Annotated in this window: 372 protein-coding genes, 4 tRNA genes, 4 pseudogenes and 1 riboswitch (1 of these 381 running past the window's edge); of the genes and pseudogenes, 185 read left to right on the top strand and 195 right to left on the bottom strand. The window is 62.2% G+C overall.

Annotation, left to right across the window (positions count from 1 at the left end):
- Window positions 1-174, top strand: a pseudogene (locus ICI42_RS06470) (IS630 family transposase); the annotation flags it as partial.
- A gap of 92 nt (window positions 175-266) precedes the next feature.
- Here the strand turns inward: ICI42_RS06470 and ICI42_RS06465 are convergent.
- The 4 genes from ICI42_RS06465 to xylF form a co-directional block, all read right to left on the bottom strand.
- Window positions 267-1883, bottom strand: a complete 1617-nt coding sequence (locus ICI42_RS06465; RefSeq protein WP_188163654.1) for a CHASE domain-containing protein — start codon at window positions 1881-1883, stop codon at window positions 267-269.
- 89 nt (window positions 1884-1972) lie between these two features.
- Entirely contained in the window at window positions 1973-2761 is a 789-nt protein-coding gene (locus ICI42_RS06460; protein ID WP_188163653.1) for an ATP-binding cassette domain-containing protein, read from the bottom strand.
- A gap of 114 nt (window positions 2762-2875) precedes the next feature.
- Complete coding sequence (locus tag ICI42_RS06455) at window positions 2876-4192, bottom strand: sugar ABC transporter permease (RefSeq protein WP_188163652.1); 1317 nt, start codon at window positions 4190-4192, stop codon at window positions 2876-2878.
- Between the two features lie 204 nt (window positions 4193-4396).
- Window positions 4397-5437, bottom strand: a complete 1041-nt coding sequence (gene xylF, locus ICI42_RS06450) for a D-xylose ABC transporter substrate-binding protein (protein ID WP_188163651.1) — start codon at window positions 5435-5437, stop codon at window positions 4397-4399.
- A gap of 258 nt (window positions 5438-5695) precedes the next feature.
- On the opposite strand from xylF, the gene ICI42_RS06445 reads away from it, so the two are divergent.
- A complete protein-coding gene (locus ICI42_RS06445) occupies window positions 5696-6937 on the top strand; it encodes an ROK family protein (protein WP_188163650.1) in 1242 nt (413 codons plus the stop codon).
- On the opposite strand, the gene phoB is transcribed toward ICI42_RS06445, so the two are convergent.
- The 10 genes from phoB to ICI42_RS06395 form a co-directional block, all read right to left on the bottom strand.
- Window positions 6916-7605: a phosphate regulon transcriptional regulator PhoB gene (phoB, locus tag ICI42_RS06440; protein ID WP_188163649.1), complete on the bottom strand. Its 690-nt coding sequence runs from the start codon at window positions 7603-7605 to the stop codon at window positions 6916-6918. The genes ICI42_RS06445 and phoB overlap by 22 nt on opposite strands.
- 24 nt (window positions 7606-7629) lie before the next feature.
- The gene (gene phoU, locus ICI42_RS06435; protein ID WP_188163648.1) at window positions 7630-8334 is read right to left on the bottom strand and encodes a phosphate signaling complex protein PhoU; all 705 of its coding nucleotides are present in this window, start codon (window positions 8332-8334) and stop codon (window positions 7630-7632) included.
- Window positions 8335-8354: 20 nt separating this feature from the next.
- Window positions 8355-9209, bottom strand: coding sequence for a phosphate ABC transporter ATP-binding protein PstB (pstB, locus tag ICI42_RS06430; RefSeq protein ID WP_188163750.1), 855 nt, complete (start codon window positions 9207-9209; stop codon window positions 8355-8357).
- Between the two features lie 28 nt (window positions 9210-9237).
- On the bottom strand, window positions 9238-10611 hold the full coding sequence (gene pstA, locus ICI42_RS06425; protein ID WP_188163647.1) for a phosphate ABC transporter permease PstA: 1374 nt from the start codon (window positions 10609-10611) through the stop codon (window positions 9238-9240).
- 2 nt (window positions 10612-10613) lie between these two features.
- Window positions 10614-11987 carry a phosphate ABC transporter permease subunit PstC gene (gene pstC, locus ICI42_RS06420; RefSeq protein ID WP_188163646.1) on the bottom strand — a complete coding sequence of 458 codons (1374 nt, stop codon included), beginning with the start codon at window positions 11985-11987 and terminating at the stop codon, window positions 10614-10616.
- Between the two features lie 77 nt (window positions 11988-12064).
- Window positions 12065-13090 carry a substrate-binding domain-containing protein gene (locus tag ICI42_RS06415; RefSeq protein WP_188163645.1) on the bottom strand — a complete coding sequence of 342 codons (1026 nt, stop codon included), beginning with the start codon at window positions 13088-13090 and terminating at the stop codon, window positions 12065-12067.
- A 336-nt stretch (window positions 13091-13426) separates the two neighbouring features.
- Window positions 13427-13783, bottom strand: a complete 357-nt coding sequence (locus ICI42_RS06410) for a putative quinol monooxygenase (RefSeq protein ID WP_188163749.1) — start codon at window positions 13781-13783, stop codon at window positions 13427-13429.
- A 125-nt stretch (window positions 13784-13908) separates the two neighbouring features.
- A complete protein-coding gene (locus tag ICI42_RS06405) occupies window positions 13909-14133 on the bottom strand; it encodes a hypothetical protein (protein WP_210316964.1) in 225 nt (74 codons plus the stop codon).
- 248 nt (window positions 14134-14381) lie between these two features.
- A complete protein-coding gene (gene gap / locus ICI42_RS06400) occupies window positions 14382-15392 on the bottom strand; it encodes a type I glyceraldehyde-3-phosphate dehydrogenase (RefSeq protein ID WP_188163644.1) in 1011 nt (336 codons plus the stop codon).
- A gap of 163 nt (window positions 15393-15555) precedes the next feature.
- On the bottom strand, window positions 15556-17751 hold the full coding sequence (locus ICI42_RS06395) for an esterase-like activity of phytase family protein (RefSeq protein ID WP_188163643.1): 2196 nt from the start codon (window positions 17749-17751) through the stop codon (window positions 15556-15558).
- Between the two features lie 214 nt (window positions 17752-17965).
- Here ICI42_RS06395 and ICI42_RS06390 point away from each other — a divergent pair, with 214 nt between their 5' ends.
- Both ICI42_RS06390 and ICI42_RS06385 read left to right on the top strand, forming a co-directional pair.
- Window positions 17966-18661 (top strand): DUF1013 domain-containing protein, encoded by a 696-nt coding sequence (locus ICI42_RS06390; protein WP_188163642.1) that lies wholly within the window; start codon window positions 17966-17968, stop codon window positions 18659-18661.
- A 195-nt stretch (window positions 18662-18856) separates the two neighbouring features.
- On the top strand, window positions 18857-19348 hold the full coding sequence (locus tag ICI42_RS06385) for a flavin reductase family protein (RefSeq protein WP_188163747.1): 492 nt from the start codon (window positions 18857-18859) through the stop codon (window positions 19346-19348).
- 3 nt (window positions 19349-19351) lie between these two features.
- Here ICI42_RS06385 and ICI42_RS06380 read toward each other — a convergent pair whose 3' ends face one another.
- The 3 genes from ICI42_RS06380 to ICI42_RS06370 form a co-directional block, all read right to left on the bottom strand.
- The gene (locus ICI42_RS06380) at window positions 19352-20074 is read right to left on the bottom strand and encodes a helix-turn-helix transcriptional regulator (RefSeq protein WP_188163641.1); all 723 of its coding nucleotides are present in this window, start codon (window positions 20072-20074) and stop codon (window positions 19352-19354) included.
- A 129-nt stretch (window positions 20075-20203) separates the two neighbouring features.
- Entirely contained in the window at window positions 20204-20392 is a 189-nt protein-coding gene (locus ICI42_RS06375; protein WP_188163640.1) for a hypothetical protein, read from the bottom strand.
- Between the two features lie 93 nt (window positions 20393-20485).
- Complete coding sequence (locus ICI42_RS06370) at window positions 20486-22393, bottom strand: propionyl-CoA synthetase (RefSeq protein WP_188163639.1); 1908 nt, start codon at window positions 22391-22393, stop codon at window positions 20486-20488.
- A gap of 131 nt (window positions 22394-22524) precedes the next feature.
- Here ICI42_RS06370 and ICI42_RS06365 point away from each other — a divergent pair, with 131 nt between their 5' ends.
- Genes ICI42_RS06365 through ICI42_RS06355 form a run of 3 tightly spaced genes read left to right on the top strand, consistent with a single transcriptional unit; the run spans window position 22525 to window position 23303 of the window.
- Window positions 22525-22809, top strand: a complete 285-nt coding sequence (locus tag ICI42_RS06365) for a type II toxin-antitoxin system RelE/ParE family toxin (protein ID WP_188163638.1) — start codon at window positions 22525-22527, stop codon at window positions 22807-22809.
- Window positions 22781-23095: a HigA family addiction module antitoxin gene (locus tag ICI42_RS06360; protein WP_188163637.1), complete on the top strand. Its 315-nt coding sequence runs from the start codon at window positions 22781-22783 to the stop codon at window positions 23093-23095. The genes ICI42_RS06365 and ICI42_RS06360 overlap by 29 nt, the downstream gene beginning before the upstream one ends.
- Window positions 23096-23147: 52 nt before the next feature.
- Window positions 23148-23303 (top strand): hypothetical protein, encoded by a 156-nt coding sequence (locus ICI42_RS06355; protein ID WP_188163636.1) that lies wholly within the window; start codon window positions 23148-23150, stop codon window positions 23301-23303.
- A gap of 149 nt (window positions 23304-23452) precedes the next feature.
- On the opposite strand, the gene rpoH is transcribed toward ICI42_RS06355, so the two are convergent.
- Both rpoH and ICI42_RS06345 read right to left on the bottom strand, forming a co-directional pair.
- Entirely contained in the window at window positions 23453-24364 is a 912-nt protein-coding gene (gene rpoH / locus ICI42_RS06350; protein WP_188163635.1) for an RNA polymerase sigma factor RpoH, read from the bottom strand.
- Between the two features lie 204 nt (window positions 24365-24568).
- The gene (locus tag ICI42_RS06345) at window positions 24569-25597 is read right to left on the bottom strand and encodes an RluA family pseudouridine synthase (protein WP_188163634.1); all 1029 of its coding nucleotides are present in this window, start codon (window positions 25595-25597) and stop codon (window positions 24569-24571) included.
- Between the two features lie 25 nt (window positions 25598-25622).
- On the opposite strand from ICI42_RS06345, the gene ICI42_RS06340 reads away from it, so the two are divergent.
- From ICI42_RS06340 to ICI42_RS06315, 6 genes are all read left to right on the top strand, one after another.
- Window positions 25623-26009 (top strand): fimbrial protein, encoded by a 387-nt coding sequence (locus tag ICI42_RS06340; protein ID WP_188163633.1) that lies wholly within the window; start codon window positions 25623-25625, stop codon window positions 26007-26009.
- Window positions 26006-26401 (top strand): VOC family protein, encoded by a 396-nt coding sequence (locus ICI42_RS06335; protein WP_188163632.1) that lies wholly within the window; start codon window positions 26006-26008, stop codon window positions 26399-26401. The genes ICI42_RS06340 and ICI42_RS06335 overlap by 4 nt, the downstream gene beginning before the upstream one ends.
- A gap of 103 nt (window positions 26402-26504) precedes the next feature.
- Window positions 26505-26579 (top strand) — tRNA-Glu (locus ICI42_RS06330).
- A gap of 96 nt (window positions 26580-26675) precedes the next feature.
- Window positions 26676-27263: a carboxymuconolactone decarboxylase family protein gene (locus ICI42_RS06325; protein WP_188163631.1), complete on the top strand. Its 588-nt coding sequence runs from the start codon at window positions 26676-26678 to the stop codon at window positions 27261-27263.
- Between the two features lie 87 nt (window positions 27264-27350).
- The gene (locus ICI42_RS06320; protein ID WP_188163630.1) at window positions 27351-28547 is read left to right on the top strand and encodes a phosphoglycerate kinase; all 1197 of its coding nucleotides are present in this window, start codon (window positions 27351-27353) and stop codon (window positions 28545-28547) included.
- 167 nt (window positions 28548-28714) lie between these two features.
- Complete coding sequence (locus ICI42_RS06315) at window positions 28715-29740, top strand: class I fructose-bisphosphate aldolase (RefSeq protein ID WP_188163629.1); 1026 nt, start codon at window positions 28715-28717, stop codon at window positions 29738-29740.
- A gap of 467 nt (window positions 29741-30207) precedes the next feature.
- Here the strand turns inward: ICI42_RS06315 and ICI42_RS06310 are convergent, their stop codons facing one another.
- A complete protein-coding gene (locus ICI42_RS06310; RefSeq protein ID WP_188163628.1) occupies window positions 30208-30570 on the bottom strand; it encodes a cell division protein ZapA in 363 nt (120 codons plus the stop codon).
- Window positions 30571-30576: 6 nt separating this feature from the next.
- Complete coding sequence (locus ICI42_RS06305; RefSeq protein WP_188163627.1) at window positions 30577-30849, bottom strand: DUF4164 domain-containing protein; 273 nt, start codon at window positions 30847-30849, stop codon at window positions 30577-30579.
- A gap of 333 nt (window positions 30850-31182) precedes the next feature.
- Here ICI42_RS06305 and tkt point away from each other — a divergent pair, with 333 nt between their 5' ends.
- Window positions 31183-33171, top strand: a complete 1989-nt coding sequence (tkt, locus tag ICI42_RS06300; RefSeq protein WP_188163626.1) for a transketolase — start codon at window positions 31183-31185, stop codon at window positions 33169-33171.
- A gap of 249 nt (window positions 33172-33420) precedes the next feature.
- Here the strand turns inward: tkt and ICI42_RS06295 are convergent, their stop codons facing one another.
- Complete coding sequence (locus tag ICI42_RS06295; RefSeq protein WP_230980156.1) at window positions 33421-34431, bottom strand: NAD(P)H-quinone oxidoreductase; 1011 nt, start codon at window positions 34429-34431, stop codon at window positions 33421-33423.
- Between the two features lie 110 nt (window positions 34432-34541).
- Between ICI42_RS06295 and ICI42_RS06290 the strand changes: the two genes are divergently transcribed.
- The 3 genes from ICI42_RS06290 to ICI42_RS06280 all read left to right on the top strand — a co-directional run bounded on the left by ICI42_RS06290 (window position 34542) and on the right by ICI42_RS06280 (window position 36484).
- Window positions 34542-34736 carry a DUF1192 domain-containing protein gene (locus ICI42_RS06290; RefSeq protein ID WP_188163625.1) on the top strand — a complete coding sequence of 65 codons (195 nt, stop codon included), beginning with the start codon at window positions 34542-34544 and terminating at the stop codon, window positions 34734-34736.
- 159 nt (window positions 34737-34895) lie between these two features.
- The gene (locus tag ICI42_RS06285; RefSeq protein ID WP_188163624.1) at window positions 34896-36182 is read left to right on the top strand and encodes an MFS transporter; all 1287 of its coding nucleotides are present in this window, start codon (window positions 34896-34898) and stop codon (window positions 36180-36182) included.
- 38 nt (window positions 36183-36220) lie between these two features.
- Window positions 36221-36484, top strand: a complete 264-nt coding sequence (locus ICI42_RS06280) for an ArsR/SmtB family transcription factor (protein WP_188163623.1) — start codon at window positions 36221-36223, stop codon at window positions 36482-36484.
- Between the two features lie 117 nt (window positions 36485-36601).
- On the opposite strand, the gene ICI42_RS06275 is transcribed toward ICI42_RS06280, so the two are convergent.
- On the bottom strand, window positions 36602-36781 hold the full coding sequence (locus ICI42_RS06275) for a YdcH family protein (protein ID WP_188163622.1): 180 nt from the start codon (window positions 36779-36781) through the stop codon (window positions 36602-36604).
- A gap of 236 nt (window positions 36782-37017) precedes the next feature.
- On the opposite strand from ICI42_RS06275, the gene ICI42_RS06270 reads away from it, so the two are divergent.
- The 3 genes from ICI42_RS06270 (at window position 37018) to ICI42_RS06260 (ending at window position 38865) form a co-directional block, all read left to right on the top strand.
- Window positions 37018-37221, top strand: coding sequence for a YdcH family protein (locus ICI42_RS06270; protein ID WP_188163745.1), 204 nt, complete (start codon window positions 37018-37020; stop codon window positions 37219-37221).
- Window positions 37222-37327: 106 nt separating this feature from the next.
- Window positions 37328-37792, top strand: a complete 465-nt coding sequence (purE, locus tag ICI42_RS06265) for a 5-(carboxyamino)imidazole ribonucleotide mutase (protein ID WP_188163744.1) — start codon at window positions 37328-37330, stop codon at window positions 37790-37792.
- On the top strand, window positions 37789-38865 hold the full coding sequence (locus ICI42_RS06260; protein ID WP_188163621.1) for a 5-(carboxyamino)imidazole ribonucleotide synthase: 1077 nt from the start codon (window positions 37789-37791) through the stop codon (window positions 38863-38865). Before purE ends, ICI42_RS06260 begins: the two co-directional genes overlap by 4 nt.
- 16 nt (window positions 38866-38881) lie before the next feature.
- Here ICI42_RS06260 and ICI42_RS06255 read toward each other — a convergent pair whose 3' ends face one another.
- A complete protein-coding gene (locus tag ICI42_RS06255) occupies window positions 38882-39295 on the bottom strand; it encodes a lysozyme inhibitor LprI family protein (RefSeq protein ID WP_188163743.1) in 414 nt (137 codons plus the stop codon).
- A 208-nt stretch (window positions 39296-39503) separates the two neighbouring features.
- Here ICI42_RS06255 and ykgO point away from each other — a divergent pair, with 208 nt between their 5' ends.
- From ykgO to ICI42_RS06240, 3 genes are all read left to right on the top strand, one after another.
- The gene (gene ykgO, locus ICI42_RS06250) at window positions 39504-39629 is read left to right on the top strand and encodes a type B 50S ribosomal protein L36 (RefSeq protein ID WP_188163620.1); all 126 of its coding nucleotides are present in this window, start codon (window positions 39504-39506) and stop codon (window positions 39627-39629) included.
- A 93-nt stretch (window positions 39630-39722) separates the two neighbouring features.
- Entirely contained in the window at window positions 39723-40304 is a 582-nt protein-coding gene (locus ICI42_RS06245; RefSeq protein WP_188163619.1) for a tetratricopeptide repeat protein, read from the top strand.
- 46 nt (window positions 40305-40350) lie between these two features.
- Window positions 40351-41412, top strand: coding sequence for an alpha/beta fold hydrolase (locus ICI42_RS06240; protein ID WP_188163618.1), 1062 nt, complete (start codon window positions 40351-40353; stop codon window positions 41410-41412).
- A 1-nt stretch (window position 41413) separates the two neighbouring features.
- Here the strand turns inward: ICI42_RS06240 and ICI42_RS06235 are convergent, their stop codons facing one another.
- The 4 genes from ICI42_RS06235 to ICI42_RS06220 are packed head-to-tail and all read right to left on the bottom strand — an operon-like array spanning window position 41414 to window position 43942.
- Complete coding sequence (locus ICI42_RS06235) at window positions 41414-41704, bottom strand: type II toxin-antitoxin system RelE/ParE family toxin (protein ID WP_188163617.1); 291 nt, start codon at window positions 41702-41704, stop codon at window positions 41414-41416.
- Window positions 41697-41972, bottom strand: coding sequence for a ribbon-helix-helix domain-containing protein (locus ICI42_RS06230; protein ID WP_188163616.1), 276 nt, complete (start codon window positions 41970-41972; stop codon window positions 41697-41699). Before ICI42_RS06230 ends, ICI42_RS06235 begins: the two co-directional genes overlap by 8 nt.
- Window positions 41973-42020: 48 nt before the next feature.
- Complete coding sequence (pyk, locus tag ICI42_RS06225; RefSeq protein ID WP_188163615.1) at window positions 42021-43457, bottom strand: pyruvate kinase; 1437 nt, start codon at window positions 43455-43457, stop codon at window positions 42021-42023.
- Window positions 43454-43942, bottom strand: a complete 489-nt coding sequence (locus tag ICI42_RS06220) for a DUF1036 domain-containing protein (protein WP_188163614.1) — start codon at window positions 43940-43942, stop codon at window positions 43454-43456. Before ICI42_RS06220 ends, pyk begins: the two co-directional genes overlap by 4 nt.
- A 243-nt stretch (window positions 43943-44185) precedes the next feature.
- Here ICI42_RS06220 and ICI42_RS06215 point away from each other — a divergent pair, with 243 nt between their 5' ends.
- The 15 genes from ICI42_RS06215 to ICI42_RS06145 all read left to right on the top strand — a co-directional run bounded on the left by ICI42_RS06215 (window position 44186) and on the right by ICI42_RS06145 (window position 61605).
- On the top strand, window positions 44186-44983 hold the full coding sequence (locus ICI42_RS06215; RefSeq protein WP_188163613.1) for an N-formylglutamate amidohydrolase: 798 nt from the start codon (window positions 44186-44188) through the stop codon (window positions 44981-44983).
- 11 nt (window positions 44984-44994) lie between these two features.
- The gene (locus ICI42_RS06210) at window positions 44995-45303 is read left to right on the top strand and encodes a DUF1244 domain-containing protein (protein ID WP_188163612.1); all 309 of its coding nucleotides are present in this window, start codon (window positions 44995-44997) and stop codon (window positions 45301-45303) included.
- A gap of 115 nt (window positions 45304-45418) precedes the next feature.
- Window positions 45419-45679, top strand: coding sequence for a DUF2312 domain-containing protein (locus ICI42_RS06205; RefSeq protein WP_188163611.1), 261 nt, complete (start codon window positions 45419-45421; stop codon window positions 45677-45679).
- Between the two features lie 379 nt (window positions 45680-46058).
- Window positions 46059-46571, top strand: a complete 513-nt coding sequence (gene pal, locus ICI42_RS06200) for a peptidoglycan-associated lipoprotein Pal (protein WP_188163610.1) — start codon at window positions 46059-46061, stop codon at window positions 46569-46571.
- A gap of 152 nt (window positions 46572-46723) precedes the next feature.
- Window positions 46724-47767, top strand: a complete 1044-nt coding sequence (gene ybgF, locus ICI42_RS06195) for a tol-pal system protein YbgF (protein WP_188163609.1) — start codon at window positions 46724-46726, stop codon at window positions 47765-47767.
- Window positions 47761-49128: a tRNA lysidine(34) synthetase TilS gene (gene tilS / locus ICI42_RS06190; RefSeq protein WP_188163608.1), complete on the top strand. Its 1368-nt coding sequence runs from the start codon at window positions 47761-47763 to the stop codon at window positions 49126-49128. Before ybgF ends, tilS begins: the two co-directional genes overlap by 7 nt.
- A gap of 106 nt (window positions 49129-49234) precedes the next feature.
- Window positions 49235-51172: an ATP-dependent zinc metalloprotease FtsH gene (gene ftsH, locus ICI42_RS06185; protein ID WP_188163607.1), complete on the top strand. Its 1938-nt coding sequence runs from the start codon at window positions 49235-49237 to the stop codon at window positions 51170-51172.
- Between the two features lie 404 nt (window positions 51173-51576).
- A complete protein-coding gene (gene glmM / locus ICI42_RS06180) occupies window positions 51577-52929 on the top strand; it encodes a phosphoglucosamine mutase (RefSeq protein WP_188163606.1) in 1353 nt (450 codons plus the stop codon).
- Window positions 52930-53190: 261 nt separating this feature from the next.
- Window positions 53191-53934, top strand: a complete 744-nt coding sequence (locus ICI42_RS06175) for an outer membrane protein (protein WP_188163605.1) — start codon at window positions 53191-53193, stop codon at window positions 53932-53934.
- A gap of 468 nt (window positions 53935-54402) precedes the next feature.
- The gene (gene cofG, locus ICI42_RS06170) at window positions 54403-55533 is read left to right on the top strand and encodes a 7,8-didemethyl-8-hydroxy-5-deazariboflavin synthase CofG (protein WP_188163604.1); all 1131 of its coding nucleotides are present in this window, start codon (window positions 54403-54405) and stop codon (window positions 55531-55533) included.
- 9 nt (window positions 55534-55542) lie between these two features.
- Window positions 55543-56814 carry a 5-amino-6-(D-ribitylamino)uracil--L-tyrosine 4-hydroxyphenyl transferase CofH gene (gene cofH / locus ICI42_RS06165; protein WP_188163603.1) on the top strand — a complete coding sequence of 424 codons (1272 nt, stop codon included), beginning with the start codon at window positions 55543-55545 and terminating at the stop codon, window positions 56812-56814.
- On the top strand, window positions 56811-57788 hold the full coding sequence (cofD, locus tag ICI42_RS06160; RefSeq protein ID WP_188163602.1) for a 2-phospho-L-lactate transferase: 978 nt from the start codon (window positions 56811-56813) through the stop codon (window positions 57786-57788). The genes cofH and cofD overlap by 4 nt, the downstream gene beginning before the upstream one ends.
- Entirely contained in the window at window positions 57785-59335 is a 1551-nt protein-coding gene (gene cofE, locus ICI42_RS06155) for a coenzyme F420-0:L-glutamate ligase (protein WP_188163601.1), read from the top strand. Before cofD ends, cofE begins: the two co-directional genes overlap by 4 nt.
- Before the next feature lie 33 nt (window positions 59336-59368).
- The gene (gene fgd / locus ICI42_RS06150) at window positions 59369-60376 is read left to right on the top strand and encodes a glucose-6-phosphate dehydrogenase (coenzyme-F420) (protein ID WP_188163600.1); all 1008 of its coding nucleotides are present in this window, start codon (window positions 59369-59371) and stop codon (window positions 60374-60376) included.
- Between the two features lie 227 nt (window positions 60377-60603).
- Window positions 60604-61605: a TIGR03842 family LLM class F420-dependent oxidoreductase gene (locus tag ICI42_RS06145; RefSeq protein ID WP_188163599.1), complete on the top strand. Its 1002-nt coding sequence runs from the start codon at window positions 60604-60606 to the stop codon at window positions 61603-61605.
- Between the two features lie 308 nt (window positions 61606-61913).
- Here the strand turns inward: ICI42_RS06145 and ICI42_RS06140 are convergent, their stop codons facing one another.
- Window positions 61914-62342 carry a GlcG/HbpS family heme-binding protein gene (locus ICI42_RS06140; RefSeq protein WP_188163598.1) on the bottom strand — a complete coding sequence of 143 codons (429 nt, stop codon included), beginning with the start codon at window positions 62340-62342 and terminating at the stop codon, window positions 61914-61916.
- Between the two features lie 113 nt (window positions 62343-62455).
- A complete protein-coding gene (gene phaR / locus ICI42_RS06135; RefSeq protein WP_188163597.1) occupies window positions 62456-63064 on the bottom strand; it encodes a polyhydroxyalkanoate synthesis repressor PhaR in 609 nt (202 codons plus the stop codon).
- 285 nt (window positions 63065-63349) lie between these two features.
- On the opposite strand from phaR, the gene ICI42_RS06130 reads away from it, so the two are divergent.
- From ICI42_RS06130 to ICI42_RS06100, 7 genes are all read left to right on the top strand, one after another.
- Window positions 63350-64534, top strand: a complete 1185-nt coding sequence (locus ICI42_RS06130) for an acetyl-CoA C-acetyltransferase (protein WP_188163596.1) — start codon at window positions 63350-63352, stop codon at window positions 64532-64534.
- Between the two features lie 103 nt (window positions 64535-64637).
- The gene (phbB, locus tag ICI42_RS06125; RefSeq protein ID WP_188163595.1) at window positions 64638-65363 is read left to right on the top strand and encodes an acetoacetyl-CoA reductase; all 726 of its coding nucleotides are present in this window, start codon (window positions 64638-64640) and stop codon (window positions 65361-65363) included.
- Between the two features lie 568 nt (window positions 65364-65931).
- The gene (locus tag ICI42_RS06120) at window positions 65932-69270 is read left to right on the top strand and encodes a helicase-related protein (RefSeq protein ID WP_188163594.1); all 3339 of its coding nucleotides are present in this window, start codon (window positions 65932-65934) and stop codon (window positions 69268-69270) included.
- A gap of 7 nt (window positions 69271-69277) precedes the next feature.
- Window positions 69278-69661: an RNA-binding S4 domain-containing protein gene (locus ICI42_RS06115; RefSeq protein WP_188163593.1), complete on the top strand. Its 384-nt coding sequence runs from the start codon at window positions 69278-69280 to the stop codon at window positions 69659-69661.
- A 148-nt stretch (window positions 69662-69809) separates the two neighbouring features.
- The gene (fdxA, locus tag ICI42_RS06110; protein WP_188163592.1) at window positions 69810-70148 is read left to right on the top strand and encodes a ferredoxin FdxA; all 339 of its coding nucleotides are present in this window, start codon (window positions 69810-69812) and stop codon (window positions 70146-70148) included.
- A 357-nt stretch (window positions 70149-70505) separates the two neighbouring features.
- Entirely contained in the window at window positions 70506-71120 is a 615-nt protein-coding gene (locus tag ICI42_RS06105) for a CarD family transcriptional regulator (protein WP_188163591.1), read from the top strand.
- A gap of 177 nt (window positions 71121-71297) precedes the next feature.
- A complete protein-coding gene (locus ICI42_RS06100) occupies window positions 71298-72173 on the top strand; it encodes an RNA polymerase factor sigma-32 (protein WP_188163590.1) in 876 nt (291 codons plus the stop codon).
- Window positions 72174-72178: 5 nt separating this feature from the next.
- Here the strand turns inward: ICI42_RS06100 and ICI42_RS06095 are convergent, their stop codons facing one another.
- From ICI42_RS06095 to thiB, 4 genes are all read right to left on the bottom strand, one after another.
- Complete coding sequence (locus tag ICI42_RS06095; protein ID WP_188163742.1) at window positions 72179-73639, bottom strand: M48 family metalloprotease; 1461 nt, start codon at window positions 73637-73639, stop codon at window positions 72179-72181.
- Between the two features lie 200 nt (window positions 73640-73839).
- Window positions 73840-74583 carry a thiamine ABC transporter ATP-binding protein gene (thiQ, locus tag ICI42_RS06090; RefSeq protein WP_188163589.1) on the bottom strand — a complete coding sequence of 248 codons (744 nt, stop codon included), beginning with the start codon at window positions 74581-74583 and terminating at the stop codon, window positions 73840-73842.
- Window positions 74573-76183, bottom strand: coding sequence for a thiamine/thiamine pyrophosphate ABC transporter permease (thiP, locus tag ICI42_RS06085; protein ID WP_188163588.1), 1611 nt, complete (start codon window positions 76181-76183; stop codon window positions 74573-74575). The genes thiQ and thiP overlap by 11 nt, the downstream gene beginning before the upstream one ends.
- Window positions 76184-76502: 319 nt before the next feature.
- Window positions 76503-77501: a thiamine ABC transporter substrate binding subunit gene (thiB, locus tag ICI42_RS06080; RefSeq protein ID WP_188163587.1), complete on the bottom strand. Its 999-nt coding sequence runs from the start codon at window positions 77499-77501 to the stop codon at window positions 76503-76505.
- A 42-nt stretch (window positions 77502-77543) separates the two neighbouring features.
- Window positions 77544-77662, bottom strand: a riboswitch (TPP riboswitch).
- Window positions 77663-77766: 104 nt separating this feature from the next.
- Between thiB and ICI42_RS06075 the strand changes: the two genes are divergently transcribed.
- From ICI42_RS06075 to ICI42_RS06060, 4 genes are read left to right on the top strand one after another with little or no spacing between them, the layout of a single operon-like run.
- Window positions 77767-78414: a thiamine diphosphokinase gene (locus ICI42_RS06075; protein WP_188163586.1), complete on the top strand. Its 648-nt coding sequence runs from the start codon at window positions 77767-77769 to the stop codon at window positions 78412-78414.
- A gap of 1 nt (window position 78415) precedes the next feature.
- Window positions 78416-80236, top strand: a complete 1821-nt coding sequence (locus tag ICI42_RS06070; protein ID WP_188163585.1) for an ABC-F family ATP-binding cassette domain-containing protein — start codon at window positions 78416-78418, stop codon at window positions 80234-80236.
- 56 nt (window positions 80237-80292) lie between these two features.
- Window positions 80293-80520 (top strand): type II toxin-antitoxin system CcdA family antitoxin, encoded by a 228-nt coding sequence (locus tag ICI42_RS06065; RefSeq protein ID WP_188163584.1) that lies wholly within the window; start codon window positions 80293-80295, stop codon window positions 80518-80520.
- Window positions 80520-80819, top strand: a complete 300-nt coding sequence (locus ICI42_RS06060) for a CcdB family protein (protein WP_188163583.1) — start codon at window positions 80520-80522, stop codon at window positions 80817-80819. Before ICI42_RS06065 ends, ICI42_RS06060 begins: the two co-directional genes overlap by 1 nt.
- 20 nt (window positions 80820-80839) lie before the next feature.
- Here ICI42_RS06060 and ICI42_RS06055 read toward each other — a convergent pair whose 3' ends face one another.
- Both ICI42_RS06055 and ICI42_RS06050 read right to left on the bottom strand, forming a co-directional pair.
- Window positions 80840-82648, bottom strand: a complete 1809-nt coding sequence (locus ICI42_RS06055; RefSeq protein ID WP_188163582.1) for a hypothetical protein — start codon at window positions 82646-82648, stop codon at window positions 80840-80842.
- Between the two features lie 66 nt (window positions 82649-82714).
- Entirely contained in the window at window positions 82715-84013 is a 1299-nt protein-coding gene (locus ICI42_RS06050) for an adenylosuccinate synthase (RefSeq protein ID WP_188163581.1), read from the bottom strand.
- 195 nt (window positions 84014-84208) lie between these two features.
- Here ICI42_RS06050 and ICI42_RS06045 point away from each other — a divergent pair, with 195 nt between their 5' ends.
- Window positions 84209-85099, top strand: coding sequence for a DMT family transporter (locus ICI42_RS06045; RefSeq protein ID WP_188163580.1), 891 nt, complete (start codon window positions 84209-84211; stop codon window positions 85097-85099).
- A 12-nt stretch (window positions 85100-85111) separates the two neighbouring features.
- Here the strand turns inward: ICI42_RS06045 and ICI42_RS06040 are convergent, their stop codons facing one another.
- The 7 genes from ICI42_RS06040 to ICI42_RS06010 all read right to left on the bottom strand — a co-directional run bounded on the left by ICI42_RS06040 (window position 85112) and on the right by ICI42_RS06010 (window position 92357).
- Window positions 85112-85306: a type II toxin-antitoxin system HicA family toxin gene (locus ICI42_RS06040; protein ID WP_188163579.1), complete on the bottom strand. Its 195-nt coding sequence runs from the start codon at window positions 85304-85306 to the stop codon at window positions 85112-85114.
- Between the two features lie 120 nt (window positions 85307-85426).
- The gene (locus tag ICI42_RS06035; protein WP_188163578.1) at window positions 85427-85639 is read right to left on the bottom strand and encodes a DUF1902 domain-containing protein; all 213 of its coding nucleotides are present in this window, start codon (window positions 85637-85639) and stop codon (window positions 85427-85429) included.
- A gap of 98 nt (window positions 85640-85737) precedes the next feature.
- Window positions 85738-87336, bottom strand: coding sequence for a phosphoglycerate dehydrogenase (gene serA, locus ICI42_RS06030; protein ID WP_188163577.1), 1599 nt, complete (start codon window positions 87334-87336; stop codon window positions 85738-85740).
- Between the two features lie 129 nt (window positions 87337-87465).
- The gene (locus ICI42_RS06025; protein WP_188163576.1) at window positions 87466-88644 is read right to left on the bottom strand and encodes a phosphoserine transaminase; all 1179 of its coding nucleotides are present in this window, start codon (window positions 88642-88644) and stop codon (window positions 87466-87468) included.
- A 127-nt stretch (window positions 88645-88771) separates the two neighbouring features.
- Window positions 88772-90256, bottom strand: a complete 1485-nt coding sequence (locus tag ICI42_RS06020) for an ArnT family glycosyltransferase (RefSeq protein ID WP_188163575.1) — start codon at window positions 90254-90256, stop codon at window positions 88772-88774.
- Entirely contained in the window at window positions 90253-90861 is a 609-nt protein-coding gene (locus ICI42_RS06015; RefSeq protein ID WP_188163574.1) for a hypothetical protein, read from the bottom strand. The genes ICI42_RS06020 and ICI42_RS06015 overlap by 4 nt, the downstream gene beginning before the upstream one ends.
- Window positions 90862-90866: 5 nt before the next feature.
- Complete coding sequence (locus ICI42_RS06010; RefSeq protein WP_188163573.1) at window positions 90867-92357, bottom strand: hypothetical protein; 1491 nt, start codon at window positions 92355-92357, stop codon at window positions 90867-90869.
- Window positions 92358-92432: 75 nt separating this feature from the next.
- On the opposite strand from ICI42_RS06010, the gene ICI42_RS06005 reads away from it, so the two are divergent.
- Window positions 92433-94337, top strand: coding sequence for a glycosyltransferase family 39 protein (locus tag ICI42_RS06005; protein ID WP_188163572.1), 1905 nt, complete (start codon window positions 92433-92435; stop codon window positions 94335-94337).
- Between the two features lie 41 nt (window positions 94338-94378).
- Here the strand turns inward: ICI42_RS06005 and ICI42_RS06000 are convergent, their stop codons facing one another.
- The 6 genes from ICI42_RS06000 to ICI42_RS05975 form a co-directional block, all read right to left on the bottom strand.
- Window positions 94379-95515, bottom strand: a complete 1137-nt coding sequence (locus tag ICI42_RS06000; RefSeq protein WP_188163571.1) for a Gfo/Idh/MocA family protein — start codon at window positions 95513-95515, stop codon at window positions 94379-94381.
- An 11-nt stretch (window positions 95516-95526) separates the two neighbouring features.
- A complete protein-coding gene (locus ICI42_RS05995; protein ID WP_188163570.1) occupies window positions 95527-96276 on the bottom strand; it encodes a sugar phosphate isomerase/epimerase family protein in 750 nt (249 codons plus the stop codon).
- A gap of 30 nt (window positions 96277-96306) precedes the next feature.
- Window positions 96307-97395 (bottom strand): ABC transporter ATP-binding protein, encoded by a 1089-nt coding sequence (locus ICI42_RS05990; protein ID WP_188163569.1) that lies wholly within the window; start codon window positions 97393-97395, stop codon window positions 96307-96309.
- A gap of 10 nt (window positions 97396-97405) precedes the next feature.
- The gene (locus ICI42_RS05985) at window positions 97406-98332 is read right to left on the bottom strand and encodes a carbohydrate ABC transporter permease (protein ID WP_188163568.1); all 927 of its coding nucleotides are present in this window, start codon (window positions 98330-98332) and stop codon (window positions 97406-97408) included.
- On the bottom strand, window positions 98325-99224 hold the full coding sequence (locus tag ICI42_RS05980; protein ID WP_188163567.1) for a carbohydrate ABC transporter permease: 900 nt from the start codon (window positions 99222-99224) through the stop codon (window positions 98325-98327). Before ICI42_RS05980 ends, ICI42_RS05985 begins: the two co-directional genes overlap by 8 nt.
- A 73-nt stretch (window positions 99225-99297) precedes the next feature.
- Entirely contained in the window at window positions 99298-100536 is a 1239-nt protein-coding gene (locus tag ICI42_RS05975; RefSeq protein ID WP_188163741.1) for an ABC transporter substrate-binding protein, read from the bottom strand.
- A gap of 372 nt (window positions 100537-100908) precedes the next feature.
- On the opposite strand from ICI42_RS05975, the gene ICI42_RS05970 reads away from it, so the two are divergent.
- Window positions 100909-101967, top strand: coding sequence for a LacI family transcriptional regulator (locus tag ICI42_RS05970; RefSeq protein WP_188163740.1), 1059 nt, complete (start codon window positions 100909-100911; stop codon window positions 101965-101967).
- A 136-nt stretch (window positions 101968-102103) separates the two neighbouring features.
- Here ICI42_RS05970 and rpmF read toward each other — a convergent pair whose 3' ends face one another.
- Together rpmF and mtgA are read right to left on the bottom strand one after the other, a co-directional pair.
- Window positions 102104-102283: a 50S ribosomal protein L32 gene (gene rpmF / locus ICI42_RS05965; protein ID WP_188163566.1), complete on the bottom strand. Its 180-nt coding sequence runs from the start codon at window positions 102281-102283 to the stop codon at window positions 102104-102106.
- 153 nt (window positions 102284-102436) lie between these two features.
- Window positions 102437-103153, bottom strand: a complete 717-nt coding sequence (gene mtgA / locus ICI42_RS05960; RefSeq protein ID WP_188163565.1) for a monofunctional biosynthetic peptidoglycan transglycosylase — start codon at window positions 103151-103153, stop codon at window positions 102437-102439.
- 127 nt (window positions 103154-103280) lie between these two features.
- On the opposite strand from mtgA, the gene ICI42_RS05955 reads away from it, so the two are divergent.
- Window positions 103281-104198, top strand: coding sequence for a polyprenyl synthetase family protein (locus ICI42_RS05955; RefSeq protein WP_188163739.1), 918 nt, complete (start codon window positions 103281-103283; stop codon window positions 104196-104198).
- A 5-nt stretch (window positions 104199-104203) separates the two neighbouring features.
- On the opposite strand, the gene ICI42_RS05950 is transcribed toward ICI42_RS05955, so the two are convergent.
- The gene (locus tag ICI42_RS05950; RefSeq protein ID WP_188163564.1) at window positions 104204-105049 is read right to left on the bottom strand and encodes a lytic transglycosylase domain-containing protein; all 846 of its coding nucleotides are present in this window, start codon (window positions 105047-105049) and stop codon (window positions 104204-104206) included.
- 1 nt (window position 105050) lies between these two features.
- A complete protein-coding gene (ispG, locus tag ICI42_RS05945) occupies window positions 105051-106304 on the bottom strand; it encodes a flavodoxin-dependent (E)-4-hydroxy-3-methylbut-2-enyl-diphosphate synthase (RefSeq protein WP_188163563.1) in 1254 nt (417 codons plus the stop codon).
- Between the two features lie 366 nt (window positions 106305-106670).
- Here ispG and ICI42_RS05940 point away from each other — a divergent pair, with 366 nt between their 5' ends.
- The 3 genes from ICI42_RS05940 (at window position 106671) to ICI42_RS05930 (ending at window position 111304) form a co-directional block, all read left to right on the top strand.
- Complete coding sequence (locus ICI42_RS05940) at window positions 106671-107804, top strand: efflux RND transporter periplasmic adaptor subunit (protein WP_188163562.1); 1134 nt, start codon at window positions 106671-106673, stop codon at window positions 107802-107804.
- Window positions 107805-107856: 52 nt separating this feature from the next.
- A complete protein-coding gene (locus ICI42_RS05935) occupies window positions 107857-111024 on the top strand; it encodes an efflux RND transporter permease subunit (protein ID WP_188163561.1) in 3168 nt (1055 codons plus the stop codon).
- 121 nt (window positions 111025-111145) lie between these two features.
- Entirely contained in the window at window positions 111146-111304 is a 159-nt protein-coding gene (locus ICI42_RS05930) for a DUF3309 family protein (RefSeq protein WP_188163560.1), read from the top strand.
- Window positions 111305-111363: 59 nt separating this feature from the next.
- Here ICI42_RS05930 and ICI42_RS05925 read toward each other — a convergent pair whose 3' ends face one another.
- A complete protein-coding gene (locus tag ICI42_RS05925) occupies window positions 111364-112548 on the bottom strand; it encodes an MFS transporter (RefSeq protein ID WP_188163559.1) in 1185 nt (394 codons plus the stop codon).
- 318 nt (window positions 112549-112866) lie between these two features.
- On the opposite strand from ICI42_RS05925, the gene ICI42_RS05920 reads away from it, so the two are divergent.
- Window positions 112867-113805 (top strand): SH3 domain-containing protein, encoded by a 939-nt coding sequence (locus tag ICI42_RS05920; RefSeq protein WP_188163558.1) that lies wholly within the window; start codon window positions 112867-112869, stop codon window positions 113803-113805.
- Window positions 113806-114103: 298 nt separating this feature from the next.
- Here ICI42_RS05920 and pyc read toward each other — a convergent pair whose 3' ends face one another.
- From pyc to ICI42_RS05865, 11 genes and pseudogenes are all read right to left on the bottom strand, one after another.
- On the bottom strand, window positions 114104-117562 hold the full coding sequence (gene pyc / locus ICI42_RS05915; RefSeq protein ID WP_188163557.1) for a pyruvate carboxylase: 3459 nt from the start codon (window positions 117560-117562) through the stop codon (window positions 114104-114106).
- Window positions 117563-117759: 197 nt separating this feature from the next.
- Entirely contained in the window at window positions 117760-118875 is a 1116-nt protein-coding gene (locus ICI42_RS05910; RefSeq protein WP_188163556.1) for a branched-chain amino acid ABC transporter substrate-binding protein, read from the bottom strand.
- A 136-nt stretch (window positions 118876-119011) separates the two neighbouring features.
- Window positions 119012-119359: a DUF6867 family protein gene (locus ICI42_RS05905; protein ID WP_188163555.1), complete on the bottom strand. Its 348-nt coding sequence runs from the start codon at window positions 119357-119359 to the stop codon at window positions 119012-119014.
- A gap of 23 nt (window positions 119360-119382) precedes the next feature.
- Complete coding sequence (locus tag ICI42_RS05900; RefSeq protein ID WP_188163554.1) at window positions 119383-120111, bottom strand: ABC transporter ATP-binding protein; 729 nt, start codon at window positions 120109-120111, stop codon at window positions 119383-119385.
- 26 nt (window positions 120112-120137) lie between these two features.
- Window positions 120138-121178 (bottom strand): annotated as a pseudogene (locus tag ICI42_RS05895) (ABC transporter ATP-binding protein); the annotation flags it as partial.
- A complete protein-coding gene (gene livM, locus ICI42_RS05890; RefSeq protein WP_188163552.1) occupies window positions 121178-122782 on the bottom strand; it encodes a high-affinity branched-chain amino acid ABC transporter permease LivM in 1605 nt (534 codons plus the stop codon). The pseudogene ICI42_RS05895 and the gene livM, both read right to left, overlap by 1 nt.
- A gap of 4 nt (window positions 122783-122786) precedes the next feature.
- Window positions 122787-123689 (bottom strand): branched-chain amino acid ABC transporter permease, encoded by a 903-nt coding sequence (locus ICI42_RS05885; protein WP_188163551.1) that lies wholly within the window; start codon window positions 123687-123689, stop codon window positions 122787-122789.
- Between the two features lie 326 nt (window positions 123690-124015).
- A complete protein-coding gene (locus ICI42_RS05880) occupies window positions 124016-125017 on the bottom strand; it encodes a 4-hydroxyproline epimerase (RefSeq protein WP_188163550.1) in 1002 nt (333 codons plus the stop codon).
- Window positions 125018-125031: 14 nt separating this feature from the next.
- Complete coding sequence (locus ICI42_RS05875) at window positions 125032-126294, bottom strand: NAD(P)/FAD-dependent oxidoreductase (RefSeq protein WP_188163549.1); 1263 nt, start codon at window positions 126292-126294, stop codon at window positions 125032-125034.
- Window positions 126291-126752, bottom strand: a complete 462-nt coding sequence (locus tag ICI42_RS05870; protein ID WP_188163548.1) for a GNAT family N-acetyltransferase — start codon at window positions 126750-126752, stop codon at window positions 126291-126293. The genes ICI42_RS05875 and ICI42_RS05870 overlap by 4 nt, the downstream gene beginning before the upstream one ends.
- A 2-nt stretch (window positions 126753-126754) precedes the next feature.
- Entirely contained in the window at window positions 126755-127648 is an 894-nt protein-coding gene (locus tag ICI42_RS05865; protein ID WP_188163547.1) for a dihydrodipicolinate synthase family protein, read from the bottom strand.
- A gap of 115 nt (window positions 127649-127763) precedes the next feature.
- On the opposite strand from ICI42_RS05865, the gene ICI42_RS05860 reads away from it, so the two are divergent.
- Entirely contained in the window at window positions 127764-128411 is a 648-nt protein-coding gene (locus ICI42_RS05860) for a GntR family transcriptional regulator (RefSeq protein ID WP_188163546.1), read from the top strand.
- 83 nt (window positions 128412-128494) lie between these two features.
- Here the strand turns inward: ICI42_RS05860 and ICI42_RS05855 are convergent, their stop codons facing one another.
- On the bottom strand, window positions 128495-129991 hold the full coding sequence (locus ICI42_RS05855) for a CoA-acylating methylmalonate-semialdehyde dehydrogenase (RefSeq protein WP_188163545.1): 1497 nt from the start codon (window positions 129989-129991) through the stop codon (window positions 128495-128497).
- A 158-nt stretch (window positions 129992-130149) separates the two neighbouring features.
- On the opposite strand from ICI42_RS05855, the gene ICI42_RS05850 reads away from it, so the two are divergent.
- Window positions 130150-131031, top strand: coding sequence for a LysR family transcriptional regulator (locus ICI42_RS05850; RefSeq protein WP_188163544.1), 882 nt, complete (start codon window positions 130150-130152; stop codon window positions 131029-131031).
- A gap of 36 nt (window positions 131032-131067) precedes the next feature.
- Here the strand turns inward: ICI42_RS05850 and ICI42_RS05845 are convergent, their stop codons facing one another.
- The 12 genes from ICI42_RS05845 to rplU all read right to left on the bottom strand — a co-directional run bounded on the left by ICI42_RS05845 (window position 131068) and on the right by rplU (window position 141304).
- The gene (locus ICI42_RS05845; protein WP_188163543.1) at window positions 131068-131589 is read right to left on the bottom strand and encodes an RNA pyrophosphohydrolase; all 522 of its coding nucleotides are present in this window, start codon (window positions 131587-131589) and stop codon (window positions 131068-131070) included.
- A gap of 127 nt (window positions 131590-131716) precedes the next feature.
- Window positions 131717-133042, bottom strand: coding sequence for a S41 family peptidase (locus ICI42_RS05840; protein WP_188163542.1), 1326 nt, complete (start codon window positions 133040-133042; stop codon window positions 131717-131719).
- 1 nt (window position 133043) lies between these two features.
- On the bottom strand, window positions 133044-134360 hold the full coding sequence (locus tag ICI42_RS05835) for a murein hydrolase activator EnvC family protein (protein ID WP_407945131.1): 1317 nt from the start codon (window positions 134358-134360) through the stop codon (window positions 133044-133046).
- 139 nt (window positions 134361-134499) lie between these two features.
- Entirely contained in the window at window positions 134500-134982 is a 483-nt protein-coding gene (rlmH, locus tag ICI42_RS05830) for a 23S rRNA (pseudouridine(1915)-N(3))-methyltransferase RlmH (protein WP_188163541.1), read from the bottom strand.
- Window positions 134983-134988: 6 nt separating this feature from the next.
- Window positions 134989-135366: a ribosome silencing factor gene (gene rsfS / locus ICI42_RS05825; RefSeq protein WP_330999118.1), complete on the bottom strand. Its 378-nt coding sequence runs from the start codon at window positions 135364-135366 to the stop codon at window positions 134989-134991.
- A 171-nt stretch (window positions 135367-135537) separates the two neighbouring features.
- Window positions 135538-136128 (bottom strand): nicotinate-nucleotide adenylyltransferase, encoded by a 591-nt coding sequence (locus ICI42_RS05820; RefSeq protein ID WP_188163737.1) that lies wholly within the window; start codon window positions 136126-136128, stop codon window positions 135538-135540.
- Window positions 136129-136269: 141 nt separating this feature from the next.
- The gene (locus ICI42_RS05815) at window positions 136270-137556 is read right to left on the bottom strand and encodes a glutamate-5-semialdehyde dehydrogenase (RefSeq protein WP_188163539.1); all 1287 of its coding nucleotides are present in this window, start codon (window positions 137554-137556) and stop codon (window positions 136270-136272) included.
- A complete protein-coding gene (gene proB / locus ICI42_RS05810) occupies window positions 137540-138712 on the bottom strand; it encodes a glutamate 5-kinase (RefSeq protein WP_188163538.1) in 1173 nt (390 codons plus the stop codon). The genes ICI42_RS05815 and proB overlap by 17 nt, the downstream gene beginning before the upstream one ends.
- A 4-nt stretch (window positions 138713-138716) precedes the next feature.
- Window positions 138717-139748, bottom strand: coding sequence for a GTPase ObgE (gene obgE / locus ICI42_RS05805; RefSeq protein WP_188163537.1), 1032 nt, complete (start codon window positions 139746-139748; stop codon window positions 138717-138719).
- A 122-nt stretch (window positions 139749-139870) separates the two neighbouring features.
- Window positions 139871-140458: a GNAT family N-acetyltransferase gene (locus tag ICI42_RS05800; RefSeq protein ID WP_188163536.1), complete on the bottom strand. Its 588-nt coding sequence runs from the start codon at window positions 140456-140458 to the stop codon at window positions 139871-139873.
- Between the two features lie 131 nt (window positions 140459-140589).
- A complete protein-coding gene (gene rpmA / locus ICI42_RS05795) occupies window positions 140590-140859 on the bottom strand; it encodes a 50S ribosomal protein L27 (RefSeq protein ID WP_188163535.1) in 270 nt (89 codons plus the stop codon).
- 25 nt (window positions 140860-140884) lie between these two features.
- Window positions 140885-141304: a 50S ribosomal protein L21 gene (gene rplU / locus ICI42_RS05790; protein WP_188163534.1), complete on the bottom strand. Its 420-nt coding sequence runs from the start codon at window positions 141302-141304 to the stop codon at window positions 140885-140887.
- Window positions 141305-141669: 365 nt separating this feature from the next.
- Between rplU and ICI42_RS05785 the strand changes: the two genes are divergently transcribed.
- The 6 genes from ICI42_RS05785 to ICI42_RS05760 all read left to right on the top strand — a co-directional run bounded on the left by ICI42_RS05785 (window position 141670) and on the right by ICI42_RS05760 (window position 146476).
- A tRNA-Ser gene (locus ICI42_RS05785) sits at window positions 141670-141759 on the top strand.
- A gap of 309 nt (window positions 141760-142068) precedes the next feature.
- Complete coding sequence (locus ICI42_RS05780) at window positions 142069-143082, top strand: ATP-binding cassette domain-containing protein (protein ID WP_188163533.1); 1014 nt, start codon at window positions 142069-142071, stop codon at window positions 143080-143082.
- Window positions 143079-143885: an ABC transporter permease gene (locus ICI42_RS05775; protein WP_188163532.1), complete on the top strand. Its 807-nt coding sequence runs from the start codon at window positions 143079-143081 to the stop codon at window positions 143883-143885. The genes ICI42_RS05780 and ICI42_RS05775 overlap by 4 nt, the downstream gene beginning before the upstream one ends.
- 87 nt (window positions 143886-143972) lie before the next feature.
- Window positions 143973-144755, top strand: a complete 783-nt coding sequence (locus tag ICI42_RS05770) for a TIM barrel protein (RefSeq protein ID WP_188163531.1) — start codon at window positions 143973-143975, stop codon at window positions 144753-144755.
- Window positions 144756-144838: 83 nt separating this feature from the next.
- A complete protein-coding gene (locus ICI42_RS05765; RefSeq protein ID WP_188163530.1) occupies window positions 144839-145249 on the top strand; it encodes a GFA family protein in 411 nt (136 codons plus the stop codon).
- Window positions 145250-145267: 18 nt separating this feature from the next.
- Window positions 145268-146476, top strand: coding sequence for a TIGR03862 family flavoprotein (locus ICI42_RS05760; RefSeq protein WP_188163529.1), 1209 nt, complete (start codon window positions 145268-145270; stop codon window positions 146474-146476).
- A gap of 196 nt (window positions 146477-146672) precedes the next feature.
- Here ICI42_RS05760 and ICI42_RS05755 read toward each other — a convergent pair whose 3' ends face one another.
- Complete coding sequence (locus ICI42_RS05755) at window positions 146673-147335, bottom strand: YggS family pyridoxal phosphate-dependent enzyme (RefSeq protein WP_188163528.1); 663 nt, start codon at window positions 147333-147335, stop codon at window positions 146673-146675.
- Between the two features lie 152 nt (window positions 147336-147487).
- Between ICI42_RS05755 and leuS the strand changes: the two genes are divergently transcribed.
- Window positions 147488-150112 carry a leucine--tRNA ligase gene (gene leuS / locus ICI42_RS05750; protein ID WP_188163527.1) on the top strand — a complete coding sequence of 875 codons (2625 nt, stop codon included), beginning with the start codon at window positions 147488-147490 and terminating at the stop codon, window positions 150110-150112.
- Complete coding sequence (locus ICI42_RS05745) at window positions 150099-150782, top strand: LPS assembly lipoprotein LptE (protein ID WP_188163526.1); 684 nt, start codon at window positions 150099-150101, stop codon at window positions 150780-150782. Before leuS ends, ICI42_RS05745 begins: the two co-directional genes overlap by 14 nt.
- Before the next feature lie 42 nt (window positions 150783-150824).
- On the opposite strand, the gene ICI42_RS05740 is transcribed toward ICI42_RS05745, so the two are convergent.
- Window positions 150825-152312 carry a carboxypeptidase M32 gene (locus tag ICI42_RS05740; protein WP_188163525.1) on the bottom strand — a complete coding sequence of 496 codons (1488 nt, stop codon included), beginning with the start codon at window positions 152310-152312 and terminating at the stop codon, window positions 150825-150827.
- Between the two features lie 103 nt (window positions 152313-152415).
- Between ICI42_RS05740 and ICI42_RS05735 the strand changes: the two genes are divergently transcribed.
- The gene (locus ICI42_RS05735) at window positions 152416-152769 is read left to right on the top strand and encodes a DUF1304 domain-containing protein (protein ID WP_188163524.1); all 354 of its coding nucleotides are present in this window, start codon (window positions 152416-152418) and stop codon (window positions 152767-152769) included.
- 39 nt (window positions 152770-152808) lie between these two features.
- Here the strand turns inward: ICI42_RS05735 and ICI42_RS05730 are convergent, their stop codons facing one another.
- The 8 genes from ICI42_RS05730 to ICI42_RS05695 all read right to left on the bottom strand — a co-directional run bounded on the left by ICI42_RS05730 (window position 152809) and on the right by ICI42_RS05695 (window position 159674).
- Complete coding sequence (locus tag ICI42_RS05730; RefSeq protein WP_188163523.1) at window positions 152809-153189, bottom strand: hypothetical protein; 381 nt, start codon at window positions 153187-153189, stop codon at window positions 152809-152811.
- 132 nt (window positions 153190-153321) lie between these two features.
- Complete coding sequence (locus tag ICI42_RS05725; protein WP_188163522.1) at window positions 153322-154350, bottom strand: peptidoglycan -binding protein; 1029 nt, start codon at window positions 154348-154350, stop codon at window positions 153322-153324.
- 1 nt (window position 154351) lies between these two features.
- On the bottom strand, window positions 154352-155371 hold the full coding sequence (locus tag ICI42_RS05720; RefSeq protein ID WP_188163521.1) for a MotA/TolQ/ExbB proton channel family protein: 1020 nt from the start codon (window positions 155369-155371) through the stop codon (window positions 154352-154354).
- Between the two features lie 118 nt (window positions 155372-155489).
- Window positions 155490-156179 carry a PAQR family membrane homeostasis protein TrhA gene (gene trhA / locus ICI42_RS05715; RefSeq protein WP_188163520.1) on the bottom strand — a complete coding sequence of 230 codons (690 nt, stop codon included), beginning with the start codon at window positions 156177-156179 and terminating at the stop codon, window positions 155490-155492.
- 80 nt (window positions 156180-156259) lie between these two features.
- Entirely contained in the window at window positions 156260-157060 is an 801-nt protein-coding gene (locus tag ICI42_RS05710; RefSeq protein WP_188163519.1) for an inositol monophosphatase family protein, read from the bottom strand.
- 74 nt (window positions 157061-157134) lie between these two features.
- Entirely contained in the window at window positions 157135-157701 is a 567-nt protein-coding gene (gene efp / locus ICI42_RS05705) for an elongation factor P (protein WP_188163518.1), read from the bottom strand.
- Window positions 157702-157812: 111 nt separating this feature from the next.
- Window positions 157813-159024: a tetratricopeptide repeat protein gene (locus ICI42_RS05700; protein WP_230980155.1), complete on the bottom strand. Its 1212-nt coding sequence runs from the start codon at window positions 159022-159024 to the stop codon at window positions 157813-157815.
- Window positions 159021-159674 (bottom strand): thiamine phosphate synthase, encoded by a 654-nt coding sequence (locus ICI42_RS05695; RefSeq protein ID WP_188163517.1) that lies wholly within the window; start codon window positions 159672-159674, stop codon window positions 159021-159023. The genes ICI42_RS05700 and ICI42_RS05695 overlap by 4 nt, the downstream gene beginning before the upstream one ends.
- Before the next feature lie 139 nt (window positions 159675-159813).
- Here ICI42_RS05695 and ICI42_RS05690 point away from each other — a divergent pair, with 139 nt between their 5' ends.
- The 4 genes from ICI42_RS05690 (at window position 159814) to ICI42_RS05675 (ending at window position 163842) form a co-directional block, all read left to right on the top strand.
- Complete coding sequence (locus tag ICI42_RS05690) at window positions 159814-160587, top strand: sulfite exporter TauE/SafE family protein (protein ID WP_188163516.1); 774 nt, start codon at window positions 159814-159816, stop codon at window positions 160585-160587.
- An 85-nt stretch (window positions 160588-160672) separates the two neighbouring features.
- Window positions 160673-162310 (top strand): acyl-CoA synthetase, encoded by a 1638-nt coding sequence (locus tag ICI42_RS05685; protein ID WP_188163515.1) that lies wholly within the window; start codon window positions 160673-160675, stop codon window positions 162308-162310.
- Window positions 162311-162470: 160 nt separating this feature from the next.
- Complete coding sequence (locus ICI42_RS05680; RefSeq protein ID WP_188163514.1) at window positions 162471-162848, top strand: hypothetical protein; 378 nt, start codon at window positions 162471-162473, stop codon at window positions 162846-162848.
- 613 nt (window positions 162849-163461) lie between these two features.
- Entirely contained in the window at window positions 163462-163842 is a 381-nt protein-coding gene (locus ICI42_RS05675) for a DUF2794 domain-containing protein (protein ID WP_188163513.1), read from the top strand.
- A gap of 16 nt (window positions 163843-163858) precedes the next feature.
- On the opposite strand, the gene ICI42_RS05670 is transcribed toward ICI42_RS05675, so the two are convergent.
- From ICI42_RS05670 to ICI42_RS05650, 5 genes are all read right to left on the bottom strand, one after another.
- Window positions 163859-164110, bottom strand: a complete 252-nt coding sequence (locus ICI42_RS05670) for a sulfurtransferase TusA family protein (protein ID WP_188163512.1) — start codon at window positions 164108-164110, stop codon at window positions 163859-163861.
- Between the two features lie 8 nt (window positions 164111-164118).
- On the bottom strand, window positions 164119-165393 hold the full coding sequence (locus tag ICI42_RS05665) for a L,D-transpeptidase family protein (RefSeq protein WP_188163511.1): 1275 nt from the start codon (window positions 165391-165393) through the stop codon (window positions 164119-164121).
- Window positions 165394-165610: 217 nt separating this feature from the next.
- Window positions 165611-166561: an acetyl-CoA carboxylase carboxyltransferase subunit alpha gene (locus ICI42_RS05660; RefSeq protein WP_188163735.1), complete on the bottom strand. Its 951-nt coding sequence runs from the start codon at window positions 166559-166561 to the stop codon at window positions 165611-165613.
- 99 nt (window positions 166562-166660) lie between these two features.
- Window positions 166661-167572, bottom strand: a complete 912-nt coding sequence (locus ICI42_RS05655; RefSeq protein ID WP_188163510.1) for a site-specific tyrosine recombinase XerD — start codon at window positions 167570-167572, stop codon at window positions 166661-166663.
- Window positions 167569-167718: a histidine kinase gene (locus tag ICI42_RS05650; protein ID WP_188163509.1), complete on the bottom strand. Its 150-nt coding sequence runs from the start codon at window positions 167716-167718 to the stop codon at window positions 167569-167571. The genes ICI42_RS05655 and ICI42_RS05650 overlap by 4 nt, the downstream gene beginning before the upstream one ends.
- 135 nt (window positions 167719-167853) lie before the next feature.
- Here ICI42_RS05650 and ICI42_RS05645 point away from each other — a divergent pair, with 135 nt between their 5' ends.
- The gene (locus tag ICI42_RS05645; protein ID WP_188163508.1) at window positions 167854-168468 is read left to right on the top strand and encodes a shikimate kinase; all 615 of its coding nucleotides are present in this window, start codon (window positions 167854-167856) and stop codon (window positions 168466-168468) included.
- A complete protein-coding gene (aroB, locus tag ICI42_RS05640; RefSeq protein WP_188163507.1) occupies window positions 168465-169589 on the top strand; it encodes a 3-dehydroquinate synthase in 1125 nt (374 codons plus the stop codon). The genes ICI42_RS05645 and aroB overlap by 4 nt, the downstream gene beginning before the upstream one ends.
- A gap of 45 nt (window positions 169590-169634) precedes the next feature.
- On the opposite strand, the gene ICI42_RS05635 is transcribed toward aroB, so the two are convergent.
- Window positions 169635-169937: a BolA family protein gene (locus tag ICI42_RS05635; protein WP_188163506.1), complete on the bottom strand. Its 303-nt coding sequence runs from the start codon at window positions 169935-169937 to the stop codon at window positions 169635-169637.
- Window positions 169938-170093: 156 nt separating this feature from the next.
- Here ICI42_RS05635 and ICI42_RS05630 point away from each other — a divergent pair, with 156 nt between their 5' ends.
- The 7 genes from ICI42_RS05630 to ICI42_RS05600 all read left to right on the top strand — a co-directional run bounded on the left by ICI42_RS05630 (window position 170094) and on the right by ICI42_RS05600 (window position 176457).
- Entirely contained in the window at window positions 170094-170720 is a 627-nt protein-coding gene (locus tag ICI42_RS05630; RefSeq protein WP_188163505.1) for a J domain-containing protein, read from the top strand.
- A gap of 115 nt (window positions 170721-170835) precedes the next feature.
- Window positions 170836-171822: a cobaltochelatase subunit CobS gene (cobS, locus tag ICI42_RS05625; RefSeq protein ID WP_188163504.1), complete on the top strand. Its 987-nt coding sequence runs from the start codon at window positions 170836-170838 to the stop codon at window positions 171820-171822.
- The gene (locus ICI42_RS05620) at window positions 171822-172268 is read left to right on the top strand and encodes a hypothetical protein (RefSeq protein WP_188163503.1); all 447 of its coding nucleotides are present in this window, start codon (window positions 171822-171824) and stop codon (window positions 172266-172268) included. The genes cobS and ICI42_RS05620 overlap by 1 nt, the downstream gene beginning before the upstream one ends.
- Window positions 172269-172373: 105 nt before the next feature.
- Entirely contained in the window at window positions 172374-172718 is a 345-nt protein-coding gene (locus ICI42_RS05615; protein WP_188163502.1) for a GFA family protein, read from the top strand.
- 54 nt (window positions 172719-172772) lie between these two features.
- Window positions 172773-174671: a cobaltochelatase subunit CobT gene (cobT, locus tag ICI42_RS05610; protein WP_188163501.1), complete on the top strand. Its 1899-nt coding sequence runs from the start codon at window positions 172773-172775 to the stop codon at window positions 174669-174671.
- Window positions 174668-175660 carry an esterase-like activity of phytase family protein gene (locus ICI42_RS05605; protein ID WP_188163500.1) on the top strand — a complete coding sequence of 331 codons (993 nt, stop codon included), beginning with the start codon at window positions 174668-174670 and terminating at the stop codon, window positions 175658-175660. Before cobT ends, ICI42_RS05605 begins: the two co-directional genes overlap by 4 nt.
- Window positions 175661-175725: 65 nt before the next feature.
- Entirely contained in the window at window positions 175726-176457 is a 732-nt protein-coding gene (locus ICI42_RS05600; protein ID WP_188163499.1) for an alpha/beta hydrolase, read from the top strand.
- Here the strand turns inward: ICI42_RS05600 and ICI42_RS05595 are convergent, their stop codons facing one another.
- Entirely contained in the window at window positions 176458-179103 is a 2646-nt protein-coding gene (locus tag ICI42_RS05595; protein ID WP_188163498.1) for a DEAD/DEAH box helicase, read from the bottom strand.
- 11 nt (window positions 179104-179114) lie between these two features.
- Window positions 179115-180686, bottom strand: coding sequence for a site-specific DNA-methyltransferase (locus tag ICI42_RS05590; protein WP_188163497.1), 1572 nt, complete (start codon window positions 180684-180686; stop codon window positions 179115-179117).
- Window positions 180687-180817: 131 nt separating this feature from the next.
- Here ICI42_RS05590 and ICI42_RS05585 point away from each other — a divergent pair, with 131 nt between their 5' ends.
- The gene (locus tag ICI42_RS05585) at window positions 180818-181525 is read left to right on the top strand and encodes an endonuclease III domain-containing protein (protein ID WP_188163496.1); all 708 of its coding nucleotides are present in this window, start codon (window positions 180818-180820) and stop codon (window positions 181523-181525) included.
- A gap of 81 nt (window positions 181526-181606) precedes the next feature.
- Here ICI42_RS05585 and ICI42_RS05580 read toward each other — a convergent pair whose 3' ends face one another.
- From ICI42_RS05580 to ICI42_RS05545, 8 genes are all read right to left on the bottom strand, one after another.
- Window positions 181607-182014 carry a F0F1 ATP synthase subunit epsilon gene (locus ICI42_RS05580; RefSeq protein ID WP_188163495.1) on the bottom strand — a complete coding sequence of 136 codons (408 nt, stop codon included), beginning with the start codon at window positions 182012-182014 and terminating at the stop codon, window positions 181607-181609.
- Window positions 182015-182110: 96 nt separating this feature from the next.
- Window positions 182111-183640: a F0F1 ATP synthase subunit beta gene (atpD, locus tag ICI42_RS05575; RefSeq protein ID WP_188163494.1), complete on the bottom strand. Its 1530-nt coding sequence runs from the start codon at window positions 183638-183640 to the stop codon at window positions 182111-182113.
- Between the two features lie 97 nt (window positions 183641-183737).
- Complete coding sequence (locus tag ICI42_RS05570; protein ID WP_188163493.1) at window positions 183738-184619, bottom strand: F0F1 ATP synthase subunit gamma; 882 nt, start codon at window positions 184617-184619, stop codon at window positions 183738-183740.
- A 31-nt stretch (window positions 184620-184650) separates the two neighbouring features.
- Entirely contained in the window at window positions 184651-186180 is a 1530-nt protein-coding gene (gene atpA / locus ICI42_RS05565; protein ID WP_188163492.1) for a F0F1 ATP synthase subunit alpha, read from the bottom strand.
- Window positions 186180-186737: a F0F1 ATP synthase subunit delta gene (locus ICI42_RS05560; protein WP_188163491.1), complete on the bottom strand. Its 558-nt coding sequence runs from the start codon at window positions 186735-186737 to the stop codon at window positions 186180-186182. Before ICI42_RS05560 ends, atpA begins: the two co-directional genes overlap by 1 nt.
- A gap of 226 nt (window positions 186738-186963) precedes the next feature.
- On the bottom strand, window positions 186964-187359 hold the full coding sequence (locus tag ICI42_RS05555) for an AGROH133_08824 family phage infection protein (protein WP_188163490.1): 396 nt from the start codon (window positions 187357-187359) through the stop codon (window positions 186964-186966).
- Between the two features lie 191 nt (window positions 187360-187550).
- A complete protein-coding gene (locus ICI42_RS05550) occupies window positions 187551-188261 on the bottom strand; it encodes a DUF1428 domain-containing protein (RefSeq protein WP_188163489.1) in 711 nt (236 codons plus the stop codon).
- A gap of 399 nt (window positions 188262-188660) precedes the next feature.
- Window positions 188661-190844, bottom strand: coding sequence for a primosomal protein N' (locus ICI42_RS05545; protein WP_188163488.1), 2184 nt, complete (start codon window positions 190842-190844; stop codon window positions 188661-188663).
- A 94-nt stretch (window positions 190845-190938) separates the two neighbouring features.
- Between ICI42_RS05545 and fsa the strand changes: the two genes are divergently transcribed.
- The 3 genes from fsa (at window position 190939) to ICI42_RS05530 (ending at window position 194717) form a co-directional block, all read left to right on the top strand.
- Complete coding sequence (fsa, locus tag ICI42_RS05540) at window positions 190939-191592, top strand: fructose-6-phosphate aldolase (RefSeq protein WP_188163487.1); 654 nt, start codon at window positions 190939-190941, stop codon at window positions 191590-191592.
- Window positions 191593-191766: 174 nt separating this feature from the next.
- A complete protein-coding gene (locus ICI42_RS05535; RefSeq protein ID WP_188163486.1) occupies window positions 191767-192516 on the top strand; it encodes a DUF3750 domain-containing protein in 750 nt (249 codons plus the stop codon).
- A 239-nt stretch (window positions 192517-192755) separates the two neighbouring features.
- Window positions 192756-194717, top strand: coding sequence for a DUF3857 domain-containing transglutaminase family protein (locus ICI42_RS05530; RefSeq protein ID WP_188163485.1), 1962 nt, complete (start codon window positions 192756-192758; stop codon window positions 194715-194717).
- Between the two features lie 41 nt (window positions 194718-194758).
- Here the strand turns inward: ICI42_RS05530 and ICI42_RS05525 are convergent, their stop codons facing one another.
- Window positions 194759-196564, bottom strand: coding sequence for an ABC transporter transmembrane domain-containing protein (locus tag ICI42_RS05525; protein WP_188163484.1), 1806 nt, complete (start codon window positions 196562-196564; stop codon window positions 194759-194761).
- 188 nt (window positions 196565-196752) lie between these two features.
- On the opposite strand from ICI42_RS05525, the gene rpmE reads away from it, so the two are divergent.
- The gene (gene rpmE, locus ICI42_RS05520; RefSeq protein ID WP_188163483.1) at window positions 196753-196974 is read left to right on the top strand and encodes a 50S ribosomal protein L31; all 222 of its coding nucleotides are present in this window, start codon (window positions 196753-196755) and stop codon (window positions 196972-196974) included.
- A 243-nt stretch (window positions 196975-197217) separates the two neighbouring features.
- On the opposite strand, the gene rplS is transcribed toward rpmE, so the two are convergent.
- The gene (gene rplS, locus ICI42_RS05515; protein ID WP_188163482.1) at window positions 197218-197754 is read right to left on the bottom strand and encodes a 50S ribosomal protein L19; all 537 of its coding nucleotides are present in this window, start codon (window positions 197752-197754) and stop codon (window positions 197218-197220) included.
- A gap of 307 nt (window positions 197755-198061) precedes the next feature.
- Here rplS and ICI42_RS05510 point away from each other — a divergent pair, with 307 nt between their 5' ends.
- Window positions 198062-198817 carry a sulfite exporter TauE/SafE family protein gene (locus tag ICI42_RS05510; protein ID WP_188163481.1) on the top strand — a complete coding sequence of 252 codons (756 nt, stop codon included), beginning with the start codon at window positions 198062-198064 and terminating at the stop codon, window positions 198815-198817.
- On the opposite strand, the gene trmD is transcribed toward ICI42_RS05510, so the two are convergent.
- Window positions 198799-199500: a tRNA (guanosine(37)-N1)-methyltransferase TrmD gene (trmD, locus tag ICI42_RS05505; RefSeq protein WP_188163734.1), complete on the bottom strand. Its 702-nt coding sequence runs from the start codon at window positions 199498-199500 to the stop codon at window positions 198799-198801. The two genes, ICI42_RS05510 and trmD, sit on opposite strands and share 19 nt — an antisense overlap.
- The gene (gene rimM, locus ICI42_RS05500) at window positions 199497-200066 is read right to left on the bottom strand and encodes a ribosome maturation factor RimM (protein ID WP_188163480.1); all 570 of its coding nucleotides are present in this window, start codon (window positions 200064-200066) and stop codon (window positions 199497-199499) included. Before rimM ends, trmD begins: the two co-directional genes overlap by 4 nt.
- 87 nt (window positions 200067-200153) lie before the next feature.
- Between rimM and ICI42_RS05495 the strand changes: the two genes are divergently transcribed.
- Complete coding sequence (locus ICI42_RS05495; protein ID WP_188163479.1) at window positions 200154-201089, top strand: tyrosine recombinase XerC; 936 nt, start codon at window positions 200154-200156, stop codon at window positions 201087-201089.
- A gap of 24 nt (window positions 201090-201113) precedes the next feature.
- Window positions 201114-202157, top strand: coding sequence for a TraB/GumN family protein (locus tag ICI42_RS05490; protein WP_188163478.1), 1044 nt, complete (start codon window positions 201114-201116; stop codon window positions 202155-202157).
- 18 nt (window positions 202158-202175) lie between these two features.
- Here the strand turns inward: ICI42_RS05490 and ICI42_RS05485 are convergent, their stop codons facing one another.
- Window positions 202176-203006, bottom strand: coding sequence for a hypothetical protein (locus ICI42_RS05485; protein WP_188163477.1), 831 nt, complete (start codon window positions 203004-203006; stop codon window positions 202176-202178).
- Window positions 203007-203038: 32 nt separating this feature from the next.
- Window positions 203039-203644 (bottom strand): 3-isopropylmalate dehydratase small subunit, encoded by a 606-nt coding sequence (gene leuD, locus ICI42_RS05480; protein ID WP_188163476.1) that lies wholly within the window; start codon window positions 203642-203644, stop codon window positions 203039-203041.
- 188 nt (window positions 203645-203832) lie between these two features.
- Here leuD and ICI42_RS05475 point away from each other — a divergent pair, with 188 nt between their 5' ends.
- Window positions 203833-204474 (top strand): LysE family translocator, encoded by a 642-nt coding sequence (locus tag ICI42_RS05475; RefSeq protein WP_188163475.1) that lies wholly within the window; start codon window positions 203833-203835, stop codon window positions 204472-204474.
- A 33-nt stretch (window positions 204475-204507) separates the two neighbouring features.
- On the opposite strand, the gene ICI42_RS05470 is transcribed toward ICI42_RS05475, so the two are convergent.
- Both ICI42_RS05470 and rlmN read right to left on the bottom strand, forming a co-directional pair.
- Entirely contained in the window at window positions 204508-204942 is a 435-nt protein-coding gene (locus ICI42_RS05470; protein WP_188163474.1) for a hypothetical protein, read from the bottom strand.
- Window positions 204943-204976: 34 nt separating this feature from the next.
- Entirely contained in the window at window positions 204977-206209 is a 1233-nt protein-coding gene (rlmN, locus tag ICI42_RS05465) for a 23S rRNA (adenine(2503)-C(2))-methyltransferase RlmN (RefSeq protein ID WP_188163473.1), read from the bottom strand.
- 179 nt (window positions 206210-206388) lie between these two features.
- On the opposite strand from rlmN, the gene ICI42_RS05460 reads away from it, so the two are divergent.
- On the top strand, window positions 206389-207750 hold the full coding sequence (locus ICI42_RS05460; protein ID WP_230980154.1) for a chloride channel protein: 1362 nt from the start codon (window positions 206389-206391) through the stop codon (window positions 207748-207750).
- A gap of 47 nt (window positions 207751-207797) precedes the next feature.
- Here ICI42_RS05460 and ICI42_RS05455 read toward each other — a convergent pair whose 3' ends face one another.
- Entirely contained in the window at window positions 207798-208301 is a 504-nt protein-coding gene (locus ICI42_RS05455) for an invasion associated locus B family protein (protein WP_188163472.1), read from the bottom strand.
- A 317-nt stretch (window positions 208302-208618) separates the two neighbouring features.
- Here ICI42_RS05455 and ICI42_RS05450 point away from each other — a divergent pair, with 317 nt between their 5' ends.
- On the top strand, window positions 208619-209197 hold the full coding sequence (locus ICI42_RS05450; protein ID WP_188163471.1) for a sigma-70 family RNA polymerase sigma factor: 579 nt from the start codon (window positions 208619-208621) through the stop codon (window positions 209195-209197).
- Between the two features lie 3 nt (window positions 209198-209200).
- Here ICI42_RS05450 and ICI42_RS05445 read toward each other — a convergent pair whose 3' ends face one another.
- Window positions 209201-209566: a YkvA family protein gene (locus tag ICI42_RS05445; RefSeq protein WP_188163470.1), complete on the bottom strand. Its 366-nt coding sequence runs from the start codon at window positions 209564-209566 to the stop codon at window positions 209201-209203.
- A gap of 62 nt (window positions 209567-209628) precedes the next feature.
- Entirely contained in the window at window positions 209629-209925 is a 297-nt protein-coding gene (locus ICI42_RS05440) for a 4a-hydroxytetrahydrobiopterin dehydratase (RefSeq protein ID WP_188163469.1), read from the bottom strand.
- A gap of 64 nt (window positions 209926-209989) precedes the next feature.
- Here ICI42_RS05440 and ICI42_RS05435 point away from each other — a divergent pair, with 64 nt between their 5' ends.
- A complete protein-coding gene (locus tag ICI42_RS05435) occupies window positions 209990-210490 on the top strand; it encodes a low molecular weight protein-tyrosine-phosphatase (RefSeq protein WP_188163468.1) in 501 nt (166 codons plus the stop codon).
- Here ICI42_RS05435 and thpR read toward each other — a convergent pair.
- Together thpR and ICI42_RS05425 are read right to left on the bottom strand one after the other, a co-directional pair.
- Window positions 210394-210990 carry an RNA 2',3'-cyclic phosphodiesterase gene (gene thpR / locus ICI42_RS05430; RefSeq protein ID WP_188163467.1) on the bottom strand — a complete coding sequence of 199 codons (597 nt, stop codon included), beginning with the start codon at window positions 210988-210990 and terminating at the stop codon, window positions 210394-210396. The two genes, ICI42_RS05435 and thpR, sit on opposite strands and share 97 nt — an antisense overlap.
- 125 nt (window positions 210991-211115) lie before the next feature.
- Window positions 211116-211754: an arylesterase gene (locus tag ICI42_RS05425; RefSeq protein WP_188163466.1), complete on the bottom strand. Its 639-nt coding sequence runs from the start codon at window positions 211752-211754 to the stop codon at window positions 211116-211118.
- A 59-nt stretch (window positions 211755-211813) separates the two neighbouring features.
- Here ICI42_RS05425 and ICI42_RS05420 point away from each other — a divergent pair, with 59 nt between their 5' ends.
- The 4 genes from ICI42_RS05420 to ICI42_RS05405 all read left to right on the top strand — a co-directional run bounded on the left by ICI42_RS05420 (window position 211814) and on the right by ICI42_RS05405 (window position 216976).
- Entirely contained in the window at window positions 211814-212515 is a 702-nt protein-coding gene (locus ICI42_RS05420) for an ABC transporter ATP-binding protein (RefSeq protein ID WP_188163465.1), read from the top strand.
- Window positions 212515-215064, top strand: coding sequence for an ABC transporter permease (locus ICI42_RS05415; protein WP_188163464.1), 2550 nt, complete (start codon window positions 212515-212517; stop codon window positions 215062-215064). The genes ICI42_RS05420 and ICI42_RS05415 overlap by 1 nt, the downstream gene beginning before the upstream one ends.
- A 235-nt stretch (window positions 215065-215299) precedes the next feature.
- A complete protein-coding gene (locus ICI42_RS05410) occupies window positions 215300-216076 on the top strand; it encodes a Bax inhibitor-1/YccA family protein (RefSeq protein WP_188163463.1) in 777 nt (258 codons plus the stop codon).
- Window positions 216077-216397: 321 nt separating this feature from the next.
- Window positions 216398-216976 carry a GNAT family N-acetyltransferase gene (locus ICI42_RS05405; RefSeq protein WP_188163462.1) on the top strand — a complete coding sequence of 193 codons (579 nt, stop codon included), beginning with the start codon at window positions 216398-216400 and terminating at the stop codon, window positions 216974-216976.
- 60 nt (window positions 216977-217036) lie between these two features.
- On the opposite strand, the gene ICI42_RS05400 is transcribed toward ICI42_RS05405, so the two are convergent.
- From ICI42_RS05400 to ICI42_RS23560, 3 genes are read right to left on the bottom strand one after another with little or no spacing between them, the layout of a single operon-like run.
- Window positions 217037-220414, bottom strand: coding sequence for an error-prone DNA polymerase (locus ICI42_RS05400; protein WP_188163461.1), 3378 nt, complete (start codon window positions 220412-220414; stop codon window positions 217037-217039).
- The gene (locus ICI42_RS05395; RefSeq protein WP_330999117.1) at window positions 220411-221850 is read right to left on the bottom strand and encodes a Y-family DNA polymerase; all 1440 of its coding nucleotides are present in this window, start codon (window positions 221848-221850) and stop codon (window positions 220411-220413) included. The genes ICI42_RS05400 and ICI42_RS05395 overlap by 4 nt, the downstream gene beginning before the upstream one ends.
- Window positions 221792-222781 carry an ImuA family protein gene (locus ICI42_RS23560; protein ID WP_230980153.1) on the bottom strand — a complete coding sequence of 330 codons (990 nt, stop codon included), beginning with the start codon at window positions 222779-222781 and terminating at the stop codon, window positions 221792-221794. Before ICI42_RS23560 ends, ICI42_RS05395 begins: the two co-directional genes overlap by 59 nt.
- A 191-nt stretch (window positions 222782-222972) precedes the next feature.
- Here ICI42_RS23560 and ICI42_RS05390 point away from each other — a divergent pair, with 191 nt between their 5' ends.
- A complete protein-coding gene (locus tag ICI42_RS05390) occupies window positions 222973-223398 on the top strand; it encodes a metallopeptidase family protein (protein WP_188163459.1) in 426 nt (141 codons plus the stop codon).
- Between the two features lies 1 nt (window position 223399).
- Here ICI42_RS05390 and ICI42_RS05385 read toward each other — a convergent pair whose 3' ends face one another.
- Genes ICI42_RS05385 through ICI42_RS05375 form a run of 3 tightly spaced genes read right to left on the bottom strand, consistent with a single transcriptional unit; the run spans window position 223400 to window position 224984 of the window.
- A complete protein-coding gene (locus tag ICI42_RS05385; RefSeq protein ID WP_188163458.1) occupies window positions 223400-223867 on the bottom strand; it encodes a GNAT family N-acetyltransferase in 468 nt (155 codons plus the stop codon).
- An 11-nt stretch (window positions 223868-223878) separates the two neighbouring features.
- Entirely contained in the window at window positions 223879-224085 is a 207-nt protein-coding gene (locus ICI42_RS05380; RefSeq protein WP_188163457.1) for a DUF1737 domain-containing protein, read from the bottom strand.
- Window positions 224086-224117: 32 nt separating this feature from the next.
- Window positions 224118-224984, bottom strand: coding sequence for an HpcH/HpaI aldolase/citrate lyase family protein (locus ICI42_RS05375; protein WP_188163456.1), 867 nt, complete (start codon window positions 224982-224984; stop codon window positions 224118-224120).
- A gap of 98 nt (window positions 224985-225082) precedes the next feature.
- Between ICI42_RS05375 and ICI42_RS05370 the strand changes: the two genes are divergently transcribed.
- Window positions 225083-226252 carry an NAD(P)/FAD-dependent oxidoreductase gene (locus tag ICI42_RS05370; protein WP_188163455.1) on the top strand — a complete coding sequence of 390 codons (1170 nt, stop codon included), beginning with the start codon at window positions 225083-225085 and terminating at the stop codon, window positions 226250-226252.
- Window positions 226253-226303: 51 nt separating this feature from the next.
- Here ICI42_RS05370 and leuB read toward each other — a convergent pair whose 3' ends face one another.
- Entirely contained in the window at window positions 226304-227407 is a 1104-nt protein-coding gene (leuB, locus tag ICI42_RS05365; RefSeq protein WP_188163454.1) for a 3-isopropylmalate dehydrogenase, read from the bottom strand.
- Window positions 227408-227595: 188 nt separating this feature from the next.
- Here leuB and ICI42_RS05360 point away from each other — a divergent pair, with 188 nt between their 5' ends.
- Window positions 227596-228453: a TIGR02587 family membrane protein gene (locus ICI42_RS05360; RefSeq protein ID WP_188163453.1), complete on the top strand. Its 858-nt coding sequence runs from the start codon at window positions 227596-227598 to the stop codon at window positions 228451-228453.
- A gap of 13 nt (window positions 228454-228466) precedes the next feature.
- A complete protein-coding gene (locus ICI42_RS05355; RefSeq protein ID WP_188163452.1) occupies window positions 228467-228865 on the top strand; it encodes a TIGR02588 family protein in 399 nt (132 codons plus the stop codon).
- A gap of 183 nt (window positions 228866-229048) precedes the next feature.
- Here ICI42_RS05355 and ICI42_RS05350 read toward each other — a convergent pair whose 3' ends face one another.
- Complete coding sequence (locus ICI42_RS05350; protein ID WP_188163451.1) at window positions 229049-229216, bottom strand: hypothetical protein; 168 nt, start codon at window positions 229214-229216, stop codon at window positions 229049-229051.
- Between the two features lie 190 nt (window positions 229217-229406).
- Here ICI42_RS05350 and ytfQ point away from each other — a divergent pair, with 190 nt between their 5' ends.
- The 5 genes from ytfQ (at window position 229407) to ICI42_RS05325 (ending at window position 234754) form a co-directional block, all read left to right on the top strand.
- Entirely contained in the window at window positions 229407-230363 is a 957-nt protein-coding gene (ytfQ, locus tag ICI42_RS05345) for a galactofuranose ABC transporter, galactofuranose-binding protein YtfQ (protein WP_188163732.1), read from the top strand.
- 129 nt (window positions 230364-230492) lie between these two features.
- A complete protein-coding gene (locus tag ICI42_RS05340; protein WP_188163450.1) occupies window positions 230493-232010 on the top strand; it encodes a sugar ABC transporter ATP-binding protein in 1518 nt (505 codons plus the stop codon).
- Window positions 232007-233032 carry an ABC transporter permease gene (locus ICI42_RS05335; protein WP_188163449.1) on the top strand — a complete coding sequence of 342 codons (1026 nt, stop codon included), beginning with the start codon at window positions 232007-232009 and terminating at the stop codon, window positions 233030-233032. Before ICI42_RS05340 ends, ICI42_RS05335 begins: the two co-directional genes overlap by 4 nt.
- Complete coding sequence (gene yjfF / locus ICI42_RS05330; protein WP_188163448.1) at window positions 233029-234006, top strand: galactofuranose ABC transporter, permease protein YjfF; 978 nt, start codon at window positions 233029-233031, stop codon at window positions 234004-234006. Before ICI42_RS05335 ends, yjfF begins: the two co-directional genes overlap by 4 nt.
- A 73-nt stretch (window positions 234007-234079) precedes the next feature.
- Window positions 234080-234754, top strand: a complete 675-nt coding sequence (locus ICI42_RS05325; protein ID WP_188163731.1) for a FadR/GntR family transcriptional regulator — start codon at window positions 234080-234082, stop codon at window positions 234752-234754.
- 560 nt (window positions 234755-235314) lie between these two features.
- On the opposite strand, the pseudogene ICI42_RS23555 reads toward ICI42_RS05325, so the two are convergent.
- Window positions 235315-235623 (bottom strand): annotated as a pseudogene (locus ICI42_RS23555) (hypothetical protein); the annotation flags it as partial.
- A gap of 145 nt (window positions 235624-235768) precedes the next feature.
- The gene (araD, locus tag ICI42_RS05315; RefSeq protein WP_188163447.1) at window positions 235769-237511 is read right to left on the bottom strand and encodes an L-arabinonate dehydratase; all 1743 of its coding nucleotides are present in this window, start codon (window positions 237509-237511) and stop codon (window positions 235769-235771) included.
- 361 nt (window positions 237512-237872) lie between these two features.
- Between araD and scpB the strand changes: the two genes are divergently transcribed.
- Window positions 237873-238550: an SMC-Scp complex subunit ScpB gene (scpB, locus tag ICI42_RS05310; protein ID WP_330999108.1), complete on the top strand. Its 678-nt coding sequence runs from the start codon at window positions 237873-237875 to the stop codon at window positions 238548-238550.
- Window positions 238551-238554: 4 nt separating this feature from the next.
- On the opposite strand, the gene ICI42_RS05305 is transcribed toward scpB, so the two are convergent.
- Window positions 238555-239088 (bottom strand): MgtC/SapB family protein, encoded by a 534-nt coding sequence (locus tag ICI42_RS05305; RefSeq protein WP_330999107.1) that lies wholly within the window; start codon window positions 239086-239088, stop codon window positions 238555-238557.
- 257 nt (window positions 239089-239345) lie between these two features.
- Here ICI42_RS05305 and ICI42_RS05300 point away from each other — a divergent pair, with 257 nt between their 5' ends.
- On the top strand, window positions 239346-239798 hold the full coding sequence (locus ICI42_RS05300; RefSeq protein WP_188163446.1) for an RrF2 family transcriptional regulator: 453 nt from the start codon (window positions 239346-239348) through the stop codon (window positions 239796-239798).
- Here the strand turns inward: ICI42_RS05300 and ICI42_RS05295 are convergent.
- Both ICI42_RS05295 and ICI42_RS05290 read right to left on the bottom strand, forming a co-directional pair.
- Entirely contained in the window at window positions 239751-241250 is a 1500-nt protein-coding gene (locus ICI42_RS05295) for a sensor domain-containing diguanylate cyclase (RefSeq protein ID WP_188163445.1), read from the bottom strand. The two genes, ICI42_RS05300 and ICI42_RS05295, sit on opposite strands and share 48 nt — an antisense overlap.
- 201 nt (window positions 241251-241451) lie before the next feature.
- Window positions 241452-242384: an LLM class flavin-dependent oxidoreductase gene (locus ICI42_RS05290; RefSeq protein WP_188163444.1), complete on the bottom strand. Its 933-nt coding sequence runs from the start codon at window positions 242382-242384 to the stop codon at window positions 241452-241454.
- Between the two features lie 360 nt (window positions 242385-242744).
- Here ICI42_RS05290 and ICI42_RS05285 point away from each other — a divergent pair, with 360 nt between their 5' ends.
- A complete protein-coding gene (locus ICI42_RS05285; RefSeq protein WP_188163443.1) occupies window positions 242745-243770 on the top strand; it encodes a LacI family DNA-binding transcriptional regulator in 1026 nt (341 codons plus the stop codon).
- Window positions 243771-243879: 109 nt separating this feature from the next.
- Complete coding sequence (gene xylA / locus ICI42_RS05280; RefSeq protein ID WP_188163442.1) at window positions 243880-245190, top strand: xylose isomerase; 1311 nt, start codon at window positions 243880-243882, stop codon at window positions 245188-245190.
- Window positions 245191-245276: 86 nt separating this feature from the next.
- Here xylA and ICI42_RS05275 read toward each other — a convergent pair whose 3' ends face one another.
- Entirely contained in the window at window positions 245277-246362 is a 1086-nt protein-coding gene (locus ICI42_RS05275; RefSeq protein ID WP_230980150.1) for a LacI family DNA-binding transcriptional regulator, read from the bottom strand.
- Between the two features lie 184 nt (window positions 246363-246546).
- Between ICI42_RS05275 and ICI42_RS05270 the strand changes: the two genes are divergently transcribed.
- The 5 genes from ICI42_RS05270 (at window position 246547) to ICI42_RS05250 (ending at window position 252339) form a co-directional block, all read left to right on the top strand.
- Window positions 246547-247602 (top strand): sugar phosphate isomerase/epimerase family protein, encoded by a 1056-nt coding sequence (locus ICI42_RS05270; RefSeq protein ID WP_188163441.1) that lies wholly within the window; start codon window positions 246547-246549, stop codon window positions 247600-247602.
- Window positions 247603-247611: 9 nt separating this feature from the next.
- On the top strand, window positions 247612-248784 hold the full coding sequence (locus ICI42_RS05265; RefSeq protein WP_188163440.1) for a Gfo/Idh/MocA family protein: 1173 nt from the start codon (window positions 247612-247614) through the stop codon (window positions 248782-248784).
- A gap of 47 nt (window positions 248785-248831) precedes the next feature.
- On the top strand, window positions 248832-250319 hold the full coding sequence (locus tag ICI42_RS05260; RefSeq protein WP_230980204.1) for a sugar ABC transporter ATP-binding protein: 1488 nt from the start codon (window positions 248832-248834) through the stop codon (window positions 250317-250319).
- Window positions 250320-250322: 3 nt separating this feature from the next.
- Window positions 250323-251327, top strand: coding sequence for an ABC transporter permease (locus ICI42_RS05255; protein WP_188163438.1), 1005 nt, complete (start codon window positions 250323-250325; stop codon window positions 251325-251327).
- 64 nt (window positions 251328-251391) lie between these two features.
- Complete coding sequence (locus tag ICI42_RS05250) at window positions 251392-252339, top strand: substrate-binding domain-containing protein (protein ID WP_188163437.1); 948 nt, start codon at window positions 251392-251394, stop codon at window positions 252337-252339.
- A 45-nt stretch (window positions 252340-252384) separates the two neighbouring features.
- Here ICI42_RS05250 and ICI42_RS05245 read toward each other — a convergent pair whose 3' ends face one another.
- From ICI42_RS05245 to ICI42_RS05225, 5 genes are read right to left on the bottom strand one after another with little or no spacing between them, the layout of a single operon-like run.
- Complete coding sequence (locus ICI42_RS05245) at window positions 252385-253113, bottom strand: DUF805 domain-containing protein (protein ID WP_188163436.1); 729 nt, start codon at window positions 253111-253113, stop codon at window positions 252385-252387.
- Between the two features lie 58 nt (window positions 253114-253171).
- Window positions 253172-253867, bottom strand: coding sequence for a class I SAM-dependent methyltransferase (locus ICI42_RS05240; RefSeq protein WP_188163435.1), 696 nt, complete (start codon window positions 253865-253867; stop codon window positions 253172-253174).
- A gap of 1 nt (window position 253868) precedes the next feature.
- A complete protein-coding gene (locus ICI42_RS05235; protein WP_188163434.1) occupies window positions 253869-255134 on the bottom strand; it encodes a DUF3419 family protein in 1266 nt (421 codons plus the stop codon).
- Window positions 255122-256180, bottom strand: coding sequence for a glycosyltransferase family 4 protein (locus ICI42_RS05230; RefSeq protein WP_188163433.1), 1059 nt, complete (start codon window positions 256178-256180; stop codon window positions 255122-255124). Before ICI42_RS05230 ends, ICI42_RS05235 begins: the two co-directional genes overlap by 13 nt.
- Window positions 256181-256190: 10 nt before the next feature.
- A complete protein-coding gene (locus ICI42_RS05225; protein WP_188163432.1) occupies window positions 256191-257030 on the bottom strand; it encodes a UDP-2,3-diacylglucosamine diphosphatase in 840 nt (279 codons plus the stop codon).
- Window positions 257031-257689: 659 nt separating this feature from the next.
- Here ICI42_RS05225 and ICI42_RS05220 point away from each other — a divergent pair.
- From ICI42_RS05220 to mnhG, 7 genes are all read left to right on the top strand, one after another.
- Window positions 257690-258724, top strand: a complete 1035-nt coding sequence (locus ICI42_RS05220) for an aspartate-semialdehyde dehydrogenase (RefSeq protein ID WP_188163431.1) — start codon at window positions 257690-257692, stop codon at window positions 258722-258724.
- Window positions 258725-259011: 287 nt separating this feature from the next.
- Window positions 259012-261987: a monovalent cation/H+ antiporter subunit A gene (locus tag ICI42_RS05215; protein WP_188163430.1), complete on the top strand. Its 2976-nt coding sequence runs from the start codon at window positions 259012-259014 to the stop codon at window positions 261985-261987.
- Window positions 261987-262322, top strand: coding sequence for a Na+/H+ antiporter subunit C (locus tag ICI42_RS05210; protein ID WP_188163429.1), 336 nt, complete (start codon window positions 261987-261989; stop codon window positions 262320-262322). Before ICI42_RS05215 ends, ICI42_RS05210 begins: the two co-directional genes overlap by 1 nt.
- A gap of 1 nt (window position 262323) precedes the next feature.
- Window positions 262324-263952: a monovalent cation/H+ antiporter subunit D gene (locus ICI42_RS05205; protein ID WP_188163428.1), complete on the top strand. Its 1629-nt coding sequence runs from the start codon at window positions 262324-262326 to the stop codon at window positions 263950-263952.
- Window positions 263949-264437: a Na+/H+ antiporter subunit E gene (locus ICI42_RS05200; RefSeq protein ID WP_188163427.1), complete on the top strand. Its 489-nt coding sequence runs from the start codon at window positions 263949-263951 to the stop codon at window positions 264435-264437. The genes ICI42_RS05205 and ICI42_RS05200 overlap by 4 nt, the downstream gene beginning before the upstream one ends.
- Window positions 264434-264715: a K+/H+ antiporter subunit F gene (locus tag ICI42_RS05195; protein ID WP_188163426.1), complete on the top strand. Its 282-nt coding sequence runs from the start codon at window positions 264434-264436 to the stop codon at window positions 264713-264715. The genes ICI42_RS05200 and ICI42_RS05195 overlap by 4 nt, the downstream gene beginning before the upstream one ends.
- Window positions 264712-265098: a monovalent cation/H(+) antiporter subunit G gene (gene mnhG, locus ICI42_RS05190; protein ID WP_188163425.1), complete on the top strand. Its 387-nt coding sequence runs from the start codon at window positions 264712-264714 to the stop codon at window positions 265096-265098. The genes ICI42_RS05195 and mnhG overlap by 4 nt, the downstream gene beginning before the upstream one ends.
- Before the next feature lie 86 nt (window positions 265099-265184).
- On the opposite strand, the gene rpsP is transcribed toward mnhG, so the two are convergent.
- From rpsP to ICI42_RS23550, 6 genes are all read right to left on the bottom strand, one after another.
- Complete coding sequence (rpsP, locus tag ICI42_RS05185) at window positions 265185-265577, bottom strand: 30S ribosomal protein S16 (RefSeq protein WP_188163424.1); 393 nt, start codon at window positions 265575-265577, stop codon at window positions 265185-265187.
- Between the two features lie 38 nt (window positions 265578-265615).
- The gene (locus tag ICI42_RS05180) at window positions 265616-265924 is read right to left on the bottom strand and encodes a chorismate mutase (protein ID WP_188163423.1); all 309 of its coding nucleotides are present in this window, start codon (window positions 265922-265924) and stop codon (window positions 265616-265618) included.
- A gap of 13 nt (window positions 265925-265937) precedes the next feature.
- The gene (gene ffh, locus ICI42_RS05175) at window positions 265938-267521 is read right to left on the bottom strand and encodes a signal recognition particle protein (RefSeq protein ID WP_188163422.1); all 1584 of its coding nucleotides are present in this window, start codon (window positions 267519-267521) and stop codon (window positions 265938-265940) included.
- Between the two features lie 265 nt (window positions 267522-267786).
- Entirely contained in the window at window positions 267787-269547 is a 1761-nt protein-coding gene (locus ICI42_RS05170) for a GGDEF domain-containing protein (protein ID WP_188163421.1), read from the bottom strand.
- 116 nt (window positions 269548-269663) lie between these two features.
- Window positions 269664-270719 (bottom strand): zinc-binding metallopeptidase family protein, encoded by a 1056-nt coding sequence (locus tag ICI42_RS05165; protein WP_188163420.1) that lies wholly within the window; start codon window positions 270717-270719, stop codon window positions 269664-269666.
- 78 nt (window positions 270720-270797) lie between these two features.
- Window positions 270798-271142, bottom strand: coding sequence for a hypothetical protein (locus tag ICI42_RS23550; protein WP_230980149.1), 345 nt, complete (start codon window positions 271140-271142; stop codon window positions 270798-270800).
- 40 nt (window positions 271143-271182) lie between these two features.
- Here ICI42_RS23550 and ICI42_RS05155 point away from each other — a divergent pair, with 40 nt between their 5' ends.
- Window positions 271183-271992, top strand: a complete 810-nt coding sequence (locus ICI42_RS05155) for a lytic murein transglycosylase (protein ID WP_407945136.1) — start codon at window positions 271183-271185, stop codon at window positions 271990-271992.
- An 89-nt stretch (window positions 271993-272081) separates the two neighbouring features.
- Here the strand turns inward: ICI42_RS05155 and ICI42_RS05150 are convergent, their stop codons facing one another.
- The gene (locus ICI42_RS05150; RefSeq protein WP_188163418.1) at window positions 272082-273305 is read right to left on the bottom strand and encodes an argininosuccinate synthase; all 1224 of its coding nucleotides are present in this window, start codon (window positions 273303-273305) and stop codon (window positions 272082-272084) included.
- 335 nt (window positions 273306-273640) lie between these two features.
- Between ICI42_RS05150 and leuC the strand changes: the two genes are divergently transcribed.
- The 7 genes from leuC (at window position 273641) to ICI42_RS05115 (ending at window position 280620) form a co-directional block, all read left to right on the top strand.
- The gene (leuC, locus tag ICI42_RS05145) at window positions 273641-275056 is read left to right on the top strand and encodes a 3-isopropylmalate dehydratase large subunit (RefSeq protein ID WP_188163417.1); all 1416 of its coding nucleotides are present in this window, start codon (window positions 273641-273643) and stop codon (window positions 275054-275056) included.
- A gap of 176 nt (window positions 275057-275232) precedes the next feature.
- A complete protein-coding gene (locus ICI42_RS05140; RefSeq protein ID WP_188163416.1) occupies window positions 275233-276447 on the top strand; it encodes a GGDEF domain-containing protein in 1215 nt (404 codons plus the stop codon).
- A gap of 225 nt (window positions 276448-276672) precedes the next feature.
- Window positions 276673-276966 carry a hypothetical protein gene (locus ICI42_RS05135; protein ID WP_210316960.1) on the top strand — a complete coding sequence of 98 codons (294 nt, stop codon included), beginning with the start codon at window positions 276673-276675 and terminating at the stop codon, window positions 276964-276966.
- A 214-nt stretch (window positions 276967-277180) separates the two neighbouring features.
- The gene (gene sdhC, locus ICI42_RS05130; protein WP_188163414.1) at window positions 277181-277597 is read left to right on the top strand and encodes a succinate dehydrogenase, cytochrome b556 subunit; all 417 of its coding nucleotides are present in this window, start codon (window positions 277181-277183) and stop codon (window positions 277595-277597) included.
- 2 nt (window positions 277598-277599) lie between these two features.
- Entirely contained in the window at window positions 277600-277983 is a 384-nt protein-coding gene (gene sdhD, locus ICI42_RS05125) for a succinate dehydrogenase, hydrophobic membrane anchor protein (protein WP_188163413.1), read from the top strand.
- Window positions 277984-277985: 2 nt separating this feature from the next.
- Window positions 277986-279824 (top strand): succinate dehydrogenase flavoprotein subunit, encoded by a 1839-nt coding sequence (gene sdhA, locus ICI42_RS05120; protein ID WP_188163412.1) that lies wholly within the window; start codon window positions 277986-277988, stop codon window positions 279822-279824.
- A gap of 16 nt (window positions 279825-279840) precedes the next feature.
- Complete coding sequence (locus ICI42_RS05115) at window positions 279841-280620, top strand: succinate dehydrogenase iron-sulfur subunit (protein ID WP_188163411.1); 780 nt, start codon at window positions 279841-279843, stop codon at window positions 280618-280620.
- A gap of 267 nt (window positions 280621-280887) precedes the next feature.
- On the opposite strand, the gene ICI42_RS05110 is transcribed toward ICI42_RS05115, so the two are convergent.
- The 3 genes from ICI42_RS05110 to tesB all read right to left on the bottom strand — a co-directional run bounded on the left by ICI42_RS05110 (window position 280888) and on the right by tesB (window position 283732).
- Window positions 280888-282264: an ammonium transporter gene (locus tag ICI42_RS05110; protein ID WP_188163410.1), complete on the bottom strand. Its 1377-nt coding sequence runs from the start codon at window positions 282262-282264 to the stop codon at window positions 280888-280890.
- A gap of 29 nt (window positions 282265-282293) precedes the next feature.
- Window positions 282294-282632 (bottom strand): P-II family nitrogen regulator, encoded by a 339-nt coding sequence (locus tag ICI42_RS05105; protein ID WP_188163409.1) that lies wholly within the window; start codon window positions 282630-282632, stop codon window positions 282294-282296.
- Window positions 282633-282859: 227 nt separating this feature from the next.
- Window positions 282860-283732: an acyl-CoA thioesterase II gene (gene tesB / locus ICI42_RS05100; RefSeq protein ID WP_188163408.1), complete on the bottom strand. Its 873-nt coding sequence runs from the start codon at window positions 283730-283732 to the stop codon at window positions 282860-282862.
- Window positions 283733-283821: 89 nt separating this feature from the next.
- Between tesB and ICI42_RS05095 the strand changes: the two genes are divergently transcribed.
- Entirely contained in the window at window positions 283822-285096 is a 1275-nt protein-coding gene (locus tag ICI42_RS05095) for a ubiquinone biosynthesis hydroxylase (RefSeq protein WP_188163407.1), read from the top strand.
- Between the two features lie 12 nt (window positions 285097-285108).
- On the opposite strand, the gene ICI42_RS05090 is transcribed toward ICI42_RS05095, so the two are convergent.
- The gene (locus ICI42_RS05090; RefSeq protein ID WP_188163406.1) at window positions 285109-285639 is read right to left on the bottom strand and encodes a hypothetical protein; all 531 of its coding nucleotides are present in this window, start codon (window positions 285637-285639) and stop codon (window positions 285109-285111) included.
- Between the two features lie 212 nt (window positions 285640-285851).
- Between ICI42_RS05090 and ICI42_RS05085 the strand changes: the two genes are divergently transcribed.
- Window positions 285852-286277, top strand: a complete 426-nt coding sequence (locus ICI42_RS05085; RefSeq protein WP_188163405.1) for an OsmC family protein — start codon at window positions 285852-285854, stop codon at window positions 286275-286277.
- 21 nt (window positions 286278-286298) lie between these two features.
- On the opposite strand, the gene ICI42_RS05080 is transcribed toward ICI42_RS05085, so the two are convergent.
- Together ICI42_RS05080 and ICI42_RS05075 are read right to left on the bottom strand one after the other, a co-directional pair.
- Complete coding sequence (locus ICI42_RS05080) at window positions 286299-287393, bottom strand: helix-turn-helix transcriptional regulator (protein WP_210316958.1); 1095 nt, start codon at window positions 287391-287393, stop codon at window positions 286299-286301.
- 25 nt (window positions 287394-287418) lie between these two features.
- A complete protein-coding gene (locus ICI42_RS05075; protein ID WP_188163403.1) occupies window positions 287419-288609 on the bottom strand; it encodes a helix-turn-helix transcriptional regulator in 1191 nt (396 codons plus the stop codon).
- Window positions 288610-288835: 226 nt separating this feature from the next.
- Between ICI42_RS05075 and ICI42_RS05070 the strand changes: the two genes are divergently transcribed.
- From ICI42_RS05070 to ICI42_RS05060, 3 genes are all read left to right on the top strand, one after another.
- On the top strand, window positions 288836-289441 hold the full coding sequence (locus ICI42_RS05070) for a LysE family transporter (protein WP_188163402.1): 606 nt from the start codon (window positions 288836-288838) through the stop codon (window positions 289439-289441).
- 89 nt (window positions 289442-289530) lie between these two features.
- Window positions 289531-290424 (top strand): NAD(P)/FAD-dependent oxidoreductase, encoded by an 894-nt coding sequence (locus ICI42_RS05065; RefSeq protein ID WP_188163401.1) that lies wholly within the window; start codon window positions 289531-289533, stop codon window positions 290422-290424.
- A 77-nt stretch (window positions 290425-290501) separates the two neighbouring features.
- Window positions 290502-290948: an Rrf2 family transcriptional regulator gene (locus tag ICI42_RS05060; RefSeq protein ID WP_188163400.1), complete on the top strand. Its 447-nt coding sequence runs from the start codon at window positions 290502-290504 to the stop codon at window positions 290946-290948.
- 8 nt (window positions 290949-290956) lie between these two features.
- Here the strand turns inward: ICI42_RS05060 and ICI42_RS05055 are convergent, their stop codons facing one another.
- The 13 genes from ICI42_RS05055 to ICI42_RS04995 all read right to left on the bottom strand — a co-directional run bounded on the left by ICI42_RS05055 (window position 290957) and on the right by ICI42_RS04995 (window position 304694).
- Window positions 290957-291976 carry a L,D-transpeptidase family protein gene (locus ICI42_RS05055; protein ID WP_188163727.1) on the bottom strand — a complete coding sequence of 340 codons (1020 nt, stop codon included), beginning with the start codon at window positions 291974-291976 and terminating at the stop codon, window positions 290957-290959.
- Between the two features lie 192 nt (window positions 291977-292168).
- On the bottom strand, window positions 292169-293488 hold the full coding sequence (locus ICI42_RS05050; RefSeq protein ID WP_210316956.1) for an MATE family efflux transporter: 1320 nt from the start codon (window positions 293486-293488) through the stop codon (window positions 292169-292171).
- A 116-nt stretch (window positions 293489-293604) separates the two neighbouring features.
- Complete coding sequence (tdh, locus tag ICI42_RS05045) at window positions 293605-294639, bottom strand: L-threonine 3-dehydrogenase (RefSeq protein ID WP_188163399.1); 1035 nt, start codon at window positions 294637-294639, stop codon at window positions 293605-293607.
- 138 nt (window positions 294640-294777) lie between these two features.
- Window positions 294778-295965 carry a glycine C-acetyltransferase gene (locus tag ICI42_RS05040; RefSeq protein ID WP_188163398.1) on the bottom strand — a complete coding sequence of 396 codons (1188 nt, stop codon included), beginning with the start codon at window positions 295963-295965 and terminating at the stop codon, window positions 294778-294780.
- Between the two features lie 139 nt (window positions 295966-296104).
- Window positions 296105-297190 (bottom strand): NAD/NADP-dependent octopine/nopaline dehydrogenase family protein, encoded by a 1086-nt coding sequence (locus tag ICI42_RS05035; protein ID WP_188163397.1) that lies wholly within the window; start codon window positions 297188-297190, stop codon window positions 296105-296107.
- 50 nt (window positions 297191-297240) lie between these two features.
- The gene (locus tag ICI42_RS05030) at window positions 297241-297852 is read right to left on the bottom strand and encodes a helix-turn-helix domain-containing protein (protein WP_188163396.1); all 612 of its coding nucleotides are present in this window, start codon (window positions 297850-297852) and stop codon (window positions 297241-297243) included.
- 41 nt (window positions 297853-297893) lie between these two features.
- On the bottom strand, window positions 297894-298469 hold the full coding sequence (locus tag ICI42_RS05025; RefSeq protein ID WP_188163395.1) for a peroxidase-related enzyme: 576 nt from the start codon (window positions 298467-298469) through the stop codon (window positions 297894-297896).
- Window positions 298466-298966, bottom strand: a complete 501-nt coding sequence (locus tag ICI42_RS05020; protein WP_188163394.1) for a CMD domain-containing protein — start codon at window positions 298964-298966, stop codon at window positions 298466-298468. The genes ICI42_RS05025 and ICI42_RS05020 overlap by 4 nt, the downstream gene beginning before the upstream one ends.
- Window positions 298967-298975: 9 nt before the next feature.
- Window positions 298976-300469: an NAD(P)-binding domain-containing protein gene (locus ICI42_RS05015; RefSeq protein ID WP_188163393.1), complete on the bottom strand. Its 1494-nt coding sequence runs from the start codon at window positions 300467-300469 to the stop codon at window positions 298976-298978.
- A 91-nt stretch (window positions 300470-300560) separates the two neighbouring features.
- Window positions 300561-301646, bottom strand: a complete 1086-nt coding sequence (locus tag ICI42_RS05010) for an ABC transporter ATP-binding protein (RefSeq protein ID WP_188163392.1) — start codon at window positions 301644-301646, stop codon at window positions 300561-300563.
- Window positions 301646-302440, bottom strand: coding sequence for an ABC transporter permease (locus ICI42_RS05005; protein ID WP_188163391.1), 795 nt, complete (start codon window positions 302438-302440; stop codon window positions 301646-301648). Before ICI42_RS05005 ends, ICI42_RS05010 begins: the two co-directional genes overlap by 1 nt.
- Window positions 302440-303429, bottom strand: coding sequence for an ABC transporter permease (locus ICI42_RS05000; protein ID WP_188163390.1), 990 nt, complete (start codon window positions 303427-303429; stop codon window positions 302440-302442). The genes ICI42_RS05005 and ICI42_RS05000 overlap by 1 nt, the downstream gene beginning before the upstream one ends.
- A gap of 158 nt (window positions 303430-303587) precedes the next feature.
- Entirely contained in the window at window positions 303588-304694 is a 1107-nt protein-coding gene (locus tag ICI42_RS04995; RefSeq protein ID WP_188163389.1) for an extracellular solute-binding protein, read from the bottom strand.
- 584 nt (window positions 304695-305278) lie between these two features.
- Here ICI42_RS04995 and ICI42_RS04990 point away from each other — a divergent pair.
- A complete protein-coding gene (locus tag ICI42_RS04990) occupies window positions 305279-307072 on the top strand; it encodes a caspase family protein (protein ID WP_330999105.1) in 1794 nt (597 codons plus the stop codon).
- Window positions 307073-307208: 136 nt separating this feature from the next.
- Here ICI42_RS04990 and ICI42_RS04985 read toward each other — a convergent pair.
- Window positions 307209-307284, bottom strand: a tRNA-Ala gene (locus ICI42_RS04985).
- A 126-nt stretch (window positions 307285-307410) separates the two neighbouring features.
- Here ICI42_RS04985 and ICI42_RS04980 point away from each other — a divergent pair.
- The 3 genes from ICI42_RS04980 to ICI42_RS04970 are packed head-to-tail and all read left to right on the top strand — an operon-like array spanning window position 307411 to window position 308654.
- Window positions 307411-307710, top strand: a complete 300-nt coding sequence (locus ICI42_RS04980) for a YggT family protein (protein ID WP_188163387.1) — start codon at window positions 307411-307413, stop codon at window positions 307708-307710.
- Window positions 307711-308040 carry a DUF167 family protein gene (locus tag ICI42_RS04975; RefSeq protein WP_188163386.1) on the top strand — a complete coding sequence of 110 codons (330 nt, stop codon included), beginning with the start codon at window positions 307711-307713 and terminating at the stop codon, window positions 308038-308040.
- A gap of 26 nt (window positions 308041-308066) precedes the next feature.
- Window positions 308067-308654, top strand: coding sequence for a hypothetical protein (locus tag ICI42_RS04970; RefSeq protein ID WP_188163385.1), 588 nt, complete (start codon window positions 308067-308069; stop codon window positions 308652-308654).
- A 44-nt stretch (window positions 308655-308698) separates the two neighbouring features.
- Here ICI42_RS04970 and ppa read toward each other — a convergent pair whose 3' ends face one another.
- From ppa to ICI42_RS04945, 5 genes are all read right to left on the bottom strand, one after another.
- Window positions 308699-309235: an inorganic diphosphatase gene (gene ppa / locus ICI42_RS04965; protein ID WP_188163384.1), complete on the bottom strand. Its 537-nt coding sequence runs from the start codon at window positions 309233-309235 to the stop codon at window positions 308699-308701.
- 156 nt (window positions 309236-309391) lie between these two features.
- On the bottom strand, window positions 309392-309898 hold the full coding sequence (locus ICI42_RS04960) for a GNAT family N-acetyltransferase (protein WP_188163383.1): 507 nt from the start codon (window positions 309896-309898) through the stop codon (window positions 309392-309394).
- A gap of 68 nt (window positions 309899-309966) precedes the next feature.
- Window positions 309967-310602: a TPM domain-containing protein gene (locus tag ICI42_RS04955; RefSeq protein ID WP_188163382.1), complete on the bottom strand. Its 636-nt coding sequence runs from the start codon at window positions 310600-310602 to the stop codon at window positions 309967-309969.
- Between the two features lie 8 nt (window positions 310603-310610).
- Window positions 310611-311447, bottom strand: a complete 837-nt coding sequence (locus ICI42_RS04950; RefSeq protein ID WP_188163381.1) for a TPM domain-containing protein — start codon at window positions 311445-311447, stop codon at window positions 310611-310613.
- 31 nt (window positions 311448-311478) lie between these two features.
- On the bottom strand, window positions 311479-312114 hold the full coding sequence (locus tag ICI42_RS04945) for a LemA family protein (protein WP_188163380.1): 636 nt from the start codon (window positions 312112-312114) through the stop codon (window positions 311479-311481).
- Between the two features lie 121 nt (window positions 312115-312235).
- Here ICI42_RS04945 and ICI42_RS04940 point away from each other — a divergent pair, with 121 nt between their 5' ends.
- Genes ICI42_RS04940 through ICI42_RS04930 form a run of 3 tightly spaced genes read left to right on the top strand, consistent with a single transcriptional unit; the run spans window position 312236 to window position 314135 of the window.
- Entirely contained in the window at window positions 312236-312481 is a 246-nt protein-coding gene (locus ICI42_RS04940) for a hypothetical protein (RefSeq protein WP_188163379.1), read from the top strand.
- 5 nt (window positions 312482-312486) lie between these two features.
- Window positions 312487-313374, top strand: a complete 888-nt coding sequence (gene pdxY / locus ICI42_RS04935; RefSeq protein ID WP_188163378.1) for a pyridoxal kinase PdxY — start codon at window positions 312487-312489, stop codon at window positions 313372-313374.
- A 2-nt stretch (window positions 313375-313376) separates the two neighbouring features.
- On the top strand, window positions 313377-314135 hold the full coding sequence (locus ICI42_RS04930) for a DUF429 domain-containing protein (RefSeq protein WP_188163377.1): 759 nt from the start codon (window positions 313377-313379) through the stop codon (window positions 314133-314135).
- A gap of 4 nt (window positions 314136-314139) precedes the next feature.
- On the opposite strand, the gene ICI42_RS04925 is transcribed toward ICI42_RS04930, so the two are convergent.
- Both ICI42_RS04925 and ICI42_RS04920 read right to left on the bottom strand, forming a co-directional pair.
- Window positions 314140-315396 (bottom strand): multidrug effflux MFS transporter, encoded by a 1257-nt coding sequence (locus ICI42_RS04925; RefSeq protein WP_188163376.1) that lies wholly within the window; start codon window positions 315394-315396, stop codon window positions 314140-314142.
- Entirely contained in the window at window positions 315393-315872 is a 480-nt protein-coding gene (locus ICI42_RS04920) for a MarR family winged helix-turn-helix transcriptional regulator (protein ID WP_188163375.1), read from the bottom strand. The genes ICI42_RS04925 and ICI42_RS04920 overlap by 4 nt, the downstream gene beginning before the upstream one ends.
- Window positions 315873-315997: 125 nt before the next feature.
- Between ICI42_RS04920 and ICI42_RS04915 the strand changes: the two genes are divergently transcribed.
- The 3 genes from ICI42_RS04915 (at window position 315998) to typA (ending at window position 320991) form a co-directional block, all read left to right on the top strand.
- Complete coding sequence (locus ICI42_RS04915) at window positions 315998-318052, top strand: M3 family metallopeptidase (protein ID WP_188163374.1); 2055 nt, start codon at window positions 315998-316000, stop codon at window positions 318050-318052.
- A gap of 9 nt (window positions 318053-318061) precedes the next feature.
- Window positions 318062-319039 carry a small ribosomal subunit Rsm22 family protein gene (locus ICI42_RS04910; protein WP_188163373.1) on the top strand — a complete coding sequence of 326 codons (978 nt, stop codon included), beginning with the start codon at window positions 318062-318064 and terminating at the stop codon, window positions 319037-319039.
- Window positions 319040-319164: 125 nt separating this feature from the next.
- Window positions 319165-320991 (top strand): translational GTPase TypA, encoded by a 1827-nt coding sequence (gene typA / locus ICI42_RS04905; RefSeq protein ID WP_188163372.1) that lies wholly within the window; start codon window positions 319165-319167, stop codon window positions 320989-320991.
- 63 nt (window positions 320992-321054) lie between these two features.
- Here typA and ICI42_RS04900 read toward each other — a convergent pair whose 3' ends face one another.
- The gene (locus ICI42_RS04900; protein ID WP_188163371.1) at window positions 321055-321300 is read right to left on the bottom strand and encodes a type II toxin-antitoxin system Phd/YefM family antitoxin; all 246 of its coding nucleotides are present in this window, start codon (window positions 321298-321300) and stop codon (window positions 321055-321057) included.
- A 150-nt stretch (window positions 321301-321450) separates the two neighbouring features.
- Between ICI42_RS04900 and ICI42_RS04895 the strand changes: the two genes are divergently transcribed.
- Window positions 321451-326235 carry an NAD-glutamate dehydrogenase gene (locus tag ICI42_RS04895; RefSeq protein WP_210316954.1) on the top strand — a complete coding sequence of 1595 codons (4785 nt, stop codon included), beginning with the start codon at window positions 321451-321453 and terminating at the stop codon, window positions 326233-326235.
- A gap of 29 nt (window positions 326236-326264) precedes the next feature.
- A complete protein-coding gene (locus ICI42_RS04890) occupies window positions 326265-327641 on the top strand; it encodes an MFS transporter (protein WP_188163370.1) in 1377 nt (458 codons plus the stop codon).
- 19 nt (window positions 327642-327660) lie between these two features.
- Here ICI42_RS04890 and ICI42_RS24235 read toward each other — a convergent pair.
- Both ICI42_RS24235 and acnA read right to left on the bottom strand, forming a co-directional pair.
- Window positions 327661-327849 (bottom strand): annotated as a pseudogene (locus tag ICI42_RS24235) (hypothetical protein); the annotation flags it as partial.
- A gap of 379 nt (window positions 327850-328228) precedes the next feature.
- Window positions 328229-330919, bottom strand: a complete 2691-nt coding sequence (gene acnA / locus ICI42_RS04880; RefSeq protein WP_188163369.1) for an aconitate hydratase AcnA — start codon at window positions 330917-330919, stop codon at window positions 328229-328231.
- A gap of 286 nt (window positions 330920-331205) precedes the next feature.
- Between acnA and ccmA the strand changes: the two genes are divergently transcribed.
- From ccmA to ICI42_RS04855, 5 genes are all read left to right on the top strand, one after another.
- A complete protein-coding gene (ccmA, locus tag ICI42_RS04875; RefSeq protein ID WP_188163368.1) occupies window positions 331206-331808 on the top strand; it encodes a heme ABC exporter ATP-binding protein CcmA in 603 nt (200 codons plus the stop codon).
- A gap of 45 nt (window positions 331809-331853) precedes the next feature.
- A complete protein-coding gene (gene ccmB, locus ICI42_RS04870; protein ID WP_188163367.1) occupies window positions 331854-332519 on the top strand; it encodes a heme exporter protein CcmB in 666 nt (221 codons plus the stop codon).
- A 119-nt stretch (window positions 332520-332638) separates the two neighbouring features.
- Window positions 332639-332803: a heme exporter protein CcmD gene (gene ccmD, locus ICI42_RS04865; RefSeq protein ID WP_188163366.1), complete on the top strand. Its 165-nt coding sequence runs from the start codon at window positions 332639-332641 to the stop codon at window positions 332801-332803.
- Entirely contained in the window at window positions 332800-333387 is a 588-nt protein-coding gene (locus ICI42_RS04860) for a DsbE family thiol:disulfide interchange protein (protein WP_188163365.1), read from the top strand. The genes ccmD and ICI42_RS04860 overlap by 4 nt, the downstream gene beginning before the upstream one ends.
- A 27-nt stretch (window positions 333388-333414) precedes the next feature.
- Window positions 333415-334488, top strand: coding sequence for a DUF2332 domain-containing protein (locus tag ICI42_RS04855; RefSeq protein WP_230980147.1), 1074 nt, complete (start codon window positions 333415-333417; stop codon window positions 334486-334488).
- 16 nt (window positions 334489-334504) lie between these two features.
- Here ICI42_RS04855 and ICI42_RS04850 read toward each other — a convergent pair whose 3' ends face one another.
- From ICI42_RS04850 to ICI42_RS04820, 7 genes are all read right to left on the bottom strand, one after another.
- Window positions 334505-334660, bottom strand: a complete 156-nt coding sequence (locus ICI42_RS04850; protein ID WP_188163364.1) for a hypothetical protein — start codon at window positions 334658-334660, stop codon at window positions 334505-334507.
- Between the two features lie 160 nt (window positions 334661-334820).
- Entirely contained in the window at window positions 334821-335435 is a 615-nt protein-coding gene (locus ICI42_RS04845) for a pyridoxamine 5'-phosphate oxidase family protein (RefSeq protein ID WP_188163363.1), read from the bottom strand.
- A 3-nt stretch (window positions 335436-335438) separates the two neighbouring features.
- On the bottom strand, window positions 335439-336092 hold the full coding sequence (locus ICI42_RS04840; protein WP_188163362.1) for a septation protein A: 654 nt from the start codon (window positions 336090-336092) through the stop codon (window positions 335439-335441).
- A gap of 53 nt (window positions 336093-336145) precedes the next feature.
- Entirely contained in the window at window positions 336146-337918 is a 1773-nt protein-coding gene (gene ftsY / locus ICI42_RS04835) for a signal recognition particle-docking protein FtsY (protein WP_188163361.1), read from the bottom strand.
- A gap of 12 nt (window positions 337919-337930) precedes the next feature.
- Window positions 337931-339211 carry a tRNA (N(6)-L-threonylcarbamoyladenosine(37)-C(2))-methylthiotransferase MtaB gene (mtaB, locus tag ICI42_RS04830; RefSeq protein ID WP_188163360.1) on the bottom strand — a complete coding sequence of 427 codons (1281 nt, stop codon included), beginning with the start codon at window positions 339209-339211 and terminating at the stop codon, window positions 337931-337933.
- Complete coding sequence (gene dapF, locus ICI42_RS04825) at window positions 339211-340092, bottom strand: diaminopimelate epimerase (protein ID WP_188163359.1); 882 nt, start codon at window positions 340090-340092, stop codon at window positions 339211-339213. Before dapF ends, mtaB begins: the two co-directional genes overlap by 1 nt.
- A gap of 70 nt (window positions 340093-340162) precedes the next feature.
- Window positions 340163-341176 carry an MBL fold metallo-hydrolase gene (locus ICI42_RS04820; protein ID WP_188163358.1) on the bottom strand — a complete coding sequence of 338 codons (1014 nt, stop codon included), beginning with the start codon at window positions 341174-341176 and terminating at the stop codon, window positions 340163-340165.
- Between the two features lie 215 nt (window positions 341177-341391).
- Between ICI42_RS04820 and ICI42_RS04815 the strand changes: the two genes are divergently transcribed.
- The 14 genes from ICI42_RS04815 to lpdA all read left to right on the top strand — a co-directional run bounded on the left by ICI42_RS04815 (window position 341392) and on the right by lpdA (window position 355585).
- The gene (locus ICI42_RS04815) at window positions 341392-341916 is read left to right on the top strand and encodes an AprI/Inh family metalloprotease inhibitor (RefSeq protein ID WP_188163357.1); all 525 of its coding nucleotides are present in this window, start codon (window positions 341392-341394) and stop codon (window positions 341914-341916) included.
- A gap of 36 nt (window positions 341917-341952) precedes the next feature.
- A complete protein-coding gene (zapE, locus tag ICI42_RS04810) occupies window positions 341953-343128 on the top strand; it encodes a cell division protein ZapE (RefSeq protein WP_188163356.1) in 1176 nt (391 codons plus the stop codon).
- A gap of 355 nt (window positions 343129-343483) precedes the next feature.
- On the top strand, window positions 343484-344452 hold the full coding sequence (mdh, locus tag ICI42_RS04805) for a malate dehydrogenase (protein WP_188163355.1): 969 nt from the start codon (window positions 343484-343486) through the stop codon (window positions 344450-344452).
- 10 nt (window positions 344453-344462) lie between these two features.
- Window positions 344463-345659: an ADP-forming succinate--CoA ligase subunit beta gene (sucC, locus tag ICI42_RS04800; protein WP_188163354.1), complete on the top strand. Its 1197-nt coding sequence runs from the start codon at window positions 344463-344465 to the stop codon at window positions 345657-345659.
- 56 nt (window positions 345660-345715) lie between these two features.
- A complete protein-coding gene (locus ICI42_RS04795; protein ID WP_188163353.1) occupies window positions 345716-345946 on the top strand; it encodes a DUF6364 family protein in 231 nt (76 codons plus the stop codon).
- Window positions 345936-346355, top strand: coding sequence for a PIN domain-containing protein (locus ICI42_RS04790; RefSeq protein ID WP_188163352.1), 420 nt, complete (start codon window positions 345936-345938; stop codon window positions 346353-346355). Before ICI42_RS04795 ends, ICI42_RS04790 begins: the two co-directional genes overlap by 11 nt.
- Window positions 346356-346374: 19 nt before the next feature.
- Window positions 346375-347277, top strand: coding sequence for a succinate--CoA ligase subunit alpha (gene sucD / locus ICI42_RS04785; RefSeq protein WP_188163351.1), 903 nt, complete (start codon window positions 346375-346377; stop codon window positions 347275-347277).
- Between the two features lie 149 nt (window positions 347278-347426).
- Complete coding sequence (locus ICI42_RS04780) at window positions 347427-350414, top strand: 2-oxoglutarate dehydrogenase E1 component (protein ID WP_188163350.1); 2988 nt, start codon at window positions 347427-347429, stop codon at window positions 350412-350414.
- Window positions 350415-350447: 33 nt separating this feature from the next.
- Entirely contained in the window at window positions 350448-351746 is a 1299-nt protein-coding gene (gene odhB, locus ICI42_RS04775) for a 2-oxoglutarate dehydrogenase complex dihydrolipoyllysine-residue succinyltransferase (RefSeq protein WP_188163349.1), read from the top strand.
- 66 nt (window positions 351747-351812) lie between these two features.
- The gene (locus ICI42_RS04770) at window positions 351813-352223 is read left to right on the top strand and encodes an MAPEG family protein (protein ID WP_407945130.1); all 411 of its coding nucleotides are present in this window, start codon (window positions 351813-351815) and stop codon (window positions 352221-352223) included.
- A 38-nt stretch (window positions 352224-352261) separates the two neighbouring features.
- Complete coding sequence (locus tag ICI42_RS04765; protein ID WP_188163348.1) at window positions 352262-352903, top strand: LysE family translocator; 642 nt, start codon at window positions 352262-352264, stop codon at window positions 352901-352903.
- Window positions 352903-353406: a hypothetical protein gene (locus ICI42_RS04760; protein ID WP_230980199.1), complete on the top strand. Its 504-nt coding sequence runs from the start codon at window positions 352903-352905 to the stop codon at window positions 353404-353406. Before ICI42_RS04765 ends, ICI42_RS04760 begins: the two co-directional genes overlap by 1 nt.
- Complete coding sequence (locus ICI42_RS04755) at window positions 353403-354158, top strand: SDR family oxidoreductase (protein WP_188163347.1); 756 nt, start codon at window positions 353403-353405, stop codon at window positions 354156-354158. The genes ICI42_RS04760 and ICI42_RS04755 overlap by 4 nt, the downstream gene beginning before the upstream one ends.
- Window positions 354159-354184: 26 nt before the next feature.
- A complete protein-coding gene (gene lpdA, locus ICI42_RS04750) occupies window positions 354185-355585 on the top strand; it encodes a dihydrolipoyl dehydrogenase (RefSeq protein WP_188163346.1) in 1401 nt (466 codons plus the stop codon).
- Between the two features lie 89 nt (window positions 355586-355674).
- Here lpdA and ICI42_RS04745 read toward each other — a convergent pair whose 3' ends face one another.
- Both ICI42_RS04745 and ICI42_RS04740 read right to left on the bottom strand, forming a co-directional pair.
- Complete coding sequence (locus tag ICI42_RS04745; RefSeq protein WP_188163752.1) at window positions 355675-356067, bottom strand: hypothetical protein; 393 nt, start codon at window positions 356065-356067, stop codon at window positions 355675-355677.
- Between the two features lie 68 nt (window positions 356068-356135).
- Complete coding sequence (locus ICI42_RS04740) at window positions 356136-357347, bottom strand: alpha/beta hydrolase (RefSeq protein ID WP_188163345.1); 1212 nt, start codon at window positions 357345-357347, stop codon at window positions 356136-356138.
- A gap of 266 nt (window positions 357348-357613) precedes the next feature.
- Here ICI42_RS04740 and exbB point away from each other — a divergent pair, with 266 nt between their 5' ends.
- The 4 genes from exbB (at window position 357614) to ICI42_RS04720 (ending at window position 361460) form a co-directional block, all read left to right on the top strand.
- On the top strand, window positions 357614-358627 hold the full coding sequence (gene exbB / locus ICI42_RS04735) for a tonB-system energizer ExbB (protein WP_188163344.1): 1014 nt from the start codon (window positions 357614-357616) through the stop codon (window positions 358625-358627).
- A gap of 10 nt (window positions 358628-358637) precedes the next feature.
- On the top strand, window positions 358638-359132 hold the full coding sequence (gene exbD / locus ICI42_RS04730; protein WP_188163343.1) for a TonB system transport protein ExbD: 495 nt from the start codon (window positions 358638-358640) through the stop codon (window positions 359130-359132).
- Complete coding sequence (locus ICI42_RS04725; protein WP_188163342.1) at window positions 359129-360088, top strand: energy transducer TonB family protein; 960 nt, start codon at window positions 359129-359131, stop codon at window positions 360086-360088. Before exbD ends, ICI42_RS04725 begins: the two co-directional genes overlap by 4 nt.
- A gap of 133 nt (window positions 360089-360221) precedes the next feature.
- Window positions 360222-361460 carry an MFS transporter gene (locus tag ICI42_RS04720; RefSeq protein WP_188163341.1) on the top strand — a complete coding sequence of 413 codons (1239 nt, stop codon included), beginning with the start codon at window positions 360222-360224 and terminating at the stop codon, window positions 361458-361460.
- A 2-nt stretch (window positions 361461-361462) separates the two neighbouring features.
- Here the strand turns inward: ICI42_RS04720 and ICI42_RS04715 are convergent, their stop codons facing one another.
- The 6 genes from ICI42_RS04715 to hemC all read right to left on the bottom strand — a co-directional run bounded on the left by ICI42_RS04715 (window position 361463) and on the right by hemC (window position 367889).
- Window positions 361463-362230, bottom strand: a complete 768-nt coding sequence (locus ICI42_RS04715; protein ID WP_188163340.1) for a glutamine amidotransferase — start codon at window positions 362228-362230, stop codon at window positions 361463-361465.
- A 274-nt stretch (window positions 362231-362504) separates the two neighbouring features.
- The gene (locus ICI42_RS04710) at window positions 362505-362990 is read right to left on the bottom strand and encodes a tellurite resistance TerB family protein (RefSeq protein WP_188163339.1); all 486 of its coding nucleotides are present in this window, start codon (window positions 362988-362990) and stop codon (window positions 362505-362507) included.
- Between the two features lie 39 nt (window positions 362991-363029).
- A complete protein-coding gene (locus ICI42_RS04705; RefSeq protein ID WP_188163338.1) occupies window positions 363030-364733 on the bottom strand; it encodes a heme biosynthesis protein HemY in 1704 nt (567 codons plus the stop codon).
- A gap of 10 nt (window positions 364734-364743) precedes the next feature.
- A complete protein-coding gene (locus tag ICI42_RS04700) occupies window positions 364744-366129 on the bottom strand; it encodes a phage tail protein (protein ID WP_188163337.1) in 1386 nt (461 codons plus the stop codon).
- Window positions 366130-366236: 107 nt separating this feature from the next.
- Window positions 366237-366932 (bottom strand): uroporphyrinogen-III synthase, encoded by a 696-nt coding sequence (locus tag ICI42_RS04695; RefSeq protein WP_188163336.1) that lies wholly within the window; start codon window positions 366930-366932, stop codon window positions 366237-366239.
- Window positions 366933-367889, bottom strand: coding sequence for a hydroxymethylbilane synthase (gene hemC, locus ICI42_RS04690; RefSeq protein WP_188163335.1), 957 nt, complete (start codon window positions 367887-367889; stop codon window positions 366933-366935).
- A 101-nt stretch (window positions 367890-367990) separates the two neighbouring features.
- Between hemC and tsaD the strand changes: the two genes are divergently transcribed.
- The 7 genes from tsaD to ICI42_RS04655 all read left to right on the top strand — a co-directional run bounded on the left by tsaD (window position 367991) and on the right by ICI42_RS04655 (window position 375122).
- Window positions 367991-369076 carry a tRNA (adenosine(37)-N6)-threonylcarbamoyltransferase complex transferase subunit TsaD gene (gene tsaD, locus ICI42_RS04685; RefSeq protein ID WP_188163721.1) on the top strand — a complete coding sequence of 362 codons (1086 nt, stop codon included), beginning with the start codon at window positions 367991-367993 and terminating at the stop codon, window positions 369074-369076.
- Window positions 369073-370059, top strand: coding sequence for an NAD(P)H-dependent glycerol-3-phosphate dehydrogenase (locus tag ICI42_RS04680; RefSeq protein WP_188163334.1), 987 nt, complete (start codon window positions 369073-369075; stop codon window positions 370057-370059). Before tsaD ends, ICI42_RS04680 begins: the two co-directional genes overlap by 4 nt.
- Window positions 370060-370085: 26 nt before the next feature.
- Complete coding sequence (locus ICI42_RS04675) at window positions 370086-370382, top strand: YciI-like protein (RefSeq protein WP_188163333.1); 297 nt, start codon at window positions 370086-370088, stop codon at window positions 370380-370382.
- Between the two features lie 20 nt (window positions 370383-370402).
- On the top strand, window positions 370403-370828 hold the full coding sequence (locus ICI42_RS04670) for an EVE domain-containing protein (protein WP_188163332.1): 426 nt from the start codon (window positions 370403-370405) through the stop codon (window positions 370826-370828).
- Complete coding sequence (locus ICI42_RS04665; protein WP_188163331.1) at window positions 370825-371481, top strand: class I SAM-dependent methyltransferase; 657 nt, start codon at window positions 370825-370827, stop codon at window positions 371479-371481. The genes ICI42_RS04670 and ICI42_RS04665 overlap by 4 nt, the downstream gene beginning before the upstream one ends.
- 196 nt (window positions 371482-371677) lie before the next feature.
- Entirely contained in the window at window positions 371678-374143 is a 2466-nt protein-coding gene (locus ICI42_RS04660) for a hypothetical protein (RefSeq protein ID WP_210316950.1), read from the top strand.
- On the top strand, window positions 374130-375122 hold the full coding sequence (locus ICI42_RS04655) for a hypothetical protein (protein WP_188163329.1): 993 nt from the start codon (window positions 374130-374132) through the stop codon (window positions 375120-375122). The genes ICI42_RS04660 and ICI42_RS04655 overlap by 14 nt, the downstream gene beginning before the upstream one ends.
- Window positions 375123-375260: 138 nt before the next feature.
- On the opposite strand, the gene ICI42_RS04650 is transcribed toward ICI42_RS04655, so the two are convergent.
- Window positions 375261-375854, bottom strand: coding sequence for a L,D-transpeptidase family protein (locus ICI42_RS04650; protein ID WP_188163328.1), 594 nt, complete (start codon window positions 375852-375854; stop codon window positions 375261-375263).
- A gap of 85 nt (window positions 375855-375939) precedes the next feature.
- Here ICI42_RS04650 and ICI42_RS04645 point away from each other — a divergent pair, with 85 nt between their 5' ends.
- Together ICI42_RS04645 and ICI42_RS04640 are read left to right on the top strand one after the other, a co-directional pair.
- Complete coding sequence (locus tag ICI42_RS04645; protein ID WP_188163327.1) at window positions 375940-376623, top strand: response regulator transcription factor; 684 nt, start codon at window positions 375940-375942, stop codon at window positions 376621-376623.
- Window positions 376624-376836: 213 nt separating this feature from the next.
- Window positions 376837-377286, top strand: a complete 450-nt coding sequence (locus tag ICI42_RS04640; RefSeq protein WP_188163326.1) for a cyclic nucleotide-binding domain-containing protein — start codon at window positions 376837-376839, stop codon at window positions 377284-377286.
- A 6-nt stretch (window positions 377287-377292) separates the two neighbouring features.
- On the opposite strand, the gene ICI42_RS04635 is transcribed toward ICI42_RS04640, so the two are convergent.
- The 3 genes from ICI42_RS04635 to ICI42_RS23545 all read right to left on the bottom strand — a co-directional run bounded on the left by ICI42_RS04635 (window position 377293) and on the right by ICI42_RS23545 (window position 381990).
- Window positions 377293-378099: an exodeoxyribonuclease III gene (locus ICI42_RS04635; protein ID WP_188163325.1), complete on the bottom strand. Its 807-nt coding sequence runs from the start codon at window positions 378097-378099 to the stop codon at window positions 377293-377295.
- A gap of 186 nt (window positions 378100-378285) precedes the next feature.
- On the bottom strand, window positions 378286-378981 hold the full coding sequence (locus ICI42_RS04630; protein WP_188163324.1) for an outer-membrane lipoprotein carrier protein LolA: 696 nt from the start codon (window positions 378979-378981) through the stop codon (window positions 378286-378288).
- A 111-nt stretch (window positions 378982-379092) separates the two neighbouring features.
- Window positions 379093-381990, bottom strand: coding sequence for a DNA translocase FtsK (locus ICI42_RS23545; RefSeq protein WP_230980146.1), 2898 nt, complete (start codon window positions 381988-381990; stop codon window positions 379093-379095).
- A 285-nt stretch (window positions 381991-382275) separates the two neighbouring features.
- On the opposite strand from ICI42_RS23545, the gene ICI42_RS04615 reads away from it, so the two are divergent.
- Window positions 382276-382995 carry an outer membrane protein gene (locus tag ICI42_RS04615; RefSeq protein ID WP_188163323.1) on the top strand — a complete coding sequence of 240 codons (720 nt, stop codon included), beginning with the start codon at window positions 382276-382278 and terminating at the stop codon, window positions 382993-382995.
- Between the two features lie 377 nt (window positions 382996-383372).
- On the opposite strand, the gene ICI42_RS04610 is transcribed toward ICI42_RS04615, so the two are convergent.
- Window positions 383373-384101, bottom strand: a complete 729-nt coding sequence (locus ICI42_RS04610) for an outer membrane protein (protein WP_188163322.1) — start codon at window positions 384099-384101, stop codon at window positions 383373-383375.
- Window positions 384102-384424: 323 nt separating this feature from the next.
- Here ICI42_RS04610 and ICI42_RS04605 point away from each other — a divergent pair, with 323 nt between their 5' ends.
- Window positions 384425-385585 carry an acetyl-CoA C-acyltransferase gene (locus tag ICI42_RS04605; protein ID WP_188163321.1) on the top strand — a complete coding sequence of 387 codons (1161 nt, stop codon included), beginning with the start codon at window positions 384425-384427 and terminating at the stop codon, window positions 385583-385585.
- 121 nt (window positions 385586-385706) lie between these two features.
- Here ICI42_RS04605 and ICI42_RS04600 read toward each other — a convergent pair whose 3' ends face one another.
- Complete coding sequence (locus tag ICI42_RS04600; RefSeq protein ID WP_188163320.1) at window positions 385707-386102, bottom strand: (R)-mandelonitrile lyase; 396 nt, start codon at window positions 386100-386102, stop codon at window positions 385707-385709.
- Between the two features lie 253 nt (window positions 386103-386355).
- Here ICI42_RS04600 and ICI42_RS04595 point away from each other — a divergent pair, with 253 nt between their 5' ends.
- The 3 genes from ICI42_RS04595 to ICI42_RS04590 all read left to right on the top strand — a co-directional run bounded on the left by ICI42_RS04595 (window position 386356) and on the right by ICI42_RS04590 (window position 387857).
- Window positions 386356-387558, top strand: a complete 1203-nt coding sequence (locus ICI42_RS04595; RefSeq protein WP_188163720.1) for a BaiN/RdsA family NAD(P)/FAD-dependent oxidoreductase — start codon at window positions 386356-386358, stop codon at window positions 387556-387558.
- Window positions 387559-387613: 55 nt separating this feature from the next.
- Window positions 387614-387748 carry a hypothetical protein gene (locus ICI42_RS23925; RefSeq protein WP_269140749.1) on the top strand — a complete coding sequence of 45 codons (135 nt, stop codon included), beginning with the start codon at window positions 387614-387616 and terminating at the stop codon, window positions 387746-387748.
- Between the two features lie 32 nt (window positions 387749-387780).
- A tRNA-Arg gene (locus ICI42_RS04590) sits at window positions 387781-387857 on the top strand.
- A 598-nt stretch (window positions 387858-388455) separates the two neighbouring features.
- Here the strand turns inward: ICI42_RS04590 and ICI42_RS04585 are convergent.
- Window positions 388456-388998, bottom strand: coding sequence for a TetR/AcrR family transcriptional regulator (locus ICI42_RS04585; protein ID WP_188163319.1), 543 nt, complete (start codon window positions 388996-388998; stop codon window positions 388456-388458).
- An 85-nt stretch (window positions 388999-389083) separates the two neighbouring features.
- Between ICI42_RS04585 and ICI42_RS04580 the strand changes: the two genes are divergently transcribed.
- Window positions 389084-389253, top strand: the start of a protein-coding gene (locus tag ICI42_RS04580) for an MFS transporter (RefSeq protein WP_188163318.1). 1351 nt of this gene lie beyond the right edge of the window; only the first 170 of its 1521 coding nucleotides appear in the window; it begins with the start codon at window positions 389084-389086; the stop codon falls past the right edge of the window.

Genomic DNA, 389253 nt, shown 5'->3' with positions numbered 1-389253 from the left:
TCGCCCGACCTGAACCCGATCGAGATGGCGTTCTCGAAGCTCAAGGCGTTGCTGCGCAAGAGGGCCGCGCGAACGTTCGACGCCCTATGCCATGCAATCGGCGATATCTGTGACCTCTTCGACCCAACACAATGCCGAAACTTTTTCAAGGCTGCCGGATATGAGGCCGATTAAGTGCGACACGCTTTAATTCGATAAACCCAACGCGGCCCGGCTTGACCGGGCCGTTTTGGTTTGGCCCATCAAACATAGCTGCATGTGCTGTTTCAGGTTCGATAGGGGATATCGATGGCGATCTTGATGCCGTTGGCCTCATAAACGCGCTCGATCGTGCCATCGAGCTCGCGTGTGATGTTCATGTCGATGAGTTTGGTGCCGAAGCCGATCTTTTCCGGTTTCTTAACCGGCTTGCCAGACCGTTCCGACCAGTTGAGACGCAACCGTTTGTCCTTGCGCCCCCCTGATAACGACCACTCAACATTGAGCACGCCGACGCTGTTGGCCGCTTCGCCATATTTCAGAGCGTTGGTGGCAAGCTCGTGGAAGGTCAGGCCGAGTGCCTGAGTCGTGGTCTCGTCGAGTTCTACCGGCGGGCCTTTCAACATGCCTTCGGGAATCTCCTTGCCGAAGACCTGACCGAGTTCGATGCGCAGCAACTCCCCCAGATCGGCCTTTTGCCAACGCGACCGCGTCAGCATGTCCTGCGACGCAGCCATCGCCTGCAGGCGTGCGGAAAAAGACGCCGAAAATTCGTCTATTCCCTTGGCGTGGGCCGCCGTCTGCCGGGCCATCGCCAGTACGCGGGCTATGGAATTCTTGATGCGATGCTTCATTTCCTGAAGCATCAGATCCTTGTCCGCGAGGCTCTTTTCGGTGGCTTCGTGGAGTTGGGTGACGGCATCGAAGGCACGTTCCTGGTAGCGCGCGGCAAGCGCGATGGTGGTGCCCAGAAGCAATCCGAAGAAGCCAATGGCAAAAGGCACCGCCAGCGACAGAGGCGGCGCAAAAGCAGAGGTGGGGTGGAAGACGATGGTCCAGGATCGGCCAGCCACGACGGTCTGTCGCGTGGACTTGAAGCGATCGAGCGATTCATCCGGCACGGTCAAGGAGCGGTATAGCAAATTATCCTTGACCGGCTCTCCGTCGAACACCTCGATGCTGACAGGCAGAAGCGGGATGCGTTGAAGCGCGGTGGTGAACAGTTGCTCGCTGCGGAATGAGGCATAGATCAGCCCCGCCGGCCTGGACGCATCCGCTGACGGAATCGTCACGCGCGCACTGTCAGGGTTCAGTTTGGCAAAGACCAGAAACCCCGGATAGACCTGCTCGCTGCCGGTCGGTGCGCCAAGCAGAACCTTGCCGGTGGCGCGGGCGTCGTTTGAAGCGAGCGCCATATCGATCGCGCGGCGCCTGACCTCATCGGTATACATGTCGTAACCGATGGCCCGCAGGTCCGGACGTGGCTCGAACAACGTTATCGGCGTACGCCATTCCAGCGTCGAGTCTGGGTAAAGACGCCGGTCGATGCCGAAATCGCCCTGGATCCGCGTCTCTACGGCAGCTTCTTCGCCTGGCTTTATCAGCGGCAGATAACCCAAGCCGCTTAGCCCGCTGAAACCGGGTTCGAGATTCAGCGCCTTGAAAAAAGTCGCAAACTTCGCCTCGGTCAGGTTCCCGCCGCTTGCATCCGCGAAAGCCTTGGCCGACTGCAGCAACGACAGGCTGCTGCCCACCCTTGCATCGATGCGGTTCAGCGCATCGTCGGCCACGGCTTCGAACTTGAGACGGGCAGCTTCCTGCGTCGTCACGTAGCTCAGCGCAGCCATGGCCATGCCGGCTATCGACACGGCGGCGAACGCGGCAATTGGGAAAAATCGTTTCAAGGGCAAGCCGTCAATCAGTCGATGCGTCACCGTTGTAAGCAACACATAACGCCAACACAATGGCGGATGACGGCGCCCCGTTAGGCCAATCAGGCCGCGACGCGCATGGCTCCCGGGCCAGCCACGGCACCCGGCGGGCACTTGCCGAGAATGATCATGCCGAGCACCTCATCCTTGGTCACATCCTGGGTGCGCGCGGTGCCGACCACCTGCCCGTTCTTCATCACGCAGACTCGGTCAGCAAGATCGAACACATCGTGAATATCGTGGCTGATCAGGAAGATACCGATGCCGTCGGCCTTGAGCTGCTTGACCAGTTCGCCGACTTGCGCCGTCTCTTGCGGGCCGAGGGCCGCGGTGGGCTCGTCCATGATCAGGATGCGCGCATTGAACAGGATTGCTCTGGCAATCGCAACCGACTGACGCTGGCCGCCCGAAAGCTTGACCACCGGCTCCTTGAAGCGTTGGAAACGCGGGTTGAGACGGCCCATGACCTTGCGCGCCTCGGCTTCCATCGCACCGTCGTCGAGCGTGCCGAACGGCGTCATGATCTCACGGCCGAGGAACAGGTTGGCAGCGGCATCGACATTGTCGGCCAGCGCGAGCGTTTGGTAGATCGTCTCGATGCCGTACTTCTTGGCATCGCGCGGATTGGAGATCGAGGCCTCTTCGCCATTGACGTAGATCGACCCCGAATCGCGCTTGTAGGCGCCGGAGAGGATCTTGATCAGCGTCGACTTGCCCGCACCGTTATGGCCGAGCAGGGCTACCACTTCTCCGGGGAAGAGGTCGATGGATGCATCGTCGACGGCGCGAATGCCGCCAAAGGCGATGGAGATGTTCTTCATGTCGATAAGCGGAATGCGAAGCTGTTCCATGACCGTTCTCCTAATGCATGTCTCCCAAAAATGGACACCGGGTTCGGGACAAAGACATGCATAAAAACAATAAGCTAAAGCGTGTCAGGCGACTCTGAAAGATCGCGGCCCGCTTTAGAACCGCTTGCGATAGAGCGTGTCGAGCCAGACCGCGATGACCAGAACAGCGCCGACGACGATGTTTTGCAAAGGCGTATCGAGGCCGAGCAGGACCATGCCCGACTGCAGCGACTGCATCAGCAGTGCGCCCAGCATCGCACCCACGATGGTTCCCGATCCGCCGGCAAGCGACGTTCCGCCGATGACGGCGGCAGCAATGACGAGAAGCTCGTCCAGCGTGCCCATCACATTGGTCGCAGCGTTCTGGCGCGCGGATGACACCGCAGCACTGACAGCCGCCAGCAAACCCATGATCATGAATATCTTCATCGTCACCCAGCGGGTCTTGATGCCCGCCAGTTCGGCCGCTTCGGGATTGCCGCCGATGGCGAAGACGTAGCGGCCGAAGCGCGTCCGCATCGAGATGAAGGTCATGATGATGCCGATGGCAATCGCAATCAGCACCGGTACGGCAATGCCGTGGGCGATGAACAGTCCACCTTCCGGGACCGTAAGATTGTTGGCCTCGGCGTAGCGGCGCACGATGCCGACCGGCCAGGGATAGGCGTTGGCGATGGAGACGGCGCCGAGGATGACGCCGCAATACACGACGCCGAGAAACGTCTCGGCCCAGATCGGCCGCTGCGGAAACTTGAAACGCTTGCGCTGGCGCCGGCCGTTGACCAGCATGAAGACCACTGCGAGACAGGCAATGATGGCGACGACCCAGCTCCATGTCGCGCCGATGGACCCTGCGGGACCGCCGCCCATGAGCTGGAATGTCGGGTCGAGGGGCGCCACGGTGCGTCCGCTGGTGACCCACCATGCCGCACCGCGCCAAACCAGCAATCCGCCCAGTGTGACAATAAAGGCCGGTATGGCGAGATAGGCGATGAGAAAGCCCTGCAGCGCTCCGATGAGAAGCCCCACCACCAGGCCCGAGACCAAAGCGATGATCCACATGGACGGGCTGCCGAGTGGGATGCCGAGCACACGCGGCAGGAATTCGGCCTGCGCGACGCCCATGACCATGCCGATGAAGCCCTGAACCGAGCCGACGGAGAGATCGATGTTGCGGGTAACGATGACCAGCACCATGCCGGTTGCCATGATCGCCACGGAAGAGCTTTGAACCGAGAGGTTCCATAGATTGCGCGACGTCAGAAACAGACCGCCCGAAAGAATGTGCAGGCCGATCCAGATGATCAGCAGCGCACCCACCATGCCCAGCATGCGGGTGTCCAGCTCGGTGGCGTTTAGGAATTTGCGGATAGGGCCTGATTCCGACTCGCGGGCGCGATCCAGGGGTAGATTGGAAGTTGCGTCAGTCATGGTTCCCTCCCGACCGTACGGCACATAGCGAGCGCCGGCAACGATCATGCTACAGCATCACATGCAAGCTGGCAGCCGCAATCCGCGGGCGCATGCGGTAGTTCTCGCGCTGTACCTCCTGTCGGACGCACCGCGCTCTAACGCGCTTGTTGAAACGCCGCGGCCCAACCCGGACCGCGGCGTTTCATGTCAGTTAGACGTTGCTCAGTTGCAGGCAGCGACAGCGCCGGCTGCAACGCCCTGGCATGCGACGTCCTTGGCGATCCAACCAGCGTCGATGACGACGTTGAGATTGTCCTTGGTGATCGCAACAGGCGTGAGGAAGAGCGAATTGACCTCGTTGCCAGCAGGCGTGGTGAACTTCGCAGTTCCCGCGATCTCTTCCATCTTCTTGCCGTCGGCGAGCTGGGACGCGATTTCAGCGGCATTCTTGCCGAGCTCGCGCGCGTCTTTCCATACGGACACGGTCTGGGTGCCGAGTGCAATGCGGTTCAGCGCGGCCTGGTCGCCGTCCTGGCCCGAAACCGGCACGGACCCTGCAAGGCCCTGTGCCTGAAGCGCTGCGATCGCGCCGCCGGCGGTGCCGTCGTTGGAAGCAACAACCGCATCGACCTTGTTGTCGTTGGCAGTCAGGAACTGCTCCATGTTCTTCTGGGCGTTGGCCGGAAGCCAGCCATCGGTGTAGGCCTCGCCGACATTCTTGATCTTGCCGCCGTCAATGGCTTCCTTGAGAACTTCCATCTGGCCGGCGAACAGGAAGTCCGCATTGGGATCGGCACCGCTGCCCTTGATGAAGACGTAGTTGCCTTCGGGCTGCACGTCGAACACAGCCTTGGCCTGCAGACGACCGACTTCCATGTTGTCGAAGGTCAGGTAGAAAGCGTCCTTGTTTTCGATCAGGCGGTCATAGCCAACGACCGGAATGCCTTCGTCGACGGCCTTCTGCACAGCAGGTCCGATGGCCGAAGCGTCCTGTGCCAGGATGATGAGCGCGTTGGCGCCCTGGCTGATCAGGCTTTCCACGTCGGTGAGCTGCTTGGCGGGCGACGACTGCGCATCAGCCGAGATGTACTTGTCGCCAGCAGCCTCGATAGCCTTCTTCATGGCGGCTTCGTCGGTCTTCCAGCGTTCCTCCTGAAAGTTCGACCAGGATACGCCGATGATCTTGTCCTTGGCATGGGCGACCGATGCCAGCGTGAGCGACATCGCTACACCCGCCAAAATGGCGGTTGTATGCTTCCTCATGATTTCCTCCCTAGCGCCGTAGCGCGTTACACTTCCGGACCAGCCGGATAAAGAGCTCTTTTTTTCGAGCCTCGAAAAAAGTGTGACTCAAGCTCTTGTCGGTGTCAACGGGGTTGTCGCGGCAATCCGCATTTTTTCGAGCCCCGAAATTATTGATGACAGCTCTCGGTGCTTCTGTCAGATTTGTAATGCGGGCCAAGTGGCGCAACGTCGGTTCCGGTGTTGTCGCTCTGTCCTGCGGGAGGAATGCAGAAAAACATGTCGGTTGGAATTCGTCACGACGATCTCAGGCGTCGTAACCGGGCTATGGTGCTTGGCGCCGTGCGGCGTGCGGGGCAACCCTCCCGCACCGAGATCGCGTCGGTGACCGGGTTGAGCAATTCGACGATTTCAGCGATCTCCGCCGACCTTATCGCCGAAGGCATTCTGGCAGAGACGAAGAGCGAAATCGCGTCGCTCAAACGCGGACGACCGCAGGTCGCCATTGCGCTGAATGCCAAGGCGGCAACGGTGGTTTCCGTCGTTCTCTCTCTCGACCATCTCTCGGCCGCCACGATCGGCTATTCCGGCGAAGTCATTGTCCAAGAAGACCGCCGTTTGCATACGCTGTCGATGAGCGAGGAAGAGCTTCTGGCCGAATGCGTCGACATCATCCGAAAAGTCGTCGCGAGAAGCCCTCATGCCGGCCCGGTTCTGCGGACGGGGCTTGCGGTGCAGGGTGTCACGGACTCGGCGGCGCGCCGGCTGCTGTGGTCGCCGATCACCCCGCATCAGAATATTGCCTTTGCCGACCGGATCGAAGAGGTGTTTGCCGTTCCCGTAAGCGTCGAAAACGACTGCAACATGATAGCGGAAGCCCTGCGCTGGCGTGATCCCGAGCGCTATCGCAACGACTTCATTGCGATCCTGCTGTCGCACGGCATCGGCATGGGCGTGATGCTGAAAGGCAAGGTGTTCACCGGTACGCATTCCTCCGGCGGAGAATTCGGCCATATGATCCACCGCCCCGGTGGAGCGCTCTGCCGCTGCGGCCGGCATGGCTGCGTGGAGGCTTACGCCGGCAATTATGCGATCTGGCGCAATGCCCATGGCCATGACGAAAACGAGCGGCCGGTAGACGGCATCGGCGACGAAGACATTCGCGCCATCGCCGAGCGCGCGCGCACCACAGAAGGCCCCGAGCGCGCGGCGTTCCGAACGGCGGGGGAAGCCATCGGCTACGGCCTGGGAAATCTCTTCGCCTTGATCGATGCCGCCCCCATTGCTCTCGTCGGCGTCGGGGCATCCGCCTTCGATCTCATGGAAAGGTCGGTCAGGCAGGCCATTGCCAAGACAGTCGGCGGCCTGCATTCCGAAGCGATCTCCTTCGATACGGAGGGCAATGAGATGCAGTTGACCCGCCAAGGCTCCACCATGCAGGCGCTAGCCTTCATCGACAACGAAGTCTTTGCTCCGCAGACGCGCGACAGCGAGGTCGTTCAGTCCTCGCGGATCGCGTAACCCGATCCACGGATCGTACGGATGACGTCCGGCATACGATTGTGGTTGACCGCCTTGCGCAACCGTCCGACATGCACATCGACGGTGCGTTCGTCGATATAGATCGTCTCACCCCAGACATTGTCGAGCAACTGGCTGCGCGAGAAGACACGGCCGGGATTCTGCATCATGAATTCCAGCAGCTTGAACTCGGTCGGCCCCAGCTTGACCTCGGCCTTCTTGCGGTAGACGCGATGGGTTTCCCGATCGAGCACGATGTCGCCGACCTTGAGCACGCTCGACAGGACCTCGGGCTTGGCCCGGCGCAAAAGCGCCTTGACCCGCGCCATGAATTCCGGCGTCGAGAACGGCTTGACCAGATAATCGTCGGCGCCGGTGGCAAGCCCCCTCACCCGGTCGCTTTCCTCGCCGCGCGCGGTCAGCATGATGATCGGCAGCCGCTCCGTCTCGGGCCTCATTCGCAGGCGTCGGCACAACTCGATGCCCGACACCGCCGGAACCATCCAGTCGAGAACCAGAAGGTCGGGGACGTTTTCCTGAAGCCGGATTTCGGCTTCGTCGCCACGTCCGACGACCTCGACCATGTAGCCTTCGGATTCGAGATTGTAGCGGAGAAGAATGCCAAGCGATTCCTCGTCCTCGACCACCATGATCTTCGGTGCAATCATGCTACCAACGTCCTTTCACGGCTCTCAGGCGGCCGAAACCGACGTCGCCGTCTCGTCCACCTTGGGGCGGTTGGCGGGAAGCTGGGTACCGGTCACGACGAAATAGGCATTCTCGGCGATGTTGGTGACATGGTCGCCGATACGCTCGAGATTCTTGGCGCAAAACAGCAGATGCGTGCAAGCGGTGATGTTGCGCGGATCTTCCATCATGTAGGTCAGGAGTTCGCGGAAGACCGAGGTGTATTTCACGTCGATCTTCTGGTCGTCCATGCGCAGCATCTTGAGTCCTTCGGCCTGGCGGCCGACATAGAGTTCAATGACGCCATAAACCTGCTCAAGAACCAGCTTGGACATCGCATCGATGGAATGCGACAGGTCTTTGGGCGCCGCCGGCCCGACCGCGCCGACGCGCTTGGCGATGTTCTTGGCGAGGTCGCCGATGCGCTCGAGATCGCCGGCCATGCGGATGGCGCCGAGAACCGCGCGCAGATCCTGCGCCATAGGCTGACGCCGGGCAATGAGGGTGATCGCCTGCTCGTCCAGGGCGCGCTGCCGCGCATCCATGACGAGATCCTCGGAGATCACGGTCTGCGCCATCGCCGTATCGGAGGTCAGCAGCGCGCGGATCGCGGACTCGACCATCGATCCGGCGAGGCTGCCCATGTCACGGATCAGGCGGTCGATGTTCTTGAGTTCTTCGTCGAAGGAAGAAACCGTATGTTCGCCCATGGTAGTGTCCTCGTCTCCGCTCAGCCGAAGCGGCCGGTAATGTAGTCCTGGGTGCGCTTTTCCTTCGGGCTGGTGAACACCATGTCCGTCGGACCTTCCTCGACCAGAACGCCGAGATGGAAGAAAGCGGTGCGCTGGGAAACGCGCGCGGCCTGCTGCATGGAGTGCGTCACGATGACGATCGTGTAGTTCTCGCGCAGCTCGTCGATCAGTTCCTCCACCTTGGCGGTGGCGATGGGATCGAGCGCCGAGCAAGGCTCGTCCATCAGGATCACCTCGGGCGAAACCGCAATGGCGCGCGCGATGCAGAGGCGCTGCTGCTGGCCGCCGGAAAGCCCGGTGCCGACTTCGTAGAGGCGATCCTTCACCTCTTCGAAGAGCGAGGCTTTCTTGAGGCTCGTGACGACGATTTCCTCAAGCTCCGACTTGGAGCGTGCAAGACCGTGAATGCGCGGGCCGTAGGCGACGTTCTCGAAGATCGTCTTTGGAAACGGGTTCGGCTTCTGGAACACCATGCCGATGCGGGCGCGCAGTTCGACCACGTCGAGCTTGGGATCGTAGAGGTCCTCGCCGTCGAGCGCGATCAGGCCGTCGACCCGCGCGCCGTCAATGGTGTCGTTCATGCGGTTGATGCAGCGCAGGAAGGTCGACTTGCCGCAGCCCGACGGTCCGATGAAGGCGGTCACGGCCTTTTCCGGTATGTCGATCGACACGTTGAACAGCGCCTGCTTCTGTCCATAGAAGACGTTCACGTCCTCCGCCTTGACGCGGATCTGGCGCGGCTGCGCGTCGGGGGTGCGGATGGTCTGGAACTTCTCGCCATCGCGCTGTTTGACGGTGCGGGCCACTTCGGCTTCCGCTTCCGCTGGGGTCATCACGTTCATTTTGGTCATCTCCGTGACTCTACTGCCGGCGTTCGAAGCGGGAGCGAAGGTAGATCGCCACCGCATTCAGGAGGAGCATAACGACGAGCAGGATAATGATTGCCGCCGCCGTGCGCGGCTCGAAAAAGTTGCGGTTCTCGTTGCCTTCCCAAAGGAAGATCTGCACCGGCAGCGCCGTCGCCTGGTCGAGCGGCGTGGTCGGCACGGTTGCAACGAAGGCGTTCATGCCGATCAGAAGCAGCGGCGCGGTCTCGCCCAGAGCCTGGGCAACGCCGATGATGGTGGCCGTCATGATGCCGGGATAGGTGATCGGCAGGACGTGGTGGAACACCATCTGCGTCTTGGACGCGCCCAGCCCCAGCGCAGCCTGCCGGATCGAAGGCGACACCGCCTTGAGGGAATTGCGCGTGGCGATGATGATGGTCGGCAGCGTCATCAGCGTCAGCACCAGGCCGCCCGCCAAGGGAGCCGAAAGCGGCAGGCGGAAGTAGTTGATGAAAACGGCGGCGCCCAACAGACCGAACACGATGGACGGCACGGCGGCGAGGTTGTTGATGTTGACCTCGATCAGGTCGGTCAGCTTGTTCTTCGGCGCGTATTCTTCGAGATAGATCGCACTCGCCACACCGATCGGCACCGCCAGAACAATGACGATGATCATCATGTAGAGCGACCCGATGAAGGCGCCGAGCAGACCAGCTTCCGCCGATGCACCGCGGGAATCGGCATTGGTGAAGAGCACCGTCGAAAAGACCATCTTGATGGTGCCGTTTTCGTAGAGACGGTCGATCAGTTGCCGCGCGGCTCCCGAAAGCTGCTGGCGGTCGTCGCCGAGCGAATGGTCGATGTTGCCCTTGAGCCAGACATCGGCATTGGCCGATGCGAGCAGCGAGACGTCGACGGTTTGGCCGAGCAGGCCTGGATTTTCGACGAACATGTCGCGCAGCTTGAAGCGCTGGTTGGGCGACACCACGGCCTGGACGTCGCGCGGAGTCAGCTTGACATCGGGGGCCGCGGCTTGGACCGCGTCCTGGATCACGCGGTTCCAGTTGACCATCGTCACCTCGCGCTGCCAGTCGAGACTGGCGCGCTGGAATTCGGCGGGCGACTGTCCCGGCGCTTGTTCCGGCTTGGGCGCGACCTTGACCACATCGGGTGAGAAGGTGACCTTCACCTGAAGCGCCGGCTGCCAGAAGGCCGGAAGGCCGTCATGCATGATGCTGCCGAACAGGAAGAGGACGAAGCCGCAGGCGATGGCCACGGCGCTCATGCCGTAGATGCGGAAGCGGGTTTCGGCGGAACGGCGGCGGCGCAGGCTTTTCTGGATGCGTGCCAGCCGCTCGTCTTTTGGCTCTGAATGGCCCATCGGGCGCAGAGTGTCGGTGGTGGCCATGACTACTCGTACTGCTCCCGATATTTGCGCACAACATAGAGCGCGATCACGTTGAGGATCAAGGTCATCCCGAACAGGGTAAGACCGAGTGCGAAGGCGACCAGCGACTGCGGGCTTGCGAAGTTGGTGTCGCCGGTCAGCTGGTTGACGATCGAAACGGTGACGGTCGATGCCGCGTCGAAGGGGTTGAAGCGCAGGATAGGGGCATTGCCGGCGGCAAGCACCACGATCATGGTCTCGCCGAATGCCTTGGAAATCGCCAGCATGAAGGCGCCGACAATGCCGGGAAGCGCGGCCGGCAGCACCACTTTGCGGATCGTCTCCGACTTGGTGGCGCCGATGCCGAGCGAGCCGTCGCGCATGGCGCGAGGTACCTGGGTGATGATGTCGTCGGACAGCGACGATACGAAAGGCACGATCATCAGCCCCATGGCGATACCGGCCGTCAGCGCGCTGGTGGCGCGGATCTGGATGCCGACCAGAGCGCCGATATCGCTCAGCAACGGTCCCAGCGTGACCAGCGCGAACACGCCGTAGATCACGGATGGGATGCCGGCGAGGATTTCGATCATCGGTTTGGCGACTGTGCGGACGCGCGGCGATGCATATTCGGCGAGATAGATCGCCGACATCAGGCCGACAGGGATAGCCACCAGCATGGCGATGGCGCTGATCATAATCGTGCCCCACAGCAGCGGCAGCAGGCCGTATTCGCCGGTTCCCGCTCCGCCCGACGTCGTGAAACCGGGGTTCCAGACGGTGCCGAAGAAGAAGTCGATAGGGCTGACGAAGGCAAAGAAGCGCATCGCCTCGGAGAACAGCGAGGCGACGATGCCCACCGTCGTCATGATCGCGATGAGCGAGCAGAAGATGAGCAGGACGCGGATCGCGACCTCGAACTCGTTGCGGGCGCGCAGCCGGGGCGCAATGCGTCGGCTCATCAAAAGCAGCCCGGCGATTCCCAGCACGGCGGCGAGCACGACCACGGACCAGAAGCTGACCGAACGGAACTGGCGCAGTCCCTCGCCCGCGGCAACTTCCCAATCCTGCGTCTCGCCGATCACGCCGAAGCCGGCAGCGATCTGCTCGATGCGGCGCATCGCTTCGCGCAGCAGATTGGGATCACCCGCTACATCGGATGGAATGAAGGAAAGGATATAGTTGGTGGTCAGGCCATTGGAAAAGACCGCCCACAGGAGCAGGACGACGGCAGCCGGAACGAGACACCACAGCGCGACCATCAGGCCGTGGTAGTTCGGGCGCGAATGCATCGTGCGCTGGGCGGTGGCAGCCACGGTACGGCCACGCGAAAGGCCGACCTGATAGCCGACCGACAGCAGAGCAAGCAGCAAGAGAATGATGACGATACTGTTCAAGACAAACGCTCCGGGCCAATGCGGGCGATAAGCAGCCGAAAGCGGACGGCGCCGAAGCGCCGCCCGCCATCAGACCATTAGTTGGTGCCGACAGCCTTGCCAGCCTTGAACGCTTCCAGAACCTCGGCGCGTGTCGCATCCGGGGACGGGATCAGGCCAGCGCCTTCGAGCGTACCGCCCTGGCCGGCCATCTGATCGGACAGGAAGAACTCGGTGTACTCAGCGAGGCCCGGAATGGTGCCGACATGCTCACCCTTGACGTAGAAGAACAGCGGGCGCGAAACCGGATATTCACCCGAGGCAACGGTTTCCAGCGAAGGCGTGACGCCGGCAACGGTGGCGACCTTCAGCGAGTCCTTGTTCTGGTCGTAGAAGGAAAGGCCGAACACGCCGACCGTGGCCGGATTGGCCTGCAGGCGAGCGAGCGTCTCGGTGTAGTCGCCGGCGATTTCAACCACGACGTCCTGGCGGAAAGTCGTGCAGATCTTCTCCATGGCTTCCTTTTCCATCTCGGGAAAACCTGCGGCCTTGCAGCCAGGAGCAATCACCTTCTCCTGGAACACTTCGCGGGTGCCGTGGTTGGAGCCGGGAATGGCGACGTTGATTTCCTGATCCGGCAGCGACGGATCGATTTCGCTCCAGCGCTTGTAGGGGTTGGCAACCAGCTTGCCGTCGACCGGAACCTGGGCAGCGACCGCCTTGAAGACATGGATCGGCTGAAGGGCGAAATCGCCCTGGTTTGCGCTGGTGGCGAAGACGATGCCGTCGAAGCCGAACTGAACTTCGAGGATCTTGTTGACGCCGTTGGCGTTGCAGGTCGCGATCTCTTCCTTCTTGATCGAACGCGACGCGTTGGCGATATCGATGGTGTTTTCGCCGACGCCTTCGCAGAACTGCTTGAGCCCGCCGCCGGTGCCGCCGGAGCCGACGACCGGAGCCTTGAAGTCAGGGAACGCATTGCCGAATTCTTCGGCGACGATCGAGGCGAAAGGCAGCACGGTCGAGGAACCGGCGATCTGGATGGTGTCGCGTGCCGAGGCGTAACCTGCCGAAGCGGCGAGAGCGAAGGCGATTGCCGACGCGGTGAGAAGTGCTTTTTTCATGGGCCTGCTCCTTGCGGATGAAACTCTAAGACGCCGTCCTTGGGCATCCGTGAGTGCCAATAGACCCCGTTTATTACAGCTGCATGACAGTTTCGTGTCGGCTCAATAACACCGCAACCCCCCGCTTTCGCCAGAGATCAGCGGGTCGCTGATAAAGCGTTCCAGCCAAACGGTAATCGGCTGCGGACGCAATGCCCGGCCAAGGTGAACAATTGCAAGGTGTGCCCCGACAACGCGCAAAGCCGGGCCAAATGTTCAGATGCGACTGAGAACCAATCCTTCATGGATCGATCCGAAAGCGCTGGGATATTCCGCAGCACCATGCCGCGCCGACAATCAGTCGTCGTTGGCGGCGTTGAGGTTTTCCGGACGGATGCCTTCTTCGGCGATCTTCTCGTTGAGCGACCGGGTCAGCACCAGGCGCTGCGACACCAGGAGCGGTTTTGCGGCGTCCCGCACGCCGGGAAGTCGTGGATTCTGCTTGTGGGCGGCGACGGCCGCGTCGTCGGCATAGACCTCGACCAGCATCAATTTGTTGGCGACAGGCGCACCCTCGTCGTCCAAAGGCTTGACCACATCGAAGCGAAGACAGCCGGGTTCCTCGCGCAGCGTCGCGGCGGCATGCTCTTTTATGAGGGAGGTGAATGCCTCTTCCGAGCCGTCCACGATATCATAGTCGACGATGATGGTCATTTCGGCCAAGGGGCGTCCTCCTGCTGTCCTGCCGATGCCAAAACGGCATCGGGCATTCAAGGCTATCGGAACCTCGCATCGATGAGAAGCGCTCTGTCACGCTGTCCCAAGCGAAAGCGCGTCGGTCAGGCGGCGCTGCCGCCGCCCGTCTTCTTTTCCTTGGCGTCGCCCGCCTGGGCGGCCTGCCGCTTCTGATGAACGCCATTGAGGATTTCGCAGGCGGCGATCGCCTCCGATTCCAGAAGGGCGATCAGGGAGCGGTCGCCGAAGACGGCCGGTTCCTCGGTCTGCGTATCCCACACCGTCCAGAGATCGGTGGGCTCGAGTACCAGTTCGAACCGATCTTTCATGATGAGTCTCTCCGCTCCGTGTCGAGCGGTTCAAATCCGCCCTTGTTCGTGATGGATAGGCCGACACTCCTAAACAAAAGCTGTGACAATTCAGTTAGATAAGATTCAAATTGCCGGTATCCCGGCTTTTCTCAGCCTTTTTCCCCAGACGAGATCGAGTCATGCTTTCCGGCTGCTTAAGCCACACGGTAAACGAAAAACGCCCGGACGATGCCGGGCGCTTTCTGAAGTTCTGGGCCTTCGAACGATCAGGCGATGGTCTTGCCAAAGGCGACAGCCGTGTCGGACATGCGGTTGGAGAAGCCCCATTCATTGTCGTACCACGACAGCACCGAGACAAAGTTTCCGTCCATCACCTTGGTCTGGTCGAGCGCCAGGGTCGAGGAATGCGGATCGTGGTTGAAGTCGATGGAGACGTTCGGATGATGGGTCACGGCGAGCACGCCCTTGAGCTTGCCTTGCGACGCCGCGATCACCGCATTGTTGATCTCTTCCACGGTGGTCGAGCGCTTGGCGATGAACTTGAAGTCGACGACCGACACATTCGGGGTCGGCACGCGAATCGAAATGCCGTCGAGCTTGCCCTTGAGTTCGGGGATGACGAGACCGATGGCCTTTGCGGCGCCCGTCGAGGTTGGGATCTGCGACAGGGCCGCCGCGCGGGCGCGGTAGAGATCCTTGTGCATGGTGTCGAGCGTCGGCTGGTCGCCGGTGTAGGAATGGATGGTGGTCATCATTCCCTTTTCGATGCCGACCGTTTCATGCAGGACGGCAGCCAGCGGCGCGAGGCAGTTGGTGGTGCAGGACGCATTCGAGATGACGATGTGATCCTTAGACAACTGGTCGTGGTTCACACCGTACACGACGGTCAGATCGGCGCCATCGGCGGGAGCCGAGACGATGACGCGCTTGGCGCCGGCGGTCAGGTGCGCCGCGGCCTTGTCGCGTGACGTGAAGATGCCGGTGCACTCCAGCGCGATGTCGACGCCGAGTTCTTTCCACGGCAGCTGCGACGGATCCTTGATCGCGGTGACCTTGAACTTCTCGTTGCCGATGCTGATGGAGTCGCCGTCGACCGTGACTTCGTGCGGGAACTTGCCATGCACGGAATCGAAGCGCAGCAGGTGGGCATTGGTCTCGACAGGGCCGAGATCGTTGACGGCCACGACCTCGATGTCCTTGCGGCCGGACTCATAGATGGCACGCACGATGTTGCGGCCGATACGGCCAAAACCATTGATGGCAACTCTGACGGTCATGTACTTCTCCCTGGGAGCTTGGGCTGATGTCCGCCGCTTCTTACCCGCGCAGCCCCAAAGAATCCAGCCATGGCAGGGGTGCCTTAAATCGATTCTCCTCTCGTGATGGCAAAGAAAAACCGCGCCGGCGAGCGGCGCGGTCGAGAAATGGCGGCGGAACGCCTCAGTTCATCGCGGAGATGTTGCCAAGCCGCAGGAACAGGGTTTCGCCGGAGGAACCGTCCACGCCGTCATTGTCGGTGACGGTGAAGGCATTGCCGTCCTTGTCGATGGCGAACCCTTCGACCTTGTCGACGACATAGCCGTTGGTGGCCGCCTTGAGGTCGGGGATCAGGTCGCGCACCAGTGTCTTTTCGACCAAAGGCAACTCCTCACCCAGGGCCGCGGGCTTGAAGGCATCCAGCGAGACGGCATAGACCGCCTTGAGCTTGGCTTTGTCGCCAACCAGATTATCGCGCTCGACGATGTAGAGCTTGCCGTCATAAGCGGTGATCTCTGACAGTCCGACCCAGCCTTCGCCGGCGGCTTCGAGCGGATAGCGCACGGCGGACCATTCCTTGGATGCCGGCTTGTAGGCGAGCAGCTTGACCTGGCCCTTCGGATCGTCGGCCCATTCGCGCTGCACGGCCATGACCAATGTCAGGTCGTCGCCTTCGCCCATCGTCGCGATTCCTTCGAAGCCGAAGCGGCCGTCCTTGCCGATGAGTTCAGCCGGAAGCGGGATTTCCTGCTTGATCGCGCCCTTGGCATCGACCTTGTAGATCGCATTTGCCGTCAGCTTGGCGGCATCGCCCTCGGAGGCGAGCCAGAAGCCGTCCGCGCCGTCGGATGAGATGCCTTCGAGGTCGAGCTTCTGCGCGGGCTGGCCGTCACGCGTGACGACGAGCTTGGTCGTGATCTCGGCCGGCGTCTTGCTGGTGTCGATGGTGAAGATCGACGGCTGCGCGCGATAGAACGAGTCGGAGACCGCGTAGAGCTTGCCGGCGACCTGCGGATCGGCAACCAGGCCCGACAGTGCACCCCAGCCGAGAGGCTTGCCGGCGTCGTCATTGACCGAGACGACCATGGGATAGGCCGGCGTGCCCTCGCCGCGTTCGAACAGCATGACATGCGAGCGCACGCCACCGTCTTCGACAAGGTCGCTCTCGTTGGCGGTGACGAGCAGGTTGCGCGAGGGGATCGCCAGAACGCCTTCAGGTCCGATGCCCGAGGGCAGCAGCTGGACGAATTCCGGTTCGCCGCCGGTATCCTTGTAAACGCCCACGACCGAGCCGCGCTCGCTGGCAACGAAGATGTATTTGGTGTCGCCGAACTGGCCGACTTCGGCGCCTTCGAGCTCGACGCCCTTCTTGTTGCGCTTGTCGGGATAATGGCCGGCTGCGGCGATCTTCATTTCGAGCGAGGCGCCGGATTCGTAAAGCTCCTTGCCCGTCTTGTCGAAGATGGTGAAGCCGCGTGTACCGCCCTCGTAATCGCCCTCATTGACGATCAGCAGCCGGCCGTTGTCGATCCACTTGACGGTGTCGGGCTCGCGCGGCAGCGCGTCCTGCTTGCCCGTGAAGGACAGAGCGCCGTCATTCTTGGTGTCGATGCCTTCGAGCGCGACGGAGCCGGCGGAGAAATGCGCCTTGACCGTGCCGGTCGCGGCATCGACGATGGCGATATGGTTGTTTTCCTGCAGCGTGACGGCGATTTCGCCGGCCTCGTTGAAGGCGACGAATTCCGGCTCGGGGTCTTCCGCGCCGACTTCGGCGAGGCCGGTCAGATCGACCGTCTTGGCTGTTGCGCAATCGACCGTGCCGTTGGCGATGGAAAATATTTTGAGGTTGCCGGCGGGAAGCTGCGGCAGCGCGCCGTCATTCAGCTCTTCGTCGCGCTCATTCTCGATGGCCACGGCGAGGAACTTGCCGTCCTTGCTTATCGCAACCGAATCCGGCTGGCCGCCCAGATCGCAGGACGATTCGACGGCTTTCGAAGCGATGTCGATGATCGATAGCGTGCCGGACGGGTTGGTGTAGCTCTCCGAGGTGTTGACGCCGGCGAACACCTTGCCGCCCAGCACCGCCACCGATGTCGGCTCGCCGTCGAACTTGACGATGCCGCCCGGCTTCGGCGCCTTGATGTCCGTGATATCGATGAAGCCGACAGCGCCCAGCGGGCTGTCGGAATAAACCAGCATGTTGCCGTCTTCGGTGGCGGCAATGATCTCGGACGATGTCGGCGTGGCAGCGTCGATATCCGCGGGAAGATTGGCGGCGACCGGGAAGGTCGCGACACGGTTGAACACGCCCTCGGCGTGGGCGGGAATGGAAGCGGAGGCCGCAAGCGCGGCCGTCAGCAGCAAAAGGCGACGGGACATGAAAATCTCCTGCGAGACCGGAATTGGTGTGCAGCCCCGTTTGTCCCCGCTTCATTTCAGGCCGATGACGGGGCGATGACTGTTCCATGACAGCGCCCGAACTTTTCTTGCCCCGCGAAAGGTTTGAGTCTATATACGGGCCGATTTCCCAATTTGGTGGTTTTGATCCACCGCCCGCGTGCAGGGACGCGGGCGAACGAGAGGATATTATCCAATGGCCAACACCCTTCTCATGCCCAAGGCGACCGCAGTATGGCTGGTCGACAGCACTGCATTGTCCTTCGACCAGATCGCACAGTTCTGCGGCCTGCATCCGCTTGAAGTGAAGGCGATTGCCGACGGCGAGTCCGCGCAGGGCATCAAGGGCATGGACCCGGTCATTACCGGCCAGCTCAGCCGAGACGAGATCGCGCGCGCCGAAAAAGACCCCAACCACCGCCTGAAGCTGTCGGAGCCGAAGGTTCGCGTGCCGGAATCCAAGCGCAAGGGTCCGCGCTACACCCCGCTGTCCAAGCGCCAGGATCGTCCAAACGCTATTTTCTGGCTGGTCAAGAACCATCCCGAACTCAAGGACGCGCAGGTTTCGCGCCTCGTCGGCACCACCAAGGCGACGATCGAGCAGATCCGCAACCGCACCCATTGGAACATCGCCAACCTCGCGCCGATGGATCCCGTCGCACTCGGCCTGTGCTCGCAGATCGATCTCGACATCGAAGTGCAGCGCGCCTCGCGCGGTCGCGAGCAGGCCCCGGCCGCCGGCGATACGCTGCTGCCGGCATCGCTGACAGAGCGTCTCGTGCCCAATACCGAAAAGCAGGACGACGAGGACCAGGAACTCGACGCCGACAAGGTGTTCGCCAAGCTTTCGGCGCTCAAGTCGACCCGCGCGGATGACGAAGACGAGGAATAATCCTCGTCACGATCTCGTCGAAAAAAACCGGGCTATGCCCGGTTTTTTTATGCGCCTTCGGGGTTCTTACGGAACCCGGCCCCTGCATAAGCCTTAGGACAGGTATGAGATGTCCACGCAGCTGAGTGTCATGAAGAATCCTGAAAAAGCGATTTTCCCGTCGGCAATGCGCGTCATTTCCTTGAAACCGGTCCGATCGTGCTTGTCTCATCGCGCCTGAAGGACAAGTCCAATATCATGACCATGGGCTGGCACTGCGTGATGCAGTTCACGCCCTCTCTGATCGGTTGCATGATTTCTTCCGGCAATCACAGTTTCCGGATGATTCGCGACAGTGGCGAGTGCGTCATCAACCTCCCGACCACCCGCATGACGGACAAGGTCGTCGGCATCGGCAACTGCTCGGGTGCGGACGCCGACAAGTTTCAGAAGTTCAAGCTGACGGCACAGGAGGCAGAGAAGGTGGCGGCTCCACTCATCGGAGAGTGCCATGCGAACTTTGAATGCCGTCTGTACGAAGATGCGCTGGTGGAAAAGTACAGCTTCTTTGTCTTCGAAGTCGTGAAGGCGCATGCGGCGACGAGCCCGGAATATCCGAAGACGCTGCATTATACCGGCGAGGGCGTGTTCATGGTGGCCGGCCGCATCATCGACAAACGCGACAGGTTCCAGCCCTGGATGCTCTGACCGTCAGCCTCCGCGTCCGGCCTGGGGCAGGTTCCGTTGCTCGGCCTCGTGGCGTTCGGTTAGCCGATAATAATCGGCGAGCGTCTTGCCGCGCTCCGGACGGAATGTCCTCCCCGAGGGACTGACCACTGAGATGCGGTCGATGCGGAAGGCACGAAAGTCGCCGCGCATTTCGCACCAGGCGATCAAGGTCCACACCTTTCCCCAGAACCACAGTCCCAGCGGCCTGACATCGCGCAGGCTGCTCGATCCGTTCTCGTCGCGGTAGTCGAGGTTAAGCACCTCTCGGCGTTCCACCGAGCGCTCCATCAGGTCGATGGTGACGCGATCGGCATCGCTGACCACCCACATCGGCGTATGGATCTCGATGCGCGCGATGCGGTCCTTTTCCGCATCCGGCAGAACGGCGCCGATCTTCACCAGCGCCTCCTCCGCAGCCCGCGCCATGGCAGCACCACCGAAGGCGCGCACCATGCGTGCGCCGGCGACTAGGGCTACGATCTCGTCACGCGTGAACATCAGCGGCGGAAGGTCGAAACCTTCCCTCATCATATAACCGACGCCAGCTTCTCCATCGATCGGCACGCCGGTCGATTGCAGATCGGCTATGTCGCGATAGATGGTGCGTTCGGAAACCTCGAGCCAGACCGCAAGCTTCTGCGCGGTCACCAACCGTCCGCCCCGCAAGTGCTGGACGATCTGAAACAATCTGTCGGCGCGCCTCATGCGTGTCCTCCATGGCCGGCCGCCCAACCGGCATCTTCATCCCGAGCCTACCATCGCACAACGCTCCTGACACCATATTGTCAGGAGCCCGACGGCATTTCACGGCATCCGGCATGATGGACCGCGCTCTCATCGGTCGCCGAAACGCCGCGCACGCCGGGCAGCGTGGATATCGGGCCAGCCGATATCCTTGCGTAAGTCGACAGGCAGCGAACTCAGGAAACGCTCGGTCCTGATCTCGTTGCGCAAGGTCGAGACCTTACCGGCATACTGACGCAAACTGGTGAAAAAGGCAGCTTCGAACACGGAAACGGTCATCGTCATTCCTCCTCGATATCAACGAGAAGGAATATCGCACAGCCGTACTGACAGCCTCCTGGCAGGAGCCAGACTGTCTTCCGATAAGTCGCTTTAAACCGCGGCTGACCTCTGTCTCAGCGCCGTGGTGATCTCGTCCAGAATCGCCGGATCGTCGATCGTCGCCGGCATCTTCCACTCTTCATGGTCGGCAATCTTCTGCATGGTGCCGCGCAGGATTTTCCCCGAACGGGTTTTCGGCAGCCGCTTGATAGTGACCACCATCTTGAAAGCCGCCACCGGCCCGATCCGCTCGCGCACCAGAGCGACGATCTCTTTTTCAATCTCCCCATGGTCACGCTCGATCCCGGCGTTCAGCACCACGAAACCGCAGGGGATCTGTCCCTTCATGGCGTCAGCGATGCCGATCACCGCGCATTCCGCCACATCGGGATGCTCGGCAAGCACTTCTTCCATGCCGCCCGTCGACAGCCTGTGGCCAGCGACGTTGATGATGTCGTCGGTGCGCGCCATGATGAACAGATAGCCGTCATCGTCGATATAGCCGGCATCCGCCGTCTTGTAATAGCCGGGGAACTCTTCGAGATAGGCTTGCCTGAACCGCTCTTCGGCCTGCCACAGGGTCGGAAAACAGCCGGGCGGCAGCGGCAGCTTGATCACCACATTGCCCAGCGTACCACGCGCCACCGGATGGCCGGCATCGTCCAGCACCTGCACGTCATAGCCGGGCATGGCGACGGCGGGCGAGCCGTATTTCACCGGAAGCTGCCCAAGCCCCACCGGGTTCTGGCTGATCGGATAGCCGGTTTCGGTCTGCCACCAATGGTCGATGACAGGGCGTTCCAGCTTTTGCTCGGCCCATTTGATGGTTTCGGGATCGGCGCGCTCCCCGGCAAGAAACAGGGTGCGGAACTTGGACAGGTCGTATTTCTTCACGAAAACGCCTTCGATGTCCTGCCCCTTGATCGCGCGGAACGCGGTCGGCGCGGTGAACAGCGCAACCACGCCATGTTCGGAAATCACCCGCCAGAATGTGCCGGCGTCGGGCGTGCCGACCGGCTTGCCCTCGAACAGCACCGTGGTGCAGCCATGCAGCAGCGGCGCATAGACGATGTAGGAATGGCCGACGACCCAGCCGACATCGGACGCCGCCCAGAACACCTCGCCCGGCTTGACGCCATATTCGTTTTCCATCGACCATTTCAGCGCGACCATATGGCCGCCATTGTCGCGCACCACGCCCTTGGGCTGGCCGGTCGTGCCTGAGGTGTAGAGGATATAGAGCGGGTCGGTCGCGGCCACCGGAACGCAAGGCACCGCGGTCCCGGCAGTTTTTGCCGCATCGACAGCCTCGGCATAGTCGACGTCGCGACCCTCTATCAGATCGCATGAAAACTGCTCGCGCTGCAGGATGACGCAGCGTTCTGGCTTGTGGCGCGACAGCGCAATCGCACCGTCCAGCAAAGGCTTGTAGGGAACGATGCGCCCTGGCTCGATACCGCAGGACGCCGAGATAATCAGCTTGGGCGTGGAATCGTCGATGCGCGTGGCCAATTCCTTGGCGGCAAAGCCGCCGAACACCACGGAATGCACGGCACCCAGCCGCGCGCAGGCGAGCATGGCGAACACCGCCTGCGGCACCATCGGCATGTAAATGATGACGCGGTCGCCCTTGTCCACGCCCTGCTCCCGCAGAACGGCGGCGAGCGCCTCGACCTCCGCCTTCAGTTCGGCATAGGTGTATTTTGCCTGCGCACCTGTAATTGGGCTGTCATAGATCAGCGCGAGCTGATCCGCCCGTCCACCTTCGACATGACGATCGACCGCGTTCCAGCAGGTGTTGCATTCCGCGCCGGTGAACCAGCGGCCATAGACGCCCTGATCGCCATCAAACACCTTGTCCCAGCGCCTGCTCCAGTCGATGGCTTCCGCCGCCTCGGCCCAGAACCCGTCCGGATCGGCTTTCCAGCGCGCATAGACCTCGTGATATCGTGACGCCATCAGTTCCTCCCGAAAATATTCCGCGCCGCTTGTAGCGCCGACTTAGCACCCGCGTCTACCGGACCAAGGTTCAAAGCCCCACCCCGTCAGCGTTCGATTGCGCCACATAACGTTATGCGTTATAACCGGATATGATCAGAAATTTCGCGGATCAAGAAACGGAATTGATCTGGTCAGGTCGGCGAAGCAGGAAGCTGCAGTCGGATATTCAGGCTACCGCCTTGCGCAAGCTGCGTATGATCAATCAGGCGCGGACACTTCAGGAATTAAGTATACCGCCCGGCAATCGTCTCGAGACGTCGAAAGGCAACCGAGACGGTCAACACAGCATACGTATCAACGAGCAATGGCGGATATGCTTCGTTTGGCACGAAGGAGGCCCGACAGATGTCGGAATTGTCGACTACCATGACTGAGCTTTTGCCGAATCCACATCCCGGCGAAATTCTGCTTGGGGATTTCATGAAGCCCATGGCGATCAGCCAGAATGCGCTGGCCCGCGCCGTGCATGTGCCGCCACGGCGCATCAACGAGATCGTCCTCGGCAAGCGCGCGATAACAGCCGACACCGATTTGAGACTGGCCCGTTACTTCGGCGTCTCAGAAGGGTTTTTTCTCGGCTTGCAAGCCGACTACGACCTCATGGAACGCCGCCGGGAGATCGAGCGCGACCTTTCGAGCATTCGCCCGAGAGCCGCGTGAAAAAGACATCGTTCGCTTTGACACGGTCGCATCCGGTGGAGCACACAGCGGCATGACGAAACTGCTGTCGCTGCTGATCCTCGCCGCAATGGTGATCCATCTCTTCAAGCCTCTCGGCCTGCCGGGGCTGAAGCGCAGAAGCGATTTTTGGAAGCTTGCCGTGGTTGCACTGGCTGCGATTTCCATCACCGCGCTGCTTGGCCATTAGAGTCGATACAGACTCGCTTCGGCCGGCGCTTTACGTTGCCCTTTCTGTCTTGCCGGACATCTCCCCGCTGAGATATCAGCGCGTTGTGCACGGAACAAAAAAGGCCGCGCCGGTTACCCGGCGCGGCCTTGATTCAATCGTCTCGCCCGTCAGGCGTAGGCTTGCGCGTCGATGGTGCGCAGCGCCTGCATCTGCTTACGGGCGGCGGCCTGAACCGCGTCCTGCACCTTCTCGAAGGCGCGAACCTCGATCTGGCGCACGCGTTCGCGGCTGATGTCGAACTCCGACGACAGCTCTTCCAGCGTCAGCGGCTCCTCGGCCAGGCGGCGGGCCTCGAAAATGCGGCGCTCGCGCTCGTTGAGCACGGACAGCGCACCGGCAAGCATGCCGCGACGGTTTTCCAACTCGTCCTGCTCGATGAGCATGGCTTCCTGGCTTTCATGGTCATCGACCAGCCAGTCCTGCCATTCACCCGATTCGCCCTCGCTGGCGCGGATCGGCGAATTGAGCGAAGCGTCGCCGGAAAGGCGGCGGTTCATCGACACCACCTCGGCCTCCGACACGTTGAGCCGCGTGGCGATCTCGGTGATCTGGTCGGGCTTGAGGTCGCCGTCGTCGAGCGCCTGGATCTTGCCCTTCACCTTGCGCAAGTTGAAGAACAGCCGCTTCTGGTTGGCGGTGGTGCCCATCTTGACCAGGCTCCACGAGCGCAGGATGTATTCCTGGATCGAAGCCTTGATCCACCACATCGCATAGGTGGCCAGACGGAAGCCGCGCTCGGGCTCGAACTTCTTCACGGCCTGCATCAGGCCGACATTGCCTTCCGAGATGACCTCGCCGATCGGCAGCCCATAACCGCGATAGCCCATCGCGATCTTGGCGACGAGACGCAGATGGCTGGTGACCATCTTGTGCGCTGCTTTGGTGTCCTGGTGCTCGGCATACCGCTTGGCGAGCATATACTCTTCCTGCGGCTGCAGCATCGGAAAGCGACGGATTTCCTCCAGGTAGCGGGTGAGGCCGCCTTCGCCGGAAACGATACTGGGTAGTGACTGGGCCATGATAGCGCCCTCCTCTTTAGAGAATGTGCTCCCTCATCCAGGCGAGCACGGCGAGACGCCGGTCTGCGCGTCTCTCTTGCCTAACGTTGTATATAGGAACAAAAGCGGAAAGAACAGAAAAAGTTGCACCTGAAACACACTGTCACAGTGAAGTGAACAGTGGGATCAGGGCTTAAAAAAGGCGTGGCGGTCGAATGGGCCTTTTCAGATGGCTTCGAAGCCGCTGAGCATATCAGCCATATCGGCCGGCATGGGGGCTTCGAAACTCATCATCATGTGGGTTGCCGGATGGCGGAATGCAAGCAATCGGGCATGCAGCGCCTGGCGTGGAAACGCCGTAACCCGCGCCCTTAGCGGCTCCGGCAGGCGATTGGCCTTGGTCCGGAACGAAAGCCCATAGTCGCGGTCGCCGACCAGCGGATGACCGATATGGGCCATATGAACCCTGATCTGGTGGGTGCGCCCGGTCTCCAGCCGGCACTCCACCAGGCTTGCCTGGGCGAACTCGGTCTGCGCCTGGCCGAAGCGCTCGAGCACCATGTAATGCGTCACGGCGCGACGCGCATCGTCCCGGTGCTCGGGTACGACCGCCCGCCGCACCCGGTCGGCGGCGCGCCCGAGCGGTGCATCCACCGTGCCGGTCATCCGCGCAGGGATGCCCCAGACCAAAGCGACATAGGCGCGTTGGAGATCGCCGGAAACGCCGTGATCGGCGAAGGCCTCTGACAGCGCCTTATGCGCGCGGTCGGTCTTGGCCGCCACCATCACGCCGGTCGTGTCCTTGTCCAGCCGATGCACGATGCCGGGACGGCGGACCCCGCCGATGCCCGAAAGACTGTTGCCGCAATGATGGATCAGCGCATTGACCAGCGTGCCCGTCCAGTTGCCTGCGCCGGGATGCACCACCAATCCGGCCGGCTTGTTGATGACGATCAGATCGTCGTCCTCGAACAGGATGTCGAGCGTAATGTCCTCGCCGATCGGTTCCGCAGGCTCGGGTTCCGGCATGTCGACGGTCACAACGTCGCCCAAGGCCACCTTGCGCTTGGCTTCGGTGACGGCTTTACCCGCGACCTGCACCGCGCCCTGCTTGATCAGGGCCTGCACGCGGTTGCGCGAAAAATCGTCGCCGAGCCGGCCGGCCAGCCACTGGTCGAGCCGCAGCCCAACGGCATCCTCGGCCGCGGTCAGCACTATCAATCCGCCGCCTGCTTCGCTATCAGGGTCGCTCATTTCAATGTTCCGGACCTATTTGCCGATGTCAGGGCCTCAAACCGACCCTCAAGAGGAAAAGCCGCTCGACCCCGCTGCCGAGCGCGTGCGCCGAAAGCTGGTCCGCTTCATGGCCATCAATCTGGGCATTCTATTTCTGGCCCTTATGGCCGTGGTGGCGGCACTTGTCTACAAAGCCATGAAATCGAACGACACAGCTCAAATGCCCGCGTCGATGGCCGCCCCGCCTTCCGGGCAGGAACCGCTTGCAGGCGACATCGTCCTGCCTGTCGGCTCGCGGCTGGTTTCGCAGTCGCTTTCGGGAACCCGCCTCGCGCTCGATGTCGAACTGTCGGACGGCAGCCGTTCGATCTTCGTCTACGACACCGTCGAAGGCCGCATCGTCGGCCGCTTCGCCGTGAGGACCCAATGACCGGCCCGGCCCGCAGCATCGCCACCGCGGCACTCGTCGTCGCCGACTATGACGCGGCGCGCGACTGGTATGTCGAAAAACTCGGCTTCTCCGTCTTAGCCGACACCAACCAGGGCGGCGGTAAGCGTTGGCTCGTCGTCGGCGTCGAGGGCGGCGCCCGCTTGCTCCTGGCCAAGGCAGCCGACGAAGCGCAGGCGGCACGCATCGGCGACCAGGCCGGCGGCCGCGTTGCCTTCTTCCTGCAGACCGACGATTTCGCGCGCGACCATGCGGCGATGTTATCAAAGGGCGTCGTCTTCAAGGAACAGCCCCGCCACGAGCCCTATGGCTCCGTCGCCGTCTTCGCCGATCTCTATGGCAATCTGTGGGACCTGATCCAGTACAAGGCTTGAGGCACCGGACTTGATCGGCGGCCCTTACGCAAAAGCTTTGACCTGCGGGCCGAAGTGCTGTTGCTTTTTGCCGAAAGCCCATCTATATCGCCGGTTCTCGGCTGCGCCCATCGTCTAGCGGTTAGGACGGCGCCCTCTCACGGCGCAAACAGGGGTTCGATTCCCCTTGGGCGTACCAGAGATTTCCAGGCTTGCCACTCCTTCCAGCGGCGGATTGACCGCTCTCCTGCCTTCGCGCATTGTTCTGTCGCACCATCGCACAGGAGGAATTGTCATGTTCCTGACCACCATTTCCGATGATGAGGCCTCGGGCCGAACAGCCGAAATCTACGCGGCGGAGCGCGAGGCCATGGGGTTCGTCATGGCGGCGACCCGCTGCTGGACGACCCGGCCAGACCTTTTGCCGCTCTATGAAGATTTCTTCGAGGGAGTGAAGGCGAATTTCTCGCTGCCCAAGCGGGACTGGCGATTGATCACGCTGATCGCCGCCAAGAACGTGCCGTCCAAATATTGCTCCATCGTCTATGGCGGACAACTGGTCGACGATCTCGGCTCCGCCGAGCAGGTCATCGCCGTGCAGCGCGATTTCCGCAGTGCCGGCCTGTCACGCCGGGATGTCGTCATGCTCTCCTACGCCGAAACGATTGCCCAAAATGCCTCGCGGATCGGCCAGCAAGACATCGACGAACTGCGCTCGGTAGGCTTCACCGACCAGCAGATATCAGACATCGCGCTCTGCGCGGCGCTTCGCTGCTTCGCCGCCCGCTTCTTCGATGCCACAGGCGCCGGCCCCGAGGCTTTCTTCCTCGAACGCAGTCCTGAGATCACCGAGGCCTTTACGGCAAGCCTCAACCGGCCCTGAGCCAAGGCGGACATCGCTGCCCGCCAATGCGCTTGCATCCTCCACGCTTCGCGATATGGTCCCGCGACTTCCAAAGGAGAGGGTTTCATGGCAGGTTTCAAGACGCTCGACACGATCGGATCGGTTCAGGGCAAGCGGGTTCTCGTCCGTGTCGATCTCAACGTTCCCGTCGCCGACGGCAAGGTGAGCGACGCCACCCGCATCGAGCGCGTTGCGCCCACCATCACCGAGCTGTCCGACAAGGGCGCCAAGGTCATCCTGCTTGCGCATTTCGGCCGCCCCAAGGATGGACCCGATCCGAAACTGTCGCTCGAGCCCATCGCCAAGGCGACGTCCGAGGTGATCGGCCGCCCGGTGGGTTTCGCCGCCGACTGCATCGGCGAAAAGGCTTCTGCCGCCATCGCCGCGATGAAGGACGGCGACATCGTGCTTCTGGAAAACACCCGCTTTCACAAGGCCGAGGAAAAGAACGACCCGGCGTTCACCAGGGAACTCGCGGCCAATGGCGACCTCTACGTCAATGACGCGTTTTCGGCCGCCCACCGCGCCCACACCTCGACGGAAGGCCTGGCGCAGGTCCTGCCCGCCTTTGCCGGACGCACCATGCAGGCCGAGCTCGAGGCGCTGGAAAAGGGTCTCGGCAATCCGGCGAAACCGGTCGTCGCCATCGTCGGCGGTGCGAAGATCTCGAGCAAGCTCGACCTTTTGATGAACCTCGTGCGCAAAGTCGATGCGCTGGTCATCGGCGGCGGCATGGCCAACACCTTCCTGGCCGCGCGCGGCACCAAGGTCGGCAAGTCGCTGTGCGAGCACGACCTGGCCCAGACCGCGCGCCAGATCATGATCGAGGCCGCCGATGCCGGCTGCGCCATCGTCCTGCCGGTGGATGGCGTGGTGGCAAAGGAGTTCAAGGCGAATGCCGACAACCAGACCGTTGCCATAGAGGCGGTCCCCGAAGACGGCATGATCCTCGATGTCGGCCCCAAGACGGTCGCCGCCATCAACGACTGGATCGACCGCGCCGCGACCCTGGTCTGGAACGGTCCGCTCGGCGCGTTCGAGCTGGCACCGTTCGACGCGGCAACCGTCTCGACCGCCAAGCATGCGGCGGCGCGCACCAAGGCCGGCAAGCTTGTTTCGGTGGCCGGCGGCGGCGATACCGTGGCAGCCCTCAACCATGCCGGCGTGGCTGACGACTTCACCTATGTTTCGACCGCCGGCGGCGCCTTCCTCGAATGGATGGAAGGCAAGGATCTGCCCGGCGTCGAAGTCCTGAAGGCCTGACGTGTTTTAACCCTTGACGGGCGGAGCAATCCGCCCGTTAACGATCCTAACGCTTTTAATCGATTGTATTTTTTTCAATCGGTTAGTTCGCCTAATCTGTCATTCCGTTGCCAAATCTCTTCTGGTATGGCCCGTTTCACAGCTTTGCAGTCAAGGAGAGAGTGTGGATGAGCGAACGTCTTGAGGACATCGCCGCCGCCATGGTGGCGGACGGTAAGGGCATTCTGGCAGCGGACGAAAGTTCCGGCACGATCAAGAAGCGTTTCGACGTCATCGGCGTCGAGTCGACGGCGGACAGCCGGCGCGACTATCGCGAACTTCTGTTCCGCTCAGCGGATGCGATGCGGAACCACATCTCCGGCGTCATCCTCTATGACGAAACCATCCGCCAGAAGGCAGTCGACGGCACCCCGCTGGTCGAACTGATCCGCGCAGCCGGCGCCATTCCGGGCATCAAGGTCGACGCCGGCGCCAAGCCGCTGGTCAACTATCCCGGCGACACCATCACCGAAGGCCTCGACGGCCTGCGCGAACGCCTCGCCGAATACTACAAGCTCGGCGCCCGCTTCGCCAAATGGCGCGCGGTGATCGACATCGACACCGCCTCCAACGTGCCTTCGGCAGCCGCGATCAACGCCAACACCCATGCGCTGGCCCGCTATGCCGCGCTCTGCCAGGAAGCCGGCATCGTGCCGATCGTCGAGCCGGAAGTGCTGATGGACGGTTCGCACGACATCGATACCTGCTTCGAGGTCACCAAGGCGACGCTGATCAAGCTCTACGACGCCCTCTATGAAGCCCGCGTCAACCTCGAAGGCTCGATCCTCAAGCCCAACATGGTCATCGCAGGCAAGAAGTCGGGCACCAAGAACAGCCCCGAGGAAGTCGCCGAAAAGACCATCCGCGTGTTCCGCCAGACGGTGCCGACCGCGGTTCCCGGCATCGCCTTCCTGTCGGGCGGCCAGTCTGACGAGGAAGCGACCGCCAACCTCAACGCGATCAACGCCATCGGCCCGCATCCGTGGAAGCTGACCTTCTCCTATGGCCGCGCGCTGCAGGCAGCCCCGCAGAAGGCCTGGTCGGGCAAGGGTGAGAACGTCGCCGCCGCCCAGGCCGCCTTCGCCCACCGCGCCCGTATGAACGGCCTCGCTGCCCTCGGCACCTGGAAGTCCGAGTTCGAAACCGCGGCCTGATCGCCGCGCATCGTTTGGCAGAAGCCCCGGAGCGATCCGGGGCTTCTTGCGTTTTGGGAGCCGAGTCGACGGCCGTCGATGTGGAGGTGGATGCGCCCTCTCCTTCTCCCTATGCGGGAGCCTGGGGCAGCGTGTCTCTTCGTCGCAACGCTGGGCTGTGATTTTGGACTGTCGGATCTGACGTGTACGTCACGGAATGGATTCTCGGGTTTCCGCCTCGCTCCGCTCGGCTCCACCCGTGAATGACGAAGGGACGGGGGTGGATACTGCTCGCAAACGCGGGAGTTTGGCGCGAACCTGGGAGTTTGGCGCGAACCTGGGAGTTTGGTGAAAACACCTCCACCCTTCGTCATTCACGGGCAAGCGAGGCGAAGCCGAGCGCGACCCGGGAATCCATTCCGTGACCGACAAGATACAACTACGGAAACAGAACGGAGCGCTTCTTTATTGAGCCAGGTAGGAGTCCCTCACGCCTTTCTGGCGAGACGATCGGCGAGGCCTTCCATGCGGTCGGCGAGTGCGCCGAGCGCGCCGGTCAGGGCGGAATCGTTCTTGTCGGCTTTGATCAGCGCTTCGTCGCGCGTCTTGCGCAGCGTCTGCACTTCGGTTTCCATGCCCTTGATGCGCTTCTGCAGTTCGGCCAGTTCGTCCATCACCATTATGCCGGCCATGACGGTGAGCCGCTGGTCGCCGATCTCGCCGAACGAATCCTTGAGATGCAGCACATAGCGGTCAAAGCGCGCGGCGAGGTCGATCAGGTGTTCTTCCTGGCCTTCGTCGCAAGCCATCCGATACTGCTTGTCGTCGATGGTGACCGTGACCTGTGCCATCTGGCCCTACCTGTCCAGCACCGCGCGGATGGTCTCCATAGCGGTCACCAGCCTGCGCGATACTTCCTTGTTGGCTTCCTCGAGCCGCTCGGCGCGGGCTTCGGAATTGTCGAGTTCCTGGGCAAGACGGGCGCGGTCGGCGTTCATGCGCTGAACCTCCGCTTCCGCCTCGGCATAGTCCTGCTCGTGCTCGAAGCGCGCGCCAACCGCGTCTTCCAACACTTCCATGGCCCTTCCGAGCCTGCCTATGACTTCCTTGAGTGTGGCCTCGCCGGTCATGGTATCCGTGCTACCCCCGCCCATCACCGAATCGCGCGTGTTCAGAACGCGTTATCTGCGGAAGATTAGGCACCGGGTGAAGCCTGCGTCAATAAATCCCCGTCTCTATCCCCTGCATTCGCATTGCCAGCCAGGCAAGAAAGGCTTCCGACACGAAATTTGCCGGCTCCGATGCCATCGGAAAGCTCTTCGCCCAACAGGCGCGGCCCTGCAAAAAGACGCGCGGATTGTTTGCGCGCGATGTCCGGGTTTATTGACTCAAAGCCTGCTCCTGCTATGTGTCGCGCACGTTTCCGGGCCGTCGAGCCCAGCCAATCTGACCCAGGAGGAATTATGGCCTCGCGCGAAAAACACGACCGCATGGCGAATGCGATCCGCTTTCTGTCCATGGATGCGGTCGAAAAGGCCAATTCCGGCCATCCCGGCCTGCCGATGGGCGCAGCCGACGTTGCAACCGTCCTGTTCACCAAATTCCTGAAATTCGACCCGGCCAACCCGCACTGGCCAGACCGCGACCGCTTCATCCTGTCGGCCGGCCATGGCTCGATGCTGCTCTATTCGCTCCTCTACCTGACCGGCTATGAGGATATGACGATCGACGAGATCAAGCATTTCCGCCAGCTCGGCTCCAAGACTGCCGGTCACCCCGAATACGGTCACGCCACCGGTATCGAGACGACCACCGGCCCGCTCGGCCAGGGCCTCGGCAATTCGGTCGGCTTCGCGCTCGGCGAGCGCATCATGAACGCCACCTTCGGCGACGACCTGGTCGACCATCACACCTACGTTCTGGCAGGCGACGGCTGCCTGATGGAAGGCATCAGCCAGGAAGCGCTGACCCTGGCCGGCCACCTCAAGCTCAACAAGCTGACGGTGATCTGGGACCACAACAACATCTCCATCGACGGCGCGGTGTCGCTGGCCGATTCCACCGATCAGCTCGCCCGCTTTGCGGCGTCGGGCTGGAACACCATCGCCATCGACGGCCATGACCCCGAGGCCATTGCCCAGGCGCTGGAGGCCGCCAAGCGTTCGGACAAGCCGATGCTGATCGCCGCCAAGACGACCATCGGCTTCGGCGCCCCGACCAAGGCCGGCACCAACAAGGTTCACGGTTCGCCGCTCGGCAAGGAAGAGATTGCCGGTGCGCGCAAGGAACTGGGCTGGGATTATCCGCCCTTCGAAATCCCGTCCGACATTTTGGACGCCTGGCGCCTGGCCGGCCTGAACTCGGCCAAGCAGCGCAAGGATTGGGAAAAGCGCCTCGCCGCCGCATCGGCCGACACCCGGGCCGAGTTCGAGCGCCGCATGCGCGGCGATCTGCCGGCCGGCTTCGACGATGCGATTGCCGACTACAAGAAGAAGCTCGCTACCGACAAGCCGAAAGTGGCCACCCGGAAGTCTTCGGAAATGGCGCTTGAGGTCATCAACGGCGTGGTGCCCGAGACCATTGGCGGTTCGGCCGATCTGACCGGCTCCAACAACACCAAGACCAGCCAGACCAAGTCGATCACGCCGGACGACTACGGCCAGCGTTATGTCCATTACGGCATCCGCGAACTCGGCATGGCGGCCGCGATGAACGGCCTGGCGCTGCATGGCGGCGTCATCCCCTATTCCGGCACCTTCCTGTGCTTCTCCGACTATGCGCGCCCGGCCATGCGGCTGGCCTCGCTGATGGGCATCCGCTCGATTTTCGTCATGACCCATGATTCCATCGGTCTGGGCGAAGACGGCCCGACCCACCAGCCGGTCGAGCATCTCGCCGCCCTGCGTGCCATCCCCAACCATATCGTCTTCCGCCCGGCCGACGCCACGGAAGCCGCCGAATGCTGGCAGCTTGCGCTGGAATCGACCACCGCGCCGGCGACCCTGGCGCTGACCCGCCAGAACCTGCCGGCTGTGCGCACGGAATTCGTCGAGGAAAACCTCTGCGGCTACGGCGCCTATGAGCTGGCAACCGCCGATGGCGACGCCGTGGTGACGATCTTCGCCACCGGCTCGGAAGTCGAAATCGCGCTTGCCGCCCGCACCTTGCTGCAGGGCCACGGCCACCCGACCCGCGTGGTCTCCGTGCCTGCCTTCGAACTGTTCGAAAAGCAGGACGAAGCCTATCGCTCGGCAATCATCGGCGATGCCAAGGTCAAGGTCGCCATCGAGGCCGGCATCCGCCAGGGCTGGGATGCGTTCATCGGCACCGACGGCGTCTTCATCGGCATGCACGGCTTCGGCGCTTCCGGCGAAATCGCCGATCTGTACAAGCATTTCGGCATTACCGCCGAGGACACCGCCAAGGCCGTCGAAGCCCGCCTGCACGGCTGAGCCGACGTGACATCATGAAAAAGCCGCTCCGGCAACGGAGCGGCTTTTTTTGTTCTATCCACGAGAGCCAGTGCAAATTGCCCCCTCATCCGGCCCTTCGGGCCACCTTCTCCCCGCTGGGGAGAAGAGACTGGCGCGGCGTTGCTGACCCTCCTCTCCCCAGCGGGGGTCCGAAGGACGGGTCGAGACCAGCGGCTCGACCCCGCTTGGTAGCCGAGCGGAGCGGAGGCCGGGTGAGGGGGGCGAGGCTCACCCCACATCCAGCACGATCTTGCCGATATGGTCGCCTTCCTCCATGCGCTCATGCGCGCGCCAGGCGTCAGCGAGCGGGAAGATCATGTCCATCACCGGGGCCACCCTGCGGCTGGCGAGAAGCGGCCAGACCTGCGCTTCGAGTGCGGCGGCGATCTGGCCTTTGAATTCGATGGTGCGCGGACGCAGCGTCGAGCCGGTGTGCGTCAGCCGCTTCATCATCAGCCGGGAGAAATCCGCGCTCGCCACAGCACCCGCCTGGGTGGCGATCTGGACGATGCGGCCCTCGACCGCTGCGACATGATAGTTGCGGGCGACATAATCGCCGCCGACCATGTCGAGGATGACATTGGCGCCCTGCCCGTCCGTCATCTCTTTCACCGCAGTGACGAAATCCTCGGTCTTGTAGTTGATCGCGCGCGCAGCCCCAAGCTTGACGCAGGCCTCGCACTTCTCGCCCGAACCCGCCGTGGCGATGACGGTGGCACCGAGCGCCGATGCAAGCTGGATCGCCGTGGTACCGATACCGGACGAGCCACCATGCAGCAGCAGCACCTCGCCTGCCTTCAGGCCGCCGCGCTGGAACACATTGTGCCACACGGTGAAGAAGGTTTCGGGGATGGCGGCAGCTTCGGTGAAGGTGAAGCCATGCGGGATGGGCAGCGCATTGCTCTCATGCACGGCGACATATTCGGCATAGCCGCCGCCATTGGTCAGAGCGCAGACCGCATCGCCCGGCCGCCAGCGGACCGCCCCCTCACCAACCGCGACCACCTCGCCCGAGACTTCCAGACCCGGCAGATCGGAGGCGCCGGGCGGCGGCGGATAGGCGCCCTTGCGCTGCTGCACGTCGGGCCGGTTGACGCCCGCCGCCCGCACCCGGACCAGCACCTCGTTTTGCCCGGGCTGGGGCACGTCGCGCCGCTCGGCCTTCAGCACGCGGGGGCCGCCGGGAGATGAGATCGCCACCGCCGTCATCTTTGCGGGAATGCTGCTGTCAATCGCCATGGGAACCTGCTTTTCTGTCTTGCAAGCGCTTGCAGGGGTTTGCATCGCTGTCCATGCTCTATGTATTCTGTTCGTCGGCGGAGGCAAACAACAGGAAGCGAGGACCCGGAATGGCTGTTTTCGACGAAGAACCCCGCAGGACCAACCGCCAGCACGAAATCGGACAGGATCTTTCTTTGCTTTCGGTCGCCGACCTCCAGGAGCGCATCGCGATTCTGAAAGCTGAGGCCGGTCGCCTTGAGGCGGAAATAGCGTCCAAGACGAGCAGCAAATCCGTGGCCGAATCGCTGTTCAAACCGAGATGATAAAAACGCGCCGCTGTCGCATCATCGCCAGCATCGCTGTCTAAAGCGGGATGGAATCAGCACCGCCGCCGCCGAGACGAATCACTGCGCTGGAGCTTCGCCAGCAGGAAGTTCGACCAGAACTCGGCCAAAACTCGGCCAAAAACCCGGAATGACATGATGTTTGCAGACTACCGCCCCATCCTTTCGCTGCTGCGCGGCACGGCATTCCTGCTTGCCGCATCCGGTTTGCACGGGCTTCTTCTGCCGCTGCGAGGACAGGTCGAAGGGTTTTCGACCGTTTCGCTGGGTCTGATGGGTACGGCCTGGGCAGGCGGCTTCGTCGCAGGCTGCGTCTTTGCGCCACGTCTGGTGCGCCGCGCCGGCCACGTCCGCGCCTTCTCGACCTTCGCGGCGTCCGGGGCGATCATCGCTCTGTTGACCGGGTTGATCATCCAGGAACAGGTGTGGATCGTCCTGCGCGCCTTCACCGGCTTCACCATGGCCGGCGCCTTCATGATCATCGAGAGCTGGCTCAATGAGCGCGCCACCAACAAGAACCGCGGCACGGTCTTCGGCCTCTACATGATGGTCACCTATGCCTCGATCATGGCGGGGCAGATGATGGTCGCCGCAGGCGACGTCGGCAACGATTCCCTGTTCATGGTCGCAGGCATCCTGTTCTGCCTGTCGCTGATCCCGACGGCCGTCTCGAGCGCCGCGCACCCCAACCCGCTGCGCGACGTCAAGCTCGACATCAAGGGCCTTTATGCCAATTCGCCGGTCTCCTCCATCGCCTGCGTGCTGATCGGCGTCGCCAATGGCGCCTGGGGAACGTTGGGCGCGGTCTATGGCGCCCGCATCGGCATCTCGACGGCGCATATCGCGCTGATGATGAGCCTGACGGTGGTGGCGGGGGCGGCGCTGCAGATGCCGATCGGCCGCATTTCCGACCGCACAGACCGGCGCTTCGTACTGGCCGGCGGTGCGCTTTTGTCGACAATTTTCGCAGTGCTGCTGTTTCTCGTTGCGCCGCGATCGAGCGGCTTCGTCATCGCCATGACGGCTTGCTACGGCGCTTTCGCCTACACGCTCTATTCGCTCGCCGTGGCGCATGCCAACGACCACGCCTCACCGGAGGATTTCGTCAAGATTTCCGGCGGGCTTCTGCTGCTCTACGGCTTCGGCACCATGATCGGCCCGATCATCGCCGCAGGGCTGATGGGATGGCTGCGACCGGAGGGCCTGTTCCTGGCGACGGCGCTCGCGCATTTCGGCCTGGCCGGCTACACGCTTCTGCGCATCCGTCGCCGCGCGCCGGTGCCCATCGGAGACCGTGAGGCGTTCAAAACGCTGCCGTCCGAGCGGGCGGTGACGCCGGAAGCGCTCAGGCTCGACCCCCGTTCGGAAGCGAGCCCGGAAAACGCCGATGCCGAAAACGAAGCGCCGCAGCCTGCCTCGTCGTAAAGGTTGTGATTTCTCGCGCCTTGCTGCAAGAATAAGCAATGAACGCGAATGACTCTTTCGTCGCCATTGCCGACCCCAACCGCCGGCATCTGCTGGAAGAGCTTAGGCGCGGGCCAAAGACTGTCGGTGAACTCGCTTCCGGACTGCCGGTATCGCGGCCGGCAGTCTCCCAGCATCTTAAGGTGCTTCTGGATGCCGGTCTCGTCAGCGCCCGCGCGGAAGGCACCCGCCGGGTCTACGCCGTCAGTTCAGACGGCTTTGTAAAGCTCAATATCTGGCTGGATCAGTTCTGGGAAGCGTGAGACGCGCATGGTCGCAGCGTCGTCTTGTTGGCCATTTTTAGAACTTGGACTTGCCCGAAATAAACCGACGGCGGAATGATCCGCCGCCGGCTTTTAAAGCCGCGAAGCGGCTTGAAATCAATGCCGGGTCGGTTGCGACCGCAGCTTCTCAATCTCGTCCTTGAGTGCCAGCTTTCGACGCTTCAACGTTGCGATTTCAAGATCGTCAATCGACGGATGGTTCAAGGCTTGGTCGAGTTGACGTTCCATATCGCCATGTTTGCGCTGAAGTTCTTCAAGATGGGATGCAAGAGACATGGATTGAATCTCCCTTTCAGTTCCTCGTGGACCCTGTCGGAGGCGTATCCACCGCTGGCTACGCCGTGTGACGGTACGGTGACAGTTTGCCACCTAAAATCCGCCATGTCGAATGCGGTGTGGTATTATTTCCCGCAGGGCTAAAATATGATATGGGCAAGCCGCCACTGCGCCGCAAGGGTGCTGGTCTTGCCACGATGGCGTCGAAAGGCGCAAATAATTTGCACACGGTGGACATGTCGGAACAGGAACAGGCCGAAGTTCGGCTCGATTTTGCACGGTTGAAACAGGAACATGCCGATTTCGACGCGGCCATCAACGCGATGATCGCCGTCGGCTGCGATACCCTGCAGATACAGCGCATGAAAAAGAAGAAGCTCGTCATCAAGGACAAGCTGAGGGCGATCGAAGACCGCATCATCCCCGACATCATCGCCTGAGCGCCGCACCGTCCTTGCGGCAGGGTGGAAATTCGGCTACGTGGCCGTTTTAGCGCCTCGAAGGGACTGGCCATTGCAGCAAAAGCGCGTCGACGTCGCCATCATCATGGGCAGTCAGTCGGACTGGGCGACGATGCGCCACGCCGCCGACATCCTCGAAATCCTTGGCGTCTCGCATGAAGCGCGCATTATCTCGGCGCATCGCACGCCAGACCGCCTCTATGACTTCGCCAAATCAGCCAAGGCGGCCGGCTTCCGCGTCATCATCGCGGGCGCGGGCGGGGCTGCCCATCTGCCCGGCATGACCGCTGCCATGACTGTGCTGCCGGTGTTCGGCGTGCCGGTCGAATCCAAGGCGCTGTCGGGACAGGACTCGCTTCTGTCCATCGTCCAGATGCCGGCCGGCATTCCCGTCGGCACGCTCGCCATCGGCAAGGCGGGCGCCGCCAACGCCGCCCTTCTGGCGGCGGCAGTCCTGGCCCTGAGCGACGAGGCGCTGGCAAGCCGTCTTGAAGACTGGCGCAGCGGCCAGACCGCCAAAGTGGCTGAAACACCTTCGGACGACGCATGACCGCTTCCCTTCCCTTGGGCTCCACCATCGGCATCATCGGCGGCGGGCAGCTGGGACGCATGCTTGCCATGTCGGCAGCACGGCTCGGCTATCGCATCATCGTGCTCGAACCGCACGCCGACTGCCCGGCCGCGCAGGTCGCCAACCGCCAGATCGTCGCCGCCTATGACGACCCCGCCGGGCTCGACGAACTGGCGCGGAGCTGTGCCGTCGTCACCTACGAATTCGAAAACGTGCCGGTGTCGGCGGCCGAACGACTGGCGCGCTCGGTGCCGGTCTATCCTCCGGCCAAGGCGCTGGAAGTCTCGCAGGACCGCCTTGTCGAGAAGAATTTCCTGAACGGCATCAACATCGAGACCGCGCGGTTCCTGCCCGTCGAGGACGACGCGCAGCTTGCCGACGCGCTCGCCCGCTTCGATGGCAGCGGCATCCTCAAGACCCGCCGCATGGGCTATGACGGCAAGGGTCAGCGCGTATTCCGGAATGTCGGAAGCGGCGGCTTTGACGGCACCTGCGCGGCAATGGGCGACGTTCCGCTGATCCTCGAATCCTTCGTGCCCTTCGAGAAGGAAATCTCTGTCATCGCCGCGCGCGGCATAGACGGCTCTCTTGCGGTCTACGATCCTGCGGAGAACGTCCACAGGGACGGCATCCTGCACAGCTCCGCCGTGCCCGCCGCGATCTCGGCGGCAACGGCCATCGCAGCCCGCGAGGCCGCGCGCCGAATTCTTGCCGCTTTGGATTATGTCGGCGTCATCGGCGTCGAGTTCTTCGTGTTGCCGGATGGTGGGCTGATTGCCAATGAGGTCGCCCCGCGCGTGCACAATTCCGGCCATTGGACGGAGGCCGCCTGTGCCGTCTCGCAATTCGAGCAACACATCCGCGCGGTCGCCGGTCTGCCGTTGGGCAATCCGAAGCGTCATTCCGACTGCGTGATGGAAAACCTGATCGGCGACGATATCGCCCGGTTCGAATCGCTGCTGAGTGAGACTGACACGATCGTCCATCTCTACGGCAAAGCCGAGGCGCGACCTGGCCGGAAGATGGGGCATTTCACCCGGTTGATCGCCTGACTTCGAAGTCCGCCGTTTACGGCGCGGCGGGGACGGGGCAGCTCATGTCGCCTTCCTCGCAATGCAGATAGACATCCAGTTGTTTGACGCGGTCCAGCGTCAGCCCTTCCAGGCAATTGGACTGCAGCATCGGATAGATCGAGCCATCCTGGGCATCGCCGGTGGCGAAATTGCACTCGGCATCGCGAAAGCCGATCCATGCGCGCTGGGCCGCCTGCAGGCGCTTCTTGCTGTCTTCGTCGTCGGACAGCCGTCTGACGATCTCGGCATAGGCCGCGTTCAGCTTGGTATCGGCTGCCTTGTAGTCCGCGGCTGCGCAGATGTTCATGCCCATCTGGCTTTCGTCCTTGGGGTCGCATTCAGCGGCGGAAGCCGCCCCGGCATAAAGAAGACCCACAGCGATCAGGGCAAGTCGTATCGGCAGGCGCATTGTCAGTCTCGCAGTTTCGTTCATGGAACACCAGGATGCGGCAAATTTCGCCTTTGGGCAAATGCGGGACCGAGGAAAGCATTGAAAAGCGCCTCTGCGGTTGACACAACCGAGACTCCTCGTTTATGAGCCACACACAAATTCGGGCGCGCTTTTGGCGCGCCTTTCATTTCGGCCCGAAGCGGGCCCTATCAGATGGGTCAGACCAATGAAGATCAAGAATTCGCTGAAGGCACTCAAGGCTCGCCACCGCGACAACCAGCTGGTTCGCCGCAAGGGCCGCATCTACATCATCAACAAGAGCGCACCGCGCTTCAAGGCCCGCCAGGGCTGAGCAGACCGGCACGGTCGAGCTTTTTATGAGCCGGCATCGCCGTTCACGCTAAATTCAGTTTGACGTTCCGCTGTCGGGAGCTAGATTTCCGGCATGCGGATCGTTTTGCTTTTCAGACTTGCCCTTTCCCTCGCGCTGCTGACCCCTGCCGTGGGTTTTGCCGCGCAAAACGGTCGGCCGGTGACCGTGCCCAGCCAAGGCCAGGTCGATACGCTTCTCAAGGACCTGAAGCGCCAGCGCAACGAGCGCGCAGCGGAGCGGATCGCCGCCCGCATCCAGAATCGTTGGGCCGAGTCCGGCAGCGCGTCGGTCGACCTGATGATGGGCTGGGCGCAGAAGGCGATGAACGAACGCAAGTTCGACGTTGCACTCGATTTTCTCGATCAGGTCGTGGTGCTGAAGCCGGATTATGCCGAAGGCTGGAACCGCCGCGCCACCGCGCACTATCTGATGAACAATTTCAAGATGTCGATGAGCGATCTCGACCGCACGCTGCAACTCGAACCGCGCCATTTCGGCGCGCTTTCGGGCATCGCCCGCATCATGTCGGAGAATGGCGACAAGGAACTGGCGCTTCAGGCATGGGAAAAGGTGCTGGCCATCTATCCGATGATGCGCTCCGCTCAGCAGGAGGTGTCGACCATTACCGAGGATTTGACAGGCAGCGCCATCTGACGCGTGTATAGCTTCGCTCACCCTGCACCGGCATTCCCATTCCATCATGAATTTCGCTTACGCTTTTTTGGCTTTCCTGCTCGCTCTGCTTCTGACGCTGGCAGGGTCGACGCGTGTGGCGACATGGCTGATCGAACGGCGCAATTCACCCGCCGGCAGCTTCATGGATATCGGCAGCGCGCGCATTCATTATGTCCACCTGAAAGCCGATAAGCCAGAACTGCCGCCGCTGGTGTTCATTCATGGCGCCAGCGGCAATCTGATGGACCAGTTCGTTCCCATGCGTCAGGCGCTGGAAGGCAAGGCCGACATGCTGTTCTTCGATCGGCCGGGTCATGGCTGGTCGACGCGCGGCAGCGGCAACGACACGCCGACCGGCCAGGCAGCAACGCTGGCGGCGCTGATGGACCGGCTCGACATCAAGGACGCAATCGTCGTAGGCCACTCCTATGGCGGCGCGGTCGCCGCCATCTTCGCCCTCGACCATGCCGAAAAAACGCGCGGCCTGCTGTTCCTGTCGCCAGCGACCCATCCCTGGCCGGGCGGCGAAACCTCCTGGTACTACAGCGCCACCGCCCTGCCCGTTGCCGGTTGGATTTTTTCCGAGACGGTCACCACGCTTGTCGGCTGGGGACGTATCGCCGATGCAACGGCTTGCGTCTTCGCCCCCAACCCGGTTCCCCACGGCTATGTCGACCGCGCGTCGATCCAGTTGGTGCTGCGACCTCCGGCGTTCCGCGCCAACGCTGTCGATGTAGCAGGACTTTACGACTTCGTCCGGGTCAACGCACCGCGCTATCCCGGCATCACTGCGCCGTCGATCATCGTCACGGGCAACCGCGACACCATCGTCTATGAGGAACTGCATTCCGGCGGTTTGGCGCGCGACATTCCCGGCGCGGAGATCGTCTGGGTCGACAATCTCGGCCATAAACCGGACTGGATAGCCCCGGAACTGGTAGTCTCGGCCATCGAGAAGCTGTCCGGCAAGCCGGTCGATCTGGCCGCGGTGAAAGGTCGTGTCGAGCAGCGCATCGCCGCCGACAATTTCGCTACGGAACTCTGTGCCGAACCTCGAATGCCGGCGGGCGAATTGTCGCCGCAGTAAATCAAGAAAGCCATTCGTCCGGATTTCTCATGCCATGGACGACAGCGACGATAAGGAGATCGTCACCTGCCGGCTCATAAAGAATGAGATATCGCCCCTCGATGAGAATACGGACATCCTGACCAACTTCCGGCACAGCGCGTCCCATCTTTGGCTGCGTTGCCACAATGTGAAATTTGGCAAACAGACGCAACACAAGAGCGTCTGCTGCTTTTTCACTCTCGCTGGCAATTGTGCGCCAGATGTCTCGGATATCCTGCTCAGCGCGCGGCGTAAGACGGAATTCAGCCACGTGTGCTGCGTTCCGACTTCAACTCCCCCAGAAGCGTATCGACATCCATCACCCGTCCAGGGCCACTGGCCTTGCCAGCTTCATATGCTTTCTTAAGACGCTCGATATCCGCAGCGCGCGATATCTCATGGCGCTCCCACAAAGTCAGAGCCTCGCGAATCACATCACTGTCTGAAGCATAGGCACCGGAATCGACAGCGCCTCTCACCCGACTGGCTTGCTCAGGTGTCAGCGAGATCGTCAGAGTTTGCGTGCTGCTGGATGCCATACCGTCATTCTAACACCGACCAACCCTGCTCACAACAACAGGCCGTACCTACCGCCCGCCCTTGCCGTCCTGGCCCACATAAGCGATGCGCAGCATGTTGGTCGAGCCGGGCGTCCGTAGCGGCACGCCGGCGGTCACGATGATGCGCTCGCCGGCTTTGGCGAAGCCTTCGTTGAACGCCATGCGGCAGGCGCGCTCGACCATGTCGTCAAGGTCGATGGCATCCGGCGAGACCACGCAATGCGTTCCCCACAGAAGCGACAGGCGACGCGCCGTGTCGAGGATCGGCGACAGCGCGATGATCGGCACCTGCGGGCGCTCGCGCGCTGCGCGCATGCCGGTGGCGCCGGAGGCGGTGTATGTGATGATGGCAGCCAGCTTCAGCGTCTCGGCAATTTCGCGCGAGGCGAGCGAAATCGCGTCGGCGCTGGTTGCTTCCGGCGTCGAACGCTGGGCGTTGATGATGCCGGGATAGGTCGGGTCCTGTTCGACGCGCACGGCGATGCGGTCCATCATCGAGACCGCCTCGACCGGATAGGCGCCGGCCGCCGATTCCGCCGACAGCATGATCGCGTCAGCACCTTCGAACACGGCGATGGAAACGTCGGACACCTCCGCGCGCGTTGGCACCGGCGCGGTGATCATGGATTCGAGCATCTGGGTGGCCACGACCACCGGCTTGCCGGCGCGGCGGGCGGCACGCGTAATCTGTTTCTGGATGCCGGGCACCGCTTCCAGCGGCATCTCGACACCGAGATCGCCGCGGGCGACCATCAGCGCGTCGGACAATTCGATGATCTCGGCAAGGCGCGCCACGGCCTGCGGCTTTTCGATCTTGGAAAGCAACAGCGCACGGCCATTGGCGATCTTGCGCGCCTCGGCGAGATCGTCGGGACGCTGGATGAAGGACAGCGCGACCCAGTCGACACCGGTCTCGAGCACGGCGTCGAGGTCGCGGCGATCCTTTTCGGTCAGCGCGCCGACCGGCAGGTCGGTATCGGGCAGGCTGACGCCCTTGCGGTCGGAGATGCCGGTTCCGGCAACGACCTCGCAGACGATCTTCTTGCCGTCGGTCTTGACGGCCTTGAGCTGCAGCTTGCCGTCGTCGATGAGCAGCCGGTGGCCGACTTCGACGGAGCGCAGGATTTCGGGATGCGGCAGGAAGACCCGCTTGGAGTCGCCCGGCGTGTCATTGTTGTCGAGTGTGAAGGTCTGGCCGACCTTGAGCTCTTCCTTGCCCTTGGCGAACTTGCCGACGCGGAGCTTCGGGCCCTGGAGATCTGCGAGAATCCCGATGGGCCGGCCGACCTGGCTTTCGACTGCCCGGATGCGACCGACCAGCGCGCGCATGCTGTCATGGTCGGTGTGGCTCATATTGATCCGGAAGACATCCGCGCCCGCTTCGAACAGCTTCCGGATCATCGCCTCGTCAGAAGAGGCGGGTCCGAGCGTTGCGAGGATCTTGACCTTCCGGCTGCGTCTCATTGGGTATTGCTTCCCGTCGCGGCGTTGTCGCCATCGGTTGCGGGCTCGTCGGTGAACTGGACCATCCAGTTCGCCTGCTCTCCCGTATCGTATTCCTGGAAACCGGCACGCTGGAAACCGCGCGCGACACAATCGGTGACGCCGGAGATTTTAAACTCCTTCTCGGCCACGCACATCGTGATCGGACCGTCCCAACGCCCGCCGCGTTCCGCATCCTCGGCATAGAGATAGTAGAAGCGCGAGGACAGCGGCCCCTCGATGAGGGTCTTGCAGCTCGAGCCTTCGATGTGCCACCAGCCTTCGGTGATCCAGCCGGCCTGCGCCCTGTAGCCTATCCCCACCCCAACGAGATTCTGCGTCGCGTTACAGACGCGGAAATCGGCGAAGGCAGGCTTCGCGGTGAGAACGGACAGCACGGGAACGGCAAGAAAAAGAACCAGCGTGGCGAAGGCCGAACGAACGGACGTCCCCCGCGCGAGATCCATCCCGAAACCTTTCCTAGACCATTTGAGCATTTCCACTCCGCCCCTTTTCGGCAAACTTGAACGGCATGTCAACGCGCCGTTTTGCCTTATCCAAATCGATTTAGACGCACCTAAACCCAGCATTTCAGCTCATACGCCCGCCTGTCCGAAAAAAGATTGTCAAAACAACGGCGTTCGGAGCATATCGGCTTATAAGCGCAATGCGCGCCCGCGCCCACCCGCCAGAAGGACAATTTGTCGCCGATGACCCGAACCGCCGCTTTCGCCCCCTTCGACATCATCGAGGGAGACCGCAGCAAAGGTCTGGTGCTCCTGTGCGATCATGCCCGCCGCGACCTGCCGGAGGAATATGGCGATCTCGGCCTGCCGCCGGAGGAATTCGACCGCCACATCGCCTTCGACATCGGCGCGGAGGCGGTGACGCGCGCCTTGGCCGCGCTGACCGGAGCGCCGGCAGTGCTTGCCAATTTCTCGCGGCTGCTGATCGATCCCAATCGCGGCGACGACGACCCGACGCTGATCCGTCAGCTCTATGACGGCGCCGTCATCGCGGGCAATTATCCGATGACGGCGGACGAGCGGGCCAGGCGGATCGAAAACTTCTACCAGCCCTATCACGATGCCGTCGGTTCGATGATCGCCTCCGTGGCGGAAGCGTCGGGCTCGGCGCCGTTCATCTTTTCGGTTCACTCGTTTACCCCGGTCATGCAGGGCCATGTCCGGCCCTGGCATGTCGGCGTCCTGTGGGACATGGACCACCGCGTCGCCTGGCCGCTGATCGAGATGCTCGCCGAAGACAAGGCGCTGGTCGTCGGCGACAACGAGCCCTATGATGGTGCCTTGCGCGGCGACACCATGTACAAGCACGCGATCGTCAACGGCTATGCCCATGCATTGATCGAGATCCGACAGGACCTGATCGCCGACGACGCTGGCGCCAAGGCCTGGGCTGACCGCCTTGCGCCGATCGTCAAGGCGATCAATGCGCGACCCGGCATGCACGAGGTCCAGCAATTCGGCTCGCGCACCGGACCATTGTGAAGGAGTTTTCGATGACCGACCTGACCGAGGACCAGAAACGCGATTTCGAGGCTGCGGCCTTTCGCCGGCTGGTCGCCCATCTGCGCGAGCGCACCGATGTCCAGAACATCGATATGATGAATCTCGCCGGCTTCTGCCGCAATTGCCTATCGAACTGGTACCAGGACGCCGCCGGCAAGGAGGGCGTAGCGCTTTCGAAGGACGACGCCCGCGCCATCGTCTATGGCATGCCCTACAAGGAATGGCAGGCGAAATACCAGACCGACGCTTCGGACGCGCAGAAAGCCGCCTTCGCCCAAAGTGCTTCAAAGGACCACTGACGGCTGAATCGACGGCACGGAACGGCTTGTCCCTTGACCCCCCGCCCTGCATGGGGCATCGAACCGGCCCGAACCCTCCCGCCCGACTCGGGCCCGCCATATCCGGAGACGACCATTGGCCGATGACATCGCAGAATCCAGCCAGACCGTGGCCGCAGGCCAGCTTCGCGCTTTGATCGAACGCATCGAGCGCCTGGAAGAGGAAAAGAAGACGATTTCCGACGACATCAAGGACGTCTATGCCGAGGCAAAAGGCACCGGCTTCGACACCAAGGCCATCCGCACCATCGTCCGCCTGCGCAAGCAGGACGCCAACGAACGGGCTGAAGCGGAAACGATTCTTGATCTCTACATGGCCGCCCTCGGCATGGCATGATTCGGATGCGGCCGGCTTTTGCCGGCCGCTCCATTTTCGGCAGAGCTTTCTTCCGTATCGGTCGATTCGTCGGCTGGACACTATCTCTCCGACGCAAAAAACGACCTCTCCATGGAGAGCTTTCGCCCCAGCAAGGTCAAAAATGACGCAGGTGGGGTGACAAGGCCTCATTTCACCATGTTTGCCGCCATTCCGCCCCATTTGCGCCTATGGTCCCGAACCAATCTGACGTGGTTACTTCAGCCTGCGGACGGGTGGTTGATTCAGCCAATGGATGGCGGTTGAACCGAAAATTAACCACGTTTTTTGAACGCCGGTTAACCGCAACGTGGTTACTGGGCGATCAACGAATTCACTCGAATTGCGAAGGAGAGGCGGCATGCGCCGTATCGCAGCACTGACAACCAATCCTTTTGTCGTCGCGCTTGTCGTCGGCCTGGCACTTACCGGTTGCGCTTCCAAGAAGACACCCAACAGCGCCTCTGATCTCGGCCTCGGCGGTGGTGCCGGCGGCGTGGCGACTCCGGGCTCCGCCCAGGACTTCACCGTCAACGTCGGCGACCGCATCTTCTTCGACACCGATTCGTCCTCGATCCGCGCCGACGCCCAGGCCACCCTCGCCCGCCAGGCGCAGTGGCTCAACCAGTACCGCCAGTACGCCATCGTGGTCGAAGGCCATGCCGACGAACGCGGCACCCGCGAATACAACCTGGCGCTCGGTGCGCGTCGCGCCGCCGCCACCCGCGACTATCTCGCCGGACGCGGCGTCGCCGCCAACCGCATCAAGACGATTTCCTACGGCAAGGAACGTCCGGTCGCAGTCTGCGACGACATTTCCTGCTGGTCGCAGAACCGCCGCGCCGTCACCACGCTGGGCGGCGCCGGCAGCTGATCTGCCGCATTGGTCGATCTCGAAAGAGGCGGGCTTCGGTCCGCCTTTTTCTTATCCTGCAAGGCCAAACAAAATTTGGCCGAAGTCTCACCGCCTGATAAAAGCCGAGAGCGTATTCGCGCACCCGTCTTCATCCCAACGGCGAGAGGCTGATGATTTTTCGTTCAATCCTGAGTGGCACACTTGCCCTCCTACTGCTTTCGGGGGCGGGCGCGCACGCGCGCAGCGGCCTCGAAACCACCAACCCGGTGCCCAGCGTGGGTCTGCCGGGCGTCTTCGGTGCGTCTGGCCGGTCGGCCGACACCGGCACCTTCCAGATGGCGCAGGCCGGCGATCCGCGCGTGACCGCGCTTGAAGAGCAGATCCGCAGGCTCAGCGGCACCATCGAGGAACTGAACTTCCAGATCCTGCAAATGCAGGAGCAGATGCGGAAGATGCAGGAAGACAACGAGTTCCGCTTCCAGGAACTGGAAAAGAAATCCGATGCCTCCGGCGGTTCGAACAGAACCGTCGCGGGCACCCCTTCCCAGTCGGGTGAGGCAATTACGGAAGGCGGCGGCACCTCCGCCGCCTCCGGGTCGGATAACAGCGTTCAAGACATCATCGCCGGTTCGGGCGGCACAGAGTCGGCTCCCGCCACGAACGGCGCACCGCCGCGCACCTTCGGCACCATCACGGTCGACAAGAACGGCAATGTCATCGAGAGCGGAGCAAGCCGGCAACTGCCGCCGCCTTCGGCTCCACCGGCTCAGGCGCAGTCCGCACCGCCCGCCCCTTCCGGCAACAACCAGGTCGCGGCACTGCCTTCGACCAACAATCCGGCCGAACTCTACCGCAACGCCTATCAGTTCGTTCTGTCGGGCGACTACAACACCGCCGAACAGGGTTTTCGTGACCATATCGACCGTTTTCCCAACGATCCCCAGACCGCCGACGCCCGCTTCTGGCTGGGTGAAGCGCAACTCGGCCAAAAGAAATACCGCGATGCCGCCGAGACCTTCCTGACAGCTAACAAGGCCTACCCGAAATCCAAGAAGGCCCCTGAAATGCTGCTCAAGCTTGGCGTGTCGCTGGCTGGCCTGAAGCAGCGCGACGTCGCCTGTGCGACATTTTCCGAAGTGACCAAACGCTATCCCAACATCTCGGATGCCCTCAAGGAACGCGTGAAGCAGGAACGGGCGCAGGCATCTTGCTGAGCGACCATCCCGGCACAGCATTCCGGAACGTCTTCGCCGACATCGACCTGGGCTCGTCTTCGGCCATCATCTCCGCCGTTTCGGGCGGCAGCGATTCGACCGCCCTGCTGTTTCTCCTCAACGACCACATCAAGCGGCATGCGCCGCACTGCAAATTGGTCGCAGTTACCGTCGACCACGGCCTGCGCACTGAATCGGCGCGGGAAGCGGAAGCCGTCGCCCAGCTCTGCCGCGCACACGGCATCGACCATGACGTTCGAAGCTGGTCCGGTGAAAAGCCCGCAACGGGGCTCGCCGCCGCCAGTCGCGATGCGCGCTACCGCCTGCTCACCGAAGCCGCGCGACGCTATGGCGCCGCTATCGTCGTCACCGGCCATACCGCCGACGACCAGGCAGAAACTGTCCTGATGCGCCAGGCGCGCGGCGATGGTCTCGGCATTGCCGGCATGGCGCGCCTGACGCTGCTCGATGGCGACTGCTGGCTGCTGCGCCCACTTCTCGGCGTTCGACGAGCGGAACTGCGCGACTATCTCGCTGCCCGCGGCCAGGACTGGATCGACGATCCGTCGAATATCAACCAGCGCTACGAGCGCCCGCGCATTCGTGCTGCGCTCAACGACACGGACGATATGTGCTTCGCCGCAGCACTTGCCTCATCAGCCGTCGTCGCCGCCCGCCGGATGGAACTCGGGCATGAGGCAGCTATGCTTCTCAGGGCTTATGCCGACCGACCGTCACCGGGGCTGATCCGGCTGGATCCCAAGCTGCTTGACGCGTCTCCCGAGGCGGCGACCCATCTGGTGCGCATTCTGCTGGCCTGCATCGGCGGCACGCCAAGGCTTGTGGACCAGCCCCGGGTGGCGGCCCTGCTTGGTGCGATGAAGACAGCCGACAGCCGAAAACCATTCCGCGCCACAATGTCGCGCTCGGTGATCGACCGCCGCGCCTCGGGCATCTTCCTGTATCGCGAAACCCGCAACCTGCCGCAACCGCAGCCGGCAAAAGCCATGATCTGGGACGGGCGCTATCGCCTTGCCGGAAACGTCGACCTCGAAGACCTTACCATCGCCGCTATCGGCAATGCGGAAGCCGGCGGCGTCATGAAAGTCGAAAACGGCGTGCCGGAAAGCCTTGCCAGAGCCGCGCTTTCCGCCCAGCCGGCATTATGGCGAAGCGATAAGCGCGTGCCGGATGCCGGTTTGGGCTCGCCAGAAAACAGCCTCTTCCAGCCGGTGCTGGCACCCTGGTTGCGCTTCCTGCCCGGCTTCGATCTGGAGGCCGCAAGCGCAGCAGCCGAACTGCTCGGCGCAGCCGCCCTGCCTCAGCCGCCTTGCGCCGACCACATTGCTTGTAAAGCTTAACGAAAGCCGCAAGTGAGATGTGCTTGGCAATGGCTGGTGGCATGCCTATGTTAGGGGCAAGTTACAGTATCATCATCGCGCCCAGTGGGTGCCGACGGGACAATAGATGAATCCGAATTATCGCAACTTTGCGCTTTGGGCGATCATAGCCGTTCTGCTGATCGCCTTGTTCAACCTGTTCCAGACAGGTCAGAGCCGCACCAACTCGCGCGAAGTCGCGTATTCGCAATTCCTTCAGGACCTCAATTCGGGTCGTGTGAAGGACGTGACGATCGCAGGCGACCGCATCACCGGCACATATGTCGACAATTCGACGGCTTTCCAGACCTACTCGCCGGGCGATTCCTCGCTCGTGCCGCGTCTCGAGGAAAAGAACGTCACCATCAATGCGCGTCCTGAAAGCGACGGCTCGAACTCGTTGTTCGGCTACATGCTGTCATGGCTGCCGATGATCCTGATCCTCGGCGTCTGGATCTTCTTCATGCGCCAGATGCAGTCCGGTTCCGGACGCGCCATGGGCTTCGGCAAGTCCAAGGCCAAATTGCTCACCGAGGCGCATGGCCGCATCACCTTCCAGGATGTCGCGGGCGTCGACGAAGCCAAGGAAGATCTTGAAGAGATCGTCGAGTTCCTGCGCGACCCGCAGAAGTTCCAGCGCCTGGGCGGCAAGATTCCGCGCGGCGTGCTGCTCGTAGGCCCTCCCGGCACCGGCAAGACGCTGCTGGCCCGTTCGGTCGCCGGCGAAGCCAATGTGCCGTTCTTCACCATTTCGGGTTCCGACTTCGTCGAGATGTTCGTCGGCGTCGGCGCAAGCCGCGTGCGCGACATGTTCGAGCAGGCCAAGAAGAACGCGCCCTGCATCATCTTCATCGACGAAATCGATGCCGTCGGTCGCCATCGCGGCGCCGGTCTCGGCGGCGGCAACGATGAGCGCGAGCAGACGCTGAACCAGCTTCTGGTCGAGATGGACGGTTTCGAGCCCAATGAAAGCATCATCCTGATCGCCGCGACCAACCGTCCCGACGTTCTCGACCCCGCTCTCCTGCGTCCAGGCCGCTTCGACCGCCAGGTCACCGTGCCCAATCCGGACGTCAACGGTCGCGAGAAGATCCTCAAGGTTCACGTCCGCAACGTGCCGCTGGCGCCGAATGTCGACCTCAAGGTGCTGGCACGCGGTACTCCGGGCTTTTCGGGTGCCGATCTCGCCAACCTCATCAACGAGGGCGCGCTTTTGGCCGCACGGCGCAACAAGCGCCTGGTGACCATGCAGGAGTTCGAGGACGCCAAGGACAAGGTCATGATGGGCGCCGAGCGCCGGTCGCTGGCCATGACGCCTGAGGAAAAGAAGAACACCGCCTATCATGAGGCAGGTCACGCGATCATCGCGCTGATGCTGTCGGAGACGATTGATCCGATCCACAAGGCGACCATCATTCCGCGCGGCCGTTCGCTCGGCATGGTGATGACGCTGCCTGAGTCCGACCGCTACAACTGGACCTACGAGAAGGCCATTGCCCGGCTGATCATGCTGTTCGGCGGCCGCGAAGCCGAGATCCTGACCTTTGGCAAGGAGAAGGTTACCACAGGTGCGGCCGGCGATATCCAGATGGCCACCGGCCTGGCCCGCTCCATGGTGATGGAATGGGGCATGTCGGAAAAGCTCGGCCGTGTGCGTTATCGCTCCAACGAGCAGGAAGTCTTCCTCGGCCATTCGGTTGCCCAGAGCAACAACATGTCCGAAGAAACAGCGAAGCTCATCGACGAGGAAGTGCGCCGGCTGATCGAGTTCGGCGAGACCGAAGCCCGCAAACTGATCACCAAGAACAAGGCGACGTTCATTGCGATCGCCGAAGCTCTTCTGGAATATGAGACCCTGACCGGCGACGAGCTGCGCGCGATCATGAAGGGCGAAAAGCCTGTCCACGATCTGGGCGACGATACGCCGCCCTCGCGCGGGTCCACGGTTCCCAAGGCCGGCACCACGCGCGGCAAGAAAAAGGGTCCCGAGCCTGAAGGCGGGATGGAGCCTCAACCGCAGGGGTGAGAAACCGGTTCGCTTTGCGGATTCACCGTGCCAGTGGCACGGTGAGAGGTTTCGAACGTTGGGGAGTTGCCGCAGGCGTCGGGCCCCCGCAGGGAAACGCTCGACAACGATTTGGCTTGTCGAGCGACGAACGCCCGGAGCCCTGGCGGAGGGCCGGGAGGCGGTCCGAATTCGTAAACCCCGTGACGCCAACGCGTCGCGGGGTTTTCTTTTGATCCGCCAACGCCACCGTCATCTGGACAGCGACAGTCTGCCTTCTCCCTCCCATCGGCCGACCTGCCTCCGACATATTCCCCCAACACTTTTCTAAGAGTTTGTGTCATAAACTCACCAAAAGTGATGCCGCGCGCGCCATCCGGTATGGCAGAAGCCGCGCGGGCGATATTTCTGGGAGTTGAGCTTTCATGGCGGGACGGTATTTCGGCACGGATGGAATCCGGGGGCGGGCCAACAGATTTCCGATGACCGCAGAGATTGCGATGAAGGTCGGCATGGCCGCCGGCCTGTCGTTCCAGCGGGGCAGCCACCGCCATCGCGTCGTGGTCGGCAAGGACACCCGCCTCAGCGGCTACATGATCGAGAACGCGCTGGTTTCCGGCCTCTGCGCGGCCGGCATGGACGTGTTCCTGCTCGGCCCGATCCCGACGCCCGCGGTGGCGATGCTGGTGCATTCGCTGCGCGCCGATATGGGCGTCATGATCTCGGCCTCGCACAATCCCTATTACGACAACGGCATCAAGCTGTTCGGCCCCGACGGCTACAAGCTCTCCGACGACATCGAAAACCGCATTGAGGCGATGCTGGAAGAAAACATCGACAGCGCGCTCGCCGATTCCGATGGTATCGGCCGGGCCAAGCGCGTCGACGGGGTGCATGACCGCTACATCGAATTTGCCAAGCGCACCCTGCCCCAGCCGATGTCGCTGGATGGGCTGCGTATCGTCGTCGACTGTGCCAATGGCGCGGCCTACAAGGTGGCGCCTGCCGTGCTGTGGGAGCTTGGCGCCGAGGTCATCGCGATCAATGTCGAACCCAACGGCTTCAACATCAACCAGGACTGCGGCTCCACCCATCCCGCCGGCCTGCAGAAGAAGGTGCACGAGGTGCGCGCCGATATCGGCATCGCCCTCGACGGCGACGCCGACCGTGTGGTGATCGTGGACGAGAACGGCACCATCGTCGATGGCGACCAGATCATGGCGCTGGTCGCCGAATCCTGGCATTCGGCCGGGCGGCTTGTCGGCGGCGGCGTGGTGGCGACCATTATGTCCAACCTTGGCCTGGAGCGTTACCTCAACGGCATCAAGCTCGACCTGCACCGTACCAAGGTCGGCGACCGCTACGTCGTCGAGCATATGCGCGCCAACGGGCTGAACATTGGCGGCGAGCAGTCCGGCCATATCGTCCTGTCGGATTTTTCGACCACCGGAGACGGCCTTGTCTCCGCCCTCCAGGTGCTGGCCTGCATCAAGCAGCAGAACCGTCCGGTCAGCGAACTCACACGCAAGTTCGAGCCGGTGCCGCAGCTTCTCAAGAATGTGCGCTTCCATGGCGGCAAGCCGTTGGAGGAAGCGCCGGTGAAAGCGGCCATCGAGGACGCCAAGAACCGCCTCGGCGCATCCGGCCGTCTCGTCATCCGCCCCTCCGGCACCGAGCCGCTGATTCGCGTCATGGCCGAGGGCGACGACAGGCAATTGGTCGAAGACGTGGTCAACGACATCGTCGGCGTCATCGCCGAAAGCCGCTCCGCCGCCTGAATTTCTTAACGAGAACCCATTGCAAAACCCGCCTCGCAAGGCGGGTTTTTTGCGTTCGCGCCCAGCAATTCCGGCACAAACGCCGCACCGTTAACTTTCCGGCATTGAAAACACTCGCTGAATCTTTGCCCCGGATCGACCGGGAAAAATCGTAACCACCTGTTATCCTTAACGATCACTTAACCTCTATGGTTAACATTAGCTCTCGAAGGATGTCGGTCACCCCCGCCAACAACCAGGGTCACGTCAGGAGCTTGAACCATGAAAATCCACTCGCGTATAAAACTGGCGCTCGCCGCCACCATTTTCTTCCCGATGTCCGCAATGGCCGCCGACTATATTCCGGTCGTGCAGGAGGTGCCCGTAGAAGTCGGTTCCGGCTGGTATCTGCGCGGCGACATCGGCTACAGCTGGGGCGATAAGGCCGACAAGATCAGCTACAACGTCAACTCCGGCGGCGTGGATTTTCCCGGCGACACCCGCGCGCCGAACTTCGACGACACCTTCAACCTGGGTGCCGGCGTCGGTTACCGCTTCACCGACTATTTCCGCGCTGACGCCACCGTCGACGGCTTCCGCAGCACGCTCTCCGCGAGCGACCCCTGGACGGCCGGCAATGTTACCGGCTCGGCCGATTTCACGGCGATCAGCCTGATGGCCAACGGCTATGTCGATCTCGGCACCTATGTCGGCTTCACGCCCTATATCGGCGCGGGTCTCGGCTCGACCTACATGAACTTCTCGGATCTGAACGCGACCCTGCCGGATGGTTCGATGCAGACCATCGCCGGCGACAAGGACTGGCGCTTCACCTACGCCCTCATGGCCGGCGTCGCCTACGACGTGACCAAGAACATGAAGCTCGATCTCGGCTACAAATACCGCCACATCAAGGGCGGCGACATGTTCGACGGCACGACCTCCTTTGGCGAAAGCGTTACGGGTTCCAACGGCGACCTGAGCACCCACGAAGTGCGCGTCGGCCTGCGTTACGAACTCTGGTAGGCCCAGGCCTTCCATCTGCAAGCTCCCGGGGCCCGGTCGTCGCAAGACGCCGGGCCTTTGGCTTTTGCGCGGCCTGTCGGCGGGTTTGCCAACAAGGCCGTTGACTTTTTTTATCAAATGGTCAAAATTTTCCTCCAGACAAACGCATGGCGAAGAAGTCGGTCAACGGCTCGGCCAGAGGGTGAATGAGATGGCAATGGGCAGGCCCTTGAGCATAGATGGCTTTGGCGGCGCGGACTCTTCTCCTGCGCAGCAAATCCCGTGGCCGTTCGCTCGCGGCGGCATCGCGTCCGCATACGAGATCGCCCCCACCCTCTATCCCTCCCCACAAGGGGGAGGGAGGCGTCCACTAGGCCGTTCCATCTCAACCGCTTGCGGGTTCATGAGACCGATCCGGTCTCCCTCCCCCTTGTGGGGAGGGGTTAGGGGTGGGGGTACGATACCCACCGGACAACGGGAGCCAAGGCCATGATCCCGAACCCGTTTACACGCGACGACGCGCTTGCCGCCGGTTCCGCGACAGGCGAAGCTCTCCACGCGCTCCGCGCTCGCGCCGCCGAACGCCGCGACCGCCATTGGGGCCAGGCGATCAGCTACTCGCGAAAGGTTTTCATCCCGCTGACCACCATGTGCCGCAACACCTGCGGCTATTGCACCTTCGTCAAGGCGCCGGGCGAACCGGGCGCAAACTATCTGACGCCGGACGAGGTGCTCGACATCGCCCGCCGCGGCGAACAGCTCGGCTGCAAGGAAGCGTTGTTTTCGCTAGGAGAGCGCCCCGAGCGGCGCTATCCCGAGGCGCGCGAAATCCTGGCGAAGCTCGGCTACGAGACCACCGTCGACTATCTCATCGACGCCTGCCGGCTGGTTCTGGAACACACCTCGCTGATCCCGCATGTCAATGCCGGCACGCTGATGGAGGCAGAAGTCGCCCGCCTGCGCGAGGTGTCCGGCTCGATGGGCATGATGCTGGAGAACGCCAGCAAACGGCTGATGAAGCCCGGCATGCCGCACCATGCCTGTCCCGACAAGGCGCCGATCCTGCGCCTGCGTACCATCGAGGCGGCGGGAAGGCTGGGCGTACCGTTCACCACCGGTATCCTGATCGGCATCGGCGAAAGCTGGGAAGAGCGCATCGACAGCCTCTACGCCATCAACGACATCCATCTCAGCCACGGCAATGTGCAGGAGGTGATCGTGCAGAACTTCCGCGCCAAGCCCGGCACCGCCATGGCCGAATGGATCGAGCCGACGCGCGACGACATGCTGCGCACGCTGGCGGTCGCCCGGCTCATCCTCGACCCGTCGATCAGCCTGCAGGCGCCGCCCAATCTGGAAGAAGCCTTCGAGGACTATATCGGCTCGGGCATCAACGACTGGGGCGGGATTTCGCCGCTGACCGCCGACCACATCAATCCAGAACGCGCCTGGCCCGCGCTCGGCGAGCTGTCGCGCCGCACGGCGGCCACCGGCTATCGGCTGGTCGAGCGGCTGACGGTCTATCCGGCCTATCTCGCATCGCTGCCGGGCGACATGAACATCGCTCTTTCGCGGCTCGCCGGCAGCGACGGCCTCGCCCGCGAACAGTTCGTCAGTTGAGGATCGGCCATGAACGCCATTTTTCCCGCCTTCCACGAAGCAGACGCCCTGCCCCGCGCTCTCGAGGCGGCAAGCCCCTCGATCCGCCGCATCCTCGACAACGCCCTTGCCGGCATCGAGGTCAGCCGCGAGGACGGCCAGAAACTCTTCGAGACGCAAGGCGCCGACCTGACCGCCGTGCTGCGGACGGCGGATGCGGTGCGGCGCAAGCGCGTCGGCGACCGCGTGACCTTCGTCACCGTGCGCAACATCAACTTCACCAATGTCTGCTACATGGCCTGCCAGTTCTGCAATTTCGGCGTCCGCAAGGATGCCGCAAGCGCGGAGCTTCTGAGCCTCGACCAGGTCGCCAGCCGTGCCGTGGAGGCCTGGAACCGGGGCGGCACGGAGGTCTGCATCCAGGGTGGCCTCCACCCCGACATTCCAGCCGAGCACTATCGCAACCTGATCCTGGCGGTGAAGGCGCAACTGCCGGATATCCACATCCATGCCTTCTCGCCCTTCGAGATCTGGTACGGCGTCAAGAAAAGCCGCCTGCCCCTGCATGACTATCTGCGCGACCTCAAGGCATGCGGGCTCGGCTCCATGCCGGGGACGGCGGCCGAAATCCTCGACACTGAAATCCGCCTGCAACTGACCCGCAACAAGCTGTCTGCCGACGAGTGGGAAAAGATCATCCGCGCAGCGCACGAGGTCGGCATCCGCACCACCGCGACCATCATGTACGGCCATATCGACGGCCCCGCGCATTGGGCAGCCCATATCGACCGCATCCGTTCCATCCAGAAAGACACCGGCGGGTTCACCGAGTTCGTGCCGCTCGGTTTCATCCATGACGAGACGCGGCTTTACCGCGATCACAAACAGGCGCGACCTGGCCCGACCGAGCAGGAAAACCTGAAAATGCATGCTGTGGCGCGGCTCATGCTGGCCGGCCACATCGACAACATCCAGGTCTCCTGGGTGAAGCTCGGGCCGGAAATGGCGCAGACCATGCTGTCTTGCGGCGCCAACGATCTCGGCGGCACGCTGATGAACGAAAGCATCTCGCGCGCCGCCGGCGCCTCGCACGGTCAGGAAATCACCGCCGCCGAAATGGTGCGCATCATCCGCGCAGCCGGCCGCATCCCGATCCAGCGCAACACGCTTTACGGCGTCGTCGAGGACTTTTCCGACCACGACCCGGTCGAGATCGCACCCCTGGTCGAGCGCAAATGCAGTTCGAAGACCTCGGCCTTCCTCGATCGTATCGCCGCCCAGATACCGGGAGCCACGGCGTGACGGCAGGCCCGCCGAACAAGGTCGTGTTGCTGGCGGGCGGGGTCGGCGGCGCCCGCATGGCCGAAGGGCTGGCGCGCGCCCTGCCCAAGGGTGCGTTGACGGTGATCGCCAATGTCGGCGACGACGAAAGCTTCTACGGCCTGCATGTCTCGCCCGACATCGATACGCTGATCTACACGCTTTCGGATCGGATCGACCGCAAGCAGGGCTGGGGCGTGAAGGACGACGCCGTGCGCGCCCTCGACGTGTTGCGCGACCTCGGCGCACCGGTCTGGATGAAGCTCGGCGACGCCGATTTCGGCCTGCATATCTGGCGGAGCTGGCGGCTGGCGCAGGGCGCGACACTGAGCGAGATCACCGCCGAAGCCGCGGAAAACCTCGGCTCCCGCGCCCGCGTTCTGCCCGCCACCGACGACCGGTTGCAGACGAAACTGCTGACCGACGAAGGCTGGATGGATTTCCAGCCCTGGTTCGTCGGCAAGCGCTGCGAACCGCGCGTCAGCGACATCCGCTATGAGGGCGCCGCCGAGGCCAGGCCCAGTGTCGCCGCACTCGAAGCCATCGCGGCGGCCGATCTGATCGTCATCGCGCCGAGCAATCCGCTGCTGTCGATCGATCCGATCCTTGCCATTCCCGGCATGCGCGAGGCCGTGCAGGCCTCAGTTGCACCCTGCATGGGCGTCTCGCCGCTGATCGGCGGCCAGGCGGTCAAGGGTCCGCTCGGGCGGCTGATCGAAGACCTCGGCCTCCCCGCAGGTTCCGCCGGCGTGGCCGGGCGCTATGCCGGGTTGATCGACGCCTTCGCGGTCGATCCCGGCGACCTCGACGAGATGGAGCCCGCACGAAGCGGCGGGCTGGCCGTGCTCGGCACCGACATCATGCTGACCGATCCGGCAAAAGCCGAGGCCGTCGCGCGCACGCTGCTGGCCTTCGCCGCCACGCTCGGCGCAAACGCTGCGAGGCGCTTGTCGTGACACTGGCCATCGCCATACTGATGAAGGACCCGGCCGACGCCAAGACGCGGCTGAGCGGAGCGCTCGCCTTCGACGCGCGCGAAAGGCTGGCGCTTGCCCTGTTCGAGAACACGCTGGCCTTCTTCCGCAAGACGTTTCCCAACGAATTGCTCGGCGTCGTCACCCCCTCGCAGCGCATCGCCGGGATTGCCGCAGCCCAGCAGGCCGAAGTGGTGGCGCAAGGAGAGCCGGGCATCAACGGTGCCGCCGCGAGCGCGGCGGCTTGGGCGCAGAATAACGGTGCCGACCGGCTGCTCGTCGTTCACGCCGATATCCCGACCCTTGTTGAGACGGAAATTTCCGCATTGCTTTCGGCTGGCGAAAACCATGCGGTCGTTATCGGCGAATCCGTCGACGGCGGCAGCAACGCCCTGCTTGTGTCGCCGCCGGATGTTATCCCTTTCTGCTTCGGATCGCAGTCCGCCACCGCTCACGAAGCCGCCGCCCGCGCACGCGGCGCGACGGCCGCCCGCCTCAAATTGCCCTTCCTATCGCGCGATCTTGATACGCCCGACGATTTGCTCAGTTTCCGGGAACTGGACAGATCGACTCCGCAGAACCGGCTGCATGGTCCTTCGGCACAAGCCCCCCTCACCGCCTCGCTGCGCTCGGCACCTCTCCCCCGGGCAGGGGGAGAGGTGGCCAGAAGGGCCGGTGAGGGGGTGCTTCAAACCACAGGCGATGGCACTCCGTATCCTCGGGACAAGCCCACGGATGACGACGCTTCACAGAAAACATCCGGCTTTTGGGCCTTCGCCGTTGCCGGCATTCCTGAAGTCGCTGATGGCGACGATCTTGCGGCGCTGATTTCCTCAGCGCTCGCGGATAGCACGCGAACGCTGCTGCCGGGCGACATCGTCGTCATCGCGCAGAAAGTCGTCTCCAAATCCGAGGGCCGCATGCGGCGGCTCTCCGACTACCTCCCCTCGCCCGAGGCCCAGACCATCGCCGCCGACATCGGCAAGGACCCGCGCAAGGTCGAGGCCATCCTTCAGGAATCCTCCCATGTGCTGCGCGCCAAGCGCATGGGACCGGACGGACTGCTGATCACCCGCCACAAACATGGCTGGATCTGCGCCAACGCGGCCATCGACGAATCCAATCTCGGAGAGAACAAGGCCGGCATGCTGTTGCTGCTGCCCGACGATCCCGACGCGTCCGCCCGACGCATCCGGGCTGATCTCGAGAAGAAATTCGGCGGCCCCATCGGTGTCGTCGTCACCGACACCTTCGGTCGGCCCTGGCGCAACGGTCTGGTCAACATCGCCATCGGCACGGCCGGTGTTGCCGCTATCGACGACTGGACCGACCGAACAGACGCCTATGGACGCGGGCTGAAGGCGACGTTGCCGGCCTTGGCCGACGAAATCGCCGCCGCCTCCGGCCTTCTGATGCAGAAGGACGCCGGCATCCCGGTCGTCGTCCTGCGCGGCCTGACCTGGAACGACACGCCGCAGGCCAGCGCACAGGATGTGCTGCGCCCGATGGAGCAGGAGCTGTTCCTGTGACCGGCACCGAAAGAGCTAATAGGAGACGATAAAGTGGCACTCAAGCTCGGATACAAGGCTTCGGCCGAACAGTTCAGCCCCAGCGACCTCCTGTCCTATGGCGTGGCTGCGGAGGAAGCCGGTTTCGACTCCGTCTTCATTTCCGACCATTTCCAGCCCTGGCGGCACACCGGCGGGCATGCGCCCTTCGCCATGTCGTGGATGGGCGCGCTGGGTGCGAAGACCTCGCGCATCGAGATGGGCACCAGCGTGCTGACGCCGACCTTCCGCTACCACCCCTCCATCGTTGCGCAGTCCTTCTGCACGCTCGGCTCGCTGTTTCCCGACCGCGTCATCCTGGGTATCGGCACGGGCGAATCGCTCAACGAAGTGCCCGCCACCCGCGTCGAATGGCCGGAGATGAAGGTGCGTTCCGCCCGCTTGCGCGAGTCGGTCGAACTGATGCGAAAGCTGTTCACCGAGGACCGTGTGACCTTCGACGGCGAGTATTACCAGACCGAGAACGCCACCATCTACGACCGACCCGACAACCCCGTCCGCATCTATGTCGCAGGCGCAGGTCCGCTGATCGCCAAATATGCCGGCCGCGCCGCGGACGGCTTCATCTGCACGTCAGGCAAGGCGCCCGAGCTCTATTCCGAAACCCTGTTGCCCAACGTGGCCGCCGGTCTCGAACAGGCTGGCCGCGCGCCCGATTCCATCGACCGCATGATCGAGATGAAGGTCTCCTTCGATACGGACCGCGACCGCGCTTTGGAGGACACCCGCTTCTGGGCGGCATTGTCCCTGTCGCCCGAGGAAAAGATGTCGGTGGAAGACCCGCTGGAAATGGAACGGCTGGCCGACGCGCTGCCCATCGAGCGCGCCGCGAAACGCTGGATCGTCTCGACCGATGCGGACGAACATATTGAGCGCATCCGCCCCTATCTCGAACTCGGCTTCAACCACCTCGTCTTCCACGCCCCCGGCCCGGACCAGAAGCGCTTCCTCAAGCTCTATTCGGAAACCGTGCTGCCGAAGCTCCGGAAGATGTTCGGCTGAGATCAAACGACAACGCAACAACCAAACCAAGACCAACCGAACAGGGATCGCCAGCCTACCCCTCACCGTACTGATGCACCCGCTTCGCTCGGCCACCCTCTCCCGCTGGGGAAAGGAGCGCGACAAAGGCAGGCGCAGTCCCTTCTCCCCAACGGAGAGAAGGTAGCCCGAAGGGCGGATGAGGGGCTGGATCGTCGACCGAGAATCAAACCTCAGGAGGGTAAAAAATGGAATTCGGAATTACGTTCAAGGGCTTCGTCGAAGCCGACCGCGCCCGCTACCTCGTCCGCGCGGCCGAATATGCCGGCTTCGACTATTGCTGGTTCTACGATTCGCACATTCTCTGGCGCGACTGCTATGCCGCCATCGCCATGTGCATGGAGCACACCACCAAGATGCGCTTCGGCCCGTTGGTGACCAATCCAGACGTGCGCGACTGGTCGGTCGCCGCCTCCATCTTCGGCTCGCTGTCCAAGCAGAGCGGCGGCCGCTTCGACCTCGGCGTCGGCCGCGGCGATTCCTCGCGCCGCGTCATGGGCTTCAAGCCGGCCACGCTCAAGCGCGTCGCCGAGTTCATCCAGAAGACCCAAGCCATGGTGCGCGGCGAACAGGTGGTCTATGGCGAGTCGCCCGAGCCGGTGCACTTCCCCTGGGCCGTCGGCCATGAAATGCCGTCCTGGATCGCCGCCTACGGCCCGCTGGCGCTGAAGACCGCCGGCGAGCATGCCGATGGCGTGGTGCTGCAGATCGCCGAGCCGGGCCTGTGCAAATGGTTCACCGACCAGTGTCTCGAGGCTGGCAAGGCGGCGGGCCGCGACATGTCGAACTTCCGCTCCATGGCCGCCGCCCCCGCCTATTTCGGCGACAAGGCCAAGGCGATCGAGGCGACCAAATGGTTCCCCGCCATGGTCGGCAACCACGTCGCCGACATCGTCGAGAAATATGGCTCCGACAGCGACCTCGTCCCGAGCAGCCTGACCAGCTACATCGAAAAGCGCCGTGGCTACGACTATTCCAAGCACGGCCAGAGCGACAACGCCTATCTCGACTTCATCACGCCCGACGTGGTGGAGAGCTTCTGCGTGCTGGGCGAGCCGGAAGACCACATCGCCAAGATCAACACGCTCAAGGACGGCGGCGTCACCCAGTTCAACATCTATCTCGACAGCGGCGAGGAGGAAGAGATCATCGCTCGCTACGGCCGCGAGGTCATCCCGGCCTTCCGGTGAGGTGCCTACGCGCCGGTCCCTTCTCCCCCTGCGGGGTGAAGAGCGGTCGGCGAAGCCGATCAATCGACAACGATTTGTCGATTGAAGCGATGAACGCCCTGAGCCCAAGCGGAGGGCCGGGGGTGGCCGACCCTGAGCTTGTCGAAGGGGAGGTCGGATGAGGGGTGTTGGACGGAGCGAGCGGTCGGCGGATAAGGCTCTCCAAGCAATTGATATCAATTGTCTTTCAGAAGCCTCGTTTCTTCCAGCACCCCTCATCCGCCCTTTGGGGCACCTTCTCCCGCAAGGGGAGAAGGAAACAGTGCTCCTTAAACGCCCGCGGTAAAGCCCGCGGCTTCGATGCCGGCGACCGCGGCCGCTTCGTCATTGTCCGATGTATCGCCGGAGATGCCGACCGAACCGACGGCAGCGCCCGAAGCGTCGCGGATCAGCACGCCGCCCGGCACCGGTATGATGCGGCCGCCCGAAACGCCGGCGAGACCCTGGAAGAAATGCGGCCGCTCGATGGCCGCCTGCCCCAGCGCGCGCGAGCTTGAGCCCATCGCGATGGCGCCGAACGCCTTGCCGGCGGCAACCTCATGACGCATGAACGGCGCGCCGTCCTGGCGCTGCAGCGCAATCGTGTGCCCGCCCGCATCCAGCACCACCACCGCCAGCGGCTTGAACTTCTGCTCGGCGGCTTTGGCCAAGGCGATTTCGATGATGGTGTTGGCCTTGGCCAGGGTGAGTTCGGACATGCTTGGTCTCCAGGTCTTTCACAAAAAAACCGCCTGCGGCGGCAAAAGATGGACGGTAAAAGGCTTCGCGCGGTGAAGCCGCGGCGCGGCACTTTGGCAGCTCTTTGGAACGATCAGCTCAGCGAGTCGATCTTGCGCTGCATCGCAGCGATCTGCTGCTTGAGTTCCTGCAGGTCGCCGGACTTTTCGGACGCGGCGTCCTTGCCCGCGGGTTCGGCATCCGCTTGTGCCAGCTGGCCCGCATTGGGGAACGGCGTGAACATCCGCATCGCGTTCTGGAACATTTCCATGTTGCGCCGCGTCTGCTCCTCCAGCGCCTTGATCGGGACGGTCATCGGCAGCATGTCGATCGGCGCCTTGCCGAAGCTGGTTTTCATCTGCTCGCGAAACCGCTCCTGCTCCTTGGAAAACGCCATCATCGACTGTTCGAGGAAGCTCGGCACGATCATCTGCATCTGGTCGCCGTAAAAGGCGATGAGCTGGCGCAGGAACGGAATGGGCAGCATGTTCTGCCCGTCCTTGTTCTCGAGCTCGAAGATGATCTGCGTCAGAACGGGGTGGGTGATGTCGTCGCCGGATTTCGCGTCCTGGACGGTGAATTCCTCGCCCTTCTTGACCATCGTGGCCAGGTCTTCGAGCGTGACATAGGTGCTGGTGCCTGTGTTGTAGAGACGGCGATTGGCGTATTTCTTGATGACCACCGGTTCGTCTTTAGCAGGCATTGGCAATCCTCCTCGAGAGACCGGGATGCACTGTAAGCAGCCGGCAACATTTCTTCTGTTTTCGCAAGGATAAGCGCAAAAGCGCTCCATCTCCAAGTGCTTTGTGCAGTGCAGAAAATAGCACGGAAAAAATGCTGCGCAACATTTGTGCAGCAATTCGAAAGGCGTAGGCGCCTTTGACTGCGCAAAGTTATTTCGGTTTGACTCGGATCATGGAACCGGCAAGAAACAGGGACCATATAAAAGCACCAGCAGCCAAGCTGCGCAGCGTCCACGGAGATCGAAATGCCCGCTTCCGATGCCATCGTCGTCGTCAGTGCAGCCCGCACTCCCGTCGGTTCCTTCAATGGCGCCTTCGCCAATACGCCGGCTCACCAACTGGGCGCGGTGGCGATCAAGGCAGCGCTCGAGCGCGCCGGCGTCGATCCCAAGGAAGTCGACGAGGTGATCCTCGGCCAGATCCTGTCGGCGGGCGAAGGCCAGAATCCCGCACGACAGGCTGCCATGGCAGCCGGCATTCCGCAGGAAGCCACCGCCTGGGGCCTGAACCAGCTCTGCGGCTCCGGCCTGCGCACCATCGCCATCGGCATGCAGCAGATCCAGACCGGCGACGCCACCATCATCGTTGCCGGCGGTCAGGAGTCCATGTCCATGGCGCCGCATTGCCAGCATCTGCGCGGCGGCGTGAAGATGGGCGACTTCAAGATGATCGACACCATGATCAAGGACGGCCTGACCGATGCCTTCTACGGCTATCACATGGGCAACACGGCCGAGAACGTCGCCCGCAAATGGCAGTTGACCCGCGACGAGCAAGACGCCTTCGCCGTCGCCTCGCAGAACAAGGCCGAAGCGGCGCAGAAGGCCGGCAGGTTTGCCGACGAGATCGCTCCGGTCACCATCAAGGGCCGCAAGGGCGACACCATCGTCGATCAGGACGAGTATATCCGCCACGGCACCACCATCGACGCCATCGCCAAGCTGAAGCCGGCTTTCGACAAGGAAGGCACCGTCACCGCCGGCAACGCCTCGGGCATCAATGACGGCGCGGCCGCCGTTGTCCTGATGACGGAATCCGAAGCCGCACGGCGCGGCCTGACACCGCTGGTGCGCATCGTTTCCTGGGCCACCGCCGGCGTCGACCCGCAGATCATGGGCACCGGCCCGATCCCCGCATCGCGCAAGGCGCTGGAAAAGGCCGGCTGGTCGGTCGCCGATCTCGATCTGGTCGAAGCCAATGAGGCCTTCGCGGCCCAGGCCTGCGCCGTGAACAAGGACATGGGCTGGAACCCCGACATCGTCAACGTCAATGGCGGCGCCATCGCTATCGGCCACCCGATCGGCGCATCGGGCGCGCGCGTGTTCAACACGCTCGTCCACGAACTGCGCCGCCGCGGCGGCAAGAAAGGCCTCGCCACTTTGTGCATCGGCGGCGGCATGGGCGTGGCGATGTGCGTGGAAGCGATCTGAGAACAGCGAATGGCGAATAGGGAGTAGCGAATAGGGAGACCCTTTCCCTATTCGCTATTGGCTACTCGCTACTCGCTTCAACAAAGGGGAGGAACGACCTGCAATGACATCCAAAACAGCACTCGTTACAGGGGGAACGCGCGGCATCGGAGCGGCCATCTCGGTTGCCCTCAAGAATGCCGGCTATTCCGTTGCCGCCAACTATGCCGGCAATGACGAAGCCGCGCAGAGGTTCAAGGACGAGACCGGCATCCCCGTCTACAAATGGTCCGTGGCCGAATATGAGGCCTGCGCCGCCGGCATCGCCCAGGTTGAAGCCGATCTCGGCCCCGTCTCCGTGCTGGTCAACAATGCCGGCATCACCCGCGACACGCTGTTCCACAAGATGACGCCGCAGCAATGGCGCGAGGTCATCGACACCAATCTCAGCGGCGTGTTCAACATGACCCATCCCCTCTGGGGCGGCATGCGCGAGCGCAAATTCGGTCGCGTCATCACCATCTCCTCGATCAACGGCCAGAAGGGCCAGCTCGGGCAGGTCAACTACTCCGCCGCCAAAGCGGGCGATCTCGGCTTCACCAAGGCGCTCGCCCAGGAAGGCGCCCGCGCCGGCATCACCGTCAACGCCATCTGCCCAGGCTATATCGCCACGGACATGGTCATGGCCGTGCCGGAGAAAGTGCGCGAATCCATCATCGCGCAGATTCCGGTTGGACGGCTCGGCGAAGCCGAGGAAATCGCCCGCTGCGTCGTGTTCCTGGCCTCGGACGAGGCCGGTTTTATCACTGGATCGACCATATCAGCCAATGGCGGTCAGTATTTCGCCTGACCTCTTATGACGTCTCTTGATTGAAACGGCGCCAGTGGCGCCGTTCTCGTTTCAGGGTGTGGAAAAGTGGCAGTCGACCTGTGCACAACAGGTGGAAAAGCTGTTGAAAACCAGCCGTTTGCTCAGGAACAAACCGGGAAGAGCCACCGGCAGGCTTCCTACCCCGCCATTCGGTTCCGTTTGGTATCCGCCCGTCATCGTCACGCTCTCAGACCGATCAGAGCAGGCCTGAATCTCTGGAAACCGATGTAGCTTCAATGATTTAGCCCAAATGGACGGCTTCATCGGCAGCCGCCAGCAACGGCTTGACTCCGCCAGAGCGTATAGCCGGCTTTCCCAGCTTTTTCTGATTCAGCATCTGGTGCTACATCAGTGCCGAAAATCCATATGTTGCGGCAGCAAGGCAGGATTCTGCGGCAAGTAGGCCTTTTGTCGCTGATTCGTTCGAGACTCGTTCCAAACGACAATCTGCAACATTGTGCTTTCAACCGGGCTTGCAAAATCCTATGTGTCGGGTGGCGGGCGCCCGCTCTCCGGAGATTCCGGCGACAAGGACTGTAATTCGACGATGAATGTCCATCCCAAGCCGAACGATCCCCTCATCCTTTCCGGTCGCGATGTCACCGCCGTGTTGGGGCCTACCAACACCGGCAAGACGCATCTGGCCATCGAGCGCATGGTGGCGCATGAAAGCGGCATCATCGGCCTGCCGCTGAGGCTTCTGGCTCGCGAGGTCTACACCCGCCTGTGCGAAAAGGTCGGAGCGCACAAAGTATCGCTCGTCACCGGCGAAGAGAAAATCCTCCCGCGCGGCGCACGCTATTCCGTCTGCACCGTCGAGGCCATGCCGCGCGAAACCGATGCGGCCTTCGTCGCCATCGACGAGGTGCAACTCGCCAACGATCTCGAGCGCGGCCACATCTTCACCGACCGCATCCTGCATCTGCGCGGCCGCCAGGAAACGCTGCTTCTGGGCGCCGCCACCATGCGCGGCATTTTGGAAAAGCTGCTGCGCGGCATTTCGGTGGTCACCCGCCCGCGTCTCTCCCACCTCGCCTATGCCGGCTCCAAGAAGCTGACGCGGCTGCCGCGCCGCAGCGCCATCGTCGCCTTTTCGGCCGGCGAGGTCTACGCCATCGCCGAACTGATCCGCCGCCAGCAGGGCGGCGCAGCTGTCGTGCTGGGCGCTCTCAGCCCGCGCACGCGCAATGCGCAGGTCGCCCTGTACCAGTCCGGCGACGTCGACTACCTCATCGCCACCGACGCCATCGGCATGGGCCTCAATCTCGATGTCGACCATGTCGCCTTTGCCCAGAACCGTAAGTTCGACGGTTTCCAGTACCGGCAGTTGACGGCAGCCGAGCTGGGCCAGATCGCCGGCCGCGCCGGCCGTCATCTGCGCGACGGCACCTTTGGCGTTACCGGCCGCGTCGATCCGTTCGAAGACGAACTGGTGGAGCGCATCGAAGGACATGCCTTCGACCCGGTGAAGGTGCTGCAATGGCGCACCGCCAAATTCGATTTCACCAGCCTCGACGCGCTGCAGCGCTCCATCGAAACTCCCGCCCCTGTCGAAGGGCTGACGCGCGCTTTGCCTGCTGTCGATGCCCAGGCGCTCGACACGCTCAGCAAGGACCCGGCGATCCGCGCCCTGGCGACGGGCCGGGAGCGCGTCGCGCTTTTGTGGGAGGCCTGCGTGCTTCCCGACTATCGCCGCATCGCACCCGCCCAGCATGCCGATCTCATCGCCTCGATCTACGACGACCTCGCACGCCGCGGCCATGTCGACGAGAATTATATGGCCGAACAGGTGCGCCGCGCCGATTCCATGGAGGGCGATATCGACACGCTCTCCCATCGCATCGCACAGATCAGAACCTGGACATTTGTCTCCAACCGCCCCGGCTGGCTTGCCGATCCGGCACATTGGCAGGAAAAAACGCGCGATATCGAAGACAGATTGTCCGATGCCCTGCATGAAAGGTTGACGAAACGCTTCGTAGACCGCAGGACTTCCGTCCTCATGCGCCGCCTTAGAGAAAACACCATGCTTGAAGCAGAAATCAGCCCGTCCGGATCCGTCGTCGTCGAAGGCCATCATGTCGGGGAATTGCAGGGCTTCCGCTTTACAGCCGATCAGAGTGCCGGCGGAGAAGATGCGAAAGCCGTGAAAGCCGCTGCGCAAAAAGCGCTGGCAGCCGAATTCGAGGCACGCGCGGAGCGCTTTTCGGCGTCGCCCAATGGCGACATCGCGCTCGGCTCCGATGGCGTCGTGCGCTGGATCGGCGCTCCCATCGCCACGCTGGTCGATGGCGAGGACACGCTGCGTCCCCGCGCCGTGCTGTTGGCCGACGAACAACTGACCGGACCTGCGCGCGACAAGGTGGCTGCGCGCGTCGACCGTTTCGTGAATTTCCAGATCGAGACGCTGCTCAAGCCGCTCAACGATTTGAAGAACGCCGACCAGCTTTCCGGCATCGGACGCGGCATCGCCTTCCGGCTGGTGGAGAATTACGGCCTCATCAACCGCCGCGACATCGCCGAAGAGGTCAAGTCGCTCGACCAGGAAGGCCGTGCTGCCCTGCGCCGGCTCGGCGTGAGGTTCGGCGCCTATCACATCTTCATCCCAGCGCTGATCAAGCCGGCGCCCGCCGGTCTCTTGACGCTGCTCTGGGCGCTCAAGAACGACGGCAAGGACAATGCCGGCTTCGGCGACGTCATCAACGCGCTGGCTTCCGGCCGCACCTCGGTGGTGATCGACCCGACCTTCGACAAGAATTTCTACAAGCTGGCCGGCTACCGCAATCTCGGCCGCCGCGCCGTGCGCGTCGACATTCTCGAGCGCCTAGCAGACCTTATCCGCCCCGCCATTGCCTGGAAGCCCGGCACCGGGGCGCGTCCGGACGGTGCTTACGATGGCGGTACATTCATCGTCACCCCGCCAATGATGTCGATCCTCGGCGCGACCTCCGACGACATGGAAGAAATCCTCAAGGGCCTCGGCTATCGCGGCGACCCCAAGCCCGCCACCGAGGTGAAGGGCCGCATCGAAGCCATCGAGACGGCCGCCCGCGAGGCTGCGGAAGCTGCCCTTCGGAAGGCCGCCGAAAAAGCTGCCGAAGCCGTGGCAGTCCCTGCGGCTGAGATTTCGCCGGAGCCGGAAGCGGTCGATGCGGCAGCAATGACGCTCGACGCCGACGCCGAGCAGCCAGCGGAAACCGTTGCCGAGGCTTCGGTTGCGGATGCAGCGCCCGTTGAAGTCGCAGAAGAATCACCCGCCGAAGAGCTGTCAAGCGAAGCGCCTGCCGAAGAAGCGGTAGTCGGCGCTGCTGCCGAGGAGCCGGCGGCTGAAATTGCTGCCGAGCCTGAAGCTGCCACTGTGGCCGAGCCGGAAGCTGCCGCGTCCCCCGCAGAAGCCGCGCCTGCGGCCGCAGACGATGCCGCGCCTGCAACTGCTGCGGCCGCGCCGGCCGAACCCGTCGAAGAGCCCAAGCCCATCCTGATCTGGCGTCAGGGCCGCTTCGAACAGCGCCCGCGCCACCAGCACCGTCGCGACCAGCACGGCGCGGCACGCGAGGGCCAGAAGGAAGGCAACAGAGAGGGTCAGCGCGAGGGTCAGCCGCGCCGCGGTAAGCCGCAGCATGAGCGCAAACCCGGCGGCGGCAAACCGCCCTTTGCCGGCAATGCCGGCGGAAAGCCCAACTTCGCCGGCAACGACTCCGCCAAGGGCGAGCGCCGCGACGGCCGTCCGCAGAACGACAATGGCCGCAAAGGCCAGCCCAAAGGCCCGCACCAGGGCGGCAAGCCGAACTTCCAGCCGAAGCCGCGCGAGGAACGTCCCGTGCGCGTCGATCCGGATTCGCCTTTTGCCAAGCTCGCCGCCCTGCGCGACCAGTTGAAGAAGTAGAAGTGCCTTGGCCGCCGAGGGAAGACAGCGCATCGACAAATGGCTGTTCTTCTCGCGCGCGGTGAAGTCGCGGTCGCTTGCCGCCAAGCTGGTTCAGGCCGGCCGCGTCCGGGTCAATGGCGAGAAGACCACCTTGCCGGCCGAGCAGGTCAAGGCAACCGACGTGCTGACCATCACGCTCGACCGCCGGGTTCTGGTCTATCGGATTCTTCAGCCTGGCACCCGTCGCGGTCCCGCCGAAGAGGCGCGCACCCTGTACGAGGATATCTCGCCGCCGCAGGAAAGCGCCAAGCCCGATCCTCTGACCTCGATACTGCCGATCCGCGAGGCGGGCGCCGGCCGCCCGACCAAGAAGGAACGCCGCGCCACCGACCGCCTGCGCGACATGTAAAGAAGTCGATTTCCCTGCAACCCTTTCGAGCCGAATGGCTTTTCGTCGCAGGGCGGTTCGGCGCAATGCACGATCTTGCAACGCCTTGGCAAAGGGTCTACCTCCACCCACAAGACCACAGAAGACCGGACCCCCGGGAGCCGCTTTCATGACCTATGTCGTCACCGACAACTGCATCAAGTGCAAATACACCGACTGCGTGGAGGTGTGTCCGGTCGACTGTTTCTATGAAGGCGAGAACATGCTCGTCATCCATCCCGACGAGTGCATCGATTGCGGCGTCTGCGAGCCGGAATGCCCCGCCGACGCCATTCGGCCCGACACCGAGCCCGGCCTCGACAAGTGGTTGAAGATCAACGCCGATTATTCCGAGCAGTGGCCGAACCTGACGACCAAGAAGGAAGAGCTTCCCGAAGCCAAGGAATTCGATGGCGTAGAGGGCAAGTTTGACCAATATTTCTCCGCGGAGCCCGGCACCGGCGACTGACCGGCGCCGAGCCCGAAGCCGGAGAACGAATTTCATCGTTTGTGATCGCAACCCGCTTGACGGGAGGCGCGCTTCGCGTATGCAGCAAATTCTTGATTCTGGGCAGTTTTTGTGTTAAACACACATCAACATGCCGCTGACACGACGTCGATCATGGCGCTGAGCCTATTTCACTGAAAGGTGACACATCAACCCGAACCAGAGGATTCTGGGACGGCATAACGCTTTGCGCGCCTTGTCCGTTTCTCTCTCCCCGGTTCGCGATCGGTCGTTTCGCGGCGACGGTCTTCCTCCTGGAAGACTAGCGGTTTTATACCGGTCTTGAAAGACCGGCGCCACAGAAGGAGTTCAGGGCGTATGGCAACCACCACGATCCCGCAGAAGAAAGTATCTCCCGGTCGTCACGGCTTTAAAACCGGCGAATTCATCGTCTATCCAGCGCATGGCGTCGGCCAGATCGTGTCCATCGACGAGCAGGAAGTGGCGGGACACAAACTCGAATTGTTCGTCATCGATTTCCAGAAGGACAAGATGCGCCTGAAGGTGCCGGTCGCCAAGGCGACCTCCATCGGCATGCGCAAGCTTTCTGAAGAGGATTATGTCGAGCGCGCGCTGAAGGTCGTTCAGGGCCGCGCACGCGTCAAGCGCACCATGTGGTCGCGCCGTGCGCAGGAATATGATGCCAAGATCAATTCCGGCGACCTGATCTCGATCTCGGAAGTCGTTCGCGACCTCTACCGCGCCGACAACCAGCCCGAGCAGTCCTATTCCGAGCGCCAGCTTTACGAAGCCGCCCTCGACCGCATGGCGCGCGAGATCGCAGCCGTCAACCGCATGTCCGAGACCGAAGCCGTCCGCCTCATCGAGACCAATCTGAACAAGGGTCCGAAGCGCGGCGTCAAGGCGGACAATGCCGACGGTGCCGAGGTTGAAGTCGAAGCCGACGATGCGGAGCAGGAAGAGGCCGCCTGAGCCTTTCCATCTCTCACTGAATCGACAAGAACCCGGCTTCGGCCGGGTTCTTGCGTTTTGGCCATAGGGCGCCGGAACATTTTTTCACCGGTGGCGTTCTGTCTTTTTTAAAGGCAATCGCAGCCGGCCCGCCACAAAACCTCCGGCGCGGTGGCTTCGGGGCAGCGGAGCGGGACCATGGTAGCCACAGCCAGAACGCAGGACGCAGGACGGATGATGATGCGGGCGGCGATGTCGGCGCCCTATCTCGAACGTGAGGAAGAGCGCGTTCTCGCGATCAGTTGGAAAGAGCGCGACGACCACGACGCGCTTCACCGCATGACGATTGCCCATATGCGTTTGGTCATCTCCATGGCCACGAAATTCCGCAACTATGGACTTCCCCTCAGCGACCTGATTCAGGAAGGCCATGTCGGCCTTCTCGAAGCTGCTGCCCGCTTCGAGCCGGACCGCGACGTACGGTTTTCGACCTACGCCACCTGGTGGATCCGTGCTTCGATGCAGGATTACGTGCTGCGCAACTGGTCGATCGTGCGGGGCGGCACGAGTTCGGCGCAGAAGGCGCTGTTCTTCAATTTACGGCGATTGCGCGCCCGTCTGAGCGGCGCGGACAGCCTGATGGAACGCTCCGCCATCTACAAGGAGATTTCGATCTCCCTCGGCGTCTCCGAAAGCGACGTCGCGACGATGGATTCGCGGCTCTCCAACCCGGATACCTCGCTCGACGCGCCGATCACCGACGACAGCGGTTCTTCGGAGCGTATGGATTTCCTGGTTTCCGAGGAGCGCCAGCCCGACGAGGCGGTTCAGGATACGATCGACATGCAACGGCGAAGCACCTGGCTGCGCACGGCGCTTGGCGTCTTGAACGACCGCGAATTGCGGATCATCGAACGCCGCCGGCTGAGCGAAGATGGCGCGACGCTGGAGTCGCTGGGCGAATTGCTCGGCATCTCGAAAGAGCGCGTCCGCCAGATCGAGAGCCGCGCCATGGAAAAGCTCAAGCTTGCGCTGATCCGCCAAAGCCCGGCCTTGGCCGCGCATAACGCGTAAACATCTTATTTGTCGGTGATGATCTTCACCTTGTCGCCGGTCGAAACGGTCGCGCCAGGCGTTAAAGCGTTCAGCACCCGGAACAGATCGAGCTTGCGGTCCACGCCCACCATACCTGCGGCGAGCGACCCCATCGTCTGGCCGGGCTGAACAGTCACGATGCGCACGCGCAGCGGCTTCAGCGCGGCCTTTTCGGCGGTCGAAAGCGTCTTGAAGCTCGACGCCACCGAACGCGCCACCGCATCCAGCGAATTGCTGCCCACCGGTGCTGCCGTCAGCAGGCGGTAGATCTGGCCGCCTGAACGGATCACCGTGATGTCGAACTGCCAGCCTTCGGCCGCCGCGCGCGCCGTGGCGGCATCGTTGCCGTTGATCGTCGTGGCCTGCACACTGGCTGGATCGAGACCGGCCACCCAGCCGCTGCGGATATAGTCGGCCAGCGACATCGTCTGGTTGATGGTGACGCCGTCGAAGCGGATCGCCATGTCGCCGGGACCGGTCGCGGTAACGGCGGCGGCGGTGTTGTCGATCATGAAGCCCTGCGGCACCGAGAAGGTGATGCCCAACCTCGGATGCAGGAAGGTCTCGCCGCGCACATAGCCTTCTTCCGGCGTGTCGCCGAACAAAAGGCCGTCTATCCCGGCGAGATAGGCGTCGCGGTCGCGAGTGCCGATGCCGGGCTCGCCGAACTGCCGCGCGTGGCGCTGCGCCAGTTCGATGCGCTGCGGCGCGTTCGGGTGGCTGGCAAGGAAGTCGAGACTGGCGTCGGTAGCGCCGGTGACCGAGCGGAAATCGCTGTAGGACGCCATGGACTGCAGGAAGCGCGCGGCGGCATAGGGGTCGAAGCCGGCTTGGCCGCTTGCCTTGATGCCCACGCCGTCGGCTTCAAGCTCCTGGTTGCGCGAGAATTGGGCAAGCCGCAATTTGCCGCGAATGAGCGAGGCGCGCGCGGTCGGGCTATCGCCGAGCACGTCGGTGACGACGCGGGTGGCCAGCACCTCCTCGGCTTCCTTCTGCTGCCGCTGGATGCCGTGATTGGCGGTCACATGGCCCATTTCATGCGCGATGACGGCTGCAAGCTCGGCTGAGTCGTTGGCGAGCGCCAGAAGGCCGCGCGTGACATAGAGATAGCCGCCCGGCAGCGCAAACGCGTTGACATTGGGCGAATTCAGAATGGTGATCCGGTAGGTCTGGTTCGGATTGGCGCTGGTGGCGGTCAGATTGCCGACGACCTTGGCGACCATCCGTTCGAGCTTCGGATCGGAATATTCCCCGCCATAGGTGGCCAGGATGCGGGGATGCTGGTTCCTGGCCATTTCGGCCAGCTTGTCGTTGCGCGTCACGCTGTCGACGGTGACTGGATTGTTCGACGGCTGAAAGCCGGATTCCTTGAGATCGGCCTGGCTGATCGTATTGCAGCCGGCGACAAGCGCCGCCAGCGCCACAGCGACCAGCAGCCTTCCCATCCGCGAGCGCTTGGCCAGCGGCCCATCCGTCAAGAAGCGGCGATTCAGCAGGATGTCATCCTCATGGTTCCAGGCGATTGATTCCGCGTTTGAATCGCCTTCGTCAGTTCGGACCTAGCCACACTCGCCCCTGAGGTGCAAGAACAGACACCGGCCCCGCAAATCGCTTTGGCTGTAAATTATGTCGCCTTGCAGGCAATTCAACGTGAACGGTCAATATTCGCTTGACCGCCGATGTATCGCTGAAATGCCTCTGGCGCGTTGTTCGAGAAGAAATCGTCCATCGCCCCTGATGCCGAAACCGCGCCATCCTCGATGAAGACCATGGCCTGCCCGACCCGCCGCGCATCCTCCGGCTGATGCGTGACGAACAGCACCGTCATGCCGCGTTCCTGCTGCAGGTCGGCAACGAGGTCGAGCATCTCGTCACGCAGCGCAGGTCCCAGCGAGGCAAACGGCTCATCCAACAGCAAAACCGGCCTGTCGCGCACCAGCACGCGCGCCAGCGCCACACGCTGGCGTTCTCCGCCCGAAAGCTCGCGCGGCAAGCGCTTGTCCTTGCCGGCAAGGCCGGTGCGCCGCAACGCCTCTGCCACCGCCGCACGGTCGGAAGCGTCCAGCCGAAGTGCCGGCGAGCGGCCCAGGCCGACATTGTCGGCGACGCTGAGATGCGCAAACATATTGTTTTCCTGAAACACCATCGATACCGGTCGCCTGGCCGGCGGCGCGCCGGTCACATCGGCGCCGCCGATCAGGATACGGCCCGAGGAGGGACGCTCGAAACCGGCGACCAGATTGAGCAAGGTGGATTTGCCCGAACCGCTCGGACCCATGATCGCGGTGATCCTGCCTTGCGGAACGGCGACATCGAACAGCATCTCCGCCTCGCCATAGCTGAAGGCGACCTTGTCCAGAACCACGCCGGAAGCTGCATCAGCGTTCATGAGACGCCTCCCGGCCCAGCCAGTCCGCTGCCATGATGAGGATAAGGCACAGCAGGCCGAGCATCAGCGCAAGGCCCGCGGCATCTTCCGTGCGGTAGCTGCCCATGCGCGACAAGAGCAGATAGGGCAGCGTCTGCACCGCATCGCTGCCGAACAGCGCAATGACGCCGAGATCGCCCAAAGACAGCGCCATGGCAAAAGCGAAGGCGGTGGCAAGCGGACGTCGCAGCACCGGCCAGTCGACCAGCCGCAGCCTGTTCCAGCCCGCAATACCGAGTTGCGCGCAGAGCCGTTCGTGCCGTTCGCTCGCCGCGTCATAGGCAGGGCGAATAGCCCGCAGCGCGAAGGGCATGGCCATCACCGCGTTCACCGTCGCCACCATGACAGGCGCGACCGTGAACACGTCGACGGTGCTGCGCAGCAGGATGAACCAGCCGGCGCCGATGACGATGGGCGGCACGACCAGGACGAAACCGACGCCGCTGTCGGTCATCTGCTCGAGCCAGGAGCCCCGGGTTGCGCGCGGCCTGGCAAGTTCGAGCGTATGCCGGGCAACGACCAGCGCCAGCGCCAGAACCGCGGCAAGCATGGCGGACGAGATGGCCAGTATGATGCTGGTGCGTGTGGCCCGCCATACGGTCGCTTCGCCAAAAAGCCGCACGAGATCGGCCTGCAGGCCCGCCAGCACGGTTGCCGCAAGCGGTGCCGCGACGAAACACAGTGCTGACGCGATGACGAGGATGTTGGCCACACGCTCGCCAGGTGGAACGCTGACATAGCCCTTGCGCGCTACGGACAGGTTCGCATCGCCGGTCGTGTTGGCGCCGAGACGGGACAACAGCGCGATCATGGCCACGGTCAGGACGATTTGCGTCGCGGTCAGGGCGACGGCGCGCGCGGGATCGAAATCGAAGCGCAACGCCTGGTAGATCGCCACCTCGATCGTGGTGGCGCGCGGACCGCCGCCGAGCACCAGAACGATGGTGAAAGAGGTGATGCACAGCATGAACACCAGCCCGGCAATGCCGGGTATGGCAGCCCGCAGAACCGGCCACTCGACCAGCCGGAACGTCGAGCGCGCACCCATCCCAAGCTGACTTGCCAGCCGCCATTGATCGGCAGGGACCGTCTGCAGCGCTTCCAAAAACAGCCGTGTCGCAAGCGGCAGGTTGAAAAAGACATGCGCCACCAGGATTCCGGACAGGCCGTAAATGCCGGTCCAGGGCGAGCCGGTCACGGTGGAGGCGATACCGGCGAAATAACCGGCACGACCGAATAGAGCGAGGATTCCGAGTGCTGCGACGATGGCCGGCAGCGCCAGCGGGACGGCGAAGAGCTTCAGGATCAGCCCCCGCCCGAAAAAACTGGGATGCCGCGACAGGGCGCGAGCAACCGCGATGGCGGGAAGAACCGACAAAACGGTGGACAGCACGGCCTGCCACAGCGTGAAGCGCGCGATGCGGAAGAGATAGCCGTCGAACGCAGCCACGGCTCCGGAAGGGTCTTTGAGAGCCTCCGCGCCCAGCCCGAAAAACGCCCCGCCGATGAGAAGCGCGATGAAAGAGAGAGCTGCAAGGCCGGGGACGAGGCGGCTAGGCATGAGGCTCACTCTTTGCCACAAAGCCAAGAACTGCCAGCATTTCGCGTAGAGATTGTAGCGCCCCCTCACCGGCCCTTCGGGCCACCTCTCCCCCTGCCCGGGGGAGAGGAACTCCTGCCTCGTAAGACGCGGACCACACAGAACCTGGGTTCCTCTCCCCTACGAAGTGGGGGAGAGGTGCCGAGCGAAGCGAGGCGGTGAGGGGGTATCTGGCAACCGGCTGGTCATATGCGATTAGCCTCTTATGAGGATTGCGAGACGTCCCGAAAGACAGAGGGGGGCAACGTGGAGCGCTACACATCCCGCTTATCCGCCAATCCTACCGGCTCATCACGGCCAGCCACTCGTCCACCCAGGCCTTGCGGTTAGCCGCCACGTCTTCCGACGGAATGAGCAGCGGATGGCTCGGCTTCACCAGCTTGTCGAAGGCCGGGTTGAGCGGTTTGTCGGTGGCCGCGGCCGGCAGCATCCAGTTGGTCTCGGGGATGATGTCCTGAAATTTCGGGCTCAGCATGAAGTCCATGAATTCAACCGCGAGCGGGTTTTTGGCGCCTGTGGTGGTGATGCCGGCGACCTCGACCTGCAGATAGTGCCCTTCCTCGAAGCTTGCCGCCTGATATTTTTCGCTGTTTTCCGCGATCATGTGATAGGCGGGCGAGGTCGTGTAGGACAGCACCATCGGCGCCTCGCCCTTGGTGAACAGGCCATAGGCTTCGCTCCAGCCCGGCGTGACCGTCAGCACGCGGTCCTTCAGTTTGGCCCAGGCATCGCCCGCCTTGTCGCCATAGACCGCCTTGATCCACAAGACGAGGCCGAGACCGGGCGTCGAGGTGCGCGGGTCCTGGATGACGATCTTCTGCGCGGCATCGCCCTCGACCAGTTCTTTCAGGCTTTTGGGCGGCGTTTTCAGCATTTCGGTGTCGTAGACGACGGCGAAGTAGCCGTAATCATAGGGCAGAAATGTATCGTCGTTCCAGCCGCCGGGGATTTCGACCGGAGCGCTTCCCTTGCCATGCGGCGCAAACAGCCCGGTCGCCTTGGCTTCCGCCACAAGGTTCGTGTCGAGCCCGAGCACGATGTCGGCCTTGGTCGACGCACCCTCCAGCTTGAGCCGGCTGAGCAAGGCGACACCGTCGGCCACCGAGACGAAATCGACCGCGCAGGTGCACTCGGCCTCGAAGGCCTTCTTGACCTGCGGTCCCGGCCCCCATTCGGCGGTGAAGCTTTCATAGGTGTAGACGGTCAGCTTGTCCTGCGCCAAGGTAGGTGCTGCGAGCAGCATGGCTGGGAAAACAAGCGGCAGAAACAACGAGCGCATCGGCACTTCCTTCATCGAATTTGAAAGGGAATGAGGCGTCGTGTTGCCAGAACGTCTAATCCCTCCGCCGGTATCAACCGGATCAGGTTCAGCGGGTTGGCCGGGTCTCCCCTTTGCCTCTCAGCCGTGCGCATAAGCGACCGGCACCCCGTTAGAGCTATCGGTGACATAGGGCGCATCGTGGGAAGGCGCAAGCCTTCTTTATGCCGGCTGAGCAAGCCATCCCGGCCTTCCGTTTGGGCTACGGCCCTGATAAGGCCACGCCATGAGCCGTTTCATCGTCCTCCTCGGCGGCGACCTCGTCCGCACCCCGCGTCTCGACGCCCTGCTTGCCGGCGCCCGCATCGTCGCGGCCGACGCCGGCATCCGCCATGCGGAAACGCTGGGCGTCGTGCCGGAGCTGTGGCTTGGCGATTTCGATTCCGTACCGGACAGGCTGGCGCCGCATCTCCGCGATGTCCCGCGCGAAACCTTCCCGGTCGAAAAAGACCAGACCGATGGCGAACTGGCGGTGTCCGCAGCGCTGCAGCGCGGCGCCACCGAGTTGATCCTGGCCGGCGCTTTCGGCGGGCCGCGCAGCGACCATGCCTTTCTGCACATGACGCTCGCCATGCGGCTGGCCGACGACGGCACACCGACCTTGCTGACCAGCGGGGCGCAGGAAGGCACACCGCTGCTCGCGGGCCGGACGACGCGCTTCGACTACACCGACGGCACCGTCTTCTCCGTGCTGGCCTTTTCCGCCCTGTCAAACCTCTCGGTGAGGGGTGCCAAATGGCCTCTTGAGGGGGTCGAAGTGCCCTTCGGGACCTCTTTAACTTTGTCAAATACGGTGCGCGGCACCCTCCAAATCGGCCTCAATCGGGGCCGCGCATTGCTTTTAGCCCATCCATTTCCGCAAGCAGGTTTTTGACATGGCGCCTCCCCTTCTCAATCTCGACGGGATCAAGCTGACCTTTGGCGGCACGCCGCTTTTGGACGGAGCCTCCCTGGCGGCCTCGGCCGGCGACAAGATCGCGCTGGTCGGCCGCAACGGCTCGGGCAAGTCCACCTTGCTCAAGATCGCCGCCGGCATGGTCGAGCCGCAGGATGGCGAGGTCTTCCGCCAGCCTTCCGCCACAGTGCGCTACCTGCCGCAAGCCCCCGATCTGGAAGGCTTTGCGAATGTACGGGCCTATGTCGAGGCCGGTCTGGGGCCTGCCGACGACCCCTACCGCGCCGCCTATCTGATGGAGCATCTCGGGCTGACAGGCGACGAGGAACCGCAGGGCCTGTCCGGCGGCGAAGCCCGCCGCGCCGCCTTGGCCCGCGTCATGGCGCCGGAACCGGACATCCTGCTGCTCGACGAGCCGACCAACCATCTCGACCTCCAGGTCATCGAATGGCTGGAAGAAGAGCTCGCCCGCTCGTCTTTCGCGCTGATCCTGATCTCGCACGACCGGCGTTTCCTCGAACGCGTCAGCCGCTCGACCGTCTGGCTCGACCGCGGCCAGACCAAGCGGTTGGACCGCGGTTTCGGGCATTTCGAGGAGTGGCGCGATACGGTTCTGGAAGAGGAAGAGCGCGAGCAGCAAAAGCTCGGCCGCCAGATCGTGCGCGAGGAGCATTGGCTGCGCTATGGCGTCACCGCTCGGCGCAAGCGCAACATGCGTCGGCTGGGCGAGTTGCAGGACATGCGCCAGCGCCACAAGAGCCATCGCGGCGCGGAAGGCGTCGCCCAGATGGTGGCGAGCGAATCGACGGAATCCGGCAAGCTGGTGATCGAGGCCAAGAGCATCGACAAAAGTTTCGGCGAACTGACCGTGGTCAAGGGGTTCTCGACCCGCATTCAGCGCGGCGACCGCGTCGGTCTGGTCGGCCCGAACGGCGCGGGCAAGACCACCCTGCTCAAGATGCTCATCGGCCAGTTGAAGCCCGATGCCGGATCGGTGCGGCTCGGTGTCAATCTCGACATCGCCACGCTCGACCAGAAGCGCGAGGCGGTCGATCCGCAGGAGACGCTGGCCGAATATCTCACCGACGGGCGTGGCGAAAACCTCGTCATCAATGGCGAGCAGCGCCATGTCGTCTCCTACATGAAAGACTTCCTGTTCCGGCCCGAACAGGCCCGCACGCCGGTGCGCGAACTGTCCGGCGGCGAGCGCGCGCGCCTGATCCTGGCGCGGCTTCTGGCCCGCCCCGCCAACCTTCTGGTGCTGGACGAGCCGACCAACGATCTCGACATGGAAACGCTGGAGCTTCTGCAGGAACTGGTCGCCGGCTTTGCCGGCACCGTCATCCTGGTCAGCCACGACCGCGATTTTCTCGACCGCACCGTCACCAGCGTGATCGCGCCGGAAGGCGAAGGCCGCTGGATCGAATATGCCGGCGGTTACGCCGACATGCTGGCGCAGCGCGGCGGCACCAAGCTGGACGACCGCAAGGCGCAGCGTGCCAGGATGGCGAATGGCGAGCCGCAGCCTGCGAAGAACGAGACGGTCCAGCCAAAGGCTGCGACGAAGAAGCTGTCCTTCAAGCAGAAATTCGCGCTCGAAAACCTGCCCCGACAGATGGAAGCGGTGCAGGTCTCGATGGCGCGGATGGAGGATCAGATCGCCGACCCCGCCTTTTACCAGCGCGACCCGACCGGCTTCCAGAAGGCGATTGCCGCGCTCGACAAGGAGCGCGCGACCTTGGCCAAAATGGAAGAGGAATGGCTGGAACTGGAAATGCTTCGCGAGGAGTTGGAAGGCTGAGCTTCCCCGCTAAACGGCCTGCGCCTAGATTGAGATTCTACCAAGGAGATCAGGCCATGCCCGGACTTCAACGCGCAGCAAATAAGCCGAGCCATTCAGACCTGCTGAACGAAGCAAGGGAGCTTGGTTTCGATGTCTCTCAGGTGGCTTCCTCAGACCTGCGACAGACGATCAAGGCCGAAAAAGAACGGCGTTGGAAGCTTGAGAACAAGGAAGCGATCGAGGAGACCAACGCCTATTTTAGGGAACACGGACTGCCTTTGGAAAACTACCGGCAATTTTAATGGCGCGATACGACGTCTATCTCAATCGTAGGGAAGATGGATATCTGCTGGATGTACAATCCGATTTGCTGGACGGATTAGACACCCGCGTGATGGTGCCGCTTCTGGTGGACATCCGTGGTCGGTCGCCGGTGCCACGGCTGAATCCAACGTTCATGTTCGAAGGCAAACGTCTGGTGGTGTACAGCCAGTTGCTGTCCGCCGTATTGGAAAACCAACTTGAAATACCGCGCGGCAATCTTCGCCAGCACCACGATGATATCGTCGCGGCGCTGGACATGGTGTTTTACGGGTTCTGATCGATGAGCGAGCGCAGGGATCAGCCCGCGCTTGCGGTCTGCCAGGCGCGCATCGCTTCTTCGAATATCCGCTCGCCGGGCACGCCCTTTTCGAGCGTGAACAACGCGCGGCGGCCGGATTTATAGACTACCGGGATATCGATCCAGCTCTGCCGGCGCATCAGCGTCAGGTTGGCGTCGGTCTCGGCCTTGGTGTCGTTGAGGGCGACAAGGAAGAAGCCGTCGGCGATCTTGGCCGGAATGCCGAGCAAGGCGTTGCCGGCGTCCTGTTCGGAGCTTTTCATCGCCACGCGCAGGATGTTCTCGATGCCGCCGCCCTCGAAACCGTCCGGCGTCAGGAAGATCATCTCAATGATGTGGCTGGCCGGCAAGGTCTGGTCGGTGTTGCGGCGGATGGTCATGCGCAGTTGCACGTCCTTGCCGGGGATGGTCGCCTCGGCACGGATCGCCGGCTCCGGCGGCAGGTCGCCGCCGGGCGATTCCTGCACCACGCTCCAGACAACATTGCCCGGCTGCGCCGAGCCCTGCGCGACATTGGTGCGTTCCTCGTAAAAGATGGCCTTCTGCGCGACCGACAACGACTGATCGCCCGATGCAGCCGGAGGAGGCGTTTCAGCCTGGGCGGGCTGGGCCGCTTCCGGAGCAGCAGGCGCAATCGGAGCGGCCGGTGGCGCCTGGGTCAAAGCCGCAACCGAGGTGCCTTCGCCGACGCCATTCTCGCCGGAGGCCGGGCCAGGATCGACTTCCGTACCGTCGGCATTGAGACGCTGGGTGAATTTGCCCGGCTCGGCGTCCTGAGCGGGCGCCGCGGCCTGTTCGCTGGCCGGGGGCGTAGTCGCCGGTGCAGCAGGCGGCGGAGTCTCGGTTTCGGCCTGGGCGGGTGCCGCAGGCTGCTGAGCCGGCGCGGCCGGTGTCTCGGATTCCGCCGGAACCTGTTCCGCCGTCTCGGTTCCGCCCTGCGGTATGAGCGCAGCGATTGCGTCGCGGTTGAGCCAGGCACCGTAACCGGCGCCGCCGAGTGCGACGAGAACCACGGCAGCAATCAGAAGCCGGGCACCGCCGCGCTTCTTCTCGGCACGGTCCTCGTCGGTATAGTCGTAATTGTCCGATGCCGGCCTCTCGTCGTCCGCATCCGCATGCAGAACATCGTCACCGGCCAGCGCGGGGCGCTGTTGGGCATCGCGGGGCGGCAGCGAAAGGAACTCGTCGAGATCGGGCTCCTCCTGCGGCGTGACGACCGCCGCCGGCTTGGGCGCGGGTTTTGGCGCAGCAGGTGCCTCCACCGGCACCTTTGGCACATCGGCCACGACGGGCTCCGGCCGGGGCGTTTCCTGAACCGGGGCCGATGTCGGTTTCTGAACCTCGGGAACGGGAACAACGCGCGGCGTTTCCGCCACGGGCGATGGCGTCGGCGGAGCAGGCTTGTCGGCTGGTGTCGGCGGCACGTCCGGCTTGCGCTCTGCGATAACGGGTGGCGGAGCGGGCACCACCGGAGGCGGAGCAGCCTTTTCGGCAGGCTTGGGCTGGGCCGGCTGGGTCCGGTTGCGGTCGATGGACGAAAAGATGCTTTCGAGTTCCGCCAGCGGATCTTCGGGCTCCGGTGCGGGAGCCGGAACAGGCTTCGCGTAGCCTGCTTCGACTGTGGCGATGGCATCTTCGAGCGACTGCGTCTGCCTTTGGGCCACGGCGGCCGGAGGCGGCGGCGTGATCGCCGCCAGCTTGTTGGCTATGGTCGTCCGTGCCTTGTCGTAGACACGCGCGCGCGTCTCGGGCGTCGTCTCGCCAAGTCCATCCAGCGCCTTTTTCAGGACCGCTACGAAATCTGCCATTCTCTACTCTCTCATCCCGGCGCGCGCCCCCGCCATTGGCCGCGTCATCGCCGGATATGGCCAAAACTAGTCTTGAAACGGGTCGGTCACAAGTATCGTGTCGTCACGTTCAGGACTGGTGGAAAGAAGCGCTACCGGCGCGCCGATAAGCTCTTCGATATATCTTACATACTTAACGGCCTGCGCGGGAAGGTCGTTCCAGCTGCGTGCGCCGGCCGTTGTACCCTTCCAACCTTCCAGGCTCTCATAGATCGGCTCGACACGCGCCTGGGCCCCCTGGCTGGCCGGCAGATAATCGATCAGTTCGCCGTCGAGCGTGTAGCCGGTGCAGACCTTGATCTCGTCGAGGCCGTCCAGCACGTCGAGCTTGGTCAGGGCAATGCCGTTGATGCCGTTGACGGCGACCGCCTGGCGCACCAGCACCGCGTCGAACCAGCCGCAACGGCGCTTGCGCCCGGTAACGGTGCCGAATTCGCGGCCGCGCGTGCCCAAAAACTCGCCGACCTCATTGTCCTGCTCGGTCGGGAAAGGCCCTTCGCCGACACGCGTCGTGTAGGCCTTGGTGATGCCGAGCACATAGCCGATGGCGCCCGGTCCGACGCCCGAGCCGGGAGCTGCCTGGCCGGCAACCGTGTTGGACGAGGTCACGAAGGGATAGGTGCCGTGGTCGATGTCGAGCAGCGTGCCCTGCGCGCCTTCGAACAGGATGCGTTCGCCCGCGCGACGCTTGTCGTCGAGTATCTTCCACACCCGGTCCATGTAGGGCAGGATCTCGTCGGCAACGGAGGTAAGTTCCGTCATGATCGCGGAATGCTCGACCTCGGGATGGCCGAGGCCGCGCCGCACCGCATTGTGGTGCGTCAGCATCCGGTCGACCTTGAGGGGGAGCGTTTCCAAATCCGCCAAATCCATCACCCGGATTGCGCGGCGACCGACCTTGTCCTCATAGGCAGGGCCGATGCCGCGTCGGGTCGTTCCAATCTTCGTCCCGGAATTGGAGGCGGCGTCCTCGCGGAAACCATCCAGTTCACGGTGCAGCGACAGTATAAGCGAGGTGTTTTCGGCTATTTTCAGGCGGTCGGGCGTGACGGAGACGCCTTGCTCCTTCAGCTTGGAAACTTCGGCCACGAAGGCATGCGGATCGAAGACCACGCCATTGCCGATGACCGACAGCTTGCCTTCGCGCACGACGCCGGAGGGAAGCAGTGAGAGCTTGTAGACCTTGCCGTCGACCACCAGCGTGTGACCGGCATTGTGTCCGCCCTGGAAACGAACGACGACATCCGCGCGCTCGGACAGCCAATCGACGATCTTGCCCTTGCCTTCGTCGCCCCACTGCGAGCCGACGACCACCACATTGGCCATAGTTTCTTCCCTTCAGGCTTCGCGGGCGAGCCGCGAACGGTTCAAAAAGACAGGCCTCTATAGCGTCAAGAATCCCATTGCGCGACCTTTCTTTGCACCTTCAAGGCCTCGGAGGCACAACAATTTCCCGCTTTTGGGACCTTTACTTCCCCCAGCCCGGGCGGATAGGTGCCGGCTGGACCGTGAGGGCATCGAATGAACAGAACCGCCTATGCATTGCTGGCGCTGACGACGTTGTTCTGGGCTGGCAATTCGATTGCCGGAAAATTGGCGGTCGGCCACGTCTCGCCGATGGTCCTCGTCACCGTTCGCTGGGCCGCCGTCACAGCAGCGCTTTTTCTCTTGAACAGACGGCAGGTCGCCGTCGACTGGGCGGTCATCCGCCCGCGCCTGTTCTATCTGCTCTTTTTAGGCGGGCTCGGTTTCACCGTCTTCAGCATCGCCCTGTATTATGCGCTGATCTACACCACGGCGATCAACGCCAGCATCCTGCAGGGCGGCATGCCGCTCTTCGTCTTCGCGGCAAGCTTCGCCCTGTTCGGCAGCCGTATCCGGATCGAGCAGGCGATCGGCTTCGTCTTGTCCTTCATCGGGGTCGTGGTCATTGCGCTGCGTGGAGACTTCGTCAACCTGATCACCCTCAATATCAATTTCGGCGATGCGCTGATGCTGGTGGCGATCATCGCCTATGGCATTTACACCGCCGCCCTGCGCACCAAACCCATCGTCCACTGGACGAGTTTGATGATCATGCTGTGCCTCGGCGCGACCCTGACCGCGCTGCCGTTTCTCGCCTTGGAGATGGCCGCCGGCGCCACCATCCTGCCCGAGCCGCGCGGCTGGCTGATCATCGGCTTCATCGTGCTGTTTCCCTCGCTGCTGGGCCAGGCCTTCTACATCCGCGCGGTCGAGCTGATCGGCTCGAACCGCGCCGGGCTGTTCATCAATCTTCTGCCGCTGTGGGGCGCGCTGCTGGCCGTCACCATCGTCGGCGAGGAGTTCCACATCTACCACGCGGTGTCGCTGGTGATGATCCTGGCCGGCATCGGCCTTGCCGAATATGGTGGGCGGAAACTGGCGCGGTAGGGTTAGACAATCCTAGAACGCTTTCGGCAAACCCGCTTGCTTGAGCACCGCATTCGCCGTGTGGCGCGACTTGATCGCGTTGTCGATAGTCACCTTGCGGCCGTTTTCCGGCTGATGCCAGATTTCATGGTCACCCTTGCCATGGCGCAAAAGTTTCCACCCAGCCTTGCTGAGGATCGTCTTGAGAGGCTTGGAGAAACTTTCCACAGACTACCGACCTGCGACTCACCCACGCTGGAAGAATAGTTCATCTTCCCGATAGAGATCGGCAATTTGTCGAGCAACGCCCGTGATTCACAGAATATGGGTCGTGAAACCCGACGGAACTCACGCCGCTACAGTTTGGAAGCTGCGGGTTATCAACTCGATTTCAATCGGACCGGAGTCCGTATCGGCCATTAGATCGGGGACGATGAGGGCCAGCTTTTTCTGCAATTCTTCTATCGTCTCAGCCTCTGTAACCACACCACGCTGGTCACGGTCCGACGCGACCCAGACGGCTGCTTCATCATCCCAAAAAGCTTCGACGACGATCTTCATACCGCTCACCCTGCAATAGGAACCATTCTACCGCAACGCTGCGAAAACAAAAAGGCGCGGATGAAACTCCGCGCCTTTGAAGTTCGATGCAGCGCCGATCAGGCTTCGGCAACGTCGAACTGCAGCGGCTTGGCCGAATCGATCGACGGCTGGGCGCGCAATTCCTCCAGCACGGCATCCGGAATACGCTCGTCGAGATAGAGCATGGCAATGGCGTTGCCGCCCGGATGGTCGCGGCCGAGCTGGAAGTTGGCGATGTTGACCTTGTGCTTGCCGAGGATGCCGCCTAGCAGGCCGATGATGCCCGGTACGTCGCCATTGGTGGTGTAAAGCATGTGGCGGCCGACTTCCGCATCCATGTTGATGCCCTTGATCTGGATGAAGCGGGGCTTGAGGTCGGAGAAGCAGGTGCCGGCGATCGCGCGGGTCTGCTTCTCGGTCTTCACCGTCAGCTTGATGTAGCCGTCGAACACCCCCGACTTGTCGCGGCGGATTTCCGACAGGATGACGCCGCGCTCCTTGGCCATGATCGGCGCCGAGACCATGTTGACGTCAGACACCTGCGGACGGATCAACCCGGCCAGAGCCGCGCTGATCAGGGCGCGGGTGTTCATCGTCGCGGTCGCACCGTCGAACAGGATCTCGACTTCCTTGATCGGATCCTCTGTGACCTGCCCGACAAAGGCGCCGAGCACTTCGGCAAGCTTGACGAAGGGCTTGAGCCGCGGCGCTTCCTCGGCCGTGATCGACGGCATGTTGATGGCGTTGGACACCGCCCCCTTAACGAGGTAGTCCGCCATCTGCTCGGCCACCTGCAGGGCGACATTCTCCTGCGCCTCGGAGGTCGAGGCGCCCAGATGCGGCGTGCAGACGACATTGTCCATGCCGAACAGCTCGTTCTGCTCGGCAGGCTCGACCTCGAACACGTCGATCCCGGCGCCGGCGACCTTGCCGCTCTTCAGCCCCGCGATGAGGTCGGCTTCCACAACGAGGCCGCCGCGCGCGCAGTTGATGATGCGCACGCCCTTCTTCATCTTGGCGATGGCATCGGCATTGATGATGTTGCGCGTCTTGTCGGTCAGCGGGGTATGAAGGGTAATGAAGTCGGCGCGGGCGAAGAGCTCGTCCAGCTCGACCTTTTCAACACCCAGTTCGGCCGCACGGCTTTCCGACAGGAACGGATCGAAGGCAACGACATGCATCTTGAGGCCGACGCCGCGCGTCGCGACGATGGAGCCGATATTGCCGCAGCCGATGACGCCGAGCGTTTTGCCGGTGATCTCCACGCCCATGAAGCGGTTCTTTTCCCACTTGCCGGCATGAGTGGAGGCGCTGGCCTCGGGGATCTGGCGGGCGACCGCGAACATCAGGGCGATGGCGTGCTCGGCGGTGGTGATGGAATTGCCGAACGGCGTGTTCATGACGATGATGCCGCGCCGCGAGGCGGCCGGGATATCGACATTGTCGACGCCGATGCCGGCGCGGCCGATGACCTTGAGATTGGTCGCAGCGGCGATCAGCTTCTCGGTCACCTTGGTGGCCGAGCGGATGGCGAGGCCATCATACTGGCCGATGACTGCAAGCAGCTTTTCCTTGTCCTTGCCGAGATCGGGCAGGTAGTCGACCTCGACGCCGCGATCCTTGAAGATCTGGACGGCGGTGGTGGAGAGTTTGTCGGAAACGAGTACGCGAGGCATTTTTTGGATCCTGTCAGGTTGCTGACCCCTCATCCGTCGCCTTCGGCGACACCTTCTCCCCTTGTGGGAGAAGGTGGCCGAGCGGAGCGAGGTCGGATGAGGGGTGTTGCGAAAAAACGAACGCTGAAGCTACGCAGCCGCCTTGAGCGTGGCCTTCTGCTGGGCAAACGCCCAGTCGAGCCACGCGGTCAGCGCCTGGAGATCGGAGGTCTCGACGGTCGCGCCCGCCCAGATGCGCAGGCCGGACGGCGCATCGCGATAGGCGCCGATGTCATAAGCGACGCCTTCCTTTTCGAGCGCCGAAACAATGCCCTTGGCGAAGGCGGCCTGGCCGTCCTTGTCGAGGGCTGCGACCTCCGGGTCGACTATGGAGAAGCAGACCGAAGTGTTGGAGCGCGTCGCCGGATCGACGGCGAGGTTTTCGAGCCAGCCGGATGTCTGCGCGAACGCGTCGAGCGTAGCGAAGTTGGCGTCGGCGCGGGCCACCAGGCCGTCGAGGCCGCCCACCGACTTCGCCCAGTGCAGCGCGTCGATATAGTCTTCGACGCACAGCATGGACGGTGTGTTGATGGTCTCGCCCTTGAAGATGCCTTCGATCAGCTTGCCGCCCGAAGTGAGGCGAAAGATTTTCGGCAGCGGCCAGGCCGGCTTGTAGCTCTCCAGCCGGGCGACCGCGCGCGGGCTGAGGATCAGCATGCCATGTGCGCCCTCGCCGCCCAGAACCTTCTGCCAGGAGAAGGTGACGACATCGAGCTTGGCGAAGTCGAGACGCTGGGCGAACGCGGCCGAGGTGGCGTCGCAGATGGTCAGGCCGTCGCGGTCGGCCGGAATGAAATCGCCATTCGGCACGCGGACGCCCGAGGTCGTGCCGTTCCAGGTGAAAACAACGTCGCGGTCGAAATCGATCTTGGCGAGGTCCGGCAACTGCCCATAGGGCGCATCGAAGGTGCGGACATCAGCAAGCTTGAGCTGCTTGACCACATCGGTGACCCAGCCGGCGCCGAAGCTCTCCCACGACACCATATCGACGCCGCGCGCGCCGAGCAGCGACCACAGCGCCATCTCGACCGCGCCGGTGTCGGAGGCGGGCACGATGCCGATGCGGTAATCGGCCGGCACCTGAAGCACTTCACGCGTCAGCGCAATCGCTTCTTCGAGCTTGCTCTTGCCGATCTTGGCGCGGTGCGACCGACCGAGCGCCGCCTTGGCGAGCGCATCGAGCGACCAGCCGGGACGCTTGGCACAGGGACCTGAGGAAAAATTGGGGTTTGCCGGACGCAGTCCGGGCTTTGCGACGGATGCCGTCATCGTGGTCTATCCTTCCAGATAGTTGGCCCCTCGTTGGGGAGGGGTGGCCCACGGCGGCGTATAATGGAACGGCGGGGGGATGGCAAGGGGACGTCAAGCTAAGCCAACACTTAAAAGGCCGATAGCCCTACGAGGCAGAGAGTATCTCGTAAGCTCTGTACGTGGGGAACGCGACATCGTTCCAGAAAAATGATTCTGCCAGCAAGAACATCGATGCCAATATAAAAAATATCAAAGAATTTCCTCTAAACCTATCAATTACACCAGAAATCGAAATAAGCAGTAGAGGTGCAATAGCGTAAAAATAACGGCCATGAGTCGCTCTTATCCCGCCAGTTATCAGCTGAACCTGATATATATTATATATGGCAACAAGACAAAAAAGTACAAATGCAGAAAACGTTAAAATCGAGAATTTAACTAACGCGTCATCCGTTATAAAAACGATAGGAGAGTTTAGAATTGAAAATACTCCCAAGAACGCAATCAATCCCGCTAAGAATGGCGCCGCAATGCTGTAATTGGAAATGTAGAAATATACAAAAAGCGCAAACGACGCGGAGATTATTACTGTAATGTACTTTATAAAAATCGGTTTGTATTTCACAATAAAAATTGAGTAAATCAAAGATACAATCAAAAGCATAAATAAGACTGCTGATATAAAAATATCTCGGGACAAGCCGTTTGAAAGATAAATCATAACCAAGTCTTTGGAATCATTTCTAAGCCAGATATGTCCATGAAAACTACCAATAAATCTCTCAACAACCGAGGATGCACGAAAGAAATCGAATATCGTAAAATTCTCTGAGGAAAGAACATGTTTTGTCCTTAAGCTTCCGAGCCTTACCCAGTTACCGTATTTTAAAAAGCTATAGAGGTGCCAGAGGAATATAGGTGTAAGAACCAATGACACACCTGCTATCCAACGAAGACTAAAACCCCTGCAGAACAATCTCTGAATGGCAAAAAATGCTACCATGCCCACCAAAAGTGGCAGTGCCGTCGATTTGGTTAATGTAGCCGCAACAAAAGCGAGAATACACAAGGTCTCGTCCAGCCTGCAACCACCCTTCATAAATCGAGCAAGATAGTATCCGCCGATAGCGGCAAATGCGAACACGCCCACATCATTTGAAATGCCGCCACTCAAGGCAACAAAGGTTGGCGTTGCCAAAGCGACTACAACGCAAAACCAAGAGCCAATTAAAGAAAGCGCCAATTCTCTTGATGTCAAATACATGAAGAGAACGCCGACTGCCGCAAAGAGCGCGCTGAGAAACCTTATGGAATAGAGGATCGATACCGGACTATCAGAGAAAACATCGGCGAGAAAACCCGCCGGTGCCATCATCACGTAGTACAAAGGAGGATGACTTAATACGTAGTTTTTCCTTTTCGAAGGCGCTCCATTTTGATTCTCCACCGCAGCAGAGTCTATAAGGCTAACACCATGTTCCGGAACAAAGTTTCCTCGTGCAAATTCCATTACATAAGAGTAGTGAGCAGGCTCATCGGCATTACCCCAAGGGGGCACAATCAAAAAGCCAACGACAAAAAACTTGACAAACGATATCAGAAAAACAGCAATTGGCACTCCCTTATTCATTGAAACTTCCGATTTTTCATTGCAAAGAATAATAATAAGGGTGTCATTATAATAAGAAAAACCATTGAGACCCCTCTAGCGTAGCTTGTCCAAGCATAAATTGGCCTCACAATGTAAGAAGTTCTTACGTTTAATATACCATTATTATTTCTATCCGAATTCCGGGAAGCGACGTAGACAAAAAACCCGTCGTCAGATCCATAACCCTCCACTTCCAGAAATGATTCTTGGTAGTTCATGTTATTCGTACACAATTCTATGAATTTTCTACCGCCGACATCCGAGGATTTTATCGAGACTGTATTCAAAATGACCATGTTCGATATCAGACTGATCTTTGCTGCCGCGTTATTCTTTTTCTTTTGGCCGGAGAGCAGTACTGAGGCGCAAAACGTATCCGCCCTTGCCAACAGCCCCTCATTGACGGTGAGCGGCTGACGAATTTTTAGCCCCGACTTTATAGGAATCTTGCTTGGCTCCTCTCGCGGCCTTGAGACGATCTGCACCTCGGCAAGCGGATGTAACAACGGGAGTAGAGAAACAAACCCTACCATGCACACTAGAAGGAACTTTGACGGGAAGCCTGCGCTCTGAATATAAGCCATCCGCTTCATCGAATCCCATTTTTTGAGAATTCCAATAAAAACGATTTTTTTGGAATAAATGGGGCCGTATTCCCGTCCACAGCGCGAAAACGCAACTTGTACACAGACACAAGCTGAATGACCAAGCCAACAACTGCCAAGACAAACAAGAGCACTGCCAACTTTGTCGAAAATCCATTGGCTTCGATGTTCAAAAATAAGTCGCCTAGCGCATTTTCCGATCTGGTTTTACGTGGGCTTACCGACCAAATTCCATTCAGGAGTGCTGCGGACCAACCGATCGTTAATACTGCCCAAGTCAGCGGGATAGCCACAGCCCTGAAGTAGGTTGCAGAAAATGCGACCGTCAATGCGACTACGATTGTAGCCGGTAAAACATATCTAACATTGAAGGCGCCGTAACCCTTGGCATGCCATATTTGGAAAAATATGTTTGCGCCAAGAAGTATTAAAAGAAGCAGACCAACATCCCAATTCTTGAATTCATTTCTACGGAAACTTTTTATCGCAGCGAACGCAAGCACCGCTAAGCTTGCGATCGAGACGACCCATGAAATATTTACGTTACCGGAGCCCCACTTAATCCATGCGCGACCGTAGAAACCTTTTAGAATTTGAGTGTACGGTGTCACACTTGTCAAAGTTTTCCACCATCCTCTCAATTTCCGGCCCTGCGCTTCCGCTACCCATGATTGGTCCGAATTTCTATACCAAAAACCGCTTTGGAGATAATTTCCATAATAAAACCAGCCGCTTGCAGCTACAGAAACGACGAAGACTGTCAAAATTGAAATTACAGATTTAAAAAAAGCGTCCTTTTTATTCGCCTCCCGACTGGCAGCGACAATTATAACAACGAAGGAAATGAACATTATTCCAACATAGGTTGCTCGCGACAGCATCCCTAACGCGCATACTAACGATAGTAAAAAGACATAGGTCGGCTTAATTCCCTGCCTCAGAATGACAACTGAAATACCAACCGTAAGCGTTGTGGCGAAAACAACAACGGTATCATTCATTATGTCACCCGACACGCGAATGAACGGCGTCCAAGACGCCGCTACGGCAGTAGAAGCCAATGTGACGAGTGGTGATTGACTTACTACCCAGCTTGTCCAAAAAAAAGCCACAACACACAGGACGCCCAAGCACAATGTCAAAACTCTGGCGACGAACACTCCGTCTCGCCAATCCCCGTGGTCGATAGCCTGACCGACAAACGGTGCCAGCACAGCGTAATAAAGTGGAGGATGGTGGGAAACAAACTGAGGCTTGCCGGACCAGGATTGCCCCCCTTTCAATTCGACCGGAATTTTAGTTCCTTCCGCCCAGGACGGAAATTCGCCTTTTGAGAGTTGCCAAGCATAATCTAGATGCCGCAATGAATCCGACGTTCCGGTCCACTTTGTCGCAACCACATAAACTGCGACTATCGACACATAGCTGACAAGGATGCCCGCAAGACCGATTGCCAACCACCGTCGAAGCATCATATTTTCACTCGCTCTTGGGCATGATCTAGATTGTTTATTCTGCCCACGTAAATCGACCCAGCCTCAAGGACTGTTATGACTTTTTTTCAAAAGGGCTTGCTAGGGGCTATTCTTCTATTTTCCGCGCTTCTCGTTGACATCTACAGCGCCATGACGCCGGTTGGAAAGTCACCCGATGAGCGGCACCATTTCGCTTATGCCTACGGCATCTACGAACAGGGCCTTACACCGTTTTTTGACCGCAAGGCAATCCTGACCGATGGCAAGGATCCAAATCACCTCAGGCATCCGCCGGGCTATTATTTCATCCTTGCCAGCGCCATGGCGCTGCTCGACATCGACAAGGATTTTTCCGGCAACGGACTGTCCTCCACGCAATATTCCGGATCTTTGAAGAACGCGGCGATCCAGCCGCTTCGCGCGATATCGCTGGCGCTTTACGCGGTCCACCTGCTTGGGCTGTATCTACTCGTCAACTATCTGGTGAGGCGCAAGCTTGTGTCCGGTTGGGCCGCCGTAGCGGCAACTGCGCTGGTGGTCTTCATCCCGTCTCGGATGCATCTCGCCGGCGCCGTGAACAACGATACGCTTGCCATGGCCGTCTGGCCGTTTCTCGCTCTATACGGCACAAAAACTCTACTGGAGCCCAGCCTTGCGACGCTGCTGAAATTCGCGATTGCCGCAACCGTCGCAGCTCTTACCAAACTCACGCTGGCCATCGTCGTCCTGCCATTTGCCGGCGCAATCATGCTTTTTCAGCTCCTGCGGTTCGATCCTCTGGGATTTCAGCCGCAGTTGCGCTTCTGGTGGTACGAAATTCGCCGGTCACGCCTTAGGGAGGCTGGGCTTTTCGCGGTATTCGCCGTTCTGTTCGTCTTCGCCGCCGCTTATTATGGCAATACCTACGCCAAATTCGGTTCGGTTAACCCGACCTACACGCAGATTTACAACCTCCCCGATGAGGACAACAAATTTCGCGTCGAGCGGACGAAGGAAAGAAGCTGGGGTGCGATTGCCGAGGATGTCGTTGTCTCGTCCTGGCGGACCACCACAGGCGCTTTCGGGCACGAGCATCTTTATGTCGACGCCAATGTTACCACCGAACTCGTGCTTGTGACATTGGCCTTTCTACTTGCCCTAGGCGCAGTCGTCCTAAGCTGGATCTACAGAAAAAACTCCGACCTCCGCCGTTTGCTCATCCCGCTCGTCTATCTCGCTGTTCCGCCATTGTTCTGGCTCATCTGGATCAACTGGAACGTCGGTAATTACGCGCTCAATGGCCGTCTAGGCACGCAGGGGCGCTATACGATCGGCGCATTGGAGGTCGGAATCCTGGGCGTCTTCCTGGCATGGGGTGCCTTGCAGGCGAGCGGTGTCGGGCGACTGCGTCTTATTGGGACGGTTGGAGCATCAGCGGTTTTCATCATGCTTGCGCCGGTGTTCATCAAACCCCTGTTCTACGCTCGCATGAACGAGCACCTTTATTTCGCGGCGAATATGCCATCGCTCGTCGCCAAGAACCTCGCCTCGGATGGGTTCTCGAAAATCACCTTGAAGGCCGCAGAACCTTCGGGCTTCGTTAAAACTGGATATATGGAGTCCAGCCGGAGAACATTGCACAAAGACTATTTTATTTTGTCTCCTAACCAAGCGCGCGTGATAGGTGCTGTCCCAAAGATCGACACTGCGAAATTCAAGGGTCTCGAAGTCGCGGTGTGGGCTCGCGCCGGCTCTCGTCCGTCGGAGCTTCAGCTGTCTCTGAGAGACATTGCAGGCACCACGGAGCCGGCGTCTGAAGTGTTGAAGCTCTCGGGCCACATCTCGGTCACATCCCACTGCTTTTCTATCCCACAGCCGGAACTGGCCATTTCAATCCGGCGGGTCGATCCCGACTATTCGCTGCTGACGCGGCTGTTCAAGAACGACAATCCACCTATCCTGCTCGGCGCCTACGCCAAGCCAGTGGCAGAGTGTAAATAGGCGGAGCGCGCCATGGAGGCCTGTGCCTCCATGGCTTGCCCTCACACCATCATCCGTCTCGCCTCCTTCACGCCCAGCGCCTCGGGCCGGTCGCAGGTGGTCGTCATGGCAACGAATGCGCCGGTGTCGCCGGATGCGAGGATGCCGGTCATGGCTTCGACCGCGTGCAGGGCGAGTTCGAAGGAACAGCGATGCGGGCGGTCTTCCAGGATGGCGAGCGCCATGTCGGCAAGGCCGGCGGTGCGGTAGTTCGCCATCATGCCGTTGGAATGCTTCTGGTTCGGCACGCCGAAGGGGTGCTCCCATTTCGGCAGTTTCTTGACCGGCTTGTCGGCCTTGGTGTAGCCGAGCGCACCGCCGAAGAAGTTGGGATCCGGCACCATGAGCGAGCCGAGCTCGCCGTAAAGCTCCATCGGCGCATGGCCGTGCTTCCACACATCCCAACTGGCGTTGAAGCTGACCGCCGCGCCATTGGCGAATTCGAGCAGCGCCATGATCGTCGTCGGCGTTTCGACGGGAATCTTTTCGCCAGCGCGCGGCTTCGAGCTGATGGTGCGCTCCCTGGCGGGGATGGTGGCAAGGGCTGCGACCTTGCTGATCGGGCCGATGAGCTGGATCAGATTGGCGAGATAATAGGGTCCGAGATCGAGGATCGGCCCTCCGCCCTTGAGGAAGAAAAAGTCCGGATTGGGGTGCCAATGCTCCATGCCGTGGTTCATCACCGTGCAGGAACCGCTGGTGATGCGGCCCAGCGCCCCGGAATCGACGAGATGCCGCGCCTGCTGGTGCGCACCGCCCAGGAAGGTGTCGGGCGCGGAGCCGATGCGCAGGCCCTTGCCGGCGGCGAGCTTGCCGAGGTCGAGCCCTTCCTCGACGTCGAGCACGAAGGGCTTTTCCGAATAAAGATGCTTGCCGGCGTCGAGGACTTCGCGTGACACCTGATAGTGCGCCGCCGGCACCGTCAGATTGACGACGATGTCGATGTCGTCAGAGCGCAAAAGGCCTTCGACGCTTTCGGCGCGCAGGCCGAATTCCTGCGCGCGCGCCTTGGCGGCATCCGCGTTGATATCGGCGCAGGTGCGCATTTCAATGCCTTTGAACAGCGGCGCCAGCTCGAAATAGGCCTTCGAGATGTTGCCGCAGCCGATGACGCCGACGCCGAGGTTTTTCCTTGCCATGAAAGCCGCTCCTAGAATGCCTTGACGGTCTCGATCGACCGCTGCGCGAAGCGGCGGTAGTCGGACGGGTTGTCGTGTTCCATGATGAAGAGTTTGGCCGGCGTCTTGGCCTTCAAGGTCGAAACCAGGCCGCGCCAGTCGACGGTGCCATGGCCGACATCCGACCAGCCGTCCTCGTCCGTGTTCTCGCCCGCGGGCGCGATGTCCTTGACATGGACGGCGACGACTCGATCGGCGTAGTCGGCGATCCAGGCCACCGGATCTGCACCGCCGCGGATCACCCAGGCCACGTCCATCTCCCAGCCAAGCTGCGGGGCGGCATCGAAGATCAGCTTCTGCGGGATCGATCCGTCCGGCAGGGCCACGAATTCGAAATCGTGGTTATGCCAGGCGAAATCGAAGCCGGCCGCGCGAGCCTTCTCACCAATTGCCTCCAGTCGCCGGCCGAAGGCGCTGTACCCCTCCGCATCGGTGGGGCGGTCGGCGGGGTTGAGATAGGGACAGACCATCAGCCTGACGCCGAGGGTCGAGGCAATGTCGACGGCTTCATCGAAGCGGTTTTCCAGGATATCGACGGAGAAGTGCCCGCTCGGCATCGTCAGGCCGGCAGCGTCGAGCTGCGCGCGGAGCGCGTTGGGATCTTCATACACCCCGCCATAACCCTCGACCTGTGTGTAGCCGGCCTCGGCGATGGACTTGAGGATACCATCCCAGGGCAGGAAGTTGCGGGCACTGTAAAGTTGGAAGGACCAGTCCGTCATCATCGTGTTCCGTTTCAGTTGAGATATCGATCAGAGGCGGTCGCCATTGGCGCCGTCGAACAGCGAGGCACGCATCGGGTCGAAGCCGATCGTCACCATTTCGCCGACGCGAGGGCTGCGCTCGGAGGAAACCAGCATGGTGATGTTCTGGCCACCCAGCCGAGCCCAGACCAGCGTGTCGGAGCCCATCGGCTCGACGACCTCAACCTCCACGGCGGCCGAAAACGGCCAGCCGGAGCCGGTGTTGACGCCGATATGCTCGGGGCGGATGCCCAAAGTCGCCGGGCCGGTATAGGCGCCCTTAATGCCGAACCCGTAGCCCTTGAGCGGTATCCGGACATTCCTGGCGACGAAATCGGGAGCGTCCCCACCGGCCTCTACCTGTCCTTCCAGGAAATTCATACCGGGGGAGCCGAGAAAGCCGGCGACGAAGCGATTGACCGGCCGGTTGTAGATCTGCTGCGGCGCGTCGAGTTGCTGGATGACGCCACCCTTCATCACCGCGATGCGGTCGGCCAGCGTCATCGCCTCGATCTGGTCGTGGGTGACGTAGATCATGGTATTGCCGAGCTTCTGGTGCAGCCGCTTGATCTCGACACGCAGTTCGGACCGCAGCTTGGCGTCGAGGTTGGACAAAGGCTCGTCGAACAAAAACACCTCGGCATCGCGCACCAACGCCCGTCCGATCGCCACGCGCTGACGCTGGCCGCCGGAAAGGGCTGCCGGCTTGCGCTGCAGCAGCGCTCCGATCTGCAGAATCTCGGACGCGCGGGTGACGCGTTCGGCAATCTGCGGCTTGGGCATGCCGGCGACGCGCAGGCCGAACGACAGATTCTTCTCCACCGTCATCTGCGGGTAGAGCGCATAGGACTGGAACACCATGCCGATGCCGCGATCCTTGGGCTCTTCCCAGGTTACGTTGCGGCCGTTGATGAAGATCTGGCCGCTGCTGACGTCGATGAGGCCAGCGATGCAGTTGAGCAGGGTCGACTTGCCGCAGCCGGACGGTCCCAGCAGCACGAGGAACTCGCCATCGCCAATATCGAGGTTCATGTCCTGCAGCACCGAGACGGTGCCGAAGGCGAGGGAAAGGTCTTTGACCGAAACGCTGGTGTTCATAAGTGAGGCCCTACCCCTTGACCGCGCCGGCGGCGATGCCGCGCACGAAGAGTTTTCCGGAGACGAAATAGACGAACAGCGGCACCAGCCCGGTCAGGATGGTGGCAGCCATGTTGACGTTGTATTCCTTCACCCCCTGCATCGAATTGACGATGTTGTTGAGCTGCACGGTCATCGGGTAGGATTCCGGCCGAGTGTAGATCACGCCGAACAGGAAGTCGTTCCAGATGCCGGTGATCTGCAGGATGATGGCGACCACGAAGATGGGCAGCGACATCGGCAGCATGATCCTGAAATAGATGCCCCAGAAGCCGGCGCCGTCGACCCGGGCGGCCTTGAACAGCTCTTCGGGCATCGAGGCGAAGTAGTTGCGGAACAGGAGCGTCAGGATCGGCATGCCGAAGATCGAATGCACGATCACCAGGCCGCTCAGGCTGCCATAAAGGCCGATCTCCCGCAGCACGATGACGATCGGGTAAATCATCACCTGATAGGGGATGAAGGCGCCGACGATGAGGATGGTGAAGAACACGTCCGCGCCCTTGAAGCGCCAGTTGGCGAGCGCGTAGCCGTTGACCGAGGCGATCACGATGGAGATGATCACCGATGGAACGGTGATCCGCACCGAATTCCAGAAGCCCCGCGACAGCCCATCGCAATTGAGCCCGGTGCAGGCGGTCGCCCAGGCTTTCGCCCAGGGTTCGAAGGTAATTTCCATCGGCGGAGCAAAGATGTTGCCCAGCCGGATTTCCGGCATGCCCTTGAGCGACGTCACCACCATCACGTAGAGCGGCAGGAGATAGTAGAGCGAGACGACGATCAGCGTGCCGTAGATAAAGATGTTGCGGCGCGAGAAGGCGTGGCGCGGCTTGGGACCTTGCGGGCCGGCCTCAATACGGGCTGCGGGAATGGCGGAAAGCGCTACACGGTCATGCACGGCGGCGCCCTCCGAATTCGAGATAGGCCCACGGCACGACAATGACGATCACGGTCAGCAGCATCATAGAGGAGGCCGCGAAGCCCTGCCCGAGGTTCTGGGCGAGGAACATGTAGTCGTAGACATATTTGGCCGGAACTTCCGACGAGATCCCCGGTCCGCCGCTGGTCTGGGCGACGACGAGGTCGTAGACGCGGACGATGCCGGAGGCGAGAATGACGAGCGTCGTGACGAAGACAGGCCGCATCATCGGGATGACGATGAACAGATAGGTCTTCCACATCGGAATGCCGTCGACGCGGGCGGCCTTCCAGATGTCTTCGTCGATGCCGCGCAATCCAGCAAGCATCAAGCACATGATCAGCCCTGTGCCTTGCCATAGGCCGGCGATGAGGATGCCGTAGATGACGAGGCTTGGATTGTAGAGCGGATCGAATACGAAACTCTCCCAGCCAAGCGAGCGCACGACATTCTGCACGCCGAAATCCGGGTTGAGGATCCACTGCCAGACCAGTCCGGTGACGATGAAGGACAGCGCAAAGGGATAGAGCAGAATGCTGCGAAAGGTGTTTTCGAAGCGGATTTTCTGGTCGAGCAGAGCGGCCAGCACGAAGCCGATCACCAGCGAAAAGATCAGCGACAGGATGCCGTAGATCAAAAGGTTCTCGACCGCAATCTGCCAGCGCGGCGCGGCCCAAAGCCGTTCATATTGTTCGAGACCTACGAAATTGAGGCGCGGCAGGAGCCGCGAATTGGTGAAGGAATAGACCACGGTCCACGCCGTACCGCCGACGAAAATCACCACCGCCGTCAGGATCATCGGGATCGAGGCGACCTTGGCGTTCAGGTTTCGGAACAGGCGGTTGGGTCTTCCGGTCGGTGCTGTACTCATCGGGCAGCCTCGGCCAATTGGAGGGGAACGCCCTGCCCCGAAAGCCGGGACAGGGCGGCGCGGCGGGAGGAAATCAGTCCGCGGAAGACACGATGTCCACGAAACGCTTCTGCGCGTCATCGGCGGACAGGTTCGGGTTGCTGAAGAACTCGACGAACAAATCATTCACCTGGTTGAGAGAGTCCGCCGACATGAGCTGGTCGGGCGAAGGAATCACATTTCCCTTGGCCAGGATCGCAAGGCCTTTGCGCATGCAGTCGTTGGCGGCGTCGAGATTGACATCGCCCCGCACCGGCAACGATCCCTTCTTCAAGTTGAAGGCGACCTGCGTTTCCGGCGACAGCATGACGGACGCGAGAACATCCTGGGCTTTCGACTTTTCCGGATCGGAGAGTTTCGGGAAATAGAAGGCGTCGCCGCCCGTCTGGATGACTTCGTTCACGCCAAGCCCCGGCAGGCAGGTATAGTCCGATCCTGCCGTCTGGCCGGCGACCTGGAACTCGCCCTGCGCCCAATCGCCCATGATCTGGCCGCCAGCCTGAGCGTTGATGACCTGCGAGGTTGCCTGGTTCCAATCCTGGACATTGGATTTCGCCGACATCTTGCGGGCATCGTCGACCGCCTTGAAGACCCTCACGATCTCAGGACCGGCAGCGAACTCGGCATCCTTGTCGCCGAAGGTTTTCTGGTAGGCATCGGGTCCGGCGAGCGCGACGAGGAGAACCTGGAACACGAGCGTGGTCTGCCAGGGCTGCTGTCCGAGCGCGAGCGGGATCTTGCCGGCCTTCTCGAGCGCGGGCGCGGCGGCGACGAACTCATCCCAATTCTTCGGAACGGCGACGCCGGCTTCCTCAAACGCCTTGTTCGACAACCACAACCACTGCTGGGAATGGATGTTCACCGGCACGCAGTAGATCTTGCCATCGAGCGTACAGCTGTCGAGAAGGCTTTTCGGCTTGATGAAGTCGGCCCAGCCTTCCTTCGCGGCGATGTCGCTCAGGTCGCGCATCATGCCGGCCTGAACCAGTTCCTCGGCCTGCCTGCCGTGATTGAATTGTGTGGCGCCCATCGGATCGCCGCCGGTGATGCGGCTGATCATGATCGGCCGGGCGGTGCCGCCCGAACCGGCGATGGCGCCATCGACCCATTTGTTGCCGGTGGCGTCGAACGCCTTGGCCAGTTCGCCCACCGCCGCGGCCTCGCCGCCCGACGTCCACCAGTGAGTGACCTCGAGATCGGTGGCAATAGCCGGACCAGCCAGCAAAAGAGCAGTCGATGCCGCCAAGGCCGCAGCCGAGAAGCTAAAACGCATCATCATTCCTCCCAAATCTGAAACGTTACAGATTAAAGGGTATGCGAAGAATTCCGGTCCGGCAAGCCGTCCAGCGTCACTTTTCTTCGAGCATCGAATTAAAGCCGCCCCGAACCACCCCTGCCGCAGCGCAGCAAAAGCTCTCGCTTTAGGAGATTTCACAACCAAAATGCGAAGAATATCAGTCGTTTCCAGATATGTCGCACTGCGGAAACCCGAGCGCCTGCGACAAATCCTGGAGGCTCAAACTGCAGGCCATATGATCGCAAATTTTTATTTTTGAAACGTTACAGGTTGAAGTAACTAATGCTTGTGCGAGATCGGAACCGGTGCGATATGTCCCATGCGCACCCCGCGCTGACCGGGCCTGACATGGACGAGCATACTCCCGATACACCGGTCGACGAGCCGGAGGCAGGCTCCGATCAGGGTCGACCGACGCTGAAGACGATTGCGTTCATGACGGGCTTGGGCGTGACCACCGTGTCGCGCGCCTTGAAGGACGCCCCGGAGATCGGCGCGGCGACGCGCAAGCGCGTGCAGATGATCGCCCGCCAGATCGGCTACCGCCCCAACCGCGCCGGCGTCAGGCTTCGCACCGGCAAGACCAATGTCATCAGCCTGATCCTCGATACGGAAGAGCAGGTCGGCGGTTTCGTCTCCGACATCATCTACGGCATTTCCGAAGCGCTGGCCAAAACGTCCTACCACCTGATCGTCACGCCTTATTCGCGCAACAACGACCCTTTGGAGCCGGTCCGGTACGTTGTCGAGACCGGCTCGGCCGACGGCATCATCATTTCCCGCACCGAGCCGGACGACAAGCGCGTGCGCTACATGATCGAGCACGGCTTTCCCTTCGCCACCCACGGTCGCACGGATATGGGGATCAACCACCCCAGCCACGACTTCGACAATTACGAATATGCCGCGCAGGCGGTGCGCAAGCTCGCCGCTCTCGGCCGCCGCCGGTTAACGCTTTTGGCGCCGCCGTCGAATTTGAGCTACTACCACCATATGCGCGACGGCTTCGCCGATGCGGTTGCCGAATGCGGCCTGATCGAAATCCCGATGAACGGCGTCACGCTGGATCATTCGATCCAGGAAGTCAGGCAGAAGACGGCACAGCTGATGCGTCGCGAGCTGCGGCCGGACGGTTTCGTCTCCGGCTCGGGATCGTCGACCTTCGCGCTGGTGGCGGGAACCGAGGACGCCGGGCTGGAGCTCGGCAGGGATGTCGATATCGTCTCGAAACAATCGTCGAAACTGCTTCACCTGCTCAGGCCGAAAATCTTTGCCGTCGACGAGAATGTCAGGCTTGCCGGCTTCGAACTCGCCCGCTCGGTCATGGGAAGCATCGCCGGCAAGGACATTGCTACGCTGCAGACACTGAGCAAACCCGGCGATGCGCTTCAGGACAAGCAGGGGTAGACGGGAGCGACCCTGCCTTCTCCCCTTGCGGCAGAAGAAAAGTTGCGCCGCAACTGTCAGCTTTCGGCAAAGCCATCCGCACAACGCAAAAAAGACCGGTCGCGAGACCGGTCTTCCGCAAGACGGTTAGGAAAAACTATTCCTTGGGCGTCAGAACCTGACGGCCGCGATACATGCCGGTCTTCAGGTCGATGTGGTGCGGACGGCGGGTTTCGCCCGAGTTCTTGTCCTCGACATAGGTCGGGGCCTTGAGCGCGTCGGCCGAACGGCGCATGCCGCGCTTGGACGGGGAGGTTTTGCGTTTAGGAACAGCCATGGAAGGACTCCACTCTTAAGTCGAAACGCCCCGACAACCCTCGCTAAAGGGCCGCTGTCGAGGCCATAATCTGAGAAAGTGGCGTCGCTATACACGCCCTGCCCTGACTTGACCAGTGCCGCCGCGCTTTTTTTAGCGGCGGGTAGCTATGATTCAGCCGGCGGTGCCCACGCAGCCGACATAATCGCCCGCCCCGCCCGCGCGACGCTCGATCAGCCCCGCCAGCCGCTGCAGGCCCGGTCCCGGCTTGCCTGCATTGCGTTCGATCGGATTGGGCAGGCTGACTGCCAGAAGCGCCGCCTGGCGCCGCGTCAGGTTTTTCGCCGGTTTGCCGAAATGATATTGCGACGCCGCCTCGATGCCATAGATGCCCGGCCCCCATTCGGCAATGTTGAGATAAATCTCCATCAGCCTCTTCTTGGGCATCATCAGGTCGAAATAGACCGCCAGCGGCAGTTCCAGCGCCTTGCGGACGAAGGACCGTCCATTCCACAGATAGAGGTTCTTGACCGTCTGCATCGGGATGGTCGAGGCGCCGCGTGTCGATTCGCCGGCGAGCGCGTCGTTGATCACGCCCTTGAGTTCGCCAAGATCGATGCCGCGATGGAAGCAGAACTGCCCGTCCTCCGACATGATGACCGAATTGACCAAAGCCGGCGCGACATCTTCGATGGGCACCCAGCGCCGGTCATAGCCCTGGAAGGTCGCGAGGTCCTTGAGCATCAGCGTCGAGACGGGATGCACGAAGGGAGGCAGATAAAGGATGGTGAGCACGATGGGGGCTGCGACCAGCACCGCCAGGACGATCAAAGCGCGCCTGAACCAAACGGACATTGAGGATCGGGAAACGCGCCGCCGTCTCGCCGCCATGTCGAGTCCTTCGGTTTCGGGTTCTACTGTCGGTTCCGCCAAGCCGCTGCCCTTGCCTATCCACTCCAACCGCATAACGGCGCTTGGCTTCTTGCGCAACGCCTGTCTGTTCGTTACCGCTCCCAACATGACGACAGAGATCGATACCGTGTTCGAAACGGCACTTCAAATGCGTGCGGAGCAGATCGAAAGCCTGCTGCGGCGGCTTTTGGACGAACGCATCCGTCCCGGCGAGATCGCGCGGCCCGACCATCTGCTGGCCGCCATGCGCCATGGCGTGCTGAACGGCGGCAAGCGGCTGCGGCCGTTCCTGGTATTGGAAAGTGCCGCCTTGTTCGACGCCGACAGCGATGCGGCGATGCGGGTGGCCGCGGCGCTGGAATGCCTGCACTGCTATTCGCTGATCCATGACGACCTGCCCGCCATGGACGACGACGATCTCAGACGCGGCCAGCCCACCGTCCACAAGGCCTTTGACGAGGCCACCGCGATCCTGGCCGGCGACGGGCTCCTGACCTATGCCTTCGACATCATTGCCGACGAAGCAACGCCCTTGCCCGGCGACCGCCGCGCAACGCTCGTGCTGGCCCTGGCGCGCGCAGCCGGCCCCGGCGGCATGGTGGGCGGGCAAGCGCTCGATCTCGACGCCGAGAAGAACATGCCCGCCGAGGACGGCATCATCCGCCTGCAGGCGATGAAGACCGGCGCGCTGATCCGGTTCGCCTGCGAGGCCGGTGCTCTGGTCGCAGGCGCATCGGTGGCCGACCGGGACCGGCTGACGGCGTTCGGCGAGGCCATAGGGCTCGCCTTCCAGCTTGCCGACGATCTGCTCGACGTCACCGCCGATGCCGGTACGATGGGCAAGGCGACCGGCAAGGATGCCGCCGCCGGCAAGGCCACGCTGGTCTCGCTGCATGGCGCGGACTGGGCCAAGCGCCAGCTCGGGGGACTTGTGGCGCAGGCGCACGAACTGCTCGAACCGTTCGGCGAGCGGGCGCTTTTGCTCAAGGCAGCCGCCAGCTTTGTCGCCAGCAGAAGCCACTGACCGGTCTATCGATTTCTCAAGACGATGCAGGAGCCGCCGGCGCCGCGCAGCTTCTGGCAGATCGCATCGGCATCCCCGCGGCTGTCGGCGCCGATGCGCACGGCATAGATGCCCATCCGCCCGCGTCCCGACCGGACCCTGCTGACCACCGGCTCATACGGCTTCAGCAAGGCGGAAAACCGTCCCTGAATCCGTTGCCATTGGCGGATCGCGGCCGGTCGGCGAAAATTGCCGGCAACCTGGATGCCCCAGGGCTTGGTGTGCACCGTGGCCATGGCGATGGTGGCAGAGAACGCCGCCGGCATGTTCTTGCAAGCTTCGCTGAACGGCAGTTTCGGGTCGAGCGGGCGGATCGTGCCGGCATGTGTCCGGTCTGAAAAATTGTCAGCCGGCTCGCCCATAATGTCGAGCACGTAGTTTTCCGTTTCCAGGGGCAGGAACCCGCCGGACGATAGCCAGCGCGTCACCCGCGTCTCGCCCGAGTTGTAGGCGGCCGCCGCCAATCCGAGATTGCCAAAACCCGCCTTCATTTCGGCGAGATAACGGGCAGAGGCCGGGATGGCCTCGTTCATGTCAAAGGAGTTCTTGAGGCCGCGCATCGCCGCCGTGCCGGGCATGAATTGCGCAATGCCCTCGGCGCCTGCCGGGCTCACCGCATTGGTGTCGAAGCGGCTTTCCTTCCAGATCAGCCGGGCGAAGAAATCCCTGGGCAGCCCGTTCTGGACGGCATGGGTTTCGATCAGCGCGCAGACGCGCTCGACATGGCTCTTGCGCTCATCGGGCGGTTCGGCGGCAAAGGCGGGAGCGGCAAGGCAAAGCAGGAACGCCGCTGCCTTGCACGGGGTTCGCATCCTATTCGGCAGCCTGCCGGCCGCTACTGCCATAGCGCTGCTCGATATAGTCGGCGACCATCTTCTCGAAATCGGCCGCGATGCTCGGACCTTTCAGCGTGGCCGCTTTCTTGCCGTCGATGAAGACCGGCGCGCTCGGCGACTCGCCTGTGCCGGGCAGCGAAATGCCGATATCGGCATGCTTGGATTCGCCGGGACCGTTGACGATACAGCCCATCACCGCGACCTTGAGCTCCTCGACGCCCGGATATTTCTCCCGCCACAGCGGCATGTTCTTGCGGATGTCGGCCTGGATATTTTGCGCGAGTTCCTGGAAGACGGTGGAGGTGGTGCGGCCACAGCCGGGGCATGCCGCGACGATGGGAATGAACTGGCGGAAGCCCATGGTCTGCAACAGTTCCTGGCTGACCTGAACCTCGCGAGTGCGGTCGCCGCCGGGCTCCGGCGTCAGCGAGATGCGAATGGTGTCGCCGATGCCCTGCTGCAGCAGGATGCCCATGGCCGCCGACGACGCGACAATGCCCTTGGTGCCCATGCCGGCCTCGGTGAGGCCGAGATGCAGCGCATGGTTCGAACGGCCTGCCAGCTCGGTATAGACGGCGATCAAATCCTGCACCTGACTGACCTTGGCCGACAGGATGATCTTGTCGCGCGACAGGCCGATCTCCTCGGCCATCTCACCCGAGATCAGCGCCGACTGCACGATCGCCTCGCGCATCACCTGGTTGGCGGTGAGCGGGAAGCCATTGTTCTGGTTCTCATCCATCAACCGGGTCAGGAGGTCCTGGTCGAGCGAGCCCCAGTTGACGCCGATGCGCACCGGCTTGTCGTAGCGGATCGCCATTTCGACGATATCGGCGAACTGCTTGTCCTTCTTGTCCTTAAAGCCGACATTGCCGGGATTGATGCGGTATTTGGCAAGCGCCTCAGCGCAGGCCGGATGATCGGCCAGAAGCTTGTGGCCGATATAATGAAAATCTCCGACCAAAGGCACGTTGAAACCAAGCCGCTCCAGCCGCTCGCGGATACGCGGAACCGCGGCGGCACTCTCGTCGCGGTCGACGGTGATGCGCACGATTTCCGACCCGGCGCGCGACAGGGCCGCCACCTGCGCCACCGTTCCGTCGATATCCGCCGTGTCCGTATTGGTCATCGACTGGACGACGACGGGCGCACCGCCGCCCACCAACACGCCGCCGACATCCACGCCGACGGAGGAGCGGCGCGGAAAGGGTGAGGAAAAATATCGGGTCATGCCCGGGAACCTCTATCATAAAAACGTCAGCCATGAGGTGGCGGACGCCGCCTGCCTTGTCAATGCCGGCCATGGCAGCCTTTGCCGAATTGATCGGCGCGGTACGGTGCGGTTACTTGCCGCCAGTACAATGCCGATGCGACAAAGGAGAGTCCCTGCAGGCATCCGCCATGTGAATGCTGACGGCTCCTGACAAACGGGGCAGCATTGATAATGCCGATCAAATTTTCTGACTATATTGCGATGCAGCTTTGAGATAAGAAACCGAGCCGTCCGACCTTGCTCCAGGCGGATTGTTAATCGGTTCGTGCAATACCATATCAACTCGAGTTGATGGGGTTGCGCCTTACCCAATGGAAGCGACAGATGTCGAAATTCAGGTTTCACCAGGTCGCCGCCGTGGCGGTGCTCGTCGTATTTGCCGTCTGGATGGGAACGGGTAAGTTCTCGTCGGTCGGCAGCGCCCAACCTGCCGCCGATGCCACACCGGCCGCGGCCGAGCAGCCGCAGGCGCCAGTCCGCGCTGTTGCCGTGCTGCAGCCGCCGCGCACCGAGCATGCCCGCACCATCCGCATCTCTGGACTGACCGAGGCCAACAAGCGCGCCGTTCTCGCGACCCGCGCCAATGGCGTGATTGTTCAGCTTCCGGCGCAGGAAGGCGACCACGTCAAGGAAGGCGATCTCGTGCTGATGCTCGACGCCGAGGAAAAGACGGCCGCGGTGGATAACGCCAAGGCGCTGTTCGAGCAGCGCAAGGCCGAATTGGAAGCTACGCAGCAACTGTTGAAATCGGGAAATCTGGCCAAGCTGCAGGCCGACAGTGCCCGCTCGGCCTTTGCGGCGGCACAGGCGCAGGTGGAAGCCGCACAGGCGGAACTGTCGCGCAACCAGGTCAAGGCGCCGTTTGCCGGCCTGATCGATCGGGTCGATGTCGAAATCGGCAGTTCGGTGCTGCAGGGCGGCGAAGTCGCCACCATTCTCAACCTCGATCCTATTCTCGCCAAGGGCGAGGTCAGCGAGCGCGACCTGCAATATCTCACGATCGGCGAAACGGCCGAGGTGAAGCTGGTGAATGGCGAGAAGGTCAACGGCTCGCTCAGCTACATCAGCCGCGATGCCTCCGCCCAGACGCGCACCTTCCGTGTCGAGATTTCGATCCCCAATCCGGACCTGAAAATCCCCGCCGGCATGACGGCGGAAATCGCGCTGAAGGCGGAAGCCACGGACGCCGTGATACTGCCGCGCTCGGTCGTGACCCTGTCGGCCAATGGCGATCTCGGCGTTAGGGCCGTCGACAAGGACAACAAGGTGGTGTTTTACCCGATCGACCTCGTCGACGACACGCCCACCGGCCTTGTCCTGGCGGGCATCCCGCCCGAGGCGCGGATCATCGTTGCCGGCCAGGAACTGACTACCGAGGGTCAGACGGTCAACCCGGTGCAGGCCGACGAAGCGACGGTCAAGAAGCTCATCGGCGAAGCTACCGGCGCCACACAATAAGACTTGCGGGACGGCATGAGCCGTCCCCGGCCCTTTCGTTCAGGATCTGAACATGGATATCGTCAAGCTCGCGATTCGCAACGCGCGTCTTACCATTTCGGTGCTGGTGTTCCTCATCGTCGCCGGCGCGTTGGCCTATCAGGCCGTGCCCAAGGAGGCCGAGCCTGACGTCGCCATTCCGATCATGTATGTCAGCCTGGTCTATCAGGGCATTTCGCCGGAGGATTCCGAGCGTCTGCTTTTGCGGCCTGTCGAAGCGCAGCTGAAGAACCTCAAGGGTTTGAAGGAGATGCGCTCTGCCGCCTATGAGGGCGGCGGATACGTGCTGGTGGAATTCGATCCGTCCACCGATCTCGGCGACGCGCTGATCGACACCCGCAACAAGGTGCAGGACGCCAAGCGGGACCTGCCGCAGGGCGTGGAAGAACCCACCGTCAACGAGGTCAACCTGTCCGAGTTCCCGGTGCTGGTCGTCACCCTTTCCGGCGACATGCCAGAGCGCGTCCTGACGACGGCGGCAAAGGCGCTGCGCGACCGGATCGAGGAGGTTCCCGGCGTGCTGGAAGGCACGCTGCAGGGCGCACGCGACGAACTGGTCGAGGCCATCATCGACCCGATGAAGCTGAGTTCATATAACCTTCGGCTCGACCAGCTCATTCAGGGCATCGGCGCCTCCAACAGCCTGGTCGCGGCCGGCGCCATTGAAGGTACCGAGGGCAAATACGCCATCAAGGTTCCCTCGCTGATCGAAACGCCGCAGGATGTTGCCAACCTGCCGGTGGTGGCGGGCAACAATGCCGTCGTGCGCGTGCGCGATCTCGCCACGGTGCGCTCAACCTTCAAGGACGCCGAGACGATCACCCGCCTCAACGGCAAGCCGGCTATCGCCATCGAGGTCAAGAAGCGGATCGGCGCGAACATCGTCGAGACCATCGATGGCGTGAAAGCCGTCGCCGACGAGTTCGTCAAGACAGTGCCGGAAGGCATGGAGGTGACCTACACTCAGGACAAGTCGGTCTTCGTCAATCAACTCCTGAGCGACCTGCAGAACCACGTGCTGATCGCTGTCATCCTGGTCTTCATCGTCATTCTCTATGCGCTATCGGGCCGCGCCTCGGTTCTCATCGGCCTGGCCATCCCCTCCTCTTTCCTGATGGGCATTTTGGCGCTGGCGCTGATGGGCTACACGATCAACATGATTGTGCTGTTCAGCTTGATCCTTGCCGTCGGCATGCTGGTGGACGATGCGATCATCGTGACCGAATATGCCGAGCGTCGCATGTCTGAAGGCATGCCGAAGGAACTGGCCTTCGAGGAAGCGGCCAAGCGCATGGCAGGCCCCGTCATCGCCGCCACCATGACGCGTATCGCCGCCTTTTCGCCGTTGCTATTCTGGCCCGGCATCATTGGCGACTTCATGAAATACCTGCCGATCACGCTGATCGTGACGCTCGCGGCCTCCATGCTCTACGCGCTGATCTTCGCGCCAACGCTGGGCGCGATCTTCGCCAAGGCGCCAGATCATGCCGAGCCGGAGCATCGCGACGGAGCCTATATGGCCGTCGTCAAAAAGGCAGTGCACTATCCCAAGACGGTTTTGCTTCTGACGCTGGCGCTGCTGGTGGCAGTACCTGTGGCCTATTCGAAATTCGGCGCGGGCGTCGAATTCTTCCCAAATGTCGAACCCGACTACGGCCTGCTCTATGTCCATGCGCGCGGCAACCTGTCGCTCGCTGAGATGGACACCGCGACGCGCGAGGCGGAAAATCGCCTGCTCGGCTGGCCTGGCGTGGAGTCCGTCTACACCCGCGTCGGCAAGACACGCGGGGGCAACGAGATTCCCGAAGACGTGGTCGGCGTCATCCAATACGAATTCATCGACTGGCGCGAGCGCAAGTCGGCACACGACATTCTGGACGAGTTGCGCCAGAAGATGGCCGGCATTCCCGGCGTCGACGTCGAGGTGCGCGTGCCGGACGCCGGCCCGCCGACCGGCAAGCCGGTGCAGATCCAGCTCTCCGCCGTCGATCCCACCGGCCTGAACGCCAAGGCGGCCGAGGTTGCAGCCGCGGTTGCCAAGGTGCCGGGCGTCATCGACGTATCCGACGGCCTGCCGCCGCCCGGCATCGACTGGGCGCTCGAGGTCGACCGCTCCAAGGCAGCCCAATACGGCATCAGCCCGACATCGGTCGGCACGGTGGTGCAACTCGTGACCACCGGCCTCAAGCTCACCGACTACCGCCCCGCCGGCGCTGACGACTCCGTCGACATTCGCCTGCGCCTGCCCGAAGACCGCCGCACGCTCGCCTCTCTCGACCAGTTGCGCGTGCAAACGGCGGAAGGTTCGGTGCCGATCTCCAACTTTGTGTCGCGCAAGCCGGAGAAGACGACGGGCATCCTCAACCGCATCGACGCCAAACGGACCATCACCATCCAGGGCAACGTGGCCTCAGGCTATCAGGTCGCCGCCGTGCAGGCCGAGGTCAGCGATCTGGTGGGCAAGATGGAGCTTCCCGGCATCGACTGGAAACTCGCGGGCTCCAACGAGGACAGCGCCGAAGCCAGCGCGTTTCTGGGCAACGCCTTTGGCGCGGCGATCTTCCTAATCTTCATCGTGCTTCTGGCGCAGTTCAACAAATTCACCAGCGTGGTGCTGGTTCTGTCCTGCGTTGTCATGGCGACGATCGGCGCTTTCCTGGGCATGATGCTTACCGGCCAGGCCTTCGTCATCGTCATGTCGGGCATCGGCATCATTGCTCTTGCCGGCGTGGTGGTGAACAACAACATCGTGTTGATCGACACCTATGACCGGCTGCGCGAAGAAGGCTGGACCAAGCTGGACGCCGTGCTGCAGACCTGCCGCGAACGCGCCCGTCCCGTGGTGCTGACGGCGGTGTCGGCCATCCTCGGCGTGCTGCCCATCGCCTTCGGCCTAGGGCTGGAAATCTTTCACCAGGAGACCACGATCAACGCGCCGTCGACGCAATGGTGGATCGCGCTGTCGTCGGCCATCGTCTTCGGCCTGTCCTTCGCAACGGTTCTGACGCTAATCGTGACGCCTTCGATGCTGATGGTGTTCACCCGCGATGCCCGCAAGCCCGGCGAACGCAGCTGGTTCGGCAAGATCTTCAACTGGCGCAGGGACAAGGCAGCCGAGACCCAGTCGGCGCCGGACGACAAGGAGCCCGGACAGCCCCTGCCCAACCCCGCGGCGGAATAGGACGAAGCGTTTCGAAATAAGCGTGTGTTAACGCTGACTTGCAATCTATCAGGGCCGTTTGGAACTTCCAGGCGGCCTTGTGCATTGTGATGTTATTGCAACATGCCTTGGAGGGCACGCCATGACGATTTCCACCATTCTGATCATTATCCTGATCCTGCTCTTGATTGGCGCCATGCCATCCTGGGGATATTCGCGGAACTGGGGATATGGTCCCTCGGGCATCGTCGGCGTGCTTCTGGTCGTGCTGATCATCTTGATGCTGATGGGCAGAATCTGACAGTACAAACCATGCAAAAAGGGCGCCGAACAGGCGCCCTTTTTCGTTTATGCAAGTCCTCACTCCTTCGGTGTGCCGCTGGCGAACTCGGCGCGATGGGCGAGGCCCGCCATAACGCAGACCACGAGCAACAGGCATGAGACGGTCATGAAGACGATGGAAAACCCGGTGCGCTGGGCGACGAAGCCTATAGCGGACGGTGCCACGAGGATGCCGGAATAGCCCATCGTCGTAACAACGCTCATGCCGGCACCGGAGGACAGGCCGGTCTGGTTGCCGGCTGCCGAAAACAGGATCGGCACGATGTTCGCGACGCCGAAGCCGGCGAACGCGAAGGCTGCTATCGCCATCCACGGCGTGGTGGCGATAGAGGCGGCGAAGATGCCGATGGCCGCGACCAGTGCCGACAGGCGCAAGGTGCGGACCGACCCGAACCGATTGCGCACGCCGTCGCCGAGGAAGCGCATGATGGCCATGATGCCCGAGAAGGCTGCGAAGGCAAAGCCGGCTGTGGCGATGTCGGCGCCCATCTCCTGACGCAGATACAAGGCGGCCCAGTCGAGAACCGCCCCCTCCGGCACCATCGAAAACAGCGCCATCATGCCGATGAGATAGATCGCCGGGTTACGCGGCAGCGAAAACGACTTGTGCTCGTGCTTTTCTGGCCGTTCCTCGCCCACCAATCTGCCAATTGCAAAAACGACCGCGGCAATCGCAACGATGGTCACCGCGACGCCATGCCAGACGGAACCGAACTGCTGGATGAAAAGACCGCCCAGTCCGCCGCCGATAAAGCCGCCGAGGCTCCAGAATCCATGCGAGGACGACATGATTGCTCGGCTGAGCTTGCGCTCGACAACCACGGCATTGGCGTTCATCGCCACGTCCATGCCACCGATCAGCCCGCCAAACAGCACCATAGCCACCGCGGCCAAGGGCACGTTCGGTGCGACGGACACGAAAAGCAGCGTAAAGCTTGCAACCACTGAAAGTCCGCGCGTCACGTCGCGCGAGCCGAACCGCGAGATGAGGTAGCCGGTGACGCTCATGGCCCCGACGGCACCGAGGCCAAACAGCAGGATGAGCAGGCCCAAGGTGAATTCGCTGATACCAAGGCGCGCGACAAACACCGGAATCTGCGGCGCCCAGCTTCCCGTCAGGAACCCGTTGACGAGAAAAACGACTGCCAGCGCCCAGCGCCCACGCGCTGCCGCCGAACCGGTTGTTGTCAATGTTGCATCCATGATGCCGAGCTCCTAGCACAATTTCAGTCGAGTTAGACGCGCGGAAGCCACTTCACTTCCGACAAAACGCTCAACAATGCGGCTTTTTAAATCGATTGAATTTTGCGTCAAGAGCCGGCCTCGTCCATGAGTTGGGCCAGACGCGTTAACCCTTCTTTAACTTTCGCCCGAATTTGGTCCAAGACATGCTATAACAGGCGCATGCTGGGCACAGGCAGCAGCCAACGTTTGGCTCGTGTCCGCAAAGGTAGGCTTAAGGAGGGCTGGGGGGCTCGTCGGCGAGCGTTCGCCGCGCTGTATCGCGTTGGAGTGTGTATCATGAATAATCCCGTGTCTCGGCTCGTCCGGAGTTCATCGAAGCCCGCATATGGCGGCTTGGCGCCACGGCATGCGGCTATCGCCACTGCTGGCATTGCCGGCGCTATCGTGCTGGCAGTCGGCGCTTTTGCCGTTTTTGGCGGGTCCACGCCGGAGGTTACCAAGACTGCCACGGTCGCTCCCGAGAGCACCCAACCTGCTGCTCCAGTGAAAAAGCCCGCCCAAGTCAAGCAGGCCGCATCCAAGACGCCCCAACCGCAACAGAAGAGTGCTGAGGCAAAGCCAGTCGCGAAGCCTGAAAAGCCGACAGCGCGAAACCAAATGACGGCGCCTGAAACGACGCTGGCCGCCAAGCTGACCTCCAGCCTGCCGCCCCTGGCCAACGCCCCAGTACCCGCTGTGGATGGAGTGGAAATCGCATCGACGAGCGCAGCGGTGCCGCTGCGGGAAGCGGCTTCGACAGGGTTGACCGAGCCGGCATCGGAAAGACTGGCGATCCCCGATGGATTGCGCGGCACGGTGGACGTTCAGGTGGCCGAAAGCGAAGCCGAGGTCGCCATGCTGGAGACGTCAACCGGCATGACCGACGAGACCGCCCCGGCCCCCGATACGGCCACCGTCGCAAGCGTCGCGCCCAACAGCGCGGAGCCGGTGGTCACCGTTGAACCGCAGGCCGCTGCCCGGACGCCCGTCCAAGCACCCACCGGCCCGCTGCCTGCGCTGAAGCCGGCAAAGTCCACGCAGGCCGTCAAACTGCGCGCCGGACCCGCCGACGAGGCGGGTGTCATCACCATCCTGCCGGCGAACGCCGCCATACAGGCCGAGGCAGACTGTCAGTGGTGCACCGTGGTCTATAACGGCAAGCGCGGGTATATCTATAAGAACTTCATCCGCCGCAGCGCTGCGGAGGAAGCCGCTGCCGGCCAGGGGCTTTTCTAAGCGTCTGGGACGATTGGGCGGAGTATGTGGTGGGCATTTACCCCACCCTCGATCCCTCCCCACAAGGAAGGGAAGGGAGGCGCTGTTATTACCGTGCGACGGCGATGCGATTCCAGGGATTGGTCAAGCGCGCGCCCCCCCTCCCCGCAAGGGCAGGGGATCGCAATGGAGTTCCCCTCACCCGGCCTCCGCTACGCTTGGCCACCATCTCCCCGCTGGGCCCGAAGGGCCGGATGAGTGGCCTGAAATCCAGATGCGATTGCCAAGGGGTTAGAATCGGAGCGATCGATCCCGTGGATTACCCATAGACGACCAAAAGATCCTTGGCATCGATCTGGTCGCCGGTCTTGACCAGCACCTCTGCGATGGTGCCATCACGCTCGGCATGCAGCGCGGTTTCCATCTTCATCGCCTCGATGGACAAAAGCACGTCGCCGGCCTTGACCGCCTGGCCTGAAGCCACCGCGAGCGTCGAGACGACGCCGGGCATCGGCGCACCGACATGCGCTTCATTGTTGAGCTCCGCTTTGCGGCGCGCCTTACCGTTGGAAGCGCCATGCGCCCGGTCCGGGACCTTGATGCGGCGCGGCTGGCCGTTGAGCTCGAAGAAGACCGTGACCATGCCCTTGTCGTCGACATCGCCCACGGCAAGACAGCGAACGACGAGCGTCTTGCCTTTCTCGATGTTGACGAAGACCTCTTCCTCGCCCTTCATGCCGTAGAAATAGGTCGGCGTCGGCAGCACGCTGACCGGGCCGTAGTTTTCCTGGGCGGCGGCGAAGTCCGAAAACACCTTCGGGTACATTAGCCAGGATGCGAACTCGAAGTCCGACAGCGCGCGTCCCAGCTTTTCTTCGATCTCCGTCCGATCCTTTGCAAGATCGGCCGGCTTGAGCAGCGAACCCGGACGCTCGGTGATCGGCTTGTCGCCCTTGAGCGCCTTCTTCTGCAGGGTTCCGGGCCAACCGCCGGGCGACTGGCCAAGATCGCCGCGCAGCATCGACACCACGGAATCCGGGAAGGCTATATCCTTGGACGGGTTTTCGACGTCGGTGACCGTGAGGTCCTGGCTCACCATCATCAGCGCCATGTCGCCGACCACCTTGGAGGACGGAGTGACCTTGACGATGTCGCCGAACATCAGATTGACGTCGTGATAGGCCTGCGCCACCTCGTGCCAGCGGGTTTCCAGCCCCAGCGAACGCGCCTGCTCCTTGAGGTTGGTGAACTGTCCGCCCGGCATCTCGTGCAGATAGACTTCCGAAGCCGGACCCTTCAGGTCGCTTTCAAAGGCGGCATACTGGTTGCGCACGGCTTCCCAATAGAAGGAAATCTTGCGGATCCAGGCGGTATCCAGGCCGGGATCGCGGTCCGAACCCTTCAACGCCTCGACGATCGAGCCCAGGCAGGGTTGCGAGGTGTTGCCGGAAAACGCGTCCATCGCCGCATCGACGGCATCGACGCCCGCGTCGATGGCGGCCAGCACAGTGGCTGCCGAAAGACCGGATGTATCGTGGGTGTGGAAATGGATCGGCAGGTCGGTTTCTTCGCGCAACGCCTTGAACAGCACACGAGCCGCGGCAGGCTTGAGCAGGCCCGCCATGTCCTTGACGGCGATGATGTGAGCGCCCGCCGCCTCGAGCTCCTTGGCCAGCGCAACGTAATATTTCAGGTCGTATTTGGCGCGGGCGGGGTCGAGAATGTCGCCGGTGTAGCACATGGCGGCTTCGCATAGCTTGCCCTCGGCCAGCACCGCATCCATCGACACGCGCATGTTCTCGACCCAGTTCAGGCAGTCGAAGACACGGAAGAGGTCGATGCCGCCGGCGGCCGCCTGTTTGACGAAATACTGCACGACATTGTCGGGATAGTTGGTGTAGCCGACGCCGTTGGCCCCGCGCAGCAGCATCTGCAGCAAGATGTTCGGCGCGGCCTCGCGGATGTTGGCGAGCCGCTCCCAGGGATCCTCGGTAAGAAACCGCATCGACACGTCGAAAGTCGCCCCGCCCCAGCATTCCAGCGACAGAAGCTCCGGCAATGCGCGCGCATAGGTGCCGGCGATGCGGCCGATGTCATGGGTCCGCATGCGCGTGGCGAGCAGCGACTGGTGTCCGTCACGCATCGTCGTGTCAGTGATGAGAATTTGCTTCTGCTCGCGCATCCATCCGGCGAATTTCTCGGGGCCGAGCGCATCGAGCCGCTGCTTGCTCCCATCGGGGATCGGCGCGGTGGACCATGGAACGATGGGAGCCGCCGCATCTGGGTTCGGTATCGGCCGGCCACGCGTCTCGGGATGTCCGTTGACCGTAACATCGGCGAGATAGTTCAGAAGCTTGGTCGCACGATCCTGCCGCTTCACCTGGGCGAAGAGCTCCGGCGTCGTATCGATGAACTTGGTCGTGTAGGAATTATCCTGAAAGCTGGGATGGGTGATGATCGCTTCCAGGAAGGTCAGGTTCGTCGCTACGCCGCGAATGCGGAACTCGCGCAGAGCGCGGTGCATGCGGGCAATGGCCTCCTGCGGCGTCGGCGCCCAGGCGGTGACCTTTTCCAAAAGCGGATCGTAGAACCGGGTGATCACCGCACCTGAATAAGCAGTGCCGCCATCAAGCCGGATGCCGAAACCGGTCGCACCGCGATAGGCGGTGATGCGGCCATAGTCGGGAATGAAATTATGCTCTGGATCCTCGGTGGTGATGCGGCATTGCATGGCGTGGCCATTCAGCCGGATATCGGCCTGCGCCGGCACGCCCGATTCCGGCGTGCCGATAGCGAAGCCGTCGAGAATGTGGATCTGCGCCTTGACGATATCGATGCCGGTGACCTGCTCGGTCACGGTGTGCTCGACCTGGATGCGCGGATTGACCTCGATGAAATAGAATTTTCCGGTGTCGGCGTCCTGCAGGAACTCGACCGTTCCGGCGCCGATATAAGCGGTGTCGCGCGCCAGCTTCAGCGCATAGCCGCACAATTCCTGCCGCAGTTCGTCGCTGAGATAGGGCGCGGGCGCGCGCTCGACGACCTTCTGGTTGCGGCGCTGGATCGAGCAGTCGCGCTCGAACAGATGCACGGCATTGCCATGGGTATCGCCGAGCACCTGGACCTCGACATGCCTGGCGCGCTCGATCAGCTTTTCGAGATAGACTTCGTCCTTGCCGAAGGCCGCCTTCGCCTCGCGCTTGCCTTCGGTGACCTCGCGCAGAAGGTCGGCCTCGCTGCGAATGGCGCGCATGCCGCGTCCGCCGCCGCCCCACGACGCCTTGAGCATGATGGGATAGCCGACTTCGGCGGCGAGTTTCTTGATGGCTTCGGGGTCGTCGGGCAGCGGCTCGGTCGCCGGGATCACCGGCACGCCGACCTCAATGGCGAGATTGCGCGCGGCGACCTTGTTGCCGAGACGGCGCATGGTTTCGGGCTTCGGGCCGATGAAAGTGATGCCGGCTTCCGCGCAGGCATCGGCGAATTCGGGGCTTTCCGACAAAAGCCCATAGCCGGGGTGGATCGCATCGGCGCCCGAAAGCTTGGCGACGCGGATGACCTCCTCGATCGACAGATAGCTCTCGATCGGGCCGAGATCGCGTTGAAGATGTGGACCGCGCCCGACCTGGTAGCTTTCGTCCGCCTTGAAACGGTGCAGGGAGTATTTGTCTTCCTCAGCCCAGATCGCAACAGTTCGGATGTTCAGTTCATTGGCCGCGCGAAAGACGCGAATGGCGATTTCCGAACGGTTGGCGACTAGAATCTTGCTGATCGGCACGAAGAACTCCCCCTACGACAGGGCTGTATGATTAGCCGGAAAATGCTGCAGTGCAAACATAAATTTCCCGACACATTAATCGATTTAAAACAGACGTCCTGCTCTAGTGAGTGTTGGCCGCCTGGGCGCAAAAGCTGCTGGAAAAACAGAAACGCCCGGCACGAGGCCGGGCGTTCCGAAGCGGGAATCCGCGTGGATTACTGCTGGAGGTAAGTGAACTTACCGTCCGGACCCTTCTTCCACTCATACATGACGTAGCCGGGGAGCTTCGGGTCGCCCTTCTCGTCGAACGAGATGTCGCCCAGGGCCGTCTTGAACGGGCCTTTTTCCTTCATCGCCGTTGCAACGGTCTCAGGATCGGCCGAACCCGCTGCCTTGATGGCATCGGCGATGGTCTGCATCGCGGCGTAGGAGTAGAGGGTGTAGGCCTCGGGCTCGAAGCCAGCGGCGCGGAACTTCTCGACCAGTTCCTTGTTCTCGGGCATCAGGCGCGGATCCGGGCCGAAGGTGTTGAGCGTCCCTTCAACGGCATCGCCAGCGATGGAGGCCAGTTCGTTCGACACGATGCCATCGCCAGAAACCAGCGTGGCCTTGAGGCCCTGGTCAGCCGACTGGCGGATGATCAGGCCGGCTTCGGTGTGAAGTCCACCCCAATAGATGATCGAAACGCCGGCATCCTTCATCTTGGCGATGAGGGCGGAGAAGTCCTTGTCGCCGGTGTTGACGCCTTCATACATGACTTCGGTCACGCCGGCGGCGTTCATCGCCTTCTTGGTCTCATCCGCGAGGCCCTGGCCGTAAGGCGTCTTGTCGTGAATGACCGCGATCTTGGCGTCCTTGAACTTCTCGGCGAGATAGGCGCCGGCAATGCCGCCCTGCTGGTCGTCACGGCCGCAGGTGCGGAAGGTGTTCCACAGGCCGCGTTCGGTAAAGGTCGGGTTGGTCGCAGCCGGAGTCACCTCGAGGATGCCGTTTTCGGCATAGACTTCCGAGGCCGGGATGGAGACGCCCGAGTTGAAGTGACCGACCACGAACTTCACGCCGTCCGCCACGAACTTGTTGGCGACCGAGATGCCCTGCTTGGGATCGGAGACGTCGTCGCCGACGACGACCTTGATCTGCTCGCCATTGACGCCGCCCGCGGCGTTGATGTCGGCTGCGGCCTGCTCGGCACCCTTCTGGAGCTGAGCGCCGAAGGCAGCGTTGGGGCCCGTGATCGGACCGGCCACGCCCACGATGATATCAGCCCATGCACTGCCGCTGAAAGCGACGAGCGCAGTCATCGCAACAGCCGACAAAAGTGACTTTTTCATTGAAAGACTCCCATTAAAAGAGCGGGCCCTGACAGCTTTTGTTGCGATGCCCGCCCAGCTCGCAGAAAAGCAAGTTTGCCGATTTTCCGGCAGTTGTCACGCCTATTCGATGTGAAATCGGCGTGAGTGAAGTTCATCAGGCTTTTGCCTTCCAGGAGAAGACGGACGCCTTTTCGTACAGCCAGTGGTATTGGTTCACCATCTGGTTGGTCCGGGTGTAGCGATAGCCCAGCGTCGACAAAAACAAGAGGATCACCGTGTCGACGACGTAATATTGCGGGCTGAACATCGTGCCGTTGAACAGCGCATGGTGGATAAAGCGCACGGCCACGCCCAATCCCAGCGTATAGAGCACAAGGTAGGGATAGGTCCGCCATGTCTTGGCACAGGCGCGGCCCGTCATCCAGGCCGCCCAGCCGCCCAGCAGGCAGGTGACAAAGAAGAACTGCCAGATCGAAGGCTCTTCGTAGAGTATTCCGCTCACGGTTCGACCCTCCTAGGCCTTGGTCAATGCCTGCCGCCTTCGAGATAGGCGGCGCGGATTTCGGGATTGGCGAGCAGCTCCGCGCCGCTGCCGCTCATGGTGACGTTGCCGTTGACCATGACGTAGCCGCGCGTTGCCAGTTTCAGCGCACCGAAGGCGTTCTGCTCGACCAGAAAGACGGTCAGGCCCTGCGTACGGTTGAGTTCGCGGATGGCATCGAAAATCTGCTTGACGATCAGCGGCGCAAGACCGAGCGACGGCTCGTCCAGAAGCAGAAGCTTCGGCCGCGCCATCAGCGCGCGTCCGATGGACAGCATCTGCTGTTCGCCGCCCGAGAGCGTGCCGCCGCGCTGGCCGATGCGCTCCTTGAGGCGCGGGAACAGGTGGAAGACCTTCTCGACGTCCTCATCGTAATATTTGAGGTTGTCGAGGCTGGCGCCCATCTGGAGGTTTTCCATCACCGTCATGCGCGGGAAGATGCGTCGCCCCTCGGGCGACTGCGCGATGCGGAGCCGCGCAATTTCGTGCGTCGGCATCTGGGTGATGTCGGTACCGTTGAACACGATGGAGCCGCTGCGCGCACGCGGCGTGCCGAAGATGGTCATCATCAGCGTCGACTTGCCGGCGCCGTTGGCGCCGATCAGCGCAACGATCTCGCCTTCATCGACGCTGACGTCGACGCCGTTGAGCGCGCGTATATTGCCGTAATAGGTCTCGACGCCCTTGATATCCAGAAGAGCTTTTCCCGCCATCACTTGGCTCCCTTGGATGTCGTGTCGGGCGCTTCGGCCGAGCGAGCTTCTTTAGCCTCCACCTGCGCCGCTTTCGACGCGCCTTTGGAAACAGCGATGCGCTCGTCTTCGTCGCTGTGCTCGATCGTGTCGCTCACGGACCCGGCGAACATGGACGAGGATGCGCCAGGACCATGCTCGGGATCGGGCGCGACGTCGAGTTCCTCGATGACCTGTTCGTCACCAACCTCGACCAGCACGTCGCCGACTTCATCGTCGTCGACGCCGAGATAGGCGGCGATGACCTTGGGATCGGAGCGTACAGAAGAGGGATCGCCATCGGAAATCTTGCGTCCGTATTCCAGCACCACGACATGGTCGGAAATCTGCATGACGACCGACATGTCGTGCTCGATGAGCAGGATCGAGGTGCCCGTGTCCGCCCGGATGCCCATCAGCAACTCGTTGAGCGCCAGCGATTCCCTAGGGTTGAGACCCGCGGCCGGCTCGTCGAGACACAGCAGTTCGGGCTCGGTGCACATGGCGCGCGCAATTTCCAGCCGCCGCTGTGCGCCATAGGGCAGGTCGCCGGCGGGATCGTCGGCACGGTCGATCAGATCGGCTTTTTCCAGCCAGTATTTGGCGAGTTCGACCGATTCTGCAGCCGCTCGCTTGTAGCCGCTGAAGCCCAAGAGCCCGAGGATCGTATAGCCCGAGGCCAGCATCAGCTTGTTGTGCTGGGCGACGAGCAGGTTTTCCAGAAGCGTCATGCCCGAGAACAGGCGGATGTTCTGGAAGGTACGCGCCACCTTGGCCTTGGCGGGGATTTCATGATTGGGCAGGCGCTCGAGCAGATGCGTCGAGCCGTCACGCCGCGTCATGGTGATCATGCCCTCGGTCGGCTTGTAGAAGCCGGTGATGCAGTTGAAAACCGTCGTCTTGCCCGCGCCGTTCGGTCCGATCAACGCGGTGATCTCGCCGCGCTTGGCCTCGAAGGACAGATCGCCGATGGCGACCAGCCCGCCAAACTTCATCGACAGATGTTCGAGCTTGAGGATGGGGGTGCTCATAGTGGCAGCGTCGCTCATCAGCCGTGCCCTTCCTTGGTAAAGGAGCCCGAAACGGCCTTGCGTTCGCGCAGGAAGGCGGTCGGTTCCCGGCTCGATGCAAAGCCGCGCGGCTTCCACAGCATCACCACGACCATCGCCATGCCGAAGAGTAGCATGCGATAGAGCTCGGGCGTGAAGTCCTGACCGAAGAACGACTTGAGGAACTCCATCTCGCGCAGCGCTTCCGTGCCGCCGACCATCACCAGGGCCGCAATGGCGATGCCGACCAGCGAACCCATGCCGCCCAGAACAACGATGGCCAGGATGATGGCCGATTCCAGGAAGACGAAGGATTCGGGGCTGACGAAGCCCTGGCGCGCGGCGAAGAACGAGCCGGCGAAACCGCCGAACATGGCGCCGATGGCGAAGGCCGTCAGCTTGGTGCTGGTGGTGTTGATGCCGAGCGACCGGCAGGCGATTTCATCCTCGCGGAGCGCTTCCCAGGCGCGGCCCACCGGCATGCGGCGCAGGCGAATGGTGACAAAGGCCGTCAGAAGCGCCAAAGCGAGAATAAGATAATAGAGGAAAATCTTGTAGTAGGCGCCCGACTGCGGAATGTCGAAGACCTTGGAGATGTAGTTGGGGTCGGACACGTTGAAGGTGAACCAGCCGAAGAAGCTGACCTTTGGAACGCCCGAAATGCCGGCCGAACCGTTCGTGACCTCACGCCAGTTGATCAGGACCAGCCGGATGATCTCGCCGAAGGCAAGCGTCACGATGGCAAGATAGTCGCCGCGCAGGCGCAGCACCGGAAAGCCCAGCATGACGCCCCAGAACGCGGCGAGGATGCCGGCCATAGGCAGCAGGATCCAGAACGACAGGCCGAAATGCGTGCCCAAGAGCGCGTAGGAATAGGCGCCTACCGCGTAGAAGGCGACATAGCCGAGGTCGAGCAGGCCCGCCAGGCCGACGACAATGTTCAGACCCCAGGCCAGCATGACGTAGATCAGGATCTGGATTCCGAAATTGTCGACCCATTTGAGCGACCCCTGGAAGGCCGCCGAGGTGATGTTGGCTGAACCGTTCGACCATGCCAACAGCGCCAGGATGACCACTACCAGGATGGGGTAGAGGATCAGCGAGACGATGCCGATGGATGCGAAGTTGCGTCCGATGAAGGCGCGGCCATAGAACATGACCGCGGCAACCGCATAGATGATCGCAAAGGCGCGGATCAGCGTGACATAGGCGCCAATGTTCGGGCCGGTCCAGGCGACGATGGCGCTGCCGAAAACGATCAGGACAGCCGCAAGCGCCAGAGAACCGATGAAGAATGGCACACGGAAGAATTTCGTGCCCGTGCTGTCGGGAAGCAGGCCGGTAACCGCATCCGCTATCTTCTGGCGCGCCAGAAACGGCACGGCGTAGGCGACATAGAGAAAACGCACGATCATCGTCAGCACGACGACGGTGGTCAGCAGTCCCCAGCGCGTGACGAGCACCAGTTCGTTGCGAATGTTCTGGTCGGTTTTCAGTCCGATGAAGAAGAAGAACAGGCCGAAGGAGACGACGCCGGCGATGAGCGCCTCGCGCAGCGCCTGCTGCACGGGGCTTGTCGGTTGAGTGGAGGTCTGAAGGCTCATCGGATCAGACCTTCTCGACTTCGGGCCGGCCCAGAATGCCGGAGGGCAGGAAGATCAGCACGATGGCCAGGATCGAGAAGGCGGCGACGTCCTTGTAGTCGATGGAGAAATAGGCCGACCACATGGATTCGATGAAGCCGATCAGAAGCCCGCCGAGGACTGCGCCCGGCAAGGAACCGATGCCGCCGAGAACGGCTGCCGTGAAGGCTTTGACGCCCGGCACGAAACCGTCGGAGAAGGAGACCACGCCGTAATACATCAGGAACAGCGTCCCCGCCACGGCGGCCAGCGACGCGCCCATGATGAAGGTGATCGAGATGGTGCGGTCGACATCGATGCCCAGCAGCGCGGCCATCTTGCGGTCCTGCTCGCAGGCACGCTGCGCGCGGCCCAGCGAGGTCTTGTTGACCAGATACCAGAAGAGCGTCAGCAGCACGGCTGTCACGACCACGATGATGATCTGCTTGAGCGAGATGGAGATGCCGCCGATCTCGTAGACGCGGCTGACCATCTGCGGGATAGGCTTGTTGCGCGGGCCTTGCGTGACCTGCACGAAGTTGGAGAGCGCGATCGACATGCCGATGGCAGTAATCAGCGGCGCGAGCCGGAACGAGCCGCGCAGCGGGCGGTAGGCGACCTTCTCGATGGTCCAGTTGTACAGGCTGGTCATCAGCATCGCCACGATCATCATGATCAACAGGGCGATGACCACCGGAACCGAATAGAACAGGCTGGTGAGGGCAAGGAACACGATCAAGGCGATGAAGGCGCCGATCATGAAGATGTCGCCATGGGCGAAGTTGATCATGCCTATGATGCCATAGACCATCGTGTACCCGATGGCGATCAGGCCATAGATCGACCCCAGCGTCAGCCCGTTGATAAGCTGCTGGATGAAATACTGCATAATCTTGAGGCTCCCCTGGGCGTGATAGCACCCGCCCTTTCTTGTATTCCCCGGTCTACAATCTCGCGTCGCGATGCGCTTGGCTCAATGAACCTTGCGCGGTATCGGGTCTGCCTTTTCGGGGTGCCCGTGTTTTTGATCGCGGCTCGAAACCTTGATGGAAGCTAGCACTGCTCTTCGGCGATGTCCTCACCCATCTTGGTTCATTTTCATGACCCTGCGGAAAGGAACACATTCCTTTCCGCTCAATGAGGACGTTCGGCTTCAGACTGCAATACTCCTTTCGTCTCTATCGACAGGAATATGCCCATCGCCTGGGCATATGATCATTGAACGACGAAACCGTGCGCGAACGGATCGCGGTCGTCGATGAAAATCGTATTCAGGCCGGTCATCCGCGCCCATCCACCGATAGACGGTATGATCGCCGGCTTGCTGGCCAGTTCGACCTCTTCCTCGACCCTGCCCTTGAACAGCGAGCCGATGATGGATTCGTGGACGAAGCTGTCTCCCGCCTTCAGCCTGCCCTTGCCGTGCAATTGCGCCATGCGCGCCGAGGTGCCGGTGCCGCAGGGCGAACGGTCGATGGCCTTGTCGCCGTAGAACACGGCATTGCGCGCATCCGCCTCGGGATGGGTGGCCGCCCCGGTCCACAAGAGATGCGTCAGCCGGTTTATCTCCGGTTTTTCGGGGTGCTGAAACGCATAGAGCTCGTTGAGCCGCTGGCGCACCACAGGGCTCCAGGCAATGAGGTCGCCGGCGGAATGATCGGCTAGGTCGCGGAAATTATCCTGTGGCTCGACGATGGCGTAAAAATTGCCGCCATAGGCGACGTCGACCTTGATCTCGCCGAGCGTCGGGCATTCCACCGTCAGCCCTTCGGCATAAAGGAACGACGGAACATTAGTGATCCGCACCTCCTCGACATAGTCGCCGACCTGGCTGTATTCGGCGATGACCAGCCCAGCGGGCGTGTCGAGCCGGAGCACACCCGGCGTCTTCGGCTTCACAAGGCCGTTCTCGATGGCCATGGTGACGGTGCCGATGGTGCCATGACCGCACATCGGCAGGCATCCGGAGGTCTCTATGAACAGGATGGCGATGTCGCAATCCTCGCGCGTCGGCGGATAGAGGATCGAACCCGACATCACGTCATGACCGCGCGGCTCGAACATCAGCCCGGTTCGTATCCAGTCGAACTCTTCGAGAAAATGCGCGCGCCGCTCCATCATGGTGGAGCCTTTCAGGAGCGGTCCGCCGCCCGCAACCAGCCGGACCGGGTTTCCGCAGGTGTGGCCGTCGATGCAGGTGAAGGTGTGGCGCGCCATGACGAGACCTCGGATTAGAACCGTTGGGAAGAGAAGGGCGCGATGTCCATGGGCAGAGAGTGCCCCAGAACCAGATCGCGGATCAAGCGCCCCGTGGCGGCCGATTGGGTCAGCCCCAGATGGCCGTGACCGAAGGCGTAGAAGACATTGGAGGCGTTGCGCGCCCGACCGATGACGGGAAGCGAATCGGGCAGCGACGGTCGGTAGCCCATCCAGTCGCGGCCACCGCTGGCGTCGAGACCCGGCAAGAAACGCTTGGCCTTGTCCAGCATGGCGCGTGAGCGGGCATAATTGGGCGGCAGGGCGAGCCCGCCGAGTTCGACGGCCCCGCCGATGCGCAGGCCAGTGGACAAGGGCGTGACGACGAAACCATGGGCGGAAAAGATCAGTTGCCGCTTCACATCGAAGGCGGATGCCGGCAGCGTGGTGTTGTAGCCGCGCTCGGTCTCCAGCGGAATGCGTTCGCCGAACTGCCGCGCCAGACGGTGCGACCATGCGCCGGCGGCAACGACCAGCGTCTTCGCACGTTCGGTGCGGCCATCGGCGAGATGGAGTTCAACACCGCCCTCGCCCGTCGCGACATGGCGCACCAGACCTTGGACGAACCGCGCGCCATGGGCCTCGGCATATGCCCAGACGGCCTTGCCGAGCAGTTTGGGGTCGGCAACCGTCTTCCAGCCAGGCACGAAGGTGCCCCTGACGAAGCGGGGCGAAAGGCCTGGCTGCAAAGCGGCCAGTTCGTCGCCCTCGACATGACGGTATTTTATGCCGAAGCGGTCGCGCGCGCGCCAGCCGGGCAACGAGGCCGTGAATTCCGCGTCGCTCTCATAAAGTTCGAGCGAACCGTCGTCGCGCAGCATCGGCTGCGTGGAGGACCGCCGCATCAGCTCCGTCCACTCACTTTCGGCAAGCTGCATCATCGCCGCCTGCGCGGCTAGGCTGGCTTCGTAGTGCTCCGGCGCTCCAGCCTTCCAAAAGCGCAGCAGCCAGGGCAGCAGTTTCGGCAGATAAGTCGGCGGGATAGCGAGCGGCCCGAGCGGATCCATCAGCCATTTCGGCACATTGCGCATCATGCCCTTCTGGGCCAGCGGCAGCACGTCTGAGAACGCAAACGCCGCCGCATTGCCGGAGCTTGTCTCCTCGCAAATGCCGGTGCGGTCGAAGATTGTGACGGACCGCCCGGCCTCGGCCAGATAGGCCGCGACCGCGATGCCGACGATGCCGGCACCGACGATGGCGATGTCATGGGCGTGTGGCTGCACGGACGCCTCTGTCATTGTGGTTCAACGAGACATTTCATCATGAGCGGGTTGGGGAGCTTTTCATTGTGCATTGACCACCCCAGCTTCGCATAAAATCCAACCGCGTCTTGTGCAACATAGGCTCGCAGGCGTTCGATGCCCAATTGTCGCGCATAGGCTTCGACGTCGCTCATGAGAGCACGACCTAACCCCTGCCGCTGCCTTTGGGACGTGACAGCCACAAGCCGAACCGAAGCGGATCCGTCCAGATGATCGTCGAGACGCGCAGTACCGACCGCCTCGCCCTGGGCGAGAAACAAAAGCGGGTGATGGTTCTCATCCTGCTCGTCCGGATGATCTTCATCGTAAGCCGCAATGCGGCCGCGTGCCTCAAACAGAACGCCGCGTCGGATGCCGTGATAGGCAGCCCACTGGCCGGGCGTAGCGACCCTGACCAGCTTTATCGTCAGCGCACTCTGATTGAGTTCGGTCATACTCAGAACTGCGGCAGTGTCGGCCGGATCGCCAAGGCGTCGGTGATCACCTTCTCGACCTTTGCGCGGCGCTCGCCCGACAGCGGCTTGCGCGGCATGCGCACGCGCTCGTTGGTGCCGATGGCATGCACTTCCGCGAGCTTGATGTTCTGCACCAGATAGGTCGAGACGTCGAGGTCCAGCAAAGGACGGAACCAACGATAGATCGCCAGCGCCTCGTCACGACGGCCTTGCTTCATCAGTTGGTAGATTGCTACCGTTTCACGAGGGAAAGCTGTGACGAGACCGGCCACCCAGCCGATCGCGCCGACCGAAAGCGCTTCGAAAGCCAGATTGTCGACGCCGGTGAACAGGTCGTACCGGTCGCCGAGGCGGTTGATGATCTCAGTCGAGCGGCGGATGTCGTCGGAGGATTCTTTGACCGCCACGAAGCGTTTGTCCGAAGCCAGTTCCTCCATGATGTCGACGGTGACGTCGACGCGATAGGCGAGCCGGTTGGAATAGATCATGACAGGCAGGTCGCCGGCTTCAGCCACTGCGCGGAGGGTCGCGACGGTCTCTTCCTCATTGGTGTGGTAGATCGGGCTCGGAACGACCATCAGTCCGTCCGCACCTTCCTTGGCGGCACGCTTGGCCAATGCAGCGGCCTCGCGGGTGCCGGCTTCGTTGATGGTCAGCAGCACCGGCTTGCTGGCGGCAACCTTTTGCGCTGCTTTCAACACCTCGATCTTCTCATCCTGCGACAGCATCGGACCTTCGCCCAGCGACCCGCAGACGATGATGCCGTCGCAACCCGCCTCCATCTGCAGCGCGTAACAACGCTCCATTTCAGCGTAATCGAGGCGATCATCATCGGTGAACTTGGTCGTAACGGCCGGAAAAACTCCGCTCCACATAGCGCTCTCCATCTGATATATTAGTGATATCCAATCATGAAGACGGCACTCTGTCAATGGCCTTGCTGGTCTGATATATAAGATGGATATTTTCACGTTTCCAAAGAGGTAGCCGATGGATTCTGAGAGTTTGGAGCCGTTGGCGATCCAGGCATACCGTGCGCTCGAACGGATGATCGTTACATTGGAACTGTCTCCGGGGAGCATTGCGACGGAAGCTGCCCTCATCGAAAAGCTCGGGCTCGGCCGCACACCAGTGCGCGAGGCCATCCAGCGCCTTGCCTGGGAAGGCCTGCTGGAAATTCGCCCCCGCGCGGGGTTGGCGATCACCCAATTGCACCCTGCGGACTGGGTGCGGGTGATCGATGCACGGCGGGGGGTGGAGGTGGTGTTGGCGCGGTCGGCGGCCCGCTTTGTAACCCAGGAGGCGGCTCACAGGTTCCACGATGCCGCCATTGCCATGCAGCAGGCCGTTTTATCCGGCAATGTCGTCGCCTTTCTAGACGCAGATAAGGCTTTTGACGATGCGCTGGCGCTGGCGTCCGATAATCCCTTTGCCACGCGCGTCGCGGCACCGTTGCAGACGCATAGCCGCCGATACTGGTTCCGTCACCAGCGCGAGACCGGCCTGGCGGAATCCGCCGAGCATCACGTTGGGCTGATCCGGATGATCCTAGAACATGACGAGGACGGGGCCGCAGCCGAAGCCGAGCGCCTCATGACCCTGTTGCGCAGCCACGCACAGAGTGCGGCGCTGCGGTAACAGCCAACGCGACGCTGCCGCGAGCGGAAACAAAAAAGGGCGCAGCCGAAGCCGCGCCCTTGATCTCTGATGGCGGAATGCTCTCAGTTCATCGTCGGGATGACGAACTCCGCGCCATCCTTGATGCCGGACGGCCAACGCGAAGTGACGGTCTTGGTCTTGGTGTAGAAACGGAACGCGTCCGCGCCGTGCTGGTTGAGGTCGCCGAAGGACGAAGCCTTCCAGCCGCCGAAGGTGTAGTAGGCGATCGGCACCGGGATCGGCACATTGACACCGACCATGCCAACCTGAACGCGCGAGGCGAAGTCGCGGGCCGCGTCGCCGTCGCGGGTGAAGATGGCAGTGCCATTGCCCATTTCGTGGTCATTGGTGATCTTCAGCGCGTAGTCGTAGTTGGGCGCACGCACAACGGACAGCACAGGGCCAAAGATTTCTTCCTTGTATATGCGCATGTCGGGTGTGACGTTGTCGAACAGGCAGCCACCCATGTAGTAGCCGTTCTCGTAGCCCTGCATCTTGAAGCCGCGACCGTCGACGACCAGCTTCGCACCTTCCTTCACGCCGATATCGACGTAGTTCTTGATGCGATCCAGCGCCTGGCTCGTGACGACGGGACCGAAGTCAGCCGAGGAATCTGTGGAAGGGCCGACCTTGAGGCTTTCGACGCGGGGGATGAGCTTTTCCATCAAGCGGTTCGCGGTGTCTTCGCCCACCGGCACGGCTACCGAAATCGCCATGCAGCGTTCGCCGGCCGAGCCGTAGCCTGCGCCAATCAGCGCGTCGACGGTCTGGTCGAGATCGGCGTCGGGCATGATGATCATGTGGTTCTTGGCGCCGCCGAAGCACTGGACGCGCTTGCCGTTGGCGCAGCCGCGCGAATAGATGTATTCGGCGATCGGCGTCGAGCCGACGAAGCCGACGGCCTTGATGTCGCGGTCGTCGAGAATGGCATCGACCACCTCCTTGTCGCCGTTGACAACATTGAGCACGCCGGCCGGCAGACCTGCCTCGAGGAACAGTTCGGCGATGCGCAGCGGCACACCGGGATCGCGCTCGGACGGCTTGAGGATGAAGGCGTTGCCGCAGGCAATCGCCGGTGCGATCTTCCACAGCGGGATCATGGCCGGGAAGTTGAACGGGGTAATGCCGGCGACGACGCCGAGCGCCTGGCGCATCGAATAGACGTCGATGCCGGTTCCGGCATTGTCCGTGAACTCGCCCTTCAGCATGTGCGGGGCACCGATGCAGACTTCAACCACTTCCAGGCCGCGCTGGATGTCGCCCTTGGCGTCGGCAATGGTCTTGCCATGCTCGCGCGCCAGCAACTCGGCCAACGAGTCGTATTCCTTCTGGGCGAGTTCCAGGAACTTCATCAACACGCGCGCCCGGCGCTGCGGATTGGTGGCAGCCCAACCGACCTGTGCTGCCTTGGCGTTCTCCACGGCTGCGCGCAGTTCGGCAGCGGAAGCGAGCGCCACGGTGCCACGCACCGTGCCGTCCATTGGCTGCATCACATCCTGCTTGCGCCCGCTGGTTCCGGCGACATGCTTGCCGCCGATGAAATGTCCATAATCGACCATTGTTTCGCTCCCTGAAGGATTATTCGGGCATTGTTGCCCTTTGAGCCAGGCAATGCAACGCGCAGGGGAAAACCATCCGATGTGCGTGAAATAAACAGCAAATGGCGCTTGGGCATTAATTGCCGCAAATGATATCCTGCCAGCGAATGGAGCTGGCAATGAATTGGGATGACGTTCGTATTTTCCTCGCAGTTGCGCGCGCCGGCCAGATTCTCGGTGCGGCACGGCGACTGGAACTGAACCATGCGACGGTTTCCAGGCGCATCGCGGCCTTGGAGGAGGCGCTGCATGCCAAGCTTTTCCGGCGGCTGACCACCGGCAGCGAATTGACGCCGGCGGGCGAGCGGTTTCTCGGCATCGCCGAACGGATGGAAGCCGACATGATCGCCGCCCGGGCCGAGGTCTCGGGCGAAGGCGACGATATTTCGGGCACGGTGCGCATCGGTGCGCCGGATGGCTTTGGCGTCGCTTTCCTGGCTCCGCGTCTCGGGCCGTTGACGACACTGCATCAGGGCCTGCGCATCCAACTCGTACCGGTGCCGCGATCCTTCTCGCTGTCGCGGCGCGAGGCCGATATCGTTATCACCACGGAACGGCCGAGCGAAGGCCGGCTCGTTGCGGGCAAGCTGGTGGACTACACGCTGGGTCTCTATGTTTCGCGCGGCTACGCTGAAAAGCACGGCCTGCCGGCATCGCAGGAGGACTTGGCCAAGCATAGTCTGATCGGCTACGTGCCCGACCTCGTGGTGAGCCAGTCGCTGGACTATGCGTCCGAATTCAGCCCCGATTGGGACTCGGCGTTTTCGATTTCATCGGCGCTCGGCCAGGTCGAAGCCGTCCGGGCGGGCGCGGGCATCGGCATCCTGCACAGCTTCATCGCGCGCACCTTCGAGGAACTGGTGCCTGTGCCGGTGGCGCCGCCCATCCGCCGAGCCTATTGGCTCATCTATCATGAATCGGTCCGCCCGCTGCGGCGTATCCAGACGGTTGCCGGCTACATCACCAAGGCGGTCGAGCGTGAACGTGCGCTGTTCATATAGAGTGATCCAAGCGGCGCGGCCGGCCAGGCTGCTCGCCTATCCAGCCAGGTGCCGGAAAGCGGCGACCACTTCGTCATAGACCTTGCGCTTGAACGGAACGATGAGGTCGGGAAGTTCCTGCATCGGTTTCCACTCCCAACGATCGAATTCGGCCTCGTGGCCTCCCGGCGGCGGGTTGATGGCGATTTCGCTTTCGTCTCCCTCGAAGCGGAAGGCAAACCATTTCTGTGTTTGGCCACGATACTTGCCATTGAGCGCGATGCCCATCATGTGCTCCGGCAGATCATAATTGATCCACTCCAGGGCTTCGGCGAGCAGCGTCACGCTGCGCATACCGGTTTCCTCGTAGAGTTCGCGCAGCGCGGCCGGCAGCGGATCCTCGCCCTTGTCAATACCGCCTTGCGGCATCTGCCACAATTTGTCAGCTCCGGTCATTTCGCTGAGCTCGTCGACCAGCCGATGACCGGCCCAGACCAATCCTTGGCCGTTCAGCACCATAATGCCGACGCAGGGCCGGTATGGCAGGTCGCGTGGGTCGACGACTTTCTTCTTCGACATGGATTTCAGCCTCTTTCGGTGATGGCAGATGCGGAGATATCGATACGCTGAACGTCTATAAATCAAAACTGCCGGAGACTCGCGTCTCCGGCAGGGAATTGAAACTCTGTGAATGCTACGCAGAACCTTACTGGTTCATCACGGCCTTTTGCGGGTTCGGCGGGAAGGACGGATCCGTCTTCACGCCGCGCAACAGATCGAGCGCGTAGTTCAGTTGCAGATCATCCTTGGGCTCCGGCGGCACATAGGCCGACGAACCCGAACCCTCGTCGCTCTCCTCCACGCCCTTGATGTGACCCTTCAGTTCGGACTCGCCACGCGTGACGTCCTGGCCCTTGAGTTCATCCGGCAGCGGCTGGTCGACCTTGACGTCGGGCGAGATGCCCTTGCCCTGGATCGACTTGCCCGACGGCGTGTAATACAGCGCCGTGGTCAGACGCAAAGCACCGTTCTCGGCGAGAGGAATGATGGTCTGCACCGAGCCCTTGCCGAAGGACTGCGTACCAACCACCGTCGCGCGGCGATGATCCTGCAGCGCGCCCGCGACGATCTCGGACGCACTCGCCGAACCGCCATTGATCAGGACGATCAGCGGCTTGCCGTCGATCAGATCGCCGGGACGGGAGTCGAAGCGCGTGACATCCTTCGGATCGCGGCCACGGGTGGAAACCACCTCGCCACGGTCGAGGAACGCATCGGAAACGCTGACCGCCTGATCGAGCAAACCGCCAGGGTTGAGGCGCAGATCGAGGACATAGCCCTTGAGCTTATCGGCAGGAATGTCCTTCTTGATCGTGGCGATGGCGGCCTGCAGATCGTCGAAGGTCTTTTCCGTGAACGAGGTCACCTTCATGTAGCCGACGTCGTTTTCGACGCGGAACTTGACCGCCTTGACCTTGATGATATCGCGGACCACCTCGATGTTGATCGGCTTGTCGGCGCCTTCGCGCAGGATTTCGAGCTTGATCGGGGTGTTGACCAGCCCGCGCATCTTCTCGACTGCATCGTTCAACGTCAGACCACGCACTTCCTGACCGTCGATCTTTGAAATGTAATCGCCTGCCAGAACGCCGGCCTTGGCAGCGGGCGTATCGTCGATGGGGGTGATGACCTTGACGAGTTCGTTCTCCATCGTCACTTCGATGCCTAGACCGCCGAACTCACCCTTGGTCTGGACGCGCATGTCCTTGGCGGCTTCCGCGTTCATGTAGGACGAATGCGGGTCGAGCGAGGTCAGCATGCCGTTGATGGCGTTTTCGACCAGCGACTTGTCGTCCGGCGGGGTCACATACTGGCCGCGGACCCGTTCGAAGATATCTCCGAAGATCGAAAGCTGCTTGTAGGTGTCCGAAGCCGCCGCATTCGCCGTCGCGCTCGCGCCGCCCTGGATGAGGCTCATCGCGGAGGCGCCCATCAAGGCCCCGGCAAGAAGAAGCGACAGTTTACGCATCATTTCAGGTCCTTCCAGAAATACGGTCCGCCCACCACGGAGCTGGATCGACGGGTTTTCCATCCTTACGGAACTCTACATAGAGCTCCGGTGTCGCAACTTCAGCGCCAGAGTTCGACATATCAGCCACCCTGGCCTCTCCCATCGCACCGATCGGCTCACCCGATAAAACGGACTGCCCCGGCGCGACATTGATTCTGGTCATCCCCGCCAGGACGACATGATAGCCATCCCCGGCGTTCAGGATCAAGAGTTGCCCGTAAGAACGGAACGGACCTGCATACAAAACGCTCCCATCCATAGGCGCTGTGACGATGGCGTTGGATTGTGTCGCAACCATGTCGCCAAGCATCACGCCGCCGTTACCATCGGAGCTGCCGAAACGTCGCATGACTTTGCCGACAACGGGAAGTGCGACCTGACCGCGCATCAGCGAAAACGGAGTCGAAGCCACCAGCCTGTTGGCCTTGGGAACCGGCAGCGAAGCGAGCTCCGCGTGGCGGCGTTCGGCTTCTTCCAATGCCTTCTGCGCGGCGGCTTCCGCCGCCTGGCGTTTTGCCGCCTCGCGCTCGGCGGATGCGATCAGGTCGCGCAGGCTCTCCGCCCGGCTCGCCAGCTCAGCTGAGCGTTTCCTCTCGTCGACCAGAGCCAGCTCGGTTGCGCTCTGCAGCCGCACCTTTTCTTCCATCAAAAGTTCGAGGCGTTTTTTCTCGGCTGCCTGTTCTTCCATGGCCGCCGTAAGCCGCGTCCGCTCGGCTTCGATGGACGCCGTGACTTTTGAGAGCTCGCGAAGATCGGCGATCAGAATATCGGTTTCTTCCCGCAGTTCCGGCACCACGGCACCCAGGAGAATGGCGCTGCGGACCGACGACAGGGCGTCTTCCGGCTTCACCAGAATGGCGGGCGGCGGGTTGAGACCCATGCGCTGCAGCGCGCCCAGCACCTCGGCGAGCACAGCGCTGCGCGCGGCGAGCGAGGTGCGGATGCCGTCCTCCTGCCGCTTGAGGACTTCCATCTTGCCGCCGATGACCTCGATATCCTCCCCCAGCTTGCGCTCGGTCTTGGCCGACTGGATCAGCGAGGCGGTGATGCTGGCATGATCCTTCTTCACCCCCGCAATATCGTCGGCGAGACGCTCCAGGCGTTCGGCCGACAACGTTATCTCGTTGGAGATGGTTTCGTATTCAGCGCGTGTGGCGTCCGGATTGGATGCCGGAGCGTCCTGCGTATGACCGGCCTGGACCGCACACAGGAACATGACCGCCGCGACAAGGCAGCGCGGCAGAGGCATCCGTCCATGGCTGTTCCGGCAGAAGATCATCCGGCGTTCCGTTTGCGTCGGCGGCATTGTAGATCGGCTGTGTTAACGAACCATCAACCATGATCGGCCGCCTCACCACAGGCATGCCTGACGGTGGATTTTGGCGAATTCCGGGCGCAGGGTTCTTTCCCGCAGACCGCTACGCCCTATGGTAGGGGTGTCCCGACAGGATCGTCGCCGCTCGATAGAGTTGTTCGCCCAGCATGATTCGCACCATCTGGTGCGGCCAAGTCGCCGCTCCGAACGAGACCAGCAGCGACGCTTCCGATCGCAGCGTCTCGTCGTGCCCATCCGGCCCGCCGATGGCGAGCATGAGGGATTTCTGGCCACCGTCGCGAATGGCGGCAATGCGGTCGGCAAAAATCTGGGAGGAAATATTTTTTCCGCGCTCATCCAGCAGGATCAGGGCGCTGCCCGGTGCCATGGCGGCACGCAGCTTGCCGGCTTCCTCGCGGCGACGTTCGTCGACGTCGCGCGCACGGCTTTCGACGGTCTCAGTGATGCCGCCGAAATCAAATCCGAGAGACGCGGCGCTTTTTGCGAAACGGTCGAAATAACGGTCCGCAAGTTCCTTTTCGGGGCCGGCCTTCATCCGGCCCACGACATGTACCGCGACTTTCATCCAGGCTCAGTGCAGCGTTTCTTCACCGAGGTCGGGAGCCATCCACATCTTTTCGATGTTGTAGAACTCCCTCACTTCCGGACGGAACACATGCACGATGACATCGCCCGAATCGATCAGGACCCAGTCGGCACCCGCCAGCCCTTCGACGCGGGCGGTGCCGAAACCGGCATCCTTCAGCGCCTTGAGCAGGTGGTCCGACACGGCCGCCACATGGCGGTGCGATCGACCCGACGCAACGACCATATAGTCGCCGAGGCTCGATTTCCGCTGTATGTCGATAGAGACGATGTTTTCGGCCTTGGAGTCGTCCAGACTGGCAAGGACTATTTCGAGGGCACGGGACACGGCGTCGCTTCCGCTGATCCCGGCCGGTGAAGGCACGATGTCGGCCTTCTTCCGCAGTGCTGTTCTCAGTGTCTTTCCTTCCGAAACAAGAACAACCAAATCACCTTTCCGGTGACACTTGTTAGATAGGCAGAGTCCTGCAACAGTTTCAAGACGACCGAACGATCAAAACTTTACTCCAGATGATGATATCTCAACGCGACCTTTTTAACCGCTCGACTTGCCGTTCCTGATCGCGGTCGACGACAAGGGCGAGCGCGGACCGTGGATGAACGTCCAGGCTGGCGCCTTGATCCGCGCCAGGCGCGGCGCGTCTGCCTCGTCCACCCGCGCATAGTCGAAGGTTTTGGCCACCACCGACGACAGGAAAGACAGCGTCGCGCCGGGGCGGTCGATCACCGCGATCGGGAAGGTGGAGGCAATCTGTCGCCAGCGCTGCCAGCGGTGGAATTGCGCGAGATTGTCGGCGCCCATGACCCAGACGAAATCCACGCCGGGATTGCGCGCCTTGACCAGTTCCAGTGTGTCGGCGGTGTAGCGGACATTGTAGCTCGCCTCGAAGGCGGTGACCTTGATGCGCGGGTCGGTCGCGATTTTCTCCGACCGCTCCAGCCGATCCTTGAGCGGCGCGAGTTCGCGCGTGCTCTTGAGAGGGTTGCCCGGCGTCACCATCCACCAGAGCTGGTCGAGCGCAAGGCGGCGCAGCGCAATTTCGGCTACCAGCGCATGGCCGGCATGGGGCGGATTGAACGAGCCGCCGAACAGCCCCACCTGCATGCCTTTTTCGACATAGGGCATGCGGAGGTAGCGGGATGGGATGTCCGACAATGCCATGCGTTCACACTCTCGCGGTCGAAAGCAGAATCGCACGGCGACAACTGCATTCCATGTTGGAGCCGTAAAGCACTGTCGTTCAGATCGAACCGAGCGGAGGCAGCGTCACGCCCTGACCTGCCCGGTTCCGCGCACCCGATATTTGAACGAGGTCAGTTGCTCGACGCCGACAGGGCCGCGTGCATGCATCTTGCCGGTGGCAATGCCGATTTCCGCGCCCATGCCGAACTCGCCCCCGTCGGCGAACTGGGTCGACGCATTGTGCAGCAGGATGGCGGAATCGATCTCGCTGAAGAACTTTTCGACCACAGCCGCATCCTCGGCGATGACGGCTTCGGTGTGATGGGAGGAATGCGTCTCGATATGCTCGATGGCACCCTCGATCCCATCGACCAGTTTCACCGAGATGATCGCATCGAGATATTCGGTAATCCAGTCGGCCTCGACCGCGGGTTTCGCATCGGCGAAAAGCTTCAGCACGTCCGCGTCCGCCCGGATTTCGCACCCCGCGTCACGCAGCGTCGTCAGAACCGGCACGACATGGGTCACTGCCACGGCACGGTCGAACAGCAGCGTTTCGGCAGCGCCGCACACGCCGGTGCGCCGCATCTTGGCGTTGACGGCTATCGCGACCGCCATGGCGAGATCAGCGGATTTGTCGATATAGATGTGGCAAAGGCCTTCGAGATGCGCGAACACCGGCACCCGCGCCTCGCTCTGCACGCGCTCGACCAGGCTGCGGCCTCCGCGCGGCACGATGACGTCGATGTTTCCGCCCAACCCCTTGAGCATATCGCCGACGGCGGCGCGGTCGGGCACGGGGACAAGCTGAATGGCGTCTTCGGGCAGTCCTGCCTCGCGCAGGCCCTCGACCATGCAGGCATGGATCGCCAGCGACGAATTCAGCGAATCGGAGCCCCCGCGCAGGATGACGGGATTGCCGGCCTTCAAGCACAGCGCGCCGGCATCCGCCGTCACATTGGGCCGGCTTTCGTAGATCACGCCGATCACGCCGAGCGGGGTGCGCACCCGCTCGATATGCAGGCCGTTGGGCCGATCCCACTCCGCGATGACTTCGCCGACGGGATCCGCCAGTGCGGCAATCGCCCGAATGCCTTCCGCCATGTCGGCAATGCGCGCGGGCGTCAGCTTGAGCCGATCCATGAAGGAGCCGGTCAGCCCGGCTTCCTCGCCATTGGCGACGTCGATAGCATTGGCAGCAAGGATAGCCTCCTCGTTGCGGACAATGGACGCGGCCATCGCCACGAGCGCGGCGTTCTTGCGCTCGGCATCGGCGATAGCCAGCGGGCGGGCGGCGGCGCGAGCCTTGCGGCCGATGCCCGCCATAACAGCTGCGATATCCTCGCCGACCTTTTCATGCGCTTTGAGCATGGTCTATCCCTTCCGCTTTCATCAGCACGCCCGCGTCCGTTCGGGTGACGACAAGGTCGTCGCGGTGGACCATGGCGGCACGCGCCTCGTAACCAAGCACTGCCTCGATCTCCGCCGACTTGCGCCCGGCAATTCTTATGGCATCCGCCGCGTCATAGGCAACAAGCCCGCGCGCGATCTCGCGTCCGTCCGGTGAGACGATGGCAACGGTGTCGCCGCGCGAAAAATTCCCGCTGACCGCGCGCACGCCGGCGGGCAGCAGCGACTTTCCCGACTGCAAAGCGCCGACAGCGCCGTCGTCTACCGTCAATCGCCCCGCAGGATCGAGCTGCCCGGCGATCCAGGTCTTGTAGCCTTTTACCGGATTGCCATGCGGGCGGAAGAATGTGGCGCGCTCACCGCGTTCGATAGCCGACAACGGATGCATGCGGTTGCCGGCGGTGATGATCATCGCCGTTCCCGCCGTTGTCGCGATCTTGCCGGCATCGATCTTTGTACGCATGCCGCCGCGCGAGAGTTCCGACGCGGCCCCGCCGGCCATGGCCTCGATGTCGGAGGTAATGGCATCGACCACCGGAATGAACTCAGCATGCGGATCGACCGCCGGGGGTGCGGTGTAAAGTCCGTCTATATCGGAAAGCAGGACCAGAAGGTCCGCGCCCATCATGGTCGCGACCCGAGCGGCAAGCCGGTCGTTGTCGCCATAGCGGATTTCGCTGGTGGCCACCGTGTCATTCTCGTTGATGACGGGCACCGCCTTCAACTTGAGCAAGGTGGAGATGGTGGCGCGCGCATTGAGATAGCGGCGGCGCTCCTCGGTGTCGCCCAGCGTCACCAAAATCTGGCCGGACTTCAACCCGCGCCGCGCAAGCTGCTCGGCCCAGGCACCGGCCAGCTCGATCTGGCCGACAGCTGCCGCCGCCTGGCTTTCCTCCAGCTTCAGCGCTCGCTTGCCAAGCCCCAGCACCGTGCGGCCCAAGGCGATGGCGCCTGAGGAAACCACCAGCACATCTGTGCCGCGTTCCGCCAGCATGGCGATGTCGTCGACCAGCGAGGCGAGCCATTCGCGCTTCAAGCCCGTTGCGCGGTCGACCAACAGCGCCGAGCCGATCTTGACGGTGATGCGCCTGTATTTCTTCAGCGAAAGCGCAGACATGGGTTCAGCTTTCCCAGCGCGTTTCAACGGGCTGAGCTTCTCCCTCCCGCGCTTCCGAAACCACGGCCATCAGCGCACGCAGCGCGGTCTCGATGCCTTCGCGCGTCACGGCCGACAACACCAGCGGGTCGCGGCCCGCGGCACGCTTGAGCGAGGCGATCTTCTTCTTGCGCTCCGCGGGATCGAGCGTATCGGCCTGGCTGAGCGCGACGATCTCGGGCTTTTCGGCCAGCCCATGGCCATAGGCTTCAAGCTCGCGGCGTACGGTCTTGTAAGTCTTGCCGGCATTTTCCTCCTGCGCCGATACCAGATGCAGCAGCACACGCGTCCGTTCGACATGGCCGAGGAAGCGGTCGCCGATGCCGACGCCCTCATGCGCGCCCTCGATCAGGCCGGGAATGTCGGCGATGACGAATTCGCGCGCATCGACGCGCGCAACGCCCAGGCCGGGATGCAGCGTGGTGAAGGGATAGTCGGCGATCTTCGGCTTCGCCGCCGTGACCGAAGCCAGAAAGGTCGATTTTCCTGCATTGGGCAGGCCCACCAGCCCGGCGTCGGCGATCAGCTTGAGGCGTAGCCAGATCCACATTTCCTGCCCGGGCAGGCCGGGATTGGCGCGGCGCGGCGCCTGGTTGGTCGAGGTCTTGAAGTGCTGGTTACCGAAGCCGCCATTGCCGCCTGCAGCCAGCCTGAAACGCTGGCCGACCACGGTCAGGTCGCAGATCAGCGTCTCATTGTCTTCCTCATAGACCTGCGTACCGACGGGCACCCGCAGCGTGATATCGGCGCCTTTGGCACCGGTCATGTTGCGGCCCATCCCATGCACGCCGGTCTTGGCCTTGAAATGCTGCTGGTAGCGATAGTCGATCAGCGTGTTTAGCCCGTCGACGACTTCCAGCCAGACATCGCCGCCACGGCCGCCGTCGCCCCCGTCCGGTCCGCCGAACTCGATGAACTTCTCACGCCGGAACGAAACCGAACCGGACCCGCCGTCGCCGGAGCGGATGTAAACCTTGGCCTGATCGAGAAATTTCATGAGCGTTTCGCCATTCTGGCTGTGTTCTAGGTGTGTTCGGCCTTGCTCTAGAGCAAGATGGACGACAAATCAAAAATGCTTTGCAGGAAAAGGCGGCCCGGCCGGTTGGCCGGACCATAAATCTACAGTCGCGGCCAAGTGCGCAGGCTGGTCCAGGTCTTGCGGTCGAGGCGATAGCGCTCGACTGGGACCTGGCCAGCCACCAGCGAATGCAGCATGCCCTGTCCTGCATATTGGAAGCCGCACTTGTGGATCACCCGACGCGACGCCGGGTTGATGACCCGGCACGATGCGTAGAGCACATTGGTCGTCGTCGACCGGAACGCCAGGTCGACCAGCGCATGCGCGGCCTCCGTAGCATAGCCCTTCTTCCAAAAGGGTTCGCCGATCCAGTAGCCCAGTTCGAGCCCGCGATCCGTAGCGTTGAGCCCGGCACAACCGACGAACTCGCCCGTGGAGGCAACCGTGAGCGCGTAGGAGACCCCGCCCCGGCGCGACCGGGTCATGGCGAGAAAGGCGCGGGCTTCCGCCTCGCCATAAGGGTGCGGCATGCGCGCGAGCATTTCCGCGACATGGCGGTTGTCTGCGAGTGCTGCGATCTGGGGAATATCGGCTTCCACAGGCGCGCGCATCACCAGCCGCTCAGTGCGCAGAACGGGGCATTCCAGGCTCAGACTTTCGTCCTCGCTGTCTTCCTTCTCGGCAACCATGTCATGACCTCCAGGCTCAAATAAAAACAAAGAAAAAGGGGAGATGGCGACCCATCTCCCCTGATCCTTTTCCTGGCTTGGCCAGACACCGGTTCCCTGAGATGGGTGCCGGTATCGAGGTGCGGAACCGGCTACTCCGCGGCTTTAAGCATCGGGTTTACCGACACGTAGGTTCGGCCGTTGGCTTTTTTGTTAAACGTAACCGCGCCTTCGGACAGCGCAAAAAGGGTGTGGTCCTTGCCGATGCCGACATTGACGCCCGGGTGCCACTGCGTGCCGCGTTGACGAATGATGATGTTGCCGGCGATCACAGCTTCGCCGCCGAACTTCTTCACGCCAAGACGCTTGGACTCTGAATCGCGACCGTTGCGCGACGAACCGCCAGCTTTCTTATGTGCCATGGGTCTTCTCCTTCAGTCGCTCTACTTATTCGGCTTCCGCGACGGCTTCGGCCTTCTTCGGCGCTGCCTTCTTCGCGGGCTTGTCATCGGCTGCATCGGCCTTGGCCGCAGCTGCCTTGGACGGCTTGGCACCACCGGTCAGGATCTCGGAGATCCGCAAGGTGGTGTTGTGCTGACGGTTGCCGCGTGCGCGGCGGGAATTCTGCCGGCGTCGCTTCTTGAACGCGATGACGGTCTTGGCGCGGCCGTGCTCGACCACCTCAGCCGTAACGATCGCACCCGAAACGAACGGAGCGCCGATTTCTGCATTTTCGCCCTCGCCGACGGCGAGAACTTCTGCGATCTCGATGATGTCACCGGCATTGCCGGCGAGCTTCTCGACCTTGATGACGTCATTGGCGGCGACGCGATACTGCTTGCCGCCCGTTTTGATGACTGCGAACATTTTTTGCCTTTCGCTGTTCGGTCGGCCTTTATGGAACGCCTTGGCGTCCCGGCCGTCTTTTTGTCAGTCTGCGGGTCCAAAATACAAGCGGCGCGGAGAATCCCCCACGCCGAATGCAGGCTGTCCATACTGGAAGACTGCCGGTGCGTCAAGGCAAGCGCGGCGAAGAAAGCCAAGCGCGGCGACTGTCGCTCTCGGGCTAAGGCGCGACAGATCAGGCTACCCCTTGCTTGCAGCGCCAGGATCTAAAGCACTCCAAGCAGGACCGGTTGCAAAGAATTACGCCAATCCCATAAAGGGCCTTGTGTCGGGGGCGCCGACTCGTTATTTAGTGCGCCGCGCCGGAAACGGCCGACCATGACCGCGGAGAAGTGGCAGAGTGGTCGAATGCACCGCACTCGAAATGCGGCATGGGTGCAAGCTCATCGGGGGTTCGAATCCCTCCTTCTCCGCCATCGACCTCCCCTAGCGAAGAACCACGCCCGCCGAATGGAAGCAGGGCTGCATTGATGTGGACCTCTTTAGAGAGGCGTGCCATCTTGTCGGAACCGGCTCTCCAAGCGTGCCGACAGTATGCTCTTCCAAGTGACCTTCGCTCAATATCGTGCCTGAGAGCGACACGGCCCTAGGCCTTACGCAGCTCTAAGCGCCGCTGTCTCGATCTGTCAGCAGATTTAGGCTGCCACGCTGCATGGCCCTGGCCGACCTGTTATAGAGGGGCTCACTTCGAGCCCGGTCCGCTCACCGATATCGGATAGATTGCGATGAACGACACATCCCCAGCCATCAAGCTGAATGCACCCTTGGATGCCTCCCCAAACGCCATTTCCGCGCGTGGTCTGGTGAAAGCGTTCGGCGACGTGCGCGCGGTCGACGGCATCGACCTCGACGTGCCGCGCGGCATCATCTTTGCCGTGCTGGGGCCGAACGGCGCCGGTAAGACCACGCTGATGCGCATGCTAGCAACGCTGACCCGGCCCGACGCCGGCTCGGCCAGCGTGATGGGTCACGATCTCATCAGCGCGCCGCATGCTGTCCCCACCGCCATCGCCATGACGGGCCAGTTCGCCTCGCTCGACGAGGATCTGACGGGCCGTGAGAACCTCGTGCTGCTCGCTCGACTGTGGGGATTTCGTGGTCGTGCGGCCAAGGCGCGGGCCGACGATCTCCTCGCCGCCTTCGACCTTTCGGCTGCGGCGACGAAGCAGGTGAAGGACTATTCCGGCGGCATGCGGCGCAGGCTGGATATCGCTGCCTCGCTCATCGTCACGCCGGGCGTGCTGTTTCTCGACGAGCCCACCACCGGCCTCGATCCCAAGGCGCGCAAGGACGTCTGGGCCATGATCCGCGGCTTGGCCGACTCGGGCGTGACCATCCTGCTCACCACGCAATATCTTGAAGAAGCCGACCAGCTGGCCGCGCGAATCGCCGTCATCGATCGCGGCAAGAAGATCGCCGAAGGCACCAGCCGCGAATTGAAGGCGGCAACCGGCTCGGGCTTCCTGCATGTGGCGATAGCCGATCCCGCCCGTCTCGACGAGGCGGCAGGCATTTTGGAACAGCGGCTCGGGCATAAGGCGAACCGCAGCACCGAGGGCGCCGAACTGTCCATCCTGGCCGGAACGGCTAAGGACGCCAACGAAGCGCTTGCTGTTCTTGTCGGCCAAGGCATCGAACTGTCGAACTTCTCCATGGGACAACCAAGCCTGGACGAGGTTTTCTTCGCCCTGACGGGACAGCCTGGAACAGACACCAGCCGCGAGGAGGCAACCCTATGAGCGACACCTCACAGCTGCAAAAGCTACCGAAAGTGGCCCGACCCTCGACACCCTCCGCGCTGTCGAACGCGCTCGTCTTCGGGTGGCGCGCGGTGCTGAAATTCAAGCATGTGCCAGAACAGCTCTTCGACCTGGTGATGACGCCGATCATGTTCACGCTGCTGTTCACCTTCGTGTTCGGCGGCGCCTTGGCCGGCTCGCCAAGCGAATATCTGCAGTTTTTCCTGCCCGGCATCCTGGTCCAGACCGTGGTGTTCAACGCGGTCTATTCCGGCATGGGTCTGTCGACCGATTTGGGCAAAGGTTTGTTCGATCGGTTTCGTTCGCTGCCGATCTGGTCGCTGGCGCCCTTCGCCGGCCTGATGGTGGGCGACATACTGCGCCATCTGATCGCCGGGACGATCATCCTGATCATCGGCCTGATCCTGGGGTATCGGCCCGAGGCGGGCTTGTTCGGCATCATCGCCGCTTTCGCCATGTTGATTGCCATCGGCTTCGGCATGGGATGGATTTTCATCGTGTTGGGCTTGCTGATCCGCACGCCGACCACGGTGATGACGCTCGGTTTCACCTTCCTGTTTCCACTGGTCTTTGCCTCCAACATCATGGTCGACCCCGCAACCATGCCGGACTGGCTGCGCGCCTTTGTCGATGTCAATCCGGTATCATTGATGACATCAGCGATACGCGGCCTGATGGGCGGCGGCGTGAGCCTCGGCGAAATCCTCCTGGCATTGATCGCGCCTGTGGTTCTCACGGCGGTGCTGGCGCCGACGACCCTGTGGCTTTATCTCCGGCGCTGAGGCCGGATAGTCCTTGCCGTGCGAGAGCCAAAAAGGCAGCGTGGCATAAGCTCCAGTCGGGAGCGAGTCTGCCAAAAGGGATCTGCCATGCCGCAGCCATTCACCCTCGCCGTCTGCGCGGAGATGATCTTTCTGTCGCAGCCGATGCCGGAACGCGTTGCCCGCATCACCGAGTTGGGCTTCCACTGCGAGATATGGGACTGGACGCGGCACGACATTAATGCCCTCGCCGGATCAGGCGCGACATTCTCGTCGATGACAGGATACATTTCCGGCTCGCTTGCCGACGACGAAGGGGCCGATGCCTTGCTGCACACGGCCGAGCAGTCGATACCGGTTGCCCGGACGCTCAATTGCCCGCGCCTCAACCTGCACGGCACCGGCCTCGACGGCAAGGGATGGCCTGTTAAACCGGTGGAGACGGTGACGGGCGCGATGTGGTTGAAGGCACGCGAGACGCTGAACCGCATCGCAGATCTCGGCGAACGCGAAGGTGTGACCTTCGTGCTCGAAAATCTCAACACCGCCACCGACCACCCCGGCACGCCCTTCGCCAAAGCGGAGGACACGCTGGCGCTGGTTTCCGCAGTCGACCGGCCTTCCCTCAAGCTCAATCTCGACCTTTATCACGCGCAGATCGGCGAGGGGAATTTGATCGAGCTCTGCAGACGGGCGCTGCCGTTCATTGGCGAGATCCAGGTCGCCGACGTACCTGGCCGCCGCGAGCCGGGAACGGGCGAGATCAACTATCCCGCCATCGCGCGCGCCCTGGCAGAGATGGGCTATGCCGGCACGATCGGGTTGGAGGCCTGGGCATCGGGCGATGACGAGGTTGCCCTGCAGCGGTTCCGCGACGCTTTTACCGTGTGACCCGGCTCGCAAGCAGGCGCTGCCTTGCTTTTTGCCGCCCCGACGTGACAGATAACGCCAATCTCAAACCGAAGGAGACCGCCATGCGTGTCGACGGTTCCTGCCATTGTGGCGCCCTGACCTTTACCGCCGAGATCGAGCCATCGAAGGTCAGCATCTGCCATTGCACCGATTGCCAGACACTGACCGGAACGGCTTTCCGCGTTTCCGTACCCTGCACGGCCGAGGATTTCACCCTCACGAGCGGTCAGCCCGCAGTCTATGTTAAGACGGCCGAAAGCGGTGCGCTGCGGGCGCAAGGCTTCTGCGGTCAGTGCGGCACACCGATCTATTCGACATCGGCCGACCGTGAGCCCGAGGTCTATGCCGTGCGCGTCGGTGCGCTGAAGCAGCGCGAGATTTTGCCGCCGACGCATGAAATCTGGCGCAAGTCCGCCCTGCCCTGGGTGCCGGATATGCCGGACATCAAGTCCTGGCCTGGCGAGGACATTTGAACTGTCCGGATATCGTCCATGCCAGCGCGTGACATCGCCATCATCGGCGGCGGTCCTGCCGGACTGGCCGCCGCCGAGATGCTTTCGGCAGCGGGACACGCCGTCACCGTCTATGAAGCCATGCCGACGCCGGGCAGAAAATTTCTGCTTGCCGGAAAATCCGGGCTGAACATTACCCATTCCGAGGATTTTGCTCTTTTTGCCAGCCGCTTCGGCGAATCTGAACCTCACCTTCGCCCGGCGCTCGAGACTTTCACGCCAAGCCATGTGAGGGACTGGGCGGCGAGCCTCGGCACCGAGACCTTCGTCGGCACGTCCGGCCGCGTCTTTCCGACCGTCATGAAAGCCTCGCCACTGCTGCGGGCCTGGCGGGCACGGCTGGAGACGCAGGGAGTCAAGATTTTGACGCGGCATCGCTGGGCCGGCTTCGAAGGCGAGGAACTGGTCTTTCAGACGGCGCAAGGACGCAAAAGCGTCCGCGCGGATGCGGTTCTCCTGGCTCTCGGCGGTGCAAGCTGGCCACGCCTCGGGTCCGATGCGGCCTGGGTGCCTTGGCTGGGTGGCAAGGGCGTGCAGGTTAACGCGTTCGAACCCGCAAATTGTGGCTTCGACGTCGCGTGGAACGAGCATTTTGTCACGCGCTTCGCCGGTTCCCCGGTAAAGTCCGTTGCGGCGACGTCATCGGCTGGCAGCGTCCCGGGCGAATTCGTCATCTCCCGCCACGGCATCGAAGGCAGCCTTGTCTACGCCCACGCGCAGGCACTGCGGGAAAGCCTGAAGGCATATGGACGGGCGGAACTGTATCTCGATCTGACACCGGGACGGACGAAGGAAAAACTTGCGCGAGATCTGAGCCGGCAGCATGGCAAGGCAAGTTTTTCCAACCGCCTGCGCAAGGCGACCGGGCTGGACGGCGTCAAGGCTGCGCTGCTGCGCGAACTTCTGGGACCGGAAAGCCAGTACGACCCCGCCCGCCTCGCGTCATCCATCAAGGCACTGCCTGTCCCGCTGCTGCGCCCACGTCCCATCACTGAGGCGATTTCCTCGGCCGGCGGGCTTGCCTGGCAGGCGCTCGATGAAGGTTACATGGTGAAGAAGATGCCTGGCGTGTTCGCCGCCGGTGAGATGCTCGACTGGGAAGCGCCGACAGGCGGCTATCTTCTCACGGCTTGCCTGGCGACAGGTCGCGCGGCTGCGCAGGGTATGCTGTCATGGCTCGAAAGATAGTGCGGAACCCTTCTTTCCAAAGCGCATTATTGGCCTGAAGGGCCGTGTCAACCGGGCTTGACGGTACAGCGAACAAGGGTAGGATTTTCCCGGTTTCTCCCCTTGGCCAACGAAACGGCAGACGAGCGCTTGTCCCGTCCGGCCCTTCACTTATTGATATCGTGCTCGCGCGCTCTGCAGGCGGTCCCTCGGTCGGTCAGCGTTGCCCGAAAATGGCAGAGCCGACGCGGACGCTGGTGGCGCCGAAGCCGACCGCCACATCATAGTCGCCGGACATGCCCATCGATAGTTTTTCGACGCCGGCCTGCCGCGCAAGCTTTTCCAACAGCGCGAAATGCGGCCCCGGATTCTCGTCCGCGGGCGGAATGCACATCAGTCCCTCGATGATCAGCCCATGGACGGCGCGGCAGCGCTCGACGAAGGCGACGGCATCGTTGGGTTCGATTCCCGCCTTTTGCGGCTCGGAGCCGGTGTTGACCTGCACGTAAAGCCGCACGGCCCTGCCCTGCCTGGAGATTTCCTTGGACAGTTCAGCGGCGATCTTTTCCCGGTCTACCGTCTCGATCACGTCGAAAAGCGCCACCGCTTCCCTGGCTTTGTTGGATTGCAGCGGTCCAATGAGATGCAGTTCGAGATCGGGATACTCCGTCTTCAACGCAGGCCATTTGCCTTGCGCTTCCTGCACGCGGTTTTCACCGAACACACGCTGCCCAGCCTCGATGACGGGCCGGATGTGCCCGGCATCGAAGGTTTTCGACACCGCGACCAGCACGACCGAACCCTCCGTGCGCTTCGCCTCGCTTTCGGCCTGCGCGATCCTGTTCTTCACCAGGGCAAGCTGTTCGACCGACTTTTCCATGCCAATTGGTCCTGATCCTGCTGCTTTTTCCCCGGCCGGGATCAAGCGGAGTTGACGGGTCCTGGAATCCATGGTGAACACCCGGACCCATGTTTTTGGACGGCCAAGCAGCCGTTCGCGCCTCGTGCATGCTTTTAAGTGAAAAACGTCCCATGGCAACCGAACGATACAATCCCCGCGCGACCGAACCCAAATGGCAGAAGGCCTGGGATGAGGCGAAGCTCTTCGAGACGAAGAACGACGATCCGCGCCCGAAATACTACGTGCTGGAGATGTTCCCCTATCCATCGGGCCGCATTCATATCGGCCACACCCGCAACTACACGATGGGAGACGTGGTGGCCCGCTACAAGCGCGCCAAGGGCTTCAACGTGCTGCATCCGATGGGTTGGGACGCCTTCGGCATGCCGGCCGAGAACGCTGCCATGCAGAATAAGGTCCACCCCAAGGACTGGACCTATGAGAACATCACCACCATGCGGGCGCAGCTCAAGGTGATGGGCCTGTCCATCGACTGGAGCAGAGAATTCGCCACCTGCGATGTCGACTATTACCACCGCCAGCAGATGCTGTTCCTAGACATGGCCGAGAAGGGCCTGGTCACGCGCAAATCCTCCAAGGTCAACTGGGATCCGGAGGACATGACCGTGCTCGCCAACGAGCAGGTCATCGACGGGCGCGGCTGGCGTTCGGGCGCGCTGGTCGAACAGCGCGAACTGACGCAGTGGTTCTTCAAGATCACCGACTACGCCCAGGACCTGCACGACGCGCTCGACACGCTGGACGAGTGGCCCGAGAAGGTCCGCGTCATGCAGCGCAACTGGATCGGCCGCTCCGAAGGCCTGCTGATCCGCTGGCCGCTGGCCAATGCGCCGCAAGGCATGAGCGAGTTGGAGGTCTACACGACCCGGCCCGACACCATCTTCGGCGCCTCCTTCATGGCGATCGCAGCCGACCACCCGCTGGCGAAGAAGGCAGCCGAGAGCAATCCCGAACTGGCCTCCTTCATGGAGGACATCCGCCACATGGGCACCTCCGTCGCCACGCTGGAGACGGCGGAGAAAAAGGGTATGGATACCGGCATCCGCGTCGTTCACCCCTTCGACGAGAGCTGGACGCTGCCCGTCTATGTCGCCAACTTCGTGCTGATGGACTATGGCACCGGCGCGATCTTCGGCTGCCCCTCGGGCGACCAGCGCGACCTGGACTTCGCCAACAAATACGAACTGCCCGTCGTGCCCGTCGTCATGCCCGACGGTGCGGAGCCAGCCGATTTCCGCGTCACCACCGAAGCCTTCACCGGCGACGGCGTGATGATCAATTCGCGCTTCCTGGACGGCATGAAGCCGAAGCAGGCATTTGAAGAGGTCGCGAACCGGCTTGCCGACATCTCGATCGGCAACCGCCCCATGGCCGAGCGCAAGGTGAATTTCCGCCTGCGCGACTGGGGCATTTCGCGCCAGCGCTACTGGGGTTGCCCGATCCCGATGATCCATTGCGCGGAATGCGGCGTGGTTCCGGTACCCAAGGCAGACCTGCCTGTGAAGCTGCCGGACGACATCGATTTCGACAAGCCCGGCAATCCGCTCGACCGGCACCCGACATGGCGGCATGTGAAATGCCCGAACTGCGGCGGCGATGCGCGCCGCGAAACCGACACCATGGATACCTTCGTGGATTCGTCGTGGTATTTTGCGCGCTTCACCGCGCCTTGGGAATACGAGCCGACCGACCCGAAGGCGGCAAACGAGTGGCTGCCGGTCGATCAATATATCGGCGGCATCGAACATGCGATCCTGCATCTGCTCTATTCGCGCTTCTTTACCCGCGCCATGCGCGACACGGGCCATGTGGCCTTGGCAGAGCCGTTCAAGGGCCTGTTCACCCAAGGCATGGTCGTGCACGAGACCTACCGCCTCGGTAGCGGCCAGAACGGCCGTTGGCTGTCGCCCAACGAGGTTCGGGTCGAAGACATAGACGGCAAGCGCGTCGCGATTGCGGTCGAAACCGGCGAGCCGGTCGAGATCGGGCCGCTCGAGAAGATGTCGAAGTCGAAGAAGAACGTGGTCAGCCCGGAAGAGATCACCGAAGGCTACGGCGCGGACACCGCGCGCTGGTTCATGCTGTCGGATTCGCCGCCCGAGCGCGACGTCGAATGGACCGACGACGGTGCCGCCGGCGCCCACCGCTTCGTCCAGCGCGTCTGGCGCCTGGTATCGACTGCAGGCGAAGCGCTGGTCGGCATCGCCCCTGCGGCGGCCACCTCAGGCGAGGCGGCTGCCGTCTCCAAGGCTGCGCACAAGGCTCTGAAGGCCGTCAGTGAAGACATCGAGAAGCTGGCCTTCAACCGCGCCATCGCTCGCATCTACGAGTTGGTCAACGCCATCGCAGCGCCGGCCGCCGACATTGCCGACGGCAAGGGCGATGCTGCCCTGAAGGCTGCGATGCGCGAGGCTGTCGAGATTCTGACGCATCTGATCGCACCCTTCATGCCGCATCTGGCGGAGGAATGCTGGACCACGATCGGCGGCGAGGGGCTGGTCTCGGAATCGCCGTGGCCTGCATTCGATGCGGCGCTGGTGGTGGACAACGAGTTCACATATCCCGTGCAAATCAATGGTAAGAAGCGCGGTGATTTGACAATCGCCCGCGACGCAGACCAAGCTAGCGTCGAAAAAGCAGCGCTCGCGCTCGAATCGGTGCAAAAAGCACTGGATGGCAAAGCGCCGCGCAAGGTGATCGTGGTGCCTCAGAGGATCGTGAATGTCGTTGCCTAAGCGAATGACCGCCCCCTTCAGCCGCCGTTTCCTTGCCGCGACTTTGCTCGTGGCGGCATCCGCCGGGCTTTCGGCCTGCCAGGTGCGTCCGCTCTATTCGGACAGTCCCGTGACCTCATCGACGGGCGTGACGACGTCGATGAAGGCGGAGCTGGCATCCATCGCCATAAAGCCTTCGCCCAGGCGCGAAGACACCCGCTTTGCACAAGAGGTGCGCACCCACTTGATCTACCTGTTCGGCAATGGAAAGGGCCCTGCCGCCACGCCGGCCTATACGTTGGAGTTGGATGTCCGGAGGCGCATCGAAACCGCGGCGATCGTGCAGATCACCTCCGACGATGACGAGCCCAGCGCCGGCACCCTCGAGCTCACAGGCCGCTACCGGCTGACGGAAACCGCGACCGGCAAGCGCGTGGCCAGCGGCTCGCGCATGGCGCGGGCTTCTTTCGACCGTCCTCGCCAGGAATTCGCCGTGCGGCGCGCCACCATAGACGCGGAAAATCGCGCCGCGCGCGAACTGGCCGAGTTCCTCCGCCTTTCGGTCGCACAAGACCTGTTGCGGAAAAACCGTTCGACTCCCGACACCTTCGAGCAGGAAGAGATCGATCCGGAACTGGTCATCCAGCCGAAGCCTCAGTCCGGCAATCCCGACCTGCTGCCGGCGCAGTAGAAAAAAGACCGCTCAAGCCGGCGGCGATAGGCGCAGGCCCTTTCAGGGCCTGCCGTAGCGCGCTTTCAGATGCGCCGCGAAGTATCGGGCATCGAGCTTTTCGCCTGTCGCCTTTTCCATCAGTTCCGGCGTCGACCAGCGCGATCCCTGCGACCAGATCTTATCCCGCCGCCACTCGTTAACCGCCTCAAAATCACCCTTCGCGATGTCCTCGTCGGCTGAGCCGTGTGCTTTGATCAGAGCGGCCCATTGCTGGGCAGCCATCATCGCGCCCAGCGTGTAGGACGGAAAATAACCGAATGCGCCGCTCGGCCAATGCACATCCTGCATCGGACCGTCGGCTGGATTGTCGATGGTGGACAGGCCGAGATAGGCCTGCATCTTAGCGTCCCAGGCCTCGGTCAGATCGGCCACTTCAAGCCTGCCCGTGACCAGTTCCTGCTCCAACTCGTAGCGCAGGATGACATGCAACGGATAGGTGACCTCATCGGCGTCGACCCGGATCAGGCCGCGCTGCACATGATGCACATGCGGCAGGATTTCGTCGATGGTCCAGGCCTCGCCGAGATGCTTTTCGACCTCCGGCAAAGCCCAGTGCCAGAAGGCCGGATTGCGCCCCAGCTGCTTTTCGACGAACAGGCTCTGGCTCTCATGCACCGACATGCCGCGCGCCTTGCCGGATGGCCAGTGCGACCAGTCCGCCGGCAGGTTCTGCTCGTAGAGCGCATGGCCGGTTTCGTGCAGCACCCCCATCAGCGCGGACAGGAACTCGTTTTGCTTATAGCGCGTGGTGATGCGCACATCGGTCGGCACACCGCCACAAAACGGATGGTGCGAGACCGACAGGCTGCCGCGCGTGAGGTCGAAGCCCACCGCCTGCATCATCGCAAGCCCGAGTTCGCGCTGCCGCTCGGTCGGATACACGCCCGAGAGCGGCTTGAGGGGCGTCTTGGTAAGGCGCTCTTCCTGCACGGCCAGCGCTTCGGGCACGAAATCGACCAGGAACGCCTTGAGCTCCGCAAACACCGGGGTAATGTCGGCCACACGGTTGCCGGGGTCGTATTGTTCCATCAGCGCGTCATAGGGAGCCAGCCCGAGCGCTTCGGCGCGCAGTTGGGCTTCCTCGCGAACGAGTTGCACGACACCCTCCAGCGCAGGCTCGAAGGACGTCCAGTCGTTCTGGGCGCGCAGGCTACGCCAAAGCTGCTCGGAACGCATCCGCGCGCTCGTCTGGCGCTCGACGAATTCCGGCGGCAGGCAGGTCATGTTGGTGTGCTGGCGGCGGAATTCACGCAGGGCTGCCGACTGGTCCTCGTCCAGAGATTCGCCTTCGGCGGCATCGAGCCAGTCCGCAACCTCCGGCGCGGTCGCCTGGCGATGATACAGCCCGGCAAGGTTGGACATCGCCTCCGCACGTTTCTCTCCACCGCCGACGGCCATATGCGTGGCCTCGTCGGCACCAAGGATCGACATGGCGTGTTCCAGCGCTTCGAGGCGGCGACCAAGCTGGTCCAGCTTTTCGAACGACATTACGGCTCCTTGCAGTACAATCCGAGAGAATCCACTTGCAGCACCTTGGGATCAACGGTCAATGGTGCAGGCTTAAGGAATGGCTGTCACCAATGGAGGAACGATGGTTGGGACTGTTCTCGTGGCGCTTGTCGCGGCCATCCATGTCTACATCGTCTATCTCGAGATGGTGGCCTGGGACACACCGCGCGGGCATAAGGCATTCGGGCTGAAACCGGACTTTGCGCGCGATACCAAAGTGCTCGCCGCCAATCAGGGCCTGTATAACGGCTTTCTCGCCGCCGGCTTGATCTGGGGCCTCTATCTCGGCGACGTCGGCTTCCAGATCAAAATCTTCTTCCTGCTGTGCGTTGCCATAGCCGGCCTCTATGGCGCAGTGACGGTCGGCAGGAAGATCCTGTTCATCCAAACCGTCCCAGCCGTGGCTGCAATGATCGCGCTCTGGCTGGGATGGTGAGCCGTATACCTCTCCTCGGGGAGGAGCTGTAGCTAAGGGTTAGTTGGTCGTGCGAGCGGTCGTTTGGAGGTTCTGCAAATCCCTCGGCAAGGGTTTGCTCGAGCACCGCATATGCATCTCGCGGCGGAAAAGCTTTCGTTGCTTGGCCTGGTGTTGCTTGCCGGCTGCTGCCATGCCGAGTCCGTATGGGCCGAATATCAAGGCACCGCCCCAGCTCAGCGTCTGCTTTTCGTTGGCTTCGTAGCTGGACGCGCGGGCCCGGATTTCCTGGCATTCCGCCGTCGACCATTTCGGGTCCTGGCTGGAAAGCGATGTCGCGTAGACGGCAGGCGAGGTCGTCGATGCACAACCGGCGAGCGTTGCCGCAAGCAGCAGAGCCGTGACACCGCCCCGGAAGTGCGGGCTTTTGTTTCTGACCATGGCAACCATATCCCTTTTTGACCCTGTCTTCGAGGGATAGTGTTGCTAGGTTAAAGAAGTCGAAACCGAGGCAAGCCCGCTCGACGGGGCATTTATGGCAAAAGCCGTCGTTCCAGCGAACGCAGGCCGCCTCTATCGCTCCGTAAGTTTCAACTCGATGCGGCGGTTTTTGGAGCGTGCTTCCGGGGTATCGGCGGGATCGAGCGGCTGGAACTCACCGAAGCCGGCTGCCACCAGTCGGTTTGCGGGCACACCGTTCTCGATGAGATATTTGACGACCGCCGTCGAGCGCGCCGAGGAAAGCTCCCAGTTGTCGCGGTATCGCCCGGTACCGGACAGCGGAATGTTGTCGGTATGGCCATCGACGCGCAGCACCCAGTTGATCTCCGGCGGGATTTCCTTCTGGAGCTCCAGGATGGCTCCCGCCAGCTTGCGCATCTCGACCTGCCCGGCATCGTTGATCTGCTCGGACCCGGTCGGGAACAGCACTTCGGACTGGAACACGAAACGGTCGCCGACGATGCGGATATTGTCGCGGTCGGAGAGGATCTCGCGCAGCCGTCCGAAGAAATCGGAGCGGTATCGGTTCAGTTCCTGCACGCGCTGGGCAAGCGCGACGTTCAGGCGGCGACCCAGATCGGCGATCTTGGTGTTGGATTCGCGGTCGCGCGCTTCCGAGGCGCCAAGCGCGTCTTCAAGCGCTGCGATCTGCTGGCGCAGAGCGGAAATCTGCTGGTTCAGCAATTCGACCTGCGACAGCGCCCGCTGGCTCATCTGGCGCTCGTTGTCGAGTTCGCCGCTCAGGGCGCCGATGCGCGCCTCCGCCTGCTGACCAGCCCCCGCGCCCTGCGACAGAAGCTGTTCGAGCCGGCTCTTCTCAGCTTCGGCGGCCGATAGCGAGGCCTGCAGATTGGCAAGCGAATCCTGGGCGTCCTGGGTGTTGGAGCGTTCCATGGCCAGAAGCTGGGTCAGTTCGTTGATCTGTGAGTTCAACCGCAGCAACGCCTCGTCCCTGCCGGAAATTTCCCGCGTCAGCAGGAACTGTGCCAGGACGAACACCGAAAGCAGAAACATGATCGCCAGAAGCAACGTCGACAGCGCGTCGACGAAGCCAGGCCAGTAGTCGACACGCCGGTCAGTGCGCCGTCGCGAAAGCGCCATGTCAGCGCTTCCCCTGCTGGTCGTTCAAGGCATTGGCAATCTTTTCCAGCGTGCTGCGCATCGCCTTCTGCTCTTCGGACTGGGCTTCCACCCAGTCGCGCATGATCTGCTGTTCGCTGCGCATATTCTTGACGAGTCCGGAAATGCCGTCAGCCAGATTGGCCATGGCGGCAGCCGTACGGGTGCTGGAACCGCCGCTTTCCTGCATGGAGCGCAGACGCTCCGACAGTTCGCGCAGTTCTTCAAGCGAATCCGCCCGGCCGGGATCGGCGACGACCACGTCGGACGACAGATCGGTCACCGAGGACAGCCAGTTTTCAAGCTCGGTGTAGAAGCGCGTTTGCGCGCGGCCCGCCTGCAGGTCAAGGAAGCCGAGCACCAGCGAGCCGGACAGACCGAACAGCGAGGACGAGAACGCCGTGCCCATGCCCTGCAGCGGCGCGGCAAGCCCCTGCTTGAGCGCGTCGAGCACCGCCGTCGCATCGCCCGAACCCGGATCGAGCGATTGAATGGTTTCGCCGATGGAGCCGATGGTCTCAAGAAGGCCCCAGAACGTGCCGAGCAGGCCCAGGAAAACCAGAAGGCCAATCAGATAGCGCGAGATATCGCGGCTTTCGTCGAGGCGGTTGGCGATGGAATCCAGCATCGTGCGCGTCGAATTGGTCGAGAACGCCATGGAGGACGAGCGGCCGATCATCGCCTTCATCGGCGCAAGCAGCACAGGATCGGTGACATCGGCGCCGGCGCGGAAGGAATTGACCCAACGGACTTCGCGGAACAGCCTGACGACCTGGCCGATAGCAAGGAGGATACCGATGAGCAGCACGCCGAAGATCAAGCCGTTAAGGCCGGGATTGGTCGTAAAGGCCGACGCGATCTGGCGATAGAGAATGGCCGCGATAAAGGCCACGATCGCCAGGAAGATGATCATCGAAAAGAGAAAGACCTGCGGGCTCGACAGTCGATGCGGGTCATAGTTCAACACGTCCGAACCCGAACGGAACGATTTCAGCAAAGCCATCGGCGCCCCGATTCCTTTTCCCAACCCAATAGCGGGCGACTCTAAACGGAATTGTGACGAAATTGAAAGGCGTTGCGCCCCTTTTGCCACCGCTTATGATAGGGACGGCACCAGCGGATCACAATCGATTGACCAGCATGCAGTCGATCAGTGCCGCGAAGTGCAGGCCGGCGCCCGCCACGACGAAAAGGTGCCACAGCGCGTTCTGGAAACGCAGCTTCTGCCAGGTGAAAAACACGACCCCCAACGAATAGGCAATGCCGCCCGCCACGAGCAGGACCAGCGTCGTACCTGGCAGGATGTTGACTAAGGGCTGGCCGATGACCACGCCGCTCCAGCCGATGGCGAGATAGAACACTATGGCGAGGCGGTCGTATCGGCCTGGCAGGAAAAGCTTGATCGCCATGCCGCAGAGCGCTGCGACCCACACCAGGGCGATCATCGGCACGGCAACGGCCCTATTGTCCAGTTGTGCCAGAAACGGCGTGTAGGTGGCGGCGATCAGAAGGTAGATAGCGGCATGATCGAACCGACGCAGGATCCATTTCGCAGGTGAGATCGGCCAAAGATTGTAGACCAGGGAGATCGTCAGGACGGTCAGCAGCGAGACGACGAAAAACGCCGCAGCCACATATTCTCCGGGGCCTGTGTGCGGAATAGCGAGAGACAGAAGCGTCGCGCCCGCTGCGATGGCAAGCACGATGCCCACCGCATGGACGATGCCGTCCGCGATGAGTTCGGCACGCGAATAAGTGAAACGTCCTGCGAAGGGGATGTGGATTTCAGACGCCTTGCGCTGACTGTCCATTTTGGCTCCTGCAAAACACTCCATATGGCGTCTTGCACGAGATTATCCAGAACAAGGCCGGCCGGCGTAAATGCGACGCTTCAGCGCGATGCCAATGGGGTCTTGAGCGTCTTCAGCATGGCGCGGTGAATGGCTTCGTTGCCCGCCACGATGGAGCCGCTGTCCAGCATGCCCTGGCCGCCGTCAACGTCGGAGACAAAGCCACCGGCTTCGCGCACCAGCAGGACGCCTGCGGCGATGTCCCAAGCCGACAGCGAATGCTCCCAGAAGGCATCCATCCGGCCGGCGGCCACATAGGCCAGGTCGAGCGCCGCCGAGCCCAGGCGGCGGACGCCAGCGACCTCGCCCATGACATGGCGCAGTTCGATCAGGAAGTTGCCGTGATGGCCGCGGCCCAGATGCGGCACACCGGTGCCGACGACGCAATCGCTGAGCCGCGCGCGGCCCGAAACGCGAAGCCTGCGGTCGTTGAGGAACGCTCCGCCGCCGCGTTCGGCTGTATAAAGCTCGTCCATCGCCGGATTGTAGATAACGCCGGCGACGATCTGCCCCTGACGCTCCAAGGCAATGGAAACCGAGAAGATCGGCAAGCCGTGCAGGAAGTTGGTGGTTCCGTCGAGCGGGTCGACGATCCAGCGATGCTGATCGTCATCGCCGGCCACCGTGCCGCGCTCTTCCATCAGGAAGCTGTAGCCGGGACGGGCGCGGGACAATTCCGTGAAGATGATCTCCTCGGCCTTGCGGTCCGCCTGGCTGACATAGTCGCCGGGGCCCTTCAAAGACACCTGCAGGTTCTGCACTTCGCCGAAATCGCGCGACAGCGAGCGCCCGGCCTTCATTGCGGCCTGCACCATGACGTTGAGGATCGCTGAACGCGCCATTTAATGCTTCTTTCTCTGCAGACGGGGCGGTGGATCGGGAGGACGGAGCCTTCCCGTTCCGTGCCGGGGCGAAATCAGTCCGCGCGGCGGACGTAGGTGATTTCGTTGGTGTCGACGATGATGCGCTCGCCCGACGAGATGAAGGGCGGCACGAGGACGCGGATGCCGTTTTCCAGCATGGCCGGCTTGTAGGACGACGCGGCGGTCTGCCCCTTCACCACCGGATCGGCTTCGGTGATCGTCAGCGTCACCTGGTCGGGAAGCGAAATTCCGATCGGGCGCTCTTCATAAAGTTCAACCGTAACCATCATGCCGTCCTGCAGGAAGGCAGCACGGTCGCCTACGAAATCCTTCTGCAGCTCGAGTTGTTCGTAGGATTCGGTGTCCATGAAAACGAGCGCATCGCCCTGTTCGTAGAGGAAGGAAAAGTCCTTCTGTTCGAGGCGGATTTTCTCGACGGTCTCGGCGGAGCGGAACCGCTCGTTGAGCTTGGTGCCGTTGATGAGGTTCTTCAGCTCGACCTGGTTGTAGGCGCCGCCCTTGCCGGGCTTCACGGCATTGGTCTTGACTGCCACCCACAGGCCGCCGTCATGCTCGATGACGTTGCCCGGACGAATTTCGTTGCCGTTGATTTTGGCCATGGTTTTTATCCGGAAGAGAGTTAGCCGCCTGAAAGGCGATTTCGGCGCTTCCAAGACCACAAAATGCCGTGCGAGGCAAGAGAAACCGCCGAAATCGGCAGGAACGACGCCTCAGCGGATGCGGTCCGACCGTTCCATCGCCTGCTTTATCTCGTCATCCGTCAGCCCGACGAGGTGGTCTTCCATCTCGGGATCGATCAGGCCTGCGCGGCGCGCCGCCATATACCAGGACGCGGCCTCGACGGGGTCGGGATCGACGCCGATGCCGCCGACATAATATTTCGCGAGCCGGTTTCGGGCCGCGACATTGCCGCGTTCCGCCGCAAGCTTCATCCAGCCAAATGCCGATTTCAGGTCGCGGTCGCCGCCGCGCCCCTCCGCCATCCAGAGCGAAAGGTCGAATTGGGCGGTATCGTGGTTCTGCCGGGCAGCCTGCACCATCAGGAGGCGCGCGCGGACATCGTCCTTCTTCTTTCCGCCAATACCATTGGCGTAATATTGCGCCATCGCATATTGCGCATCGGCCAGCCCAGTTCCGGCGGCCCGTTCGAAATAGGGCTCAGCCTGGGCCAAACCTTTTTCGCCGGGCTCTCGCTGCAGGATCATCTGGGCGAGATTGAATTGGGCGAGCCGGTTGCCCGCCTCCGCCGCGGCCTGCATCAGCGCATAGGCAGCCTTCGGGTCATGCTTGGGGCTCTTCGCATCGAGCAGAACCAGCGCCTGCTGGAACTGTGCCTCCGGCACGCCCTGTTCGGCGGCGAGTTCATACCATTTGGCGGCACCGCTCACATCGCGCTTCACGCCGAGCCCGCGCGACAAAATCTCGGCGACAAGCGTCTGGGCGGCCGCATCGCCGGCTTCGGCGCGCGTCAAAGCAAGATTATAGGCTGTCTTGTAGAGGCCGCGCTGGAAGGCGCCATAAGCCTCGTCCAGCGGCTTTCCGCCGAAACGCTCCTGATCGATCCTGCTGGGCTGGACGCGCGGCCCAACGGTGCTGCCGGCCTGCTGCGGCGTGGTCAGGTTGGGCTTCTGCCGCAACTCATCCAGCGTCGGCAGCGGGGTCGTCGGCATCTCCCCGAAACGGGAGGGGTCGACCACCTCCGTTTCCACGGCGCGCGGCGGGGTGGCGAGCCTCGGCGCCCGACGGGCATCGGTGGCGGGAGCAGGCGCCGGGGACTGGCCGGAGGGCGCGGGAGCGGGTTTCTTGACGGGCGCAGCTTCGGTCGGAGGCGTCTGCGGCACGGGCTGAGCCTCCTGTGCGACCGACGCGCTCACACCCGCCAGCAGCAACGCCAATACGGCGATGAGCCCGCCCGATTTCATGCAGCCCCCTCGAGGCTCGGCGCGGTTTCATCGAGCAATGCGTTGGCCCGCGCCACCGCCGCCTGCGAATCGACACCCTCGGCAAAAACAGCCAACGACAGAGCGACGAACTCGGCGCCGGTAGCAGCCACGGCCTCGACCGAGGCGATGTCCGAGCCGCCCATGACGATGCAGGGGATCTCGATCACATCCGCCCACCAAGCTCCGAGCGAAAGATTGCGATGATGCGGTTCGGGCTGGGTGTCGTAGCCGAAGCGGCCGAAGAACATGTAGTCCGGGCGCTCCTCGCCGAGATCGAGCGCATCGTCGCGCGTCTTGACACCGCCCGTGCCCACCATCATGCGGCTCTGCAGCCGTTTGATGGTATCGGCCAGATCGGCCTTGCTGCCTTCGACATGGATGCCGTCTGCCTGAACGCGGCCGACCACACGGCTGTCGCCGGAGATGATGGCGGCAACACCCTTGTCCTGGGCGAGCGGAACCACCTTTTCGGCGAAATCCTGGAAGGCCTGATCGTCGGCGCCTTCGCCGGCGAGAATCAGCGAGGCTACGTCACCGCCTTCGAGAGCAGCCTGGACCCGCTCCACCGCAACGGTGGGAGGGACGATCAGCACGATGCGGCAACGGTTGAGGGGCGTCTGTTCGGTCATGTCTTTGCTATCCGGTTCCGGCTATGCAGGCCGATCATGTTTGGATTGCGGCATAGAGCAAAGCAACAGCGTTGAACAGCGCCACATGCACTCTCGCCAATCCGGGCGGTTGGCGTTATTGCGGACGAAGAGGGCTTTCATGCACGATCTCCTGTCCGATCCCTGGCTTTACGTTTTCGCGATACCCGCCGTCATCCTGGTTGGACTTTCCAAGGGCGGCTTCGGCGGTGCGGCGGGCTTCATCGGCGTGCCGCTGATGGCGCTGGTCATGCCGCCGGTTCAGGCGGCCGCCATCCTGCTGCCGATCCTCATACTCATGGACGTCGTCTCCCTGTGGACCTGGCGCGGCGTCTACGACAAGCAGACGCTGGTCGACATGATCCCCGGCTCGATGATCGGCATCGGCATCGGCTGGCTGACGGCGGCGGTCGTCACGGCCGACATGGTACGGCTGATCGTCGGGGCATTGGCGATCATCTTCGTCGGGCAATGGGTCTACAAAAGCATTCGGCATCGCGGTCTGCCCGCCGCCGCGCCCCGCAACAGAATAGCAGCCACCTTTTGGTCGACCATTTCAGGCTTCACCTCCTTTGTCGCGCATGTCGGCGGCCCGCCCTTCCAGGTTTATGTTCTGCCACTGCGCTTCGACCCCAAAGTGATGACCGGGACGGCGGCGATCTTTTTCGCCATCACCAATGCCGTGAAGCTGATCCCCTATTTCGCACTCGGGCAGTTCGATGCCACCAATCTGCAGATATCGCTGGTGCTGTTGCCTCTTGCGCCGCTCGCCACCTTGGCCGGCGCGTGGCTGGTGCGGCGCATGCGGCCCGAAGTCTTTTACCCGTTCACCTACATTACCGTAGCAATCGTTGCGGCGAAGCTCGTCTGGGACAGCATCGCCAGCTTCCAATGAGGGTGACCGGAATGGACAGGTTGGCTAAGATTTGAGATAGCCGCTTTGGCTTGAAGCAGGCACGGATTGAGAGCGAGGGGAAGATATGAGCAACCCGTATGAAATCGGACTGGACCGCAACGCAGCCAATCACCAGCCTCTGACCCCGCTTACCTATCTGGAACGGGCAGCCCGTGCCTTCCCCGAAAAGACGGCGGTGATCCATGGCGACAGCAAGCTGTCCTATGCCGATTTCTGGCGCCGCTCCCGGCAACTCGGATCGGCGCTGGCGGGTGCCGGCATCGGCAAGGGCGACACCGTCACCGTGATGCTGTCCAACACGCCCTCCATGCTGGAAGCGCATTTCGGCGTGCCGATGACCCAGGGCGTGCTGCACTCGCTGAACACCCGGCTCGATGCGGCCATCATCGCGTTTCAGATCGACCATGCCGACAGCAAGATCCTGATCGTCGATCGTGAGTTCTCCGGCGTTGTCCGGGAGGCGCTGGCGCTTGCCAAAGTGAAGCCGCTGGTGATCGACTATGACGATCCGCAATATCCAGCCGACGCGCCCTACCCCAAGGGCGAGCGGATCGGCAGCCTCGACTATGAGGAGTTTCTCAGCGCCGGCGATCCGGACTTCGCCTGGTCCATGCCCGACGACGAATGGGATGCGATTGCGCTCAACTACACCTCCGGCACCACCGGAAACCCCAAGGGCGTGGTCTACCATCACCGGGGCGCGGCCCTGATGGCCTATGCCAATACGATCCATGCCGGCATGGGCAAGCACCCCGTCTATCTCTGGACGCTGCCGATGTTCCACTGCAACGGCTGGTGCTTCCCCTGGACGCTCGCCGTGCAGGCCGGCGCGCATGTCTGCCTGCGCTGGGTCCGAGCCAAGGCGATGTACGATGCCATTGCCGATCACGGCGTCACTCATCTCTGCGGCGCACCGATCGTCATGTCGCTGCTGCTCAGTGCCAAGGACGAGGACAAGCGCGAGTTCCCCCATACGGTAACCTTCAACACCGCTGCCGCTCCGCCGCCGGAAGCCGTGCTTTCAGGCATGGCGGATGCCGGCTTCATGGTCACCCACCTCTACGGCCTGACCGAAACCTACGGCCCCGCCGTCGTCAACGAGTGGCACAGCGAGTGGGACGATCTGGACAAGAACGGCCGCGCCACCAAGAAGGCGCGCCAGGGCGTGCGCTATGCAGCACTCGAGGGGCTGACCGTCATGGACGCCGAGACGATGCAGGAAACGCCCGCTGATGGCGAGACCATCGGCGAGGTCATGTTCCGCGGCAACATCGTCATGAAAGGTTATCTCAAGAACGAAAAAGCCACCGGCGAAGCCTTTGCAGGCGGATGGTTTCATTCGGGCGATCTCGGCGTGATGCATCCAGATGGCTACATCCAGCTCAAGGACCGATCCAAGGACATCATCATCTCAGGTGGCGAAAACATCTCGTCCATCGAGGTCGAAGACGCTTTGTACAAGCACCCGGCCGTCGCCTCCTGCGGCGTCGTTGCCCGACCGGACGACAAATGGGGCGAGGTCCCGATCGCCTATGTCGAGCTCAAGCCCGGCGCATCGGCGACCGAGACCGAGATCATCGAGCATTGCCGGACATTGCTTGCCCGTTTCAAGGTTCCAAAGGCCGTGATTTTCGAGGAGATTCCCAAGACCTCGACCGGCAAGATCCAGAAATTCCGGCTGCGCGACATGGCGAAAGCGTAAGATGACGTAACAGCGGTGTTTCGAACATCGCTACGAGCGGCAAACGGCTGAAACCACCTCTATGCCAAATGCGCCCGTCGGAGGCTTTGTCCCCGGCGGGCGTTTTCATGCGCTCCGGCAACAACTTATCCCTCTGGGACCAGGCACGTCGGGAGATACGATGACGGGCGTAGCACGCAATTTCTTCACTTTGGCGATTCTCTTCGCCCTCGGCGGCATGGCGCTCGGGCTGCATATGTCGATTTCCCACGACTATCTCCAGCGTCCGGTTCATGCCCATGCCATGGCGGCGGGCTGGCTCATGTCGGCCGTTTTCGCCTTCTTCTATCATCTGGTTCCCAAAGCGGGGACCTCGCGCATGGCGAAGGTGCATTTCTGGATGCATGCGCTGACCGGCATCGGCTTGATGGTGGGCCTTTTCTTCCTGCTCGGCGGCAATGAGGATTTTGAGCCGTTGGTCGCAGTGGCTTCGCTCGGCTTCTATGGCGCGATGGTGCTGTTCGCCTTCATAGCGCTCGGAGCGTTGTATAGGTCGTGATCGTCCCATTAAGGACCAATCGATAAAAATAGTGGCTTCGATTAACCCGCCATTAAGCTTTACAGGTGTTTACTAACGGCATCCAGTTTTCTGGATTCTTACCGAGTGGTTGGAGCCACTTTGTTTGACGCCTCCCTGTTAAACTCCTGAGAGCCGCTTCGTTGCGGCTCTTTTTTTGCCCAGAATTCGGTTGGACAAGACGCAAAGAAAAGGCCGATGTCGGCTTGCTGTCCAACATCGGCCATTTAGATTTTGGGATCGTCGCACCCGGCCCGAAGAAAGGCCGAGGTTGGTTCGATCCGACGCGGGCTCGTGGGCGGGGGGCTTGGGGTTACGAGCCAGTGCCGGACCGAACCGTCTCAGGCAACACCCGTAAATTCATCGCACAATGGGGCCTCAACGCGGATAAAATGCGGCAGGAATGTGGCGCAGAATCACCAATTTCAACAGTATGTGTGCAATCGTGACCGCTATGCGAGGGAACTCTTTTTACATCTTAAAACTGGCGCCGAGGGGTGATTTGCCGGCTCTATCAATGATCCCAACGAAGGGTTGATTTTCCCAGCTGAACGCGCGACGATTCGGCATCGTCTGTTCCGGAGAGGGAGGATTGATGGTCGACCGCGCAGAGAGCCCCGAGGATGTCGAAACATCCAATGTCCTCGTTCCCCTGAACGAAGTCCGACGGCAGCGCCTGCAGATGCCGGTTTCATTCGACCGTCGGGAACTCGACCAGATTCTCCGACTCTATGGCCGCATGGTTGCCGCGAACGAGTGGCGGGACTACGCCATCGACCACACGCCCGACCGGGCCGTCTTTTCGGTCTATCGCCGCGCCAGCGAGCATCCGCTCTACCAGATCGTCAAGGATCCCCAAATGGCCCGCAGGCAAGGCGCCTATGCCATCTTGGCGACCGGCGGAGCTATCCTCAAGCGCGGCCACGAGCTCGCGAGGGTGCTGAGCCTGTTCGACAAGAAGCTGAAACTCGTCTGACGGCTGGCGATTTGGCTTAAGTGGCTGCGGCCCGCGTCGGACCGCGTTCGATACGGAAGCGGCGTCCGCCTTCGACCGCGTCGCTGGAAATCAGGCGATGCCCATCCTCGACGCAAAAAGCCGGAATGTCGATTACAGCCAGCGGATCGGTGGTCTCCAGCCAGAGTTGTTCCCCCGGTCGCATCGCCGAAAGACGCTTGCGGGCCTTCAGCACGGGGAGAGGACAGTTCAGCCCTCTCAAATCGTAGATGTCGGTGCCGTCGCCCAAAGCAGGGCTTAGCCGCCGAACATGCCGAGCAGGCGCTTCTTCACCGCATCCGCGCTCGGCAATCCGAAGCCGCGCGCTTCCTGCACCACTTCCTGCTGCGGCGTCTGGACGATCACCGGAGCGGGCGCCGGGATGGATGCAGTGGTCACCGGAGCCGCGGCGATGGCTTTCGCGGCCTTTGCTTCGGCAACGGCACGGGCCTTTTCTTCCGCAGCCTTCTTCTTGGCTTCCTCTTTGGCTTCGAGAGCAGCCATGCGTCGACCGGCGGCGGAGTCGATGCGGCCCATGCGTTCGGTCACGGTCACAGTCCCATCACCATTGAGCGAAGGCGGATCGAGCGGAACGCGCTCGCCGCGCGCACGCTTCTTTGTCCATTCCGACACCAGCGAAGCTTCCTTGATGCCGGCGATGCTTGGCGCGGGCGCTGCGGAACGGCTCCAGACAGCACTCGCGCTGGTGAACGCCGCGTCATACTTCTTCTGGTAACTTTGGTAGGCCGTCACCAGCGATGCGGGCTGCGTGCTCGCAGGGCAAGCACCCGCGGCATCGAATTTCGCATCGCCTGAAACTTCGCGATTGAAGACGTAGCGCTTCTCGCAGACATCGACCTTCGGCGGCACCTTGGTGATCTCGAAGTGGTCGTAGCCTTCCTTCAGCATCTTCCAGAACGCGTAGTTGGGGTCCTTGCGGTAGCGCGCCATGTTGGCGGCTGTCATCCGGAACGGAAACGCCTGAATCTGGAACTCCCTCTGCCCGCCATCGAAGGCGTCGCGTGCAAAGGTATAAATCTGATCCATCTGGTCGTCGGTCATTGAATAACAGCCGGACGACGAACAGGCGCCGTGCACCATCAGGTTCGAGCCGGTCCGGCCGTTCACCTTGTCATAGGCATTCGGGTAGCCGATGTTGAAAGACAGGTGATATTGCGAGTTCGGGTTCATCTGTCCGGGACGGACCGTATAGAACCCCTCTGGCGCCTGCCGGTCGCCCTCGGTGAATTTCGGGCCAAGCTTTCCCGACCATTTGCAGATGTCGTAGGCAGCGATCACCGCATAGCGCCCGTCGGTCTTCTGTTTCCAGATTTCGACCTTGCCCTCTTCCTTGAACACGCGGGCCAGAATAGGCGATGTGCGCGACATGCCCTTCGCCTTCATTTCGGCGGCGAGTTCGGCGGAAAGCGCCTTATGGGCTTTCGGCGAGAAATCATTCATAGACGATTCGGAGCATCCGACCAGCGCGAGAGCGGTCATCAGCAGTCCGGCACGGGCGACATTTGCAATCATGCGAACAGTTTCGTCTTCGTCTCGATCGCCGCGCGACAACTGGTTGCGAGGCGATGCGGTTTCCACTGCTTCAAATTTAGGCCGTTAACCTTGAAAATTCCTTACTGCATCACGATCGCAGACAGACGAATCCTCAGATCACGGCAAAGTCATTAGCAGCATTCACGGCGATTTTGCGAGTGGAATCCGCCAAGTCAAGCGCTCAGCCGCGAACGGCCTAAAGGCTCCTGCCGATATTAAGGAATTTTTCGCGGCGCTGTTCGCGGAAATCGAAGGGATGGGAGGCGAAATCGCCCAGCGTCTTTTCGATCAGGTCGCCGGTAGCGGTGATGACCGCTTCCGGCGCGCGATGCGCCCCGCCCATCGGTTCCGGCACGATCGCGTCGATCACCTTGAGTTCCAAAAGGTCCTGCGCGGTGATCTTCATGTTGGTGGCGGCATCCCGCGAACGGGTAGTGTCGCGCCACAGGATCGAAGCCGCGCCCTCGGGCGAGATGACGGAATAGATGGAATGCTCCAGCATGTAGACGCGATTTGCTGTCGCAATCGCAATCGCACCGCCCGAACCGCCCTCGCCGATCACCACCGAGATGGACGGCACCTTCAGCTTGAGGCAGGCAGAGGTCGAGCGCGCAATGGCTTCGGCCTGGCCGCGCTCTTCCGCACCCACGCCCGGATAGGCGCCGGCCGTATCGACCAGCGTGATAAGCGGGATGTCGAACTTGTCGGCCATCTCCATCAGGCGGACCGCCTTTCGGTAACCTTCCGGCCTGACCGAGCCGAAATTATGCTTGATGCGGCTTTTGGTGTCGGAGCCTTTTTCCTGGCCGATCACGGCAACCGACCGCCCCTTGAAGCGCGCGAAGCCACCGACGATGGCATTGTCCTCGCCAAAGTTACGGTCGCCGGCGAGCGGCGTGAAATCGGTGAACAACCCGGCGATGTAGTCGACGCAGTGCGGCCGGTCGGGATGGCGGGCCACCTGCACCTTCTGCCAGGGCGTCAGCGCCTTGTAGACATCGCGCAGCGCATCGCGCGAGCGCTTCTCCAGCCGAGAGATTTCCTCGGCCACATCGACAGCTTCGCCGCTTTCGGCGAGCTTCTTCAGTTCGAGGATTTTGCCTTCGAGATCGGCAACAGGCTTTTCGAAATCGAGATAGTTATACATTCGCTCGCGGACCACAACGCCGGAAGGAAACACCTGGGAACACGGGTTTTCATAGCCCCCGACCCAATGGAACGTGGCACTCACATAGCGGCAAGCACCTTAATCGGCAAGCGGATGATGTTCGTTGACCAGCCGAAGCAGCCTTTCCTCCAGCACATGGGTGTAGATTTGGGTGGTGGAGATGTCGGAATGGCCGAGCAATTGCTGCACCGCGCGAAGGTCCGCGCCATTCTGCAGAAGGTGGCTGGCAAAGGCGTGGCGCAAAACGTGGGGAGAAATTTTCGCCGAAGCGATGCCGGCGCGTGCGGCGAGCGCCTTGAGATCGCGTCCGAAAACCTGGCGGGACAGATACCCGCTCTCCGACGACGCCGGAAACAGATAGGAGCTCTCCGCCAGCTTGGGATGACGGGCGCGCTCCTCGAGCCAGACCCGCATCGCAATCCGAGCCTTGCCCGAAAGCGGCACCATGCGCTCCTTATTACCCTTGCCGCGCACCACGAAGAACCGCTCGTCGCGCGTCGCCACAGAGACCGGCAGGCCGACCAGTTCGGAAACACGCAAGCCGGTGGCGTAAAGCACCTCGACCAGCGCATGCATGCGCTTGGCGGCCAGCGCTTCGCCTGGGCCGGCCTCCGCGGCTTCCAGTGCCGCACGGTCGAGCAGGCGTCCGGTGGCGGCTTCGCTCATCGTCTTGGGCAGCGGCCGGTCCTTGCGCGGGCTGTCGAGCGTGCCGGTCGGATCGTCAGCGCGCAGACCTTCGGCATACAGGAAGCGGAAGAATTGCCGTATCGCCGACAGTTTCCGCGCCTGCGAGGTGGCGGCGAACCCTTGCGCGGCGATGCTGTCGAGATAGGTGCGGATCGCATCGGGATCGGCTTCCGCAAGTCGCCCGTCCATATGAGCGGAGGCGTCTTCGAGGTCGCGGCGATAGCTGAGCAAGGTGTTTTCGGCAGCCCCCCGTTCCGCGCTCATCATCTCCAGGAAGGCCTCGATTCGCGCACCGCTTCTCATGGCTGCGGCTTCAGTTTTTCCGGCGCGATCGGCACCGAAAGCTCCACTTTCCGCGGCTCGACGAACATCACCAGCGCAAACATGGCGCCATAGACGACACCGGCCAGGACTGCGAGCGTGACGATAAATCGGAAGAGTGTCGGCATGGGATGGGATGTGCCGTGAATCGAAAACCTAGCCCGTTATGGGACGCCAATCCGGCCATTTCAAGGGCGCGATGGGCCTTGGCGGCTTGACGCAACGAGGCTTTTCATGCGCATAGCCGCCCCGAAAGGCGCGTTATGATATCCGAGACCTCGACACCAGCGGCAGCAGCCACACAGAGCTCGATCCTGTCTCATTTGGGGCAACGCTCGATCGTCTTTGTCGGGCTGATGGGTGCTGGCAAGACCGCCATTGGACGCAAGGTCGCCAACACGCTGGGGATTCCCTTCACCGACAGCGACCATGAGATCGAATCGGTTTCGCGCATGACCGTCCCCGAACTCTTCGAGCGCTATGGCGAAAGCGAATTTCGCGCGCTGGAACAGCGCGTCATCGGGCGCATTCTCGAGGCCGGCCCGCAGGTCCTGTCGACCGGTGGCGGCGCCTATATGAACGCACAGACCCGTCAGACGATAGCCGAACGTGGCGTTTCGGTCTGGCTCAAGGCCGAGCTCGACCTGCTGATGGAACGCGTCGCCAAGAAGCAGAACCGGCCGCTTCTGAAGAACCCGGACCCGCGCGGCACCCTCGCCAAGCTGATGGACGAGCGGTATCCCGTCTATGCGCTGGCCGACCTGACGGTGCCGACCCGCGATGAGCGCAAGGAAATCATCGCGGGCGAGGTGATCGAAGCGATTGCACGCCACCTCGACGGCAATCCAAAACAGGCACCGGCGGAGACAATCGGATGAGCGCGCACAATGTCGTCACCGTCGAAGTCGGGCTCGGCGAGCGCTCCTACGACATCCTCATCGGTCCGGGCCTGATCGAGCGCGCCGGAGAGGAAATCGCCAAGCGCCTGCCCAAGGCACGCGTCGCCATCGTCACCGACGAGCATCTCGCGGCTGCCGGACATCTCGACAGACTGCGCATGGCCCTGGACAAGACAAGCACCGCTTCGACCACGACCGTGCTCGCGCCCGGCGAGAAGACCAAGAACTTCGACGCGCTGCAGCAGGTGGTTGACGACGTCATCGCTGCCAGGCTGGAACGCGGCGACGCGGTCATCGCGCTCGGCGGCGGCGTCATCGGTGACCTGACCGGCTTCGCCGCCGGCATCGTGCGGCGCGGGATGAACTTCATCCAGATGCCGACATCGCTGCTGTCGCAAGTCGATTCCTCGGTCGGCGGCAAAACCGGCATCAACAGCCCGCGCGGCAAGAACCTCATCGGCGTGTTCCACCAGCCCAAGGTCGTGCTGGCCGACACGGGGGCGCTCGACACGCTGTCGCCGCGCGAATTCCGCGCCGGTTATGCCGAGGTTGCGAAATACGGACTGATCGACCGTCCGGACTTCTTCGCCTGGCTAGAAAACAACTGGCAGGAGGTTTTTTCCGGCGGTCCCGCCCGTGCCGAGGCGATTGCCCAATCTTGCCGCGCCAAGGCCGATGTGGTGGCCCGCGACGAGTTCGAGACCGGCGACCGCGCCCTGCTCAATCTCGGCCACACCTTCGGCCATGCGCTGGAAGGCGCAACCGGCTATGACAGCACGCGCCTGGTGCATGGCGAGGGCGTGGCCATCGGCATGGCGCTCGCCTATCGTTTTTCGGCCCGGCTCAATCTCGCGAGCCCCGACGACGCTTCTCGCGTCGAGGCGCATCTCAAGGCGGTCGGCCTGCCTTGGCGCCTTTCCGATATCCCCGGCGGCCTGCCCGATGCGGAAACGCTGCTGAACTTCATCACACAGGACAAGAAGGTATCACGCGGCGCGCTGACCTTCATCCTGACGCGCGGCATCGGCCAGTCCTTCATCGCCAAAGATGTACCGGCCTCGGAAGTTCTCGCCTTCCTTGATCTCAGCCTCAAGCGGTGAAGCGAGCCTTCGTAGAAGGCGTAAAAGCGTGGTAGAAAAGGCCGGCTACCAGCGGGTTGCTTCTCCGGGTGCCGCCGGCTCGATGGCCAAAGCATGAACACCGCCCTGCAATTCCGCCGAAAGCAACTCGTTGACCGCCCGGTGGCGATCGATTCGGCTCATGCCGGCAAACAGGGGTGAGACGATCCGGACACGGAAATGCGTCTCCCCTGTCCCGTCATAAGTCTCATGATGGCCCGATTCTTCGTGATGATGGCCGGCATGAAGGTGGCTTTCATTGATGATGATCAGCCGCTCCGGCAGAAACCGCTCCGTCAGCTTGTTTTCCATCGTCGCCTGTATGGACATTGCGTCATCCTTTCATCACATCAATGCGGCCCACGCTTCATCGTCATGCTATATATGACGCGATTGCATTTTTTACCGCAAATCAGCGGTTAAGGTGCGCAACTCCGAAATGTCAATTCTTGTTTCGCACTGCGAAAACCCCATAAATGGGACGAAATGAAATCCTATTCGAAATACTTCGAGAAGATTCGCGTACGCCCGGACAAAAAAGCCGAGGCGGCCTCGCATGCGCCGATATGCCAATGGGACGGCTGCAACCAGCCGGGGACCCATAAGGCACCCGTCGGCCGCATGAAAGAAGGCGAATATTTCCAGTTCTGCTTCGATCATGTCCGCGAGTACAACAAGGGCTTCAACTATTTCTCCGGGGTACCCGACACCGAAATCGCCCGCTTCCAGAAAGAGGCGATGACGGGGCACAGGCCGACCTGGACAATGGGCACAAGCAGCACCAGCGGCGACGCCGCCCGTTCGGCGCCCGACTTCGCAAAGCTGCGTTCGGGCCGGGCCGGCTATTACAACCGCATGCGCGACCCCTATGGTCTGTTCGAAGGCGGCGCCAAGACCGCGCCGCGCGAGCGCAAGGCCAAGCCGCTGGAAGCCAAGGCGCTGGCCACGCTCAATCTCGACGTGAAAGCCACTCCGGAAGATATCCGCGCCCAGTACAAAAAACTGGTCAAGCAGCATCACCCCGACGCCAATGGCGGCGACCGCGGCTCGGAAGACCGGCTTGGCGAGGTGCTGCAGGCCTATCGCGTGCTCAAACAGGCGGGATTGTGTTGAGCCAGAAACGGTTGGCTGCGTTTTCCAACTTTCATCCGTTCGGAAAAGTCTTTAAGACCGCCACCGAAGACAATTGGATTGCCGGCGAAGCACGGTCTTCGCGCGTGGAGACGTCATGAACAAGGTCGATCGCGACATCGCAAATCTGCCAGACACGACGGTGTCGGTGAAGGACACATTCGGCTTCGAGTCGAAGATGGTAGTGCCTGCCTATTCGGCGCCGAGCGAGCATGTGCCCGATGTCGATCCGGATTATCTTTTCGACAAGGCGACCACCTTGGCGATCCTGGCGGGCTTTGCCTACAACCGCCGCGTCATGGTTTCGGGTTATCACGGCACCGGCAAGTCGACCCATATCGAGCAGGTTGCGGCCCGGCTCAACTGGCCTTGCGTTCGCGTCAATCTCGACAGCCATGTCAGCCGTATCGACCTCGTCGGCAAGGATGCCATCGTCGTCAAGGAAGGCATGCAGATCACAGAATTCAAGGACGGCATCCTGCCCTGGGCGTACCAGCATAATGTCGCACTCGTCTTCGACGAATACGACGCCGGCCGCCCGGACGTGATGTTCGTGATCCAGCGCGTCCTGGAATCCTCCGGCCGCCTGACATTGCTCGACCAGAGCCGCGTGATTCGTCCGCACCCCGCCTTCCGCATCTTCTCCACTGCCAACACGGTCGGTCTCGGCGACACGACGGGCCTCTATCACGGCACGCAACAGATCAATCAGGCCCAGATGGACCGCTGGTCCATCGTCACCACGCTGAACTACCTTCCGCACGACAATGAAGTGAACATCGTCGTCGCCAAGGCGAAGCATTATCGCGACGCCAAGGGCAAGGAGATCGTCAACAAGATGGTCCGCGTGGCCGACATGACCCGTTCGGCCTTCATCAATGGCGACCTGTCGACGGTCATGAGCCCGCGCACGGTCATCACCTGGGCCGAGAACGCCGAGATTTTCGGCGATGTCGGTATGGCCTTCCGGCTGACCTTCCTCAACAAGTGCGACGAACTCGAACGTTCGGTGGTGGCGGAATTCTACCAGCGCGCCTTCGGCCAGGACCTGCCCGAGAGCGCCGCCAATGTGGTGCTTTCCTGATGCATCCGGCCGTCGCGCTTGCACTGGCATCGGCACTGTTTGCCTTTGGCACGGCGGCGGCGGACGCGGAAGAATTGTCGCGCATAACCGGGAAGGTTACCTACGAAAACTTTCCGCGCTTAGAAGCGTTTCTGCTGCAGGCAGTCGGCAAGAGCGTGGCACTGGACCTGACGCTTGCCGTCAACAACGACGAAACCGAGGGCAATCTGACCACCTTCGTGCTCGATGGACAGTTCGAGATCGCGTATCTGCAGCCGGGTGAACCGTCCCGCATTTATGCCGACACGGGCTTCGACCTCGTCAATGACGACCACTACACGCTGCAGAGCGTATTTTCAGTGGAAGCCAGCGACCGTGCCATTGGCCTTAATGAGGTCGATGCCCCGGCGGAGACGACCTACAAAGATGTAAGCGTGGACGATCTTCCGACACGAACTGGGAACTAGCATATGCCAGCGCGCAGGCGTAGCGTTGCACACGTCCGCCGGCGCAACGCCGGCTGGTGTCGGTCCGAAGGCGCTGCCGATATGGTTCTTGGATAGGAGGCGAGGATGCATCAGGGCAGTTGTCATTGCGGTGAGATACGCTTCAAGGTTGACGTGAATTTGGACAATCCGATCACCTGCAACTGCTCCTATTGCAGGCGGCAGGGCGGCATCCTGGCCTTCACTCCGGCGCAAAACTTCGAACTCGAGCATGGCGAAGCCAAGCTGACCGAATACCGCTTCAACACGAACAAGATCCAGCACCTGTTCTGTTCGGTTTGCGGCATGGAATCCTTTGCTCGCGCGGCCGCGCCCGATGGCACCGAAATGGTTGCCGTGAACGTCCGCTGCCTTGAAGATGTCGACGTCGAAAGCCTTAAGCCCACCCCGTATGACGGCCGTTCAAGATAAGCATCCGAGAAACATCGTGACTCACTTCAATCGCAGAAAAGGGCCTAGACACTGATGGCTGGCGCCGGAGACAATACGCGCAACAAACCCAAGGCGGGCACGGAGGCTGACAGCTTCAAGCGCGCCGTGACCGTCTGCATGCGCGCGATCTCCGGCGACAACGAGATGGAAGTTGCCTTCAGCAAGGACCGTCCCGCCCTTGCAGGCAACCGCGCCCGCCTGCCGGAGCCGCCGAAGAAGCCGTCAGCCAACGATATTGCCGTGACCCGCGGCCTGGGCGATTCCATGGCACTGCGCCGCGCCTGCCACGACACCCGCATCCACACCCGCCTTGCCCCCGAAGGCAAGCAGGCGCGCGCCATTTTCGACGCAATCGAACAGGCGCGGGTCGAGTCCATCGGCAGCCGCGCGATGACTGGCGTAGGCGACAACATCGCCTCCATGCTGGAGGACAAATACACCAAATCCAACCTCGCCTCCGTCAGTGACCGCGAGGAAGCGCCGCTGGAAGATGCGCTGGCGCTGGTGGTGCGCGAAAAGCTGACCGGCCGCCCGATACCGCAGAGCGGCGAACGCCTGGTCTCCCTGTGGCGCAGTTGGATCGACGACAAGGCCGGCGGCGAACTCGCCAATCTCGAAGGCAAGATCGAGGACCAGCAGGCTTTCGCCCGCATCATCCGCGAGATGCTGGTTTCCATGGAAATGGCAGAGGAACTCGGCGACGACCAGGAGACCGAGGACTCCGAGGATCAAGACGACGACCAGCCGCAGGGCGAGGACGAAAGCCCCGAATCCGGCGAAGACGACGAGGGTGCCGAACCTTCTCCGTCCGAGGACTCCGAGGCTTCTGATTCGGAGGAGCAGCAGGGCGAAATGGAGGCCTCCGACGCCACCGCCGACGACATGGCGGATGACGACGAGATGGAGTCGGAGACGCCGGGCGAGGCCAAGCGGCAGGACAACCCCTTCGCCAATTTCTCCAAGGAATTCGACTATAAGGTCTTCACCACCACCTTCGACGAGACGGTGGGCGCCGAGGAACTGTGCGACGAGGACGAACTCGACCGGCTGCGCGCGTTCCTCGACAAGCAGCTCGCCAATCTACAGGGCGTCGTCGGACGCCTTGCCAACCGACTGCAGCGCCGCCTGATGGCGCAGCAGAACCGGTCTTGGGATTTCGACCTTGAGGAAGGCTATCTCGATCCGGCGCGGCTGGTGCGTGTGGTCATCGATCCCATGCAGCCACTGTCCTTCAAGCAGGAGCGTGACACCAAATTCCGCGACACGGTCGTCACGCTGGTGCTCGACAACTCCGGCTCGATGCGGGGCCGGCCGATTACGGTTGCGGCGACCTGCGCCGATATTCTGGCGCGCACGCTGGAGCGCTGTGGCGTCTCGGTCGAAATTCTCGGTTTCACCACCCGCGCCTGGAAGGGCGGACAGGCACGCGAGAAGTGGCTGAAGGACGGCAAGCCGCCGAATCCGGGTCGTCTCAACGATCTGCGCCACATCATCTACAAATCCGCCGACGCGCCATGGCGCCGCTCGCGCCGCAATCTCGGCCTGATGATGCGCGAGGGCCTGCTCAAGGAGAACATCGACGGCGAAGCGTTGCTGTGGGCGCATCAGCGCCTGATGGCACGGCCCGAGCAGCGCAAGATCCTGATGATGATCTCGGACGGCGCTCCGGTTGACGATTCGACCCTGTCGGTAAATCCCGGCAACTATCTCGAACGGCATCTGCGCGGCGTCATCGACCTCATCGAGACCCGCTCGCCGGTCGAACTGCTGGCCATCGGCATCGGCCATGACGTGACGCGCTATTATCGCCGCGCCGTCACCATCGTCGATGCAGAGGAACTGGCAGGCGCCATGACCGAGCAGCTCGCCTCGCTGTTCGGCGAGGAAAGCACGCGCGAGACCCGCCGTGGCGGCGCCCGTCGGGCGGGATGAAGCGTAGCACTCTCGCTTGCCTGCTCACAGCATCTTTGCTGTTCCAGGCTCTTCCAGCTGCGGCCGATCCTATCGTCGTCACGGCACGCCCGATCACGCAATTCCAGATCGGCCGCGACACCACGCGCTTCGGCACGCTCGAATTTGTCGGCGGATTGGAATTCAATGCGCCAGCGCGAGCCTTTGGTAGTTTCTCCGCCTTTCGCTTCATGGGGCCTGGCAGCGATTTCATCGGCGTCGCCGATACCGGCTACTGGTATTTTGGCACCATTGCCCGCGACGCCACGATGCACCCCACCGGCCTCGAAAACTTCCGCATGCAGGCGATGGTCGACGCGTCTGGCAAGCCGCTGGACGGCAAACTCGCCGCCGATGCGGAAAGCCTGGCGGTGCGTGACGGGATCGCCGCTGTGGGCTACGAACGCAACCACCGCGTCGAGGAATACCGCTTGCAGCCGGGCGCCATGAAAGGCCCGATCCGTCAGCGCGATTTCCTTATCCCACGCTGGGAACTGCGCCAGAACAAAGGCATCGAGACGCTTGCCTTCGCCGCCAAGGATGGGCCGCTGCGTGGCGCCTTGGTCGCCGTCTCCGAGCGCAGCATCGACAAGCAGGGCAACGTTTTCGCCGCCATTCTGGAGGGGCCGCAAAAGGGCATTTTCACCATCCGCCGCGACGGCGACTTCGACATCACAGATGGCGCCTTCCTGCCCGATGGCGACCTGTTGCTGCTCGAACGCAGCTACTTCGTCGTCACGGGCGTCCGCATGCGTCTTAGGCGCATCGACGCCGAAACGATCCGCGCCGGCTCGATCGCCGACGGTCCGGTTCTGCTGTACACCGACATGAGCTACCAGATCGACAATATGGAAGGGCTGGACGTCTGGCGCCGCGACGACGGGGCGCTGATGGTCTCGCTGATCTCCGACGACAACGGCTCTATCTTCCAGCGCAATGTCTATCTGGAATTCATCCTCCACGACGACTGAAATTTGCCATCTGTCGCCCCGGCTTGCTCTTGAGCGCCTCACCCGACCAGCGCTAGATGAACTCCATGCGCGCCCTTATCCTGATCGTCATGATGCTGATCCCTGCCCTTGCCCAAGCCCAAGACTGCGTCGTGCTGCTGCACGGTCTCGGACGCACGGAAAACTCACTGACGCTGATGGAGGAGACGCTCTCCGCCTTTGACTACAAGGTGGTCAACGACAGCTACCCCTCCACCAATGCGCCGGTCGAGGAATTGATGTCCTTCGTGTCCGATTCGGTTGAGCGATGCGGTGCAGAAGCCGGCAAGATCCATTTCGTCACCCATTCCATGGGCGGCATTCTTGCCCGCGCCTGGCTTGCCGACAACCGGCCGGCCAATCTCGGCCGAACCGTCATGTTGGGGCCGCCGAACCACGGGTCGGAACTGGTCGATACACTCGGCGGCCTGACGGCATTTCAGTGGATCAACGGCCCTGCCGGACTGCAGCTCGGCACCGCCAGAGACAGTCTTCCGAATGCGCTTGGACCGGTGACGTTCCCCGTCGGGGTGATTGCCGGCACTCTCAGCCTCAACCCGCTGATGTCGTCGGTGTTTACCGGCCCGAACGACGGCAAGGTTTCGGTGGAAAGCACCAAGGTGGATGGCATGGCCGACCACATCGTGCTCAGCGCCTCGCATACCTTTATGATGAACAACCCGCTGGTCATTGCCGAGACGCTGGAGTTCATCCGGCATGGCCGCTTCGACCACACGCTGACGCTCGGCGAGGTGATGCGGCGCATGCTGCGGCCCTGATCAGCCGGGTTCTGCGAGGGTGCGAAACAGCCTGACCAACCCCTCGAGCGACATGTTTTCCGCGATTCGGTCATGTGGCACGAGCAAATAGCGCCATGGCTTTCCACCGTGCGCCAGAGCGTGCATGCTCGCCTGACGGCACCACTCGACAGCGGCATCCCGCTTTGCCAGCACATCCCAGGCCGTCATCCGGTCGGTGCCCTTGACCTCGATCATCAGAATGGCCTCGAAGGTCTCGGCGACGAAATCCGGCTGATACTCGGAGGTGTCGCCATCCAGCCGATAGAAAATCTGGAACTGTCCCCTTGATGGCCTGAACCATTTCAACGCATCGCGGTCGAGGATGACAGCTATCACCCGCTCGGGGTCGGAATCGAATTTCTGCAACGGATAGAGGCAGCGCGAGAACCCGCCGAACAGATGCCGGCCCATGGTGCTGCGATCCCGCGGCGGCCGACGAAAATTGAGAGGCTCAGCATCCGCGGCAATCGAATAGGCGGAAGGCCGCAGCAAGGTGAAGCCGCGCGTCACCAAGGTTCGCGCAATCCCGCTGGCCGCAGCAACGCGCCACGGCATTTGCGCTCGCACGAACCGCGCGATCTCCTTGCCGTGAAAGCGCGCGGTTCGGCAGGCCGACGCCTCATCCATCTGTGAGCGCAGATGCGCCGCGACCTGAGCGGCAAGATCCTGCAACACGTCGACATTGAACTCGTAGGCGACGTCGTCCAGCGACGACAGGACATCCACGACAATATCTTCGAGGCGGGATCCCGCATCGGTCCTGTCGGCGGCGCCGATGCGGTCGACCCTGCCGGTGCTGAGATGAGCTATCCAAAGCGTCTCGCTGGGCGGCTCGAACCGCATGGCGGCAAGATCGAGCCGAAACGGCATCAGCACACCGACGGAGCCTGGCTCCGGAACCGCCATGATGCGCGGAATGGAAATCATCGTCTCGGCCACCACCTCCGCCACGCGATCCACGAGATCGGCGGCATTGACTGCGGCCGGCGGAACGGTTGGCGCTTGCATCAACCGCTCGACAAGCTGCGCGCGAAAAGCTGGCTCCGCCAAGGCGCTGAGATCTGGCAAGGCGTCGGGCTGACGTTCCAGTCCTGCAAGCGTCTCCCACACGAAGGCGACCGCCGGCCTTTCCTGCAAGGCGAAACGCGCCTCCGAACCCACAGACGCTGCGGACAGTCCCAGCCGCATCTCGACCAGCGGTATGGATTCGACGCTGACAGTGGGCACCGGCGCATCCGCCTCCGGCAGAATGACCTCTGCCAAGCGCAACACCGAACCCGGCCTTCGCGCCTCTTCGACGATCTCCTGAAAGCGGTCATGTGCGACGATAGACAGCCGGTCCAGCGCGGGAATGCCGGTGCGCTTTCCGAAAGGCAGGCGCAGACCGCGCCCAATCGACTGCTCGATGAGCGTGCGGGCATTGGCGGCGCGCAGCGGTACGATGGTGTAGAGGTTGTTCACATCCCAGCCTTCCTTCAGCATGTTGACGTGGACGACGATCTCGGTCGCCTCTTCCGCGCGCTCGATGCGCAGCAGGCGCTTGATCGTCTCCTCCTCCTTCACGCTGGAATCGACCTGGATTACCTTGCCGGCATAGCGCCCGCCGGCAAAATCGGGCGATTGCAGCACAGCAACGATCTCTGCGGCATGCGAAATGTTGCGAGCGATCACCAGCACGAACGGCTTGACCAGGCGCTCGCCCGTGTTTCGGGCATGGGTTTCAAGCTCCACCTTGACGCTCTCATGCAGGCGAACGCCGTCTTCGAGCTTGATGCGTTCGAGTTCGCTCTCGGAAAGCCCGATTGCCGAAAAATTCTCGCACGTTACGACGGCGGGCTCCTTCACGAAACCGTCGGCGATGGCGCGCGCCAGCGGATAATCGTAGATGACATTGCGAAACGGCGCGGTTCCGCGCGACGTTTCCACGAACGGCGTCGCGGTCAGTTCGAGCCCCAGCAGTGGGTTGAGTTCGTTCAGCGCCCGCACCCCCGCCGAGGCACGATAGCGATGCGACTCGTCCATGATCAGCACGAGGTCGTCGAGGCCAGCCAGATGGTCGAAATAGCTGGAGCCTATCTCCTCGCGAAATGTTCGCATGCGCAGCTTGTCGCTGCGCAGCTCGGCATTGATCTTGGAACTGTTGAAGATGTTGATAGCCACCGGCAGCAGCCGTCCGCCGGAACGTATCTGGCGTTCGAAGGTCTCGCCCGTCACCAGCATCGGCGGCAGAACGGCAAAATCCGACAGCCCGCGCAGCACATATTTCGGCGTGTTCGGGGTGAAATCCGTGATCAGCTTTTCGTAGATGGTGAGGTTGGGCGCCAGCACGAAGAAGTTGCGAATGCCGTGAACCGCATTGAGATAGCCGATGAAGGCGCCCATCAGCCGCGTCTTGCCGACGCCGGTGGCGAGCGCAAAGCAGACGCTGGGAAAGTCGCGCTCGAAATCCTGCACGGACGGAAACACCGCGCGCACCGCGGCCAGCAGTGTTTCCATTTCAGCTGTGCGATCCGCCTGCCGCCGCATCGGCAGAAGCTCCGTCAGCCCGGCAAGCCTCTCAAGCGCTTCGCCTTGCGGCGCGCGCAGGCTGAGCCGTTGTGCGATCGTCGACGCCGTGCTGTCCATGGTTAAGCCGCTCAGTAATCCGCCGCCGCTTCGGGTGCCAGCCTCGCCGAAGGCAGGCTGTAGTCGTCACGGCCCCAATCGCAGGACGCCAGCAGATGCCCCGGAATCTTGCGCACTGTCAGCCGCTCGAAGCGGCCAGCATGAGCACGGAAAGCGCGGCACATCACAAGCAGACTTTGCCGCCGACCGACTTGTTCATCCAGCAGCGCCAGTTCCTCCGCGTCCAGAACCTTCGGCGTCACATAGATGAAATCGCTTTCGGTGGAGTAGCCGTGCTGCCAGTGGAAGATATCGCTCGGCGCATAGGTGAAGCCTTCAATCCTGCAGACGGCGCGCGCCAGCATGGCAGCGTCATAGTCCTGTGCAATCACGGGGCGGCCGAACAGGTCTTTCTGCAGCAGCGACGGCGCGAGCTTGAAATAGCGGAACGCGCCGCCGCCTGTCCAACCCAGCGTCTTGGTCACGCCGCCCACGTCACTGCCATCGACCACCTTACGCAGGCGCGGCAGGATATGGGTGTGGCAGTGCTCGCCAAGTTCGACCATGATCCAGCGCCGTCCCATCTTGTGAGCAACCGCGCCAGTGGTGCCGGATCCGGCAAAAGAATCGAGCACGAGGTCGCCGGGATCGGTGGCGATCTCCAGTACCCGCTTGATCAGCCGCTCGGGCTTGGGCGTAGCAAAGGCATCGGCTGCACCAAACAATACGATGCTCTCTTTCTTCGCTTCCTGATTGTGGCCGACATCCTCATTGTTCCACCAACTCCAAGCAGCAATGCCTTCGCTTTCGGATAGGAAGGTCTTGCGTCGGGGAACGCCCTTGCCATCCCTGCCGAAATAGACGCGGTTATCCTCCACAAGCTGCCGAAAAACAGGCTCGATGTTCTTCCAGCACCGGCCAGCCTGCGGCTTGTGCCGCGCGCCGCCGGGCGTGACGATCTCATACATCTGGTTAGGACGATAACCTTGGGCCGTAAAGTCGGACGAGGTCCATGGTCCACGCGGATCATTGTCGGGATTGCGATAGCCCTTGGTTTGCTTGTCGCTGCGGAGAATGGGCCGGAATTTCAGTTTGCTCGCATCCTTGGCGAAGACGAGAATGTGATCATGCGCACCGCCCAAGCCAAGCCGCGCATCTGGCGAGGTCCGCTTCTGCCAGACGACATTGGCAACGAAATTGATACGCCCGAAGATCTCGTCGCACAGCACCTTGAGGTAATGCGCTTCATTGTCGTCGATGCTGATCCACAGAGAGCCGTCTTCAGACAGCAAGTTGCGGATGAGTTCCAGCCGGTCGCGCATCAGGCCCAGCCAGATAGAGTGCTCCATCCCATCGTCATAATGCGTGAAAGCGCTGCCGGTATTATACGGAGGGTCGATGAAGCAGCACTTCACCTTGCCGGCGAAATCCTGCTCCAGGGCCTTCAGCGCAAGCAGATTGTCTCCAAAGATCAACATGTTGTCCGACGCGGCGCCGGGCGGGTAACTCTTGCTATCCTCTTCAAGAAGAATGCGGGGCTCCAGCAGAGGGCGGTCGTCCTTGTTGACCCAGACGAGTTCAAGACGCCCCCTGCGATCAACCATTCCGCCACTCCTCCGAGTATCTGCCCTGAATACTCTTATAGATTGTATTCTTATCGTAAAGGGCCCAATCACAATCTGTGGTAGTAAGCCTCATAAAAAATCAAAGTCGACGCCTTCAAGATGTTCGCAATTTGTTCCATATCAGATCGATGCAGTTGGCTTTCGCATTCGAGAACAGGAACGAGATCGGCGCGCTCCAGGAGAGCCTGCGGTCGGCGGTGAAACTGCCGTCGCGGCCCTATGAGCGGCTGTCGCCAATTGGTCAACTCGTCAAATCGCTGCTCAGCAGCAAGACGCTTGATGACGTATCATGGGCTGCCTATTGGCGCCTGTTGGAACGTCATGAAACCTGGCCGGCGATGGCTCTCGCCAAGCCTGACGAATTGCTGGAGACCATCCACCCCGTCACCTATGCCGAAGACAAGGCCGACCATCTTCACCGCACGCTGCAGACGGTCGGCAAGATCGCGCCGGATTTCGATCTTTCATTCCTCGCCGCATGGCCGGTGATGGATGCCTTGCGGTGGCTCGAGCGCCTTCCCGGTGTCGGCCGCAAAGTATCCGCCTCGGTGCTGAACTTCACCTCTCTCGCCCGGCCGGCCTTCGTCGCCGACACACACATTATCCGGATTCTCACCCGGCAAGGCGTGCTGCGGGCCGGAGCGGACGCCCGGATCGCCTTCGAAGCGGTCATGGCGCGCTGCCCAAGCTGGTCCGCGCAGGAACTGGAAGAGCTTCACCGGCTGATGAAACGCTTCGGTCAGCAGACCTGTACCCACAGCAACCCGCAATGCAACTCATGTCCGGTGGCGCGAACCTGCCTCTATGCCCGAGCTTGATGGGGAACGAGATAGCATCCCGCCAAAATAAAAAGCCGGACCTTCGCAGGCCCGGCTTTTGAGACTTCAGTACATCCACCCTCAGGCTGGGATGACAGCGCCTTCCAGCGTCGTCAGTTGGTGCAGGAACTCTTCGGCCTTTGTACGGGAATGATCGTCCTTGGCGTCCGCGACGTCCTCGCGGGCATCCTGGATACGCTGCGCAAGGTCCGCGCGGTCGATGTGCTTCACCGCGGTCGCCGACTCCGCCAGAAGCGTGCAGCCGGTGGGCAGGATATCGGCGAAACCGCCGAACACGACATAGCGTTCTTCCTGGCCACCGACGGTCTTCACCGTCACGACGCCGGGCTTGACCGTGGTCATGACCGGAGCGTGGTTGGCCATGACGGTCATTTCGCCTTCCGTTGCCGGAATGACGACTGACTCGATCTTTTCCGACACGAGCAAGCGCTCGGGAGAGACGAGTTCGAACTGGAAAGCTTCAGCCATGTTCTGTTTAGCGAATAGCGAATAGCGAATAGCGACGATGTCGCCTTAAGCCTTCGAAATCCCTATTCGCTACTCCCTCTTCGCTACTCGCTTTGGTTAAGCTGCTTCCGCAGCCAGACGCTGGGCCTTCTCGACCGCTTCCTCGATGGTGCCGACCATGTAGAAGGCGGCTTCCGGAAGGTGATCGTACTCGCCGTTGCAGAGGCCTTTGAAGCCCTTGATGGTGTCGGCGAGGTCGACGAGCTTGCCCGGCGCACCGGTGAAGACTTCGGCGACGAAGAACGGCTGCGACAGGAAGCGTTCGATCTTGCGCGCGCGCGCCACCGTCAGCTTGTCCTCTTCGGACAGTTCGTCCATGCCCAGGATGGCGATGATGTCCTGCAGCGACTTGTAGCGCTGGAGGATCGACTGCACCTGGCGGGCAACGCCGTAATGCTCATCGCCGACGACCAGCGGGTCGAGCATGCGCGAGGTCGAGTCGAGCGGATCGACGGCCGGGTAGATACCCTTTTCGGCAATCGAGCGGTTCAGCGTGGTCGTCGCGTCCAAGTGGGCGAAGGATGTAGCAGGCGCCGGATCGGTCAAGTCGTCGGCGGGGACGTAAATGGCCTGCACCGAGGTGATCGAGCCCTTGTGGGTCGTCGTGATGCGCTCCTGCAGCATGCCCATGTCGGTGGCAAGCGTCGGCTGATAGCCCACGGCCGAAGGAATACGGCCAAGGAGAGCCGACACTTCCGAACCTGCCTGGGTGAAGCGGAAGATGTTGTCGACGAAGAACAGCACGTCCTGGCCCTCATCGCGGAAATATTCCGCAACCGTCAGACCGGTCAGAGCGACACGGGCGCGCGCACCGGGCGGCTCGTTCATCTGGCCGTACACAAGTGCGGCCTTCGAGCCCTCGCCGCCGCCCTTTTGGTTGACGCCGGATTCGATGAATTCGTGATAGAGATCGTTGCCCTCGCGGGTACGCTCGCCAACGCCGGCAAACACCGAGTAACCGCCATGCGCCTTGGCGATGTTGTTGATCAGTTCCTGGATCAGGACCGTCTTGCCGACGCCGGCGCCGCCGAACAGGCCGATCTTGCCGCCCTTGGCGTACGGAGCCAGAAGATCGAGAACCTTGATGCCCGTGATCAGGATCTGCGCTTCCGTCGACTGCTCGACATAGGCCGGAGCCGGCTGGTGGATGCCGCGCGTCTGGGTCGCGGTGATGGGGCCTGCTTCGTCGACCGGCTCGCCGATGACGTTGATGATGCGGCCGAGCATTTCAGGACCGACCGGAACCATGATCGGGGCACCCGTGTCGACGACCTGCTGGCCGCGAACCAGACCGTCGGTTGAGTCCATGGCGATGCAGCGCACGGTGTTTTCACCCAGATGCTGTGCCACTTCCATGACCAGGCGGTTGCCGCCATTGTCGGTCTCCACCGCGTTCAGGATCGCCGGCAGATGGTCTTCGAACTGCACGTCGACAACCGCGCCGATGACCTGACGCACCTCGCCGACCGCTCCGGTCGCACCCAGTGCAGCGGTCGTTACAGCTGCCGGCGCCCTGGCGGTCACCGCCCGCTTTGCGGGAGCTTTCTCGGCTGCGGGAGCCGCTTTCGGGGTCGCTGCTTTCGCCATCCTTGTTACCCTTTTTCGTCCGTTAGGGCGTGATCGGTTCGATCAGGCCGTAATCTTCCATGTCCATGCGGTCGCACGCCCGAAACGGGCGCGCGGGCTAGAGCGCTTCCGCGCCCGAAATGATCTCGATCAGTTCCTTGGTGATCTGCGCCTGACGCTGGCGGTTATACGTGATCGACAGCTTGTTGATCATGTCGCCCGCATTGCGCGTCGCATTGTCCATGGCGCTCATCTTGGCGCCCATCTCGCCGGCGGCGTTCTCAAGCAGCGCGCGGAATATCTGCACCGAGATGTTGCGCGGAATCAAGTCGCTCAGGATCGCGCCCGGCTCCGGCTCGTATTCGTAGATCGCGCCGCCTGCTGCATCGTCCTGGGCGACGGCGGGAGCCGCACCTGGAATGATCTGCTGCGCGGTCGGCACCTGACTGATGACAGACTTGAATTCCGAATAGAACAGCGTCGCGACGTCGAACTGGCCTTCGTTGAACAGCGAAATCACCTTCTTGGCGATGGCGTCCGCATTGACGAACCCCAGCGTCTTGACCTCGCGCAGATCGATCCGGTCGATGATCAGCGAGCCATAGTCGCGACGAAGGATGTCGTAGCCCTTCTTGCCAACGCAGATGATCTTCACCGTCTTGCCGGCAGCCAGCAACCTGCGGATATGATCGCGCGCAAAACGCGCGATCTGGCTGTTGAAGCCGCCGCAAAGACCGCGCTCCGCCGTGCAGACGACGAGCAGATGCACATCGTCCTTGCCGGTACCGGTCATCAGCGCTGGCGCGTCTCCGCCGTCGCCGACCGCGGCCGTGATGTTGGCCAGCACCGCGCCCATTCGTTGGGAATAGGGCCGTGCAGCCTCCGCAGCCTCCTGCGCGCGGCGCAGCTTCGCCGCGGCGACCATCTGCATCGCCTTGGTGATTTTCTGCGTCGCCTTGACCGAGGCGATACGGTTACGAAGCTCTTTCAGTGAAGGCATGCTTCAACCCTGGTTCCGTCGGCTTCTTCGCTTACGCGAAGGACTTGGCGAAGGCGTCGATCTCGGCCTTCAACTTGGCGCGAAGATCATCCGACAGAGCCTTTTCGGTGCGAATGCCATCGAGCACGGCCTTGCCGGTCGAACGCATATGCGACAACAGGCCCTGCTCGAACTTCGACACCTGATTGATCGGCAGCTTGTCGAGATAGCCGTTGACGCCGGCGAAGATCACCGCGACTTGTTCCTCGACCTTGAGCGGCGAGAACTGCGGCTGCTTGAGCAGCTCGGTCAGGCGCGCACCGCGATTGAGAAGACGCTGCGTCGCAGCATCCAGATCGGAACCGAACTGTGCGAAGGCGGCCATCTCGCGATACTGCGCGAGCTCGCCCTTGATCGAGCCGGCAACCTGCTTCATCGCCTTGATCTGCGCGGCGGAACCGACGCGCGAAACCGACAGACCGACGTTCACTGCAGGGCGGATACCCTGGAAGAACAGGTTGGTTTCGAGGAAGATCTGGCCGTCGGTGATCGAGATCACGTTGGTCGGGATGTAGGCCGACACGTCGTTGGCCTGCGTCTCGATGACCGGCAGAGCGGTCAGCGAACCAGCGCCGAGCTCGTCGTTCATCTTGGCGGCGCGCTCAAGCAGACGGGAGTGCAGGTAGAACACGTCGCCGGGATAGGCTTCGCGACCGGGCGGACGACGCAGTAGGAGCGACATCTGACGATAGGCGACGGCCTGCTTGGACAGATCGTCATAAGAGATCAGCGCATGCTGACCGTTGTCGCGGAAATATTCGCCCATGGTGCAGCCGGCGAACGGCGCCAGGAACTGCATCGGAGCCGGATCGGAAGCAGTGGCAGCGACGATGATCGAATATTCGAGCGCACCGCGCTCTTCGAGGATTTTCACGAACTGCGCGACGGTCGAGCGCTTCTGGCCGACGGCGACGTAGACGCAGTAGAGTTTTTCCTTTTCCGGACCGCTGTCGTGAACCGCCTTCTGGTTCAGCATCGTGTCGAGAATGATCGCGGTCTTGCCGGTCTGACGGTCACCGATGACCAGCTCGCGCTGGCCGCGGCCGACCGGGATGAGCGCGTCGATGGCCTTGAGGCCGGTCGACATCGGCTCATGCACCGACTTGCGGGGGATGATGCCTGGCGCCTTGACGTCGACGCGGCGACGTTCGACACCCTGGATCGGACCCTTGCCGTCGATCGGATTGCCGAGCGCGTCAACGACGCGGCCAAGCAGGCCGGGACCGACCGGAACGTCGACGATGGCGCCAGTCCGCTTGACGGTGTCGCCTTCCTTGATGTCGCGGTCGGCGCCGAAGATGACGACGCCGACATTGTCGCTTTCAAGGTTCAGCGCCATGCCGCGCACGCCGCCGGGGAACTCGACCATTTCGCCCGCCTGGACGTTGTCGAGACCGTAGACGCGGGCGATGCCGTCACCAACGGAGAGAACCTGACCAACTTCGGAAACCTCGGCTTCCTGGCCGAAATTCTTGATCTGGTCCTTCAGAATTGCGGAAATTTCCGCGGCGCGGATGTCCATCAGCCGACCTCTTTCAGTGCAAGCTTGAGCGAATTGAGTTTGGTTTTGAGCGACGTATCGATCTGGCGCGAGCCCATCTTCACGACGAGACCGCCGAGAAGCGAGGGATCGACCGTGACCGAAATCGCAACGTCCTTGCCGGCAACGCTCTTCAGCGCCACCTTCAGTTCCGTCTGCTGCGCAGGCGTCAGGTCGTGCGCCGAAGTGACATCGGCGGCAACTTCACCGCGATGCTCGGCGGCGATGCGGCGATACGCCTTGATCATGCCCTCGACGACGAACAGCCGGCGGTTCTGGGCGACGACGCGAAGGAAGTTGGCAGCAAGACCGAAAATCTGCGCCTTGGCGAGAATGGCGGTGATCGCCTTTGCCTGATCTTCACCGGTGAACACCGGGCTCTTGATCAGGCGCTGCAGGTCGGCGCTGCCTTCCAGCATCTGCTCGAAACTGCCGAGGTCCCGCTCGACCGCTTCAACGGAGCCAGCTTCGAGAGCGAGGGCGAACAAAGAACCCGCATAACGCTCGGCAACACCGGATATTGGCGAAGATTGGGCCACGGACCGTCTTTTCTCTTTTTCTGACAGGCCGCAGGGTTATTGGCGCGAGCAGTATACTCTGGCTAAACCTTTGACCTTATTTAGTTTATAGCCACGGGGCTTGCGGCTGCCGCAATCCCCCGGCCGAAAGTCGATTGCCGTCTAGCACACGCTTTTCAGGACCGCAACACGTCCTCTAACAACCTTTTCATACACTTTGTCGCACGGCAGGCCCCGATGGGCGGATTCACGGCCAAAGGCCGAAAGCAAACCCCAGCGGCAGTATGGCCAAAGCCAGCTGGATAATCAGTGCCAGCCAATTGTAGGGCGTGTTGGCATTGTCTGACAGCATCCCGATGATCCTTCCGAACACGGTAAACAGCCAGGAAAAGCCGAGCGTCAGATAAACCAGCGGCTGCGCGAGCAGAATGCAGCACAGTCCGACTCCGAGATAAAAACCGGCCATGGTCGAGCGTCCTTCCGCAAGGGCGGACGGAACATCCGGGCGCGGCTGCAACCTGAGCAGACGGAAGGACAGGCCGGGAAAAAAGAACAGCACGATGCCGAACAGCAGCGTTATCGCCGCCGACATCCACGCCAGCCACTCGCCCTGGCTCAACGGCCAGGGAAACGCGAATTCCATGATGCCTCTCCACGCTGCCGCATGTTTTAAAACTGACGCGACCGTGCTTTTCCGTCCCGATGCACGACCCGCAGGTGATTCCGCTGCAGTGTAGTCGAAGCCAATTGCCGCCGCGAGAGGATTTCACGACCGCAAAAGCAAAGGGCGCAGCTTGCCGCCGCGCCCTTTGCGTAATCGAATTGGAAAGGCGATCAGAAGTCGAGAATCGGCGAAAACCCGCCATGCACCATGCGCTGACCGTCGAAAGGCATTTCGAACTGCATGCGCGAATCGGCCATAAGCTTGCCCCAACTGGCGTCTCGAACCTCCTTGGAGGGCCATTCCACCCAGCCATAGACCACCGTCTCGTCGTCCTTGGCCTTAACCGCGCCCTTGTAGTCGGTGACCTTGCCGTCCGGCACATCGTCCCCCCAGGCATCGACCACGCGCAACGCGCCATACTCCTTGAACAACTCGCCGGCCTTCAAGGCCATCTCCTTGTAGGCCGCCTTGTTCGCGGTCGGCACGGCGATCAGCGAGCCGTCGACGTAACCCACCTTGCCGCCCTTTCCCTCGTCCACAAGGGTATCGAAGCCGCCATAGATCATGCGCTTGCCGTCGAAAGGCATGGATTTGCCCATCTCCTCCATGCGCGGATCCTCCATCATCTTCGCGTTGGCCGCGTCGCGCGCCTCCTTGGACGGAAATTCGAACCAGGAAAACACCACGACCTCGTCGTCTTTGGCCTTCACCGCGCCCCTGAAATCGGTAACCTTGCCGTCGGGCACGTCATCGCCCCAGGTCTCGACCATGCGGCTGGCGCCGAATTCCTTGATCAGCGTCCAGGCCTCGGTCGCATGCTTGGTGTATATGTCCTTGTTGGCGGCGGGAACCGCGGCAACGAACCCTTCGATATAAGCCATCCGAAGTCTCCTCTCATTCACTGCCAGGCAAACGCGATTTCGTGTGCCGGCGTTCCTCGTTTGAGTAATTAAGTTGATATCAACTCAATACGAGCGGGTCAAGCTTCGCTGGCAGATTGCTGACATTCCGTGACAACAGCTCGTCATACCGCCGCCGGAACGGCGCACCGCCCCGTCGCCACTGTGGAGACGAAGAGGCGGTTTGGTGCCGCAAGAGCGTTAGGCCGTGTCCATGATCAATCTTCCCGTCGTTGCGAGCCCCCTCCGGCCCTTCGCGCCACCTCCCCGCTCCGCAGGGGAGGATTGCCGGAAACGCCGCCGCCCATCCTCCTTCGTTTAGGGGGAGGTAGCGCGAAGGCCGGAGGGGGCCAATTGGACGTTGCATGCCGCCGAACAGCCTCAGAGAAAACTCTGCGGATCGATATCCACCTGCACGCGCACGGAGCCTCGTATCTTCGGGCCCGCCGCAAGAAGCGCCTTGATATAGGCCTGCATGTCCGAGCGTTTCTCGCCCTGGACCAGGAGGCGGAAGCGATGGCGACCGTTGAGCAAGGCAAGCGGCGCTTCCGCGGGGCCAAGCACATGGATGTCGCGACTGTCGGGAGCTGCCTTGCGCAGGCCGCGCGCGTGCGATTCGGCTTCCGGCCGGGTGGCGGCACTGACAATGATGCCCGCAAGCCTTCCGAAGGGCGGCAGGTGGGCTTTCTCGCGCTCGGTGATCTCGCGGTCGTAAAACGCTTCCGAATCGCCTGAGACAATCGCCCGCATCACCGGATGGTCGGGTTGGAAGGTCTGCAGCAATCCCAGGCTCTTTTTGCCGGTGCGCCCTGCCCTGCCGGTCACCTGGCTGAGCAACTGGAAGGTGCGCTCCGCCGCGCGCGGATCGCCATTGGCAAGGCCGAGATCGGCATCGACCACGCCGACCAGCGTCATGTTCGGGAAATTGTGCCCCTTGGCCACCAGCTGCGTGCCGATGACGATATCCGCCTCGCCCTTGGAAATCGCCTCCAGTTCGAGCCTGAGCCGCTTCACGCCCCCCAGCATGTCGGACGACAGCACGATGGTGCGCGCATCGGGGAAATGCGCGACGACTTCTTCCGCGATGCGCTCGACGCCCGGCCCGCAGGCCACAAGATGATCGAGCGTGCCGCATTCCGGACAGGCTTCCGGGCGCTTTTCGGTATGGCCGCAATGGTGGCAGACGAGTTGGCCGCGAAACCGGTGTTCGACCAGCCAGGACGAGCAGACGGGACAGCCGAAACGATGCCCGCAGACCCGGCACAAGGTCAGCGGCGCATAGCCGCGCCGGTTGAGAAACAGCAGCGACTGCTCCTTCCGCTCCAGCGTCTCGCGCATCTTGGCAAGCAGCACCGGCGACAGGAAACCGCCCCGCGCGGGCGGCGCCCGACGCATGTCGATGGTGGCCAGATGCGGCAGTGCGGCATCTGCGAAACGGCCCGGCAGCACCGCGCGCGCATAGCGCCCCTGCTCGGCATTGACCCGGCTTTCAACCGACGGCGTCGCCGACGCCAGCACGACCGGAAAGCCGCCGATATGAGCGCGCACCACGGCCATGTCTCTGGCGTTATAGAAGACCCGGTCCTCCTGCTTGTAAGCGGGGTCGTGTTCTTCATCGACGACGATCAGACCGAGATCGTTGAACGGTAAAAACAACGCCGAGCGCGCGCCGGCCACCACCCGCACCGTGCCTTCGGCCACCTGCCGCCAGACTTTTTCACGCATGCGCGGCGGCAGGTCGGAATGCCATTCCGCCGGCTTGGTGCCGAACCGGTCGTGGAAGCGGTCGAGAAAAGCCTGGGTCAAGGCGATTTCAGGCAGCAGGATCAGCACCTGGTGCCCCCGCTTGATCGCCGCCGCCACGGCTTCGAAATAGACCTCCGTCTTGCCCGACCCGGTCACGCCGTCGATCAGGGTGACGCCGAAAATGCCGCCTTCAGCCTGCTCCCTCAACGTCTCGGCCGCCGCAGCCTGGTCGCCGGTCAGTTCCGCCCGGCCGTAGGATGGGTCGGGCTCCGCCACCACCGGCCGGGGCGGCACCATGACGGTCTCGAACACGCCCTGGGCTTTCAGCCCTTCGACCACGGTGGAGGACACACCCGCCGCATGCGCCAGCCCCGACCGAGTCCAGGCGAGCCCGTCGGCGGCCATCTCGAGCACGCGTTCGCGCGCCGCCGTCATCCGGTCGGGCAGTCGTTCGGTGCGTTTCAGCGCCTCGGTCCAGGGCTGCGGATCGAACGCTTCCGGCGCGCGCAGCAGCATGCGCGCCACCATGCCGGGCGGCGACAACGTGTAGCTCGCCACCCAATCGACGAAGCGCCGCGTCTTTGCATCGATGAGCGGACAGTCGAAGACTTGCGAGATCGGCCTGAGCTTGCGGGGATCGACCTGATCGACCGCCGTGTCCCAGACAATGCCCGCCACCTCGCGCGGCCCCAGCGGCACGCGCACGATCGATCCGGGCTGCACCGACATATGTTCGGGCACCAGATAGGAATAGGGGCGTTCGGCCGGCATGGGCACCAGCACGGGCACCGCGCGGCTTTTGAGCGAATCTTCATTCATTGCGCGTGACCTTGCCCCGACTTTCGTCTAGAGCAAAGCCCGACATCGCTTAACGCACCGGCATCGGTGACAACAACGGCCCAAGGAGACCGCCATGAAATTCTTCGTCGATACTGCCGACGTCAAGGAAATCCGTGAACTCAACGATCTCGGACTGCTCGATGGCGTCACCACCAACCCGTCGCTGATCCTCAAGGCGGGTCGCGACATCAAGGAAGTGACCAAGGAAATCTGCGACATCGTCGACGGACCGGTTTCCGCCGAGGTCACCGCGACCGAATATGCCGAGATCATGCGCGAAGCCGCCGTGCTCGCCAAGATCGCCGACAACATCTGCATCAAGCTGCCGCTGACGCTCGACGGCCTCAAGGCCTGCAAGGCGCTGACCTCGGACGGCCACCAGACCAATGTCACGCTGTGCTTCTCGGCCACCCAGGCGCTGCTCGCCGCCAAGGCCGGCGCGACCTTCATCTCACCCTTCATCGGCCGTCTCGACGACATGGGCTTCGACGGCATGGAAGTCATCGCCGAGATCCGCCAGGTCTATGACAATTACGGCTTCGAGACCGAAATCCTCGCCGCCTCGATCCGTTCGGTCGACCACGTTAAGCGTGCTGCCCTGATCGGTGCCGATGTCGCCACCATCCCACCGGCAACGCTGAAGGCGCTGGTCAAACACCCGCTGACCGACAAGGGCCTGGAGCAGTTCCTGGCCGACTGGGCCAAGACCGGCCAGAAGATCGGCTGATCTCTCCCGACACGGTATTGTGTAAAGGGCGCGGACCCAGTTTCGCGCCCTTTTTCTTTGGCGTCGCCCAAAGCTTGCATCGGCACCCGCATCGGTCATCCTTTCACCAAAGATTGGGTGTCATCGCGAATGCAACGCATCCGCGTTTCGCAATCCGAGGCAAGACCTTCCCGCATGTGGCTTCTGAAATCCGTCGTTCTCTTCCTGCTTGTCGTGTTCATCCTGCCGGCGCTGGCGACCCTCGGCTGGTGGGCGCTGCAGGATCGTCCGGCAAATTGGCGTGCCGCCGACTGGTCGTCGAGCGGCTTGCTGCGCGCAGCACCCAAGGCAGACGATTCCGCCATCTACGTGCTTGCCGCCCGCACCGGCGGCTTCAAGGGCGCATTCGCCGTCCACAGCTGGATCGTGGTCAAGAAGCCCGGACAGTCCGCCTATGAGCGCTATGATAAGGTCGGCTGGGGCTCGCCGGTTCGCCGCAACGCCTATGCCGCTGACGGCCGCTGGTATTCGAACGCACCGGTCATCGTCTCGGCGCTGGAAGGGACAGACGCGGAAAAACTGATCCCCGCTGTCGAGCGTGCAATCGCCGACTATCCCTATTCCAAAGCCGGCGACTACCGCCTCTGGCCGGGACCGAATTCGAACAGCTTCGTCGCCCACGTCCTGCGTTCGGTGCCGGGACTGGGTGCCACAATGCCGTCCAATGCGATCGGTCGCGACTTCGCACCGGGCATCGCGGCCTTCGACATTGCCCCCGACGGCCGAGATGTCCACCTCACGCTTGGCGGCCTCGTCGGTTTCGCTGCCGGCGTGCGATCCGGTTTGGAGCTACATTTCATGGGGCTCGTCGCCGGCTTCGACCTCGCCCATCCAGCGCTGAAGATCCCCGCATATGGGCGTTTCGAACTCGGGCCGAAGGCGTGAGCAGCGGGGAGGTCATATCCTGACACGCAAGAGGTTGCGTATCCCGCATATCAATCCCGATTTTCAGGTCGATGACGCAGCCGACGAGGCGACGGGCTTCGACGACAGCTCGCTATGAACTGATGAAGCGAGTCGTCGTGAAACGACGCTATACAGGTTTGAGGCGATGATGTTACTCAATGCTGGAAGCTTTGGGGGAAGCTATGCAGATCGCAAGACCGTATTTGGATAAGGCACTTTTGTTCTTGGCCGTTCTGTTCATCTCCCTCTCGGGATATGGGCTGAAAGCAACAGCCACGGAGACCGTAGAGAAGGGGCCTGTGGGCGAGTGGGTCGAACTCGTTGACCTGCCGGAACAGGTTTCCGATGTTGCAGAGCAGTTCGATGATGGCATCGCCAATCTGCTTTCGGACAGCCAAGTTCGCTATCGCCCCGAAGGCTATGAAACGTTCGACCGGTGGGCCTATCGGGTCACCGACCGGACGGGATTGGAGGAAGGCGCGACCGCCTCCTTCACGTTCAACCCGGCAACGAGCACCGTCACGGTCAACCGCATTCACATCGTCCGCGACGGCACCACCATAAATCAGTTGGAGGTCGCGAAATTCGATGTCGTTCGGCGGGAGCCTGATGCCGAGCGAGGCATTTTCGATGGACGGCTGACGGTTTACATCCAGCTCAACGACGTCAGGATCGGCGATATCATCGACTTCGCACGCACGACCGATACCAAACCGTATGTCGGGCCGCATCTGATCTCCACGTACACTTACGCCAGTTGGTATCGACCAATCGGCCTCATTCGCGAAAAGATGATCTGGCCATCTGATCAGCCCGTCACCGTCAAACGATATAACACACCCATTGAGCCGACCGTCCGCGCGGAAGGCGGTCTGACCTCCTACAGCTGGGAGGCAAAGAACCCCGAGCCCGGTACGAAGGAAGCAAACACGCCTCCGGACGAGGACATTCTGCCAGCGATCCATTTTTCCACAGCCCGAAGCTGGCAGGACATCGTGGACGCGGTGCTTCCGCACTACAAAGAAAGCGCCCTTCCCGAAGCATTCGCAGCGAAACTCGACGACATCGCAGCTAAGCATCAGAAACCTAAGGACCGCCTGATCGAGGTCATGCGATTGGTCCAGGACGACATCCGCTATGTCAGCCTTTCCATGGGGAGCGGATCGTACATCCCACGGCCGCCTTCAGCCGTGGTCGAAAGCGGCTTTGGCGATTGCAAGGATAAAGCTCTCCTATTGGCCACAAGCCTGCGAAGGCTCGGCATCTCAGCGGACGTGGCTCTGACCGATATTGAAACCGGCACGGCACTGCCCAATTACCTGCCGTCGATCTATGTGTTCGACCATGTCATCGTGCGCGCGCGAATAGGCGTCGAGACCTTCTGGATCGACGCCACCAACTATCTCCAGGGCGGACGGGCGGACAATCTGGCGCCGCCACCTTTCGGATATGCGCTGCCGCTGGTGTCCGCGAATGCCGAGCTGGAGAAAATCACGCCGCGCATGCTGGTGGAACCAACACAGTTCGTCGATGAACGCTTCGTCTTTCCTCGACGCGACGGCGATCCGCTGACCCTGACCGTCGTCACGACCTATCAAGGTTATCAGGCCGATCAGATGCGTGTGAAGCTTCGAGCACAATCCGCGGCAAAAACGGCACAGAGCTACCTCGTATATTATGCCAATTCGTATCCCGGAATTGAAATTCTCTACCCGTTGCGGACGCACGATAACCGCGATTCCAACGTCCTTATGACCATTGAGGGTTACAACCTGCCGGCTGAGGCGCTGAAGCAAGACGGCCTGATCGAGGCTTTTACGATCAAGGCGGATGTCGGAACCAGCGAGTTGCCGGATCCGACCCGGGTCGGACGCAAGTCGCCGATCTGGCTCGGTCCCGCGACTTTGAAACGACATCGCGTGACTGCGATGAACCTGAAGGCACGTTTCGCCGGACCGGAGGAAGATGTCATGCGAGTGACGTCGTTCGGCATTTTCGATGTGGAATGGAGCAATTCGAAGACGACCTTCGAACTGGACTGGTACCTGTCGACATTCGCGGACCGCGTCACGGTCGGGGAAATCGGCGATTATGCCAAGTTCCTGAAGCATGCCCGAGAAAACAACGCCTGGAACTATGATTTCGCCTATGTCGATGCGGAAAAACCCGAGACGGATTGAGTGCCTAAACGCGCCAGACGGCATCGCCGACCCGTCTGGCGTTACTCCGCCGCTCCCCTGAACGCATGGGCGCCGTGCTCGAACTGCAGCTTCGCAAGGCGCGCATAGACGCCGTTTCGAGCGACCAGGCTCTGATGCGTACCGTCCTCGACGATCTCGCCATCGGCCAGCACCAGGATGCGGTCAGCCTTGAGCACGGTCGCGAGGCGGTGGGCGATGACGATCGTGGTGCGGTCCTGCATCAGCCGCTCGAGCGCTGCCTGCACCAGCGTCTCGCTTTCAGCGTCGAGCGCCGATGTCGCCTCGTCCAGCAGCAGGATCGGGGCATCGCGCAGGATTGCGCGGGCAATGGCGATACGCTGTCTCTGGCCTCCCGACAGCATGACGCCGCGCTCGCCGACTTGGGTGTCGTAACCGTCTGCGAGATTGCGGATGAAGCCGTCGGCATAGGCAGCCATGGCCGCCGCCTCCACTTCGGCATCGGATGCGCCGGGGCGGCCGAAGCCGATGTTTTCACGCACAGTGGCGGCAAAGATGGTCACGTCTTGCGGCACGATGGCGATGCTGCGGCGAACCGCCTCCAGCGAAGCCTTGCGGATGTCGACGCCATCAATGCTGACCGTGCCCGTCTCGGGATCGTAAAAGCGCAGCAGCAGCGAGAACGTGGTGCTCTTGCCCGAGCCGGAAGGGCCGACGATGGCGACCGTCTGGCCGGGCTCTACGGAGAAGCTGAGATTGCGGACCGCGGCCCTGTCGGGTCTCACCGGATAGGAGAAGCTGACACCGTCGAAGGTCACAGCGCCCCGTGCGGGCACCGGCAGCGCCACCGGCTTGGCCGGCGAGGCGATGGCGGGCTGTTCTGCCAGAAGCTCGCTGATGCGCTCGGCAGCGCCCGCAGCCTGGCTGAGTTCGCCCCAGACTTCCGACAAAGCACCAAGCGCGCCGGCCGCGAACACCGAATAGAGCAGGAACTGGCTCAGCGTTCCCGGCGAGATGGCGCCTGAAAGCACATCGCGCGAGCCGAACCACAAGACGGCGACCACCGAGCCGAAGATGATGAAGATCGCCACGAAGGTCAGGAACGAGCGCGCGACGATGGACTGGCGCGCCGCCTGGAAAGCGGTCTCGACATTGCCCAGGAAATGCCGCGTCACCAGTGCCTCGTTGGTGAAGGACTGTAGCGTGCGCACGGCGCCGATCTGTTCCGAGGCATAGGCGGTCGCCGCCGCCAGCGTATCCTGCGCCAGCCGCGACCGGCGCCGCACCGAGCGGCCGAAAGCCACCAGCGGCAGCACGATGAGGGGGATTGCCGCAATAACCAGCCCCGACAGTTTAGGGCTGGTGACCACCATCATCGCCAGCGCGCCGAGTGTCAGGATGATATTGCGCAATGCGACGGACGCGGTCGCACCGACGGTGGATTTGATCTGCGTGGTGTCCGCCGTCAGCCGGGAGACGATCTCGCCGGATTGTGCCGTGTCGAAAAAGGAAGGCGACAGTCGCGTGACATGGGCAAACACGTCGCCGCGCAGATCGGCGACGATGCGCTCTCCCAGGGTTATCACGAAGTAATAGCGAAGAGCGGACGCCAGGGCCAGGATTGCCGCTATGGCGACCAGCATCAGGAAGTAGTTCGCGATGAAGGCAGAATCGGCGCCGGAGAAGCCGTGGTCGATCATGCGTCGCACGGCGAGCGGCAAGGTCAGCGTGGTGACGGCGGCCAGAACGAGCGCGGCGAGCGCGCCGGCCACGAGCTTGGGATATTTCCCGAGATACGGCGCAAGGCGCCAGAGCGGCCGCAGCGAACGCCGCCGCGTTTCCGTATCGTCTGCCGCTGTCGATGCCATATTCGTTCCTCGGCCTGCCTGGGCTAAATGCCCGCTGCGGCCTTGTGATTCAAGTTCGGCTGATGTATAGGCCTCGCCGACCGTTTCAGAAGCCGTGGCTTTCTAGCTGCGGCTTCGAGTTTTCGAAAGAGGCGCATCGCCGCAGGCTTCCTGCACGCGGGCTCGCCGCTAACGCCAGGAACAAACCGATGAAGACCAGCATCCATCCCGACTACCACACCATCAAGATCGTCATGACCGATGGTACCGAGTACCAGACCCGCTCGACCTGGGGCAAGGAAGGCGACACGATGAACCTCGACATCGACCCGACCACGCACCCGGCCTGGACCGGCGGCACGCAGACCCTGCTCGATCGCGGCGGCCGTCTGTCGAAGTTCAAGAAGCGCTACGAAGGCCTCGGCATCTAACGGCCGCTGTCCAGAAGACGCTTCGTTTTCCAGTTCCAAAAACCCCGGCTCCTTGGCGCCGGGGTTTTTTGTTGCGGAAACGATCAGGCCGGAAGTCCGTCGAAGCTTGGAAGGTCGTCGAGTTGCCGGTCCCAGCCGGCACGACTGCCGGTCGCCTGTCCAGATAGGCATACGCCATGACAAACAAAAAACCCCGCCGCAAAGCGGCGGGGTTTTCGGTAATCCAGCCCGATGGGCGAAGTCTTATTCGGCGGCTGCGGTCTCGGCGGCTGCGGCATCAGCGGCAGCCTGCTTCTCGGCGGCTTCCTGCGCGGCCTTCTCGGCTGCGAGAGCCTGGGCGGCTGCGACCTTCTCAGCCTCGATGCGGGCCTTCTCGGCGTTCAGCGCTTCGCGCTCGGCATCGTTGAGCTTGCGGGCGCGAACGCTGGTGTTCTCGGTGATGCGAGCCGACTTGCCGCGACGATCGCGCAGATAGTACAGCTTGGCGCGGCGGACCTTACCGCGGCGGACGATCTCGACGCCCTCGATCATCGGCGAGTAGATCGGGAAAACGCGCTCCACGCCTTCGCCGTAGGAGATCTTGCGAACGGTGAAGTTTTCCTGGAAGCCGGCGCCTGCGCGCGCAATGACGACGCCTTCATAGGCCTGCACGCGGGTACGGCTGCCTTCCGTAACGCGAACCATGACGCGGACGGTATCGCCGGCCTGGAATTCGGGAAGCGTACGCTTGGCTTCGATCTTGGCGGCCTGTTCGGCCTCGAGCTGACGGATAATATCCATATCAGGTATCCTCTTCTTGTTCTTCCGACAGCCAGAGCGCCCGGCGCTCGCCTTGCAGTTCCATCGACCGCGCGGCTATGCCTTCTCTCGTTCACACTCGAAAAAGCAGGGGCGACTACACCGTCCTTGTTGACGGGACCGGACGAACCTTCGACCAGTTGCGCGGCCACATACAGGTTTTTGCTGCCTCTTTCAACTGCCGGGCCATGTTATTTCGGCCAAAGCGGGCGCTTTTGCATCAATTGCACACCTTGCCGGCAAAGACCCAAATCATCTACAGCAAAGACTTGCATCGGGAGGAGACGCGGTGACATTTTTCTTTGCTGCGCTTCTGTTCGGCGCGGGCTTCCTGTCGGGTGCCGTCAATGCGATTGCCGGCGGCGGCACGTTTCTGGTATTCGGGGTGCTGACACTCGCAGGCGTACCGCCCATCTCGGCCAATGCCACCTCCGCCATCGCGCAGTTTCCCGGCTACATCACCTCCAGCCACGCCTATCGCGACGACATACGCGCCATGGGCCGCAGTGCCATCATCCTGTGCATCCTTTCCGGCATAGGTACCCTGGCGGGAGCGTTTGTGCTGATCTCGCTCGACAACGCCTCCTTCAGCGCGATCGTCCCGTGGCTGCTTTTGGCTGCGACCGGTATTTTCGCCGCAGGCCCCTGGTTGCGGCCAAAGCGGACCGCCATGCCGGCACGGCGCGATACACCATCTTTGGCGGGCGGCCTCACCCAGCTTATCACGTCGGTCTATGGCGGCTTTTTTGGCGCCGGCATGGGCGTGATGATGCTGGCGACGCTCAGCCTGACCGAAGGCGGCGACTATCACCGCATCAACGCGCTCAAATGCCTGCTGTCCATCGTCATCGCCGCTGTCGCCATCGCCGTCTTCGCTTCGGGCGGCGTGGTTGCATGGCTGCATGCCGCATGCCTGGTTCCGGGCGCCGGGCTTGGCGGCTATGCCGGTGTATGGATAGCGCGCCGCGTCCCGCAAGGTATCGTACGCGGCTTCGTCATCGCCGTCGGCGTGCTTCTGGCCGGCTATTATTTCTGGCGCGGCTGACGCTTCGCGATAAGATCGGGCCGGCGCTCGGCGGTCAGTTCAAGCGCGCGCTCGTGCCGCCAGGCAGCGATTTTCGCATGGTTGCCCGATGTCAGGATTTCGGGGATAGGCATGTCCTCAAACAGTTGTGGCCGCGTGTAGTGCGGATGTTCGAGCAACCCGTTCTCGAAACTTTCCTCATCGCCCGAAACCTGATTGCCCATAACCCCCGGCAAAAGACGCACGACGGCATCGAGCAGCACCAGGGCCGCGGGCTCGCCGCCCGACAGGATAAAATCGCCGATCGAGACCTCTTCAAGACCGCGGGACTCAATGAGACGCTGATCCACCCCTTCGAAGCGCCCGCACAGAATCACCGCACCCGGCCCGGCGGCGAGTTCGCGCACGCGCTCCTGGTTCAGCGGCTTTCCGCGCGGGCTCATCAAAAGGCGCGGCCTGCCGTCGCCCTCGGGTGAGGCATGGTCGATGGCTTTTGCCAGAATATCGGCGCGCAGCACCATCCCGGCACCGCCGCCCGCCGGCGTATCGTCGACCGTGCGATGTCGGTCAGTGGCGAAATCACGGATCTGCACCGCATCGAGCGACCACGACCCCGCCTCGAGCGCCCGGCCCGCAAGCGAAAGGCCGAGCGCGCCGGGAAACATTTCGGGATAGAGCGTGAGGACCGTCGCCCTGAACATCAGCCTTGCTCGCCGCGCGGCGAAGGGCGATCCGGCGCGTCTTCGTCCTCGCCGTCATCGATAAGGCCTGCTGCGACCGGATCGATGCGGATGAACCCGCCGGCGACCTCCACCATTGGCACGGCAGCCTCGGTGAACGGGATCAATACGCCTTTGCGGCCCTGGAAAACGATTTCGAGAATGTCGCCGCCGCCGAAATTCTGCACGGCCGTCACCTTGCCGACAACAGCGTCCATCTCGTCCCGCACCGCGAGCCCGATCAGATCGGCGTGGTAGAACTCGCCCTCCTCGCCATCGTCCGGCAAGGCCGAGCGGTCGATGAACAGATCGGTGCCGGCCAGCGCTTCGGCTGCGTTGCGGTCGCTCAATCCCTTGAAGCGGACCACCACGACCTCCTTGGCCGGGCGTATCGCGGCAATCTCGAAGGCGCGGCCGTCGCGGCTGTAGAGCGGACCATAGTCGCCGAGCGACAGCGGATCCCCGGTGAAAGTCTTCACCCGCACCTCGCCCTTGATGCCATGGGCGGCGCCGATCACGGCCATCTGGATGGGATTTTGCAGTTTGGGCATTGAGAACGGTTCACCGGTTGCTAACTTCGATCAGTCAACACTGACTTATAATAGAAATGCCTTATTCCAATCGGACCCTTGCTGCCAATGCAGGAATTTCTCATCGCCGCAAAACCCGATCTGCAGGCAGCCCGCGAAAGCTGGCTCAAATCGCTCGCCGGCGAGCGTCGTCTGTCGCCGCTGACCGTCGACGCCTATGAGCGCGACACGCGCCAGTTCCTGCAGTTCATGACCGGCCATAATGGCGGCGCACCGGGCATTGCCGACATCAAGGACCTGCGCCCGGCCGATCTGCGCGGCTTCCTGGCTACACGACGGTCGGCGGGTGCCGGAGCCAGGACGTTGGGGCGCGGTCTGGCAGGCGTGCGCTCGCTGCTGCGCTTCCTTGAACGCCAGGGTCTGGTCAATGCCGCGGGAGCCACGGCGCTGCGCGCGCCGAAACAACCGAAGTCGCTGCCCAAGCCATTGACCGCGGCAGACGCCAGACGGGTGGTCTCCGCAGGCGAACAACTGGTCGATGAGCCTTGGATAGCCGCGCGCAACGCCGCCGTCCTGGTGCTGCTCTACGGCTCGGGATTGCGCATTTCGGAAGCGCTCGGGCTAAAGGCCGGCGACCTCATGGAGGACGACCGCGTGCTGCGCATCACCGGCAAGGGCGGCAAGACCCGGCTGGTGCCGGTGCTGCCCATCGCCGCCAAGGCCGTCGCCGAATACAAGCGCCTGTGCCCTTACGCGCTTGCCGCGAACGGGCCGCTATTCGTCGGCGCCAAGGGCGGCCAGCTCAACCCTGCGATCATCCAGCGCGAAATGTGCAAGATGCGCTCGGCGCTGAACCTGCCGGATACGGCGACGCCGCACGCGCTGCGCCATTCCTTCGCCACCCATTTGTTGGGGCGTGGCGGGGATCTGCGCACGATCCAGGAGCTTTTGGGCCACGCCAGCCTTTCGACCACGCAGATTTACACCGGCGTCGACACAGCGCGTCTGCTCGACATTTACGAAGCCGCGCATCCCCGCGCCTGATCCTTATTGCCGACGGATTCTGACATGAACGCCACACCTTACCGACCGCTAAAGCTGCTTGCCGGACTGAATACACTTTTCCTGGTGAGCATCGTGTTGAGCCTTCTGGGCGCGAGCGGCGCCCAGGCGCAGGAAGCGCTGGCATGCACCGGCAAGAACTTCGTGGAAGAGCTTGGGAACACGAAGCCTGATCTGCTGGCAAAGGCAGAAGCTGAGGCCGCGGCGACGCCCAACGGGCAAGGCCGTTTGTGGAAAATCGAAAAGGCAGGCATTGAACCGTCGTGGCTGATGGGCACGATGCATGTCGCGGATCCCCGCATCCTCGATCTGCCCGAAAGCGTCCTGCAGGCCTTCAATGGCGCAGGCACCGTGGTGATTGAGACAACGGATATTCTGGACCCGAGGAAAATGGCTGGAGCGACGGCCAGCCGCCCGGAACTGACAATGTTCACCGATGGAAGCACGCTGTTTTCGCACCTGTCCGAAGCCGACGCGACGGTGCTGCGCACAGTTCTGCAGCAACGCGGCATCCCACCCTACAGCGTGCAGAAGATGAAGCCCTGGGTACTCAATTCGCTCTTCTCCTTGCCGAAATGTCAGGTCGCGATGATAGCGGGGGATGCCCCTCTCGACATCATGCTGGCTAAAAAGGCGCAAGCCGAGGGTAAAAAGATCGACGGCCTGGAGACGGCCGCGGAGCAGATAGAAGCTATCGCGGCGTTGCCTTTTGACTTGCATATGCGAGGACTGGTCGAACTTGCGACAATAGGTTCACTCGTGGATGACATGAACGAGACGATGCTCGAACTGTATCTGCAAGGCAGGATAGCCCTGATCATGCCCGTCATGAAGGTCGCTGTGCCAGAACGCGAATCGTCCTTGGAAGACTACGCGGCCTTCGAGCAGAAGATCATCACTATGCGCAACCATACGATGGCGGACCGGGCGACTCCGTTCCTCGAAGACGGAAATGCATTTATTGCTGTCGGGGCTCTGCACCTTCCTGGACAGGAAGGTGTCGTCGAGTTGCTGCGTGAAAAAGGCTATACGCTGACCTCAGTCGAATAGAGGTGTGCATCGGGCACACTACTTCTTCGCCAGCCCCTTTTCCATCGCATCGCGGATATCCGCCGGCCATCCCGAGAGGTCCGGCCAGGTCTTCGGCTCCGCATCGGTCTGCTGGGCAAAATAGAGCTTTTGCGCCTTCGGATCGACGGCCATGAAACCATCCGAAACGCCGCAAGCATGCGGCACGCAGCCGGTGGCATAGAAGACGCCCGAGGGCAGGCGCTCTGGCTCGCTGCCGACGACCAGGCTCGACACGACATCGTCCATGTCGTCGCCCAAAAGCCCGGTGGCCGCCGTGTAAATCCCGCCATTGTCGAAGGCGTCGATGATATGGTCGATGCTTTCAGGCTCGAGGTCTGTCCAGCCCGTATCGGGTTGCGGCACGAAGCGCATCGAGCCGGCCACGCGCAGGCCCTCGTCCGGCGACCACACCTGCACATCGGAGGTGGTGCCCGGGAGCAGGTAGGGAACGAAATAGATGCTGTCGTCCGTCACCGCGGGCGGGGGCGACCCGCAATCGTCGCCAGCAAGCACCGACTGGACCTCGCCACCCTCGGGCTTCCAGACGATCACCGTCTGCGGACCGCAGGCATTGCCGCCCTCGCCCGCCTGAAACAGCGCGACGGGCATATCCTGCACCTCGACCGTGCCGTCATAAAACAGCATGTAGTTGCGCAGCAGTTCCTTGCCGTTGAAGGCAAGGATCTTTTCCATGTCGGCGTTTTCGGTGATCGTCAGTTCGCCGCCGGCAAAGGGCACCGGCCCATCAGTGTCGGCCTGCGCCAGGAGCGGCGAGGCGAAAGTCAGCGGCAGCAACGTAAGAGCGGAGAGGGTCGAAAATTTGAACATCGGCTTCTCCGCTCTTCAATCATGAGGGGCGTTCAGGCCCAGGGACGGCTTTCGGCAAGCTGCTTTTCGAAGACATCGATGGACGGTGCCTTTTCCATGGTCAGGCCGATATCGTCGAGGCCGTTGAGCAGGCAGTGGCGGCGAAATTCGTCGATGCTGAACTTGACCGTACCACCATCTGGGCCGCGGATTTCCTGTTCTTCGAGATCGACCGTCAGCGTGGCATTGGCGCCGCGCGAGGCGTCATCCATCAGCTTGTCGAGGTCTTCGGGGCTGACGGTGATCGGCAGGATGCCGTTCTTGAAACAGTTGTTGTAAAAGATGTCGGCGAAGCTGGTGGAGATCACGCAGCGTATGCCGAAGTCGAGCAGCGCCCAGGGCGCATGCTCACGGCTTGAGCCGCAGCCGAAATTGTCGCCCGCGACTAGGATCTGCGCGTTGCGGTAAGCCGGCTTGTTGAGCACGAAATCGGGGTTCTCGGTGCCATCTTCATTGAGGCGCATCTCGGCGAAAAGACCCGCGCGAAGCCCGGTCCGCTTGATCGTCTTCAGGTAGTCCTTCGGAATGATCATGTCGGTGTCGATGTTGACGATCGGCAGCGGTGCCGCAACGCCTGTGAGCTTCGTGAACTTGTCCATGTTTGTGGCTCGACTGTTTCGATCTGGCTCTGAATGCTGCCGAGGCAGCTTGCGTCAGTCGCTTTACACAAGGTCAGCGCAAAAATCAAAGCGAAGCGCGCCGTGTGGCGATTTACGGACAGTGCATATCCCATCTGGCGTGGGAAATAACGATCGGATAGGTTGCGCCGCGCTCTGGAGTGCCGCCCATGACCTTTGTTCCCGACATCGCCACGCTGCTGCAATTCGCAGTCGCCACCATCATCATCGCGATCACCCCCGGACCGGACATGACGCTGTTCGTCGGTCGCGCGCTGTCGCAGGGTCGTGCCGCGGGCTTTGCCTGCATGGCGGGCGCAATGACGGGCATCGTGGTCCACACATCGCTGGTCGCGCTCGGGCTGTCGGCGCTGATCGTAGCCTCTCCCGAAGCCTTCATCCTGCTGAAAGTCGGTGGTGCGGCCTATCTCCTGTGGCTGGCCTGGCAGGCGATCCGCCATGGCTCGGCGTTTTCACCGGAAAAAAAGGCCGGAGGCAGCCGCTCGCTGATGAAGAACTGGGCGACGGGCCTGGGCATCAACCTGATGAACCCCAAGATCATCCTGTTCTTCATGACCTTCCTGCCGCAATTCGTCTCGGCAAGCGACCCGCACGCGCCGGGAAAACTGTTCTTTCTCGGCCTATCCTTCATCGTCGTGTCGCTGCCGCTGACTGCCGCCATGGTGATCGCCGCCGACCGCTTCTCCGCCTTGCTGCGCAAGAGCCCGCGCGTCACCCGGATCGTCGACTATGTCTTCGCAGGCGTCTTTTCAGCCTTTGCGTTGAAAATCCTCACGGCGCAGGCGCGATAGACAACGCCTTATCGTATCGGCGGCGCCTTGTCCTTACGCCAGCCTGCCGGCAAATCGGCCGGTGACGAACCAGTAGGCGAGCCCGCCAACAATGCCGCTGCCGATGACGGCTATCGGCGCGCCGGACATGAGCAGTTCGTTGGAAGGCTCCCCGACCTGATAGAAATAACCCACGACGACGATCCCCACCAGCGCACCGCCAAGGGCATAAAACAGCCAGTCGCGCTTGCCCATCATCTCCGCCAAAAGCATGACCACCAGCGCCGGGATGAAGGCGAAATAGGATACGAACAGCGCTACGAAGGGTATGGAGACGATCATGGAGCCGGAAGAGGCCACCCAACCTGCCTCCTCGGCGGTGAAGCCAGCCGACCCCAGAAACAAGAGGTTGAGGAAGGCAGACGCCGCAAGCGTGGCCACGACATAGCCCATCAGCATGTGGAACAGCTTGCCGATCATGAGCAGCATGCGGCTAGGACCGATCGACAGTCATGGATCGATCCTAATCCTCGCCGTGTCCCACGATCATCATGGCTTCGAGCGCCAGGCGTTCGGTCTTCTTCATGCGCTCGGATTCCGACTTGAGCTGCCCGCAGGCCGCCAGGATATCGCGCCCGCGCGGCGTACGGATCGGCGAGGCATAGCCGGCATTGTTGATGTAGTCGGCGAACTTCTCGATCGTCTCCCAGTCCGAGCACTGGTAGTTGGTGCCCGGCCATGGGTTGAACGGGATCAGGTTGATCTTGGCCGGAATGCCCTTGAGCAGCTTGATCAGGGCGCGCGCATCGTCGAGGCTGTCGTTGACGTCCTTCAGCATCACATATTCGAAGGTGATGCGCTTGGCGTTGGACAGGCCGGGATAGTTGCGGCAGGCGTCCATCAGTTGCTGGAGCGGATATTTCTTGTTGATCGGCACCAGAAGATCGCGCAACTCATCGTTCGGTGCATGCAGCGAAATCGCCAGCATCACGCCGATCTCGTCGCCAGCCTTGACGATTTCAGGCACCACCCCCGAGGTCGACAGCGTGATGCGGCGCTTGGACAGCGCCAGCCCATCGCCGTCCGACGCTATCAGCAAGGCCGTCTTCACCGCCTCGAAATTGTAGAGGGGCTCGCCCATGCCCATCATCACGATGTTTGTGATCTTGCGCCCTTCCGCCGGCACGATGGCGCCGTCGGGCGTGCCGCGCTCGGGAAAATCGCCCAGCCGGTCCCGCGCCGTCATCAACTGCGTCAGGATTTCTTCGGCGGTCAGGTTGCGCACCAGCTTCTGCGTGCCGGTGTGGCAGAACGAGCAGGTCAGCGTGCAGCCGACCTGGCTGGAAATGCACAGCGTGCCGCGACCCTCCTCGGGAATGTAGACGGTCTCGATCTCCACCGGACGCCCCGCGCCGCGCGCCGGAAAGCGGAAAAGCCACTTGCGCGTGCCGTCTGACGAAATCTGCTCTTCCACCACTTCCGGCCGTGCGATGGTGAAATGCCGGTCAAGGGTGGCGCGCAGATCCTTGGAAATGTTCAACATATCCGAGAAGCTGGACACGCCGCGTATATAGAGCCAGTGCCAGAGCTGCTGAACGCGCATTTTCGCCTGCCGTTCGGGCACGCCGACCTTGACCAACGCCTCCGCCATCTCCGGGCGGGTGAGGCCGATCAAGGAGTCCTTTGCGGGCTGCATCGCGCGGGCGCGCAATGCGTCGCGGGTACCCTCGGTGGTCAGGTCGAACGATAAGGTCATGGCAGCGGCTTATATAGGGACGATTTACGTCAGTTCATCGGACGGAATGCGTTCGAAGCAACGGAAGGCGGGGCCATAGCACAGCTTTCCGCCCGCGTCACGCCCAACACAGAAGCGAGGTTTTACCGAAGCTTCCGGCTGTGCTAGCGAAAGAAGCCTTTTCTTCGTCAGGAACAGCAATGCCCCGCAAGCCTGTCGCACGCCGCGCTGTTTTCAGACGCTCACGCGCCATGATGGCATCGCCAAGGGTCTGGCGGCCAAGCCTCATCTTCTGGGCCGGCGCCATAACCATCGGCGTGTTCAGCGTCGCCTTCGCCCATGTCGCCGATACCGCGCAGAATGCCTTCACCAGCACAATCAACCGCCCCGGCGGCTGGAGCTATCTGCCGCTGATCCTTACGCCGGGAGGCTTCGCGTTGTGCGCATGGCTTGCCTATCGCTATTTTCCGGGATCGCAAGGCAGCGGCATTCCGCAGGCTATTGCCGCGCGGCACCTGACGGAGAAAGAAGACCGCACGCACCTGCTGTCGCTGAAACTCGCCTTCGGCAAGATCGTGCTGACCATCGTCGGCCTGTTGTGCGGCGCTTCCATCGGCCGCGAAGGGCCGACAGTGCAGGTCGGCGCGGCGATCATGCTGAAAACAGCGCAATGGGGCGGGATGATGCGGGAGCGCGGCCTTATCCTTGCCGGCTCGGCTGCCGGCATCGCTGCGGCCTTCAACGCACCGCTTGCCGGCATCGTCTTTGCCATCGAGGAGATGGGCCGCAGCTATGAGGCACGCGCCAACGGCCTCGTGCTCAGCACCGTCATTATTTCGGGCCTCGCCTCGCTGGCGCTGGTCGGCCAGTACACCTATTTCGGCGTTTCGCGCGAAACCATCGCCATGGGCAGCGACTGGTTCATCGTGCTCATCTGCGGCGTTCTCGGCGGGGCGCTGGGGGCCGTCTTTTCCGCATTCTCCTTGAAGATTGCGCGCAGGATCAGAGATTGGAACAGCCGGAATTCGTTGAAACGATACGTGATCATCGCTGCCTTTTGCGGGCTCGGCGTCGGCATCATCGGGGTGGCAACCGCCGGAGCGACCTTCGGCACCGGCTACGATCAGGCCCGCACGGCCATCGAAGGCGAACCCCTGCCCTCCTGGTTCTTCATCGGAAAGTTCGTGGCTGGCGTGCTGTCCATGGCGTCCGGCATTCCGGGCGGCATCTTCGCGCCGTCTCTGGCAGTCGGTGCCGGGCTCGGCAGCAGCATCGGCGTGATCCTCGGCACCGGCATCGGCAGCGCGGCCCTTCTGGGCATGGCGGGATATTTCGCCGGCGTTGTACAGGCGCCGATGACCGCCTTCGTCATCATTCTCGAAATGACCGGCAATAACGACAATGTCATCGCGTTGATGTGCGCGTCGATGCTCGGCTATGGCACGGCGCGGCTGATATCAAACGAACCGCTCTATCACGCGCTGTCGCGGATGTTCATAGCTGACGCACTGCGCAAGCGGCGCAAAGAGGATTCGGACAACAGCCGGGTCCCACCCGAATAGAAAGAGGCCGGCGCGAGGCCGGCCTCAATCAAAACATTTGTCGGCTTTTACTTGCAGCTCTGGATGGATGACAGGGCGGCCGAAATGCCTTTCAGCGAGAAGACATAGGTCGTGGTGTTGCCACGCCCGGACTTGGCGGAGATTTTCATGTCGGCGCCGCCGCGCATGGCCGCAATCAACTGCGGCTCCTCGGCTGCGTTTTCCACCCAGGCCGACTTGCCGCGCGTGAACATCGAGAATGTTTTGGCGCCGATGGTGACCGAGACTTTCGAGTTGGTCTGGAAATCGTAGCCGGCAATGAACTGCGGTTCGAAGCTGACCTGCTGGCCGGGCCTCTGGCTGACGAAGAAGAACATATCGCCATGGTTGAGGGTGGGCGGCTGCTTGTCCGTCGGCACCGTCAAGACATAGCAAACCTTACCGTTCTGTGCCTGATAGCTGTAGGTGCCCCAAGCGTTGTGCTGCCCGATCTTCGTCGCCGACTGAGCCATCGCCGGCGCTGCCGCCGCGATCACTGCCAGGCACGACATGGTTGCTATCAATCTGCGCATTTCTTTTCCCGTATCTCGAATGAGGCGGTGGGCGAAACGGCTGTCGCCGTCGCCGGATTGCTTCATTTTGATTTAATCTGGGTTACCAAACGATGAATCCCACCGCAAAATGTGATGAGTTGCCCCAATTGGTACCGCTGCCCGTATCCGCCAGCCTGAACCGGCGCGTCCCTGGAAACGATCAAGAGCATGAAAACGGCAAGAGTTTGACTTTTCGTTGCAAGCTGTAATCTGGACAGGATTAGACATCGTCCCATATTGGTCACAGAACTTACCGCAGTGCTCAGGTTGCAGCGCAATCACCCATATGTCCGCACATGACTAAAACGTCGCAGGAAACATACGCCCTGCTTGTCGCAAAGGTCGCAAGAGATAGGGACACGGAAGCATTCGCGGTGCTGTTCCATCAGTTTGCGCCGCGTATCAACGGCTATCTCCAGCAACTTGGGCTGAGCAGCGGCGTCGCAGAGGATGTCGCACAGGAGGTCATGGGGGTTTTGTGGCAGAAAGCCGACCTGTTCGACCCAGCCCGCTCTTCGCTCGCGACGTGGCTTTTCCGCATTGCGCGCAATCGTCGCATCGATTTGGCGCGGCGTGAGCGCAGCCACACCTTCGACACCAGCGACCCGACGCTCTGGCCCGGCGAAGCGACGCCGCCGGACCATTCGATCGACGCGGCCCGCACCGATGAACGTGTGCGCGCTGCCGTCGCCGATCTCCCGGACGAGCAGAAGGAACTGCTCCGGCTTGCCTACTTCCTCGGGCTTTCGCAGACCCAGATCGCCGACAGGACCGGCCTGCCGTTGGGCACGGTCAAATCAAGGTTCAGGCTCGCCTTCGCCAAGCTGCGCAAGGCTCTCGAAGGCGACCCCGTCATTGTCGGCTCAAGAGACTGAAACTCAGTCGGTTTCGTTCAGGGCATTGCGCGCGGCGATGCGGTGCGCAGGCTTGATGTTGGCGGTGATTGCGCCGATGGCGGCAGACAAGACGGCAATGTCGTCAGTGAAGCCGAGCCCCAGCACCATGTCTGGAATGATGTCGAAAGGCAGCACGAAATAGGCAAGTGCCGCCAGCATCGTGCCCCGGGCGCGCAGTGGCGTCTTCTTATCCAGCGCGCAGTAATAGGACGCCACGACATCGTTCATGAACGGCACATGGCGCGCAGCACGTTTCGCCGTCCGCCAGAAGCCGGCCTTGACCTTTGCTTCGTCGGACGAAGCGTCTTTGCCTATGCCGAATTTCGCAAAATCCCAGGTACCGAACATGCCTTAACTCCTTCGTCCGATCATGTGGGAACGGCAAAGACCTCACGCAAGATTGATGAAGCTCAATGGCCGCTGAGACGGTCGATTTTTTCGGCGAGCTTGAAATCGAGTTCGGTGAGCCCGCCGGCATCATGGGTGGAAAGCTGGATGTCGACCGTCTTGTAGACATTCGACCATTCGGGGTGGTGATCCATCTTTTCCGCCGCGAGCGCTACGCGGGTCATGAAGCCGAATGCCTCGTTGAAGCTGCGGAATTCGAAGGTGCGAGAGATGGCGCAGCCTTCTTCCGCAAGCGTCCATTCCGGCACCTTGAGGAGAGCCTGGGTGATCGTTTCGCCGTCCAGTTTGTCTCTCGCCATATCAACCATCCATGCTAATCGGCATTGTGATGAACATAACGCACCGTAGCAGGAGTCAAAGGCCTTGACCTCGATCCTTTTCGTCTGCCTCGGCAACATCTGCCGCTCGCCCTTGGCCGAGGGCGTGTTCCGCACCGTCTTGTCCGAGCGCGGTATTACCGACGTGGAGATCGATTCCGCCGGCACAGGCGGCTGGCATGCAGGCGAACTGCCCGACCCCCGCTCCATTGCAATCGGCGCAAAGCATAGCGTCGACATCACAATTCAGCGCGCCAGAAAGGTGGTGCCCGAAGATTTTTCCCGATTCGACCTGATCCTGGGCATGGACCGCTCCAACGTCAGCGATCTTCTTGCGCTGGCGCCCAAAGGCGCAAGTGGGCGCGTTGCGCTTTATCTCGATTACGCGACGGCCCGGCAGAAGGACGTGCCCGACCCGTATTATGGCGGTGACGACGGTTTTGCCGATGTCTACCGCATGATCCGTGATGCATCCGAAAAGCTTGCCGACAAGGTGACGGCCGGACGTATCTCGCCAGCAAGCGGCCAGGCTTCCTCGACGATGTAGGGCCCGCCCCCGACGGAATCGCGCGACGACATCAGGACGAAGCGTCCGACTTTGAATGGCAGGGTGGAGAAATTGCCCCGTGCCGACAGGTAATGCGCCACATCGATCGGACTGCTGTTGCGCAGCCGGGCGAGGGTGACGTGCGGCGTAAACTTCCGTGGATCGGCGGGAAGTCCTATCCGCTGGCAGATACGGTCGATTTCCGATTGCAAAGCGTTCAGATGCGGCGAAGGCGCCACCGCCGCGAACACGGAATGCGGCTTCTTGCCGCCGAAGGCACCGACGCCCGACAACGTCAGCGAAAAGGAGGCCCGGTCAACCCGGTCAATGGCTTCTACGATCTCGTCGGCGACATGGCCTTCGACATCGCCAATGAAGCGCAAGGTGAGGTGATAATTCTCGACGTCGATCCAACGTGCCCCTGGCAACCCTCCCCGCAGCAGTGACAGCGACAGCGCTGCCTCACGCGGGATTTCGAGGGCGGTGAAAAGTCGCGGCATTGCCAGGCTCCTTTCCTCGAATCGAAGTTCGTGGTCTCAGCGGATCATCCTTCGGTCCGCGGGGCAAGTGCTTTGTTGCAACTGCGAACAAGACTTTGGATGACGCAGCGTAAGATGCCGTGTTCTCACGAACCATCCCGTTGTTTGGCGAGCTCCGCCTCCATCGTCGGCAGAAAGCGCTCGACCATACGGTCGATGCCTTTGGCATTGGGGTGCATACCGTCTTCAAGCGCGTAGGATCGGTCACCGGCCACCCCATCCAGGAAGAACGGATAGAGCGTGACATCGTATTTCTTGGCCAGCGTCGGATAGATGGCATTGAACCGATCGCCATAATCCGCACCCAGATTGGGCGCGGCGAACATGCCGGCCAACAGAACGTCGATACCCCTGCCCTTCAGCTGCCGCAGCATGGCGTCGAGGTTTTTTTCCGCTGTTTCCGGCGATATGCCACGCAGCATGTCGTTGGCGCCGAGTTCCAGGATTACCAGATCGGTATCGTCGGGCACCGACCAGTCGAGGCGGGAGAGGCCGCCACTGGTCGTATCTCCCGAAACGCCGGCGTTGGCGATAACGACATCGTGACCTTTAGCCTGTAGCGCCGCCTGCAGTTTTTCTGGAAAACCTTCTCCGGGACCAAGCCCATAGCCAGCCATCAAGCTGTCGCCGAAGCCGACCACCTTCACGGTCTTTGCGTAAGCCGGCGACAGAGCAAGGGATGCGGCAAATGCGAACAGGCCGAAGATCAGGTGTTTGAAAGCCATAGGCTGCGTCCCATATGAGAAATCATTCGTATCTTCCTCCCATATAGGACAGTTTTTTCGTGACAGAAGCCGTCATTGAGCTCCGAAATGTCTCCCTGACCCTCGGTCACGGAGCATCCTCGGTCCATGTCCTCAAGGGGATCGATCTCGACGTCGCGCGCGGCGAAGCAGCCGGCATCGTCGGCCCGTCCGGTTCGGGCAAGTCGACCCTGCTTATGGTGCTGGCAGGCCTGGAGCGGGTCGATGAAGGCACGGTGAAGATTGCCGGCGAGACGCTGAACGGCAAGAGCGAGGACCAGATAGCCGCCTTTCGCGGTCGACATGTCGGCATCGTCTTCCAGTCCTTCCACCTCATCCCCAACATGACGGCGCTTGAGAATGTCGCCGTGCCGCTGGAGTTGGCGGGACACCGCGACCCGTTCGGAGTGGCCGAGCGCGAACTCGCCGCAGTCGGACTCAAGGACCGCGTGACGCACTATCCCGGCGAATTGTCGGGCGGCGAGCAGCAGCGCGTGGCGATAGCGCGCGCCTTGGCGCCCGAGCCCGCAATCCTGATCGCCGACGAGCCGACCGGCAATCTCGACCAGGCAACCGGCCGCCAGATCGCCGACCTGCTGTTCGCTAAAGCAGCGGAACGCGGCATGACGCTGGTGCTGGTTACCCACGATCCGTCACTCGCCGCCCGCTGCGGCCGCCAGATTGCCATGCGCTCGGGTCGCATCGAAACGGTCGAGGTCGAAGCCGCCAAGGTGCCCGCTTGATGACGCGCAGCCGGCAGACGGCGCTCGCTTTCCGCTTTGCGCTGCGCGAGATGCGCGGCGGCCTGCGCGGCTTCATGATCTTCCTGACCTGCATCGCGCTGGGGGTGGCAGCCATTGGCGGCGTCAATTCCGTTGCGCGCGCCATCGGCTCAGGTGTCGCTGCAGAAGGACAGCAGCTTCTGGGCGGCGACATCCGTTTCGAGATCAACCAGCGCGAGGCGACGCCCGAGGAACTGGCTTTCCTGAACGAGCAAGGCACCGTCACTCATGCCGCCGGCATGCGCTCTATGGTGCGGCTCGAAGACGGTTCCGACCAGACGCTCGCCGAGGTCAAGGCGGTGGATGCGGCCTATCCGCTTTACGGCGCTTTGCAGACCGAGCCTGCGCTTCCCGCCGGTGCGCTGTTCGGCGAAAAGGACGGCGTTTTCGGCGCAGCTGCGCCGGACACGCTGTTCGAGCGGTTGAACCTCAAGCCCGGCGACCGCGTGCGCCTGGGCAGCACGACCTTCGAATTGCGCGCGCTTCTGGTCACCGAGCCCGACGCGCTGTCGGACGGGTTCGGCTTTGCACCCCGTCTGCTCGTGTCGCTCGACGGACTTCGCGCGGCGGGCCTGATCCAGCCCGGCAGTCTGGTCGAGCATTCCTACAAGCTGCGCCTGCCGTCAAACGCCCAGAGCGACGAGGCGATCACCGTTCTTCGCGACCGTGCCGGAGCGGATTTCCCGGAAGCCGGCTGGAGCATCCGGACCCGCAGCAACGCAGCACCCGCATTGTCGTCGAATATCGAGCGCTTTTCGCAGTTCCTGACGCTTGTCGGCCTCACCGCTCTTGTCGTCGGCGGTGTCGGCGTCGCCAACGCCGTACGCGCCTATCTCGAGGCCAAGCGCGGCGTCATCGCCACCTTCAAAAGCCTTGGCGCCTCGGGCGGCTTCGTGCTTTCGGTCTATCTCATACAGATCCTGCTCATCGCCGCGGTCGGCGTTGCCATTGGACTGGTGGTCGGCGCGCTGATGCCCTATGCCGCCAGCGCGTTTCTGCAATCCTTCATTCCTGTTCCCGCCGAAGTGGGTCTCTACCCGTCGGCACTCGCTCTCGCAGCGCTTTTCGGCTTCATGGTCACGCTCGCCTTCGCGCTCCTGCCGCTCGGCCGCGCCCGTGACGTGCCGGCCACGGCACTGTTCCGCGAGATGGGTTTCGAGGGACGCGGCTGGCCCCGCTTGATCTATATCGCCTTGTCGCTTGGCCTTGGCGTGGCACTTGCCGCACTCTCCGTCTGGTTCGCCAGCGACCGGCGCATCGCTATCACCTTCGTGGGTGCGGCGATCTTTTCGTTCATCGTGCTGCGCGCCGTCGCAGCCATCGTTCAACTCGCAGCGCGGCGTGCACCGCGCGTTCGGTCCACCGCGTTACGGCTCGCCATCGGCAACATCCACCGCCCGGGCGCACTGACGCCGTCCGTCGTGCTTTCACTCGGCCTGGGGCTGACGCTTCTGGTGACGCTTGCCATGATCGACGGCAACCTGCGCCGCCAGATAGCCGGCGGACTGCCGGAAAACGCGCCGAACTTCTTCTTCGTCGACATCCAGCCCGGCGAGGTCGACGGGTTCGCCGGTTTGCTCAAGGCGCAGGCCCCCGAAGGCAAACTGGTGCAGGTGCCAATGCTGCGCGGACGCATCATGGCGCTCAACGGGACCGATGTGCAGAAGCTCGACGTGCCGCCGGAAGGCGCATGGGTGCTGCGCGGAGACCGTGGCCTGACCTACGCCAAGAACCTGCCGGAAAATTCGACCCTGTCCGAAGGCACATGGTGGCCGGCCGACTATCAAGACGAACCGCTTGTCTCCTTCTCCGCGCAGGAAGCGCGGGAACTCAACCTGAAGCTTGGCGACAGCGTCACCGTCAACGTGCTTGGCCGAAACGTCACCGCCAAAATCTCGAATTTCCGCGAAGTGCAGTGGGAGTCCATGGGCATCAACTTCGTCATGGTGTTCTCGCCCAACACATTCGCCGGCGCACCGCACAGCTGGCTCGCCACGCTGATGCTGAATGGAGACACCGCGAACGAAGGCCAGATCCTCAACGCCGTCACCCGCGCCTATCCCGCCGTCACCTCCGTGCGGGTCAAGGATGCGCTTGACGTCGTCAACCGCATCGTCGCCCAGCTTGGAACGGCTATTCGCGGGGCCGCGGGCGTGGCCCTGATCGCGTCGATCCTGGTGCTGTCCGGCGCGCTTGCGGCCGGAAACCGCGCCCGCATCCACGACGCGGTGGTGCTCAAGACGCTGGGCGCCACGCGCCGCACCCTGATCGCCGCCTTCTCGCTCGAATATATGCTGCTGGGACTGGCCACCGCCATCTTCGCCTTGCTGGCAGGCGGCGTGGCGGGCTGGTATGTCGTTGCCCAAGTGATGAAACTGCCCTGGTCCTTCCTTCCCGATGTGGCGCTTGGAACAGTCGTCGCAGCGCTTGTCCTGACCGTGGGATTTGGCCTGATCGGCACATGGCGGGTTCTGGGGCACAAGGCCGCACCGGTGCTGAGAGAGCTCTGACGCGTCGGCAGAATCGGACCAATCCGCAGGATCGAAAGCCATTGTTACGCGCGTCACATCGTTTTGAACGACATTTGTATGAAAATGTTGACTCACGCGGCGTTGCAAAACGTAACGGGTCTTGTTCTAGCCCTAAAATATCATCATATTCTGCCGCAGGCATGCTGGAGTCCCGCCAGCGGCGCCTGGGTCGGTGGACCCGACACCGGACGGGGCAGAAGCAATAGAGGATACCATGGCTGATTTCCGTAATTATCAGGCACGGGTGGCGGCAGCAGGCCACGCCGATGCATCGATCGATCAGGGCCTCCGGTCCTATATGGTCAGCGTCTACAACTATATGGGCATAGGCCTGGTCATCACCGGCCTGGTCGCTCTCGGCACCGCGATGCTTGCGACGACGACCGATCCATCGGCTGCCGTGGCGACGCTCGGCAACGGCAAGATGCTGACCTCTTTCGGCCTCGCCATCTTCGGCTCGCCGCTGAAGTGGGTCGTCATGCTCGCACCGCTCGGCATGGTGTTCTTCCTCAGCGCACGGATCGGCTCGATGAGCACGGCTGGCGCCCAGCTTGCCTTCTGGGTCTTCGCCGGACTGATGGGCCTGTCGCTGTCGTCGATCTTCCTGGCCTACACCGCCCAGAGCATCACGCAGACCTTCTTCGTGACCGCAGCCGCCTTCGGCGCTCTGTCGCTCTACGGCTACACCACAAAGCGTGACCTCACCGCGATGGGTTCGTTCCTGGTGATGGGCCTGTTCGGGCTGATCATCGCGATGGTGGTCAACATCTTCCTGGCATCGAGCGCCCTGCAGTTCGCCATTTCGGCGATCGGCGTGCTGATCTTCGCCGGCCTGACCGCCTACGACACGCAGAACATCAAGGAAATGTACTACGAGGGCGACGACGCGGCCACTATGGGCCGCAAGGCGATCATGGGCGCGCTGCGTCTCTATCTCGACTTCATCAACCTCTTCACCTTCCTCCTGCAGTTCATGGGCAACCGCAACTAGGAGCAAGGCTGTCCCAGGACAGGTTGAACCATGAAAAGGCGACCGAAAGGTCGCCTTTTTGTTTGTCTTGCGCTGACAGCCGCGGCAAGCCAGACCGATTGATGCACACCCGCGGGCACGCTCCCAACGAGATCCAGCCGTTTGCCACAACCCCGCTATACGAAATCGTCGCCAAGCGGGCAGGTTGGGCATGCTATGTCGACCCGCTGGACCAAGCGAATCCTGGTCCCGATCAAATCTCGCAGTATCGGAAAGCCCAGATTTTCCTGTATGAAAGAATGCCGGAAAAGATCGGCATGCGTAACCTCTCAACGGCATCCGATGACCCAGATTTCCATCCGTCCCGCTCGCTCTGAAGACCTTCCCCGCATCACGGACATCTATGCCGATGCCGTGAACAACGGTACGGCGACCTATGAGCTGGAAGCGCCCTCGCTCGAAGAAATGCACAAGCGCTACGAGGCGCTGCGGGCCGACGAATATCCCTATATCGTCGCCGAAAAAGACGGCGCGGTGATCGGCTACGCCTATGCCGGCCCTTTCCGCGCGCGGCCTGCCTACCGCTTCATCGTCGAGGATTCGATCTACATCGCTCCCGAGGCCAAGGGCGCCGGCGTTGGCAAGGCCCTCATGCAGGCGCTTCTCGACGAGTGCATCCGCCTGGGCTTCCGGCAGATAGTGGCTGTGATCGGCGACGGAAGTCCCACCAGCGCGTCCGTGAAACTGCATGAACGGCTCGGCTTCGAGCACACCGGCGCCATGCCCGGATCGGGCTACAAGCACGGCCGCTGGCTGGACACGGTTCTGATGCAACTGTCCATGAACGGCGGCAAAACCCTGCCTCCGGACCCGCACTCGGTTCCCGAGCGCATTTTTCAAGCCAGGCAGAGGCAGGGCTGACGCCAGAGCCAGCAATAGCGGTTCATGCCTGGATGTGAGGCCGGCATTCGGGCGATGCTTTCATTGAAAATTCCGCCCTTTGGGCATCACGTTACGCGCCCGGCGCGCCAGGAGATCATGTCCCGGCTGAGCCATCTGCGGCAAAGCCTGCCTTGCCGCATCGGTGTCCTGCCACTCGCCAAGGCGCCGGCCGCTTTCCCTCACGGCCTTCTCGGCCTCGAAAAGCTGCAACTGCGCTTCCTCCGACAGTTCCGCGAGCCAGGGCGTGATATCCTCGATGCGGTCGGCAACGACATGGATGACATCCGATGCCGATTGCAGCTTGCCGGTGACGCGGACAAACCGCGCCCCGAGCACGACGGGCCGATACTGTTCGAACACCTTTTTCCAGACGATGACATTGGCGACCGTCTCCTCGTCCTCCAGCGTCATGAAGATCACGCCTTTCGCAGAACCGGGCCGCTGGCGTACCAAGACCAGCCCCGCCACCGACACGCGCCGCCCGCTCCTTAGGTCGCCGAGCCTTGTGTTGGCCGTGACACCTTCCCTGTTCAGACGGCTACGGAAGAAGGACAGAGGATGCGCCTTCAGCGAATGGCCGAAAAAGCGGTAGTCCTGCACGACATGCTCGCCTAGAGGCATTGCCGGCAATGCGACGGGCTGTTCGTTGTCGCGTAACGGCTGCTGCGGGCTTTCGAACAAGGGCAGGCTTTCGGCAGCGCTTTTCGCATCGAGCGCCCGTACCGCCCAAAGGGCCTCGCGCCGGTCGAGCCCCATGGAGCGGAAGGCGTCGGCATCGGCAAGCCGCTCGATATCGGACGCATCGAGCCCCGAACGCAGCCAGAGATCGCGGACCGAGATGTAGCCCTGTCCGCGCTGCGCCACCAAAAGCTTCATGGCATGTTCCGAAAGCCCCTTGATCTCGCGAAACCCCAGACGAACAGCGCGCCGGGTTTGGATCACCCCGCGCATCTCCTCGTGCTTGCAGCGGATTTTCCGCGGGTCGAAGACGGCGTCCTCCAGCAGACAGTCCCAATCGGAATGATTGACGTCGACAGCGCGGATTTCAACGCCATGGTCCTGCGCATCGCGGATCAATTGCGCGGGCCGATAAAACCCCATCGGCTGGGAATTCAGGATCGCGGCGCAAAACACATCCGGATAAAAGGTCTTGAACCAGCACGAGGCATAGACGAGCAGGGCGAAAGCAGCCGCGTGGCTTTCGGGAAAGCCGTATTCGCCAAACCCTTTTATCTGATTGAAGCAGCGTTTCGCGAATTCTTCGTCATAGCCCTTCCGGACCATTCCATCGATCATACGTTTTTCATAATTGCCGATCGTGCCCGTGCGTTTGAAAGTCGCCATGGCGCGCCGCAACTCGTCGGCCTCTCCCGGCGTAAATCCCCCCGCCTCGATAGCGATGCGCATGGCCTGTTCCTGAAACAAAGGAACACCTAGTGTTCTGCTCAAGATTTTTTCCAGCTCGGGGTGGGCATAGTCGGGCTTTTCCTTTTTCTGCCGCCGCCGCAGATAAGGGTGCACCATGTCGCCCTGGATCGGACCGGGGCGGACGATGGCGACTTCGATGACGAGATCGTAGAATTCGCGCGGCTTGAGGCGCGGCAGCATGCTCATCTGGGCACGGCTTTCGATCTGGAACACGCCCATCGTATCTGCCCGGCAAATCATGTCGTAGACCCGGGCATCCTCCTTCGGCAGCGTATCCAGATCGACGATGAGGCGACCGTTGTCTTTGTTGCGCGCGCCGTAATGCGACTGGACCAGCCCGAACGCCTTCTGCAGGCAGGTCAGCATGCCGAGCGCGAGAATATCGACCTTGAGGATTTTGACCGCATCGAGATCGTCCTTGTCCCACTCCACCATCATCCGGTCGTCCATCGCCGTCTTGACGATCGGCACGATCTCGTCGAGGCGGTCCTTGGTGATGACGAAGCCCCCGACATGCTGGGACAGATGGCGCGGAAACCCCATTATGGCGTTGGAAAGATCGACCACATGTTTGGTCACGGGATCGGCCTGGTCGAGGCCGGCAGCACCCGTCTCCTTGTCGCCGAGTTCCGACGTCGACCACCCCCAGATCGAGCCCGACAGCGCGTTCATCACGTCTTCGGACAAGCCCATCGCCTTGGCAACCTCGCGCAGGGCCGACCGCCCGCGATAGCTGATGACGGCAGCGGCCAGCGCGGTTCGCTTCGTGCTGTATTTTTCGTAGATGTAGGTCATCACCTCGTGGCGCCGCTCGTGCTCGAAGTCGACATCGATGTCTGGCGGCTCGTCGCGTTCGGCGGAAATGAAGCGCTCGAACAGCACGTCGACGATATCGGGCCCGACATCGGTGATGCCCAGGCAGTAGCAAATGACGGAATTGGCCGCAGATCCCCGCCCCTGGCATAGTATCTTTTTCGAACGGGCGAAGCTGACGATCTCGTGGACGGTCAGGAAATAGCGGGCATATTTGAGCGTCTCGACAATGCCGAGTTCCTTGCAGATGAGGTCTTTGATGCGCGGCTTGACCCCTTCCGGATAGCGCCTTTCGGCGCCTTGCCAGACCAGCCGCTCAAGCTCGGCCTGGGGCTCTAATCCGGATTCCGTCGGCTCCTCCGGATAGTTGTAGTGGAGATCCTTGAGGCTGAAGGACAGCGTGCTCGCAAAGTGCTGCGTCTCGGCAATCGCCTCCGGATACCGGCGAAACAGCCGCGTCATTTCCAGCGGCAGCTTCATATGCCGCTCGGCATTGGCGGCAAGCTGCAGGCCGGCCTTATCGACCGTCGTCTTGAGCCGGATGGCGGTCAGCACATCCTGCAGGTTCCTCTGTTCGGGAAGATGATAGAGCACGTCGTTGGTCGCCATCATCGGCACCCCCACGCGCTGCGCCATGGCAGATGCCGCTGCGAAGCGGAAGCTGTCATTACCGCCATAAGAGGGCGCGACTGCAAGCCAGACGCTGCCGAAGCGGCGCTTGAGCGCCCCTATGAGATCGGCTTCGGCTTCCACGGTTTTGCCGAGCCTCGGCAGCACCGCCAGCGACAGGTTTTCGCCCCACTCGAAAAGGTCGTCCTTCAACAACCTCGGCGCGCCCTTTTCGCCGCGCTGGTTGGCAGCCGTCAGCATGCGGCAGAGATGCCCCCATCCCTTGCGATCCTGGGGATAGGCAAGCATGTCGGGCAGACCGTCGGCAAAAACCAGCCGGCAGCCGGGATGATAGGTCACCTTGTCGACCTTCGCCTGCGACCAGCCGCGCACGACGCCGGCAACGGTGTTGCAGTCGGCAATTCCCATCGCCCGATAGCCCAGAAGATGTCCGGTCACCACGAGGTGTTCGGGCTTGGAAGCCCCGCGCAGGAAGGAGAAGTTCGACATCACCCCGAACTCAGCATAGGCCGGGGGCTCCTTTTCGGAAGACGCTGTTCCGGTCATGGGAAAAGCCCATGCATGAACCATGCGGGCGGGCGGGCCGCCGTTCCGTAAAAGCCGCGCCGGAAGAGCCAGAAGCGCCTGCCTTCTGTGTCCTCGATGCGAAAATAGTCCCGCGTCTCGGCATCCGCCCTGTCGCGCCACCATTCCGGCGCAATGCGTTCCGGCCCTTCCGAGCGCGCTACCTTGTGCAACGCGCTACGCCAGCGGAAATGGATGGGCGGACCTTCGGGAACCTCGGCGCTCACCTGCAGAAGCTCTGGATGCTGCAAAAGCCGGATCGGCCGTTCGGAATTTGCACCCCGCTCGTCCTGGATGGGCACCGCCTCCACCCTATCCTCGACCGCAACGGCCGTCACCGCATGTTCGGGAATATGGCTTTCCACCAAGACGGGACGGACGATCGTTTCCGCGCCATAGCGTGCGCGCACGCGGTCGGCGAAATGGGCGATGCCTTCGCCCTCATCGCCTGTGCTGTCGACCAGATCGGCCTGTCGGTCGTCGAAGGGCGCAACCAGTGCCGCACTGAGCCGAACGAGATCGAAACCGTATCCAGCGTCGACCTGGTCGCCCAGAACGGCAAGCCGTTCACGAAAAAGCTTCAGGATAAGATGTGGATCGCGCAAGGGACGCGCTGCCCCGACCGCAATGCGGCTGACCAGACCGTCGACGCGAAACAACCGCAATTCCAGCCGGCGCGCACCTTCCCCGCGCCGTTCGAGATCGCCTTTCAGTGTGTTGGCCAGCAGCCCCAGTAGGTGCTCGACATCCTCCATCCGCACCAAAGGTTCCGGCAGAAACCGTTCGACCGATAGCGGCGCCACCGGCAGGCGTGGCGAGATGGCCTCCTCCACAGCGCCCAATGCCTGGTCGAGCCTGAGAAGCAGGCCCTTGCCGAAGCGGCGGGCCAGCGGCGCTCGCGGCGCCTGCAGCAGCGTGCCGACACGGCGCAGGCCCACTCCTTCAAGCCTTTCGCGCAGTTCGGGCGCAAGCCGCAGCGCCGATAAGGGCAAGGGCGCCAGGAACGCCGCCTCGCTTTTTGGCGTCAGGATCGCGGCATTGGAAAAGCGTGCGGCAGCCCAGGCGCCGCCCGGCGTGGACGCCGCGCCCAGCCTCACGCAAAATCCCTGCCCGAGGAGCCGCTTTGCAATCTCATTCAGCATGGCCTGCTCGCCGCCGAACAAATGCGCGCATCCGCTGATGTCGAGGAACAGTCCGTCCACGCCGTCGAGAGCGACCAGCGGCGTATAGCGGTCGCACCAATCGGCCAGCCCGTTGAGAAGCGCCTTGTCGGCATCGGGTTCGGCCTCGACGATCTCGATGCCGGGATGCATCGCGCGGGCGTCGGCAATGCCCATGCCCCGCTTGAGGTGCAAGGCTTCAGCTTGCTCGTCGAGGGCGCAGATGCGCTGGGTGTTGCTCTCGCGATGGCTGATGATGAGCGGCCCGCGCACCGGATTGGCCGAACGCCACGACCGCCCCCAGCGCTTCCTCAACACCCTGTCCGCCGCCAGATAGGGAAACCACAGCGCCACGATCCGGCGGCGCGAAGCGTCCTCTTCTTCTGTCTTCGAAAATACGCTCATCGGCGTTCCACTCCAAAACAAAACGGCCAGGCGCGGCCGTGCGGCTTTTGCTGATCTCCACCGCAAACCCAGGCGGGCCGATGGACAGCGGCAACGGCCCGTCGAGCGTCTCGCGCAAACCCGCGGCGGAGGCTGAAAGCACGAACCGCACGGGAGCTGCCGTGGGCTCCGCGGCTGCACCCTGCCGCAACAGAAAGACCGGACGGCCGGCCTTTTGCGCCCGGCGGTGCAGGCGTCGGGTGGCGGTCAGGTCCAGCGCGCGCGGACTGCCGCGCAATTCGACGATCACGGCGGCAAAATCCGAAAGCACGGCGGCCTCCTCTGCGATCCACAGCGCATCGGACGGCTTGGGGGCTGCAGCGAAGAGAAGATTTTCCGGCGAAATGCCGAACAGGCCGAGAATGCCCCGCCCGTAAGGAAATCCCGCCTCGCGAAAAATCTCCTCCGTGCCGATCCAGAGGATGAAGGGCGCTGCAGTCACAGCCTTCAGCCACAGGCTGACGAGACAGAGCGCAAAGCCTGCCGACGCGGCGGCATCGCGCGTTTCGCGGCCATGCAGTTCCGTCAGCGCACCAGCTTCCAGCCCGCCGCCAAGAGCGGCGTCGAGCTCTTCGACGCCGATTTGCAGAAGCCTACGCGCAGCAACGCCGTGACGCCGGACGATAACAGCCGAATCTTCCGCATCGTCCGGCGCGGCAAGACGCTCGGGCAAGGCGCCTTCGATCTTCGCTATCTGTTGACGGAGGGCAAAAACAATGTCCTTCGCCACGGCGCTGGTCGCCATGTCGATCTGCCTTCGGTTGTGTTCCTGTTATGTTCTTATGGATTCCAGAGCCGGCACGAAGAGTCAAGCAGCACGACGGAGAATTTATTCCTGTGGAAGAGAATCCTGAGGTGGCTTATTTGCGTTGAGATGACGTCAAAGCCTCGAAAGCCGCCGCATGAAAGGCTATATGGGTCGCAAAAGGATACTCAATGGCCCGCATTTACCAGACTCGCGCTTGGCATGAACAACTGTCCCCGGCGATCGAAGAAATGGAGCTTCTGGCTCTCGAGGCCTATGCGCATCTGCCTGAGGAATTCCGCAAGCTGACCGGCGAGGTCATCATCCAGCTCGCCGAATTTCCCACCGACGAAATCATGGACGACCTGTCGCTGGAAACGCCCTTCGACCTGCTCGGCCTGTTCGAGGGCCGTGGCATCGCCGAGCGTTGGAACCCGCAGACGGGCGAAGGTCCCAACAAGATCACGCTCTACCGCCGGGCCATTCTCGACTACTGGGCGGAAAACGAAGAGACGCTGGGCGACATCGTCACCCATGTGCTGATCCATGAGATCGGCCACCATTTCGGGCTTTCCGACGAAGACATGGATCGGCTGGAAACCGAGGCCGAGGAATAGGCTAACCCGCCAAAACCCGCTTCATGACGGCCATATCGCTCGTCTCATGGGCAAGTGTTTCGATGACGCTCCAGCCCAGCCGAGCATAGAAGCCGGGGCTTTCGGTGTAGAGATAGGCAGCGTCAAATCCATATGCCGCCGCCAGCCTTTCCAGGCCCAGCATCATGGCGGAGGCCACGCCCTGGCCGCGTGATTCGGTCACCGTATAGACACTCGCAACCCACGGCGTGAGGTGGCTGTGGCTCTCCAGGTCGCACGCGATGAGCAACGCCATACCGGCTGGTTTCCCATTCAGCAGGCCGATAACGGCGCCCTCGCCTGAGGTGCTGCAAGCGATGTCGCGCAATGCGGCCTCGGTGCCGGCAAGATCGCGCCCGGCCTCGCGGCCCCACTGCTCGAAATTCCAGCGCGCGCATAAGGCAATATCGCCGGGCCGGTCTTTCAGGGACAGGACCCGAACGTCACCCACGGGCATGAAATTCAATACTCACTGAGCTTGATGCCAGGTTCGTATTCGACGTACTCGACATCCTTCACCACGGCCTGGCCACAGCGCATGGTCTTGGTTTCGGCGTCGAAGGCATAGGTCGGCGATCCCTGGAGTTGCCAACCCTTATTCAAGGCCGCCGTCACCTTGTGGCAAAAGCTGGAATCGTCGGGTCCGGAGAGGAAGCGATAGAGTTTCATGCCTCTTCAATTCCACAGGCAACCAGGCCCGGTCAAGCGCCGGACTTGCCCAAGAGCCGCTGCGCCTGAGCCAGATGCAGGCGCTCGACCATCCTGCCATCGAGCTGGATGACGCCCTTGCCGGCATTTTCGGCCTCGGCAAAAGCGGCAACGATACGCCGCGCCTCAGCTACGGCTTCAGGTGACGGCGAAAAGGCTGTGTTGGCAGGATCGATCTGCGCGGGATGGATCAGCGTCTTGCCGTCGAACCCCATCGCCGCCCCCTCGGCACATTCGCGCGCAAAGGCTTCCAGGTCGCGAAAATCGTTGGAGACGCCGTCCAGAACATCCAAACCGCCGGCACGCGCCGCCAACACCATCTGCATCAGCCACACCGACAGATACCGTCGGTCGGGCGTGGCCAGAACACCGGTATCCTTGATCAGGTCGTTGGTGCCGGCCACCAGGCAGACAAGGCGGGATGCGGGATCGCGGCCGAGCTCGGCTATGGCGCCGAGATTGAGCATGGCGCGCGGCGTCTCCACCATCGCCCAGAGGCCGATACCGTCCGCAGCCTCGTCGTCCAGCACGTCGCCGGCTTCCAGAATGTCGCGTGGCGTGTTCACCTTGGGCAGCAGAATGGCGTCCGGTTCCCAGCGGCAGGCGGCCAGAAGATCGTCGCGGCCGAAATCGCTCGACAGCGCATTGACGCGCACCACGATCTCACGGCCCGCCGGACGTTCTGCGAAGAAGGCATCGAGCCGTGTCCGCGCTGCGGCCTTGTCCTCAGGCAGGACGGCATCTTCGAGATCGATCACCACCGCATCGCAACTGAGCCCAGCCACTTTGGCCAAGGCCTTTTCATTGCTGGCCGGCACATAGAGCACGGAGCGGCGGGGGCGGAAGCTGCGATCGGTCATCTGGTCTTCTTGCCCGGCTCTTCTGGCCCTTGCAAGAGCTTGCCACGCGATGCCGAAACTGTTTGCAATGCAAAATCTCAAAAGGGAACGAGCGATTCATGACGCGATATGACGTGGTCATCGTCGGCGGGGCGATCGTCGGCAGCTCCGTCGCCTATTATCTGCGCGAGGAAGGCTATATCGGCTCCATCGCGCTGATCGAGAGAGACCCGCAATTCGCCCATGCCGCGACGACACTGTCCTGTGCTTCGATCCGGCAGCAATTCTCGATTCCGGAAAACATCCGCCTGTCGCAGTTCACCCTTGGCCTGTTCCGTCGCCTGAAGAACGAATTCGGCGATGAGGCGGATATCGGCTTCCACGAAAATGGTTATCTCATCCTCGCCGGAGAACAGGGCCTGCCGATCCTGAAAGCCAATCACGACGCACAGATTGCGGAAGGCGCCGACATCCTGTTCGAAGACCCCGATTCCCTGCAGCGCCGCTTTTCGTGGATTTCGACTGAAGGCATCACCGCGGGCGCCTATGGCCGCAGCGGCGAAGGCTGGTTCGATGCCCATGCCCTGCTCGGCCTGTTCCGCAAGGCTCTGCGCACGAAAGCCGTCGATCTCATCACAGCCTCGGTAAGTGGCATTCAGCGCGATGGAAACCGCGTCATCGGTGTGACATTGGACGATGGAACGCGGCTTGAAGCTGGCACCATCGTCAATGCCGCCGGCCCGAATGGCGGCGGGGTGGCCGCCATGGCCGGACTGGTGCTCCCCGTCGAGCCGCGCAAGCGCAACGTCTTCGTCTTCGAGGCACGCGACCGCTTTGCCGACATGCCGCTGATGGTGGATCCGAGCGGCATCTATGTGCGCCCGGAGGGCTCTGTCTACATCACCGGCGGTGCAGAATCAGAGGATGGCGAAGGCCCCGCTGAGGCCGGGGATTTCGAACCCGACTGGTCGCTGTTCGAGGAAACGATCTGGCCGGTACTGGCCACGCGCGTGCCGGCCTTCGAAGCGATCAAGGCAACGCGTGCCTGGGCAGGGCACTACGACTACAACACGCTCGACCAGAACGCCGTGGTCGGCCCGCATCCGGAGGTTGAGAATTTCGTCTTCGCCAACGGCTTTTCCGGCCACGGCCTGCAGCAGGCGCCTGCCGTCGGCAAGGCGCTGGCCGAGCTTCTGGTCCATGGCGGATACAGAAGTGTGGATTGCTCGGCCTTCGGCTACGGACGGATCGCGCGCAACGAACCATTCCGCGAGCTCAACGTCATCTGACAATTGTAAGGCTCGGACACGGACATAAGCCCGTGCCCGACGTTGAAAAAATCAGCCGAGGAACTTGGCGACGATCGCGTCGCCCATTTCGACAGTGCCGACCTGGGTCTTGCCTTCCGACATGATGTCGGCGGTGCGCAGGCCCTCGTCCAGCACGGCGGCGATGGCCGCTTCCACGCGGTCGGCTTCCTCCACCATGTTGAAGGAATAGCGCAGGCACATTGCAAAGGACGCGATCATGGCGATCGGGTTGGCAATACCCTGGCCCGCGATGTCGGGCGCGGAACCGTGCACGGGCTCGTAGAGCGCCTTGCGCTTGCCGGTCTTGCCGTCGGGCGCGCCGAGCGATGCCGAAGGCAGCATGCCGATCGAACCGGTCAGCATGGCGGCGATGTCGGACAGCATGTCGCCGAACAGATTGTCGGTGACGATGACGTCGAACTGCTTGGGCCAGCGCACGAGCTGCATACCGCCCGCATCTGCCAGCATGTGGTCGAGCTTGACGTCGGAATATCTTGCCTTGTGGGTCGCGGTGACAACCTCGTTCCACAAAACGCCCGACTTCATGACGTTGCGCTTTTCCATCGACGTCACATGGTTCTTGCGGGTGCGGGCCAGTTCGAAGGCGACGCCCGAAATACGCTCGATCTCGAAGGTGTCATAGACCTGGGTGTCGATGCCGCGCTTCTGGCCGTTGCCGAGATCGATGATCTGCTTGGGCTCGCCGAAATAGACGCCGCCGGTCAGTTCGCGCACGATGAGGATGTCGAGACCCTCGACCACTTCCGGCTTGAGCGAAGAGGATTCGGCCAGCGCCGGATAGCAGATCGCCGGGCGCAGATTGGCAAACAGTTCCAGGTCCTTGCGCAGGCGCAGCAGGCCTGCTTCGGGGCGCACCTCGTAAGGCACGGCATCCCATTTCGGGCCGCCGACGGCACCGAACAGCACGGCATCCGCAGCCATTGCCTTTTCCATGTCGGCATCGGAAACAGCCTGGCCATGTGCATCATAGGCGCAGCCGCCGACAAGGCCTTCCTCTGTCTCAAAGCCGCTCTTGAGCGTCTCGTTCATCGCCGCAATGAGTTTCTTCACCTCGTTCATCGCCTCTGGGCCGATGCCGTCGCCGGGAAGAAGGAGGAGTTTTTTCGAAGCCATGGAGTTCCATCCCTGAAAGTGTCGTGAAGCCGCGGTCTTGCTAGCTGCCGAGCGGTTTCCGCGCAAGCGGAAAGCCGCTTTTTCAGTGCTCTAGGGACAGTGAAACGGCTCATGCGCGGTCTGTTCGCGTTAAGGTGTCTCTGCTATCCCTTGCGCCGGGCCGAGGGAGCCCGCGGAAAGTGAGATCGATGCAGCGCGGTCGTGACGATGCGAAGCCGGGTAAATCCAGCGATGACGCCTCATCGCACAGCAGGGTGCTCAAGGATTTCGGCCGCGCTGCCGGCGGCGCGCTGATCTTTTCCCTGCCGATCCTGATGACGATGGAGATGTGGGCGCTCGGTTTCACCATCGACCGGGCACGGCTTCTGCTGCTTGTGGTGCTCGCCCTGCCCTTGCTGGTGATCCTGTCACGCCACATCGGCTTCGAAGAGACGCAGAGCTGGCGCGACGACATCCTCGACGCCTTGGTCGCGTTGGGTGTCGGCCTTGTCGTCAGCATAGCCATTCTGCTGCTGTTCAAGGTGCTGGGCCCCGCCATGTCGCTCGACGAGGTCGTCGGCAAGATCGCCCTGCAGGCCATTCCCGCCTCGATCGGCGCCTTGCTGGCCAAAAGCCAGTTCGCCATGCAGGACGACGACGCCGCCCCCAAGGAAGACACCTATGGCGGGGAAATGTTCCTGATGGCCGTCGGAGCCCTGTTCCTCGGCTTCAACGTCGCCCCTACCGAGGAGATGGTGCTGATCTCCTACCAGATGACGGAGTGGCACACGCTTGCCATGGTGCTGCTGTCGCTTCTCGTCATGCATGGCTTCGTCTTCGCTGTAGGCTTTGCCGGCGGCACGGAAATCGGACCGGATACGCCGTGGTGGAGCGAGCTCCTGCGCCTGACCATCCCCGGTTATCTCATCGCGCTGCTGATCAGCGTCTACCTGCTCTGGACATTCGGCCGGATGGACGATGCTTCCCTCCAGCAGATGATCACCGCCGCCGTCGTTCTCGGCTTTCCCGCCTCCGTCGGCGCGGCGGCCGCCCGCCTGATCCTGTAACGGAGCGTCCTTGATGTCCCAACCTGTGAGCGAAGCACAAAGACCAATGCTGGAATGGATCGTCGGCGGCATTGCGGCCGGGATCGTCGCGGCGCTGATTGTCTATCTCGGATATAAGGCGCTCGAGGGGGAGCCTTCTCCGCCAGACCTGGCTGCCGCCGTGGAACGGATCGAACAGGTTTCCGGGGGATGGCTCGTCAGGACAACGCTGAACAATTCAGGCGGCGAGACCGCTGCCGCAGTGCTGCTCAAGGCCGAATTGCGTAACGGCACGGACATAGTGGAGGAACGCGAGATTACTTTCGACTACGTTCCGGCCAATTCGGCGCGGAAAGGCGCGTTCCTGTTTACGTCTCAACCGGCCACGGCGGAAGCGATAGCTTTCGTGGTTCAAGGCTACTCCGAGCCGTGAAGTTCCAAGTCTATCAAAAATATCTCACAAAAAAGTCATTGTGCGCCTTGAACGACGAATAGCTCACCCTATTTCCCTCTTGCGCCGGTCTTTCTCCTCCCATTGAGCCCGGCGCGTTCCCCTCTGGAGGTTTTAACCTTCACACCTCGGCCAGGCTTCTGCCTGGCCTTTTTTATTCGCGCTTCAGCTTTCTGCCTTCATACTGCCTGCAAGCTTCAGAAGCTTTTCACGGTCGCGCCCATGCTCTTCGATAAGCTTGCGCGCCTGCATTGGCGACAGGTCGGTATTTTCAGCTAGGAATTTTACGTCGGCATCCAGATCGCCTGGTTCGTCGTCGATTGTCTCGGTCATGGCATGTCTCCTTCTGGAGATAACAGAACGCAGGGCGGCTTGTTCCCAACTGCTTCTTGCGCGGATTTCTAAATGTCGCCGCTCAAACAAGAAAGCCTCTTTTCAATTAATATTACTATATGATAGTAAGCCCTATCCCCTGTGCTGAGGAGCTTGGCAGGGATCCAAGGGAGGAATGATCATGACGCTTATGAAACGAATTTTGTTGGGCACGGCAGCAGCCGTCGCCTTCGCCGGCACTGCGGCCGCCGCCGATCTGACGGTTGGCTTCTCGCAGATCGGCTCCGAATCCGGCTGGCGCGCGGCCGAAACCTCGGTCTCCAAGATCGAAGCGGAAAAGCGCGGTATTGACCTGAAAATCGCCGATGCGCAGCAGAAGCAGGAAAATCAGATCAAGGCGATCCGCGGCTTCGTCGCCCAGGGCGTCGACGCGATCTTTCTGGCACCGGTCGTCGCCACCGGCTGGGACACGGTTCTGGAAGAAGCAAAGGATGCGGAAATCCCGGTTATTCTGCTCGACCGCACCATCGAGACGTCCGACGACAGCCTCTATTTGACCGCCGTCACCTCCGACACCGTGCATGAAGGCAAGGTTGCCGGCGACTGGCTGGTCAAAACCGTAGCCGGCAAGCCGTGCAACGTCGTGGAACTGCAGGGCACCGTTGGCTCGAGCCCGGCTATCAACCGCAAGAAGGGTTTTGAGGACGGTATCGCCAGCGCCTCCAACATCAAGATCACCCGCAGCCAGACCGGCGACTTCACCCGCGCCAAGGGCAAGGAAGTCATGGAAGGCTTCCTCAAGGCCGAAGGCGGCGGCAAGGACATCTGCGCGCTTTACGCTCACAATGACGACATGGCCGTCGGCGCGATCCAGGCCATCAAGGAAGCCGGTCTGAAGCCGGGCACCGATATCCTCGTCGTCTCCATCGACGCCGTTCCGGACATCTTCAAGGCCATGGCGGACGGTGAAGCCAACGCCACCGTCGAGTTGACGCCGAACATGGCAGGCCCCGCCTTTGACGCGCTGAAGGCATTCAAGGACAGCGGCAAGGCGCCGGAGAAGTGGATCCAGACCGAATCCAAGCTCTACACCCAGGCTGACGATCCGATGAAGGTCTACGAAGAAAAGAAGGGCCTCGGCTACTGATTGTCACTATGGGCCGGGAATCAATCCCGGCCCTCTTTCTCCTTCGGGCGATAGTGTGAATTGACCCGTTTCCTTCTGCGCGCCTTGCGCTAACCTGCCGGCTAATGCCGGCCGTTTTGGGAGGGATGGATGGCTGAACCTCCGATCCTGTTGTCCGCCGAAGGCATATCCAAGTCCTTCCTCGGTTTCCGCGCACTTGAAGGCGTGGATCTCCACATCCGCGCCGGCGAGGTGCACGCGCTTCTGGGCGAGAACGGCGCCGGAAAATCGACTCTCATCAAGGTCCTGACTGGCGTTCATCAGCCCGATTCCGGAACCATCCGCCTCAATGGCGAGCAGATTTCCGTGCGCGATGCGCAGCAGGCGCAAAAGCTCGGCATCGGCACCGTCTACCAGGAGGTCAACCTGCTGCCGAACCTGTCGGTGGCGGAGAACCTCTATATCGGCCGCCAGCCCATGCGCTTCGGCCTGATCAATCGCCGCGAGATGGACAAAAATGCCCGCGCGCTGCTTGCGCAATACGATATCGACATCGACGTCTCCGCCGACCTGGCGAGTTATTCGGTCGCCGTGCAGCAACTCATCGCCATCGCGCGCGCCGTCGACATCTCCGGTAAGATTCTCATCCTCGACGAACCCACCGCCAGCCTCGACCGGCACGAAGTCGAAGTTCTGTTCACCGTCATCCGCCGGCTCAAGGCGCGCGGTCTCGGCATCGTCTTCATCACCCACTTTCTCGATCAGGTCTACGCCGTCAGCGACCGCGTCACCGTGCTGCGCAACGGCAAGCTGGCGGGAACGTCGCTCTGCGTCGATCTGCCCAAGCTCGATCTCGTTTCGCTGATGCTTGGCCGTACGCTGGCGGAAGCCACCCATGGCAGCCGCAGGCAGGAAACCGGGCCGGTTCACCGCGAGATTTCATTCAAGGGTTTCGGGCTCGGCCGCTCGGTCGCCCCCTTCGACCTGGAGATCGGCCGTGGCGAGGTCGTCGGCGTCGCCGGCCTGCTCGGTTCGGGACGCACGGAAACGGCAAAGCTCCTGTTCGGCATCGATATCGCCGATAGCGGCACGGCCAGCATAGACGGCAAGCCCGTCAAGATCGGCTCGCCGCGCGATGCCATCAAGCTGGGCTTCGGCCTTTGCCCTGAGGATCGCAAGACCGACGGCATTATCGGCGACCTGTCGGTGCGCGAGAACATCGCGCTCGCGCTGCAAGCAAGGCGGGGCTGGTTCAACCGGATGCGCCAGAGCGAACAGCGCGCTTTGGCCGACCGTTTCGTCAAGGCGCTCGACATCCGCACCTCGGACATCGAAAAGCCGGTGAAATTCCTGTCCGGCGGCAACCAGCAGAAAGTGATCCTCGCGCGCTGGCTCGCCACCGAGCCGCGTTTTCTCATCCTCGACGAACCCACGCGCGGCATCGATGTCGGTGCCCATGCCGAGATCATCCAGCTCATCAACCGGCTCTGCGACGACGGCATGGCGCTGCTCGTCATCTCGTCGGAGATCGAGGAGATCGTTGCCTATTCCACACGCGTCCGCGTGCTGCGCGACCGCGAGCACCAGGGCGAATTGACCGGCGCCTCAATCGATACGGGAACCATCATGCGCACCATTGCCGCCGACAGCGCGAGGATTGAGGCATGAGCCGGATGTTTACGGCCGGATTGACCCGGGCGGCCCCGCAGCTCATCTGCCTGGCCGTCATTCTCCTGCTCAACTGGCTGGCTTTTCCCGGCTTCTTCGACATGCGCATCCAGGACGGCCGCATCTTCGGCAGCGTCGTCGACGTGCTTAACCGGGGCGCCCCGGTGGTGATTTTGGCCGTCGGCATGACCGCCGTCATCGCTTCGAAGGGCGTCGACCTGTCTGTCGGCGCGGTCATGGCCATGGCGGGCGCGGTGGCGGCCACCATGACGGTCGCCGGCTATCCGCTGCCTGTCGTGCTTCTGGCAGCGCTCGGCACCGGCGTGCTGTGCGGCCTGTGGAACGGCCTGCTGGTCGGCTTCTTCGACCTGCAGCCTATCGTCGCCACGCTGATCCTGATGGTGGCAGGGCGCGGCATTGCCCAGCTCATCACCGAAGGCACCATCGTCACCTTTATCGACCGTGGCCTGATCTTCTTCGGCACAGGCTCCTTCTTCTGGATCCCGATGCCAGTCATCCTGGCCCTGCTGGTCACCGTCGTGGCCGTGCTGCTGGTGCGGCGAACCGCACTCGGCCTGCTGATCGAATCGCTCGGCGTCAACCGCAGCGCCAGCACCTATGCCGGCGTCAACAGCCGCCTTCTGCTGCTTTTGATCTATGCTTTCTGCGGCCTCTGCGCAGCCCTGGCCGGCATCATCGTGGCCGCCGATATTCGCGGCGCGGATGCCAACAATGCCGGCCTCTGGCTTGAACTCGACGCCATCCTGGCGGTGGTCATCGGCGGCACGTCGCTGCTCGGCGGCCGCTTCTCCATCGTCATGTCGGTGCTGGGCGCGATCATCATCCAGGCGATGAACACCGGCATCCTGATCTCCGGCTTTCCGCCCGAATACAACCTAATCCTCAAGGCTGGCGTCATCATCATGATCCTCCTCGCCCAGTCGCTGTCGCGCACAGGCTTCTGGCATGTGCTGCGCCCCGCCCCCAGACGTACCGCCGAAGCGAAGGTCAAGCGCGCATGAACACCCGCCTCTTGCCCTTCTACGCGACGCTGTTCATCGGCGTCCTCGCTTATGTCATCTGCGTCATCCAGTTCCCCGGTATGTTCTCGACCCGCGTTGCCGGCAATCTGCTTACTGACAACGCCTTCCTCGGCATCGCAGCGGTCGGCATGACCTTCGTCATCCTGTCGGGCGGCATCGACCTGTCGGTCGGTTCGGTCATCGCCTTCACCGGCGTGTTGCTCGCCGTACTGATCAACTGGAACGGCGTGCATCCGCTTCTCGCCTTCGCCATCGCTTTGACGCTCACCACTTTGTTCGGCGCGGCAATGGGACTGATCATCCACTATCTCGACGTGCCGGCCTTCATCGTCACGCTTGCCGGCATGTTCCTGGCGCGCGGGCTGTGTTTCGTGATGACTACGGATTCGGTGCCCATCAACCACGAATTCTACACCCTGCTGCAAAGCCTCTACTGGCGTATGCCGGGTGGCGGGCGGTTGACCTTCGTCGGCGGGCTGATGGTCGCGACCTTTGCCGTCGGCATCCTGATCGCCCATTTCACCAAGTTCGGCTCCTACATCTACGCAATCGGCGGCAACCGCGCGTCGGCCGAACTGATGGGTGTGCCAGTGGCACGCACGACGGTCGGCATCTATGCGCTGTCGGGCTTCCTGTCGGGCCTCGCCGGCATCGTCTTCTCGCTCTACACCTCGGCCGGATATTCGCTGGCAGCGGTGGGCGTAGAACTCGACACCATCGCGGCGGTGGTGATCGGCGGCACGCTGCTGACCGGCGGCGTCGGTCTTGTCGCCGGCACCTTCATCGGCGTCATCATCCAGGGCATCATCCAGACCTACATCGTCTTCGACGGCACGCTGTCGAGCTGGTGGACGAAAATTGTCGTCGGCATTTTGCTTTTTGCCTTTATCGCGCTACAGCGCATTCTCGTCTGGCTCTCAACTCGGAAGGCTTCGGCCCTTGGCGCGCACTGAACCGTTAACGCTTCAGCCAGGTCGGCGCGATCTCATCGCCACCGCCCAGCCAAGAACCCATCACGGCCATGTCATGCACGATCTCGGCCTCGGCATCGTCAGCGGACGGTACCCCGAAGGCGCGATCCTGCCCGGCGACGCTGAACTGCTCGAACACTATGGCGTCTCGCGCACGGTGCTGCGCGAAGCCCTTAAGACGCTTGCCGCCAAAGGCCTGATCCAGCCCAAGGCCAAGATCGGCACGCGCGTTCGCGAGCGCGGCTACTGGAACCTGTTCGATCCCGAAATCCTGCATTGGCATTTCCAGGCTGGCGTCGACGAAGACTTCCTGCTCAGCCTCGGCGAAATGCGGCTTGCGCTGGAGCCGGAGGCAGCCGCCCTTGCCGCAATCCGGCGCACCCATGCCCATGTCGCGGAACTCTACCGCTGGATCGAGCAGATGGGCGTGACCGGTGTTTCAGGCCAGAACTTCGTGCAGAGCGACCTGCGCTTTCACATCGCGGTAGCCGAGGCGTCGAACAACCCCTTCATGCGTTCGGTCAGCACGCTGATCGAAGTCGCACTTGCCGCAACCTTCACCATCAGCTCGCCGATACCCGATTCCGTCAAGCACCTCGAAAGCGTCGCCCGCCACCGTGCGATCGCCGACGCCATTGAAGCCCGCGACCCCGATGCCGCCCGCAACGCCATGCGGCTCGTCATCATCGAGGGCATGGATCGGGTCAAGGCGGTTGAACAGCCAGCCTGATACCGGCTTATGATCTTCTGTCGCGCTTTGTGAATACGTCGAGCAGAAGAAAACCCGTCACGATCAGAAGACCGCCGGCGGTCAGCCACGACCATGTATAGAGCGTGGGAGAACCCTTCGATGATAAACGTCAGCACCGGCAGCGCGGCCATGGTCACCATGACCGTATAGGGGTCGCATCTGCCGATACCGATCTGAAGCAGGTAAAGCGGTGCCAGAACACCGATGAGTGAAACCGCCACAAGGGCTGCGACCAGCGTTCCGCTCCAGTCGATAGCGGCAAGGTTGACATCCCACGACAGCACCAAGGATATCGGCAGGATCAGATAAAAGCGGTGCGCGAGCACAGCGCCGAACTTCCAGCCTTGGTTCAGCAGCGTCTTCGAAGCCATCGTTATGAGAACTGCGCCAACTCCCGCGGCCACACTTGCCGCAAGGCCGATCCATGCATCGTTGCCATCGACCGCGAACCCGCTTCCCCGTTGTGCCGCAACGGCCAAAACGGCACATTCGATCAGAATGCCTATGCAAACCAGAATGCGCATGGAGCCAGGGCGCTCACCAGACAGTATCAGGCCGATCAGTACAGCCAGAACCGGTCCTATCCCGATCTCGACGGCGCCGACGATTGCAGGCTCGATCAGCTTCAAAGCATAGAAGAAGCACAGGAACGTCAGAGCGGTGCTCGCGTTCAGCAGCAGAAGCGCGCGCCACGACTGCTTTCCCGCTCCTTGCCTCGATAGAGCAAGGAAGAATGCGGCCGTCTCTGCGAAGCTGATGAACACGAACAAGGGCGATGGAAAGGCTGCCAGCCATGTTCCGAATGCCACCTTACCAATCGCCTGCAGCAAGACGGCCAAAACGATCATTACACGGCCAAAATTAGCCGCCGATGCAGAACCCATGATACCCGCGCCCGGTTTGAGAGGATGCTCTATAGACCGACAGCGGTGTCCGGCGGAAGGCGCGACGTCCCTCCCGATGATTTTAAGAGCGGCGGTTCAGAAGGATCTCTCAGTGCGAATCCCGCTCCACCGTCGAGCCGCGACAACCAACCAGAAAATCGAAATCGGCGCCGGAGTCGGCCTGCATGACGCGATCGACATAGAGCCCGGCATAGCCGCTTTGCGGTTTCGCCAGGGGTGATGTCCAAGTGGCCAGCCGCGCGTCGATCTCGGCCTGCGGCAGGTCGAGGCGCAAGCTGCGCGCCTGCACGTCGACCTCGATCATGTCGCCATTCCGGACGATGGCGAGCGGTCCGCCATCAGCGGCCTCGGGCGCTGTGTGCAGGATGACGGTGCCATAAGCCGTGCCAGACATGCGCGCATCGGAAATGCGGATCATGTCCTTGACGCCCTTCTTGAGCACCTTCGCGGGCAAGCCCATATTGCCGACCTCGGCCATGCCGGGATAACCCTTCGGACCGCAATATTTCAGCACCATGATGCAGGTCTCGTCGATATCGAGTTCATCGGTGTTGATGCGGGCGTGGTAGTCCTCGATGCTTTCGAACACAACGGCGCGGCCGCGATGCTTCATCAGATGCTCGGAGGCCGCTGACGGCTTCAGCACCGCGCCCTTCGGCGCGAGATTGCCGGTCAGCACGGCGATTCCGCCCGACTGGGTCAGTGCCTTTTCACGCGGCACGATCACTGCGTCATTGTAGTTCTCGACCGACTTGACGCCGTCCCACACGCTCTCGCCGGTGACGGTCAGCGCCTCCTTGTGCAGCAGGCCCATGTCGCCCACGGCGCGCATCACCACCGGCAGGCCGCCGGCATAATAGAACTCCTCCATCAGATACTGGCCCGATGGCTGCAGGTTGACGATGGTTGGCACGTCGCGGCCGAGCCGATCCCAATCGTCGAGCGTCAGGTCGATGCCGATGCGGCCGGCCAGCGCCAGAAGATGCAGCACGGCATTGGTCGAGCCGCCGACCGCGCCATTGACGCGGATCGCGTTCTCGAAGGCTTCGCGGGTCAGGATGTCGGAGGGCTTCAGATCGTCCTTGACCATGTCTACGATGCGCCGGCCCGACATCTGCGCCAGCACGCGGCGGCGCGCATCGACGGCGGGAATGGCGGCATTGCCGGGCAACGTCATGCCAAGCGCCTCGGCCATGGAGGCCATTGTGGAGGCCGTTCCCATGGTCATGCAGGAGCCCGCAGACCTGGCCATGCCCTGCTCGGCGTCCATGAACTCATCCAGCGTCATCTCCCCCGACTTGACCATTTCGGAGAACTGCCAGATCGCGGTACCCGAACCGACATCCTTGCCGCGCCATTTGCCATTGAGCATCGGCCCGCCCGAGACGACGATAGCGGGAATGTCGACGCTCGCCGCCCCCATCATCAAAGAGGGCGTGGTCTTGTCGCATCCCGCCAGCAGCACCACGCCGTCGATCGGATTGCCGCGAATGGCCTCTTCGGCATCCATGGCGGCGAGGTTGCGGAACATCATCGCCGTGGGGCGCAGCGTGCTTTCACCGCACGAGAAAACCGGGAATTCGACCGGGAAACCGCCCGCCTCGTAGACGCCGCGCTTCACCCGTTCGGCAATGTCGCGCAGATGCGCGTTGCAGGGCGTCAACTCCGACCAGGTATTGCAGATGCCGATGATCGGCCGCCCGTCGAACGTGTCGGCAGGAAGGCCTTGGTTCTTCATCCAGGAGCGATGCATGATCGCGTTCTTGCCGGTTCCGCCGAACCATTCCTGCGACCGCAACGCACGCGGCCAGGCTTTTTTCTCGAAAGGCATTTCGCTCCCCATGGCAGCCGGCATATCTGCCGATCTCATTAAATCATACTATATGTTTATATGGGGACTGAGCGATTTTCAATTGGCATTGTCTCATCGGCGAAGCAAAAAGTTGGGTGACTGTGGCAGCCTTCTTCGGAGGGGTCGACAGGGTTTTCCCCGGCAATGTGCCGACAAAACTTCGCATCTCGGTTGCCCAACTCGCCTCAGGCGCAGAGTTCGGCTAGGTTTGCGCAATGATTCCACAGTCGCGATCCGTCGCCGCATTGTTGACCGCACATGTTCGGGGACCCGAAAAGGTGCAATGCGACGCTCGCCCGGACGATGCGATGTCCCGCATCGATAGGTCATAGGACCGGTCGTGGCACGCGCTCGATCCCAGCAGGAAGCCCGGGGAGGCCCATTCGACCGCGAACTGGATCATCTCCCCCAACAGGCGCGGTGGCGGGAATGGATGGGCCGCGTCGAGGCCGTTTTGTTCGCCTCATCCCAACCCGTTTCCCGCGACGTCCTGGCAAAAGTCGTGGGCCGATCCTGCAGCATCGATTTGATCATCGACGACATCCGCAGCGAGCTGCGCGATCGCCCCTATGACATCGTCCCGGTCGCTGGCGGCTGGCAGCACCGCACCAGGCCGGCCTTTGGCAGCGCGGTCCGCGAAGCAGTCGGCGCACGCGAGCGCACCATGGATCTGTCGCAATTCGAGACGCTGGTGCTGATGACCATCGCTTATTTCCAGCCGCTGACGCGTACGGAGCTATCGACATTCTTCGGCCGCGAGATCAGCCGGGATCTGATCGGCACGCTGCGCGCCAGCGGCTTCATAGCCTCAGGCCCGCGAAGTCCCACCGCTGGCGCTCCCTACACCTATGTCACGACCCAAGAGTTCCTCAACGAATACGGTTTCGACACGCTGCGGGATATGCCTGATTTCGAGAGGCTTGAAGACGCCGGCCTGCTCAGCCGCGACCGCATGATGGCTGAGCTTGATAAGGCCATGGCACTGGTCTCAATAGACGAAGCTGACGGCGAGGATTGAGCGCTCAGGACTTGGTTTCGTCGGTGTCGTCAGACGCGGCGGCATTCTGAACGGCAGGCTGAACCAGCCGCATGATAAGGAGCACACTGACGGACAGGATAGTTGCCAGAACGGCGATTTCCCACATGCCAAGTCCAGCCGCGAGCCCAACTGCCGACGCAAGCCACATGCCGGCACCGGTGGTGATACCCTTCACCTCGCCCTTGGCGAATATGATGAAGCCGGCGGCCAGAAACGCTACACCGCTGGTGATCGCCTCAATCAGACGCAGCGGGTCCATCTGGATGTTTTGGTCATTGAAATAGGGAACGTTCACCAGTTCAAGCGACAACAAGGTGAATGTGGCCGAGGCGATGCACACCATGGTGTGAGTCTTGAGACCGGCTGGCCGTGACTGCCATTCACGCTCGAAGCCTATGATGGCGCCAAGCAGACCGGCAAGGAGAAGCCTGACGATCATCGTCGGCAAGGAGATTACATATTGGTGCGAAAAAGCTTCGGTGAGTTCAGACATGGCGGGTGAACGAGGCTTGTTCACATCGGTTCCATGCCAGGCAATCTATTTTGCCGGCTTAGACGTGACTGCTCGCATCAACTCCACGCCAAGACAGCAACCGGGCGTTTCATACTCTAACTCCTGCCCCGGATAGTAAAACTCTGTTCCAACCAAGCTTTTTTCGGTTGTTTATCCTCGACTTCGAATCTAATGAGCTTGGTGCGCCAGTTCATGAAGTATCCCTTGGCGCTTCATCATAAGGGCGGCGTTGTTGCCACCTGCCAGGATCGCGTTCCCAGATGCTTACCCGTAAAGGCAAATACGGCCTCAAGGCGCTTATTCACCTCTCGCAGCTACCGGTAGGGCAACTCGCCTTCGTCAACGATATCGCCGTGATGAACAACATCCCGAAGAAATTCCTGGATGCCATCCTGGGCGAACTCCGCAATGCCGGCTTCGTGCAAAGCCGCAAGGGCAAGGATGGCGGCTACCGTCTCGCGCGCCCCGCCAACGAGATCAAGGTCGGCCATGTCGTGCGCGTCCTCGACGGCCCCCTCGCGCCGTTCCCCTGCGCCAGCCGCACTCGCTACCAGCGCTGCGAGGATTGCGACGAAGCGACCTGCCAGGTGCGCCACATGATGCTTGAGGTGAGGCAGGCAATCGCCGAGGTTCTCGACAACCGCAATCTGGCCGAGATGCGCGATTCAGCGAATGACGACATGCCCGTCGAGGCGATCAAACATCCGGCCTGAAGTTGCAGTAGCCTGAGAACCGGCCGCTTTTGCCGCATAATAGGCGCGCTTTTGCTTATAAAGCCCAACGTCGGCACGCTTGACCAACGCTTCCATCGTTTCCCCCTCGGTGCTGGTTGCCCAGCCAAGAGACACACTCAAGGTCACGGCCGAATAATATTGGTTGTTGATGTGCAGCAGCTTTTCCACGGTTGCCACCATCGCGATGGCGGCGGCCTCGTCGGCCCCCGGCATGAGCAGAGCGAACTCGTCGCCGCCGATGCGCGCGGCATGATTGGGCACGGCGACCGCCTCGGTGAGCACTTCGCCGAAACGCTGCAGCAGTTTGTCTCCAGCGTCATGGCCTAGATGATCGTTTATCTCCTTCAGCCCGTTCAGGTCCATGATCAGGACGGAGACAGGCCGCAACGACTTTCGCTGCAAGCGGTTCAACTCGTCCATATAGAAAGCGCGATTATGCAGTTTCGTCAGCACGTCGTGCTTGCCGAGATACTCCAGATAGGCTTCCGCCTTCTTGCGCGCGGTGATGTCGGTCAGCGCCACCTGCACCAGCGACCAATCGCTCTCATGCCCCGGCAGGACGGAGAATTGCAGGAGTACGAACCGCTCTGTACCATCGAGCGCATAATTCACCACTTCGCGGTGATGGAAGAGATTGCCGTCCCAAAGCTCGATCAACTGCTCGCGGAAATGCTGTTCCATGCTGTCGCGGAAAACATCCCCCAGCCTCTGCAGCAAGGTATGCTTGTCGGGCGCGCAGAACAGATTCAGCGTCGCCTTGTTGACGTCGATGACACGAATTTCGCTCATGCACTGCGTGACGAATTCAGGATGAACGTCGGTGAAAACGCGGAAATCGACAATGCCCCTGCCCCGAATATCGTCAAGCAAAGCCTTGACGCGAGAAAAGTCCTCGACCCAGAGCGACACCGGCGAATGCTCGAAGATGCCTTCCGCGTAAAGGCGGCTTTCTTCTTCGTTGCGCCGAGCCATTTCCTTCTCGGTCACGTCTTCGGTGGTCAGCAGCAGTTTGCCCAGCGTCTCTTCATAGCCAGGCAGCACCGAGCCCCTAAGCTGGATATCCAGCCTGCGTCCGGAAAGCGTATAGTTGACCGCGTTTGACGAAAACTCGGTCTTGCCTTCCCAAAGCTGCGACAGTTCGTTGATATGGCTTTCCAGCATGTCGTCGCGGAACACCAGGTCGAGATTCTCTACAAGATGGTCGAAGTCGTGCGCTTCGAAGAGATCGAGTGTTCGGCGATTGACCTTGAGCACCTTGATCTGGCGCGAGCAGGCTTCGACACGGGATTTGTCCTGGTTGAGATAGCTGCGGATGTCCGTCACGCCTTCGGACTTCCAGCGGTCGAAGATGATCCGGACCCCGCTGAAATCCTCGATCCACATCGCTATCGGAGCAAGGTCGAAGGTTTTTGCTTCGTCAGGGTCGATCATCCGCCATCCCAATGCATCCTCTCGTGGGGTGAAAACCATCGAGATAAGATCCTGCATCGACGTGAAGGGCCTTCAAGTCAGAGAGCAGGATTGGAAGAATAGGGCAAACTGGTAAAGCGACACTTGACGGTGATCAACTGCCAAGTGGAGCGCGGCAAGATTTTGGCGCGCCGTCCGTTGCTTGCATGCTCTGAACCGCTTTTAAAGCCGCAGCCGAACTGCGGAAAGCAGCGTCGTGCTCGTTTTTGCCGGCCTTTCGGGGCGCCAAGAACGTTGAAGCGGTGCGATCCATTGGCTGAATCTTTCAAACGACGCCTCTCCGGAAAGGCCGGAAACCATGAATTCCGATACTCCCGCGTCGATATAAGGCAGAAGCGAAAGCGCCGAACGACCCGCCGCTGCCTGAGAACCCTGCTCAGCCACAAGCTTTCGGTCCGAGACGTGGATGCGCAGCGCAAAGCCTATCTTGCCGGCCCGGCCATGACGCGCCCCGGCCTCGCGAACCCGCTCGATCAGAAGCTTGGAGTCGGTGATCGAGCCGACCGAGAGTTCGAACATGTCGGCATGGCGACCCGCGACATGCAGCGCCGTCCCCGACAAGCCGCTCATCCAGATAGGCATATCGAGAGGCTGCGCGATGCGCTTGTCCAGCGCACCGCCTTGGACGCTGTAAAACCGCCCCTCATGGTCGATCGGCGAGGCATTCGACCAGAGCTGCCTGAGAAGGGTCAGATATTCGTCGGTCCGCTGCCATGCGGCGGCATGCCGAAGTGGAGCCGCCTCATCGGCCTCGCCCTCCTCGCCTCCATCGCCAAGGATGCGGAGCGACAGGTTGCCACCCAGCTTGGCAGCGAGTTCAGCCAGGGTGTTTGCCGCGACGACAGGCGACAGCGCGCCCGCCCAGTGCGTCAGCACGACGCCTAACGGATGGGCTAACCGGCAGACTGTGCCTGCGAGGTCGATATTGCCCAGGACCCCGACCCTGTCATCGATAAGGACCTGATGAAACCCGGCTGCTGCCGCACGGGATAGCGTGATCCGCGCCGCGGCGGGATCGAAAAAGAAAGCTCCCGACGCCGACGATGCGGTCTCTGCCTCTTGGCCTTGCGGTACGAAAGTGAACTCGACGGGCATCGCATTCTCTCCTTCGCTGGTTCGCACTGAACGGGACATGCTGTTGATAAGAGCTGGGGAGCCGGGCTGGGGGCGACTTCGCTGGAGGTCGACGCCGATCCCGACATGGCTGTACGGTTCTCCTCCCGCCTTGCCGCAATCGAGCGGCTTACTGCGATCAGTCTATAAAAGCAGTAGACTTTGTCGATTGCTTATTCAGCGGCTTTTCCAGAACGATTTTCTGTGGAGGCCGGGATGCGCAAACTTCTATCCTTTCGCATCTCTCGATCTGCTTTGCCTGAACCGCCCAAGAAACCTCCGCAATTTTCGATTTACGTACCTCAGAATTTACGGTAATCCTGCCGGCAAGAGGAGTTTCATTTGCGTCCAACCGTCCATGATGTCGCCGAGGCGGCAGGCGTCAGCCTTGCCACGGTCGATCGCGTGCTGAACCGCCGCGCCGGCGTGCGGAGCACGACTGTTGCCAAGGTGGAGGCTGCCATTTCTCGCCTTGGCTATGTCCGCGACATCTCGGCGGCAAACCTGGCCAAGCAGCGCATCTACCGCCTCGTCTTCATCATCCCCGACGGCTCCAACAGCTTCATGCGACGATTGGAGAACGAGTTGGAGCAGGTGAAACTGCGCTCCGCGCTCAACCGCACCGACATTACCGTGCTCAAAGTTCCTGCCTTCGACGGCGCCGCTTTGGCGCGCGCCTTGGAAAGCATCGACAGCAAAACGATCTCCGGCGTGGCCGTGGTGGCAACCGAATCCCCTATGGTTCGCGAGGCACTGGCGCGCCTGCATCGCGAGAATGTTCATGTCGTTACGCTGGTCTCCGATGCCCCCGCGTTCAAGCGCGGCGATTACGTGGGCGTCAACAATGTCGCAGCCGGCCGCACCGCGGCAACGCTGATGGGCCGTTTCGTCGGCCGCCGGCCAGGAAAGCTCGCGCTGGTCGCCGGGTCGATGCTTGTGCGCGACCATGTCGAACGCCGCATGGGATTCGAGCAGGTCATCACGGCGGAGTTTCCCAATCTTACCTGCCTGCCCGTCGTGGAAGGCCGCGACGATGCCGCTACCGCGCGGGAAGCCGTTGCCGCCTGTTTGTCCCGCGAGCCCGAGATCGTTGGCCTCTACAATATGGGTGCCGGCAATCGCGGCCTGATCGACGCGCTTTCCGCCGATCGCGCCTATGCCGAATTGACGGTGATCGCACATGAACTGTCAGATCACTCCCGCCGTGCCCTGCGGGACGGCCTGTTCGACGCAGTGATCAACCAGGACGCCGGACATGAGGTGCGCAGCGCCGTCCGCATCCTTCAAGCCCGCATAGATGGCACTGCGGTGATCGATGGGCAGGAGAGCATCCGCATTGAAATCTACCTGAGGGACAATCTGCCGTGACGACATCCCTCAAACCCATACGAACAATTGACGTACGTAGCTCAAAATTATACGCAGCGCCGTCCGTTTCCATCCCCTCCCTGGCATTTCAAGCATTGGACGTTTCAAAATGAGCACAGGTTTCTTCGGCGATATCAAACCGGTCACCTATGAGGGGCCGAATTCGGTCAACCCCCTTGCCTACCGCCACTACAAGGCCGATGAGGTCGTTCTGGGCAAGACGATGGAAGAGCATCTGCGCTTTGCCGTCGCTTACTGGCACACCTTCGCCTGGCCGGGCGGCGATCCGTTCGGCGGCCAGACCTTCGACCGCCCCTGGTTCGGCGACAGCATGGATGACGCCCGCGTCAAGGCCGATGTGGCCTTCGATCTGTTTTCGCTGCTCGGCGTCCCGTATTTCTGCTTCCACGATGCGGATGTCCGTCCTGAGGGCAAGACCTTCGCCGAGAGCGCGCAGCGCCTGGACGTCATCGCCGAATATTTCGAAGGCAAGATGAAGGAGACCGGCGTCAAGCTGCTCTGGGGTACGGCCAATCTTTTCTCCAACCGCCGCTACATGGCGGGTGCGGCGACCAATCCCGATCCGGACGTCTTCGCCTATGCCGCTGCCACAGTGAAGCACTGCATCGACGTCACCAAACAGCTTGGCGGCGAGAACTATGTTCTGTGGGGCGGTCGCGAAGGCTACGAGACGCTGCTCAACACCGACATGAAGCGCGAACGCCAGCAGGCTGGCCGCTTCCTGTCGATGACCGTCGACTACGCCAAGAAGATCGGCTTCAAGGGCACCATCCTCATCGAGCCGAAGCCGCAGGAGCCGACCAAGCACCAGTACGATTACGACGTCGCCACCGTTTATGGTTTCCTCAAGGATTTCGGGCTCGAAAACGAGGTCAAGGTCAATATCGAGCAGGGTCACGCCATCCTCGCCGGCCACTCGTTCGAGCATGAGCTGGCGCTCGCCAGCGCGCTGGGCATCTTTGGTTCCATCGACATGAACCGCAACGACTACCAGTCGGGCTGGGACACCGACCAGTTTCCCAACAACGTACCGGAAATGACGCTCGCCTATTACGAAGTGCTGCGCGCTGGCGGCTTCACCACCGGCGGCACCAATTTCGACGCCAAGCTGCGCCGCCAGTCGCTCGACCCCGAGGATCTGCTGATCGGCCATATCGGCGGCATGGACGCCTGCGCACGTGGCCTGAAGGCTGCGGCACGCATGATCGAGGACAAGGCCCTGTCCGGCCCGCTGGAGGCCCGCTATGCCGGCTGGCAATCGGCGGAAGCCAAGGCGATCCTGGACGGCAAGCGGACGCTGGAAGAGGTTGCCGCGCGCGTGACGGCCGAAAACATCGAGCCGCAGCCGAAGTCCGGCAAGCAGGAATATCTCGAGAACGTCGTCAACCGCTACGTCTAAGAACAGGAGCCGGAGAGGCGATAGCCCGTCTTTCCGGCTCCATCGTGGATGCTTTGGGAGGGGCCGTGCGCAGCGTGAAAAACAGGTCAGGTTCGGGAGGGATTGGGCGCAGCCGTGCTGTTGCGCACGATCAACTCTATCGGCAGGGTGCGGCTTCCGCCTTCGGCCGGCTTGCCGTCCTTGTCCGGTCCACGCATCAGGTCGAGCAGCATCCCGGCGGCAACCTCGCCAATGGCCCCGCGCGGCTGGCGGATCGTCGTCAGCGCCGGGATGAAATGCGCGGCGATTTCGATGTCGTCGAAGCCGACCACCGAAACGTCGCCCGGCACCTGCACCCCATGCCGGTTCAGTTCCGACATGAACCCGCAAGCCATCGCATCGCTCGAACAGAAGACGGCGGTCGGCCGCTCATCCAGCGCAAGCCAGTGCGGCGCTGCGGCGATGCCGGAGGCGAGCGTGAAATCGCCGTCCAGGAACCAGCGCTGGTCCGCCTCCAGTCCCGCGGCAGAAAGCGCATCGCGCACGCCATCGGCGCGCTGGCGCGTCAGGATGTTGTCGCGCGGCCCCATGATATGGCCAATGCGGCGATGCCCCAGGGCGATCAAATGCTCGACCGCAAGCGCGGCCCCATGACGGTTGTCGATCGTCACCGCAGGCTCGTCGTGACCCTCCACCCATTCGCAGGCAAAAATCACCGGCGGCATGTCTCTGTCGTTATGGGGAGGCTGGAACATGCTTTCCGGCAAATTGCCGTCGAGCACGATCAGCCCATCGGCTCGATTGTTGAACAGATAGTCAGCGATCTGCCGGTCGGCGCCCTCCGGCTCGCGGGTGTCCGCCACCAAAACGTTGAGCCCCGCCTCGGACGCCACCCGCGCAATGCCCGAAAGGATTTGCGAAAAGAACGGATTGGACAGATGCGGCACCAGAACGACAATGCCGCCGCTCTGCCTCCGGCGCAGATTGCGCGCGGCAAGATTGATGCGGTAGCCGGTTTCCGTGACCGCGGCGAGCACATGGTCTCGCGTCTTCGCCGAAACCATGCTGGGATTCGACAGGACCCGGCTGACGGTCGCGGTCGACACACCAGCCACGCGCGCGACATCGCTGATCCTGGGATTGGTCTTCGGGCCGATTTTATTAAGGCTGCCGTCCATCTTCGCACCCGACATGTTCCGGCCTTTGTGTGCGACTTCGGTGTCGCGATCAATGCAGGAACTACAATTTCTAACAACCGCTGTTTTGACGTGGACAATGGTATTTGTAATCGATTACATTGAGCGCTGGCAAGACCGCGCTGTGGAGACGCGGTTTTGTGGCGATAGTCTCGATGCGTGACTTATGGGAGGAGTTTTCATGAAGGCTATCAAAGGGCCGGCGATCTTTCTTGCGCAGTTCGCAGGCGATGCCGCACCGTTCAATTCGTTCGACGCCATCTGCGGCTGGGCATCGTCGCTCGGCTACAAGGGCGTGCAGATTCCGACCTGGGATGCACGGCTGTTCGACCTCAAGAAGGCTTCGGACTCCAAGGACTATTGCGACGAGATCAAGGGCGTCGCCGCCTCCCACGGCCTGGAGATCACCGAGCTATCCACCCACCTCCAGGGTCAGCTCGTCGCCGTTCATCCCGCCTACGATTCAGCCTTTGACGGTTTCGCCGCTCCCGAAGTGCGCGGCAATCCCGCGGCTCGCACCGACTGGGCCGTGGACCAGGTGAAGCGTGCCCTGCGCGCATCCAAGCATCTCGGCCTCAATGCGCACGCCACCTTCTCCGGCGCGCTCGCCTGGCCTTATCTCTATCCGTGGCCGCAGCGTCCCGCGGGGCTTGTCGAGCTTGCCTTCGACGAACTCGCCAGGCGCTGGACGCCGTTGCTCAACTACGCCGACGAGCATGGCGTCGATGTCTGCTACGAAATCCATCCCGGCGAAGACCTGCACGATGGCGTCTCTTACGAGATGTTTCTGGCGCGCGTGAACAACCACGCCCGCGCCAACCTGCTCTACGATCCCTCCCATTTCGTCCTGCAGCAGCTCGACTATCTCGACTACATCGATATCTATCACGAGCGTATCAAGGCGTTTCACGCCAAGGACGCCGAGTTCAACCCGACCGGGCGCCAGGGCGTCTATGGCGGCTTCCAGAGCTGGGTCGACCGCGCCGGTCGCTTCCGTTCTCTCGGCGATGGCCAGGTCGATTTCGGCTCAATCTTCTCCAAGCTCACCGCCTATGGCTTCGGCAGCTGGGCGGTGCTGGAATGGGAATGCGCGCTGAAGCATCCCGAGGACGGCGCGCGCGAAGGCGCCGAATTCATCAAGCACCACATCATCCGCGTCACCGAACATGCTTTTGACGACTTCGCCAATGCGGGCACCGACGATGTCGCCAACCGCAAGATGCTTGGCCTGGGCTAGGAGGCTGTCATGACCATTGAATCCAGCAAGCAGGAAAGTGCCGGCCGCATCCGCCTCGGCATGGTGGGCGGCGGCCAGGGCGCCTTCATCGGCGCCGTGCACCGCATCGCCGCACGCATCGACGGCCAGTTCGATCTGGTTGCCGGCGCGTTGTCGTCCGACCCCGACCGTGCCAAGGCATCGGCCGCCGAGCTCGGCCTGGCGCGCGACCGTTCCTATGGTTCGTTCGAGGAGATGGCCAAGGCGGAGGCCGCGCGTCCCGATGGAATCGAAGTGGTCGCCATCGTCACGCCCAACCACATGCATGCGCCCGCCGCGAAGGCGTTTCTCGAAGCCGGCATCCACGTCATCTGCGACAAGCCGATGACCATTTCGGTCGAAGAAGCCAAGGACCTGGTCGCGTTGGTGGAAAAGAGCGGCAAGCTGTTCGTTCTGACCCATAACTATACCGGCTATCCGATGATCCGGCAGGCTCGCGCCATGGTCGCCGCCGGCGATCTCGGCGACATCCGGCTGGTCCAGGCCGAGTATCCGCAGGACTGGCTCACCGAAGCCGCCGAGCGCTCCGGCTCCAAGCAGGCGGAGTGGCGTACCGACCCCAAGCGTTCCGGCGCGGGCGGCGCCATTGGCGACATCGGCACCCATGCCTACAATCTCGCCGCCTTTGTGTCGGGTCTCGAGACGGACGAACTCCTTGCCCAGCTGTCCACCTTTGTCGAAGGCCGCGTACTCGACGACGATGTGCAGATCCTGCTGCGCTACAAGGGCGGAGCGCGCGGCATGCTGTGGGCCAGCCAGGTTGCCGTCGGCAATGAAAACGGCCTCAAGCTGCGCATCTATGGCAGCAAGGGCGGGCTGGAATGGACCCAGGCCGATCCGAACTATCTGTGGTTCACCCGTTTTGGCGAACCCAAGCAACTGATCACCCGCGCCGGTGCCGGCGCAGGCGCGGCGGCAGCGCGCGTATCCCGCGTGCCGAGCGGCCATCCGGAAGGCTATCTCGAAGGCTTTGCAACCATCTATGCCGAAGCCGCCCGCGCCATCCGCGCCGCGCGCGACGGCGGCGAGCCGGATGCCGAGGTGATCTATCCGACCGTGCAGGACGGCCTTGCCGGCATGCAGTTCATCGAAGCCGCCGTTGCATCGTCCAATGCCGGCAACGTCTGGACCAAAGTGGGATGAGCACAGCCGCCGCAGCGCAGAGACCGAGCGGTGACCCGGCGCCTTTCATGGCGTCCGAAGGCCTGTCCATGGCCTTCGGCGGCATCGAGGTGCTGAAGAATATCGACCTGAACATCCGCGCCGGTGAGGTTCACGCCATCATCGGCGAGAACGGCGCAGGCAAGTCCACGCTGATGAAAATCCTGTCGGGCCATCTCAGGCCGACACGCGGCACGATCCGCATCGACGGTGAGCCCATAGCCCTGTCCGGCCCGGTCGATGCCGAACATCGCGGCATCGTCCTGGTGCATCAGGAAATCCTGCTCGCACCGGATCTGACTGTCGCCCAGAACATCTACCTCGGCCGCGAGCTGAAAAAGGGCTTCGTCCTCAACGACCGCGCCATGAACGAAGGTGCGGCAAAAGCCGTACGCAACCTTGGCGCGGATGTCGATCCGGTCCAGACCGTGGGTCGCCTGTCCATCGCCCGGCGACAATTGGTGCAGATCGCGCGCGCACTTCTGGTGCCGCATCGCATCGTCATCTTCGACGAGCCGACAGCCTCGCTCACCCCGGTCGAAACGGATGCGCTGCTCAAGGTCATCGACGACATCAGGCGCAGCGGTGCCGCCGTGCTCTACATTTCCCACCGCCTTCCGGAGGTGAAGCAGATTGCCGACCGCGTCACCGTTCTGCGCGACGGCAGGCTGATCGCGACGCGCGACGCAGCCGAACTGGAGCCGATCGACATGGCGCGGCTGATGGTCGGCCGCGATGTCTCCAAGCTCTATCCCGACCACGTGCCGCCGGGCGACACCGCCCCCATCCTCGAAGTCGAGAATTTCGATGTTCCCGGCTATGCCAGCAACGCTTCCTTCGCGCTGAAGAAAGGCGAAATCCTGGGCTTCGCGGGGCTTGTCGGCGCAGGCCGTACCGAGTTGATGGAGGGTGTCGTCGGTTTGCGCACCGGGCGCGGAAAAATTCGCCTCAACGGCAAGCCGGTGACGTTCGGCAATGTCCGCAACAGTATGGCGGCGGGCATCGTCTATCTCAGCGAAGACCGCAAAGGCAAGGGCCTGCTCCTGCAGCAGGATCTGCGCACCAACCTGACGCTGGCCTCGCTGAACAAGTTCGCAAGCGGAATGGTGATCGATTCCGCGCGGGAGAAAACCGCGCTCGACAACGCCATCGGCGAGTTCGACATCCGCACCCGCAACAAGGACCTGCTCGCCGGACAACTTTCGGGCGGCAACCAGCAGAAGCTGCTCATCGCCAAGATGATGTTGCTCAAGCCCGGCATCGTCATCATCGACGAGCCGACGCGCGGCATCGACATCGGCACCAAGGAACAAATCTACAAATTCATCGCCGACCTCGCAGCGAGTGGCAAATCCGTGATCGTTATCTCGTCGGAAATGCCGGAACTGATCGGCATTTGCGATCGCATCGTCGTCATGCGCAGCGGCGCCATCGTCGGCGAGGTGAGCGGCGAGCATATGAACGAAAACGAGATCGTGGTTCTCGCGACGGGCGTTACGACTTCGGAGGTGGCTTGAGCCATGACTGACACGACCACAACCAAAGCCCCCTCCCGCAGCTTCTGGCGCGATGTCGACCTGCGCGCCGTGGCGCCCTTCGTGGCGCTGTTTCTGCTGTTGGTGCTGGGCAGCTTCGCACACGACAATTTCTTGACGACCAACAATCTGCTGAACGTGATGACGCGCAGCGCCTACATCGCCATCATCGCGGTTGGCGCGACCTTCGTCATCTCCGCCGGCGGCCTCGACCTGTCGGTCGGCGCAATGGTGGCCTTCGTCGCCTCTCTCGCCATCATGTTCATGAACGCCGGATCGATCGCCAGTCCGCTCGGCATGGTGCTCGCGGCCATGGCGGTCATGGTGCTGATCGGCATGGCCTGCGGCCTCGCCAACGGCCTGATCACCACCATCGGGAAGATCGAGCCCTTCATCGCCACGCTCGGCATGATGGGCGTTTATCGCGGCCTCACTACATGGCTGTCGCAGGGCGGCGCGATCACGCTGCGCAACGCGGACGTGCAGGCGACCTATCGTCCCATCTATTTCGAAAGCCTGTTCGGCATCCCTTATCCGGTCTATGCAATCTTCGTCACCGGGGCGATTGCCGCCTTCGTGCTGTACCGCACCTCCTTCGGACGCCACGTCATCGCAGTCGGCTCCAACGAGGACGTTGCGCGCTACTCCGGCATCTCGGTCGAACGCGTTCGCACCCTGACCTACGTGATCCAGGGCCTTTGCGTGGCCATCGCATGCCTGATCTACATTCCGCGCCTGTCGTCGACGACGGCCACCACGGGCATGATGTGGGAACTGCAGGCGATCACCGCCGTCGTGGTCGGCGGCACCGCATTGCGCGGCGGCGTCGGCCGTATCTGGGGCACGATCTGCGGGGCGTTCATCCTCGAGATCGTCGGAAACGTCATGCTGCTCTCGAATGTCATCAGCGAATATCTGCTGGGCGCAATCCAGGGCGCAATCATCATCATTGCGATGCTGGTCCAACGCTGGCTGGTCCGGAAATCGTAACAACAGATCGGGTTACAGATCGCCCGGTCGCTATCGGCAAGATCTGAATGGGAGAGAAAGAGTCATGAGAAGATTATTGGTTGGACTTGCGGCGGCCGCGCTCGCAGCAACGATGGGCACGGCGCTTGCGCAGGACAAGAAGACCATTGGCGTGTCGATTCCGGCAGCCGACCACGGCTGGACCGCCGGTGTCGTCTATCACGCCGAACGCGTTGCCAAGAAGCTGATGGAAGAGCATCCGAACCTCAACGTCATCGTCAAGACTTCGCCGGACCCGGCGAGCCAGGCCAATGCGGTGCAGGATCTCGAAACGCAGGGCATCGACGCTCTTGTCATCCTGCCGACTGATCCGGATCCGCTGGTCAACGCCATCAAGGAAGTGAAGGCGAAGGGCAAGTTCGTCGCGCTCGTCGACCGCGCTCCGTCGAACAACGATGACAGCGTGCGCGATCTGTACGTCGCAGGCAACAACCCGGCACTCGGCGAAGTCGCCGGCAAGTACATCGCCGAAACCACGCCAAACGCAGAGGTCGTCATCATTCGCGGCTTGCCGATTCCGATCGACCAGCAGCGCCAGGACGGCTTCGACAAGGGCATTGACGGCTCGGCGGTGAAGGTTCTCGATCGTCAGTATGGCAACTGGTCGCGCGACGACGCCTTCAAGGTCATGCAGGACTACTTGACCAAATATCCCAAGATCGACGTGGTCTGGGCACAGGATGACGACATGGTCGTCGGCGTTCTCGAAGCCATCCAGCAGGCAAAGCGCACCGATATCCAGTACATCATCGGCGGCGCCGGTTCGAAGGACATGATCAAGAAGGTTGCCGATGGCGACAAGATGGTCCCCGTCGACGTTCTGTATCCGCCGGCAATGGTTGGCACCGCGATGGAATTGACGGCCGCTGGCCTGATCGACCAGGTGCCCGTCAACGGAACCTATATCCTGGACGCCACGCTGGTGACCAAGGACAATGCCGAGCAGTTCTATTTCCCCGACTCTCCTTTCTGACATTGCCTTTGGAGAGTCACCTAGGGGCGCTTCGGCGCCCCTTTTTTATGCCTGAGCAACTGGCACGTAGGGCGGTGGGATTGTGATACCCGCCGGCACCGGTCCCCAGCGATTGTCGTGCTTCTGCGAGGGGATCAGCGAGAAGACGAAGATGATCAGCCCACCGATCGAGGGAATGAGGATCAACAGATAGAACCAGCCCGACAGGCCGATATCGTGCTGTCGCCGCACGGTCATCGCAATGCCGGGAATGATGGTGCCGAGCACGAAGACGGACAGAACCACCATGGTGACCACCGGTACGGAATCGGTGTCGATTTCGGGATGGAAATTGCCGAGTGCTGCGTCGATCAGAAGCCCGGCGAACAGCAGGACGATGATCCCGAGATAGTAAAACAGGAAATAGCCCCAGAATTCCTTGCGCCGTGCCCGTCCCTGGAAATTGGCGTAGTTGCTGGTCAGTCCTCGCCAGAAAAAACTCCACAGGCCGGTGCTGTTCCCGGCTGCCGGCTCCTGCACCAAGACTGTGGCTTGAGGATCGGCGTGACGCCCGAATTGCGTCGGCACCTGCGGGACAGCCGAATGGCCGTGCGGGCGAAAGACGAAGACGTCCTTCGCCTGCCCCCCGCTGGGCTGAAATTCGACCTGCGTGCCCTTGCTGAGCGATGCCCGAACGCGCAGATCCTCATGCGCAAAGCCATAGCGGTTGCCGTCGGCGCCGCTGATGAAGCCAAACCCCTGTGCCTCGTCGAAATGGAGAACTTCCCCGCGCATCCACTACCCCCGTATCCCAACACAAGACATAAGGCGTAAAGCGGTGGAGTGCGGACCGTCAAGCCGCTACGGCGCGAGGCGCGGTAACGGCCGCGTCGAAAGCTCGGTTTTCGATCACCGAAATCCAGGCGAAGCCCCGATAAAGCCGGCTCTCGCGCACGGACATGCCACGCGCCGCGGCAATTTCAGCACTTTGCCCAAACAGGTCGCCGCGCGGAGTGACGTGATACCATTCCAGCCATTTGTAGAGTGCTGCCCTCGACCAACCCGGCAGGTCGCTGAGATCGCCGAAGTCGACAATGTGCAGTTCCCCACCGGTAGAAAGGCTTTCCGCCGCCTGCTCGACCACGGTGCGCCAGGCCGGGATCATCGAGACCGCATAAGAAATGAAAATGCGGTCGAAACTGTCGCGCTGAAACACCTTCCCGGGCTCGAAGGTCGAGGCATCGGCGTAGGCGAGCCTTACCCGATCCGTCAGCCCCGCCGACGCCACCGAGCGACCCGCCGTTTCCAGCATCGCCGTCGAGATGTCGATCCCGTGAAACGCTGCATCGGGGTAACGCTGCGCCGACTTGACCAGGTTCCGCCCGGTGCCGCAGCCGATTTCGAGCACCGTTCCTCCGGCCGGCGGATTGAGGCCCTCGATCATCGCGTCGCGGCCGAGCAGGTAATATTTGCGCGTCGCGTCATAGACATGGCGCTGGTGCCGGTACACGCGATCCATCAAGACGCCATGGCTGGTGGTCGTCGCCATCTCAGGCGCCTTTCAGAACGTAGAGGTGGAAGCCGCCATAGATCGAGGAGCGGTCGCGGGCATGCAGGCGCTGCGACGTCTCCCGGTGATAGTCCCAGCAGTCGAGGATGGCATCATTCACCCGCCCCGGCAGGAGGCTCGGTTCGGCTGCGGTGCGGAAAATGACTCGTGCGCCAGGAGCCGCCGTCCGGGTAATTTCGGACCACAAGGCATTGAGCTGGTCGTCCGACATCCAGTCCTGCGCGTCGAGCAAAATGAAACGGTCTACCGACCCGGCAGATTTGGCAGCGAGGAAATCGGTGAACGACGCGTTGACCACCGACAGCCGGTCGGCGCGGGCGCGCACGGTCTCGAAATTGCCGTGCATCAGATAGGGCGGCAGCGGACCGTCATTGGCTGGGCTATAGCCGCGCCCAAAGGCCTGCCAGGCGAAATAATTGTCGGCGAAGGGGAAATCGCAGGCGAGCTTCTCAAGCCGTTGGCGCAGAACGCTGGCCATTTCGCCGTGACCCGCAGTCGCCAGGGCGTCGTATTGTTGCGGCGGGATGCCCAGGCCGAACAGTGACGACTTACGCGACATTGCCCAGCGGATTGCCCGCTTTTCAAACAGTGGCGCCAACGTTTCATCGAACAGGCGGCGCTGCTCGGTCATGTCCCGGGCATCCAGCATCCGGCTGGGATCCACGCCATAGAGCCGTGCCGCGCGGTGCGCAGCACCGATGAAGACGCCCAGCAGGCCGTGGCGATAGAGATGCCGTGAGAAGATCGAAATGCGGCGGCGGCCGGTCAGCGTGCGTCCGTCCCAATAGGCGCTGCTTTCCGCATCGAGATGCGGGCGGATTGAGCGACGATAGGCGTCGATATTTCCGGCTTCCGCGGCGTTGCCGTAGAATCTGTAGAAGGCATCGTAGTCCGGCAGGTGCTTCAGGGCTGCAAGCTTCAGCCGGTTGAAGGCGATATGCGCGGTGTTGAGGTCGACAGCCTCGATCCGCTCGGGATCGGCAATCAGATAGGACAGAGCGTTGCACCCGCCCGAGGCGATGGTGACGATGCGGTTGCCCGGTTTAATCTCCAGCGCCTCCATGTCGACCGCGGGGTCCTCCCAGATTTGGGCGTAGACCAGCTTGCGGAACAGCCGGGCGAACAGTTTTTCCGACAGGCCTGTCGGGGTCAGCCCATGGCTCTGGCGCACGGCGGCGTCGAGCGTCCGATGCGCCTGCTTCACAGCGTCGGCTGATGTCTTCGGCAAAGCGTTCACGGCTGGCATATGTTCATTCCCTTCCTCAACCGCTCCGCGCCCGGATGACTGCGGGAGCGCGGTGCGATCTCGATGTTGCGCAGGAATTGCCGCGCGCATTCGGCCCAGGTGAAGTCGAGCGCTTTTTCGCGGGCAACGGATCGGGGGAGTTGCAACGCCGCAAGCGCGGCTTGGCCGAGATCGTCGTCCAACACGCCGCCGCGTCCATCGGCAAAGACGTCGAGTGGCCCGGTGACGGGATAGGCCGCGACGGGGCAGCCGCTGGCGAGTGCCTCAAGCAGAACGTTGCCGAAAGTGTCGGTGCGGCTCGGAAACACGAAGACATCGGCGCTGGCGTAGATTTCAGCCAGTTCGCGACCCTGGCGAAGGCCGAGAAAATGCGCATCCGGGTAAGCCGCCTTCAGCCGCTCGCGTTCCGGCCCGTCTCCGACGACGACCTTGCTGCCGGGCAGATCGAGATCGAGAAAGGCCGGCAGGTTCTTTTCCACCGCCACACGGCCGACCGACAGGAACACCGGGCCGGGCAGGCCGATATCCCTGCGATGGCGCGGGTGAAAATGCTCGGCATCCACGCCCCGCCCCCATTGCACGATATTGGAAAAGCCGCGCCGCGACAGTTGCGCTGCCAGCGACGGCGTGGCCACCAGCATCGCCTCGCCGGCATTGTGGAACCGCCTCAGCCAGCCATAGGCCCAGTCCTCCGGAAACGGCAGCCGCGCGCTCAGGAATTCCGGAAACTTGGTGTGATAGCTGGTGGTGAACGGCATTCCTCTGGACAGGCAGGTGTGGCGGGCGAGACAGCCCAGCGGCCCTTCCGTGGCGATGTGCACGGCATCGGGCGCCAGTGCCGCAATCCGTTCGCCGATGCGGCGCGGTGTGGCCAGCGACAGCCTGATCTCGGGATAGGACGGCAAAGGCAGGGTCGGATAGCCCTCGGGCGTCAGGAATGCGACCTCGACGCCTTGCACGGCCAGCGTCTCGGCGAGCGTCACCAGCGTGCGCACCACGCCATTGATCTGCGGATACCAGGCGTCGGTGACGATCAGGACGCGCATGGTGGCGTGCTCACGCAGCGGCCTTGCGCCGCCAGGGCAGCGCGGCAAGGCTGCGCTGTTGGTTGAGCGTGCGGCTGAGCACCGACCAGTCGATCAGCTCCATGCGCCCGTCATGATGCTCGACGACGGCGGTGCAGCTTTCGACCCAGTCGCCGGTGTTGATATAGGCGAGCCCGTCGATCTCCCGATGGGCGGCACTGTGGATATGGCCGCAGATCACGCCGTCGACGCCCTGCCGCGCAGCTTCGTCCGCCACGACCGTCTCGAACTTGCCGATGAAATTAACGGCGTTCTTGACGCGCATCTTGGCCCAGGCCGACAGCGACCAGTAGGTGAAGCCGAGCCTGCGGCGGGCAATGTTGACATAGCGGTTCAGCCACATCGCCAGCTGGTAGGCGCCGTCGCCCAGCAAAGCGAGCCACTTGGCGTGCCGCATCACCACATCGAACACGTCGCCGTGGATGACGAGGTAGCGCTTGCCGTCGGCGGCTTCATGAACGATCGTCTCGTGGATTTCGATCTCGCCGAAATTCACGCCGCGGAACTCGCGCAGGAACTCATCGTGATTACCAGGCACATAGACGATGCGCGCGCCCTTGCGCGCCTTGCGCATCAGCTTCTGAACCACGTCATTATGCGCCTGCGGCCAATACCAGCTGCTTTTCAGCTGCCATCCGTCGACGATGTCGCCGACCAGATAGATGGTCTCTGCGTCGTGTTGCCTGAGAAATTCCAGAAGCGCTTCTGCCTGGCAGAAGCGGGTGCCCAGATGCACGTCCGAAAGGAACAGCGTCCGGAAGCTCGGCGCATCCGCCTGATCACTCGATTCGTGGATTGCTGTGCTTGCCATGCGTCGCTTTGAGCAAAATTGCGTGACGCAGCGATGACGGAAGCAATACAGTTTCCTGACGCGAGATCATGGTGGTTAGCCGGCGCAACATGCCCCTGATGCGGTGCTGTGCCCGTTTGGTCTGCGGCGCCGTGCCTGTCTTAAGCGCTACGGAATGGAGTCCCGGGTTTCCGCCATCGCTTCGCTCCGGTTGCACCCGAGAATCCATTCCGTGACTTATGTTAAATACGGGCACAACAGCAGAACGAGGCGCCCTTAACGGGAGGATAGCGCTGGCATCGGCCGCAGACCTTCATAACCCCTTGCTTTGACGCCAAGCCTCCTCATCTTACGGAAGATACACACTGCGCTGGCCGCTTCCCACCGTTGACTCCTGCCGCAAACAGCGTAAAAGCGCGCTCGAACAGGGATTGCACCGATGCGCGGCCTCTTGATGGCGCTTTTCGCATTCGATTTTCCCGGCCACGATGTCAACCATCGGGCCGGACGCCGAAGCGCGTCCCTGCTTTCGACCAAAACCACGGCCAAAACGACCACCAAAACGGTGTGATCTCCCTTGGCCTGCTCACCCTCTCCCGGGTCCGGCCCGGGGGATGAAGCCCGCGACGGCCGGCGGGTTTTCTCCAAAAGCGAGCGGAGAGGGACAGGAGATTTTCGATATGGGTTTCAAGGTTGCGATCGTCGGTGCCACGGGCAATGTGGGCCGGGAAATGCTCAACATACTGGAAGAACGCGGCTTTCCCGCCGATGAGGTCGTGGCGCTCGCCTCGCGCCGCAGCCAGGGCACCGAAGTGTCCTATGGCGACCGCACGATCAAGGTGAAGTCGCTCGACACCTATGATTTCTCAGACACCGACATCTGCCTGATGTCTGCCGGCGGCACCATCTCCAAGGAATGGTCGCCGAAGATCGGCAAGCAGGGCTGCGTCGTCATCGACAACTCCTCGGCCTGGCGCTACGATCAGGACGTGCCGCTGATCGTGCCGGAAGTGAACCCCGACGCCATCGCCGGCTTCACCCGCAAGAACATCATCGCCAATCCGAACTGCTCGACCGCGCAGTTGGTGGTCGCGCTGAAGCCGCTGCATGACATCGCCACGATCAAGCGCGTCGTGGTCTCCACCTACCAGTCGGTTTCTGGCGCCGGCAAGGAAGGCATGGACGAGCTGTTCACCCAGACCCGCGCCGTGTTTGTCGCCGACGCGGTCCAGAACAAGAAGTTCACCAAGCGCATCGCCTTCAACGTCATCCCCCACATCGACGTCTTCATGGAAGACGGCTACACCAAGGAAGAGTGGAAGATGATGGCCGAGACCAAGAAGATGCTCGATCCCAAGATCAAGCTGACGGCCACCGCCGTGCGCGTGCCGGTGTTCATCGGTCACTCCGAGGCGGTCAATATCGAGTTCGAAAAGCCGATCACCGCCGACGAGGCGCGCGATATCCTGCGCGAAGCTCCGGGCTGCCTGGTCATCGACAAGCATGAGGATGGCGGCTACGCCACGCCGCTGGATTCGGCTGGCGAGGATGCCACCTACATTTCCCGCATCCGCGAGGACGCGACCGTCGAAAACGGCCTCGCGCTCTGGATCGTCTCGGACAATCTGCGCAAGGGCGCGGCACTTAATGCGGTGCAGATCGCCGAACTTTTGATCGAGCGCGACCTGATCAAGCCGCGTCAGAAGGCCGCCTGACCCGACAAACACGCCTGCGCCGGGCGATACGGCGCAGCATTGCGACAAGCCCCGCCTCCCCGGAGTGCGGGGCTTTCTGCATTTTGAAAAGCATTTGCTGACCAAGCGTTGGGAAAGGCCGGGGCCGAAACCGCGCAACCGATTGTCCCGGCTTCGCAAAAATGCCGCTAAAGGGTGCGAAAGTCGCTTGTGCAACCTTGATTGCCCCGGCGAAATCCCGCAAAAGTAGGAAATGACAGCGTTTTCGGGCGCTTTCCCACAAAAATTGAAAGGCTTCCCCCGCGCTGATGTCCAGTGAAGTGCTTCTGACCGTCCTTATCGTCCTGCCTTTTCTAAGCAGCCTCGTGGCCGGAAGCCTGCCTGCAAATGCACGAAATGCCGAGGTCTGGCTTGCCGGCGCAGTGGCGCTTATCGGCCTTGCCATCACCATGTCCTTCTATCCTGATGTCACCGGCGGAGATGTCGTCCGCTACGAGATACCATGGCTGCCTTCGGCGGGACTCAATCTCGTCATCCGCATGGACGGCTTCGCCTGGATCTTCTCGATGCTGATCACCGGCATCGGCTTCCTAGTGGTGCTCTATGCACGCTACTACATGTCACCCAAGGATCCGGTGCCGCGCTTTTTCGCGTTCTTCCTCGCCTTCATGGGCGCGATGCTGGGCGTGGTGACGTCAGGCAACATCATCCAGCTCGTCGTGTTCTGGGAGCTGACCAGCGTCACATCCTTCCTGTTGATCGGCTACTGGTATCACAACGCCAATGCCCGCGACGGCGCGCGCATGGCGTTGACGGTCACCGCCATCGGCGGCTTGGCGCTGTTGGTCGCCATGCTCCTGGTCGGCCATGTCATCGGCAGCTACGATCTCGACGCGGTGCTGGCGTCAGGCGATACGCTGCGCGAGCATACGCTTTACACCACCATCCTGGTGCTGATGCTGTTGGGCGCCTTCACCAAGAGCGCGCAGTTCCCTTTCCAGTTCTGGCTGCCGCGCGCCATGGCCGCACCCACGCCCGTGTCTGCCTATCTGCATTCGGCCACCATGGTGAAGGCCGGCGTATTCCTGCTGGTACGCTTCTGGCCGGTCATGGCCGGCACCGAAGAGTGGTTCTGGATCGTCAGCTCGGCGGGTCTCATCACTCTCGTCATGGGCGCCTATGCGGCAATCTTCCAGCAGGATCTCAAGGGCCTGCTGGCCTATTCCACCATCAGCCATCTCGGGCTGATCACCACGCTTCTGGGCATGGGCACGCCTCTGGCGGCGGTGGCGGCGATTTTCCATATCGTCAACCACGCCACGTTCAAGGCTTCGCTGTTCATGGCGGCCGGAATCATCGACCACGAGTCCGGCACGCGCGACCTGCGGCGGCTGAGCGGATTGTTCAAATACATGCCGTTCACCGGCACGCTCGCCATCATCGCCAGTGCTGCCATGGCCGGCGTGCCGCTGCTCAACGGCTTCATCTCCAAGGAGATGTTCTTCACCGAGACAGCGATCCGCAATCCCAACATGTTCGCCAATCTGGCGCTGCCGATCGGAGCGATCATCGCCGGCATCTTCAGCGTCGCCTATGCGCTGCGCTTCGTCTGCGGCGTGTTCTTCGGCCCGCCGCCGACCGATCTGGAAAAAGTGCCGCACGAGCCGCCGTCGCTGATGCGCATTCCCATCGAAGTCCTGGTTTTGATCTGCCTGATCGTTGGCATCATCCCCGGCATCGCCATCGGCCCCTATCTCGCGACCGCCGTGGTGGCGGTGCTGGGCCAGGACACGCCGCACTACAGCCTGTCGATCTGGCACGGCTTTAACCTGCCCCTGCTGATGAGTATCGGCGCGCTGGTCGGCGGCGTCATACTCTACATCATGCTGCGGCCCTATCTTGCCCTCGGCGTTGAAGGTCCGCCGCTGATGCGCCGGCTGGTCGGGCAGCGCATTTTTGAGCGCATCCTGGTGACGATTTCCTGGAAATGGGCCAAGTCGCTGGAGCGCTGGGCCGGCACGCGTCGGCTGCAGCCACAGCTCTTCCTGCTGGTGCTCATCTGCGTCGTCACAGCATGGTTCGCGCTGCGCCCGGGTTTCGGGCCGGTAAAGCTGCAGCTCAGCGGCTGGGACCCCGGCTTCGTCATATTATGGCTGGTCGGCATTTTCTGCGCTATCGCCGCCGCGCATCAGGCGAAGTACCACCGTCTCGCCTCGCTGGTGCTGATGAGCGGCGCCGGCCTGGTCACCTGCATGACCTTCGTCTGGTTTTCCGCGCCCGATCTCGCCGTCACCCAGCTTCTTGTCGAAATCGTCACGACGGTGCTGATCCTGCTCGGCCTGCGCTGGCTGCCCAAGCGGTTCCAGAAAGGCGACGCCGATCACATCGCGCTGCCCACCAAACTCCGCCGCTATCGCGACATCGTGCTTGGCGTCTTTGCCGGCGGCGGCGTCGCCGCGCTGTCCTACGCCATCATGACCCGTACCGCCGTACCCGACGGGATTTCGCGCTTCTTCCTGGAACGTGCCTATACCGAAGGCGGCGGCACCAATGTCATCAACGTCATGCTGGTCGACTTCCGGGGCTTCGACACCTTTGGCGAGATCGCGGTTCTCGGCATCGTGGCAATCACCGTCTTCGCCTTGCTGCGCCGCTTCCGCCCGGCAGCCGAGAGCGTCGAAAAGCCCGAGCAGCAGCGCATTCAGAATGCCTATGACAACCTCAGGCCGAACCGGCAGAGCGGCGACACGGTGAACGAATATCTGATGATCCCATCGGTGATCATGCAGTGGATGTTCCCGGTCATCATCGTGCTTTCGGCCTATATCTTTCTGCGCGGCCACGACCTGCCGGGCGGCGGGTTCGCGGCCGGCATCACCATGTCGATCGGCTTCATTCTGCAATATATGGCCGGCGGCACGCGCTGGGTCGAAGACAGGCTGCGCATCCTCCCGGTCAAATGGATCGGCACAGGCCTGCTGATTGCCCTGGCGACAGGCCTGGGCGCTTGGGCGTTCGGCTACCCGTTCCTGACCATGGCGTTCCAATATGCCGAACTCCCCATCATCGGCAAGGTGCCGATGGCCGCCGCCCTATTCTTCGACCTCGGCGTGTTCGTCCTGGTCGTCGGCGCCACGGTACTCATCCTCATCGCGCTGGCGCACCAATCCGTCCGCTCGCCAAAGGCCGCGCGCAGCTCGGTTCTGCCGACGCATGCCGTGGAGCCCCCGCCGCCGCCGACTTTGGAAACATCCACTGTGGAAGCACCGGGAGGAGCGTCCTGATGGAACTCGTCCTGGCAATCGGCATCGGCGTTCTCGCGGGCTCGGGCGTGTTTCTGCTCCTGCGGCCGCGCACCTTCCAGGTCATCATCGGCCTGTCTTTGCTTTCCTATGCGGTCAACCTGTTCATCTTTTCGATGGGGCGCATCCGTCTCAACGCGGCGCCAGTCCTGGATCCGGCGGCGAACGACCCCGCTCTTTATACAGACCCTGTGCCGCAGGCGCTGGTGCTGACGGCGATCGTCATCGGCTTCGCCATGACGGCGCTCTTCCTGGTAGTTCTGCTCGCCTCGCGCGGGTTCACCGGCACCGACCACGTCGACGGAAGGGAGCGCTGAGATGAGCTTCCTCGACCACCTCATCATCATGCCGATCCTGCTGCCGCTGGGCGCAGCGGCACTGACGCTGCTGTTCGACGACACCCGCCGAGAGATCAAGGCGGGCATCAATTTCGCCGCCACCATCCTGCTCGTCGCGGTTGCTATAGCGCTTCTGATGCAGACCGATGCGGTGACGCGCGAAGGCACCGAACTGACGGTCACCTACCAGCTCGGCAACTGGCCCGCGCCCTTCGGCATCGTACTGGTCGCCGACCGGCTTTCGGCGATCATGGTGCTGCTCGCCGGCATTCTCGGCATCAATGCGCTGATCTATTCGATGGCGCGCTGGCAGGCCGCCGGGCCGCATTTCCACATGCTGTTCCAGATGCTGCTTATGGGCTTGAACGGCGCCTTCCTGACCGGCGACCTGTTCAACCTGTTTGTCTTCTTCGAAGTCATGCTGGCGGCCTCCTACGGGCTGCTGCTGCATGGTTCGGGCGTGCTGCGCGTCCGCGCCGGCCTACACTACATCGCCATCAATCTGGCGGCCTCGTCGCTGTTCCTGATCGGCGTCAGCCTGATCTATGGCGTCACCGGCACGCTGAACATGGCAGACCTCGCGCTCCGCATTCCGCATGTGCCGGCCAACGATCTCGGCCTGCTGCATGCGGGCGCAGCCATCCTGGGCATCGCCTTCCTGGTAAAGGCCGGCATGTGGCCGCTGAATTTCTGGCTGCCGACGACCTATGCGGCGGCGAGCGCACCGGTCGCGGGTCTGTTTGCGATCATGACCAAGGTCGGCGTCTACATCGTCCTGCGCCTGACGCTGCTCCTGTTCGGCGAGCATGCCGGGGCATCCTTCGGCTTCGGCCAGACCTTTCTCATGATTGGCGGGCTGGCGACCATCGCCTTTGGCACGGTAGGCGTTCTCGCCTCGCAAAGCACGGGCCGTCTCGCCGGCTATTCCGTGCTGGTCTCCTCGGGCACGTTGCTCGCCGCCATCGGCATGGGCGACAGGGCGGTGACCGGCGGCCTGCTGTTCTACCTCGTCAGCTCGACCCTCACCATCAGCGCCTTCCTCATGCTGGTCGAATTGATCGAGCGCGCGCGTGTCGCCGGCGCCGACGTTCTCGCCGTCACCATGGAAGCCTATGGCGAGGACGACGAGGAGCTCGAACACGAGGAGGAGGTCGGCGTAGTCATCCCATCGACTATGGCGATCCTGGGCGTCTGCTTTGCCCTGTGCGGGCTGCTCTTGTCGGGCGTGCCGCCCTTTTCAGGCTTCATTTCCAAATTCGCTATGCTGAGCGCGGTGCTTCAGTCGGAAGACGCCGCATCGCCGATCCCCGCATCGACATGGTGGCTGATCGGCCTGCTGATCATTTCCGGCCTCGCCTCGCTGATCGCCATGACGCGAACCGGCATTGCCACCTTCTGGGCCACACTTGAAGGTCAGACGCCGAGCGTCCGCGTCATCGAGATCGCTCCGATCGCCATTTTGATCGCTCTCTGCCTCGGCCTGACTGTCGCAGGCGGCCCGGTGCTGCGCTTCATGGACCTGGCCGCGGACGCGCTGCACACGCCGACCGACTATATCGAGGACATTATCGGCACCACACCCGCCGCCCATGCGGGAGGTGCGTCATGAGCCGTGTTCTGCCCTATCCGCTGTTGACGCTGTCGCTGCTGATCATGTGGCTTCTGCTGCAGCAATCGGCATCGCCGGGCCACATCCTGCTGGGGCTGGCGATCGCGCTGCTGGCGTCGCGCGCCATGGCCGCCCTGCAACCGGAAAAGCCGCGCGTCATCCGCTTCCTGCCGATTTTTCGGCTGGCTGGCCGAGCCGTTGTCGACATCATGGCGTCCAACATCGCCGTCTCGAAGCTGATCCTCAACCCGAACAGCGATATGACCAAGTCGGGCTTCCTGACCGTGCCGCTTGAGTTGAAACACCGCTTCGGCCTTGCCATCCTGTCCTGCATCGTCACCGCTACGCCGGGCAGCGCCTGGCTGGAATACCACCCCGAGGAAAGCGAGGTTCTGATCCACGTTCTGGATATCGAAAACGACCAGGAATGGATCGACACGTTGAAGTACCGCTACGAGACACTGCTGCTGGAGATTTTCGGATGAGCCAGATCATTCTTTTCTGGAGCGTGCTGGCCTGCGAGGCCATTCTGGCGCTCGCCATGGCCTGCGCAGCTTATCGCTTGGCTCGCGGCCCTCGCGCGCAAGACCGGGTGCTGAGCCTTGACGCCTTCTATGTCAGCGGCATGCTGCTCCTGGTCACTTTCGGCATCCGCACTGGCACGACGCTCTATTTCGAGGTGGCACTGATCATCGGCGCGCTCGGCTTCGTCAGCACGCTGGCCCTGGCCAAATTTCTCATGCGTGGCGAAGTTATCGAATGACCGGCGACCAATTCCCGCTCTGGGCGGCCATCGCCGTATCCGTCCTGCTGGTCGCAGGCTCCTTGCTGATGCTTGCCGGCTGTATCGGCATGGTGCGGTTCCGCTCGTTTTACCAGCGCATCCATGCGCCCACCCTGGGCACGAGTTTCGGCACCATCTTCATTCTGGCTGGATCGGTGGTCTATTTTACCGTCACCCAGCTCAGGCCGGCGGTTCACGAAGTGCTGATCTTCGTCTTCGTCTCGGTCACAACGCCGGTGACGCTGATGCTTCTGGCGCGGGCAGCGCTGTATCGCGACCGGATCGAGCGCGTGCAGGACGTCCCGGCATCGAAGGACCCTCTCGACAACGCCGAGATGCAGACTTCGAAGAAGCCATCGTAAAGATAGCGAACGATCTACCCATCTAAGCAAAATGAAGACGGCGGGCCGAACGACCCGCCGTCTTCATTTAAACCGAAATAGAGCAATTACTCGGCGCTGGCTTCGGCCGGAGCAGCGGAAGCCGCCGCAGCGGCGGCGGCTGCGTCGTCCTGGGCCTTCTTCAGCAGCGCTGCGCGCTCCTGGGCCTTCTTGCCCGGCTCGGCCTTGGTCGGGTTGCTGCGGGCCGGACGCTTGGCAATGCCAGCCTGGTCGAGGAAGCGCAGCACGCGGTCGGTCGGCAGGGCGCCGTTGTCCATCCAATGCTTGACGCGATCTTCGTTGACCGAAACGCGCGCGGCATCGTCAGCCAGCATCGGGTTCCACGAACCGACCTGCTCGATGAAACGGCCATCGCGCGGCGAACGGGCGTCGGCGATGACGATGTGGTAGTAGGGACGCTTCTTGGAGCCGGCGCGAGCCAGGCGGATCTTCAGTGCCATGTCAAAATCTCCTTAGGGGTACTGTTCACTGATCGGGTTTACTGGTCTGTCTTCACGCCATCCTTGGCGATCTGTTCGTGGTGCCTGATGACTTCGCGGACGACGAAGTTCAGGAATTTCTCGGCAAAATCGGGATCGAGATTGGCCTCCTGTGCCAGGCGGCGCAGGCGGGCTATCTGTTCCTGTTCGCGCGCTGGGTCGGCCGGCGGCAGACCGTGGGTGGCCTTGAGCACGCCCACCGCCTGGGTGCAGCGGAAACGCTCCGCCAGCATGTAGATCAAAGCTGCATCGATATTGTCGATCGAGCCGCGCAAATCCTTGAGCAATACCTGCGGTGTAGCCTTCATCGTCTCCCCCACGCTATTTCTTCTTTCCCAGGCCTGGCAGGCCGCCGGGACCGCCGAGGCCGGGCAATCTCATGCCGCCGGGAAGGCCCGGCAAACCGCCGCCGCCGAGGCCGGGAAGCCCTCCCGCCATGCCCTTGCCGAGGCCGGCGGCTTCGGCCTGCTTCTTCAGCGCTTCGAGCTGCTTCGGGTCCATCTTGGACAGATCGGGCATGCCGCCCATACCGCCCGGCATCATGCCGCCAAGGCCCATCTTCTGCGCCATGCCGCCCATCATCCCGCGCATCATGCCGCCCTTGCCCTTGCCGCCCATGGCTTTCATCATGTCGGCCATCTGGCGGTGCATCTTCAGCAGCTTGTTGATCTCGGCCGCGTCCGTGCCGGAACCGGCGGCGATGCGCTTTTTGCGCGAGTGCTTGAGAACATCGGGATTGGCGCGCTCTGCCTTGGTCATCGAGGAGATGATGGCGAGCTGGCGGCCGAACATCTTGTCGTCCATGCCGGCGGCCGCCATCTGGTCCTTCATCTTGCCCATGCCGGGCATCATGCCCATGATGCCGCCCATGCCGCCCATCTTCTGCATCTGGCCGAGCTGGTCAGCGAGATCGTTGAGGTCGAACTTGCCCGACTGCATCTTCTTGGCCATCGCGGCGGCTTTTTCCGCGTCGATGGTTTCGGCAGCTTTCTCGACCAGGCTGACAATGTCGCCCATGCCGAGAATGCGGTCGGCGATGCGCTTGGGATAGAACTCTTCGAGCCCATCCATCTTCTCGCCGGTGCCGATCAGCTTGATCGGCTTACCGGTGACGGCGCGCATGGACAGGGCCGCGCCGCCGCGACCGTCGCCATCCATGCGGGTCAGCACGAGGCCGGTTATGCCGATGCGTTCGTCGAAATTGCGCGCCAGATTGACGGCGTCCTGACCGGTCAGCGAATCGGCGACGAGCAGGATTTCATGCGGGTTCGACACCTTGCGGATGTCGGCCATCTCGACCATCAGCGGCTCGTCGATATGGGTGCGGCCGGCGGTATCGAGGATGACGACGTCGTGGCCGCCGAGCTTGGCGGCCTGGACCGCGCGCTTTGCGATATCGACCGGAGTCTGGCCGGCGACGATCGGCAGCGTGGCGACCTTGATCTGCTCGCCGATCTGGCGAAGCTGCTCCTGCGCGGCGGGACGGCGCGTGTCGAGCGAGGCGATAAGAACCTTCTTGTTCTGCCGCTCGGTCAGCCGCTTGGCGATCTTGCCGGTGGTGGTCGTCTTACCCGAGCCCTGCAGGCCGACCATCATGATGACGACCGGAGCAGCCGCGTTGAGGTCGATGGCGACGCCTTCGGTGCCGAGCATCTCGACCAGTTCGTCATGAACGATCTTGACGACCATCTGGCCGGGCTTGATCGACTTGACGACGGCGGCACCCACCGCCTTTTCACGCACGCGGTCGGTGAAGGAGCGCACGACTTCGAGCGCGACGTCGGCCTCGAGGAGGGCGCGGCGAACCTCGCGCAAGGCAGCCGATACATCGGCTTCCGACAGCGCGCCACGGCCGGTCAGGCCGTTGAGGATCGAGCCTAGGCGTTCCTGTAAGCTCTCGAACATGAACCTTCTTCCTTTCTCCGGCGCTTGGGCTACGCCCGAGAAGTAATGCTTCGCCAGCCAGGTTCAAAACCTTTCGTGCAGCCAAAGCCAAAAAGCACCAGGGGGCGCATCGCGCTGCCTGGTGTTGGCCTCCGGGATCGATTTATACCACTTGGGGTCCCGGTCGGCGGCTCGGAGTCTGAACTCGTCGCTGAATTGCGGGCTTCTAGACAGCAAAAAAGCTGCGAAGTCAAGGTCTCGGCATAGCGAGACCAGGAAGCGGCCCTCAGGCCGCCTGTGTGCCGTCCAGTATATCCTCGCCGGCAAGCGACGGATCGTAGACGCTCGCCTGGTTGCGGCCCGACGCCTTTGCCTGGGCAAGAGCGGCGTCGGCGCGGTGGACAGCATGCTCCAGCGGTTCGCGCGGCGCGATCAGGCAGGCGCCGATGCTGATGGTGACGCGCAGGTTGGCGCCGCCCGCCGGATGGAACGGTTTCGCCCGCACGGCCTCCAGAACCTTGTGGGAGATGGAGGCCAGAAGCTCCGGCGTGCAGCGATCGATCAACACGGCGAATTCATCGCCGCTCCAGCGGCCACAAATGTCGAGCCTGCGGGTAACGCCATCGAGACGCTTGCCCAGCTCGGCCAGAACGGCGTCGCCATAGGCATTGCCGAACCCCTCATTGACCGCTTTGAAGTGATCGACGTCGAGCAGCAGGATGCCAAGCCGGCCTCGGGCATTCTCGACGATGCCACGGCGATGTTCGAAGGTCTCGATGAAGCCACGCCGGTTGACCAGCCCGGTGAGCGGGTCGAAATAGGCTCCGTTCTCCATCTTTTCCTGATGCTGGCGCAACTCGGATTCGAGCCTGCCGGTGGTGTCCCGCACGGACGCTGCCATGCTGTTGACCGAGCGCATCAGAGAGCCGATCTGGTCGCCACCTTCCTTCATCGCGATATCGTGATTGCCGGCCGCCACTTCCGCTACGGCGCGCGCGGCCTTGACCACCCTGTCGAGCACGAAGAACTTGAACATGAGAGCAATGAGCAGGGCGGCGCCCATCGCCACGGCAATCAGCAGCCCAAGCGGGCGGGACAGGCTTTGCCCGGCGATGGCGTTGATGTCGACGGCGGCGATGTTGAACCAGTTCAGGGACTTGAGATGACCGACGCTGACGAGCATGTCGCGACCGCCCATGGAGAGTGAAACGGGCCTGGTCGGGCCGCCGGCCTTGGCCTGCTCCATGGCGCTGCGCAGCAGCTGGCGGTCGGCCTCGGAATCGATGAGTTGGAAGACGCCTGCCTTCTGTGCACCGGCGGCGGCGCTGAAGCTCTCCTGGCCTTCGCCGCGGCGTGCCTGAACGGTGCCCGCGGCGTCGACATAAAGGCTTTCGACGCCTTGGCGCGCTGGTGCCGCCATATCGGCAAGGAAGTCGGCGAGATCGATGCCGGTACCGACGACGCCGAGTGCCTGGCCGTTGCCGCGGATCAGGCAATTGACCCAGACTTTCGCAATGCCGCCATCGCGATTGTCGACATTGAGATAGCAGCCCGGCTCGCCCGCGATCATGCGATAGTACCACTCGTCGCGCGGGTTTTCCGGATTGATGGTGTAGCGCAGTTCCTGACCGGAAAAACTGCCCTTCTCATCGTTGAAATAGTAATTGCCCGAAGCGTTGGCGACGAGGAAATAGCTGCCGTCGCGGAATGCCTGGCGCATCTGCTCCAGTTCGCCAAGCGCCCTGTTGCGCTTGTCCTCTGCGGCTTCGTCGGTGATCCATTCGATGATCGAAGGTGCGCCCGAAATGGTGCGGGCGAGTTCAATGTCGCGGCTCAGCGCTTCGTTGCCACGGTCGCGGTCGTAGAGCGCCTGGGTTTCCGCGAGCGGCCCGCCGACGGACAGAGCCGTCCGCTCGGAGAGACCAGAGAACGAGACAAGGGCTGTTACCGCTATGCCGGTCGAGACGACCGCCATCAGAACAAACACCTTCACGTTCAGGCTGCGGACCAAATCGGCACGAAGCGCGCCGAATCTCTTTCCGTTCATGATGTACGCCAATTCACTGTGATGTCGCCCAACCCGCGTCATCGAATTCCAAGACTCAAGGCTTATGGCCAATACGTATAGAACTCGTTAAGCACGTTTGCGTTTGCGGAAGAACGTCAGCGAGAGGCTTTGCTGGTCAGCAGGCGATGCACGAAACCCAGCTTCTGCCCGATGGTCTGCGAGATGACGAACGGATAGAGGTCGGGCAGGCCCATGCAGCGGTTGATGGCGTTGGACGCCTCGGACAGCACCAGCCAGCGCGCCAGGATCGGCGCAAAATCGCCTTCCGGAGCAGCGGGCGGCGCCGACTCGTCGGGCTGGGCCTGTTCGGTCACCTGCTTACGGTCGTTTTCCGTTGTTTCGAGCTTGCCGAGCGGGAAGTTCAGCGCCGCGACCATCTCCAGCGTATCGGTGATGTGGATGTAGTGCGCCCAGGTTTCGGCCCAGTCTTCCCAAGGGTGGCTCGCCGCATAGGCCGAGATGTGGCTTTCCTGCCAGCCCGGCTTCGGGCCTTCGGCATAATGAGTCTGCAGCGCCTGTTCGTAGTCGAGCGTCTCGTCGCCGAACATGGCGCGAAATTCTTCGAGCCAGGCGGGATCGTCGCGGATCAGCCGGTCCCAGTAGTAATGGCCGAGTTCGTGGCGGAAATGGCCGAGCAGGGTGCGGTAGTTCTCGCCCATCTCGACGCGCATCTTCTCGCGTTCGGCCGAATCGGCCTCGGCGACGTTGAGCGTGATCAGACCGTTGTCATGACCCGTCAGAATATGCTCGCCGCCCGGACCGGCACCGGGCGTGCTGGCGAGGAAGTCGAAGGCGATGCCGGTCTGGTCGTCCGGGCTTGACTTGGGCTCGACGGGAAGGCCGAAGGCGAAAAAAGAATAGATCGCGCGACGTTTGGCCGCCTCCACGCGCGTCCAGCGCTGGCGATTGCCGTCGACGGACAAGTCGGGGATGATCTTGTTAAGCGCGCAGGCGCGGCAGAAGCTGCCTTCCGGCGCCGTCCAGTTGCAGCTGCACTCGGTTGCGTTGAGGCATTGAAAATGGCCGTCGACGCCAGACAGCACAAAGCCGCCCGCATCCGGATCATAAGAAACGAAGCTGCTGCAATTCAGGCACTGTGCATTCTCGAAATAAAGCCGCTGGGAGCAGTTGGGGCATACGAAGAGTTTCATGGGACACGCAGTTCGGGAGGGAGGGAGGTGGCCCCGCAACGAAGTTGGGCGGAAGTTGTTCCGTCCGAAAACCGATATTCAGGCGGCCAGCTCCTTTATCGCATCCCGCGCCACGGCTTGGCCGGAAAGCCTTGCGCCGCCACAGGTGTGAATCACCGGTCCTGCAAGCGCTCCGCCGATGCGGTCCATCGCTTCGAGGAGCTTGAAAGTAAAATCCGCCTGCCGCACGGTTTTGCCGCCGCCAATCCAGCGGAACCTGCGCCGATGATCACAACATCGACATCTTTCATTGATTTTCCCCCATGCGGCATGCGGAATACTTGATCGAAGCCAAGTTTTCTGCGACCTGCCAGCATGAAGAGAGGCGGATGTAAACGCCTTGTTAAGGCTGACAGGCCAGCGTTCGATTGGAAATCCGTCCACGGGCGAGAATCAGGCGATAGGGGAGTTTGGCATGGCGATCATTGCCACGATGAAAAGTATGGCGGCGGCAACGGTTCTGCTCGGCCTCAGCGCGGTAGCGGCACAGGCTGCGCAATGCGGCAACACCGCTTCAGGCTTCGAGGCCTGGAAGGCTGCGTTCAGAAACGAAGCGGCGGCGAACGGTGTCGGCCAGGCCGGCCTGAATGCCCTGGCGGGCACGAGCTATGCCAGCAAGACGATCTATGCGGATCGCAACCAGAAGAGCTTCAAGCTTTCGCTCAGCGAATTCATGAACAAGCGCGGCGCCAAGGCCATCGCATCCAAGGGCAAGTCCCTGAAGCGCAAGAACGCCGGCCTGTTCCAGCAGATCGAAGCACGCTACGGCGTTCCCGCCGGCCCGCTGCTTGCTATCTGGGGCATGGAAACCGGCTTCGGAGGCTTTTTGGGCAACCAGAACACCGTCTCCGCAGTCGCCACGCTGGCCTATGATTGCCGCCGCAGCGAGTTCTTCACCAACCAGCTTGTCGCAGCGCTGAAGCTCGTCGACCGCGGCACGATCAATGCGTCGTCGATCGGCGCCGCCCATGGCGAAATCGGCCAGACCCAGTTCCTGCCGGTCAACGTTCTGAGATACGGCGTGGACGGCGACGGCAACGGCCGCATCGACATGGTCAAGTCGACCGCCGACGCTCTGGCATCGACCGCCAACTTCCTGAAGGGCCATGGCTGGCGCGCAGGCAGCGGCTACCAGCCGGGACAAGCCAATTTCGGCGCCATCCAGGGCTGGAACTCGGCAGGCGTCTATCAGCAGGCCATCGCCATCATCGCCAAGGAAATCGACGACAACTGATCGTCGAGACATCGGATCGACAGACAGAAAGGCCGCGCACCTTGCGCGGCCTTTCTGTGACGTGAAGCAACTTAAACTACGGGCGCCCCTCAGCCCCGGCGACTGCGGGCGGCAAGCGTGCGCAGGCGCAGCGCGTTGAGCTTGATGAAGCCCGCGGCGTCCTTCTGATCGTAGGCGCCCTGATCGTCCTCGAATGTGACCAGCGTGTCGGAATAGAGCGATTTCGGGCTTTCGCGACCGATAACCATGACATTGCCCTTATAGAGCTTCAACGTCACTTCACCCTCGACGTCCTTCTGGCTGAGGTCGATGGCGGCCTGCAGCATCTGGCGCTCAGGCGAGAACCAGAAGCCGTAATAGATGAGCTCGGCATAACGCGGCATTAACTCGTCCTTGAGGTGTGCTGCACCCCGGTCGAGCGTGATGGATTCGATTGCGCGGTGCGCGGTCAAAAGGATCGTGCCGCCGGGCGTCTCGTAGACGCCGCGGCTCTTCATGCCGACGAAACGGTTCTCGACCAGATCGAGACGGCCGATGCCGTTGTCTCGGCCGTAATCGTTGAGCTTGGCCAGCAGGGTCGCGGGCGACAGGCGCTCGCCGTCGATGGATACCGCATCGCCCTTCTCAAAACCGATCTTGATGATCGTTGCCTTATCGGGCGCGGCCTCCGGCGAAATAGTGCGCATATGGACATATTCGGGCGCTTCGACCGCCGGGTCTTCCAGAACCTTACCCTCGGAGGACGAGTGCAGCAGGTTGGCGTCGACGGAGAACGGCGCTTCACCCTTCTTGTCCTTGGCGACCGGGATCTGGTGCTTTTCGGCGAAGTCGAGCAGGTCGGTGCGGCTCTTGAAAGCCCAGTCGCGCCACGGCGCGATGATCTTGATGTCGGGGTTCAACGCATAAGCCGAGAGCTCGAAGCGGACCTGGTCGTTGCCCTTGCCGGTCGCACCATGCGCGATAGCATCCGCGCCGGTTTTTTCGGCGATCTCGATCAGGTGCTTGGAGATCAGCGGGCGGGCAATCGAGGTGCCCAGCAGATAGACGCCTTCATAGACGGCATTGGCGCGGAACATCGGGAAGACGAAATCGCGGACGAATTCCTCGCGCACGTCCTCGATGAAGATGTCCTTGATGCCGAGCATCTCAGCCTTTTTGCGCGCCGGCTCAAGCTCCTCGCCCTGGCCGAGATCGGCGGTGAAGGTGACCACCTCCGCACCCAGCTCGGTCTGCAGCCATTTCAGGATGATGGAGGTGTCGAGGCCGCCCGAATAGGCGAGCACGACTTTCTTGACGTCTTTCCACTTGGACATGTCTTTATCCCGGCCAGTTCCACAGGTGCCCTGAAGGCAGATTCCGGCGCACTCTTAACAGGAATGCCGCGACGGGCAAGGGCGCCGGACCCGTTGACGATGCTCCAAAGCGGGCCAATTGCCGAAACCGCAAAACATTGGTATGGAGCGGCGATGGAAGAGCTGTTTGGAGATCCGGCGTATAAGGGTTTCGTGCTGCAGGACAAGAAGCGTCTGCCGGCACGGTTCTTTGCGCGTATTTCCGGCGCGCTTAACTGCCGACTTCCTTGAGCCGACGGGCTTTCCGGCTGAAGCCGGACTTCTGAAATCTTCATTCCTATCGACGGATCATGGCCATGAGCGCACCGCGCACCCTTTACGATAAGATTTTCGACGATCACGTCGTCGACCGCCAGGAAGACGGCACCTGCCTGCTCTATATTGACCGCCACCTCGTTCACGAGGTCACCAGCCCCCAGGCTTTCGAAGGCCTGCGCATGGCCGGCCGCAAGGTTCGACACCCCGAGCGCACGCTGGCCGTGGTCGACCACAATGTGCCGACCTCGCCCGACCGCAAGCTCGGCATCAACCGCAATGAGGAAAGCCGCATCCAGATCGCGGCGCTGGCGACCAACGCCAAGGATTTCGGCGTCGAGTATTATTCCGAGAACGACCCGCGCCAGGGCATCGTCCATATTGTCGGCCCTGAGCAGGGGTTCACCCTTCCGGGCATGACCATCGTCTGCGGCGACAGCCATACCTCGACGCATGGCGCCTTCGGTGCGCTGGCGCATGGCATCGGCACCTCGGAGGTCGAGCATGTGCTCGCCACCCAGACGCTGATCCAGAAGAAGGCCAAGAACATGCTGGTGCGCGTCGACGGGCAACTGCCCGAAGGCGTGACCGCCAAGGACATCGTGCTGGCGATCATCGGTGAGATCGGCACCGCCGGCGGCACTGGCTACGTCATCGAATATGCCGGCGAAGCGATTCGCGCGCTGTCGATGGAAGGCCGCATGACGATCTGCAACATGTCCATCGAGGGCGGCGCCCGCGCCGGCCTGATCGCGCCGGACGAGACCACCTTCGCCTACGTCAAGGACAAGCCGCGCGCACCGAAAGGCGAGGCCTTCGAAAAGGCGCTCGAATATTGGAAGACGCTGCAGACCGACGAAGGCGCGCATTTCGACAAGATCGTCGTGCTCGACGCCGCCAAGCTGCCGCCCATCGTCACCTGGGGGTCTTCGCCCGAGGATGTCGTGGCGGTAACCGGCATCGTTCCGGACGCCGAGCAGATCGCCGATGAGAACAAGCGCAACTCCAAGAAGCGCGCGCTCGAATATATGGGCCTGACCGCCGGCACCAAGATCACCGACATCTCCGTCGACCGCGTCTTCATCGGCTCCTGCACCAATGGCCGGATCGAGGATTTGCGCGCCGTGGCCAAGGTGGTCGAGGGCAAGACGGTGGCATCGAGCGTCAGCGCCATGATCGTTCCAGGCTCCGGCCTGGTGAAGGAGATGGCTGAGGCGGAAGGTCTCGACAAGATCTTCGTCGCCGCTGGCTTCGACTGGCGCGAGCCGGGCTGCTCGATGTGCCTGGCCATGAACGACGATCGCCTGAGCCCCTATGAGCGTTGTGCGTCGACCTCGAACCGCAACTTCGAAGGCCGCCAGGGCTTCAAGGGCCGCACGCATCTGGTGTCGCCGGCCATGGCAGCGGCCGCCGCAATTGCAGGCCATTTCGTGGATATCCGCGACTGGCAAGGCTGAGCCTTTAATATTTCACGGACTAAAGGGGCGCCTTCCGTCATGGAGTGCGCCCCTTTCTTGTGGCCGGACGCCAGCCGGTGGCTGGCGCCAAGAATTCGCCACGCAGTCGATACAGATGTATAATTCGGGCGCAGCTTGTCCTGGCCCAGCCTTCCCAAGTAGCGAAGAACACGACGATGAGTGGCGCCGAATTCATTCTGACGATCAATCTGTGCGGCGCAGCACTGCTGGCGGGGGCTTTTTTCGGGATTGCGCTGTATGACAAGCGTCGTGGCGCCGCCTGTTGGTTCGCCTTCGCCTACCTGCTGGGCATGGTGTACACCGTGCTGGAATTCGTCACTCCGCTGTTTGCAAACGGCCGCTATGTCTTCACCGTGGCTTTCGCCGCGTTTCTGGCGACGACAATCTCGCTGACCATCGGTTTGGCGCGGAAATACCATGTCCGCTTCCCCTTATGGGCGACAGCGCCGTTTTTCGCCGTCTGCGTCGTCCTTGTGTATCTGTTTGAGGACATGGAGCGCACCTCCATCATCCGAATGATGGCCTACCAACTGCCCTTCACGATCATGCAGATTGCCGGCGCTATCGTGGTTCTCCGGTCGAGTTTCAGAAGAGACACATTCGATTATCTGCTGGTCGGACTGTTTTTTGCGAGCGGACTGCAATTTGCCGCAAAGCCATTCGTCGCACTGTATTTTGGTGACAGCGGCATGGATACGGCAGGTTATCTGCAGAGCAATTACGCAATGGTCTCGCAATCGCTCGGCACCATCTTCTCCCTGGCGATCGCGCTGATGCTGCTCGTCATCCTGATGCGCGACGTGCTTTCGGAAGCCACCATGCGCTCGGAGACGGACACGTTGTCGGGGCTTCTCAACCGGCGCGGCTTCGAACGGCGCGCCTCCGAGACCATCCACAACGCTCTCGCCAAAAGCCTTTATGTGTCCATGGTGGCTTGCGACCTGGACCACTTCAAGGTCATCAACGACACCTTCGGCCACGCTGCCGGCGACAGGGTGATCCAGGCATTTTCGCAATTCCTGAGCGCATCGTCGCCGGGGTCGCATATCCTGGGGCGGTTGGGCGGCGAGGAGTTTGCCGTCATTCTGCCCGGCACACCGTTATCGAGCGCCAGGCTGTTTGCTGAGGGTATCCGCGTTGCTTTTGCCGGAATGGCGATTGACGGGTTGCCTCAAGGGCAGCGTTTTACCGCGAGTTTCGGCGTCGCCGAGTTGGCCGAACGCGAAAGCCTGTACGAACTGACGATGCGCGCCGACTCAGCGCTTTACGATGCCAAGAACAGCGGACGTGACTGCGTTCGCGTTTCCGCGACGCCGCAGTCGGCGGGCAACCTCATCTACCCGTTCGGCAACAAGCCCCCGGCAATTTGAGGCGCCTTGCAGCGGGGCGTTTTTTTCCCGCAAGCATCGGCCTGCGGTGGAAACTCCCAACCGAATAAGCCATCCCCAAAGGGGATTTCCCTTAGCCAGACAATAGGCTAGCTTCCCGGTCGAGGGAGAGGACATGTCTGCATCCAAGACCATCGGGCGCGCCGCCGCCATCGGCGCGTGTCTTCTTGTTCGGCCTGCGTCGAAACCGACAAGACAAGTCTCGCTTTGTCGGGCTCCTCGCCGCTTGCCACCGAAACCGCTTTGTCCAGCACGCCCGATCTGGGCTCGCCCCAGCCGAAGCACGCCGCCTATCGTTGCGAGGGCGGTGCAACCTTGATGATCGACAACCGCATTACCGCCGTATCTCTGGTCGATCCCGATGGCGACATGGTCGAGTTGCCCGCGGCACCGGCAAGCCAACGCTCGCGATATGGCCAGACGCCCTATGCTCTGGTGCTCGACGGCAATGAAGCGCTTTACATGAAAAGCGGCAAGGAGCCCGTCAACTGCCGACGCTGAATCGCTTTTTGATGCGCTGCGGCAAAGTGACATCTGGCTTCAATCGATTGAAGCCATGGCTATTGGGCTCTGTGACTAAATAGCAGCACGGAAACGGTTTTCCGGCTTTGACGCGCTGCAAAAAGCGCATTAGAAAGCCGCTGTCCACGGTCGCATTTCTGCGGCTTCGCCACCTATTCAACCACGCCTCGGCCGGACACGATCTGGGGGAGCCATGAGCAAATCCACAGCCACCCAAACCGCAAGAGCACGCCCGCTCTCGCCGCATCTTTCCGTATGGCGGCCGACGATCACCTATGTGATGTCGTTTTCCCATCGCGCCACGGGCGCTGCTCTGTATTTCGGAACGCTGCTGGTCGCCGCATGGCTGATCACCGCGGCCACCTCCGAAAGCGCCTTCAACACCGTCCAATGGATTTTCGGCTCCTGGATCGGGCGGATCGTCCTTTTGGGCTACACCTGGGCATTGATGCATCACATGCTCGGCGGTCTCCGCCACTTCATGTGGGACACCGGCACAGCGCTTGAAAAGCACACGGCGTCGAAACTCGGCTGGGCAACCATCATCGGTTCGGTGACACTCACCATTTTGATCTGGGCTGTCGGCCTCGCGGTCCGGGGAGGCTTCTGACCATGAGCGACATGCGCACCCCTCTCGCCAAGGTTCGTGGCCTTGGATCGGCCAAGGAAGGCACCGAGCACTTCTGGCGCCAGCGCCTCACGGCCGTGTCCAACGTGCCGCTGACATTGTTCTTCGTCGGCCTGCTCATCGCGCTCAGCGGCGGCGATTTCGCTGATGTCCGCGCCTCGCTGTCCAACCCCTTCGTCGGGCTGGTGCTGGCGTTGTTCATGATCTCGGGCCTTTACCACATGCGGCTCGGCATGCAGGTCATCATCGAGGACTATATCCATGGCGAGGGCCTCAAAATCCTTCTCGTCATGCTGAACACCTTCTTCACTATCGCAGTCGGCGTCGCTTCGATCTTCGCTCTGCTTAAACTCGCATTCGGAGGCTGAGAGTGGCCAAGGACGGCAAGCCCGGCGGGGCGACTTCCGCCTACACTTATGTCGATCACAAATTCGACGTGGTCATCGTCGGCGCCGGCGGCGCGGGGCTGCGCGCCACGCTTGGCATGGCCGAGCAGGGCCTGAAGACAGCCTGCATCACCAAAGTGTTCCCGACCCGCTCGCACACAGTGGCCGCCCAGGGCGGCATCGCAGCCTCGCTGCAGAACATGGGCGCCGACTCCTGGAAGTGGCACATGTACGACACCGTCAAGGGTTCGGACTGGCTCGGCGACATGGACGCCATGGAATATCTGGTGCGCGAAGCGCCAGCCGCCGTCTACGAGCTCGAGCACTACGGCGTGCCGTTCTCGCGCACCGAGGAAGGCAAGATCTATCAGCGCCCGTTCGGCGGCCACATGATGAACTATGGCGACGGCCCGCCTGTACAGCGCACCTGTGCCGCCGCCGACCGTACCGGCCACGCCATCCTGCACACGCTTTACGGCCAGTCGCTGAAGAACAACGCGCAGTTCTTCATCGAGTACTTCGCGCTCGACCTGATCATGGAGCCTGACGGCACCTGCACCGGCGTCGTGGCCTGGAACCTCGATGACGGCACCATCCACCGTTTCTCCGCCAAAATGGTCGTACTGGCCACCGGCGGCTACGGCCGCTCCTATTTCTCCGCCACATCAGCTCATACCTGCACCGGCGACGGCGGCGGCATGGCGGTGCGCGCGGGACTGCCGCTGCAGGACATGGAGTTCGTGCAGTTCCACCCCACCGGCATCTACGGCTCGGGTTGCCTGATCACCGAAGGCGCACGCGGCGAAGGCGGCTATCTCGTGAACTCCGAAGGCGAGCGCTTCATGGAGCGCTATGCGCCGTCGGCCAAGGATCTCGCCTCGCGCGACGTGGTGTCCCGCTGCATGACGCTGGAGATTCGCGAGGGCCGCGGCGTCGGCAAGAACAAGGACCACATCTACCTGCATCTCGACCACCTCGATCCCGCCGTTTTGCATGAGCGCCTGCCCGGCATCTCGGAATCGGCCAAGATTTTCGCCGGCGTCGATGTCACCAAGGAGCCGATCCCGGTGCTGCCGACCGTCCACTACAATATGGGCGGCATCCCGACCAATTATTGGGGCGAGGTGTTGAACCCGACCGCCGACGAACCCGATCGCGTGTCGCCGGGCCTGATGGCCGTTGGCGAAGCCGGTTGCGCCTCCGTCCATGGCGCCAACCGCCTGGGTTCCAACTCGCTGATCGATCTCGTGGTGTTCGGTCGCGCGGCTGCCATCCGTGCCGGCCAGGTCATCGACCGCAACGCGCCGATCCCCTCGATCAACCAGGCGTCGGTCGACAAGATCATGGAGCGTTTCGACAGGTTGCGCCACGCCAATGGCTCGACGCCGACGGCTGTGCTGCGCGAGAAGATGCAGAAGGCCATGCAGGACGACGCTGCCGTGTTCCGCACGCAGGAGTCGCTCGAACAGGGATGCCGGCGCATTTCCGAAATCTGGAAGGAACTGCCGGATCTCAAGGTCCATGACCGCTCGATGATCTGGAATTCCGATCTGGTGGAGACGCTGGAACTGGAAAACCTGATGGCCAACGCCATTGCCACCGTCTATGGCGCTGAAGCGCGCAAGGAAAGCCGCGGCGCGCACGCTCGCGAGGACTTTTCGAGCCGCGACGACGCCACCTGGCGCGTCCACACGCTGGCGCATGTCGCTCCCGACGGCGAGGTCACCCTCACCTACCGGCCGGTTCACACGGAACCGCTGCTGAAGGAAGAGGATGGCGGCATCAGCCTGGCCAAGATCGCGCCCAAAGCGCGCGTTTACTGAGGAAGGATACGGCTCAATGGTCGAACTCACGCTTCCCAAGAACTCGCAGATCAAGCAGGGCAAGACCTGGCCGAAGCCGGAAGGCGCGACCAATCTGCGCGAATACCGCATTTATCGCTGGTCGCCGGACGACGACGAGAATCCGAGCATCGACACCTATTTCGTCGACATGGACGATTGCGGCCCGATGGTTCTGGATGCCCTGCTCTACATCAAGAACAAGATCGATCCGACGCTGACCCTGCGCCGCTCCTGCCGCGAAGGCATCTGCGGTTCGTGCGCCATGAACATAGACGGCTCGAACACGCTAGCCTGCACAAAAGGCTGCGACGACATTTCCGGCGCGGTGAAGGTGTATCCGCTGCCGCATATGGCCGTGGTCAAGGATCTGGTGCCCGACCTCACCAATTTCTACGCCCAGCATGCCTCCATCGAGCCCTGGCTGAAGACTGTATCGCCCGAGCCGGCGAAGGAGTGGCGGCAGAGCCATGAGGACCGCCAGAAGCTCGACGGTCTCTACGAGTGCATCCTGTGCGCGTGCTGCTCGACCTCCTGCCCGAGCTACTGGTGGAACGGCGACCGCTATCTCGGCCCGGCAACGCTGCTGCAGGCCTATCGCTGGTTGATCGACAGCCGAGACGAGGCCAAGGGCGAGCGCCTCGACAACCTCGAGGACCCGTTCCGGCTCTATCGCTGCCACACCATCATGAACTGCGCGCAGACCTGCCCCAAGGGGCTCAACCCGGCAAAGGCAATCGCCGAGATCAAGAAGATGATGGTGGAACGCCGCGTCTGATCCGCATCGCGACAGTTTCAGAGGGCGCGTCGATTGGATTCGATGCGCCCTTTTTGCTGCCTGGTGCCTTGCATGGTTGGTTGAACCGCTCTGTTCTCCACTGGCTGTGAAGGCTCGGAACCTTGCCGCGCGGTACGAGCAGTCCGGCCCGGCTTGCATTCGTGAAAAAAAGGCCCGGACGAGCCGGGCCTTTGAAGTGTGGCTCTCGGAAGAGGACCACGACGGGAGATGGTTGGAATGGGGCGGCCGAAGCCGCCCGCATCGATCTCAGGAGTGATAAGCTACTTCGCCATGCGAGGTGAGGTCCAGACCCTGGCGCTCTTCCTCGACGGTCGGGCGCAGTCCGACGATGACGTCGGTGATCTTGTAGAAGATGGCCGACCCGATACCGCACCAGACGATGGTCACGAGAACCGCCTTGATCTGGATCCAGACCTGGGCGCCCATCGTGATGTCATCGGCATAGCCGATGCCGCCCAGCGAGGTGGAGGCGAAGATGCCGGTGCCGATGGCGCCGATGATGCCGCCGATGCCATGGATGCCGAACACGTCGAGCGAGTCGTCATAGCCGAACTTCAGCTTCACGACGGCCACGAAGAAGTAGCAGACAGCCGAGGCAAGAGCGCCCAGGAAGATCGCGCCAACAGGGCCGATGAGGCCGGCAGCGGGCGTGACCGCTACGAGACCGGCGATCATGCCTGAAGCAGCACCCAGCATCGATGCCTTGCCGCGAGCGACGCTTTCGATGATCACCCAGGCGAGGATTGCGCCCGCCGTGGCGGTGAAGGTGTTGATCATGGCGAGCGTCGTGGCGCCATTGGCTTCGAGGTTGGAACCGGCGTTGAAACCGAACCAGCCGACGAACAGGATCGAGGCGCCGACCATGGTGAGGGTCATGGAGTGCGGCGCCATGTTGTCCTTACCGTAGCCGGTGCGCTTGCCGATCATGATCGAACCGACGAGGGCTGCGATACCGGCATTGATGTGAACGACCGTGCCGCCTGCGAAGTCGAGCGCGCCCCAGTTGAAGATTAGGCCGTTGGCGTCCCAGACCATGTGAGCGACCGGGAAGTAGACGAAGGTAACCCAGAGCGCGGTGAACAGCAGGACCGCCGAGAACTTGATGCGTTCTGCAAAGGCGCCGACGATTAGGGCCGGGGTGATGCAGGCGAAGGTCATCTGGAAGCAGATGAACACGAATTCCGGGATCATCACGCCATCGCTAAAGGTGGCGGCCTCCGATTCAGGGGTTACGCCGGAGAGGAAGAGCTTGCCGAGGCCGCCCCAGTAGGGGCTGGTCGAACCGCCAAAGGCGAAGGAATAGCCGTAGACGACCCAGATGACGCAAACGAGTGCGAAGATGACCGTGCACTGCATCAGCACGGAGAGCATGTTCTTGGCGCGAACCAGACCGCCGTAGAAGAGGGCGAGACCTGGCAGCATCATGAACAGGACCAAGATGGTCGAGACCATCATCCAGGCGACATCGCCCTTGTCGATGGTGGTCACGGCAGCGGCTGCCGCATCCGGGGCGGCGGGAGCGGCGTCCTGGGCAAACGCCATGGTCGTGCCGAGCGCGCCCAGGGCGAGCGTGGCCGCGAGGGCCGGGCGCGCCGCCGTCTTCAAGATCGAGGGAAATTTCATTGATGTCTCCATGTAAATTCGAGAGGCCCTTAGAGCGCGTCGGTGTCGGTTTCGCCGGTACGGATGCGCACCGCCTGGTCAATGCCGAAGACGAAAATCTTGCCGTCGCCGATCTGGCCGGTCTTAGCCGCGCTGGAGATCGCTTCGACTGCCTTTTCGACCAGGTCGACGCTCACTGCGACCTCGATCTTGATCTTTGGAAGAAAGCTGACTGCATATTCGGCCCCACGATAAATCTCTGTGTGCCCCTTCTGACGCCCGTAGCCTTTGACTTCGGTGACGGTCAGGCCCTGGATCCCAACGGCGGTGAGTGCTTCGCGCACCTCGTCGAGCTTGAACGGCTTGATGATTGCCATCACGATTTTCATAAGGTTTCACCCTTTAGTTGCTGGCGCGGGTCCCCCGCGATTGCCTGAACATCGCCGGCGGACCCGAGAGTCACCGGAGATTACACAATCATATTCAAGCTCCGTGCCAGTTGGGCCGAACTGGTTTAAGCCGTTGTAAATCCACGGTATTGCCCGAACGGCGTGCAGCGGCCTTCGCAGCCGCAGCAAGCGGAACGGGCAAAATCCAGTCAAAAATGAAAAATTGCCTATTTTTTAGGCGATGGCCGCAGGCGGATAAGGCCTTCCTGTGCCACCGAAGCGATCAGCACGCCGTCGCGGCTGTAGAGGGAGCCGCGCGTGAAGCCTCGGGCTCCAGAGGTTGAAGGGCTGTCCTGGGTGTAGAGAAGCCAGTCGTCCAGCGCTACCTCGCGGTGGAACCACATGGAATGATCGAGGCTGGCACCCTGGATGTCCCTGTCGAAAATGGCGCGTCCGTGGGCAAATGTCGACGTATCGAGCAAAGTCATGTCCGACAGATAGGCGAGAATGGCGGACGAAAGTGCTCGATCGTTGGGCACCGAGCCGAGCAAGCGGATCCAGATATTCTGCTCCGGAGGCAACTTGTCCCGGCTGGAATAGTGCTGGACGTTCACCGGGCGGAGTTCAAGCGGCCTTTCCCGCGCCCAGAAGCGGCGGATGACGTCTGGGAGATGCGGCGCGGTTTCGAGCAGATGCCTGTACGACTCCAGTCCCTCCGGCGGAGGCACGTCGAGCGGCATCGGCATCTGGTGTTCGAGGCCCGGCTCATCGAGTTGGAACGACGCTTCCAGCGAGAAGATGGCCTTGCCATGCTGGATCGCCACCACGCGTCGGGTGGTGAAGCTCGCGCCGTCGCGAATGCGGTCAACCTCGTAGATGATGGGAACGTGGATATCGCCGGGCCGCATGAAATAGCCATGCAGCGAATGAACGAACCGGTTGGGCTCTACGGTACGCTGGGCTGCGACAAGCGATTGCGCGATGGTCTGGCCGCCGAAGACCCTTTGCCACTCGACCACGGGGCTGCGACCACGAAACAGATTGTGTTCGAGCTGTTCGAGGTTGAGAATGTCCAGAAGGTCCTGCATTGCAGCGGACATAGTCTGCCTTTCCAACGGTTTCGCCGGCGCGTTTCGAACAGGAACGCAGAGGCAAGTCAAGGCACAGATACCAGCGAAGGAGTCAGCCAATGGCACAACGACCAGAGCCGGGAATAGCCCAGCAAGCCGGCAAGCGCGATTTCGACGTTCTGGTCGCGGGCGCCGGCTATGTCGGGTTGGCCACAGCGGTCTCGATCAAGCAGGCGCGGCCGGGATTGGCCGTCGCTGTCGTGGACGCAGCACCCGAGGGCGTTTGGCAGAAGGACGGTCGCGCTTCGGCAATCGCCGCGGCCGCCTGCCGCATGCTCGACAGACTCGGCTGCTGGGGCGAGTTGCTGCCGCAGGCACAGCCGATCACCGACATGATCGTCACCGATTCGCGCAGCACGGATCCGGTCAGGCCGGTGTTTTTGACCTTTGACGGCGATGTCGACGAAGGCGAACCCTTCGCGCATATGATCGCCAATGTCGCGCTCAACGGCGCGCTGCGCCGCCGCGCAGCAGAGTTGGGGATCGATCTGGTCGAAGGCGTGGCGGTGAGTTCGTTCGACACCGACGGCGGGCGCGCCCGCGTCCATCTGGCTGACGGCCTGGTCTTCGACACCCGACTGCTGATCGCCGCCGACGGCGTGAAATCCGGGCTGCGCGACATGGCAGGCATCAAGACAATGCATTGGGATTACGGCCAGTCCGGCATCGTCTGCACGGTCGGGCACGAACGTCCGCATGGCGGCCGGGCGGAAGAGCATTTCCTGCCGGCGGGACCCTTTGCGACCCTGCCGCTGAAACCCGATGCCAACGGGAAAAACCGCTCGTCCATCGTCTGGACCGAACGCACCGCCGATGCCGAGCGTCTGGTTTCGGGTGACCCGTTCATCTTCGAAGTCGAGCTGGAACAGCGCTTCGGCCTCAAGCTCGGCGAGATCAGCGTGGAAACCAAGCCGCGTGCCTTCCCGCTCGGCCTGACGCTCGCCCGCGCCTTCGTCAAGCCACGCTTCGCGCTGGCGGGCGATGCGGCGCACGGCATCCATCCCATTGCCGGCCAAGGGCTCAATCTCGGGTTCAAGGACGCGGCCGCTCTAGCCGAAACGGTGGTGGAAGCCGACCGGCTCGGCCAGGATATCGGTGCGCTCGACGTGCTCGAGGGCTATGAGCGCTGGCGGCGGTTTGACACGGTGCGGATGGGCATCACCACCGACGTACTCAACCGGCTGTTCTCCAACGACAGCACGCCGTTGCGCGCCGTTCGCGATATCGGGCTCGGCCTCGTCGACCGCATGCCTGCCTTGAAGACTTACTTCATCAAGCAGGCATCCGGCCTGACCGGCGAGACGCCTCGTTTGTTGCGCGGTGAAGCTATCTGAGGCAAGCGCCGCTTAGTCGATCTGGAGGCCCAGTTTCTGGCGCAGGCGGCGCAGGTTCTGCTGCGTCAAACGCGGCGGATCGTTAGGCTCGGCATCGACGATGCCGCGCGTCATGACCAGAAAATCCTCTTTTTCGCCGGGATCCAGCCGGTCGCGCAGGAACGGCGCCAATTTGTCGATGACGACATTGGTATCGTCGATCTGCGCAGCGGCCCACTTGGCATAAATCACCGATTCATCCGCCTTGGGAGTGTCGGACAGACCGGCAATCGCCTCGCGCAACGCCGTTTCCCGCGCTTCGGTCAGCGGTTTGTCGTCGGTGGCGATGGCCGTAATGATCGTGGCTGCCGCGACCACCGGATCGTTGACGGCGGTGAGCGGCGAAAGGCTGGCCTGTTTGCGAAGTTTGCTGCGCCTCATCGAGCCGCGCACCTGGCCGATCTTGTCGACGACCTCACCGGCTGCGTCACCCATATATTTCAGCCGGTACCACCAGAATGCGCCGGCACCAAGAATCCCCAGCAAGGCAATCAGTATATGCATGAAACCTCCGTCGCAACGGGCGCGACGATAGGCAGAACAATCCAGCGTTTCAACTCTGGATTTCGCTGAAACTTCGGTTCTCTACCAGACGATTTAGCCAACGGACGCGGTGGCGATGACGCTGCGAAGTCCTATATTGATACGGCACAGAAATGTTCTGGCGCATCCGGATCACGTCCGGCTTTGCAGAAATCCAAGACAGGGAGAGACCCATGGACCGTCACGCTACAGCCGTCTGGAAAGGCACTCTGAAGGAAGGCTCCGGCACCATCGATACGCAGAGCGGCGTGCTCAAGGCGCAGCCCTACTCGTTCAAGCTGCGTTTCGAGGATGAAAGCGGCAAGTCCGGCACCAATCCGGAAGAGTTGATCGCCGCCGCGCACGCCTCCTGCTTTGCCATGCAGCTTTCCCACTTCCTCGCCGAGAACGGCACGCCTGCCGAAAAGCTCGACGCCAAGGCCGTGGTAACGCTCATTCCAGGCGACGGCATCAAGAGCAGCGCGCTGACGCTGGTCGGCACCGTTCCCGGTATCGACGATGCAAAGTTCCAGGAACTGGCCAAGAAGGCCAAGGAAGGGTGTCCGATCTCGAAGGCGCTCGGCGCCATCCAGGTCACGCTGGACGCCAAGCTCGGCTGATTGCCGAAACAGCGGCGCGCGTCACTCGGCTGCGCGCCGCACAGGCTCTACCGATCTCAGCATCGCCACCAGTTCGCTTTGCCGGTGGGTGCCGGTCTTCAGGAATATGCGCTCCAGGTAAGTGCGGCCGCTTTTGAAGGTCAGTTGCAGCTCGGCCGACGCCTCTTTCAGCGACTTTCCGCCAGCCAGTTCCGAGGCAAGCCTGGCTTCGGCCGGGCTGAGATCGAAAAGTCCTGTCAGGATGGCGGGCGATGGCGCGATACCCTCTGAGGAGACGGCGGTTGCGGCAATCAAGATGTCTGCGCCAGAGAAAATGTCATGAACGCTGCGTCGCAGCGGGATGATGTGCAGAACCAATGCCTGCCGGCTCTCCGAAGCCGGCAGCGGTATGGATAGAACATGGCTGGCGCCACCGCTCTGCACCGTTTCCAGTGTTGCCTTGAACGCGGCATCGGCCTGATCGTGGTCGAGCGACACCATGCCGAAGGCGGCTGCGCGAAACACGTTGGACAGGTTTTCGAACAAGGCGTTGGCGGTTAGAAGCTGGCCTGCTGACGACAGCACGGCCGCGGGCAGGCCGATCGCATCGAGCGCCGACACCGTAGCGCGCGCACGTTCCAGCCCAAGCCGGGCGGCAATCAGTGCCGATCGCGCCATATGCGGCCGCAAACCGTCGAGTACCGCGACATTGGCAGCGCTCGGCCTGCCGTTTTCGACCCAGCGTTCGAAGGTCATCGCGGCAATTTCGCCGGTCGGCATATGGATGAGCGAACCAAGCTGCCAGCCGAGACCGATATCCTTGAGGAGGCGCCGGACAGGATCGCGCGCGATCTGCTCGGGAGTCATGTAGTCGATATCGCAGAGGAAGCCGGGATAATTGACGGTCAGAAGATGTGCCGGCCGTTCGCAGTCCCGCCACAGCCCGTCGCGGATAAAATTGCCGAGAATGTCGCGGGTGATCTCCGTCGCTTTCCAGCGCGGCGGCGCATCGAGCGACAGGATCTGGAACTCGCCGCTCACTGAGCCGGAGAGCTCGCTGACAGCTCCTAGAACCTCCGGCCAGAGGTCGGGCAAGAAAGCCGCCTCGTAGATGCGTTCGACCAGCGTCTCCGTCATCGGCCTTGATCCCATCGACGTGTCGTCAAACCTTGCCATCCCCGACTTCCCGGTGCAATCCCGGAAAGGGGCTGCCAACGCCCTTCAGCAATGCGACGAGCTGGCTTTGCCGGTTGGTCCCGGTCTTGGCGAAAATGCGATCGAGATAGGTTCGTGCTGTTTTCACCGTGGTTCCCATCCGATCCGCCGCCTCGGCAACCGACAGCCCACCGGACAAGACAGCCGCGAGACGCGATTCGGATGGCGTGAGGTCAAACAGCCCATGCAACACATGCGGGACCGGCGCGCCTCCCTGGACCGTCAGCGCAGTCACGACGAGCAGCACGCTGCCGCCGGCAAAAAGGTCGTGCGCCGCGCCCTTGACCGGCAACAGATGCACCACCATCGGTGCGCGCCCTTCCCTCGGCCTGATCGGGATCGATCCGCTGGAGGAACGCTTGCCCGCCAGCGCGGTAAGAGCCTCGCGCAGAAGAGCGTCGGCCCTCTCATCGGATACAGTCAGTCCACCGAAGGCGGACGGGCGAAAGACCTCCCTGAGCGTTTCCAGAAAAGCGTTGGCGGCGAGCACGACCCCTGCCTGCGTCAGCACCGCTGCCGGCAGGCCAATCGCATCCAGCCCCGAGACGGTAGCGCGCGCACGCTCGAGATTGAGGCGAGCCGAAATCAGTCCGGCACGGGCGAGATGGGGCCGCAAACTGTCCAGCAATCCGATGCTGGCTGGATCGTGACGCCCGTCGCCAAGCCTGCGCTCCCAGGTGAAGCTCACCACCTCGCGGCTCGGCATCGGAATGACCGTGGTGATCTGCTGGCCGAGCCCCAACTCTCGCAGACTGGCCTCGACGGCGTCCGCCGCCAACTGCTCGGCGGTCATGAAATCGTTCATATAGACGAATTGCGAAAAGACATCCTGCGCCCCATCCATGAACAGGAATTGCGCACGCTGGCTGTCACGCCACTGGTCGGATGTGGTGAAGGCGTGAAGCGACGCCTCCGTCAAAGACGTCGTCTTGTAGCGCGGCGGCGAATCCGGCGTGGAGAACGTCAGGATTGAGCCGGAGGCCGAACCGGACACCGCGCCGATGTGATCGAGAACGTGCGGCCACAGCTCGGGCACGAGGGCCGCTTCGTATATCCGGTCGTCGAGCCCGACGATCATGGCCCGACCGGTCCCGCGCGTGGCCGGCAGAAGACCGGCAGGATACGAACGCAACGGCACATCCGCTTCCCGAAGCCAAGCTTGGAAAGTCCAACCGTCCCACCAGCAATCCGGCTCAAGCCATGCTTCGGTCCAATCATCCGCATGTCAGCGCATCATGACCTCAGGGAAAGACGACCACAAGTCGGCATTTGCCGACTTGTGGCGGATACCCGTCGGTAACACAGTCCGCGCTGATTGCAGGCCATGCATTGAGGGGTGCCGGCCGGGATGGATGATCTTACAGATGATCGAAACCAGTCCGTTCGCGACGCCGGACCTCGTGCCGTTCGCAATGTCCTATGCTTTGCTGGCCATGCTGCCGGGGCCGAATTTCGCTGTCGTGGCACAGGCGGGGCTGACCTCATGCCGAAACACCGCGCTCGCCGCCGCCATCGGCATTGCTTTGGGCGCCAGCCTTCTATCGGGAGTCATCGCTGGCAGCGCCGGCGCGCTGCCCCTCGGCCCCACAGGCGCCCGCCTCGCGACTGTGTTGTACGGGGTTTTTCTTCTGGGGCTGGGTGCAAGAGCCATCGACCGCGCCATCAGGCCGGCGACTGAGCTGGGCCGGCAAACCCGCCTTCCTGCCACGGGCTATTTCCGGCTGGCGTTCATCACGGCCACGGCCAATCCTGCCTCAGCGCTGTTCTTCACCTCGTCCGCGCTGGCAGCCAAGACATCCGCGCAAGGCAGCAGCCTCGTCGTCTTTCTGGTCGCAGCAGTCTGGTTCGGCCTTGTCGGTCTTGCGCTATCCGCTTCGGCCTGCCGAGCCTTTTACGCGCGTTATCGCCGCTATGCTGATATGGCACTCGGCGCCGCACTCGCCGCCATGGGCATAGCGGCGATCTTCTAATCTCACCTCAAGAAACATCAAAAGTATCATGATAATTGACACCGGCACTCACGCTACTTATGATGATGCGTGAAATGAAGGGTACTCTCATGATCTTTGATGCCATCATCATTGGCGGCAGCTATGCAGGCCTAGCAGCATCGCTTCAACTCGCGCGGGCGCGCCGTTCCATCCTCGTCGTCGATGCCGGCATTCGGCGGAACCGGTTCGCACACAGCTCGCATGGGTTTTTGACGCAGGACGGCGAATCGCCCGAAGCCATTGCCGCCACAGCGCGCAGGCAGCTGATGGCCTACAAGACTGTGTGCTGGCTTGATGGGACCGCCGAAGCTGCGGAGGCCGTTGGTGGTGATTTTCAGGTCCAGGTGAACGACGGCAGCGTTCATCGCGCGCGCCGCCTGGTGCTCGCGACCGGGGTCAGGGATATCTTGCCCGATATTCCCGGCCTGCGGGAGCGCTGGGGAACGAGCATCTTCCATTGCCCCTACTGCCATGGCTACGAAATAAACGAAGGCGAAATCGGCGTGCTCGCCACCTCGCCGCTGTCCCTGCATCAAGCGTTGCTGCTGCCCGACTGGGGCCGCGTCACGTTCTTCCTCAACGGCGTTTTCACGCCTGACGCCGATCAGTCCGCCCAACTCCGGGATCGCGGCGTGACGGTCGTCACCGATGCCGTGACAGCCGTGGAGGGTGAGCGCGCCACCGTGCGGACCCAGAACGGCCGCCTGTTTCCGCTCGACGGCTTGTTCACGGCCCCGCGCATCGAGATGGCCAGTTCTATCGCTCACCAGCTCGGCTGCGCCTTCGAAGATGGGCCTTTTGGCGCGTTCATCCGTACCGACGGCTTCAAAGAGACTTCGGTGGCCGGGGTCTTTGCTTGCGGCGATGCGGCACGTGCGGCCGGTTCGGTATCGATGGCGGTCGGCGACGGCGCTTTTGCCGGCACGGCAACGCACCAATCCATTGTTTTCCGCAAATTGTAAGCGGCAGGCTACAGGCCAATCCTATCGTCCCCGGTGCTGGACCGCTATAAGCAGCGAAATCGGGAAAGGACCGTATTGTGAGACAGGACGGACGGCTGTCGCGGCTTTTGCACGTGCTCCTGCATATGGACGGGCAGGAAAAGCCTGTGACGTCGGAAATGATCGGCCGCATGCTTAACACCAATGCCACGCTCGTGCGCCGCACCATGGCTGGCCTGCGGGAGGCCGGCTATGTAACATCCGAGAAGGGGCATGGCGGAGGATGGACGCTTGTCCGCCCATTGACGGCGATCACACTTCTCGACGTCTACCGGGCTTTGGGAAAACCTGAACTCTTCGCCTTCGGTCTTTCGGAAGATATGCCGTCATGCCTTGTCGAACGGGCCGTAAATCAGGCGATCAGTGAGACGCGACAGGAAGCGGAAACCTTACTGCTGGAGCGGTTCGGCCAAATTTCGCTGGCCGATATCGCTAAGGATTTTGGAACCCGCTCCAAAGCAAAAGCTTTCATCCACAACCAGTGATACTGGCCTTATTCGGCCGCGGCATGCGGGTCGGCGAGAGCGGCATCCGGGCGGCTGATCGGCACCGCCGTCTGCGAGGTGCGCTTGGCCAACGCCTTTTCGCCACTGCTCTGCAGTAGCTTGCGGAATGACGGGTGCATGCCGCCATCGGAATAGGCGTGCGTAGCCACCGGCACGCCCGAGGCTATCAATTTCTGAATTTCCGCGGCATCCGACTGCCAGCGCGACGCGACTGCTGGCGACTCCAGCGATGGCGGGCAAGCCGCGAGCGGATCGCTGGGCTCCCCACCCTCGAAGGTGCGGTCGAAGACATAGCGGCCTTCGCAATAGGAGACCTTCGGCTGCTGACGCGTCACTTCGAAAGCGTCATAGCCCTTCTTGAGGTCGCTCCAGAAAGCGAAGTTCGGGTCGTTGCGGTTTTTCGCCATATTGGAAGGCGTCATCTTGAACGGATAGGCCTGGACCTGGAACGAGGTCTGGCCGCCTTTCAGCGCCTCGCGCACCACCGAATAGATTTCCGCCACGCCATCGTCGGTCAGCGCGTAGCAACCCGACGACGAACAGGCGCCATGGACCATCAATGCCTCGCCGGTGTAGCCGAGGGCGGATTCAAGCTTGTTGGGATAGCCGAGATTGAAGGACAGATAGTATTGTGACTTCGGGTTCAGCATGTTGACGTTGACGTGGTAGAAACCTTCCGGCGCCTGACGGTCGCCATTTTGTTTCTTGGGTCCAAGCTTCCCAGACCAGCGGCACATCGGATAGGTCTTCAGAAGCGCGAAGCGGCCCGACCTGTCGCGCTTCCAGATTTCGAGTTCGCTCTCCTGCTTGAAGATGCGCACAACGATCGGCGATGACGGCGACATCGACTTCTTGTTCATCTCGCCCATCAACCGGGCCGGTATCGGCTGTATCGCGCGCGTGTCGACATCCATCACCGACGAGACGCATCCCGACAGGAAGAGGCTCGTTGCGATCAGAAGGGAGTAGGCATGGCTACGTCGGAAAATGGCGCGCACTCTTTTCATCACGTCTGGTTGCGTAAAGGGCTCTAAACCGCGAAGCATCGGTCCTGCTGGTTAATACAAGGTTTCCGCTTGGCCGAACCGGTCTGATCGCTAGCCCTAAGCGCAGCTTTTAGGCAATTTCATGAAGCCTGGAAAGCTCAGCGCCAACCATCGATGTTCAATCCTTGGTGAAGCTGAACTGCTTGCCGTTCGTCAGTTCGCCGCGATATGCCTGAGCTTGAGCCCAAGGGTGACGGTGCGCGCAATCATCAGCACGATCATGGCGAGCCAAAGGCCATGATTGCCCGCCAGTTGCTGCAGGACATAGGCTGTCGCAAGAAAGAGGGCCGTTGATATGAACATGCTGTTGCGCAGGTCGCGCGTCCGCAGCGCGCCGATGAACACGCCGTCGAGCATATAGCTGCTCACGGAAAGGATCGGCAGGATGACGACATAGGGCAGGAACTCGATGGCCGCCGCGCGCACCTCCTGCTGATTGGTCAGCATGGCAATGATCGCCGGGCCGCCCAACGCGTAGCAAAGCGAGAAAAGCAGCGCGACAAGGCCCGACCATAGGAATGCCGCTTTGACGACGCGGTAGAAGGCGTCCCTGCGACGCGCTCCTATGACGGACCCGACCAGGGTTTCGGTGGCATGCGCAAAACCGTCCAGGCCATAAGACATGATGCCGTGCAGGTTGAGAAGAACCGCGTTGGCCGCCAGGATCGCGTCGCCCTCCGCAGCCCCGCTTCGGGCAAACCATCCAAAGCAGACCAGGAGAAGCAGGCTGCGCAGGAAGATGTCGCGGTTGACCGCGAACAGCCGGCGAATAGCCGCTCCATCCAGCAGGTCGCGCAATACCAGCGCCTGGCGCACGCTGAATGGCCGAACGATCATCAGCCCGACGATGAAGGCGACCCACTCGGCGATGGCCGTGCCCGCGCCGATGCCGGCCACGCCCCAGTCGAACACGAAGACCAGCGTCAGGGTAGCAGCAAGATTGATTACGTTGAGCGCGACCTGCAGCGCCAGCGAGATCATTACGCGCTGGCATCCGAGGAGATAGCCAAGCACGACAAAATTGCCCAAGGCGGCCGGCGCCGACCATATCCGCGCGGAAGCATAGGCCGACGCGCTTTGATAGACCGCTTCACTTCCGCCGAGGAATGTGAGGCCGATCTCGATGATCGGCTTCTGCAGGATGACGACGACGGCCCCGGCCGTGGTGGCGATGAGAAGCGCCCGGAGCAGATGCTTGCGCATCAGCGTGGCGTCGTCCGCGCCCCAGGCCTGCGCCACCAGCCCGGTGGTGGCCATGCGCAGGAAGCTGAAGCTCCAGAACAGGAAGTTGAACAGCACCCCGCTGAGCGCGACGCCGCCAAGATACCACGGCCCAGACATGTGCCCGGCCACCATCGTGTCGACCAGCGACAGGACGGGTTGGGCCAGATTCGCCAGAATGATCGGAAGCGCCAACATGATCATCCGGCGGTTCCAGTCTTCCCGCAAGTCCACAGGTGGCAAGGTGTTCACGGGCGATACCGTCCTGTCGGAAGGGTGACAATGGCTTCAAAATTCCGACTGCGCACCCTCAGGCCCCGCCTCTTATTAACAATCAAGCCCGACGCATCTTCGACGCGCCGTCGGCATCACCAATCCATGACGACCTTGCCCGCGCTGCCATTTCGCATGGCATCGAAGCCGGCCTGGAAATCGTCGATGCCGATGCGATGGGTTATCAGGCCCGAAACGTCGAGTGGCCCCTGCACCAGCGCGATCATCTTGTACCAGGTCTCGAACATCTCGCGGCCGTAGATGCCTTTCAGATGCAGCATCTTGAAGATGACCTTGTTCCAGTCGATCTCGAAGCCGGTGGGCGCGATGCCGAGAATGGCGATCTTGCCGCCATTGTTCATGGTGTCGATCATGTCGCGGAAAGCAGGGGCCGCACCCGACATTTCGAGCCCGACATCGAAGCCTTCGGTCATCCCGATGGTGGGCATGATGTCCTTGAGCTTTTCACGCGATGTGTCGACGACGTAGCGGACCCCCAATTTGCGCGCCAGTTCCAGCCGTACAGGGTTGATGTCGGTGATAACGACCTTCCGGGCACCGACGCTCTGCGCGACGAGCGCACCCATGATGCCGATCGGTCCGGCGCCTGTGACGAGCACGTCCTCGCCAACGACATGGAACGACAGGGCCGTGTGGACGGCGTTGCCCAGCGGGTCGAAAATCGCCGCGATTTCATCGGGCACATCGTCGGGGATCGGCACGACATTGTTCTGAGGGATAGCCAGATAGTCGGCGAAGGAGCCGGGACGGTTGACCCCTACGCCCTGCGTGTTGCGGCAGAGATGCCCACGCCCGGCGCGGCAGTTGCGGCAATGGCCGCACACGATATGGCCTTCGCCCGAAACCCGCTGACCGACTTTGTATTGCGTGACGGCCCGGCCGAGATCGGCGATCTCGCCGACGAATTCATGGCCCGTGACCATGGGCACGGGAACGGTCTTCTGCGCCCACTCGTCCCAATTGTAGATATGGACATCCGTGCCGCAGATCGCCGTCTTCTTGATCTTGATCAGGACATCGTTCGGGCCGATCTCGGGGACGGGAACGTGCTCCATCCATAGTCCCGGCTCGGATTTCGCCTTCACCAGCGCGCGCATCATATTGGACATTTTTTCTCCTTACCCTCCCCCTGTGAGGAAGGTTGGCGCGAAAGGCCGGGAAGCCGACTGTTGATTGTCCTACCACCCTGGCTCGCGCTCTTACTTCATTTCGAGCGTTCGTGACCCTTCCGCAAGGGAGAGTGTACCCTAACCGAGAATCCCCAGCTCTTTGCCGACCTCGCCGAACGCCTGCACCGCGCGGTCGATGTCGGCGATGGAATGCGCCGCCGACATCTGCGTGCGGATACGAGCCTGGCCTTTCGGCACCACGGGAAACGAGAAACCGATGACATAGATGCCGCGTTCCAGCATTTTCGCCGCCATCGCCTGCGCCAAGGCGGCGTCGCCCAGCATCACCGGAATGATCGGATGATCGGCGCCCGCCAGCGTGAAGCCGAGCTTGGTCATCTCAGCGCGAAAGTGCCGTGCGTTTTCGTCGAGTTTTGCGCGAAGATCGTCACCGCCCGCGACGAGTTCGAGAACCTTGATCGATGCGCCGGCAATGGCGGGCGCCAGCGTGTTCGAAAACAGATAGGGCCGCGAACGCTGGCGAAGCCATTCGACAACCTCCTTCTTAGCCGACGTATAACCGCCGGAGGCGCCACCCAGCGCCTTGCCGAGCGTGCCGGTGATGATGTCGATCCGGCCCTCGACGCCGCAATACTCGGCCGAGCCTCGGCCGTTCTTTCCGACGAAACCTACGGCATGACTGTCGTCAACCATGACCATGGCGCCGTATTTTTCGGCAAGATCGCAGACGCCGCGGAGATTGGCGATGATGCCATCCATCGAGAATACGCCATCGGTGGCGATCAGCTTGAAGCGCGAGCCTTCGGCCTTCTTCAGTTCCTCTTCCAGCGCCGCCATATCGTTGTTTGCATAGCGGAAGCGCTTGGCCTTCGACAGGCGGACGCCGTCGATGATCGAGGCATGGTTGAGAGCGTCGGAAATGATCGCATCGTCCTCGCCCAGAAGCGTTTCGAACAGACCGCCATTGGCATCGAAGCAGGAGGAATAGAGGATCGTATCCTCCATGCCGAGAAAGCCGGAAATCCGGGCCTCCAGCTCCTTGTGCTCCTCCTGCGTGCCGCAGATGAACCGCACCGAGGCCATGCCATAGCCATAGCGGTCGAGAGCTTGCTTGGCCGCGTCCCGCAAAGCGTCACTGTCTGCAAGGCCGAGATAGTTGTTGGCACAGAAGTTGAGCACTTTCGCACCGCCCGCGACGACGATCTCGGCACTTTGGGTCGAGGTGATGACCCGCTCGCTCTTGTAAAGGCCGTCCGCCTTGAGCGTTTCCAGTTCGCGGGACAGATGAGCGATAAAGGCGTTCATGGCATAGACCTCGTTTGCGCTGCGCCGCGGGTCGCGTCACAGCATTAGGAAAGGACGACGAAGGAACTATGCCTCTCGCCGTCATCTACGTTTCATCCGATCGCCCTAGCCGGGCGGACGACCGGAAATCGCGATGCGGTCAGGCCGCTTTGGCTGCGAACCCTTCGCTGCACAGCCCTTTCAGATCGTCCAGCGACATGGCGTCGAGATCGAGCGCGGTGAGCAGATCGTTCTCGGCCATGAAATCGCGGCCATACATCGCCGAGAAAATCCGCACGCCGGCCTCGTGCAGCTCAGCCGGATAGCCTGCGAGGCGTCCGATCTTTGCTGTCGCCACCAGGCCGAACGGCACGTCTTCCGTGACATAGCGGCTGTCAGCCGTGGTGGGGCCGCGACCGCCATTGCCGGCTTCATGCATCTCCTGGTTCATCTGCGAGATGGAACTGACAGGTACATGGAAGGACAGGTGGAAATGCTGGAAGATGGTGCGCACATCGAGGCCCAGCTTGGTGGCGATGGCGATCCGCTCCTTGTCGAGTTCCTCCAGGAGACGACCGACATTCGGGGTCACGTTCTGGCCCTGGCTCCAGTTTTCGCCGCGCTCCATGCGGGTCATGTTGCCCAGCGCGATGCCCATATGGTTCTGCGGGTTGAGGTTGGACAGGGCGATTGCCATCAGGCTTCCGCGGTCGAGGAAACGGTCGCCGAACAAATCCTGGCAGACAGCCAGCCCCCGCGCGCTTTCGGAGCTGGGTATCGTGGCGATGTCGACCTGCTTTCGCACGGTGTTCACATTCACCAGCGTCGGGCTCAGCTGACGGCCGGAAACAACTGTGGTGCCCCAGGCGACGATCGGCACCGCCACGCCGCGTTCAGCCAGCAGGCGCGACAGATACAGCGCGCCGAACGAAGCATGCGAGCTGAAGATGACGATCTGCGCCGGAGTAATGTAGGGCGCAATCGCGTCAAGAACCGTTTTATGGCCGTAAGCAGGAAGCGCGATGAGTAGAGCTTCCGCATCGGCGACCAGCGCTTCGGCGCTTTCGGCCACGGCCGGATGGAACGTGCCTTCGATCGCGCCTTGCGCAACCAACGCCTCGCCGGCTGCCAACGCCTTGGTGCGTTCGCCGCTGGGCGACCACAGGATTGCCTTATGCCCCTGCTGCTCGATGAGTACCGCTGATGCGAAAGCGATCGACCCCGCACCGACAATTCCTACATGCATTCCCTATTCCTCTTCTACTCAATCCTGGACGCGGCATTTTTGGCCGGTCGTCATGTCGAACGTATCGATGTCCGTTGCGCGCCCGGCACGACATCGCCGGAAGCGACCACCAGGAACGCCCCCGCACCGACAGGGCCGACGCTGGTCAGCGAATGGGGCACGTCGGCGGCGTAGCGTGCTGTCTCGCCGGCGCGAACGCTTGTGGTATTGCCTGCGCTCCGCACCACGATCTCCCCCTTGGTGCAGTGCAGATGCTCCACGGTGCCTGAACCATGCGGATCGCTGGCCAGCACGCCCTCAGCCTCGAAGCTCAAAAGATACCACTCGATCAGCGACACCATATTGGCCGGCGACAGAATCTGCAGGGTGCAGCTGCCATCGGCGCTGCGGATGGTCGGCGTCAGATTGCCCGGCTGCAGGTCGATGACCGGCCCGCTACTCTCTTCGCTGGCGCCGCTCACCAGACTGTTGAGATCGATGTTGAGCGCCCGCGTCAGGTGCCACAGCGTGCCGTAGGTCGGATTGGCGTTGCCGCGTTCAATCTCAGACAGCATCGAGCGGGACACGCCCGACCTGGCCGCCAGTTCGGCGAGCGTCAGACCGAGGCGTTTCCGATATGCCTGCAGGCGCGGGCCGATTTCGGGTGGATTGACCGAAAGCATATTTTCTCCCCCTTTACCCCTCCAGTAAACGTTTCGATCCATCATCCCGCAATTGGTTCGCCCAGCGTGTGCATGAGCCGGTTTGCCCAGCCGAACAACGACGTGGACAGGATGAGGTCGAGGATTTCGTCTTTGCCCAATCCGGCTGACATCAGCGCGGCCATATCGTCGGCATCGGCTTCGGACGGACATTTCGACAGTTTGACCGCGAAATTCAGGATCGCCTTGAGACGCGGGGCAATCTCCGCATCGACGCCGTCGGCGAAGACGGCGGCGATGACGTACTTGTCCTTGGCCAGTTGGTTGTAGCGGCTGGCGTGCACGGCCGCGCAATAGATGCAGCGATTGACGATGGACGCGCCGACAGCCCCAAGCTCCCGCTCGGCCCGCGACAGCCCGTCGCGATTGTACATCACCGCGTTGAACAACGGACTCCGGTGCTTCAGCGTCTCGACGTCATGCGCAAGCACCAGAACGTAATCCGAGACCTTGTTGTTGGAGGGGGTGACCTTCAGCGCTTCGAGCTGGTCGGCGCTGGCCTCGGCAAGGTCGAGCGGCGTAACGTAAGGCTTCCAGACAGGGATGTCGGTGGTGAAGTCGTGGACGATCTTGCTCATGCCAACCCCTTCATCAATGCCAAGCCGACGGCTACCCTGATCTGGTAGCTGACGAAGGCGACAAGCTCCGAAAGCCGGACGATATCGGCATCGGCGATACCCGCTTCCTGAAGCAACTCGATATCGCGCCGCGTCGCGTCCTTGGGCGCATGAGCGACGAGATCGACATGGCGGATAAGGGCCCTGGCCCGTGGATCGCTGCCGCCGTCGAACCAGATATCGGCCATGCGAACGGCACCGTCTGGCGAGCCGGCCTTTTCCAGCATGGTCTCGAAATGCTCTTCGAACGCTTTGTGGTCGTTGATCTTGGCAATGCGCAGAGCGAGCGCCGCACGTTCGGCATGCGACAGCCCACCGGGATTTTCCGGCATCAAAGCCCCGTCATGCGTCTGCTGGGTCAGCGCCATGATGTCGGCCCGCCCTGCGATCACGTCGGCCAAGGCGCTGCCCGGCTCGATGCCCACGATCGCTTTGATCACATCCTCATTCCCTGACATCGCGTTCTCCTATGCCTGCCTGCGGGCGGCCGTCCGCTCATCGTCCGGCAATGGCGATGCCGACCATTCGTCGCCACGCAGTTCGGGCGTGTCGTAGTCGAGCAGGCGCTGCCAATAGCGGTCGAAATTCTCGATATAAAACTTGGCGGCGATTTCGCGCGCCAGCCACGCCGCCCCTTCGCTGATGCCCGGAATGTCGCCGCTCACCTTGCCGAGGCTCGCAGTGGCGCCCGAATTGAAACTGTGAATCCGTGACAACCAGGGCGCCTGTCCCGGCTCGCGTTCCAGGAAGGTAAAGTCATCGGCAAGATAGGGGAACTTGCCGAGATCGGCATTCCGTTCGTCTTCGGGCGGGGTGAACCGATCCCGCCACAACAGGATCTTGTCGGCATAGCCGTCGAGTTCCTTGCGCGCGAGCGGATCGACACCGAAGCCGGTGCCAAGGATCAGGAAATCGGCGCGAACCGTCTTGCCTTGCGATGTCGTGACGACGACCTCGTCACCCTCGAGTTCGGTCTTTTCCACCGCCGCATCGAAATGGAAATAGGCATTGGGATGACGGCTGACGCGCAGCGTCGATCCACGTGGCGCCGGCGTCTGGGTGCGCAGCGAGTAGTTCATGATCTTCCAGCGCTTTGCATCGTCCAGATGCGGGAACGCGGCGGTGAAGCCGAATGAGCCGATGCCCATCAGCTTGTTGATGCGAGGCATTTCCTTGCGTCGGATGAGGTGGCGGACCTCGGCGGCACCCGCCTCGAGCGCCTCGGCAGCGTTGTCGACGGCGGATGCGCCCACCCCGATGACCACAACCCGCTTGCCGCGCAGCGCGGCAAAATCGATGTGATGCGAGGAATGCGCCCAGAATTTCTGCGGCAGCCCCGAGACGAAATCGGGAATGCTGGGATGACCCAGCCCGTCACGACCGGTGGCCATCACCACCTTGCGGGTGAGAACCGACGTCTCCCGGGCTCCCGTACCCGATAGCGCCAACCGCAGCAGCGCGCCTTCGGGACGAATCGAGGTGACTTCCACCTCGTTCTCCACCGGCAGATCGAGTACCCTGCGGTACCACCGCAGATACTCCATCCACATCGGCCGCGGGATCTTGTCCAGCGCAGCCCAAGCATCTCCGCCGAATTGTGCGACGTACCAGGCACGGAACGTCAAAGAGGCCATGCCATAGGCCGGCCCCACCAGTTGCTTGGGCGAGCGCAGCGTTTCCATGCGCGCATAGGTCAGCCACGGTCCTTCGAACCCGGCCGGGCTGCGATCGAAGATGCGGATATTCGGAATGCCAGCGCCGATCAGCGCAAAACTCGCCACCAATCCGCACATGCCGCCGCCAATCACGACGACATCATGGACATGGTCGTCGCCTGCGGTGGGCACCACCCAGTTGGCCGGCGGATAGCACAGGCAGGCTAGATCGTCGCGGACGCGCTGATCCAACTCCGAGAGGCTTCGCGCCGCGGATTGGAGCGGTGCCTGCACATCAAAAGCCATGGTTCACCTCCTTTTCCCGACCGGCGTGCTGGTTGCTACCAGCATTGGTTGCTCGCGGCGGCGCGTCCAATACGGCGCGGGGCCATCCCGTTCAACGATGAGCATGACGGTCCGGAATGACGGTGGCGGTCTCGGGTTTCCAGCCTACCCAGATGTCGTCGCCGGCAAGCTGCGCGACATCGCCGGGATGCACCAGCGTGTTGAGAACGGCGCCATCGCCGACTTCGACCGCCAGCGAGGTGTGGTTGCCCTTGAACACCCGTTGCCGGATTTTGCCCTTGATGCGGTTGCCGCTGGTCGGCTCTGTCGCCGAGCAATGGATCGATTCGGGACGGAGGACCACGTAAAGGTGCTCGCCGGCCTTCGGCGACAGACCGCCCTGGTCGGCCTTGATGGTGATGCCGTTCCAGTCCAGCGCGGTCAGATTGCCTTCGGCGCCCAGAACGGTGCTGCGCAGCAGGTTGGTTTCGCCGATGAAGTTGGCGACGAAGACCGAACCGGGGCGGCCGTACAGCGTGCTGGGGTCGCCCATCTGCTCGATACGTCCGTTGTTCATGACGACGATCGTGTCGGACATGGTCAGCGCCTCTTCCTGATCGTGGGTCACGAACATGAAGGTCTTGCCGGTCTTCTCCTGGATCGCCTTGAGCTCGATCTGCATCTGCTGGCGCAGCTTGGCGTCCAGCGCGGAGAGCGGCTCGTCGAGCAGCAACACGTCCGGATCGGGCGCGAGCGCCCGCATCAGCGCCACGCGCTGCCGCTGACCGCCCGACAACTCATTCGGCAGCCGGTTCGCATAGTCCTGAAGCTGGACAAGCTCGAGCAGCTCGGACACCCGGCGATGGATGCTCTTGTTGTCGAGGCCTTTGAGTTCGAGACCGAAGGCGATGTTCTTGGCCACGTTCATATGCGGGAAGAGCGCATAGTCCTGAAACACGATGTTGACGTTGCGCTTGTTGGGCGGAACCCGCGTCACATCCTTGCCGCTGAGCAGGATGCGACCGGACGTCGGCATCTCGAAGCCGCCGAGCATCCGCAGCGACGTCGACTTGCCGCATCCCGATGGGCCGAGCAGTGTCACGAACTTGCCCGCCTCGATGCTCAAATTCAGGTCGTCGACGGCAACCTGGCTGCCATAGTTCTTCGTCACATGGTCGAATTGAACGACGGGTTCCATCAGCGGGTCCTCGCGCGGCGGGTAAGATATTCGGCATAGAGTCCCACTGCGGCGGTCACCACGAGGACAAGAGTAGCCATTGCATTGATTTCCGGGGACATGCCGCCCTGCACTTTGGCGAAGATCAACATCGGCAATGTCGGCCGATAGCCGCCCAGGAAGAAGGTGCGGACAAAGTCGTCGATCGACAACAGCACGCAGAAGATCATGCCGCCGAACAGCGCCGGCCCGAGATAAGGCAGCGTGACCCGCAGGAAGGCGACAAAGCTGTCAGCGCCGAGATCCCGCGCGGCATCGACGAGATTGCCCGGCATCGAGCGCAGGCGGGTGAGCGCCATCACCACCACGAAGGGCACCGCATGCACCGTGTGGCCCAGGATGATCGCCGCCGTACCCGTCGGCATGTCGATGGTCGAGATGAAGATGCGCAGCGAAATGGCCGAGATCATGCCCGGCACCACGGCCGGCAGGCACGCCAGCGCGAAGATGATCACCTGGCCCTTGATGCCCTCGGCGACGATCAGCATGGCGATCCAGACGCCTAGCACGGTCGCAGCCAGGGTCGTGGCGGCCGCGATCATGATCGAATATAGGCACGCCTCAAGGAACTGCTTGTCCTGCAACACCTTGGCGTACCAGTCCAATGTCCACTCGCCGATCGGGAATGCGACGAAATTGGCGTCCTTGAAGCTCATTGCCATCATCAGTGTGAGCGGCAGGAGCAGGTAGAATATGAAGGCCCAGTAGATCGCGGTGAGCGTCACGCGCGGCGCGTCGGAAAACAGGGATCGCATCAGATGGCTCTCCTTTTGCTTCCGCCGACCAGCCGCATGAAGATGGCAGCGGCGATAAGGGCGGTGACAAGCATGATCAGGGCGAAGGCGGCGCCCACCGGCCATTTGTCGCTGGCGCCATGGAAGAAGCTGCTGATCGTTTCGGGAAACAGCACCGTATTGGGCCCGCCGAGCAGCATGGGCGTGGCGAAGACACCGATGCAGGTCAGGAAGACGAGGCTGCAGCCCGACACGATGCCATCGCGCGAGAGCGGCAGGATGATCCGGCGGAAGCGCGTGAACGGACCGGCGCCCAGATCGGCGGCGGCATCGAGCAGCGGCGACGGTATCTTCTCGATCGCCGAATAGAGCGGCAGAAGCATGTACAGGCAGATCAGATAGACCAGGCCGAAGCCGAGCGAAAACGAGGTGTAGAGCATCGGGATCGGCCGGTCGATCAAGCCGATCTCGCGCAGCAGCACATTGACGGCGCCGCGATTGGCCAGAAGCATGATGACCGAGAACGTGCGGATCAGCTCACCCGCCCAGAACGGGACCAGAAGCAGCAGCAACGCCTTGGATCGGCCCTGCGGCTTGACGATCTTGGCGACATAATAGGCCACGGGATAGACGACGACGAGGGTGAAGGCCGTCGCTCCGGTAGCGAAGATGAAGCTCTTGATCAGCGGTGTGAAGTAAATCGATTCCTGGAAGAAGATCGCATAATTGGCCAAGGTGAAATGCGACTCGACACCGGGCTGGACCGGATAGTGCGACAGAAGGCTGATCTTCAGCATCTGGTAGATCGGCCCGACATGCAGCATGATCAGCCAGAGCAAAGGCACGCTGGCGAGAAGAATGATGCGGCCGATCCGCGACTCAACCGCAGCCCCCAGTGTGTGCTGGTACAGCGAGGAATTGACCACCTTGGCCATGCCGGTGGAATATTTGGGCACGGACATATCGCGTCCTGAAGCATGCCCGGCTGTTGTCGTAGTGCTACTCACCATCTAGCGATCTCGGTTGGCGCAGCCCGACAGGTCCCGCGCAGGCGAGCCGGCGGCAGTCAGAGCGCGTTGTTGAGCCTGGGGAGGCAGGCGAAAGCCCGCCGCCTGCCTGAAGGCGATAACAGCGCCGCAGGCAGGCTGCATTCTCGAGACTCGTCTCCTCAGGCCGCCTTGACCTCTGCGGTAGCGCGGTCGATCATCTCGTTCTTCATGTCGCGATTGACCGAGGAGAAGAAGATGATGCGCTCGACCTCTTCCTGCGGAAGCGTCGACGCCATCCTTTCGCGCTCTTCGAGCACATCGCCGACGCCATTGATGGTCGAGCTGTAGCCGGATTGACGGGTCATCGCCGCGCCGACTTCCGGGCTCTCCAGAATGGCGTTGAAGAGCTTGTAGGCGTTTTCAGCGTTCGGCGCGTTGTTGACCACGTTGAGCGTATAGCAGAAGCCGAACGTACCCTCCTTCGGCACCGACAGCTTGATAGGATGCCCATCCATGATCAGCTTGGCAGCCGGGCCCGACCAGGAATGGCCGAGATAGATGTCCTCATTGATGAACATCTGCTGCACTTCCGAACCCGCATCGTAGTATTTGCGGACCATGTCCTTGTGCTTGATCAGGAAATCACGGGCTTCGTTCGTCGCCTTCTGGGCGACATCCGGCTTGTCGACATAGGTGACGAAGTCGCCGTCATACCCGAGATACTGCATGACGATGGTCATGAAGTCGCTGACGATATAGGAGGTTTGACCCTTGTACTGCGGATCGAACATGACCTCCCAGCTCGGCGCCTCCGGCACATAGTCGATATTGCGGGCGAGCCCTTCGTAACCCGCCAGGATCGGCAGACCCCACAGATTGCCGTCGACACGCGCCCAGGGCGCATCCTGATAGGCGGGGTTGAGGTTCTTCCAGTTCGCGATCTTGCCGGTATCGAGCGGCTGAAGCAGGTTGGACTTGATGAACTGCGAGTAACGGTGGCCTGCGACGGTGACGATGTCGGTCGACGGGTTCGCGCCTTCGGCGGTCAGCAGGTTATACTGCTTGCCCTGATCGTCCGTCAGGCGGATGCGAACCTCGATGTCATTGTCCTTCTGGAACTTGTCGAGGAATTCCTGCGGCAGGAACTTGTCATAGGTCGTGACATTCAACACGCCGCTGGCAGCCCAGGCCGGGCGCGGCCGGATGATATAGGGTGCGGCCAACAAGGCGGTTCCCGCACCGAACACTTTCAGCGCCGTTCTACGGTTGGCTATGATCTTATTCATGTGAATTCCCCTTTTCTGACTTTGACCGATAAGCATGCGCTGGACCGACATCCACGAGAACCATCTGGAAGGGCTGGATGTGGACGCGGCAAATTACGTTGACAAACAGCCTTCCTGCCGCGTTCGGTATACCGCACAAATTTCCGGTAAACAGGAATTGACCACTGCGTCATATCTCTGTCAAGCGCACTTCGGGCACGATGATAAGAAACCCAGCTCCGAGGCTCAGCGAGGCGGTTAGCACGCTGAGGGAATTTGTGCTGAAGTCGACGGGGTGGCACAGCTATCCGCTTGTCGACTGCTCACGCTGAAGCAGCCTGTGGAGCGCGGTGCGCTACCGCTTCGCCAATTGCTATGGCGTATGCCGGCTTGAAAACACGAAAATCATGGTGGAGTTGAGGGCCTCTGCTCGTGGGAGTCCGTTCACGGACCCTTCAATTCTCAGATACACTTACTGCAGTTTATCGGAGACGTAGGGCCTTCCGTGCGACCAACTGCAAAATATACCTCGCCTGTCATCTCGTGCCGCCAATCTTGAAGCTGCCGCAGTTTCTGCCTTAGATGCCCGTGGGCTTGGGGTAAACATGATGGCGCGCATATTTTGGGCGTTGATAATTCTAGCTATATCCACCTTTTCAGCGTCTGCGGAACGTCGGCTCGCCCTTGTGTTCGGATCGGGTGAGTACCGCTCGATGCGTAAGCTCGACAATGCGGTAAATGACGCTCGGCTGATCGAACGCTCTCTTAGTGAGCTCGGCTTCGAAGTTTCCCTTGAAACTAACCGCGATCTCAAGCGCATGCGGCGCGCGCTGGACGACTTCCGGCAAGATGCAGCAGGTGCGGATGTCACGCTGGTCTATTTTGCAGGTCACGGGGTCGAAATTAGTGGCGACAATCGCTTGTTGCCCGTTGATGCTGACATTTCATCGTTAGATTCTTTCAGAGCATCGACGCTACCCCTCGAAGAAATTAGAGATGCTATCGCCTCAATCAGCAAGGTGGGCCTTGTGCTGCTGGACGCCTGCCGGAACGACCCCTTCGGAATTGTTGATGAAGCAGGACGTGGCGCGAAGGCTGTACAGCAAAAACTGAAGGAAGCTGTTCGGCCAGGACTGGGCCGCGTGGGGCGGGCAGACAATATTCTTTTTGGCTTTGCCGCCGCCCCCGGTCAGGTTGCGTCCGATGGAGATGGCGATAACTCGCCGTTCACCACAGCGCTATCGCGGCATGTCGGCACAGAAGGCCTCGAAATTCGCTCTGTGCTCACCCTCGTCCAGCAGGAGGTCTACGCAGCGTCGAAGGGAGCCCAACTGCCCTACGTCGAGAGCGGACTTCCAAAGGTTTTTTTCGCGGCCGACACCGGATATGTGTTATCCGAGCGAGAGCGGCTGCTGTTAGCCATGGCAGAGCTTACTCCGGCGCTTCGCAGCGAGGTGGAGCAAACAGCGGCCAGGAACGACGTGCCGTTGGCACCGCTCTACGGGTCCCTTCTTTCGGCAAACCTCGCAAGTCTCACCCCTGTGGACCGCTCTAATAAACTGGAAGAGGCTGCACGCGCCTATTCGGAGGTTCAAATCAGGTTCAAGGCGTTGGGCGCTGCTGATCCGGCGGTCATGCGGCTCCGAAGTGAGGCTGAAACATCCTTGGAGCAAGGCTCTTTTGCAGAGGCAAGGCTCAAACTGAGCCAAGCAGCGGCGATCGATGCGACGTCAAGCGAGGAACTCGCCAAGAACCTTTTAGAGCGTCGGCTTTCGGAGGCGGAGACCCATCTCGCAGACGCTGGCATCGCCAGAACACAACTCGATCGTGTCGCTGTCGACGCAGCGCTTGCTCGAGCAGCAGCGCTTCATGCATGGATCAGACGCGAGATCACGGCCAGCACAATATCCGACGACGACTTGATGCGTCGCATCTCCCGCAGCCTTTTCATGCTGGGCTGGGCTGAGCAGGCGCAATGGAACCTGATGGCTGCGCGGTTGCATTTGCAGGAAAGCCTGGACATATCAAAAAGGTTGGTCGATCGCGATCCTTCGAGCGCTGAGGCACGACTCGCCGTGATTGATGCCATGGCAAAGATAAGCGTGAATCAACTGAACAGTGGTGACATTTCCGGTTCCATCGAGACATCTCGTCTTATCATTGATGAGCATACAGCGCTAACTCGGCAGTTTCCTGAAAATACGCGGTTCCTGTTCAGCCTTGCGAAGGCTCACTATGATCTTTCCAAAGTCGCAAAATATCGACAGCAACACCTAAAGGAGGCGTTGAAAGTTTTGCAGCGCATGAAAGACGTGGGTGTTCTTGGTGAGCGCGAGTGGCTTCTTAAATCGGTCACTGACAAGCTTGCCGAGCTCGATATGGGTCACGACCGTAAGTGAGAGTCGCCCCAGCGAGGTGATTGGCTTTTCTGGGCACGATTTTTCCGAGTTGTGCACCAGATTTGTGAACTATATTCACAAAATAGGCACCTGAAATCAAAGGGTTTTTAGGAATATCAACGACTTGATGACCTGCTGGTGGAGCTGAGGGGGATCGAACCCCTGACCTCGTCATTGCGAACGACGCGCTCTCCCAGCTGAGCTACAGCCCCATCAGCAGGTGGCGCAATTATTGATGCGGCCCCACGGCTGTCAAGGACACTTTTGCTGATGTGCGGCGCATGGGCTTGCCGCCCTCCGCCCCAGTCGCTACATGTCGCTGTGTTCAGGAGACAGGCATGATCGCGCTTATTAATACCATCCAGTTCGCTCTTAGTATCTATTGGTGGATTCTTATTGCCTCCGCGATTTTCTCCTGGCTCTACGCCTTCAACGTGGTCAATCCCCGCAATCAATTTGTCGGTATGATCGGGAATATGCTCTACAGGCTGACGGAACCTGTATTGCGGCCGATCCGCAACATGTTGCCGAATCTGGGTGGAATCGACATCTCTCCCATCGTCGTGCTTTTGATTATTTTCTTCATACAGCAGTTTCTGGAAACGTCCGTAAAACCCATGTTTTATTCATCGCTTTAGATGTCCGACTTCTTCCGTGCGGCGAAATCCGGCGGGATCGACCTGTTCGTGCGGCTGACGCCAAAATCCTCGCGCGACGCCGTCGACGGCATCGAACAGACTGCCGACGGACGCAGCCATCTTGCCGCGCGCGTTCGTGCCGTTCCGGAGAAAGGCGCGGCCAATACAGCGCTTGAGCGGCTTCTGGCCGATGTGCTGTCGCTGCCCACGCGGTCGGTCACGGTGGTCGCCGGCGGCACATCCCGTCTCAAGACCGTCCATGTCGACGGCCATGCTGATGCCGTTCTACAGGCACTGTCATCTCTAGGAATGGGTCTGAAGTCGGGCTAGTCTCCGCTGAAACGGGGAGGTCACCGATGAGACAGTTCTTCGCCGCACTTCTGCTGTTTGCGTTGTCCGGCTCCGCCGAAGCCGAAGAGATCGTAAGCGCCTACACGGAATTCGATATCGATCGCGACTGCGCGGTCACCGAGCGTGCGACGGAAGGCGAAGGCACGTTCTCGAACTATGTCTGCAACGGCTATCGCGGCTTCCCCGTCATCCTGTCGGTGGACGATATGCGCGAAAGCATTGTCTACGGCTTTCCCGGAGCGGACAAAACCGCATGGGAGAGTTTCTCAGGCTTCAATTCGGCGGGTCCGAGAATCGAATGGCGCCTCGCCACCTACGAGGGCATGGAACTGCCCTTCGCAACCATCCGCCGCTGGTTCGTCCACGACCCCGACGAGGACGACAAGAAGCTGGAGATCCTGGTGGTTTCCAAGATCGGCCAGCCGGGCGAAGCCGATGGCTGCGTCGTCGGCCTGGTCATGGCCACCGGCAAGCCCGACGCCAACGACATGGCGCGCATCATAGCCGACCGGCAGGCGCGAGACTTCGCCTGCGGCGCGGATGAACGCGTTTTCGTGGGAGAGCCAATCCCGGAATTCTCGCGGCAGGACTGAACAAGAAGGCCGGCGGTTGCCGGCCATCACCCCTTACGAAAGCCTTACTTGGCTTCGGTCTTGGCGCGCTCGATAGCCTCGACGATCATCTTCTTGGCATAGTCAGAACCGTGCCAGCCGCCAATCTTGACCCATTTTCCGGGCTCGAGATCCTTGTAGTGCTCGAAGAAATGCTCGATCTGCTGGATCGTGATCTCGGGAAGGTCGGTATATTCCTTCACGTTTTCATAGCGGCGGGTGAGCTTGGGCGACGGCACGGCGATGACTTTTTCGTCCTGGCCGGCGTTGTCTTCCATTACCAGTACGCCGATGGGCCGTACATTGATGACGCAGCCGGGGATGAGTTCGCGCGTGTTGCAGACCAGCACGTCGATCGGGTCGCCATCGCCCGACAATGTGTGCGGGACGAAGCCGTAATTGCCGGGATAGCGCATCGGCGTGTAGAGGAAGCGGTCGACGACCAGCGTCCCGGCTTCCTTGTCCATCTCGTACTTGATCGGCTCGCCGCCGATTGCGACTTCGATGATGACGTTGACGTCTTCAGGGGGATTTTTGCCGATGGAGATGGCATCGATGCGCATGGGAAGCTCCGTGGGATTGAAGGTGGCTTCCGATAAACGGGTTGCGGGCTTTCTGCAATGCACTATTCGGCGCAGCATGACGCCGCGACACCGGCCTGAAACACGGCACCGATTGCCTTTTACCAGCAAAACGAGGGAAAACGGGGCGGTTCAGATCTAATCCCAGACGAAGGCGACTTTTTTCAACGCCCTCTGATCGAAGATTTCGACGCCTTCGGCGACGTCACGTCCGCCGATGCCCTGATAGAAGGAAACCGCATTGTCGTTGTCTTCCAGCGCCCAGACGACGAGCCCTTTCAGACCATGATCGGCAAGCTTGGTTCGGGCGGCGGTGAAAAGCCGGCTGCCAAGCCCAACGCCCTGATATTCCGGACGCAGATAGAGTTCGTAGATTTCGCCCTGCTGGGGCAGTTCGCGGGCGCGGTTGCGGCCCAGCGTGGCATAGCCGGCGACTTCGCCGGCCATTTCGATGACGAGCACGCCGGAGGCGCGGCGGATTGCATTGCTCCACCACTGACCGCCGCGGCGATTGATCATCGCCGTCAGGGCACGATGCGGAATGATGCCGGTATAGGTGCCGCGCCACGCCTCAAGATGCACATCCGCGATGGCGTCAGCATCGCGGGGTTCGGCCTTACGGATATCGATGAGCAGCGTGTTCATGGTTGCTTAACCATAAACGCCGAATCGAAAGTTGCAAAGAGTCGTTGCAGAGCAAGCGAGGAACCTTGTCAGAGTTCGACGAGATGGTCGTCGAGTTCGTTGATATCGCGTTCCGCAACCGGAAAATGCACGGCAAGCAAGGCACCGACCGAGGAAATCGCGCCGACGAACCCCTCGGCAAGCCGGTCGGCCGCGGCCTGTTTTGTCAGGTCGCCGACGATCCCGTCCCATTCCCTCTGGCCGACTTTCGCATCGATGCCCGAATCGGCGACGACGGCGGCATAATGCTCGGCGAGCGACACGAAGATGAGCACGCCGGTGCGAGCTGCGGTGACATGAACGTTGCGCGCAAGGAACTGGCCTTGCGCATTGGCATGGGCGCGGCGATAGCGCAGCCCATGCGGCACGAAGTGAATACGCAGAGACGGCCAAAGCCAGAGCGCGAGCAGCGCCGCGCCGATCGCGCAGAGCTGGGCTGCGACGAACACCGGCAAGCGGATGGCAAACCAGAAATATTCGAGCCCCCAGGCTGCGAGCAGGCTGGCCGCCACCATGCCGGCGCCGACGATGAAGGCGGCGGGAAAGAAATAGCTGTCGCTTGAGCGCGCGACGACGCAGTAGATCTCGCCGCTGGTATGCGCCTCGGCGGTTCTGATCGCATTCGCGATGCTGTCGTGCTCGTCTGCTGTCAGGCTGCGTGTCATGCTTGTCCCTACCAGCTACCGGAAGATCCGCCGCCGCCCGACGATCCGCCGCCGCCGGAAAAACCGCCGCCGCCCGATGACCAGCCGCCGCTGGACCGCCCGGACGACCAGCCGCCACTGCTTGAACTGCCCGATCCGCCCTTGTTGCGGAAGTCGAAATTCATGCCGAGCCAGGTGTAGCGGCCGGGCGCAATTTTGCGTCCATAAATCCGCGGCAGGATGGCCATGGCAAATCCGCCGAAGAAGATGGTTGCCCAGAGCACGACGAAGATGACGACGAACCAGTCGAAGCCGCTGTCCTGCGACGGCTGGTTGCGTTCGGCGCGCGCCTGCAGTTCCGCGCCATTGCCCTCGGCAACCATGATGATGTCGTCGACGGCCCTGTTGATGCCACCGGAAAAATCCCCGGCGCGGAAGGCCGGCACCATGGTGTTTTCGATGATCAGCTTCGAATGCAGGTCCGTCAGCGTCCCTTCAAGGCCATAGCCGACCTCGATGCGCATGCGGCGATCGTTCTTGGCGACCAGAAGCAGGATGCCGTTGTTCTCGCCGGCCTGACCGAGTTTCCAGGCGCGGAACAGGCGGTTGGCATAGGGTTCGATGGCTTCGCCGTCGAGGCTGTCGATGGTGGCGACGACGATCTGGTCGGAGGATTTCTGCTCGAAGGCGGCGAGTTTCGCCGTCAGCTCCGCTTCGGTCGCCGGGTCGATCATGCCGGCCGTATCGACCACACGCCCGGTCAAAGCGGGAAACTCGGCCGCTCGCACCGGTGCAACGATGGCAATCAGCGCCAAGGCAAGCAAGAACGCCGCCAAGGCCGATGATCGGAAACCTGCCCCCGTCATGCGCATGCCCTGCTCACCGGTTCCGCTGAGGTCAGCCGCCCGACCTGGTGCCGAATTCGACCTTCGGCGCATCCATCTTGTCCTGCTCGACGGTAAAATTCTGGAAGGGCTGCGCATCGGTGAACCAGAGCTTGGCCCAGATCACCGACGGGAAGGTGCGCAGCGTCAGATTGTAGTCGCGCACCGCACCGATATAGTCGCGACGAGCGACGGCGATGCGGTTTTCGGTGCCTTCGAGCTGCGCCTGCAAGGCAAGGAAGTTCTGGTTGGCCTTGAGGTCGGGATAGTTCTCCACCACCGCCAACAGGCGCGACAGGGCGCCGGTCAGTTGCGCCTGGTTGTCCTGGAAGGCCTTGAACGCGTTGGGGTCGCTCAGCGTTTCGGGCGTCACCGTCACCTGGGTTGCCTTGGCGCGCGCCTCGACGACGCCTTCCAGCACTTCCTTTTCGTGCGAAGCGTAGCCTTTGACGGTCTCGACCAGATTGGGGATCAGATCGGCACGGCGCTGATACTGGTTCAGCACCTCGCTCCATGCCGCCTTGGCATTTTCTTCCGCTGTGGGAATGGTGTTGTAGCCACAGGCCGACAGCAGCGGCGCCAGCATGAGCAGCACGACCGCTGGCCACAGGCGGGACCGGGAAAAAGCCGGGAAGGTTGACGCGCGCATCTTTAAGCCCTCGACAAATCAACAACTGGCACAGCATTATCACAATCGCGCAAAGAGAAAACCGGCGTCATCGGAGCATCGCGTGTTCCAGACGCGCACGGCCCCATGAGAGACCTTTTTGATGGCGCAGCCGCGCGACGACGAAAAAGCAGAATCCCGCCGCATCATCGAACGCGTCGAACGCGAGACCGATGGCGGAGCGTCGCTGGTCGGCAGAACGTCGGATCGTCTCCATAAGCATCTTTCGGCCGATGGCGTCGACGACCCCATCGAAAAGATGGGAACCCGCATCGGGCGCATTCTGGGCTTCCTGATCACCACTGCCATTGTCGGCTGGCTGATCGTCTACATCATACAAGGCGGATAGATTTCATGAGTTCAATGGAACTGACGGACACGCCACGAGCGGTCATCGTCATTTCAAGCCATGTCGCGCGGGGGTCGGTCGGCAACCGCGCCGCCGTCTTCGCGCTCGAAACGCTGGGATTTCCGGTCTGGGCGGTGCCCACGGTAATTCTGCCCTGGCATCCCGGCCATGGCAGGGCGACCCGCATCGTGCCGCCGGCCGACCAATTCGCTGCCCTGATGGGCGATCTCGAACGCGCGCCTTGGCTTGGCGAGGTGGCCGGCGTGCTGTCCGGCTATCTCGGCGATGCCGCCCAGGCCGATGCGGTCGCCTCTTTGGTGCGCGCGGTCAAGGCGCGCAACCCCAAGGCGCTTTACGTCTGCGACCCGGTGATGGGCGACCTCGGAGGGCTCTATGTGCCCCTACCGGTGGCCGAGGCGATGCGCGACGTGCTGCTGCCCATCGCCGATATCGCCACACCCAACCGCTATGAACTGGCATGGCTGGCAGGGGCCTCGCTCGACGACATCAAATCCGTCGTCTCGGCCGCCCTTCATGCCGGCCCTTCGACGATGCTGGTGACATCGGCGCCGGCGATGATGGCGGGCAGCACCGGCAATCTCCTGCTCGACGGGTCTCAGGCGCTGCTCGCCGAACACAGGATCATCGATCGGCCACCGAACGGGCTGGGCGACCTCACCGGCGCGGTGTTTTTGGCACGCCTGCTTGCCGGCCACACCCCGCTCAAGGCGCTGCAGTCCACCACGGCGGCCGTCTACGAGATCCTGGCCCGCACCGCCAAGCGCGGCGGCGACGAGTTGCAGCTCGAAACCGACTCGCAGAGCCTGTCTCATCCCATGGCGATGGTGCATCTGCGGCATCTCACCCATCCCGGTCGCGACCGGCGCGCCTGATCATGACGGCAGCCGGCGTCGATGGCTGCAAGGCAGGCTGGGTCGCGGTGATCAGGCCGGCGCCGGATGCGGCACCGGAGGCTGTCGTCCACGCAAGTTTTTCAGAACTCCTCGCAAACCTGCCGGACGATGCGGTGATTGCAGTCGATATGCCCATCGGGCTGCCGGAGTTTTCCGCACGCGGCGGACGCGGTCCGGAGGTGCTGGTCCGGCCGTTGCTCGGCCAGCGTCAGTCGAGTGTCTTTTCGATACCCGCCCGCGCCGCCGTCTATGCGGACACCGCTCCCTTCACGAACCTCGAAGCCTGGTATGCCGGGCACACCAAGGCGAGCGCGGTCGCGCGCGGCCTGTCCGATCCGCCCAGAGGCGTTTCAATCCAGGCCTATGGCATCTTTTCCAAGATCCGCGAGATCGACGCCTTGCTGATCGAGCGTCCCGAGTTGAGGACGCAGGTGATCGAATCCCATCCTGAAGTGGCGTTCTGGCGACTGAATAACGAACAAGCGATGGCGCTGCCCAAGAAGGTGAAAGGCCGGATCAATCCGCCCGGCATGGAGGAGCGTCGCGAGCTTCTGCAGCGCCGCGGCTATGACGCCTCGTTTCTCCAGGCCCGGCCGCCGCGCGGCGCAGGAGACGACGATTTTCTCGATGCCTGCGCCATGCTGCTGATCGCCGAGCGTCACCAGCGGAGGGAAACACAAAGTTTCCCCTCGCCGCCGGGCCGGGATGCCCATGGCATTCCCATAGCAATATGGGTGTAGACCGCTACCGCCTTTGCGACAGTGGGTTCGGCGATTTGCGGTCGAGCCTGAGCCAGAACATCCAGGATACAACAGCACAGGCGCCCAGGCAGGGAATAACGGTCGCCATCGCATGGACCGGATCGCCCATCAGCGTCATGATCACGCCACCGACAAGGCCTGTCCCCATCTGCATGAACCCCAGCAGCGCCGATGCCGCGCCCGCATTGCGCCCGAACGGTTGCATGGCAGCCGTGGACGCCGCCGGTGTGATCATGGCGAGGCCGAATGTGAACACCCCCATCGGCCCCATCACCAGCAGCACGCTCGGCTCGTAGAGCCTAAGCAGTATCAGCATCAGCAGGGACGCCAGGCCGGTAAGGCCGAGACCGACCGGTACGAGGCGGAATGCGCCGAAGTGCGGCATCAGAAATCGGAGGGCTACCGAACCGGCGAGATACGAACCGGACTGGATCAGCATGACGAGACCGAAGGTTCCCGCGGTGAGGCCGACCTGCTGAATCAGGATAAACGGCATCACCGTCGCGACCGAGTACAGCACGCCGCTGGTTGTGGCGTTGGTAATGCTCGCCGTGATGAAATGCTTGTTGCCGAGCAGTTGCCTGTAGGTAGCGACCAGGGCGCGCGGCTGGATGCGCGAAATATCCCGTTGCACAGTTTCCTTCATGACGAGGATGGCCATCGTCACGATGGTCAGTCCCGCGCCCGCCATAACGATGAAGACCGCATGCCAGCCGAAGAACTCCATCGTCAGGCCGCCGATGATCGGCGCTGTTGCCGGGGCGATGCCGAGGATCATGCCGATGATGTTGAGAATGCGCGCGGATTGCTCGTTGGCGAACAGATCTCGGACAATGGCGCGTGACATGGCGACCCCGACCGCTGCGCCGATGCCCTGCAGAAAGCGTGCGGCGATCAGCGTCTCGATGGTTTCGGCAAACACAGCCATGATGCTGGCCGCGGCATAGATCAGCATGAAGGCGATGGTTACCGGCCTGCGCCCGAGCCCGTCCGAAAGCGGTCCGCAGACAAGCTGGGCAACGGCGAAGCCGGCAAAGAACAGAGATAGCGACAGGCGCACCGCAGCATCGCTAGTGCCGAAATACTGAACGATCTCCGGCATGGCCGGCGTGTAGAGCGACATCGAGAAAGGACCCACCGCGACAAGCAGCGCGCCGAGCAAAGCGACGCGACGCTCCGACATCACCGGGGCTGGTGCGGCCGCTGCCTCGGGGGCAACCTCGGGCGGGCGCATGTTCATGCCGCATCCTCCCGTGCCTGGGCCTGCGCGCTTTCGCGAATACCCGTCAAGGTGGACCGGACATGCCGCAGCGTGCCTAAAAAGGTTTCCCATTCAGCCGGCGAGAGGCCTAGTGCCGCGTCCTCGCGAACGGTTGCAGCGATCGGCCCGACGCGCTCGATCACGTCCTCGCCCGCCGCCGTCAGAACCACGAGCTTGGCCCGCCTGTCGGAGGGGTCGGGCCTGCGTTCGATGAAACCTTTCGCCTCGAGCCTGTCGAGCGTGGTCGAGCACGTCATGGCTTCGACGCCCAGTCGCTCGGCCAGCACGTTCTGGCGCACCGGACCGGCACGTTTGATGTGGATCAGCGCACGGCCTTCGCCAGTCGTAAAACCAAGGCCGGCCTCCTCGATGCGGCGGTCCATCTCAAGTCGGGTCAGCCGCGCGACGTCGTTGACGAGAAATCCAAAACTATCGGGGTCGATATGAAATTTCATTTTGATCACATTCGCTGATAATAAGTATTACTTAGTATCTCGACGTCGTCAGGTCAACGCTGTTGCGCCAAGCCCGCCGGGCGCTTACATCGGCTGGACCGATCACATTGCCGCCGGGAATCTTCATGTCCGTCTCCTCCGCCCCTGATCTCTCCACCCATCCGCTGACACATTGGACCGGTCCTCTCGGCCTGCCCGACTTCACCAGGATCCGGGACCAGGATTTTTCGCCGGTGTTCGATGCCGCGCTGGCCGCGCACGAGGCCGACATATCGGCGATTGCCGACAATCCCGAGCCCGCCACCATTGCCAATACGCTCGAAGCGCTGGAGCTTTGCGGCGAGCCGCTGGATCATGTGTCTTCGATCTTCTGGTGCCGCGCCGGCGCGCATACCAACGATGCGATCCAGAAGATCGAGCGTGAGATTTCGCCGAAGATGTCGCGGCATTTCTCCGCCATTTCGATGAATCCCAAGCTGTTTGCGCGCATTCACGATCTCTACCAGCGCCGCGAGACGCTAGATCTCGACGCCGAGACGCTGCGGGTTCTGGAAAAGAGCTGGAAAGGTTTCGTGAAATCCGGCGCGAAGCTCGATGCCGACGGCAAGAAGCGGCTGGCTTCGATCAATGAAGACCTGTCCAGGCTCGGCACAACCTTCGGCCAGAACGTGCTGGGCGACGAAAAAGAGTGGGTGCTGTTCCTGGACGAGGCCGATCTCACAGGCCTGCCCGACTTCCTCAAGAGCGCCATGGCGCAGGCGGCTGAATCGCGCGACCGCAAAGGGCAATACGCCGTGACCCTGTCGCGCTCGATCTATGAACCCTTCACCACCTTCTCCGACCGCCGCGACCTGCGCGAAAAGGCGTTTTACGCCTTCACCCATCGCGGCGAAAATGGCGGTGCGACCGACAACGGCAACGTCGTCGCCGACATGCTGCGGCTGCGCGCGGAAAAGGCCCAGTTGCTTGGCTATGACAGCTATGCCGCGCTGAAGCTTGACGACACCATGGCCAAGACGCCCACGGCGGTGCATACGCTGCTCGATCCGGTCTGGACCAAGGCCAAGGAGAAAGCCGCCGAGGACGAAATCGAATTGCAGCGCCTGGCACAGCAGGCGGGCAGCAACGACAAGCTCTCCGCATGGGACTGGCGCTATTACCAGGAAAAGCTGCGCGCCGAAAAATATGCCTTCGACGAGGCGGAATTGAAGCCGTATCTGCAACTCGACAAGGTGATCGAAGCCTGCTTCGACGTCGCCACCCGGCTTTTCGGAGTGAGCTTCGTCGAAAAGCCGGGCATCGCGGCCTGGCATCCCGATGTTCGCGTCTTTGCCATCCTCAATCCCGACGGCAGCGAGCGCGGCACCTTCCTTGCCGACTATTTCAACCGCCCTTCCAAGCGCTCGGGCGCATGGATGAGCGCGCTGAAATCCGGCTACAAGCTCGGCCGGGGCTCCAAGCCGATCATCTACAACATCATGAACTTCGCCAAGCCGGCCGAAGGCGAGCCGGCACTTCTGTCGCTGGACGAGGCCAAAACCTTGTTCCACGAATTCGGCCATGCCCTGCATGGCATGCTGACCGAAGTGACCTGGCCCTCCTTGTCGGGCACATCCGTCAGCCGCGATTTCGTCGAACTGCCCTCGCAACTCTACGAGCACTGGCTGACCGTGCCGGAAGTGCTGGAAAAGCACGCGCTGCATTACGAGACCGGCGAACCGATGCCGCAGGAGCTGATGGACAAGATGGTGGCCACACGCACCTTCGGCGCCGGCTTCGCAACCGTCGAATTCACCGCCTCGGCGCTGATGGACATGGCCTATCACGCCCGGCCGGATGCGCCGGAAAGCCCGCTGGCCTTCGAACGCGAAACCCTGGAAAGCCTCGGCATGCCGGACACCATCGTCATGCGCCACCGCACGCCGCATTTCTCGCATGTCTTCGCCGGAGACGGCTATTCGGCGGGCTACTATTCCTACATGTGGTCGGAGGTGCTCGACGCCGATGCGTTCTCAGCCTTCATCGAGACCGGCGATCCGTTCAATGCCGAGATGGCGGCCAAGCTGCAGAAATACATCTATGCGTCCGGCGGCTCCGCCGATCCGGAAACGCTCTACACCGCCTTCCGTGGCAAGATGCCGTCGCCGGAAGCGATGATGGCCAAGCGCGGCCTGGTCTGAAAGCGGACGATGGAGCTTCCCGCAGCCTTGAGAGCGGCAGTGGATGCGGCGCTCGAAGGCGTGTCGCTCACTGATCTGCAGCGCGCCGCAAGCACGCTGTCGCAGCGCTACCGCGCCGAGACACGGGACGGGCGGCTGCACATCTCCGATGCGCTCTATGCCCGCGCCTATCTTGCGACGCGCCTGCCGGCGACCTTCGCAGCGGTCCGCGCCAGCCTGGAAAGTGTCGCCGAACGGCTGCCGGACTTTGCGCCTGAAACGTTTCTCGACGCGGGCGCCGGACCCGGCACGGCGTTCTGGGCCGCGTCCGATTGCTGGCCAGACCTTGCCGAGGCCACGCTTCTGGAAGCAAGCCCCGCCATCCGCGCAGTCGGGTCTGACCTGGCCAAGGCCTCGCCGCTCAAGGCCTCATGGCGCAGTGCCGACCTCGTGAAGGACCAACTGCCCGCCGGTCGCTTCGATCTCGTCACCCTGGCCTATGTGCTCGACGAGCTCGCGCCGGAGCGGCGCGCAAGGCTGATCGAAAGCCTGTGGCAGGCGACCGGGGGCGTGCTCGTCGTCATCGAACCGGGCACGCCTGCGGGCTGGAAACGCATTCTCGACGTCCGCGATACCCTGCTGGCGCAGGGCGGACATGTCGTGGCGCCGTGCCCGCACCGCGCGCCCTGTCCGCTGGTCGAACCCGACTGGTGCCATTTTTCACGCCGCGTGGCGCGCTCGCGGATTCACCGCCTGACCAAGCAGGGCGAGGTGCCGTGGGAAGACGAGAAATACAGTTTCGTCGCCTTTTCGCGCCAGCCTGTTCCGGTCCCACCCGAAGCTCGCGTGCTGGCGCCGCCGCGCGGAAGCGGCGGATTGGTCGAGCTCAAGCTCTGCCTGCCGTCCGGACAAGCCGAGGAACGCCGCTTCAGCCGCCGCGAAGGCGCGCTTTTCAAGCGGGCAAAACGGGCAGACTGGGGCGATGCACTCGATCTGGAGACGCCCTGACCGTGCGGAAAACGCACGATCCGCGTCGCCGCCCCTTTCGCATTTGCGAAAAAACCTGTAAGAGCCCGCCCAAATGAAACGCGGCGCGCCGATCGGTTGTGCCAGCAACCTTTCCGGATCCAAGTATGAATCTCCGCAATATCGCGATCATCGCGCACGTTGACCATGGCAAGACGACCCTGGTCGACCAGCTCCTCCGCCAGTCGGGCTCGTTCCGCGAGAACCAGCGCGTCGCCGAGCGCGCCATGGACTCCAACGATCTGGAAAAGGAACGCGGCATCACCATCCTGGCCAAGGCCACCTCGGTCGAGTGGAAGGATTGGCGCATCAACATCGTCGACACCCCCGGCCACGCCGATTTCGGCGGTGAGGTCGAGCGCATCCTGTCGATGGTGGATTCCGCCATCGTTCTCGTCGATGCCGCCGAAGGCCCGATGCCGCAGACCAAGTTCGTCGTCGGCAAGGCGCTCAAGGTCGGCCTCCGCCCGATCGTCGTCATCAACAAGATCGATCGGCCCGACGCCCGCCATGTCGAAGTCGTCAACGAAGTGTTCGACCTGTTCGCAGCGCTCGATGCGACCGACGAGCAGCTCGACTTCCCGATCCTCTACGGTTCGGGACGCGACGGCTGGGTCTCGGAAAACCCGGAAGGTCCGAAGGATGAGGGCCTCGCGCCGCTGTTCGACCTGATCGTCAAGCATGTCCCGGCGCCGACCGTTCACCCCGGCCCGTTCCGCATGATCGGCACGCTTCTGGAAGCCAATCCGTTCCTCGGCCGCATCATCACCGGACGCATCGAGTCCGGCACGCTGAAGTCGAACCAGCCGATCAAGGTTCTCAACAATGACGGCGTGCTGGTCGAAACCGGCCGCGTCTCCAAGATTCTGGCCTTCCGTGGCCTTGAGCGGCAGCCCATCGAGGAAGCGCAGGCAGGCGACATCATCGCCATTGCCGGCCTGTCCAAGGGCACCGTCGCCGACACCTTCTGCGACCCGGCCGTGACGGAATCGCTGCATGCGCAGCCGATCGATCCGCCGACCGTGACCATGTCCTTCATCGTCAACGACTCGCCGCTCGCCGGCACCGAGGGCGACAAGGTCACCAGCCGCGTCATCCGCGACCGCCTGCTGCGCGAGGCCGAAGGCAATGTCGCGTTGAAGATCGAGGAATCGACCGAGAAGGATTCGTTCTTCGTGTCGGGCCGCGGCGAGCTTCAGCTGGCCGTTCTGATCGAGACAATGCGTCGCGAGGGCTTTGAGCTTGCCGTTTCGCGTCCGCGCGTCGTCATGCAGAAAAGCGAAAGCGGCGAATTGCTCGAGCCGGTCGAAGAAGTCGTCATCGACGTCGATGAGGAACATGCCGGCGTCGTCGTGCAGAAGATGAGCGAGCGCAAGGCCGAAATGGTCGAGCTGCGACCCTCCGGCGGCAACCGCCAGCGTCTTGTGTTCCACGCGCCGACGCGCGGCCTGATCGGCTACCAGTCGGAGTTGCTGACCGATACGCGCGGCACGGCCGTGATGAACCGCCTATTCCACTCCTACCAGCCATACAAGGGCGAACTGCCCGGCCGCACCAACGGCGTCCTGATCTCCAACGAGCAGGGCGAGTCGGTCGCCTACGCCATGTGGAACCTCGAGGATCGCGGCCCGATGGTCATCGATCCCGGCGTCAAGGTCTATCAGGGCATGATCATCGGCATCCACAGCCGCGACAACGACCTGGAAGTCAACGTGCTCAAGGGCAAGAAGCTGACCAACATCCGCGCCGCCGGCAAGGACGAAGCCGTCAAGCTGACACCGCCAATCCGTATGACGCTGGAGCGTGCCTTGGCCTGGATCCAGGACGACGAACTGGTCGAGGTGACGCCGAAGACCATCCGCCTGCGCAAGCTCTACCTCGACCCGAACGAGCGCAAGCGTTTCGAGAAGTCCAAGACCGCCGGCGCTGCGTAAGCGGCTCGGTTCTGAATGCGAGAGAGAGGGCGTTTACGACCCTCTCTCATCTCATCGCAGACTTCAGCGCCTGCCGTCCTCGATCAACTCCTTGATCGAGATTCCTCCAAGGCTTTGACCTTTTGCGCGTTCCAAAAGCCGTTTTCCGGCAGCACGGGCTCTCGCCTTCCGATCGATTTCCTCTACGAGAGCAACAAGTCGCGCCATCGGCTTGCCATGCCGCGTGATGACGATGTCTTCACCCATCTCGATCAACTCAAGCAGGCTTCCCGGCGTCTTCCTCGCTTCAAGCGCTCCGACAGTTCGCATTGATTTCTCCTTCGGGTAAGCTGGCTCGCGCTATGCAAAGGGTAGCTGCTGCTGAAAGAAGCTTTTTTGGCATCCGCGTCAAACCTTTGTCGCCAAAGCGGTCTCATCTGTTACGATTGCAAAAGCATCGCGACGGGAGTGAACCGCATCATGGCAGTCCAGAAGGCCGCAAAAGCCCGAGCCAAGTCATCCGCCTCCACCAAAGCAGCCGATTCGTCTCATAGCCTGACCGACATTCTCTTGGCGCGCGCGCCGGAGGAAGACGTTGCAGCTTACGAACCGACGATGCTGGAACGCGCCACCGACCTCGCCCGCAAGGCGGTCGACAGGCACCTCAAAGGCTCTTCGATCATCGATGTCGTCACCGATGGCGAGGTGATGCGATATGGACGGCCGGTGACGGTGGTCACCGTGGTCAACGACAACATGCCCTTCCTGTTCGACTCTATCCTGGCCGAGATCACGGATGCCGGCGGCGAGCCGCTTCTCGTCACCCACCCCGTTATTGCGGTTCGTCACGGCAGCAAGGGCGTGGACAAGATCATCGGCGAGACAGCACCCTTGAAGGATGCCGCCGCGGACCGGCTGAGCGTCATCCATGTCCACATCGTCCAGCGGAGCGAAGCAGAGGCCGAAGCGCTCAAGGCCCGGCTCGACAAGGTGCTGGTGCAGGTGCGTGCTGCGGTCGAGGATTGGAAGCCGATGCTGGCCCGGCTCGACCGCGCCATCTCCGAATTCCGTTACGCACCCGTCCCGCTGGACAAAACAGCGGTTTCGGAAGCCATCGCCTTTCTCGAATGGCTGCGCGACGACAACTTCACCTTCCTCGGAATGCGCGAATTCGTCTATACGGGCGGCGAAAAGAGCGGCACGCTGGAGCGCTCCGACAAGCCCGGCCTCGGCGTCCTGTCCGACCCGACCGTCCCGGTGCTGCGGCGAGACGCGGATGTCGCGCCTACCACGCCCGAGGTGCGCGCCTTCCTGCATGGGCCAGATCCGCTGATCGTCACCAAGGCCAATTCCAAGTCGGTCGTTCACCGCCGCGCCTATCTCGATTATGTCGGCGTCAAGACTTATGACGACAAAGGCAAGCTTGCCGGCGAATTGCGCATCGTGGGCCTGTTCACCTCGACGGCCTACACCCGCTCGGTGCTGAAAATCCCCTATCTCAGGTCAAAGGTCGAAGGCGTCATTGCCAAATCCGGCTTCGATCCCGCCGACCACTCCGGCAAGGCGCTGATCAACGTTCTCGAATCCTATCCGCGCGACGAGCTGTTCCAGGTTTCGGCGCCGGTCCTGCGCAAGCACGCCGAAGCGATCCTCGGCCTTGTGGAGCGACCGCGCGTCCGCGTGCTGTTCCGCGTCGACCAGTTCGACCGTTTCGTCTCCGTGCTCGTCTTCGTGCCGCGAGACCGCTACGACAGCGGCGTGCGCGAGCGCATCGGCGCCTATCTCGCAAATGCCTTCGCCGGTCATCTGTCCGCCTACTACCCTGCCTTTCCGGAAGGCGGTCTGACGCGGGTTCACTTCATCATCGGCCGCTCCGGTGGCAAGACGCCGAAGATCGACACCGCCACGCTCGAAAACGCGGTGCGCGCAATCGTCCGGACCTGGGACGACGACTTGCGCGAAGCAGCCCTCGCGAGCGGCGCCGACCCCGCCTGCGCCGCCCTTGCGACGCGTTTTCCCGAAAGCTACCGCAACAGCTTCCCCGCCGAGGCAGCACTTGTCGACGCGGAACGGATATCCGGCATCGGTCCCGACAGTCCGATCATTGCCGACTATTATCGCGACAAGGGCCAGTCTGACTCGCAGGCCTCGCTGAAAATCTACCATTTCGAAACGCCGCTGGCTCTGTCACGCCGCGTGCCGCTGCTGGAAAATATGGGTTTCCGCGTCATCAGCGAGCGGACCTTCGAGATTGCCGGCAAGGGCGGCAAGCCGATTTTCATCCACGACATGGAATTGGAAAACGTCTTTGGCGCACCCATCGATCTCTCCGACGAGGGCGAACTGTTCGAAGAAGTCTTCCTGTCGGTCTGGCGCGGCGATGCCGACAATGACGGCTACAACGCGCTGGCGCAGACCGCCGGACTGAACGCGAACGAGATTTTGATTCTCCGCTGCTATGGCCGCTACCTGCAGCAGGCCGGTATTCCGCAGAGCCAGGATTTCATCGCAGCAGCGCTCAACCGCTACCCCGAAATTGCCCGCGGCCTGCATGCGCTGTTCGTTGCCCGGCTCGATCCCGCGCAAGGGACTGAGGGACTGGTCACCGCAAAGCATCTCAAGGCCAAGATCAAGGATGCGCTGGACGGCGTTCCCAGCATCGACGACGACACCATCATCCGGCGCTACATCAACCTGATCGATGCTTCCCTGCGCACCAATCATTTCGTCGACGGCAAGGCGGCGCGCGGCCAGTCGCTCGCCATAAAGCTCGACCCCCGCATCATCGACGGTCTGCCGGAGCCGAAACCCTGGCGCGAGATCTTCGTCTACGGACCGCAGGTCGAAGGCCTGCATCTGCGCTTCGGGCCGGTTGCGCGCGGCGGTCTGCGCTGGTCGGACCGCGCCCAGGACTACCGCACCGAGGTGCTGGGTCTGGTCAAGGCGCAGCAGGTCAAGAACGCCGTCATCGTGCCCGTGGGCGCCAAGGGCGGCTTCTTCCCCAAGCGTTTGCCTGCCGGCGGCAGCCGCGATGCTGTCTTCGAGGCGGGCAAATCAGCCTATGTCAATTTCATCTCCAGCCTCCTGTCGGTGACCGACAATATCGAGGGTGACGCCGTGGTGCCGCCCAAGGGCGTGCTGCGACGCGATGGCGACGACCCCTATTTCGTCGTTGCTGCCGACAAGGGCACGGCGACCTTCTCCGACACCGCCAACGGCATCAGTCAGGCGCATGACTTCTGGCTGGACGACGCCTTCGCCTCCGGCGGTTCGGCAGGCTACGACCACAAGAAGATGGGCATCACCGCGCGCGGCGGCTGGGAAGCCGTCAAGCGCCATTTCCGCGAGATGAACCGCGACATCCAGTCCGAGCCGTTCACCGTCGTCGGCGTCGGCGACATGTCCGGCGACGTCTTCGGCAACGGCATGCTGCTTTCCACGCAAACCCGCCTGATCGCAGCCTTCGATCACCGCGATATCTTCATCGACCCCAACCCCGATGTCGCCATATCCTTTGCCGAGCGGCAGCGCGTGTTCGACTTGCCGCGTTCGAGCTGGCAGGATTACGACACGTCGAAGCTCTCCGAGGGCGGCGCCATCGTCTCGCGGGCGCAGAAATCCGTCACCTTGTCGGAGGCGGCGGCATCGGCGATCGGCCTTGGCAAGACCACAGCCTCGCCGACCGAGATCATGACCGCCATTCTCAAGGCGCGTGTCGATCTTCTCTGGTTCGGCGGTATCGGCACCTACATCCGCGCTACCGGCGAGACCAATCAGGAGGTCGGCGACAAGGCCAACGACACGCTCCGTATCACGGCGGCGCAGGTCGGCGCCAAGGTGATCGGCGAAGGCGCCAATCTCGGCGTCACCCAGCGCGCCCGCATCGAGTTCTGCCTGCGCGGCGGGTGCTGCAACTCCGACGCCATCGACAACTCTGCCGGCGTCAACTCCTCCGACGTCGAGGTCAACATCAAGATCGCGCTCGCTTCGGCGATGCGGTCGGGCAAGCTGACACGCGCAGCTCGCAACAAGCTGCTGGCCGAGATGACCGACGAAGTGGCCGGGTTGGTGCTTGCCAACAACTACCAGCAGACGTTGGCCCTGTCGGTGGCGAGCCGGCGCGGCCTGGCGGACATGCCGCATCAGGAACGCTTCATGGCCGCGCTTGAAGCGCGCAAGCTGCTCGACCGCGCGGTTGAGACGCTGCCGTCGCCATTGGCCATGGCCGAGCGCCAGAAACGCGGCGAGCCGCTGACCCGCGCCGAGCTCGGCGTTCTGCTGGCCTATGCCAAGATCGTGCTGTTCACCGACCTCCTGAAAACCGATGTGCCGGATGAACCGCACTTCCACCGCGACCTGATGAACTATTTTCCCAATCGCATGGACAAGAAATACGCGGCCGAAATCGACAGCCACAGGCTGCGGCGAGAGATCATCGCGCGTGTCGTCATCAACGATCTGGTCAATCGCGGCGGGCCGTCCTTCGTGCATCGCCTGCAGGAGGCGACAGGTCGGTCCGTAGCGGATGTGGTGCGTGCGTTTACTGTGGTGCGCGACGGGTTCGCACTGCCTGAACTGTTTGCCGGGATCGATGCTCTAGACACCAAGATCGACGGCCAGCGTCAGCTCGATCTCTACCAGGTCGTGAGCCGGCTGATCTTCGCTGCGACTGGCTGGTTCCTGCGCAACGATGCCTCGGATGCGCCGCTCAGCGAACGCATCAAAGCCCTCCGCGATGCGCGCGCGGCACTCGAACCCAAACTTGAAGGCCTGCTTCCCGATTTCGGCGCAACGCGTCTCGCTGCTCGAAAAGCGGAGTTCGTCGCCTTCGGCGTGCCGGACAAGCTCGCCGGCCGGCTGATGCTGGCCGAGATCGGCGAAATCGTACCAGACATCGCACTGGTCGCGCGCACGGCCGGCGTCGATACGCTGGAAGCCGCCAAGGCGTTCTTCTCCACCACGGAGGCGTTCCGCATCGGCCGCATCGAAGAAGCCGTCCGCTCCATCTCCCCGGCTGACTATTACGATGGGCTGGCGCTGGCGCGCGCCGCCGATACGGTGGCCACCGCACGGCGCGGCATTGCGGTCGCGGCACTTTCCGGCTACGGGCAGGAAGGCGACCCGGTTGTGGCATGGCTGGCTGCTGGCGGCGCTCGCATTCACAGCACGCGCGAGCGGCTGCAGGCGCTGACGGAGGGCGGAGACCTTACGGTTTCGCGCCTGTCGGTCGCGGCAGGGCTGATGAGCGATCTGACAGGACTGTAGACGGCGCGCGGCGCGGAAATGGATCCCCGATGAACGAAGGCCGTGTCGAGCCTGTAGCGCGCAGGGGCATCTGGGGCTGGATGCTGTTCGACTGGGCAGCCCAACCCTTCTTCACCGTCATCACCACCTTCATTTTCGGGCCCTATTTCGTATCCCGCATGGCGAGTGACCCGGCGGAGGGCCAGGCTGCATGGGGCTATGGCATTGCGGTCGGAGGCCTGTTCATCGCCGTCCTGTCGCCGATCCTCGGCTCCATCGCCGATCAGACCGGCCGGCGCAAACCGTGGATCGGCTTCTTCGCCGTCATCCAGATCGTCAGCCTCAGCCTGCTCTGGTATGCCGCGCCGGGTTCGCCGCTGATTCCAGTCGTTCTGCTGTTCGCGCTGGCGTCGATTGCCGCCGAATTCTCCATCGTCTTCAACGATTCCATGATGCCGCGGCTGGTCTCCAAGGCGAATATCGGGCGCATTTCCAACATCGCCTGGGGTTTGGGCTATCTCGGCGGCATGATTGCGCTGATCTTCGTGGTCGCTTTCCTGGCCGGCTCGCCGGAAACCGGAAAGACCATCATCGGTATCGATCCGCTCTGGGGATTAGACCCGCTCAAGGGCGAGGATGCGCGCGCCACCGGGCCTTTGTCGGCGCTATGGTATCTGGTGTTCGTGCTGCCGATGTTCCTGTTCACGCCCGATGCCGCGAAGGGCCTTGCGATCGGCCCTGCGATCCGAGCCGGGCTTTCAGAACTCAAATCGACGCTGGGCGAGGTTCGGCTCCGGCCGGGCATCTTCCGCTTCATGATTTCGCGCATGATCTATCAGGACGGGGTGAACGCCCTGCTCGCGCTGGGTGGGGCGTTTGCCGCCGCCATGTTCGCCTGGTCGATCACCGAGATCGGCCTGTTCGGCATCATCCTCAATGTCGTGGCTGTGGTCGGTTGTCTCGTCGCCAGCCGGCTGGATACCCTATTCGGCTCCAAAGCGGTGGTGGTGGGCTCGCTGGTTCTGCTGACGATTGCGACCATAGGCATTGTTTCGACCGGCGCGGGCTACACCTTGTTCGGTCTTTGGCAAATGCCGGGCGCCGACAGCGGCGGCCTGTTCGGAACGCCTGCCGAAAAAGCCTATATCGCATTCGGCCTGCTCGTCGGCATCGCTTTCGGCCCGGTTCAGGCCTCGTCGCGATCCTATATGGCGCGCAGTGTCACGATTTCGGAGGCCGGCCGTTATTTCGGCATCTATGCCCTGACCGGTCGGGCGACGAGCTTCCTGGCGCCGTTTCTGGTGGCGACAGTAACGGCGATATCAGGGTCGCCGCGCCTTGGCATGGCCGTGATCGCAGCCTTTCTCGTGGGCGGGCTGATGATCCTGATCCGGACGCCCTATCCCGCAGGGCGCCCGGTCGACTGACCATTCAGGCGATACGCCTCTACGATTTCTGTTTGAAGGCGTCGGAGACACCAGACCGCTCGGGGTCCTTCAGGTTCTCGCCGGCCGCATCGCGATCCTCATCGGGATTGTCCTTGGCAGGAAGATAGCCGCGCGGGCGGGTCTCTTCCGGGCCTTCCCATCTCGGCCGTTGATCGGTGGTTCCTGGCGCCCCTTCATAGGCGTCCTTCGAATGCTCGGCTAAGGCGGGCGCAGCCCCTGCGACTTTCTCGGCAGAGCTGGCGGACGGCTGCTGGCCATCTGAATGGCGGGTCTTTTCGTCGACATCGTTTGTCGGCTCGGTCAACCCGAACTGGTCATTCGGCCTCTTGTTCGTGGCCGCATCCTGGCTGAACTCCGGATGCATATCCTCCGGACGGGCGGGCTTAGGCGCGCGGGCGCCGCTTTCGTAGTCGGTTTTATCAGTCATGGCTTCCTCCTGGCTGTGAGGAGAAAACACGCAAGGGCGAGAAACGATCCGGGCGGGACAGGCTTTCTTTGCCTTGCTCGAGTCAAAAAAACGCCGGGGCAAAAACCCCGGCGCTCTCTATCATCGATGCGCTGTCCGATCAGGCGGCGAGGTCGCGCAGCACGTACTGCAGGATTCCGCCGTTCTTGTAGTAGTCGAGTTCGTCGACCGTATCGATGCGGCAGAGGATCGGCACGTTCTTTACCGTGCCGTCGCCCATGGTCACCTTGGCCACCATCGTCTGGCGCGGGCGGATAGTCTCGATGCCGTCGATCTCGACGATCTCGTCGCCCTTCAGGCCCAGCGAGGCCCAGGAGGTGCCATTCTCGAACACGAACGGGATGATGCCCATGCCGACCAGGTTCGAGCGGTGGATGCGCTCGAAGGACTGGGCGATGACCGCCTTGACGCCAAGCAGGTTGGTGCCCTTGGCAGCCCAGTCGCGCGACGAGCCGTTGCCGTACTCGATGCCGGCGAAGATCACCAGCGGCACGCCTTCCTTGCGGTACTCCATGGCAGCGTCATAGATCGACATCTCTTCCTTCGAAGGATAGTGGATCGTGTAGCCGCCCTCCCTGCCGTTCTCGCCCAGCATGTGGTTGCGGATGCGGATGTTGGCGAAGGTGCCGCGCATCATCACTTCATGGTTGCCGCGACGCGTGCCGTACTGGTTGAAATCGGCAACGCCGACGCCGTTCTCGGTAAGGTACTTGCCGGCAGGCGACGCCGCCTTGATCGAACCGGCCGGAGAAATGTGGTCGGTGGTGATCTTGTCGCCGAACAGGCCGAGCACGCGCGCGCCCTTGATGTCGCCGATCGCGCCGAAGGTCTTCTGCATGCCGACGAAGTAAGGCGGGTTCTGCACATAGGTCGACTTGTCGTCCCAGGTGTAGGTCTGGCCTTCCGGCGCCTGCACCTTCTGCCAGTTCTCGTCGCCCTTGAAGACATCCGCATATTTGCGAGCGAACAGTTCGCGCGTGACGTTTTCGGCGATGAACCTGTCGATCTCCTGGCTGGTCGGCCAGATGTCCTTGAGGAACACCGGGTTGCCGTCCCTGTCCTCGCCCAGCGGCTCGGTGGTCAGGTCCTTGGTGACCGAACCGGCAAGCGCGTAGGCGACGACCAGCGGCGGCGACGCCAGATAGTTGGCCTGAACGTCGGGCGACACGCGGCCTTCGAAGTTGCGGTTGCCGGACAGGACGGCGGCCGCGATCAGGCCCTTGTCGTTGATGGTCTTGGAGATCGGTGCCGGCAACGGGCCGGAATTGCCGATGCAGGTGGTGCAGCCGAAGCCGACGAGGTTGAAGCCGATCTGGTCGAGTTCCTTCTGCAGGCCGGCCTTTTCCAGATATTCGGCAACAACTTGGCTGCCGGGGGCGAGCGAGGTCTTCACCCACGGCTTCTGCTTGAGGCCGAGGCGATTGGCATTGCGGGCGAGCAGGCCCGCGCCGATCAGCACCGACGGGTTGGAGGTGTTGGTGCAGGAGGTGATGGCAGCGATGGCGACGTCGCCATGGCCGAGATCGAAGCTCTCGCCCTCGACCGCATAGCGCTTGGCGGTGTCGACGGTCTTCTTGTATTCCTTCTCCAGCGCGGTCGCAAAACCGGAGGCGATGCCTTCCAGCGCGATGCGGCCTTCAGGACGCTTCGGACCGGCCATTGAGGGGACCACTTCCGACATGTCGAGTTCGAGCAGGTCGGTGAACACCGGGTCGGCGGATTCGGCGGTGCGCCACATGCCCTGCGCCTTGGAATATTCCTCGACCAGCGCGATGCGGTCTTCGGCGCGACCGGACATGTTGAGGTAGCGGATGGTCTCGGCATCGACGGGGAAGAAGCCGCAGGTGGCGCCATATTCCGGCGCCATGTTGCCGATGGTGGCGCGATCGGCCAGCGTCATGTTGGACAGGCCGGGGCCGAAGAACTCGACGAACTTGCCGACGACGCCCTTCTTGCGCAGCATCTGGGTCACGGTCAGCACCAGGTCGGTGGCGGTGACGCCTTCCTTGAGCTTGCCGGTAAGGCGGAAGCCGATGACCTCGGGCAACAGCATGGAGACCGGCTGGCCGAGCATCGCGGCCTCCGCCTCGATGCCGCCGACGCCCCAGCCCAGAACGCCCAGGCCGTTGATCATGGTGGTGTGGGAATCGGTGCCGACGCAGGTATCGGGATAGGCGACGGTTTCGCCGGTCTCGTCATTGGTCCAGACGACCTGGCCGAGATATTCGAGATTGACCTGGTGGCAGATGCCGGTGCCGGGCGGCACGACGCGGAAGTTGCGGAATGCCTGCTGGCCCCATTTCAGGAACTTGTAGCGCTCTTCGTTGCGCTCATATTCGAGCTCGACATTGCGGGCGAAAGCCAGCGGAGTACCGAATTCGTCGACGATGACGGAGTGGTCGATGACGAGGTCGACAGGAACCAGCGGGTTGATCTTCTCGGGGTCGCCGCCGAGCGCCTTGATGCCGTCGCGCATGGCCGCGAGATCGACGACGGCGGGCACGCCGGTGAAGTCCTGCATCAGCACGCGGGCGGGACGGTAGGCGATTTCAACGCCGGCGGTGCCCTTGTCGACCAGCCAGTTGGCGACGGCCTGGATCGACTCCTTGGTAACGGAGCGACCGTCTTCGTTGCGCAGCAGGTTCTCGAGCAGAACCTTCATCGAATAAGGAAGCTGGGAAGCGCCGGTCAGGCCGTTCTTTTCGGCCTCCAACAGGTTGTAATATATATAATCCTTACCGCCAGCGGTCAGCGTGCGGCGGCAATTGAAACTGTCTAGTGATTTGGACACGTGCGTTCCATCCTTGTCTGTTCAGCCTGAAAGGGAACGGACTCCGATGGGCATGCAATCACGCGCAAAGGTGCGGGTACGGCCATTTCCGCTGTCCGGTCCCAAGCAACCCGAGCCGTTCAAGGCGGCGCGTGTGTTGGTTCGGCGCAATATTTTAAATGCCTTCCCCGACCGCTGGGGTTGGTAACCCGCATATAGAGAATTTCCTGGAATAGTTCTAGACGAAGAATCGGCTATTTTGTTGCGTCGCAACGGCACAGCCATGAATCGTTTCGTTGGGAGCATCATGCGACTGATTGCGGACAGACTGGGGGGCGACCGTGGCAGCGAGATCGTCTTTTCCGACATCTCCTTTTCCCTGGCCCAAGGCGACGGCCTTGTGGTGACCGGCGCCAACGGTTCGGGCAAGTCGACGCTTCTGCGCGTGATGGCCGGCCTGTTGCCTGTGGCGCGCGGGTCGATTCGTCTGGAGGATGGCGGCGAGTTCGAGGACGTCGCCGCCGCCTGCCACTATCTCGGCCACGAGAACGGTATGAAGACAGCGCTGACGGTGACGGAGAACCTGCTGTTCTGGCAGGATTTTCTCGGCGCACCGCGCCTTGCGCCGGATGAGGCACTGGAAGCGGTCGGCCTGGACGGCATCGGCCACCTGCCCTTCGGTTATCTCTCGACCGGTCAGCGGCGGCGGTCGTCGATTGCCCGGCTTCTGGTCAGTCATCGCCCGATCTGGCTGCTCGACGAACCGACGGCGGGCTTGGACAAAGCCTCGGAGCGACGGCTTGCCGGACTGATGACCGCGCATCTGGCCGAGGGCGGTATCCTGGTCGCCGCGACGCATCTGCCATTGGGGGTGGAGGGGATGCAGGCGCTGGAGATGGAGGTGCTTTGAGATGATGTGTAGCGTCTTCCGATCACCCCCCTCTGGCCTGCCGGCATGCTAGCGCTCTACCTCCGCGACCTGAAGCTTGGCATCCGCGCCGGCGGCGGGGCGCTGACGGGCGTGCTGTTCTTCCTCGCCGTCATCGTCACCATTCCGTTCGGCGTCGGCCCCGACCTCAACCTTCTGGCGCGCATCGGCCCTGCGATCCTGTGGATCGGCGCGCTGTTGGCCTGCCTGCTCGGGCTCGACCGGCTGTTTCAGGCCGAACGCGAGGACGGTTCGCTCGATCTGCTCATCATGGCCGACGAGCGTCACATGCTGGCGCTGTCGATCTTCGTCAAATGCCTGGCGCACTGGACCGCAAGCGTGCTGCCCCTGGTGGTGGCCGCACCCTTGCTTGGCCTGTTCATGAATATGGAGCCGGCCGGCATCGGCGCCTCCACACTGACCTTGCTGGTGGGCACGCCGGCCATCGTCTTCGTCGGCGCGGCGGGTGCTGCCGTAGCGGTAGCGTTGCCGCGCGGCGGGCTTCTGGTCTCAGTGCTCGTCCTGCCGATCGTCATTCCGGTGCTGATCTTCGGCGTTTCGGCAAGTTACGGTGCTGTGGCGGAGCCCGACCCGTTCCTGCAACCCTTCCTGATGCTGTCGGCGCTCAGCCTGTTCCTTGCCATTCTGGGGCCGGTCGCGGCCGCTGTCGCACTGCGCTTCGGGGCGGACTGAACACGTTTGCTTGAGGCTCTGCCTGCGGCACGCGGCGCAATTGCACAGCCGCCACCTGAGGGCTATTGGGAAGACATGAAGGTCGAACCGACGATATTTGCGACGAGGAGCCATAGCGAATGACGGCGCATGCGCTCTACGTCACGGCTGCCTATGCCATATCGGCCATTGCCGTTGCCGGGCTGATCGGCTGGATCCTGATGGACCAGCGCGGACGACGGCGGGAAATCGCCGAGCTTCAGGCGGCGGGTCTGCGGCGGCGGTCGGACCGCGAGACACTATGACCGATCAAACCCAGCAACCGACCTCGGCGCGGCGCGGCCCAAGGCTGATCGTGCTCCTGCCCTTGCTGGTGTTCACGGCCCTGGCCGGCGTCTTCCTGATGCAGCTTTTGTCGGGACGCGATATCGCCGCCGTGCCATCCGCCCTGATCGGCCAGGCTGCCCCGGTCACCTCCCTGCCCCCGCTCGAGGGCATGCAATTGCCCGGCCTCGAATCCAGGGACCTTGCCGGCAAGGTGACGCTGGTCAATGTCTGGGCTTCGTGGTGCGCGCCATGCCGCGAGGAGCATCCGGTGCTTCTGGCTCTGTCGCAGGACAAGCGCTTTTCCATCGCCGGCCTGAACTACAAGGACAAGCCGGAGAATGCACGGCGCTTCCTCGGCGATCTCGGCAACCCGTTTTCAGCCATAGGCGTCGACCAGAATGGCCGCACCGCCATCGACTGGGGCGTCTATGGCGTTCCGGAAACCTTCCTCATCGGCAAGGACGGCAAGATCCTGTTCAAGCATGTCGGCCCGCTGTCGCCGCAGGCGGCGGCAACCACCATCATGCCGGAAATCGAAAAGGCGCTCGCCGCCTCGCCATAAAAGACCGGCTGCGCTATGTCTTTCCGCATGGCTAGCAAACCCGACTTCATCATGGCCGCGCCCGACGATCGGATTGGCGATCATTTCGAGCATCAGGCAATGGCCTGCGACCGCCTTGGGTCGCCTTTCACCGGCAGCCTGTGCCGGGCATTGACCCGGATTCTCGAGGATACGACGCATACGGGACGGCGGGTGCTGTCCTGGCCGGGCAACCCGCGCTGGGATGCGCTGGCGCTTCGCCTTTGCGGCGGACTGCACGGACTGGTGCTGACGGGGGCCGATGCTGCCCTGAGCGCGGTCTATCCACCCTCTGAGGCGGACGAGGACGCACTTGTCGCTGTCCTGCCGAGCGCCATTGCGCGCAACGATGCTGTGCTTTCGACAGCGCTCGACAGCGCCCCGCAGACCAACGAGACGGCGCGCTCGGCCATGCTGTTGCCTGGCTTCCTGACGATTGCGCGCGAAACCGGCCTGCCGCTGGCGCTGAACGAGATCGGTTCGAGCGCCGGGCTGAACATGCTGTTCGACCGTTTCCACTATGCCTATGGAGATCTCTGCTGGGGCGACGCCCTGTCGGGGGCCAGGCTGACACCCGAGGTGACCGGCAGGCTGCCTCTACTTCACGGAGCGCTTGAAATCCTGTCGCGGCAGGGCTGCGATATCGCGCCGGTCGACTTGACCGACGAGGCAGCGCGCCTGCGCCTGCGCTCCTACGTCTGGGCCGACCAGACCGACAGGTTGAAGCGCCTGGACGCGGCCATCGCCATCGCGAAGCGGGTAGAGTTCTCGGTCGAAACCATGAACGCGGCGGCGTTTCTGCGCCGCCAACTCGCCGCCCATAAAGAAGGGGCGGCGTTCGTGCTGTTTCACTCGATTATGTGGCAATACATGTCCGAACGCGAGCGCGAGGACATCCGCCACCTTCTCAAGACGGCCGGGCGTAACGCCACAAGCGCCGCGCCGATTGCCTGGCTGAGGATGGAAGCGGTCGCTGTCGCCGATCCGTTCGCAACGCTGAGCCTGACCCTGTGGCCCGGCGGCGAGACGCGGCGTCTCGCCCGTTGCGATTTTCACGGACGCTCGATCGAATGGCTGGGCTAAGCCCCAACCTCGGCGATCAGCCGTAGACCTGCTGGTAAGCGCGGTAGAGTAGTTCGCTGCGGTCGGCGCGGATGTCGGTAAGGTCGCGCGGGGTCAGCGTATCGATTTCGGCAACGAGGCGCTTGTACTGGCGGCGCTTGGCGAAGCGGTTCTGAAGATCGTTGAAGATCATGATGCAGTCCTTTCAAGGTGCCGCATGAGCGGCTTTTATCCTCCCTTGAACTGGTGATGAGCATCGCAGAGTTCCAGTGCAGCGCAACATAAGATGCTGCATTGCAGCAATGCGCAAATCGCATGGCCGTCCTAAGACGATGTTAACCTTGGGGTAACGCCTACCAGAGGGTGCGGCTATAGGCTTCGTCGAGATTGCGGTCCATCGTGTCGGCTGTCTCGGCGAGCGCGAGCTGGTCGTGCAGGATCTGCCCCAGCGTCGGCAGGCTGGCGCGATCGGGCCAGCTTTCCGGCTTCCAGAGCTGGGAGCGCATGAACGCCTTGGCGCAATGCATATAGGCCGATTTCACGGTCACCACCATCACCGACACCGGAAGCTTGCCCTCCGCTGCCAGTTGCTCGCGCAGCGCGGTGTCCGCGGTGATCCGCGCGTCGCCATTGATGCGCAGCGTCTCGTTCATGCCGGGGATCAGGAACAGCAGTCCGACCGAAGGATTGACGACGATGTTTTCCAGCGTGTCGAGGCGGTTGTTGCCCGGTCGGTCGGGGATGGCGATGGTGTTGGCGTCGAGCACTGCGACGAAGCCCGGCCGGTCGCCGCGCGGCGTGACGTCGGCATTGCCCTTGCCGTCGGAGGAGCCTACCAGCACAAACGGGCTGCGCGCGAGAAAGGACCGGCCGTGGCCGTCGAGCGCCTTCAGCTCCTTGCGGAGAGGCAGGTCGCCCGGCGCTTTGTAGAGCTTCCTCAGGTCTTCATGCGAAGCGATGAACTCCATGGCCTACTCCCTGGTTTTGGCGGAATCCTCAATGGCATGTCGCATGATCAGCGGCATCTGCGAAACGGTGAACAGCAGCGTGATCGGAGTGGTCGCCCAGACCTTGAAGCCAACCCAGAAGTCGGTCGAGAAATTGCGCCAGACGACTTCGTTGAGCACGGCGAGGAACAGAAAGAACAGGCCCCAGCGCAGGGTCAGCTTGCGCCAGCCTTCCGCGTCCATGCGAAAGGCCTCGTCGAAGACATAGCCGAGCAGCGACTTCCTGAAATAAAGCCCGCCGAGCAGGATGACGCCGAACAGCGTGTTGACGATGGTCGGCTTCATCTTGATGAACAGTTCGTCCTGCAGATAAAGCGTCAGGCCGCCGAAGATCAGCACCACCACGCCCGAGATCAGCGGCATGATCGGCAGCGACCGTGTCAGCACCCAGGAGACGCCCAGCGCCAGCGCTGTGGCGACCATGAACAGGCCGGTGGCGATGAAGAGCGGCTCGCCCATCTCCGAGAGGATTGGAAATGTCTGCGCCAGCCATTCGCCGCGTGTGTTGGCGAAGAAGAAGACCATCAATGGCCCCAGTTCCAGCACCAGCTTGAGCATAGGGTTGATATGCTTGCGCCTGGGATCGGCCGGATCGCGCTCGAGAATGGGTTCGGACATGGAAAACCTTGTGTTGCGCAGCACCGGCGCCGGGCTCAGCCCGCTCCGCTCGGTTATGCTACTCCAGCAATCGCCTTGGCGAAATCGCTTGCGGAAAAGGGCTCGAGGTCGTCGATCTGCTCGCCGACGCCGATGAAATAGACCGGCAGGCGATGCTTGGCGGCAATCGCCACCAGGATGCCGCCGCGCGCGGTGCCGTCCAGCTTGGTCATCACCAAGCCGTTGACGCCGGCGATGTTGCGGAAAATCTCCACCTGGTTGAGCGCATTCTGGCCGGTGGTGGCGTCCACGGTCTGCAAAACGGTGTGCGGCGCTTCCGGATCGAGCTTGCCGAGCACGCGGACGACCTTCTCCAGCTCCGCCATCAGCTCGGCCTTGTTTTGCAGCCGGCCGGCGGTGTCGATGATCAGCACGTCGGAGCCGGCCTCTTTGGCCTTCTGGAAGGCATCGAAGGCGAGGCCGGCGGCATCGGCGCCAAGCTTGGTGGCGATCACTGGCGAATTGGTGCGCTCGCCCCATATCTTCAGTTGCTCGATGGCGGCGGCGCGGAACGTGTCGCCGGCAGCCAGCATCACTGACAGCCCGCCCGAGGTCAGCTTGGCCGCGAGCTTGCCGATGGTCGTGGTCTTGCCCGTGCCGTTGACGCCGACGACGAGAATGACATGCGGCTTGTGCGACAGGTCCAGCTCAAGCGGAATGGCGACGGGACCAAGCACCTTCTCGATCTGCTCGGCCATGACGGTGCGCACTTCGAGGTCGGAGACATCCTTGCCGTAGCGGCTGGCGGCAAGCGTGTCGGTGATGCGCAGCGCGGTTTCGACTCCGAGATCGGCGCGGATCAGCACGTCTTCCAGATCCTGCAGCGTCTCTTCGTCCAGCTTCCGCTTGGTGAAGATGCCGGCAATGTTGCCCGATAGTTCCCTGGACGAGCGCGAAAGCCCTTCGCGGAGCCGCTGGAACCATGTCTGGCGCGGAGCTGCAGGCGGCGCGACGGGAGCGATTTCGCCCTTCTGCTCGACCTTTTTCTGGACCGTGACTTTGCCGGCAGCGGGTTTTGGCTGCGGCCGGGCAGTTTGCCCTTCATCCGCTTTTACGAAATTAGCGGCGATGCCGGCTTCCTCTTCTCCCCAGCGGGGAGAAGGTGGCTGCGAAGCAGCCGGATGAGGGGGCGATACAGTCTCATCCCTATTCTCGACAACTACAGGATCAAGCTCCGCTTCCTCAAGCTTCGCTTCGGCCTCGGCTCTGAGTTCGGCGAGCACCTGCGGCACGGCCTCCGCCACAGGCTGCTGCGGAACTTCGACCGGCGTCGCGGGCTCGACGGGAGCCGGCACCTCGACAGGCGCAGGCTCCGGCTCCGCTGGCGACGGCGCGGGAACAGGGGCTTCCTGCGGGTCTTCGGCGGGAACTTCCGCAGGTGCGGGCGTGGGAACCTCGGCGGGCGGAGCAGGCGGCGTTTCCGCCGGTGTTTCCGGCTGCGGCGTCTCGGGCGGCATCTCCACCGGCGCAGGCTTCGGCTGCTCGGGGTCCACCGGCAAAGGCTGTTCGGCAGGCGGCGGGGCCGGCGCTTCGTCCGGCACGGACTCCGGCGTTACGGCAGGCTCCGGCGGGGCGACCGGAGTTTCCTCCGGCTTGGGCTGCTCCGGTTCGGCGGCTTCGGGCGTTTCGCGTTTCAGAAAATCGGGAACATCAGCGCCGGGCGCCGGAACGTCCGCCTCGGGCGGACGGGCCTCGAGCAGCGCGACATCGGCAACCGCCTCTACAGGCTGGTCTTCCGCGTCCTTCTTGCCGAAGGAAAAGACTTTCTTGATGAAATTAAAGGCCATGCCGTCTTTCCGTCAGGCCGCGCGCGCGGCAGGCGCTGCAAGCAGCCGTTCATCGTCATGTCCGGCGATGTCGACCTCGACGATTTCGCCCGGTGCGCCCCGATCCACGCCGACCAAGGTGAACCCTTCCGTCCGGCCCAGCCCGTCACGCTCCACAAGAACCGCCTGGCGTGTGCCGGCAAGGCTTGCCAAATGCCTGCGATAAACGGTGTCGCCCACGGCGCGCAGCTTTGCGGCGCGGCTTTTGACCAGCGCGCGCTCGAGTTGTGGCATGCGCGCGGCTGGCGTGCCCTTGCGCGGGCTGAAGGGGAAGACGTGCAGATGCGTCAGCCCGCATTCCTCGACGATCTTCAGCGAGTTCTCGAACATGTCATCGGTTTCGGTGGGGAAACCGGCGATGATATCCGCGCCGAAGACGATGTCGGGGCGCAGCTTGCGCACATCCGCGCAGAAGGCGATGGACTGGTCGCGCAGATGCCGGCGCTTCATCCGCTTGAGGATCATGTCGTCGCCCGACTGCAACGACAGATGCAGATGCGGCATCAGCCGCTTTTCGGTTGCGATGGCCTGCAGCAAGTCGTCGTCGGCTTCGATGGAGTCGATGGAGGACAGCCGTAGCCGGCGCAGATCCGGCACCTGGCGCAGGATGGTGGCGACAAGCTTGCCCAGCCGTGGCGCGCCGGGAAGGTCCGCGCCATAGCTGGTCATGTCGACGCCCGACAACACCACTTCGGCGTAGCCGTTGCCGACGAGGCGCTTGATCTGCTCGACCACAGCACCCATCGGCACGGAGCGAGAATTGCCGCGTCCATAGGGGATGATGCAGAAGGTGCAGCGGTGGTCGCAGCCATTCTGCACCTGCACGAAGGCGCGGGCGCGGCCCTCGATGGCATCGACCATATGGGCGGCGGTCTCGCGCACGCTCATGATGTCGTTTACGCGGGCCTTCTCGAAATCGTTGACGCCGAAATCCGGCAGAGCGCGATAGTTGTGCGCCTTCAGCTTTTCCTCGTTGCCGAGCACGAGGTCGACTTCGTCCATACCGGCGAAGGCGTCCGGATCGGTCTGAGCAGCGCAGCCGGTGACGATGATCCGGGCATTGGGGTTTTCGCGGCGCGCCTTGCGGATCGCCTGCTTGGACTGGCGCACGGCCTCGCCGGTGACGGCGCAGGTGTTGAAGATGACGGCGCCGTCCTTCAATTGGCCAAGGCCGGCTGTTTCCGCCTCGCGCCGCATCACCTCGGATTCGAAGGTGTTGAGACGGCAGCCGAATGTGACGACTTCGATCCCCATCAGGCCGCGCCCTGCTGTTCGCGAAGGAAAGCACCGGTTGCCGGGTCGAAGAAGCCGGAAAACTCCCACTCCGCGGGACCGGTCAACACCACATGATCGTCTTCGCGCCATTCGACCCGTAACTCGCCGCCGGGCGCGGTCAAGGTCACGGCGCGATCGGTCCGACCTGTACGGGCGCCGGCGACGGCTGCGGCGCAGGCGGCAGAACCGCAGGCCTTTGTGAGGCCCGCGCCGCGCTCCCAGGTGCGGATGACCATCGCGTCACGCGCCGTCACCTGCGCGATGGTGATGTTGGCGCGCTCGGGAAAGATCGGATGATTTTCAAGCAGTGGACCGAAGCGGTCGAGCTCGTAGGACCACACATCATTGTCCACCCAGAAAATGGCATGTGGGTTGCCCATCGACACCACAGAAGGCGACTGCAGCACCGGCGCATCGTCCGGCCCGATCCGCAGATCGATGGCGCGGGTGTCGCTGACTTCCTCAGCCAGCGGAATCTCCTGCCAGCCGAAGCGCGGCGCACCAAGATCGACGGAAATCAGCCCGTCGGCATGGTCTTCGGCCTTGAGTATCCCCGCCACGGTTTCGAAGGTGAACAGCGTGCTGCCGGTCTCGGTAGCCAGCGCCTGGACCACGCAGCGCGTGCCGTTGCCGCAGGCCTGGGCGCCGGAGCCGTCCGAATTGAGAATGTCGATGAAATAATCGGTGCCCGGTGTCCTGGGATCGTGGATCGCCATGATCTGGTCGAAGCGCGTGGCGGCATCGGCGTTGAGCGCGATGGCCGCGGCGGCCGAAATCCTGTCCGCACGCCCGCGCATGTCGGCAACGATGATCTCGTTGCCGACCCCGTTCATCTTGGAGAAGGGCGCGTTCGAAGGCATGGTCCGGATGCTTCTGTTGTTCCGCGGCCTATATGGCGGAAAGCGGCGGCAATTACCAGTCTCGCGCTGTTCAAACCGTTGCTACCTGCCAGACCTCGCCGGGCTGCAGAGCGCGGAACAGCTCACGCGAAACGCCCTCCCGGTCGAGTGCTGCGTGAAGACGCTGGCGCGGCTCCTCGATAGGCTCGTCGGTCAATTGGAACGTGCCCCAGTGACAGCCGGCGACATGGCCGGCATTGAGCAGGCGCATCGCCTCGACCGCTTCATCGGGGTCCTGATGCTGCGATTTCATGAACCAACGCGGCTCGTAGGCGCCGATGGGCAGGATGGCCAAGCGAAAGCCGCCATATTTCTCAGCCATGTGGCGGTAGTTGCGGCCTTCGTGAAAGCCGGTGTCGCCGGCGAAGTAAACATGGCCGGCCGGTGTTTCGAGGACGAAGGAGCCCCATAGCGCCATGCGGCGGTCGCGTGCGCCGCGCGCCGACCAGTGATGCGCCGGCTCGACATGAATGCGGGTGCCTTCTCCGGCCTCGACCGTATCGCCCCAGTCATGCGCCGACACCCGCAGCATCGGTACTGCGGGTCTGACGATGGCGTCATTGCCGAGCGGCGTGATCACCAACGGATCATGGACCTGATGCAGCCGCCGCAAGGTGGCGATGTCCATGTGATCGTAATGATTGTGACTGAGCAGGACGATATCGATCTTCGGCAGATCGTCAAAGGCGATGCCCGGCGCGTTGACCCGGCGTGGGCCTGCGAAACGCACCGGCGAGGCACGCTCCGACCAGACTGGATCGGTGAGGATGTTGAGGCCGTCCACCTGCAGCAGCAGCGTGGAGTGGCCGACCATGGTGACCGAAAGCCCCTCGCCGGTCACTCGCCACCGCGGCTTCGCCTGTGGAAAGGGGCTCGGCCAAGCCTTCGGCCATGCCGAACGAAGGCCGTTGAACTGCCAGCGCAGCACATCGCGAAAGCCCAGCGGAAGCACGCCGCCCGGATTGTGGAACAGCTTGCCGTCGAAATGGTCGGAGTTCGGGCCGCCATAGTACCGGTTGGCCGGTGACTCCACGGTCTTTTTCATGATTGGTCTGGCGATCCGGCGTTCTGATTGAGGTCCAGCAAATATATGGTGCTTTCAACCATGCGTTCGTCAAAGTTTGTGAGACAATTCTGCAACAATCTCCAACGCAAACCGTATTTTAACCATATGCGGTTGAAATGCTGCCATCTTGGCCTTTTTAGAAAGGCATCATGAAACGCGCCCGAAGCCGGGGATGGCTTCGATGGAGGACCTGCATGGCACTCTCGAAAATGGCACTTGTGGCACTTTCCTTCGCCGCGCTCGCCGCAGCGTCAGGCTGCCAGAGCTCGCGCTTCTCCGAAGTCAATGCCGGCCCCGCTCCGCTGCCGCCCGCACCGGCCGGAACCGTGACCAGTGGCCAGCTTCCGCCTCCCGCGACGCCCGCCCCCGCCTCGCAATTCCCGACACCGCCCAACACCCAGGTCGCGTCGCTGCCGCCGCAGACCGATCCGAACGCGCCGGACCTGACCGCGGGCAGCGTGGCCGGCGTCTGGAACGCCAGCGTTTCGGGCCAGAACTGCCGCATCGCCACGCCGCAGACGAAATTCGGCCAGGGCTTCCGTGCCGGCCCGCTGCGCTGCCCGGCACCGCTGGACGGTGTGAAGTCGTGGAACGTCGCCGGCAAGCAGCTGACGCTGTACGACGAAAACGGCAGCACCCTGGCGAGCCTTTCGTCCTCCAGCCAGGGCCGTTTCGACGGACAGACCTCCAACGGCTTGCCGCTGTCCCTGTCGCGCTAACGCCGACCTCTCGTTCGCGCCAGTCCAGAGTAAGCCATGCAGCACCTGCGAGACGGCATACAGACCCATGTGACCGTCAAGCAGCGCTACGACCAGATGGTCGAGGCAGGCTCGATCCGCTTCGATCCCGCCCAGCAGGAGGTGGTCTCCGCGCTCGACCGAATGATCGTCGAGATTTCGGTAAAGCGCCTCGCCCGCAAGTCGAGCGCGCTGGGATGGCTGTTCGCCAAGCGCCGCGCGCCCGAGCCGGTCAAGGGCCTCTACGTCTATGGCGGGGTCGGACGCGGCAAGACCATGCTGATGGACATGTTCTTCGAGCTGCTGCCGGTCAGGCGCAAGCGGCGGGTTCATTTCAACGACTTCATGGCCGATGCGCATGACCGCATCCAGAAGCACCGCCAGGCGCGCAAGGATGGCATCGTCAAGGAAGACGACCCCATTCCGCCCGTCGCCAAGGCACTTGCCGAAGAAGCCTGGGTGCTATGCTTCGACGAGTTTTCCGTCACCGATATCGCCAATGCGATGATCCTGTCGCGGCTGTTTTCGGCGCTGTTCTCGCTTGGCGTCGTGCTGGTCGCCACCTCCAATGTCGCACCGCGCGACCTCTACCGCGACGGGCTGAATCGGCAGCTTTTCATGCCGTTCATCGCCATTCTGGAAGCCAACGCCGCCGTTCTCAATCTCGATGCCGATACCGATTACCGGCTGGAAAAACTCAACCGGATGCCGGTCTATCTCACCCCGCCCGGGCCTGACACCGACCGGCAGATGGACGAGATCTGGGCCGTGATGACCAAGGGCGCTGCTGCCGCGCCGACGACCGTCACGGTCAAGGGCCGGCAGGTCGAGGTGCCGCTCGCAGCCGCCGACGCCGCCCGGTTTTCCTTTGCGGAGCTCTGCGGTCGGCCGCTCGGCGCGCGCGATTATCTCGCTTTGCTCGGCCGTTTCCGCACCATCTTCGTCGACAATGTGCCGGTGATGGCGGAAGCCAACCGCAACGAGGCCAAGCGTTTCATCCTGTTCATCGACACCGTTTACGACCACCATGCCCGGCTGGTGATCAGCGCCGCCGCTGGGCCGACCGAGCTCTATGTCGCGCGGCGCGGCACCGAGGCATTCGAATTCGACCGTACGGCGTCGCGTCTCATCGAGATGCAGGGCAAGGAGTGGCTGGAAGACTTCGACGAGCGGACGCTCCAGAAGGCGGTCTGAAGCAACCGTCAGCCTTCCGCTGCTTTGCGTCCCGCGCCAGGATTTCCGTGCGATTAGCACAGGAAACTGCCAAGACCCACCGAACAGAACGTCTATCTTCGACACGTAGCCGGTCCAGCCCGAGCGTTTCGTCGATAAGCAGTCACCATTTCGTCATATATTTTTGACGTTTACGTAAATGAAACTTGATCTAAACGATTGAAAACTTTGAGCCAAAAAGAATCGGTTGAATTTTTTTGCCTATGCGTCTATCTGGCCCTGCTGTTTCTGGCCGCATTCCTGCGGTCATGCTGGCCCAAATTATAGTTCACCCGCCTCCAGGCGTTGTAACAGGGACAAGGGACATTTTCCTAACATGGCACGCAACAAGATAGCCCTCATCGGCTCTGGCATGATCGGCGGCACGCTCGCGCACCTGATCGGCCTCAAGGAACTCGGCGACGTCGTTCTCTTCGATATCGCGGAAGGCATTCCCCAGGGCAAGGGTCTCGACATCGCCCAGTCGTCTGCCGTTGAAGGCTTCGACGCCGGCTATACCGGTGTCAACGATTATGCCGGCATCGAAGGCGCCGACGTGTGCATCGTCACCGCCGGTGTGCCGCGCAAGCCGGGCATGAGCCGCGACGATCTTCTCGGCATCAACCTCAAGGTCATGGAGCAGGTCGGCGCCGGCATCAAGAAATACGCCCCGAACGCCTTTGTGATCTGCATCACCAACCCGCTCGACGCCATGGTTTGGGCGCTGCAGAAGTTCTCCGGCCTGCCCAAGAGCCATGTCGTCGGCATGGCCGGCGTGCTGGACTCCGCCCGCTTCCGCTACTTCCTCGCCGAGGAATTCAAGGTGTCGATCGAGGACGTCTATGCGATGACGCTGGGCGGCCACGGCGACGACATGGTGCCGCTGACCCGCTATTCTAACGTTGCAGGCATTCCGGTGCCGGATCTGGTCAAGATGGGCTGGACGAGCCAGGCCAAGGTCGATGCCATCGTCGACCGCACCCGCAAGGGCGGCGCCGAGATCGTCGGCCTGCTCAAGACCGGCTCGGCCTTCTACGCGCCGGCTTCCTCGGCCGTCGCCATGGCTGAATCCTACCTCAAGGACAAGAAGCGCGTGCTGCCCGCCGCAGCCTATCTGTCGGGCCAGTACGGCGTGAAGGACATGTATGTCGGCGTTCCGGTGGTGATCGGCGCGGACGGCGTGGAGCGCATCGTCGAGATCGATCTCGACAAGGACGAGAAAGCCATGTTCGACAAGTCGCTCGCCGCCGTCAAAGGCCTCTGCGAAGCGTGCGTCGGCATCGCTCCGAACCTCGGCAACAAATAAGGACGTCGCCATGAACATCCATGAGTATCAGGGCAAGCAGCTTCTGAAATCCTACGGCGCTCCGGTGGCCGAGGGCGTGCCGGTGCTGAAGATCGAAGAGGCGGAGGCCGCCGCCAAGAGCCTTCCCGGCCCGCTTTACGTGGTCAAGAGCCAAATCCATGCCGGCGGACGCGGCAAGGGCAAGTTCAAGGAACTGTCGCCCGACGCTAAGGGCGGCGTACGCCTTGCCAAGTCGATCGAGGAAGTCGTCGCCTTCTCCAAGGAGATGCTCGGCAACACACTGGTGACCAAGCAGACCGGCCCCGCCGGCAAGCAGGTCAACCGCCTCTATATCGAGGACGGCGCAGACATCGACCGCGAACTGTATCTGTCGATCCTGGTCGACCGCTCGGTTGGCCGCATTGCCTTCGTGGTTTCCACCGAAGGCGGCATGGATATCGAGGCGGTCGCCCATGACACGCCCGAGAAGATCATCACCGTCGCCATCGACCCGACCGCCGGCGTCACCTCCGCCGACGTCGCCAAGCTCAACCAGGCGCTTGAACTTTCGGGCGAAGCGGCAAAGGACGGCGAGACGCTGTTCCCGATCCTCTACAAGGCCTTTGTCGAGAAGGACATGAGCCTGCTCGAGATCAACCCGCTGATCGTCATGACCAGCGGCCGCCTGCGCGTTCTCGACGCCAAGATTTCGTTTGACGGCAATTCCCTGTTCCGCCACCCGGAAATCGTCGAACTGCGCGACAAGAGCGAAGAGGACGACAAGGAAATCGAGGCGTCGAAATACGACCTCGCTTATGTCGCGCTCGACGGCAATATCGGCTGCATGGTCAACGGCGCAGGCCTTGCCATGGCGACCATGGACATCATCAAGCTCTACGGCGCCGAGCCCGCCAACTTCCTCGACGTCGGCGGCGGCGCTTCCAAGGAAAAGGTCACCGCGGCCTTCAAGATCATCACCGCCGATCCGGCCGTGAAGGGCATCCTCGTCAACATCTTTGGCGGCATCATGAAGTGCGACGTCATCGCCGAGGGCGTTATCGCAGCTGTGAAGGAAGTCGGTCTTCAGGTTCCGCTGGTCGTGCGCCTTGAAGGCACCAATGTCGAACTGGGCAAGAAGATCATCAACGAAAGCGGCCTGAACGTGATCTCGGCCGACGATCTCGATGACGCTGCGCAGAAGATCGTGGCTGCGGTGAAGGGAAACTGACTTGTTGAGAGCACACAGCTACACATATACTGTGTGCTTTTAATGGAAGTTGCGCCATGAAGAACATCACTCTGACAGTCGATGAAGACGTCCTTGAGAAGGTCAAGGTCGTGGCTGCTGAACAGCGCACCAGCGTAAATGCGCTTGTGCGCGAGTTCCTGGCGTCCCTTGTCGCGCGGGAGAAGTCAAAGGACGAAGCCAGGCAGGCTTTGTTGGAACTTGCCCGCGAGCAGGCTGGAGACATGGGCGTTCAAAAGTGGAATCGGGAAGCGCTCTATGATCGCTGACTGCTTCTTCGACACGAATGTGCTGGTCTATGCGGCGATCGGATATAAGTCCGAGCCCGCAAAGTATGAGCGTGCCTTGGAACTCATAGAGAGCCAGGAATATTCGACGTCGGCGCAAGTGCTTCAGGAGTTTTATGTCAACGTCACCAAGCGTGCTGATACGGCTCTGACGCCGCGGAAAGCTGCGGAGTGGGTCGCCACCATCAGCCGCAAGCCCTGTCAGGATTTGGACAGTGCGGTCGTCATGCGCGGCATTGAAAAATCACAGCGCTATCAAATCTCTTATTGGGATGGTGCCATCATCGCCGCAGCCGAACGTCTGGGCGTAACGACCCTTTACACGGAAGACCTTAACCACGGCCAGCTCTACGATAGCGTTAGGGCCGTCAATCCATTTCTCGATCGGTAATACGGGAGTATCCCATTCCATGTCCATTTTGGTCGACAAAAACACTAAGGTCCTCGTTCAGGGCCTGACCGGCAAGACCGGCACTTTCCACACCGAACAGGCGCTGGCCTATTACGGCACGCAGATGGTCGGCGGCATCCACCCCAAGAAGGGCGGCGAGACCTGGACGGGATCGAAGGGCGAGAGCCTGCCGATCTTCTCCTCGGTCTCCGAAGCCAAGGAGCGCACCGGCGCGAACGCCTCGGTCGTCTACGTCCCGCCGGCAGGTGCCGCGGAAGCCATCATCGAGGCTATCGACGCCGAAGTGCCGCTGATCGTCTGCATCACCGAGGGCATCCCGGTCACCGACATGATCCGCGTCAAGGCTCGGCTGGAGAAGTCCAAGTCGCGCCTGCTCGGACCGAACTGCCCCGGCGTTCTGACGCCCGAACAATGCAAGATCGGCATCATGCCCGGAAACATCTTCCGCAAGGGCTCGGTCGGTGTTGTCTCGCGCTCGGGAACGCTTACCTATGAAGCAGTGTTCCAGACCTCCAATGTCGGCCTCGGCCAGACCACGGCGGTCGGCATCGGCGGCGACCCGGTCAAGGGGACCGAGTTCATCGACATGCTGGAGATGTTCCTGGCGGACGACGAGACCAAGTCGATCATCATGATCGGCGAAATCGGTGGCTCGGCTGAGGAAGACGCGGCTCAGTTCCTGATCGACGAAGCCAAGAAGGGCCGCAAGAAGCCGATGGCCGGTTTCATCGCCGGCCGGACCGCTCCTGAAGGCCGCACGATGGGCCATGCTGGCGCCGTAATTTCGGGCGGTAAGGGCGGAGCCGAAGACAAGATCGCGGCGATGGAGGCAGCGGGCATCCGCGTTTCGCCGTCTCCGGCGCGTCTTGGGACGACGTTGGTAGAAGCCTTGAAGGGCTGAGCGAAATAAAGAGTTGCGAATAGAGAGTAGCGAATTGCGAGTAGGGAAAAGAGACGCGCGGCGGGATGCAAGGCCAACTTTCCCTATTCGCTACTCACTATTCCCTACTCGCTCCAATAAGGAGACGGAGCACGACGCTCCGATGAGACATGGCACGCTCTGACCAAGCAAACGACCAGTTTTCCATCACCTCGTTCCTGTATGGCGGCAATGCCGACTACATCGAAGCGCTGCATGCGGCCTATGAAGACGATCCTTCATCCGTCGATCCCGAATGGCGCAATTTCTTCGACGAGTTGAAGGACGATGCGGGCGACGTGCGCAAGAACGCGCAAGGCGCCTCCTGGTCGCGTCCGAGCTGGCCGCTGCAGGCCAATGGCGAATTGGTCTCCGCGCTCGACGGCAATTGGGGCCTGATCGAAAAGGTCGTCGAGAAGAAGGTGCGCGATAAGGCTGTTGCGACCGGCGTCGCGGCTCCCTCGCAATCCGAGGTGCTTCAGGCGACCCGCGACAGCGTTCGCGCCATCATGATGATCCGCGCCTACCGCATGCGCGGGCATCTGCATGCCCATCTCGACCCGCTCGGCATCGCCAAGCCGCTGGAAGACTATAACGAGCTGTCGCCCGAGGCCTATGGCTTCAAGGAAGAAGATTACGACCGCAAGATCTTCATCGACAACGTGCTGGGGCTCGAATACGCGACCGTTCGCGAAATGCTCGAGATTCTCAAGCGTACCTATTGTTCGACGCTGGGCGTTGAATTCATGCATATCTCCGACCCTGAGGAAAAGGCCTGGATTCAGGCTCGCATCGAGGGTCCGGACAAGGCGATCGAATTCACTGCCAATGGCAAGAAGGCGATCCTCCAGAAGCTGATCGAGTCCGAAGGCTTCGAGCAGTTCATCGACGTCAAGTACAAGGGCACCAAGCGTTTCGGCCTCGACGGCGGCGAGTCGCTGATTCCGGCGCTGGAACAGATCATCAAGCGTGGCGGCCAGCTCGGCATGAAGGAAATCGTGCTCGGCATGGCCCATCGCGGCCGCCTCAACGTCTTGACCAACGTCATGGCAAAGCCGCACCGTGCCGTCTTCCACGAGTTCAAGGGCGGCTCCGCCGCTCCCGATGACGTCGAGGGGTCGGGCGACGTGAAGTACCATCTCGGTGCGTCCTCCGACCGCGAATTCGACGGCAACAAGGTTCATCTGTCGCTGACCGCCAACCCTTCGCATCTCGAGATCGTCAATCCCGTCGTCATGGGCAAGGCGCGTGCCAAGCAGGACCAGTGGTTCGGCCGGACGCGTGAGGAAATGGTGCCGCTGGAAGAGCGCGCCAAGGTGCTGCCGCTTTTGCTGCATGGCGACGCGGCCTTCGCGGGCCAGGGCGTCGTGGCTGAAATCCTCGGCCTGTCGGGCCTGCGCGGCCACCGCGTTGCCGGCACGCTGCACTTCATCATCAACAACCAGATCGGCTTCACCACCAATCCCCGCTTGTCGCGGTCGTCGCCCTATCCATCGGATGTGGCCAAGATGGTTGAGGCACCGGTGTTCCACGTCAATGGCGACGATCCCGAAGCTGTGGTGTTCGCAGCCAAGGTCGCCATCGAGTTCCGGCAGAAGTTCCATAAGCCGGTCGTCATCGACATGTTCTGCTATCGCCGCTTTGGCCACAATGAAGGCGACGAGCCGGCGTTCACGCAGCCGATCATGTATCGCAACATCCGCACCCACAAGACGACGCTGCAGCTTTATGCCGAAAAGCTGATCGGCGAAGGCCATCTGACCCAGGCCGATGTCGACGCCATGAAGGCGGAATGGCGTGCCCATCTGGAAGTCGAGTTCGAATCCGGGCAGGCTTACAAGCCCAACAAGGCCGACTGGCTGGACGGTGCGTGGTCTGGCCTGCGCGCGGCCGACAATCAGGACGAACTGCGCCGCGGCAAGACCGCCGTTCCGGTCAAGACGCTCAAGGATATCGGCAAGAAGCTGACCGAGGTGCCCAAGGGCTTCGAAGTCCACCGCACCATCGGCCGCTTCCTCGAAAACCGCCGTCAGGCGATCGAGACCGGCGAAGGCATCGACTGGGCGACGGCGGAATCGCTGGCCTTCGGCTCGATCCTGCTCGACGGCAACCCGATCCGCTTGTCCGGCCAGGATTCCGAGCGCGGCACCTTCTCGCAGCGTCATACGGTCCTCTACGACCAGAAGGACGAGACACGCTACATCCCGCTGAACAACCTTTCGGCGGCGCAGGCTGGCTACGAAGTCATCAACTCGATGCTTTCGGAAGAGGCCGTTCTCGGCTTCGAATATGGCTACAGCCTTGCCGAACCCAAGGCGTTGACACTGTGGGAAGCGCAGTTCGGCGACTTCGCCAACGGCGCCCAGGTGGTGTTCGACCAGTTCATCTCGTCCGGCGAACGCAAGTGGCTGCGCATGTCGGGCCTGGTCTGCCTGTTGCCGCATGGCTATGAAGGCCAGGGGCCGGAGCACTCGTCGGCGCGTCTCGAACGCTTCCTGCAGCTCTGCGCCGAAGACAACATGCAGGTTGCCTACTGCACCACGCCGGCCAACTACTTCCACATTCTGCGCCGGCAGCTGAAGCGCGACTTCCGCAAGCCGCTGATCCTGATGACGCCGAAGTCGTTGCTGCGCCACAAGCGCGCCGTGTCCTCGCTGTCTGAAATCTCAGGCGAAAGCACGTTCCACCGTCTTCTGTGGGACGATGCGCAGTACAACGACAAGCCGATCAAGCTGGTCAAGGATTCCAAGATCCGCCGTGTCGTGCTGTGCTCGGGCAAGGTCTATTACGACCTCTATGAGGAGCGCGAGAAGCGCGGCATCAACGACATCTACCTGCTGCGCGTCGAACAGCTCTATCCGTTCCCGGCCAAGGCGCTCATCACGGAGCTGTCGCGCTTCCGCAACGCGGAGATGGTCTGGTGCCAGGAAGAGCCCAAGAACATGGGCGCGTGGTCGTTCATCGACCCGTATCTGGAATGGGTGCTCGCTCATATCGACGCCAAGAACCAGCGCGTACGCTATACCGGCCGCCCCGCGGCCGCTTCTCCCGCCACCGGCCTGATGTCGAAGCACCTCGCACAGCTTCAGGCATTCCTCGACGACGCACTCGGCGAATAAACCGACCAAAGACAAAAACGGACAGGCAAACACATGGCTACCGAAATCCGCGTTCCGACCCTCGGCGAATCCGTCAGCGAAGCCACCATCGGCAAGTGGTTCAAGAAGGCGGGCGACGCCATCGTCGCCGACGAACCGCTGGTGGAACTGGAAACTGACAAGGTCACGATCGAGGTGCCGGCACCTTCGGCCGGAACGCTGTCCGAGATCACCGTCCAGGAAGGCGAGACCGTCGGCGTCGGCGCTTTGCTGGGCATGATCGGCGCCGGTTCGGGTGCTGCTCCTGCCCCCGCTGCCAAGCAGGAAGCCAAGCCGGAGGCCGTTGCCCAGGCCTCGGCGCCCGACGCTGCGTCCACCACAAAGGAAGCCGCCGCGCAGACCGCCAAGATCGCCGGCGAAGGCCCCCTCGAGGCTCGCGACATGCCGCCGGCGCCTTCCGCCGCCAAGCTGCTGGCCGAAAACAACATTTCGGCCGATCAGGTCGCGGGCTCGGGCAAACGCGGCCAGGTGCTCAAGGGCGATGTGCTCGACGCCGTCGCCAAGGGCGCGCCGTCCCAGCCGGCCGAAACGCCGAAGACGCCCGCCGCGCCTGCGCCGTCTGCCCCTCGCGCGCCGACCTCGGCCAATGACGAAGTGCGCGAAGAGCGCGTGCGGATGACCAAGCTGCGCCAGACCATTGCGCGTCGCCTGAAGGAAGCCCAGAGCACGGCCGCCATGCTGACCACCTTCAACGAGGTGGATATGTCGGCGGTGATGGCGCTGCGCACCAAATACAAGGACATCTTCGAGAAGAAGCATGGCGTGAAGCTCGGTTTCATGGGCTTCTTCACCAAGGCCGTGACGCATGCGCTGAAGGAAATCCCGGCGGTCAACGCCGAGATCGACGGCACCGACCTGATCTACAAGAACTATGCCCATGTCGGCGTCGCCGTCGGCACGGACAAGGGCCTCGTGGTGCCGGTGGTGCGCGATGCCGACCAGATGTCGATTGCCGAGATCGAGAAGGAAATCGGCCGCCTGGGCATCGCCGCGCGCGACGGCAAGCTGTCGGTCGCCGACATGCAGGGCGGCACCTTCACCATCTCCAATGGCGGCGTCTACGGTTCGCTGATGTCGACGCCGATCCTGAACGCGCCGCAGTCGGGCATCCTGGGCATGCACAAGATCCAGGAGCGTCCGGTCGTGGTCGGCGGGCAGATCGTCATCCGCCCGATGATGTATCTCGCGCTCTCCTACGATCACCGCATCGTCGACGGCAAGGAAGCCGTGACCTTCCTGGTCCGCGTCAAGGACAGCCTGGAAGATCCGGAACGTCTGGTTCTAGACCTCTAGGATTAAGCAGAGCATCCGCGACAGGACGGTTCCCGTCGCGGGCTCCTTTGAAAGGCCGATGACCCAATGATGCAGTACCTCGTGGCCTCGCCTTTCGTGCAGCTCGTCGCCTGGAGCGTCGTTCTGCTTGTCGTGCACATCCTGCTGCAGGGCTTCTCGGCGACCCGGGAGCTCGGCACCGAATGGAACGCCGGCCCGCGCGACGAAGGCCGCAAGCCGACCGGCGCCTTTGCCGGCCGCGCTGAGCGCGCTTCGTTGAATTTCCGCGAAACCTACCCCGCCTTCGTCGGCCTGGCGCTCGCGCTGGCAATCGTCGGCGACCCCTCCGGCTGGGGGCTGACCGGCGCCTGGGTGTGGCTCGTTGCCCGTCTCGCCTACATCCCGCTCTATCTCGCCGGTATTCCCTATATCCGCTCGCTCGTCTGGACGGTCTCGCTGGTGGGGCTTGCCATCATGTTTCTCACCGTGGTCTTCTGAATTCAGCCGGTTGCGCCGAAGTCGGCCAGGAGGACGCCATGCATCCCTATCTCGTCGAACTTGCCTCGCTGATGGCGGTGTTTGCCTTCGCCATCGTCTCGCCGGGGGCGGACCTTGCCATGGTCATCCGCCAGTCCATGACGCATGGACGGCGCGAGGCTATTCTCACAAGCTTCGGCATCGGCACGGCTCTGATGCTGCATGTCAGCTACACCATCCTCGGGCTCGGCCTGATCATTTCGCAGTCGATCTACTTGTTCAACATCGTCAAATGGTGTGGCGTCGCCTATCTGCTTTACATCGGCTTCAAGGCGCTGCGCGCCGGCCGCACCGAAATCGAAGCCTATGCACCCGAAGCCGGCGATGCGCCGAAGCGTCAGAGCGCCATGAAAGCCTTCGTCCTCGGCTTCGCCGTCAACGCGCTCAACCCCAAGCCGGTCTTCTTCTTTCTGTCGATCTTTTCGGTGATGATCGGCGCGCATACGCCTGCCTCTATCAAATTCGGCTACGGCCTCGTCATGGCAAGCTGCCTCATCGTCTGGTTCGTCGGCGTCAGCTTCTTCCTGACCACGCCGCGCATGCGGGCGGCCTTCAGCCGCGCGAGCAAATGGGTTGATCGCGTCAGCGGACTCGCCTTCATCAGTCTCGGCCTGCGCCTCGCCATCCAGAAGGCCGGATGATGCGTTTCGGCCGGCCAGCCTGTCTGTCGATGGTTTTCGCCGCTGCGTTGGCCGGCGCGGCGTCGGCCTATGCTGCCTGCCCGATGGAACTGGCCGTCTACGAGAATACGGAAACCGAGGCGAGCATCGATTTCCAGCCCACTGGCACATCGGCCACCGTCACCAACAGTTTCAAGATGTCGTTTCCCGAAGGCGTCGTTCTCGACGGCATGGTGATCTGGACCGACGGCGTGCGCCGTGCGCGCGGCATGCTGATGAACGAGTGCCCCGAGGGCGACGTGACCGGCGAGGAAATCGCCGCCTGCACCGTCTGGGCAGGCATCGTCTACACGGTGGACGAGAAGGGAACGATCGGGCTTTTGCCCGCGGAAGGGACGGACGCGCCCAAGTCGCTCATAATGGCCGATCTCGGGCCTTATATGCGGATGTCGGCGCTGTACGAGGAGGGTGGCATCAAACAGCTGCCATGGGATGTGTTCGAACTCAGGGGGTGTCAGGAATGAGCGTAACTGCGAAATCTCTTTTGGTCACAGGCGGAAGCCGTGGCATCGGCGCTGAAATCTGTCTGCTGGCCGCACAGGCCGGCTATCGCGTCGCGATCAACTACACGTCCAACGCATCTGCCGCCGATTCTGTCGCCGCGCAGATCAGGAATGCCGGCGGAGAAGCCGTCACCGTGAAGGGCAATGTCGGCAATCCAGCCGACATTGTTGAGATGTTCCGCGCCGTCGACCGCGCTTTCGGCGGGCTCGACGCCTTCGTCAACAATGCCGGCGTGCTCGACGTCAAGGCCCGCGTCGACGAGGTGGATGCAGCGCGCCTCGAGCGCCTGATGCGCATCAACGTGGTCGGTGCCTTTCTCTGCGCCGGCGAGGCGGTGCGGCGGATGTCGACCCGGCATGGCGGCAAGGGCGGCGCGATCGTCAACATCTCGTCGATGGCGGCCACTCTGGGTGCGCCCGGTCAGTTTGTCGACTACGCGGCTTCAAAAGGCGCGATCGACACCTTAACTGTGGGCTTGGCACGGGAGGTCGCCGCGGAAGGCGTGCGCGTCAACGCCGTCAGCCCTGGCATTATCGACACCGAGATGCATGCTTCGGGGGGAGAACCGGACAGGGTGGCTGAGATCAGCGCTACGCTGCCGATGAAACGCGCGGGCAGTCCCAAGGAAGTCGCCCAGGCGGTTCTCTGGCTGCTGTCGGACCAGGCGTCCTACACGACGGGCGCGAATTTGAATGTGAGTGGCGGCCGATAGTCGCCGGACGAAAAGGAAAGACAAAAATGGCATATGACGTCGTCGTCATCGGTTCTGGCCCGGGCGGTTATGTAAGCGCCATCAAGGCAGCACAGCTCGGGCTCAAGGTCGCCGTGGTGGAAAAGCGCGAGACCTTTGGCGGCACCTGCCTGAACATCGGCTGCATCCCATCCAAGGCACTGCTGCATGCATCGGAAATGATGGCCGAGGCGCAGCACTCCTTCGACACGCTCGGCGTTGAGGTTACGCCCAAGCTGAACCTTCCGAAGATGATGGCGCATAAGGATGCGACGGTCGCCTCCAACGTCAATGGCGTTGCCTTCCTGTTCAAGAAGAACAAGATCGACAGCTTCCGCGGCACCGGCAAGGTGTTGGGCCAGGGCAAGGTCTCGGTCACCGGAGAAGACGGCAAGGTCGAGGAGATCGAGGCCAGGAACATCGTCATCGCCACGGGATCGGATGTTGCCGGCATTCCAGGCGTCAGCGTCGATTTCGACGAGAAGGTCATCGTGTCGTCCACGGGTGCCCTGTCGCTCGAGAAGGTGCCGGGTCATCTCGTCGTGGTCGGCGGCGGCGTCATCGGTCTCGAACTCGGTTCTGTCTGGGCGCGCCTGGGCGCCAAGGTCACGGTGGTCGAATATCTCGACACCATCCTCGGCGGCATGGACGGCGATGTCGCCAAGCAGTTCCAGCGCCTTTTGTCCAAGCAGGGTTTTGAGTTCAAGCTGGGCGCGAAGGTCACCGGTGTCGCGAAGTCGGAGAACGGTGCAACCGTAACCTTCGAGCCCGTCAAGGGCGGCAGCGCCGAGACGATCGAAGCCGAAATCGTGCTGGTTTCCACCGGCCGCCGCCCCTATACCGACGGGCTCGGCCTTGCAGAAGCCGGTGTTGAGTTGGATGAGCGCGGACGGGTGAAGACCGACGGTCATCGCACCAATGTCGAAGGCATCTATGCCATCGGCGATGTGGTTGTCGGCCCGATGCTGGCGCACAAGGCCGAGGATGAAGGCATCGCGGTTGCCGAAATCATCGCCGGTCAGGCCGGCCATGTGAACTACTCTGTCATCCCGAGCGTCGTCTACACCAGCCCCGAAGTGGCCTCTGTCGGCAAGACGGAAGAGCAGCTCAAGGCTGAAGGCATCGCCTATAAGGCTGGCAAGTTCCCGTTCTCGGCCAATGGCCGTGCCCGCGCCATGCTGCACACCGACGGTTTCGTGAAGGTCCTTGCCGACAAGGACACCGACCGCGTGTTGGGCGTCCATATCGTCGGCTTCGGCGCGGGCGAGATGATCCACGAGGCGGCGGTGCTGATGGAATTCGGCGGTTCTTCGGAAGACCTTGGCCGCACCTGTCATGCGCACCCGACCATGTCGGAAGCGGTCAAGGAAGCCGCGCTCGCGACCTTCTTCAAACCCATCCATATGTAGAACCGGAGCCGGAAGCTTCGCGCTTTCCTTCGAACGCAAAAAAACCGCCGAACATGGTTCGGCGGTTTTTTTGTAGCTGCCTGCGAGGCTTATTGAGCCGGTGCAGGCGGTGTTGCCGGAGCCGGTGCCGGTTCTGCGGGTGCAGACGGTGCGGGAGCGGGAGCCGGAGCAGGCGCGGGTTCGGCAGGAGCCGGTGCCGGCGCGCTTGGAGCAGGAGTGGCGGGTGCGGCCGGTGCGGGCGCCGTTTCGCTCGCAGCGGGAGGCGTTTCACCCGGTGCAGGCGTCTCGCCGCGCGGCACGAAGATGAAATAGGCTGCGACGGCCAGGACCGCGATGATGATCAAAATGAGCCACGAACTGCCGCCGGAACGGGCGGGAGGTGGCGTGGTGACGTTGACAGTGCCAGATGGCGGCATCGGGTTCAGCGGGTCAACAGCTCTAGGATCGACCGGCCGATGCGGATCGTTTGGGGGTGTCGCCATAGATGTCCTCCGTCAGTTGTGTCCCCCACAACGCGGCACCGAGGATTTGGTTTCACGGGAACGTGAAATCAGTTAGCCGGACTCTCACCCTGCTGTCCGAACAGGATCACCTGGTCGCCATACCGTCTCCGGCTTTCCGGGTCGAGGACGGCGATTGGCGCGGTGATCACCAGGCCAGCTGCACTGCCCACCGTCTGGCCGACGCCGAGCGCCAGCCCGCCGACACGCTCGCCCAGGGACGGATCGTTGTCCGTCACGGTCTGCCCGGCAATGAGCCGGTTGCCTATGATCTGCACGATCTCGGGGTTCTGGGCGAACTGCCCATGGTTGAGCCGGTCGCTGCCGCCCTCGACATTGGTCATGTCGAACACCGTGATGCCTGCGCGCTCGAGTCCGGATTTATAAGGCTCGATGGTCGGATCGATCTGGCCGAGGCGTGTCACGCCGCCCGCTATGGTGTGCGAGAAGTTGAGCGCGCGGTCGCGGCGCGATGAGAACAGATAGGTTTGCGGGTGATGCTCGCCCAGCGAGCGCCATTGCGTCATGAACACGTCGATATCGAGATCCGGTGATGCGAGAATGACGTTCCTCACTTTCGGATTGACGCGACCGTCGCGGATCGACATCTGCCGCAGGGCCTCCATCGTCGGCCATGCGCCCATGGAATGCGCCATGATGGTGATTTCGCCGACGCGGCGGTCTTCGGCGACGTGCCGGATCAGATCTTCCAGCGCGTCGCGCGAGAAGTTCGTGCTTTCGCGGTCATAGAGATAGTCGAAGATGCGGGCGCGGGACGGCCAGGTGAACAGGATGGGCGCTGTCTTGGCGCCGGAATCATGAACGATCTGGGCGAAGCGGTAGACCGCGTCCTCGAACCGGTTGTTGAAGCCGTGCACGAAAATGAGAACGCTGCGGTTCTCCGGCAGGTTTCTGCCGAGCCAGTCCTGCGCCTGCTTCTTGCCGACGACCGGGCTGACGGCGACGGTGGCAAACTCGCGCGAAGGGTCGGCGGGAAGCCTCCTCGGCCACTGGATTTGTCCGACCTCGCGGTTCGCTGCCGGCGGGATGGAGATGCTGACATCGGCCATGGAAAGGTCCGCGCCGCGCTCTCCGGTGAACAGGATTGCCTTATCCGCGGAGGGCGCGCGGGTTGTAGCGACCAGCATGTCGACGGTGCTTGCGCCGCCGAGCGGCAGATCGGTTGGCTGCAGCACACCGATGGGGCGACTGGCGCACGCCGCCAGGAAAACGCAGAAGGTGAGCAGGACGGCGCGACGCATACGAAACCCCGGTAACGCAATGTTAACCCTGTCCTTACAGGCAAAAGAAGCATCGCGCATCACAGCTTCTTTCCGAACGCGGAAATCGTCGTCGCCGTTGTGCCCGGATGGCAACCACCTCAGCCATCGCAAACCGGCTAACCCGCGCCGGCCGGCAATTATTACTTGATGATAAAAGTCAACAATGTTACCTCGCCGCCTGAGGCAGCAACGGGCCTTGGTCGGACAGCGTCCGCCCGGCAGGTCCACCATCAGAGTACGAGGATATGAGCCCACTCAATTCCATCCCTTCTGGTGCGATCCGAAGCAGATCGGGTCGGCGCGGTTTTTCCGCTCTTGCGGTCCTGGCGTTTCTGACGGTGGCAGGCGGAACCGCTGGCTTTGCGCAGGACATGACCCCTCCCGCACCCGCCCAGGTCGAGCAGCCCGCGCCACAGCCTCAGGCGCCGACTGCGCCGGCCGCTCCCGACGCTGTGCAACAGCAACCCGCCGTAAGGACGGAGCCGATCGAATTGCAGCCCGGAGAAGAGCAGGGATCGACGCTGCCGCACGACCTCTCGCCCTGGGGCATGTTCATGGCCGCCGATTGGGTGGTCAAGGCCGTCATGATCGGGTTGGCCTTCGCGTCCTTGGTGACCTGGACGGTCTGGATCGCCAAGTCGCTGGAGCTAGCCGGCGCCCGCGGCCGCGCCCGCCGCGTACTCAGGGTGGTGCTGGGCGCACGCACGCTGGACGATGCCTTTCGCCAGACCGAAAAGCAGAGGGGTCCGTCCGCCGCCATGATCCGTTCGGCGCGTGAAGAAGCCCGGCTGTCCGTCGCCGCACTCGACCACGCCTCCGCGTCCGGCCTCAAGGAGCGCGTCGGCTCGCGCCTCACCCGGCTGGAAGTCCATGCCGGACGCCGCATGAGCATGGGCACCGGCGTTCTCGCCACCATCGGCTCGACCTCGCCCTTCGTCGGGCTGTTCGGCACGGTCTGGGGCATCATGAATTCGTTCATCGGCATCAGCCAGGCGCAGACCACCAATCTGGCCGTCGTCGCCCCCGGCATCGCCGAGGCGCTTCTCGCCACCGCTTTGGGGCTGGTCGCGGCCATTCCGGCCGTCGTCATCTACAACGTCTTCGCGCGTTCGATCACCGGCTATCGCCAGCTTCTGGCCGACGTCTCCGCCGGCGTCGAGCGGCTGGTCAGCCGCGATCTCGACTTCAGGCTGGTTCCGGGCTCCGCATCCAACGACGACCGCAAGGCGCGCACGGCGGCGCAGGCCGCGGCTGAATAGGAGACCGGTCATGGCTGGTGGCATCCGCGAACGTCAGGGCGACGATCTCAGCGAGAACCATGAGATCAACGTCACCCCGTTCATCGACGTGATGCTGGTGCTGCTCATCATCTTCATGGTGGCCGCACCGCTCGCCACGGTCGACATCAATGTCGACCTGCCCGCCTCCACCGCCACACCAGCGCCGCGCCCCGATAAACCGCTCTATGTCACGGTCAAGCAGGACCTTTCGGTCTCGATCGGCAACGACACCGTCGCCCGCGAAGGGATTGCCGGTGCGCTCGACACGTTCACCTCCGGCGACAAGGACCAGCGCGTGTTCCTGCGCGCCGACCGCGCCGTCGACTACGGCCAGCTGATGGACGTCATGAACCTGCTGCGCAAGGCAGGCTATCTCAAGATCGCGCTGGTCGGCCTTGAGGCGATGCCCGGCGCGCCGGCCGATCCGGTCGCGCAGACTCCCGGCGCCGGCCCGACACCCCCTTTGGCGGCGCCCGCGCCATGAGTGCCACCTACAGCCATCACAGTTGGGACGGCTCCTTCGGCGGTCGCGAATTCATTCGCTGGGGCCTCGCCGCCGCCATCGTCGTCGGCATTCACGCCGGTGCGGTTGCCGCCGTGCATCTCTGGCAGGATCCGCCACCGCCGCCCATGGAAGAAGCCGCATCGGCCATCATGCTCGATCTGGCGCCGCTGGCTGTCGCGCCAGAGGCCATTCCCGACGAAACGCCCGACATCGTGCAAACCTCGCAGGCCGCCGAGCCCGTCGAAGAAGAGCTCGACAAGGTCGAGCCCGACACCACGCCGACGACCCAGCCGGTGAGCGAAACCGTCGAGCCTGTAGAGGAACCGACCACGGAGCCCGTCCAGGAAGAAATTGCCGAGCCGACCGAGATCGAGCCGGTCGAAGAGGTCGCCGAGACGGTGGACGAGGTCGAGGAGGTCATCCCGGACATCGAAGAGGCCCCGCTGCCGGAAGTGGCCATGGCCATCCCCTCGCCGCGCCCCGAGCCGGTCGAAAAAAAGCCCGAACCCGCGCCGCGCAAGGTCGAAAAACCCGCTCCCAGGAAGCCGGTGGAGAAGAAGGAAGTCGCAAAGCCCCAGACGACGCGCAGCGCATCCTCGCAGGCCCGGGCTGACCGCGCGGATACTTCAGCCGCACCAAAGCCGAGCGCAGGCTCGCGGTCCACGGGGATGTCGCCAGCCGACTGGACGTCGAAGCTGTATTCTCATATCAATCGCCGCAAGCGAGGCGTTTCCGTTCGCGGCGCAGGGGTTGTTCAAGTCTCGATTTCCATCGATGCCAGCGGACAGGTTCTGTCCGCGTCTGTTGCACAGTCATCGGGCAATGACAGGATAGACGAAGCCGGCGTCCGTCTGGTCAACCGTTCGTCGCCAGTTCCCGCGCCGCCTCCTGGAGTTTCCAAGAAGATCATCGTACCGATTGTCTTTGAGAGGTAAAAAAACTGGGCACCAGCTTGCGTTAAAAACTAGGCCAGGTCGAGAAACTGGCGCTTAGGACGTGATTTTACGCTGGCAAAAGCCTATGGGAAACGCCTGCCACTGCCATCGCACTGGCCGGTGACGGATAGCTATGACCCCAGACGCCTCTTCCCCCGAACAGCGCTACGCCGCGTTCCGGCACAGCGCTTTCCTGCGCTTCTGGGCGGCGCGGTTCCTGACCACCTTCGCCACCCAGATTGTCTCGGTCGGCGTCGGCTGGCAGGTGTACGACCTGACGCGCGATCCCTTCGATCTCGGGCTGGTCGGCGTCATCCAGTTCATTCCCGCGCTGCTTCTGGTTCTGGTCACCGGCGTGGTCTCCGACCGTTTCGGGCGGCGGCGGGTCATGGGGCTGTCGATCCTTCTGGAATCGCTCTGCGCGGTTGCTTTGCTCGTGCTCACCCTGCGCGGGCTGACGAGCGTCATGCCGATCTTCGCGGTCCTCGCGGTGTTCGGCGTCGCGCGCGCCTTCTTCGGCCCTGCCTCCGCCTCGCTGGTGGCCAATCTGGTGCCGCCGGAGGATTTCGCCAATGCGGTGGCGTGGAACTCGTCGGCCTGGCAGACCGCAACCATCGTCGGCCCGGTCGCGGGCGGCCTGCTCTATGGCCTGTCGGCCTCGGCGGCCTATGGCGTCGCCGCCATGCTGATGGTTGCCGCCAGTATCCTGATCTTCTCCATCCCCAAGCCCAAACAGCACAGCGAGACCGACCGGCCGACGCTGGAAACCCTGTTCGCCGGCTTCCGCTATATCTGGCGGGAAAAGATCGTGCTGGGCGCGATCTCGCTCGATCTGTTCGCCGTGCTGTTGTCGGGCGCGGTGGCGCTGCTGCCGGTCTATGCGCGCGACATCCTCCATCTCGGCCCGTGGGGGCTGGGCCTGCTGCGTGCAGCGCCTGGCATCGGCGCGCTTGCCGTGGCGGTCTGGCTCGCCGGACATCCCTTGCGCGACCATGCCGGGCGGATCATGTTCGTCTTCGTCGCGCTGTTCGGCGTCTTCACCGTGGTGTTCGGCCTGTCCACCGTGCCATGGCTTTCGATTGTCGCGCTCGCCATGCTGGGCGCCACCGACATGATCAGCGTCTATGTCCGTGAAACGCTGATCCAGCTCTGGACGCCCGACAATGTGCGCGGCCGCGTCAATGCCGTGAACATGGTATTCGTCGGCGCGTCCAACGAGCTGGGCGAGTTCCGCGCCGGCATGATGGCGGCTGCTTTCGGCACCGTACATGCCGTGGTGTTCGGCGGCGTGGGCGCCATCGCGGTTGCCGGACTGTGGGCGTATATGTTCCCGGCGTTGCGCAAGGTTCGCCGGCTTGACGGCCGCGTGTAACCCTATTCGGCGGCGATACCGTCGATGTGACCGGCTGAGGCTGCGATCCGCGTCCGCGCACGGACATTGGCCGGGTTGCCGAAGATCATCTCCAGGAATTCGTCCAGCCAGCGCTTGAGATGCGAATCCCAGATCAGCCGTCCGCCGAGATGGTCCCTGCCCTGTTGCGCGCCGGGCAGATCGAAGCGGTGCGCACCGCCCACCACCCAGCGCTGCATCATCGCCCGCGTCAGCTCGGCGTGAAACTGGATGCCCCATGCGTTGCTGCCATATCGAAACGCCTGATTGGGATAGGTGTCGGCAGTGGCCAGAAGCTCCGCGCTGCGCGGCAAGGAAAAGCCTTCGCGGTGGAACTGATAGACCATTTCGGGCCAGTGCATCAGCTTGCGGCCCTCCCCTGTGGCGCGCAGCGGATACCAGCCGATCTCAACGAGACCCTCGCCATGGCCGGCCACCGTGCCGCCGAGATGGTTGGACAGCATCTGCGCGCCGAGACAGATGCCCAAAAGCGGCTTGTTCTCGCGCAGCGGCACAGCCAGCCACTCGGTTTCCTGGCGGATGTAGTCGTGCTCGTCATTGGCGCTCATCGGTCCGCCGAACACGACGGCGCCGACGTGATGCTCAAGCGTCTTGGGAAGCGCGTCGCCCAAGGGCGGGCGGCGGATGTCGAGGTCGAAACCGTACTGGCTCAGCACCTGCCCCACCCGACCCGGGCTCGACCGTTCCTGATGCAGGACGATGAGGATGCGCGGGCTGGGTCGCTTCGGCATTCGATTAGAGCCTTTCATGGTTAGTTGGAAGCAGTTCTGTTTCTCCGATGGCGCGACAATCCGGCAGGAGAGGCGCGCAGGTCGATGGGGTTCCATCGTCCAAGCGGCTCGACGCCCCGGGTGTCCGCCAGCGGGAAACCCTTCGGGCCGGGTGAATTCGGGCCAAATCCTTCGGGCTTCGACTCGGCCGTAGCGCCACTACGACCTCGCCTCATCCCTCGACCTTGTCCCGAATTCCCTCCGGCAGAACGATTCCAATTAATCATGAAAGGCTCTAGGATCCCTTGTTCTCGTGCGGATGCTGCACCGCGTAGCTTGCGGCTGCCTTGCGTCGCGCTTCGACGCGATCGCGGCTGTCGACGCCGATCAGCTCGGCAACGCGCCAGATAATGTTGTCTTCCATCTCGTGCAGCACGCCGTCGGCATAGACCACATCCCAAAGCATGGCGATGAAGGCCTTGCGGCCTTCGGCGTCGAGATGCCGCTTGATCGGGCTGGTGAAGGCGTAGAGGTCGATGGCTTCCTGGTCGGCCTTCACCGCCTCGCGGATCAGCGTCTTAAGCTCATCGCCCTTGATGCCATAAGTTTCAGCCAGGAGATGTTTGATGCTTTCCCACTCCGAATCCTGCCGCCGGCCGTCCGCGTCCATGACGTGATACATCAGCGCGGCTACAGCCAGGCGCGGATCGTCGTCCATGCCGCCGCGCTCCGGCTTGCCGCCGGGCAGATCCTTCAAAACCGAGAACACACGGTCGAGCATGGTTTGGGAACCTGAGGTCAAAGGCGCAGCAGTGCCTTGTCAGAAAAGCCGGAAACGGCTGGGCGCCTGCTCCGCCGCTTCGTCGGGATCGACACCGGGATCGTCGGGAAGAGGCGGCAACGCCGCAGCTTCTTCCTCGATCCGCGGTTCAGACTGAACAGCCGGAGCCACTGCCGCGAGCGTTACCACATTGCCGGCCACCGATGCCGGCGAGCGCGCGTTGTGCGCGGGCTCGGCCTCGGCAACAGGAACCGGAGACAGCTTGTGCGGCGGCGATACGACCAGGGGCGGCGGGGTTTCCTCGGCAGGTTTCACCGCCTCGACAGGGTCGGGAAGCGCATCCGAAACAGGCTCGACGGTCTCCCCCATGGGAGCGGCCGGTTCGGCCGTGGGCATGGGTGCGGCAAGGGCAGGTGCGGCCTCGATCACATCGCCATCGTCGATGACCTGGCCAAGCCGCTCCACCGGCGCGCGCCATTCGAACGCATCGAGCCGTCCGGTAACCGGCGAGGTCGGCTGCCATTGTTCGGAGGCAACGCCATCGGCCACCCAGGTCGGATCCTGCGGCGCGCGCACGGCGCGGCCCAGCCAGTAGCGGGCACGTCCCTGGTCGCCGGTCTCGGCTTCCTCGATATCGGCCAGAAGCAGGAAGGCGCCTTCGCGCGGCTGCATGCGGATCGCGGCTTCGGCTTCCGCGCGGGCGGTGGCGTAGTCCTGCGCTTCGAGTGCTGCGCGCGCAACGATCAGCGAGGATTCAGGATGGTTCTGGCGCTGCGCCTTGAGCTTCCTGGCCCGCGTCAGACGGTCCAGCACGGCATCGCCCGGGCGGGCGTGAACATAGAGATCGGCGATCTCGGGATGCGCTTCGGCCTTCCAGGCAGCTTCGAGCAGCTTGGCGCCCTTGCGGATGTCGTTGAGCCGGAAATGCGCTTTTGCCGCCACCACGGCCGCTGGCACGAAATTCGGCCTGAGCTTGTTGGCTTCGAGCGCCGCCGTGCGCGCGGCGCTCGGGTTGCCGTCCAGAAGCGCCATGGCCTTGGCCGTCAAAAGCACGGCGCGGCGGTTGTTAGCCGTCGGTTTGTCGAGCTGACCGGTGTTCTTCTGCGCGTCGACCAGCGTCAGCGCGCCGTCCCAGTCGGAACGCGCGGTCAGCTCCTCTATGGTGGATTCCGCTGCCCAAGCCAGTTGCGGCGCGAGATCGGCAGCGCGTCCGGCGTAATGGCGAGCGGCGTTGCGGTCGCCCAGCCGCTCGGCTTCGAGATAAAGCCCGCGCAGGCCGAGAAGCCGCATTTCTGGATCGTCCAGCATGGCTTCGAACTTGCGGCGCGCTGTGTCGTGGTCGCCTTCCAGGAGCGAGGTCTGCGCGTCGAGCAGAGCGATCAGCGGTTCCTGGTCGGACGGGATCAGCTTGGCGGCTTCCTTGTTCTTCTTGCGCGCCAAGACGGCATCGCCGGCGCCGGCTGCGATCATGCCGGTGGACAGCGCCTGATAGCCACGGTCGCGGCGGCGCACCCTGAAATGACGGCTGAGCGTGTAAGGGCTGTTCCAGATCGCCTTGAGCAGCCACCAGGTCAGCATCACGCCTGCCACGATGGCGGTGACGATTACGGCGGCGACCATCAGGCTGACATGGTAGCGGTAGCCGTCGAAGGTCACCACCATATCGCCGGGGCGGTCGGCGAGCCAGGCAAAGCCGAGACCGAGGGCGAAGACGATGGCTAGGTAGAACAGGACCCGGATCATATGTTTCTCCTCAGGCCTTCATCGCGCCGGCGACGAGCTGGTCGGCAAGCTTCTCGACCTCCAGCCGCGCTTTCAGCTTGGCTGTGAAATCCGCCCCGGCAGCCTTCACGGCATCGGGCAGCGCTTCATATTCGGCAAGCGCCTTCTCGTAATTGCCTTCGTTGACGGCGGCTTCGATGCGCGCGACGGTTTCCGGCACGCCGGTCCCTTCCACCGCGCCGATCGGGCGGACCTGCACCATCGACTTCGCGCTCGCCATGAGCTGGTCGAAATAGCCGGCATTGGCGTCGATGGGCGAACCGGCCGCGATCATCGCGGTGGCGGCGGCATCGGTTTGGGCCAGGATATCGGCGCGGCTCGGCACGCCCTTTTCGGCAAATCCGCGCAGCGCAGCCAGTTCGGGCGCGTCGGGGGCGATAGCCGCCAAGGTTTCCAGCTCGGCGCCGAAGGGCTCGCCGCGATCGACGGCCGACTTCAGCGCGGCGGCTGCGATTGCCAGCGCAATGCGCGGCTGGTCGGCCTGAGCGTCGACCTTTTCGGTCAGGCCGCTGATCGTCTGTTCCAGCGCGCCGATGCGGCCTTCTATGGCAGATGTGCCGTCGGTTGCTGATTTCAGCGTCGCGTCGAGACCGGTGATGCGTTCGTTCAACGCGGTAATTTCGTCTTGCGATGCCGTATTCTCGCTGGCGGCAGCCACCGACGATTCGATGCTCTTGAGCCGTTCGTCCAGCGCGGCAAGTCCACCGCTATCGGCAGCGCCGCCGCTTTCGACCTCGGACTTGAGCGCCGCCAGTTCGCTGCGGAGCTGGTCGAGCGCACCGGCGTCGCCGGGTGCCGAAGGCGCGTTCGACAGCGCTGCGAGCTGCTGTTTCACCGCATCCAGCTCGGACTGGAGTGCGGCGACCTGAGTGGAATCGCCGGAACCGGTCGGGGCAGCAAGAAGTCCTGAATATTGCAGGCCCGCTGCCACCGCGAGCGCTATGGCGGCGCCGGCGACACCCGCCATAAGCGACGAGCCCCCCTTGCGGCGCGGCGCGGGTTCGGGTCTGGGCGCGGCCCTGTAGGCAGACTGCTCCGCAACGGTTTCCTCGACAGGCGGTTCGGAAATTTCCGCCGCGGGCTCTTGGACCGGAGCGTCGGATACGCTCGGCTCGGAGAAATCATAGCCGCTCGGCTCTGGCGATGGCTGCGTCTCAGGCGTCGCATCGGCGTCGACCGGAGCCGCATCGCCTGTCGGCGTCTCGTCCACGGGCGGTGACGCACTTTCGGAGGCGAAGGGTTCCTGCGGCGTCTCCACAGTGGCCTCGTCGACCCGCTTCACGGCATCCGGATCCAGATCGATGGTGACAGGTTCGCGTGTGGACTTGGAATGGCGCGTCCTTGGCGTCTTGACCATATTGGGCTCCCCGGTCTGGTTTGCAGTGGTCCCGGCGTTGCGGGTCGTCGGAAGTCAGTAGCACATCAGAGTCGGACGAAAAAAGGCCGCCTTATGGCACATGTCTTTTATCGCGCGAGCAAGGTAAACATCGCATCTTCGTCAGGCCTTCGGGCAATATCGACCTTGGACAGTCCAGCCAGCCCTTCGGCAACGCGGGCCGAAATGCAGATATAGTGCGTGTTCTCGAAAATCCCGCCCATTTTATCGACAATTTCGCGCAACGCACCCGCTGCTTTGGCCGAATAGATCAAGGCGGCATTGATGGGTTGGCTGCCGAGCAGGCCGGCGATTTCACGTGTTTCACGCTGCACGGTCATCGTGTCATAGGTTTCGATGGCAGCGACCTCCACCCCCGCTTCGCGCAAAACAGCTTCGAAGCCGGAGAGCCGAACGCGCCCGCACAAATAAGCCAAAGCAGCGGTTTGCCGGTCTTCGACAATGAGATGCGCCAGCGACAGCGCATCGCCACGCGCGGTCTTGATACGCGAAAAACCCTGGCTGGTGGCAAGAGACGCGGTCTTTGTGCCGACCGCGTAAAGCGGCAGATGCCGCAGTCTGGCGAGAATACTGGCGTCGGCGTGGCGCAAGCCGTTGGCGCTGGTTGCCGCCACGCCAGCGAAGTCCACCCCTTCAGGCAGCCGCGCCGGCAGGGATACGGTTCTCGACAAGGGCAGCATGAGGGGCATGAAGCCCAGTTCAGCAAGCCGCTGCGCCGTCCGTGCCGCGCCAGGTTCAGGCCGTGTGACCAGGACGCGGACCATTCAGCCCCATCCGTCGAAGAAGCCCGTGCCGGCACGCGCGCGCACCTCTTCCCCGGCTTTTCGGCCCAGCGCCACGGCATCCACGGCTTTACCATCCACCGTCACCGCATGCGTTTCCTGTCCGTTCGGTGTCAGGATCAGGCCGGAGAAGGCGAGCCGGTCGCCGTCGATCTCGGCATAGCCCGCCAAAGGCGTCCGGCACGAGCCGTCGAGCGCAGCCAGGAAGGCGCGTTCGCAGGCCAGCGCGTGGCCTGTCGGGGCGTGGTGGATGGCTGCAACCATATCCCTGGCGCTCGCGTCGCCGATACGGCTTTCGATGCAGATCGCGCCCTGGCCCGGAGCAGGCGGAAAGGCCTCGAGCGACATCAATTCCGTGACTACATGGTCCAGCCCGAGCCGCCTCAGGCCCGCCTGCGCCAGGATGGTGCCTTCGGCGACGCCCTCGTCGAGCTTGCGCAGCCGGGTCTGCACGTTGCCGCGAAACATTATGACCTTCAGGTCCGGCCGCATGCGCCGGATCAGCGCCTGCCGCCGCAGCGAGGACGAGCCGATGACGGCGGCCTCCGGCATCTCGGCGATGGTTTTGGCCGAACGGCCGATGAAGGCGTCGCGCGCATCCTCGCGCGGCAGGAAGGCCGACAGTTCCAACCCGTCGGGCAGCACGGTCGGCATGTCCTTGGAGGAATGCACGGCGATATCGATGCGGCCGTCCAGCATCGCCTCCTCGATCTCCTTGGTGAACAGGCCCTTGCCGCCGGCTTCCGACAGCGGACGGTCCTGGATGCGGTCGCCGCTGGTGGAGATGACGACGATCTCGAAGGCGTCTTCGGGCAGGCCGTGCGCCGCCATCAGCCGGCTACGCGTCTCATGCGCCTGGGCCAGCGCCAACAGGCTGCCGCGCGTTCCGATTTTCAGGCCCGCGATTTTCGGGCCGATGTCCTGGCTGATGGTTTGCATGTCGCCCGGTCCATGGTAACTCCGCGCCGTGCGGAAACTCTTTCCGCACCTCCTAACGGGGAAACGGCGACCGGGCAATCATGCAGGGCAGCGACCAATTGATCCGCGTTCTCGGCATCGAGACGAGCTGCGACGAGACCGCCGCGAGCGTGGTCGCGCTGCGCGATGGCGGAAAGCCCGAGATTCTGTCCAACATCGTGCTCAGCCAGATCGAGGAACACGCGGCCTTTGGCGGCGTGGTGCCGGAAATCGCCGCCCGCGCCCATGTCGAGGCGCTGGACGGCATCGTAGAAGTCGCCCTCGCCGATGCGGGCATAGACCTTTCGCAGATCGACGCGGTGGCGGCGACCGCAGGGCCGGGACTGGTCGGCGGACTGATCGTCGGGCTGATGACGGCCAAGGCGATTGCCGCCGCCGCGCATAAGCCCATGCTCGCCGTCAACCATCTCGAGGGCCATGCGCTGACGGCGCGGCTGACCGACGGCATCGACTTTCCCTATCTGCTTTTGCTGGTTTCGGGCGGGCATACCCAGATCGTATTGGTGCGCGGCGTCGGAAATTACGAGCGCTGGGCTACGACCATCGACGATGCCTTGGGCGAAGCCTTTGATAAGACAGCGAAAATGCTCGGCCTGCCCTATCCCGGCGGGCCGAATGTCGAAAAGGCGGCGGCGGCGGGCGATGCAACACGCTTTGCCTTTCCGCGCCCGATGAAGGGGTCGGCGCAGCCCGATTTCTCCTTTTCAGGACTCAAAACAGCCGTCCGGCAGGCTGCAACGGCCATTTCTCCGCTGTCCGACCAGGACGTATCGGACATCTGCGCATCGTTCCAGATAGCCGTCACGGACGCCCTGGCGGACCGTGTGAAGCGGGCTTTGGAGGGGTTCCTCCAGCGGTTTCCGACCCATCCAAAGCCCGTTTTGGTGGTCGCCGGAGGGGTCGCCGCGAACCGTTCGATAGGGTCAAAACTGCAAGAACTATGCTCCGCGCATGGTTTCGCCTTCATCGCGCCGCCGCTCAATCTCTGCACCGACAACGCAGCGATGATCGCCTGGGCCGGCATCGAAAGGTTGCGCGCCGGCCTGGCCGGGGATGACGGTTTCGACTTCGTGCCGCGCTCGCGCTGGCCGCTCGACACCGTGTCGGCACCCGTCATCGGCTCCGGCCGCAGGGGGGCGAAGGCATGAGCGGCCACTACACAGTGACCGTCCTGGGCGGAGGCGCCTGGGGAACGGCGCTGGCGCTGGCGATGCTGCGCAGCGGCCATGCCGTTCGGCTCTGGGCGCGCGATGACGAGTCGGTCGCAGCCATTTCACGCGGAGAGAACCCGCGCTACCTGCCGGGCATCGCGTTCGAGGCCGGCATAGACGCCACCAGCGATCTCGATGCGGCGATCCGCGATACCGATTGCGTGCTGGTCGTCACCCCGGCGCAGACGCTGCGCAGCGTGCTGACCGGGCTCAAGGGAAGGCTCGCGCCTGAGGTGCCGCTGGTGCTGTGCGCCAAGGGCATCGAGCGCGACACCGGCCGGCTGTTGTCGGACATCGCCACGGAGATCCTGCCCGACAATCCGGCCGCGGCCCTGTCAGGCCCAAGCTTCGCCACCGATGTCGCGCGCGGCCTGCCGACCGCCGTGGTGGTCGCCGCGCGGGACGAAGCGCTGGCGGCGGCTCTGGCGATACGATTCTCGGGAACCACCTTGCGCTGCTATTCCAGCGACGACCTCACGGGTGTCGAGCTGGGCGGCGCGCTGAAGAATGTCTTCGCCATCGCAGCCGGTGCCGTGTCGGGCGCGGGGCTGGGCGCCAGCGCGCAGGCGGCGCTGGTGACGCGCGGTTTCGTCGAGCTGCGCCGCGTGGGTGCTGCGTTCGGCGCGCGGGCCGAGACGCTGATGGGGCTTTCCGGCCTCGGCGATCTGATGCTGACCTGTTCGTCGACACAATCGCGCAACTTCGCCTATGGCATGGCGCTGGGGCGGCACGAGGACCTCGCCGACAGGCCGCTGGCCGAGGGCGTGGCGACATCGGGCATCGCCGCCCGCATCGCGCGCGAACGCGACCTCGACGCGCCGATCATCAAAGCTGTGGCCGCCATTCTGGACGGCGCGATCACCATCAACGAGGCCGTCACCGGCCTGATGTCGCGGCCGCTCAAGGCCGAAGCCGACTGATTTTTCGAGAAAAAGGAGCAGGAACAATGCTGTTTGCGTTCATTTGCAGGGACAAGCCAGACCATCTTCAGGTGCGCATGGACACGCGGCCCGAGCATGTCGACCATCTCAACGCGCTGAACGCGGCGGGCACGCTGAAATTCGCCGGCCCCTTCCTGGGCGAGGACGGCAAGCCGCTGGGCAGCCTGGTCGTGGTCGAGGCCGCCGACAAATCAGCGGCACAGGCCATCGCCGATGCCGATCCCTATGCCAAGGCCGGCCTGTTCCAGTCGGTCGAGGTGCTGCCGTGGAACTGGGTGTTCAACAACCCTGCCAGCGCCTGATCGTTTCGGAGCCTCAACGCATGAACTATTGGCTGTTCAAATCCGAGCCGTTCAAGTTTTCCTGGGAGATGCTGAAAAAGCTCGGCGACAAGGGCACGCAATGGGACGGCGTGCGCAACTACCAGGCGCGCAACAACATGCGCGCCATGCAGATCGGCGATCTCGGCTTCTTCTACCATTCCAATGAGGGGCTGGAGGTGGTCGGCATCGCTGAGGTCTGCGCGCTCGCCCATCACGACACGACGACCGAGGATGCGCGCTGGGAATGCGTCGACATCCGCGCCTTCAAGGACGTGCCGAAGCCGGTCACGCTGGTCGATGTGAAGGCCAATCCGAAGCTGGAAAAGATGTCGCTGGTCACCTCGATGCGACTGTCCGTCCAGCCGGTGACGCCAGACGAATGGAAAGAAGTCTGCCGCATGGGCGGCCTTGAAAAAGCGCCTTGAAACCGCTTTCGCCCGAGACGGCCGAAGGCTTCATCCGGGCCAATACGGCGCTGCTGACCCCGCCGCATGTGCCGGAGATTAAGCTTTATCTCGCCGACGAGGCGCACGATCTCTGGCACCGCACCGAGGAGCAACTGGCCGAGATCGGCCTGCCGCCGCCCTTCTGGGCGTTCGCCTGGGCCGGCGGTCAAGGGCTGGCGCGCCATGTGCTCGACCATCCCGGCACGGTGGCGCAAAAGACCGTGCTCGATTTCGCATCGGGCTCCGGGCTGGTCGGCATCGCGGCGATGAAGGCGGGCGCCGCCGAGGTGCTCGCGGCCGACATCGACCCGTTCTGCGAAGCGGCGATAAGGCTGAACGCCGAGGCCAATGGCGTGTCGGTTTCTTATCTGGGCGACGATCTGGTCGGCAGGGATCTTGGCTGGGACGTGGTGCTGGCCGGCGACGTGTTTTATGAAAAACCCTTTGCCGAGCGGCTGGTGCCGTGGTTTTCAGCGCTGCGCGCACGCGGCGCGGAGGTGCTGGTCGGCGACCCCGGCCGGTCCTATCTGCCCAGGGAGCGACTGGAAAAATTGGCGGTCTATGAAGTGCCCGTCACCCGCGCCCTGGAAGACGCCGAGGTGAAGAAGACGACTGTGTGGCGGTTTGGGTAGGGGGTAGGACTGGCTTAAGCCTAGCGGTCAGGTGTGCGATAAGCGGCCATCTACGTATAAGCGGTCGCCTGCAAGCTCCTCAAAGCCAACAGAAAGTCTGTTTCCATAAATCTGGTAAATACACTCAGACGAAACTACTTGTTATGCGAGGAGCAATGAGAGTGCGCACCCTTTGATTGATCGGCTGAAAATCTGGTTGGGTTCAAAGCTCTGGTTTTGGAAGTTCCGAGCGCAACTTGGAAGGATCGGGTTTGTCCTTGAGCGTAACGCCTACAAAAATAGAGCCTCAGTCGCCAAGGCTAAGGCAAACGCTCACATCTTTGGCTCTTTCGCATGGGTCGGAATAAAAAGCCTTTTCTGGGTCGTTTTAGTTCTAGCAGCGCTGATCTTTGCCGAAAATTTTGCGAGAAATAGTCCGTCTTGGCTTGCGCCACTTAGTGCTGGAAACAAAAAGTTCAATATTGATCAGCTACGGCTTTACGCTCAGCTACTCACTACAATATTTTCGATATACTTTGCGACGATTGGCATCATTTTGAGTGCTGGATACACCAAAATTCGCCGCGACATCATCCGCATGCTAACCAATGAACAAGTTGGCAGTGTCTATTCCCGGGTTTTGGTGCTTGCAGCCATGTTTTGTTTGGCAGCGACGGCTTTGCCTTCATTGGGTTTTGAACCCGGGCTATTTGTCTACATCGTCGGAACCGTTTTGACCTTGTTGAGTGCTCTGGCCCTGTTTCCGTTGGGCCAGAGACTGTTCAATTTCTTCGATCTCAATGTGCTCATTCGTACCGAGGTCCTCCCCAGCATTGTGCGCCACATCGAAGGTGCGGCAAACCGCAAAAATACGGTAACGCTGGCCAACCATCATTCGAAGTCTGTGCGACATGCGCTTGAGCAACTCTCGTACATTGACGAGCGGATTAGAGTAAGCACGGAGAATCTCGACCATAGTTTGCCTGCGTTGACTGGCGACTACACTGCATTGCTTCTGCACTACCTTAACCAAAAACCCAAAATTGACAAAGAAAGCTACTGGTTCCCGCGGCGAAGCAAGCACAAGCAATGGTTCTTCGCTGGGGATACCACTACGTCTATGGCACTGCGAACAAGCAGTCAGCAAATGATGGTCGAGGAAAAACCTGACCACCAATGGCTCGAAAACGAAATTGTCGACCGGTTAGCAGGCCACATCGAACTCGCGTTTCGAGTTAGAGACTTTGACCTTGCATTGGAACTCCTTGGTCGCTTCTCAACTAGAGTTTCCGCTTATGCAGCACAATTTCAGTTCGATATCGGCATGCGGGAGCTCGAGAGGTTTAGGCAGATAATTGAACAAGCTTTTACGGTGGAGGACGCTTCAGCGAAAAGTGCTTCAGCCTTAACAAAGATTGGCATAGCTGATGCATGGGCTGCGTTAGGGAGTAATTTATGCCTAGAAACTCTTCGCCGAATATTGACCTTCGAGCAAGAACTGCAACGGTTCTTCGAGGCGGATGAGTGGAGCGAAAATTCTCTACGTAGTCTGCCCACTTTTCTACAAATTGAAATTGCGTTTATCGTTGAGCGTATTGAGTTTGAGCGAGAGATAGAAGGAAATCGACTGTCCAAGCCGAAATACGTTCAACAGTTGGTGGTTCAAAAGCTACTACAGCATTACACAAAAATCCTACCGAAGGTCTCCGACTTCCACCAGAACATGATTCCGAGCTTCGCGGCCACATTGTCGAAACTGAAGATGTCAGAGGCGGCAACGCAGGTAATTCTGGCAAGCTTACATAGCTATTGGAAACTTCCACTGTGGTTTGACGAACTAGCAGGGCTGTTTGAGCGGTATCGTAGTTTCACGCATTACACGGAAGCAAGTTACATTTTGCCAATTACCAATGTGGATGAGCTGTCCAAGAAAATTAAAATGTCGAGGAACAATGCACTTGCGGCGCTTGGTAATGAGGCGACGGTCCGACATATCTTCGAACCTGAACACAACGACGATTTGCCTGATCACTTTGGACAGATTTATTTTGAGCTGGCCGAGGCATGCATAAGCGCGCTTGAGCAGAATGACATAGATAAGCTTAACGCAGTTCTCCCTATGTTTATGACCCTCGCTTTTCTAGCTGCTGATTCGAAATTCTCAGATCCAGCGCTTGAGATTAATGACGAGTTAAGACTTCATCTCATTTCGACAGTTATCAATGACTTGGCGTCCGTACTGGGGTTTGCCATCCTTTACGGGGCATACTTCGATGAGGAAGAACTATCGCGGGGTGCACTGGCCAAATTTGATGACTGGATCGCGCATGCAACCGACAGACAACAGTACCTTAAACGAATGGTACTGCTGTCTAGCCCGCGCAACTTTAGCATGACTGCATCGCCGCGTGGGATAATTCGGATTAACTGGAAATTGTCGTTCGAACATCGCGCGCGACATGACGGGTTTGGGGATCGAATGAGGATGGCGCAAGGAGCAGAGCATCCAAATAGGATCGTAAGGGAATTCCTACAATCGCATTCTGATGCGTCTCATCTCTTTTTTGCAAGACATGTTTTGCCAAACATCGATACCACGGGCATGAATATCGATTATCATATTACAAGTCTTACCCGAAAGCTGCGCGAAGAACGCGAAGAGGGTGGCCGTGAAGATATATAGAGCAGAGCCTTCGCAGTATCATCGCTTCGGTGACGCGCGTCGTAGCTTTCTTGATCGGCTATTCTTCAAATGCGAAGAATACAGACCGAGCTTTAATCAACGAATGTTTGACGAAGATTTCGCTGTTATTTTTAACTATGCTAATCGACATCGCGAAAGATTATTCGATATTTCTTCAAGCGACGAAAAGCTGACGGAGCGATTGCTCTCCAATGTCCAAACTAGATACGGACCCCATCCTATCGACAGAACAATTCGTGAATGGGTGGAGGACATCGCTCAATCGCTTATCTGGTTCGGTAAAGCTCACTATTGCCTAAAGGATGACGCGCAGCATCATAACATTCACATAGCTTCGTTTAGCTCAAGCGGCGTCGCGCATCTCTTTGGCAAGCATATCCAGTGGGTGCCAAAACGGACCGTGAGGCATTTTGATCAAGACGACGAAGAGGTTCCCAGAGAAATACGGATTCTGGATTCGGCCAAAGTGATGTGCTTTGTGTTACCCAGATCATTCAAACGCATGCTTTCTTCACAAAACCGGATTTTAGCTGTCATAGATAGGCACCAATTTGTAGTGACCGACTTCCAGCCTCAGGCCACGCACGAGAACCCGAACCCAACCAACCATTTTGATTTCAGCGTCTGGCTAGATGCGCAAGATCGCGCTCTGTACCGTTCCACGCGAGCCACTGGTTGGAACGGCAGGAAATTTGACTCTTCCAAGCGCTCCGACTTTTTCGATTGTTATCGGTTGATCCGGTTCCGGCGCAACCAACTTCTATTAAGGGACGACATTCTAAGCCAGCTCAGTACCGAACTTTCAAGGGTCGGCAAGCGTTACAACGCAGAATTTACTATGGAAATATCTGCGACCGATGACCTGCCCAGCGTCGTACACTTGAACGATCTGGAAGCGAGGATGACCCGGGAAGAAGCGGGCTTCACCGAAATTATCGACTATTGCTTGAAGCGCTGAATGCGCCAAAAAGGGCCGCATTAGTATCCCTGCAAGCCCAACGAACGAACGGGGGATTTGGGTCGCGTCAGAAGCTCTACGAACGACGACAACGGGGTCGTGTCTCGGCATCGCCACGACCGAGCCCACCCAATCACCTCACCTCACCACCCTCATCACCGTCCGCCGCCTCAAATGCGGCAAGAGCCGTTGCATCGTGCGTTCGGTGACCGCGACGCAGCCGGCGGTCGGCTCAAAACCGGGGCGGGCGAGGTGGAAAAAAATGGCGCTGCCGCGGCCGCGCCGTCGCGGCGAAAGATTCCAGTCGAGCACGATGCAGACATCGTAGAGCTTGTCGTCGCGGCGCATGCGCTCGTGGCTGGCGGCATAGGGCATTCTGACGGGGCGGTTGTAGTTGCGGTCGTCGGGCACCTCGCACCAGCCGAGTGATGAGCCAATCGGTTTCAGCTGTAGTTTCGAGGGGCTCGGCGCAAGGTGGTCGCGCCTGACATAGCCTAAGATCAGCCGCATCGCGCCGAGCGGCGTGCCGCCGTCGCCTTCGCGCTTGTTGGACGTGATGCCGCCGCGCCCCAGCGCGCAGGGAAACACGGTGTGGCCGGCCTTAAGCAGGCCTTGGGTGGGGTGGCCGGGACGGGCGCGGACCACGAGCGCGGAAAGACCTGTTCGGAAAACAGGGCCTGCCGCATTGCGTCCGGGTTTTTTGCTGTATGCTCTCACGAGGGAACAAATCACCGTGATCTGCTGTTTTGTTTCTCAGGTTCCGCATAAAAGGGCCACGGTCAACAGAATTATTCATTTCAAAACAACGGATTGTATCATGACCTCACGGACCATCCTGATCGTCGACGACGATGACGACCTGCGCGAGACGCTGGTCGAGCAGCTTGCCATGTACGAGGAATTCGACGTGCTGCAGGAATCGACCGCGACCAAGGGCGTCGCCGTCGCGCGCAGCGGGGCGATCGATCTTCTGATCATGGATGTCGGCCTGCCGGATATGGACGGCCGCGAGGCGGTCAAGATGCTGCGCAAGGGCGGCTATCGCTCGCCGATCATCATGCTGACCGGGCACGACACCGATTCCGACACGATCCTGGGGCTCGAAGCCGGCGCCAACGATTATGTGGCAAAGCCGTTCCGCTTCGCCGTGCTTCTGGCGCGCATCCGCGCGCAGCTGCGCCAGCACGAGCAGAGCGAGGACGCCACCTTCTCCGTCGGCCCCTACACCTTCAAGCCGAGCCAGAAGCTGTTGCTGGACCAGCGCGGCGGCAAGGTGCGGCTGACCGAGAAAGAGGCGTCGATCATCAAGTATCTCTACCGCGCCGAGCAGCGCGTGGTGACCCGCGACATCCTTCTGGAGGAGGTCTGGGGCTATAATTCCGGCGTCACCACCCATACGCTGGAGACCCACGTCTATCGTCTGCGCCAGAAGATCGAACGCGATCCTTCCAATGCCGAAATTCTTGTGACAGAAAGCGGCGGATACAAGCTCGTCCCCTGACTGCTTCGCGGGGTGACGCTGCTTGAGAGCCTTGGCGAGAGGGGATTTTGCCGGGGCGTCATGCATCGGATCGGAAAGCCGGCAACGGTTTGTCGAGAATTGTCGGTGCATAAGGGAGCAGAGTGGATCAGCGGGCGGCTTGGCAGGGAAGCTTTGCCGGTCAATGATCGGACCCGGGCCGGGAGAAATGCGGGCTGGGAAGTCGGGGACGCAATGGCGCTGGATGACGATATCCGCATCCTGTCCGGCGTGAAGCTTTTCGAAGACTTCACGCCCGAGCAACTGCGCCTGCTCGCCTTCGGCGCCGAAAGCGTCGCCCTCCCCGCCGGGCGCAAGCTCTATCTCGAAGACGACGAGGCCGAGACCGCCTATGTGGTGGTGCGCGGACGCGTCAACCTGTTCCGCGAGAACGGCGGCGAGGTGGTCAAATCGGCGGGACCGGGCGCGCTGTTGGGCGAGATGGCCTTGATCGCCGACACCAGGCGCATGACCAGCGCCGTCTCCGCCGAGGATTCGGAAGTGCTGCGGCTCAGCCGCAAGATGTTCAGGCGCATCCTGGAAGAATATCCCGATGTCGCCGGCATGCTGCGCGCGCGCATCATCGAGGACATCCAGGCCCTGATCGGCCAGATCGAGGGCGTGGCGTCGCGCTTCGAGAACTGAGCCCGTCTATTCGAAATCGAATTTCGCGATGACCGGCACGTGGTCGGAAGGGCGTTCCCAGCCGCGCGCCTCGCGCAGGATGTCGTAGCCGGTGAACTGCGGCACGAGGTTGGGCGAGGACCAGACATGGTCGAGGCGGCGGCCGCGGTTGGACAGTTCCCAATCCTTGGCGCGGTAGCTCCACCAGGTGTAGATCTTCTGCTCGTAGGGAATGTTGAGGCGCATCAGGTCGACCCAGCCCGACGCCTCGCGCATCGCCTCGAAACTGGTCGTCTCGACCGGCGTGTGGCTGACGACGTTGAGCAACTGCTTGTGCGACCAGACGTCGTGTTCGAGCGGCGCAATGTTGAGGTCGCCGACCAGGATGGAGCCGGACGCATCGTCATGCTCGGCGCGGATGGCATGCATCTCTGAGACGAAACCGAGCTTGTGCCTGAATTTCGGGTTGATCTCGACATTCGGCTCGTCGCCGCCGGCCGGCACGTAGAAATTGTGCAGCATCAAGAGCCGGCCACCGGCCGAAAACCGCACCGAGAGATGCCGGCTGTCCTCGATCTCGCAGAAACGCCGCTTCTCGACGATCTCCAGCGGCCGCTTCGCGATGGTGGCGACGCCGTGATAGCCCTTCTGGCCGTGGATGGCGATGTGCTCGTAGCCCAGCTTGCGCAGCGGCGCGGAGGGGAACTGGTCGTCCGGGCACTTGGTCTCCTGCAGGCATAGGATATCGGGCGCCTGCTCCTGCAGGAAGCGCTCGACCAGGGGCATGCGCAGGCGGACGGAATTGATGTTCCAGGTGGCAATGGTGAAGGTCATGAATGTTCCGGCTTTTTATGCGCCGGGAAACTGCCAGCCGCGGCTAGCAAAGACAAGAGCAGGCCTCGGGTTATGACCTGTTTTGGAGCGGCTATCCGGCCGTCGTCGCGCAACGCCGGGAGCAGACGGCTCAGGAAAAAAGGGGCGCTGAGGCCCCTTCTTCCCGGAGGTATTTTTACCGCAGAATCAATCGCTCTTCTTCTGCTCGTTCCACTTGCGGTTCTGGGTGTAGTCGATGGCGAAGGTGTCGGGCGCGAAGCGGACGCCTTCCTGGGTGTTGAAGATCATCACCGTCGTGTCCTTGCCCTGCGCGTCGGTGATGGTCCACTGGCGCAGATCGTAGGATTTGGGATCGAACATCATGGTGATGGTCGAGTTGCCGAACATCTGGCGGTCGGCGAGCTTGATGGTGGTCAGGTCGCTGCGCTGGTCGACACCGACGACCTTGTTGCCGGACAGGTCGATGCGCTCGTCCAGCAGAAGCTTCAGCGGCGTCTTCGACAGCGGATAAAGGTCGGAGGTGCGCATCTTCTGATTGAGGATGACGACCGACTGGCCGTCGGAGATGACGCGGAAATTCTGCGAGCCGGTGTAGTTGAAGCGGATCTTGCCCGGCCGCTCGAGGAAGAACTTGCCTTCCGTCTGGTCGCCGCGCGGGCCGAACTGCACGAATTCGCCCGTCATCGACTTCACGCCGGAGAAATGGTCGGCGATCTTCTGCGCAGCTCCCGACGGGTCGACGGCGGCCTGGGCGTGGGCGAGAAGGTTCAAGCCGGGGACGGCATTGAGAGCGGCGGTGCCGAACAGCGCCGCGCCAAAGCCCAGAACCTGGCGGCGGGTGGGGGCAAAACCCTGGATCGCTGTGTTCAGATCTTTGGTCATGTTCGTGCTTCCAATCTATTCAGGTCTGGTACGGTGTGCATCCGCACTGGGGCTGAAGTTTGACGACGGGTTCCCGATAACCGCGATGCGGCATTCCGGGTTCCCGAACCGTCACATCTTGTCGTCTTCGGTCGGCACCAGGATCTCGCGCTTGCCGGCGTGGTTGGCCGCACCGACGATGCCCTCCTGCTCCATCCGCTCGATGATCGAGGCGGCGCGGTTGTAGCCGATGCCGAGGCGGCGCTGGATGTAGGAGGTCGAGGCCTTGCCGTCGCGCAGCACCACCGCCACCGCCTGGTCGTAGGGATCGTCGGAATCCTCGAAATTGCCGGAACCGCCGCCACCGCTTCCGCCCTTGCCGGAGGGCTCGTCGTCGTCTTCCTCGTCGTCCTCGGTGATCGCGTCGAGATATTCCGGCACGCCCTGCAGCTTGAGGTGGCCGACGATCTTCTCGACCTCCTCGTCGGCCACGAACGGGCCGTGGACGCGCTGGATGCGGCCACCGCCTGCCATATAGAGCATGTCGCCCATGCCGAGCAGCTGTTCGGCGCCCTGCTCGCCCAAGATGGTTCGGCTGTCGATCTTCGACGTCACCTGGAAGGACATGCGGGTGGGGAAGTTGGCCTTGATCGTGCCGGTGATGACGTCCACCGATGGGCGCTGCGTGGCCATGATGACATGGATGCCGGCGGCGCGCGCCATCTGCGCCAGGCGCTGGACGGCGCCCTCGATATCCTTGCCGGCGACCATCATCAGATCGGCCATTTCATCGATGATGACGACGATATAGGGCAGCGGCGCCAGATCGAGATCCTCGGATTCGTAGACCGCCTCGCCGGTCTGCCGGTCAAAGCCGGTCTGCACCGTGCGGGTGATCTTCTCGCCGCTCTTTTCGGCCTGCAGCACACGCGCGTTGAAGCCATCGATGTTGCGGACGCCGACCTTGGCCATCTTGCGATAGCGGTCTTCCATCTCGCGCACCGTCCATTTGAGCGCGACGACGGCCTTCTTCGGGTCGGTGACGACGGGGGTCAGTAGATGCGGAATGCCGTCATAGACCGACAGTTCCAGCATTTTCGGGTCGATCATGATCAGGCGGCACTGTTCCGGCGTCATGCGGTAGAGCAGCGACAGGATCATGGTGTTGATCGCCACCGACTTGCCCGAACCGGTGGTTCCGGCAACCAGGACGTGAGGCATCTTGGCGATGTCGACGATGACGGCCTCGCCATTGATGGTCTTGCCGAGCGCGAGCGCGAGCTTGGCCTTGGTGTTCTCGAAATCCTTGCTGGCGAGGATTTCGCGGAGGTAGACGGTCTCGCGGCGCACATTGGGCAGTTCGATGCCGATGGCGTTGCGGCCGGGCACCACGGCGACGCGGGCGGCGATGGCTGACATCGAGCGCGCGATGTCGTCGGCCAGACCGATGACGCGGCTCGACTTGATGCCGGGCGCGGGCTCGAGTTCGTAAAGCGTGACCACAGGGCCGGGGCGGACGTGGATGATCTCGCCCTTGACGCCGAAATCCTCCAGCACGCCTTCCAGCCGGCGCGCATTCGCCTCCAGCGCCTCCTGTGACAGGCTGGGGTCGCGGGCGACGTTCTTCGGCTCGGACAGGAACTGCAGCGACGGCATCTCGAAGCCGTTGGCGCCGACCAGCGGGGCGGCAGGCTCGCGCAGCACGCGGGCAGCCGGCGCGGGGCGCGGCGCCGGGGTGGCGACGCGGGCCGAGGGCTGGGGCACGGGCGACGCCGTGTGGACGGGCGCTGCCGGTGGTGCAGTTTCAAAGACGGGCTCATCGAAGTCCGGCTCGAAGGCGGGCGGCGTCGGCGCTTCCGGCTCGGCAGGCATCAACTGCGGCTCCAGCGAACTCCATTCGGTCATCTGCGATGAGCGCGACGGCGAGCGGAAATTCTGGACGCGCGTGTTCGGCCCGATGGGCGAGCGGCGCGGTTCGACGAAGACGGGCGGAACGTCGACGGCGTCGTCTTCGTCCTCCTCGAACGCGCTGGCGCTGTTCGGGGTGTCATAGGCGGCGTGATAAGCGGGCTCATGCGGGGCAACGGCGCGGTGGTCGGCAACACGGTGATCCGCCACGATGGCAGCGAAGAATTCGGGCTCGACCCGGGCCCGGCCTGCTTCCGTCACGCGGGTTTCGATGCGCGCTTCGTCGCGTTCGGCCGATTCGACGCGCTCGGCCGCCTGGCGCCAGGCGCTTTCGCGCTTGGCCGGCAGGCCGAATTCCTGCTCCTCGCGCTCGCGGCGGCGAACAGCACGGCGGTGCATCCAGGCGCGGGCCGACAGCCACCAATGGGTGATGACGCCAAGCGCCACAAAGCGCTCGCGGTCGTCTTCCTCGCCTTCGTCCAGTGTCGCGAGATCCTCCTCGCGCTGCTGGCGCTCGGACTTGGCATCCTGCCGGGCAAAGCCGTTGCGGCGCCAGACCAGGCCCGAGGCATAGGCGAACAGGAACAGGACGGGACCGGCCAGCACGATGGCGATGGCCCACGCGGCAACGCCGGTGGGGTAACCGCCGAGGAACATGGACGGCAGCTTGAGCACGATGTCGCCGAAGACACCGCCGAGACCTGTCGGCAGCGGCCAGGTCGGCGGGGGGGTGATGCAACCGGCGATGCCCGCGCCCAGAACGCCCATCAGGAACCAGGCGATGCCGCGTTTCGGCATGCTGTCGACGCCGCGCGCGGTGGCCAGGAAAAAGCTCCAGGCGACGGCGGGCACGAACAGGCCGACCGCGGCGAGGCCGAAGAACTGCATGAACAGGTCGGAGAAAACAGCGCCGGGATAGCCCATGGCGTTGGTCACGGGATTGTCGGTGGCATAGCTGAAACTGGGGTCGGCGACATTCCATGTGCCCAGCGCGGCAAGGCCGAAGGCGACCGCCGCGAACAGGGCCAGACCGGCTGCGCGCCCGGCCTGCCTTCTGGCGAAGCTTTTGATGCCGTAGCCTTCATTGTCCAGCGCCAGCGATGAGGAAACCTCAGAACGCATGCCTCGTCCCCGTCCATAAAATGCCTGTCGCGCCGCCGAGAGCGGAGCGGAATCGACCTCAGACTAGGGGCAGGTGGTTAAGCAGCCATTAACCATGGGGCTTTGGAAGGCACGATCCACAGCCGACGGCGTTTCCAACAGGCCGCTGACATGGGCCACATCGCAATGTTGCTGAATTGTAACAGGCCGTGAAAACCGCGACGTAAACGCGTTGTTCATCTTTCGGATCGGAACGGGAAAGAGCATGGTGACGTTGAGTAACGTGTTGGGTACCGGAGCGGTCCAATGAAGAGAATTCTTCTTGCTACAGGTTTGATTTTGTCGACAACCGCGGCGGCTTTCGCTGCCGATGCGGTGGTTTATGAGCCTGTGGCGGCTGCCGAAATCGTCCAGACCGGTTTTGTCTGGACCGGCGGTTATGTCGGCCTTCAGGCCGGCTATGCCTGGGGCAAGGGCCGTACCTGGTCGAATGAAGAACCGGTTTCGTTTGATGTAGATCCAGATGGCTTTATCGGCGGCATCTATGCCGGCTATAACTATCAAGCCGCCAACGGCTTCGTTCTGGGTATCGACGCCGACGCAACCTATACGGATGTAAAGGGCCATTTGTCGGTCACAGACCCTGACCCGGAGCCGGACGAGCCGCTTGACAGTGCAACTATAACCCAGGAACTCCGCTGGTCGGGCGCAGTGCGCGGTCGCGTCGGTTACGCGATGGATCGTTTTCTCCCATATGTTGCGGGCGGCGTGGCGTTCGGGCGCATCAAAACATTTGGCGTCGATGACGAACTTGGGGTGCCCTTCGACCTCGGCACCAAAACCCATGTCGGCTGGACGGTTGGCGCAGGCGCCGAATATGCGTTTACCGACAATGTCATCGGTCGCGCCGAGTATCGCTACACCGATTTCGGCAAGGAAGAGTATGCCGGCAACGAAGATATCGACAGCCACACCACGAAGCTGAAGACGCATGATGTGCGCCTCGGCGTGGCTTTCAAGTTCTGATCGTTTTTTAGAATAAAGGCCCTAGATAAAGTTTCAGGGCTTTTTTCGATAACCATTCAAGCCGCTTCGGAAACGAGGCGGCTTTTCGCGCTTTTGTCCTATGGCTATCAGCGCGGCTATGGAATGGGCGGGATAACTTGCCGTTCTCGACAGCAGCCTGCCGGATGAGCCTACCGTCGGAAGGTATGGAAACACCTCCGTTTGGGCCAAGCAAGATGTTCCCCGCCATTGTATGGGGTTCAACGGGAATGCGCAGTCGCTCTTGAGGTTCGCTCCCTGCCGCCGTTTAACCCTTGCAGACATCAAAAAAGAGGCCCCGGTCGAACCGGAGCCTCTTGTCTATGCCGCTTTGAAGCGGCTTCTCAACTGATTGAGAATTAGAACTTGTAGTTGATACCCGCGCGGACCGTGTGGAAGGTGAAGTCACGGTCGATGCTTGCATCAGCGCCGAAAACCGAACCCGAGAACAGGTTGTCCGATCCGAGGTCGGTGTAGAGGTACTCAGTCTTAAAAGTGATGTTGTCGGTGACGGCATATTCGGCGCCGCCGCCAACAGTCCAACCCCACTTCTTCGACTTCTCGCTAACGCCATCACCATTCAGCAAGGCATAGCTCTTGGTTTCGCCATAGGCCGCGCCGCCGGTGCCATAGACCAGGAAGCGATCGGTTGCAGCATAGCCAAGCCGGCCGCGGATCGTTCCAAACCACTTCAGCTCGGTGCCGACCTCAAGGTTGCCGGACAAGGCTGGGGAGTTGAGCGAGAGGGAGCCTTCGCCCTTCACGTTCGCAGCCTGGATGTCAGCCTCGACGCCAACTACGAAGCGGTCCATCTGATAGTTGTAGCCGAGCTGTGCGCCGCCAAGGAAGCCGCTCGAGGTGAAATCCAGCGAGCCGGTCAGCGTCTCGCTGCCATTGTCGGCCCAGAAGGGGTGATCGGCGTTGCCGCCACCGTAGCCGCCGTTGATACCGACATAACCACCGGTCCAGACGAAACCGGCCGGGACAACTTCCGGAGCCGGCGACGGCTCATAGACGACTGCGTCAGCAGCCATGGCCTGGCCGGCGAAAGCAACCAGGAAAGACGATGCGATCAAAAACTTCTTCATGATGTCAGCCCCTATAAGCCCAGAGATGTTCATTGAAGTGGGATGTAGCACCGGGCCTAGGCGAAGACGAGATCCTTCCAGAGAAGATGCAAAGCTTGTTACACAGCAGTTGCATTTATGATACAATTTTAGACGCTACATGCGTAGACGCTGGACTTTGTTAAAAAAGAATAAACGCTATCAGTAACGTGTCGAGCCCGCACGATGCGCACATGTTTCGACCGTGTGTCGTGCAGGCCCAAATGCGAGTGCCGCTGGACCGGTTTACTTGCCCGTCAGGGCGTCTTATCACCAAGGCAGTCCGATAGCTCAGGGAGGTCAACTTGGCTGCTGATCCGATCGTCATCGCAGGCGCGGCGCGCACGCCCATGGGCGGATTTCAAGGGGCGCTCAAGTCGACGGCGGCGCCCGTGCTTGGCGGCATCGCAATCCAGGAAAGCCTCGCGCGCGCCGGACTGAAACCGGAAGACATCGATGAAGTGCTGATGGGCTGCGTGTTGCCGGCCGGCCTCGGCCAGGCGCCCGCGCGGCAGGCCGCGATGACCGCGGGACTGCCGCAATCCGTTCCTTGCGCGACGCTGAACAAGGTCTGCGGATCGGGCATGAAGACGGTGATGCTGGGAGCCGACCTGATCGCGGCCGGCAGCGCCGACATCGTCGTCGCCGGCGGCATGGAGAGCATGAGCAACGCGCCCTATCTGCTCGACAAGGCGCGCGGCGGGTACCGGCTCGGCCATGGGCGCGTGCTCGACCATATGTTCCTCGACGGGCTCGAAGACGCCTATGACAAGGGTCGGGCGATGGGCACCTTTGCCGAAGACACCGCCGAGCATTATCAGTTCACGCGGCAGGCGCAGGACGACTACGCGCTCGCCTCGCTGGACCGCGCGGTGAAAGCGATTGCCGAAGGACGCTTCCGCGAGGAAATCGTTGCGGTGGGTGACCTGGCTGACGACGAGCAGCCCGGCAAGGCGAAGCCGGAAAAGATTCCGCTGCTGAAGCCGGCGTTCCGCGAAGGCGGCACGGTGACGGCGGCAAACTCATCGTCGATCTCGGATGGTGCAGCGGCCGTGGTTCTGACCCGGCGATCGATTACCGAAGCGAGGGGGCTGACGCCTCTGGCCACCATTCTCGGCCATGCCAGCCACGCCCAGGCGCCGGCCTGGTTCACCACAGCACCGGTCTTCGCCATGCGCAAGCTGCTCGACAAGGTCGGCTGGCAGGCCTCCGACGTCGATCTTTACGAAATCAACGAGGCCTTCGCCGTGGTGGCCATGGCGGCGATGCGCGAACTCGACCTGCCGCACGACAAGGTCAATGTGAATGGCGGAGCCTGCGCGCTCGGGCATCCCATCGGCTGCTCGGGCACACGTATCCTGGTCACGCTGCTGTCGGCGCTGAAGGCGCGCGGCATGAAGCGCGGCGTGGCATCTCTGTGCATCGGCGGCGGCGAGGCCACTGCGATGGCGGTGGAACTGATCTAGCGCTGTCTTCAAAACCGCTTCAGCGTTCCGCAAGGCGGAGCGCGGAACGTTGAGCCGGCCTTTCGGCGTTTCGCGCCGCAGGTTCGGTTTTGCGCTATCGCTCGGATGTCATGCCGGCCGATCAGCTTTTGTACTGCTCGTCCGACACCTGTTCCAGCCAATCGACTGCCTTGCCGTCCTTTGCTTCCTGAATGGCGATGTGGGTCATGGCCGTGGTCGCGGTGGCGCCGTGCCAGTGTTTTTCACCCGGCGCAAACCAGATCGTGTCGCCGGCCTTGATGTCTTCGACCGGTCCGTCCCATGTCTGCGCCCACCCGGCGCCCGACAAGACGAACAGCGTCTGGCCGAGCGGATGCGTGTGCCATGCCGTGCGCGCGCCCGGCTCGAAGGTGACGCTGACCGCGCGGACGCTGGCCGGTGCCGGCGCCTCGATGATCAGATCCTGCCTGACCGTGCCGGTGAAATAGTCCGCCGGCGGCGTGGTCGAGGGTCGCGACCCGCAACGCTTGATATCCATGCTTTTCCTCCGCAGTCAGCTTGCTCTCATGGCGATGCCATCCTTATAGCCGAAGACGCTGCCGGGCGAGACCGTCTTGATATGAGTTGCCCAAGCGGGACGATTTCGCGTTGAAGCGGCCAGGACCCTCGGATATGAAGCCTGCTTCGGCCCGCCACGACGTTGCCCGGCCGATGCGACAGGAAAATCCCGCTCGGCGCCTTCCCGACGCGGTCTGGGGCCGAACGCGGTCTGGGGATTGCGTTCGATGCCGATTGAGACGTTCGACACTGTCATTCTTGGCGCTGGCGCCGCCGGCATGATGTGCGCAATCCACGCCGCGTCTCGCGGCGGGCGCGTGCTGATCGTCGACCATGCCAAGGCGCCGGGCGAGAAAATCCGCATTTCGGGCGGCGGCCGATGCAACTTCACCAATGTCGGCGCCGGTGCGCGCAATTTCCTCTCGGGCAACCCGCATTTCGCAAAGTCGGCACTGGGCCGCTACACGCCACGCGACTTCATAGCGCTGGTCGAAAAACATGGCATCGCCTATCACGAAAAGACGCTGGGACAGCTGTTCTGCGATCATTCCGCCAAGGACATCATCGCCATGCTGCTGGACGAAATGGCGCGTGGCGGATGCGAATTGCGGCTCAACACCACGCTGGAAAAGCTCACCAAGACAGATGCCGGCTTCGACGTCGTGCTGGGCGGCGATGGAGCGGCAGATATCCAATGCCGGCATGTCGTTGTCGCCTGCGGCGGGAAATCGATCCCGAAAATGGGCGCGACCGGCCTCGGCTACCAGATTGCCGGGCAGTTCGGACTGACCGTCACCGACACGCGCGCGGCACTGGTTCCGCTGACCTTCGGCGAGGATGTGCTGGCGGGGTTTCGCGAGATTGCCGGCGTGGCTGCGGAAGCGCGGGTGTCCTGCGGCAAGACTTCGTTCGACGAGGCGCTGCTATTCACCCATCGCGGCCTCTCAGGACCCGCGATCCTGCAGATTTCTTCCTATTGGCGCGAAAAACAGCCGATCCGCATCGCTTTTTTGCCCAAGGATGACCTGTTTGCTGCTCTCTGCGCCTCCAAGCGCGAAAACGGGCGCAGAAGCATCGGCACTGCGCTCGGCGAAATCCTGCCGAAGCGCCTGGCGACCTATCTCGCCGACCGCCACGGCTGGACGGGCACGATGGGCGAGGCAAGCGACAAGAAGCTTGCCGCTATCGCTTCCACGCTTCAGGACTGGGAGGTGTTTCCCATCGGCACGGAGGGCTATCGCACCGCGGAAGTCACGCTGGGCGGGGTCGACACGTCAGGCCTGAACTCGCGAACCATGGAAGCCAAGGCGATCGGCGGCCTCTATTTCATCGGCGAGGTCGTCGATGTGACGGGTTGGCTGGGCGGCTACAATTTTCAATGGGCCTGGTCGTCCGGCTGGGCTGCGGGAACCGCCATCGCCGAACGCCTGGCCTGACCAGGTCGCTCTGGCGATGCCGTCCTGTCGATACTTCGGCAAGATGGAGGACGCGATGCTCAGCCGACACGAACCGCAACTGCGAACCGCTGCCCTCTCGATCCTGCAGATCGCCCAAACCGCCGATTTCCCGTTGAAGCATCCGAACGCTTCGGATATGAAGCCTTCATCGGCTGGCTCGTCCGGCTGATCATTGCGGGTTCGCAGCGTTGAACCTGAGATGCACCCGTAGCTCAGCTGGATAGAGCGCTGCCCTCCGAAGGCAGAGGTCACAGGTTCGAATCCTGTCGGGTGCGCCAAATCTGCCCTTTCTGCGATATTACCCCGAAAAATTCCGCCGGTCGTTGCCGGAACTACGCCAGTTCTCAACGTGGGAAACAGCCGCTGACGAAAGCGCAGTAACGGCGGTGATCTGCGGTAAAAAAGTTCGATCGCTTACGATCGAACTACGCATTTGGCCCACTGCTGACACCGTACCGCACCCTTCGCCGTCGATGCCTCCATGACCCGGCGTATCTTCGAACCCTATGTCGACGCACAGCTCGCCCTGCGGCGCGCGAAACGTCTGGGTCAGTTGACAATGCCTCAACGGCCTTCGGCTTGTCCGGGCGATGGTTGCCGCTCCAAGGAGCCGGGATCCTACTGTCACTGGCGCTACTTCAACGTCAACGTGTCGGCACTGCGGGCGCTTCCGGCTTGTATTTGCGCCAGACACCGATGCTGAACATCCCGATACGAACAGCCCCCTCACAAAGCCGATTGCTCATATCCATGACGGTAAGCCGTTGCATCGGCTCGTCGCAAGCCGTTCTTGCCCTTGTCTTGCGCGGAGCAAAGGGAGTTATTTCGCCGTACTTTCCCTCGGCGTCTCCGCTCCAAACCGTGTTTGATGGCGGCTTATCCTATCTCCATCAGGCGCTCAAAGACGCTCTCCACGTCGTCGAGAAAACCACTCCATTCCCCGTCTTCATCTATGCCGGCGATGCGCAGCAGGAAGAGGCCCTCAACTGCCAGCAGGGCGACGCGGGCCGCCTTTGCATCGCTTGCCCCACCGCCCAGGCGCTCAAACATGGCGCGATACCATTGGCGGGTTTCCGCGACATTTTGTGGGTTCTGGATGTAGGCGATCATCAGCCCAGCCATTTTGGCGTTCAAGGCTGCCTGCGAACTGCGCATGACCTTGATGTAATTTCGGATGAGATCAGCCGGCGGAACGCTGTCGATTTCACCAAGTAACGCGTCGAACTGACGCGTCCATCTCTCGATCAGCGCGCGGACCAGATCGTCCTTCGACGAAAATGAATACTGGACGCCACCTTTCGAAATGCCGGCAGCTTTGGCCAAGGCGTCAATGGTCAGGCCGGATGCGCCATCGTTGCGAACGATCTGTTCCGCCATTTCGAGCAAGCCCTCACGCGTGATCGTCGGCTTTCTGCCCAACTCGTCGCTCCTTCATCACTGATAGCCATTGAAATCCATACGTATGTATTTATATCGAGGAACGCAATCCTTGGTCAGGTGACTCATGTCGTCCGCTTCTCTCCAAGCCAACCGCTGGCTTGTCCTCGTCGCTGTCATGCTGGCCTTCCTGCCTGTTGTCCTCGACATGACGATCCTGCATGTCGCCGTCCCGAAGCTGACGCAATCGCTGAATGCGTCGGGCACCGAAGTGCTGTGGATTATCGACATCTACCC

Source organism: Oryzicola mucosus (genome assembly GCF_014534685.1).
Taxonomy (GTDB): Bacteria; Pseudomonadota; Alphaproteobacteria; order Rhizobiales; family Rhizobiaceae; genus Oryzicola; species Oryzicola mucosus.
This window is presented reverse-complemented; position numbering and strand designations above follow the sequence as displayed.

Coding starts and splice junctions, on each gene's coding strand:
- ICI42_RS06460 (WP_188163653.1), bottom strand. CDS start 2,761: ATGGAACAGCTTCGCATTCCGCTTATCGACATGAAGAACATCTCCATC.
- ICI42_RS06455 (WP_188163652.1), bottom strand. CDS start 4,192: ATGACTGACGCAACTTCCAATCTACCCCTGGATCGCGCCCGCGAGTCG.
- xylF (WP_188163651.1), bottom strand. CDS start 5,437: ATGAGGAAGCATACAACCGCCATTTTGGCGGGTGTAGCGATGTCGCTC.
- ICI42_RS06445 (WP_188163650.1), top strand. CDS start 5,696: ATGTCGGTTGGAATTCGTCACGACGATCTCAGGCGTCGTAACCGGGCT.
- phoB (WP_188163649.1), bottom strand. CDS start 7,605: ATGATTGCACCGAAGATCATGGTGGTCGAGGACGAGGAATCGCTTGGC.
- phoU (WP_188163648.1), bottom strand. CDS start 8,334: ATGGGCGAACATACGGTTTCTTCCTTCGACGAAGAACTCAAGAACATC.
- pstB (WP_188163750.1), bottom strand. CDS start 9,209: ATGACCCCAGCGGAAGCGGAAGCCGAAGTGGCCCGCACCGTCAAACAG.
- pstA (WP_188163647.1), bottom strand. CDS start 10,611: ATGGCCACCACCGACACTCTGCGCCCGATGGGCCATTCAGAGCCAAAA.
- ICI42_RS06415 (WP_188163645.1), bottom strand. CDS start 13,090: ATGAAAAAAGCACTTCTCACCGCGTCGGCAATCGCCTTCGCTCTCGCC.
- ICI42_RS06410 (WP_188163749.1), bottom strand. CDS start 13,783: ATGACCATCATCGTCGACTATGATATCGTGGACGGCTCGGAAGAGGCA.
- ICI42_RS06405 (WP_210316964.1), bottom strand. CDS start 14,133: ATGAAAGATCGGTTCGAACTGGTACTCGAGCCCACCGATCTCTGGACG.
- gap (WP_188163644.1), bottom strand. CDS start 15,392: ATGACCGTCAGAGTTGCCATCAATGGTTTTGGCCGTATCGGCCGCAAC.
- ICI42_RS06395 (WP_188163643.1), bottom strand. CDS start 17,751: ATGTCCCGTCGCCTTTTGCTGCTGACGGCCGCGCTTGCGGCCTCCGCT.
- ICI42_RS06390 (WP_188163642.1), top strand. CDS start 17,966: ATGGCCAACACCCTTCTCATGCCCAAGGCGACCGCAGTATGGCTGGTC.
- ICI42_RS06380 (WP_188163641.1), bottom strand. CDS start 20,074: ATGAGGCGCGCCGACAGATTGTTTCAGATCGTCCAGCACTTGCGGGGC.
- ICI42_RS06375 (WP_188163640.1), bottom strand. CDS start 20,392: ATGACCGTTTCCGTGTTCGAAGCTGCCTTTTTCACCAGTTTGCGTCAG.
- ICI42_RS06370 (WP_188163639.1), bottom strand. CDS start 22,393: ATGGCGTCACGATATCACGAGGTCTATGCGCGCTGGAAAGCCGATCCG.
- ICI42_RS06365 (WP_188163638.1), top strand. CDS start 22,525: ATGATCAGAAATTTCGCGGATCAAGAAACGGAATTGATCTGGTCAGGT.
- ICI42_RS06360 (WP_188163637.1), top strand. CDS start 22,781: ATGTCGGAATTGTCGACTACCATGACTGAGCTTTTGCCGAATCCACAT.
- ICI42_RS06355 (WP_188163636.1), top strand. CDS start 23,148: ATGACGAAACTGCTGTCGCTGCTGATCCTCGCCGCAATGGTGATCCAT.
- rpoH (WP_188163635.1), bottom strand. CDS start 24,364: ATGGCCCAGTCACTACCCAGTATCGTTTCCGGCGAAGGCGGCCTCACC.
- ICI42_RS06345 (WP_188163634.1), bottom strand. CDS start 25,597: ATGAGCGACCCTGATAGCGAAGCAGGCGGCGGATTGATAGTGCTGACC.
- ICI42_RS06340 (WP_188163633.1), top strand. CDS start 25,623: ATGTCAGGGCCTCAAACCGACCCTCAAGAGGAAAAGCCGCTCGACCCC.
- ICI42_RS06335 (WP_188163632.1), top strand. CDS start 26,006: ATGACCGGCCCGGCCCGCAGCATCGCCACCGCGGCACTCGTCGTCGCC.
- ICI42_RS06325 (WP_188163631.1), top strand. CDS start 26,676: ATGTTCCTGACCACCATTTCCGATGATGAGGCCTCGGGCCGAACAGCC.
- ICI42_RS06320 (WP_188163630.1), top strand. CDS start 27,351: ATGGCAGGTTTCAAGACGCTCGACACGATCGGATCGGTTCAGGGCAAG.
- ICI42_RS06315 (WP_188163629.1), top strand. CDS start 28,715: ATGAGCGAACGTCTTGAGGACATCGCCGCCGCCATGGTGGCGGACGGT.
- ICI42_RS06310 (WP_188163628.1), bottom strand. CDS start 30,570: ATGGCACAGGTCACGGTCACCATCGACGACAAGCAGTATCGGATGGCT.
- ICI42_RS06305 (WP_188163627.1), bottom strand. CDS start 30,849: ATGACCGGCGAGGCCACACTCAAGGAAGTCATAGGCAGGCTCGGAAGG.
- tkt (WP_188163626.1), top strand. CDS start 31,183: ATGGCCTCGCGCGAAAAACACGACCGCATGGCGAATGCGATCCGCTTT.
- ICI42_RS06295 (WP_230980156.1), bottom strand. CDS start 34,431: ATGGCGATTGACAGCAGCATTCCCGCAAAGATGACGGCGGTGGCGATC.
- ICI42_RS06290 (WP_188163625.1), top strand. CDS start 34,542: ATGGCTGTTTTCGACGAAGAACCCCGCAGGACCAACCGCCAGCACGAA.
- ICI42_RS06285 (WP_188163624.1), top strand. CDS start 34,896: ATGTTTGCAGACTACCGCCCCATCCTTTCGCTGCTGCGCGGCACGGCA.
- ICI42_RS06280 (WP_188163623.1), top strand. CDS start 36,221: ATGAACGCGAATGACTCTTTCGTCGCCATTGCCGACCCCAACCGCCGG.
- ICI42_RS06275 (WP_188163622.1), bottom strand. CDS start 36,781: ATGTCTCTTGCATCCCATCTTGAAGAACTTCAGCGCAAACATGGCGAT.
- ICI42_RS06270 (WP_188163745.1), top strand. CDS start 37,018: ATGTCGGAACAGGAACAGGCCGAAGTTCGGCTCGATTTTGCACGGTTG.
- purE (WP_188163744.1), top strand. CDS start 37,328: ATGGGCAGTCAGTCGGACTGGGCGACGATGCGCCACGCCGCCGACATC.
- ICI42_RS06260 (WP_188163621.1), top strand. CDS start 37,789: ATGACCGCTTCCCTTCCCTTGGGCTCCACCATCGGCATCATCGGCGGC.
- ICI42_RS06255 (WP_188163743.1), bottom strand. CDS start 39,295: ATGCGCCTGCCGATACGACTTGCCCTGATCGCTGTGGGTCTTCTTTAT.
- ykgO (WP_188163620.1), top strand. CDS start 39,504: ATGAAGATCAAGAATTCGCTGAAGGCACTCAAGGCTCGCCACCGCGAC.
- ICI42_RS06245 (WP_188163619.1), top strand. CDS start 39,723: ATGCGGATCGTTTTGCTTTTCAGACTTGCCCTTTCCCTCGCGCTGCTG.
- ICI42_RS06240 (WP_188163618.1), top strand. CDS start 40,351: ATGAATTTCGCTTACGCTTTTTTGGCTTTCCTGCTCGCTCTGCTTCTG.
- ICI42_RS06230 (WP_188163616.1), bottom strand. CDS start 41,972: ATGGCATCCAGCAGCACGCAAACTCTGACGATCTCGCTGACACCTGAG.
- pyk (WP_188163615.1), bottom strand. CDS start 43,457: ATGAGACGCAGCCGGAAGGTCAAGATCCTCGCAACGCTCGGACCCGCC.
- ICI42_RS06220 (WP_188163614.1), bottom strand. CDS start 43,942: ATGGATCTCGCGCGGGGGACGTCCGTTCGTTCGGCCTTCGCCACGCTG.
- ICI42_RS06215 (WP_188163613.1), top strand. CDS start 44,186: ATGACCCGAACCGCCGCTTTCGCCCCCTTCGACATCATCGAGGGAGAC.
- ICI42_RS06210 (WP_188163612.1), top strand. CDS start 44,995: ATGACCGACCTGACCGAGGACCAGAAACGCGATTTCGAGGCTGCGGCC.
- pal (WP_188163610.1), top strand. CDS start 46,059: ATGCGCCGTATCGCAGCACTGACAACCAATCCTTTTGTCGTCGCGCTT.
- ybgF (WP_188163609.1), top strand. CDS start 46,724: ATGATTTTTCGTTCAATCCTGAGTGGCACACTTGCCCTCCTACTGCTT.
- ftsH (WP_188163607.1), top strand. CDS start 49,235: ATGAATCCGAATTATCGCAACTTTGCGCTTTGGGCGATCATAGCCGTT.
- glmM (WP_188163606.1), top strand. CDS start 51,577: ATGGCGGGACGGTATTTCGGCACGGATGGAATCCGGGGGCGGGCCAAC.
- ICI42_RS06175 (WP_188163605.1), top strand. CDS start 53,191: ATGAAAATCCACTCGCGTATAAAACTGGCGCTCGCCGCCACCATTTTC.
- cofG (WP_188163604.1), top strand. CDS start 54,403: ATGATCCCGAACCCGTTTACACGCGACGACGCGCTTGCCGCCGGTTCC.
- cofH (WP_188163603.1), top strand. CDS start 55,543: ATGAACGCCATTTTTCCCGCCTTCCACGAAGCAGACGCCCTGCCCCGC.
- ICI42_RS06145 (WP_188163599.1), top strand. CDS start 60,604: ATGGAATTCGGAATTACGTTCAAGGGCTTCGTCGAAGCCGACCGCGCC.
- ICI42_RS06140 (WP_188163598.1), bottom strand. CDS start 62,342: ATGTCCGAACTCACCCTGGCCAAGGCCAACACCATCATCGAAATCGCC.
- phaR (WP_188163597.1), bottom strand. CDS start 63,064: ATGCCTGCTAAAGACGAACCGGTGGTCATCAAGAAATACGCCAATCGC.
- ICI42_RS06130 (WP_188163596.1), top strand. CDS start 63,350: ATGCCCGCTTCCGATGCCATCGTCGTCGTCAGTGCAGCCCGCACTCCC.
- phbB (WP_188163595.1), top strand. CDS start 64,638: ATGACATCCAAAACAGCACTCGTTACAGGGGGAACGCGCGGCATCGGA.
- ICI42_RS06120 (WP_188163594.1), top strand. CDS start 65,932: ATGAATGTCCATCCCAAGCCGAACGATCCCCTCATCCTTTCCGGTCGC.
- fdxA (WP_188163592.1), top strand. CDS start 69,810: ATGACCTATGTCGTCACCGACAACTGCATCAAGTGCAAATACACCGAC.
- ICI42_RS06105 (WP_188163591.1), top strand. CDS start 70,506: ATGGCAACCACCACGATCCCGCAGAAGAAAGTATCTCCCGGTCGTCAC.
- ICI42_RS06100 (WP_188163590.1), top strand. CDS start 71,298: ATGGTAGCCACAGCCAGAACGCAGGACGCAGGACGGATGATGATGCGG.
- ICI42_RS06095 (WP_188163742.1), bottom strand. CDS start 73,639: ATGGGAAGGCTGCTGGTCGCTGTGGCGCTGGCGGCGCTTGTCGCCGGC.
- thiQ (WP_188163589.1), bottom strand. CDS start 74,583: ATGAACGCTGATGCAGCTTCCGGCGTGGTTCTGGACAAGGTCGCCTTC.
- thiP (WP_188163588.1), bottom strand. CDS start 76,183: ATGCCTAGCCGCCTCGTCCCCGGCCTTGCAGCTCTCTCTTTCATCGCG.
- thiB (WP_188163587.1), bottom strand. CDS start 77,501: ATGCGCTCGTTGTTTCTGCCGCTTGTTTTCCCAGCCATGCTGCTCGCA.
- ICI42_RS06075 (WP_188163586.1), top strand. CDS start 77,767: ATGAGCCGTTTCATCGTCCTCCTCGGCGGCGACCTCGTCCGCACCCCG.
- ICI42_RS06070 (WP_188163585.1), top strand. CDS start 78,416: ATGGCGCCTCCCCTTCTCAATCTCGACGGGATCAAGCTGACCTTTGGC.
- ICI42_RS06065 (WP_188163584.1), top strand. CDS start 80,293: ATGCCCGGACTTCAACGCGCAGCAAATAAGCCGAGCCATTCAGACCTG.
- ICI42_RS06060 (WP_188163583.1), top strand. CDS start 80,520: ATGGCGCGATACGACGTCTATCTCAATCGTAGGGAAGATGGATATCTG.
- ICI42_RS06055 (WP_188163582.1), bottom strand. CDS start 82,648: ATGGCAGATTTCGTAGCGGTCCTGAAAAAGGCGCTGGATGGACTTGGC.
- ICI42_RS06050 (WP_188163581.1), bottom strand. CDS start 84,013: ATGGCCAATGTGGTGGTCGTCGGCTCGCAGTGGGGCGACGAAGGCAAG.
- ICI42_RS06045 (WP_188163580.1), top strand. CDS start 84,209: ATGAACAGAACCGCCTATGCATTGCTGGCGCTGACGACGTTGTTCTGG.
- ICI42_RS06035 (WP_188163578.1), bottom strand. CDS start 85,639: ATGAAGATCGTCGTCGAAGCTTTTTGGGATGATGAAGCAGCCGTCTGG.
- serA (WP_188163577.1), bottom strand. CDS start 87,336: ATGCCTCGCGTACTCGTTTCCGACAAACTCTCCACCACCGCCGTCCAG.
- ICI42_RS06025 (WP_188163576.1), bottom strand. CDS start 88,644: ATGACGGCATCCGTCGCAAAGCCCGGACTGCGTCCGGCAAACCCCAAT.
- ICI42_RS06020 (WP_188163575.1), bottom strand. CDS start 90,256: ATGAATAAGGGAGTGCCAATTGCTGTTTTTCTGATATCGTTTGTCAAG.
- ICI42_RS06015 (WP_188163574.1), bottom strand. CDS start 90,861: ATGGCTTATATTCAGAGCGCAGGCTTCCCGTCAAAGTTCCTTCTAGTG.
- ICI42_RS06010 (WP_188163573.1), bottom strand. CDS start 92,357: ATGATGCTTCGACGGTGGTTGGCAATCGGTCTTGCGGGCATCCTTGTC.
- ICI42_RS06005 (WP_188163572.1), top strand. CDS start 92,433: ATGACTTTTTTTCAAAAGGGCTTGCTAGGGGCTATTCTTCTATTTTCC.
- ICI42_RS06000 (WP_188163571.1), bottom strand. CDS start 95,515: ATGGCAAGGAAAAACCTCGGCGTCGGCGTCATCGGCTGCGGCAACATC.
- ICI42_RS05995 (WP_188163570.1), bottom strand. CDS start 96,276: ATGACGGACTGGTCCTTCCAACTTTACAGTGCCCGCAACTTCCTGCCC.
- ICI42_RS05990 (WP_188163569.1), bottom strand. CDS start 97,395: ATGAACACCAGCGTTTCGGTCAAAGACCTTTCCCTCGCCTTCGGCACC.
- ICI42_RS05980 (WP_188163567.1), bottom strand. CDS start 99,224: ATGAGTACAGCACCGACCGGAAGACCCAACCGCCTGTTCCGAAACCTG.
- ICI42_RS05975 (WP_188163741.1), bottom strand. CDS start 100,536: ATGCGTTTTAGCTTCTCGGCTGCGGCCTTGGCGGCATCGACTGCTCTT.
- ICI42_RS05970 (WP_188163740.1), top strand. CDS start 100,909: ATGGACGAGCATACTCCCGATACACCGGTCGACGAGCCGGAGGCAGGC.
- rpmF (WP_188163566.1), bottom strand. CDS start 102,283: ATGGCTGTTCCTAAACGCAAAACCTCCCCGTCCAAGCGCGGCATGCGC.
- mtgA (WP_188163565.1), bottom strand. CDS start 103,153: ATGGCGGCGAGACGGCGGCGCGTTTCCCGATCCTCAATGTCCGTTTGG.
- ICI42_RS05955 (WP_188163739.1), top strand. CDS start 103,281: ATGACGACAGAGATCGATACCGTGTTCGAAACGGCACTTCAAATGCGT.
- ICI42_RS05950 (WP_188163564.1), bottom strand. CDS start 105,049: ATGCGAACCCCGTGCAAGGCAGCGGCGTTCCTGCTTTGCCTTGCCGCT.
- ispG (WP_188163563.1), bottom strand. CDS start 106,304: ATGACCCGATATTTTTCCTCACCCTTTCCGCGCCGCTCCTCCGTCGGC.
- ICI42_RS05940 (WP_188163562.1), top strand. CDS start 106,671: ATGTCGAAATTCAGGTTTCACCAGGTCGCCGCCGTGGCGGTGCTCGTC.
- ICI42_RS05935 (WP_188163561.1), top strand. CDS start 107,857: ATGGATATCGTCAAGCTCGCGATTCGCAACGCGCGTCTTACCATTTCG.
- ICI42_RS05930 (WP_188163560.1), top strand. CDS start 111,146: ATGACGATTTCCACCATTCTGATCATTATCCTGATCCTGCTCTTGATT.
- ICI42_RS05925 (WP_188163559.1), bottom strand. CDS start 112,548: ATGGATGCAACATTGACAACAACCGGTTCGGCGGCAGCGCGTGGGCGC.
- ICI42_RS05920 (WP_188163558.1), top strand. CDS start 112,867: ATGAATAATCCCGTGTCTCGGCTCGTCCGGAGTTCATCGAAGCCCGCA.
- ICI42_RS05910 (WP_188163556.1), bottom strand. CDS start 118,875: ATGAAAAAGTCACTTTTGTCGGCTGTTGCGATGACTGCGCTCGTCGCT.
- ICI42_RS05900 (WP_188163554.1), bottom strand. CDS start 120,111: ATGGCGGGAAAAGCTCTTCTGGATATCAAGGGCGTCGAGACCTATTAC.
- livM (WP_188163552.1), bottom strand. CDS start 122,782: ATGAGCCTTCAGACCTCCACTCAACCGACAAGCCCCGTGCAGCAGGCG.
- ICI42_RS05885 (WP_188163551.1), bottom strand. CDS start 123,689: ATGCAGTATTTCATCCAGCAGCTTATCAACGGGCTGACGCTGGGGTCG.
- ICI42_RS05880 (WP_188163550.1), bottom strand. CDS start 125,017: ATGGCGCGCCACACCTTCACCTGCATCGACGGCCACACCTGCGGAAAC.
- ICI42_RS05875 (WP_188163549.1), bottom strand. CDS start 126,294: ATGACAGAGGCGTCCGTGCAGCCACACGCCCATGACATCGCCATCGTC.
- ICI42_RS05870 (WP_188163548.1), bottom strand. CDS start 126,752: ATGACCGAACTCAATCAGAGTGCGCTGACGATAAAGCTGGTCAGGGTC.
- ICI42_RS05865 (WP_188163547.1), bottom strand. CDS start 127,648: ATGTGGAGCGGAGTTTTTCCGGCCGTTACGACCAAGTTCACCGATGAT.
- ICI42_RS05860 (WP_188163546.1), top strand. CDS start 127,764: ATGGATTCTGAGAGTTTGGAGCCGTTGGCGATCCAGGCATACCGTGCG.
- ICI42_RS05855 (WP_188163545.1), bottom strand. CDS start 129,991: ATGGTCGATTATGGACATTTCATCGGCGGCAAGCATGTCGCCGGAACC.
- ICI42_RS05850 (WP_188163544.1), top strand. CDS start 130,150: ATGAATTGGGATGACGTTCGTATTTTCCTCGCAGTTGCGCGCGCCGGC.
- ICI42_RS05845 (WP_188163543.1), bottom strand. CDS start 131,589: ATGTCGAAGAAGAAAGTCGTCGACCCACGCGACCTGCCATACCGGCCC.
- ICI42_RS05840 (WP_188163542.1), bottom strand. CDS start 133,042: ATGATGCGTAAACTGTCGCTTCTTCTTGCCGGGGCCTTGATGGGCGCC.
- ICI42_RS05835 (WP_407945131.1), bottom strand. CDS start 134,360: ATGATCTTCTGCCGGAACAGCCATGGACGGATGCCTCTGCCGCGCTGC.
- rlmH (WP_188163541.1), bottom strand. CDS start 134,982: ATGAAAGTCGCGGTACATGTCGTGGGCCGGATGAAGGCCGGCCCCGAA.
- ICI42_RS05820 (WP_188163737.1), bottom strand. CDS start 136,128: ATGCCCTATGTCGAAAAAGGCATGCAGGTGGGGCTGTTCGGCGGCTCG.
- ICI42_RS05815 (WP_188163539.1), bottom strand. CDS start 137,556: ATGCTCAAAGCGCATGAAAAGGTCGGCGAGGATATCGCAGCTGTTATG.
- proB (WP_188163538.1), bottom strand. CDS start 138,712: ATGTCTGCGCTTTCGCTGAAGAAATACAGGCGCATCACCGTCAAGATC.
- obgE (WP_188163537.1), bottom strand. CDS start 139,748: ATGAAATTTCTCGATCAGGCCAAGGTTTACATCCGCTCCGGCGACGGC.
- ICI42_RS05800 (WP_188163536.1), bottom strand. CDS start 140,458: ATGGTTGCCGAGAAGGAAGACAGCGAGGACGAAAGTCTGAGCCTGGAA.
- rpmA (WP_188163535.1), bottom strand. CDS start 140,859: ATGGCACATAAGAAAGCTGGCGGTTCGTCGCGCAACGGTCGCGATTCA.
- rplU (WP_188163534.1), bottom strand. CDS start 141,304: ATGTTCGCAGTCATCAAAACGGGCGGCAAGCAGTATCGCGTCGCCGCC.
- ICI42_RS05780 (WP_188163533.1), top strand. CDS start 142,069: ATGAACGACACATCCCCAGCCATCAAGCTGAATGCACCCTTGGATGCC.
- ICI42_RS05775 (WP_188163532.1), top strand. CDS start 143,079: ATGAGCGACACCTCACAGCTGCAAAAGCTACCGAAAGTGGCCCGACCC.
- ICI42_RS05770 (WP_188163531.1), top strand. CDS start 143,973: ATGCCGCAGCCATTCACCCTCGCCGTCTGCGCGGAGATGATCTTTCTG.
- ICI42_RS05765 (WP_188163530.1), top strand. CDS start 144,839: ATGCGTGTCGACGGTTCCTGCCATTGTGGCGCCCTGACCTTTACCGCC.
- ICI42_RS05760 (WP_188163529.1), top strand. CDS start 145,268: ATGCCAGCGCGTGACATCGCCATCATCGGCGGCGGTCCTGCCGGACTG.
- ICI42_RS05755 (WP_188163528.1), bottom strand. CDS start 147,335: ATGGAAAAGTCGGTCGAACAGCTTGCCCTGGTGAAGAACAGGATCGCG.
- leuS (WP_188163527.1), top strand. CDS start 147,488: ATGGCAACCGAACGATACAATCCCCGCGCGACCGAACCCAAATGGCAG.
- ICI42_RS05745 (WP_188163526.1), top strand. CDS start 150,099: ATGTCGTTGCCTAAGCGAATGACCGCCCCCTTCAGCCGCCGTTTCCTT.
- ICI42_RS05740 (WP_188163525.1), bottom strand. CDS start 152,312: ATGTCGTTCGAAAAGCTGGACCAGCTTGGTCGCCGCCTCGAAGCGCTG.
- ICI42_RS05735 (WP_188163524.1), top strand. CDS start 152,416: ATGGTTGGGACTGTTCTCGTGGCGCTTGTCGCGGCCATCCATGTCTAC.
- ICI42_RS05730 (WP_188163523.1), bottom strand. CDS start 153,189: ATGGTCAGAAACAAAAGCCCGCACTTCCGGGGCGGTGTCACGGCTCTG.
- ICI42_RS05725 (WP_188163522.1), bottom strand. CDS start 154,350: ATGGCGCTTTCGCGACGGCGCACTGACCGGCGTGTCGACTACTGGCCT.
- ICI42_RS05720 (WP_188163521.1), bottom strand. CDS start 155,371: ATGGCTTTGCTGAAATCGTTCCGTTCGGGTTCGGACGTGTTGAACTAT.
- trhA (WP_188163520.1), bottom strand. CDS start 156,179: ATGGACAGTCAGCGCAAGGCGTCTGAAATCCACATCCCCTTCGCAGGA.
- ICI42_RS05710 (WP_188163519.1), bottom strand. CDS start 157,060: ATGGCGCGTTCAGCGATCCTCAACGTCATGGTGCAGGCCGCAATGAAG.
- efp (WP_188163518.1), bottom strand. CDS start 157,701: ATGGCCAAAATCAACGGCAACGAAATTCGTCCGGGCAACGTCATCGAG.
- ICI42_RS05700 (WP_230980155.1), bottom strand. CDS start 159,024: ATGAAATCGGGCGGGCTCATCGCCGTATTGGCGTTGCTGCTGGCGGGT.
- ICI42_RS05695 (WP_188163517.1), bottom strand. CDS start 159,674: ATGACCGAACAGACGCCCCTCAACCGTTGCCGCATCGTGCTGATCGTC.
- ICI42_RS05690 (WP_188163516.1), top strand. CDS start 159,814: ATGCACGATCTCCTGTCCGATCCCTGGCTTTACGTTTTCGCGATACCC.
- ICI42_RS05685 (WP_188163515.1), top strand. CDS start 160,673: ATGAGCAACCCGTATGAAATCGGACTGGACCGCAACGCAGCCAATCAC.
- ICI42_RS05680 (WP_188163514.1), top strand. CDS start 162,471: ATGACGGGCGTAGCACGCAATTTCTTCACTTTGGCGATTCTCTTCGCC.
- ICI42_RS05675 (WP_188163513.1), top strand. CDS start 163,462: ATGGTCGACCGCGCAGAGAGCCCCGAGGATGTCGAAACATCCAATGTC.
- ICI42_RS05665 (WP_188163511.1), bottom strand. CDS start 165,393: ATGATTGCAAATGTCGCCCGTGCCGGACTGCTGATGACCGCTCTCGCG.
- ICI42_RS05660 (WP_188163735.1), bottom strand. CDS start 166,561: ATGTATAACTATCTCGATTTCGAAAAGCCTGTTGCCGATCTCGAAGGC.
- ICI42_RS05655 (WP_188163510.1), bottom strand. CDS start 167,572: ATGAGAAGCGGTGCGCGAATCGAGGCCTTCCTGGAGATGATGAGCGCG.
- ICI42_RS05650 (WP_188163509.1), bottom strand. CDS start 167,718: ATGCCGACACTCTTCCGATTTATCGTCACGCTCGCAGTCCTGGCCGGT.
- ICI42_RS05645 (WP_188163508.1), top strand. CDS start 167,854: ATGATATCCGAGACCTCGACACCAGCGGCAGCAGCCACACAGAGCTCG.
- aroB (WP_188163507.1), top strand. CDS start 168,465: ATGAGCGCGCACAATGTCGTCACCGTCGAAGTCGGGCTCGGCGAGCGC.
- ICI42_RS05635 (WP_188163506.1), bottom strand. CDS start 169,937: ATGTCCATACAGGCGACGATGGAAAACAAGCTGACGGAGCGGTTTCTG.
- ICI42_RS05630 (WP_188163505.1), top strand. CDS start 170,094: ATGAAATCCTATTCGAAATACTTCGAGAAGATTCGCGTACGCCCGGAC.
- cobS (WP_188163504.1), top strand. CDS start 170,836: ATGAACAAGGTCGATCGCGACATCGCAAATCTGCCAGACACGACGGTG.
- ICI42_RS05620 (WP_188163503.1), top strand. CDS start 171,822: ATGCATCCGGCCGTCGCGCTTGCACTGGCATCGGCACTGTTTGCCTTT.
- ICI42_RS05615 (WP_188163502.1), top strand. CDS start 172,374: ATGCATCAGGGCAGTTGTCATTGCGGTGAGATACGCTTCAAGGTTGAC.
- cobT (WP_188163501.1), top strand. CDS start 172,773: ATGGCTGGCGCCGGAGACAATACGCGCAACAAACCCAAGGCGGGCACG.
- ICI42_RS05605 (WP_188163500.1), top strand. CDS start 174,668: ATGAAGCGTAGCACTCTCGCTTGCCTGCTCACAGCATCTTTGCTGTTC.
- ICI42_RS05600 (WP_188163499.1), top strand. CDS start 175,726: ATGCGCGCCCTTATCCTGATCGTCATGATGCTGATCCCTGCCCTTGCC.
- ICI42_RS05595 (WP_188163498.1), bottom strand. CDS start 179,103: ATGGACAGCACGGCGTCGACGATCGCACAACGGCTCAGCCTGCGCGCG.
- ICI42_RS05590 (WP_188163497.1), bottom strand. CDS start 180,686: ATGGTTGATCGCAGGGGGCGTCTTGAACTCGTCTGGGTCAACAAGGAC.
- ICI42_RS05580 (WP_188163495.1), bottom strand. CDS start 182,014: ATGGCTGAAGCTTTCCAGTTCGAACTCGTCTCTCCCGAGCGCTTGCTC.
- atpD (WP_188163494.1), bottom strand. CDS start 183,640: ATGGCGAAAGCAGCGACCCCGAAAGCGGCTCCCGCAGCCGAGAAAGCT.
- ICI42_RS05570 (WP_188163493.1), bottom strand. CDS start 184,619: ATGCCTTCACTGAAAGAGCTTCGTAACCGTATCGCCTCGGTCAAGGCG.
- atpA (WP_188163492.1), bottom strand. CDS start 186,180: ATGGACATCCGCGCCGCGGAAATTTCCGCAATTCTGAAGGACCAGATC.
- ICI42_RS05555 (WP_188163490.1), bottom strand. CDS start 187,359: ATGGAATTCGCGTTTCCCTGGCCGTTGAGCCAGGGCGAGTGGCTGGCG.
- ICI42_RS05550 (WP_188163489.1), bottom strand. CDS start 188,261: ATGGCTTATATCGAAGGGTTCGTTGCCGCGGTTCCCGCCGCCAACAAG.
- ICI42_RS05545 (WP_188163488.1), bottom strand. CDS start 190,844: ATGAATGAAGATTCGCTCAAAAGCCGCGCGGTGCCCGTGCTGGTGCCC.
- fsa (WP_188163487.1), top strand. CDS start 190,939: ATGAAATTCTTCGTCGATACTGCCGACGTCAAGGAAATCCGTGAACTC.
- ICI42_RS05535 (WP_188163486.1), top strand. CDS start 191,767: ATGTGGCTTCTGAAATCCGTCGTTCTCTTCCTGCTTGTCGTGTTCATC.
- ICI42_RS05525 (WP_188163484.1), bottom strand. CDS start 196,564: ATGGCATCGACAGCGGCAGACGATACGGAAACGCGGCGGCGTTCGCTG.
- rpmE (WP_188163483.1), top strand. CDS start 196,753: ATGAAGACCAGCATCCATCCCGACTACCACACCATCAAGATCGTCATG.
- rplS (WP_188163482.1), bottom strand. CDS start 197,754: ATGGATATTATCCGTCAGCTCGAGGCCGAACAGGCCGCCAAGATCGAA.
- rimM (WP_188163480.1), bottom strand. CDS start 200,066: ATGCCCAAACTGCAAAATCCCATCCAGATGGCCGTGATCGGCGCCGCC.
- ICI42_RS05495 (WP_188163479.1), top strand. CDS start 200,154: ATGCAGGAATTTCTCATCGCCGCAAAACCCGATCTGCAGGCAGCCCGC.
- ICI42_RS05490 (WP_188163478.1), top strand. CDS start 201,114: ATGAACGCCACACCTTACCGACCGCTAAAGCTGCTTGCCGGACTGAAT.
- ICI42_RS05485 (WP_188163477.1), bottom strand. CDS start 203,006: ATGTTCAAATTTTCGACCCTCTCCGCTCTTACGTTGCTGCCGCTGACT.
- leuD (WP_188163476.1), bottom strand. CDS start 203,644: ATGGACAAGTTCACGAAGCTCACAGGCGTTGCGGCACCGCTGCCGATC.
- ICI42_RS05475 (WP_188163475.1), top strand. CDS start 203,833: ATGACCTTTGTTCCCGACATCGCCACGCTGCTGCAATTCGCAGTCGCC.
- ICI42_RS05470 (WP_188163474.1), bottom strand. CDS start 204,942: ATGCTGCTCATGATCGGCAAGCTGTTCCACATGCTGATGGGCTATGTC.
- rlmN (WP_188163473.1), bottom strand. CDS start 206,209: ATGACCTTATCGTTCGACCTGACCACCGAGGGTACCCGCGACGCATTG.
- ICI42_RS05460 (WP_230980154.1), top strand. CDS start 206,389: ATGCCCCGCAAGCCTGTCGCACGCCGCGCTGTTTTCAGACGCTCACGC.
- ICI42_RS05455 (WP_188163472.1), bottom strand. CDS start 208,301: ATGCGCAGATTGATAGCAACCATGTCGTGCCTGGCAGTGATCGCGGCG.
- ICI42_RS05450 (WP_188163471.1), top strand. CDS start 208,619: ATGACTAAAACGTCGCAGGAAACATACGCCCTGCTTGTCGCAAAGGTC.
- ICI42_RS05445 (WP_188163470.1), bottom strand. CDS start 209,566: ATGTTCGGTACCTGGGATTTTGCGAAATTCGGCATAGGCAAAGACGCT.
- ICI42_RS05440 (WP_188163469.1), bottom strand. CDS start 209,925: ATGGCGAGAGACAAACTGGACGGCGAAACGATCACCCAGGCTCTCCTC.
- thpR (WP_188163467.1), bottom strand. CDS start 210,990: ATGCCGCGACTTTTCACCGCCCTCGAAATCCCGCGTGAGGCAGCGCTG.
- ICI42_RS05425 (WP_188163466.1), bottom strand. CDS start 211,754: ATGGCTTTCAAACACCTGATCTTCGGCCTGTTCGCATTTGCCGCATCC.
- ICI42_RS05415 (WP_188163464.1), top strand. CDS start 212,515: ATGACGCGCAGCCGGCAGACGGCGCTCGCTTTCCGCTTTGCGCTGCGC.
- ICI42_RS05410 (WP_188163463.1), top strand. CDS start 215,300: ATGGCTGATTTCCGTAATTATCAGGCACGGGTGGCGGCAGCAGGCCAC.
- ICI42_RS05405 (WP_188163462.1), top strand. CDS start 216,398: ATGACCCAGATTTCCATCCGTCCCGCTCGCTCTGAAGACCTTCCCCGC.
- ICI42_RS05400 (WP_188163461.1), bottom strand. CDS start 220,414: ATGACCGGAACAGCGTCTTCCGAAAAGGAGCCCCCGGCCTATGCTGAG.
- ICI42_RS23560 (WP_230980153.1), bottom strand. CDS start 222,781: ATGGCGACCAGCGCCGTGGCGAAGGACATTGTTTTTGCCCTCCGTCAA.
- ICI42_RS05390 (WP_188163459.1), top strand. CDS start 222,973: ATGGCCCGCATTTACCAGACTCGCGCTTGGCATGAACAACTGTCCCCG.
- ICI42_RS05380 (WP_188163457.1), bottom strand. CDS start 224,085: ATGAAACTCTATCGCTTCCTCTCCGGACCCGACGATTCCAGCTTTTGC.
- ICI42_RS05375 (WP_188163456.1), bottom strand. CDS start 224,984: ATGACCGATCGCAGCTTCCGCCCCCGCCGCTCCGTGCTCTATGTGCCG.
- ICI42_RS05370 (WP_188163455.1), top strand. CDS start 225,083: ATGACGCGATATGACGTGGTCATCGTCGGCGGGGCGATCGTCGGCAGC.
- leuB (WP_188163454.1), bottom strand. CDS start 227,407: ATGGCTTCGAAAAAACTCCTCCTTCTTCCCGGCGACGGCATCGGCCCA.
- ICI42_RS05360 (WP_188163453.1), top strand. CDS start 227,596: ATGCAGCGCGGTCGTGACGATGCGAAGCCGGGTAAATCCAGCGATGAC.
- ICI42_RS05355 (WP_188163452.1), top strand. CDS start 228,467: ATGTCCCAACCTGTGAGCGAAGCACAAAGACCAATGCTGGAATGGATC.
- ICI42_RS05350 (WP_188163451.1), bottom strand. CDS start 229,216: ATGACCGAGACAATCGACGACGAACCAGGCGATCTGGATGCCGACGTA.
- ytfQ (WP_188163732.1), top strand. CDS start 229,407: ATGAAACGAATTTTGTTGGGCACGGCAGCAGCCGTCGCCTTCGCCGGC.
- ICI42_RS05340 (WP_188163450.1), top strand. CDS start 230,493: ATGGCTGAACCTCCGATCCTGTTGTCCGCCGAAGGCATATCCAAGTCC.
- ICI42_RS05335 (WP_188163449.1), top strand. CDS start 232,007: ATGAGCCGGATGTTTACGGCCGGATTGACCCGGGCGGCCCCGCAGCTC.
- yjfF (WP_188163448.1), top strand. CDS start 233,029: ATGAACACCCGCCTCTTGCCCTTCTACGCGACGCTGTTCATCGGCGTC.
- ICI42_RS05325 (WP_188163731.1), top strand. CDS start 234,080: ATGCACGATCTCGGCCTCGGCATCGTCAGCGGACGGTACCCCGAAGGC.
- araD (WP_188163447.1), bottom strand. CDS start 237,511: ATGCCTTTCGAGAAAAAAGCCTGGCCGCGTGCGTTGCGGTCGCAGGAA.
- ICI42_RS05300 (WP_188163446.1), top strand. CDS start 239,346: ATGCTTACCCGTAAAGGCAAATACGGCCTCAAGGCGCTTATTCACCTC.
- ICI42_RS05295 (WP_188163445.1), bottom strand. CDS start 241,250: ATGATCGACCCTGACGAAGCAAAAACCTTCGACCTTGCTCCGATAGCG.
- ICI42_RS05290 (WP_188163444.1), bottom strand. CDS start 242,384: ATGCCCGTCGAGTTCACTTTCGTACCGCAAGGCCAAGAGGCAGAGACC.
- xylA (WP_188163442.1), top strand. CDS start 243,880: ATGAGCACAGGTTTCTTCGGCGATATCAAACCGGTCACCTATGAGGGG.
- ICI42_RS05275 (WP_230980150.1), bottom strand. CDS start 246,362: ATGTCGGGTGCGAAGATGGACGGCAGCCTTAATAAAATCGGCCCGAAG.
- ICI42_RS05270 (WP_188163441.1), top strand. CDS start 246,547: ATGAAGGCTATCAAAGGGCCGGCGATCTTTCTTGCGCAGTTCGCAGGC.
- ICI42_RS05265 (WP_188163440.1), top strand. CDS start 247,612: ATGACCATTGAATCCAGCAAGCAGGAAAGTGCCGGCCGCATCCGCCTC.
- ICI42_RS05260 (WP_230980204.1), top strand. CDS start 248,832: ATGGCGTCCGAAGGCCTGTCCATGGCCTTCGGCGGCATCGAGGTGCTG.
- ICI42_RS05255 (WP_188163438.1), top strand. CDS start 250,323: ATGACTGACACGACCACAACCAAAGCCCCCTCCCGCAGCTTCTGGCGC.
- ICI42_RS05250 (WP_188163437.1), top strand. CDS start 251,392: ATGAGAAGATTATTGGTTGGACTTGCGGCGGCCGCGCTCGCAGCAACG.
- ICI42_RS05245 (WP_188163436.1), bottom strand. CDS start 253,113: ATGCGCGGGGAAGTTCTCCATTTCGACGAGGCACAGGGGTTTGGCTTC.
- ICI42_RS05240 (WP_188163435.1), bottom strand. CDS start 253,867: ATGGCGACGACCACCAGCCATGGCGTCTTGATGGATCGCGTGTACCGG.
- ICI42_RS05235 (WP_188163434.1), bottom strand. CDS start 255,134: ATGCCAGCCGTGAACGCTTTGCCGAAGACATCAGCCGACGCTGTGAAG.
- ICI42_RS05230 (WP_188163433.1), bottom strand. CDS start 256,180: ATGCGCGTCCTGATCGTCACCGACGCCTGGTATCCGCAGATCAATGGC.
- ICI42_RS05225 (WP_188163432.1), bottom strand. CDS start 257,030: ATGGCAAGCACAGCAATCCACGAATCGAGTGATCAGGCGGATGCGCCG.
- ICI42_RS05220 (WP_188163431.1), top strand. CDS start 257,690: ATGGGTTTCAAGGTTGCGATCGTCGGTGCCACGGGCAATGTGGGCCGG.
- ICI42_RS05215 (WP_188163430.1), top strand. CDS start 259,012: ATGTCCAGTGAAGTGCTTCTGACCGTCCTTATCGTCCTGCCTTTTCTA.
- ICI42_RS05210 (WP_188163429.1), top strand. CDS start 261,987: ATGGAACTCGTCCTGGCAATCGGCATCGGCGTTCTCGCGGGCTCGGGC.
- ICI42_RS05205 (WP_188163428.1), top strand. CDS start 262,324: ATGAGCTTCCTCGACCACCTCATCATCATGCCGATCCTGCTGCCGCTG.
- ICI42_RS05200 (WP_188163427.1), top strand. CDS start 263,949: ATGAGCCGTGTTCTGCCCTATCCGCTGTTGACGCTGTCGCTGCTGATC.
- ICI42_RS05195 (WP_188163426.1), top strand. CDS start 264,434: ATGAGCCAGATCATTCTTTTCTGGAGCGTGCTGGCCTGCGAGGCCATT.
- mnhG (WP_188163425.1), top strand. CDS start 264,712: ATGACCGGCGACCAATTCCCGCTCTGGGCGGCCATCGCCGTATCCGTC.
- rpsP (WP_188163424.1), bottom strand. CDS start 265,577: ATGGCACTGAAGATCCGCCTGGCTCGCGCCGGCTCCAAGAAGCGTCCC.
- ICI42_RS05180 (WP_188163423.1), bottom strand. CDS start 265,924: ATGAAGGCTACACCGCAGGTATTGCTCAAGGATTTGCGCGGCTCGATC.
- ffh (WP_188163422.1), bottom strand. CDS start 267,521: ATGTTCGAGAGCTTACAGGAACGCCTAGGCTCGATCCTCAACGGCCTG.
- ICI42_RS05170 (WP_188163421.1), bottom strand. CDS start 269,547: ATGAACGGAAAGAGATTCGGCGCGCTTCGTGCCGATTTGGTCCGCAGC.
- ICI42_RS05165 (WP_188163420.1), bottom strand. CDS start 270,719: ATGAAACTCTTCGTATGCCCCAACTGCTCCCAGCGGCTTTATTTCGAG.
- ICI42_RS05150 (WP_188163418.1), bottom strand. CDS start 273,305: ATGTCCAAGTGGAAAGACGTCAAGAAAGTCGTGCTCGCCTATTCGGGC.
- leuC (WP_188163417.1), top strand. CDS start 273,641: ATGAGCGCACCGCGCACCCTTTACGATAAGATTTTCGACGATCACGTC.
- ICI42_RS05140 (WP_188163416.1), top strand. CDS start 275,233: ATGAGTGGCGCCGAATTCATTCTGACGATCAATCTGTGCGGCGCAGCA.
- sdhC (WP_188163414.1), top strand. CDS start 277,181: ATGAGCAAATCCACAGCCACCCAAACCGCAAGAGCACGCCCGCTCTCG.
- sdhD (WP_188163413.1), top strand. CDS start 277,600: ATGAGCGACATGCGCACCCCTCTCGCCAAGGTTCGTGGCCTTGGATCG.
- ICI42_RS05115 (WP_188163411.1), top strand. CDS start 279,841: ATGGTCGAACTCACGCTTCCCAAGAACTCGCAGATCAAGCAGGGCAAG.
- ICI42_RS05110 (WP_188163410.1), bottom strand. CDS start 282,264: ATGAAATTTCCCTCGATCTTGAAGACGGCGGCGCGCCCGGCCCTCGCG.
- ICI42_RS05105 (WP_188163409.1), bottom strand. CDS start 282,632: ATGAAAATCGTGATGGCAATCATCAAGCCGTTCAAGCTCGACGAGGTG.
- tesB (WP_188163408.1), bottom strand. CDS start 283,732: ATGTCCGCTGCAATGCAGGACCTTCTGGACATTCTCAACCTCGAACAG.
- ICI42_RS05095 (WP_188163407.1), top strand. CDS start 283,822: ATGGCACAACGACCAGAGCCGGGAATAGCCCAGCAAGCCGGCAAGCGC.
- ICI42_RS05090 (WP_188163406.1), bottom strand. CDS start 285,639: ATGCATATACTGATTGCCTTGCTGGGGATTCTTGGTGCCGGCGCATTC.
- ICI42_RS05085 (WP_188163405.1), top strand. CDS start 285,852: ATGGACCGTCACGCTACAGCCGTCTGGAAAGGCACTCTGAAGGAAGGC.
- ICI42_RS05080 (WP_210316958.1), bottom strand. CDS start 287,393: ATGACGGAGACGCTGGTCGAACGCATCTACGAGGCGGCTTTCTTGCCC.
- ICI42_RS05070 (WP_188163402.1), top strand. CDS start 288,836: ATGATCGAAACCAGTCCGTTCGCGACGCCGGACCTCGTGCCGTTCGCA.
- ICI42_RS05065 (WP_188163401.1), top strand. CDS start 289,531: ATGATCTTTGATGCCATCATCATTGGCGGCAGCTATGCAGGCCTAGCA.
- ICI42_RS05055 (WP_188163727.1), bottom strand. CDS start 291,976: ATGAAAAGAGTGCGCGCCATTTTCCGACGTAGCCATGCCTACTCCCTT.
- tdh (WP_188163399.1), bottom strand. CDS start 294,639: ATGTCCAATATGATGCGCGCGCTGGTGAAGGCGAAATCCGAGCCGGGA.
- ICI42_RS05040 (WP_188163398.1), bottom strand. CDS start 295,965: ATGAACGCCTTTATCGCTCATCTGTCCCGCGAACTGGAAACGCTCAAG.
- ICI42_RS05035 (WP_188163397.1), bottom strand. CDS start 297,190: ATGCATGTAGGAATTGTCGGTGCGGGGTCGATCGCTTTCGCATCAGCG.
- ICI42_RS05030 (WP_188163396.1), bottom strand. CDS start 297,852: ATGCTTTCGGTCAATCCACCCGAAATCGGCCCGCGCCTGCAGGCATAT.
- ICI42_RS05025 (WP_188163395.1), bottom strand. CDS start 298,469: ATGAGCAAGATCGTCCACGACTTCACCACCGACATCCCTGTCTGGAAG.
- ICI42_RS05020 (WP_188163394.1), bottom strand. CDS start 298,966: ATGTCAGGGAATGAGGATGTGATCAAAGCGATCGTGGGCATCGAGCCG.
- ICI42_RS05015 (WP_188163393.1), bottom strand. CDS start 300,469: ATGGCTTTTGATGTGCAGGCACCGCTCCAATCCGCGGCGCGAAGCCTC.
- ICI42_RS05010 (WP_188163392.1), bottom strand. CDS start 301,646: ATGGAACCCGTCGTTCAATTCGACCATGTGACGAAGAACTATGGCAGC.
- ICI42_RS05005 (WP_188163391.1), bottom strand. CDS start 302,440: ATGCGATCCCTGTTTTCCGACGCGCCGCGCGTGACGCTCACCGCGATC.
- ICI42_RS05000 (WP_188163390.1), bottom strand. CDS start 303,429: ATGGTGAGTAGCACTACGACAACAGCCGGGCATGCTTCAGGACGCGAT.
- ICI42_RS04995 (WP_188163389.1), bottom strand. CDS start 304,694: ATGAATAAGATCATAGCCAACCGTAGAACGGCGCTGAAAGTGTTCGGT.
- ICI42_RS04990 (WP_330999105.1), top strand. CDS start 305,279: ATGATGGCGCGCATATTTTGGGCGTTGATAATTCTAGCTATATCCACC.
- ICI42_RS04980 (WP_188163387.1), top strand. CDS start 307,411: ATGATCGCGCTTATTAATACCATCCAGTTCGCTCTTAGTATCTATTGG.
- ICI42_RS04975 (WP_188163386.1), top strand. CDS start 307,711: ATGTCCGACTTCTTCCGTGCGGCGAAATCCGGCGGGATCGACCTGTTC.
- ICI42_RS04970 (WP_188163385.1), top strand. CDS start 308,067: ATGAGACAGTTCTTCGCCGCACTTCTGCTGTTTGCGTTGTCCGGCTCC.
- ppa (WP_188163384.1), bottom strand. CDS start 309,235: ATGCGCATCGATGCCATCTCCATCGGCAAAAATCCCCCTGAAGACGTC.
- ICI42_RS04960 (WP_188163383.1), bottom strand. CDS start 309,898: ATGAACACGCTGCTCATCGATATCCGTAAGGCCGAACCCCGCGATGCT.
- ICI42_RS04955 (WP_188163382.1), bottom strand. CDS start 310,602: ATGACACGCAGCCTGACAGCAGACGAGCACGACAGCATCGCGAATGCG.
- ICI42_RS04950 (WP_188163381.1), bottom strand. CDS start 311,447: ATGACGGGGGCAGGTTTCCGATCATCGGCCTTGGCGGCGTTCTTGCTT.
- ICI42_RS04945 (WP_188163380.1), bottom strand. CDS start 312,114: ATGCGCGCGTCAACCTTCCCGGCTTTTTCCCGGTCCCGCCTGTGGCCA.
- ICI42_RS04940 (WP_188163379.1), top strand. CDS start 312,236: ATGGCGCAGCCGCGCGACGACGAAAAAGCAGAATCCCGCCGCATCATC.
- pdxY (WP_188163378.1), top strand. CDS start 312,487: ATGAGTTCAATGGAACTGACGGACACGCCACGAGCGGTCATCGTCATT.
- ICI42_RS04930 (WP_188163377.1), top strand. CDS start 313,377: ATGACGGCAGCCGGCGTCGATGGCTGCAAGGCAGGCTGGGTCGCGGTG.
- ICI42_RS04925 (WP_188163376.1), bottom strand. CDS start 315,396: ATGAACATGCGCCCGCCCGAGGTTGCCCCCGAGGCAGCGGCCGCACCA.
- ICI42_RS04920 (WP_188163375.1), bottom strand. CDS start 315,872: ATGAAATTTCATATCGACCCCGATAGTTTTGGATTTCTCGTCAACGAC.
- ICI42_RS04915 (WP_188163374.1), top strand. CDS start 315,998: ATGTCCGTCTCCTCCGCCCCTGATCTCTCCACCCATCCGCTGACACAT.
- ICI42_RS04910 (WP_188163373.1), top strand. CDS start 318,062: ATGGAGCTTCCCGCAGCCTTGAGAGCGGCAGTGGATGCGGCGCTCGAA.
- typA (WP_188163372.1), top strand. CDS start 319,165: ATGAATCTCCGCAATATCGCGATCATCGCGCACGTTGACCATGGCAAG.
- ICI42_RS04900 (WP_188163371.1), bottom strand. CDS start 321,300: ATGCGAACTGTCGGAGCGCTTGAAGCGAGGAAGACGCCGGGAAGCCTG.
- ICI42_RS04895 (WP_210316954.1), top strand. CDS start 321,451: ATGGCAGTCCAGAAGGCCGCAAAAGCCCGAGCCAAGTCATCCGCCTCC.
- ICI42_RS04890 (WP_188163370.1), top strand. CDS start 326,265: ATGAACGAAGGCCGTGTCGAGCCTGTAGCGCGCAGGGGCATCTGGGGC.
- ccmA (WP_188163368.1), top strand. CDS start 331,206: ATGCGACTGATTGCGGACAGACTGGGGGGCGACCGTGGCAGCGAGATC.
- ccmB (WP_188163367.1), top strand. CDS start 331,854: ATGCTAGCGCTCTACCTCCGCGACCTGAAGCTTGGCATCCGCGCCGGC.
- ccmD (WP_188163366.1), top strand. CDS start 332,639: ATGACGGCGCATGCGCTCTACGTCACGGCTGCCTATGCCATATCGGCC.
- ICI42_RS04860 (WP_188163365.1), top strand. CDS start 332,800: ATGACCGATCAAACCCAGCAACCGACCTCGGCGCGGCGCGGCCCAAGG.
- ICI42_RS04855 (WP_230980147.1), top strand. CDS start 333,415: ATGGCTAGCAAACCCGACTTCATCATGGCCGCGCCCGACGATCGGATT.
- ICI42_RS04850 (WP_188163364.1), bottom strand. CDS start 334,660: ATGATCTTCAACGATCTTCAGAACCGCTTCGCCAAGCGCCGCCAGTAC.
- ICI42_RS04845 (WP_188163363.1), bottom strand. CDS start 335,435: ATGGAGTTCATCGCTTCGCATGAAGACCTGAGGAAGCTCTACAAAGCG.
- ICI42_RS04840 (WP_188163362.1), bottom strand. CDS start 336,092: ATGTCCGAACCCATTCTCGAGCGCGATCCGGCCGATCCCAGGCGCAAG.
- ftsY (WP_188163361.1), bottom strand. CDS start 337,918: ATGGCCTTTAATTTCATCAAGAAAGTCTTTTCCTTCGGCAAGAAGGAC.
- mtaB (WP_188163360.1), bottom strand. CDS start 339,211: ATGGGGATCGAAGTCGTCACATTCGGCTGCCGTCTCAACACCTTCGAA.
- dapF (WP_188163359.1), bottom strand. CDS start 340,092: ATGCCTTCGAACGCGCCCTTCTCCAAGATGAACGGGGTCGGCAACGAG.
- ICI42_RS04820 (WP_188163358.1), bottom strand. CDS start 341,176: ATGAAAAAGACCGTGGAGTCACCGGCCAACCGGTACTATGGCGGCCCG.
- ICI42_RS04815 (WP_188163357.1), top strand. CDS start 341,392: ATGGCACTCTCGAAAATGGCACTTGTGGCACTTTCCTTCGCCGCGCTC.
- zapE (WP_188163356.1), top strand. CDS start 341,953: ATGCAGCACCTGCGAGACGGCATACAGACCCATGTGACCGTCAAGCAG.
- mdh (WP_188163355.1), top strand. CDS start 343,484: ATGGCACGCAACAAGATAGCCCTCATCGGCTCTGGCATGATCGGCGGC.
- sucC (WP_188163354.1), top strand. CDS start 344,463: ATGAACATCCATGAGTATCAGGGCAAGCAGCTTCTGAAATCCTACGGC.
- ICI42_RS04795 (WP_188163353.1), top strand. CDS start 345,716: ATGAAGAACATCACTCTGACAGTCGATGAAGACGTCCTTGAGAAGGTC.
- ICI42_RS04790 (WP_188163352.1), top strand. CDS start 345,936: ATGATCGCTGACTGCTTCTTCGACACGAATGTGCTGGTCTATGCGGCG.
- sucD (WP_188163351.1), top strand. CDS start 346,375: ATGTCCATTTTGGTCGACAAAAACACTAAGGTCCTCGTTCAGGGCCTG.
- ICI42_RS04780 (WP_188163350.1), top strand. CDS start 347,427: ATGGCACGCTCTGACCAAGCAAACGACCAGTTTTCCATCACCTCGTTC.
- odhB (WP_188163349.1), top strand. CDS start 350,448: ATGGCTACCGAAATCCGCGTTCCGACCCTCGGCGAATCCGTCAGCGAA.
- ICI42_RS04770 (WP_407945130.1), top strand. CDS start 351,813: ATGATGCAGTACCTCGTGGCCTCGCCTTTCGTGCAGCTCGTCGCCTGG.
- ICI42_RS04765 (WP_188163348.1), top strand. CDS start 352,262: ATGCATCCCTATCTCGTCGAACTTGCCTCGCTGATGGCGGTGTTTGCC.
- ICI42_RS04760 (WP_230980199.1), top strand. CDS start 352,903: ATGCGTTTCGGCCGGCCAGCCTGTCTGTCGATGGTTTTCGCCGCTGCG.
- ICI42_RS04755 (WP_188163347.1), top strand. CDS start 353,403: ATGAGCGTAACTGCGAAATCTCTTTTGGTCACAGGCGGAAGCCGTGGC.
- lpdA (WP_188163346.1), top strand. CDS start 354,185: ATGGCATATGACGTCGTCGTCATCGGTTCTGGCCCGGGCGGTTATGTA.
- ICI42_RS04745 (WP_188163752.1), bottom strand. CDS start 356,067: ATGGCGACACCCCCAAACGATCCGCATCGGCCGGTCGATCCTAGAGCT.
- ICI42_RS04740 (WP_188163345.1), bottom strand. CDS start 357,347: ATGCGTCGCGCCGTCCTGCTCACCTTCTGCGTTTTCCTGGCGGCGTGC.
- exbB (WP_188163344.1), top strand. CDS start 357,614: ATGAGCCCACTCAATTCCATCCCTTCTGGTGCGATCCGAAGCAGATCG.
- exbD (WP_188163343.1), top strand. CDS start 358,638: ATGGCTGGTGGCATCCGCGAACGTCAGGGCGACGATCTCAGCGAGAAC.
- ICI42_RS04725 (WP_188163342.1), top strand. CDS start 359,129: ATGAGTGCCACCTACAGCCATCACAGTTGGGACGGCTCCTTCGGCGGT.
- ICI42_RS04720 (WP_188163341.1), top strand. CDS start 360,222: ATGACCCCAGACGCCTCTTCCCCCGAACAGCGCTACGCCGCGTTCCGG.
- ICI42_RS04715 (WP_188163340.1), bottom strand. CDS start 362,230: ATGCCGAAGCGACCCAGCCCGCGCATCCTCATCGTCCTGCATCAGGAA.
- ICI42_RS04710 (WP_188163339.1), bottom strand. CDS start 362,990: ATGCTCGACCGTGTGTTCTCGGTTTTGAAGGATCTGCCCGGCGGCAAG.
- ICI42_RS04705 (WP_188163338.1), bottom strand. CDS start 364,733: ATGATCCGGGTCCTGTTCTACCTAGCCATCGTCTTCGCCCTCGGTCTC.
- ICI42_RS04700 (WP_188163337.1), bottom strand. CDS start 366,129: ATGGTCAAGACGCCAAGGACGCGCCATTCCAAGTCCACACGCGAACCT.
- ICI42_RS04695 (WP_188163336.1), bottom strand. CDS start 366,932: ATGGTCCGCGTCCTGGTCACACGGCCTGAACCTGGCGCGGCACGGACG.
- hemC (WP_188163335.1), bottom strand. CDS start 367,889: ATGCAAACCATCAGCCAGGACATCGGCCCGAAAATCGCGGGCCTGAAA.
- ICI42_RS04680 (WP_188163334.1), top strand. CDS start 369,073: ATGAGCGGCCACTACACAGTGACCGTCCTGGGCGGAGGCGCCTGGGGA.
- ICI42_RS04675 (WP_188163333.1), top strand. CDS start 370,086: ATGCTGTTTGCGTTCATTTGCAGGGACAAGCCAGACCATCTTCAGGTG.
- ICI42_RS04670 (WP_188163332.1), top strand. CDS start 370,403: ATGAACTATTGGCTGTTCAAATCCGAGCCGTTCAAGTTTTCCTGGGAG.
- ICI42_RS04645 (WP_188163327.1), top strand. CDS start 375,940: ATGACCTCACGGACCATCCTGATCGTCGACGACGATGACGACCTGCGC.
- ICI42_RS04640 (WP_188163326.1), top strand. CDS start 376,837: ATGGCGCTGGATGACGATATCCGCATCCTGTCCGGCGTGAAGCTTTTC.
- ICI42_RS04635 (WP_188163325.1), bottom strand. CDS start 378,099: ATGACCTTCACCATTGCCACCTGGAACATCAATTCCGTCCGCCTGCGC.
- ICI42_RS04630 (WP_188163324.1), bottom strand. CDS start 378,981: ATGACCAAAGATCTGAACACAGCGATCCAGGGTTTTGCCCCCACCCGC.
- ICI42_RS23545 (WP_230980146.1), bottom strand. CDS start 381,990: ATGCGTTCTGAGGTTTCCTCATCGCTGGCGCTGGACAATGAAGGCTAC.
- ICI42_RS04615 (WP_188163323.1), top strand. CDS start 382,276: ATGAAGAGAATTCTTCTTGCTACAGGTTTGATTTTGTCGACAACCGCG.
- ICI42_RS04610 (WP_188163322.1), bottom strand. CDS start 384,101: ATGAAGAAGTTTTTGATCGCATCGTCTTTCCTGGTTGCTTTCGCCGGC.
- ICI42_RS04600 (WP_188163320.1), bottom strand. CDS start 386,102: ATGGATATCAAGCGTTGCGGGTCGCGACCCTCGACCACGCCGCCGGCG.
- ICI42_RS23925 (WP_269140749.1), top strand. CDS start 387,614: ATGCTCAGCCGACACGAACCGCAACTGCGAACCGCTGCCCTCTCGATC.